The 461,373-nt window shown below is 50.9% G+C and carries 388 protein-coding genes, 1 tRNA gene and 5 pseudogenes (2 of these 394 cut by a window edge); 210 read left to right on the top strand and 184 right to left on the bottom strand.

Annotation, left to right across the window (positions count from 1 at the left end):
- Positions 1-550 carry the final stretch of a carboxylesterase family protein gene (locus ACWHYD_RS06025; RefSeq protein ID WP_447965007.1) on the top strand. It extends 782 nt beyond the left edge of the window, so the window shows 550 of its 1,332 coding nt (coding positions 783-1,332); its start codon lies beyond the left edge, outside the window; the stop codon is at positions 548-550.
- 167 nt (positions 551-717) lie between these two features.
- On the opposite strand, the gene ACWHYD_RS06030 is transcribed toward ACWHYD_RS06025, so the two are convergent.
- Positions 718-2,478, bottom strand: coding sequence for a peroxidase family protein (locus tag ACWHYD_RS06030; protein ID WP_447965008.1), 1,761 nt, complete (start codon positions 2,476-2,478; stop codon positions 718-720).
- A 407-nt stretch (positions 2,479-2,885) separates the two neighbouring features.
- Positions 2,886-3,815 carry a hypothetical protein gene (locus ACWHYD_RS06035; protein WP_447965009.1) on the bottom strand — a complete coding sequence of 310 codons (930 nt, stop codon included), beginning with the start codon at positions 3,813-3,815 and terminating at the stop codon, positions 2,886-2,888.
- Between the two features lie 527 nt (positions 3,816-4,342).
- On the opposite strand from ACWHYD_RS06035, the gene ACWHYD_RS06040 reads away from it, so the two are divergent.
- Positions 4,343-5,230 (top strand): acyl-CoA desaturase, encoded by an 888-nt coding sequence (locus tag ACWHYD_RS06040; protein ID WP_447965010.1) that lies wholly within the window; start codon positions 4,343-4,345, stop codon positions 5,228-5,230.
- A 194-nt stretch (positions 5,231-5,424) separates the two neighbouring features.
- Here ACWHYD_RS06040 and ACWHYD_RS06045 read toward each other — a convergent pair whose 3' ends face one another.
- Together ACWHYD_RS06045 and ACWHYD_RS06050 are read right to left on the bottom strand one after the other, a co-directional pair.
- The gene (locus ACWHYD_RS06045; protein WP_447965011.1) at positions 5,425-8,859 is read right to left on the bottom strand and encodes a TM0106 family RecB-like putative nuclease; all 3,435 of its coding nucleotides are present in this window, start codon (positions 8,857-8,859) and stop codon (positions 5,425-5,427) included.
- Between the two features lie 105 nt (positions 8,860-8,964).
- Entirely contained in the window at positions 8,965-10,794 is a 1,830-nt protein-coding gene (locus ACWHYD_RS06050) for an ATP-binding protein (protein ID WP_447965012.1), read from the bottom strand.
- A gap of 345 nt (positions 10,795-11,139) precedes the next feature.
- Here ACWHYD_RS06050 and ACWHYD_RS06055 point away from each other — a divergent pair, with 345 nt between their 5' ends.
- Positions 11,140-11,511 carry a hypothetical protein gene (locus tag ACWHYD_RS06055; protein WP_447965013.1) on the top strand — a complete coding sequence of 124 codons (372 nt, stop codon included), beginning with the start codon at positions 11,140-11,142 and terminating at the stop codon, positions 11,509-11,511.
- Positions 11,492-12,016 carry a DUF6036 family nucleotidyltransferase gene (locus ACWHYD_RS06060; RefSeq protein WP_447965014.1) on the top strand — a complete coding sequence of 175 codons (525 nt, stop codon included), beginning with the start codon at positions 11,492-11,494 and terminating at the stop codon, positions 12,014-12,016. Before ACWHYD_RS06055 ends, ACWHYD_RS06060 begins: the two co-directional genes overlap by 20 nt.
- A 60-nt stretch (positions 12,017-12,076) precedes the next feature.
- On the opposite strand, the gene ACWHYD_RS06065 is transcribed toward ACWHYD_RS06060, so the two are convergent.
- The gene (locus ACWHYD_RS06065) at positions 12,077-12,955 is read right to left on the bottom strand and encodes a M48 family metallopeptidase (RefSeq protein ID WP_447965015.1); all 879 of its coding nucleotides are present in this window, start codon (positions 12,953-12,955) and stop codon (positions 12,077-12,079) included.
- Positions 12,956-13,125: 170 nt separating this feature from the next.
- On the opposite strand from ACWHYD_RS06065, the gene ACWHYD_RS06070 reads away from it, so the two are divergent.
- On the top strand, positions 13,126-13,821 hold the full coding sequence (locus ACWHYD_RS06070) for an arginine N-succinyltransferase (protein ID WP_447965016.1): 696 nt from the start codon (positions 13,126-13,128) through the stop codon (positions 13,819-13,821).
- Between the two features lie 287 nt (positions 13,822-14,108).
- Here ACWHYD_RS06070 and ACWHYD_RS06075 read toward each other — a convergent pair whose 3' ends face one another.
- The 5 genes from ACWHYD_RS06075 to ACWHYD_RS06095 all read right to left on the bottom strand — a co-directional run bounded on the left by ACWHYD_RS06075 (position 14,109) and on the right by ACWHYD_RS06095 (position 18,791).
- Positions 14,109-14,786, bottom strand: a complete 678-nt coding sequence (locus tag ACWHYD_RS06075) for a hypothetical protein (protein ID WP_447965017.1) — start codon at positions 14,784-14,786, stop codon at positions 14,109-14,111.
- A complete protein-coding gene (locus ACWHYD_RS06080; RefSeq protein WP_447965018.1) occupies positions 14,783-15,409 on the bottom strand; it encodes a L,D-transpeptidase in 627 nt (208 codons plus the stop codon). Before ACWHYD_RS06080 ends, ACWHYD_RS06075 begins: the two co-directional genes overlap by 4 nt.
- Positions 15,410-15,422: 13 nt before the next feature.
- Positions 15,423-16,643 (bottom strand): L,D-transpeptidase family protein, encoded by a 1,221-nt coding sequence (locus tag ACWHYD_RS06085; RefSeq protein WP_447965019.1) that lies wholly within the window; start codon positions 16,641-16,643, stop codon positions 15,423-15,425.
- 14 nt (positions 16,644-16,657) lie between these two features.
- Entirely contained in the window at positions 16,658-17,326 is a 669-nt protein-coding gene (locus ACWHYD_RS06090; protein WP_447965020.1) for a hypothetical protein, read from the bottom strand.
- Positions 17,327-18,011: 685 nt separating this feature from the next.
- The gene (locus tag ACWHYD_RS06095) at positions 18,012-18,791 is read right to left on the bottom strand and encodes a YkgJ family cysteine cluster protein (RefSeq protein WP_447965021.1); all 780 of its coding nucleotides are present in this window, start codon (positions 18,789-18,791) and stop codon (positions 18,012-18,014) included.
- Positions 18,792-19,226: 435 nt separating this feature from the next.
- Here ACWHYD_RS06095 and ACWHYD_RS06100 point away from each other — a divergent pair, with 435 nt between their 5' ends.
- Positions 19,227-20,678 carry an amino acid permease gene (locus tag ACWHYD_RS06100; protein ID WP_447965022.1) on the top strand — a complete coding sequence of 484 codons (1,452 nt, stop codon included), beginning with the start codon at positions 19,227-19,229 and terminating at the stop codon, positions 20,676-20,678.
- Between the two features lie 3 nt (positions 20,679-20,681).
- Here ACWHYD_RS06100 and ACWHYD_RS06105 read toward each other — a convergent pair whose 3' ends face one another.
- Positions 20,682-21,248, bottom strand: coding sequence for a TIGR00645 family protein (locus ACWHYD_RS06105; protein WP_447965023.1), 567 nt, complete (start codon positions 21,246-21,248; stop codon positions 20,682-20,684).
- Positions 21,249-21,707: 459 nt separating this feature from the next.
- Positions 21,708-23,675, bottom strand: a complete 1,968-nt coding sequence (locus ACWHYD_RS06110; protein WP_447965024.1) for a S8 family serine peptidase — start codon at positions 23,673-23,675, stop codon at positions 21,708-21,710.
- 70 nt (positions 23,676-23,745) lie between these two features.
- On the opposite strand from ACWHYD_RS06110, the gene ACWHYD_RS06115 reads away from it, so the two are divergent.
- Positions 23,746-24,300, top strand: coding sequence for a hypothetical protein (locus tag ACWHYD_RS06115; RefSeq protein WP_447965025.1), 555 nt, complete (start codon positions 23,746-23,748; stop codon positions 24,298-24,300).
- Between the two features lie 2 nt (positions 24,301-24,302).
- On the opposite strand, the gene ACWHYD_RS06120 is transcribed toward ACWHYD_RS06115, so the two are convergent.
- The gene (locus tag ACWHYD_RS06120; protein ID WP_447965026.1) at positions 24,303-25,511 is read right to left on the bottom strand and encodes a L,D-transpeptidase family protein; all 1,209 of its coding nucleotides are present in this window, start codon (positions 25,509-25,511) and stop codon (positions 24,303-24,305) included.
- Between the two features lie 3 nt (positions 25,512-25,514).
- Entirely contained in the window at positions 25,515-26,132 is a 618-nt protein-coding gene (locus tag ACWHYD_RS06125) for a hypothetical protein (protein WP_447965027.1), read from the bottom strand.
- A gap of 714 nt (positions 26,133-26,846) precedes the next feature.
- Here ACWHYD_RS06125 and ACWHYD_RS06130 point away from each other — a divergent pair.
- Positions 26,847-27,098 (top strand): hypothetical protein, encoded by a 252-nt coding sequence (locus ACWHYD_RS06130; RefSeq protein WP_447965028.1) that lies wholly within the window; start codon positions 26,847-26,849, stop codon positions 27,096-27,098.
- A 159-nt stretch (positions 27,099-27,257) separates the two neighbouring features.
- Here the strand turns inward: ACWHYD_RS06130 and ACWHYD_RS06135 are convergent, their stop codons facing one another.
- On the bottom strand, positions 27,258-27,569 hold the full coding sequence (locus ACWHYD_RS06135; protein ID WP_447965029.1) for a hypothetical protein: 312 nt from the start codon (positions 27,567-27,569) through the stop codon (positions 27,258-27,260).
- A 766-nt stretch (positions 27,570-28,335) separates the two neighbouring features.
- On the opposite strand from ACWHYD_RS06135, the gene ACWHYD_RS06140 reads away from it, so the two are divergent.
- On the top strand, positions 28,336-29,139 hold the full coding sequence (locus tag ACWHYD_RS06140; RefSeq protein ID WP_447965030.1) for a TenA family transcriptional regulator: 804 nt from the start codon (positions 28,336-28,338) through the stop codon (positions 29,137-29,139).
- 126 nt (positions 29,140-29,265) lie between these two features.
- Positions 29,266-29,679 carry a CBS domain-containing protein gene (locus ACWHYD_RS06145; RefSeq protein WP_447965031.1) on the top strand — a complete coding sequence of 138 codons (414 nt, stop codon included), beginning with the start codon at positions 29,266-29,268 and terminating at the stop codon, positions 29,677-29,679.
- Between the two features lie 74 nt (positions 29,680-29,753).
- Here the strand turns inward: ACWHYD_RS06145 and ACWHYD_RS06150 are convergent, their stop codons facing one another.
- The 6 genes from ACWHYD_RS06150 to ACWHYD_RS06175 all read right to left on the bottom strand — a co-directional run bounded on the left by ACWHYD_RS06150 (position 29,754) and on the right by ACWHYD_RS06175 (position 35,074).
- Positions 29,754-30,854, bottom strand: coding sequence for a mechanosensitive ion channel domain-containing protein (locus ACWHYD_RS06150; RefSeq protein ID WP_447965032.1), 1,101 nt, complete (start codon positions 30,852-30,854; stop codon positions 29,754-29,756).
- A gap of 159 nt (positions 30,855-31,013) precedes the next feature.
- Positions 31,014-31,472, bottom strand: coding sequence for a response regulator (locus ACWHYD_RS06155; protein ID WP_447965033.1), 459 nt, complete (start codon positions 31,470-31,472; stop codon positions 31,014-31,016).
- Positions 31,473-31,868: 396 nt separating this feature from the next.
- Positions 31,869-32,654 (bottom strand): class I SAM-dependent methyltransferase, encoded by a 786-nt coding sequence (locus ACWHYD_RS06160; RefSeq protein WP_447965034.1) that lies wholly within the window; start codon positions 32,652-32,654, stop codon positions 31,869-31,871.
- Positions 32,654-33,925 (bottom strand): NAD(P)/FAD-dependent oxidoreductase, encoded by a 1,272-nt coding sequence (locus ACWHYD_RS06165; protein ID WP_447965035.1) that lies wholly within the window; start codon positions 33,923-33,925, stop codon positions 32,654-32,656. Before ACWHYD_RS06165 ends, ACWHYD_RS06160 begins: the two co-directional genes overlap by 1 nt.
- A 26-nt stretch (positions 33,926-33,951) precedes the next feature.
- Positions 33,952-34,563 carry a class I SAM-dependent methyltransferase gene (locus ACWHYD_RS06170; RefSeq protein ID WP_447965036.1) on the bottom strand — a complete coding sequence of 204 codons (612 nt, stop codon included), beginning with the start codon at positions 34,561-34,563 and terminating at the stop codon, positions 33,952-33,954.
- A gap of 157 nt (positions 34,564-34,720) precedes the next feature.
- Positions 34,721-35,074 (bottom strand): TraR/DksA family transcriptional regulator, encoded by a 354-nt coding sequence (locus ACWHYD_RS06175; RefSeq protein WP_447965037.1) that lies wholly within the window; start codon positions 35,072-35,074, stop codon positions 34,721-34,723.
- A gap of 175 nt (positions 35,075-35,249) precedes the next feature.
- Between ACWHYD_RS06175 and ACWHYD_RS06180 the strand changes: the two genes are divergently transcribed.
- Complete coding sequence (locus ACWHYD_RS06180) at positions 35,250-35,888, top strand: carbonic anhydrase (RefSeq protein WP_447965038.1); 639 nt, start codon at positions 35,250-35,252, stop codon at positions 35,886-35,888.
- Positions 35,889-36,879: 991 nt separating this feature from the next.
- On the opposite strand, the gene ACWHYD_RS06185 is transcribed toward ACWHYD_RS06180, so the two are convergent.
- Both ACWHYD_RS06185 and ACWHYD_RS06190 read right to left on the bottom strand, forming a co-directional pair.
- Positions 36,880-37,473 carry a heme-binding beta-barrel domain-containing protein gene (locus ACWHYD_RS06185; RefSeq protein WP_447965039.1) on the bottom strand — a complete coding sequence of 198 codons (594 nt, stop codon included), beginning with the start codon at positions 37,471-37,473 and terminating at the stop codon, positions 36,880-36,882.
- A 108-nt stretch (positions 37,474-37,581) separates the two neighbouring features.
- Positions 37,582-38,274 (bottom strand): SDR family NAD(P)-dependent oxidoreductase, encoded by a 693-nt coding sequence (locus ACWHYD_RS06190; protein WP_447965040.1) that lies wholly within the window; start codon positions 38,272-38,274, stop codon positions 37,582-37,584.
- A 410-nt stretch (positions 38,275-38,684) separates the two neighbouring features.
- On the opposite strand from ACWHYD_RS06190, the gene ACWHYD_RS06195 reads away from it, so the two are divergent.
- The 13 genes from ACWHYD_RS06195 (at position 38,685) to ACWHYD_RS06255 (ending at position 49,075) form a co-directional block, all read left to right on the top strand.
- The gene (locus ACWHYD_RS06195; RefSeq protein WP_447965041.1) at positions 38,685-38,957 is read left to right on the top strand and encodes a hypothetical protein; all 273 of its coding nucleotides are present in this window, start codon (positions 38,685-38,687) and stop codon (positions 38,955-38,957) included.
- Between the two features lie 316 nt (positions 38,958-39,273).
- The gene (locus ACWHYD_RS06200; protein ID WP_447965042.1) at positions 39,274-39,441 is read left to right on the top strand and encodes a hypothetical protein; all 168 of its coding nucleotides are present in this window, start codon (positions 39,274-39,276) and stop codon (positions 39,439-39,441) included.
- A 150-nt stretch (positions 39,442-39,591) separates the two neighbouring features.
- Complete coding sequence (locus ACWHYD_RS06205; protein ID WP_447965043.1) at positions 39,592-40,080, top strand: toll/interleukin-1 receptor domain-containing protein; 489 nt, start codon at positions 39,592-39,594, stop codon at positions 40,078-40,080.
- An 80-nt stretch (positions 40,081-40,160) separates the two neighbouring features.
- Positions 40,161-41,447 carry a DUF2130 domain-containing protein gene (locus tag ACWHYD_RS06210; protein ID WP_447965044.1) on the top strand — a complete coding sequence of 429 codons (1,287 nt, stop codon included), beginning with the start codon at positions 40,161-40,163 and terminating at the stop codon, positions 41,445-41,447.
- Positions 41,448-41,957: 510 nt separating this feature from the next.
- Positions 41,958-42,422, top strand: coding sequence for a c-type cytochrome (locus ACWHYD_RS06215; RefSeq protein ID WP_447965045.1), 465 nt, complete (start codon positions 41,958-41,960; stop codon positions 42,420-42,422).
- A 44-nt stretch (positions 42,423-42,466) separates the two neighbouring features.
- Positions 42,467-42,985, top strand: coding sequence for a c-type cytochrome (locus ACWHYD_RS06220; RefSeq protein ID WP_447965046.1), 519 nt, complete (start codon positions 42,467-42,469; stop codon positions 42,983-42,985).
- A gap of 28 nt (positions 42,986-43,013) precedes the next feature.
- Positions 43,014-43,712 (top strand): c-type cytochrome, encoded by a 699-nt coding sequence (locus ACWHYD_RS06225; RefSeq protein WP_447965047.1) that lies wholly within the window; start codon positions 43,014-43,016, stop codon positions 43,710-43,712.
- A 69-nt stretch (positions 43,713-43,781) separates the two neighbouring features.
- Entirely contained in the window at positions 43,782-44,126 is a 345-nt protein-coding gene (locus ACWHYD_RS06230) for a c-type cytochrome (RefSeq protein WP_447965048.1), read from the top strand.
- Positions 44,127-44,311: 185 nt separating this feature from the next.
- Positions 44,312-44,806 carry a hypothetical protein gene (locus tag ACWHYD_RS06235; RefSeq protein WP_447965049.1) on the top strand — a complete coding sequence of 165 codons (495 nt, stop codon included), beginning with the start codon at positions 44,312-44,314 and terminating at the stop codon, positions 44,804-44,806.
- A 371-nt stretch (positions 44,807-45,177) separates the two neighbouring features.
- Complete coding sequence (locus ACWHYD_RS06240) at positions 45,178-45,903, top strand: ZIP family metal transporter (protein WP_447965050.1); 726 nt, start codon at positions 45,178-45,180, stop codon at positions 45,901-45,903.
- Between the two features lie 378 nt (positions 45,904-46,281).
- Positions 46,282-47,310 (top strand): HNH endonuclease, encoded by a 1,029-nt coding sequence (locus ACWHYD_RS06245; protein WP_447965051.1) that lies wholly within the window; start codon positions 46,282-46,284, stop codon positions 47,308-47,310.
- A 609-nt stretch (positions 47,311-47,919) separates the two neighbouring features.
- Positions 47,920-48,210 carry a nucleotidyltransferase family protein gene (locus tag ACWHYD_RS06250; RefSeq protein ID WP_447965052.1) on the top strand — a complete coding sequence of 97 codons (291 nt, stop codon included), beginning with the start codon at positions 47,920-47,922 and terminating at the stop codon, positions 48,208-48,210.
- A 172-nt stretch (positions 48,211-48,382) separates the two neighbouring features.
- Positions 48,383-49,075, top strand: a complete 693-nt coding sequence (locus ACWHYD_RS06255) for a glycerophosphodiester phosphodiesterase (protein ID WP_447965053.1) — start codon at positions 48,383-48,385, stop codon at positions 49,073-49,075.
- 45 nt (positions 49,076-49,120) lie between these two features.
- On the opposite strand, the gene ACWHYD_RS06260 is transcribed toward ACWHYD_RS06255, so the two are convergent.
- Positions 49,121-49,930, bottom strand: a complete 810-nt coding sequence (locus tag ACWHYD_RS06260) for a dioxygenase family protein (RefSeq protein WP_447965054.1) — start codon at positions 49,928-49,930, stop codon at positions 49,121-49,123.
- A gap of 308 nt (positions 49,931-50,238) precedes the next feature.
- Here ACWHYD_RS06260 and ACWHYD_RS06265 point away from each other — a divergent pair, with 308 nt between their 5' ends.
- The gene (locus tag ACWHYD_RS06265) at positions 50,239-50,679 is read left to right on the top strand and encodes an HIT family protein (RefSeq protein WP_447965055.1); all 441 of its coding nucleotides are present in this window, start codon (positions 50,239-50,241) and stop codon (positions 50,677-50,679) included.
- A 111-nt stretch (positions 50,680-50,790) separates the two neighbouring features.
- Here the strand turns inward: ACWHYD_RS06265 and ACWHYD_RS06270 are convergent, their stop codons facing one another.
- The 4 genes from ACWHYD_RS06270 to ACWHYD_RS06285 form a co-directional block, all read right to left on the bottom strand.
- The gene (locus tag ACWHYD_RS06270; protein ID WP_447965056.1) at positions 50,791-51,108 is read right to left on the bottom strand and encodes a hypothetical protein; all 318 of its coding nucleotides are present in this window, start codon (positions 51,106-51,108) and stop codon (positions 50,791-50,793) included.
- A gap of 444 nt (positions 51,109-51,552) precedes the next feature.
- Entirely contained in the window at positions 51,553-51,999 is a 447-nt protein-coding gene (locus ACWHYD_RS06275; RefSeq protein ID WP_447965057.1) for a Spy/CpxP family protein refolding chaperone, read from the bottom strand.
- Between the two features lie 196 nt (positions 52,000-52,195).
- Positions 52,196-52,582 (bottom strand): SET domain-containing protein, encoded by a 387-nt coding sequence (locus ACWHYD_RS06280; protein ID WP_447965058.1) that lies wholly within the window; start codon positions 52,580-52,582, stop codon positions 52,196-52,198.
- Between the two features lie 269 nt (positions 52,583-52,851).
- Positions 52,852-53,286: a hypothetical protein gene (locus ACWHYD_RS06285; RefSeq protein WP_447965059.1), complete on the bottom strand. Its 435-nt coding sequence runs from the start codon at positions 53,284-53,286 to the stop codon at positions 52,852-52,854.
- A gap of 180 nt (positions 53,287-53,466) precedes the next feature.
- Here ACWHYD_RS06285 and ACWHYD_RS06290 point away from each other — a divergent pair, with 180 nt between their 5' ends.
- Together ACWHYD_RS06290 and ACWHYD_RS06295 are read left to right on the top strand one after the other, a co-directional pair.
- Positions 53,467-54,432 carry a DUF2891 family protein gene (locus ACWHYD_RS06290; protein WP_447965060.1) on the top strand — a complete coding sequence of 322 codons (966 nt, stop codon included), beginning with the start codon at positions 53,467-53,469 and terminating at the stop codon, positions 54,430-54,432.
- 1,518 nt (positions 54,433-55,950) lie between these two features.
- Entirely contained in the window at positions 55,951-57,861 is a 1,911-nt protein-coding gene (locus tag ACWHYD_RS06295; protein WP_447965061.1) for a hypothetical protein, read from the top strand.
- Positions 57,862-58,605: 744 nt separating this feature from the next.
- Here the strand turns inward: ACWHYD_RS06295 and ACWHYD_RS06300 are convergent.
- From ACWHYD_RS06300 to ACWHYD_RS06325, 6 genes are all read right to left on the bottom strand, one after another.
- Positions 58,606-58,902, bottom strand: coding sequence for a type II toxin-antitoxin system RelE/ParE family toxin (locus ACWHYD_RS06300; RefSeq protein ID WP_447965062.1), 297 nt, complete (start codon positions 58,900-58,902; stop codon positions 58,606-58,608).
- Positions 58,902-59,120, bottom strand: coding sequence for an addiction module protein (locus ACWHYD_RS06305; RefSeq protein ID WP_447965063.1), 219 nt, complete (start codon positions 59,118-59,120; stop codon positions 58,902-58,904). Before ACWHYD_RS06305 ends, ACWHYD_RS06300 begins: the two co-directional genes overlap by 1 nt.
- A 98-nt stretch (positions 59,121-59,218) precedes the next feature.
- Entirely contained in the window at positions 59,219-60,097 is an 879-nt protein-coding gene (locus ACWHYD_RS06310; RefSeq protein ID WP_447965064.1) for a CoB--CoM heterodisulfide reductase iron-sulfur subunit B family protein, read from the bottom strand.
- The gene (locus tag ACWHYD_RS06315) at positions 60,094-61,053 is read right to left on the bottom strand and encodes a succinate dehydrogenase/fumarate reductase iron-sulfur subunit (RefSeq protein ID WP_447965065.1); all 960 of its coding nucleotides are present in this window, start codon (positions 61,051-61,053) and stop codon (positions 60,094-60,096) included. The genes ACWHYD_RS06310 and ACWHYD_RS06315 overlap by 4 nt, the downstream gene beginning before the upstream one ends.
- Before the next feature lie 114 nt (positions 61,054-61,167).
- Positions 61,168-62,886, bottom strand: coding sequence for an FAD-binding protein (locus ACWHYD_RS06320; protein WP_447965066.1), 1,719 nt, complete (start codon positions 62,884-62,886; stop codon positions 61,168-61,170).
- 66 nt (positions 62,887-62,952) lie between these two features.
- On the bottom strand, positions 62,953-64,098 hold the full coding sequence (locus ACWHYD_RS06325; protein WP_447965067.1) for a citrate synthase: 1,146 nt from the start codon (positions 64,096-64,098) through the stop codon (positions 62,953-62,955).
- Positions 64,099-64,222: 124 nt separating this feature from the next.
- Here ACWHYD_RS06325 and ACWHYD_RS06330 point away from each other — a divergent pair, with 124 nt between their 5' ends.
- A complete protein-coding gene (locus ACWHYD_RS06330; RefSeq protein WP_447965068.1) occupies positions 64,223-64,909 on the top strand; it encodes a Spy/CpxP family protein refolding chaperone in 687 nt (228 codons plus the stop codon).
- A gap of 388 nt (positions 64,910-65,297) precedes the next feature.
- Positions 65,298-65,639: a hypothetical protein gene (locus tag ACWHYD_RS06335; RefSeq protein ID WP_447965069.1), complete on the top strand. Its 342-nt coding sequence runs from the start codon at positions 65,298-65,300 to the stop codon at positions 65,637-65,639.
- Positions 65,640-66,098: 459 nt separating this feature from the next.
- Here ACWHYD_RS06335 and lipA read toward each other — a convergent pair whose 3' ends face one another.
- From lipA to ACWHYD_RS06360, 5 genes are all read right to left on the bottom strand, one after another.
- Positions 66,099-67,013 carry a lipoyl synthase gene (gene lipA / locus ACWHYD_RS06340; RefSeq protein WP_447965070.1) on the bottom strand — a complete coding sequence of 305 codons (915 nt, stop codon included), beginning with the start codon at positions 67,011-67,013 and terminating at the stop codon, positions 66,099-66,101.
- A 216-nt stretch (positions 67,014-67,229) separates the two neighbouring features.
- On the bottom strand, positions 67,230-68,462 hold the full coding sequence (locus ACWHYD_RS06345; protein ID WP_447965071.1) for an EAL and HDOD domain-containing protein: 1,233 nt from the start codon (positions 68,460-68,462) through the stop codon (positions 67,230-67,232).
- 387 nt (positions 68,463-68,849) lie between these two features.
- Positions 68,850-70,682, bottom strand: a complete 1,833-nt coding sequence (locus tag ACWHYD_RS06350; RefSeq protein ID WP_447965072.1) for a GGDEF/EAL domain-containing response regulator — start codon at positions 70,680-70,682, stop codon at positions 68,850-68,852.
- Positions 70,683-70,914: 232 nt separating this feature from the next.
- Positions 70,915-73,455 carry an ATP-binding protein gene (locus tag ACWHYD_RS06355; RefSeq protein WP_447965073.1) on the bottom strand — a complete coding sequence of 847 codons (2,541 nt, stop codon included), beginning with the start codon at positions 73,453-73,455 and terminating at the stop codon, positions 70,915-70,917.
- On the bottom strand, positions 73,452-79,346 hold the full coding sequence (locus tag ACWHYD_RS06360; RefSeq protein WP_447965074.1) for a DUF4347 domain-containing protein: 5,895 nt from the start codon (positions 79,344-79,346) through the stop codon (positions 73,452-73,454). The genes ACWHYD_RS06355 and ACWHYD_RS06360 overlap by 4 nt, the downstream gene beginning before the upstream one ends.
- Before the next feature lie 669 nt (positions 79,347-80,015).
- On the opposite strand from ACWHYD_RS06360, the gene ACWHYD_RS06365 reads away from it, so the two are divergent.
- The 7 genes from ACWHYD_RS06365 (at position 80,016) to ACWHYD_RS06395 (ending at position 89,307) form a co-directional block, all read left to right on the top strand.
- Entirely contained in the window at positions 80,016-81,860 is a 1,845-nt protein-coding gene (locus tag ACWHYD_RS06365) for a TolC family protein (RefSeq protein WP_447965075.1), read from the top strand.
- Entirely contained in the window at positions 81,857-82,714 is an 858-nt protein-coding gene (locus ACWHYD_RS06370; RefSeq protein WP_447965076.1) for an efflux RND transporter periplasmic adaptor subunit, read from the top strand. Before ACWHYD_RS06365 ends, ACWHYD_RS06370 begins: the two co-directional genes overlap by 4 nt.
- A 48-nt stretch (positions 82,715-82,762) precedes the next feature.
- Positions 82,763-84,208, top strand: coding sequence for an efflux RND transporter periplasmic adaptor subunit (locus tag ACWHYD_RS06375; protein WP_447965077.1), 1,446 nt, complete (start codon positions 82,763-82,765; stop codon positions 84,206-84,208).
- Positions 84,208-86,337 carry a site-2 protease family protein gene (locus tag ACWHYD_RS06380; protein ID WP_447965078.1) on the top strand — a complete coding sequence of 710 codons (2,130 nt, stop codon included), beginning with the start codon at positions 84,208-84,210 and terminating at the stop codon, positions 86,335-86,337. The genes ACWHYD_RS06375 and ACWHYD_RS06380 overlap by 1 nt, the downstream gene beginning before the upstream one ends.
- 473 nt (positions 86,338-86,810) lie before the next feature.
- A complete protein-coding gene (locus tag ACWHYD_RS06385; protein ID WP_447965079.1) occupies positions 86,811-87,404 on the top strand; it encodes a hypothetical protein in 594 nt (197 codons plus the stop codon).
- On the top strand, positions 87,401-88,915 hold the full coding sequence (locus ACWHYD_RS06390) for a diguanylate cyclase (protein WP_447965080.1): 1,515 nt from the start codon (positions 87,401-87,403) through the stop codon (positions 88,913-88,915). The genes ACWHYD_RS06385 and ACWHYD_RS06390 overlap by 4 nt, the downstream gene beginning before the upstream one ends.
- Positions 88,916-89,007: 92 nt before the next feature.
- A complete protein-coding gene (locus tag ACWHYD_RS06395; protein WP_447965081.1) occupies positions 89,008-89,307 on the top strand; it encodes a hypothetical protein in 300 nt (99 codons plus the stop codon).
- 87 nt (positions 89,308-89,394) lie between these two features.
- Here ACWHYD_RS06395 and ACWHYD_RS06400 read toward each other — a convergent pair whose 3' ends face one another.
- The 4 genes from ACWHYD_RS06400 to ACWHYD_RS06415 all read right to left on the bottom strand — a co-directional run bounded on the left by ACWHYD_RS06400 (position 89,395) and on the right by ACWHYD_RS06415 (position 93,802).
- Entirely contained in the window at positions 89,395-89,652 is a 258-nt protein-coding gene (locus ACWHYD_RS06400; protein WP_447965082.1) for a TIGR04255 family protein, read from the bottom strand.
- A gap of 448 nt (positions 89,653-90,100) precedes the next feature.
- Positions 90,101-90,967, bottom strand: coding sequence for an HDOD domain-containing protein (locus ACWHYD_RS06405; RefSeq protein WP_447965083.1), 867 nt, complete (start codon positions 90,965-90,967; stop codon positions 90,101-90,103).
- Positions 90,968-91,220: 253 nt separating this feature from the next.
- The gene (locus ACWHYD_RS06410) at positions 91,221-92,573 is read right to left on the bottom strand and encodes a DUF3422 family protein (RefSeq protein WP_447965084.1); all 1,353 of its coding nucleotides are present in this window, start codon (positions 92,571-92,573) and stop codon (positions 91,221-91,223) included.
- A gap of 221 nt (positions 92,574-92,794) precedes the next feature.
- Positions 92,795-93,802: a YheT family hydrolase gene (locus ACWHYD_RS06415; protein WP_447965085.1), complete on the bottom strand. Its 1,008-nt coding sequence runs from the start codon at positions 93,800-93,802 to the stop codon at positions 92,795-92,797.
- A 267-nt stretch (positions 93,803-94,069) separates the two neighbouring features.
- Between ACWHYD_RS06415 and ACWHYD_RS06420 the strand changes: the two genes are divergently transcribed.
- A complete protein-coding gene (locus tag ACWHYD_RS06420) occupies positions 94,070-94,612 on the top strand; it encodes a c-type cytochrome (protein WP_447965086.1) in 543 nt (180 codons plus the stop codon).
- A 475-nt stretch (positions 94,613-95,087) separates the two neighbouring features.
- Here ACWHYD_RS06420 and ACWHYD_RS06425 read toward each other — a convergent pair whose 3' ends face one another.
- Both ACWHYD_RS06425 and ACWHYD_RS06430 read right to left on the bottom strand, forming a co-directional pair.
- Entirely contained in the window at positions 95,088-95,225 is a 138-nt protein-coding gene (locus ACWHYD_RS06425; protein ID WP_447965087.1) for a hypothetical protein, read from the bottom strand.
- A gap of 305 nt (positions 95,226-95,530) precedes the next feature.
- Positions 95,531-95,797: a YtxH domain-containing protein gene (locus tag ACWHYD_RS06430; protein ID WP_447965088.1), complete on the bottom strand. Its 267-nt coding sequence runs from the start codon at positions 95,795-95,797 to the stop codon at positions 95,531-95,533.
- A 453-nt stretch (positions 95,798-96,250) separates the two neighbouring features.
- On the opposite strand from ACWHYD_RS06430, the gene ACWHYD_RS06435 reads away from it, so the two are divergent.
- On the top strand, positions 96,251-96,928 hold the full coding sequence (locus ACWHYD_RS06435; RefSeq protein ID WP_447965089.1) for a hypothetical protein: 678 nt from the start codon (positions 96,251-96,253) through the stop codon (positions 96,926-96,928).
- A 609-nt stretch (positions 96,929-97,537) separates the two neighbouring features.
- Complete coding sequence (locus ACWHYD_RS06440; RefSeq protein ID WP_447965090.1) at positions 97,538-99,226, top strand: glutamine--tRNA ligase/YqeY domain fusion protein; 1,689 nt, start codon at positions 97,538-97,540, stop codon at positions 99,224-99,226.
- Positions 99,227-99,245: 19 nt separating this feature from the next.
- On the opposite strand, the gene ACWHYD_RS06445 is transcribed toward ACWHYD_RS06440, so the two are convergent.
- Positions 99,246-99,872 carry a pseudouridine synthase gene (locus ACWHYD_RS06445; RefSeq protein WP_447965091.1) on the bottom strand — a complete coding sequence of 209 codons (627 nt, stop codon included), beginning with the start codon at positions 99,870-99,872 and terminating at the stop codon, positions 99,246-99,248.
- A gap of 787 nt (positions 99,873-100,659) precedes the next feature.
- Here ACWHYD_RS06445 and ACWHYD_RS06450 point away from each other — a divergent pair.
- From ACWHYD_RS06450 to ACWHYD_RS06465, 4 genes are all read left to right on the top strand, one after another.
- Positions 100,660-101,400: a hypothetical protein gene (locus ACWHYD_RS06450; RefSeq protein WP_447965092.1), complete on the top strand. Its 741-nt coding sequence runs from the start codon at positions 100,660-100,662 to the stop codon at positions 101,398-101,400.
- A 114-nt stretch (positions 101,401-101,514) separates the two neighbouring features.
- Positions 101,515-104,076, top strand: a complete 2,562-nt coding sequence (locus ACWHYD_RS06455) for a BREX system ATP-binding domain-containing protein (RefSeq protein ID WP_447965093.1) — start codon at positions 101,515-101,517, stop codon at positions 104,074-104,076.
- Between the two features lie 288 nt (positions 104,077-104,364).
- On the top strand, positions 104,365-105,636 hold the full coding sequence (locus ACWHYD_RS06460; protein WP_447965094.1) for a hypothetical protein: 1,272 nt from the start codon (positions 104,365-104,367) through the stop codon (positions 105,634-105,636).
- 306 nt (positions 105,637-105,942) lie between these two features.
- Positions 105,943-106,311 (top strand): hypothetical protein, encoded by a 369-nt coding sequence (locus ACWHYD_RS06465; RefSeq protein ID WP_447965095.1) that lies wholly within the window; start codon positions 105,943-105,945, stop codon positions 106,309-106,311.
- A 91-nt stretch (positions 106,312-106,402) separates the two neighbouring features.
- On the opposite strand, the gene ACWHYD_RS06470 is transcribed toward ACWHYD_RS06465, so the two are convergent.
- On the bottom strand, positions 106,403-106,870 hold the full coding sequence (locus tag ACWHYD_RS06470) for a helix-turn-helix domain-containing protein (protein ID WP_447965096.1): 468 nt from the start codon (positions 106,868-106,870) through the stop codon (positions 106,403-106,405).
- Positions 106,871-106,978: 108 nt separating this feature from the next.
- Here ACWHYD_RS06470 and ACWHYD_RS06475 point away from each other — a divergent pair, with 108 nt between their 5' ends.
- A complete protein-coding gene (locus ACWHYD_RS06475) occupies positions 106,979-107,482 on the top strand; it encodes a methylated-DNA--[protein]-cysteine S-methyltransferase (protein ID WP_447965097.1) in 504 nt (167 codons plus the stop codon).
- 158 nt (positions 107,483-107,640) lie between these two features.
- On the opposite strand, the gene ACWHYD_RS06480 is transcribed toward ACWHYD_RS06475, so the two are convergent.
- Positions 107,641-108,309, bottom strand: a complete 669-nt coding sequence (locus ACWHYD_RS06480) for an NUDIX hydrolase (protein ID WP_447965098.1) — start codon at positions 108,307-108,309, stop codon at positions 107,641-107,643.
- 213 nt (positions 108,310-108,522) lie between these two features.
- Between ACWHYD_RS06480 and ettA the strand changes: the two genes are divergently transcribed.
- From ettA to ACWHYD_RS06500, 4 genes are all read left to right on the top strand, one after another.
- A complete protein-coding gene (gene ettA, locus ACWHYD_RS06485) occupies positions 108,523-110,208 on the top strand; it encodes an energy-dependent translational throttle protein EttA (protein ID WP_447965099.1) in 1,686 nt (561 codons plus the stop codon).
- Between the two features lie 31 nt (positions 110,209-110,239).
- The gene (locus tag ACWHYD_RS06490; protein WP_447965100.1) at positions 110,240-110,485 is read left to right on the top strand and encodes a hypothetical protein; all 246 of its coding nucleotides are present in this window, start codon (positions 110,240-110,242) and stop codon (positions 110,483-110,485) included.
- Positions 110,485-110,937, top strand: a complete 453-nt coding sequence (locus ACWHYD_RS06495; protein ID WP_447965101.1) for a hypothetical protein — start codon at positions 110,485-110,487, stop codon at positions 110,935-110,937. The genes ACWHYD_RS06490 and ACWHYD_RS06495 overlap by 1 nt, the downstream gene beginning before the upstream one ends.
- An 86-nt stretch (positions 110,938-111,023) precedes the next feature.
- Positions 111,024-111,368, top strand: a complete 345-nt coding sequence (locus ACWHYD_RS06500; protein WP_447965102.1) for a hypothetical protein — start codon at positions 111,024-111,026, stop codon at positions 111,366-111,368.
- 383 nt (positions 111,369-111,751) lie between these two features.
- Here ACWHYD_RS06500 and ACWHYD_RS06505 read toward each other — a convergent pair whose 3' ends face one another.
- On the bottom strand, positions 111,752-112,387 hold the full coding sequence (locus ACWHYD_RS06505; protein WP_447965103.1) for a peroxiredoxin: 636 nt from the start codon (positions 112,385-112,387) through the stop codon (positions 111,752-111,754).
- 249 nt (positions 112,388-112,636) lie between these two features.
- Between ACWHYD_RS06505 and purE the strand changes: the two genes are divergently transcribed.
- Entirely contained in the window at positions 112,637-113,125 is a 489-nt protein-coding gene (gene purE / locus ACWHYD_RS06510; protein WP_447965104.1) for a 5-(carboxyamino)imidazole ribonucleotide mutase, read from the top strand.
- Between the two features lie 271 nt (positions 113,126-113,396).
- Here the strand turns inward: purE and ACWHYD_RS06515 are convergent, their stop codons facing one another.
- Positions 113,397-113,654 (bottom strand): DUF1653 domain-containing protein, encoded by a 258-nt coding sequence (locus ACWHYD_RS06515; protein ID WP_447965105.1) that lies wholly within the window; start codon positions 113,652-113,654, stop codon positions 113,397-113,399.
- Positions 113,655-113,734: 80 nt separating this feature from the next.
- Complete coding sequence (locus tag ACWHYD_RS06520) at positions 113,735-114,502, bottom strand: TrmH family RNA methyltransferase (protein ID WP_447965106.1); 768 nt, start codon at positions 114,500-114,502, stop codon at positions 113,735-113,737.
- A gap of 224 nt (positions 114,503-114,726) precedes the next feature.
- On the opposite strand from ACWHYD_RS06520, the gene ACWHYD_RS06525 reads away from it, so the two are divergent.
- Positions 114,727-115,878: a diguanylate cyclase gene (locus tag ACWHYD_RS06525; RefSeq protein ID WP_447965107.1), complete on the top strand. Its 1,152-nt coding sequence runs from the start codon at positions 114,727-114,729 to the stop codon at positions 115,876-115,878.
- Positions 115,879-115,904: 26 nt separating this feature from the next.
- On the opposite strand, the gene ACWHYD_RS06530 is transcribed toward ACWHYD_RS06525, so the two are convergent.
- Together ACWHYD_RS06530 and ACWHYD_RS06535 are read right to left on the bottom strand one after the other, a co-directional pair.
- On the bottom strand, positions 115,905-116,891 hold the full coding sequence (locus tag ACWHYD_RS06530) for an HDOD domain-containing protein (RefSeq protein ID WP_447965108.1): 987 nt from the start codon (positions 116,889-116,891) through the stop codon (positions 115,905-115,907).
- 168 nt (positions 116,892-117,059) lie between these two features.
- Positions 117,060-119,027 carry a TonB-dependent receptor plug domain-containing protein gene (locus ACWHYD_RS06535; protein ID WP_447965109.1) on the bottom strand — a complete coding sequence of 656 codons (1,968 nt, stop codon included), beginning with the start codon at positions 119,025-119,027 and terminating at the stop codon, positions 117,060-117,062.
- Positions 119,028-119,149: 122 nt separating this feature from the next.
- Here ACWHYD_RS06535 and ACWHYD_RS06540 point away from each other — a divergent pair, with 122 nt between their 5' ends.
- Complete coding sequence (locus ACWHYD_RS06540; protein ID WP_447965110.1) at positions 119,150-120,496, top strand: POT family MFS transporter; 1,347 nt, start codon at positions 119,150-119,152, stop codon at positions 120,494-120,496.
- 412 nt (positions 120,497-120,908) lie between these two features.
- Here ACWHYD_RS06540 and ACWHYD_RS06545 read toward each other — a convergent pair whose 3' ends face one another.
- The gene (locus ACWHYD_RS06545; RefSeq protein WP_447965111.1) at positions 120,909-121,682 is read right to left on the bottom strand and encodes a DUF6445 family protein; all 774 of its coding nucleotides are present in this window, start codon (positions 121,680-121,682) and stop codon (positions 120,909-120,911) included.
- A 155-nt stretch (positions 121,683-121,837) separates the two neighbouring features.
- Here ACWHYD_RS06545 and ACWHYD_RS06550 point away from each other — a divergent pair, with 155 nt between their 5' ends.
- Complete coding sequence (locus tag ACWHYD_RS06550) at positions 121,838-123,481, top strand: pyridoxal phosphate-dependent decarboxylase family protein (RefSeq protein WP_447965112.1); 1,644 nt, start codon at positions 121,838-121,840, stop codon at positions 123,479-123,481.
- A gap of 112 nt (positions 123,482-123,593) precedes the next feature.
- Here the strand turns inward: ACWHYD_RS06550 and ACWHYD_RS06555 are convergent, their stop codons facing one another.
- The 4 genes from ACWHYD_RS06555 to ACWHYD_RS06570 form a co-directional block, all read right to left on the bottom strand.
- On the bottom strand, positions 123,594-124,133 hold the full coding sequence (locus ACWHYD_RS06555; RefSeq protein WP_447965113.1) for a hypothetical protein: 540 nt from the start codon (positions 124,131-124,133) through the stop codon (positions 123,594-123,596).
- Between the two features lie 129 nt (positions 124,134-124,262).
- On the bottom strand, positions 124,263-125,213 hold the full coding sequence (gene lpxC / locus ACWHYD_RS06560; protein WP_447965114.1) for a UDP-3-O-acyl-N-acetylglucosamine deacetylase: 951 nt from the start codon (positions 125,211-125,213) through the stop codon (positions 124,263-124,265).
- A 706-nt stretch (positions 125,214-125,919) separates the two neighbouring features.
- Positions 125,920-127,059: a sigma-70 family RNA polymerase sigma factor gene (locus tag ACWHYD_RS06565; protein WP_447965115.1), complete on the bottom strand. Its 1,140-nt coding sequence runs from the start codon at positions 127,057-127,059 to the stop codon at positions 125,920-125,922.
- Between the two features lie 413 nt (positions 127,060-127,472).
- Positions 127,473-128,162 carry a potassium channel family protein gene (locus ACWHYD_RS06570; protein ID WP_342349084.1) on the bottom strand — a complete coding sequence of 230 codons (690 nt, stop codon included), beginning with the start codon at positions 128,160-128,162 and terminating at the stop codon, positions 127,473-127,475.
- Between the two features lie 359 nt (positions 128,163-128,521).
- On the opposite strand from ACWHYD_RS06570, the gene ACWHYD_RS06575 reads away from it, so the two are divergent.
- Genes ACWHYD_RS06575 through ACWHYD_RS06585 form a run of 3 tightly spaced genes read left to right on the top strand, consistent with a single transcriptional unit; the run spans position 128,522 to position 130,705 of the window.
- Positions 128,522-129,421, top strand: coding sequence for a tRNA (adenine-N1)-methyltransferase (locus ACWHYD_RS06575; protein WP_447965116.1), 900 nt, complete (start codon positions 128,522-128,524; stop codon positions 129,419-129,421).
- A gap of 34 nt (positions 129,422-129,455) precedes the next feature.
- The gene (locus tag ACWHYD_RS06580; RefSeq protein WP_447965117.1) at positions 129,456-129,833 is read left to right on the top strand and encodes a response regulator transcription factor; all 378 of its coding nucleotides are present in this window, start codon (positions 129,456-129,458) and stop codon (positions 129,831-129,833) included.
- A complete protein-coding gene (locus ACWHYD_RS06585; RefSeq protein ID WP_447965118.1) occupies positions 129,830-130,705 on the top strand; it encodes an HD-GYP domain-containing protein in 876 nt (291 codons plus the stop codon). The genes ACWHYD_RS06580 and ACWHYD_RS06585 overlap by 4 nt, the downstream gene beginning before the upstream one ends.
- Before the next feature lie 26 nt (positions 130,706-130,731).
- On the opposite strand, the gene ACWHYD_RS06590 is transcribed toward ACWHYD_RS06585, so the two are convergent.
- Both ACWHYD_RS06590 and pyrE read right to left on the bottom strand, forming a co-directional pair.
- Entirely contained in the window at positions 130,732-131,151 is a 420-nt protein-coding gene (locus ACWHYD_RS06590; RefSeq protein ID WP_447965119.1) for a rhodanese-like domain-containing protein, read from the bottom strand.
- A gap of 306 nt (positions 131,152-131,457) precedes the next feature.
- Positions 131,458-132,051 (bottom strand): orotate phosphoribosyltransferase, encoded by a 594-nt coding sequence (gene pyrE, locus ACWHYD_RS06595; RefSeq protein WP_447965120.1) that lies wholly within the window; start codon positions 132,049-132,051, stop codon positions 131,458-131,460.
- Positions 132,052-132,252: 201 nt separating this feature from the next.
- Between pyrE and ACWHYD_RS06600 the strand changes: the two genes are divergently transcribed.
- Positions 132,253-133,110, top strand: a complete 858-nt coding sequence (locus tag ACWHYD_RS06600; RefSeq protein WP_447965121.1) for a hypothetical protein — start codon at positions 132,253-132,255, stop codon at positions 133,108-133,110.
- Between the two features lie 118 nt (positions 133,111-133,228).
- On the opposite strand, the gene ACWHYD_RS06605 is transcribed toward ACWHYD_RS06600, so the two are convergent.
- Positions 133,229-133,660 (bottom strand): cell envelope biogenesis protein OmpA, encoded by a 432-nt coding sequence (locus ACWHYD_RS06605; protein WP_447965122.1) that lies wholly within the window; start codon positions 133,658-133,660, stop codon positions 133,229-133,231.
- Positions 133,661-133,694: 34 nt separating this feature from the next.
- Positions 133,695-134,519, bottom strand: coding sequence for an SDR family NAD(P)-dependent oxidoreductase (locus ACWHYD_RS06610; protein WP_447965123.1), 825 nt, complete (start codon positions 134,517-134,519; stop codon positions 133,695-133,697).
- 218 nt (positions 134,520-134,737) lie between these two features.
- On the opposite strand from ACWHYD_RS06610, the gene ACWHYD_RS06615 reads away from it, so the two are divergent.
- From ACWHYD_RS06615 to ACWHYD_RS06640, 6 genes are all read left to right on the top strand, one after another.
- Positions 134,738-135,631 carry a hypothetical protein gene (locus ACWHYD_RS06615; protein ID WP_447965124.1) on the top strand — a complete coding sequence of 298 codons (894 nt, stop codon included), beginning with the start codon at positions 134,738-134,740 and terminating at the stop codon, positions 135,629-135,631.
- A gap of 80 nt (positions 135,632-135,711) precedes the next feature.
- On the top strand, positions 135,712-137,988 hold the full coding sequence (locus tag ACWHYD_RS06620; RefSeq protein WP_447965125.1) for a BREX system ATP-binding domain-containing protein: 2,277 nt from the start codon (positions 135,712-135,714) through the stop codon (positions 137,986-137,988).
- A 181-nt stretch (positions 137,989-138,169) separates the two neighbouring features.
- On the top strand, positions 138,170-140,494 hold the full coding sequence (locus ACWHYD_RS06625; protein WP_447965126.1) for a BREX system ATP-binding domain-containing protein: 2,325 nt from the start codon (positions 138,170-138,172) through the stop codon (positions 140,492-140,494).
- Positions 140,495-141,243: 749 nt separating this feature from the next.
- On the top strand, positions 141,244-142,896 hold the full coding sequence (locus ACWHYD_RS06630; protein ID WP_447965127.1) for an ATP-binding protein: 1,653 nt from the start codon (positions 141,244-141,246) through the stop codon (positions 142,894-142,896).
- Between the two features lie 20 nt (positions 142,897-142,916).
- A complete protein-coding gene (locus ACWHYD_RS06635) occupies positions 142,917-143,360 on the top strand; it encodes a response regulator (protein WP_447965128.1) in 444 nt (147 codons plus the stop codon).
- Between the two features lie 380 nt (positions 143,361-143,740).
- Positions 143,741-144,133 carry a hypothetical protein gene (locus ACWHYD_RS06640; protein WP_447965129.1) on the top strand — a complete coding sequence of 131 codons (393 nt, stop codon included), beginning with the start codon at positions 143,741-143,743 and terminating at the stop codon, positions 144,131-144,133.
- An 82-nt stretch (positions 144,134-144,215) separates the two neighbouring features.
- Here ACWHYD_RS06640 and ACWHYD_RS06645 read toward each other — a convergent pair whose 3' ends face one another.
- From ACWHYD_RS06645 to ACWHYD_RS06655, 3 genes are all read right to left on the bottom strand, one after another.
- Complete coding sequence (locus ACWHYD_RS06645) at positions 144,216-144,782, bottom strand: hypothetical protein (protein ID WP_447965130.1); 567 nt, start codon at positions 144,780-144,782, stop codon at positions 144,216-144,218.
- 255 nt (positions 144,783-145,037) lie between these two features.
- Complete coding sequence (locus ACWHYD_RS06650; protein WP_447965131.1) at positions 145,038-146,051, bottom strand: hypothetical protein; 1,014 nt, start codon at positions 146,049-146,051, stop codon at positions 145,038-145,040.
- Positions 146,048-146,854, bottom strand: coding sequence for a hypothetical protein (locus tag ACWHYD_RS06655; RefSeq protein ID WP_447965132.1), 807 nt, complete (start codon positions 146,852-146,854; stop codon positions 146,048-146,050). The genes ACWHYD_RS06650 and ACWHYD_RS06655 overlap by 4 nt, the downstream gene beginning before the upstream one ends.
- 246 nt (positions 146,855-147,100) lie before the next feature.
- Here ACWHYD_RS06655 and ACWHYD_RS06660 point away from each other — a divergent pair, with 246 nt between their 5' ends.
- Positions 147,101-147,895, top strand: a complete 795-nt coding sequence (locus ACWHYD_RS06660) for a DUF547 domain-containing protein (RefSeq protein ID WP_447965133.1) — start codon at positions 147,101-147,103, stop codon at positions 147,893-147,895.
- Positions 147,896-148,032: 137 nt separating this feature from the next.
- Here ACWHYD_RS06660 and hrpB read toward each other — a convergent pair whose 3' ends face one another.
- Positions 148,033-150,555 (bottom strand): ATP-dependent helicase HrpB, encoded by a 2,523-nt coding sequence (gene hrpB / locus ACWHYD_RS06665; protein WP_447965134.1) that lies wholly within the window; start codon positions 150,553-150,555, stop codon positions 148,033-148,035.
- 261 nt (positions 150,556-150,816) lie between these two features.
- Between hrpB and ACWHYD_RS06670 the strand changes: the two genes are divergently transcribed.
- Complete coding sequence (locus tag ACWHYD_RS06670) at positions 150,817-151,887, top strand: cytochrome-c peroxidase (protein ID WP_447965135.1); 1,071 nt, start codon at positions 150,817-150,819, stop codon at positions 151,885-151,887.
- Positions 151,888-152,301: 414 nt separating this feature from the next.
- On the opposite strand, the gene dapF is transcribed toward ACWHYD_RS06670, so the two are convergent.
- Positions 152,302-153,171, bottom strand: a complete 870-nt coding sequence (gene dapF / locus ACWHYD_RS06675) for a diaminopimelate epimerase (protein WP_447965136.1) — start codon at positions 153,169-153,171, stop codon at positions 152,302-152,304.
- Between the two features lie 446 nt (positions 153,172-153,617).
- A complete protein-coding gene (gene typA / locus ACWHYD_RS06680) occupies positions 153,618-155,456 on the bottom strand; it encodes a translational GTPase TypA (RefSeq protein ID WP_447965137.1) in 1,839 nt (612 codons plus the stop codon).
- 539 nt (positions 155,457-155,995) lie between these two features.
- On the opposite strand from typA, the gene ACWHYD_RS06685 reads away from it, so the two are divergent.
- The 5 genes from ACWHYD_RS06685 to ACWHYD_RS06705 all read left to right on the top strand — a co-directional run bounded on the left by ACWHYD_RS06685 (position 155,996) and on the right by ACWHYD_RS06705 (position 162,444).
- Positions 155,996-156,673: a winged helix-turn-helix domain-containing protein gene (locus ACWHYD_RS06685; protein ID WP_447965138.1), complete on the top strand. Its 678-nt coding sequence runs from the start codon at positions 155,996-155,998 to the stop codon at positions 156,671-156,673.
- Positions 156,666-158,063 carry an ATP-binding protein gene (locus ACWHYD_RS06690; protein ID WP_447965139.1) on the top strand — a complete coding sequence of 466 codons (1,398 nt, stop codon included), beginning with the start codon at positions 156,666-156,668 and terminating at the stop codon, positions 158,061-158,063. The genes ACWHYD_RS06685 and ACWHYD_RS06690 overlap by 8 nt, the downstream gene beginning before the upstream one ends.
- Positions 158,064-158,570: 507 nt before the next feature.
- Complete coding sequence (locus ACWHYD_RS06695; protein WP_447965140.1) at positions 158,571-160,160, top strand: B12-binding domain-containing radical SAM protein; 1,590 nt, start codon at positions 158,571-158,573, stop codon at positions 160,158-160,160.
- Between the two features lie 163 nt (positions 160,161-160,323).
- The gene (locus ACWHYD_RS06700; RefSeq protein ID WP_447965141.1) at positions 160,324-161,478 is read left to right on the top strand and encodes a fatty acid desaturase family protein; all 1,155 of its coding nucleotides are present in this window, start codon (positions 160,324-160,326) and stop codon (positions 161,476-161,478) included.
- A gap of 492 nt (positions 161,479-161,970) precedes the next feature.
- The gene (locus ACWHYD_RS06705; RefSeq protein ID WP_447965142.1) at positions 161,971-162,444 is read left to right on the top strand and encodes a methyltransferase family protein; all 474 of its coding nucleotides are present in this window, start codon (positions 161,971-161,973) and stop codon (positions 162,442-162,444) included.
- A 148-nt stretch (positions 162,445-162,592) separates the two neighbouring features.
- Here ACWHYD_RS06705 and ACWHYD_RS06710 read toward each other — a convergent pair whose 3' ends face one another.
- The 4 genes from ACWHYD_RS06710 to ACWHYD_RS06725 form a co-directional block, all read right to left on the bottom strand.
- Positions 162,593-163,228: a class GN sortase gene (locus tag ACWHYD_RS06710; RefSeq protein ID WP_447965143.1), complete on the bottom strand. Its 636-nt coding sequence runs from the start codon at positions 163,226-163,228 to the stop codon at positions 162,593-162,595.
- A complete protein-coding gene (locus ACWHYD_RS06715) occupies positions 163,198-163,425 on the bottom strand; it encodes a hypothetical protein (protein WP_447965144.1) in 228 nt (75 codons plus the stop codon). Before ACWHYD_RS06715 ends, ACWHYD_RS06710 begins: the two co-directional genes overlap by 31 nt.
- An 84-nt stretch (positions 163,426-163,509) precedes the next feature.
- The gene (locus tag ACWHYD_RS06720; RefSeq protein ID WP_447965145.1) at positions 163,510-165,315 is read right to left on the bottom strand and encodes a marine proteobacterial sortase target protein; all 1,806 of its coding nucleotides are present in this window, start codon (positions 165,313-165,315) and stop codon (positions 163,510-163,512) included.
- Between the two features lie 100 nt (positions 165,316-165,415).
- Entirely contained in the window at positions 165,416-166,285 is an 870-nt protein-coding gene (locus ACWHYD_RS06725; RefSeq protein WP_447965146.1) for an OmpA family protein, read from the bottom strand.
- A gap of 200 nt (positions 166,286-166,485) precedes the next feature.
- On the opposite strand from ACWHYD_RS06725, the gene ACWHYD_RS06730 reads away from it, so the two are divergent.
- The 22 genes and pseudogenes from ACWHYD_RS06730 to ACWHYD_RS06835 all read left to right on the top strand — a co-directional run bounded on the left by ACWHYD_RS06730 (position 166,486) and on the right by ACWHYD_RS06835 (position 186,119).
- On the top strand, positions 166,486-166,887 hold the full coding sequence (locus tag ACWHYD_RS06730) for a hypothetical protein (RefSeq protein ID WP_447965147.1): 402 nt from the start codon (positions 166,486-166,488) through the stop codon (positions 166,885-166,887).
- Positions 166,888-167,392: 505 nt separating this feature from the next.
- Positions 167,393-168,406: a hypothetical protein gene (locus ACWHYD_RS06735; protein ID WP_447965148.1), complete on the top strand. Its 1,014-nt coding sequence runs from the start codon at positions 167,393-167,395 to the stop codon at positions 168,404-168,406.
- 664 nt (positions 168,407-169,070) lie between these two features.
- Positions 169,071-169,745, top strand: a complete 675-nt coding sequence (locus ACWHYD_RS06740) for an Abi-alpha family protein (protein WP_447965149.1) — start codon at positions 169,071-169,073, stop codon at positions 169,743-169,745.
- 79 nt (positions 169,746-169,824) lie between these two features.
- Positions 169,825-170,049 carry a hypothetical protein gene (locus ACWHYD_RS06745; protein WP_447965150.1) on the top strand — a complete coding sequence of 75 codons (225 nt, stop codon included), beginning with the start codon at positions 169,825-169,827 and terminating at the stop codon, positions 170,047-170,049.
- Positions 170,050-170,066: 17 nt separating this feature from the next.
- Positions 170,067-170,357, top strand: a complete 291-nt coding sequence (locus ACWHYD_RS06750; protein WP_447965151.1) for a hypothetical protein — start codon at positions 170,067-170,069, stop codon at positions 170,355-170,357.
- Between the two features lie 302 nt (positions 170,358-170,659).
- Positions 170,660-172,252 carry a GmrSD restriction endonuclease domain-containing protein gene (locus tag ACWHYD_RS06755; RefSeq protein ID WP_447965152.1) on the top strand — a complete coding sequence of 531 codons (1,593 nt, stop codon included), beginning with the start codon at positions 170,660-170,662 and terminating at the stop codon, positions 172,250-172,252.
- A 490-nt stretch (positions 172,253-172,742) separates the two neighbouring features.
- The gene (locus tag ACWHYD_RS06760) at positions 172,743-173,297 is read left to right on the top strand and encodes a pyridoxamine 5'-phosphate oxidase family protein (RefSeq protein WP_447965153.1); all 555 of its coding nucleotides are present in this window, start codon (positions 172,743-172,745) and stop codon (positions 173,295-173,297) included.
- A 33-nt stretch (positions 173,298-173,330) separates the two neighbouring features.
- Positions 173,331-173,864 (top strand): gamma-glutamylcyclotransferase family protein, encoded by a 534-nt coding sequence (locus ACWHYD_RS06765; protein WP_447965154.1) that lies wholly within the window; start codon positions 173,331-173,333, stop codon positions 173,862-173,864.
- Between the two features lie 323 nt (positions 173,865-174,187).
- Positions 174,188-175,144, top strand: a complete 957-nt coding sequence (locus ACWHYD_RS06770) for a maleate cis-trans isomerase family protein (protein WP_447965155.1) — start codon at positions 174,188-174,190, stop codon at positions 175,142-175,144.
- A 362-nt stretch (positions 175,145-175,506) separates the two neighbouring features.
- Positions 175,507-175,878 carry a group I truncated hemoglobin gene (locus tag ACWHYD_RS06775; protein ID WP_447965156.1) on the top strand — a complete coding sequence of 124 codons (372 nt, stop codon included), beginning with the start codon at positions 175,507-175,509 and terminating at the stop codon, positions 175,876-175,878.
- Between the two features lie 651 nt (positions 175,879-176,529).
- Positions 176,530-177,915 carry an FAD-binding oxidoreductase gene (locus tag ACWHYD_RS06780; RefSeq protein WP_447965157.1) on the top strand — a complete coding sequence of 462 codons (1,386 nt, stop codon included), beginning with the start codon at positions 176,530-176,532 and terminating at the stop codon, positions 177,913-177,915.
- A gap of 341 nt (positions 177,916-178,256) precedes the next feature.
- Positions 178,257-178,766: pseudogene (locus tag ACWHYD_RS06785) on the top strand (FAD-binding oxidoreductase); the annotation flags it as partial.
- A gap of 1,196 nt (positions 178,767-179,962) precedes the next feature.
- Positions 179,963-180,283: a quaternary ammonium compound efflux SMR transporter SugE gene (sugE, locus tag ACWHYD_RS06790; RefSeq protein WP_447965158.1), complete on the top strand. Its 321-nt coding sequence runs from the start codon at positions 179,963-179,965 to the stop codon at positions 180,281-180,283.
- Positions 180,284-180,363: 80 nt separating this feature from the next.
- The gene (locus ACWHYD_RS06795; RefSeq protein WP_447965159.1) at positions 180,364-180,621 is read left to right on the top strand and encodes a TfoX/Sxy family protein; all 258 of its coding nucleotides are present in this window, start codon (positions 180,364-180,366) and stop codon (positions 180,619-180,621) included.
- A gap of 225 nt (positions 180,622-180,846) precedes the next feature.
- Positions 180,847-181,392: a dihydrofolate reductase family protein gene (locus ACWHYD_RS06800; protein ID WP_447965833.1), complete on the top strand. Its 546-nt coding sequence runs from the start codon at positions 180,847-180,849 to the stop codon at positions 181,390-181,392.
- A 113-nt stretch (positions 181,393-181,505) separates the two neighbouring features.
- Positions 181,506-181,724: a 2-hydroxymuconate tautomerase gene (locus ACWHYD_RS06805; protein ID WP_447965160.1), complete on the top strand. Its 219-nt coding sequence runs from the start codon at positions 181,506-181,508 to the stop codon at positions 181,722-181,724.
- Entirely contained in the window at positions 181,721-182,611 is an 891-nt protein-coding gene (locus ACWHYD_RS06810) for a GNAT family N-acetyltransferase (RefSeq protein ID WP_447965834.1), read from the top strand. Before ACWHYD_RS06805 ends, ACWHYD_RS06810 begins: the two co-directional genes overlap by 4 nt.
- 44 nt (positions 182,612-182,655) lie before the next feature.
- Positions 182,656-183,468: a class I SAM-dependent methyltransferase gene (locus tag ACWHYD_RS06815; protein ID WP_447965161.1), complete on the top strand. Its 813-nt coding sequence runs from the start codon at positions 182,656-182,658 to the stop codon at positions 183,466-183,468.
- A 138-nt stretch (positions 183,469-183,606) separates the two neighbouring features.
- Positions 183,607-183,789, top strand: coding sequence for a hypothetical protein (locus ACWHYD_RS06820; protein ID WP_447965162.1), 183 nt, complete (start codon positions 183,607-183,609; stop codon positions 183,787-183,789).
- A gap of 120 nt (positions 183,790-183,909) precedes the next feature.
- Positions 183,910-184,389 carry a putative molybdenum carrier protein gene (locus ACWHYD_RS06825; protein WP_447965163.1) on the top strand — a complete coding sequence of 160 codons (480 nt, stop codon included), beginning with the start codon at positions 183,910-183,912 and terminating at the stop codon, positions 184,387-184,389.
- Between the two features lie 46 nt (positions 184,390-184,435).
- On the top strand, positions 184,436-184,771 hold the full coding sequence (locus tag ACWHYD_RS06830; RefSeq protein ID WP_447963655.1) for a DUF6788 family protein: 336 nt from the start codon (positions 184,436-184,438) through the stop codon (positions 184,769-184,771).
- A 40-nt stretch (positions 184,772-184,811) separates the two neighbouring features.
- On the top strand, positions 184,812-186,119 hold the full coding sequence (locus ACWHYD_RS06835; protein WP_447965821.1) for an IS4 family transposase: 1,308 nt from the start codon (positions 184,812-184,814) through the stop codon (positions 186,117-186,119).
- Between the two features lie 163 nt (positions 186,120-186,282).
- Here the strand turns inward: ACWHYD_RS06835 and ACWHYD_RS06840 are convergent, their stop codons facing one another.
- Entirely contained in the window at positions 186,283-187,944 is a 1,662-nt protein-coding gene (locus ACWHYD_RS06840; RefSeq protein WP_447965164.1) for a fumarate hydratase, read from the bottom strand.
- 360 nt (positions 187,945-188,304) lie between these two features.
- On the opposite strand from ACWHYD_RS06840, the gene glgA reads away from it, so the two are divergent.
- Positions 188,305-189,513, top strand: coding sequence for a glycogen synthase (gene glgA / locus ACWHYD_RS06845; protein WP_447965165.1), 1,209 nt, complete (start codon positions 188,305-188,307; stop codon positions 189,511-189,513).
- A gap of 127 nt (positions 189,514-189,640) precedes the next feature.
- Here the strand turns inward: glgA and ACWHYD_RS06850 are convergent, their stop codons facing one another.
- On the bottom strand, positions 189,641-189,874 hold the full coding sequence (locus ACWHYD_RS06850; RefSeq protein ID WP_447965166.1) for a hypothetical protein: 234 nt from the start codon (positions 189,872-189,874) through the stop codon (positions 189,641-189,643).
- A 131-nt stretch (positions 189,875-190,005) separates the two neighbouring features.
- On the opposite strand from ACWHYD_RS06850, the gene ACWHYD_RS06855 reads away from it, so the two are divergent.
- On the top strand, positions 190,006-190,266 hold the full coding sequence (locus ACWHYD_RS06855; protein ID WP_447965167.1) for a hypothetical protein: 261 nt from the start codon (positions 190,006-190,008) through the stop codon (positions 190,264-190,266).
- A 14-nt stretch (positions 190,267-190,280) separates the two neighbouring features.
- On the opposite strand, the gene ACWHYD_RS06860 is transcribed toward ACWHYD_RS06855, so the two are convergent.
- The 4 genes from ACWHYD_RS06860 to ACWHYD_RS06875 all read right to left on the bottom strand — a co-directional run bounded on the left by ACWHYD_RS06860 (position 190,281) and on the right by ACWHYD_RS06875 (position 191,948).
- Entirely contained in the window at positions 190,281-190,547 is a 267-nt protein-coding gene (locus tag ACWHYD_RS06860) for a hypothetical protein (RefSeq protein WP_447965168.1), read from the bottom strand.
- Positions 190,548-190,614: 67 nt separating this feature from the next.
- Complete coding sequence (locus ACWHYD_RS06865; RefSeq protein ID WP_447965169.1) at positions 190,615-190,983, bottom strand: hypothetical protein; 369 nt, start codon at positions 190,981-190,983, stop codon at positions 190,615-190,617.
- A 260-nt stretch (positions 190,984-191,243) separates the two neighbouring features.
- Positions 191,244-191,573 (bottom strand): DMT family transporter, encoded by a 330-nt coding sequence (locus ACWHYD_RS06870; RefSeq protein WP_447965170.1) that lies wholly within the window; start codon positions 191,571-191,573, stop codon positions 191,244-191,246.
- Positions 191,574-191,675: 102 nt separating this feature from the next.
- Positions 191,676-191,948: a hypothetical protein gene (locus ACWHYD_RS06875; protein WP_447965171.1), complete on the bottom strand. Its 273-nt coding sequence runs from the start codon at positions 191,946-191,948 to the stop codon at positions 191,676-191,678.
- Between the two features lie 223 nt (positions 191,949-192,171).
- Between ACWHYD_RS06875 and ACWHYD_RS06880 the strand changes: the two genes are divergently transcribed.
- From ACWHYD_RS06880 to ACWHYD_RS06900, 5 genes are all read left to right on the top strand, one after another.
- Entirely contained in the window at positions 192,172-193,812 is a 1,641-nt protein-coding gene (locus ACWHYD_RS06880) for a tetratricopeptide repeat protein (RefSeq protein ID WP_447965172.1), read from the top strand.
- Between the two features lie 462 nt (positions 193,813-194,274).
- On the top strand, positions 194,275-194,916 hold the full coding sequence (locus tag ACWHYD_RS06885; RefSeq protein ID WP_447965173.1) for a LuxR C-terminal-related transcriptional regulator: 642 nt from the start codon (positions 194,275-194,277) through the stop codon (positions 194,914-194,916).
- A 243-nt stretch (positions 194,917-195,159) separates the two neighbouring features.
- Positions 195,160-195,837, top strand: coding sequence for an RNA polymerase sigma factor (locus ACWHYD_RS06890; RefSeq protein ID WP_447965174.1), 678 nt, complete (start codon positions 195,160-195,162; stop codon positions 195,835-195,837).
- A gap of 17 nt (positions 195,838-195,854) precedes the next feature.
- Positions 195,855-196,154, top strand: coding sequence for an anti-sigma factor family protein (locus ACWHYD_RS06895; protein WP_447965175.1), 300 nt, complete (start codon positions 195,855-195,857; stop codon positions 196,152-196,154).
- 124 nt (positions 196,155-196,278) lie between these two features.
- Positions 196,279-196,854, top strand: a complete 576-nt coding sequence (locus ACWHYD_RS06900; RefSeq protein ID WP_447965176.1) for a thioredoxin family protein — start codon at positions 196,279-196,281, stop codon at positions 196,852-196,854.
- A 115-nt stretch (positions 196,855-196,969) separates the two neighbouring features.
- Here ACWHYD_RS06900 and ACWHYD_RS06905 read toward each other — a convergent pair whose 3' ends face one another.
- The 6 genes from ACWHYD_RS06905 to ACWHYD_RS06930 form a co-directional block, all read right to left on the bottom strand.
- Positions 196,970-197,743, bottom strand: a complete 774-nt coding sequence (locus ACWHYD_RS06905) for a DUF3047 domain-containing protein (RefSeq protein WP_447965177.1) — start codon at positions 197,741-197,743, stop codon at positions 196,970-196,972.
- A gap of 118 nt (positions 197,744-197,861) precedes the next feature.
- Positions 197,862-199,412, bottom strand: coding sequence for a mercuric reductase (locus ACWHYD_RS06910; protein WP_447965178.1), 1,551 nt, complete (start codon positions 199,410-199,412; stop codon positions 197,862-197,864).
- A 34-nt stretch (positions 199,413-199,446) separates the two neighbouring features.
- A complete protein-coding gene (locus ACWHYD_RS06915) occupies positions 199,447-200,211 on the bottom strand; it encodes a TVP38/TMEM64 family protein (RefSeq protein ID WP_447965179.1) in 765 nt (254 codons plus the stop codon).
- A 265-nt stretch (positions 200,212-200,476) separates the two neighbouring features.
- Complete coding sequence (locus tag ACWHYD_RS06920) at positions 200,477-201,862, bottom strand: dihydrolipoyl dehydrogenase family protein (RefSeq protein ID WP_447965180.1); 1,386 nt, start codon at positions 201,860-201,862, stop codon at positions 200,477-200,479.
- A gap of 501 nt (positions 201,863-202,363) precedes the next feature.
- Positions 202,364-204,313 carry an ATP-binding response regulator gene (locus ACWHYD_RS06925; RefSeq protein ID WP_447965181.1) on the bottom strand — a complete coding sequence of 650 codons (1,950 nt, stop codon included), beginning with the start codon at positions 204,311-204,313 and terminating at the stop codon, positions 202,364-202,366.
- A gap of 1,017 nt (positions 204,314-205,330) precedes the next feature.
- A complete protein-coding gene (locus tag ACWHYD_RS06930) occupies positions 205,331-207,010 on the bottom strand; it encodes an EAL domain-containing response regulator (protein ID WP_447965182.1) in 1,680 nt (559 codons plus the stop codon).
- A 604-nt stretch (positions 207,011-207,614) separates the two neighbouring features.
- Between ACWHYD_RS06930 and rpoD the strand changes: the two genes are divergently transcribed.
- The 14 genes from rpoD (at position 207,615) to thiE (ending at position 224,178) form a co-directional block, all read left to right on the top strand.
- Positions 207,615-209,438 (top strand): RNA polymerase sigma factor RpoD, encoded by a 1,824-nt coding sequence (rpoD, locus tag ACWHYD_RS06935; protein ID WP_447965183.1) that lies wholly within the window; start codon positions 207,615-207,617, stop codon positions 209,436-209,438.
- 183 nt (positions 209,439-209,621) lie between these two features.
- On the top strand, positions 209,622-210,296 hold the full coding sequence (locus ACWHYD_RS06940; protein WP_312642465.1) for a response regulator transcription factor: 675 nt from the start codon (positions 209,622-209,624) through the stop codon (positions 210,294-210,296).
- A complete protein-coding gene (locus tag ACWHYD_RS06945; RefSeq protein ID WP_447965184.1) occupies positions 210,293-211,711 on the top strand; it encodes a heavy metal sensor histidine kinase in 1,419 nt (472 codons plus the stop codon). Before ACWHYD_RS06940 ends, ACWHYD_RS06945 begins: the two co-directional genes overlap by 4 nt.
- Positions 211,712-211,898: 187 nt before the next feature.
- A complete protein-coding gene (locus ACWHYD_RS06950) occupies positions 211,899-213,143 on the top strand; it encodes a sigma-70 family RNA polymerase sigma factor (RefSeq protein WP_447965185.1) in 1,245 nt (414 codons plus the stop codon).
- 312 nt (positions 213,144-213,455) lie between these two features.
- Positions 213,456-213,887: an alternative ribosome rescue aminoacyl-tRNA hydrolase ArfB gene (gene arfB, locus ACWHYD_RS06955; RefSeq protein ID WP_447965186.1), complete on the top strand. Its 432-nt coding sequence runs from the start codon at positions 213,456-213,458 to the stop codon at positions 213,885-213,887.
- 65 nt (positions 213,888-213,952) lie between these two features.
- The gene (locus tag ACWHYD_RS06960; protein WP_447965187.1) at positions 213,953-216,001 is read left to right on the top strand and encodes a S9 family peptidase; all 2,049 of its coding nucleotides are present in this window, start codon (positions 213,953-213,955) and stop codon (positions 215,999-216,001) included.
- Positions 216,002-216,246: 245 nt separating this feature from the next.
- Positions 216,247-216,963, top strand: a complete 717-nt coding sequence (locus tag ACWHYD_RS06965; protein WP_447965188.1) for an FAD-binding oxidoreductase — start codon at positions 216,247-216,249, stop codon at positions 216,961-216,963.
- 141 nt (positions 216,964-217,104) lie between these two features.
- On the top strand, positions 217,105-218,286 hold the full coding sequence (gene hemW, locus ACWHYD_RS06970; RefSeq protein ID WP_447965189.1) for a radical SAM family heme chaperone HemW: 1,182 nt from the start codon (positions 217,105-217,107) through the stop codon (positions 218,284-218,286).
- Positions 218,287-218,841: 555 nt separating this feature from the next.
- Entirely contained in the window at positions 218,842-220,368 is a 1,527-nt protein-coding gene (locus ACWHYD_RS06975) for a DUF2779 domain-containing protein (protein ID WP_447965190.1), read from the top strand.
- Between the two features lie 154 nt (positions 220,369-220,522).
- A complete protein-coding gene (gene aroQ / locus ACWHYD_RS06980; RefSeq protein WP_447965191.1) occupies positions 220,523-220,975 on the top strand; it encodes a type II 3-dehydroquinate dehydratase in 453 nt (150 codons plus the stop codon).
- A gap of 39 nt (positions 220,976-221,014) precedes the next feature.
- Positions 221,015-221,575: an elongation factor P gene (gene efp / locus ACWHYD_RS06985; protein ID WP_342348755.1), complete on the top strand. Its 561-nt coding sequence runs from the start codon at positions 221,015-221,017 to the stop codon at positions 221,573-221,575.
- Between the two features lie 42 nt (positions 221,576-221,617).
- Positions 221,618-222,085 (top strand): acetyl-CoA carboxylase biotin carboxyl carrier protein, encoded by a 468-nt coding sequence (gene accB, locus ACWHYD_RS06990; RefSeq protein ID WP_447965192.1) that lies wholly within the window; start codon positions 221,618-221,620, stop codon positions 222,083-222,085.
- 93 nt (positions 222,086-222,178) lie between these two features.
- The gene (gene accC / locus ACWHYD_RS06995; RefSeq protein ID WP_447965193.1) at positions 222,179-223,528 is read left to right on the top strand and encodes an acetyl-CoA carboxylase biotin carboxylase subunit; all 1,350 of its coding nucleotides are present in this window, start codon (positions 222,179-222,181) and stop codon (positions 223,526-223,528) included.
- Positions 223,525-224,178 (top strand): thiamine phosphate synthase, encoded by a 654-nt coding sequence (gene thiE, locus ACWHYD_RS07000; RefSeq protein ID WP_447965194.1) that lies wholly within the window; start codon positions 223,525-223,527, stop codon positions 224,176-224,178. The genes accC and thiE overlap by 4 nt, the downstream gene beginning before the upstream one ends.
- Here thiE and bioD read toward each other — a convergent pair.
- Both bioD and ACWHYD_RS07010 read right to left on the bottom strand, forming a co-directional pair.
- On the bottom strand, positions 224,159-224,962 hold the full coding sequence (gene bioD / locus ACWHYD_RS07005) for a dethiobiotin synthase (protein ID WP_447965195.1): 804 nt from the start codon (positions 224,960-224,962) through the stop codon (positions 224,159-224,161). The genes thiE and bioD overlap by 20 nt on opposite strands.
- A complete protein-coding gene (locus ACWHYD_RS07010) occupies positions 224,935-225,660 on the bottom strand; it encodes an SDR family NAD(P)-dependent oxidoreductase (RefSeq protein ID WP_447965196.1) in 726 nt (241 codons plus the stop codon). Before ACWHYD_RS07010 ends, bioD begins: the two co-directional genes overlap by 28 nt.
- A gap of 437 nt (positions 225,661-226,097) precedes the next feature.
- On the opposite strand from ACWHYD_RS07010, the gene ACWHYD_RS07015 reads away from it, so the two are divergent.
- On the top strand, positions 226,098-226,895 hold the full coding sequence (locus ACWHYD_RS07015; protein ID WP_447965197.1) for a hypothetical protein: 798 nt from the start codon (positions 226,098-226,100) through the stop codon (positions 226,893-226,895).
- On the opposite strand, the gene ACWHYD_RS07020 is transcribed toward ACWHYD_RS07015, so the two are convergent.
- The 5 genes from ACWHYD_RS07020 to ACWHYD_RS07040 all read right to left on the bottom strand — a co-directional run bounded on the left by ACWHYD_RS07020 (position 226,788) and on the right by ACWHYD_RS07040 (position 233,304).
- Positions 226,788-229,778, bottom strand: a complete 2,991-nt coding sequence (locus ACWHYD_RS07020) for a proline dehydrogenase family protein (protein WP_447965198.1) — start codon at positions 229,776-229,778, stop codon at positions 226,788-226,790. The genes ACWHYD_RS07015 and ACWHYD_RS07020 overlap by 108 nt on opposite strands.
- Before the next feature lie 83 nt (positions 229,779-229,861).
- Positions 229,862-230,794 (bottom strand): hypothetical protein, encoded by a 933-nt coding sequence (locus ACWHYD_RS07025; protein ID WP_447965199.1) that lies wholly within the window; start codon positions 230,792-230,794, stop codon positions 229,862-229,864.
- 311 nt (positions 230,795-231,105) lie between these two features.
- On the bottom strand, positions 231,106-231,927 hold the full coding sequence (locus ACWHYD_RS07030) for a dienelactone hydrolase family protein (protein WP_447965200.1): 822 nt from the start codon (positions 231,925-231,927) through the stop codon (positions 231,106-231,108).
- A gap of 664 nt (positions 231,928-232,591) precedes the next feature.
- The gene (locus tag ACWHYD_RS07035) at positions 232,592-232,852 is read right to left on the bottom strand and encodes a hypothetical protein (protein ID WP_447965201.1); all 261 of its coding nucleotides are present in this window, start codon (positions 232,850-232,852) and stop codon (positions 232,592-232,594) included.
- A gap of 146 nt (positions 232,853-232,998) precedes the next feature.
- The gene (locus ACWHYD_RS07040; RefSeq protein WP_447965202.1) at positions 232,999-233,304 is read right to left on the bottom strand and encodes an ATP-dependent Clp protease adaptor ClpS; all 306 of its coding nucleotides are present in this window, start codon (positions 233,302-233,304) and stop codon (positions 232,999-233,001) included.
- Between the two features lie 253 nt (positions 233,305-233,557).
- Here ACWHYD_RS07040 and ACWHYD_RS07045 point away from each other — a divergent pair, with 253 nt between their 5' ends.
- The 3 genes from ACWHYD_RS07045 (at position 233,558) to ACWHYD_RS07055 (ending at position 236,335) form a co-directional block, all read left to right on the top strand.
- Positions 233,558-234,580: a GDP-mannose 4,6-dehydratase gene (locus ACWHYD_RS07045; protein ID WP_447965203.1), complete on the top strand. Its 1,023-nt coding sequence runs from the start codon at positions 233,558-233,560 to the stop codon at positions 234,578-234,580.
- Between the two features lie 388 nt (positions 234,581-234,968).
- A complete protein-coding gene (locus ACWHYD_RS07050) occupies positions 234,969-236,039 on the top strand; it encodes an OmpA family protein (RefSeq protein ID WP_447965204.1) in 1,071 nt (356 codons plus the stop codon).
- A 207-nt stretch (positions 236,040-236,246) separates the two neighbouring features.
- Positions 236,247-236,335 (top strand) — tRNA-Leu (locus ACWHYD_RS07055).
- Between the two features lie 185 nt (positions 236,336-236,520).
- Here ACWHYD_RS07055 and ACWHYD_RS07060 read toward each other — a convergent pair.
- Positions 236,521-236,709: a hypothetical protein gene (locus tag ACWHYD_RS07060; RefSeq protein WP_447965205.1), complete on the bottom strand. Its 189-nt coding sequence runs from the start codon at positions 236,707-236,709 to the stop codon at positions 236,521-236,523.
- Positions 236,710-237,023: 314 nt separating this feature from the next.
- Between ACWHYD_RS07060 and ACWHYD_RS07065 the strand changes: the two genes are divergently transcribed.
- Positions 237,024-237,461: an STAS domain-containing protein gene (locus ACWHYD_RS07065; RefSeq protein WP_447965206.1), complete on the top strand. Its 438-nt coding sequence runs from the start codon at positions 237,024-237,026 to the stop codon at positions 237,459-237,461.
- A 341-nt stretch (positions 237,462-237,802) separates the two neighbouring features.
- Entirely contained in the window at positions 237,803-238,147 is a 345-nt protein-coding gene (locus tag ACWHYD_RS07070) for an STAS domain-containing protein (protein WP_447965207.1), read from the top strand.
- A 498-nt stretch (positions 238,148-238,645) separates the two neighbouring features.
- On the opposite strand, the gene ACWHYD_RS07075 is transcribed toward ACWHYD_RS07070, so the two are convergent.
- Positions 238,646-238,846: a hypothetical protein gene (locus ACWHYD_RS07075; protein ID WP_447965208.1), complete on the bottom strand. Its 201-nt coding sequence runs from the start codon at positions 238,844-238,846 to the stop codon at positions 238,646-238,648.
- Between the two features lie 1,007 nt (positions 238,847-239,853).
- Between ACWHYD_RS07075 and ACWHYD_RS07080 the strand changes: the two genes are divergently transcribed.
- The 11 genes from ACWHYD_RS07080 to ACWHYD_RS07130 all read left to right on the top strand — a co-directional run bounded on the left by ACWHYD_RS07080 (position 239,854) and on the right by ACWHYD_RS07130 (position 249,430).
- A complete protein-coding gene (locus ACWHYD_RS07080; RefSeq protein WP_447965209.1) occupies positions 239,854-240,186 on the top strand; it encodes an STAS domain-containing protein in 333 nt (110 codons plus the stop codon).
- Between the two features lie 71 nt (positions 240,187-240,257).
- The gene (locus ACWHYD_RS07085; protein WP_447965210.1) at positions 240,258-240,635 is read left to right on the top strand and encodes an STAS domain-containing protein; all 378 of its coding nucleotides are present in this window, start codon (positions 240,258-240,260) and stop codon (positions 240,633-240,635) included.
- Between the two features lie 542 nt (positions 240,636-241,177).
- Positions 241,178-242,278, top strand: a complete 1,101-nt coding sequence (locus ACWHYD_RS07090) for an ABC transporter ATP-binding protein (RefSeq protein ID WP_447965211.1) — start codon at positions 241,178-241,180, stop codon at positions 242,276-242,278.
- Positions 242,227-243,135 (top strand): ABC transporter permease, encoded by a 909-nt coding sequence (locus ACWHYD_RS07095; RefSeq protein WP_447965212.1) that lies wholly within the window; start codon positions 242,227-242,229, stop codon positions 243,133-243,135. Before ACWHYD_RS07090 ends, ACWHYD_RS07095 begins: the two co-directional genes overlap by 52 nt.
- The gene (locus ACWHYD_RS07100) at positions 243,132-243,932 is read left to right on the top strand and encodes an ABC transporter permease (RefSeq protein WP_447965213.1); all 801 of its coding nucleotides are present in this window, start codon (positions 243,132-243,134) and stop codon (positions 243,930-243,932) included. Before ACWHYD_RS07095 ends, ACWHYD_RS07100 begins: the two co-directional genes overlap by 4 nt.
- Before the next feature lie 13 nt (positions 243,933-243,945).
- Complete coding sequence (locus tag ACWHYD_RS07105; RefSeq protein WP_447965214.1) at positions 243,946-245,004, top strand: polyamine ABC transporter substrate-binding protein; 1,059 nt, start codon at positions 243,946-243,948, stop codon at positions 245,002-245,004.
- A 96-nt stretch (positions 245,005-245,100) separates the two neighbouring features.
- Positions 245,101-245,916, top strand: coding sequence for a HEAT repeat domain-containing protein (locus ACWHYD_RS07110; RefSeq protein ID WP_447965215.1), 816 nt, complete (start codon positions 245,101-245,103; stop codon positions 245,914-245,916).
- A 112-nt stretch (positions 245,917-246,028) separates the two neighbouring features.
- Entirely contained in the window at positions 246,029-246,559 is a 531-nt protein-coding gene (gene def / locus ACWHYD_RS07115) for a peptide deformylase (RefSeq protein ID WP_447965216.1), read from the top strand.
- A 126-nt stretch (positions 246,560-246,685) separates the two neighbouring features.
- A complete protein-coding gene (locus ACWHYD_RS07120) occupies positions 246,686-248,410 on the top strand; it encodes an ABC transporter ATP-binding protein (RefSeq protein ID WP_447965217.1) in 1,725 nt (574 codons plus the stop codon).
- Positions 248,411-248,504: 94 nt separating this feature from the next.
- Positions 248,505-248,696, top strand: coding sequence for a DNA gyrase inhibitor YacG (locus ACWHYD_RS07125; RefSeq protein WP_447965218.1), 192 nt, complete (start codon positions 248,505-248,507; stop codon positions 248,694-248,696).
- A 194-nt stretch (positions 248,697-248,890) separates the two neighbouring features.
- The gene (locus ACWHYD_RS07130) at positions 248,891-249,430 is read left to right on the top strand and encodes a hypothetical protein (RefSeq protein ID WP_447965219.1); all 540 of its coding nucleotides are present in this window, start codon (positions 248,891-248,893) and stop codon (positions 249,428-249,430) included.
- A gap of 41 nt (positions 249,431-249,471) precedes the next feature.
- Here the strand turns inward: ACWHYD_RS07130 and lpxD are convergent, their stop codons facing one another.
- Genes lpxD through fabF form a run of 3 tightly spaced genes read right to left on the bottom strand, consistent with a single transcriptional unit; the run spans position 249,472 to position 252,199 of the window.
- On the bottom strand, positions 249,472-250,554 hold the full coding sequence (gene lpxD, locus ACWHYD_RS07135; protein WP_447965220.1) for a UDP-3-O-(3-hydroxymyristoyl)glucosamine N-acyltransferase: 1,083 nt from the start codon (positions 250,552-250,554) through the stop codon (positions 249,472-249,474).
- Positions 250,555-250,577: 23 nt separating this feature from the next.
- Positions 250,578-250,949, bottom strand: a complete 372-nt coding sequence (locus ACWHYD_RS07140; RefSeq protein WP_447965221.1) for an acyl carrier protein — start codon at positions 250,947-250,949, stop codon at positions 250,578-250,580.
- The gene (fabF, locus tag ACWHYD_RS07145; protein ID WP_447965222.1) at positions 250,946-252,199 is read right to left on the bottom strand and encodes a beta-ketoacyl-ACP synthase II; all 1,254 of its coding nucleotides are present in this window, start codon (positions 252,197-252,199) and stop codon (positions 250,946-250,948) included. The genes ACWHYD_RS07140 and fabF overlap by 4 nt, the downstream gene beginning before the upstream one ends.
- A gap of 462 nt (positions 252,200-252,661) precedes the next feature.
- Between fabF and cynS the strand changes: the two genes are divergently transcribed.
- A complete protein-coding gene (cynS, locus tag ACWHYD_RS07150) occupies positions 252,662-253,114 on the top strand; it encodes a cyanase (RefSeq protein ID WP_447965223.1) in 453 nt (150 codons plus the stop codon).
- Between the two features lie 392 nt (positions 253,115-253,506).
- Here the strand turns inward: cynS and ACWHYD_RS07155 are convergent, their stop codons facing one another.
- Entirely contained in the window at positions 253,507-253,875 is a 369-nt protein-coding gene (locus tag ACWHYD_RS07155) for a DUF2784 domain-containing protein (protein ID WP_447965224.1), read from the bottom strand.
- Between the two features lie 424 nt (positions 253,876-254,299).
- On the opposite strand from ACWHYD_RS07155, the gene ACWHYD_RS07160 reads away from it, so the two are divergent.
- The 4 genes from ACWHYD_RS07160 to ACWHYD_RS07175 all read left to right on the top strand — a co-directional run bounded on the left by ACWHYD_RS07160 (position 254,300) and on the right by ACWHYD_RS07175 (position 259,613).
- Positions 254,300-255,451 (top strand): hypothetical protein, encoded by a 1,152-nt coding sequence (locus ACWHYD_RS07160; protein WP_447965225.1) that lies wholly within the window; start codon positions 254,300-254,302, stop codon positions 255,449-255,451.
- Positions 255,452-255,804: 353 nt separating this feature from the next.
- Positions 255,805-257,253 carry a SulP family inorganic anion transporter gene (locus ACWHYD_RS07165; protein ID WP_447965835.1) on the top strand — a complete coding sequence of 483 codons (1,449 nt, stop codon included), beginning with the start codon at positions 255,805-255,807 and terminating at the stop codon, positions 257,251-257,253.
- 41 nt (positions 257,254-257,294) lie between these two features.
- Complete coding sequence (locus tag ACWHYD_RS07170; protein ID WP_447965836.1) at positions 257,295-258,158, top strand: universal stress protein; 864 nt, start codon at positions 257,295-257,297, stop codon at positions 258,156-258,158.
- Between the two features lie 444 nt (positions 258,159-258,602).
- The gene (locus ACWHYD_RS07175; protein WP_447965226.1) at positions 258,603-259,613 is read left to right on the top strand and encodes a hypothetical protein; all 1,011 of its coding nucleotides are present in this window, start codon (positions 258,603-258,605) and stop codon (positions 259,611-259,613) included.
- 415 nt (positions 259,614-260,028) lie between these two features.
- Here the strand turns inward: ACWHYD_RS07175 and ACWHYD_RS07180 are convergent, their stop codons facing one another.
- The 7 genes and pseudogenes from ACWHYD_RS07180 to ACWHYD_RS07210 form a co-directional block, all read right to left on the bottom strand.
- Complete coding sequence (locus ACWHYD_RS07180) at positions 260,029-260,754, bottom strand: DUF6348 family protein (protein ID WP_447965227.1); 726 nt, start codon at positions 260,752-260,754, stop codon at positions 260,029-260,031.
- Positions 260,755-260,890: 136 nt separating this feature from the next.
- A pseudogene (locus ACWHYD_RS07185) lies at positions 260,891-261,212 on the bottom strand (DUF1330 domain-containing protein).
- Positions 261,213-261,683: 471 nt separating this feature from the next.
- A complete protein-coding gene (locus tag ACWHYD_RS07190) occupies positions 261,684-262,952 on the bottom strand; it encodes an IS4 family transposase (protein WP_447965837.1) in 1,269 nt (422 codons plus the stop codon).
- Positions 262,953-262,992: 40 nt separating this feature from the next.
- Complete coding sequence (locus ACWHYD_RS07195) at positions 262,993-263,328, bottom strand: DUF6788 family protein (RefSeq protein WP_447965228.1); 336 nt, start codon at positions 263,326-263,328, stop codon at positions 262,993-262,995.
- A 489-nt stretch (positions 263,329-263,817) separates the two neighbouring features.
- On the bottom strand, positions 263,818-263,949 hold the full coding sequence (locus tag ACWHYD_RS07200) for a hypothetical protein (RefSeq protein WP_447965838.1): 132 nt from the start codon (positions 263,947-263,949) through the stop codon (positions 263,818-263,820).
- Between the two features lie 35 nt (positions 263,950-263,984).
- Positions 263,985-264,167, bottom strand: a complete 183-nt coding sequence (locus ACWHYD_RS07205) for a hypothetical protein (RefSeq protein ID WP_447965229.1) — start codon at positions 264,165-264,167, stop codon at positions 263,985-263,987.
- A gap of 334 nt (positions 264,168-264,501) precedes the next feature.
- A complete protein-coding gene (locus tag ACWHYD_RS07210) occupies positions 264,502-265,377 on the bottom strand; it encodes a hypothetical protein (RefSeq protein WP_447965230.1) in 876 nt (291 codons plus the stop codon).
- Positions 265,378-265,722: 345 nt separating this feature from the next.
- On the opposite strand from ACWHYD_RS07210, the gene ACWHYD_RS07215 reads away from it, so the two are divergent.
- The 3 genes from ACWHYD_RS07215 (at position 265,723) to ACWHYD_RS07225 (ending at position 266,435) form a co-directional block, all read left to right on the top strand.
- Positions 265,723-265,872 carry a hypothetical protein gene (locus ACWHYD_RS07215; protein WP_447965231.1) on the top strand — a complete coding sequence of 50 codons (150 nt, stop codon included), beginning with the start codon at positions 265,723-265,725 and terminating at the stop codon, positions 265,870-265,872.
- Positions 265,873-265,968: 96 nt separating this feature from the next.
- Complete coding sequence (locus ACWHYD_RS07220; RefSeq protein ID WP_447965232.1) at positions 265,969-266,112, top strand: hypothetical protein; 144 nt, start codon at positions 265,969-265,971, stop codon at positions 266,110-266,112.
- Between the two features lie 35 nt (positions 266,113-266,147).
- Positions 266,148-266,435: a DDE-type integrase/transposase/recombinase gene (locus ACWHYD_RS07225; RefSeq protein ID WP_447965233.1), complete on the top strand. Its 288-nt coding sequence runs from the start codon at positions 266,148-266,150 to the stop codon at positions 266,433-266,435.
- Between the two features lie 53 nt (positions 266,436-266,488).
- Here ACWHYD_RS07225 and ACWHYD_RS07230 read toward each other — a convergent pair whose 3' ends face one another.
- Genes ACWHYD_RS07230 through ACWHYD_RS07240 form a run of 3 tightly spaced genes read right to left on the bottom strand, consistent with a single transcriptional unit; the run spans position 266,489 to position 267,780 of the window.
- Complete coding sequence (locus ACWHYD_RS07230; RefSeq protein ID WP_447965234.1) at positions 266,489-267,172, bottom strand: hypothetical protein; 684 nt, start codon at positions 267,170-267,172, stop codon at positions 266,489-266,491.
- A gap of 21 nt (positions 267,173-267,193) precedes the next feature.
- Positions 267,194-267,424 carry a hypothetical protein gene (locus ACWHYD_RS07235; protein ID WP_447965235.1) on the bottom strand — a complete coding sequence of 77 codons (231 nt, stop codon included), beginning with the start codon at positions 267,422-267,424 and terminating at the stop codon, positions 267,194-267,196.
- Positions 267,421-267,780, bottom strand: a complete 360-nt coding sequence (locus tag ACWHYD_RS07240; RefSeq protein ID WP_447965236.1) for a hypothetical protein — start codon at positions 267,778-267,780, stop codon at positions 267,421-267,423. The genes ACWHYD_RS07235 and ACWHYD_RS07240 overlap by 4 nt, the downstream gene beginning before the upstream one ends.
- 656 nt (positions 267,781-268,436) lie before the next feature.
- On the opposite strand from ACWHYD_RS07240, the gene ACWHYD_RS07245 reads away from it, so the two are divergent.
- Entirely contained in the window at positions 268,437-270,572 is a 2,136-nt protein-coding gene (locus ACWHYD_RS07245; RefSeq protein WP_447965237.1) for a hypothetical protein, read from the top strand.
- 127 nt (positions 270,573-270,699) lie between these two features.
- Here the strand turns inward: ACWHYD_RS07245 and ACWHYD_RS07250 are convergent, their stop codons facing one another.
- The 4 genes from ACWHYD_RS07250 to pgm all read right to left on the bottom strand — a co-directional run bounded on the left by ACWHYD_RS07250 (position 270,700) and on the right by pgm (position 277,399).
- Entirely contained in the window at positions 270,700-271,539 is an 840-nt protein-coding gene (locus tag ACWHYD_RS07250; RefSeq protein WP_447965238.1) for a DUF5677 domain-containing protein, read from the bottom strand.
- Positions 271,540-272,136: 597 nt separating this feature from the next.
- Positions 272,137-273,324 (bottom strand): NnrS family protein, encoded by a 1,188-nt coding sequence (locus ACWHYD_RS07255; RefSeq protein WP_447965239.1) that lies wholly within the window; start codon positions 273,322-273,324, stop codon positions 272,137-272,139.
- Positions 273,325-274,260: 936 nt separating this feature from the next.
- Complete coding sequence (locus ACWHYD_RS07260) at positions 274,261-275,715, bottom strand: alkaline phosphatase family protein (RefSeq protein WP_447965240.1); 1,455 nt, start codon at positions 275,713-275,715, stop codon at positions 274,261-274,263.
- Positions 275,716-275,749: 34 nt separating this feature from the next.
- On the bottom strand, positions 275,750-277,399 hold the full coding sequence (gene pgm, locus ACWHYD_RS07265; protein ID WP_447965241.1) for a phosphoglucomutase (alpha-D-glucose-1,6-bisphosphate-dependent): 1,650 nt from the start codon (positions 277,397-277,399) through the stop codon (positions 275,750-275,752).
- A 1,053-nt stretch (positions 277,400-278,452) separates the two neighbouring features.
- Between pgm and ACWHYD_RS07270 the strand changes: the two genes are divergently transcribed.
- On the top strand, positions 278,453-279,823 hold the full coding sequence (locus tag ACWHYD_RS07270) for an alanine/glycine:cation symporter family protein (RefSeq protein ID WP_447965242.1): 1,371 nt from the start codon (positions 278,453-278,455) through the stop codon (positions 279,821-279,823).
- Between the two features lie 151 nt (positions 279,824-279,974).
- On the opposite strand, the gene ACWHYD_RS07275 is transcribed toward ACWHYD_RS07270, so the two are convergent.
- Positions 279,975-280,265, bottom strand: a complete 291-nt coding sequence (locus tag ACWHYD_RS07275) for a hypothetical protein (protein ID WP_447965243.1) — start codon at positions 280,263-280,265, stop codon at positions 279,975-279,977.
- 271 nt (positions 280,266-280,536) lie between these two features.
- Here ACWHYD_RS07275 and ACWHYD_RS07280 point away from each other — a divergent pair, with 271 nt between their 5' ends.
- Positions 280,537-281,052, top strand: a complete 516-nt coding sequence (locus tag ACWHYD_RS07280) for a hemerythrin domain-containing protein (protein ID WP_447965244.1) — start codon at positions 280,537-280,539, stop codon at positions 281,050-281,052.
- An 80-nt stretch (positions 281,053-281,132) separates the two neighbouring features.
- Positions 281,133-281,582 (top strand): DUF1499 domain-containing protein, encoded by a 450-nt coding sequence (locus ACWHYD_RS07285; RefSeq protein ID WP_447965245.1) that lies wholly within the window; start codon positions 281,133-281,135, stop codon positions 281,580-281,582.
- Between the two features lie 534 nt (positions 281,583-282,116).
- On the opposite strand, the gene ACWHYD_RS07290 is transcribed toward ACWHYD_RS07285, so the two are convergent.
- Both ACWHYD_RS07290 and fdhD read right to left on the bottom strand, forming a co-directional pair.
- A complete protein-coding gene (locus ACWHYD_RS07290) occupies positions 282,117-284,474 on the bottom strand; it encodes an FdhF/YdeP family oxidoreductase (protein ID WP_447965246.1) in 2,358 nt (785 codons plus the stop codon).
- Positions 284,389-285,366, bottom strand: coding sequence for a formate dehydrogenase accessory sulfurtransferase FdhD (gene fdhD, locus ACWHYD_RS07295; RefSeq protein ID WP_447965247.1), 978 nt, complete (start codon positions 285,364-285,366; stop codon positions 284,389-284,391). Before fdhD ends, ACWHYD_RS07290 begins: the two co-directional genes overlap by 86 nt.
- Before the next feature lie 341 nt (positions 285,367-285,707).
- On the opposite strand from fdhD, the gene ACWHYD_RS07300 reads away from it, so the two are divergent.
- The 5 genes from ACWHYD_RS07300 (at position 285,708) to ACWHYD_RS07320 (ending at position 294,074) form a co-directional block, all read left to right on the top strand.
- On the top strand, positions 285,708-287,141 hold the full coding sequence (locus ACWHYD_RS07300) for an SDR family oxidoreductase (protein WP_447965248.1): 1,434 nt from the start codon (positions 285,708-285,710) through the stop codon (positions 287,139-287,141).
- A 247-nt stretch (positions 287,142-287,388) separates the two neighbouring features.
- The gene (locus tag ACWHYD_RS07305; RefSeq protein ID WP_447965249.1) at positions 287,389-291,834 is read left to right on the top strand and encodes a DEAD/DEAH box helicase; all 4,446 of its coding nucleotides are present in this window, start codon (positions 287,389-287,391) and stop codon (positions 291,832-291,834) included.
- Positions 291,835-291,935: 101 nt separating this feature from the next.
- Positions 291,936-292,856: a VanZ family protein gene (locus tag ACWHYD_RS07310; protein ID WP_447965250.1), complete on the top strand. Its 921-nt coding sequence runs from the start codon at positions 291,936-291,938 to the stop codon at positions 292,854-292,856.
- A gap of 323 nt (positions 292,857-293,179) precedes the next feature.
- Complete coding sequence (locus ACWHYD_RS07315) at positions 293,180-293,656, top strand: hypothetical protein (protein WP_447965251.1); 477 nt, start codon at positions 293,180-293,182, stop codon at positions 293,654-293,656.
- A 142-nt stretch (positions 293,657-293,798) separates the two neighbouring features.
- On the top strand, positions 293,799-294,074 hold the full coding sequence (locus ACWHYD_RS07320; protein WP_447965252.1) for a cytoplasmic protein: 276 nt from the start codon (positions 293,799-293,801) through the stop codon (positions 294,072-294,074).
- Positions 294,075-294,761: 687 nt separating this feature from the next.
- On the opposite strand, the gene ACWHYD_RS07325 is transcribed toward ACWHYD_RS07320, so the two are convergent.
- Positions 294,762-296,639, bottom strand: coding sequence for a MutS family DNA mismatch repair protein (locus tag ACWHYD_RS07325; protein WP_447965253.1), 1,878 nt, complete (start codon positions 296,637-296,639; stop codon positions 294,762-294,764).
- Between the two features lie 230 nt (positions 296,640-296,869).
- Between ACWHYD_RS07325 and ACWHYD_RS07330 the strand changes: the two genes are divergently transcribed.
- Positions 296,870-297,742 carry a 50S ribosomal protein L11 methyltransferase gene (locus ACWHYD_RS07330; RefSeq protein WP_447965254.1) on the top strand — a complete coding sequence of 291 codons (873 nt, stop codon included), beginning with the start codon at positions 296,870-296,872 and terminating at the stop codon, positions 297,740-297,742.
- On the opposite strand, the gene ACWHYD_RS07335 is transcribed toward ACWHYD_RS07330, so the two are convergent.
- On the bottom strand, positions 297,700-298,053 hold the full coding sequence (locus tag ACWHYD_RS07335; protein WP_447965255.1) for a hypothetical protein: 354 nt from the start codon (positions 298,051-298,053) through the stop codon (positions 297,700-297,702). The two genes, ACWHYD_RS07330 and ACWHYD_RS07335, sit on opposite strands and share 43 nt — an antisense overlap.
- Before the next feature lie 141 nt (positions 298,054-298,194).
- On the bottom strand, positions 298,195-298,362 hold the full coding sequence (locus ACWHYD_RS07340; RefSeq protein ID WP_447965256.1) for a hypothetical protein: 168 nt from the start codon (positions 298,360-298,362) through the stop codon (positions 298,195-298,197).
- Positions 298,363-298,632: 270 nt separating this feature from the next.
- Between ACWHYD_RS07340 and ACWHYD_RS07345 the strand changes: the two genes are divergently transcribed.
- The 13 genes from ACWHYD_RS07345 to ACWHYD_RS07405 all read left to right on the top strand — a co-directional run bounded on the left by ACWHYD_RS07345 (position 298,633) and on the right by ACWHYD_RS07405 (position 314,636).
- A complete protein-coding gene (locus ACWHYD_RS07345; protein WP_447965257.1) occupies positions 298,633-299,865 on the top strand; it encodes a TIGR03862 family flavoprotein in 1,233 nt (410 codons plus the stop codon).
- Between the two features lie 232 nt (positions 299,866-300,097).
- Positions 300,098-300,748 carry a tetratricopeptide repeat protein gene (locus tag ACWHYD_RS07350; protein WP_447965258.1) on the top strand — a complete coding sequence of 217 codons (651 nt, stop codon included), beginning with the start codon at positions 300,098-300,100 and terminating at the stop codon, positions 300,746-300,748.
- Between the two features lie 205 nt (positions 300,749-300,953).
- On the top strand, positions 300,954-301,517 hold the full coding sequence (locus tag ACWHYD_RS07355; protein WP_447965259.1) for a mismatch-specific DNA-glycosylase: 564 nt from the start codon (positions 300,954-300,956) through the stop codon (positions 301,515-301,517).
- A 194-nt stretch (positions 301,518-301,711) separates the two neighbouring features.
- Entirely contained in the window at positions 301,712-302,725 is a 1,014-nt protein-coding gene (locus ACWHYD_RS07360) for a S1C family serine protease (protein WP_447965260.1), read from the top strand.
- A gap of 256 nt (positions 302,726-302,981) precedes the next feature.
- Complete coding sequence (locus ACWHYD_RS07365) at positions 302,982-303,320, top strand: STAS domain-containing protein (protein WP_447965261.1); 339 nt, start codon at positions 302,982-302,984, stop codon at positions 303,318-303,320.
- A gap of 560 nt (positions 303,321-303,880) precedes the next feature.
- The gene (locus ACWHYD_RS07370) at positions 303,881-305,689 is read left to right on the top strand and encodes an ABC-F family ATP-binding cassette domain-containing protein (protein ID WP_447965262.1); all 1,809 of its coding nucleotides are present in this window, start codon (positions 303,881-303,883) and stop codon (positions 305,687-305,689) included.
- Positions 305,690-305,778: 89 nt separating this feature from the next.
- Entirely contained in the window at positions 305,779-306,378 is a 600-nt protein-coding gene (locus ACWHYD_RS07375; RefSeq protein ID WP_447965263.1) for a tetratricopeptide repeat protein, read from the top strand.
- 372 nt (positions 306,379-306,750) lie between these two features.
- Positions 306,751-307,023 carry a hypothetical protein gene (locus ACWHYD_RS07380; RefSeq protein ID WP_447965264.1) on the top strand — a complete coding sequence of 91 codons (273 nt, stop codon included), beginning with the start codon at positions 306,751-306,753 and terminating at the stop codon, positions 307,021-307,023.
- Positions 307,024-307,193: 170 nt separating this feature from the next.
- A complete protein-coding gene (locus ACWHYD_RS07385) occupies positions 307,194-307,382 on the top strand; it encodes a hypothetical protein (protein ID WP_342346441.1) in 189 nt (62 codons plus the stop codon).
- A gap of 765 nt (positions 307,383-308,147) precedes the next feature.
- The gene (locus ACWHYD_RS07390) at positions 308,148-308,711 is read left to right on the top strand and encodes a Slp family lipoprotein (RefSeq protein WP_447965265.1); all 564 of its coding nucleotides are present in this window, start codon (positions 308,148-308,150) and stop codon (positions 308,709-308,711) included.
- Positions 308,712-309,025: 314 nt separating this feature from the next.
- On the top strand, positions 309,026-309,652 hold the full coding sequence (locus ACWHYD_RS07395) for a pyridoxamine 5'-phosphate oxidase family protein (RefSeq protein ID WP_447965266.1): 627 nt from the start codon (positions 309,026-309,028) through the stop codon (positions 309,650-309,652).
- Positions 309,653-309,764: 112 nt separating this feature from the next.
- On the top strand, positions 309,765-310,520 hold the full coding sequence (locus ACWHYD_RS07400; RefSeq protein WP_447965267.1) for a cupredoxin domain-containing protein: 756 nt from the start codon (positions 309,765-309,767) through the stop codon (positions 310,518-310,520).
- Between the two features lie 579 nt (positions 310,521-311,099).
- Positions 311,100-314,636, top strand: a complete 3,537-nt coding sequence (locus ACWHYD_RS07405) for a DEAD/DEAH box helicase (protein ID WP_447965268.1) — start codon at positions 311,100-311,102, stop codon at positions 314,634-314,636.
- Between the two features lie 19 nt (positions 314,637-314,655).
- Here ACWHYD_RS07405 and ACWHYD_RS07410 read toward each other — a convergent pair whose 3' ends face one another.
- Positions 314,656-314,784, bottom strand: a complete 129-nt coding sequence (locus ACWHYD_RS07410) for a hypothetical protein (protein ID WP_447965269.1) — start codon at positions 314,782-314,784, stop codon at positions 314,656-314,658.
- A gap of 99 nt (positions 314,785-314,883) precedes the next feature.
- Between ACWHYD_RS07410 and ACWHYD_RS07415 the strand changes: the two genes are divergently transcribed.
- From ACWHYD_RS07415 to ACWHYD_RS07430, 4 genes are all read left to right on the top strand, one after another.
- The gene (locus ACWHYD_RS07415) at positions 314,884-315,033 is read left to right on the top strand and encodes an ion channel (RefSeq protein WP_447965270.1); all 150 of its coding nucleotides are present in this window, start codon (positions 314,884-314,886) and stop codon (positions 315,031-315,033) included.
- A 195-nt stretch (positions 315,034-315,228) separates the two neighbouring features.
- Entirely contained in the window at positions 315,229-315,402 is a 174-nt protein-coding gene (locus ACWHYD_RS07420) for a hypothetical protein (protein WP_447965271.1), read from the top strand.
- Between the two features lie 496 nt (positions 315,403-315,898).
- Positions 315,899-316,054, top strand: coding sequence for a hypothetical protein (locus ACWHYD_RS07425; RefSeq protein ID WP_447965272.1), 156 nt, complete (start codon positions 315,899-315,901; stop codon positions 316,052-316,054).
- Positions 316,055-316,148: 94 nt separating this feature from the next.
- Entirely contained in the window at positions 316,149-317,210 is a 1,062-nt protein-coding gene (locus tag ACWHYD_RS07430) for a metallophosphoesterase family protein (RefSeq protein WP_447965273.1), read from the top strand.
- A 112-nt stretch (positions 317,211-317,322) separates the two neighbouring features.
- On the opposite strand, the pseudogene ACWHYD_RS07435 reads toward ACWHYD_RS07430, so the two are convergent.
- The 4 genes and pseudogenes from ACWHYD_RS07435 to ACWHYD_RS07450 all read right to left on the bottom strand — a co-directional run.
- Positions 317,323-317,418 (bottom strand): annotated as a pseudogene (locus ACWHYD_RS07435) (integrase core domain-containing protein); the annotation flags it as partial.
- Positions 317,419-318,125: 707 nt separating this feature from the next.
- The gene (locus tag ACWHYD_RS07440; protein WP_447965274.1) at positions 318,126-318,269 is read right to left on the bottom strand and encodes a hypothetical protein; all 144 of its coding nucleotides are present in this window, start codon (positions 318,267-318,269) and stop codon (positions 318,126-318,128) included.
- Between the two features lie 206 nt (positions 318,270-318,475).
- Positions 318,476-318,934 carry a hypothetical protein gene (locus tag ACWHYD_RS07445; protein ID WP_447965275.1) on the bottom strand — a complete coding sequence of 153 codons (459 nt, stop codon included), beginning with the start codon at positions 318,932-318,934 and terminating at the stop codon, positions 318,476-318,478.
- Between the two features lie 701 nt (positions 318,935-319,635).
- Positions 319,636-322,128, bottom strand: coding sequence for a heavy metal translocating P-type ATPase (locus ACWHYD_RS07450; RefSeq protein ID WP_447965276.1), 2,493 nt, complete (start codon positions 322,126-322,128; stop codon positions 319,636-319,638).
- A gap of 641 nt (positions 322,129-322,769) precedes the next feature.
- Between ACWHYD_RS07450 and ACWHYD_RS07455 the strand changes: the two genes are divergently transcribed.
- Positions 322,770-331,376 carry a GH36-type glycosyl hydrolase domain-containing protein gene (locus tag ACWHYD_RS07455; protein ID WP_447965839.1) on the top strand — a complete coding sequence of 2,869 codons (8,607 nt, stop codon included), beginning with the start codon at positions 322,770-322,772 and terminating at the stop codon, positions 331,374-331,376.
- A gap of 255 nt (positions 331,377-331,631) precedes the next feature.
- Here the strand turns inward: ACWHYD_RS07455 and ACWHYD_RS07460 are convergent, their stop codons facing one another.
- The 8 genes from ACWHYD_RS07460 to ACWHYD_RS07495 all read right to left on the bottom strand — a co-directional run bounded on the left by ACWHYD_RS07460 (position 331,632) and on the right by ACWHYD_RS07495 (position 342,245).
- Complete coding sequence (locus ACWHYD_RS07460) at positions 331,632-331,976, bottom strand: four-helix bundle copper-binding protein (protein WP_447965277.1); 345 nt, start codon at positions 331,974-331,976, stop codon at positions 331,632-331,634.
- Between the two features lie 220 nt (positions 331,977-332,196).
- Positions 332,197-333,105 carry a copper resistance protein B gene (locus ACWHYD_RS07465; RefSeq protein ID WP_447965278.1) on the bottom strand — a complete coding sequence of 303 codons (909 nt, stop codon included), beginning with the start codon at positions 333,103-333,105 and terminating at the stop codon, positions 332,197-332,199.
- Entirely contained in the window at positions 333,102-334,976 is a 1,875-nt protein-coding gene (locus ACWHYD_RS07470) for a copper resistance system multicopper oxidase (RefSeq protein WP_447965279.1), read from the bottom strand. Before ACWHYD_RS07470 ends, ACWHYD_RS07465 begins: the two co-directional genes overlap by 4 nt.
- A gap of 48 nt (positions 334,977-335,024) precedes the next feature.
- Entirely contained in the window at positions 335,025-335,483 is a 459-nt protein-coding gene (locus ACWHYD_RS07475) for a tetratricopeptide repeat protein (RefSeq protein WP_447965280.1), read from the bottom strand.
- A 97-nt stretch (positions 335,484-335,580) separates the two neighbouring features.
- A complete protein-coding gene (locus tag ACWHYD_RS07480; protein WP_447965281.1) occupies positions 335,581-338,703 on the bottom strand; it encodes an efflux RND transporter permease subunit in 3,123 nt (1,040 codons plus the stop codon).
- A gap of 10 nt (positions 338,704-338,713) precedes the next feature.
- Complete coding sequence (locus ACWHYD_RS07485; RefSeq protein ID WP_447965282.1) at positions 338,714-340,420, bottom strand: FixH family protein; 1,707 nt, start codon at positions 340,418-340,420, stop codon at positions 338,714-338,716.
- 14 nt (positions 340,421-340,434) lie between these two features.
- Positions 340,435-341,709, bottom strand: coding sequence for a TolC family protein (locus ACWHYD_RS07490; protein ID WP_447965283.1), 1,275 nt, complete (start codon positions 341,707-341,709; stop codon positions 340,435-340,437).
- A gap of 173 nt (positions 341,710-341,882) precedes the next feature.
- On the bottom strand, positions 341,883-342,245 hold the full coding sequence (locus tag ACWHYD_RS07495; protein WP_447965284.1) for a hypothetical protein: 363 nt from the start codon (positions 342,243-342,245) through the stop codon (positions 341,883-341,885).
- 258 nt (positions 342,246-342,503) lie between these two features.
- Between ACWHYD_RS07495 and ACWHYD_RS07500 the strand changes: the two genes are divergently transcribed.
- Positions 342,504-343,007 carry a hypothetical protein gene (locus ACWHYD_RS07500; protein ID WP_447965285.1) on the top strand — a complete coding sequence of 168 codons (504 nt, stop codon included), beginning with the start codon at positions 342,504-342,506 and terminating at the stop codon, positions 343,005-343,007.
- Between the two features lie 668 nt (positions 343,008-343,675).
- Here the strand turns inward: ACWHYD_RS07500 and ACWHYD_RS07505 are convergent.
- From ACWHYD_RS07505 to ACWHYD_RS07515, 3 genes are all read right to left on the bottom strand, one after another.
- Complete coding sequence (locus ACWHYD_RS07505) at positions 343,676-344,680, bottom strand: S1 family peptidase (protein WP_447965286.1); 1,005 nt, start codon at positions 344,678-344,680, stop codon at positions 343,676-343,678.
- 357 nt (positions 344,681-345,037) lie between these two features.
- Positions 345,038-345,421, bottom strand: a complete 384-nt coding sequence (locus tag ACWHYD_RS07510; protein WP_447965287.1) for a hypothetical protein — start codon at positions 345,419-345,421, stop codon at positions 345,038-345,040.
- Positions 345,422-345,537: 116 nt separating this feature from the next.
- A complete protein-coding gene (locus ACWHYD_RS07515; protein ID WP_447965288.1) occupies positions 345,538-346,488 on the bottom strand; it encodes a hypothetical protein in 951 nt (316 codons plus the stop codon).
- Between the two features lie 504 nt (positions 346,489-346,992).
- On the opposite strand from ACWHYD_RS07515, the gene ACWHYD_RS07520 reads away from it, so the two are divergent.
- Together ACWHYD_RS07520 and ACWHYD_RS07525 are read left to right on the top strand one after the other, a co-directional pair.
- A complete protein-coding gene (locus ACWHYD_RS07520) occupies positions 346,993-347,958 on the top strand; it encodes a hypothetical protein (RefSeq protein ID WP_447965289.1) in 966 nt (321 codons plus the stop codon).
- A gap of 891 nt (positions 347,959-348,849) precedes the next feature.
- On the top strand, positions 348,850-349,758 hold the full coding sequence (locus ACWHYD_RS07525; protein WP_447965290.1) for a hypothetical protein: 909 nt from the start codon (positions 348,850-348,852) through the stop codon (positions 349,756-349,758).
- A 172-nt stretch (positions 349,759-349,930) separates the two neighbouring features.
- Here ACWHYD_RS07525 and ACWHYD_RS07530 read toward each other — a convergent pair whose 3' ends face one another.
- Positions 349,931-350,707 carry a S1 family peptidase gene (locus ACWHYD_RS07530; RefSeq protein WP_447965291.1) on the bottom strand — a complete coding sequence of 259 codons (777 nt, stop codon included), beginning with the start codon at positions 350,705-350,707 and terminating at the stop codon, positions 349,931-349,933.
- A 549-nt stretch (positions 350,708-351,256) separates the two neighbouring features.
- Positions 351,257-353,323, bottom strand: a complete 2,067-nt coding sequence (locus ACWHYD_RS07535) for an FAD-dependent oxidoreductase (protein ID WP_447965292.1) — start codon at positions 353,321-353,323, stop codon at positions 351,257-351,259.
- A gap of 419 nt (positions 353,324-353,742) precedes the next feature.
- On the opposite strand from ACWHYD_RS07535, the gene ACWHYD_RS07540 reads away from it, so the two are divergent.
- Both ACWHYD_RS07540 and zwf read left to right on the top strand, forming a co-directional pair.
- Complete coding sequence (locus ACWHYD_RS07540; RefSeq protein ID WP_447965293.1) at positions 353,743-354,117, top strand: VOC family protein; 375 nt, start codon at positions 353,743-353,745, stop codon at positions 354,115-354,117.
- A 35-nt stretch (positions 354,118-354,152) separates the two neighbouring features.
- The gene (gene zwf, locus ACWHYD_RS07545; protein WP_447965294.1) at positions 354,153-355,541 is read left to right on the top strand and encodes a glucose-6-phosphate dehydrogenase; all 1,389 of its coding nucleotides are present in this window, start codon (positions 354,153-354,155) and stop codon (positions 355,539-355,541) included.
- A gap of 298 nt (positions 355,542-355,839) precedes the next feature.
- Here zwf and ACWHYD_RS07550 read toward each other — a convergent pair whose 3' ends face one another.
- On the bottom strand, positions 355,840-356,547 hold the full coding sequence (locus ACWHYD_RS07550) for an isochorismatase family protein (protein ID WP_447965295.1): 708 nt from the start codon (positions 356,545-356,547) through the stop codon (positions 355,840-355,842).
- 48 nt (positions 356,548-356,595) lie between these two features.
- Positions 356,596-357,453: a pirin family protein gene (locus tag ACWHYD_RS07555; RefSeq protein ID WP_447965296.1), complete on the bottom strand. Its 858-nt coding sequence runs from the start codon at positions 357,451-357,453 to the stop codon at positions 356,596-356,598.
- Positions 357,454-357,592: 139 nt separating this feature from the next.
- On the opposite strand from ACWHYD_RS07555, the gene ACWHYD_RS07560 reads away from it, so the two are divergent.
- Both ACWHYD_RS07560 and chrA read left to right on the top strand, forming a co-directional pair.
- Positions 357,593-357,925, top strand: coding sequence for a winged helix-turn-helix transcriptional regulator (locus tag ACWHYD_RS07560; protein ID WP_447965297.1), 333 nt, complete (start codon positions 357,593-357,595; stop codon positions 357,923-357,925).
- Positions 357,926-358,589: 664 nt separating this feature from the next.
- Positions 358,590-359,954 carry a chromate efflux transporter gene (chrA, locus tag ACWHYD_RS07565; RefSeq protein ID WP_447965298.1) on the top strand — a complete coding sequence of 455 codons (1,365 nt, stop codon included), beginning with the start codon at positions 358,590-358,592 and terminating at the stop codon, positions 359,952-359,954.
- A 43-nt stretch (positions 359,955-359,997) separates the two neighbouring features.
- Here chrA and ACWHYD_RS07570 read toward each other — a convergent pair whose 3' ends face one another.
- The 3 genes from ACWHYD_RS07570 to ACWHYD_RS07580 all read right to left on the bottom strand — a co-directional run bounded on the left by ACWHYD_RS07570 (position 359,998) and on the right by ACWHYD_RS07580 (position 361,588).
- Positions 359,998-360,615 carry a class I SAM-dependent methyltransferase gene (locus ACWHYD_RS07570; RefSeq protein ID WP_447965299.1) on the bottom strand — a complete coding sequence of 206 codons (618 nt, stop codon included), beginning with the start codon at positions 360,613-360,615 and terminating at the stop codon, positions 359,998-360,000.
- Between the two features lie 245 nt (positions 360,616-360,860).
- A complete protein-coding gene (locus ACWHYD_RS07575) occupies positions 360,861-361,229 on the bottom strand; it encodes a hypothetical protein (protein ID WP_447965300.1) in 369 nt (122 codons plus the stop codon).
- A 146-nt stretch (positions 361,230-361,375) separates the two neighbouring features.
- Positions 361,376-361,588 carry a GDCCVxC domain-containing (seleno)protein gene (locus tag ACWHYD_RS07580; RefSeq protein WP_447965301.1) on the bottom strand — a complete coding sequence of 71 codons (213 nt, stop codon included), beginning with the start codon at positions 361,586-361,588 and terminating at the stop codon, positions 361,376-361,378.
- A 178-nt stretch (positions 361,589-361,766) separates the two neighbouring features.
- Between ACWHYD_RS07580 and ACWHYD_RS07585 the strand changes: the two genes are divergently transcribed.
- Positions 361,767-362,168, top strand: a complete 402-nt coding sequence (locus tag ACWHYD_RS07585) for a MerR family transcriptional regulator (protein ID WP_447965302.1) — start codon at positions 361,767-361,769, stop codon at positions 362,166-362,168.
- Positions 362,165-362,491 (top strand): YnfA family protein, encoded by a 327-nt coding sequence (locus ACWHYD_RS07590; RefSeq protein ID WP_447965303.1) that lies wholly within the window; start codon positions 362,165-362,167, stop codon positions 362,489-362,491. Before ACWHYD_RS07585 ends, ACWHYD_RS07590 begins: the two co-directional genes overlap by 4 nt.
- A gap of 206 nt (positions 362,492-362,697) precedes the next feature.
- Here ACWHYD_RS07590 and ACWHYD_RS07595 read toward each other — a convergent pair whose 3' ends face one another.
- Entirely contained in the window at positions 362,698-363,375 is a 678-nt protein-coding gene (locus tag ACWHYD_RS07595) for a potassium channel family protein (RefSeq protein ID WP_447965304.1), read from the bottom strand.
- 658 nt (positions 363,376-364,033) lie between these two features.
- Here ACWHYD_RS07595 and ACWHYD_RS07600 point away from each other — a divergent pair.
- The 8 genes from ACWHYD_RS07600 to ACWHYD_RS07635 all read left to right on the top strand — a co-directional run bounded on the left by ACWHYD_RS07600 (position 364,034) and on the right by ACWHYD_RS07635 (position 369,641).
- Positions 364,034-364,414: a hypothetical protein gene (locus ACWHYD_RS07600; RefSeq protein WP_447965305.1), complete on the top strand. Its 381-nt coding sequence runs from the start codon at positions 364,034-364,036 to the stop codon at positions 364,412-364,414.
- A gap of 433 nt (positions 364,415-364,847) precedes the next feature.
- Positions 364,848-365,459, top strand: a complete 612-nt coding sequence (locus tag ACWHYD_RS07605; protein WP_447965306.1) for a paraquat-inducible protein A — start codon at positions 364,848-364,850, stop codon at positions 365,457-365,459.
- Positions 365,456-366,091 carry a paraquat-inducible protein A gene (locus ACWHYD_RS07610; RefSeq protein ID WP_447965307.1) on the top strand — a complete coding sequence of 212 codons (636 nt, stop codon included), beginning with the start codon at positions 365,456-365,458 and terminating at the stop codon, positions 366,089-366,091. Before ACWHYD_RS07605 ends, ACWHYD_RS07610 begins: the two co-directional genes overlap by 4 nt.
- Complete coding sequence (locus ACWHYD_RS07615; protein WP_447965308.1) at positions 366,088-367,764, top strand: PqiB family protein; 1,677 nt, start codon at positions 366,088-366,090, stop codon at positions 367,762-367,764. The genes ACWHYD_RS07610 and ACWHYD_RS07615 overlap by 4 nt, the downstream gene beginning before the upstream one ends.
- A gap of 10 nt (positions 367,765-367,774) precedes the next feature.
- Positions 367,775-368,410: a PqiC family protein gene (locus tag ACWHYD_RS07620; protein WP_447965309.1), complete on the top strand. Its 636-nt coding sequence runs from the start codon at positions 367,775-367,777 to the stop codon at positions 368,408-368,410.
- 344 nt (positions 368,411-368,754) lie between these two features.
- Positions 368,755-368,910, top strand: coding sequence for a hypothetical protein (locus ACWHYD_RS07625; RefSeq protein WP_447965840.1), 156 nt, complete (start codon positions 368,755-368,757; stop codon positions 368,908-368,910).
- Positions 368,911-369,064: 154 nt separating this feature from the next.
- Positions 369,065-369,253 carry a hypothetical protein gene (locus ACWHYD_RS07630; RefSeq protein ID WP_447965310.1) on the top strand — a complete coding sequence of 63 codons (189 nt, stop codon included), beginning with the start codon at positions 369,065-369,067 and terminating at the stop codon, positions 369,251-369,253.
- A 238-nt stretch (positions 369,254-369,491) separates the two neighbouring features.
- The gene (locus ACWHYD_RS07635; protein WP_447965311.1) at positions 369,492-369,641 is read left to right on the top strand and encodes a hypothetical protein; all 150 of its coding nucleotides are present in this window, start codon (positions 369,492-369,494) and stop codon (positions 369,639-369,641) included.
- A 572-nt stretch (positions 369,642-370,213) separates the two neighbouring features.
- Here the strand turns inward: ACWHYD_RS07635 and atpG are convergent.
- The 4 genes from atpG to ACWHYD_RS07655 form a co-directional block, all read right to left on the bottom strand.
- Positions 370,214-371,086 (bottom strand): ATP synthase F1 subunit gamma, encoded by an 873-nt coding sequence (gene atpG / locus ACWHYD_RS07640; protein ID WP_447965312.1) that lies wholly within the window; start codon positions 371,084-371,086, stop codon positions 370,214-370,216.
- Positions 371,087-371,503: 417 nt separating this feature from the next.
- Positions 371,504-373,012, bottom strand: a complete 1,509-nt coding sequence (locus ACWHYD_RS07645; protein ID WP_447965313.1) for an efflux transporter outer membrane subunit — start codon at positions 373,010-373,012, stop codon at positions 371,504-371,506.
- Positions 373,013-373,025: 13 nt separating this feature from the next.
- Positions 373,026-376,253 (bottom strand): efflux RND transporter permease subunit, encoded by a 3,228-nt coding sequence (locus ACWHYD_RS07650; protein ID WP_447965314.1) that lies wholly within the window; start codon positions 376,251-376,253, stop codon positions 373,026-373,028.
- Positions 376,254-376,267: 14 nt separating this feature from the next.
- The gene (locus ACWHYD_RS07655) at positions 376,268-377,572 is read right to left on the bottom strand and encodes an efflux RND transporter periplasmic adaptor subunit (RefSeq protein ID WP_447965315.1); all 1,305 of its coding nucleotides are present in this window, start codon (positions 377,570-377,572) and stop codon (positions 376,268-376,270) included.
- Between the two features lie 406 nt (positions 377,573-377,978).
- Here ACWHYD_RS07655 and pgi point away from each other — a divergent pair, with 406 nt between their 5' ends.
- From pgi to ACWHYD_RS07670, 3 genes are all read left to right on the top strand, one after another.
- Positions 377,979-379,610 (top strand): glucose-6-phosphate isomerase, encoded by a 1,632-nt coding sequence (gene pgi / locus ACWHYD_RS07660; RefSeq protein WP_447965316.1) that lies wholly within the window; start codon positions 377,979-377,981, stop codon positions 379,608-379,610.
- A gap of 275 nt (positions 379,611-379,885) precedes the next feature.
- A complete protein-coding gene (locus ACWHYD_RS07665; protein WP_447965317.1) occupies positions 379,886-380,593 on the top strand; it encodes a DUF3313 domain-containing protein in 708 nt (235 codons plus the stop codon).
- A 1,026-nt stretch (positions 380,594-381,619) separates the two neighbouring features.
- Positions 381,620-381,895, top strand: a complete 276-nt coding sequence (locus tag ACWHYD_RS07670; protein WP_447965318.1) for a hypothetical protein — start codon at positions 381,620-381,622, stop codon at positions 381,893-381,895.
- A gap of 701 nt (positions 381,896-382,596) precedes the next feature.
- On the opposite strand, the gene ACWHYD_RS07675 is transcribed toward ACWHYD_RS07670, so the two are convergent.
- From ACWHYD_RS07675 to ACWHYD_RS07735, 13 genes are all read right to left on the bottom strand, one after another.
- Positions 382,597-383,373, bottom strand: a complete 777-nt coding sequence (locus ACWHYD_RS07675) for a DUF3313 domain-containing protein (RefSeq protein ID WP_447965319.1) — start codon at positions 383,371-383,373, stop codon at positions 382,597-382,599.
- Between the two features lie 413 nt (positions 383,374-383,786).
- The gene (gene tkt / locus ACWHYD_RS07680) at positions 383,787-385,853 is read right to left on the bottom strand and encodes a transketolase (RefSeq protein ID WP_447965320.1); all 2,067 of its coding nucleotides are present in this window, start codon (positions 385,851-385,853) and stop codon (positions 383,787-383,789) included.
- Between the two features lie 21 nt (positions 385,854-385,874).
- Positions 385,875-386,684, bottom strand: coding sequence for a polyphosphate kinase 2 (gene ppk2 / locus ACWHYD_RS07685; RefSeq protein WP_447965321.1), 810 nt, complete (start codon positions 386,682-386,684; stop codon positions 385,875-385,877).
- Positions 386,685-386,830: 146 nt separating this feature from the next.
- On the bottom strand, positions 386,831-389,302 hold the full coding sequence (locus ACWHYD_RS07690; protein ID WP_447965322.1) for a glycogen/starch/alpha-glucan phosphorylase: 2,472 nt from the start codon (positions 389,300-389,302) through the stop codon (positions 386,831-386,833).
- Positions 389,303-389,419: 117 nt separating this feature from the next.
- Positions 389,420-391,525, bottom strand: a complete 2,106-nt coding sequence (glgX, locus tag ACWHYD_RS07695; protein ID WP_447965841.1) for a glycogen debranching protein GlgX — start codon at positions 391,523-391,525, stop codon at positions 389,420-389,422.
- A 166-nt stretch (positions 391,526-391,691) separates the two neighbouring features.
- A complete protein-coding gene (locus tag ACWHYD_RS07700; protein WP_447965323.1) occupies positions 391,692-392,306 on the bottom strand; it encodes a NapC/NirT family cytochrome c in 615 nt (204 codons plus the stop codon).
- Between the two features lie 33 nt (positions 392,307-392,339).
- Complete coding sequence (locus tag ACWHYD_RS07705; protein WP_447965842.1) at positions 392,340-393,782, bottom strand: multiheme c-type cytochrome; 1,443 nt, start codon at positions 393,780-393,782, stop codon at positions 392,340-392,342.
- Positions 393,783-393,995: 213 nt separating this feature from the next.
- Complete coding sequence (locus ACWHYD_RS07710) at positions 393,996-396,404, bottom strand: phosphoketolase family protein (protein ID WP_447965324.1); 2,409 nt, start codon at positions 396,402-396,404, stop codon at positions 393,996-393,998.
- Between the two features lie 95 nt (positions 396,405-396,499).
- Positions 396,500-397,753: an acetate/propionate family kinase gene (locus ACWHYD_RS07715; protein WP_447965325.1), complete on the bottom strand. Its 1,254-nt coding sequence runs from the start codon at positions 397,751-397,753 to the stop codon at positions 396,500-396,502.
- Between the two features lie 13 nt (positions 397,754-397,766).
- The gene (locus tag ACWHYD_RS07720; protein WP_447965326.1) at positions 397,767-400,154 is read right to left on the bottom strand and encodes a glycoside hydrolase family 65 protein; all 2,388 of its coding nucleotides are present in this window, start codon (positions 400,152-400,154) and stop codon (positions 397,767-397,769) included.
- A gap of 117 nt (positions 400,155-400,271) precedes the next feature.
- A complete protein-coding gene (locus ACWHYD_RS07725; RefSeq protein WP_447965327.1) occupies positions 400,272-401,030 on the bottom strand; it encodes an HAD family hydrolase in 759 nt (252 codons plus the stop codon).
- Positions 401,031-401,165: 135 nt separating this feature from the next.
- Positions 401,166-402,233 carry a class I fructose-bisphosphate aldolase gene (locus ACWHYD_RS07730; RefSeq protein WP_447965328.1) on the bottom strand — a complete coding sequence of 356 codons (1,068 nt, stop codon included), beginning with the start codon at positions 402,231-402,233 and terminating at the stop codon, positions 401,166-401,168.
- Between the two features lie 86 nt (positions 402,234-402,319).
- Positions 402,320-402,766: a hypothetical protein gene (locus tag ACWHYD_RS07735; protein WP_447965329.1), complete on the bottom strand. Its 447-nt coding sequence runs from the start codon at positions 402,764-402,766 to the stop codon at positions 402,320-402,322.
- A gap of 375 nt (positions 402,767-403,141) precedes the next feature.
- Here ACWHYD_RS07735 and ACWHYD_RS07740 point away from each other — a divergent pair, with 375 nt between their 5' ends.
- From ACWHYD_RS07740 to ACWHYD_RS07750, 3 genes are all read left to right on the top strand, one after another.
- Positions 403,142-403,732: a histidine phosphatase family protein gene (locus ACWHYD_RS07740; protein WP_447965330.1), complete on the top strand. Its 591-nt coding sequence runs from the start codon at positions 403,142-403,144 to the stop codon at positions 403,730-403,732.
- 694 nt (positions 403,733-404,426) lie between these two features.
- Complete coding sequence (locus ACWHYD_RS07745; RefSeq protein ID WP_447965331.1) at positions 404,427-404,774, top strand: hypothetical protein; 348 nt, start codon at positions 404,427-404,429, stop codon at positions 404,772-404,774.
- 90 nt (positions 404,775-404,864) lie between these two features.
- Positions 404,865-408,914 carry an AsmA family protein gene (locus ACWHYD_RS07750; protein WP_447965332.1) on the top strand — a complete coding sequence of 1,350 codons (4,050 nt, stop codon included), beginning with the start codon at positions 404,865-404,867 and terminating at the stop codon, positions 408,912-408,914.
- 580 nt (positions 408,915-409,494) lie between these two features.
- Here ACWHYD_RS07750 and ACWHYD_RS07755 read toward each other — a convergent pair.
- Both ACWHYD_RS07755 and ACWHYD_RS07760 read right to left on the bottom strand, forming a co-directional pair.
- Entirely contained in the window at positions 409,495-411,252 is a 1,758-nt protein-coding gene (locus tag ACWHYD_RS07755) for a mechanosensitive ion channel family protein (protein ID WP_447965333.1), read from the bottom strand.
- A gap of 810 nt (positions 411,253-412,062) precedes the next feature.
- A complete protein-coding gene (locus ACWHYD_RS07760) occupies positions 412,063-414,348 on the bottom strand; it encodes an MlaA family lipoprotein (protein ID WP_447965334.1) in 2,286 nt (761 codons plus the stop codon).
- 368 nt (positions 414,349-414,716) lie between these two features.
- Between ACWHYD_RS07760 and ACWHYD_RS07765 the strand changes: the two genes are divergently transcribed.
- The 3 genes from ACWHYD_RS07765 to ACWHYD_RS07775 are packed head-to-tail and all read left to right on the top strand — an operon-like array spanning position 414,717 to position 417,252.
- Positions 414,717-416,507: a DUF1538 domain-containing protein gene (locus ACWHYD_RS07765; protein WP_447965335.1), complete on the top strand. Its 1,791-nt coding sequence runs from the start codon at positions 414,717-414,719 to the stop codon at positions 416,505-416,507.
- Complete coding sequence (locus tag ACWHYD_RS07770) at positions 416,504-416,890, top strand: P-II family nitrogen regulator (RefSeq protein WP_447965336.1); 387 nt, start codon at positions 416,504-416,506, stop codon at positions 416,888-416,890. Before ACWHYD_RS07765 ends, ACWHYD_RS07770 begins: the two co-directional genes overlap by 4 nt.
- Positions 416,887-417,252 carry a hypothetical protein gene (locus tag ACWHYD_RS07775; protein WP_447965337.1) on the top strand — a complete coding sequence of 122 codons (366 nt, stop codon included), beginning with the start codon at positions 416,887-416,889 and terminating at the stop codon, positions 417,250-417,252. Before ACWHYD_RS07770 ends, ACWHYD_RS07775 begins: the two co-directional genes overlap by 4 nt.
- A gap of 335 nt (positions 417,253-417,587) precedes the next feature.
- Here ACWHYD_RS07775 and ACWHYD_RS07780 read toward each other — a convergent pair whose 3' ends face one another.
- Positions 417,588-419,276: an ABC1 kinase family protein gene (locus ACWHYD_RS07780; protein ID WP_447965338.1), complete on the bottom strand. Its 1,689-nt coding sequence runs from the start codon at positions 419,274-419,276 to the stop codon at positions 417,588-417,590.
- A gap of 423 nt (positions 419,277-419,699) precedes the next feature.
- Between ACWHYD_RS07780 and ACWHYD_RS07785 the strand changes: the two genes are divergently transcribed.
- Entirely contained in the window at positions 419,700-420,782 is a 1,083-nt protein-coding gene (locus tag ACWHYD_RS07785; RefSeq protein ID WP_447965339.1) for a hypothetical protein, read from the top strand.
- 134 nt (positions 420,783-420,916) lie between these two features.
- A complete protein-coding gene (locus tag ACWHYD_RS07790) occupies positions 420,917-421,063 on the top strand; it encodes a hypothetical protein (RefSeq protein ID WP_447965340.1) in 147 nt (48 codons plus the stop codon).
- A 903-nt stretch (positions 421,064-421,966) separates the two neighbouring features.
- On the opposite strand, the pseudogene ACWHYD_RS07795 reads toward ACWHYD_RS07790, so the two are convergent.
- A pseudogene (locus tag ACWHYD_RS07795) lies at positions 421,967-422,365 on the bottom strand (SulP family inorganic anion transporter); the annotation flags it as partial.
- Positions 422,366-422,815: 450 nt separating this feature from the next.
- Between ACWHYD_RS07795 and ACWHYD_RS07800 the strand changes: the two are divergent.
- The 3 genes from ACWHYD_RS07800 to ACWHYD_RS07810 all read left to right on the top strand — a co-directional run bounded on the left by ACWHYD_RS07800 (position 422,816) and on the right by ACWHYD_RS07810 (position 424,756).
- On the top strand, positions 422,816-423,178 hold the full coding sequence (locus ACWHYD_RS07800) for a hypothetical protein (RefSeq protein WP_447965341.1): 363 nt from the start codon (positions 422,816-422,818) through the stop codon (positions 423,176-423,178).
- Between the two features lie 100 nt (positions 423,179-423,278).
- Complete coding sequence (locus ACWHYD_RS07805; protein WP_447965342.1) at positions 423,279-424,292, top strand: hypothetical protein; 1,014 nt, start codon at positions 423,279-423,281, stop codon at positions 424,290-424,292.
- A 236-nt stretch (positions 424,293-424,528) separates the two neighbouring features.
- The gene (locus ACWHYD_RS07810) at positions 424,529-424,756 is read left to right on the top strand and encodes a hypothetical protein (protein WP_447965343.1); all 228 of its coding nucleotides are present in this window, start codon (positions 424,529-424,531) and stop codon (positions 424,754-424,756) included.
- Positions 424,757-425,036: 280 nt separating this feature from the next.
- Here the strand turns inward: ACWHYD_RS07810 and ACWHYD_RS07815 are convergent, their stop codons facing one another.
- The 5 genes from ACWHYD_RS07815 to ACWHYD_RS07835 form a co-directional block, all read right to left on the bottom strand.
- A complete protein-coding gene (locus ACWHYD_RS07815) occupies positions 425,037-426,074 on the bottom strand; it encodes a hypothetical protein (RefSeq protein WP_447965344.1) in 1,038 nt (345 codons plus the stop codon).
- Between the two features lie 63 nt (positions 426,075-426,137).
- A complete protein-coding gene (locus ACWHYD_RS07820) occupies positions 426,138-426,767 on the bottom strand; it encodes a hypothetical protein (RefSeq protein WP_447965345.1) in 630 nt (209 codons plus the stop codon).
- 606 nt (positions 426,768-427,373) lie between these two features.
- A complete protein-coding gene (locus ACWHYD_RS07825; protein WP_447965346.1) occupies positions 427,374-427,715 on the bottom strand; it encodes a hypothetical protein in 342 nt (113 codons plus the stop codon).
- 211 nt (positions 427,716-427,926) lie between these two features.
- Complete coding sequence (locus ACWHYD_RS07830) at positions 427,927-428,145, bottom strand: MlaA family lipoprotein (protein ID WP_447965843.1); 219 nt, start codon at positions 428,143-428,145, stop codon at positions 427,927-427,929.
- Positions 428,129-428,293: an MlaA family lipoprotein gene (locus ACWHYD_RS07835; protein ID WP_447965347.1), complete on the bottom strand. Its 165-nt coding sequence runs from the start codon at positions 428,291-428,293 to the stop codon at positions 428,129-428,131. The genes ACWHYD_RS07830 and ACWHYD_RS07835 overlap by 17 nt, the downstream gene beginning before the upstream one ends.
- Before the next feature lie 500 nt (positions 428,294-428,793).
- On the opposite strand from ACWHYD_RS07835, the gene ilvA reads away from it, so the two are divergent.
- Complete coding sequence (ilvA, locus tag ACWHYD_RS07840) at positions 428,794-430,308, top strand: threonine ammonia-lyase, biosynthetic (protein ID WP_447965348.1); 1,515 nt, start codon at positions 428,794-428,796, stop codon at positions 430,306-430,308.
- A 211-nt stretch (positions 430,309-430,519) separates the two neighbouring features.
- Entirely contained in the window at positions 430,520-431,758 is a 1,239-nt protein-coding gene (locus ACWHYD_RS07845; RefSeq protein WP_447965349.1) for an SGNH/GDSL hydrolase family protein, read from the top strand.
- Between the two features lie 239 nt (positions 431,759-431,997).
- Here ACWHYD_RS07845 and ACWHYD_RS07850 read toward each other — a convergent pair whose 3' ends face one another.
- The 3 genes from ACWHYD_RS07850 to ACWHYD_RS07860 form a co-directional block, all read right to left on the bottom strand.
- A complete protein-coding gene (locus ACWHYD_RS07850; protein ID WP_447965350.1) occupies positions 431,998-432,150 on the bottom strand; it encodes a hypothetical protein in 153 nt (50 codons plus the stop codon).
- Positions 432,151-432,225: 75 nt separating this feature from the next.
- On the bottom strand, positions 432,226-433,725 hold the full coding sequence (locus ACWHYD_RS07855; RefSeq protein ID WP_447965351.1) for an alginate export family protein: 1,500 nt from the start codon (positions 433,723-433,725) through the stop codon (positions 432,226-432,228).
- Between the two features lie 145 nt (positions 433,726-433,870).
- The gene (locus ACWHYD_RS07860; RefSeq protein ID WP_447965352.1) at positions 433,871-434,917 is read right to left on the bottom strand and encodes a hypothetical protein; all 1,047 of its coding nucleotides are present in this window, start codon (positions 434,915-434,917) and stop codon (positions 433,871-433,873) included.
- 874 nt (positions 434,918-435,791) lie between these two features.
- Between ACWHYD_RS07860 and ACWHYD_RS07865 the strand changes: the two genes are divergently transcribed.
- Positions 435,792-436,328: a DUF4136 domain-containing protein gene (locus ACWHYD_RS07865; protein WP_447965353.1), complete on the top strand. Its 537-nt coding sequence runs from the start codon at positions 435,792-435,794 to the stop codon at positions 436,326-436,328.
- Positions 436,329-436,503: 175 nt separating this feature from the next.
- Here the strand turns inward: ACWHYD_RS07865 and ACWHYD_RS07870 are convergent.
- The 5 genes and pseudogenes from ACWHYD_RS07870 to ACWHYD_RS07890 all read right to left on the bottom strand — a co-directional run bounded on the left by ACWHYD_RS07870 (position 436,504) and on the right by ACWHYD_RS07890 (position 443,231).
- Positions 436,504-437,513, bottom strand: a pseudogene (locus tag ACWHYD_RS07870) (HAD family hydrolase).
- Positions 437,514-437,731: 218 nt separating this feature from the next.
- Positions 437,732-437,977: a hypothetical protein gene (locus tag ACWHYD_RS07875; RefSeq protein ID WP_447965354.1), complete on the bottom strand. Its 246-nt coding sequence runs from the start codon at positions 437,975-437,977 to the stop codon at positions 437,732-437,734.
- Between the two features lie 260 nt (positions 437,978-438,237).
- Positions 438,238-440,583, bottom strand: coding sequence for an arylsulfatase (locus tag ACWHYD_RS07880; RefSeq protein ID WP_447965844.1), 2,346 nt, complete (start codon positions 440,581-440,583; stop codon positions 438,238-438,240).
- A 211-nt stretch (positions 440,584-440,794) separates the two neighbouring features.
- Complete coding sequence (locus tag ACWHYD_RS07885; protein WP_447965845.1) at positions 440,795-442,261, bottom strand: arylsulfatase; 1,467 nt, start codon at positions 442,259-442,261, stop codon at positions 440,795-440,797.
- A 472-nt stretch (positions 442,262-442,733) separates the two neighbouring features.
- On the bottom strand, positions 442,734-443,231 hold the full coding sequence (locus tag ACWHYD_RS07890) for a hypothetical protein (RefSeq protein ID WP_447965355.1): 498 nt from the start codon (positions 443,229-443,231) through the stop codon (positions 442,734-442,736).
- Positions 443,232-443,508: 277 nt separating this feature from the next.
- On the opposite strand from ACWHYD_RS07890, the gene ACWHYD_RS07895 reads away from it, so the two are divergent.
- Entirely contained in the window at positions 443,509-443,763 is a 255-nt protein-coding gene (locus tag ACWHYD_RS07895; RefSeq protein WP_447965356.1) for a DUF5132 domain-containing protein, read from the top strand.
- Positions 443,764-444,638: 875 nt separating this feature from the next.
- Here ACWHYD_RS07895 and ACWHYD_RS07900 read toward each other — a convergent pair.
- The 4 genes from ACWHYD_RS07900 to ACWHYD_RS07915 all read right to left on the bottom strand — a co-directional run bounded on the left by ACWHYD_RS07900 (position 444,639) and on the right by ACWHYD_RS07915 (position 448,197).
- Entirely contained in the window at positions 444,639-445,220 is a 582-nt protein-coding gene (locus ACWHYD_RS07900; protein WP_447965357.1) for a hypothetical protein, read from the bottom strand.
- A 15-nt stretch (positions 445,221-445,235) separates the two neighbouring features.
- Positions 445,236-445,703 carry a hypothetical protein gene (locus ACWHYD_RS07905; RefSeq protein ID WP_447965358.1) on the bottom strand — a complete coding sequence of 156 codons (468 nt, stop codon included), beginning with the start codon at positions 445,701-445,703 and terminating at the stop codon, positions 445,236-445,238.
- A 368-nt stretch (positions 445,704-446,071) separates the two neighbouring features.
- Positions 446,072-446,743: an urease accessory protein UreH gene (locus ACWHYD_RS07910; protein ID WP_447965359.1), complete on the bottom strand. Its 672-nt coding sequence runs from the start codon at positions 446,741-446,743 to the stop codon at positions 446,072-446,074.
- Positions 446,744-447,195: 452 nt separating this feature from the next.
- Entirely contained in the window at positions 447,196-448,197 is a 1,002-nt protein-coding gene (locus ACWHYD_RS07915; protein WP_447965360.1) for an HAD family hydrolase, read from the bottom strand.
- Between the two features lie 462 nt (positions 448,198-448,659).
- Between ACWHYD_RS07915 and ACWHYD_RS07920 the strand changes: the two genes are divergently transcribed.
- Entirely contained in the window at positions 448,660-448,845 is a 186-nt protein-coding gene (locus ACWHYD_RS07920; RefSeq protein ID WP_447965361.1) for a hypothetical protein, read from the top strand.
- A 292-nt stretch (positions 448,846-449,137) separates the two neighbouring features.
- On the opposite strand, the gene ACWHYD_RS07925 is transcribed toward ACWHYD_RS07920, so the two are convergent.
- Positions 449,138-449,998 carry a hypothetical protein gene (locus ACWHYD_RS07925; protein ID WP_447965362.1) on the bottom strand — a complete coding sequence of 287 codons (861 nt, stop codon included), beginning with the start codon at positions 449,996-449,998 and terminating at the stop codon, positions 449,138-449,140.
- Between the two features lie 707 nt (positions 449,999-450,705).
- Here ACWHYD_RS07925 and ACWHYD_RS07930 point away from each other — a divergent pair.
- From ACWHYD_RS07930 to ACWHYD_RS07970, 9 genes are all read left to right on the top strand, one after another.
- On the top strand, positions 450,706-451,908 hold the full coding sequence (locus ACWHYD_RS07930; RefSeq protein ID WP_447965363.1) for a hypothetical protein: 1,203 nt from the start codon (positions 450,706-450,708) through the stop codon (positions 451,906-451,908).
- Positions 451,909-451,920: 12 nt separating this feature from the next.
- Entirely contained in the window at positions 451,921-452,841 is a 921-nt protein-coding gene (locus tag ACWHYD_RS07935; protein WP_447965364.1) for an urea transporter, read from the top strand.
- Between the two features lie 96 nt (positions 452,842-452,937).
- Positions 452,938-453,240: an urease subunit gamma gene (locus ACWHYD_RS07940; RefSeq protein ID WP_342348216.1), complete on the top strand. Its 303-nt coding sequence runs from the start codon at positions 452,938-452,940 to the stop codon at positions 453,238-453,240.
- Positions 453,241-453,275: 35 nt separating this feature from the next.
- On the top strand, positions 453,276-453,761 hold the full coding sequence (locus tag ACWHYD_RS07945; RefSeq protein ID WP_447965365.1) for an urease subunit beta: 486 nt from the start codon (positions 453,276-453,278) through the stop codon (positions 453,759-453,761).
- Positions 453,762-453,790: 29 nt separating this feature from the next.
- Entirely contained in the window at positions 453,791-455,509 is a 1,719-nt protein-coding gene (locus tag ACWHYD_RS07950; protein WP_447965366.1) for an urease subunit alpha, read from the top strand.
- A gap of 121 nt (positions 455,510-455,630) precedes the next feature.
- On the top strand, positions 455,631-456,236 hold the full coding sequence (gene ureE, locus ACWHYD_RS07955; RefSeq protein WP_447965367.1) for an urease accessory protein UreE: 606 nt from the start codon (positions 455,631-455,633) through the stop codon (positions 456,234-456,236).
- A 45-nt stretch (positions 456,237-456,281) separates the two neighbouring features.
- Positions 456,282-456,971, top strand: a complete 690-nt coding sequence (locus tag ACWHYD_RS07960; RefSeq protein ID WP_447965368.1) for an urease accessory protein UreF — start codon at positions 456,282-456,284, stop codon at positions 456,969-456,971.
- 18 nt (positions 456,972-456,989) lie between these two features.
- A complete protein-coding gene (gene ureG, locus ACWHYD_RS07965; RefSeq protein WP_447965369.1) occupies positions 456,990-457,628 on the top strand; it encodes an urease accessory protein UreG in 639 nt (212 codons plus the stop codon).
- Positions 457,625-458,533 (top strand): urease accessory protein UreD, encoded by a 909-nt coding sequence (locus ACWHYD_RS07970; protein ID WP_447965370.1) that lies wholly within the window; start codon positions 457,625-457,627, stop codon positions 458,531-458,533. Before ureG ends, ACWHYD_RS07970 begins: the two co-directional genes overlap by 4 nt.
- A 1,485-nt stretch (positions 458,534-460,018) precedes the next feature.
- Here the strand turns inward: ACWHYD_RS07970 and ACWHYD_RS07975 are convergent.
- From ACWHYD_RS07975 to ACWHYD_RS07990, 4 genes are all read right to left on the bottom strand, one after another.
- Positions 460,019-460,213, bottom strand: a complete 195-nt coding sequence (locus tag ACWHYD_RS07975) for a hypothetical protein (protein WP_447965371.1) — start codon at positions 460,211-460,213, stop codon at positions 460,019-460,021.
- A 327-nt stretch (positions 460,214-460,540) separates the two neighbouring features.
- Complete coding sequence (locus ACWHYD_RS07980; protein WP_447965372.1) at positions 460,541-460,876, bottom strand: hypothetical protein; 336 nt, start codon at positions 460,874-460,876, stop codon at positions 460,541-460,543.
- Between the two features lie 138 nt (positions 460,877-461,014).
- On the bottom strand, positions 461,015-461,230 hold the full coding sequence (locus ACWHYD_RS07985) for a hypothetical protein (protein WP_447965373.1): 216 nt from the start codon (positions 461,228-461,230) through the stop codon (positions 461,015-461,017).
- Between the two features lie 63 nt (positions 461,231-461,293).
- Positions 461,294-461,373 carry the final stretch of a DUF5132 domain-containing protein gene (locus ACWHYD_RS07990; protein ID WP_447965374.1) on the bottom strand. It continues 160 nt past the right edge of the window, so the window shows 80 of its 240 coding nt (coding positions 161-240); the start codon falls outside the window, past its right edge; it ends in the stop codon at positions 461,294-461,296.

The raw sequence follows: 461,373 nt of genomic DNA on the forward strand, positions 1-461,373 counted from the left end.
GATGGAGCGTCGCGGCATTCCTTATCAGTACCAGGAGCATACCTGGACGCATCCCCATGCGGGAGGACATTTTTTCCCCAAGCAAGCCCTGCCGGAATTGATCACCTGGTTCGATAGTCAACAACGAAAGCCATTGCCACGGACTATCTCCCTGGTTCGTGATGCCACCCATCTTACGCCATTCTCGTGGGTGCGTATCGATATGACGGATCAAATTGCCGCCTTTACGGAAAACCTCATTGACAGCCGGGATGAATTTATCACGGGAGGGGTATACGCCAAATTGCACGCCCAAGTCACAGATTCCAACAAATTTGAGGTGAGTACCAATCGGATTCGCCGCTATACCCTGTTTCTAAATCAGGACCTGGTGGATTTTTCCAAACCCGTCATCGTGGAAACGAATGGGAAGGTATCCTATGAAGGCATGGTCGAGCCACGCATCGACACGCTTTTACAGGAAGTCCGGCACCGCTCAGACTCCCACACACTCTTTCCTGTCAAACTCACCATTGATGTGCCCTCTTCCGATATTGTGAAAGAGAAGTAGTGGTCTGATCAAAAATCTACCCACCTGCGCGGGAACCGAAAAGGTGGATGATGACAAAAGGCAATCTGAAACACCCCCAAAATGAATAGCAGAAAACCCGGGTGCTGCCCATTTGAGCTTCCTGCCAGGGTTGATTCAAAATCTAGATCGTGGTCTTGAGGAAGGGCTTAGCGTCTTCTCTGACGATTGTCTTTTTGCGAGACGAGAAACACGTTATCTTGAATCTCCCGGTCGATGGAAGTATTCCGCCTGATGATGTCGGCTAGGGTGGTCTCTTCCAATTTTTTAATTTCAAAAGTAGGGAACCCATTGAGATAAAAAAACCGGTCTCCGTCCCGCAACCGTTCGAACTGATCCACCAGAATCGTATAAAATAAATTCCCCACTAACGCGCCAGGGCGATGATCTTCAGACACCCCGCCCATCCATAAATCCACAAGTTCGACGCTTCCATATGCAGCTTCCAGACGTTCTTGTACTTCACGATTCTTGGTGATGTCGTCAAAGGACACGGCAGGTGAGAGGCCAAAGGCCAACCGGGCATCATTGTAGCTCGCCAGTCCGTGGTCCCGTCCCCGTTGAAGATTGAGTGAGACCAGGTCGAATCCTCCTTCTCCAGGGAGGCCGAAGAGGAAACCCCTTACGTCGTCGATGATATAGTTGTCGACCCTTTGCGCGCGATTGTTCGCGAGCCCTCGAAGTAACGGGTCAATCCCTCCTTCATTGATGAGACGCCCTGGAGCAAAAAATGCCTCTCGCAGCGGTAAATGGCCTTCCCGAATCGACTTTCCATCTTTACCCAGTCGGAGTAATACCGGTGAGAGCAGGGTATGGCCCACACGATAGGCAGCCGTACTGAACTCATTGCCAATATCGGGATTGACCCCACGCTTGTACCCAGTGTAGGGCCTCAGGGCATTGGGTCCGAGGAGTACGGGGAGAAATTCCTTATAGGTGATGACCTGGATCAACGCCCCGACCCAGATCCTCGCGGCTTCGTAAATGGCATCCTCGCTTAATCGGGGGGAATTGGCATGCATGAGGTCGGCCAGGCGATTATGTTCCCGCATGAACAACGTATGCATGGCCGTCAGCCCCACTTGCTCATTGGCTCGCACATCTCCCGCCACAAATAGCGTGGGAGCGGGACCGCCCTGGTTAGGCAGGCCGATGGTATTGAACGGCAGCAAATTGCCCGGGCTGGTTTTCAGCCGGCCTGTTCCGTCATTGGCTCTAAGGGCCGCGGCTCGTACCGGGTCTGAGCCATACACCATCGATGCGTCGATAAACGCTGTATTTTGATTCATTTGCTGCCGTGGATTCCGGGAATCCGTCCCGGTAGCCGGATCATAGGCGGACCGGTTCAGCGACATGTGCTGTGTTCCGGTTGATTGTGGATCGAAGTGAGGATCGCCTGTCGGGATTTGAATAGGGAAGGGTTCGAGGGGGTCTGCCCCCTCGGTCAGGTCGATATCGTGGTCGATGAATTGTCCCCATTGCCAGATAAAGTCCGAGGCCGATTTTTCGTTGAAGATCGGTTTGTCTTGGGCGGCCACCGTATTGGAAATGTCACGGACATTTGGCCGGTTGTAGCCGGCAGGTGTCCAGCTACCATTTTCGTAATCCGCTTTAACCTGCCGAAGCAATTGGCTATTGGCGCTTCCCCAGTCGGGGTTTTGCACATTATTGTTCCTGCCATCAATGGCTCTGATCTCGAGATTGTTCCAGCCATGATCGGATCTGGTCCTGGGATTGTCCCTGTTAGCACCGGGTCTGCGGTCGTGATTGTCCCTGCCGGCATTGGGTCTGTTCTCTTGTGCGAACGTCTCGTGTAAGAGGGTTCCTATGAGAGCGATCAAAACGCTGCCGGCCAAAACGGATCGTGTCCATGCCGGGACTATTTTTTTGTTCTGGAATTTGCGATTCACGTACTTTTTCTCTCGAATTTCCTAATGGTATGACTTATGGTTGTAACCCTTTCGGAAACTCGGATAGAAAAAGATGAATTTAGAAAAACGATGAAGCCGGGATGAAAAAATCCGGCGATGATGAATAAATCCATGGGAAAAAGAAATTTACCCCAGTCGTGGAAATAAATCCAGTAGAGGGAAAACTAGTTCGGAGGTTTAAACTCAGAGAAGTGATGGGGTGATTCGGCGGGTGAAAAATGGAAATTAGTGAAGCGGGTCTTAAAAAATTATGGCTGGTTTCAAAACTTCGACCGAAATCCGGCCTGGCTTGGGGGAATATCCCCGTTTGGCTGGCAGTTGGATGACCTTTCTCGCTTTCCTACTTAGCGGTATCCCTCCTGGATGGTTTGGGTATCTACGGTTTGTTACGTGTTTGAAAATTTTTTGAATTTGTGTGAATAGGGGAACATGCCTTGTTTCAGGAATGCCCCAAACCACATGCCAAACAGGAGAAGGATACCCAGGTAACTACCCGTATCACGGAACCAACTGGAATGTTCATGAAATTCAAGCACGTCCAGTTGGGTGGGTGTGACAAACCGCCCACGAACCGAGACGGTAGCGGAGTGATCCAGAATCTGTTGCGTGGTGCCGATTTGTTCACCATTGAATAGGCCAATCATATCTCCTGAGGGAGTTTTCACATAGGATGGCCGATCCAGTTCCAGAAGACGTCCTGGACGAGCCGCCGTTTCCTCAAGTGTTCGGACGAAATGGTTATTGGCGTTTCGAGGTCCTTCTAACAGGACAAAAGGCAGTGCGAAATAGAGTATGAGTAACGACGCCGATATCGCCAATTTGAACGGAGACAGGAGCGAAATTGGGAGAGGCTGTGATATCCCCTTTCGCCATTGCCATCCGATATAAAATAAGCCACCCGCGGTCATGATATAGGTTGGAAGACTTTCCGGCCAAAATAACCCCACATTCCATAAGTCCCATGACAGTGGAGCAAAGAGATGGACGCCATTGGCCCATTTGGTTTGAAGCGCATCAAGCACGAGATGTAGGAGAACGTTGACCCCGAGAATCAGGAACACGGCTCGTGGTGTACGCGTAAGAAAGGCCAAGGCCCCGCATAAGACCAACGTGACGAATAAAGAGGCCTGGGCGATACAATACAGGCGAATGGTGTAGGGATCGCTTCCCGGCAGGAATCCCATCAAGACTCTTTGGAAAATCCAGGGGATGTCCGGAAGCAAACAACCCATGCAGACCAGTTTGGGATCGATTCCGGGTTTGACCGCCTGATTCAGGAGGCCTTGCACGCCGATGTGGGCTAAGGTATTGGGCACGACTTCCTTTCACCAGAAATTAGGTAAGGTATCGGCAAAATGTGGGACTACCATAATCGGCTTCACTGGGCATTCTCAAGGAGGATGTTTCTCAGGATTCATTTATCGTGGAAACGAATGGGAAGGTTTTTTAGGAAGACATGGTCGTGCCTCGCATCGACATGCTTCTCCAGGAAGTCCGGCACCGCTCTGAAACCCGCAGCCTTTTTTTTTCGTCAAGGTTACCATTCAGGTGCCAGAGCCTCCGGTTGTTTAATACCACCGTTCACTTGTTGTTTCGAATGAGCCATTCCTGTGGGTCATATCCTTTTTAGGCTCATGCCCCCTTGTCAGACGCCCTCGTTCAGTTAAAATTTCCTTACACTCCCCAACCCATTGTCTTGAGGTAAAAGGCTGGTGCATGTTCCGGTTGGTTTTCTCCTTGTGACGTCAAAACGCAAATGGCTTTCTTGTAATGTTGGATCAAATTTTTTCAAGGTGAATGAGAGACACAGACACATGTTTTGTGAGGAAGGTAGGAGTTTCTGATGAGGGTGGAATTGAGTGAAGTGGGCATTATGACAGATTCAAAGGCCATGAGGCGCAATGCTATCGTGAATGGGGTGTCGATTGGAATCCCTTTTATTGGCACCCTTATCGGACTCCTGTCTTCCGGTTTCTCTGCTCCCACTTCCTCCACGGTTTTTCTCTTCCTGTTGTTTTTCCTGTTCAACCTTATCGGGGTGAGCGTTGGGTTGCATCGATATTTCTCTCATCATGCCTTCGAAACGAGTACATGGGTTCGATGGCTATTGGGTATTTTGAGCACCTGGGCGATGCAAGGTCCTATTGATCGATGGGTGGCTGACCACCGGCGGCATCATCGTTTTTCTGATCAGCCATTGGATATTCATAGTCCGTATTGGAGTCGGCAAAATAAGATCACTTCCGGGTTCATGCGTTTCGCGCATGCCCATCTATTATGGATGTTTGTGGAATGGCCAACCGATACCCGTCTCTATGCGAAAGATACTATTAGTGATCCGATCAGTCGAAGATGCAGCCGGTGGTATTGGCCGATCTGTGCCACGTCGTTTTTGGTGCCGGCCATGCTTGGGTATGCCATGGGAGGTTCGGATGAAGCGGTTCGGGCTTTCTTCTGGGCCGGGTGTTTGAGAATTTTCCTCATGCACCAATTTACCTGGATGGTCAATTCTTTTGGTCATATGTTCGGTGGGAAAACGGAAGGCAGCCGGGATGAATCGCGAAATATGCATTGGGGAGTCACGCTTCTCTTTTTGGGTGAAGGGCTACATAGCTACCATCACGCCCATCAGCGTACCGCTGTAAACCAACCGGCGTCTTTGGATCCGGCCGGATACCTCATCACCTTCCTTGAAACCATTCATGTCGTCTGGAAAGTCCAACGCTTTTAAATTCCAGCCGGTTCTGATCGTGGGAACCGTGTGGCAGGGTTGAAGCTTATCCAGAATTTTGGATTCCAGTCTTCCAGCGGTATGTAGGCTTCCGGCATGGGTACAAAAGCCCTCGCGCAATCTGCGACGGGTCTCAAACGCTTACATCAGAAATGGGGGAACTCCCTTATGGGCCTCGTTAGGGGGCGGAGCGATCATATTGCACATGGAGGTGGATACATGATCAATTTGCAAAACAGATTGATAAGTTTCATCTCCTCCAGGGAACCGGGAGGAGTGCCGGCGATTCGGGGATCCGCAATGACCACGGCAAGACATTGAGCCCGGGAGATGGCCACATTCACCCGGTTGCGGTCGAGAATGAAGGCCAGTCCGCGTGAACCGTATTCACCGTAACTGGAGCAGAGAGAAAGAATGCAGACGGGAGCTTCCTGCCCTTGAAATTTGTCAACGCTTCCAACGCGTGCGCCGTCGGGTAGCGCGGCCTGAAGCGCGCGGACTTGAGCGTTGTAGGGGGCGATGAAAAGAAAGTGATCCAAGTCTAATGGTTTGGTGATGCCATCCTTGTCGGTGTAAAGACGTCCATGGAGTTCGTGGTACATTGTCGTGACCCGTTCAACCTCTTCATCGCTCTGTTGGATATTGCCATCATGCTCCACCCCGCTGAAGAGGATCCCGCTTTCGCAGGTGATGAGGCTGTTGGCACCTGGTGGGACAATGATCCGCTGCCGGGCGCAGTCGGGATGTGATCCAAGGCGGCCCTCATACATACTCTCCGAGATGAAGCGACAGACGGCCGGATGCATCCGGCGGGACTCCCCGAGAAAAAGCCCGTAATCCGGAGGTACCACGGCATGCATGACGGGAGAGTCGGATTGACTGGCCTCCATGTCCTTGAGCGCGTACTGGAGGACGGAAAGTCCGGCATCGCCGGGATGGGAGCCTTGCACGGGTTGTTCGAGTTGCATCTGATCACCTAGAAGCACAAGGTTCTTCGCGGATCGAGCCATCGCCATGGCGTTGGCCAGGGCCACCTGCCCGGCTTCATCAATGAACAGGAAATCAAGTGCGCCTTCCCACTCAGGCCTGGTAAAAAGCCAAGCCGTTCCGCCGACCACGCCACGAGTGTAAGTCTGGTGCGCGGTGCCGGTGTCTTTGAGGTATTGCACGCCGGGGTTGCAGTTAAACAAGGGATCATCGGGGTCACCACCAACTTTAAGTCCGTGGAGCTGGGAACCACTCCCTTTAACAGCGTCCCCGCAGGCAGTGAGAAGATTGATCACGGCCTTGTGGCTGTTTGATGCGACGCCGACTTTCTTGCCGGAAGCGAGCAATCTGGTGATGACCTGTGAAGCCGTGAATGTTTTTCCCGTGCCGGGAGGTCCCTGAATAACCAGGCATCCACCGGCCATTGAACCGGCGATCCGGCTGGCCGCATCGGTTGGCGTTTCGTCCGCATGTTGCAGAGGTGTTGCGGGTGGCACTCGGTTCAAGAGGGCGGACACCGGGGCATCGAGGTTCCCTGACAAGTGTTTGGCAATTACTTCTGTAAGCGCAAGCTGAATGGCCGTCGCCGAAACATGTTCGTCGGGAAGCAGTGACCCCTGCTGAGGGAATATGCCTGCACATTTTTCGGTTAGACCTTTCTTGCCGATTTTGAGAGCCAGTCTTCCGATGGACACATCCAACTCCACGAGGGTGAATTTCGCATTCAGGTTATGGGTGAACATCACTTTGGTTTTATCCCCCGCAGACAATTTGCATTCCTGAGAGGGGTCGAAACGATATTCTTGTACAAGTGAAAGTTTTTCGGGCACGGGAGTTCCAACGGCGGAGATCCCCTCAAGGCAGGCGGGGTCGTCGCGGAGTTCTTCAGGGGTCGCGGTGGCGCGGTCAAACATGCGCCACCACATGGGCTTTTCTTCCCGGCGATGAAAGTCGATCACATCGGCAAGAATCAGGGAGATAGCATCTCCTTGCGTGCGAAGCTGTGCAGCGGTCTCCAATCGCGCCACGACCTCCGGGGGCAATTCTTTTGGGGCCGAAGGAGCCGGGTCGGGATTTTGGTTCACCACAGTGATCTGATGTTCGACGATCACTTTCCGTAACCACTCCAGCAACTCTGCCGTGGATGCACAATCGTCCTGGTTGTAGTCGCGGATATCTTTCAGAATGGGGCTGCGATTCCAATCATCGGGCTGTTGGCTTTCGATCCACCTGGCGTATTGAACGATGGAGTCAGCCGCGGTGGCCACCTCGGTGGCGCGTTTCGGTCGGTAGAGGCGTTCGACGGTCTTGAGTGAGTAGCTGTTTTCGCCGAGGCGCAGGCCGTGACGGACGATCTGAAAGAGATCAACAAACACCTCGTTCCGGAGCAGCGCGTCCACCTCGTCCTGCCGGGTATCGTGGCGCGTGCTCAACCGCCGAACTGCGCAGACTTCGTAGGGGGCGTAATGGTAGATGTGCATGCCGGGGTTGTGCTGCCATCGATTGAAGACCCAGTCTACGAAGCCTTCGAAAGCGAGCTGTTCTTCCTCACGTGTGTGTGCCCACCAGTCCATGAACTCAAAAGAATCCGACTGTTCGCTTCGGGTGCAGACTCCAAACAGATATTCCAGTCCACCGGCAACCAGCGGGTACCCCTCCATGTCGAAGAAGACATCCGCCGGATGATCGGGCGGAAGAGCGGCCAGGCCCACGGGTTCGCCATTTGCCCCAATGGAAGGCAGGACTTCATAGCGCGGGGGGGCATCAGGATTCATGATCCGGTCGGCCCGGGTTTGGCACTGAAGACGCGCCTGGGCCACGAGCTTTTCCAGTGAGTCGGCAGCCAGTTTGCGAATGGACGTGCCGGAGGCCGCAGAGAGATCGTCGACTGTGGCGATCCCACCCTTCTTGAGCTTTTTAATCTGCCCCACCGTGATGCCCGCCACCTGCACGAGATGATCTGTGTCATGGAAGAACTTCTCCGCATGGGAAGTCCAACGGCCGTGATCAGCTCGGGGAAGGGGTTCAGGGCGATCCGTGAGATTTCCGGTGAAGCCGTTCTGCATGGTCAGGAAATTCGTTTTGATGCGGCGGTAGTAATGGATAAAGTCTTCGATCCGAAATTCAACTCGTTCTTGAGTGCCGAGTATGAGCCCGAATCTTTCGGGTAACTGAGCATCAGTGGCGGCGGCAAGCATGTCCGAATAGCAACACAGCTGAATCGCATAATACGGCTTGGGCGAGCGGGCTAGCTTCGTGTCCCACACTTGATACTGTCCCGTTTCTTCGAACAGAAGAAAGTCGGCAAACCCCGCGAACGGCTCATGCTCCAAAAACGCCTGATAAATAATGGGGACCTTTGCGTTGATTGCGGAGAGAGTCGTTGTCCGGGCAATGACCGGATCGGTCCTTGGAATCTCGACCAGGTTAGCAACCGAAGCCTTGAACTCATCGAGCACCGCGCGTTCGTGTTGCGCGCCGGTCTGCGCAATAAGTTGTCCATCCTCGGTTTCCTCATCAGGCGTGACCGCGCCGGGATTATCCAAGGCGTATCGGTCCATCCAGGATGCGAACGGTGAGCCCAGATAGCAAATAAGATCGCTCGGCGAAAACACCAGTTTTCCGGAATGTTCCTTCTTCATGTGCGAAAATCAGGTCTAGTCTGCGGGTTGCGATGGTGGTCGGGATGGTGCGCGAGAATTAGGAGGAAGAACGGATACATGAAATCGGACGATTTGAGCGACCAATCATTTGCCATTCAGCATCTGACCAATCCTGCGGAGCCAACCTTCTACTTCATTATCTGGGTCTCGTTCACGGATCATGGCGGCAGTCATTTCCGGAAATGCTCTCTCTGCAAGTTTGATCTTTGCTTTGTCATCGTTCATTAAACTATCAAGGCCAATTTTCTTTGAATATTCTTTTGCAAATGCCCTTGGCACAGCAGGTTTTCCTTCAGTCGGGTGATCTACTATTTCAACTTCCACATCAAAGGCTGCCCGAATGGCATTGGGGTGGAGGTAGCTTTCAATCTCGTGCTTTTTTGTCTGAACTGCCCATGAACCATCAGACCTTTGATTCACCTGTTGTACCGATTCAGCATACCTCTTTACATCTCTATCGTAGATATGTACCTCCGGGCATTTCAATTGTCGAAGATAATGCTCGTTGACCCAGTGTTTAAGGGTGGAGCCACCCAGAACCAAAAACGCTACATTTTCGTTTCTTTTGAGATCTGGTAAGGATTGATCTTCCAAATGCAATGCTCTGCTAAGGTATTTAAAGGCGGTGACATCGGTTGGCCCCTCCACGCACAGGAGAACTTTAACGCGACTGTCGGGAATTAGGCCAAGACTCTTTGCCACTTCACCAAACACATCTGCGCCAGCTTGGATAGTTAATTCTTCTTGATGCTTATGTATGAAACGAATGCTTTGGGCTGGGAGCTCTGCTGCCAGACCTGGGCTGTGGGTGGTTAGAAGTACCTGACAACCTTTTTCGTTTGCTAAACTTTTGAAAGAATCGATTAATATACGTTGGTTGTTAGGGTGCTGAGCGGTTTCAGGTTCCTCGATTGCATAGATAATACTTCGCCTGCTGCTTTCCTTTAAGCGGCGCTCTGCTTCCGCCTTAAAAAAACTAACAAGCACCATGCGCCGGACTCCGCTACCCCTTTTGTTCAGCGGAATACCATCTTCCGTATCCATGTTGACCGAAAAAAGCCCAATCCACTTTGAGGTTGTAGGAGGCTTAAATTCGGGAGAAAGTTTTTGCGCAAGATTCGGATCCAGTGTTTTCAATGCTTCGTGGGTTTGCCGAGCGATGGTTTCCACTTTTTCCTTGACCTTACATTGGATCTCCTCAATCTCGCTTTGGACTTCAGCAATTGCAGCCGTAATTGCGGCCTTCATAGGATTTTGTACTTCGTCGTCAGAATCCCTGCTGCTTCGGTCACTTTGAAAGAGGGCAAAAAACGGTAGGTGGCCTTCAATCTGGTCCCAGATGACCTTACGTTCATCTTTTGCGCCACTCACAACAATTGGCACCATTTGTCGATTAAGATTCTCTATGGAATCCCAGATGGCGCGACGCATGCCAGGATTGCCCTTCAGTTTTGCAGGAAGCCCCTTGGCCTTGACGATATGCTTAAGCTCACTTTCCTTAAGTTCCAATAAATTGGAAACCCCTTCAGCCGTTGGATGATGGGCTAGAATCCTGATTTCCGTGGTGATTTTTTGTTTGGAGCAGTCGTAAACTTTTTGAATCATCAGCGTTTCGGACATGGACAATAAATACTCGTTGGCCAAAGACGTTGTAGCCCCGGCATCTAGCGTCAGGCTAGTAGGCAGCTCGGTAAATTCGCAGGTTATGACCACCGAGTTGTCTCGATGAAAAATATTCGCGTCGCTGGAATCTATTTTTACTACCTCATTGTTGAAGAAAATCTCAAGGGCTTCTAACAGCGAAGATTTCCCAATATCATTTTTCCCTATAAAGGTAGTTAAGTCTTCAATTGGCGTGAAGACTTCTTCTTTGAAGCAGCGGAAGTTTTGCACCGCAAGAGAAACCAATTTCATCTTTGCTTCCCTCATACGGGGCCAAGGTTGCCCTGAAAATTCTTTTTTGTGCGGGAAGACCCGTCGCCATCTGCGAAGAAGCGCCAACCTGCGCCGTCGAGCAGCCTGTTGATCTTAATAGTGGCTGTGGCTTCCTTGGCGGACATGATGATTTCTGGCTCAGTGAAGCTGGTCAAAAGTGTCACTTAACGTTGATACTTGGAATGGGGGGATTGTAGGCGGCATGTGCAACGGAAATTAGACGTAACCCCTTACTATGTCAAGCATTTTTCTCATTCCAGAACTTTATTGAAAGAAGGAGGAAACCCGTAGTCATTCTGCAACGGGAAGCAGGGTTTGAGCTTGATGGAAAGGCATTATTGGCTTACACTTGCCGGGATGCCGAACAATTCGATTCCCTCCTCATATCCAGCCCTCAAAATTTTACCGGCCTATACGGGTTTGAATACTGTTGAGGCCATTCTGCAAGTCCCCCGGGCCAAACGGTTACTTTGGCTGGAAATTCTCTTTAACGAGCAACTTGACCTCAAGCCCTGGCAGGATCTTCCGGAGGTTAAGGACGCCTATCAGAAAGCTTGCCAGTGGTTCACCACGTATAGAAGTTTGATTCAATCCGTGGTGCCTCGGGTGTCGCTCCCTCTCGACAACGGAAAAATTGACCAACGAGACTATCGGACGTTTGCGGAGGCTTTACAATTTGTCACCCATCAACCTTGAAACGCTCAAAGCACTCCTTAAGGAATACGTAACTCAGAGGCAATATTCTATTGATCTGATCCTCGTTGGTGGGCTCGCTCTTCAGGCTTATGGGGTTCATGAACGCGTCACGGTCGATGTTGATGGGGAGTTGGCTGGAGACCTTGAGCCGCTTTTGGAATTCCTCCGAGCCCGTCAGGTGCCGGCGGATCTTGGGGAAAATATATCTGGATGGTCAGTGGTGGCGATGCCTCCAGGATATCGCAACCGGACTTCAGTGTGGCATGAAGCCGAAGGCCTTCGAATCAGGCTCCTTCATCCGCTTGATTTTGTGATTGCCAAACTCCGTCGTGGAACGGAGCAAGATTTGGAGGATGCTCAAGAAGTTGTCACTCGATTTCATCTTTCTCCTGCCGACATACAAGTTGCCGCAGATTCAGCCATACAGGCCTCTCCTAAAGACACTGCCTTGTTTACCTTTCGGAAAATTCTCCAAGTTTTTGACCAGCGAATGTCTGGGAGTTGACTCGGCAACCCAAGGCAGGGTCAGGAGACAACGAAGAAAAGCAGAAATTGGGTTGTTAGGTTATGATGAGGAAGGTGGCGGGTTGCCACAATGTTGCTCACGGAGGGCTAGGGCTTCGGGCATCCATTCCTGAAATTGTTTGATGCGGGTTCCGTGGCTGGGGTGGGTGGACATGAATTCGGCCGGTTGTTTGCCTTGACTCATTTCTCCCATGCGCTCCCAGAGTTTTGGGGCTTCGGTCGGATCGAAGCAGGCACGGGCGACAAACAGCAGGCCCATATAATCGGCTTCTGATTCATGGTCACGGGAAAAGGGGAGGAGCACGCCATATTGTGCGCCGACTCCCAATGCGCCCATGACCATTCTTTGTGTGTCGTAATCCATATCGCCGACCGCCACTGTGGCGGCGATGGTGCCCATCTGCACTAATTTTTGATGCGCCATGCGCTCGGCCCCATGACGCGCGATGGCATGGGCGATTTCATGGCCCATGACGACGGCCAACCCGCTTTGATTTTCCGCAACTGGGATGAGTCCGGTATACACGGCGGTTTTTCCCCCGGGTAAGGCAAAGGCATTGGCCTGTTGAGATTCAATGACATTAAATTCCCAGTCGAATCCAGGATCCACATCGGCTGCCGCATTCGCCAGACGGCGTCCGATGGTGCGGACCAGATCCACGACCTGCCCTTCCGGAATGACTTGGGACTGGCTGAGGATTTCCTGGTAGGACTGCAGCCCCAAGGCCATTTCCTGCTCATGGGTCATGTCCACCAATTGCGATCGGCCGGTTAGTGGAACTGTTTCCTGGTTCGAGACGTAAAAATACAGTCCGTATATCGCGAATAGGACGAGCGGGATGAGCCGCATTTTCCAACTCATGCGTGCACGGGGTTGTCCACCTATTCCCCTATTTCTCCCAAATAATCCGAAGCGCATCGCCTGTGTTCTCCGGGGGCTTAATCAAGCAGTATCGCTAATAAATTTTTGCGGTAGAATACATGGGAAGGCAGTGAAAGCTTACTGCAAACAAGCCAGGCGAGGCTAGCGTTGATAATTAAGAGATGCATGTATCCATGCAGGGTGGGCACCCGGGAAAGGGAGAGGCGATGAATACTGAGACAACCCAAGTCGTGGTTTCACGGCGAAAGTTTAGTGGGAAACAGGTTATCCTTGTAGTCGGGCTTGCGATGTTGGTCCTGGCGTTGGGCGTTGTATTGTGGATGAACCAGTACGTGAATGCCGCGATGTTTCAGCCGACCCGATTGGGTGAGTCGGAACAGCAGGTCCTGAATGTCAAAATGGCTCATTTGCTTCATACGGCCGATTCCCCTTCTTCATCCGTGTCCCAACCTTCTCCCTCCACGGTAAATTTGCCCATTGAGCCGGTGCCGTATTCTGAAACGGATGCGAATCGGCAGATTCAGTTAACCGAGCGGGAGGTGAATGCCTTGATTGCCACCGATTCGTATATGGCCAGACATATGGCTGTTGATATGGCGGATGATCTTCTGAGTGTCCAACTTGTGGTCCCGGTAAAACACGAAATGCCCCTTGTGGGTGGAAGGATGTTGAAGGTCAATTTTGGACTGGCGCTGAGTTATGCCAATGGAAAGCCGGTGGTGGCGATGCGCGGGATTAGTTTAGGCGGAATTCCGCTTCCCAGTGCCTGGTGGGGAGATATCAAAAATACCAACCTGGTGGAAGAATTTGGCGGCTCAGGCGGGTTTTGGGATCAATTTTCAAAGGGGGTGAAGGATATGAAAGTTCAGGATGGTCAATTGTATGTGATGTTGAAAGAATAGCCGTCCCCATCCCGAGTTCAAGCCTGTTCATTCGTCTGGAACAGGCTTGATTTTCATGCATCCCGGTAACGTACCCTCTCCGACTTTCGTGTCGATCCATGCGAAGGGGATTTTCCTACCCGGTGCGGTTCATATTCAGTTGTTTGAATCGAAGTGCTTCCTGCCTGCCTGGAGTTCCTGTTCTCCGGTTGTTGTTTTAAGTCCCCGTCTCCCTTGTTGTTTTGTAATCCCTCGTTGATCCTTCAGATGGTCCTACCCCTCTTTCTGTTCACTGCCGGGGTCTGGTTTTATGGGGCTGTGGGGTTTCCCGGAATCACCAGACACGTCATAGGCGGGATGGCCGCCCAATACAGAGCCTGGGCTTCCACAGGATCAAGTGAGAGCACCAGATATTGGTGGGACCCGCCCCAGGTGCCTATTCTGGCTGTGACCCGTCGCCCCCAGCCGGCTATTTGGTGTCCCATGTTTGCCCAAAAGGATGGGAGGTGAGACGGTTGTACCAAAATAGTCACGGATTCCTGAAAGGCGAGCTCGTAGCGGTTGGGCATATTGTTAACGGTTAACGGAGTGATGGGATCTACCGGCGGAGAGTCCGGAGAAGAATCTGATGGAGGGGAAATGGGCAGGGGGGAGACCGATGGGTCTTTCGTCTTGAGATGAAGCACGGTTGAGTGGGAGAGAGGGTCTCCGATCCACTCGGCGCCGGTCAGGGGAAATGTCCGCAGGGGGATGCCACGAGCTTTGAGTAAAACGATGTTCTTGTCGGTATCGACGATGACATAGAGAGATTTTGTTTGTGCCATTTGCAGTTCTTGTTCAACGGGATGAGAAGAGGTTTTCGGTTGAGCCCCGCTCTGAGAAGAACAGGCTTCTCCCAGGACAAGGGTAAAAAGAATCGTCACCACCAGGGAGGAACCGGGGGGTTGGAGCGGCCAGGGGTTGAAGGAAGCTTTGAGCGGGTTCAATAGATGATCAGGGTGGTGCCAAGGGGCACGTGGTGAAAGACATATTCAAGCGGTTCATCGCCAAGTCGGATGCAGCCATGGGTGACGTTGGTGCCCAGCGTTCGCGTGTACAGCGTGCCATGGATGAAATAGCCATTGCCGAAGCCGAGGGCATAGTCGCCGAGCACCCCGGTTTCAATCCGGTCTTTGGGTTTAGTTGGAATGGGTTGCCCTTCTTCAATGAAGGCCCAGTCGGGTTTGTTCCAGGCCGGGTTTTTAATTTTGATGGAAATGGTAAAGACCCCACGCGGAGTATCGAATACCCATCCGTTGCCGGGATTGCGAGGATCTTGTAACCGCGCTCCACTGCCGGTTGAGGCTACGGCACTGTAGAGGATTCGATTGCCCTTTCGAAGGGACACCCGATTTTGGGCCGTATCGACCACGAGGTACAGGCCCTTGGGCGCCGTGGCGAGGAGGCGGGGAGCGGAAGGATAAAACGGGATGTTTTCTTCCTGGGGGTGCGCCGCCACCGGGACCACGGTTGTAGTGCGTTTGGGGGCGGGGGGGCGTGAGGCCCCAAGTGTCGTTGTCAGCAGGACGAGTAGGCTCAGCAGAAGCGTCAGGTGTGAGTGGGGGGTCATGAAGAATGACATTCTATTCTATGTCGGTGAATGAGGCCGCAAATGTGGGGAGGGTGTGCCAGCGTTCATTTCGCTCCTGAATATGCGCTTCCATCCGGCGTAATGAGTTCACGACCTCATTGTCTTGGTTCAGTGCCCCGACGATGGTGACAGGCGTTCCAACTTGTGTCCGACCAAATACGTCATCCATGGTTGAATTCTTCAAGGCAATACAGCCGCTGGTGGTATTTTCGTTATTAGGTCCTTCGCCATGGATTTCAATCAGACTGCCGATGGATCGATCCGCTGGAACCAGGCCATTGGCTTGGGCATCCTGGAAGCGCTTTTGATGGGCAACGGTCGGGTAATCTAATAATAAGGCCTTATAATAATTGGTCCCCGATCCGTCTTTTTTGTGTATCACATGAAACTGGCCTTCCGGCGTGGCGCCGTCTCCCTCGTAGAGCTTATCTGCCAATCCTGAAAACCCCACGCGTGCTGGATAGTCGGCAATGATCCGGCCCCGTTGGTAGACGAGTAGGCGACGGGGAGCTTTGAGCACAATGACCGCTGTGCCGGCTGTCCCGGTTGATCGTTGAATGGTGTCCGTGACCCATTGTTCCCAGAGGGTAATCTGGGCATCATTTCCGTAGCGATTCATCTGAGCCAGTACGTGGGGTTCCACGCGGCGAAGATGCTCAAGGGCCTTTTCTCCGGCTGCCCGTGCCTGCCGGTATTGTCCCTGCTCTAATCGCAAGATACTTTCTTGTAACAGTCCCTCTGCCAGGGAAAGCGCAAACATGTCGTCTTCCAGATCGAACAGGTGGGACAGTTCACGTAATCGTGTGAGATGAGCTTGTTCGGGTTGAAGGAGTTCCTTGACCTCCGTGTGAAGCGCTGACACTTTCTGGCGCGAAGCTTGGATCAGCAGAGAGCCTTCTTCCACCAGTTGTTGATACTGCTTGTTGAAGGTCGCTTCATCGCCGTTTGTCCACCAGTGATTGGCCTCCCTCCGCCATTGGGAACGGAGTTCCAGCACCTGGTGATGAAATTGTTGGTAACGATCAGGAAATAAGGCCTCTGCGCCGTTGGCCCGGGCTTGTCGGTCCAGATCCTCAACCAGAGGGGGAAAGGTCTCGGGATACCCTGTGTGTCCCCACCAGGCATACGCCAAGGCTGGAAGCAGGACCAGCATGAGCGTGATCATCCAGCGCCGACGCCAGGCCGACTGAAAACAGGTGGGCGGAGTGATCAAGGTGTTCTCTCTCATCAGGCCTGTTGCTTTGCGGGAAGCCGTTTGAGAGAGATAATCCGGGCTTGAAGTCGGGTGGCAAAAGATTCTACGGAATGGGAGGTGGTCATCACGTCGATGAAATGTTCCTGGGCCATAATGGAGTCGATTTCGGCGAGGAGCGTTTCGGTGTCCTGAAAGGCTTGGAGAAGTTGGTCCAGCTTCCCGTGATCAGATGCGTGAGTGGAAACGTCTGCCAGGAGAGCACGAACGTCTTGAAGATGCTGTTTGGCAAAGGCGAGAGCCACCTCGGCATTCGCTTTACTCTCTCTTTTATTGGCGATGGCTTCCATTTTGGCTTGGGTCGCATCGTTGAAGACTTCTGACAATATCGTGATCGCAGGATCATAATTTCGAAAGAGCGGTATCCGATCTCCCTGTTGATCCAGATTTTGCTTGACCTGTTGATATGCCGTTTCTGCTTCAGTAAATCTCTCAATCGCGTAATGTTCGGCTTCTGACATTCTCGCGTCTTCAAGGGCTTGCGTGGCTGCGTTCCATTGAGAGAGAGGTGGTTCTGCGCAACCGGCTAAGAGCAGCCAGAGCAGAAAAAGTGCATGGATGTTGTGGAGAAGATTAACCTGTCGAGGGCTGCGTTCACTGGAGGATTTCCATACATCCATGTTGAGTTGAAGTCTTTCTGTCACGATTATTGGGGCATCCTTTGACATCGGGAAGGTCGTTCTTCATGAAGAGGAAGAGGGGCCGAAATGTTCCGGCCCCTCTTGTCGTTCGCCCGCATCAAAACCTGAACAGGTGGGGCCTTTTCCTCAATGGTAAAAGGTCGGACGTTGCAGGTCGTGGGGATCGTCAGGATACCTATTTGCCGAATGGCTTTTTGGGCGGATTTTGCTGTGGTTTAGCAGGGCTGGGAGCGGCAGTCGGTTTCCCGATTGGCATACCCTTTTTGGGATCTTTTTGATTGGATTGGCTCACAGTAGCACCTCCTTTAAAGGTTAGGTAAGCCGTCATGGCTTACTACTTGGAGAATTAAAAGCAAAGGTAATGCCAGTTTTTGATCCGTGGTGCAGGGGTAATTTCTCTATTTTTTGCGGATAAGTTGATGAAATTTCGCGAAGGAACATGATGCGAAGAGACATCCTGTCCAATGCAAGAAATCTTGTCCAAAATTTCTGGAAATTCTGGTCCCGATTGGGAGGTACGTTTTAAAATTTTCTCCTGCGGTTCCAGGGAGGGTCGGGAATAAATTCTGGCTGGTCATCCGAGGCTTGACCAGCCCTTACCATTCTGTTGCCTACGCTGGAGGATACCTGGTCGGCACACACGGAGGCCGTTGAATACGTCCAGGAAACTGAAGGAGTTCAATGCCTCTTATGATGATCGGCGTTGTAAATATTGTGTGGCGGCATCTAAGGCCCGGCTCAGTAGTTCAGGCCCCGCCCAGGTTCGGGTGGTTTGGCTTTCATGAGCCTTGGCCCAGTCCAGGGCGAAGGGGAGGGGAATGAGGCGAATCGGGCCTTGGTAACAATCTGCCCATAGTTTGCTTAGGACCGTGCCGATTCGAAACGGGGAGGGTATCAGATTGACGGGGTTCTGTATCACGTCTTGGCAAAGTTCCGCAGGGGACGTGACCAGCAATTCCCGACAGGCGGAGGGCCGCTGTTCATAGATGGAGCAGATTTCGTTTTCCAGAAATGGACAGGGCATTCGAAGCGCATAGTACGCGCGATTAAGAGGTTCCAGTTCTTCATCGGAGCCTTGATGTTCGGAAAAAGCCAATCGTTGCAATCCATCCTCCAGGCCGGCCTCACGTAAGATTTCTTGAGCCGCCTGAAATCGCTCAAGCAAACGCTCCTTTTTTGGAGAAGGGAGTGCCTCGACAACCGACAGGAGCGCAAAGGCCTCCGGTGGGGCGACGGGAATCATCATGCGACAGCAGGCGGCACAGCCTTTTTGGCAGGAAATGGTGTCACCGGTTTGAGTGGTGTTGTCGATTTCCAACTGTTGAGCTTGTTCTCCAAGGGATCGCATGAGGGGGAGAATATCGGTAAGGGGAATGAATCCAGTCGGTACGGAAACCGACGCCGCCAGATTTCCGGCAGGGGTTTGAATATCCAGGTTGTACGATTCGTGAGGTCCGGAGGTTTTCATGAGAAAATCTTATGAAAGAACAATCAACTAAACAGATTACGTTAATAGACGTCATTGCCCGGCCGTGACATGCACTGGAGGGGAGCCGGAGATTGAATTGTAGAAGAACCCGTATGTTGAGGAAAAGCTGATGGCTTGGGTTCACCCGACATGCCGGGGAGGGCATGATTTTCTGCATGGCGCCATTCCAAGAGAATCATGGGTCTTACAAGATACCCGGGCTTTTACCTTGAGAGTTTTAATTCTTGAGGAAGAACGAATTCAAATTCAAGTCCTTCTGCTTCAAATGGGCTTCTCGTATCCAGGGGGCTGACATCAGGCACAGTTATAGCATAGTCGGGTCGTGCTTAGGGAGTGAAGATCTCTTTTTTCTAAACCGGTCCTCCCCTTAAGGCATAAAAACCGTACCTTGGAAAGGAAAGTCGAACCACCACTATGCTTGAACGTGTGATGGATCGTTCAGTATTTCGGACGAAACGTTTACTGAGCCACCCGCGCTCCGAGGATTCCCATGAATTAGGGTTAAAACGGGATCTGACTGTGTGGCATTTAATCGCGCTTGGGATTGGCGCCATTATTGGGACCGGAGTGTTTGTCTTAATAGGAACGGCCACGGTCGGCAATTCCCACCGACCGGGTGCGGGGCCCGGCATCATTCTGTCCTTTTTGTGTTCGGGAATGGTCTGCGCGCTGGCTGCGCTCTGTTATGCGGAATTTGCTTCTATGATTCCAGTGGCCGGCAGCGCGTATTCCTACACCTATGCCACGTTGGGAGAATTGATTGCCTGGTTAGTGGGATGGAATTTGATTTTGGAATATGGCGTGGCGAGTGCGGCTGTGGCCATTGGCTGGTCCGGGTATTTTGTCAATGTTCTCAAGTTGGTGGGAATTGAACTGCCGGATCTGCTGGCTCATGCTCCAGAAGCAGGCCGCGGTGGCCTGATCAATCTTCCGGCTGTAGTCGTCTGCCTTGTGATGATGGGCCTACTCTTGATGGGAACCAAGCGAAGTGCACAGATCACCGGTGTGATTGTGGTCGTGAAACTTTTCGTTATTCTTTTTTTTCTGGCTGTTGGAGCAGGAGGGGTGAACGCCGAGAATTGGACCCCGTTTCTTCCTAATGGGCTATCCGGGGTCGGAGCAGCCGCAGCCATTGTGTTTTTTGCGTATGTGGGTTTCGATGCGGTCTCGACGGCGGCCGAAGAAGCTCGAAACCCCCAGCAGGACATCCCTCGGGCTATCTTAATATCCTTGGCATTCTGCACGCTTATTTATATCTTGGTGGCAACTGTTCTGACGGGGTTAGTCCCTGTAACAACCATTGATGTTCATGCACCTGTGGCAGACGCCCTCAGCCGAGCAGGATACCGGTGGGGCGCAGCCCTGGTTGCCGTTGGGGCTTTGGCCGGGATTACCGGCGTATTACTGGTCATGATGCTCGGGCAAATCCGGATCTTCTTTGCGATGTCTCGAGATGGTCTTCTCAGTCCTCGCCTGGCCACGATTCATTCCAAGTATCAGACTCCGTCCCTGTCCACCATCCTGACTGGATCAGGGGTCGCGCTTCTCGCTGGGTTTATCCCCATTGGAGAAGCCGCTGATATGACGAATATCGGAACCCTTTTTGCGTTTTGTCTTGTCTGCCTTGGCGTGCTGTGGCTCCGTGTCACCCAACCGGAGCATCCACGGTCGTTCCGGCTTCCCTGGATGCCCTGGATACCCGTATTGGGAACACTATCGTGTTTTGGGCTTATGCTCTTTCTCCCCTTACTTACCTGGATTCGTTTTGGGGCGTGGACATGTATCGGACTTCTGGTCTACGCCTTCTATGGCCATCGCCACAGCCGGTTGGCCGCCACTCATGGAAATATTTCGAGACTCCCATAGGGGTTAATGGTTCTTCTCCTTGGTCATAATTTTATCGGTCCAGGCTAACAACACGGCTGAGCCTAAAAAGGTCAGATGGATGATGAGTTGCCATTGGATGTGTTCAATTGGCACATTGGCAATGTTGACGAAGGCCTTGAGTAAATGAATGCTGGAGATGCCAATCAACGAAGCCGCTAATTTTACTTTGATGGTTCCCGGGTCGATATGGCTGAGCCAATCCGGTCGATCAGGATGACTCTCCAGACTAATTTTACTGACAAAGGTCGCATACCCTCCGATGACGACCATAGTAAGCAGATTGGCCACCATGGTGATATCCACCAGGGTGAGAATTCCTAACATAAATACGGTTTCAGTGAGGGTGCCAATTTCATGTACCATGTGCCACAGTTCGGTCAGAAATTTCCAGGCATAGAGCACTTCAGCGATAATCAATCCACCATATAATGGTGCTTGGATCCACCGGCTGGCAAAGATGCCCATTTCGAATGCATGTTCAATCCAATGCGGGATGTCTTCCGGCGTGGAATCGATGGGAGAACCCGGTGAGGTCGGGGATTGGGACATGAAAACCTCCTTTGAAAAAAAAATGATGAATGAACGTGTAAGGCTCTCCAGTCGGTCTGGGAGCATGACCGCGTTGGGAACGCATGCGAAAAATAACTTGTAATCATTGAAAGATAGACCGATGTCGCAGAATGTGATGTGAAAAAAGAGAGGAACGCACATCATTCCACGTTGATCTATTACAGGTGGTAGGAAAGAAATTTTATGAGTGAGGAGGAATGATCAATATCAGTGCGGGAGGTGGGCAAGCAAGGAATTGAAACAAGAGTATGGAATTGTTTTCTTGACCTTGTTGAGTTGTCTGTCAAATATACTGGGAGCGCTCAAATCAGATCAAGTTATTCTAAAACGTTCTTCGGTGGCGACTCCTCATTTCATTTCAGATGGTGTCGGCCACCGATATGTCAGACGGTGGCCAATGTGCCTATACGCTCCCAAACGCCATGCCCGTTATTTTCCTTAGAAAATCAGCGTCACTGAGAACTGTAAGATGCGCCCGGTATCCAGCTTCTCTTTATCCTGAACCGTGAGTGACCATTTTCCCTTTGGATTTTTGCCTGCTAATGCCAGGAGGTCCGGTGTCGTGGTGACATCGTAGGTAGTGTGGATATTGTCTGTCCCGCCTCCAATGCGATTGTGGAGCAGAATGGGCGAGACCCCTGTTGAATTGGGCGGGACCACCTTAATGATTAAATCACCGATATAGGAATGTTCAATGTCCACTCCGATCTTGACGGAGGTGAGTACTGTGGTCTCGGCCACTTGAACGGAGAGCCGTGAAGTCTGAAGATCGCGAATGGGAATGACGGCGGTGGAGGTATGAACGGTGGTGGGAGTCGGAATGGCTGGTGCAGCCAACTCAACAGCGCGTTTGGCATTGATCCGTCCATATCCATATAAGGTGCTATGGCCGTTGGTGTCATATTTTCCCCCACTTGGATCGATTTGATCACACGAGCGCTTGAGGAGATCTTTAACCTCATCCCAGCGCAGCGAGGGGTTGCGAGCGAGAATGAGGGCGGCCACTCCTGCGACACCGGGACAGGCGCTTGATGTGCCGCCAAAATCGTTAACATAATTGCCTGCCGCATCGCCTCGACTCACTTGTCCGGGATTGTATCCTGCTGACGCCGAGCGATCGGTGGTCCAGATTCCCGGGATGGGAAGAACGGTATCGTTGCTGGGAAAGGTACACCAAATGGCCTTGCCGAAATCGCTATAGGCACTCTTTTTCCCTTTGGCGTGGCAGGCGGCCACCGCAATCACTTTTTCATAGCTGGCGTATCCATCGTTATCGACACTTTCGTTCCCGTTTCCGGCGGCCCAGGTGATCACACAGCCTTTTCCGTTGCGTCCATTGGCGACGGCCCAATCTATGGCAAGTCGGGTGGAATCCGGCAGGGGAACCAGGGTGTGATGAAGGGGATCGCGGGGGTCCCACCAGGCACCATCTTCAGGCCCCCAGCTACAGGAAATGACATCAGCGCCATGTTGCGCGGCCCAGATAAATGCATCAGCCTCGGCCTGTGAGCCTAACGGGGAGACATAGCGAATGGCCATCAATCGGGCTTTGGGAGCGACCCCGGCGGCACCATGAAAACCGTTGCCGGTGGCGACGCCTGCACAGGCGGTTCCATGATTATCCCGGCTACCGGGTCGAGGATCGTCAGTGGCGCGTGTCACATCGCGAGGAGCGAGAAGTTTTCCAGAACTGGCAAACTCTTCGTGATCAAGATCCATCCCGTCATCGATGATCGCGACAGTGGTATTTTCTCCTTCACTGAGTGCCCAGGCGGCCTCCACGTTGGCATGGGCATCATAAACCGTTCCATCAATCGTGGTCTTTTTCAGGTGCCATTGTTGTGGAAATGCGGTGCGCCATCCCATTTGTCTAACAAGTTCAGGGTGACAGAGTTCTACATGTTTATGCTGCAAGAGACTTTCGGCCATGGCAAATACCTCTTGCCCTGTGCCCTCCGGCGCTTCGACAAAGAAGGTATTGCGAGCATATTCCAGTACCCGTTTGATTCCGAGTCCGGAGGCTTTCAAGATTTTCCGACAAGTGGATTCGGCCAGGTCATCATCAAATTTAGCAAAAAGGTTTTCGGTGTACAGCACCGGTTTTTTTGATTGAGGATCGACCAGGACCCGACCGGCAAATTGTACGTCCTTGACGGATTTTATGGTGGTGCGAATGGCTCCCCGCGCACTCGCGCGTCGAACCTTTTGGGGATAGCGAAAGATTTCCACGCCGGCATGTTGAAACCGGTGGACCGGCTCAAGATCGTCCAGGGCTTGCCGGGCTCGAAGCGACTGCGCTGCAGCTTCCAACGGTCGACGACTCTGAGTTCGCACGACGACGAGCTCTTCATCGGTTTTCAGCCTGAACGATTTCCCGTTTTGTCCTCCATAACGAAATGACAGCATGGGTGGTCTCCTTCTGTGTGAATTGGCAATGATCCTTGGATTTGCTCCGCATTCCTTCGTAGAATGACGAATGGCTTTGAACGATCCGTTTTCTCACTTTCCTCTAAGGATGACCGTGGTAGCCCAAGCGGTATCCCGTGTCTATGTTCGTGAGTTCGACTGCTTTGCGGTTCATGGGCCGGTCCCTCCCGCTTTGATTACGTCGGTGTTGTACTCTTTTGATGATCCGGTTATCAACGTGTGCCGGGGTGAGGTCTCTGACATCTCGACGTTTCCTGCCGACCTCACGCTGACACCGGTCTATCGTCTTGAGCCCAATGGTCCGCAAGGAGTGCCGTCTGGCAAGGTGTTTATTCGTTTCCAGTCCCACGTCCCCGTCGAGGGCCGGCGGCAAGAATTAGAGGCGTGCGGGTTCTTAATTCGTGAATCACTTTCCTATGCGCCTCATGCCGCATGGCTTGAGAGTTGTGATGGGAATATTGCCACGGCGCTTCATGGTATGGCAAAGCTGCGTGATCTCAACGACATCGAGCTGGTTAACCCGCAGATGTTGATGCGACGGGTGCAGCGGTCCCCAGATGATCCCCCACCGAATCCACAACCTCAAGGGATTTCCTCCGAATAATCTTATCGGTTTCGGACGGTCAGGGAATCTGTAGGGAGAGCGGTGCGTTGGCGGGTATGGTCGGTGATGTTGCCGAGAGCTTTCATCACCCAATTGTCTGATTGCAGGGCTCCGACGACGGTCACCGGAGTTCCTTCTTTAGCCAGATGAAAGACGGCATCCATGTCTGTATTGGATAAGGCAATGCAGCCATTCGTCGTACTGTTGCCATTGGGTTGTTGTCCGTGAATTTCTATGAGATCTCCGATGCCGCGTCGCGCCGTCAGGCCGCCCTTGAGCTTGGCTTTCTGGAAGCGTCGACGATGCTCGTTGGTTGGATAATTGAGTAAGAGGGCTTTATGGAATTTGGTGGATCCCGGTCCTTTCTTCTGCTGGATGTGAAACTGCCCCTCCGGTGTTGCGCCATCGCCTTCCTGTAACTTGTCCTGAAGTCCTGAAAACCCGAGATCAATGTAAAAACGGCGCAGCGGTTTTCCATTACGATAGAGCACGAGTTGGCGGGAGGCTTTGATAACCACGATGGCCGTGCCGCCTGTCCTTGAAGACCAATCCACTGTGTTAGTGGCCCAAAGGTTCCACTTGGCAAGTTGTGAGAGGGTTCCATACCGTTTCATTTGGGCCATGACATGAGCCTCAATGGGTGCAAGAGAATCTCTTGCCTGTCCAAGAAGAATATGAGCGTGATTGTCACGGTCTTGCCCGAGTCGAGAGGCGGCCTGGTTCAGTAACCCTTCTGTCACGGAGAGTGCGCGCAGATTTCGTCGAACATCAAATATCCCGATTAATGCCCGTAAGCGGGTTACTTGCCGACGTTCAGATTCTAATGCGGTTGTCAGTTGCTGGTGTCGAGTGGATTTTTGGTGCTTGGAGACTTCAAGAAGGGCCGAGCCTTCTTGCAGCAGGTTTTGGTAGGTTGCCTGAAGCGTATGGGTGTCGGCGGTCGGCCACCAGCGCGCTTGTTCTCTTCGCCATTGCATCCGGAGATCGATGATGGCTTGATGAAATGCGCGGTATCGTTCCAGGGAATAAGCTTCCGCGCCATGGCTCCACACCTGTTGGTCGAGCAATTCAAGGTGAGGTGGGAAGATTTGGGGAAGGCGATCTGCCTTCCACCAGCCCACAAACAGAAAAGAAAACATGATGAGGGCTCCAGCCGCCAGCCAAACTGCCGGTTGCTTGGCTGGTTGTCGGCCGGAGCCCCACCATCGCATGTGTTATGCCTTCTTGTGTTTTCCGGTCTTCTGAATAGCCTGTGCGACCTGTTCAGTGACGCGGGAGGCTAAGGCTTGAACGGATTCGGCTTTAGCCTTTACGCCAATATAGTCTTCCGTGGCCATAATGGCGTCAATTTCACCCAATGTGGTTTCTGCTGCTTGCAGGTCTCCCCGTAAGGCTTGCAGGTCGGCCTGGGTTCCCTTGCCCGCTGGCGCTTGGGCCAACTGATTTTTGGCTTCTTCTAATGAGGTTTTGGCTAGGACCACGGCCCCTTCGGCACCGGTTTTCGCCAATTGCTTGCTGGCGATGGATTCGGTTTTGGCTTTTTCCGCATCCGCTACGACCTTGACCAAAATGGCATTTGCCACTTCATAGTTGCGTGTCAGCATAAAGGCATCGTCCTGCACTGCGATTTCTTCTTGCGCTTTTTGATATTCGTCCTCAGCAACACGCAAGGATTCAGGAGCATATTCCGCCGCACCGGCTTGCTTGGCAGCCTGAAGAGCTTGCAATGCCGAGTCAGTCCCCTGGATGGGTTTTTCGGCACAGGCCACGAGCATGATGCCGAATAACACTGCCAGAGCCGCCGTTTTAAATGATTGAATCATCATTCCCATGTTTGTCAATTTCCTCCTTCATAATTGAGGGAGAACACGTTCTCCCCCTTGGTTATGGTTGTACGAGCCCGGCCCACGATGCGTGAAAGGGGCGAATTACTCCCCCTCGTTTACGAAAACCACGGACTTATCAGAAAAGCACGGCGTTGTTTTATCCCTGGTATGCTTGGGTAAGACATTTTAGATAAGAGGAGCGTGAGTTCTTTTGTTCGCTTCCTGTTTCCTGAGCGGCTTTTTCTGCAAGTAAATATAATGAGCAAAGAAGATGCCATGAATTTGTGACCATAAAAGAGGACTAAGGGATGTATGACATGAAAAAAGAACCTCTTTTGAGTGAAAAAACAAGGAAAATGATCGAACTATGCGGGATTACCCATGGACATCATGTCCTGGTAAAGAAACTTTGTCCTGAATTTCTCTAAGAGAAGTAAATGAAAAATAAATTGGACTTTGCTGGGACGCATGGAAGTTTTTGGATCGGTGTGAGATTAGTTTAGGAAGATCCAATTTACCGAATAAGTGGATCGTTGAACTCCCGTTCAATGCAAGCCCTATTCAATCAGCATTCTTATCTTTCCCGTAAAACTCTTAGTAAAAATGAAAAAAAAGGCTTGGAGACAGAAATTACGTTCAGTCTTAAAGCACGATGACGGCCAGAATGATCAACTCCGTGGTTGGAGGGGTTGGGCTATTTCGGTCTTTAAGGAGTGAGGCATGACATACGCGTGGAGGGGAGGTGCGAATAAGCGAAAGATGCGGGCAGGTAGACTGCTCGTGAAGCTGAAATCACTCGATTGCGGACCTGCCACCCGGGCGGTAATGTTTCGATGGGTTATCAATCCCTTGAGGGTGTATTCCCCGCCGCTTGCGGCGGGGTTCATTATTTTTCGCGAGGGCAAATTGAAAAATGGGAGCCAGAATGCTTCCTGTTGTTGGTGGATGTGTTTGTGCAATCCGGACCGGTAGTCCCGGGTACAAGCTAAGTGGGCAAGATTTTTTTGAGGGGATTGTGAAGGGAGTGAGGCTGAATCTGTTGCTCCGCCCTCTTTAAGGAAATCTGATGAAGAAAAAGAAATGACCCACGGAGATTCCGTGGGTCACGTGATGAAACTCGAACGGGGAAACCTATCCGACTAGTTGCGCTACAAGATTTTGAGAAGACCGGTGGTTGTGTTTTCGGAGTTTAGTCCATTTGCCGGTAGTAGAAGGAGTTGATTCTAAGTTCGATTCGTTAGCATGTGCAGGCTGGTTTTTACCAGTGAGGGTATCTTCCACCCGTTGAAGTTCATTGAGATGGGACTGGTGCTGTTCCAATTCCCAAGCCACCGCTTTAGAAAGTTGCGCCACCTGTCTTCGTAATTGGTTCATGGCGTGCTCATGTTGTAATAATTCGCTTTTGCGAGCCATGCTTATGTACCGGCTATCTACATACATCATTTGTTGATCCCTCCGTGTGGTGAAAACTTACACTTTCAATGAATTGATGAATTCGATTGCCCGTTGCTTTGTTAGGCAAAAGCAAACGTGTTGCCACATTCAATCTTCTTGAGGATTTGACGCGTAAGGCCTTGAATATTCAATGGAAATTTCCTGCTAAGTACTCAGCAGATTTATGCCAGATTTCTGAGATGGGTGAATGCGGGCAATGTTTTTTACAATGAGCACAAAATGATTCATTTCTTGTTAAGCATCGGTAGAAGTGTGATTACATCTGCCATCAAGCGACAAGAACGTGGGAAAAATTTTCGACAAAACCTCGTATTCACGAGTTCATTAATTTTGAGGCAGATTGGGACATGCTGTGGAATGCCTCACATTCGTAATACCTGGCTGAAAATTTGAGATTTTGATTGCTTTTAAGCGATTTCTATTTTGGTATGGCTTTGAAATCATGTTATGAAGAAGGAAGAATGATGTGGATAATGATATTGAATATAATAGGGTTTTAGCTGTTATTATTGGTTTTGGTGCTGAAAGGGATGCGTGTGTTTTCTCGGCAATCCTCCTGTTTCGCAAGGATAAGTGGCGAAATTGACCCATTCTGCTCATTTGAATGTTTGGGCCAGCTTTCCATCCGAAACAGATATCATCTTCCAATAGTTGAATTTGTGGTTTTCAATCTTCAAAAAATCAAAGACTTTAGAAAGCCGATTGAAATCCAATTGGTTGTCAAATCGTTGAGTTCAGCTTGGGTACTGATTGAATGACAATTCCCAAAATCTTTTGCCAGAAAGAGGGTATCCCTATTAAAAAATTATCTTCAGCACAATTCCGCATGCAATTGCTGGATATTATGGCTCGGAAACATCATTGGGCCTGGCCGCAGTTTGTCGGGCCATCCATGTCTAAACAGCAGCTCAAAATTCATTTCCAGCAGGAGTATATGTCATATGTTCGGGATTTCCCGGTATTCCTGGCACGCATTCATGGGCAAAATCCTCCGTTAGTAGTCCGAAAAATGTTAGCCGAAAATATTTATGAGGAAGATACCGGGATGCTTTCATTGGGGACTTCACATCCTGAACTCTTTATGAGAATGATGGAGGGATTAGGGTTTCGCCCACGCGAATTTGAGAAGATTCAGTTGTTACCTGCTACACGGCGGTATCGGTCATGGTTGGAGCGAATTTCTAATAGTTCGGATTGGGTCTTAGGCGCAGCCGTTTTGACGATCTTTGTCGAAGGCAGCGTCAATGATCGTCAGGAACTGCTCCACACGGTCAAATCAAAAACTCCCCGGCAGATTCATGAAAAAATTAAACATCATCCATTGGTCAAGCATCAGGGGGTATCGCCCCAAGCCATGGATCTCATTCGAGCGCATCAAATGGTTGAGACCGGTCATCGTCATGATGCCTATGCGATAGTGGTTCGCTATGCCGGCACTCGTTCCCATCAAGATAAAATTCTGGCCGCGATGAATAAAACATTGGACCTTTGGCTTCGCTATCGAGATGGAGTTGCCCGTGCTTGTGGATTAAAGAAAAACGAGAGTGAAAACTGCTAATACGATGAGCCCTTTTCCTTGTTATATTTGAAGAGCGATGGAACACGGAAACGTTTTTCATCTGGATCTTTTCGGGCATTTCCTCCACAATAGACTTTTCCAATTTTGAAGTAGGAGGGAAGAGACATGGCCACAATTGGGCAATTCATGACACGGAATCTGAGTTATGTGACTGAAGAGGCCAGCATTCAGGAAGCGGCTACACACATGTATATGAGGCGGATTGGTTCCATGTTGGTGAAGCAGGAGTCTGAATTTTCCGGAATTGTGACCGAAACGGATGTAGTGCGTGCGGTAGCTGAACAACCTGCCCAGATTGAACGCTTGAAGGTGAAGGAACTGATGTCCAGCCCCATCATAACCGTAGACCGGGATATGTCTGTTCATTATGCCCGGGATCTTATGGCCGATCGAAAAATTCGTCACTTGGCCGTCACCGGAGAAAATGGAGAAATCGTTGGAATTATATCTGTGCGAGACCTCTTGGCCTACTTTAAGACAGTAGCGAAGGAACTTAAAACATCTGAAGAGGATAAGTGAACCTGCCCATAGCTGAGCAGGGAAGGAATTGAATCCCTAAAATGATTGCTGGTGATGAGACATTTCTGGTGAGCTTACTCAATTTTTTCTGCCTCGGCTTGTTGAATCAGAAGGGTCAGACGTTCTTCTTCCTGACGAATCCGCGTAATCCGTTGCTCTATCCAGGGGCCGATGTGTTCTTTTTTTGATTTGGCTTGACCCTCCAAGACAGCAATTTCCTCTCGAATCGCTTCACGCTGCTCTTTTAACGCCTCAATCTGTGCCATGGCGTCGGCTTTGTCAAAGATCAGTGATTCAGGATTACTCTCCCCGGCGTTTTCTTCTCCATGCGGCAATTCTGGGGATTGGGGTGGCAAGACTCGAATGCCATCCTCTAGCTTGCGTTGATTCATGACGACGGGAGAAACAATTTCGATTCCGGCATTATGTAACGTGGTGAGCATTTTCGCGCGAAGATTTGACCGTGCACTAAGAAGTTGCTTGACCTCCACTAAAAACCCCGACACCCGATAGGTTACGGAATAATCGCCGAGTTCCATGATGTGGACGAACGGGTCTTTGAGATTGGCCGCAAGAGCCGATTCGGCTAGCAGTTTTTCAATGGTCTTGTGGGAAATATCATAACCTAACGATACTGTGGCGGAAACAATCGTGCCTGAGGAGCGGAGTACTGTAATCGGGTGAGAAACTAAGAATAAGTTGGGAAGAGTCGTGAGGTCGCGTTCTTCTGTTTGTATTTCCGTGTGAAACAAGCCCCGTTCTGTGACCCGGCCGAATTGATTTTCCACGCGAAGAAAATCACCCAATCGAAAACTTTGCATGCCCCGCAACATAAAGCCTGCCAGGGCATTCGAGACGAAGGTGGTAGAAGAAAGAGTAATGACTGCTGTGATCAACAGGGCCAGTAGTTGGAAAAGCTCTTTGTGCGTTTCTCTGTCGAGAGGCAGGGCCAGAAGAATGAGCACAATCCCGATCCCCACCAGCAACAACATTCCCACACGGGCTGAAAAACGATCTTCCTCCTTCAGTCCCCCATTGCGGCGAAAGAAAAACCAATGAGCAAACCATAAACCTGAGCTGACCAGTGCGAAGACGAATAAAATTGGGAGAAAGATCGGGAGAGCGGCAAAAAAATGGTCAAGGAGCGTCATAATGTTCAGAACAGATAATACCACATTATGCCCGAATTCAGGGGTAGGATAAAGCTAAAAGAGCAATTGAATAAGTAGGAGGAGGTTAGGCCAAAAGGACTCCTCCTCGAATTCCCCTCTCCGTTCAGGGAAGCGAGTGGGAGTCTTTTCCTAGAGCCCAACAAAAATACAGAAAGAACAATCTTAAGCAAACCAGTTGAGTTGTCGTGAGGCTATGGCATCAACCACGGCGGCGGTTAATTTTTTCCGATCCACCGGTTTGACCAAATAATCGGTTATGCCTTGTTTCATGAGTTGCGTGGCCAGATCGATATCGGGAAACCCGGTTAGGACGATCAACGGCACGCTGGGGTATGCACGTTGAAAATATTTTATGGCTTCTATGCCATTGATATTGGGCATCCGAATATCCGTAATAACGACATCGATGACCATCGGATGCTCTCCTTCGTTGAGGATGTGGATAGCTTGCGCGCCGTCTTCCGCCTCCGCCACGTAATAGCCGTCCTTTTCCAAGGCCATTCGAACCACTTTTCGAATGGCGGCTTCATCATCAGCGACCAATACTCCGCCCCGATAGTTTTGGCCGGAATACATTCCTGCCGTTCGTTGAGTCGTGCCCGGTACATAATTCGTGTTCATTGCGAATCCTCCTTGAAGCCTCGTATGAAGTTGAATGAAATCTCTCCCCTAAAAAACCAACTGAACTCATTTGTATTGTATGAAGCATGAATATCCATCAGTAACTTGCAACGAGTGTGCCCTGTTGGGCTGATATGAAAATGTGGCCCTGTCTTAGAAACAGCCCTGAAAATAAATAGAAAACATGGAAAGGCAATTTGGAATTTTTATGAACAGGAAGAGAAAGATTCAATGGAGATGTCTACCGAAGATTCACTTCGTACTCATCGTAGGCATATTGATTGAATGGAGCGACCTGAGAAGCCGGAGGAAAAATGAGCTCATTGAAGATGTAAAAAGATTCTCCAAATTTTTGAGTTCGTTGTGATATGGCTTGAAGAGGGAAATTGGGTGGAGTCACATTGTAAGTTTACGGGCAATCACGGAGGTGGTGGAATGGTACAACGCCCACTGGGTGGAGTTTTGTGAGAGTTTGACATACTGTTGAATGTCCTCGGGTGAGCATAGCCCGGTCTTTAAATATTCCTGTTCGAGGACCAGAGCCGACTCCGACATTACTTTGGCCATTGGCGAATCTCCAGGACATAGATGCATGAGAGATTGAACCCTGACGATATGAAATCCTGATTTTTGTATTGTGTGCGGAAGCCGGAGAGCATAGGCCGGATCTAATCCGACATTGATAAACATCTGGCAAATGGCTCGGTTCACTCTTCCTTGCGGCGTCTTTTGCTCCTGGTCGGGCAATGTTGCCGAGGTGAAGTCCGGTTCTTCGAATATCGCCCAGCCTCCTGGTTTAAGAAGAGAAAACAATTTTTTCAGAATGGCTCCCGCTTCTTGATTATGAATCAGGACATACCGGCAATGAAGGAGATCAAAAGATTGTTCTAATTGAACATTAAGAAAGGATCCTTGGTAAATTTGAACATGGGGAGCAACCTCATGGTGAAGATAGGTGATTTTCTGGTCGACACCCACAGCTAGTCCCGTCGGTCCAATTTGATTTCCCATCCACCGCAAAATGGATCCTGCCCCTGCCCCAAGCTCCAGACAATGCCACCCCGGTTGAATTCCCGTTTCTTCCAATAGCCTGATGGTCGTCGGATCGTTTGCGGCTTCAACCAATTGTAACCGTCGATATTCACGGTCCTCAGATTTGTTGTCGAAAATATACTGACTCATCACCGTTCCTCTCCTGTCGGTTGTTTCATGATATCCAAGGCCGCATGGCATCCGGTCACATACCCTGTCGCCCAGGCCCATTGAAAGTTAAACCCGCCGATGCGGCCATCGCAGTCCAACATTTCTCCAATCACATAGAGCCCTGGCATGTGTCGGGAGCCCATGGAATGAGGGGATATTTCTTCAAGAGGGACTCCTCCGGCCGTGACTTCGGCAAAGTTCCATCCACGTGATCCGATGATGGGAAGGCCAAGGTTCGTGAGTGTCTGGACCAGATTCCGGCGAGCCTCCTTGGATAGGAGATTAACCGGAGTGTCAGAAAGAGCAGGTTGTTGGATATCCGCCAGCATAGTGGCTACACGCGTTGGTAACCGTTCCGCTAGTAGTGTGGGGACGAGTTTTCGTCCGGCCAGGGAAGCTGCCTGAATCAGCCATTTCTCCACATCTTGGTTGGAGGGTTGAGGGAAGCAATCGAGATGAAGACGGACATCCTCTCCTTGCGCGGCTGCGCGAACCCAAACCCGGCTGGTATCCAAAACCACCGGTCCACTGATGCCGAAATGTGTCCACAACAAGCTGCCGGTGCGACGATCGATGGTTTTTCCGGCTACCGTAGTCGTGAGTGTTACGTCATGGGAAATGCCTGATAGCTTTGCATGAAAAAACGAGGGCTCAAGGAGTAAAGGCACCAGGGCAGGATAGGTGGCGGTGACCGTATGTCCCAACTGTTGGGCCAATCCCCAACCCGATCCATCGGATCCGGTTTTGGGGAGGGACCGGCCACCCGTCGCGAGAATGGCTCGTTTGGTCCGAAGCGTTCCATGGGAATGTTGGATCAAGAATTCCCCTCCTGCCCTGGTCAGGTCCCGAACGAGGTGGTGAGTCAAAAGAGAAACGTTCAGTGCCTCGCACCGCCTGAGAAGCCCATCGAGGACTGTTCGGGCTTTGTTGCTTTTGGGAAATAGTTTGCCGGTGGCTTCGGTCTGTAACGGGACCCCCAAAGAGTCAAACCATCGAACGGTTGCCTGTTCGTCGAAGCGTCGAAGAATGCGTTCAATCAACTTTCTGTTCCCGTGAAAGTCGGAAGCGGTGACACGTTGATTGGTGACATTACATCGTCCCCCACCGGAGACGAGGATTTTGGCCCCGAGGGTTTTGGCGCCGTCCAAAAGAGCGATAGAAAGACTGGGGTTTGTCTCCGCAGCAAAAATGGCGGCTGCCAGCCCTGCTGCTCCAGCGCCGATGATGGCGATGTCGATATTTGAAGGCATAGGCAACGTCGGGAGCGAGCGAGAATCTATCCGTGTTGGGAGTCAGACGGTTTACGAAACAAGACGACGTTCTTGTGCAAATAGATGATTTCTCCTCCCCATCGTGAATTCAACCATGCCCAGGTCTCGTGTGAGAAAAAGCAGACATGCGTCGGATCTTTGATGTAATACCAATCCAGAAACGGTCGATCGGGTGGTGCCAGTTGGGTCATGATTCCCAATATGCCATTAGCTTTCAGTCGTGCCCATAACCGGTCAAATTCCTGTCCGGGATGGTGCAGATGCTCGGCCACTTCCGTGGCCGTGATGAAATCATAGGTCTGTTCCAGGACTCCAGGATTGTACGCATAAAAGGGGTCGTAAATCGACATGGTATGTCCGGATTCTTGAAGCATGGAAGAGAGAGTTGGACCCGGACCAGCCCCAAAATCCAATCCGGAACTATTGGGTCTCAGGTGTTGGTGGAGTGGTTCGGCTAATTGGTTTAAAAACTTTCGATAGCCCGGGTCTTCAGAATTATTTTCATGGTGATCGTACTGTTTTTTTTCCTCGTTGGGTGAGACGTAATAGGCGGGAGGAACGAAAATGAGCCGACACTGTGCACAGGAGAAGTATGGTCGACACTGGGCACTTCCCACTAAAGTGGGTTCCGGTTTACAACATAGTGGACAGTTATGAGGAATAGCGATATGTCCCCTGCGAGAGAATTCAGGATGAGCATGGAGTGGAATTGTACTCCGCGTTCATTCGTTGATTCCGGTAGGGGACGGGTCGATTGTACAGCGCCTGTGACAATTATCGATTCCTTCCATCGGCACAAGCGATACAGAGGGGGGCGGTGGGATCCACGTCTAATCGTTTCCTGGAAATTTCTGCCTCGCACCTCAGGCACCAGCCGAATTTTCCGTTTTCGAGCCGTTGGAGGGCAGATTCGATACGCTGCAATTGAATGTGTCGACGTTGTTGAGCAGCTTGAGCCATGGCTTGTTGTTGGAGGGCATCCATTCGTGAGACGCGCCCGATCGTCGTTTGGTCCAGTTCCACCGGTTGGGCCGCTTCCTGTCCGGTGGAGGATACGGCCTGCAATTCGTCCTTGAGGTTCAGGAGCGTTGCTCGAAAATGGTCGTAATGAGAAGTCGGCTGTGTCATGAGGCCAAGAATCAAAGAGGATTATGTGTCTCTTGTCGGATAAAATGCATACGAGAGAACGGGCATAGGACGCTATTGGGTTTGGAGAATGATGGAAGCAATGTACCCCAGCCAGACCGTGAAAGGCCAATAATCGACAAGAGGAAATCTAAAAATCTTTCAGCAGGGAGAGCACATGGAAAAATTATTGAAAGGGTTAATCAAGTTCCAGGAAGAGGTGTTTTTGAAAAAGAAAGAGTTATTCGCCGGGTTGTCCGGTCATCAAAAACCAAGAGCCGTATTTGTGACCTGCTCAGATTCACGGATCGATCCGTCATTACTCACTCAGACTGAACCGGGGGAGTTGTTTATTATTCGGAATGCAGGCAATTTAATTCCAACCTACGGAGCGGCTATCGGGGGCAGTACGGCCTCTCTCGAATATGGGATTTCGGTCCTCCAAGTCAAAGATATTATCGTGTGCGGACATACGGATTGCGGTGCCATGGGGGCTTTGTTGCATCAGGAGAAACTTCAGGAGCTTCCTGCTGTCAAAGCGTGGCTTCAGCATGCCGAGACCACCGTGCGTATAATGAAAGATTTATACACGCATTTGCACGGAGATGAGTTATTTGCCGCCGTCATACGGGAAAATGTGTTAGTTCAACTCGATCATCTAAAGACGCATCCGGCTGTCGCAACGGGATTGCGCCGGGGAAATTTGCGCCTGCATGGATGGGTCTATTCCATAGGAACGGGTGAAGTGTGGGTGTATGACTGGGAGAAAAGAAGTTTCATCGATCCTCGAGAAAGAAAAAGCCCAACTATCGTTTGAATAACTGCACTGAGGCTGTCTTTGGTGAGAGTCTGCCAAAATTTGCGAATGGGAGGCTTCTTCGTAGGCAATTATCGTAGGTGGGTGGCTCGAATTGCTACATGGGATAAACCATCATCAATCCGAGCCATGAAAGTATATTACAGGTGCATGAAAGGAATGCTCGAACTATCTCGGCCACCGTTTCCAGGCATTACTTTGTGAGTCAAACCACCATTGAGGGCCACTTAGATAGATTCTTTTATGGCATTCCAAGGATTCCTGGTGCTCGTTAGGCCATTCCTTCCAGGTATTGTTTTGAGAGTCAAACCACCAGTCCGGCCCATCCATGTTAAGATTCTTATGTTCCTCGATAGTCCACTGAGGTTTCTCTGAGGGCCATTCCTTCCATGTATTGTTTTGAGAGTCAAACCACCAGTCGGGGTGCTGAAGATATAACAGCTTATGCCCCTCCAGGGTAATTCTTCCTTCACTGTCCCACAAGTCGGCATGTTGTTGACAAAAGTCATTGCGTCTCATGTTGTCTTGCGCCCAGCCATAGGTAGCGAATGTGCAGCTGAGCAGAAGAAAAATAGCAGTCATATGCCCACATTTTTTCATTGGCAGACTCCTTTTTTACGAAAGCCGGAAATTGAATAATGACCTCATGGGTTCCTGTCCTTTCTCCTTTTGGACCAAATGATGGAGAGGTTTTCCAGATCAGGCCATTATCTGGAAAAATTTAGAAGAAAGGATGAATTCTTTGAATTGTAATCAACGGTTGGAGAAGAATCGTAGAGATAATTTTGGTAGAAGAATCCGGATTATGTCTAACGGAAGAGTTGTGGTCCTATAACAACCTTCGGCAATAGGCATTCCGATGGTTTGCAATGGATTGATGGCGTGGGGAAGAGAGAGCAAGGTAAGGGATTAAAGGCTGTAATCCCGTTTGGAAGGGAATTCTTTCTATGCAACCGGGAAATAAGTTCTTTGTCAGCATGATCAATACGGGTCAAAGGCACTGGACACGTGTCAGGGTGTTTTGATCAGTGTGGTGAAACACCTCAGGTCGCCCCGCAATCTGTAACTGCGTATCTTCCTTATAGCTGAACTTCCAGGTTTCGTTAATGGTGACAGATAATTCATATCGCACCGTTTTCGCAGCCTGATCCAGATAGGGATTTGAGAGAATTCCATACACACCGGATCCCGCGTCAGCGGCCAGGTGAAACTCTTTTGCGTCGGGCTCCGAAGTCCCGCCTGCATTCACCATGACGCCCCGAGGAACCATAAAACACCGCATCACCTGTTTGCTGGCCGCATCCCATAACCAATACCCCACTTCCTCGTGAAACGGCTGTTCCTTGATCAGCGGCCAGGCAATGGTCGAATAACGGAGGCCATAAAGCACCTGCAAACCATTTATTACAGGTCCTATTGGTTCAAACTGCAATCGTTCTCGAAAATGAGTTTCGTGGCCACCCTCTTTGACTGGTGCGAGATCGACACCCTGATCGCCTTCCCAGAGTCCGGCTAGAGAAGCGAGTGGACCCAAGTGTCTAAGAATTTCGGCATCAGCGGCATCGGGATGATCTGCTTCGGTCATGAGAATAGGCTCCTTTCAGGAAAGTGTGAGGAGGAACGGACATAGAACTTTTTTGGAATCTGGCGTAACCGACTTTACCAAATCGTACAAATGGTTTGTGAATGTTTTTTAAAACCACCAGATCCGCATTGACTGAATCCAACGAATACTATGAATGGCCAGGCCTGCTAATTTGGGGACGCTCAGTTGCACGGGTTTGGATTTTAAGCATTGGATGACATGGGCTGAAGCCTGATCGGCAGTCATCATTAGTGGTTTCCAGGAGGCCTTGGGCAGCTTCGTATCCACAAAACCAAAGCGAATATTGGTCACGTATATGCCATGCGATCGGAGCTTGAAGGCCATTGCAACCAAATAGTTGCTGAAACCGGCCTTTGATGCCGTATAGGAAGGGGAGTCGGCGTTGTAAAAATCATCGGCGAGACTTGATAGGCCGATAAAGTGCCCCTGTCCTTTCTCAAGCCAGCCCGGCGCGAGTGCGGCCAGGGTTCGTACCATTGACGTGAAATTCACCTCAACAACGCGCGCCTCCTTAGAGAGATCAGGCAGGGTCAAACGCGAGCCAATGGCCGCGCAATATATGCAGGCGTCAAAAGGCCCTTCTTCGGCAAGAAGATTTTTCAGTATCTGCGGGTACTCGGGAGCGGCGATATCCTGCACGATATGTCGAGGCCCATTCGGACCGAGTGGACTAGGACTCCGGGAAATGCCCACGACTCGATCTCCCTGAGCCAATAGCGCCCGGGTCACGGCTGCGCCAATGCCGTCGGAGTTGCCTATGAGTAAATAGGTGTGTTGCATGGGCTTTTGAATACCAGAGTCATAAAATCTTCTCAATCCTGACATGAAAGACATGGTATGTGAAGAGAAGAATCAACATGCATCAATGTCCGTCTTAAGTGAGGCTTGAGTTGTATCCAGAGTGTGGTCTGGCACTGATAAATTGGAAGTGATGAACTTCCTCCGCTTGCCTTTTGAAAGGGCAATTACCCTACTCTATATTCCTAAACCAGGCGTTGTGGGGAGACTTCAATTGGTGTAATAAAGAACTTGTGTGATGAATGCGACGTTGGGGTTGGTCATGTTCGTGTCGCTGGTTTTTTGATTCTTTCGTCCATCCGATGTGGAATGCTAAGGGGTGGTGTCTGTGCAGCGGAGGTTTATCCTCAACGTTCATTTAATAAAAGCGAAATTATGGAGGCTGAAATAGGATGGGAATCCCGTCAAAATCTAGCCTGGGAAAAATTATGGATGTGACAGGTGGGCCTTCGACCTGGTGCCTGTGGTTGGTGTGTGCGCTTTTCTGGACTTGGCTGTGGATGCTGGTTTGGCCCCGGGTGGATAGTCTTGGGTTAGTTTTAGGTTGTGGTGTGGCCTTAGGGTTTGGTCTGGGTATTGGATTGGGGTTTCTCTGGAAGTGGATGGGGCTATGGCTATGGGTCTGGTTATTAGCCTATGGTTGGTCATGGGCCCTGCTTTGGTAATATCTGGCTCAGGTTGTCTGGCTATAGTTTTGCCCTATTTACCTACTGCTATTCCTTCGAATTCGTAGGCTCCTGGCGGGAATTTGGCCAAAAAGTCTCTGATGACTTGCTTGGCTTCTTCGTTTGGTCCAATGCATTTTCAGGTAAATGGTCGGGTTCCGATGCAAAGGTCAATTCGCTTAATTCCTGAGGTCCGAGCTCTCTTCGGGTATTGATGTAGAAGATTGTTCGTTCTCTGACGTCAGAGATCTGTAAACTTTTCATGTGCCCACCGTCAACGAAAGCTTGGAGCTCAAGATCGTGATCAGTCGTCTCAGTGATAATACTGGTGGCCTTGAAAGGCAGTTCATTGTTGTCTCCGGCTGCCAGCAAAGGGCTGGTCAGTACGGTGGGGATGAGGCCAAAGGCACAACTTTTTGGGGCCGGTATTCCCGTCAATCCTCTCATCTTTGACAAAGGCGGACAGCTGGCAGCCCATTCCTGAATGGGCCATCCGGGTCTGGGCTTGACCTTCGCCAGATAATCCTGGAATTGATTTGCTATTCTGCCTGATTGTCACCAACAGTCTTCTGTACATTTCAAGAGGGGTTGGCTAGGATGATGGGCCAACCGGGTCAATTTCAAACATTCCGTCATGAAAAAGAAAATTACGGTGTTTGTGTCCTATGCCCGCGCCAATCGTGATCTGGCGGCCAGATTTTTGAAAAAGTTCAAAGAGCAGGCTGCGCCCTCCAAGCTGTATAACTATACCTTCTGGCGGGATAACGATTTTCTGGTAGGCGAAAAATGGCACGAAGAAATTCAGCATGCTATAGAAGAATGTGATGTGGGGTTGGTCCTGGTCAGCCCGGCGTTTCTCGGATCACAATACATTCAGGATCACGAGCTTCCCACGTTTGTGAAGAGTGGCGGCAAGTCCGTTATTCCGGTCATGTTGCAACCGATTGATCTGGAGCACCATGATTTGAAAGGCTTACAACATACGCAAATCTTTCGGCTGCATCGCCCGCGTTTTTCCTCGTCTAAATCCTACGGGGAATGTTCGGGTTCCCATCGTGATCAATTTGCGTTGGAAGTGTTTCGGCAGATCGAAGCCCGTTTGGATACAATCTCGGAAAAATAATCCCTGAGAAGACCAAGTATTCCTGAACCCTCCGTCCAAATGATATTTTTCCTATTACATGCCGATCAAAAATTACTCCCATGACTGAACCAACGATCACGTGTCCTCAATGCAAAACGGAAATCAAGCTGACGGAATCGCTCGCGGCCCCACTTCTCGAAGCCACGAAGCGGGACTTCGATCGACGATTGGCTCAAAAAGATGCGGATGCCGCCAAGCGGGAAGCGGCTCTGCGTAAGCGCGAAGCTGCCTTGGCCAAATCTCAGGAAACGTTGGACGCGCAAGTCGCCGACAAACTGAAATTCGAACGCGGCAAAATTGTGGCGGAAGAAGCCAGAAAAGCCAGGCTGGCTCTCTCAAACGATCTGGACCAGAAGTCCAAAGAAATTCTTGAGATTCAGGGGATACTTAAACAAAAGGATGAAAAGCTGGCGGAAGCCCAAAAAGTCCAAGCCGATCTGCTCCGTAAGCAACGGGAGCTGGATGACGCCAAACGCGAATTGGATCTCACCATAGAAAAGCGCGTACAGGAAGGACTCACCGTCACGCGGGATCAGGCAAAAAAAGAAGCCGAAGAAGCGCTCAAGTTTAAAGTCATGGAGAAAGAGCAGACGATTACTTCCATGCAAAAACAAATTGAAGAACTTAAGCGTCGTGCCGAACAGGGGTCCCAGCAACTTCAGGGCGAAGTGCAGGAGCTTGAACTCGAAGCGATGCTCACATCAAAATTCCCCCTGGATCAGATTCAACCCGTTGGAAAGGGTGAGCATGGGGGCGATGTGCTGCACCGGGTGTCCAGCTCAATCGGCCAAGCCTGCGGAACCATCTTGTGGGAATCAAAGAGAACCAAAAACTGGAGTGATGGCTGGCTCATCAAGTTACGCGAGGATCAGCGGCAGGCCAGGGCTGAAATCGCGATCATCGTCAGCCAAGCCCTGCCCAAAGAAGTGGAAACATTCGAATTTATCGACGGCGTCTGGGTCAGTCATCCCAAGGTCGCTCTTCCCCTGGCCATTGCCATGCGTAATACCCTCATGGAGGTGGCTGGTGCCCGCCAAGCCTCGGAAGGGCAGCAAACCAAAATGGAAATGGTGTATCAGTATTTGATGGGTCCGCGCTTTCGACAACGGGTGCAAGCGATCGTAGAGGGGTTTTCCTCGATGAAGGGGGACCTTGATAAGGAGCGGAAAGTCATCATGAAGCAATGGGCTAAGCGTGAAGAACAAATTGATCGGGTGATGATGGCGACGGTGGGCATGTATGGGGACCTTCAAGGCATCGCTGGAAAAACCATGCAGGAAATTGAAGGGCTTGAACTTCAAGCCTTAGATGCACCCAAGGACGAATCCGACGGAAAATTGCTGTAAGAACTTTCGCCTCTGCTTTCGCCAATAAAAGCAAAGGCTTGGTCTTCGCACAATCAAGCCCGTATCGACTCATTCTCCGTAATCTTGCCGCCACGTGCCACAATTCTCCTGAATCATTCTGCTATCCATCAACATTTCTCACCTTTACTTTAACCTCTGGTTCCCGGACTTCTCTGGTTTTTGCCTTCGGTTCCGGGGGACTAGCCTTTCCGGTAATAGGTTTGTCCTGTACAGCCAAGTCGCTTCCTTTAAAAAATGATCATTGCTGGAAGGATGGGAGAGGTTCCTTTTCAGTGTCGTGTGGATTGGGCCCTCACAGCACACGACACCGGTTTGGGGAAATTTGTCCATCTGCATCCTCTAGCGAGTGAGGCAAATAGCCTCATTTCCATGATTGAAAAATGAAAACAGTAGAAAAAACTCACGTTAATATTGGCACGCAATTTGGAAAGACTTATCGAAGGAGAGGCAAGAGCCGAGTCTATATCACCAAAGAAGGAGACAGTTCTGATGAAAATATTGAAGCAAAAGATTCAATCGAAAACCTGGATCATCGTCGCAATGGTTTCCTTCGCCTGTGCTTCGGTGTGGGCGGGAAGTGCCGGGGATCTTCAGCCCCGGGTCCCATCCGATCGCATAGAACAGGCTCTGTCCTTTACCAATCCCTTCACCCCCACAGAGGAATTTATTGCGAGCGGAAAAAAATTATATGAAGGCAAGGGCTGGTGCGCCTACTGCCATGGCTGGGAGGGCACAGGGGCACCGACCGAGGGTCGAACCTTTCCTCCTGATATCAAGATGCCAACCAATTTTGCGGATGCCGCCTGGCAGGCAGCCAGAAGTGATGGGGAGCTTTTCTGGGTTCTGATTCATGGGAGTCATGGTACGGATATGGTGGCGTATATGCCGCAGTATATTACGGATAAGGAGGCCTGGCAGATCATTTCCTATCTCCGAACGTTTGGAAAAACCTAATGGGGTTTTTTTATCGCTCCCACATAGGGAAGACACAAGGAGGAATGATGAGACAGGTATTTCAATGGACAAGTGGATGTATCCTGGCGCTGGCGGTGAGTGGATCCCCGGTGGCGGCCCAGGAACATGGTCATCAACAGATGATGATGCCACGCGTCCCGGCGGATAAGCTGGCTGAAGCCAAATCCCTGAAGAGCCCGTTGCCGTCCTCACAGGAAAACGTCGAAAAAGGCAAGGCGATCTATGAGGGCAAGGGCACGTGTATCAATTGTCACGGAGTCAGTGGACGCGGCGATGGCCCGGGTGCCGCGACACTCAATCCCCCGCCTCGGGTGTTTCGGTCACATGGCTTTTGGAAGCATCGGTCTGAAGGGGAAATTTTTTGGGTGATCAAATATGGATCGCCGGGGACCGGGATGATTCCATTTGGTGGAATACTTTCGGATGAAGAGATCTGGACAGTGATGCAATATGAGCAAAGTTTTTCCGGAGGATCACATGGCGGAGGGAGAGGTCCTCAGGGAGGCCAAGGTCACCAGGGTCGGGGGATGATGAAGCACTGAATTGTTCGGTGTAGAAGAAAGGCAGGTGATGGGATTGAATGTTGCTGGGATAGGTTGTCGAACAGCATGCGGATTTATCAAAGGAACCCTTCTTCTTGCCTGGATGCTTGCAGGCTTGTTCGTCCCAGCAGGAGCGGCTGACCTCACGAATGAGGGAGAAGGCATCGTACAGTCCACCTGTGTTGGTTGCCACCGAATTCATGGCGCGCCAATGCCGCGCTCCACAAAACAAGCGCCGGACTTGATCTGGGCGGGTAATAAATATCAACGAGACTGGTTAGTGGCCTGGCTCCAAAATCCAAGGGAAAAACTTTATCCGGTCGGTTACGATTTCAAGTTCAAACGGAAGGGGCGGCATCTTGCGCTCTTACCCGGAGAAGCGGAAAAGGTTGCTGATTTCTTGAGCACCTTAAAGGATGTGAGAATCACCGAAGGCATGATGAAACCGGGCACATCGGCAGAACTAGCGAGGGGTGAGCAACTTTATGTGGAGCATGCCTGCCAAAATTGCCATTGGACGCCGGCAGACAACCGGCGTGGCTATACGGGCGGGACCTCCAGTACGTCTTTTGTCAATATGGGGAATCGTCTCCAGGCCGATTGGGTGTATCGATTCAATCTGAACCCCAATGACTTTGTTCCAGGAAGTGGAGCCTATATTCCCAAACCTTCCCTACCGGAGACGGATATCTATGCGATCACGGCGTACATGATGACCTTCAAATAACCATAACAGGCATCCACAGGAGGGTGACAGATGAACCGGTGCTTCAGTCGGATGAAACATAAAAACCATATGAGGAATTTTCCGATGGTGGTCCTGGGGCTAGCGTTAATAATGGTCATGACAAGCCCGGCTCTTGCCGGTGGGGGGGATGTTGAAAAAGGTCAAACTTTGTTTCGAAAAACTTGCGGGCATTGTCATGGATTAAATGGGAAGGGTGATGGTGCCATGGCCGGATATACCAACCCTCCTCCCGCCAATTTAACCAGTCAGAAAACTCAGTCCAAATCAGACCATGAACTCAAAGACGTGATCATGAACGGTCGACCGGGCACCTCTATGATCAGCTTTAAAGATGCCATAGCGGAAGAACAATTTAACGATCTTCTTACTTATCTCCGTTCCCTGAAACCGTAAAAGTTGGTTTTCAGGATAATGGATTCTCTTCTGATTCAATCCTCAGAATGGCAACAATAAAAACCCCTTCATCATTCTACGGACTATCAAGACGGGGACCTGCGTGGGACAGTTTGCCTAGGCCGACCTATTTGCTAAGCCAAATGGTTTTGGCCAATTGCCGTCGCATGAAAAAGGAGAGAGACATGAAACCGGGAAAGGTCTGGGCTGGAATGACCCTTGGTACGTTAATGTTATGGTGGAACGTTGGTTTCTCTATCGCGGAGCCCGAACATTCTGCCGCACACAGGCTGGAACATGAGATGCCGAAGGCCTCGTTGCCAAAGCGCATGGCATTAGATCTTCCCCAGGCCGCACAAGAGGGTCTCAAGTTGACGATGCGAGAGCATCTTGAAGCCCTTGAAGCCATCGTTGGCGCTTTAGCGCGAGAAGACTTTGCCAGGGCCGCTATCCTGACAAATGAGGAACTGGGTTTCCCGAAACACCATGTGGCCATGCAGCGTGAGCAGGGTGCCATATTCCCGCCTGAATACCATGAGCTGGCTATGGGGCATCATCAAGCTGCAGAAGCCATGGGCGAAATGATCCCGACCAAAGACCTCAAGCAGATTCTCCCTCATCTCGAGCAGACCATCCACGCCTGCGTGGAATGCCATCAAGTCTTTCGCTTGCAGGATTGAATTGTGAAAATTTGATAATACACTCCCAACAGTGGACGAACTCTGTGTGCTTGTAGTTGCCCCTAACCGGTTTGTCATTCGGAACCCATGGCGAAGAATTTGTGCCTAGGTTGAGAAGCCCCAAGTATCAGCGAGCTTATTCCGTATACTCAGGATGACATTGCCTTTCAGGTTTTGTTTGTGAACAGCATAGAGTTTATTGTGAATTGTCTGGCAAATATAGATCAGATTTTTACAATTCAGGCAAGAGATTCCCATAATTATTGTTTCTCTTGAGTGTTAGGATTAGAATCCTCTCCTTATTTTGTTATGCCTGCCGAATATTGACAGGTATCTTTTTCCAAGCCTTCCACAAATACGCAGATTTCCTGATGAATAGCCACTACGGATATGCCATCCTGGCCAGTCTTCTTGCGGCCGGGGTCACGACCACAGGTCTCTATGTCATTCGTCGGTTTGGAACATGGGGACAATATAATGCCTCCTATTTTTCCTGTTTCGCAGCCGGGGTGCTGATTTCGGTTGCCTTTCTCCATATCATTCCTCAAGCCCTCCACATGAACGAGCAGGCCCCGGTATATTTGCTGGGAGGCTATCTGGCCTTCCATCTGCTTAACCGGTTCATTCATGCCTATGTCTGCGATAGCACTCCCGACACAGCCATTGGACTGATTCCTCTGCTCGGGATTGGCCTGCATTCGACATTGGATGGGGTGGTGTATGCCATCACGTTTAGCGTCAGTGTCTTAACCGGAACATTAGCGGGTATCGGCATGGTCCTGCATGAGTTTCCGGAAGGGATCGTCACCTATGTCCTATTACTCCGTGGCGGGTTCACTCCGAAAAAGGCATGGCTGTTGGCCTTTCTGGCTGCCGCTCTCACCACACCGATTGGGACATTGTTGGCAATCCCCATCATTCATCAAATCAATGAGTCCGTCCTTGGCGCGTTGCTGGCGGTTTCTGCCGGGGCATTTGTCTATGTGGGAGCCACTCACCTTCTTCCATTGGCCGAGCGGGAAGACCGTCCCTACAGTCTGGCCGCCATGGGAGCTGGCGTTCTGGTCGCCCTCGGCATCATCCTCACGCACGGCTAATTTCATAAAATTCCCACGAGACTCGGCCCGGAAATTGTCTAGCTGGTTCGGTCGCCAGCCCAATCTATGCTTTATTCATTGCCTTGGTTAGGATTAGTTTGGAAGGGGTGAAATAGGGATGGGGGTATTTTCTTGTTGCCAACAGCTGATCAAAAGTTAGCTATTCTTCAACTCACACCTCCGATAGGTGCTTGAGCATGATGAAATCGTTTTTAATAGGTCCTTGTCGAATTGCGTCGTGGTTACGGTCAACCTCACATGGGCTAGAAGCCCTTGTATTTAAATGAAGAAACTCTTAATCTTCAAAACTGTCAACGATGTCTTGGCCGTTTCTATATATACGATCTGTTGTTAGGTGACCCTTAACTTTACATTCCAATGAGCCAGTGTATCTATTGTAAAAAAACTAATGTTGAGTTCAATCGAGAGCACGTGATTCCAAAGGCTTTTGGATTATTTGGAGCCGAGACAATGGTTTTGAAGGATTCGGTTTGCCAAGCTTGTAACGAAGACTTTGGGAAGGAAATTGATCAAGTTTTGTCTAGGGACTCCTTTGAGGGTTTATTGCGAGCCCAAATTCTGGGACCACAGAAAAAGAAGAGTGAAAGTTTTAAATCGCGTCGAGTTAAAATATATTTTCCTGACAATGCAACTTGTGGGATTTTGAGAGGTGCAAGTCTTGATATGGATTGGAATACTCGAAGCCTGAGACTTCTCGATCAAATCATCGTCCGATCAATATCTGGAAAATTGGCTTATTTTTATGAACAAGAATTCGAAAGAGAAGATGCTGGAAAGATTTTGGCTCTACCCAAGGGAGCCGTTAGAGTACTTGGGACCAATGCAACTAAAGTAGAAGCACTTATGAATTTGGTTTATGATAAAGGGGTAAAAATAAAAGAAAAGGAATCAATTACTCCACCTTCGGAGCTAAGCGGTAATTCGGTTCCAATTAATTTAGAGGGTCAAATTGACGGGCGAATTTGGCGTTCGATTGCCAAAATTGTGTTTAACTATCTTACATCTATTCAAGGAAATAAATTTGTTCTCAATGATGTATTTGACCCAATTCGAGATTTTATAAGAGGTAAGGCGACAACTTTGAGTCCAATTAAATTGTATAACAAGCCCTTTCTTAACCATGAGACTTTTCGATTTCGTTCGTTTGAGGGACATCTCCTCGGTTTTCAAAGAGAAAATAATAGGCTACGAGGGAAAATATCGTTATTTAATACAATCCTCTATGAAGTCATGCTTTGTGAGGAACTTAGTCCTATCCATTACGGTTTAAAATTTGGCCATGGGTTTGATCCACTTGGGAAGAAGGTTTTAAAAATGTCTGATATCCCAAATGGAATACTTCGACCAGTTGATTCCATGCGTAATTTTTTCTTTTTTCCTTTATGATACATCATGAAATATTTTGCCTAATTCATCATTGATGTTTCCGCTGGCGGCGGTCACCTAATGGAATTGGTTCTCTCGATATTTTCAATAAACCTTAAATTTTTGATATGCCTGACTCTTGGTAGGGCGAATTGTGTTTTTTGCGGTAGGTCAACTTTAGGCACGTGGTTTACAAATTCAATATTCTCCTTTCTCAATAAATTTAATTTATTGAACCACTTTCCTCTTCCCTCTGACTGACTTTTTTGGACGACATATTATATTGCAATCCATTCCCCAACCTGGCAAGGCGGCCGATGTGAGTTTGTTAGGAGAGGAGCTTTTTCTATTAAGGTGGCATTTGGGTTTCTCATGTTTGCTCCGTTGGTTTTAGGATTCCATAGTTCACTAATTGGATATGAAGTTTTCCAAAAACGTGATGGAATTATACTGATGAGCTTCACAGAGAACCCGCATTGTGCGAATATCCAAATATCGAAGAAAGAATCTGCCATCGTTTCTACAAAGGATTGACACATAACATACTCTTGCCCATATAAAAAGATGAGAGCCGTATCTTGCAAAAGAAGCTAAAACAGAGGTTGCAATCAATCGAAAACCTTGGAGGTGTTGACTCGCATCAAGCCAGAATTGGCGGAGCGATTTGGGGTTGTGTTGTTGGCTTTGCTTAACTCTGCCGCTCGTGACGAAACTCGTCCAGACAGTGATGTCGATATCATGGGGGCGTTCGATGGCCCTGACACTTCGGAGAGGAACTTTGGTGTACAGTTCTGTTTGGAGGATGCTCTTGGCTGTCCGGTTGATCTGGTGACTGAGAAACCTCTTCGGTCGGAATTGCGTTCTTTCATTGAACAGGAGGCGGTGATGTCTAAAGCGAGAATAGCATTTTTATCTCGATGATATAGTTGCCTTTGCGGAAAAAATCCTTGCCTAAAGTTGTCAGTCCAAGCGACTGGATTCGGTAGATCCACTCCTTGCCCTCTTTTCATTTCGATAAATGAATTGGGGGTCGGTAAGCTGGCTCCCAACGACCTCCGTAGATTATGGTATTTCTAGCCCAGGGAAAAATTATATGACCATGCCAACTAACCGGGTACGGAATCTTCTTCGGATTGGTCATCGGGGTGCGGCAGGCCATGCCCCGGAGAATACGCTGGCTTCTCTGAACCTGGCTATTAAATTGGGTGTCGACATGGTTGAGTTTGATGTCCGGCGAACGGCAGATGGAGCGCTGGTCCTCCTTCATGATGATTTGGTTGACCGGACGACAAACGGAAAGGGAACTGTCGAGAATTTGTCGCTCAGCGTACTTCGGGAATTGGATGCCGGAGGGGGGGAAAGGGTTCCTCTCCTTGAAGAAGCGCTCGCCTGTCTCAGTGGACGGGCCGGTGCCATGATTGAGCTAAAGGTGAGGGGAATTGCCGCTGACGTCTGCGCTTTGGTGAAGGCCGCTGACTTTCAGGGAACAGTAATTTATGCCTCGTTTTTTCATGAGGAACTGTTACCGGTAAAAAGGTTGATAGGAGATGCTTTCACATTGGCGTTAATCGAAGACGTGCCCATACCTTACACGGCCTTTGCCACCGCCGCTCAAGCGACCCATGTGGGAGTGGCGTTGGATGTTGTGACGCCTTCTCTTGTAAATGCGTTTCAGGAGCAAGGTTTTAAGGTGTTTGTCTATACGGTTAATGAGCCTGAAGATATTCGCCGAATGAAGCAGATGGGAGTCGATGGGATTATTTCCAACTTTCCCGACCGGATCTAGTCCAGCTTGCACCAAATTGCCTGTTCAGAAAAACTGTCTTGCCTACTAGTTTGGAACCATAAAATCGTAACGCCCAACCAAACCATCCGACATCTCCCCCGACGTGTCGGGGGCATAGTCCACTATCACCCTCTCCAGGTCTATGGTTGTGAGCCCGGCATCCAGAATGACCACATCCATTGGCAGTAATTTCTGGTTCAGTTCATTGTTGGGGATTTGGTCGCCACGGAAATAGAGCTGTGTGACCAGTTTCGGGTGTCCTGGAGGTACCAGTTGAAAGTGTAGGTGGGACGGGCGGTACAGGCCGGCTTCCAGGTCGATAGGATAAAAGCCGGGCACGATGGTTTTGAACCAATAGTCTCCCTGCTCATTGGTGACCGCTTGTCCCCAGTATTGAAAATACGCATCGTAGGTTCGGTGAATGATTTCTCCGGTCGTGGGATGGGGGAATTTCAACATGCCGTTATCCTCTCTGTGGTTATACCGGCCCGAGGCCGAGGCGCTCCACATGATGATCGCGGTGTGAGGTATCGGCTTGCCGCTTTTTGCGCTCAGGACTTTTCCTTTCAGATAAATGACCTGCCCTTTGGCTTTTCCCCTGCGGCCTTTGACAAACGTGAGATCCTGATCGTTCGCCTGACTAATGGGAATGCCGATGGCGTGGTTTTCTCGAATGGCATCGATCGGATCTCCCTCGTCGGGGAAGAAGGGCCCCAGGGTTTGGCGTGGAGTGGGCTCCTTGAGTATTTCTGCAAGGCTGGAGGCGCCACTGAACCCTCCGGCTAACAAGCCGAAAATGCCCATTCCCCGCTTTAACAGGGTTCTTCTGGACAAGCGATGAGGTTCTATTGTCATATGGATTCCTTCTCCACATAAGGAAGTGGCAACACGATGGAAGATGTACTGCTGATGGCAAACAGGTAGCAACTCTGGAACGTCTCTGAATTGTTGGTTTCTATGGTCATTTTTTTACATATTCTCCACACATTCCAATATACCATGAAGAAGAATTAAGACTTTAACGGTGAAGGGAAGGTGCGGTATGTTGTCCCAGAATAGGAGAAAGTGTCATGAGTCAATTGGGTTCGTCTATTCCCTGGTAGGTCTATAAAATCTTTTTTCTCTCATGGTGAATTCTTGATCCCCTCGCTTTTCGTATTGCCGTGACCGAGCCCTCTTGCAAAATATGTGTTGGAGCATGGCCGCTCAAGGATCATTTTCTTGTCGATTGTGGTCTGACCAGAGCGTTTGTGTTTGAGGACCAGTTTTTTGCCGGATGGACGGTGTTGGTGTTGAAGGAGCATGTTTCCGAACTGTTTGATTTATCCAGAGTGGCGCGCAGCATGTTGATGGAGGAAGTTAGCCACGTGGCGCAGACACTGGCGCAGGTGTTTGACGCGAAGAAGATCAATTATGAATTGCTCGGTAATCAGGTTCCTCATATGCACTGGCATCTGATTCCAAGGCTCAAGACCGATCCCGATCCGTTAAAACCGGTGTGGTGTGTGCCGCATGAGCCCGTAGGGCTTCCCGCTGAACAACTGGCCGAACGGATTCACCTTCTTCGGTCGGCGTTGTGCATCGATCCCACGCAATCCCTCTAGTCTTCTCAGCCTACTCAATTAAATTTTCAGCACATCTCACAGAGGTTTTCGTGATGCCCTGTTCTCCTTCCGCCCCTCCTGTCCGTTCGAAATCCTTGTTTTGAAAATAGGTTAGGAGGTTGCGGTTTCCGACTCCAGTGAATCGATAAGAAATTGCGGTCGCGCCGGCGGGCTGGTTTCGAGCTGTTTATATTGGCAGGGAGGGATGTCATCCTTCAACCGCCTCAGGAGCGTGGGAACTTTCATTTTGGGCGGGATATCGCACAACCAGACGTGCATGCCGGTTTCCAATTCTTCAAAGTGGCGTTTTAATGCAAATCCTGGTTTTTCCATGAAATAGGCAGAAAGAAATCCTGTGATGCCCTGTACGACCCAGGAATGTTCTTTCACATATCGATAACTGACCCGAATTTCTACCATTTCAAGCATGAATTGAGCCCCCTATACAGTACGTTTCCTCTTATGGATGGCTCTACCCTACCAATTATGTGGTCTATTAGGAAATTAAGGAAAATCATCAGGATTTCTTTTGGTTCTGTGTTGCCAGGCATACTTGGATTTGTACCGGTTCGTTCCCACTATGTCCGGCGGGTGGTATCGCGGGCCTTCATCTTGTTTTCTGTCTCTCCATTTGAGTCATTCCCTAGAAGCGACCGCATCTATTCATAGATTCCTACTTACTCATGGCGGAGATGACAGAAGGCTATGCGTTATCACCATCGGTGAGGGCGATGGAGGATGGGACAGATTGATGTATGCTGAAACTTTTTCGAGAGCAGGATAGGAAGCAGGAGTAAGCCAAGGGGCTTGGGAGCGGGGGTCGGAGATAACCCGGATGACGAATTAATCCGACCCCCGTGGGTAGCCTAGGCGTTAATCGTCGTCTTCGTCCTTGCCATGCTTGCCTTTTTTGTCACATTCTTTTCCATGCTTTTCTTTGTATTCCTTCATCTTTTCCGCCCGTTTTTCTTGCATTTCCTTCCATTTTTCCTTTTGTTCAGGAGTGAGTTCAGCTTCAATTTTAGCCATGGCCTGTTGGCGCATGTCTTTCATTTGTTGGTGAAGTCCCTCCATCTTCTGGTGTTTTTCCTCAATGATGGGGAGGATCTTGTCTTGCTGTTCTTTCGTAAGATCCAGCTTCTTCGTGAGTTTCTCCAGTTTGGATTTTGGATCATGACTGTAACCATGACCGTCTCCATCGGCCCAGGCTGCTGCGCCAGACAGACTCAATGCGATGGTCAGCATGAAAAGCCCCATCATGCGCGAAACCGTTTTGATTGTTCCCTCTTGGGTCATGCGGCGTTGACTTGTCCGATTCATTCCTACCTCCTGTGTGAAAACCAGTAATTGAAAGGGTTAGTTTTCTAGTATATCAAATGAAAGAGTGTCTCTGCTTTGCCTGACCCTATAAAAAGTAAAGAGTAAGGGAAAATTCTTAAAAATTGTCTTTCTAATTGGTTGCGTTGGAAGCCCTCATTTGACGGTGGAAGATCTTTTTTGAGGGAAAGAAGACGCTTTAAATGAAACGCCGGCAGTCTGTGGTCTGACACTTACAGGGCAGTTCCCCGTTGTGGTGTGAGTCGCCATAGTCGAGCGTGAGTTCGGTTCCGGCCTTGATCGGGTGTAAGGCATAAAACTCTGCTCGTTCTCCAATAATTCGCATGAAGGTATTGGGTGTGCAGGAATGGTTAATGAACCGGAATCCTGTTGTCTCTTCTGCCCCATCAATTGACTTCCCATTATTCACTTCGACTATGGCAATCCATTTTTGGATTTTCGCTCGTCTTCGTCCTTCCCGTTGCGTGATGCGTTCCCCTTCGTACTCACCGATTTTTTGTCTGGGTCGCAATGTTACTTTGGTGAATAAGCCACGGCCCTCAATGGCGCTGGGTTTGACTTCCATCGGAACGGGCCATTTGGTTTTGCAGGCCGAAGCTCTATGGGTTGGGGACATGGGCAGATGACAACAATACGTTGAAAAATTTCTAGGAAAATGACTTTCAGAAAACTGTACAAAATGGGAAGTTGGTGAGGCAAGGATGTAGAAGAGATGAAGCGAAAGAAGAGACAGCATCAATTTTCCGGCGATGCGGAATCACTCGATCGGAGGGACCGGCCATAAGTTTGATCATTGGTAAAGCCACTGGCGAGTTCACAGAAAATGTATCAAGGTTAATCACCACCCAGAAACGCATCCTCATCATGTTCCGGCATGAGATTCTCTTCTTCTTCGATACCTAATCCGCCTTGAAACGATTCCCGGATGGCGACCACCTGTTGATGCGATGGAGTGCCTTCAACCTGCTTCCCGAATCGCTCGAGGAATCGATCGCAGAGGTCCAGCCCAAGTTGAAAATATCGGGGCAGGGGACCTTCGGTGACTTGCTGCCAGGTAATGTAAATGAGGAACTCCTGCAGGTGTCGAGCCTGTGGAAGCTGTGCTCCCAATTCCTGAAGGGTATCAAACGCGCGCTTGGCCTGTGGTCCTTGATCGGTGGAAAATATCGCCTCCGCTTCTAAAATGTCCGATTCACGATCGCCAAGTTCTCCTTGTTCCTCAGCTTGTTGAAGAGCTTGCAGTGCGGCGATGGCTGGATCAAAATTCATGGAAAAGGCCTTTGTCTGTGAAGGTAAGATATCCGAACTTCAAGGGAGTGTAGCAGATCTTTGATAAGTTTGCGTATCCATAATCTGGCAAAGGGAAACAAAAGTTTTCCAGGAACAAACCTCTCTACCCGAGGCATGATGGCGTGAGGTAGGGTACTATTCCAGGAGGGAATTGGCTAAATGGTGAATGTACAATCCGATCACTACTCTCAGTCGGCGTGGAAGGCGTTCTGCGAGGCCAGGATGGACTATCTACGGATTTTGGCTGAGACGGTGGAACAGAGTTTTCTCCGGCGGGATACGACTCATCCGACCTTCTGTGGGTGTATCGATTGGCATTCCAGTGTTCATGGGGCCTACGCGTTATTAACGGCTTCACGACTGACCGGACAACATCGCTGGGCTGAAATAGTCGATGCGGCACTCACGCCTGATTGTCTGGAGGCGGAACTGGCCTCACTCAGGAACGGAGAACTCAATCATGAAATACCTTATGGTTTTTCTTGGTTTTTGAAACTGGCCATAGAACGGGAGCAGGGGTGGGGGAATAGAGACTTGTTACCGTTGGCGGCAGAAATTTCCACACAGTTGGATCAATGGATTTTTTCTCTTCCGGCTGGAGAGGTTATTTATCATTTGAAACAGAGGAACTATGGTAATTTGTCATGGGCCTTGCTGAATTTGTGGAATTGGAGTCAATGGAAGGCTGACCAAGTTTTAATCGAAAAACTTCTTAGGTTTACACGAATGTGGGTTGTCCTTCTTGATGAGACCTTGCCTCCTTCATATGACAAGGTGACGAATGAGTTTTTTGCGGCCTCTCTGCAACGGACCAGAACCATTTTTACGATTCTTCCCCAAGAAGAATCTTGGCGATGGTTTGAGTCATTTTGTCCAGAGGGCCTTTCTATGGAACCGATCCCCACAGCTCCCACGCCACATTCCGCAGGACTCAACTTTAGCCGAGCTTGGGCATTCTGGACGCTCTTCCAATCCACTCAGGACGTGGTATTTCGTGACTTGTACCTCAATCATATTGCGACGCATATGGAGATGCCGCAGTATTGGCGGGATGACTACCGAAAGCACGGGCATTGGGTTCCCCAATTCGGCATCTACGCGATTGCGTTAGGTATGGAGGGGTAAAGGCGCAAGCCCATTAATCTGAGTGCATCCCTTCTTGGCTATTTTCCGCCTCTCCTCTGTCAGCCTTGATCCCTTGCCTCAATCTTTTTCTTTGTATTGCCGAGGTTTCGGCCCCGCACGACGAGGTACTTTCCTTACGGGGAAAGTACCCAAAGCCATATTGGCCGTGGCCTGTCCAATTGAGTTGCCTTCGCGGTTCGCCGACATCGTCGGCGGGCAAACTCGCGGAGCTTGGCCTGAGTCTGCTCGCAGGGCTCAAACAGTGCCCGCCTTTGTTCCGGTGACGGTTGCACAGCTCGGCCAGGCCACAAGGCCAACGAAGACTGCGGAAACAATGAATCCTTGTTCATCGTGGAAAACTAACTCGAAGTGCCTGTCCTGAGTCAGTTGGAAGGACTTGGACAAGGTCAGTCTTTAGATTCAAGCATCCGACCCTTGGGCTAGCCAGTAGGCGTCGGGAAGTGGAAAGAGGAAAGGGTGTTTTTGCCTGATAAGTTGACAGAAATGATTGCAATTGCCCATTCATCTAGCAGATCGCTGTAGACGGTTACATTTTGGGACTATTTCTGTTGCCCTGGTAATATTTTCGCCTTGGCAAAAAGCGAAAATTGGATGCGTTCGACAGTCCGCTCCCGACCCATAACGGACGGTCGACAATCTAAAGCCGGAAGAGTACTATCAACCCATTACGGCCGGTCGCCTAGATGCGGAACATGCACCCCACTCCAGCGAGTTGGCAAAATATGCTCAATAGTTGCCATGACTAGACAACGGCTCAAGAAATTGCTTCTGTTGTCGCGCCTGAGGGGCCAGTTGTTGTAAATGGGTTCAGGTCTTAATTCTTGAATTTCCTTTAGATCAGCGACTCCCATCAGACTGAGAGAAAAATCATAAATGTTTAATCGTCGCGCCTGGTCTTTGGGCGCACCCATAGCCTACTCGACTAGGGAGGGACTCAAACTCAAGTTTAAAGGCCTGACCCCTTCAACGTTCCACGTCAACTTCTAATTAGGTCTTCTACGAGGTTTGCAGTGGACCTCAAAGTCATGTGCGCTGAAACCATCAGGAACAGCACAGAAGCTATCTATGCCAGCAGATAACACGCTCATCAACACTCCAGCGGCTGCTTGGGCTTGGCTGACACGCGAGCTAGCCACCTTCGAAGAAGTATCTGGAAGCTCTATGAAGAGCGAATGGCAAAGGTTCAGAAGCGAGGAGAACGGGAAAGGGAAATGGGCTTGGCTAACTGACTGGCCGTCGGACTATTGGATCGCAAGGAGTCAGAAAGCAGAATTCTCAGTTCTAACCGCCGTCTGGGCGATTCCGGAAAGATTGGATCAGTGGCCGCCATCGGAATTAAGACCTCGCGCTAGTTCGCTCGTAGGAAAGATGACCAACAGCGCGTCATTCCTTGGCATTCTGGCCAGAACTGATCCAACTCGTGCCCTGCTGGAAAGCGATCCGATCTCCCGCTTCTATGACCTCGACAATTCCAGTAGCAGGCACGGAGATGGAGCGATGATTAGTTCTGACCAGATACGGGCCTGGTTGACCACTGCATTTGGCTCCCTTCTTAGTGGTATAGCCCTCACACCGGTAAGTGATACTCAGTTTCGTAAACTTGTCGTTCAAGAAGTCACAAAGCGGATCTCAATGATCGATTCTCTCCCTAGCACAGAATTGTCAACTGACGTTATGGATCATGGGTGTGGCACTCTCTATAACACGCACTCAACACCAGATGGATTGCAGACGACCATTGTCCGTCAAGGACAAGGACAGGAATGGCAGAATCATTGGGCCTGGCTCTCTGTGCCTCAAGATGTGGGAGCCATGAAAGCCACGTTGTCCCTTGCAGGTCTGCTTCTGATTAATGAACCCCTACTTATGGGCCTGATTTCAACCGTCCGGAGCGGAGAAAAACGTCCTCGCAAGCGCGCATTATGCGTAATGCGTCGTTGGCTTCTGACCACCAAAGTCTTGGCTTGGCTGATCGGAGCGCTCGAGCACAATTGGACTACGGTCAGGCCTCAAGATCTGGCCTGTTTTGCCTTTAGCGCACTATCTCCTGCTTGGCCTCGGCGAGCGGTCGCTATCAGCCATAGGTCATCGGAATCAAAACCAGTTCTGTCTACGCTCAATATGTGGAGCTCTCCGCATGCTGCTATAGACGCTTCGTTCGTGCCAGCATGGGAGACAAACACCGGCATGATATGGAGCCTGTTTGCCGCGGTGCCACTAATCGCGCGTGTAGAGTCTCCCGCGTATTTCGAGTCCGAATGGTGTAGACGTGAGCATGAGATGATTCAATATCTCCTCGAATGCGCCGACTTTTACGAAGAGCGGACGATCGTAGACATTGGTGTTGATCAGCTAGCCGAACTGGACGTATCACTATACGAGAAAGGCGAAAAAGCTGGTAGCTCCTTGCGAAAAAAGCCGGAGACAGCTCCCAGATACGAATTTCCTCCCTTCTCGTTAGTACTCGTAGCAACTCTTCCTATGATGATTGATCTGGCGCTCCTCCGTGCGGCCGGAGCGTTGCGACTCATCCACGCTTTAGTCCAGAACCCCAGTTTGGCAAACGAGGTAGCCGGCAATGCCGCCGCGGGGAACGATATCGACATCGAGGCACCTACTAACAATCCGGACGGCTGGGTAGCCTACGGTGACATCTTTAGAGACCTCGAAACGTTGCTCGGGCGCGAGGAGCCCAAACAATATATGGTCCGGATGCGACAGAGTCGTAAGGACAAACACTCCCTGTCGCTGTTGTTACCCGATGACTACTCGGCGCTCGATATACAGCTAGATCATGTGAGCGCGGGACAGATCCCTGATCTGAGTGGCGGGAAATATGTGCTCGCCGATGTGCTGGCGGCTTTAGAATGGAGGCGTACGGTGCTCACCTGGTTTCTGGACCAGGGCTATGGCGACAAAGTGTTGGTAAACATCAGCGGGATAAACGCAGAGGAATGGACTACGCTTCCTGATATGTCGCTCGCACGGGGTTTATTGTCTCTTTATTCCGATTCGCCGATCTGGATAATGCAGCGAGCTGATCAGAACGCACATCTGTGGCCTGGCTTTCGCGAGCAACCAATTTTCACCCGTTACCTAGAGGAGCAGTTTAGCTGGATCAAACCCGTCGTATTGAACTCATCCTGGTTACTCTACTACCTTGCGAACTCTGGCCTTGACATCGAATCTAAACTGGAAGCCGCCATGATCGGGGCTGTTGTACATTCAGAGGGACCAGAAGCTGTCAAGATCGAACCTCAATCTGAAGGCATGGGCCTAATCATTCCAGAGCCAAAGAGTTTTTTCATGATTCCAATCGATGCCTTACAGAGCGAGATCGACTCCATGGCGGGTCACATAGAATTGCCGCATTCTTGGAGAGCCCCCAATCCAGGACCATCGTCATAGTGCGCACACTTTTACTAGCAATGGTAAGTGGGGCATGCCTTTTTTCTCGAATTTCCCTTAGATCAGCCCTCCCCTCAGACTGAGAGAAAAATCATAAATGTTCAATCGTCGCGCCTGGTCTTCGGGCGCACTCATAACCTACTCGACTAGAGAAAGATTGAAACACCTGCTGAACGATTTAACCCATGTGTTGCAGCGACCGGTTGAAACCGCAGCCTAGAGCGGACGCCTTGTAAGCTTAAAAGGACACCTTTTTTTTTTTCAGTTTCAATTTTTGCTTTCCCTGCGATAGGCAAGAAAGCTTGCTCGGAGGCCCTGGAGCCTGGGCCAAGCCATCGAGAAATTCGTTCAGAACTTTTCACCCATGTAACAGAATGGGCCATATGTTACATTTTTAGCTTTTTTTGTCATCTCATTTGTCCATCAGCTTGATTAACTCCTAGGCTCCTCGTTAGAGCATTTAGCACTTTACTCCTTCCCTACGACCGACGCCTCCTGTCCGGCTCTCGGGATGTACGCTCTTATCGGTCGGCAGGCCTTGTCTGAGCGTAGCGAGTTGGACCGCTCTCCTCCCTGCGTTCGTCCTTTCCAATGTGGCCGGACTGGGCGTCACTGGTTTTGACTACTTTTGCCGAATCAAAAGTAGTTCGGCTGCCGGGCCGAAAACCGGCATTTATGCGATTGGCTTAAGTCTTGGCAATGGGGAGAGGTAATCCTGCTTAGAGAATTCCGTGCTTTCAAGACCTAAGGCGTTATTCTATCTTTCCAGTATCCAGGCTCTCGATGCAGGTGGGAAATGGCGACAACTAAGATTTCGCCCTCGAGTATTTGATAGACAATTCCATAGGGGAATCGTCGTAATTGACATTGGCGGGTATTTTGGTTGAAAGGGTTCCAGGCTTTGGGGTAGGTTTTGATTCGCTCAAGGGAGTGAATAAATATAACAATAAAATCCGCACCTAATTCGGGTTGTTCTGAATTGTAAAATGTGACGGCCTCATCAGGCTCTGTTTCGGCGATTTCTAATAGTCGAATTTCCATTATCTCTGGTATTTGGATAAAGCTTGCTGAAGGGATACAGAGAGGATCTTCCCTGATTGGTAAGCTTCAACTCTTTTTTCGACTTCTTCTCGCCAAAGGTTATCAATAGCTTGATCGGGCTTATCAAGACTTGCAAGAAGACAGTCAACAAGGTGGGCTTTTTCAACCGGAGGAAGCCCGAGAGCTTGATTTAAAATGTCCTTGGTCTTTGTACTCATGTTCTCTTGCTCCTTGTATATTTCTGGTGTTTTCCCAGTCTATGGAACATGGAGGGTAGAAGGAATATTAGTCTCTGTCAATCGAAAGAAAACTAGGGTTAGATACTCAATTTTGCGAGAACAGATTCAGGGGAAATGAGGTTTCGTTGTAACCCGAGGCTCTTAGTATCCAACCCCATGGCGAGGCCCAGCAGTTGTGGAAGATGGAGGATTGGAAGATCAATGGAAGTCTGTTCCTGACGGGCGGCATTGGTCTGCATGCCGTCGAGATTGAGATGGCAGAGCGGGCAGGGAGTGACCATGATATCCGCTCCGTGAGATTTAGCATCCCGCGTATGGGTGGCTACCATGGTGAGCGAGTTTTTTTCATTAATGGTCAATATGGGAAACCCACAGCATCGGGTTTTCCCCGGAAAGTCTACAACTTCCGCCCCTAAAATTTCGATGATCCGTTCAAGAGATTTTCCCCGATCAGGATTCCGGTCGAATTCGAGCGCATCGGTCGGTCGTTGGATATAGCATCCATAAAACGGCGCGGCACGAAGACCGGATAAGGGACGGGTGATATGTTTCCGCAACGTCTCCTCGCCCACGTCTTCCAAGAGAATCCACAGGAAATGTTTGATTGTGGTTGTTCCCCGATAGGTTAATCCTTCTTCCCGGAGCAAGTCGTTCATTTCCTGGAGATAGTGTGGTCGAGTGGTGAGACGATGGTTGGCTTGGCTCATCACCCCCTGGCAGGTACTACAAATCGTCATGATGGGGAGGCCTTGTTGTTCCGCCAGCGCAAAGGTACGGGCGTTCAGCGCATCGCCTAGCCGCGGGTCTTTTTCCTGCAACACACCTGCACCGGTACAGGAGGCAGTTGTCATTTCTGCGAGTTCGATTCCCAATCTGGGATAGACCTGCATGACGGATTGATACAGCTCGGGGCAGGCCCCCTTTGAGACACAACCGGGAAAAAAGGCGTATTTCATCGTGTAATCCTGACCTGTTTAAAGAGCCGTTGAATGTGCTGGATGCCTGGGATCGGACGGTGAAGCGGACCTAATGGGGGGACTTTGCCTTTGAGTAGGGATTGGAGAACCATAGGAATCATGGCGAGTAATCTGCCAATATTTTTAAGGCCGAAGGTTCTGATCGCCAGCATAGGTTCGTCCAGAATGCCTTTATGTTTAATAATATCGGTAAAGACTTCGGCATGGCGGGAACCGCAGGTTGATGGAACTTTTTTCGCCAGGCCTTTTGCCCGCAACGCCATGATCCGGTCCATCGGTCCGACCCCTTTGGGGCAGACCTGAATACATTCCATACACCGGGTGCAATCCCACATGCCACTGGGTTGGTTGAGGAAGTTCAGGCGTTGGGAAGTCGCGGCATCCCGTGGGTCGGCGACGAACCGATAGGCTTTCGCCAGGGCGGCAGGCCCGATGAAAGTCTTGTCGACCTCCAGGACAGTACAGTCAGAGACGCAGACGCCACACATGATACAGCTCATGACACCTGAGAGGTGACTCATGGACTCGGGTGAGGCGGTGTATTCGGCCGTGGGAGGCAGCCCTTGCGGTTGGAGCCACGGTTGTATCTGCCGAATCTTTGCCCAGAAAGGCGCCATGTCGGTGACCAGATCTTTAATGACCGGCATATTATTCATGGGTTCAACCTGAATCGTTTCACCTTCCGAGGCCATGGAAATCATTTTGGTTTTACAGGCCAGTGTGGCGTGTCCGTTAATGCGCATACCGCAAGATCCACAAATGGCCCCGCGACAGGAACAACGAAGTGTTAGGGAATCATCAATGGTTTCCCGAATTTTAATGAGTCCATCGAGGACACTGTCGGAAGGATCGATTTCCAGATCATATTCCTGATAGTACGAGGAGGGATGATCGTGTTCCGGATTAAAGCGACGTATGCGAAGAGTGGTGTGCATCAGTGTGGGTAATTCCTCGGCTTGTGCTTACAGTATATCTCCTTTAAGCCGTTAGGGGTGACTTGTCGTTCGTGCACGGTTGAAAAAAAAGACATGATCGGATTTTTGTCCCCATTAATAGACGCGGATTTGAGGTTGCCATTGGGTGATCCGCACTGGTAGATACTCGACATGGGGAGGACTGTCTGGCCTATGATACAGCAACACATGTTTGAGCCAGTGTTCGTCATCCCGGTCAAGAAAATCCGTCCGGAAATGGGCTCCACGGCTTTCCTGTCTGGTGAGGGCGCCCACAATAATGGCTTCTGCACAGTCCAACATAAACCCCAGTTCCAGTGCGGCAATTAATCCGGTGTTAAACACCTGCCCCTTATCCTGAATAGTGATGTCCGGCCAACGTGTTTTGAGTGTGGTGATATGGTGAAGGGCCGTCTCCATGCCTTCCTCCTCACGAAAGACCGATACATACCGGTTCATGGTGGTGCCCATCTCCAGGCGCAACGCCGCCGCTCGTTCCCCCGGTCCTTTCCGTGACACGATGTTAGCCACCAGATGTTTGTCTTTGTCCATGGCGCTATCCGGAATGGTGGGAGGAGGATTCGTATTGGCATACTCTGCGGCACATGTTCCTGCCCGTCGGCCAAACACCACGGTGTCCAACAGAGAGTTCGCGCCAAGCCGATTGCCCCCATGCAGGCTCACGCAGGCGGTTTCTCCTGCCGCGAAGAGGCCTGGCACGCCGGTCCATTGGCCTTGGACATCCCAACATCGGCCTTCGGTATCGGTTTTGATGCCCCCCATTTGGTAATGCATGCCTGGCCGGATGGGTAACGGCTCTTCGGCTAAATCGATATTGGCAAAGGTTTTGGCTTCGGCGTAGATTTGTCCGAGACGATCCTGAAGGAAGGCTCGTCCCAAGTGCCGGCAGTCGAGCAAGACGCAACCTTTGATGCCACGCCCTTCATTAATTTCAATTTGTTCCGCACGGGAGACGACATCCCGCGAAGCCAGCTCCAGCATATTGGGCGCATAACGCTCCATGAAACGCTCGCCCTTGCTGTTGAGAAGGTAGGCCCCTTCTCCCCTGGCGGCTTCCGTAATCAAGAGGCCCTTCCCCTTCAGCGTCGTCGGGTGATATTGCACCATTTCCATATCCATTAATGGGGCGCCAGCCCGGTAGGCTACGGCCATGCCATCGCCCGTACAAATCAGGGCATTGGTGCTGGGTTCGTACACACGGCCTAAGCCGCCTGTGGCCATGATCACGGATCTGGCTCGAAATAGTGCGAATGTTCCGGTGCGGATTTCAAAGGCCACCACTCCCGCACACCGTCCCTGGTCGTCTTTCACGAGAGAGGTCACAAACCATTCTTCGTAGACGGGAATTTTAGCCTGCATGGTTTGTTCATACAGCACGTGAAGCATGGCCTGTCCGGTAAAGTCGGACACGAAAAAGGTCCGTGCGCGTTTCTGTCCACCGAATCGGCGCGTACCGAGGTGGCCTTCTTCATTGCGGTTAAAGATCACTCCCATATGTTCCAAGGCGATAATATCCTGGCCGGCTTCTTGGGCGAGAACCTCAACGGCGTCCTGGTCGCTTAGATAATCACTGCCTTTCACTGTTTCGAAGGCATGGTCTTGCCACATGTCACCCCGGTCCGTCAGGGCGGCGTTAATACCGCCTTGTGCGGCATTGGAATGACTGCGCACGGGGTGGACTTTGGTTAGAAGGGCGACAGAAGCCCCTTGGTTATGCGCGGCAATAGCGGCGCGCATGCCTGCCAGGCCGGCACCAATGACGAGCACATCATAAGAAAAGGCAGAGTTCATCATTCTCAAGTACTGTTGCGTGGCACTTGGATCCGCACAGCGATGACGACGGCCGGGTTCGTGACCCGACTAGGTGGAAATATTCTCACGGGTCTCCACTGATTGATAAGAAAGATGGCGGGGGCCTTCATAAATCTGATCAGGCCGGAACAAGTGATTATCCTGGTATTGTTCAAAACAGTGTGCTAACCACCCGGCCACCCTGGCCATCGCAAAGACAGGAGTAAATAAATCGGTATCGATGCCCATACGATGGTAAATGATGCCGGAGTAAAAATCCACGTTGGGTCGAATGCCTTTGGGTCCCACTCGTTTTTCCATTTCCTGTTCAACCGCCCTGGCTAGAGCAAATAAGGAATTGCCATCCGGTCGGTTATCCAATTGTTGTGCGAACTCTTGTAACACGTGAGCGCGGGGGTCCTTCACCTTATATATCCGATGACCGAACCCCATAATCTTTTGCTTGAACGAAAATTTGTGGTTCAGAAATGCCGGAATGGCTTCAATGGTCGCAATCTCCTCCAGCATGTGAATGACGGCTTCATTGGCGCCGCCATGCAACGGGCCTTCTAACGTGCCAATGGCTGAGGCGATTACCGTAAACGGATCAGCCAGCGTGGAGGCGGTCACCAGTCCACTAAATGTCGAGGCGTTCATTGTGTGTTCGGCATGGAGAATTAAGCAGATATCAAACATCCTGGCCATGTCCGGGGCAGGGACTTTTTCGGTGAGCATGTACAAAAAGTTTTCGGCGAAGGAAAGGTCGTCACGGGGTTGGATCTGCTCATCACCATGACGGAGACGGGCAAATGCTGCGACGATGGTGGGGAGTTTGGCGATGAGGCGGACGGCGGTCCAATACCGGGTGTTGTCATCCCGGACATCGGGTACCGGATAAAACATGCCCAGAGCGGCCACGGCCGCTTGCAAGGCATCCATCGGGTGGCCATGCTCTGGGAGGCATTTCAGGAGATCGGTGATGCGATACTTAATCCGGCGATGGTGAGTGAGGTCCTCGTGAAACCGGGCGAGTTCGGCTTGAGTGGGAAGCCGGTTGAATAATAATAAAAATGCTGTTTCGGTGAAGCTGCTTCGGGTAGCAAGTTCCTCAATGGGGATACCACGATATTCCAGAATCCCCTGGACCCCATCCACATAACTAATAGTTGATTTTGCCGCAGGAACCCCTGCTAGGCCTGGCAAATAATCTTGCATGTCACCTTCTCTCTCTCTCTTTGATGTTACATCCGTATACTTGCGAATAATTTAGTATACCGTGCCCGTGAACTCCACCCCAACTTTCCTGGTTAATTTGCTATACTTTTCCTGGAAAATCAGGATGACCCGAAGTAATGACCGTGAGAAAGACGAATATCATGAGTTCTCGTTTGGTGTAATCTTTAATTTCAAGAAAGGGGATTTGAGTATGCAGGGTTTCAAAAACTTCATGATGGTCGTGGGATTGGTGGCTCTTGTCACGGGGGGGACGGGCAGCTTGGCTGGAGCTGACCCCGGGAGTGAGCACAATCCCCATGGGAAGCAGCCTCATGCGGGAATGGGGTATGGGAATGGCGATCATGAGGGTATGGGTCGGCATGGCGGTCTTTCAACCTTGGCCATGAAGGAGCAGTTGGGTCTTTCCGATGAACAGGTGAATCAGTTGCGTCCGCTCGAGCTGGAGTATCGGAAGACCATGATTCAGAATGGGGCCGATTTACGGGTTGCCATGATGGATTTGGGGATGTTCACGGATGCGAAGAAAACGGACAGGGCCGCGATTGCCGGCAAGGTCGATGAAATTAGCCTGTTGCAAAAAAAGATGATGGTGTATCGTGTTGAGGTTCTTCTAAAAGTTAAAGAGGTGTTGTCTCCAGAGCAATATGAGCAATTCCGGTCACGGCTGCGTGTGCAAATGGAGGGGATGGCGCACCATGGAGGGGGAAAACAAGACGTAGAAGAACACCATGGCAAGTATCCAGGCAAATCTCATGGCCATGATGGTGAGATTGAGAAAAACCATCCCTGAATAGAGGAGTGTTCCTCTTGATGAGATCTCCTTGGGTTTCTTTCGACCTGAGAGTGAGGATCGACGTTTGAGGTCATTGAGCAAAGCATTGATCACCTAGGTCCCTTCTTCCAACCGGAGAAGGGACCTGGCGTTATTTCAGAATCCCCCAAGCTGCATTTATCTCCCTACAGGGTGTTAGGGAAAGTTGTAGGCGATTACCTGCACATCTTAATGCCAGACCTGATGCGGATTGCCACAGGAAAACTTCTAACCATTTGATGTTGTTCATGAATAAAAACATGGCATGGTAGGGAATGAGCCTTGCAATGTCCTCTATTGAGTAAGGTCAGCAATGAAACGCGATACTGTACTTCGTCGCATTTATTTGTTGCGGAAGGAGGCTGTCATGAAATCATTGAATAAATTTTGTGTCTTGTTATTGGTGATGGGCTGCCAAGGAGTTGTGCCGGTTTTTGCAATGGAGGGGGAACCGATGGCTCAACCACCTGAGGTTCGACAGGAATTACAGACGAATTCACCGACAACGACGGCACGGTATAGAAATGTGGAAGGGAAGCTTCAGGCCATCCAGGGAGATATGTTTATCATCGAAGGGGCGTCAGCTGAACAACAGGTTAAAATCCAGGTGGGGAAAGATACCGCCTTTCCCAATGGGCAAAAAGAAGTCGGGCAACCCGTTAATGCCCTGGTCTCGGCCCAGGATGGACATGCGTTGATTATTCAATAACCGGCAGCTCGGGATTTCCATGCCCTGGGCTGAAGGTATGAGGTAGAATTTTATGGGAAGAGAGCATCGGGTAGGGATTTAAATATTATCCTCGATGCCATGAATGCGGGAAGGGTGAACATTTCAGAATTATTCACTTTGTCACTTGGGGGAGTCACGGTGTGTGGTTCGAAGTGTTCGTCCTTCCGCTAATTTTAGATTGATGGGTGCATAGTAACAAATTATTGGAGAGAAGGCCAATGATGAAATGTGAAACGTGCTATCAAGAATATACTGCTTTTGATTTCGTGACTCTGCGGAATCTTTGCGAACATGTGTATTTGGATTCCCTCGCCCAGAAGCAGAATTCTTCTTTATTCAAGTCAGACAAGCCTGTTTCCCGGTTGAACATGCATCAACCGGTCTGACCGAGGCCTGCTGCGGCCCCGAAGATCAAAAGGCTTGGGACCTAAGAGGGAATTAGGGGCAGGATCTGCCGTGTGTTTGCTCTTCTGCGTGGTATGAACTTCGAACAAGCGGGCCGGATTCCACGTGCTGAAATCCTAAGGCCATTCCTTCCTGTTTGAATTCTTCAAATTCCTCTGGAGTATAGTATCGCGAAACCGCCGCATGCTGAAGAGTCGGCTGAAGGTATTGGCCGATGGTCAGAATGTCACAATTTACTTCCCGGAGATCCCGCATTACCTGCCGGATTTCATCGTTTGATTCCCCTAACCCTGCCATCAGCCCGGATTTAGTTCGTCCTCCCATGGTTTTGGCCCATTGAAGAATCCGGAGCGATCGCTGGTATTTCCCCTGTGGACGAATTGTAGGGAAGAGACGAGGGATGGTCTCAATATTATGGTTCAAAATATCCGGATTGGCCAGCATGACTCTTTCCAGATCAGTCTGCTCCCCCTGAAAATCAGGGATCAACACTTCGACGGTGCAGGCCGGATTTTCATGTCGGATTCGTTGAATGGTCTCCGCAAACAATGCGGCCCCTCCATCGGGGAGATCGTCCCGATTGACCGAGGTTACCACTGCATGCCGGAGTTTTAGGAGTTTGACGGCATTCGCCACCCGCTGAGGCTCTTCCCGGTCCACTGCGGACGGGCGTCCCGTCGTCACCGAGCAGTAATGGCAACGCCTGGTGCAAATATCTCCAAGGATGAGAAACGTGGCCGTCCGATTATTCCAACATTCCCAAATATTCGGGCATCGTGCCTCTTCACAAATGGTATGCAGTCGATGCGTATCCATCAGTTGCCGGATTTCCTGGTAATGGGGTCCAGGCCGGAAACGGACTTTGAACCAGGGAGGAAGGTTTCTTCTTCGGGAGGGCTTTGCGGAAGAAGAGACGGACGAAATTTCTGAAGTAGGGATGAATGTCATGAGCCTCTTGGAGTTTATGATGACCTGTGAATGTGTCCTAAAGTGGCTTTGAGTAGGGGATGCACCAGACAGGCATGTCTCATTCTAACATGTGAGTATAAGGATGCCTACATTCTCCAAAAGATCGCCCAATCCTAAAGGAGCGTGGGGAATCTTGTACCCTATGGATGGGTGAAGTCAGCGGAGGGGTAGCAGACGGGTGGGTTTGTCAGGATATCATGCTGGCTCAGCAATCATGGGGGAGAAGTGGTTTGCCCAATCAATGGCTTCCACATAGTATTCTCGAATCGTGCTAGGAGGGAGTTGGAGCTTTTTGAGTTCTAACCATTGACCTTTCTCGTAGGCTTTCACGCTGCTCAATGCCGCTCCCATTGGTCCCTTCTCCAGGATTAAGGCTTCAAGAATCTCGTCCGGGAGGGGAAGGGTGCCGACCAGTTTTTCCATGGAAGATCCGTACAAAGCTTCTAAGACCGAAAGAAGGCCCATGGTGAAATATTTTTCCGGGGAATCGGCGCCAAGTTGCTGTCCTAGTCTCTCACACATTTTTGCTCGCACCAAGGCGATCACCAGCATTTCCATCGGTTGGTCTTTCCCTATGGCCATTACAATGAGAGAAGCCCAGGTGCGTATCCGGTCGATGCCTACCATACAGGCGGCTTGCTCAATGGACTCCACCCGCCTGGGAAGTCCGACAGACGCCGAATTTACATATCGAAGAATCTTGTAGCTCAAAGAAAGGTCGTTTCGGATAAATTCGACCAGACATTCAAAGGAGATATTCGGGTCCTGAATTTTCCCTAATAATTCCAGAAGAGCTATACGATTCCCCGGAATTTCACGCCCGCGAATGATATCTGGTCGATAAAAGAAAAACCCTTGAAAATAGAACATACCAAGCTGCTTGCAGGTCTCAAAGGCTTCTCGTGTTTCCACTTTTTCAGCGAGAAGCCGTGCGCGGTAATCCCGGATTTGCCGGGTCTCTTGTTGTAATTGTTCGGAGCTTTTTCCTAAGACATCGATTTTTACAATATCGGCCAATTCCAGAAACGGTCGAAAGCGATCATGGAAGACAAAATCGTCCAAGGCAATGGTATAGCCCTGCTCAGAGAGAGATGCTATGGCTTCAATGACTTGTTGGGTGGGTTCCACCGTCTCCAATATTTCCAAGACCACCCGGTTTTTTGGGAGAGCCTCACAGTATCTATCTAATAAAAATTGTTTGGGAATATTCAAAAAAGCCAGATGGGTTCCTACCACATGCTCCAGGCCAATATCGAGATAGGTATTTAAGAGGACCTGGGCAGTGGCGATTTCTTCATTATGGATAATGGCTGAGTCGGATTCACAGTTTCGATACAAGACCTCATAGCCAATGGTCTTCAGATTCGGGCCCAAAATCGGTTGGCGACCGACGAAGATATTCCCGTAATTGGCAATGACGGTGTTCATGGCTAGAGGCGAAGATTAGGGGCTTTGATGTGTATTGCGAAGGAAGGCATATCCGTGGTGCCTATTATTCTCATCTCCAATTTCCAGGCTGATAGGGGTTTCCTTTCATTATTGTCGGCATTTCACAAAAAAGAATTGAGAAATCTTTGAAATTCATGAAAGTCCACGAAAGAAAGTGGAAGTAGCTTGTTGAAACTGGGAAATCTCATTTTTTTAGGTTGGGGCCCGGAATCCGGGGATTGTAGGGTCGTTAACATCGTTGAACCTCCTGAGGTTCCAGCCGGTTGTTGTCAGATGTGTGTGAACTTTTGAAAGGTAACAAGAGGAGGTGGTGACGGAGAGAAGGGGAGTCGATTGCGAGAAATTCGAATTATTTGGGGAGGTAGGTTATGCCTTGACGGAAGGATCTTCCACATGGAGCATCGGAACCAGAGCGTCAGGTCGGATTGGGCGGCTAAAGAAATAACCCTGGTATTGGTCGCAATTCAGAGTTGTGAGAAGATCAAGTTGTTCCTGATTTTCTACCCCTTCGGCGACGACGGTCAATGAAAACTCATGCGCCAAATAAATCATGGCCGAGACCAAGGCCCGGGCTTCAGGGTTGTGGGTAATATCGATCAGAAAGGAGCGGTCGATCTTTAACTCATGAATGGGAAAACGTTTCAAGTAGCTGAGAGAGGAGTAGCCTGTCCCGAAGTCATCCATAGAGATCTTTGGTCCCAACGCCATCAGGTGGTTCAAGGTCTCCACGGCCTGCTCGGCGTTTCCCATTAAGAGGCTTTCCGTCAGCTCGAGGGTCAAATGCTTTGCATCGACCCCCCTGTTCTTTAAGGTCTCCCTCACCAAATCAACTAGATAGCCGTCATTGAATTGCTTGGCCGATACATTCACCGCGACCTGAATCCATATCCCCTGAGCCTGCCAGCGTGCCAATTGCGCACAGGCTTCCTTCAGCACCCATTCACCCAAAGGGATGATCAGGCCGGTCTCTTCGGCTAAGGGAATGAATTGATCCGGAAAGATGAGGGTACCGTCCGGTTTCTGCCATCGAACCAGCGCTTCGACTCCGATGATGGACCCGCTTTTCACCTCAACCTTCGGCTGATAATACAACAGGAGTTGGTCTTCCTCGATGGCATGACGCAAGTCTGCTTCCATGCGCAGACGCTCCAGGCTATGAGCATTTAGTTCGCTCGAATAAAAATTGAAACCTCCCGTTCCATGAAAGTTGGCCTGGGCGCTTGCCCCAACAGCGCATTGGATGAGGGTGGTCAAATCTTCGGCATCGGCAGGAAAACTGGCAATACCGATGCTTGGGGCAATGTAGACCTCGGTCCCATTGGCATTGAACGGAGATTCCATGACCTTCAGAATACGGGAGGCTAACTTCGTCGCATGTTCCGCATGAGCCATCGTCGGACACAATAACGAGAATTCATCCCCATCCACGCGAAACAGACTATCCAATTCACTTGAATCGGGTATTCCCCGCCCAAATACATCAGATCGGCGCATGCATGAACTCATTCGCTCCGCGATCTGCGTGATGAGCTGATCTGAGATTTCCGGGCCGAAGGTATTGGAGAGGCGCTTAAACTGATTGAGTGTGATATGCAACAACACCAGGTTGTCATGATGTCGTTCCGCTCGCTGTATAAACCATGCCAGGCGGTCAAGAAACAAACTCCGGTTCGGCAATTTCGTCAAGGCATCATAGTAGGCAAGTTGGTTCTGATAGGCTCGAGCGGCCAGTGTGTTGCGAACCCGAAGCTTCAATTCACTGGGATCCACCGGCTTGGCGAGAAAATCTGTGGCACCCCGGTCAAGAGCCTGAAGTTTGGTCTCCGCGTCGGAGGAAGAGGTCAGGATAATGACAGGAAGATGTTTCAGTTTGGGATGGTCCCTCACAAGCTGCAGGATTGTGAATCCGGGGACGTTCGGCATCATCAGATCAAGTAACAGAATATCCGGTCGATACTCTTCGATCTGTTGCATGGCCCGAGAGGAATCCTCCACAAGCACAAAGTTCTGATAACCAGCATCCTCCAGATAGGCCCGCATGATCTCCATGGTCGTTTCCTCGTCGTCGACCATCATGATGGTGGCCTGAGTCAGAGAGGTTTCATCGCATCCCAATTCATTAAGGACGGGTTTCGCCAGGAGCACCCCGTCCTGATTTCGTGTTTGGTATGCTCTCGGGTCTGTCTGCTCTGTTTCCATGTCGCGATCACTCAAAGTTAAAAAAGGCGGGTATCTCCGGCTTCAGGTCAAGGGTGTTCGTTTCCTGTGCAAACTTTTCGGTCTTTCGAAAGGGAAAATAAAGTATAAAAAGCGAAAAACCCGAAAAATTGATGGCCGATTAAATAGAGACACCCTGAGACTACATGCAGTTATTGAGCTGGAAGGTCTGACGGGGCCGTCGCCGACGTTGGAAAGGTCTGCCGGGGACTTTTTACCCTGCAGACGATGATGCAGATGGCATTTCCATTGTCACGGGCTCTTGGGTCCTTTGAGCTCCCTGAGCTATTCGTGTCGCCAGAAGGTGAATGCGGTGAAGGTGGTGTTCGATGATTTCCAGATCGGCAGCCTTGGCTGCGGCTTCAAGTTCAGCAGCCGGCTTGTTCAACACATCAAACCCCACAGTGCCACCCGCACCCTTCAGCCAATGAGCCAGCTTGGCCAAGGCCTCCATATCCCGATTGGAATAGGCGGCATCCATTGCCTGCAGTTGTTCGTTCAGGCGGCCCACAAAACGGGAAATCACATTGGCGAATTTCGGGTTGGTTGACCCTAACCTGGAAACGATGGGTGAGGAGTCCTCAATCTGTGAGGCTTGATGGTGTGAGGACTCCGGGAGGACGGATGGTCTGGATGATTCCCCACTTGGTTGACCATGGAGGAACTGAGCCAATTTAGTGAGGAACCGGTCGATGTCGATTGGTTTTGTGAGATAGTCGGAAAATCCGGCATCATATAACTCCTGCTCGAAGCCTTTCATGGCGTTGGCAGTGAGCGAAATGATGGGGATCTGCAGGCCTCTGTCGCGCAACGTGCGAGTGGCAGTAAGCCCGTCCATCTCAGGCATCTGCATGTCCATGAGAATGATGTCATACTCGCTTGCCATAGCCATTTCCACTCCTATCAGACCATTTCCCGCTTCGTCGATGCTCAAACCATAACCCTCCAGGACCACCTTCACGAATTCGCGGTTTTCCGGCCCATCGTCCACGACCAGGATCCTGGCCGATGGAAAGACCCAGTTGGTGAGTTCCTGCATCATGCCCGGTTCGTCGATCCTTAAGGCCTGCCCGGGTGTGACCCAGGCCACCTCCCCCGCACTGCCGGCATCCAGTGTAATCTTGAATACACTGCCGACTCCCGGCTGACTGTCCACCGTAATATCCCCACCCAGGGCACGTGCGAACTTGCGGCTGATAGCTAATCCCAGGCCGGTTCCCCCAAACTTTCGGGTTACCGACGCATCGGCCTGGACAAAATCTTCAAAAATCCGCTGAGTGGCTTCCGGATTCATTCCAATCCCGGTATCTGCGACATCGATATGAAATTGGATCAGCTCTCCGGCGACCTGCTTGGCGTGCGCGGTCACCGTGACCGCGCCGCGCTCAGTGAATTTCACCGCGTTCCCCACGAGGTTGGTGATAATCTGGCGAATCCGGCCCGGATCGCCGATTATGGTCTCCGGGACGTCATCCGGTATCTTAAGTTCGAGTTCGATGCCCTTCTCATGAGCCTTCACACCCAGAACCCTGACGACATCCATGATCACGAGATAGGGATTGAATCGTACCCGTTCGATCTCCAGACGCCCCGACTCGACCTTCGAGAGATCCAGAATATCGTTAATGAGGTCAAGCAAATGTTTCCCACTGGAATGGATGATCTCAAGATGTTTACGGGTTTCAACCGAGTCGCGTCCGTAACCACGTTTAATCAGTTCTGTGAAACCCAGGATGGCATTCATCGGTGTGCGGATCTCATGACTCATATTGGCCAGGAAAGCGCTCTTGGCCTGATTGGCCGCAACGGCCTCTTCTTTGGACTTCAGTAACTCGATTTCCGCTTCTTCCAATTGCGTGACGTCGTCAAAGCTGACCAAAACCCCGACATTTTTGGCTCCGCTGCCAAGGATAGGGGAGCAGTTAATCATAAACGTCAGCCGCGTGCCGTCGGGTAGAGTCAATCGGACGCGCTCATTCTTTTGAGCCTCTCCCGAATTCAATGCGATATGCCAGGGGTGTGTCCCCGGTGCCAACGGATGGCCTTCGATGTCAGACCAGGGAAACGCTCCGACCGCCTGACCCAAGAGCGCCTCAGGGGTAGAGGTCAACAAGGTAGCGAAGGCCCGATTGGCCAGCATGATTTGCCCTTTGTTGTCGAGCACCAGGAGCCCTTCTGCCATCGTATCCAGAGCGGATCGCACACGCTCAGGAACAGCCTGTGAGGGATCGAGTTGTTTCAACATTTTTCCCAAATACAGGTAAAAGCCGATGAAACACATTAGGGCCACAAATAGCAGGAGTTGTGTCTGTTGGCCGGTGATAAACGCGAGCCAACCGTCGTCACTAACCGGTGTGAATCGCAGTTCGACTTGGCCCCATTTATCTTCCCCTTCCCAGATAGCGACTGTTACCTGGGTATTTGAAGAATAGTCCGACTGGTTGTCCCGCCAATGGTTCTCATGGTCACCTATTGTGACAAGCCATTCACCCGATTCAGTTCGCAATCCGGCAGATAACAGGTCCGGGTTTCGGTCCACGACCAACTGTAAAATTCCCTCCAGGCGCTCAACATCCTCCTGGGTAATGAGAATTGTGCTATTGGCGGCGATGGACTCAGCGAGGGCCGCACGTCCCTGGCGAATCGCGCCGGTTCGGTCCGGCATCAAACCAAACAAGCTGGCTGTTAGCAACACACTGATAAGGAGACTGACCTGGCCGAAGGCCAGACGGGACTTTGTTGAAAGAATGTTCATCCCTTATTCCAATTGAACCAACGGGCTCGAGGGGCTTTAGCGGGAGCCCCGGTTTTCTCCTCAGCTATTTCGGAAGACGCGGTGGGTTTCTCAAACAGTGACTCCACCGAATCGCCTTCCACGCCTTTTTGCCCACTTTGGCGCTTCTTCTTCGCCGCCGCATCTAACACCAACAGGGGGTTCACAAACTGCCAGGCCGGCACCGACGAAAGCAGGGCCGTCAAGAGCACCCCACTGCGTAGGAGCCAGACAACATAGCCAATCGACAAGCCGGTGGAGACGGCAATGCTGGATGCCAAATAGGCTTGTTCGGTGTCGGCGACCTCCTGAACATCGTCGCGAACCCGATCGAGGTCCTGAAGGAATCCTGATCTGTGCAGCAATGACCGGATTTCATCCTTGAAGGCTGTGATATCAGGGGGCTTTTTGAGCACACTCCACATGTCACTCACCATTCCCGCGAAGCCTGTGCGCTCTCCATCCTCTTGCTTAGCCGGCAATTCGTGTCGTCCCAGCGTATTTTCGGTAACCGAATTTTTGGCACCCGTAATCGTGGAACCCTGGCCGCCATCAGGGATATTCCCTGGCGAGCCGGGATCAAAACTGCCACCATTGTCAGGCGCCTGGTCCTCCGAAGGCTCGTCGCCGGAATCTCTCGGCGGGGGATCTGATGAAGGCGCAGGGTCCTGTGGCGTGGGTATGAAAATTTGTGGCGGAACATTGGTTTGGGTAACCGCGACGGCAATGGCCTGTGTATCGACGGACGTGCCGTCGGAGACTTGGACGATCACGTCATAGATGTTATCGGCTCCGATATCGCCAGGCGCCTGGAAATCCGGAGCTGTGATGAATGTGAGGACACCGGTCACGGGATCCATGGTAAATAATGCCGCATCGGCTCCGCCGATAATGCTGTAGGTCAGGGGATTTCCATCCGCATCTGTGGCATGCACATTCGTCACTGCCCTGGTGCCGGTGGTAACGGAAATATTGGCGGTGGTACCGCCCCCGTTCGAGGTGATGACCGGCGCATCGTTGATTGGTGTCACGGTTAAATCCACCGTGACAATATTCGAGGTGGTACCGGAGAGATCGCGGATCGTATAGGTGAAACTGTCGGCAAGGGTTTCTGAGCCATTATGGGTGTAAGTCACCGTCCCATCGGAATTAATGCTCGTGATGGCGCCATTAGTGGGACCGGAGACAATGGTGATGCTGGTCAGATCCAATCCGTTATCCGGATCGGTATCATTGATGGAAAGGTTCAGCGTATTTGTGGATCCCTCGTTGACGGTGAAGCTGTCGGCTACTGCGGTAGGGGGATCGTTGACCGGTGTCACGGTCAAATCCACCGTGACCGTATTCGAGGTAAGGCCGGAGAAATCCCGGATCGTATACGTGAAGCTGTCGGCAAGGGTTTCGGAGCCATCATGGGTATAATCTACCGTTCCATCCGTATTTACGCTGGTGATAGTGCCATTGCTGGGGGCGGAGACAATGGTGATGCTGGTCAGATCCAGTCCGTCATCAGGGTCGCCATCATTGTTGGAAAGGTTCAGCCGGGTGGTTGCCCCTTCATTGACAATAAAACCGTCCCCCACGGCTACCGGGGGGTCGTTCACGGGATTCACGTTGATCGTCGTGCGTGCAGCGACACTGTCTGCCGTGCCGTCGTTGACATACACGTCGATCAATCGGTCTCCGTCGGTGGGAGCGTTCGTATCCGTGTGCTGGTACTGAATTGCCTTGAGCAACGTTTCTGTCTCGACCTCTGTAAACGTGCCACCGCCTTGTTTGGTAATCGTGACAGTGGCTGTTCCGGCTCCGGTGCCAATCACGACATGATAGTTCCCGCCGGTGCTGTCCTGTCCGGCCACGGCGGTCGCCAGAGTAAAGATATTGCCGTCGAGCACGAGCGTCTCGGTATTGCCGTTCAGCAGTCCGCTCACGCCCAGTTTCACATAGGCAAAGGTGGTGCTGTCCGCATCCAACAGATCCGTGTCACTATCGGCGATGCCAATCGGCCCGCCGCCTTCAGTGAACGTAACGGCATAATCGTTGCCGGTGGCACCTGAACTGTCGTTGGCATCCAGGTCTACGGTCGGCGGGTCATTGACCCCATTGATGGTGAAGGTAATGGATCCTGTATCGCTCCGCGCGCCGCCGGTGCCTTGTCCGCCAGAGTTGCCGTCGTTCATCACAAAATCAACCTGCACGCTACCCGGTGGGTTGCTGCTGTTATTGGCATACGTGATCTGTTGCAGGGCACTGTTGACCAGGGCGGTGGTGGCGTTACTGTTGAAAGTGAGGACCAATGTCCCACCGCTGTTGGTGGTGACGGTGCCGATGGTCGTTCCGCCAACTACCAGGCCACCGCTTTCGGTCAAGGTACTCAGCGTGCCGCTTTCAGCGAACATATCTTCCGCATTGGCGCCGCCGTTTCGGGCCAATGTGAGCGTCGCGCCGTTATAATCATTGGCGGCATCTAGTTCAGGGTCGGCGATGGTGGCATTGCCGTCAAGCACCACCTTGGCACCCCCTTCAGTGAAGGCGGGCGTGTTGTCCAGACCGGCGAAGACAGGCTGGTCATTAACCGGATCCACATTGATGGTCGTTCGGGCGGCGGCACTGTCTGTCGTGCCGTCATTCACTCTCACCTCGATCAACCGGTCACCATCAGATGGTGCGTCCGTATCCTGGTGCTGGTATCGAATTGCCTTGATGAGCGTTTCCGTTTCGACCTCACTAAATGTCCCGCCCCCCTGCTTAATGATCGTCACTACGGCCGTGCCGGCGGAAGTGGATACACGCACATGGTAGTTGCCGCCGGTGGTATCCTGGCCTGGCGCATCGGTGGCCAGAGCAAAGGTATCCCCGTCGAGGATCAAGACTTCCGCATTGCCATCCAGCAGGCCGCTGACCGACACGGTCACGTAAGCGAAGGTCGTGCTGTCCACATCTGCCAGATCGGTGTCGCTGTCGGCAATCGCCGTGGGACCGTCGCCCTCGGTAAAGGTGAACGCATAATCGTTGCCTGTGGCTCCGGAACTGTTGTTGGCATCCAAATCCAAAGTCGGTGAGGTTGTGGCCCCATACTGGCGGGCAAAAATATCGGTTTGCGCTCCGTCGCTGCCGGTCCACACGGCGACAAAGTTATCACGGTCCAGCATGGCCACAGAGGCGCGGTCCTGCACGTTGGCGGTGGTTTGATTAATCAAAAACTCAACACCGATTTTTTGACCACTGGAGTTAAATTTCTGACCAAAGATCCCGGCCCCGTCGACTTGACCAGCCTGATTACCGGTGCCTTCCCACACGACGATGAATTCTCCAATCTCATCCATGGTGATCGAAGGATTGGTCTGAGTACTGAGGAGCCCCGAGGTGTTAGCGATTTTGGGGAGATAGAGGGGATTCCCGGTTGCATCGAATTGCCTGACATAAATCTCCGGATCCAGGACTGTCGCGCGATAGGCAACGGTAAAACGGCCATCGCCACTCATATCCACTGCGGCGGCACCGGCACTGAGCTGTAAGAGCACGTCAACCTGACCGCTATTTTGTGGACTGCCTCCGCTGTTGTAGAGCTGAAAGAAGACGTCGGACCCGTTATCCCATACGACAACAAATCCACCAGAATCCGCAATCCCTACCGAGGGATCCTTCGCAGCCGCTGCGGTGTTGACGGTGATGTCACTGCCGGTCAACCCTCCGCCCATGCTGCCGCGTCGTACAAAAATTCCTTCGTTGCCCCCGCCGTCGCCTTCCCATGCGATCACGAAATCACCGGCGCCATTGATGTTCACGGATGGATTTTGCTGAGTGTTGGATGTGCCGGTGTTGACGATCACGTCTCCGGCGTCGATCGCTGTGCCGTTGGCCAAAAAGCGTCGCATGAAAATATCCCCGCCTTGGGTCCAGGTAACGAGAAAATTCCCGCTGTCGTCGACGGCGACATCGGTCCACGCATTCGTTCCGCCCCCGATGTTGACTTGAAACTGCGCAATCTTCTCGTTGCCACCACTATCGAACACCTTGGCGAACACTTTGTCGTTTGAAGTTCCGTTCGTCCAGACCACCACGTAATCGCCGTTGGGTGCGATATCAACCGCCCGCTCGGCCCCTCGCAAGGGCCCGCTGGTTTGTTCGTTGTCCCCGGAAGGATCGTTGACCATAAATTCACTCTTCGAGACAAAGGCGGAGGCCGTATATTCGAACGCCCCGATGTCCGGTACGGCATCACGCGTGATGCCCCGCTGATCAATCGCAGGTGCCCCTGTTGTTGTGCCGGCGTTGAGTGCAAGGCTACCGGCCATTAGCGCATGTGTTCGAGTCGGCCCGCCGTTGTTGGTAAGTGCCCCGAGATTGCCGCTGACGCCGGTAATGTCGCTGCCAAAACCGGTCCCTCCTGTTACATCTTTGATCAGGTTGAAGCCATTGCTGCTGAAGGTGCCATCGACATCGGGATTTGCAGTCGTTGCAGTATTGTCACTCACAATCGTGTTGGAAATTGTGATGGTGCCTGCGTCCGCAACAATTCCACCTCCATCATCATTGGCATGGTTAAGTGTGAATGTGGAGTTCGTTATGGTAATTGATGTATCTGTCCACAATCCCCCACCGTCAATCCCGCTAGTGTTACCGGTGACTGTAATGTTTGTTAACGATCCACCGTCAGCCCCATGAAAGTGTATGGCACCTCCTTCAACAGTGGCGGAGTTATTAAAAAACAGGACCCGATTCACATTGGCAGTCCCGTGCACGTGTAAGCCTCCGCCACGGTCGCTAGAATTGTTTTGCACAATCGCGTCCGTCAGATTCAGGATGCTGGAACCATCTACGAAAATCCCACCACCATCGTTCGCATTACCTCCTTGAATGGTGATCCCGCTTATTGTCGTAGTATTGGATCCTAAGATGTGAAACACCCCATCCACACCGAGACCAGAAGCATCAATTATGGTATTCGCCGCGCCGTTCCCGATAAGGATGAGGTTATCCGTGATGTCCAGGTCACCCGTGGCTGCAGAATCTTCCCCCGTTCCGGCAATGGTGAGCAGGTAGGTCCCGCTTCCGGCGAAGGTAATGGTATCGGTGCCGGAATTCGCATTGGCATCCATGATGGCTTGGCGGAGTGACCCTGCGCCCCCATCCGTGGTCGTCGTAACCGTGAAAGTCGCCAAGACCCCTTCCCATGCGGCTTGGGCGGCTTCGCCAATCACGATGGACGTTTCAATAAACCCGGTGGAGGCTTCCAAATTCCAATTGGCATATTCGCTGACGTGCCCGGTCCGGTCCGTACTGGCTGCGATATCAGCCCCTGTCAATTCGCCCAAGGTTTGCATTGCCGATAGGCCGGCCTGACCACGGCCAAAGTTACAGCCGTAGATCAATAGGTCGGCCTCGGAAGACAGACTCTGCCCAATCTGACTTAACACCGCCGCATACTGATTGCTGATCGAATCATTGGTGAGAAAGGCTGTGCCTAAATGCAGTTCCGCTTCGGTGCCTTCTCCAATGAGATGAATGGCATCCACAGCATTCCGGTCCTTGAGCACCTCTGCAATTTGTTCAAGTCCATCCCGCCCCGCATCCAGAAGAATGACTTCTGCGCTAGGGTGGATACCTTTCATAAGGGTCTGGTAATCCTCAACCCGCGTATCAATGAAGACAATTTCCCGACGATCGGTTGGCGTTGCCGATGAGAGACCGGAGGCCCATGAGTTTTCACTGTCAGGATCCATGATTTCACCGGAAATGGGTTCCGCGGGGGCATCGGGGCCCGGAATCGATTGATCTTGGCTGGTCTGATCCTGGATCACTTCCGCCCCGGTCACGAGAGCGGCCCCATCAAATAAGATCCTCGGTTCGAGTGCTAACAGTGGTTTCATTCTACCGACCATCTCCATATCAAGTGATCACTGGCAAAGATGTTTCCTTCTGTAAATATTCTCCCTGGTTGTGTTGGTGTATCTGCCATTACGAACCTATTTTTTGGCATAATTCTTTCATCTGAATTTTTTGGGTAGCGATAAACCCAATCGAACTTACTTAGCACCTCTAGATCATTGTTTTTCCTTTTGACGCATTCTCTCAACATAAAACTCCTCCATCTCCCTATTCGGCTATTGGCTTCATTGACTGGAAGACATGAGGGGAAATTTTCACCATCAAAAAAATTTTGGGGTGGTGGATCTGAATGGATGCTGGAATATGGGTGTCCTATCTAGAAGATCGGATCGGATTCTTGATTCCTCAAAAAACAGTCAAAATAGGGTTCATAAAAAAAATGACATCACGTGTGGTGGAACAATGAGGTGAATTTGAAAATAAATTTTGGATGCCATATAGCTCAAACAATGAGATCACAAGACGTTGTGATGGATTGGTAAAGATTGTTTCACATCTGGGCAGTTCTCGTATAAATGAGAACGATCTACGATATTAATCTTGCCAAAAGAACGTCCGAGAAACAGAGCTGGAAAGCTGTTAAACGGCAGCTCTGGTTTCTATTGTGAACAAAAATGCTCGAAGGGCCCGTAAGGATAAACGGCCTAGAGTTGAGGGAAATTTCACATGCCGGTCAGCGGAGTCATTCGGGCAGCTACTATCCTGAGGCAAGTTTGCGCGGGCATAAGACGCGTGCTGGAGTGAATTGTATCGGATGGATCATTAACCATTTAGCGATGGCATTACACATTCAAAAATTTCTGATCGATGTGGTGGTGATAGGATTGGTCCTGCTGGACTCCGGTTGTGCGGTCATGCCCACTCCACTCACTCAGGAAGAAATTCAACAGCGGGTCCAAGAGGACCTGGCGCAACTCACGCAATATCAGGAGCCCGTGGCTCGTCCCATTACGCTCTTTGAAGCGATGGCGCGGGCGTTGAAATATAATCTGGAAACGCGGGTGCAGGGATTAAAGGAAATGGTCACGCATCGCCAACTGGATCTGGCGCATTACGATATGCTGCCAAAAGTGGTGGCGGATGCGGCCTATAATGGTCGCAGTAATTTTGCGGGAGCGAGCAGCCAGTCCTTAGAAACAGGCCAACAATCACTCGTGTCCTCCACTTCATCTGATAAGGATATTTACACATCGAATTTAACATTGAGCTGGGATGTCCTGGATTTCGGTCTATCCTATGTACGGGCTAAACAAGCCGCTGACGATGTGCTCATTGCGGAAGAAGATAAACGTCGCATTGCCAATCGGGTAATCCAGGATGTTCGATCCGCGTTTTGGAAGGCCGTGGGAGCGGAGCGGGCATTGGGTCGGCTGGCCTTCCTTCAGGATTGGGTAACGCAAGCGCTGGGTGAAGCGCATTTGATCCGGGAACGCGCCTTGGCGGATCCGCTGACCTCCCTGCAATATGAACGAGAGCTCTTGAGCGCACAACGGGAAATTCAACAACTCTATCAGGAATTATCGTTATCAAGAATTCATCTTGCCGAACTCATGAATTTAAACCCTGGTGAGCCCTATGAACTGGCTGTGCCGGAACATCCGCCCCTTGTATCGAAAGTTGAGGAGAAACTGGAAGATTTGGAATACCGGGCACTCATGAATCGTCCGGAACTGCGAAAAGTCGACTATCAAAAACGAATTAACGCCAAGGAAACCAAAGCCGCCATCCTGGAATTGCTCCCGAACCTGAATGTGTATTTTGGAGGTAATTATGATAGCAACAATTTCCTGTTTCATAATAATTGGCTGAATTACGGAGCCAAAGTTAGCTGGAATCTGTTGAATGTGTTCCGGCATCCTGTCCGTTTGCAGGTGATCGACGCACAGGAAAAGGTGCTGGACATGCAAAGTTTGGCCTTGACGATGGCTCTGATGAGTCAGGTCCATGTGTCGGTGGCGCAATATCATGCGGCCATGAATGATGCGGCCACGGGAAAACGCTATTTTGACACACAAATGGCCATTGCCGACCAGGTCCAACGTGCCTGGTCGCTTAACCGGCTGAGTGAACATCTGGTCATCCGGGAAAAAATGCAAGGTCTGGTGGCCGAATTACGGTATGAATCGGCTCTGGCTAAGTTAGAAATTGCCTATGCCAATGTGTTGGCCGCGATTGGAGAAGACCCCTTCCCCACGGACATCGCGGGAGACGGTGTGGAAGAATTGGCCGTGGCCTTGCAAGAACGTTGGGAATGGCTTGAACGTCCCGAGGTCTTCGCGCAGGTTCATCCAACTGACGCTCAAACCCAAGCAACAACCACTCAAACCCAAGGGGCCGAGCCTCAACCCCAACAGACGTTCGGTCAATCCCAAGAGGCCGACGCGCTACCACCAGAGCCTGAGCCCCAACCCCAAGAGACTGGCGTGCAACCTCAAGAGACTATCGCGCAATCCCAAGAGACAACCACTCAACCTCAAGAGAGAGTTAATCCATGATACATCGACACCCTATCCACATTCTGTGTTTGGTCCTGAGTCTGATCATGCTGACTTCAGGCGTCAGTTTGGCAAAAGGCGGAGGACGCAGCAGTTTGCCCTCATCGGATCTTCAGACGATTCGGGGCATCGTGAAACCTGTCGTTGAGGCGGTGCTTGCCAGTGAAATCCAGGCGTTAGTGAAGCGGATGCCGTTTCGAGACGGAGACGGATTTAATAAGGGAGACCTCCTCGTTGAGTTTGAATGTGCCAAATACCGGGCGGAATTGTCGGCCGCTCAAGCGGATTTGGATGCAAGGCAAAAGACCGTCATCAATAACGAGGAGCTGGCCACTCTTCACGGGATTGGCCGGTTGGAAGTGGACATTTCGCAGGCCGAATTGAAAAAGGCTCAGGCGGTTCTCACAAGAGCACAAGTGATTGTTCAAGGTTGCCGGATTCCTGCCCCTTTTGCGGGACATGTGGTCAAGACATTGGTCCACCCTTATGAAAGTGTGAATCCGTACGATGATCTGGTGAGTATTGTCAGTAATCAGAATCTGGATATTGAATTGATTCTCCCATCGTCTTCGCTGCGGTGGATCGCCAAGCACAGTCCGTTTTCATTTAGAATCGATGAGACCCAAAAGGACTATTCGGCGGAAGTGGTGGAAATTGGTCCTCGTGTTGATCCTGTGAGCCAAACCATTCGGGTCTTTGGCCGGTTTCACAAACATCCCACTGGTGTCTTAGCCGGGATGAGTGGAAGCGCCAAATTTCCGGAAGGCACGTTTCCCACTCAATCAACATTTTCGTCAAGCACGAAACCCTTAGCCTCATCGACGTCCATGAGTAAAAAAACTGCCAAACCTTAACTCCTTCCCGGATCAACTTCCCTGTTGATCCAACGGAGAGAAACGAGCGTGGTGCAAACAGCAACCCAGACAGAGTCCCCTACGCGAGGGATTGGGAAGGACTTCAGATCCTCCTCCGGTCTGTCCGGCGGCTTTTCCATCGCTCCCAAGAACCAAACGGAAAAAGATTCCAGTATTTTTCTGGCGCTTCTTCAACTGGAAAGTCAGGTTCGCAAGGCTCAAACGGTAAAAGAACTCTGTTTTCTTCTGGCCAATGAGACCAGACGTCTCGTGGACTTTCGACAGGCCTGTATTTTTTCCATCACGTCGAAGGGGCGGATGCGGGGAAGGGTGGAAGCGGTGTCCAGTGTGGCCGTGGTTGACCGCAATGCGCCGATGATCACTTGGATTGAACGCGTCATTTCCGAATTATGGGGACAAGGCAGTCTCAAAGATCCCGGTCCTCTCTCCTCCACTCATTGTTCGACAGAACTCCAACGTGATTGGAAGTCCTTTGCGTTTCCTCATGTCTTATGGTGTCCATTAATTCGCGCAGATCAGCAGATGATTGGTGGCCTGTGGTTGACCAGGGAGATACCCTGGCAAGATGGGGAGGTGCAATTGATCCGGCGGTTTGCCGAAACGGTGGCTCATGCCTGGCAGGCGCTCGGGGGCACGAAACGGAGAGTGAAAAGCTGGAAGGTTCTTAAGAACTGGCTATGGGGAGTGCTGGTGGTCGTGATGGCGGCTATGTGGCTGCCCGTGCGATTGTCCACGCTGGCTCCTGTGGAAGTGGTGCCGCGGGATCCGTCTGTCGTGACGGCCCCATTGGATGGGGTGCTGGGAGAAATCCTTGTCCACCCGAATACCCTTGTTCAAACAGGGCAAACCCTCTTTCGCTACGAGGACACCACATTCCGGAATCAATTTGAAGTGGCGGAAAAGAATCTGTCCGTCACCTGGATGGAGTATCGCAAAGTGTCGCAGGGTGCATTTGTCGACCATGACACCGGTGCGGGTATGCCCGTGCAGGCCTCGGAAGTCCGGCTGAAAGAGGCCGAACGGGATTACGCCTGGGACATGTTACAGCAGGTGGAGGTCAAAGCTCCCCGGGCGGGCATTGTGATTTTCACGGATAAATCCGAATGGATCGGCAAGCCGGTGGTGGTGGGCGAACGCATTATGGAAGTGGCCGATCCCCAGGAGTTTGAATTGAAAATTGATCTACCGGTGGAAGACGCCATCGTGTTACGGGAAGGCGCCGAGATTGAGGTGTTTTTGAATGCCCATCCCTTACGAGCCATACCTGCCCAATTAATTCATGCCAGTTACCATGCGAGTATTCTCCCGACCAATGTCCTGGCCTATCGGGTGGAAGCCGAGTTCACGGATCCGCCTGAAGATATTCGAATTGGCTGGCAAGGCACCGCAAAAATCTATGGGGAACCGGTCACCCTCTTTTTCTATCTCTTCCGGCGCCCACTGGGAGTTCTTCGACAAACGTTAGGTTTCTAATGGGTCAGCCAAAGCCTCAAGAAGACATTTCCCTTCCACCCTTGCGCGAAGATCTTCAGATCCTGCCCGGGACCCCCACGCCTGATGGCGTCCCCACCTGGACGATTGTGGACATGGTGCGCAATCAATTTTTTCAAATTGAATGGTCCGCCTTTCAACTGCTTTCCCATTGGCAGGCGGGAACGGCAAAGGGACTGGTGGATCTGGTGACCCGAACCACCTCGGCCAAGGTCTCAACCGGGAATGTGATGGAGTTGGTCCAGTTTCTTTATAGGAACAATTTAACCCGGGATTCCTTAGCCGGTGGAAGTCAGGGGTTCTTAGAACAGGCCGAACAGGCGAAACAACATTGGTTGCTGAGAGTACTCCACAACTATTTATTTTTCAGAATTCCCCTATGTAATCCCGACCGGTTCTTACGAACAACGCTTCCGTTCGTCACTCCGCTATTTAGTTCCTGGGCCTTATGGTGTGTGATCATCCTGGGTGTGATCGGGTGTATGGGAGTTGTGCGGCAGTGGGAATCGTTTGCCAACGTTTTTTTATACTTTTTCACGTTTCAGGGGATGACCGGTTATATCATCGGGTTGGTGGCCATTAAGATATTGCATGAACTGGGGCATGCCTATACCGCTATCCGATATGGGTGCCGGGTCCCCACGATGGGCCTCGGATTCCTCATTATGGTGCCTGTCCTCTATACCGATACAACCGATTCCTGGCGGCTCACGGTCCGGAAACAACGCGCGGCGATTGCCGCTGCCGGAATGGTGGTTGAACTGAGTGTGGCGATGCTCGCGACCTTTTTATGGAACTTCTGTCCTGATGGCATTGTCAAAAGCATGCTCTTTGTGTTGGCGACCACCAGTTGGGTGACGGGGCTGCTGATCAATTTGAATCCACTGCTCCGGTTTGACGGCTACTACGTCCTCTCCGATTGGCTGGGTGTCCCGAATTTGCAATCACGGGCCTTCGGGTTTGGTCGTTGGAAACTACGGGAATGGTTGTTTGCCTGGGGAGATGCTCCTCCGGAACACATGCCCCCGCAACGGCAATGGGTGCTGATCGCCTATGCGTGGGCGGTGTGGGTCTACCGGGCCGTCGTGTTTGTCGGCATTGCGGTCCTGGTGTACTACTTTTTTTTCAAGGTTTTGGGGGTCATTCTCTTTCTCGTGGAAATAGGCTGGTTTCTGGCATGGCCGGTCTATGAGGAACTGCAGGTTTGGTGGACACGTCGAACCGCAGTCGTGAAATCGTGGCGTGGCCGTGGAGTCGGAGTCGCATTGACCGGATGTTTACTGATGAGCGTGATGCCTTTGGATACGACGGTGGAGATTCCGGCGATTCTTGAGGCTCCGGAACGTATAACTCTGTTTCCACCGGCTCCGGCAATGGTGGTGGAGGTGTTGGTTGAGGAGGGAGATCGGATCGAACACGGTGAAACACTTTTAATTTTACAGTCGCCACAGGTGGAACATCAGATTGATATCGTCGGACATCGCATTGCGGCGTTGGAATTGCGCGCAGAACGGGAAGTCGCCTATCAGGATGATCGGGATGATCATTTGGTAATTTGGGAGACGCTGGTGGGCGAACGAAAGGCTTTGGCCGGCCTGGTTATGCTCCGGGAGCAATTGATCCTGCGTGCTCCATTCTCGGGCGTGGTCACGGACCTGGCATCGTCCCTCCATCCAGGGCTGTGGGTGAATACCGACATGGCGATGGCCCATGTGATTGGCGAACATCCGTCCTTGATGCTGGCGCTTGCCACAGAAAAAGAAAAGACCCGGCTCTCAGTGGGGAATGAAGGATGGTTTTATCCGGACGACCCTACTCGGCCTGCCCGACAGGGGGAGCTTCGGGACCTTCGTCATGTGGACGAATCGGAAATGGCGTTACCGTATTTGGCCTCTATCTATTCCGGGGGGGTGCCCGTGCGCCAGGATGCGCGGGGCCGATTGATTCCGGAGCATTCCGTGTACCGGGTGGAACTGGATGTGACGGACAGGGATCCTTCCTGGAATCAGGTTGTGCGAGGGGTGGTCCATGTGAAGGGCAATGGGCAAAGTTTCATGGGGCATCTTTGGGCACGTGCGGCCTCCATTCTCATTCGGGAAAGCGGAGCCTGATTGTGAGAAGAAAAAGTGGAGTTGGGAAGATGCGCTCACTTGAGCGGCCTTTTCTTTGTCTACTCCAACAAGGTCAGTCCTGGGGACTACCCTGCTTTACGATTAAAAATCACGGTAGTGGTGCAGGGTTTGAGAGCCTTAAAGGCAGCTCACATTCTCTTTCATTAAAACAAATAGTCCAGACTTTGCTTCCAACATTCTCCTCTAACATTCCAATCACCACCAGAATCTATACACCAGTAACAATGCCCACCAACGTCCACTAACATTCAAAAAGCGGAAAGTAACCCCCTCAAACCTTTATTAGTCTGCATCAAGAGTATTTCCCTAAGATCCGACAAATGATATGGGAGTCCCTTCTTTTGAGGGGCTACCTTTGTGCTCGATAACCCCTAGGGGTACAAAGGATTTTTGAACAATTTGTGACCTAAATTATTCGTCTTCACATTTCATTCATGATTGAAGATCGTCATATGAAAGTCATGTACCGCAGGCTCGCGATGCTCGAAGCCGGGATGGATACCAAGGTGGTAACACCGGGTGCCCAAAAAAAGCGGAAGTCCACCCCCTCCCAAGAGCCTCCAACGGTCAGATTGACCAGGACCTTTATTTCGTTAGAGCCACGGATTCTCTTTAATGGTGCCAAGCTTGTCGCAGGGGTGGAAGTCGTTCAAGACTCCATCACCCAAGAACAACCGGGCATTCCTTATACCGAGGGAGAGCGTAAAAAAGTAGATGACATCAATTCCGCCGCCGAGGTCATTCATCTCGATTCCACCCGAAATGGGAGTTTTATTGCTATCTTGGATCTGGATATTAAGGTGGGTTTGCTAGAGACCCAAGGCATCATTATCAGAGCAGGATTTCAGAAATGGCAAAGGTTGTTAACTGAGACCACCTATATCGTGTATGAACCTGCGTCCTCGGATATGGGCGATCAAGCCCATGAGATTCACTCAACCAAGCCGTGGGGGCAACCATATCCATATGATAGTCCGGAATCGATATATACGGCTGCCCGTATTGGTCTCATTTTCTCCTCTACTTTCCCCTCAGGATCCTCATGAAACGATTGACCTTCATCTGTTGGATGAGTCTGGGTCTGGTATCTCTTACCCTGAGTATCCTCTTAATCTGTGACCTGATGATCGGCCTCATTCCGGACCAAGCCGCTCAAATCTTTACCTATCGGCAAAAGTATAGCGAAGCCATGGCGGTTCAGTATTCCATTCTGGCGCAGAGGGAGGATGACCAGGACATCCAACAGGCCTTGAATCTGTTGGTTGAACGGAATGCGGATATCCAATCAGTGGCCCTGGTTTTGGAAAATGGTGAGATTATGGCCATGGCCGGGCCGCATCGTGCTCTCTGGAGCCAGCCATCCGGAGACCGCTCCACGCTCGATCATATTCAGATTCCTATTTTTAAAGGGGATCTGCATTGGGGAACGTTACAACTCCGATTTCCTTCTATGGATACCGGGATCTGGACCCATGTCCTTGATAATACCTGGGTAAGATTCCTTGTCCTGGTCATGGTCTACGGGTTTTTGGGCTATTTTTTGTATATGAAACGAACGTTGCGGCAACTCGATCCCAGTTCAGTCGTCCCCATGCGGGTGCAAGCCGCGTTTGATGTGTTAGCAGAGGGTGTGGTGTTTCTGGATGGTGATGACCGAATTGTGTTAGCCAATCGAGCCTTTAGTCTCATTGTCGGTGTTGATCCTCATGACCTGATCGGGAGCACACTGGATGGTTTTGAATGGACGTCTCCCGACCCGCTCACCCCGCTGATCACTTACCCTTGGAAGACCGCGCGACAGGACAAATGCTTGAATTTGGATGTGCCTCTGGTTTGGGAGAGGCCCGGGAAAACCGTAAAAAATTTCCGAGTCAATTGCACCCCCATTTTGGGTGTACGCAAACAGGTCCGAGGAATTTTGGTGTCGTTCAATGATGTGACGGTATTGGAAGACACGATTCAGGAGTTAGAGTTGTCAAAAATCGAACTGGAAAAACTGGCTCACCGAGATCCCTTGACGGGTTGTTGCAACCGGCGAGCCTTATTCGAGGCCTTTGAAGATCAGTGGGAGCGGGTCCAACGTGACGGTACAGATTTGGTTTGTATTATGGCGGATATCGACCATTTCAAGTCGTATAATGATCGGTTTGGTCATGCGGTGGGGGATCAAGTGATTCAAATCGTGGCGCAAGTGTTATCAACAGCTTTACGTCCTTTGGACATTATTGGCCGGTATGGGGGAGAGGAATTTTGCATTCTCCTGCCTGGGCAGACTTGTGTCGAGGGCATGTTGGTGGCCGGACGGTTACGGGAACACATTGAACGCTTGGCCAGTACCGCTATTCGCACGACGTCCGGGCAGAAAATTACGATGAGTTTTGGTGTGTCAGCCGCCGCTTTAGGAGCTTCTGATTATTTGGAATTGGTAGCCCAAGCCGACAAAGCCTTATATGTGGCCAAAGAGAATGGGCGGAATCGGGTGGAACAGTGGATGGTTAATGAAGCGGTTGCTGCGTCAGCTCAAGATGAGAAATTGATGAGTCACTCAGTATCCTAGCGGGAGTTGGGGAGGGACTGGGATTATATGCAATTTACGGATGATTTTTACCCAGCCTCTAGTCAAAAAATGCCCCTCGCAGGTGAATGGAAGTGGATAAAGGAATTTTCAGCGGTCGAAAAAAAAGGGTGAGTGTGGTGCCATGGGGAGCCTTTATGATTGACCTTTTTTTGACGGTTTTTGGAACTGCAGTGATATTAATTTTGTCTTTTATTGCACCAATTTTTCTTTTAACTGGAGAACTTTTTCTTGGTATTTTGAGCTTAGGGTATTATCGACCTCAACTTAAAAAGGAGGCCCTTAAAAGCGAACTGCCATATAGAGAGGTCAGTTTTTGGGTAGGTCTAACAATTTGGATTGGAATTCTTCTTTATTTTTCATACTCTCAATAGTGAGTATGGAAAAAAGAAAAAGTATCCAAAATTCGAGGCCTATCTCTTGAAATCCTTCTGCTTCTTGGCGGGAGGAATACACTCAGTTCAGGTTACTGGTTTCATGGCCTGATGCAACACATCGGTGATCCATAATTTGAAAAATCGTTGGGTCGCTTGATGATATTCTGTCAGTTTCCCTGCGATCTCTGTCATGGCAAATTGTCCATTCACAAAGAAATCATGATCGATGAGATAGGCCATTTCTTGTATAGGTTGCGCGATCGGATCGAGTCCATGTTGTACGCAGACCAGGTCAACTCCACCATTCAGTCCTATCACCACCTCACTGTGTGTGGCTTTCATGGCTCCGGCCATCCCAGACCAGGCGAGGTCTCCTGTCCATTTGTTGTGTAGAAGTAGATCCCAATTTTTGTCCGTGAGGTCAACCATCGCCAGCCTGTATGTGCTTGAAAGGCTCCCCATCCCTCGTACGGCCTGGCAACCATGGCAAGAGATCCCCGATTGAAAGGCCATTGCCACCGCTGAACAGCGCTGAACAGCGCTGAGGAAGTTATACGAAACTTGATCTTGTGTCAGGAAAAAATTTTGAAAGAGGTTTGTGCCTCATCCCTGAATCGTGACCGGAGGAGCTAAGGACATTTGGACAATGACATCAAGCATGGGTGTCATTCGATACAGATGGACGGGTGAGTTTTTGTTGGCAAAGGGCATTGCCTTTTTGAATTGAGGAGTAATTCCCGTATTCGGTTTTCCTCCTTGTATTCTTCTGCCATGCAGGGCTTACTTGCCATTATCCTGCTGCCACGGGTTGATGTGCTTCCTTCATGAGATCTAACATGCCGGAGAGCTGCTTTCCTGCTTCTGTCATGCATTCTTTGAGGTTTTCCTCATCCAGACCCGTTAATTTCCACGATTCGGGAGCTACCAGATGTTGCCATTGGGCATGCCCATTGGGTGCCTGGAACCCTTCCGTGAGTGCGCTCGCCATATTGAGGAGTGCCGCTTCAAATCCGTGATCGGTGGTGCCGGATGGATTGTTTTGATACCGAATGGCGATCCCGAAATTTTTTGGTAGTTGCCATTCCTCAATGAGTGTCTGGCCCACTTCCGTAAAATCGAAGCCCAATATCCGTTGTTCCATAATATGGATGGGCGTCCCGGTCGTAGCGGACTCTCGTAACACCTGTTCAGATGGTTCGGGGAGTTGCTCATAGAGGATGAGATGTCCGATATCTCTTAACAAACCCTCTACAAACATCCTTTCACTGTCCACCAGAAAACACTTTCTTGCTAATTCCCGTGCGACCAGTCCACTAAAGAAGCTGTTTGACCAAAATACGCTCATACTCATCACTTGTTGGTTGAGGCCCGAAAAGGTTTGGGTGACCGAAATGGCGAGCGTCAAATCATGGAGGGGTTGCATACCGAGGATTCCGACAGCCCGGGAAATGGTCTCGACTTTTCGAGGCATTGCGTAAAACGCGCTATTGACTAACTTGAGGACGGCGACAGTCATGCCAGGATCAATGCTAATCGCCCTGGACAGATCGGCCATGGTGGACTCAGGATTATCAATGACCTTTTTGACTTGCAGATAGACGTCCGGCAGCGTAAAAAGTTTCGTGCAGTTTTTTACGGTTTCTTCGGCTGTCAGCATGTTGATCCCTTCTGGTGCAGCTCTGGTGTTCAACGGCGAAAAATTTGCCTCTTTCTTGTAGTTCTCGGACATTTCCCTGGGGTACTTAAAATGAATTCTTTTCAGTTCCGGTTTGGCTGTTGGTTCATGCAGCTGGTTGAGGTCGGTTTTCAAATGGGATGTCCGTTCAGAAGCCAGGAAGGAGTCTGTCGTTGCCCTGAGAGGTCAGGCTTCATTCATGCTGGCAAAGGAACGAGGAGAATGGGCGTAACAATTAGGAACGATCGGGGCGATGAGAGACGGAGGGTTGGGTCGTTGCTGATATTTTTTTATGGATGCGATTTCTGCCCCATGTGATGATGGCAAATGAGAGGCCCAAGGCGATGGGCACAAAAATCCCAGAGGCTAATTCATACTTGTCCAGCCAACCGAGTTCGTGGAGGGCCTTAAAGATATAGTTGGCCAGGCCACTTACATAATAGGCAATCACGATCACGGAGAGGCCCTCTACGGTGTGTTGTAAGACGACTTGGCTTTTGGTGGTCTTATCCAAGCTGGCCAGGAGCTTCACGTTTTGATCTTGTTGCGCCAGGTTTTGCTCTTGTAAAAGTAGTTCCACCTTAGTGCGCAGGACCGCAATGGTGCCCTCAAAGTCCTGCTCTAAGGCCTGAATGCGGGTCAGTAATTGCTGATATCCATCGGACACCCCTGTAATTTTCCATTGAAAATAATCGATGAGCGTTCGACCGTAAGGCAGAGGATGTTCCTGAAGTGCCAGGGTATTACTGTGCACAATCCGATCGTAAGGGACCGAAGCCGAAAGGCGATAACGTAGCGAAGCGGTCAATCTCCCCACTTCAAGGAAATCATGGGTTAACGCTTCCAGCCACTGTTGAAGGGTACTATGTGTCGCCAGGTTCAGTTCTTTCGTAATAAGGGTCCGTTGATAGAGCTGACGCTGTTCGAAGATTTGAACCTGATCGACCGATCGGGAGAAGGCTGGATAGGGAAGGAGAATCAGATGGGTATAGTTTTCAAGTGTGGTCAAAATTGTTATCAGTCTGGCCAGTTTTTGGCGTAGTAAAACAGGATCGGGAGCCCAAATGAGATATCGTTCCCGATCATGTTCGTCCGGAGTAAAGCTGGTAGCAACGCAGATGTCCTCCCCCAGAACCTTGCTGGCATACATTTGCGGCCCGGGGAGAAGGGTCCCCAATTCCTCCTGGTCGTAGGTACGCGCCGAGATGACCAACAGATCCAACGCGTTCACCTGGATGCCCAACGGAGAAAAGGGAAATACATATCCGGGAAATCCCAACGGTCCGAATCCTAATGGTTGGGTCGCGTCAGAGGGGATATGCCAAATCTGGTAGCTGTAATATTCTGTGTGGGCTTCCCAAATGGCAATGAGTTTGTCCCCATTCGTTCCTTTCTTGACTCCGAATCCAACCTTATCTTCCAGGACAACGTGAGAAGATTCGATCTCCAAACAGTTCAGCAGTTGTTGGAACTCTTTTCGGCTTTGGGGGCGTTCACTTGCCGGATTCGCCATGCGATACGCGGTGTGATGCACATGGGCGGGAACATCCAACCAGCCTTCCAAATATCTTTCCTGCGCCTTATGCATTTGGCGAAGAATTCCTTTTCCTGGGGAACCGGGTTTTAATTTCATTGGTGCGCGAAGACTTGTGACTGGAATCGAAACTGGAAGGAAAGTTTACTCATTTGAACAGAGTTCTACCCTACCTGATAGGTTTCAGGCAAGAGGAGAATAGGAATGAAGGCAGTTGAGTGTTTGAAGGGGTTTGGATTGTGTTCAAAAGGGGATGGCCCAGGAACGGATGGGGATCATGCTAAGGCGAGTTGAGACTGAATCCAGTCACATATTCGATTTTCCGCCCAGAAAGGGTCCTCCTGCCTATGGTGCCGTTGAAAAAACCCGCAATGACCCCCATGTGCAGGCGCCTCAAGCTGGATAAAAGGATTGGAGTGGAGAGCAGGGTCGGCAAACATGGGGTAGGGGATAAACGGGTCGTCTTGGGCGGTGATAACCAGGGTCGGAATTTTGATTGAAGACAGCGTATTACGAGCGGCGCTTTGTTCGTAATAGTCTGCGGCATCTCGGTACCCTCCGTCCTGAGCGGTATAAATCTCGTCAAATTCCCACATAGTCCGAATATGAGAGAGGTGTGAGAGATCCCACCGACCCGGGAATAGTTGTGATTTTTTTCGTAATTTGGCGGTTAAGCTTTTGAGAAAATACCGATGATAGAGCCAATTGGAGGGACGTTGCAGTGCGCGTACGCAGGCCGCGGGCTGGATGTTGGGACAGACGGCTGCGACTCCACGAAGAGAGGGGAGGGTGGTTCCATGCTCGCCGGCTAATTTGAGTGTGAGATTGCCTCCCATGGAATACCCGACGAGCCACACTGCAGTGCAGCCATCCTCTTCAGTAATTTCTTGAATAATTTTGCCGTAATCCTGGCTGAGCCCATTGTGATAGAGAGTGGGAGTGAGATGTTCAGATCCTCCACAATTTCGTTGATTGATGCGAATGCTATTCCATCCTGTATTCCAACATTTCCTGGCCAGACCCCTCATATAGTGTGATTCGGTACACCCTTCGAGGCCATGAACTATCAGGATGGTGGGGTGTTGTGAGGGGGAGGGTTGCCAATGACATTTTGTCAGAAGGCCCACCTGTGGGGAGACCTGAAAAATGCGTTCTTGTGTGGGCATTCCGGATGGAAAACTACCGCGTGGCCACCATCGTGGGAGAAGGGTCATACGGTGTGGGTCAGCTAACCACGGGTGTGGAATAAATGCTTTGGATGGCCACAAGGAATGATTAAGCATGTGTGGGAATCAGGTTGACGGTGAGGGCTCTTTGGCTGTCTCTCATGATTGGGATACCAAAACTCCTGTGTGTGAAACAAGTCTGGATAAAGGAAATGGATCAGTATTGAATGGTCAATCACGTGGGTGTGATCACATTGAACGGGGAGTACCTATTTGACAGGACAGTGGAACTTTCGGTAGACCACCTCAGGTTTTTATTCGTTGTTGGCCCATCTTGTTTGGCCGTATGCTGTCAATCTTTACCGTAGGATCGTGGAAGTGTCTATGAAAAAACCAAAGTCCTTGCAATCCTCAGGAAGCCGGGAAACGTTTCTCATTTTTATTGTAGTGGCCTGCGGGATTATGGCGACTCTTTCAGTGAATCTGTTCAATCAATCGGCATCGGACCCTAGCGAAGCGAATATAGGGGAATCCACCCGTTCGGACCAACCACGGTCTGTTCCAGAGAAAGTCCCATCTGTGAAACTCACCGATGTGCCACTCGCCACGGGCACCGAGCCGATGGAAAAGTTGTTTGTGCAATCCGGCTGTGCGGTGTGTCATACCATTCCAGGTATTGCCCCGGCTCTGGGACGTGAGGGACCTCGGTTAGTCTTAGGGACGAATGGCCCCCTTCGATTGGCAGACCCTCAATATCAAGGGACGGCGACAACCGTTCGAGAATACATCCAGGAATCCATTTTGAATCCAGGCGCGTATGTGGTGCCCGGATACTCCGATAGGGTGATGCCCCGGTGGTATGGGACGCGGCTCAATGCGCTGGCATTGAATCGTATTGCAGAGTATTTAGAAAATGTGAAGGAGTAAAAAATTCCCGGACAGCTTCAAACGACGTGAATGCGTCAGTTTGTCTCATGTCGTCTTACTTTTTCCCAACACCTTGGAGAACATAAGTTTCCATGTTGATGGTGATCTAACCCTAGGAATGCCTGGCATCGTAGGGAGGTTGGGCTGTGCGAATGTTAGAGTTAGAATCGAATTCCCAATAACATACCGATGGTGGTTGCTACTCACCTGATTCGGTAGAACCAGAGCCTGGAAGGTGAAAATCAGCGTGGTTGCCAGGGACATGGCCTGACTGCCTTGGTCATGATTCGCATAGACAAGCTCCACTCCGCCAAAAGGAATGATGGTGACTGGAACGACCGGAATGTGATACCGGCCGATTCAAGTGGAGGTAATCTGAGTGAGGCCTTCGGCAGGGGAAATCAGGAGTTGTGGGCCGACCGGGAATTATGAGCCCAGAAAATAGTGTACCTGGCAACTGAGCGTGAACACGGTATCATCGGTGGATATCTGCCAGGAACCCGGTATCCGTTCCAAACTCCAACTGGTTTTCTGCCCGTAGGGACGTACTAGAGAGAGCAAAGAGGAGAGCTAGCAGGGCCACGATAGTTTTTATCCACTTATCGACCATCATGTCGTTCTTGCCCCCTTTTGGTTAAACACGTAATGTGAGCAGTGGGACTCAACTCCGCATTATTTGTGAATTATCCCTTGAGCATCCGTGTTGAGGTTTTCGTCTTAGCTCAGGTTTGTGTTCACAACAAAACCTACCCCCCCTCTTCCCTGGATTCTGATGGTATGACATTCACCATCTGAATGCACAAGAAAAAGAGGAAGATGAGATCTTTTACCCCTCCCCTACCTGCCGTTGGCAGTTCAAGCTGGAAACTGTGGGAGGGTGGCAGGTACTAGCAGCGAGGTGAATAAAGGAAAGCCTCCTTAATGTTTCGCGGCATCCTCTGCCATATGTTCGGTACTTTCCATTGCTTCGTGGGCGGCTTCTTCCGTTTGCTCGGCAGCATTGTCCATGGCTTCACCCGTGCTTTCCATGGCGCTATTGACGGATTCGGATGTTTTTTCGGCCGCTTGATCAAGATTCTTTCCAGCCTTTTCGGCAGGGCCCTCTGTTTCCCCGCACCCTGATAGTGAAGCCACCAGTCCAAATGCACAAACAAGACATAGCCCTAATAAGGGGAATCGATTCATAGCAGAAACCTCCTGTTTAAAGTGGGAAACACGTGCTTGTCCATCCTGTTTGGTCTCTCGTTCCAGTGGGATCTTAGGGTCAGGAGAAGGGTGTTGAATGGAATACGAGGACCATTCATGCGTGAATGAACTTAATCTATTGTACTCTAAATTGAAGAAAGATCAATGAGTCGTAAGTAATTTGTTTTACGTGAATGTCTTCTATGACCGGAGACCTGATTGAAACCCAAAACTTCAGGGATGGTTCAGATTCAAGCCACTGGGCGTTTTGGATGAGGACTTCCTGAGGAATGTTTGGGTTGGCTGTCGGTATGATACGAGATGACTCTGTTCATAGGAAGGTCTTGCGTTTCGAGTTTTTTGTCTTAACTTTTTTGAGCAACGGTCGATAAGAACTAGTAGGTCTCATTGGAATAGTAAGCAAAAACCAACAATTATCCGGTTGAGGTTGTTATGGCAAAACCAGTTGGAAAACTTCGAAAAATAAATTTAAGTGAAGTGTGGGGAAATGAGGCCGACGGGTTTGCCTCGTGGCTTCAGCAAGAAGAAATTTTAGATATATTGGGTGAGACGATCGAGCGAGCCCTCAAGCCCGCTGGAAGTGACATTCCTCTCAGTATTTTGTCCGGAGGCGTCCTCGCCAAAGATGCGAAGACCGGGAGTTACGTGATTGTGTTGGGTCATTTGGAGGGCATTGATCCCGACGCCCTGGGTAAACTGATCATGTATGCTGCGGGCCTTGATGCGAAGACGGTGGTGTGTGTGGCCCAGGCCATTTCTCCGGAAATTCGCCAGACCCTGGATTGGCTGAATGGAGTTTCCCGTGATGAAGTGAAATTCTATGGGGCTGAACTCGAATTATGGCGCATTGATGATTCCGTCCCTGCTCCCAACTTTCACCTTGTTTGTCAGCCCAACCTGTGGGCGAGACAATTGAAAAATGGTCAGGATGAGGGTGGGGAATCGAAAGCGGCAAAGGGATCTGAGTTCTCCGAATTGAACGCGCACAATGAAGAAGCCTCGAAAGGGACAAAAGAAAAAGGGGCAGCTCCACAAGGAAAGACGGCTCCAGTAGGGAAAGATGGGGTCTCCGTGCGTCAGAATTTTGTCTACACCAAAACCTTCTCTTAAAACAAGTTTCCGGTCCTTCCGCCAGTCCGTGGTTACCCTAATCTTCTACCACCCCCCACGGATATCACAGGGACTGTGTCTTTTGGATGGCGTAAAAACGCTCCTCCTTCCCCGTCGCTCCCTCCTCTCCCAATGCACGATTTTTTGTAATTCACTGTAGAAATCTCCCAATTTTTTTCTTGTTGGTTTACCATCTGTCCATAAAGTCAGGGTTTTTCCTGCTTAATAAACCGACTATTCCTCATTCTCCCGGGAGATCCAAACCGGGGGATATGCTGAATCGGATTGTCTTTGTCTCTTCACAAGCCGTGCGAATTTTTCTCGAGAGTTTCGACGTTCCTGTCTTACCTGCCTTGTTTGGGCAATCAAAAGGGATCGGATTTTGTCTCCCTTGTATTGAGAGTTGGCGTGGCTCATGGTAGCGTGGGGGATCGGTCTTCTGAACGGAAAACAACACACAGGTTGCAAAAGAGGTATTGGGAGAGGCCTGGATCATCCTTTCACGAGTTTCTATGTGCTGATTGATGGAAACCAAAGAAACCGGGTTTTGTTCCTGTAGATGCGATTACTTTGAAATTCTGGCATTAATTTTTCGGAAAGCTTGTAATTATGTCGTCACTTGACCAACATTCTTCCATCGACTTTATCAGAGCAAAGGTTTCTTCAGATCTGGAACGCCAGGCTATTCCCCACCAAGTGCATACCCGTTTTCCCCCCGAGCCCAATGGACATTTGCATATTGGCCATGCGAAATCGATTTGCCTGAATTTTGGCATTGCCCAGGAATTCGGTGGTCTGTGTAATCTTCGTTTCGATGATACGAATCCGACCAAAGAGAACATGGAATATGTCTCCTCAATTCAGGAAGATGTCCGGTGGTTAGGCTTTGATTGGGGCGATCGCCTCTTTTTTGCCTCAGACTATTTTGAGCAGCTCTATCAATTTGCGGTGCGACTGATTCAAACCGGCCACGCCTATGTTGATAGTTTAACGGCCGAAGAGATCCGGGTTTATCGCGGGACTCTGACGGAACCGGGGAAGGATAGCCCACACCGGAACCGCACCATTGAAGAAAATTTGGCCTTATTTACTCGGATGCGGGCCGGAGAATTTGGGGATGGGGTGTATGTGTTGCGGGCCAAAATTGATATGACCTCTCCAAATATTAATCTGCGTGATCCTGCCTTGTATCGTATCCGACATGCCACGCACTTTCGGACAGGTGATGACTGGTGCATCTATCCCACCTATGATTTTGCGCATCCGCTTTCCGATTCCTTGGAGGGCATAACTCATTCGTTATGTACCCTGGAGTTTGAGGATCACCGACCCTTATATGATTGGTTGCTCCGGGCATGTGAAGTCTCGTGCTATCCCCAGCAAATTGAATTCGCCCGTTTGAACCTCGGGCATACCGTGATGAGTAAGCGCAAGCTTCACCAGTTGGTTGAGGAGAAGCATGTGGACGGGTGGGGGGATCCCAGGTTGCCCACCTTGAAAGGGCTTCGGCGTCGGGGCTACACCCCTGAGGCGATTCGAAATTTTTGTGAGCGTGTGGGGGTGGCGAAACGTGACAGTGTGATTGAAATGGCTTTGTTGGAGCATGCCATTCGGGAAGATTTAAATCGGTCGGCGCCACGGGTGATGGCGGTCTTGCATCCACTGAAAGTCATAATTGAAAATTATCCGGTTGGGAAGGTTGAGGCTTTAGAGGCCGTCAATAATCCTGAGGATCCCACCCAAGGCAAACGGGAAATAGCTTTTTCTCGTGAACTGTATATTGAACAGGACGATTTCCGTGAAAATCCGCCTCCAAAGTTTTTTCGCTTATCTCCAGGGCAGGAAGTACGCCTTCGTTATGCGTATATTATTCGCTGTGTCGGTGTTGAGAAAGATCCAGAAACAGGGGAAGTCACGGCTCTACGATGTACTTTCGATCCTGAGACGAAAAGTGGAGGAAATCAATCAAGTCGAAAGGTAAAAGGGACTCTCCACTGGGTTTCAGCTCAGCATGCCCTTCCTGCCGAAGCGCGACTGTATGAGGCCTTGCTGACTCACACAAATCCCGGTTCAGGTGGTGAGCCTCAGGACCTTCACCGGTTGCTCAATCCACATTCCTTGACGGTACTGTCTAATTGCCGGGTCGAATCCGGTCTCAGAGGAGCGCCATCAGGGAGTCGGTTTCAGTTTGAGCGGCAGGGATATTTTTGCCTGGATCCGGACTCTACTCAGGAACGGTTAGTGTTCAACCGGACGGTGCCTCTTCGAGATACCTGGGCGAAAATTGATAAGAAATGAAAGCTTCTTGAGCAGGAATTCAACCCGTATGTATGGGGATTTTAAACATAGCCAGCAATTGAGTCTCCTCGTCCGGTGTTGAAAATCTCCATGCCCCTACCGGGATATCCAAAGTCAATGGGCCGATTTGTATTCGTTTGAGGTCGAGAACTTTGAGCGGCGTATGAAATTTTGGATCCTTTAGGGCATGAAAGATTCGACGGAGATGACGGTTTTTCCCTTCCCGTAAGACGACCTCTAGTTGTGTTTTGGGTCCGACTTCTCTTTTTTTTGTAATCCTGTGTACTTTTAATGGTCCGATGGAAGTGGAAACTCCCTGTAACACCCGGGATAGGTCATTGTCTGAAATTCTTCCCCTGATCTCAATCGCATAAGTTTTTTCGCATCCGCCTGGCTCAGTGAGGCGGTCAACCATTGTTCCATTTTGGGTGAAGAGCAGGAGGCCACGGGAGTCTTTGTCCAGTCGGCCGATGGGTACCCATCCTTCCTGCAATAGGAAAGGCGGTAGGACATGATAGACCGTTTTTCTCTCCCTCTCATCCTTTCGAGTGACCAGATACCCTTTGGGCTTATGGAAAAGGATGACGGTGGTCCGTGCCGGACGAGGAGGCTGTGCTTCTGTGATCGACCTCTCAAAGTCAGACATGGTTGGTTTTTTGTTGGAATCGACAGCTAAGAAGTAATTCGAGATCTTTGATAGTTCTTGTACTAGGGAGCTCACATGTTCTGCCTATTTTTGTTCTAATATATTGATTTTTAACAAAAATATTTTCATCAATCGTTTTTGGTTTTCTGATCCGATCCCGTCTGAATTGATGAGGAATGTACCAATTGCCTGTGATCCATTTTTTATAAACGTATTCTGGATTTTGGTGTTTTACAGGAAAAATAGATGAAAATTAAGGAATGGAAAGTCTTGCCCATTGTTTTGTAGAATTTTTGGAGTTATTTTCATTAAAGAAAGGTATGTTTTTTTTGGTATCTAGTAAAGACCTGTAAAAACTCTGCCGATACAGAGAGTATTGGCAGGCATGAAGAACCGCTATCCTGGGGGTCTTCGACATGTTAGGGAAAATTTGTTTTGTCTTGGCCATGGTTGCTTTAGCTTGTTTCGTGACGGTGCTCTCCTGGTTTGGATGGGTCCATGGGGTCTCTTGGTCAAGGCGCAAAACCTGTTCTCCTCATCATGAATGAAAATCCCTCAGTTCGTCTCCCGACACCTGCCTCTTTTATTCGTGCCGTAGTTTGAGAATCGACAAAATCCTTTTTTAAACCGGGTTATCAGTATACCTGAGTGCCTGCGGGTTTGAGGGTGGTCGCTGGAATGTCACGTGAGCCGGGACTGACGGTCTTTGGCTGTCTTCTCCCGGCACGAAAGTACCTAAGATCCGGCATTCTACCATTGAATATTCCCGAACAGGAGGTCCTGCAAGATGTCTAGCAGTAAACGACCGCCCAAGGAAATACACGGGCATCCCCGAGTGTCAGTCCCCGTTCCCAACTGGAAGATTGAGGAGACCTATCCCTGCGCTCAGAGTTTAAACGATACATTTTGGCGGTGGGAGTTTCTCCGTCGGCGTTCAGATTACCGGAAGGATTGGGAACAACATTACCTACAAACATATGATTTTGATCTGTCCTGTGCCAAAGATCCTCAGTATCCCACCCGGTATCGCAAAAAAGTTTTTTCGCCGGATCATCCGGCATTTAAAGCTCGAATGCCGAATTCATTAGAAAAATACCATCTCAGTGGGCTTCCCAATCCCTCCATTGCGAAACCCTGGATGTTGTCCTTTGATTCGAATTACGGTCGGATCTATTTCGGACAGGGACCGGATTGGCTGGGGGGAGGTGAAGAGGTCACCTTGTGTTTGTCGGAATGGCGAATGGCGGCCGTGTTTGATCTGAAAAAGCCCTTATCGGGTCAAATTGAAAAAGTTAAGGCAGATCTTATGGAATGGCAAAAACATCAAGTGGGTCGAAGTCTCGAACGGCGAAAATGTCGTGATGAATGGCCAATGTATCTACGTGTGTTGGATGCGGTGGATCTGGGTGTGCCGTTTCATGAAATCGGACAAACCTTATTCAATCTTCACGATGATGAAATATGCGAAGCACGAGCCAATCAATTGTTTAAACGTGCCTGTCAAATCAGTGTGCATTTTCCTGTGTAAGGGATTTTTGTTTAGTGGAACCTGTCAAAGTATGGTCAAGGATGGTCATGGAATAAGGTGTGGAGTGGTGAAATCTGAAATTTTCAGAATGTTCATGGGGGAAGGAACCGTACAATGAGCAAATTAATTGAGGCCTTGAATCGTTTACAGTCCGTGAGAACAGAAAAGGAGCTGCCTTCCTCCCCCTCTTTGCTCAATGACATACGTCAGGACGAGTCTGAATGTGTGCAACAACATCAGTCAGATTCGAAGCCATCGCCAAAGAAAAACATTCACCCCGAGGAGGGTCCACGATTTAATCTGGATCTCCGCGAATGGCTGGGCATCCTTCACCATGAATATCTTGGGAGTTTCGTCCGTGAGGGGGGAGGGGCGGTCAAATTTGCCGTGTTCCCGGGTGAAGACGTCTTGAGAACCTGCCAACAGGAATTGGAGGGACTCGCCAAACGTGAAGGATATGTGTTGGCAAGAGTCGACGCGCGATTCACAAAAGCCCACATGGTCGAGCGACTGTTTCAAAAAATTGCCAAACAAATAGATTGGGATGAACTTGCCTATAGGTTTCTCCAACGGTTGCTCGAAGAGCATGGGCATCAAATTCCTTCGGACCGGCAAGAATTTTCGTTGCGGCAGGTTGCAATGGTGAATGAACGGAAGGAGCCGATGCTCCGCCGGGACATTCAAACATGGATGGAGAAAGCAATTGAAGGCGATTCAGGCCTGTGCCGTGAATTTCGCATGGCGATGATTCGGTTGTGCATGGCTCAGTTAGATGCGGGCGATTCGGATCGTGTCTTGGCCACAGCCGTGAAAGAGTGGCTGTGTGGAGACCTTCGGCTTGTGACTGGAGTCAAAAAGGCTCTCATCTATCAAAAAGTCTCGCGTCATAATGCACGGCACATGCTGTCTTCTTTAACCCGCTGGCTTCGATTAACGGGACAGGGAGGCCTCCTTCTCTCACTCGATATCTCCCGGTATTTTATTAAAAAGGATGCGTTGCCGACTGATGGCTCTCTGTCCTTTTCTCCTTCAGCCACCATGGATTTATATGAATTGCTTCGTCAATTTATTGATTCGGCTGATGAGATGGAAGGCTTGCTGATGGTGATCCTGGCTCCACAAGATTTTTTGACCGATGCCCGCCGGGGCGTGGATCGGTACGAGGCGTTGAAGCTGCGAGTGTGGGATGACGTTCGTCCGAAACACCGCCAGAATCCATTGTCGTCGCTGGTTCGGATTCAAGATGACCATGAGTCGGTGTCTGAAGGAGAGACCGGTTCTTCCACCGGGATGCCAAGGAGAATGGCACCTGATGGAGAAGCCCGTCGTGTCATTGAAGGTCTGCGGGCTGGGGTTCCGAACCGGCATGTGGTGACGACGCTCGGATGTCTTCAGCCTGAGGTGGAGGGACGTTTTCGGCGGTTATTAGAAGCTACACAGCAAAATATTACGACGGGTCCGTGCCCTCGTGGCATGGTGATCGAGGGTGAGTTTGGCAGTGGGAAGTCGCATATTCTGGAGTATCTCCAAAACCTGGCGTTGGATGCCAATTTCATCTGCAGCAGGATTGTGATCAGTAAGGAAACGCCTCTGTATCACCCTGTCCGTCTGTATTACTCCGCGATCGAGGCTGCCGTGATCCCTGATAAGCGAGGGGAAGTGTTTTCGGAAATCGCGGGTCAATGTGATGTCTGGGCACCCCGCTATAAGGAGCTTGTCACGTGGGTGAATAATCCGGAGAGTCAGATTGATTCGAGGTTTGCGGCGACGTTGATGCTGTATGAACGATTGAGTTCCGATATGGAGTTGGGTCACCGAATGACCCGATTTTGGACGGGAGACCCCATCGGGGTAGGCGATTTAAAAAAGTACCTGCAAGAGGCCGGATTTGGAGAGCGATATGCGTTTGGCAAGATATCGGCTGCAGAGTTGGCGCTTCAGCGTTTTCAGTTTGCGGCTCGTCTGATGCAAGCTGCGGGGTATGCCGGGTGGATTTTGCTGGTCGATGAAGCCGAGTTGATCGGCCGATATTCGGTGAATCAGCGGGCGAAATCCTATGCTGAAGTGGCACGCCTCATGAATTTGGATGGCGGTCTTACTCTGCCGGGATTGGGTACCGTGCTGGCATTAACCAATGACTTTCGAGAAGAGGTCTTAGAGAAAAAAGGTGACAAGATTAAACTCTTGGAGAAACTTCGAGCCAAGAATACAGAGGACGAGCGTATATTAGCCGACAAGGCAGAGAAAGGCATGGGCTTATTGGAGTCGCAACGTATTCCCCTCGGACAGCCACCGAACGACATCATTCAAGAAGCCTATCAGACGATTCGATCGCTTCATCTGAAAGGGCATGGGTGGCATATGTGGGAAAATGCGGCGAATGATCCGGCCCAAATAGTCCCAGGAACCAGTATGCGGAAATACGTGAAGAGTTGGGTGACGCATTGGGACTCCCTTCGTTTCTATCCGGGGGAAGAATGTGAAATTGAAGCCTCGACATGGAAACCCTCTTGTGTTGACCAAGTAAATCCCCAGGAAGAGGATGTCCAGGAGGAAAGCCATGCGGGCCGCTTTGCTTCGGATCCCGAGTCGGTCACAGGGGAATCGCCTGAAGAACAGGAATTCGTTTCCCATGGGATTCGAGGTGTGCCTGATTCTTCTCCTAACCTTCCATAGTCTCCATTGTAAGGTTCCGGCCTTTTGGCGGAACTCCTCGCTTTCATGATAGTGTAGAATCTTCACGAAAGGGTCGCTCCCTTTCGTGAATGACCTCCTGCTGTACTTTCCCAGGCAATGAGCTATATGTAGTTGTGTATGATCGGATTCGCATTTCGTTTTCTCTCAGCTTTCCTGCCCATGCCAGACTCTCTGCAAACATGGTTATGTTGAAACACGCGTCGTTTCGTGGCTGCTAACTCGCCGGGTCTCCTCACACCTTCTTCTCCGTACCACACGATTTTCCGCATGTGGTGGCCCTTGGCCACGAGTTGGATGCTCATGGGCCTCGAGTTTCCACTGGTGACGGCCACGGTTTCACGCCTTGTTGATCCGGAGATCCATTTAGCGGCTTATGGTGGAGTGGTTTTTCCTCTCTCCCTCATGATCGAAGCACCCGTCATTATGATTCTGGTTGCGTCAACCGCATTATGTAAGGATTGGTTAGCCTACCGGCTTATTCGCAATTTCATTGTGGGCTTGGGAAGTATTCTGACAGTCATTCATGTTGTGGTGGCCTTTACCCCCGTGTATGGGATCATTGTACAAGACGTGTTGGGAGTTCCCGAGGTTATTGTGGAACCGGCCAGAATGGGTCTCCAGTGCATGACGCCTTGGACGCTCTCCATTGCGGTGAGAAGGTTTTTACAAGGAGTGGTCATTCGCGCAGGCCAGACCCGCTTGATTGGTCTGGGAACGTTGGTCCGATTAATTGTGAGTAGTGCTGTTCTTCTTGGAGGATTAGCCGTATCCAGTTTTCCCGGAATTGTCGTGGCAACTGTCGCGATGTCCTCCGGGGCGATGGTCGAGGCCGGCTTTATTCTTATTTTTGTGCGTCCAATCCTCCGAAATCTTAAGGCGAGCCCGGCGCATTCTTCGCCTCTCACGTTGAAACAATTGAGCGTGTTTTATTGGCCTCTCGCCTTTACTCCACTGATTTCCCTTGGGAACTTACCGATTGTCAGTGCGGCCATCAGTCGGATGCCGAACGCAATAGAGTCCTTGGCTGTATGGCCGGTATTGGGAGGGCTCTCATTTGTGTTTCGGGGTGGAGGATTGGCGATGCAGGAAGTGGTTGTTGCCCTGTGTGACCGGCCACACTTTCTGGTTCCTTTGAAGAGATTTGTGGCAATGATTTCAATGTGTACGAGCGGAATGCTTTTCGTGATTGCCGCGACTCCACTCTCTACCCTCTGGTTTGAATGGGGCGCGGCTCTGACTCCTGAGCTGACCATGTTGGCCTCGACAGCGCTCTGGCTTATGGTGATTTTCCCTGCTTTGAGTCCATGGGAAAGTTTTTTTCAAGGTCAGTTCGTTCATCGTGGGGCCACTTCCACCATTACTCAAGCTGTCTGTTTGTATCTGACTGGAAGTTCCATCTTCTTACTGGTCGGAGTTCTTTATGGGAAAATAACCGGCTTATATGTGGGATTGGCCGCGATGCTTACCGGCTTTGGATTTCAGCTATGGTGGTTATGGAGGAACAGTCGACGATTTAAGGACCGCTCATCAAATACTTAAAGAATTACCGTGGGGGTGTCTCAGTTTGTTCTAGGTCCCGTCAGGTTATTCCAAGGTTCATTAGGGAGTGGAAGGGGATCATTGAATGCTAATCCCTGCATATTGAATGTTTAGACCTTCATATTGCAAACGAAAATATTTCCGAGTTTAATTCGTAAGCATTTGTTTTTATGAGTGAATAATTACATTAGGCCATTTAAATTGAGAAGGAACGTAAATTGCTCGTTTACCGGAGGAGAAAGTTGCGTTTTGTTCTATGGTAACGGTTTTTTTCATTTTATTTGTGAATAACTTATGGTTAACTCAATGAATAGAATTTTGGTGATTGATGATGATATTCACGTGAGAGAGTCCCTTTCTCTTTCTTTGGAATCAGCCGGGTATACAGTTATGGCTGCAGGAACCTGTCAGGAAGGTCTTCAAAATCATGTAAATTTTCAAGCGTCCCTGATTATTATGGATGTGGTGGCCATGGAAGAGAGGGAAGACGAACCCACAGGGCTTGGTTCCGGACCCTCTCCAAGTATTCCGATGATTACTTTGACGGGAAATATTCCCACACCGGGCGGAACGATGAAGGGCCCTCATCAACAATTCCAGCCGATCTGTACCTTGCAAAAACCCTTTACTGTAGATGAGCTTCTCCAAACCGTGAAAAGGGCTTTGGTATATTAAGTCGGTACTTCTCCTGTTTCTGCTCCATTTTCATAACAGTCAATTCTCCCTTTGGCTCAACTCAATCATTGAGTAAGATGAGGTTGGGTGGTTAATCATTGGGAGGTTCGAAATGTCCTGGAGGTCGCGACCCCCATGGGACAGTGGTGGGGCGTATCTGTTTGAAGAGACTTTGAAGATTGACCTGAGCCGCGCGGATTAATTTAGGATCACCGTGGTGAAGCAGGCTGGTGAGTAGGACGAAGAGGTCCTGGTGGTCACGGCTTGTCTGGATCAGTCGTTGAAACAGGGGATCGGGAGAAGACAGGTTCGGAAGTTCAGGATTATCCTCGTCCGGGTCATTCCATAATCGCAGAAGGGTCTGGGGATCATGATGGAGCCAGGCATCAGGCACATTCAACGATTGGGCAATCAAGGTCATAATGGATAACGGTGGGTCCCAGTTTCCATTTTGGAAATCCTGTAAGGTCGTGAGTGGCACTCCCGTTTGTTGGCTAAGGTCGGCCAGAGAGAGTCCTCTTGTTTGACACCACTGCCCCAAATGTTGATGAATGGACATGATTCGATCATAGGAAAATATTGATTAGCCTGTCCATCCTCAATTTTTACCAAACCCGAACGTGCTTCACTTTCTACAATCGTGAAAATCACTATGAGGAAGCCACCAATGACTCAAAAGTCATCCAAGGAGTTAGAGGTATCCTACTGGATTAGTCCAAGTCCGGTTGGCCGGCTTCTATTGGTGGGAAGCCCAGATGGGTTGCATGCCCTGCAGTTTCAAGATGGAGCCCACCCCCTCGACATTCAGCCGGCCTGGACAAAATCGCGTGAGCCATTTCATGCCGCATTGGAACAACTGAAGGAATACTTTGACGGTTCCCGGACACAGTTTCAGATTGCATTGAACCTTCAAGGCACCTGCTTCCAACGGCATGTGTGGAAAGCTCTCCAAGGCATTCCTTATGGTCGCACGGTTTCGTATGGTGAAATTGCCAGGCAGGTGGGCAGCCCGAAAGCTTCGCGAGCCGTGGGGGCTGCCAATGGCCAAAACCCTGTCTCTATTATCGTGCCATGCCACCGGGTGATCGGATCTAGTGGGAAGCTGGTGGGCTACGGCGGCGGGTTACCCATAAAAACTGCACTTCTGGCATTAGAACAGTTGAGGCATTAAAACGCTTGTCATTTTCGCCAGTCCCCTTACCTCACATCTGGAATAGTAGCTTCAACCGTAAACTAATCCTTTGTCCCATTTTATTGTCCACAATTATTCCTATGAACCTTTTTTTTAACCATTTATCTTGACTGAACCACTTCACTGCCGGTCGACGGTTAGGAAGAATAAAATGACGGAGGCTTTTTGGTGGGGACGACGGCGGAATGGGTTTGCGCAGTAGCTGTTTGGATATCCTTGACGTATCGAGTTAACGATTCATGGATGACAGGAAAGGCCAGATGCTCCCAGGGGATGTCGGCCAAGGTGACCAGTTGGACATCCAGGCTTTCCGGGCCGGGTTTAAAGTTCAGATTTTGTAGATGTGCCCGGTAGACCACGTAGACCTGAGAAACATGTGGAAGGCTAAAAATACCCAATAAGCTATGAATGGTGATTTCCGCATGCGCTTCCTCCAGGGTTTCCCGGGCTGCCGCCTCTTCGGTGCTCTCACCTAATTCCATAAATCCAGCCGGAAAAGTCCAGAGCCCTAATCGTGGCTCAATGGCCCGCCGGCATAAAAGAATTTTATCTTCCCATTCAGGAATACTGCCCGCCACGATTTTGGGGTTTTCATAGTGGATGATATGGCAGGATGGACAGACGGCTCTGAGAAGGGTTTCGCCTGAAGGAATTTTTTCTTCAACGACGGATCCGCATTGAGCACAGTATTTGATGTTGTTGGGCAAGGTGGTAGATCGAAATTTAGATGAACAGGTCGTTGAGCGAGATACTTGAGCGTGTTTCACGATCTGAAAGACCTGGTTGTGTAGGTCTTTCTTTATCATACTCTGTCTCGCCTGTAATTCAATGTCGTATTTTAAGGATGAACCCTTTCTTTTATGGGGAGCATATCCCAGTTACGTTTTGAAGGGAAGGGGCTCATTTACCAGCCTGGATTGTGAATCCTCGTATTCCTTTGGTAAGGTTGGCCTCTGCATGTGTCTTCTTGCAACCCTGACAAATTTTGGATCGCGTGAGAACTGATTGGAGCGAATGGCATGAGTACGAATGATCGGCAAATTATTTTTTCATTGGTGGGTGTGGGACGCATTCATCCTCCGAAGAAACAGGTCTTGAAAGATATCTACCTCTCATTTTTTTACGGGGCCAAAATCGGAGTGTTGGGATTGAATGGTTCGGGAAAAAGTACGCTCCTCAGAATTATTGCCGGCTTGGATACTAATTATATCGGGAACATTACCTTCTCGAAGGGCTATTCCATAGGCCTTTTCGAGCAGGAGCCGTATTTGGAGCCTGGAAAAACGGTGAAGGAAGTCGTTGAGGAAGGGCGGGCCGAGGTTGCCAAGCTGCTCCGGGATTACGAAGAGATCAGTCAAGCTTTTTCGGGAGATGTGAGTCCTGAGGAGATGGAAAAGTTACTTGAGCGGCAGGGGAGACTGCAAGAGCAAATCGAGGCAGTCAATGGGTGGGAATTGGAGCATCAATTGGAGATCGCCATGGATGCTCTCCGCTGTCCACCACCGGATACTAAAGTTGACCTCTTGTCCGGCGGCGAACGTCGGAGGGTGGCTTTGTGTCGATTACTGATCCAAGAACCCGATATCTTGCTGCTTGACGAGCCCACCAATCATTTAGATGCGGAGACAGTGGGGTGGTTGGAGCAGCATCTTCAGGAATATAAGGGCACGGTGATTGCGGTGACCCATGACCGGTATTTTTTAGATAATGTGGCTGGTTGGATTCTCGAGTTGGACCGTGGGCAAGGTATTCCGTTCCAGGGCAACTATTCTTCATGGTTAGAGCAGAAACAGGCCAGACTGGCCCAGGAAGAAAAGTCGGAGTCGAAACGACAGAAAACTCTGGAGCGGGAACTTGAATGGATTCGCATGTCTCCCAAGGGTCGTCAGGCTAAGGGGAAGGCCCGTGTGACGAAGTATGAACAATTGGTGAGTGAAGAGCAGAGCCAACAAACTGATGATTTGGAGATTTATATCCCTTCCGGCCCACGCCTTGGTGATGTCGTGGTGGAAGCCTCCAATCTCTCAAAGAGCTATGGGGATTGTCTGCTATTTGATGGGCTCTCATTTTCTTTGCCCAAAGGCGGTATCGTTGGTGTGATTGGGCCGAATGGGGCGGGAAAGTCCACTCTGTTTAAAATCATTGCCGGGATGGTTAAACCGGATACGGGCGATCTGATTTTGGGTGAAACGGTTACCTTGGGCTATGTCGACCAGAATCGCGAGATTGATGGCAATCTGAATGTCTGGGAATGTATTTCGGATGGAAAAGAAACCGTCGCATTAGGGAAAATGGAAGTGAATTCGCGTGGCTATGTGTCACGGTTTAATTTTTCCGGTTCTGATCAACAAAAAATGGTTAAGGATTTATCCGGTGGAGAACGCAACCGGGTTCATTTAGCCCGCACCCTGAAGGAGGGTGCGAACTTGTTATTACTGGATGAGCCGACGAACGATCTGGATGTCAATACTCTGCGGGCTTTAGAGGAGGGCTTGAATCATTTCGGGGGGTGTGCGGTGATCAGCAGTCATGACCGATGGTTTCTAGATCGTGTGGCCACCCATATTTTAGCCTTTGAAGGGAACAGCCAGGTGAGTTGGTATGAAGGCAATTACAGTGAATATGAGGCTAATCGCAAGAAGCGACTGGGGAAGGCTGCTGAACGTCCCCATCAAATCAGATACAGAAAACTGACCAAATCCTGATGGTTTGAGGATGTCAAAAGAACCTGTCCATATGCCATCTTCCTCAGAGAAGTCTCCTCCCGTTGCAGGATCGAGCGGGAAATCTGGTTCCATCATGATTGCCAGAGTTATAGGGATTCTGTGTGTCGCGGTAGGGTTTATGTTGGGTATTCAGGGATTAGAACATCCTGGCTCTCCCATGCTTCCGACCGCCTTAGGGATGATTGCGGCAGGCTTAGTCGCCCAAGTGTTCGCTTTAGTGAAGGCTTGTTTTGCAGGTTCACAGGGCAAGGGGTGATGGCTGAATCATCAGGGGGCATGTCGCCTCATCGTTTTGATGTGAACCTATTTATTCCAGGTCTGGTCCTCATGCTCTGCCTTGGACTCGTTGCCTGTTCTCACTGGCGCGATAGCTATTTCGACGATGGCGTGGGAGAGTTAACGCAGTCGGATATCCAAGCGAAATTGGGGAAGCCTCATATGGTCAAAGATCCATTGCTTTCAGACAAGACCACTTGGACCTACAGATTTGCCATGTCTGAAAGTGAATTGGATCCGTCTGGAGTAAAGGCCTTAGGCAAGCAGGCTGGAAGCCTGATGGGTGGGGCTCAAGGCGGCCCACGTGAAAAGGTGTTTTGTTTTATGTATATTTTGACCTTTGATAAAGAGGGGATCCTGCGTCATTGGGAGCGGGATGTCTGTCCAATTCCCCAACCTCCCGATCCATTTCAAAGTGGTCTTTCCGGGTAAGTTTGGTCCTATATATAGTAAGTGAGTAAAAAATCCTCAAGAAGTGAGGTCATTCTTTTTACCAGAGAATTGATGGGACTAATCGTATGAGCGTGCATAAAAGCGGAGCTTTTCTTCAACAATGTTTCTCCGTACACCCGCTGTGCCTGAATGTTAAACTTGTTTCTCCCCCGCAAATTGTCGGGGTGCTTTGTACGAATTGTCAGATGCGCCATCGTTTGACCCTTCCCGAAGCGCCGGTATCCTCAGAAGAGACTACCGGAATTGGTAGCCATGAACTACTTCGGCTTCAAGAATGTGTTCAGAGCCATCCCAAAGAGGTCAGGGTCAGCTTGGTTCATATCGAACAGTCTGCCGTAGAATTCAGATGTGGGTCCTGTCATTGCAACTATGCGTTGAATGTGGCCCTATTTGAAACCCATCAATCCTGACTGATCTTTTTCTAGAATTTGTTCCCGTCCCTTATCAACTTCTTGTTGGTTGCCTCACAGCTGTTTTCCAATGAGGAGCGTTCTGAGAAGGACCGAACGGAAACAATTCCGTATTAGGGATATTCAACATATCTGTCCGTGCCCTCCCCCCTCGCGCTCAATTCCGAGGACCTATTTCCTTCTGGCTTTGTATCGTCTCAGGACGATTGCCATTCTGACCGTAGACCGAATCATTACACAGTCCTGCTTAATAGAAATGCTGCATTATGAACCATAAGACGGACTTGCCAGATCAGAAATTGTCAGGGGAGGGGAAGACAAGGAATGGATGAATCACGGGCAGCGCCACACTTGTGTGGCGCTGCCTCAGTTTTTGGGGGGCTCTAGCGGTTGGGTTGCGGGGTGAAGCGAAGATAGGGTTTCACCGCACGATGACCTTTCGGAAATAGCGCGGGGATTTCTGCATCCGTCACAGCCGGCGTGATGATACAGTCTTCTCCGTCTTTCCAATTTGCAGGAGTGGCAACTTTATGCTTGGCGGTTAGTTGCAGTGAGTCAATCACACGAAGAATTTCATTGAAATTTCTGCCAGTTGAGGCCGGATAGGTCAGGGTTAATTTGACTTTTTTATCTGGTCCGATCACGAATACCGAGCGAACGGTCATATTGTCGAGGGCATTGGGATGAATCATGTCATAGAGATTCGCGACTTTTTTTTCTGGATCGGCAATAATGGGATAACTCACCGTGCAGTGTTGAGTTTCATTAATGTCCTTGACCCAGCCATTATGAGAGTCGAGCGGATCCACGCTGATAGCTAACACTTTCACGTTTCGTTTTTTAAACTCCTCTGTCATGTTCGCCATTGTTCCCAATTCCGTGGTGCAAACCGGGGTGAAATCCTTGGGATGCGAAAAGAGTATGCCCCATCCGTCCCCAAGCCATTCATGAAAATTCACGGTGCCTTGCGTCGTTTCTGCTGTAAAATTTGGTGCTTCATCTCCAAGACGTATTGCCATATTATTTCTCTCCCATTATGAATAAAGTGAGTAATATATCTCTGCGGTAGAAAACCCGCGAGAAAATTGGTTGGCTCCTATTGGGAATTTCCTCAAAAAATTCAGAGGCATTTTAGTGTAAGACAGTTCTCGTTATATGGTCAACTTGGGTCGAAATGCTCTAAGGTAAGCCCGTTTAATTGAGACATGGACTTTTTCCCCATCCATTGTCATATGAGAATAACAAATTAAGAAGGAGTACAAGAGGTTATGGCTGAGTCATCATTTCAGGTCGCGATTATCATGGGGAGTCAATCGGATTGGGAAATTATGCAGTTGGCCAGTGAGACGCTCACTAAGCTGCATATTAACCATGAGAGTCGGGTCCTCTCTGCGCATAGGGCTCCGGATGCTTTGTTGGAGTTTATCAGTGAGGCGGAATCTTGTGGAGTGCAGGTGTTTATTGCCGGGGCTGGGGGGGCAGCCCAATTAGCCGGAGTGATTGCGGCGAAAACCCAATTGCCAGTGTTGGGTGTTCCCATGCAATCAAAGTCCTTGCAAGGCCTCGACTCCCTCTTGTCGATTGTTCAAATGCCCAGAGGTATTCCTGTAGGAACCTTGGCGATAGGGAGCGCGGGTGCCGTGAATGCGGCGTTGTTGGCTGCTGCGATTTTAGCATTGGCAGATGATTCCCTCTCCAGACGGTTACAAGCGTATCGAGAAGAACAAACGCGTTCGGTATTAGCAGAACAGTTGTGAGTGTCGGTGGAGAATTTCGCAAATAGTTTGCGAAAAAAGGTGTATGACAGGCAGGGCGCTTAGTGAGGAGAGTGCATGGAAGCCTCCCGAGCCAGCGTGTTGGATATCATGTCCGGCTGCCCGATATTGACAAGGCAACCCATCCCAGAATTGGGAGGGATGAGTACCACGATGTAAATCGCCTTTCTTGAATCCGAAGAGGAAAGACATTCTGTCTGACCAGACGAGTTACGAGTCATCTCATCACGTTTTGATGGTCGTGCCGTCTATTTTAGTTTTTTACATCGTCGATCCTTTCAAATCTGCAGATTATTTTTCCCTCCATTTCAATTTTCTCACTGAACATCTTGGCCGGTCTGACCCAAAGGCCGCAATCGCCATAGAGTGTGCGGTAGACCACGAGGTCTTCTTCTGTTTCGGAATGTTTGGCGACGCCAATGACCTGGTATTCTTTCCCTTTATAGTGACGATATCTACCGGGTTGAATCGTTGGGAGGTTCTGGTCTTGAGGGGAGTGTGGTGTGTTCATAAGATGGATGGGTGTTGTTCTGTTCGAATGGTGCCACAACCGGTTACGAAGTGCCTCGCAAAAGGTCCGATCGGCATTGATTAGTCCTGTGAGTGGTATTGGCGATAGGCAAAGAGGGCGATACTTCCTGCGACTGTCGCATTTAATGGGATAGAGGGATGGATTTGAGGAATACATAGGCGTTCCGAAAACTGATAGGGTGGCACACCGACGCCTTCCTCTCCAATAAGGAGTCGGACATGCTTAGACCATTTCACGGTAGAGATATTTGTCCCGTGCAAATCTAAAGCGGTAATCCATTGCAATGTGTCAGGAGCATTCAGGTCGGTAATGGAGTCTGCCCATTGTAAGGATTGGACAAATACCGCGCCGCTACTGGCACGAATGACCTTCGGGTGGAAGGGGTGAACGGCTTCCTGAAGCAACACCACCGTTCGCACGTCAAACGCTCGACAGCACCGGAGTAAGGCCCCCAGGTTCCCAGGGTCTCCAATTGGACACAAGACTTCCAATCCGTTTGGAGGTCGGCTTAGATTTGTCTGAGACATTTCGGGAACGCCGCAGACCAGGAGCGGTTCTTTCGTTCCAAAGACGTCCAATTCCTGAAACAGGGAATGAGACAGTTGATAAGGGATGGCCTGAGATGGGAGGTCCTCTCTGTAGCTCCACGATGGGGGAAGTAAGATTTCATGGACCGTCACCTCAGAATTCGATCCGATTTCCTTTCGGAGTTTATGCCCAGAAACAAGGCAGAGGCGATGCCGTTTAATCCCATGAGAGTCAAGTAATGATACCCATCGCTTGAAGTGGGCATTTTGTCTACTGGAGATCGGGTGTGGTTGATTCACGAGCCTTTAGAGAAATTGAAGTAAACGAGGTAAACGGGGGGCCAAGAAATCCCTTTAGGCCTACTGTTTGTAGTTATTAGGAGAGAGCATACCAAAAAGTGACTCAAGAGACCTAGAGTAAATGCCGATAACCGAATGAAACAGTTACCCCGCTCGGCCCATGCATCCGCTGGATGTTTTACTGAAACACATATAGGCAGAAGTGACTTGAAGAGGAGGACGACATGTTAGGATCTTGGTCCATTGGGAAAAAAGATCAATCTGCTAATGGGTCCCAAAAGGAGCAAGATGCAATTGAATCTAGGCCTACAGGAGAATCGGGAGAATCCGACAAGGCTGCAGAAACCTTAGCAAGGGTTTTGCGATGTCTGGGCCGTCATGCGATTGAACTAGACCACCTTTCGGAAGAGGAGATAGAAAAGGAGTTTGAACGGTGGGCGAGACATGTATTGGTGGGTGCCCAGATCGGCGACGGGACAAAAAATCGCGATGCAAGCCCACGACGGGATTGGGGGGCACTCACTCAATTTGTCAATGGACATCGTCAACAGGAAAAATCCTATGTGACACGCAATCTTCAAGATATGCGAAATGTTCTTTGCGAATTTACCAATATCATGGGACGCACATTTGTGGAGGATCAGGAAACTGATCAACAAGTATCCAATCATTTGGGCCAATTACGTACGGCAATCGAGGACGGTTCTTTACAGGATGTGAAACAAGCCCTCTTGGCTGTGGTTGAAGGTATCAGTGCTCTTGTGGATGAACGAAAAGAACGTCAGCAACAACGCTTGGAAAGTCTTGGAGAAAAATTGCGTGTTGTTGAAGAGGAGCTGGGTGGCGCACGAAAGCTCATGACGCTGGATGCTCTCACTCAACTCTATAACCGCGGAGCGTTGGATCTTCAATTAGAGCGCACGGCCGGCATGAGTTTCTTCTCCGGGACGTTGGCCTGTATTTTAATAGTTGATGTCGATCATTTTAAGCATGTCAACGATACCTATGGCCATCCGGCAGGCGATGTGGTGTTACAGCAACTGGCGAAGCGCCTGGTGTCGACCTTTCCCAGAAAAACGGATTTTATTGCCAGATATGGAGGGGAGGAGTTTTGTGTTTTGCTACAGGGAGCCGGAGAGGAACTGAGCCAGCGATTGGGTGAGCGTCTGTTGGATGCTGTGAGAGGAGAGGAGTTTTCCTACCAAGACATCACTATTCCGGTCACGGCATCGATCGGATTGGCAGAGTTACTCCCTGGGGAAACCGTGTTCTCATGGATAGAACGTGCAGATCGTGCGTTGTACCGGGCAAAGGACAATGGCCGGAATCAATTGTGTCTGGCAACTGAGAATGTTGGAGTGGGGAAGAAAGACTGAGTCAGAATGGTAGGTATGAGCTTCGTTTAGCCGAATAATTGAGGATCAGTAGAGCTCAGTTGTTGTAAGGCTAATTGATGGATGTGGGCCATGTCTTCAAAGTTCCCAATCCGGCTGTGGAAAAAACTGGCAATTTGTGGAATTCCTGCCATGATGTGCCCCAGAATCGGTTCCCAGTCTTCCGGTTCAACGGCTAAGCGCCCCTGACTGTTCTTCTGTACTGAGGCAATGGCAGCGTTGGTATCGGGATTGGTCCAGATGTCCGCAATGATACCGGAGAGTGCCACGGTATCTATCAGAGGCTGGAAGTCCAACGGAGTCTCAAATAATTCAGGTGTATGGCTATAGAGAATGGCCACCTGAAACTCCTCAGGAAGTTGCCAATGCTGGGCCAGCCAGGCTCCCACCTGTGAATGATCGACTCCCAAGTGTTCTAGTTCATACTGGTGTAATGTGGCATGATTGTCCTGATTGTGTTCCTGGAGCGAAGCAATTTCATCCGAGGCCACCTCGTTTAATGCTAAGAGGCCGATATCCTGAAGCAGGGCACCAAGAAACATGAGTTCTACGTCTGGAAAAGAAAAGTGTTTTCCAATGGCACGAGCTGCCACACTGGCCAGAATGGATCGCCGCCAAAATTTTACATGGTCAATCCCGGAAGTTGAGACCTCTTTCATATCTTTGATTAAACGATAAAAGCAAAAAGACAAAGCCAGATTGGCGATCGTTGAAAATCCAAGCAGAGTCACGGCCTGTCCGATGCTGGTCACCTTGTGTCGAGAGCCACCGTAATACCCCGAGTTCGCCATAAATAAAATTTGAGCGGCCATTCCTGGATCCTGGCTTATGATCGTGGCCAATTCTGAGGCATCAGTTTTTTCATTTTGGCACATTTTGAGAATGGTCGAGGCCAGGGGAGACAAAATGGGCAAGGATTTACAGCCTTTTATCCTCTCAAAAATCGTGGAACGCTCTTCGTCTTGAACGGGATCTAATGGAAGTGTGAGTTGCATGAAAGAATCCTAGTGAAATAAAAAAAAGCGATAGAGATCAAAACTTCGTTGCCTCTTTAACGTCTTTCCTTTTTTCGGTCAAAACAAGGCATGGCTTAAGCAGGGTCTTGCCATAGATTCATGGGGGGATATGGGGTGATGACGTATCTGTCATATTTTTCGGTATCATTACTGAACTGAGAATTCTGGCCTATATTCCAATCCCAAACGAAAGGTGAATGGTTGAGCCGGGAAGCCGGCAAACTGTTCATAGGAAGCGTTGGTGACATTTTCGAGGGCTGCGTAGCAACTCCATTCGGTAAAGGGATGGTAATTAACCGTGATGTCTGCCTTGGCAAATCCTCCTACTCGTGTGGTTTGGGTAGGAACTTGAAAATCAAAACTGGAACTGACCCATGTAACTTGGCTTTTGACATTGAGGGTCGAAGATAGCTTCATCGTAACTCCAAGCCATCCGCGCCATTTTGGGCGGTTCCTTAGTTGATCTCCAGTTTCCGTCACTCGAGTGGTGAGGTGGGTGAGACTCGACTGGAAAGTAATAATAGGGATTGGCGTAAGAGACAGGGAAATATTCCAACCATGGGTTTCTGCCTCATCAATATTGGCCAAGCGGATAATTCCTTGGTTGAGGAGGTCGGGATCGAGGTCAATAAGGTTCCTGAACCGGTTGTGAAAGTATTCTATCGTTGCGGTAAAGCTTTCATCGAATGTGTGATAGTCTAGGCCGAGATCCCACCCGACACTGGTTTCGGGTTTTAAGGACGGGTTCCCAATTAAGGGGTCTCCTAAACTGGATAGGCTCGGCAATTTGAACCCCCTTCCATAGCCACCACGAATCTGGATTGAGTCTACCAGTTGATATTTCGCTCCAATCCTGGGATTAATCTTCGGCTGGAACCCTTGTGAGATATCGGCTCGAACACCGGAGTTCAGGGTTAGTTTTTGCCACAAGACCGATGTGAGTTCGGCAAAGGTTCCACCGAGTGTTCGGCGAATGGCAAAGTCATCTGGTTGGTCGGAGGAGCCTCCGAAGGAACTCAAGTTTTGCGTTCCGTTCCGTCTTCCGCGTTCATGAGTCAGCTGTTCACCAAGGGAAAACTTCCATTGTGGGTTGATCGTCCATGTTGTCGTCATGCGTGTTTGAAAACGGGTGTAGAGGGTTTCAAAGTCAGCCGGAGGCAGGGCATAGGTGGCGGGAGTCGCAAGAATTCCGGGGTTGGAGACGTCTTGAAGTCTCCGAGTGACGCTCAGAAATACCTGATGCTGCCAACCCGAAGGCATGTGAAATGAGGCTGACAAACCGGTCAGAAATTCTTGGGTCTTTCGACGTTCGGTTTCCCGGAGCAAAGCAAATTCCGAACCACCGCTGCCTTCTGGAAAACTCCGTACCGTTGAATCTGTATATTGCCCGTTGAGTTGAATGTCGAAGTTGGGATCTGTCTGAATGGAAAGATTCCATCCAGCCGAGTCCATCAAAAATGAATCTTTCTCGATTTGCTCTCCATTTTGGGTATGGGACAGCGTCAGATTGGCGGACAATGGTCCAAGTGATCCTCCGGTTTGGACAAGCCCTTTGAGATAATCGTATCGACCTCCTTCGCCCAAAAGGCGAAAGGAGGGAGTCGTGGAAGCAGATTTGGTAATGAAATTGATTGCGCCCGCCATAGCTTCAGAACCATAAAATGCCGAGAGAGGCCCCCGAACAATTTCTACTCGCTCGATCCGATCAATAGGAATAGTGGAAAGGTCAACAGAACCGCCTCGCTGGTTGGTTGAGTCATTCATGGGGACCCCATCCAGCATAATCAAGGTGAAGTTGGGATCGGCCCCTCGGAGATACACTGAGCTGATTCCACTTCTCCCGCTCATCTCATCGGTATGGAGTCCTGGGACTTGCTGGAGGATGGTGGTTACCCGATTGGGCTGAAGGGGGGCAATCTGTTCGGCACTGAGGGTCGTAATGCTTTGAGTTGATTGGTGAGATTGGGTGGGTTGGGCGGAACCTGTGACAATCATCGTATCAAGAGTCGGAACCGATGATTCCCCGGACTGTACCGGCGTGGGAAGCCATATCCTTATAACTGAAAGACTGACCAAGAGAATTTTGCCTGGGAATGGCAGAAATGGGGTCGGCATTATAGAATGACATTCCGGTGGGGACGGAGGTTTGCCTGGCGGACTGACACAGCCGTTCTCACCGGATAGGATCTATACGAATTTTCAATGGTTGTCCACTTCTTACAGATGAAAGTTGGTTCATGAAAAAACATGAATATCGAACAGAACCCATGACCACGGCTTCCATGCCATCGGGGGTCCTGCATTTAGTTGTCAATGAAGGCGCTGAGCGATTTAGTTACTATGGCATGCGTTCCATTCTGGTCGTGTTTATGACCGGGATGTTACTGAATACCCAGGGAAGCCTGGATCCCATGGGCGAGGCTGAAGCAAAAAGTTATTTCCATCTGTTTGCCTCGGCAGTGTACTTTTTCCCTTTTTTGGGAGCGATCTTGGCTGATGCCTTTTTGGGGAAATATAAAACGATCATTCTTCTTTCTTTGGTGTATTGTGGGGGTCACGTCGTTTTGGCTCTCGATCACACCCGATTCGGCTTACTTCTTGGGTTGATTTTAATTGCGATCGGCTCCGGGGGCATTAAGCCCTGTGTATCAGCGAATCTGGGGGATCAGTTTGGTATTGCCAATGCGCATCTTTTAACCAAGGCTTTTGCCTGGTTTTACTTCGCCATCAACGTCGGAGCTTTTGGGTCTGTAATGCTGACCCCCTGGCTTTTGGAGCATTATGGCCCGGGTCTAGCCTTTGGGGTGCCTGGCATCTTGATGTTTGTGGCCACCATCATTTTTTGGTCTGGCCGGACTCACTATGTCCATATTTCTCCGGACCGGGCAGGGGTGCTTCAAGCGCTTTCAAGCCCACAGGCCTGGCGAGCGATTGGGAAGTTGGCGGGGATTTATGTGTTTGTCGCATTTTTTTGGTCTCTCTATGACCAAACGGCTTCAGCATGGGTTCTTCAGGCCCAACACATGAACCGTGTTTGGATGGGTATTGAATGGTTGCCTTCCCAAATTCAGGCAGTGAATCCCGTCTTGATCCTTCTGTTTATTCCTTTGTTTACCTATGTGGTCTATCCGGTTTTGAATAGAATATTCCTCCTCACAGCATTGAGAAAGATGGCCTTGGGCTTTTTTATGACGGCTGGGGCTTTTCTGATCTCAGCCTATATTGAGCAACAGATTGAATTGGGGATGAAGCCAGCAATTGGCTGGCAGTTATTGGCCTTCGTGGTGATTACGGCTGCGGAAGTCATGGTGTCTATTACCTGTCTCGAATTTTCCTATACCCAGGCTCCACTTAAACTCAAATCGCTTCTCATGGGCTTGTTTTTGCTTTCGGTGTCTTTAGGAAACGGGTTTACCTCCTTTGTGAACTTCTGGATTCAGAATGCAGATGGGACTGTTGCGTTGACCGGTCCCGACTACTATTGGTTTTTTGCGGGCGTCATGTTTCTTGTGGCCTGCTTGTTTCTTTTGGTGGTAAAAGGTTACGAGGAAGAAACGTATTTGCAGGGAACAGGACAGGGATGATCTGACCGGAGATTCAAGTTTCTCGCCCATCCAGACATTAATAATCCTCACGATCCTTCCTTATAACCGAGAGGAGTAGGGGAATATTCTTTCCCTTCCTGTGAATGTTGAAAAATTATAATTTCCAATGGCATATTGACCCACAGGCACGTTGCATATTAGAGGCCTCGGGACGGTTCAAAAAAGTCGTCCAGCAAGGTCGCAGTCATTTTTGCGCGCAGAGCGTACTTCCAGTACGTGAGCACGGAAAAATGGCGAGAACGCCGCTGGCGGCTTTTTTCAACAGCCCCTTCCTGTAAACCAGGGCCCTACGAACAACCCTATAACCATCTGATGGAGATACAAGCTTTATAAGGAAGAGGGGAAATCTATAAAAAAACGGGAGAAAAACCGAAGACAGGTCATTGAAGAATCAAGGCAATTTTCTTTTTTGACTAAGATACAGAACTTGATTCACCCGAAAGGCCTGGTTGTAGTGGCCGGATTGGATATACTGAGAATGAAAACATCGACCATCAAACATCATCAACCTGTTTGGGCGCATTTCGATGAGTTTCAGCAATTCCCAATATTCATTTCCGTCGTTGATATACCTATTGTCTCGACAAGCGAAAAGTGGATTGAAAATCATGCTATTTTGGAAGTTTTCATATCCTTCCGGGCTGGTAAAAAATTCGTCGCTCAGTTCCAATTGGTTCGCAAGCTGTCGGATCGTCGCGTCCGGTATCGGAGGTACCCGTTCGAGTCCTGTCGGTCGATGGCGATATAACCCGGTTCCACCCGCACAAGAATCTGCAGGATTAAGATAGACCATGGCGGTGACATCCTGATCGATGTGAGGTTGTCGTTGCCCAACGTTTAGTCGGTAGTTGTCAGTCTTGATACCTTGAAAGACGACTGGTTGGGGAGAAAAAAATGTGAAGAGAGGGCATCCCCAAAGGGCGCTTAGCGATTCCACCAGTTCTCGGTGCTCATAATTGAGTCGTGCTCGAACTCCAGGAAAATTCCCTACGAGTTCGAAACGATCCGTATAGGGGAGGCTTAAAGCGATTTTGAGGATTTCTTCAGGGTATTGATAGAAATCATCTACGATCACGACCTGATGTTGTCCCAGTCCAACGCGTTGAATTGATACTGTTTGGTGTGGATTGAGGGCAAGAAGATCCGAGCGAATGTAAATGGACATGGAGTCCCTATTGGTATTCGGCTAGGATGACGTTAAAAAAACGGGCCTATAGTGAACCTTGTTTCAAGAGGAGTCAAGGGGGTTACGTAAAATTGGCCTGGAGTGAGAACGATCACCCTATGAGGCCAGCAAGGCATTGAGAGGAGTCTGGAGGCATGGGAGCTATATATAGAAACGTCTTAGAGCAGATTCGCATGGCCTTTCCTCAGCCGGTGTCTGACCGAGTCCATGATTCCTATTTTGTTCATAGCATCATGAGGGCCGTTGAAGCAGTGGATGCCATGAAGAGTGAGCGACCGATTCTCGGTGAACGTGGTGAATTGGATTATCACACGGCTCGGCTTAGCCGGTTAGCTGAAAAGGGCAGAAGTGTGGAGGCTGTCACCCAGGAGTTAGTGCAGTATTGTTCGGGGCTCACTGTTTGGGGGCACCCGCGGACACAGCAAAATGTTGTTCCCCCCGTTACGATCTCTTCTCTAATTGGTGTGTTGCTCGCTTCACTCTATAACCCCAATTTGGCGTGGGATGAGTATAGTCATCGGGTGGGTTTAGCTGAAGTGGAAGTGGTCGGGATGATGGCTCAATTATTAGGCTATGATTCTGAACGAGCCGGGGGGATGTTTACTTTTGGCGGAACGGGAACCACGCTGTACGGCATGAAATTAGGCTTGGAAAAATCACTCCCTGGTTCCATGGAGCACGGGATTCGTGAAGATGCGGTGGTGTTTGCAAGCGATAGTAGTCATTATTGTCGTTACAATATTGCAGGGTGGTTGGGGTTGGGGAGTCATAATCTTATAACCATTCCTACCACTATTCACAATGAGATCAATCTCAAGGTGCTTCGGGAGCAAGCTGTACAGGCCTTACAATCGGGTCGAAAAATTGTCGGCATGATCGCCACGCTGGGGACAACGGATGCATTCGGGCTGGATGATCTCCAAGGTATGGTGACGTTGCGGAATGAACTCGTCCAGGAGTTTTCTCTGCCTTATTGTCCCCATATTCATGCGGATGCAGTCATTGGATGGGCATGGTCCGTCTTTACCGACTATCCCTTTGAAGCGAATCCGTTAGGGTTCCGTCCTCGGACTGTGCGGGCCTTGGCTGGAGCCTGCAAAAAAATTCGACATCTCTCTTTGGCAGATTCGATTGGAATTGATTTTCATAAGCCAGGGTTTGTCCCCTATATTTCAAGCTTAATTCTCGTTCGGAAAAAAGAAGATCTCGATTTGCTACAACGTCCCCCGGATCAAATGCCCTATCTGTACCAATTTGGTGAACAGCGGCCCGGCATGTATACCTTGGAGACATCACGATCGGGTGGGGGAGTGCTTGCTGCCCTGGCAAACTTGAAATTGTTTGGGAAAGAAGGGCTGCGAGTCATCATTGGCCATATTGTAGAAATGGCGCAACTTTTGAGGGAGCACCTGGAGAGTCATGAATGTATGACGGTGGTCAACCGGGATAACTTTGGCCCCGTCACTCTCTTTCGGGTGTATCCCGAAGGGGTGGACACATTCCAGATAAAGGAAGCGGAGATGCATGATGTCGCGTTCCGTGACATTCTGTTGGAACACAATGCGTTCAATCGAAAGGTTTTTGATTTTGTGCATCAGGAAGGCATGGCCGGGCGTGGAGTAATCCTCTCATTGACAGATTGCTACCGTCATACCGATTATGGGGAACCAATCGTGGCCTTGAAATCATTTATTCTTTCGCCCTTTGTGGATGAAAACAATGTGGAAGCGGTGGTTAATAAGGTGTTAGAGGCCAGAAAGTTGCTGACGTTGTCCTAAATGAGGTGAGAGGTAGACGGAATTTCACATGCTTGGCTCTGTGTGAGGTATGCGAAGGCTAATGAGTGCCAAATTTGATGATTTTTTGTTAATGGGAGAGAAAATTGAGGTGCTAAAGAGTACCGCTAGAGAGTGAGTCAAGAAGCAACGGTGCGTAAATTCTGCTCTCGACAGCTAATATTCCCCGATCTCGAAACCCATGATAGGTAAGCGCGATTTCGGTATCTGGACCCCGCCAGTTGTACTGTTGACCACGGATCATGGATCCATAGGGATCGTTAGATTTTCCAAATTCATTTTCCAGATACTGCAAGAGGGAATTATGGGTAGCTTCTCCTTTGTAATGGAAGAGGGCTCGAACATACTTTCCATCTATTGTATAGAGTTTGACGGATTCCAACTCAATGGATCCGAGCTGGGGTGCTCCGAGTTTAATTGTATAGATTTGCAAGGAATTAAGTGAGTCGATTTGCTTAAGATCTGAGCGTTCCCGAAGAGAATGGCCCCAGAGGCTGCCGAAAAACCCTTTGGGATCATTTTCAATTGGCGTAGCACTTAAGGCGGGTGTCCACGGGAACTGGCAGAAGCAAATTATGAAAAGTATTCTAAGGCTGATTGTAGGATAGGGGCGGGTAAATGATTGGAGACTCATGGTCATCCCAGACGCTACCACGCGCAGGGGATGAAGACAATGGAGAAAAAGATTTCTTCCTATTTGTTGATGGGCAGATATCAAACGCAAGGATTGTTAAGGGTATACCATGGCACATGGGAGAGGGAGTCAGAACGCATGAAAGGCAGGTTGGAGTTCAGGGAGGTGAATCATTGAATTGCAGAAATTTTTTCCGTTGAGAATGCCATCCTTTCCGGTTTCTCCAGCATTTAACATAATCCACTTGTCAGGGTTATGCATGATGGCTTGGACCAATTGGGTATGGAGCGCGTGTCCCGCGCATTTTGCAATGAAATGCCCAATAACCGGAACTCCTAATAGCGACAGGTCGCCAATGAGATCGAGAATTTTATGGCGAACGCATTCGTCCGAAAAGCGTAGGTCCTCATCATTGACCAATCCGGTATCAGAAAAAACGACCGTATTGTGTAGTGACCCCCCGAGCCCCAGTCCTCGGGACCATAAAAATTCGACTTCTTTTTGAAAGGCAAAGGTACGGGCTCCGGCAATATTTTTACTATACTCATGAGGCGTACAAAAATGGTGATATTCTTGTTGTTGTATAAGGGGATGAGGGAAATCAATGTTATAGGTTATTTGGGGAAGTGCCGAGGGAAGGACACTGATGGATCGGTGATCGTCTTCCACAGTGATTGGTTGAACAATTTTAAGGTATTTGCGTGATACATCCTGAGTGAGGATACCGCTTTGGTAAACCATGTCGACAAATGGTGTGGCGCTTCCATCTGCTGCCGGGATTTCGGTGCCAAGCAATTCCACGTAAGCATTATCGATTTCCAGGCCGGCTAGTGCACTTAACACATGCTCAACCGTCTGTATGCCAAAATCACCAGCTTGAAGTGTGGTGCAATGATCTGTCTGGCCTAAAAATGAAATGCCAGCAGGGCATGATTGAATTTGATCAGCATCATGCTTCATAACAAAGACCACCCCGGTGTTAACCGGAGCCGGGTGAATGGCAATTGAGGCAGGGTTGCCAGAATGCAGACCAATACCAGATAAAAAAGATGATGTTTCGAGAGTTTGTTGATGACGCATAAAAAACCGGTAATCTTAAGTATTCAATGTGCAAAATTTATACTAATTGAGGGATTAAATAAAGGCAGTGTTTTTAGGGACAAAATAATCATTTTGTTTCTGATGTGTTGCAGAAACCAAACAAATGTATACTTTTCCACTAATTAGGGTTTAATGATTAAAGGAGGAGGAGTTGGAATGCCGTGTGTGAATTGTTGGTTAAGAAGTGGATTCGTGTGGATTTGTTGAGAAATTTTCAAGGAAGCGACGCGATTCAGGGGCTTCAGCTACAGCCGAATAAGGAGAAAGAGCTAATTGTTCAATGATTCCTCGGTGCTTTTTTTGTAAGCCAGAGGCTAGGAAAATTTCCTGAAAAACTGCCCACTTTTTTGACGTATCTTGTAACAGTCCCTGACAGAATTCTTCAGGTCTTGTCCTGAGAGTATTGGAAAAATGCTGGACTGCTTTTTCTATGCTGTGATAGGGAGGGGCCAAATTGAGATGAGTGTAGAATTCTTGAAGGTGGCTTCTGAATTCTTGTCGAAGTTTGAAAATAGAGTCTGATGGCAACAAGGGCGCTAGTCTTTACACATAGATGAAACAGGAGTTGAATTATCCGATGTTAAAGCGGTGAATGGTCGATTGACAAGTCCTTGCTTGAAATAACAGATTCAAAGCAGGAGGTCTCAAAATACATGGGTAAGTAGAAAAAGTTTGCAACAATTATTTACTTAATGGAAAATAACAAATCCTTCATAGCAGGTTCCTTTAACTTTTGAAGGGCTTTGGCTTCAATTTGGCGGACACGTTCACGGGTAACGGACATACTTTGGCCGACCTCTTCAAGGGTCCAGGGTTCGTCCTGGCCAATGCCAAAACGGAGGCGAATTACCATTTGTTCCCTTGGAGTCAGGGAATCCAAGATCCGTTCGACTTGTTGGTTCGTTTCCTGGCGCGAGACAGGTCCATCGGGCGTCAAAGTTCCCATATCAGGAATGAAGTCTGTGAGAAAGGTTTCTCCATCTCCAACCGGAGTCTCTAGCGATATAGGATCCTGAAATGCTTGAATGGTGTCATGAACTTTTTCCACACTCAATTTGAGTGCTTCTCCAATGTCATCCAACTGAACCGGGCGGGCATACTGTTGGGTCAATCGTTTTGAGGCGCGAGCAATCTTGTTGGAGATTTCATTTAAATGGACAGGTACGCGAATGGTTCTGGATTGGTCAGCGAGTGATCGGGTAATCCCTTGTCGAATCCACCACGTGGCGTAGGTGCTGAACTTAAATCCTTTGCGATATTGAAATCGTTCTGCCGCCTTCATAAGCCCAATATTGCCTTCTTGGACTAAGTCCAGAAAGGCTAGGCCATGACCCGTATAGCGTTTCGCGATGTCGACAACCAGGCGAAGATTTCGCTGAACGAGTTCGGATTTCGCTTTTTCTAGTTGGAATTTGGCTTTTTGAAGTTGCTGACAGAGATCCTGAATGGATGGGTGTACTGAGGGATAGGTTTGGCCTAAGTCCAACAGGACAGATTTTAGTTTTTCAATTGCTGGAGCCGAAAGGCCGCTTAAGGCAAATGTTTCCTTAAGCAGAGCAATGGTCCCATCCCTTTGTGGTCCCTTTTTTAAAGGCTGTGTGAGATGAAGGCTCTGCTTGATAATGAGCCGGATTGCTCTGGACGCCTGATCAATTTCCTTCGCCAATTCGATTTCAGAATCCTTATTAAGAAGAGGCCGACTGCCAAATGATCGGAAGTATAGTGATTCGAGAGCTGGCCCGAATCCCGAAGGCTTGATCCCCTCAGTTTTTACGGTAGTGAGTTCGATCTCTGTGGGCTCATCCAAAACGGTTTGGTTTTCCATAATAGTTTCCCTGTGGGTTTATGTTTTCAGGTGACCTATTTAGTTCAGCAACAAGTTGAACAGTTGATAAATTCTTTCAAAGCAAAAAACATGCCAATGTTAGGTTTTAAACCTTCCACCCATCAATGCAAAGCAACTCAATGCCATATTTTGAAATGTTGGGTTTCCTTCATTGTGACAGTTTGGCAAGAGCCTCTCATTTCATGAAATGTAAAACAATTTGAAACAAAAGGATAAAACTGACATCCGTGGAATTTTTCCAGAATTATAAGATGGTAGTTTAGCTATTAAAGAAATCGGTAGCCCATCCAATTCCCTGGATAGTGCGAAAGGGGAAAGACTAACAAGTTTCAAGATGGTGGAAGATGCGGAAGGAAAAAGTGCAGAGCTAATTGACAGAACTGTTATATTTCTTACACGTTATTGCAAAAACGGTCTAAATCTTCTTCCCGGCCAATCATAACCAGCACATCACCTTTTTCAATGACGTCATCCGGTTTGGGAGTGAAATTAAAGATTTCTTCTTTCATCATACGTCCTTTGACCATCCTGGTAACTTGTTTTTTTATCCCAATCACATTCAAGTTATGCTGTCCGCGTAATTTAACATCCTCGAGACTCAATCCGGACAGGCTCTCTGAAACGGACACTTCCTCCACACTGAAGCCCGGAGCCAACTCTAAGTATTCAAGTACGCTGGGGGAAACCAGGCGGTGGGCGAGACGGACGGCCGCATCCCGTTCGGGATAGATAACTTCATCAACCCCCAGATTCATTAGAATTTTTCCCTGAATTGGGGCCACGGCTTTGGCCACAATAGATTTTACCCCCATTTCCTTGAGTGTTTGAACAATAAGGATGCTAGCCTCAATGTTTTCACCGATACTGACGACTGCGACATCGACGTTTTGCGCGCTTACCGCTTTTAACGCTCGTTCATCAGTCGCATCGCATTGGACAGCGAAGGTGGCAATGTCACTGATCGCCTGGATTTTTTCCTCATCCTTGTCGATGGCAAGTACTTCGCATCCTTTGGTAACCAATCCTTGTGCAACGCTATAGCCGAAGCGCCCAAGGCCAATGACTGTGAAAAGGCGTTTCATAATAGATTAGGTCACGACTACTGTTCTCGCCACGCGACTATTCCTGTTTTAAGAGCAGCAAAAATTGCTGTGGAAGGGAATCCTTCTGATCCGTTTTAGAGCGGCGGTTCGGTGTTTTGCATATTGAGAACATACGCACAAGGGGGGCACTTTCAAGGTTAAAGAATCTGGTCAATTGGAAAAATTCGTAGCGTAGGTATGTCACGACTGAAGTTACTCAATCATACGTCTGAATGCGGAGGGTGTCAAGAATATTCAAATTGAAATGTCGGCGGGTTGTCGCGTCATACTTTTCATGAAGTCTCCACCATTATGATGGGTATCAAATTGAAGAAAAGCCTTGCTAAGATGCGTGCCTTATGAAAAATTTTCAATCTGGGGAACGGGTTCATTTAATCGACAAGAAAGAGCGGCCGTATGCCGTCACACTGAAAGCCGGAGAAATCTTCCAACATAGTGGAGACCGGATTGCCCATGATGACATTATTGGAAAACCGGATGGTACTGTGGTCCAGTTTTCCAATGGGAAATTAATGGTTGCCGTTCATCCAACATTAGCTGAGTATACCTTGAAAATGCCTCGAGGAGCTCAGGTGATTTATCCCAAAGACTTGGCCGTCATCCCAATGTGGGCTGATATTTATCCAGGCGCCAGGGTCTTTGAAGCTGGTGTAGGATCGGGAGCCTTAACCATGGCCCTTCTGCGTGCGGTGGGGGATCGGGGGTGTGTGGTGAGCTATGAAATGCGGGAGGATTTTGCGGCTACCGCTACGAAAAATATCGAACGGTTTATGGGAAAGGTTCCCAACCATTTTCTTCAGATTCGTGATGCCTATGAAGGTATCGAAATTGGGGAAGGGACGTCTTCCTGGATGTTTGATCGGGTCGTGTTGGATCTTCCAGAGCCATGGAGGGTAGTTCCTCATGCCGCCAGGGCATTACGTTCGGGGGGGCTGTATCTGAGTTATGTCCCGACGGTGCCGCAGGTCATGCAAACGGTACAGGCTTTGGAGCAGAGCCGGGTTTTTACCATGGTTCAAAATTTTGAAACGTTATTGCGGACTTGGAACATTAAAGGCCGAAGTGTCCGGCCTGACCATCGTATGGTTGCCCATTCAGGTTTTATCACCGTGGCCAGAAAAGTCGAAAAAAATATTTGGCAAACGGAGCAATCGAATACTATCGAACCTGAATCCCAGTCAGAGGATCAACTCATCAAGGAGGATGAATATGCCGGCAATGGATTAGATACTCCCTGAGCCCTAATGGGCCAACCAGCAGGAAATCATTACCATGGTGGGTCCCGTAAAAACGATCATCATTGCCGATGATGAGGAAGATCTTAGGCTGTTGGTCCAAGTCACCCTTGAACACCCCTCCTATCGGATTCTCACCGCAGTTGATGGTTGTGCAGCCATGGATGCAGTTTGCACTCACATACCCGATCTGTTGATTCTCGATTGGATGATGCCGGGTCTCGATGGGTGTGAGGTGGTGCGAAACATTCGCTTACGCTCCGATACGGCCAGAATTCCAATTGTTATGTTAACCGCGAAAGATGGGATAGATGCACGTGAGCAGATGGCTTCCCTTAACCTTGCAGGCTATTTGGTCAAGCCATTCAGCCCATTAGAGTTGATTCAAAAAGTTCGCGAGGTACTTGCCTCATGAGGAAGGGTAAGCCCGCGGAGGATGGGATTCCTTCTTCATCCTTAATGGGTCATTCAAAGGACGAAGCTTCCCAAGAATCTGCCACAGGGAAACTTCAGGCGGCTCGCTTGCAGCTCATGGCCTATGCCAAAGATCTCAAGCAGATGTTGGAACAGGAAGGTCAGAAAACCCAACAGCTTAAAAAAGCTCATGCCCAAATGCTTGCCTACGCCAGGGACCTTAAACTGTCATTGGAAGCAGAACAACGGAAGAATAGTGAATTGGAGCAGGCCTATGCCGATACTATTCTTCGCTTAGCCCGTGCGTCACGCTATAAAGATGAGGAAACCGGTGCGCATATTGAACGATTAAGCCATTACTCGCATTCGCTTGCGTTGGCTATTGGCTGGGATCAGCCACGCGCTCGTTGCTTATTTGCGGTTGCTCCAATGCATGATGTTGGGAAAATTGGGGTGCCAGATGCTGTGCTTGGCAAGCAGGGGCCATTGACGGAAGAAGAATGGCAATCGATTAAGCAACATCCTTTGTTGGGAGCGAGTCTATTGGATGGCTCGACGTCTCCCTTGCTAGAGATGGCTAAAGAAGTCGCGCTGACTCACCATGAACGTTGGGATGGAAGTGGATATCCTCGAGGTCTAAAGGGAACACAGATTCCCCTAACCGGGCGGATTGTGATGCTGTGTGACCTTTACGATGCTTTACGGAGCCGACGACCGTACAAAGCAGCGTTTACCCATGCGAAGACATGCGACATCATTTTGAACGGGAACGACCGTACAAAGCCGACACATTTTGATCCACTTCTTTTGGAAGCCTTTCGGGAGATGCACCAGAACTTTAACGGCATCTATTCCACCGTGGCGGAAAACTAATGTACTTTGCAGCAGGCCGTCATTGATTACTTGGGGTGTTCAATAGAATATCCAGCTTCTGTCCAGGCATTCATACTTCCTTCCACATTATAGACATTCTGATAGCCCAACCCCATTAAGGTTTCGGCAGCAATATTGCTGCGGTGTCCGGATTGGCAGTACACCACGATGTGCTGATCCAGTTTCGCGTTGAGCTCTCGGTGTCGTCCTTGCATTTCTCGAAAATCGATATTGAAATCCGTTCCGGGAATGAAGCCACTCATATGTTCGTCCGGACTCCGAACGTCGATGAGCACAAATCCTTTTTGTTTGGACTGGGAAGACTTTTCAAGTCCTGCTTTAAGTTGCTGAACTGTTAAAAGATAGGGCTCAGCAGTAACGATGGGGAGATTCCACCATCCCGAGAAAAGAAGAGCGATTGTTAGGGAGAAAAATAAACGTTTCATGGTTATCCTCCATAGTATTGGGAATGGCTTTCTTGTTTTGAAGAAGTTAAGGAAAATGGCATTGTCCCATTTGAAAAGGAAATTGAGCAGGATATTGTTGAGCGATTGTTTTAAAATTGTATGGTTGGTTAGGAGGGACGGTCAAGCGAGTTATCCCGAATAGAAGAGTCCCGCCAAGGTTATGAAATTGAAAAGGGCATCATCGATTAATTTGAGATGGATCGTGTTAGAAAAATAGGATGCCTACCCGTTGAGGCTGTAAGGATTGGCTGAGGTGTCCAACCGTGGGGGGAATAGTTTGAGGACTTACCGGGTGGAAGGAGAAGTTTGTCTTAAATCTTCCAAGGTGAGAAGGGGGAGCAATTGAATGCCCATGTGGGCCAGATGGCTTTTCCCTTCATTTTCGGATCGATCCACAACTACTAACCCATGTGTCACAATTAAGCCCTGAGCGCGAGCTGATTCTGCGGCCTTTACCAATGATCCGCCTGTTGTTAAGACATCGTCGACCACTAAAGCTGTTTCCCCGGGATGAATAGTGCCTTCAATTAATTTGCCCAATCCATGATCCTTAGGTTGTTTGCGTACGACGAACGTTCGCCATTCCCGCTGTGGATCGGCTCTATAGCCAAAATCCGAAATGCAGGTGGCCAGGGGAATCGCTCCGATTTCCAACCCGCCAATAAGCGTGAAATCTAAGGATTTAAGCCGGTGATAGGCTAATTGAGCCACAAGATGACGTGAGTGCGGATGAGCCAATACAATACGACAGTCAACATAATAGGGGCTGGTTTTCCCTGAGGCGAGGCGAAAGCCTTCTTGCTGATTCCATTTGAAGGCTTCCAGCTGATGGAAGGCCTGAATGAGGGCATTTTTGGGCATAGGAAGTTTATAGGACATTATGGTTGAGTCATAGGCGAATTCCTTCTACCATTACGACTTCAAGATCTGCAACAGGGCGCGGAAAAGATTATGGTGATATAAGGGGAATGTTCGAGTGAAATCGGAATGCGATGGTGTTGGGCGAATCTTGCCTCCTCCCCCCTTGAGCGTTAAGAACTCCAAGGCCAAAAAAGAACTCAGCGTGAAGGAGTGTATCGAATGTTTAAAGTAAAAAAACGTCCATTGAAAAAAGAAAAGCCTCCGGTTCTTTATAATATTCTAGAGAACTATACGGATTATGATCCCCCTGGAAATGTAATGGTGTGCGGAATGACGGAACCCGAAGATCTGGAGATGCATGCACGAGTCCTGTCTGAAAGTTATGATATTCCTCTTGAAGACATAACGGGCGTGCTTCAAGACGGGGGGGTTTATCTCTATCCGCATGAAGGTACGCTGGTTACAAAAGGCGCATTCGTGTGTCGCGTGGATCCTCTTGGCAAAGATCCGAAACACACGTGGGTCATGGATCTTGAGCAATATGCGGCGGCGGAGCGCATGCGTCAAAGTTATGGTGTGACGTTGGAAGAAGCCATGGAGCGGGTTTTTTATCGAGGACTTCCTCAGGAATTGCAGGATCGGTTGCGGCAAAAAAATTTAGGAATTGATTTGACAAAAGTCGACTCGGGTATCTCGTGTGGTGGAGACATTCAATTTATTGATTTTCGAAAAGATTGGTCTCCTCATTTTAAACGAAAATGTGTCATGCCTGATGGACGATTGATTGAGATCAGTGGGCTCCATGATTTTGCGCAACTGCATGGCATCAGCATAGAGGAGACCCGTGCGTTGTTCGATCACGGGGGGACTCTTGCGCTGAAAGATGGTGGGGGCCTTGCCTGTCAGATTATCAATGGCCAGCCATCCGTGGCTCGCTTTAATTCACGCCAATTCAGTAAAGCCAAAGCTCTCGCCAAGGAAAAAGGCCTTCATATGTTGGACGCCTTAAGTGAAGTGGCTTATCAAGATCCCGTGTTGATGCGAGCGCTTCGTCGTGCAGAAAACCCCTCATTCTAAATGTTCCTTGATTTTCCTGTGGGGCAAGTTCCAATACCGGATTTGCTCAAGGTGATAACCTCCAAGGATAGCGTCTTGAGCTGTCCTCACGCCATTTCCTTCATGTTCCTTCCCTGATCTATTCCCAACCAATCGAATCGTAACCTCGTTCCGAAAGACATCGGTTGACGAACGCCTGGTGGGCTGGTGTGGGTTGCGAAGCCTGGAATAAGCCACGAATAAAGCCAATGGTCGCACCTGTCGCGGCACCTATGGCTGCTCCAATACCCACTCCTCCTCGAAGGGCGCCACTGACTGCTCCGACGGCACCCCCTGCTCCCGCCCCAACGGCAGTATTCCCGGCCACTGTCGAGGCTTCGTGTTCTGGGACATAATCCTCTGCAAGCTGTTTGCATTCCTCAATGTCCTGTTCAGCTCGATCGGGGCCAACTTGTTGAAGATGATCGTTGGGATAGAGGACCGGGCGAGGGCCAGAACACCCAAAGCCTAGAATGCAGACACTAGAGATGCTAAGAGAGACAATAAAGGACTGAAAATGGGAATGGGGCATGCTCTGTGCTCCTTTAATATAGGAAATCGTGTGTTTAATGAGAGAGGGTGTTTGGTGGCCGAACAAATCTGGCGCTTAGACGCATGAGCCATTTTTTAGGAATGAATGGAGTGATCCAGTGTGTTGCCAGTCCTTGCCACCCAATAGTCACGAGGGATTGCTTGGATTTTAGGGCCTTTAATGATTTTTGTACGACGTCCCGTGGAGTGTGAGGGGAAGCCATGTGGCGTGGACAATGTCCTGCCGTTTTATGGAAATCGGTTTCGGTATAGCCGGGACAGCACACCTGGATGGTCACCCCCCTTTCCCTGGCCTCCATCGCCACGGCTTCAGAAAAAGATATGATAAAGGCTTTGGTGGCGGCATATTCCGCCATATAGGGAATTGGGAAAAATCCTGCTACGGACGCCACATTGATAATTGCACCCTGCCGTCGATTCATCATATCGGGTAGGAAGAGTCTTGTGCTTTCTGTGGTCACATGGATATGGACCTGTAGCATGTCTTGAATAGTTGGGAGTGACATGTCTGCAAATAAACTATACAGGCCAAAACCGGCATTGTTGACAAGCAATGACACATGAGGCCGAAATGATTGAGCCAAACTGTAAAGGATTTCCGCCGCGTGAGGTCTGGCCAAATCCAGTGTTTCTGTCCAGACCTGAATAGAAGTGGTCTGTTGAATCTCCTTGGATAATTCAAGTAGACGGTTTTGGTCCCGGGCAACCAAAAGAAGGTCAAAACCTTGAGTTGCTAAGGCTCTGGCATATTCGGCTCCAATCCCTCGTGAAGCTCCTGTGATGACAGCAAATGGCGTGATATTTTCCATGGAAAAAATCTGAATAAATCGTTCAACCATAAAAGGCTTTCTTCCTACAGGTCAACTCTGGATTGAATGTTAAGCGCTGAGCATAAAAAAGTCGTTATGGGTTTTAAACAAAGCATGATCATGAAATAAGCCGGAAATTATTAAGAATTATCGAGGATGTGCCGAATAAAACCGGTATGCGCCGATCAATCGGTTATTTGAAGCCGATTGCCTGAACTCACCACAAACCAGAGGACTCGATAACCGATATGAGTGCCGACGGAATTGACAATAGGTTGAAAGCCTGCGGGTCGAGCTCGGCGATTGGTGTGCTTGAGTTGCCTGATGCCGCCACACCATCAAAGGCTGTCATAAAAAACGTCAATTTAGAGCAGGCCCTGGCTGATATTGAAGAACAAGCCGGAGGATTAGTAAAGACGACAAAGCAGGTGATGGCCTCGTTTAAAAAAATTAAAGATGCCGCAAAAGTGGGGGATTTGATCAATCTTCGAAAATTATTAGAGGAAGGGAAAGAGGTGACGCTGAGTTTGGGTTGTGACTTTGTGAAAACCCAGGAACGTCTGAACTTTGATGAAGCCGGGTACCTGGAGGGCAAAGCGTTTCGCCAGGAACTTCTCACGACTGCACAGCAAATGGGTGTCAATCTCTATGAACACGATGGGTATTTGTTTTCCTATCCAGTCTTATTGCGCATACTTCATAAAGAACGGGCGGTCGCCATTGACCGAATGCGGGAAAATCGGCTTCGTCCTTCGGTCTTGGTCAAACGATTAAAGGAAGTTCAAAATAAACCCCTTCGATTTAAACCACAAACGTTTCTCGAGATGGTTTTTACGGCCTATTCCATCGTGGTGGCGGGTCGAGGGAAGCATCTCATTGGTAAAGGAACTGTGATTCCACTTTTGGAACTCTATCAACTTCTTACGCTCCTTCCTTGGCAGGCCAGTGAATACACGAGACAAGAATTTGGGCGGGACGTCTATCTACTGGATAAAAGTGGAACCATTACCACCAAAAACAATCATCGGGCAAACTTTCATGCGAGTACCGGGGTGCGGGATGCCACCAAGACGTTAACCGTGATTGCGCAAGGGGGACGGGAGAAAACTTATTATGGAATTTCCTTTGTCCAGGCGGGATAAGCGGGTCGGGATGGTATTTAAGTTTCCCTAGGGTGAGCCGAGAAGACGAACTAGATTAACAGGATATTGAGGAAAAATTTATGTCTCCACAGGAATGGTTGAACGTTCTGAAATCCGCCTATCTCCAAGGGTTTATTCGTCGGGGAGGATCGGCCGTCAAATTTGCGGTAGTGGACGAGGCTCAGAACACCAAGTCTGTGAGCATGGAGGTGGGGGACCTGTCACGAGAGCAGGGCTTTGTCACGATTCACGCAGATTCTTGTTGTACGAAAGTTCAACTCATTGATCTTCTGTTTAAGGAAATGGCCAGACAAATCGATTGGGATGCCTTGGCGTTTGAATATGTCCAAAAGCTGTTTCGAGAACATCAATGGAAGATTCCTGAACGAAGGGGGGAATGTTGCTGGTCTTCTGTGGCCTCTCTCAATAGTTGCGATGAATCCATGATGAAGCGAGAAATGAATGCCTGGTTGGAAGGGGCCTTGTTTCAGGATTTTCACATGAGTCGGGAATTTCGATTGGCCATGATTCAGTTGTGTTTAGCCCAGCTGGAATTACCTGACAGTCCGTCTAAAGAGCCGGCAGCGATCAGGGCCTGGCTTCGAGGCGAACTGAAGCAAATGGCTACTCTCAAAAAGTTATTAATATTTGAAAAGGTCACCCGCAGTAATGCGCGTGACCTCATTGCGTCCTTGTCCCATTGGACCCGCCTGGCGGGAAAACCCGGTATGGTTCTGACCATCGATATTTCAGCCTTTACAGGCGGGAAGGATGTCGGGGCCACCTCTTTGAATTATTCGCCCTCTGCGGTCATGGATGCCTATGAAATGCTGAGACAATTCATTGATGGCAGTGATGAAATCGAAGGGTTGTTGGTCGTGGTTGTCACCTCACAAGCCTTTCTCTCGGATCAACGGGTGGGGCTGAATCGGTATGAAGCCTTAAAGCTTCGAATCTGGGATGATGTCCGGGATAAAACCCGTCAAAATCCTTTTGCGCCCATGGTCAGACTGACCGACCAGACCGAAAAATTTACCCAGGGCAGTCTCCTGGCAAGAGTGGGAAGCCGAAAAGAAGATGTACAGCATCAACGGGTCATTGAATCCTTGCGGGCGGGTGTACCGAGTCAAGGCGTCGTCAAGGCGTTAGGCTGTCCACAACCGATGGTCAAATCCAAATTTCAACAGATGTTACAGGATGCCCAGGCCAGCATACATAAGGGTTGGACTACAAAAGGGATGTTGATTGAAGGAGGATTTGGAACGGGAAAATCCCACCTACTGGAATCCTTAAGCCACATGGCCTTGGATTCCAGATTTGTATGTAGCAAGGTCGTGATCAGTAAGGAAACGCCTCTGTATAGTCCCGCATTGATGTTTCGATCTGCCATTGAGTCTGCTGAAATCCCCGAAAAGCGAGGAGATGTCTTGGCGGAGGTGGCAGCAGATTTGAATTTCAAGAGTCCTCAGTATGCAAATTTTTACGAATGGGTGCATCGTCAAGGCGGGGAAATTGATGGGCGCTTTGCTGCCACGGTATTTTTGTACGAACGCATGGTCAATGACCCGGAACTCAGTCATCGGATCATTCGGTTTTGGGCAGGGGACCCCTTGACCGATGCTGAAATCAAGCGATATCTCAAATCCTGCGATGCCAATGTCTCTTATCGATTCGAACGGGTCTCGCCAATGGAGATGGCGTTGCAACGGTTTAAATTTGTTTCACGACTCATGATTGCGGCTGGATATTCTGGTTGGATTTTACTGATCGACGAAGCGGAAATTATTGGACGGTACTCCTTTAAGCAGCGAGCCCAATCCTATGCGGAATTAGCCAGGTGGCTGGGTAGACTGGAAGCTTCCAGCTTTGCGGATCTTGGCTATAAATCCGGATTGGCGGCGGTGATGGCGCTAACCGATGATTTTCAAAGTGCGATTCTGGATGAAAAAGGTGATCGGGAAAAAGTGCCAGAAAAACTGCGTGAAACAGGATCAGAAACCGATTTAGTGCTGTCCCGCCAAGCGGAACAGGGCATGCGACTCATCGAATGCGAGCGCATACCCTTGGTTGGTCCCTATGATCAGCTGGTGGAGGAAATCTACCATAAAATTCGTTCCATTCATGGTGCGGCGTATGGGTGGGAACCACCTCAGGTCCCCACGATTGAGCGGTTATCCAGCACCCGGATGCGTGAATATGTCAAAGGTTGGATTACCGAATGGGATTTAACACGTCTTGATCCAACACAAAAAGTCGAAATTGAACTAACGGAAATTCGACAAGATTATTCAGAAGATCGTGAATTAGAAGGTGATCAGGAAGGAATGCTTCACCCGGCACTCTCCGAATCCATTTAATCCGGGGTTTGACCAAAATCGCCGTCATCAGGATTTTTGAATATGGCGAGCAAAATATTCAAATCGAAACTTTCGAGGGCGGAGTACACGTTTCTTCAGCATAGATCACGGTCTTTTCGTCAGCCTGTAAAAACCAACCCGCGTTTGCATGTGACTTTTTAACCTGTGAAGGATACAACCAATGGAGTTACGGCCCCAAGAATGGTTTTATACGCTTCGGCAAGAATATCTGCAACGATTTATTGGGCAAGGAGGCTCATCGGTCAAGTTTGTGGTGACAGACTCTGACCCGGATAGAGTGGGCGTCCAAAATCATTTGGCGGTCCTGGCTCAGCAGGAAGGGTATGCCTGCATTTCGGTTGATGCCAAAGACACCAAAATTCATATGATGGATAAATTCTTTCATCAAATTGCTCGTCGAATTCCATGGGATGACCTGGCTTCACAATTCGTTCGTCGACTTCTTCAAGAAAATGGGTACCAAATCCCGGAGAACAAAGAAGAGTTTTGCATGGCTGGAGTCGCCCGGATGAATGAACGGGCGGAACCTTTATTGCGACGAGATTTAAATAGTTGGTTAGAGCGGGCCATCTATCGAGATACGCAGATGTGCCAGGAATTTCGTATGGCCATGATCCGATTGTGTTTGGGCCAAATGGACTCTGGCTCGGAAGTCCCCTTTATGACCGAACCGGTTAAGTCCTGGCTGGGCGGGGAGATTCGTCAGATTTCAGCTCTCAAAGAAGCCCTTATTTTTCAGAAAATTAACCGGACGAATGCTCGATATATGTTTGTTTCGTTATGCCGTTGGTTACGGTTAGTAGGGATAACAGGGTTAGTCGTGTCCCTGGACTTGAGTCGATGTTTGCTCAGTAAGAAACCTGACGATCCTGAAGGCTTGTATTATGGCGTCTCGGCCACGTTAGATGCCTACGAAATGCTTCGCCAGTTTATTGATGGGACGGATGAATTGGAAAGTTTTCTGCTGGTGGTCCACGTACCGCAAGAATTTTTGACAGATGAGCGTCGGGGGCTCAATCGGTATGAGGCGCTGAAGTTGCGTATTTGGGACGAAGTCCGTGATCGTCAATACCAAAACCCATTAGGGGCTTTGATTCGTCTTGGATCTCAACAGCCCGGGGACGCCCACGATACCGGAAAGAGGGAATACAATGACCGGCCTGCCATGGCCAATGGTGATGTTGGACATCAACGAGCCATGGAAGCCTTGCGATCCGGGGTGCCGAATCGTGATGTGGTGCAGGTACTTGGAAGCCACCAACCGGACCTGGAGGGAAAATTCAGACGGCTGATTCAACAGATGGAGGCAAACGTTCCTCATGAAATGCCTACAAAGGGTATCGTGATTGAAGGAGGGTTTGGGAGTGGAAAGTCCCATCTTCTTCATGCGTTGCAACAGGTGGCGCTGGAGCAGAACTTTGTCTGTAGTCCCATTGTAATCAGTAAGGAGACTCCATTGTACAATGGAGTGCCCTTCTTTCGTGCAGCCATCAATAATGCCATTGTTCCCGGAAAACATGGCGATGCTCTAACCGAAATAGCCGGTGAACTGAATTTCCAAAGCCCGCAGTATGCCGATTTATTTGATTGGGTGCATCGGAAGGACCAGGTCTGCGATTCCCGATTTGCTGCCAGCCTGTATCTCTATGAGCGGATGATCAATGACCCGGAGCTGAGTCATCGTATGATCCGGTATTGGGCAGGAGATCCTATAAGTAATAGCCAACTCAATAAATACCTTCAGGGGTGTCCGCCGGAAAACCCGTATGTGTTTAATAAAATATCCAGTCAGGATTTGGCCTTGGACCGGTTTCAATTTGTTTCGCGCTTGATGGTCGCTGCCGGCTATAAAGGGTGGATCCTGTTAATTGATGAAGCGGAGATCATTGGTCGGTATTCCTTTAAGCAACGGACTAAGTCTTATATGGAGGTGGCGCGGTGGATGGGGGTGCTAGCCGATCATTCATGTCCGGCTATTGGGGCCATTGTGGCTTTGACCGATGATTTTCAAAGTGTGGTCTTGGAAGAAAAACAGGATTCTCAGAAAATTGAGCAGATGTGTCAGGAGGAATCGACGGATGAAGCTCATATGCAAGCCTTGCAGGCGGTCCAGGGTATCCGGCTTATTGAACAGGAGGGCGAACCATTAGTTCGTCCCTATGAATCAATGGTAGATGCGTTATATGAGCGGCTTCGGACGCTTCATGGGTCCGCCTATAGCTGGACACCGCCACCCGTTTCCGCTGTAGAAAAATTATCCAGTACCCGGATGCGCGAGTATGTGCGAGGGTGGATTACCGAATGGGACTTGCGACGATTGTACCCTGATGCCCAGTTGGACATTGAAATTCTTGATGTGCGGCAAACGTATGACGAGGATCAGGAACTGGAGCCCAGTATGGGTGATGACACTGACCCTGGAAAGATATCAGAGTCGGAAGAATGCTTGATGGCAGTCGCCTTACAAAATCAAGCTCCCGTGTGAGTAAGGGGGCCAGCCGGGAAGGGTCGACCGAAATGCGCAGCGGCCATCCTATCGTCGGGGAATGAGTGGCTTAATTTAGTAGCGTGAGGGTCGGGTTGTCTTCCAATCGGCTGGCTTCTGCTTCGGTGGCATTTTTTGCGATGGATGTTAGCTCCCAGTGCAATACCTCGTGAGCAATTTTACCCAATTGGGATTCCCTTCTTCCCCTCCATCCCTTCCAGACGTAATCAGGTCTGATTAGTTGACGTGCCAGTCAAGACTGGCGGTGCAAATTCCAAATTTTCACCGGGAACAATAGGATGGCAGTACCAGGTTATTGGTGGAGAACGGTCATGATACAGGAGCCCAGATGAGACCCATCGGTGGCTTCTGATGTGCTTCCCCTCCTTTCCGCTCTCACATTGAAGGTACAGAATCATATCAATGATCGGATGTGTACCCTTAATGATTTGAACAGTTTGATCTACATATGGCGGCCGATTCAAGCGCAATTCATTGGAAGAAATTGCAAGGCAACATTATCGGGGCAATGGGTTGAGGGAGGGCTCAAATTGGAACGAGGCTCAATTTAGTTGGTAATGATCCGATAGCGTAAGGCAGAGGACCGCCCTCGAAGAGGGAGGGGTTTGAAAAGCCTGAATTGAGAATAGGAAAGACCTTTGTCTGTATCTGAGTTGACGCCTCGTAAAGAATTGCCATTGTCGGTTTTGAGACTGTGGCGCATCTGTGTGAACAGGATCATGGGAGCCATGGAGCTCTTACACCAGCATACGATTTTGCTGTTATCCGTGCTCTTTGGACTTTGCCTTATCGTGATTTATTTGCATATTTCCCAATTGAAATCTCAAATGGTGACGGTCATGGCCTTTCGGGGATCCGAGATCTATACCAGAGCATTGAATGAGATGCGGATATGGTACACCGTCGAGGTTGTTCAACGTCTTCATGCCCAGGGAATCGAAGCCTCGGAAGGGTATCGAGACCATCAGGGCGAAATCCCTCTCCCTGCGACTCTAAGCCGGGATCTGGGTCGTCGATTGGTGGCCGGGCGACCAGGCGAACAATTGAAGTTAATGAGCCCCTATCCGTTTCAAAATAGAGTGAAATCAGGGGGACTTATGGATAGCTTCCAGGGAGAGGCCTGGGAATTTTTCGCGCAACATCCTGATTCTGATGAGCCATTCTATCGGTTTGAACAAGTCGATGGGCGTGAGTCCCTCCGTTTTGCGAAAGCCGATCGAATGCAGAAGGAATGTGTGGAGTGTCATAACAGACATCCGGATAGTCCGAAGCGTGATTGGCAGATCGGGCAAGTGGGCGGCTTGTTGGAGGTTGTCTATCCCATTAATTCGGTAGAGACAATCATGGGCATGAGTTGGCTCGGAACTTATGGATTGATGGGGATGTTGGTCGTCATTTGGATGGGAGGATTCTGGTTAGTCGTCTTAAAGCTCGGACGGGTAGCAAGCGAATTGGAAGAGGAGGTTCGAGACCGAACCGGCGCGCTGCAAAGTGTCAACAAACATTTGGAATTAGAGATTCATGATCGCCAATTGGCCGAAGATACCCTTCGGCAGGCGAAAGATAATCTGGAAAAGCGAGTCCAGGAGCGAACGGGAAAGTTGGCTGCCTCAAATGCGGAACTCATTCGGGAGGTTGCGGAGCGGAAGCGGGCCGAGGAGGACATACGCAAACTCAATTCCCAGTTGGTTCAGCGTTCGGCGCAACTTGAGGCGAGTAATAAAGAACTTGAGGCATTTAGTTATTCGGTCTCCCATGACTTGCGGGCCCCCTTGCGGGGCATCGATGGGTTTAGCCAGGCGGTACTGGAAGACTATGATGAAAAGCTTGATGAGTCAGGGCGAAGTTATTTGCGTAGGGTGCGGACTGCCAGTCAACGAATGTCTCAGCTTATCGATGCCATGCTCAATCTTGCCAGATTGACTCGGGCTGAAATTCATACACAGACCTTTGATATGAGCGCCGTAGTTCGGGGGGTTCTTGACGACTTGCAGAAGGTGGAGCCGGACCGGCAGGTAGAATGTATTGTGGCCAATGATGTATTCGCCACCGCTGATCCGCAATTACTCCGGGCGGTTCTAGAAAATTTGTTAGGTAACGCGTGGAAGTTTACCCAGCAACAAGCTCACCCTCGTATCGAATTCGGTTATGGGCAATACAAAGGGCAGGCCGCCTACTTCGTCACCGACAATGGGGCGGGTTTTGATATGACCTATGTGCATAAACTCTTCGGGGCGTTTCAACGGCTTCATGCCTATACTGAATATCCTGGAGTGGGTGTGGGACTGGCGACGGTGCATCGGATAATTCAACGGCATGGCGGTCAGATTTGGGCAGAGGGAGTCGTAGGCAAGGGCGCAACCTTTCATTTTACGTTGTAAGGGAAACGAAGGAGGAGACGATGACGAACAAAGCAATTTTGTTAGTAGAAGATCATCCCGATGATGAAGAGCTGACGATGCGGGCGCTCAAGAAAAACAATATAAAAAATGAAGTCGTGGTGGCCCGTGATGGTGTAGAGGCGTTGGAATATTTATTCGGAACCGGAGCTCATGCCGGTCGGGATTTAAGCAACATGCCTCAAATAATCCTGTTGGACCTCAAGCTTCCCAAGATTGACGGGCTGGAAGTGCTTCGACGGTTGCGAGCTGATGATCGGACAAAGTTTCTCCCGGTGGTTGTGCTCACGTCGTCCAAGGAAGAGCAGGACATTGTGAAAAGCTATCAACTTGGTGCCAATAGTTATGTTCGTAAGCCAGTGGACTTTCAAGAGTTCTCTCAGGCGGTTCAAAACCTTGGGCTCTATTGGCTGATTTTAAATGAATCGGCACCGGAAAGGGTGTGATACATGTGAGGTCCATAGGGTTACTAACCTGGTTGGGGGGCGTCTGGTTGCTTTGCGAGGATCCGAGGGATGGTGCAGTCATTCCTGGTCGCGTATATTGAACAACCTTTTCATGAGATTTGGATTATTCCCGCTCCCATTCTGTCTGTCAAAGGTTCCAACAGGTGTCAACTTTTCAGTGACATCAAATAAGAAAGAAATGCCCGTTCACCGCGCAATCTGCCTAGCTTCCTGAGTCCAGCCTTTCGGATCTTGAATCTCTTATCTTTTGTTTTCATAAGGTTTTCTCTTCTCTATCTTATGCAGTTTGGCCCCCGGCATATCCCTTGCTCCGGGTAATAGATACGAATCTTCCTACCAATCTTTCCAAGGAGGGGGCCATGAGACGAATGCTCACATGGGATATACCTGAATCCGTGATGACACAAGATCAAGCATGGAATCCAAAACGAAAATATATAGCCGAAAGCGTTGGGCTGGTGACCCACCGGGCGTCAAGAGGCAGTGCGACCGGTATAACCTGTTGTGCCAAATGTGGCAGTGAGGTCAAAGTCTTTGTTTCTCCCAGACGAAATCCCCATTCCAGTAAATTAGGACGTGCAGTCTCGTTAAAGGATCATGATCTGTGTCGGCGCTGTTGGCGGAAGTTGATGCATCAACAACGAAAAACCGGGGTGGTGACATTGCCCATTTCCTTCTTTGTGAAAGAGGAAAGTCTCCGACCTCGCCTGCTGGTGCCTACAATTAGTTCTGTGCCCAAACAAGCTTCCTAATCCTCAACACGAAGAAGGCTGAGGGAGAGGGGAATCGCCTCATCCGCAATGATATGTGGCACTTGGACTCCTGGCAGGAAGTTCAGTTAGACGAGGCAGTCGCCGCAACTTGGCTCTGTTGAATGAATCCTTTCGCAAGGGCCGCATTTTGATACACAACCTTCAACGCCAGGTTCCCGAACGGACGGCGTACGACCTTCAATAATACCTGTCCCTCTTCAAACCCCAAATTCAGCTCGTTTTGTTTTCCAGCAAGAAACGATTGCTTGGTCGGTTCGGTGAGGTCCTGTGTGAGGTGATAACTATCTCCTAAGATTATTTGTAACTGCTCGAACCAGTCCTCCGTGAATTGCCCCATATCGATGGTAATTTTTGCCAGTTTCCGGACCGGTTCGGGTGTGCCTGGAACTGTGTCGGGTAAGTAGGTTAACTCCAAATATCGATTTTTATCGGTCAATTCATAGAGGCATTCCGTCGAACTTTTGCAGGCCGGTAAAGCGGATACGTCTTGTTCCGTCATGCCAAATTTTAAATCGCGGAAGCCATCAATTCCGGGCTCTGCCAACCCTAGAGGTCCAAAAAGAAGGATGGAAGAATAGGCGAGGAGTGAGCAGGCGCGTATGCAGAGGATGCGGGAAAGTAGTTTCATGACTGAAGGTTCCTTAATGGTGAAGATAGAAAATTAAAGAAAAAAGGCCGATCTAGGGGATGTAGGCTGATTTTCATGGGTGGTTCACCATAACAAACCTTTCCGGAAAAAGGCGATGAGGCACTGCACGAGGACTAACAGATTGAGGCAATAGTCTTTTTTGTGGTACTCAGAAAAGAAATTGTTGAGCGGGGGTCGTGAGAATTGCGGCTTTTTTTAAGTTTCGGGTATTGATTACCGCTGTCCTGAGTAGTTTTAGGGAGATTCCTGATAAATCTGGAGAAGTGGCCCCATCCAATAGCGCATGGGTCGGTCCCCTTCAGCTGCCTTATGAGGAAGATGGGCGACATACCAAAAGACCACATTGGTCTCTTGGACGCTTTCATCACTTTTGGATTCCAAATCCCCACGTGCGCCGAATGGCCAGCCGGTATCTTCATCCCGGTAGAATTTTCGAATCGAGACATCACGATTTGAAAAATTATTCGAATGGCCATCAAAAGGACCTGGAATAATCCAGACACCCTGTCCGGTGGGATAATCCCGCACAAACCAGACGCGATCCTGGCTATTGCTGGCGGGTTTCTTGGCATCCTCCTCAACCAGGTATTTTTCCCACCCCGGCCCCCAACCGTTGTCGTTTGTAGAATTCCGGTCCAGGACAAAGACCTGATCCTGATCGGATCCGCCAATATCAAAATCCAGGCGCCAGTAGGCATGGTGATCATGGTCGGTATTACAGGAGAGATTCCAGCTCTGAACACTGGGATATAAACGACCGTCTTCGCTCAAATACCAGGCTTGATACAGATGGTATTGACCAATTTTGGCATAGACACCTAATTCCAACCACTTGACCCCTTGGATGGTATGTTCGGCCTGACACAGCTGTTTGCCATCGCAGTTAGGATTCTTTTTAAGGCGCGGTGGGCTGATCCGGTCTTCGAATGGTCCGCATCGGCCACTGGACCGCCCAAGCCCAAACCAACTAAACGGATGCCAGGCCGGCCACTCCCGAACATACTTGACCCGGATCACCGGCAAATCGGCTTTACCTAAAATCTGTTTGCCTTCATAAGACACATTGCGTAGCCCTAGGCCAGCAGCATCCTTCATCTCAAGATGTAGGTCCCACGGTCCCCACGTAAACGGTTTGGATTCCCAGTCAGCCAAGGCGGGGCTGACAGCCAACACACTGGTCAATGCGACACCGACGATGAAATATCGAAATGATGCCATGCGACCGACTTCTTGTTTGGGAATAGTCATTGGGGTCCTGCCTCCTTGCCTGCGTCCAAGACGGTCTGAGAAGTGAGGTCAACTCGGGCAAAGTAGAGTGCCGAACTCTCCGGCATTTCAGAAAATGTGACCCACAACACGCGGTCCCCAAATCCCGCTTCATCGCTCACCCAGAAATACCGGTATTCTTCAGGTGAGGTGAGAATGGCATGTCCGTGCAGATGCTGAATCTCTTGGGCAATTCGTTGATCTGCTCGTGCCAGTTCAATAGCGGCGGTGATTTCTTCTTCACCTTCTTCGGGTTGGTAGCCTTCACGCGGATCCTGCTGGACAGAAGACATTCGGTCGTTTTCCATGCAGACATGCACGGCCACATTGTGGGTGTAACTGTAGTAGGTTAACCGATAGGCGGAGGCATCGGAATTCGATGCCCGTTCGGTCGTTCGAGAGTTACTTGAGTCGTCTCCCTGGAGGATTACCAGGCATTGGTCGGCAGGGACTTTCTCGGTATTGATGTAGGCAAATCGCTCGCCCAATTGGGTCTTCACGTCCGGATCCCGTTCTGCTGTGGCACGTAAGCCAGGTTGGTTGGAATCGACAATGATAATCTCCGGTCCGGGAGCGGATAGGGTCGTAGGAGACATGGCATCGACGGGGCGTCGCGGACCGCCTTCTGGTGGTAATTCCAATGGTAATTCTACCAGTGGAGGGGGATGGAAGGGCAGGGGTTTTTGGGGAACCTTTGTCAGTTCGACGCTGGAACAGCCCAGAAAAAAGCTGCCAAGGACCCAACCGGCCACCATAATGATTTGCGAAGTCAAATTTGCCTTCATGAGGCCGGCTCTCTAGGTCGAGAATGAAAAGACCTGTGTCAGCATTGATCAAACAGGATGACCTTAAAAATTCTGTGTAATAAAAGCAAGAGAGGCAGGACAATCCCCTGGAAGGTACCAAGGAAGATATTCGAAGCGTTGATGTGGTTTGGTCAGGGTTGTAATGAACGCTGAACTCATATGACTCTATTCCAAATGGCGGTTCGGGACCTCAGGAGTAGAAAGTTTTCACCTACGGAGGCATGCATGAAGCACCTTGTTCTGGGCATACGAATGACACGGTATTTGGTAAGCGTGTTTTTAATAAGTGGATTTTTGGGATTTGGACAGACTGTCCAGGCGAATGAATTTTTAAATTGGGATGCCTTACTCAAAAAGTATGTGGCCTCCAAGACTATCGAAGGGATAACGCTGTATGCCGTGAATTACCAGGCACTTGGTCATGATCCGCTATACAGAAGAGTCATTGCCGATCTGGAGAAGGCACCAGTGGAGGGCTTCAGCACACAGGAAGAGAAGTTGGCTTTTTGGATCAACGCCTACAACATCATGGCCGTCAAAATGGTGTTGGATCATTATCCACTCAAAAGCATCAAAGATGCCGGAGGATTATTTTCTTCGGTTTGGAAACTCAACGTGGGAACGGTTCGCGGGAAGGCACGAACACTCAATGAAATTGAACATGACATATTACGCAAAATGGGGGAACCCCGGATCCATGTGGCGATCGTTTGCGCCTCCTTGAGTTGCCCTGACATACGGCCGGAAGCCTATACGTCAGAGCGATTGCATGAGCAACTGGATGACCAGATGAAGGCATTTTTAGCGAATCCGAACAAAGGGTTGCAGGTGGAGGAATCCAATCATCGCCTGTATCTCTCCTCCATCTTTAAATGGTTTGCTGAGGATTTTGAGTCCAAGGGAGGCGTGCGTCCGTTTTTAGCCATGTATGTCCCTGAACGGGTTTCTGCGTATTTAAAAAACGAAACATTCAGATTGAGATACTTGGACTACAATTGGAATCTCAATGCATTCAAATAAGCTTGGAAGGTAGGCCTGAAGCCAATCCCTTGTGGGGGGATATAACCATGGACCTCGGTTCGATGGTTGCATGAAAGGTCTCATTCAAATGTAAAGCCTCATGGGAACCATGTGGCCGGTAATTATTCATCACCTGTTTATCGCTTTTTGATGCCGCGAGTAGGCGGGGCTTGGAGAGGGTCATCGGGCCAGAAGTGTTTGGGGTAGCGGCCCTTCAATTCCTTTTTAACCGCTTGATAACCGGTGGCCCAAAAACTCGTGAGGTCCTGGGTGACCTGAACGGGGCGTCTGGCCGGAGAGAGGAGATGAATGAGAACGGGGACTTTGCCGTTGACCAGGCGGGGCGTGTCGCATTGTCCAAATATTTCCTGGAGTCGGACAGCCAGAACGGGAATCTCACCTGACAGATAATCCAAGGGAATGTGGGATCCTGTCGGCACGGTGAGATGGGTGGGCGCCAGGGTGTCGAGTGTTTGCCGTTGTTCTGGGGAGAGGAGTGCTTGAAGCGGCCAGGCCAGATCGATCCGTTTCAGCTGATTGAGACTTGAGAGATTGGTGAGATAGGGGCCAAGCCACTGGTCCAATGTGTGAAGAAGTGTGTCATCCGAGACGTCCGGCCAGGTAGATCCCGGTTCCGTGACGCGTCGCAGAAATTGGACGCGCGCCTGCCAGTTTCTGAGGGTGGGGGTCCAGGGCAAACAGGGGAGGCCCGTGTTTCGAAGGCCTTCAAGAAGGACGGTCAACACCAAATCAGGATCGGGATCGGGAAGGCGGCTTTCCTCCAGAATGAGTTCTCCCAATCGTCGTTGCCGGATGGACCTGACCGTTTGCGTTGATCCATCCCACATTACAGAATCCGTTGACTGTATGAGATCCCCGCAATGAGTAATCAGATCTTCACGTGAAATCGGGACAGCCATATAGATGAGTGCCGTCGCTGGCGCTCCATTAAGGTCTGCGATAACGAGCCATTCTTCATGCTCCAATGGATCGGGGTGATGGAATCGCGCGCTTCGTCCATTGGCTAGGCGGTATCGTCTGGCCTCATCGGATTGTCGTTGCGCAATACGGTCGGGGTAGGCCAGCGCCAGGAGTACACCCATCTGATCAATCTGCTGCTTGGGGACATGCCGGGGAGTCGTGATGTGAAGTGTTCGTTGCCATGCCTGAGAGACTTGGCGAATACGTTGGAGGGTTCCCCTATCAAAGAATCCGGTATCCCTCTGGGCATGGGCGCTACCATAAAGCACATCAAACCTGGCGCGAAGATCGGCATGCTCTCGTGCCGTGGATCCCTTGAACAGGTCCCGTTCACTTAAGGATGCGGCGAGATCACAGGCCAAGGCTCCTGAGTCCAGCTCCTTCCCCTTCAGGACCATATGCGCAAGCCGCGGGTGCATGGGGAGCTCGGCCATAGACCGGCCATGATCGGTAATGTGGCCTTGGGCATCGAATGCGCCAAGGGAGTGAAGAAGTTGTCGTGCCTGAGCCATGGCCCCCGAAGGAGGAGAATCCAGCCAGAGCAATTCCTGTGGATCCTGAATGCCCCATTGTGCCAATTCCAACGCAAGAGAGGTCAGGTCTGCATCCAGAATTTCCGGTGCGGTGCGCGGGGTGAAGGTACGCTGTTCAGCCTCAGACCAGAGCCGCATACACAGACCGGGTTCCAGACGTCCTGCCCGCCCGCGACGCTGTTCGGCAGATTGTTGTGAGACCGTGAGGGTTGTCAGCCGGCTCATACCGCTGCGTGAATCAAACCGTGGGATGCGCATGAGTCCGGTATCGATGACAATGCGAATGCCTTCAATGGTCAGACTGGATTCGGCAATGTTGGTGGCTAATACCACTTTGCGCCATCCGGGAGGCGGCGGAAGAATGGCCTGGTCCTGGGCTTGGGCGGACAAATCACCATAGAGCGGAGCGATAAGGATGTGTGAGCCAAGCGGAAGGTCCGCCAAGATTCGCTCTATTCGTCGGATTTCTCCGGCTCCCGGAAGAAAGACCAAAAGGTTGCCCGGTTCGGTCTTCAGCAGGCGATGAATGGTCTGTGCCACTTGAATGGCAAAATTTTTGACATCCGGTTTTCCGACGTAGCGGGTTTCAACGGGAAACATGGTTCCCTCGCAGGTGACCACCGGAGCCTGTTTTAATTGTTGCGAAATGGCTGCAATGTCCAGTGTGGCGGACATGATCAAGAGTCGAAGGTCTTCTCGAAAGACCTTCCGGGATTCCAGACATAGGGCCAGACCCAGATCGGCTTGCAGACTGCGTTCATGGAATTCATCAAAGATGACCAGGCCATAGCTCTCTAATGATGGATCGTGTTGAAGTATTCTTGTGAGAATGCCTTCGGTCACCACTTCCAGTTTGGTATTCGGGCTAATTTTGGTATCCAACCGGGTTCGGTACCCGACAGTGGTGCCAACGGCTTCACCCAGGAGATCAGACATGCGGCGTGCTGCTGCGCGCGCAGCCAACCGTCGGGGTTCCAGCATGATGATGGTTTTGGGAGTCAGCCACGGTTCCTGGAGAAGAGCCAGCGGGATCTGTGTCGTTTTTCCGGCGCCCGGCTGTGCGGTGAGAAGGACGATGGGCTGTTGGTTCAGCGTCTGTCGTAATTGGGGAACGACGGCATCAATAGGATAGGATGGGCGCTTCATGGAGGATTATGCGAAGGTGGGAATATGGACCCATGGTTTCTGAATAAGTCGCAACGCTCTCATGTTGACAAGGAACTTACCTGAAAAGACCAAGGGGGAGCATCTCATTCACATTTAGATGCATGGTCTTACCATATTGCGAACATTCGAGGTACACTGAATTATTGAAAAAAATTGCTCTCAGGTGTCAGATGTCCGGGATGCTATTGACTGAACAAATTGCTGTGAATGTGACCAATTAAATCAGGAGGAAATGAACCAATGAGGACAGGTAGGAAGGGGAAAATTTTCGCAGGTGTTTGCGGGATGATGGGACTGTTCATGATTGCCTCACTCGCGATGGGGAGTGAGCCTGGATTTGATTCCTCAAAGGGAATGCTCACAGTGGATGGTCATGTGGTTCCGGATATTGGCCCCCTTCCGACGGTGGTCCCAACACCACCGACAAATCTGAATTATGCCGCAAAAATTTCCTTGGGCAAACAACTGTATTTTGATGGACGGTTATCCAAAAACAATGCGATCTCCTGTGCTTTCTGTCATAACCCTGTCACGGGATTTGCCGATCCCAATCAAACTTCGGCGGGAGTTGGAGGACTGCGGGGAGGCCGGCAATCGCCGACTGTCTACAATACCGCATTTAATCCCTTCCAATTTTGGGACGGTCGAGCCGGCTCTCTGGAAGAACAGGCCATTGGTCCTATTCATAATCCCGTTGAGATGGCCGAGACCCATGAAAGTGTCGTTCCTAAAATTGCGAAAATAAAAGGCTATGAGGAAGAGTTCCAGAAAGTATTTGGAACCGGTGTCAGTTTGCAGGGAATCGCGGAAGCGATAGCCGCCTATGAACGCACCATCATTTCCACCGATTCGACTTTTGATAAATTTGTTTTAGGTGATCCAAAAGCGATGGGCGAAGACGCCAAACGTGGGATGGACGTGTTTAAAGGAAAAGGCCGGTGCATTCTGTGTCATAACGGTTCTAATTTTACGGATAATCAGTTTCACAACCTCGGCGTGCCACAAGTCGGACCGATGAAAGAAGATTTGGGCCGGTATTATGTGACTCTTCGAGAACGCGATAAAGGCGCATTCAAAACTCCAACGCTTCGAAGCATTACTGAATCCGCCCCGTATATGCATGACGGCGCTTTTAAAACATTAGAGGAAGTTGTCGACTTTTTCGATGAAGGTGGGAAGGCGAATCCTCAGTTGAGTCCGTTGATGAAACCCCTGGGATTGACACCGCAGGAGAAAACCGACCTTATTGCTTTCATGAAGGCATTGACCGGCGAACCGATTCCATTTGAGTTTCCAACGTTACCAGAGTAAAGCGGATTAAAAGGAAAATCGGTGGATACTCGTTTCTAAGCTGGTATCGTGATCGTGTGTACCATGCTGCCTGTGGGAAAGGTGTTGGCAGATAATCCCACAGACATTGGGGAGCGAGGAGACCTATTGTCTGAATTGTCACGGGGCCAAAGACCTGGGTAATCGTTTGGTGACGGTCTGACGCCTATGCCCGCCGACCTCTCCTCCGAAATATTCTAGAAAAAAAACAGAAGAAGATGGTTTGAAAATATTCGAGAGGAAAATTCGGGGAACACCATGTCCTGCTGGAAGGGAGAGTGATTCTGGCCGTTCAAACGGAATGTCCTCACTTATCCGCGAGGGCTTGAGAGATCATTCAACGAGTGAGGGAAACTCAGAGAAGGTCTAGTGGGTGGGGAGGAGCTAACACGTTGTTTAACGCAGGCCATCTATAAAGGATTGACTAATTTCCCCTCTGGCCACTTCGGTCACAGGGCCTTTCATCGTAATGTTGTATTGAGAATCAACGGTAATATCTAGAGTACCCCCCTGGGCTTTCACCCTTACGGGGCTTTTGACTAAGCCCAATCGGACTCCTGCAGAGGCTGCCGCACAGGCCGATGATCCGGAGGCTTGTGTTTCCCCGGCACCCCGTTCCCAAATCAAGATAGAAATGGCTCGCGGCCCGGTGGGTATGGCAAGTTGGACATTGGTTCGTTTCGGGAAAATAATATGATTTTCCAGTTCAGGGCCGATCTCAAGAAGGTCCTGGCGGGTCCATTGTTCTTCCTGTTTCTTATACACCACGCAATGCGGATTTCCGACGCTGACGCCTGTAAACCGAAGAGATTGCCCTGCAGCCTTGACCGGCTGCTGAATCAACTCAGGCACCCGTAAGGTGCAGGGGAGGGAGATGGGTTGAAACGATGCTCGTCCCATGTCAACGGTGGCCCCATTCACGAACCCATGACCGTTGAGGTCCAGATGAATCTCAACCAGGCCGCCCTTGGTTTCGACGGTAAAGTGTTTTTTCCTCGTTTGCTTGGTGTGGTACAGATAGCAACCGAAAATCCGCAGTCCATTACCGGACTTTTCCGCCTCACTGCCGTCAGGGTTGTAAATGCGCAGACCAAAGTCGGCTTTTTTGGAAGGGCCGAGCGCCAGAATGCCGTCACTTCCTACTCCCCAATGCCGATCACAAAGAGCCCGGATGGTCCGCGGTGTGAGTTTAAAAGACATTTTGGCCGGGTCGAGGGCAATATAGTCATTCCCCAAGCCATGTCCTTTGAAAAAAGTGTTGTTCATGCCTGCTCCACAATGGAATGGACTGCTATCGGGTGATCGGCCCTGCCTACAAGGCTTTTTCCCGGCTGGACGGTAGGGCCTGAATTATACGTAAAAATGTTGAAAGAGGAAAGCACTTAAGGGGAGAAAACGTCGAAGAAGGCAAAATCTTATAGCGAATTAGCCAACCATTTGCCTGATAAGAACAGGAGCCGGTCTATCTTGATGATGGAGAGGATGCAACCAGGAGTTCGCGCAAGCCATTTATTAGAAGTATGGTGGAAAAAGATCACAATGGGGCGGTGTCCCACCTCAGATCGGTTCAATGCTTTTCCGAGCACATCGAACAGTCCATTTGCTCGAAAGCCTTATGGGTTGAATGGGAGGGAAGGGCCATGGGCCTCGCTGCCACGGGTTAGTGAAAGCGAGGCCAAAATATCAGATCAATCACGAGAAGAAGGTGGAGCTCATTGAGCCTTCTTGGACATGTTACGAGCCGACCGGCGTTCGTTGTCGGTGAGGTAGCGCTTACGGAGGCGCACATTTTTGGGAGTCACTTCGACCAGTTCATCATCTTCGATGAATTCCAACGCGAATTCTAAGGTCATTTCCCGTGGCGGGATAAGGTGAATGGCTTCATCGGTTCCAGACGCCCGAATATTGGTGAGTTTTTTCTCGCGAAGGGCATTCACGACCAGGTCGTTGCCTTTGTTGTTGACCCCCACCAGCATGCCCTCGTAAATATCGACTCCAGGATGGAGGAATATTTCTCCACGGTCTTGAAGACCCCAGAGACCATAGGCCACGGCCTGTCCAGGACCATGAGCAATGAGCACGCCGGTGGAACGATGAGGAATCTCTCCTTTAAACGGCTGGTATTCATAGAAAATTTGTGACATGACACCGCTTCCTCTGGTCATCCTCAATAATTCACCGCGAAATCCTAAAAGGGCACGCGAGGCAATGTGGAATTCCATGCGAACGGTGCCGACCGCGCTGATTCGTAGGTCTTTCATTTCGGCTTTCCGGCTGCCGAGCGCTTCGATAACCGCACCCTGATAACCGGGGTCTACCTCAATGACCACGAGTTCAACGGGTTCCAGGGTTTCGCCGTCCACCTCCTTGTAAATGACTTTGGGCGGGGATACCTCTAATTCAAACCCTTCCCGACGCATGGTTTCGATTAAAATGGACAAATGGAGTTCGCCTCGTCCCGAGACGGTAAATCGCTCGCCACCGTCGGCCTCCTCCACTTTAATACCGACATTCATCATGGCTTCGTGAGCCAGGCGCTCTCGAATGTGTCGTGACGTGAGAAAGCGCCCCCCGTCCTTCCCGGCCAAGGGGCTGGTGTTATGGGAGAAGTTCATGGAAATCGTCGGTTCATCCACGTTGACGGTCGGTAAGGCAGTCGGGTTTTGAGGAGAGGCTAAGGTTTCTCCCACCCGAACGTCCTGATGCCCGGCAAGGGAAATAATGTCTCCGGCTTGAGCGGAACCGGTTTCGACCCGGGTCAGACCCTGATAGGCCAGAAGCTTGGTGACCTTACCCCGAGAAATGGTGCCATCCCGTTTCACGGCGACGATCTGATTGCCGACTTCAATCATGCCATGGACAATCCGTCCCACAGCCACACGTCCGATATAGGAATCATATTCCAACATGGTCACCAGCATTTGAAACGGTTGCTCAGGATCAGCCACTGGCGGCAAGACCCGATGGATGATGGTGTCCAATAAAGGCTTCATGTCGACGGCAGGATCATTTAAATCCAGGGTGGACTTTCCTTCTTTTCCGGATGCGTACACAATGGGGAAATCTAATTGTTCGTCGGTCGCGTTGAGTTCACAAAATAAATCAAAGGTCTGATTTACGATTTCTTCGGGCCTTGCACTGGGACGATCGATTTTGTTGATCACCACGATGGGTTTGAGATGCAGTTCCAAGGATTTTTTCAGGACGAATTTGGTTTGGGGCATCGGGCCATCAAAGGCGTCCACGAGCAGGAGCACGCCGTCCACCATTCGCAGAATTCGCTCGACCTCGCTACCAAAGTCAGCATGGCCGGGGGTATCAACGAGATTGATGCGGGTATCTTTAAAGAGGAGGGAAGCATTTTTCGAAAAGATCGTAATCCCACGTTCTTTTTCTAATGGATTTGAATCCATAATGACCGCTTCGCCTTCTTTAAATACATGCGCGCCGGTTTGCCTGAGCAGGGCATCCACTAACGTTGTTTTGCCATGATCGACGTGAGCGATGATGGCGACATTGCGAAGGTCTTTTCGGCGTTTTTGATTCAGCATGAGAGTCGGTTCCTTTGTTGGGCACAACCAGACGAAGCATGAACGACATTGTTCTATGCTGAGGTTGCGTATCGAGGCCGGTCTGAGGAGATTTAGGCTAGGGCACCGGCCAGAACAGCCGGAGAATGGCTTGGATCCTGCAAGACGGTCGATTCTTGCAAAACCGTACAGGAAGATCAGTTCTAATGCAACTGGTTTTCCTTGACTTTCCTTAAATTTCAAAAAGCCCCCTCAACGTTTGACGGCCATTTTTTCCCCTTTCCTAAGGAAATTCTTGAAGGTGAGATTCACCGGAACCTACTTAGGCTCCGATTTAAACGAAGGCGATGAACCCGGGCAAATTAGGTGGCTTTAGAGTTTCAAGGCCATGGACTGACGTCGGGTAAAACCGATAAACGCAAAATGGTCTAATGATAGGGTGGAGGAGGTTTTCCCGTTCGCTCCAGGTGTTGGACCGGGATATTTTAGCTGAGACAGGGCCCTTTACCGTGTTATGCTGAGGTTATCCCCATCCCAAATATAAAGGCTTGCGTAGGGTAATGAAGATCCTCGTGCTGGAAGATGATCAGGAAACGGCGTCCTATATTGCCAGTGGTCTAATCGAGGAAGGGTACGTGGTCGATATTGCTACGGATGGGAAGGAAGGGTTTAAGAAGGCCATCAATGAGGTGTATGAAGTCTTAATTGTTGATCGGATGCTACCCAGTCTTGACGGGATCAGCCTGGTCAAAGGACTGCGAACTACGAATGTGAAAACCCCAGTACTCTTTCTCAGTGCCTTGGGTGGGATTGATCACCGAGTCGAAGGACTCCAATGTGGTGGTGATGATTATCTCACTAAACCCTTCGCCTTTTCGGAATTAAAGGCTCGAGTTGAGGCTCTGCGTCGTCGTCCGCCCATGTCAATGATTGAGACACGGTTGCGCGTCGGGGATCTTGAAATGGATTTACTCACCCGAATCGTAAAACGGGGAGAGGTGTGCATTGAGCTTCAGCCTCGGGAATTCCGCCTGCTCGAATATCTCATGCGAAATGCCGGTCAGGTGGTGACCCGCACCATGCTGCTCGAGCATGTATGGGATTTCTATTTTGATCCCCGGACCAGCGTGGTCGACACGCATATCAGCCGTCTGAGGATGAAAATCAATAAAGGCTTTACACAGCAACTGATCCATACCGTCCGCGGCACGGGTTATCGTATGAGTGCCGATGCGTAAGCTTCTACGGACGGCCAGTTTCCGATTAACCCTTTTCACCGCGTGCCTGTTTGCGGTTTTTGTGATCACCACATTTGTCGTTTCCTATTGGATAGCCGTCCGGTATCTACTTGAGCGTGTTGACGGAGAAATCACCTGGCAGATTCAGATGCTCGTCAAGGAGTATCAGGCCGGATCTCTTAATTCGGCGAATCCCGATCTGGTGGAACCGGGGACTTACCTTCTGTTGCGGGATAGCGCCGGAAGATCAATTGTTCAGAATTTGCCGTCAGGGGCTCCTGTCCGAAAATGGTTTCAGGAGCTGCCACCGAAAGAAATCCCGATTGATCATGCATCACATAAACTTCGCGCGCAGACGGTGTTGTTACCGGATGGCACCCAATTGACCGTCGGGCAGGATTTAAGAGATCTTGAAGCGGCGAAAGAATTTTTACGGCAAGCGTTTGGCTGGTTGTTAGCCGCTATTCTCATATTGGGGCTTGCCTGTGGAGCGATTGTGAGCGCCATTACTTTGCGACGTGTGGAAGAAATCAATCTCACTGTGGGGGACATCATTAATGGGCACTTTGACCGTCGTATCTCTCTTAAGGGAACCCATGACGAATTTGATCGGTTAAGTCGCCAAATTAATCTGATGCTGGCACAAATTGAAAAATTGATGGGAGGATTGCGGCAGGTTTCAATTGATATGGCTCATGATTTGAGGACTCCGTTGTCGCGGATGCGACAGAAACTGGAAGGAGCGCGTAACAGGGCGACCTCTCCGGAGGATTATGAGCAGGCTATTGATCAGGCCCTCAAACAAAATGATGAAATCCTGGAAACGTTCAGTGCCCTTTTGGGAATCGCACAGTTGGGCTCTGGTGCCTACCGGCAGAAATTTCATGAGATCTCACTCAGTGAAATCTTTGAAATCCTTGAAGAAACCTACGCCCCGATTGCCGAGGAGCGTCATCAAATTCTCTTTGCGACCATCCAACCAGACTTACAGTTCCATGGCGATAGCAGACTGATCACCCAAATGCTCGTCAACCTCATCGAAAATGCCATTCGGCATTCCCCGTCAGGTTCCAGAATCTCTCTCATCCTTTCTCAACGAATGTCCGGGATGACGGCCGTCATTACCGATACAGGACCTGGCGTTCCGGAATCCGAACGAGAAAAAATTTTCCAACGCTTTTATCGACTGGAAATGAGCCGAACCACAACCGGGAGCGGACTCGGCTTAAGTTTAGTGTCTGCGATTGCGGACCTTCATGGAATCCGTATCAGTCTTTCCGATAATCATCCAGGATTACGGGTAACATTGGAATTTCCTCTGCCCATTTCCCAGTCGTACAAAAAACCCTCAACCTTACCAATTCGTAATAATTTAAAGCAGCTTCGGTAAGATTCGTTAGTGTATAATTGAAGGACTATGACACGTTCGGATCCTTTTCCTATCAGATTGTCCTATACGCACCGGTACGAAGGAGGGGAATAAAAAAGCGAAGTGAGCACGATTTTCGGATTGACGATCAGAATACTTCCTCATACCAAAATTTACATCCCCGAAAATTCCGAACAATCCACGGCATTTCACTTCATCCTTGATTTCCCCGGAATGGGTCGCCTCAGTTTCCTCTCTCAACACATGAGTTAGGTGAGGGGGTACTGGGATGGGCGAAACTGCAGGCGGCAAGTTTATCGCACCGGATTTGCCCCTGAGAATCCCATGTATTCCATTGAGGTCTATGGTGTGGCCTAAGGGACTTGGTAACTCGTATGTTTATGAAAAGCCCATGTGGGTTGTGGTGTGATGTTCAAATCATCATGTCCGGCATAGGCATCTAGAATAATCAATTCCCCCATTCTGGGACTGTTCCTGTCTAAGCCCTTGTGTTTATGGAGGTTTTATATGCGACCACGTCGGGTGACGATATTGGATCTTGTGACGAAGGGGCCGACCAATTCTCTCTATGCCCGGGTCATGAATCAAAACCTGGCGAGTATTATGCCGCAGGTCGTTGGGGTGTGGTGTGAAGAATTAGGCCATGAGGTTCGTTTTGTCTGCTATACCGGTCGTGAAGATCTTCACCGGGAATTGCTGGACGAGACGGACATTGTGTTTATCGGGGCCTTTACCCGGTCCGCTCTGACCGCCTATGCCATCAGTAGCATGTTTCGAGCTCGAGGAGCCGTGACGGTACTGGGTGGGCCTCATGCTCGGAGCTACCCGCAGGATGCGGCCAAGTATTTCGATTATGTCGTAGGGTTTACGGACAAGAATCTCATTCAGGATATTCTAGTTGATTGTGCGCAGCATCGTCCGCTTGGTATGCACCTCGCAGCGCCCCGGCAGCCAACCGAGTTGCCGGGAGTGAAGGAACGCTGGAAATTCGTTGAGCCGACCATTGCCAAGGCGCCCACATCATTTAAAGTCGTCCCGATGATCGGCAGCATGGGGTGTCCTTATACCTGCGGGTTTTGTGTGGATGCCAATGTCGACTATCAGCCCTTGTCGTTTGACCAGATTAGTGAGGATCTCAAATTTCTTCGGACAAAGTTGAAGCGACCGATTGTGGCCTGGCACGACCCGAATTTCGGGGTGCGGTTTCAGGAATATATGAATGCCATTGAAACGGCGATTCCACCCAATAGTATTGACTTCATTGCAGAAAGTACCCTGTCGCTCCTGGCCGAACCGCACCTGAAACGCTTAAAACAAAATGGATTCAAGGCGATTTTGCCGGGTATAGAGTCGTGGTATGACATGGGCGATAAGTCCCGGACCGGTCGCCACACCGGACAGGACAAAGTTAGGCAGGTGGCCGATCATATCAATCTGATTCTCCGCTATATCCCCTATGTCCAGGTGAATTTTGTGTTGGGCTTGGATTCCGACAAGGGACCTGAACCGTTTGAACTCACCAGGAAATTTCTGGATTTAGCGCCTGGGGCCTTTCCGGCATTTTCCCTATTGACGGCATTTGGCCAGGCCGCGCCGTTTAATCGGGAATTGCAACGGGACGGTCGGGTGCTCCCGTTCCCTTTTCATTTTCTGGATAATAATCATGCGATGAATGTGCGGCCCAAACATTATGCCTGGCCGGAATTTTATGATCATGTCGTGGATCTGTCCCGGCATGCGTTTTCCTGGCCGATGATTGCCAAGCGGGTGATGCTGAATCGTGGCTGGGTTCCCAAATGGTTTAATTTCATCCGGTCGGTGTCGAGTGAAGGGTTTGGCCGGATCAAGTATCACACCAAGATCAGAGGACTGATGGATACGAATGTGTCGTTCCGAAAATTTCTGGAAGGGGAAACATCAGAGCTTCCAACGTTCTATGCAAGGAAAATCCGCGGAAAATTGGGTTCGCTCTTTGACATGCTTCCTGAAGGGGCCACGATGCATGATCATCATGCGTACCTTAATTCCTATCAGGAGCCGAGTCCTCCTCTTGTCGCATTAAACCCACTCCCCAAGGTAGAAAGCGCGGCTATATAAGAACAAGTCAGGACTGCATTATCGCATACCTCAGCCTCAGTCTTTCAGATGGCTACTCGGGGTTATGCGTGACTCTGGGATTTTCCACTTAGCCTTCCCATCCAGCAGACCAATAGATCGCCAACCTTAATAATCGGGAAAAATTCAAGCAGGTTTCTCAAAGATGAAGTCAAGAGGCCATACCATCGTGATCGCCAGGAACGAGACGCCCAAGATTGTCGACAAGGGTCGTGGCAATTTTATTCGCGTTCTTCGGGCCCGTGTTGATGACCATTTCGCGGGCAGGAATCGCCGTGATGATCTACGCCTGTATCTGAAATCAGCAATCGTCCTTATCTGGTTTTTTATCTCGTTTGGTATGCTGTTGGCCAGCTCAAACGGTGCATTTCAACTGCTTCTTTGTGTGTCAACGGCCTTCGCCGCCTGTGGGGTCGGATTCAACATCTTCCATGACTCGATCCATAATTCTTTTTCGGCCAACCCCACCGTCAACCTGTTCCTTGCACGGAGCTCCTGCGCCTTGTTAGGCGTCAGTCGGTATTTCTGGCGCCATAAACACAATGTTCTGCACCATAGTTATACAAATATCCTGGAATGGGATGATGATTTGGAGACCAGAGGGGCCCTGCGGATGAGTCCTCGGCAGGCTTGGGAAAAAAAATTCAAGCATCAGCATCTGTATTGCTGGTTTCTCTATGCGTTGTCCACGATCGAATGGATCTTCATTAAAGATTTTGTCCACTATTTCACGATGAGGATCAATCAATTTCAGAAGTATCCATCAATGTCGAGCAGAGATGAAATCGAATTCTGGACATGTAAAGCGATGTATTTTTCCGTGTTCATCGTCACGCCTTTCCTTTTTCAGCCGTTCTGGAAATGTGTCGTAGGTCTGGTGATTTTCCACCTCACGCTAGGTCTCAGTGTGACCTTGATCTTCAATCTGGCTCATATCATGGAAAAATCCGCATATCCGAAATCGCGAGGAGAGAATCCGCCTAACGTCGAATCCGAATGGGCAGTCCTCCAGCTAGCCACAACAGTAAATTTTGGAAGAAATAATCAATGCCTCACATGGTTTTCGGGGTGCCTGAACTACCAGATCGAGCATCATCTATTTCCTAAAGTGAGTCACACGCATTATCCGGAGATCAGCAAAATCCTCAGACGAACTGCCGCAGAGTTCCACATTCCGTATAATGATTTTCCCACCTATCTTTCCGCACTGAAAAGTCACTTTCGCACATTGAAAGCGTTGAGTGAGTTACCCCGCTTGGGTGTTCATCCTGTGCCGTCAACAGCTAGCTCCTCTTCCTGAAAGATCCAGGTCCTAATGGGTGAGTAGGAGTAGGACGATGAAAGAACGCATTATGGGGTCACAAATTTTGATGGTGTGTTGGGGCAACCCCGCCAAAACCAGAAGGAATGACAGAATCTTTGTGTGGCGGATGTATGAAGGACCGAATGGGGGAAGGCGGGACAGGTTGAATCCCCACAGTCCAAGACCTATAAAATGCGTTCGGTTGCACATGTGCTATAGAAAGACGTGAATGTGGAGGAAATCACATCGATTCTGAATGAAAATCCACTACCGGAATTACAGGTCCGTTTTAATTTTCTGCTGAGTTTGGGCATTATTCTTTTACTTTTTTCCTCTTCTTCAATTATCCCTCCTTTGTAAGAGGAGACCAAGGGAGGTAGGAACGGTTGATAGCTTTCCCGCCCCCAGGAGTGAAGACATCCTCAAATCCATGAAGAGACCATCTAAAGGCTTCAACATCCTTTACCCACATTATATTTCAGTGTGGTTATGAGCCCTGAGCCTGACAAAAAAGGCGCAGCGGTCAAGGTTCCGCCGCCACTTATTATTCTAGTCGTCCTGCTTCTGGCCTATGCTCTGGACTACGTGGTTCCCCTCAGGATTCCACAGTCATCGGTTTTAGATTTTGCCGGGTATGCATTGGTCGGGATTTCACTCTTACTCATCGTTATCACCTCAAGGTCATTCCGGCGTCTGAACATACACATTGAACCTTGGAAGCCAACTACGAAGATCATCACGACCGGGTTCTTTGGTATCTCACGCAATCCGATTTATCTGGCGTTGTGTGCCATGTGTATCGGTGTCGGCATGATTCTTCATAGTTGGTGGGTGTTGTTCGGCGCGATCCCTGCGGCCCTGTTGCTCTACCACTTCGTCATTGCACGCGAAGAGGCCTACCTTGAACAAAAATTCGGGGAAGCCTATGTGCAGTATAAAGCGCGCGTCAGACGCTGGCTGTGATCTCATCCGCTGGCTATGATCTCATCGAACAGCGATGTGAGTCATATTTTTGCGCCGTTATTAGAGCCCGTCATGTGCCGGAACACATCCGTTAGGCTTGCCATACCTACCTGTTTCTCATGTTATGCATCATATTCTGTCATGAGAATTAATTGTTCATTTCTACACGACTTCGATTCTCCATCGCTAGAATTTTTTCTGCTTTCACCACATACCTGAGTGGTCCTCCCGGTATGAGAGCATCAAAGGGATAACAGGTTGTTAAGATCAAAGTTTCCGCATCGTCATGATTGGCAAGGCGGCTGTGTCGGCTATCCACCACGGTGAGTGCCTGAACGGTATAGGACGTTCGATGTCCGGTTGGCCATTCCACATAAATGAGATCATTTTCTTGAAGATATTGCAGGAACTGAAAGTGAGTATCGCGATGTCCGCTCACCACGATGCTGCCAGGTTCACCAGGCTTCACACTCCCGGAAAGCTGCCCAGGCCCAAAGGCTAACGATGGTCCGCTGGCATCAGCCAGGATAATCTGGTCGATGCCGTGTTGCGGAACAATCAGTCGTCCCACCGGCCAGGTGTCCGCCCATGGCCAGGGCTTGGCTGGCTGTTGTGTCTTGAGAGTCTTACTCCAGGCCTGTTGCAAAAGCCATTGGGCGGCAATAGCCTTCATGGGAATCCACAGCCCCTGACCGATCAACCAGATTCCCAGGACCAACATCAGGCTTGCCAATACTCGACGCACACGCGGTGTTACGTCCGTGCAGCTTGTTGTCGCTTCCATAAGCATCCCATCCCGACCATGAAGATTCCTAACAACAGATAGAGCGTGGACGGTGTGGCTGTTTGTGGCCAGCCGAATATCGCCTCGTATTGCATGCCATGCGGAAGATTGGTCTTCATGGCCTGGGAATGCAGCGGTTGATCTTCGGCTCGGGCGGGGACCGTTTCTACGGCGACCAGGCTTGTGTACTTGCTCACGAGATGATGCCGCAGAGCCACGTTGATGACGGCCTGTCGGAGTTCCGTTTGCAGTTCGGATTGATCAGGTTTGGGTGATGAAGCCTATTGATCCATGAGTTGGGATATTTTTTGCCTGGCCCAATGGACCGCAATGCCCGACCGGGAAAGCCCGGTCGTGAAAGGCAGATTCCTTTTCCAGGGAACGGTTCCGTGCATCCCGGAAATGGTCAGATGGGCGGGAGGGGTTGTCGTTCGAAACGCGGCCATGAGCGGTTCGCCCGCATAAACATCCGGCAGTGGAGCAGGAAGGAAATCCCATGCCCCATCGGTGGAACTTTCCAGTGCGAGATTAAGAAATGCGGGTTGTTCGAGTTTCACAAACAGGCGATGCATCTTGTCTTGCACCTCCTGCGTGGTGCCGATGTAGGTAAAGGTGCCGCGGCCATGTCGCGCGGCCTTCCGCATGAAATGTCCGTTGGGAGCGGAGCCGATGCCGACGGTAAACAAGCGGGTCTGGCCGAGGAGACGTTGAAGGGTCGCGAATAATTCCTCCTCATTGCCGATCAATCCGTCGGTGATAAAAATGACCTGTCTGAGAGATGTCTGTATTTCTTTTTGATGAGACAATGTTTGAACCACAGCCGGAAGCATTTCCGTCCCGCCCTCAGCTTGAAGGCTGTTCACATACAAAATCGCGCGTTGAATAGCGCGGGTGTCAGCCGGCACCGCCTGCGGAAATAAATGTTTTGTGATGGAATTAAATTGAATGATGTTGAAGCGGTCCTTAGGCGTCAGACGAGACACGGCTAGGGTGAGTGCGGCTTTGGCCTGCACAAGGGATGCGCCTGCCATGGAGCCTGAGGTGTCAATGACAAAGATAACTTCGCGGCTAAGGTCCTCCGGCCCGGCTTCGATGAGTTGTGGGGGAAGGAAAAACATCAGACCGTAGGTGTCACCGTCGTGTTCCTCTAGAAACAGTTGAGTTTGGGCTTCATGGGAGGCTTGCGGGGTCCAGGCTAATTCGAAGTCGCGATCGGCAAATGTGGAAGGGTCGACCAGCTCAATGTGCGTGCGTCCGTTGGAATGGGTTTCAACATGAATCTGGTGAGTCTGGGACTCCACTCGATCAAGCAGGAAGCCGGGCGCCAGATCGAGATGAAGGGTAAAGGGATTGATGTGGCCTTGGTCAGGATGTTGGACCGGTGGCGTAATCCGTGACGCATCGGGAACCTGATCGGTGTTGACGGCCCATCCCAAACCGGTTGTATGCAGTTGTGCCTCGACCATAGACAGGGGAGTGCCCGGGATATAGCGGGGCCCGACCACCATCGGAAACCGGAGAGAAAACCGGCCCTGGTCGTACCGGACCGTATCCTGAAATTCAATCTCCACAATGATGGGTTCCCCCGGTGCAAGATTTGCCACGGATGCGGTAAACACATTGGGTCGTTCCTGCTCCAGCAAACTGGCGCGCTGTCCCTTGCGCTTGGCCTGTTTAAATGTTTTCCTGGCTTCGGCCCGTTCTTGAATGATTCCTTCAATCATCCGGTCGCCGATCCGCATACGCAGGTGATCGACGGCCGCTTGTTCGGGTAACGGAAAGACATAGATGCCCTCGGCCCATTCCGCACTGGGATTGTGAAAGGTTTGCGAGACGGTGGTGCGCACGATCAGCCCGCTGATGGTGGTGGTGACATGGGTGGAGACGGTGGGGGCGGGGAGAGTTGTTTCCCCGGACATCGGGCGAATCATCAAGCCCGGTTGCAGGTCCGGTCCGGCCTTGTGAGCTGGTGCCGTGACTTGAGATTCCAGAGGTTGAGCAAAAACAGGAGGAAGGCCCAGGCAATCCACCACACTGCCGGTGAGCCAAAACGCCAGAGGCAGAAGAAGTTGCTTCCAGTAATTCATACCTGCTCCTTTATGGTCGTGAGAGGTCCTTGTGAAAACTGTCCGTCAGGGCGGGCCCGGGCTGACCCACAGCGTGGTGGGCCAACCCGGGGTGAGAGTCTTAGGGAAGGGACTCGACCGTGATGAGTGGATCGGAAGAGACAAATTCCTCCCGAATATCCTCCGGCAAGGAGACTTCGGTGTCCGTAGAAGCGATTTGTGGTTCGTCAGTTGTCAGAACCATTTCTTCCGCAGCCGGGCTGTCCGTGTCCGCAGGAATCATCGACAGTTGGAGTTCTTCTCCTTCTGTGGTTGAAGCAGGGAGTAACGCCACATGGGCCCGCCGGTTTTGTTCAAAACATTCCGGCGTCTCTTCCTGGCAGATCGCTCCGTCTTTCCCCAACGTGTCCACCTGGACGTCGTCCTCAGGAATGCCAAGCGACAGCAGGTAGGTTTTCACGGACTGGGCTCGCTTGAGCCCCAACGCACGGTTATAGACATCCGGCCCCTGAGCGTCAGTATGTCCCACGATCTGAAGGGTGCCGCTCCATCCTTCCGGCCTGCTCTCCATCTGGATTTTAAGATTGTCCTTGGCCTCGTCGGATAAGGTCCATCCGTTAAATGCGAAATAGACATCCGTCTCTGCCATCGGCGGGTTCTCACCCGGTCCGGGGATCGGGGTGATCTCCTCGGTCAACGGCTCTTCAGCCGAGGCCTGGCTCACTGCCATCGGTTCGTAAGAAGCGGGTTGCCGTTCGGTGGAGGTAAACGCACTCGCCATTTGCCCTTTATCAATTCCCTGAGAAGCCGTGGCAGGCAGCGGGACATCCTCGGAATACATTAAGAGGCCGCCTATACCAATGACCAGAATGAGTAAGCCGGAGGCCAGATAGACAATTTCCTTGGTATCCGTTGGACCGGCTCCGGTCTCAGGGTTTGGGCTCTCCGTGTGCTTCTGTGATACGGGTGGCTGAGAAATTTTCACGTTCATGTCTGTCTCCTTTGTGAAGTCGTTAAGTAGTCGTTGGTATGTCCGATCGTTTTTTTTCGCGAACTCTTTTGATAATCCGCTATTTGGCCCCTGTAACTGTTCACCTCCTTTCCGGTTGCGAATGCGATTGTTGAAATGGTGCTATCGCAAGGGGCTTGCCATGACGATGAAAAGAAAAAGATGTTGTAAAACAGTGGCTTATGCGTGATGTGAGGGTGGTCGGTTTGCGGGGATTGCGGGGACGAATGAGTGGATGCGGGGATATCCACGCATCGTCTATTAAGAGAGAGGAGGCTCTGGGGTTATTTCTCCGCCGTATCAGCAGGGTGGGTGTTATTGCGAATTTCTGTAATGCCGGGGTTCGTCCCGGCAGCCGACCCACTTTTGTTTCGGCAAAAGTGGGCAAAACCAGTGACGCCCCGCCCGAGCTCATTGGATTGCTCGGACGCGGGGAAGGGGGAGACGGGCTAACTCGCAGGGCTCGAACAAGCCCGGCAAGAAGAAGAGCGTCCGATCATGGGGACGGGCGGCAGGCGTCGGACCAGCGGAGCAATCTCGTACCTCAACACTTCCTTATACCCGCTAAGTTGTTGACGGCGTGATTTTCTGTGTTGCCGGGTTTCGGCCCGGCAGCCGAGGTCCTTTTGTTTCGGCAAAAGGACCCAAAACCAAGTGACGCCCCGCCCGCCTGTATCGGATTGATCGGACGCGAGCGAGGGGGAGACGGGCTAACTCGCGGGGCTCGAACAAGCCCGTCAAGAAGAAGAGCGTCCGATCATGGGACGGGCGGCAGGCGTCGGAGTTCTCAACTAAATTGTCAATCTGAGCCATTGCGAAAAATCTGTGCCCAGCTAGATGATTGTCTTCGTGCTGGAAAAGAGGCAGTGTGGATTTGATTGTTATGTTTCGGCCTCGAAGGTTTTCCAAAAAACACAAATCTTTCCTTGACTTATTTCAACGATTATTAAATTATCTCCTGCCTTGGGTTCTTATGGAAACTAAAGTGTTTTCCAGGCTTTGAGCGCATCCAAAGAAGTGGCAAATCCGATCCCTTTGCGGATTTTCCTAAACGATTGATTGTGTGCCATCCGGTAGAGGACTGAAAATATGTTATTTGAATGGGAAGAAGAGGTAAAAGGATTCAAGCCTGTAACTGGAATGAATATAGTAGATTCGTTCGGTGGGTGCGAGAAGGACCTCGAAAACTATTTAAGAGAGATTATTGGAGACCTTCTTTTTCCAGAATACCTGGTGTTTGGCAATGAACGCAGTTTTCAGAAGGAAGCAGACCTGTTCGCGGTCAATAGTAGCGGCGACCTAGTAATCTTTGAGCTTAAGGTAGATGGGCTATTTGACCGTGGGAAAATTTATCAAGCGTTGGATTATGCACAACATTTTTCATTCTGGCGCTACAAAGAAATGAACGGCCATTTCCAAAAATGCTATCCCAAGCGAGACGAATTGATGGATGCTTTTGAGGATCACTTCGGTTTTCGTGTCGATCGTACTGAATTCAACAAGAAACAAAAGGTCATTGTAATTTCTCATTCGTCCTCAGAGGATACGGGAAGGGTTTCTAGGTACTGGAAGGGATTGGGTCTCGACATAGAAGAATACTTCTATCGGTTCTATGCGGTGTCTGGAAAGAGGTATTTTGAAATATCAAATGAACTGTGGTTTCAGCAAAATTCCTACAATTGTTGGATCAATACCTGCATGCGTTACATCCCCAAAGCATATTTGGATATGGTGAAGGGAAAGAAAGCGGCCACTTATGGCGACCGCCGTAGCATTATCGGACCGTGGATGAATAAGTCATACATATTCCTTTATCACAATGGCTATGGAGTCATTGGGGTTGGAAGGGGTACTGCAACAATACAGGAATTTTACAATAAAGAACTTCAAGCCGAGGAGAGATCCATTAAATTGAGCAACTTTATAAGTGGTGTTGACTCTGTAACGGGAGATATAAATACATTGCTTCCATCTGGCAAGATTAAAGAGCTTCTACAGCGAGATTTCTATTTTCCTAATTCATTAGTAACACTGTCGGAACTTGAGGCGGAAAAGCTATATAAAGAATGCAAGAATAACTTAATTATGATTGAACAAGACTGAGCAGCACCGGCAATTCCCAACAAAACCTGCCTCAGGCAAGAAAGAGAAACCTACAACTGACATCCCATCCCTAATTACAATGCGGGGTTTCGCCCCCGCGCGACGAGCCACCTTTGTTTCGGCCAAAGTGGCCAAAACCAGTGCCGCCCCGCCCGCCTGTATCGGATTGATCGGACGCGAGCGAGGGGGAGACGGGCTAACTCGCGGGGCTCGAACAAGCCCGCCAAGCAGAAGAGCGTCCGATCAGGGGCACGGGCGGCAGGCGTCGGAGTTCTCACCTGAATGGTCATTCTGAGCCACCGGCGAAGAATCTGTGTCCAGCCCGACGATTGTCTTCGCACTTGAAAAGAGCCCAGATGGATGTAAGCGTTTGGTTTCGGCCTAGAATAATTTTCGAATAAACGCAAATCTTTCCTTGACTTATCTCGACGATTATTAAATTATCACCTCTGATTTTAGAACATTTAGAGAAGGCTTTTATTATGGGCATGCAGTCCGGTGAATGAGCTTTGTGTGTTGGGAGGGGAGACTTGTTAAAAGCCATGTGTTTGCCCCGAAGGAGGCACTTCAGACCAGAAATTCGATTGTCCCCGACGAAAGACGTTTTCCCACAAAAGAGAAGGTTGCCGATTCACCTTTCGAGCCCATCAAAAAAATTTCAGTTATGAGCGACGAATCTAAAGCGATTGAAGAGATAGCGAAGACTGCGGGAAAGGCCATTGAGGCTGTGCTGAAACTTGGTGGATTTTTATCTAAATACGTGGGTGGGTCGACTGAACAAGCAATGGGTATCGTTGAGGACAAGCTCAAGTATCTACGATGGGAGCGTCAAATCCGGCTGATTGAACGTGCGGACAGTTTTTTAGCTGAGAGGGGGTTGCGACAACCTAGTCGGAATGTGCCCTTGCAGTTAGCCATTCCACTAATTCAAGGTGGTTCGCTGGAAGAAGATAACACACTTCAAGATCGATGGGCGGCTTTATTAGTCAACGCCGCTGATGCTTCCTCTCATGTTGAGGTTCGACGGGCTTTTGTCAGCATTTTGGAGGACCTAACTTCACTCGACGCATTGCTTCTAGAAAAAATCTACGCAGCAACCTTTGTTCCAGACTTCGAGGCAGAAATCTGGACAACTCATTTGCCCGAATGTGTTACTGATGAGAAACCCAATCAGGAGAATCTCCGTCCTTCGAGTCGCGTGGAATTATCCTTAGGTAACTTGACACGGCTAGGACTTATTACTCCCGAAATGACGTACGGCGGAATTGCAATCTTTAGCAAAGTGCACAGAACTGTTCTTGGTCGTGAGTTCCTGAGAGCCATTTCCCGGGGACGATGATGGGTAATCCGTAGTTCTATGTGGAATGTAGACAAGCTGCAGACTTGACCTCAGAAAACTAACATTGTTAGGAGCCATTATGGATTGGAAACTAGCGTTAGCAATGGGTGGTTGGCTGTTGGCATTTGCACAATTCTCTTTCACTTACAAATTAACTAGGAAAAAGAACGAAGATGAATTGCTTGAAAAGACGCTTGGTTACTTTGAGCGCGGAACACAGGCGAGATCAATAGCTATTAGTTTGGTTGAAGGTATTTGGTTGAAAAGCCAAAAAACTTGGACATCATTCTTCCTGTACTTATAGGGCAAGCAAATTTTCTGATGACAGAATCTGAAGATTATGAGCAGGAAAGTAGAAATTTAATACGCCTACTTACGCTTATCGAGAAATGCATGCCATATGCTGCAGACGTAGGAAACGAAACTGCAGAAATATCTCAAACTCTGCTTTCTGGAGCACGATTAAAAAAGGGCACAAATGTATCTAATGTTACCTTGAAGTATTGGTATGCAAGGTTTAATGATGGAAATATGGCAACATTTGAAGCCGAAACTGCAGGCCTAGAGATCGCGTCAACTCGAATGCCTAAAAGTTGCGCCGCTTCCCACTGAACCTTTTGGCTCCGGCTATGCGAATCTGAAGGCATACAGCAAGTCTCTGGGACATCTTAAATCCAGAACGATGAATTTCTTAAAGAGGTGTTCGAGCAATTCGGACTCATTCATCTTGAAGTGCCAACGCTTATGGCGTTTTCCTTAAAAAATTTAATGGCGTACTATACGGTCAGAAATTTGCAGATCCGGCTCTCATGCGGATCCGTATAAACATTGTTAGGTATCTAAATACCTGTGTTTCTAATCACTTGAATGTCAATGATGTGGGCACGTGACAACCGAAGAAAAAAGGCTAATTCATGAAATCCGACATCTCTACAAAACTGGCAACCGAAACAGCTTACTTCAGCCAACTAATCGCAGACATCAAAAAAGGGGAAATCAAGATACCGCAGTTTCAACGAAAATTCGTCTGGAAAGATGATCAAGCGTTAGACCTGCTCGATTCTGTGGCAAATAGATATCCGATTGGCAGCGTTCTGCTCTGGAAAACGGTTGAAAAGCTTAATGCAGCTAGGGATATAGGTAGTTTTCGTTTACCCACCACTGACGAAATCACGCCGACGAATTACGTATTGGATGGTCAACAAAGGTTAACAGTAATGTACTCCTGTCTTGGAGCAAGTGAAAGCGAAGGCGGTTATACTGCAGCTTATGATCTTGTAAACGAAATCTTCATTGAGATCAAAGGTCCAATATCCAGACCAGAAATATTCCCTCTTCGGAAGATGTTCAATACAACCAGCTTATTGAATTACCGAACATCGCTCCTCAATTTACCAAATGCCGCCATTCTGCAAGAGCGACTCGACGATATTATTTCCGCATTCACTCAGTACAAACTACCAGTAGTTACACTCAAAGATCTAACAATAGAGGAAGTTTGCCCAATCTTCGAAAGAATAAATAGCTCAGGTACTAGATTGTCTACATACGACCTCATGGTTGCAGCCACGTGGGCTGAAGACTTCGACTTGAACGAGAAGGTTGCCAGTGTATTATCTGCACTTGATTCGAAGGGGTACGGAAGCACGGAGCGCTCGACCATCCTTAAGGCATTATCAGCCGTACATTCTGGATCTATTCAAGACAAATCGCTTCGTGAACTTCGAAATCTTTCGACAGTACAGATTGAAAGTCTCGCCGAGCTCACCGAATCCGCACTTAGGTCTGCAGTTGATGCACTTAGTACTCAATTCCTAATTCATAGTTGGGATTTCTTGTCGTACGAAGCCGTATTGCTTGTGGCGACATACATTTTCAGAGATGCCAAGGAATTATCGGCCCTGCAGGCCAATCGTCTAAGGCAGTGGTTCTGGCGTGCCTCGTTCGGAGAACGCTATAAAATTGGTGGAGAGAACTTTGTTTCGCGTGACCTAGAGGTGGTGAAGGCCTATGTGCTCTCTGGTGATGGCAATGGTGAGCAATTTGGCCTGGTGCCGAATTCAAAGGATTGGGGAAATATTCAGTTCAAGAGCAATGTATCTAGGTCAAGGTCATACATCTTAGCTTTGGCATCCGCTGCTCCAAGAAATCTCGCCAATGGTATGTCAATTGACGTTCAAAGTGCCCTTTCAGGATACAACAAGAAAGAGTACCACCATGTTTATCCAAGAGCCTATCTGAAAGCTATTGGAGAACCACTAGAGTCCAACGCCTTGGGAAACATCGTGATGCTCACGTCCACCTCCAATAAGACTATATCCGATAGTCCGCCTTCAAAGTATGTCCCTGTAATAGTTGCGGAGCTTGGCAAGGACGCTGACGCAGTGTTCATTTCCAATCTTCTTCCCAAGCCCTCATCTTTCAATTACAAAAATGCGAATTACTCTGACTTTCTTGCGGCGCGAGGAAAGATCATATCCGACCATGTCGCTGGTCTCATCTCTTAGTGAGGGCCGTGCTTCGGGTCAGGTCTTGCAATATGACAGTGGATTGTCACCTATTGAAATAGCTGAGTGAGGGCAAAAGGGGATTGCATGATTGCAAGACTCGCTTCTAAAAATGACCCCAGAAACTTCCTACTTTCTTTTCCTCCCTTTCCCTGACCGACGCCTGCCGTTCGGCCCTATGATCGGACGCTCTTATTCTTGGCGGGCTTGTTTGAGCCTGGCGAGTTAGCCCGTCTCCCCCCTTCTTCGCGTCCGATCAATCTGATAAGGCCGAACGGGGCGTCAATGGTTTTGACTACTTTGGCCGAAACCAAAGTAGTTCGGCTGCCGGGCCGAGACCCGGTAACTATTCAATTCCTTTCAAAATTTTACAGTCGGTGCAATTATCGTTAGGCTACGCTACAGAGATCGTTTAGCCTTTTTGCCCTCTTTAGGTATGATCTGAAAAATGGGCTATGTCGTGAGAAACTAGAGTGAATGGAGCGGTATCGTGGCTGTTCAATTTCCAGAGCTAAGTAATGAGTTAATCCAATTTATTGGTGAACAAAAGATCTTTTTTGTGGCCACGGCTGCGCCGGATGGAAGAATCAATCTCTCCCCGAAGGGCCAGGATTCGCTTCGTGTGCTCAACCCTCACGAAATTCTCTGGATGAATTTGACCGGGAGCGGGAACGAAACGGCAGCCCATCTTTTGGAATCCAATCGAATGACGATGATGTGGTGTGCCTTTGAAGGGCCGCCATTGATTCTTCGGGTCTATGGCACAGCACAAGTCTTTCATCCGAGGGATGCTCGTTGGGCGGAGTTTTCGACTCAATTGCCTTCTACCACAGCGACGCGGCAGTACTTCCTGGTGTCTATTGATCGGGTGCAAACCTCCTGCGGTCATGCCGTGCCTTTCATGAACTACGTTGAAGACCGCCATATCCTTTCGACGTGGGCTGAGAAGCAGGGCGAAAAAGGGGTCTCGGCCTATTGGCAAAAGAAGAACCAGCTCAGTATCGACGGAAAGCCGACAGGGATTTTTGGTTCTGAGGGTGATTAGAATGATGATGGACTCCGCAAGCAAGGATGAAGGATGAGTGAGGGGTTGCTCTATTATTTGGCCTATGGTTCGAACCTCCATCCTATGCGGTTGCGGGAACGCGTGCCTTCTGCCGAATTCATTGGTGTGGTTGAGTTGAGACCGTATCGACTGGCTTTTGAGAAAAGGGGTCAGGATGGATCGAGTAAGTGCAACCTGGCCCCCACGGGTGAAGAATCCGATGAAGTGTATGGGGGCATCTATCACATAGATTCAGCCCATAAACCCATGCTGGACCGATTCGAAGGCAAGGGGAAAGGTTATCACGATAGCCAACTCCCAGTAGCACTTCATGGGAAAGAGTACGCCTGTTTTACCTACCTGGCTCAACCATCCTACATTGAGCATAACCTGAAGCCCTATCATTGGTATAAAACCCTCGTTGTGTTGGGTGCCAAACATTTACGGTTTCCCACTGCCTACGTTCGTTCCATCGAATCGATCGAGTCAGTTGAAGATCCGGACGAAGAAAGACGGATGCAACATCAAAGATTGATCGAGCGAATTCGTCAATACTCCCAATCATAACTCAGGAAATTTGACGCCTGCCGCCCGTACCGATCGGACGCTCTTTTTCCTGACGGGCTTGTTTGAGCCCCGCGAGTTAGCCCGTCTCCCCCTCCTTCGCGTCCGGTCAATTTCATGAAGCAGGGCGGGGCGTCAATGGTTTTGGGTCCTTTTGCCGAAACAAAAGGACCTCGGCTGCCGGGCCGACACCCGGCATCTTCCAGATAGTTCAAAAAAAAGAAAACAAAACCAGCTTTTTGCTGGCAACAGACCATACGCGGTATTCTAAAGCCGACGAGACGTTGTCCATTGCGAAATCTTATATATAGATGAAAGATGGCTCTATGACTGACCAGCAGAAACCACATCCTCGCGGCGACCAAACAATCATTGGCAAACTGTCCGGAAAATCGATCACCATCCCCGATGTCAATGCCCCGCCCATGCCCGCACTGGCGCCGCCCGGCGTCATTCACAATGGCACAAAAGCCGAAAACTTTGACGAGATCGACTCGTCCATCGGATATCCCGATGTGCGGAGTTTCAGAAGAAAGTTCGGGCTGATCATTCCCGCCACGAATACCAGCATGGAGCACGAACTGTGGAGCATCATCTGTATGAACCAGGGACCGGACGGGTTGCGAGGGGTGGGCCTTCACACGGCCACCGTCATGACCTCGAAGCCGAGATTGGAAACCGAAGAAGATCTGAGGGCGTATAAGAAGCAGTTTCTGGGCGGACTGAGAGCCGCGGTGGATGTGGCCTTGTTGGCAGAGCCACAATACCTGATCATGGGCATGAGCCTGGAGCATATTATTGGAGGCATTGAAGCCATTCGGGCCCCGATGGAGGAGATTGAAGAGTATTCCGGGCTGTCCTGGGCCACCTGGCATGATGCGGTTCATGCGGCGCTGGGGAAATATGGCGCGAAGCGGATCGGCCTCCTGACGCCGTTCGATAAGAAAGGCAACGAGTTCGCAACACAGATGTTCGAAGAACTGGGATACGAGGTGGTATCGAGCGTGGGCTTCTCCTGCGCGAACGCGCTGCATATCGCGCATGTTCCTGACTCGGTAAAGGAAAACGCCATTCTGGAATTGTTGGCGACTGAAGAGCATGCATTGGACGCGGTCGTCCAGTGTGGCACGAATATGAGCTTGATCAACGTGACGGAGAAATTGGAACCGGTGCTAGGGATTCCCATCCTGGGGATTAACGCGGTGACTTTCTGGTACGCGTTACGGGAAAACGGATTCGAAGGACCGTTACCGGGTGGGGGAAGATTGTTGCAAGAATTCTAGGCCGGACGGGAGCCGTACGACCAACCCTATCGCTGACGAGGGGTCTGATCTTTCGCGCCAGTCTCCGGACTCATGAGAAAGGAGATTGGGCTGTGAAAACCAATGGTGAAATTTTGTTCTAGGGAAATGAAGTTAGCCGAACAGTGACGATCTTCGGCCAACCAGAACTCTCATGCTTCGGATCTGGAATCCAAGCATCACCTGATACAACGATGGCCTGACGATGGGGCGCATGGTGCCCAATGTGTTGTCCACAGAAAATCCACACTAATGGAGAGGTCAGGATCAATCTGCCTGGCAACGGGATAGAGATGTCCTGAGTCTAGCCTACTTTTTCACCTTGCAACGATGAGGAGAACAGTATGAGTCAACAGTCACTGTATGAACGTCTTGGCGGGTACGAGGGCATTGTCGGGTTTACAAATAATTTGCTTCCCCGGTTGCAATCCGACCCTCAATTGGGGCGATTCTGGCAGAATCGAGGTAATGACGGGATAGCCAGGGAGCGCCAACTCCTTATTGATTATTTGTGTGCTAATGCCGGAGGTCCGATGTACTACACCGGCCGCGATATGAAGCTCTCCCATAAAGGCATGAAAATCAGCGAACGTGATTGGGCGATTTTCCTTGAACATGCCGGGGCGACGATGAAGGCGTTGCACGTTCCGCGGCAGGAATGTGACGAAGTGGCGTCGTTTGTCTCCAGCTTGAAACCGGATATCGTCGAAGTCTAAGTCGAGGGATGACAAAATCTATCCAGTCCACCACTATAAGGTGGCGCACTTTGGGACGCGCCAAGCATTAGCTCAGCTGCCGGGGCGAACCCCAGCAGAACATCACGCCGACACCAACTCAGCGCGTATAAGGAAGTGTTGAGGTACGAGGTTGTTCTCTGGGTCCGACGCCTTCCGCCCGTCCCATGATCGGACGCTCTTTCCCTTGGCGGGCTTGTCCGAGCCCCGCGAGGTAGCCCGTCTCCTCCTGCTTCACTCAATGGCGGTGACAAGCTGTTCAGCGATCTGTTTGGGGGGAAGATGCGTAGGCGGTTATTTTTGGTATAGAATACCGCCTCCGTGGGAACAGATGATGGCGACTCCTTCGAAATTTTCCGATTCTTTTCTGCCTTCCGGCACATCCACCTGCTTTCGAATTCTTTCCGTATTCTCCCGCTATGGTCTGATCACCAATACCGGACTTCGTGTGGCGATTCGATAGGTTTGTGGCCCTGTCGGGTGCCGGAAGAATGGCTCTCGGGCCTGCCGTTCGACTGTTTGGGCGGGCGTCGAGGCCGGCAGGAATTGGCCCAACAGGCCTCACGGTCTTTTCTGAAGGTGTTTCCATAAAAAACTAGGCAAAAACGTGAGACCTATGCAAAGGAGGCAGGTATGAAACCGTTAGAACACGCCATGATCGACAAATTCAAGACACACTTCGGGGGGGAGGCACTTCTTCCTGGCGACGCCGGCTATGACGAGGTGCGGCAGATCTGGAACGCCATGATCGACCGCCGTCCCGCGTTGATTGCCCGCTGTGTGTCAACTGAAGATGTCGTCCAGGCGGTCGGGTTCGCGCGCAAGCACAACCTGCTTGTCTCGATCCGAGGCGGCGGGCACAACATCGCGGGGAACGCCGTCTGCGACGACGGCCTCATGATTGACCTCTCGCTGATGAAGAATGTTCAAGTGGATCCGAAGGCTCGCCGGGCGACCGTCGAGCCCGGCTGCACCCTTGCCGATTTCGACGCGGCCGCGCAGGCCCACGGCCTCGCCACCCCGCTGGGCATCAACTCGACCACGGGCGTGGCCGGCCTGACGCTCGGAGGCGGGTTCGGCTGGCTGAGCCGGAAGTACGGTATGACCATCGACAACCTGCTTTCCGCGCATGTCGTCACGGCGGAGGGGCGTCAAGTGCATGCCAGCGCAACGGAACACGAAGACCTCTTCTGGGGGCTGCGTGGTGGTGGTGGGAACTTGGGTATTGTCACCAGCTTTGAGTTTCAACTCCATCCCGTCGGGCCGGACGTCTTAAGCGGGCTCATTGTCTTCCCCTTCGACCAGGCGAAGTCGGTGCTGACGCAGTTCGCCGGTTTCACCGAGACGATGCCGGACGAGCTTGCCGTCTGGATGGTCACTCGGAAGGCGCCCCCGCTGCCCTTTCTGCCGGCGGAGGTCCACGGGAAAGAGATCGTCGCCCTGGCATTGTGCTATGCGGGTGACCCCACTCTGGGCAGGACGCTGATCGAGCCGCTGCGCGGGTTCGGCACGGCCTACGGTGAGCACATCGGCGTGCAGCCCTACATGGCCTGGCAACAGGCCTTCGATCCGCTCCTGACGCGGGGTGCGCGCAACTACTGGAAGTCCCATAACTTTTCGAAACTGAGTGACGGCGCGATCGACGCCGTTATTCAATATGTCGGCACCCTTCCGTCGCCGCAATGCGAGATCTTCGTCGCTGCGATCGGCGGCCAGACGGCCCGCGTCGCGCCCGAGGCGATGGCCTACTCAAGCCGGGACGCCAACTACGTGATGAACGTGCATGCCCGTTGGGAGGGAGCTGCCGATGACGAGTCCTGCATCGCCTGGGCGCGCGAATTCTTTGCCGCGTCACAGCCGTTTGCCAGCGGTGGTGCGTACATCAACTTCCTCACCCAAGACGAGACCGACCGCATTGCGTTCGCCTACGGTGCGACGTACAACCGGTTGGTGGAGCTTAAGAAGAAGTACGACCCGACGAACCTCTTCCGGATGAACCAGAACGTCAGGCCGGTCTGAGAGGAGGTGAGGGGCCTCATACTCGCATGCAGCAGAGGGCGCGTCGGATCCCTGCTGATGCGGGTCGTTATGCCTAGACAACAGGTCAGGAGCAATCCTAGGTCCGAATACATTGAATATCTCCAAGAGGTCTGTGCGCCATTGGGCCGATTTGGACACGCCGGCTGTTCGGTGACGATGGTCACTTTCGCAAGGGTGTGAGGTTGGGTCTGGTTGCGGATGATTGATAAAACCAGAGGTCACCAAAACAACAAAAAGGACCCATCAGTTCCCCATTCTTACGATGAAGCACATCATTCCTCCTGCTGCCTGTGGAGCTTCGCAGAGGGTAGAATATTAGGATGGACGTGAAGGCTCTGAAGAGTCGGATTGCGGGCAAGGTGACGGTTGCGACCGACGCCGGGTACGAAGATCTCAGGTGCTCGCTCATTTGGAATCAGCTGACGCCGGGGCGTTACCCGAAGGTGGTCGTGCAGGTGGCCAATGAGCAGGATGTCATCGAGGCTGTCAGGTTTGCTCGCGCTCAGAATTTGAAAGTTTCCGTGCGTGGTGGTGGGCATAGTTGGGTCGGGTTTTCGTTGTGCGACGGGAGCCTGTTGATAGATCTCGGGCGTCTGAACCAGGTTTCGATTGACCCTATGAGTCGCACGGCAGTGGTTCAACCGGCGGTGACGGGGCGGGAGTTAAACCGGCAGTTGTCCGCGCATGAGTTGGCCTTTCCCGTGGGACATTGCCCTTCGGTCCCCATGAGCGGGTTTTTACTGAATGGCGGTTTGGGCTGGAACTCTAATACATGGGGACCGGCCTGCTTTAGCGTCGAGGCGGCCCATGTTGTGACGGCCGATGGCACCTTAGTCGTGGTTAATCAGGAGCAACATGCCGACTTACTCTGGGCAATTCGCGGGGCGGGGCCTGGCTTTTTCGGGGTGTTGACCCAATTCGTTCTCAAGCTGTATCCGGTGCCACGTGCCATGACGACCAGCACTTACTTCTACCCGTTGTCACACATGGAAGAGGTTGGCGCATGGGCAGAGGGAATGGCCAGGCAGTTGCCGCCAGAGGTGGAATTGGCGATGTTCTGCGCGCCGGCGCCACCGGCCTATATCGAACAGTGCCGGTCCGGCAACGGCTTTGTCTGTCTCCTGACTGCGACGGCCTTTCTCGATTCCCAACGTGAAGCCGCTGCCAGGCTCAACCTCCTGGAGGCCTGTCCCGTTTTATCCGCATGTCTGGGAAAGGAAATGATCCAACCGACTTCGCTGGACGCCTTGCTCGATAAGGGCGGGATGTTATGGCCGGACTACCATCGCGCCCTGGCGGAAACGTTTTGGTCGAACTCTTCACCTGTACGGCCGTTGGCGACGATGCGCGAGTCCTTTTTGCACGCGCCGTCATCAAAGTCACTGGGGGCATGCATATTTGCCACCGGTTCGGAGAGTAGTGCTGCAATGCTCCCCGCCGCCGCATTCTCGATGACAGCCAGGACGTTACTTCTCTGCTATGCGATATGGGAACGGCCGGAGGATGATGATGCGAACAGGGCATGGCATTGTGAGACAATTGCGGCATTGAACCGGTTTGCGGTGGGTCATTACGTGGGCGAGTCCGACATCATCGAGGAACTGGTACGCGCCGAACGGTCGTTCGCGCCTGCGAACTGGCAACGCCTCCAGTCGCTGCGCCATACCTACGACCCTGATAGACTTTTTCATACCCACTTCGGGACAGGGTGACTATCAGGGATCTGTCGTACTATCCTTCCCTGCCACTCAGTGGAGGCACAGTTCAGTCCCAATTCTATGAGTGAGGGCGTTAAAATTTTCAAAGAGGAATTCGAACAATCCAGACCCATCCATCCCTGTCGGATGCAAATAATGCTTGAGTGATCATATTTTGCTATAGATACAGCCATGTCTCATCTGTCGTGCCAGGGGACCGCCTTCGGTGGCAGTTGAACTCCAACGTGAGGCCCCACTGAGAAGTGAGGATGATTTCACTGTGCGATAGCATATCGGGACAACCCCCACATTATTGAGAGGGACTTGTTATGAACTGGGCGATTCTTATTATTGCCGGATTATTCGAAGTCGCATGGGCAATTGGGCTCAAATACACGGAGGGCTTTACGCGTCTGTGGCCGACTGTCGGGACTGTGCTGGCCATGGTAATCAGCCTTGGCTTGCTTGGTATTGCAATGAAAACACTTCCCGTCGGGACGGCTTATGCGGTTTGGGTCGGTGTCGGTGCTGTCGGTACTGCCATATTGGGAATCTTCTTGTTTGAGGAGCAGGCGAATCCCGCGCGACTGGTTAGTCTGGCATTGATCCTTGCAGGCATCGTTGGCCTCAAGCTCGCAACCCATGCCTAACTCTTTCTTCCAGTAGACGGGTTTCTGGGGCCGCTGAATTCCAACCTTTGTCGTAAAAAAGCACCCCGGACAATAAATTTATGAGCGAATACGTGGAATTTCTCAAAGAGGTGTTCGAGGAATTCGGACCCATTCATCCACGCCGCATGTTTGGCGGGTATGGGCTCTTCCATGATGGATTGATGTTCGGGCTGGTGGCGGATGATGTGTTGTATTTGAAAGCTGACGAGGCATTGGCCCCATTTTTTGAGGAACGGGAATTAGAGCCCTTCCAGTATAAAAAACACGGCAAGACATTCACCATAGTCCTACTATATGGCCCCCGAGGAGATCTTTGAGGATACGGCGGAGGCGAAGGGCTGGGCGCTTCGGTCGTATGAGGCGGCCGTTCGTGCAAAAAAGTCGGTGAAGAAGGTAAAGCAAAAAAAAAGCCGGTCACGGTTTAATCGTTAGTTCCAGGAAATTTTTTCCTAAAAGTGCATTCGCTGATAGCCCGCGCAGGAGGAAAAATTCAGGATGACGCGGACATCAAACGATATTCCAGGAGACACATTGAGGGGGAGATGATCGGGACGGTCTATATTGCCACCAGCGTTGATGGTTTTATCGCCCGCGAGAATGGCGGTATCGACTGGCTTCCCGGGGTGGGAGATGCCGGGACGGAGGATTACGGGTATCATGAATTCATTGATTCTGTTGATGCCATTGTTATGGGACGGGCCTCATATGAGATGGCATTATCCTTCGGGGCATGGCTCTATGGGGAAAAGCCCGTGGTGGTTCTCAGCAGTCGTCCGGTGGCTATTCGCAAGGACATCGCAAGAACAGTCGAGTCCATGAATGCACCACCGCATGAGGTGGTGCAACGCCTGGCGGGACGTGGATGGAGGCATCTCTATATTGACGGGGGCAAGACCATTCAAGGATTCCTTCGCGAAGACTTGATTCACCGACTGATCATTACGAAGGTTCCCATTCTTCTCGGCACAGGCATTCCCTTGTTCGGGTCGCTTTCCCACGAGATCCACTTGCAGCATCTTGCCACACGAACGTTTGAAAACGGTTTGGTGCAAAGCCACTATGAGGTGCGACGGAATATCACCGTGTAGGCGACTTTTTCCTGGGCTGATTGCAACCCATGGGCGGTGAATTTTTTTTGTATTGTGGCAAGGCGTGTCACGTGACATCCAATCCTCTGACTCAAGTATACTAAGGACGTTCTATGCCATACGTGAATATTCAAATGACGACGGGTGCCTCCAGAGAGCAGAAGGCGGAATTGGTGAAAGACGTCACTGATTCCCTGGTTCGCGTGTTAGGAAAAAACCCGGATCACATCCATGTCGTGATTCAAGAGATTAACGAGGAAGACTGGGGATTTTCCGGACTTCTGACTGATGAATGGAAAAAGCAACAGGACCGATCGTCCTCAAGCGAATGACGATTGACCATTTGGGGGCAGTGGGACCTATGAACCTCAGACTGCGCCATGGTGACCCTTCCGATGCTGAACCGTGTGGCACGATCTGTTACGAAGCGTTTAAGTCCATAGCCGAACAACATAATTTTCCTCCTGATTTTCCTGCCCCGGATATTGCCGTTCAGTTATTTTCTCACCTGTTCTCGCGTCCTGACCTTCATTCAGTCGTAGCTGAAGTGGAAGGGCGGATCGTCGGGAGTAATTTCCTCTGGGAGAATGCCGTTATTGCCGGGGTCGGTCCGATCACCGTGGACCCGGCGGTCCAAAATGGGGCCGTGGGTAGACGCCTGATGGAACATGTGTTGGAGCGGGCGCAGGAGATCCGTTTCGCGAGCGTCCGGTTAGTGCAAGCGGCCTATCACAATCGTTCACTGTCTCTCTATACCAAATTAGGTTTCCAAGCCCGTGAACCGCTTTCGACGATTCAGGGTCCGGCCCTTGGTCTCTCGATATCCGGCCACGCTGTTCGTCAGGCGGTTGAAAAGGATTTGGCGGGTTGCAATCGGTTGTGTCTTCAGGTCCATGGGCACGAACGGGAATCCGAACTGCTGGACGCCATTAAACAACAGACCGCCACCGTGGTCGAACGCGATGGCCGCATTTCGGGCTATGCCACTCTGGTTGGTTTTTTCGGCCATGCGGTTGCCGAGAACAATGAAGACCTGAAGGCGATCATCGGTGCGGCTACCGGTTTTCCCGGTCCGGGATTTTTGCTCCCCACGCGCAATAGTGATCTGCTTCGCTGGTGTCTGGAAAAAGGGCTGCGGGTCGTTCAGCCCATGACGCTGATGAGTATGGGGTTGTATCACGAACCCGACGGGGCCTTTCTGCCTTCCGTGCTGTATTAAGAGAGGAAGGGCGGCTAATCAATCCTTATATAAGGACTACTTCCATGAATTCAAATAAAGCGCTTTGGGAAAAAGGTGACTTTACGCGGATTGCCAACACCATGCGGGAAAGTGGGGAAACGCTTGTTCAGCGACTTGGAATCACAAACGGGCTCAAGGTTTTGGATCTCGGGTGCGGCGATGGCACAACCGCATTGCCTGCGGCAAAACTCGGAGCCGAGGTATTGGGTGTCGATATCGCGAGCAATTTGGTCCAGGCCGGGAATAGGCGGGCCAGGGAGCATGGCTTTGTTAATTGTTCCTTTCAGGAAGGCGATGCGTCCGATTTGCACCAATTGCCGGACCAGGCGTTTGACCTCGTCGTGAGTATCTTCGGGGCGATGTTTGCGTCCAATCCTTTTGCGGTGGCCAAGGAGCAAGTGCGGGTGACCCGACCCGGTGGCCGGATCGTGATGGGGAACTGGATTCCGAATGATCCGACGCTGGTTGCGCAGATTTTGAAAATCAGTTCAAGCTACATGCCGCCGCCTCCTGAGGGATTCGTCAGCCCGATGACGTGGGGGGTCGAAAGCCACGTGGTCGAGCGATTTGCGGGTGCGGGAATTCCGGCCGAGAAAATATCTTTCACACGGGACACGTTTACCTTCAAGTATCCAGGCGCCCCTTCAGTATTTGTGGATGAATTCAAAAAATACTACGGACCAACCATGAATGCCTTCGAAGCCGCCGAAAAGAACGGCCGGGCTGCGGACCTGCAGAAGGAATTGGAAGATTTGTTCAACAACCAAAACACAAGCCTGCACGCTGGTTCCACATTGATTCCTGCAACATTTTTGCGTGTAACCATTGCGCTTTGATCGGGTCGAATACGGGAACCATGCGGGTTCGGTGTAATTTGTGAGCCGAACCGTAACGATGGCGTTGGAGTCGGTAGAGTCTGGAATTGAACAATCGAATGCTATGACCGCCTGTGTGGAGTTTCTCCATGAAATGTTGTGCCACATCCGGCAGGAGCCAAGGTGAACGAAATCAGCGCATTTGTGTTGGAGTATGGCGGGATCGTCTTGTTTTCCATCGTCTCAGGTGAACAAATCGGACTTCCGATTCCGGCTATTCCGGTAATGCTGGCGGCCGTGGCGCTGGCTTGCATGGCCTGGAGCGGGGTATGTCCCGAATAGGGATGTATGGCTACATGAGTCTATTATTGAGTTCGTTCTATAGAATACTCCCTGCGAATCGACAGGTTTTGTTGACCCTGCCCGGTCGCGGACTCTAACCGGCTGAAAAATTCCATTGTTATGGTTAGTCGAATTGTCTCCGGCGGTCAAACGGGTGCTGACCGTGCAGCCCTTGATGTCGCGCTTCATTTAGGAATTGATTGTGGCGGGTGGGTTCCGAATGGGCGGATGGCAGAAGACGGCGTCATTCCCGCACGTTACCCGAACCTTGTCGAGACAGAATTCGACGATCCGAGCATCCGGACGGAGTATAATGTGCGGGACTCAGATGCTACGTTGCTCATCACCCGTGGGGCACCGGCCGGAGGGTCGGCATTCACGGTTGAAGCCGCCATGCGTCTCGGCAAGCCTGTTCTTCATGTCGATCTCCTTCGAGAATCGGTGGAACAGATCGTGCCTCGGGTATGTCAGTGGTTGCAGGATCTTCATCCGGTCATCCTGAATGTGGCCGGGCCTAGAGCCATAGCTGTTAAGCTAAGCCAAAGATGTTCCTTGTTCCTCCGCTTGCCTTGCGCTTTTTTTGTGCTATATTACCGATAGCATTATAGAGCTATCGGGTTTAATGAGAAACTAAGAGGAGGCACCGATGACGCGAGAAGAGCAGACCCTGCAACGGATTCAACGGCAGCTGGCCACCTTGGGCCCGGTTTTGCCGGGGAGCCTGAGTGAGCAGTGGAATGTGTGCGGGACACCGGGCTGCCGGTGCAAAGCTCCCTCCAATCCCAAGAAGCATGGGCCCTACTATCAGCTCAGTTTTACTGTGGCGGGCAAGAGCTCCACGCTCTTCGTCCAGAAGGAGGACCTGGGCGAGGTACGGCGGCGACTCAAGCGCTATCAGCGCTTTAAGGTGTTAACCACGGCCTGGGTCCAGGCGTGTCTCGGCCTGGCTCGCAGCCAGGGCTTCAGGGGGGCGTCAGCATGAGGGGGCTGCCGAAGTTGTTTGCGGGGTTAAAAAAAACGAGATCACTCGACTGGCCAAACACACGGGATTTCAGCAACGCCACGGGCGGCTCACGCCCTATGACTTTCTCGTCCTGCTGACGCTGGGCCAACTGGGGATGATGCATCCGTCCTTGGAGGGGATGGTCGCGGCGCTCTCCTCGCGCATCAGTCGCGAAGCCTTACATCAACGCTTTACGGCCTCAGCGGCCGTCTTTCTCCGCCACTGTCTGCACACCGTGCTTCGACACAAACTGCAGCCGGTGCCGATCCGCACGAACCTGCTCCAGCCGTTTGCTCGCGTCCTGCTCGTGGATAGCTCGAGTTGGGATGTCAGCGAGCAACTGGGCGCGATCTTCCCCGGCTCGGGGGGCAACGCCTCCACCGCCAATTGCAAGCTTCAAACGGCGTATGACTATAAGCAGGGCGAACTGACCTTTCTGGCGGACACCGCCGGTACCGTGCCGGATAATCGCTACACCGACCACCTGCCCGCTCTGGTCAACACGACCGACCTGGTGCTCTTCGATCAGGGCTACTTCAAGCTGGCGACCGTCAACGCCATGATGAGGAAAGGCGCCTTCTTTCTGACGCGCTTGTTCCTCGACACCACGGTGCACGATGGCCAGACGGGCGAGCCGCTTGACCTCGGCCAGGTCTTACGGGCCGCCCCGGGGACGACGGAGGAACGCCTGGTGTGCCTGGGGCAGGGCAAGAATCAAACGCGCGCCTGTCGGCTGGTCTGCCTGCGCGTGACCGCCCAGGTGGCCCAGGCCCGACGCCGGCGGTTCAAGGCCCACGCCCGCCGACAAGGCCGGACCGGCAGTCCACGGCATGTGGCCATGTGCGACTGGACGCTCTTGATCACCAATGTGCCGGAGCCCTGGGTGCCCTTGGACATGGTCCGGGCCTTGTATACGCTCCGGTGGCAGATCGAGTTGCTGTTCAAACAATTTAAATCCATTCTGCGTGTGCATCAGTCGGCCACCGGCAATGTTCATCGCTTGCGATGCGAGCTTTACGGCAAATTGATTGCCGCGGTGTGGGTGCAGCGGCTGCATGCGGTCGCCAACACCGCCCGGTGGAATACCTCACGCCAAGAGATCAGCCTGGCGAAGCTCTACAAGCGGCTCCAGGAACGCGCGTTTCTCCTCGCGCAATTCGTCATGTGGTCGGAGGCCCACGCCATGGGCTATCTGTCCCAAGAGCTTGAGTCGCTGCTCAGGCACTGTCGAAAACATCGACAGCGCTCACGGATGAGCACGCTGGACATGCTCGAAGTGGGCTTCGATCCGAAACTCTACAGAGGGCAAGGGCAAGGCTTAGCTTAACACCTATGGGCCTAGAGCCAGCGAAGATCGTGAAATTTATAATTTCACTACAGTTGTGTTGAAATGTGTCTTTTCTGCGCTGAAAAGCAGGATGAACATTGGGCCCGAATTATAATACTGGAGTTATAGCTCTGGAGATAAAATCTCACCTGCGTGCATCATTTTACCCTTCAGCTGAATTACCAACCTGGATGAGACCGGAGGATCGTTGGCCGGTGAGGTCGGCGTAAAAATCCTTGCCTTCGTGATTGATGACGATGAAGGCCGGGAAATCTTCCACTTCGATTTTCCACACGGCTTCCATACCGAGATCTTCGAATTCCAGGACTTCCACTTTTTTGATACTATGTTCGGCCAACCGCGCGGCCGGGCCTCCGATGGATCCCAGGTAAAACCCGCCATGCTTTCCACAGGCCTCCCGCACTTGTTTGGAGCGATTGCCTTTTGCCAGCATCACCATGCTGCCGCCTGCTTCTTGAAACTGGTCGACGTAGGAATCCATCCGTCCGGCGGTGGTGGGGCCGAACGATCCCGATGCATGGCCTTGGGGCTTTTTAGCAGGTCCGGCGTAATAGACCACATGATCTTTCAGGTATTGTGGTAAACCTTTCCCGGCATCCAGCTGTTCTTTAATTCGGGCATGCGCAATATCCCGCGCCACAACGATGGGGCCGGTGAGGGAGAGACGTGTCGCCACGGGATGCTTGCGAAGGTCTGTCAGAATGTCTGCCATCGGCCGGTTTAAGTTGATTTTTATGACATGGCCATTCAAATCTTCGTCTGTCACCTCGGGTAAATATTTCGCAGGATTGGTTTCGAGCTGTTCCAGGAAGATGCCTTCCTTGGTGATTTTTCCAAGGATTTGTCGATCGGCTGAACAGGAGACGCCCAAGCCGACGGGGCAGGAGGCTCCGTGTCGGGGCAAGCGGATCACTCGCACGTCGTGAGCGAAGTACTTTCCCCCGAATTGCGCACCGATGCCGGTCTCGGCGCAGAGTTGAAGAATTTGTCTTTCCAGATCCAGATCTCGAAAGGCACGGCCCTGGTTGTTGCCTGAGGTGGGCAGATCATCCAGGTAATGGCAGCTGGCCAGTTTCACGGTCTTTAATGTGAATTCCGCGGAAAGGCCGCCCACGACAAAGGCCAGATGATACGGCGGACAGGCCGAGGTGCCGAGCGTTCGAATTTTTTCTGCCACGAACGCGAGCAGGGATTTGGGATTTAAGAGGGCTTTGGTTTCTTGATAGAGAAAGGTTTTGTTCGCGGAACCTCCCCCTTTGGCAATGAATAAAAAATGATACTCCGATCCCGGCTTGGCGTAGAGGTCGATTTGTGCTGGAAGATTCGTGCCGGTATTTTTTTCCGTGTACATGTCGAGTGGGGCCATTTGGGAATATCGGAGGTTGCGCGTATCGTAGGCTTCGAAAATCCCGCGGGAGAGGGCTTCGGCATCATCGCCGGTGGTGAAGACCTGTTGCCCTTTATAGCCCGTGGCGATGGCCGTTCCGGTGTCCTGGCAGCCGGGTAGCACGCGGGCAGAGGCGATGTTGGCATTTTTGAGGAGTTCTATCGCGACAAACCGGTCATTTTCCGAGGCCTCGGGGTCTTCCAATATTTTGGCCAATTGTGCCAGATGGCTTGGTCGCAACAAATGGGCGATGTCATCCATGGCCTCGCGAGCCAGGAGGGTGAGGGCCTCGGGTTGGACCTTGACGAGTTCCTGACCTTCACAGTTCGTGGTGGACACATAGTCCGACGTGAGCTTTCGATAGCTGGTCGTATCTGCTTGATGTTCAAATATCTCCTGGTACTGAAATTCTCCCATGTCTGTCAGTCCCTTCTTCGTCTATAACTTTAAATATCCTTTGTGTGCCCCACGGTAATTGCAGGTCCGTGGGCTTGGCAATATGGTTCTCGCCGGATCGTCAATTGTGCGTCTTTTTTTATTGAAACTTCAAGGGAGTCTCGAGTTTTTTTCGGCCGTAGATTAGAATGCCCCCACGCCATTTTGAATGGGACATGTCAGTGTGGAAGTCGTTAGTCCGCCTGTCGTGCGTTGTTTGGACCTGGTCTCTCGATTATTCTCCCGGCCTTTTTTCGGAGAGGAAGGTGACTTCCTATGGATTTTCTTTTAATGTAGCAGGCTGCTGGAAGTCTTCATGATCATAATGGAGTGTGATTGCCCATGAAAGCCTTGATGTTCACCAATGAATTTCCCCCTTACACCTATGGTGGCGCCGGGGCTCACGTGGAGTATTTGAGTCGTGAATTATCACATCTTCTGTCCGTCGAAGTCCGCTGTTTTGGCGACCAGAACCTGGAACAGGGCAATCTGACTGTGCATGGCATCCCTCTGGGAGAGACTCCGTTTGCGGCTCCCAAGCCTCTGCATTCGGTCATTGGCGCGGTGCAGCGCTGTTGGCAAATGAATGCCGATGGGATGGGCGCTGACCTGGTGCATTGCCATACCTGGTATACCCATTTTGGCGGGATTATGGCCAAGCTCAATTACGGCATTCCGCTCGTTATCACCACGCATTCATTGGAGCCTCTCCGGCCATGGAAACGGGAGCAATTAGCCGGCGGGTATGATTTTTCTCTGTGGGTTGAGAAAACGGCCCTGGAGATGGCTGATGCCATTATTGCCGTCTCCGAGGGAACAAAGAAGGACATTCTCAGATTGTTTCAAGTTCCCGAAGAGCGGATACATATTATTCATAACGGGATCGATCTGCAAGAATTTCGGAAGGTCCAAAGTGAGGAGGTGTTAATCCGATATGGGATCCCCACCGGACAACCCTATGTCTTATTTGTGGGAAGGATGACACGGCAGAAGGGGATCACCTATTTGATTCAAGCTCTTTCCTATTTAGATGAGGAGTTTCCGGTGGTGCTATGCGCCAGCTCTCCTGATACACCGGCCATGGCGGCGGAAATGAAGGAGGCCCTCGATCAGATTTCGGCCCATCGAAAGCATATTTATTGGATTCCGGATATTCTCGATAAACCGAGTCTCATCGAGTTGTATTCTCATGCCGGGGTTTTTTGTTGTCCTTCTATTTATGAACCATTCGGGATCATCAATTTAGAGGCGATGGCCTGCGAAGTGCCGGTAGTGGCTTCTGCCGTGGGGGGCATTCCTGAAGTCGTTGTGGAGGATAAGACCGGATTTTTAGTGCCGGTTGATCAATTTGAAGAAGCTCCCTTTAGCCCGAAAGATCCTGACCGGTTTGCACAGGATTTGGCCGACCGGTTGAATCAACTGATGCGAGATCCTGAATTACGGGTGCCCATGGGGCAAGCGGGAAGACGACGGGCGGAAGAACTCTTTGGCTGGGACAAAATTGCTAAACGCACAAAGGCGCTCTACGAAACCGTTCTTGAGGGCAGCTAGGGCATGGGGCTGTGAGGTACCAATGTGGAAGGGAATATGAAGAGGGGCTTATCGTGTTGAAAGCTAAGGAACCCCTGGACTCCGGGCATTCCTGGTGAAGGTTGGAGGGGGTGCGCGTCCCGGCCTCTTACCCGGGATCGCGGCCGGTTTGAAACATGGCCTCAAGGCGCTGGACTTCTTCTTTGCGGCGGTGACGTTCTTCCACCAGCATAGAGATCATGGAATTCCAAAACGAGACTTCAGCCTCTGACCCGTCGGTTAACCGTTGGTCTCTCCATTCCGTCGCAAAACGGGTATACACTCGAATTTCGCAATCGTTAAAACTTCTGAGCGATTCAAGCAGTTCGTCTTCAGCATGCATAAGTCAACTGGCCTTCCTGAAGTTGGAGATGTAAATGATGAATGTTGGTCACAGCGAGCATGAGGATGTGTATCGGCGGTTTATTGCGGGTTCCTTAGTGTGAGCCATCATCTATGGAGGAGAAATTCTCGATGATAAACAAGTTATCCAGCGTTCAAGTCTGTTATCGGTGGATCGGGCTTGGTGTCTTCTGTTTCGTGATTTGGGGTTGCGGCGAAGATCCTCGCCAATTATTTGAAACGGCTCAGTTTGAGGAGCAACAACATAATCGATCCCATGCTCAGGAATTGTACGAACAGATTATTCATCAACATCCTGAGAGTGAATTTGCTGAAAAAGCCCGGCAGCGAATAGAGGCCTGGAAGACAGAGAATCCGGAAGAGGGAAAGTGACGTGCTTGAACTGGTCAGGAGTGATGTTCAGGATCTACGCCGGTTCGATACATGTATTCTAATCGTCTAATATCCTGGTCCCGCCGCATCCGCTCATCAATGCATAGGTTCACGATGGTATTCCAAAATCCAGCCTCCGCCATTGAGCCGGCTTCCATCCGTTGATCCCGGAATTCGCTTGAGAAGCAGGTGTAGCGCTGCAAATCGCTGTCATCGAATTCACGAAGGAAGTTTGGTAAATCTTCCGTATGAGGAATGGGTTCGTGGTGATGGCTCATCATGCAATCTCTTATGGAAAATATATCGGTGAAGGCCACCTGAATTCTTGAGGTTTTTGGGAGAATTTTCTTAGGATCCCGACGTGGCTTCTGCCATCGAAGCATGCCGTCCAGGGGAGAATTTGTTCATTGTGTACATTTCTTGAGCGTTGGTTTTTGCTCGTTGGAGTTTCATCGTATCGACCACATGATGATGGATATTCCGCAGAATGAGACAAGCATGCGTGGTTAAGCGGACGTCACGGAAAAAAGCATGAGAAAAATTGGGTAGCTTACATTCCACATGCAGGATAATCGTGAGGACGCGAATAAAGCTTCGCCATATTTCTCTGTTGACAAATTTCCGGGAATCGGTGATGACCGTCAACGTCAAAGGTCGGGGAGTCGTTCGTGTCAGGAGGCTCTGGCCAAGCACGACATCCTCCAGGACTGCTTGCATGGATATCCTCCCAATTGGGTAAACAGGCCTTGTCTCACGAATAAGGCCTGATCTCCAGACGATATGTGAATGTGTGCATCGGAGATACTTGAAGCGATCACTTTTTGTATGCCGGATATCCCATCCGGAAATAAGTAATGCTGAAAAGGAAATGGCTGTGGGGGTATCCGCTCGTGATGCACCTGATGCTCATCCTTGCGGTCGGCATGCTGTGGTTTTCTCGAAAGAAACACTGGGTTTTATGATAGCGCCATTCACCATTACAACCTGACTGTTTGTGAAAACACATGAATGACGATTACTCCGGCGATGATCAATCCCATTCCAATGATTGCTGGCGTATCAGGAATTTCTCGAAAGGCGATTGCACCTACGATCGCCAGAAGAATGATGCCGACTCCTGACCAGATGGCATAGGCGATGCCGACCGTCATGGTTCGCAACACAAGACTTAAGAGAAAAAATGCCGCGACATATCCAATGACGACTAACAGGCTTGGGCCTAATTTGGTAAATCCCTCGGCTGCTTTGAGTGAACTGGTTGCAATCACTTCCGCCACAATTGCCAGGAATAAATACACGTAGGTCATCGAGACAATCCTTTCTGGACTCCCCCTCTCGCGAGGTGCCGGTCTTTTACGCCATCAGATTTTTTGAAGGTGCATATTTCAAGGGATTAGTTGCCTAGCGGCCTATTCTGCTTTGAGCATCAGGACCTCCCGCTGTGGGAAGGGGATTTGAATACCTGCAGTTCGGAACTCTTCCACAATGGTCTGATACAGCCCAGCTTGGGCCGGCACATAATCCGGGATGGTTACCCATGGTTTGACGGATATGTTAATTGACGAATCTCCCAAAAGGGCAATGCCAATAACCGGTTCCGGATCTTGTAATATGCGTGGGTTGGCCGCGACTTGTAATCCGTACTGAATGAAAAAATCCATGCTGATGTCCGTTTTAAACATGTCTGGTTCTCCAGGGGAAAGTGTTGGCCGGGTCTCTATGGGAGATAGCCTACCGGAAAATTGACGGGATGACTATATGAGGAGCAATCAGGATGGTATTTTGAGAGACGCATGAATGGCCAAAGAATGTTCAGGAAACTGGGTTGCACCAAAAAGGAGATTGCGTTAAGAAAGGCGATTGTGAGAAATGTGGATCTAGAATGGTGAAAAGAGGAGGAAGGCAATGAACACGCATATTCGGGTTATGGTGGCAATGATTCTGGGGATTGCGGCCTTATATGGTTCGGCCCTGGCAGAGCCGGTTCTGCTTCAGGAGGGCTTAGGGAAGCATCATTTTCCGATCTCCTCCAATGGAGCGATGGCGCAGCGATATTTCGATCAAGGACTCATCCTGTCATTTGGCTTTAATCATGCCGAAGCAGCCCGGTCCTTCAGGGAATCACAGAGGCGAGATCCGAACTGCGCCATGTGCTATTGGGGTGAGGCATTGGTGCTCGGTCCGAATATTAATGCCCCGATGGATCCTTCGGTTGTTCCTCAGGCCTTTGCGGCGGTGGAGAAGGCCTTAACGCTGAAAGACCAGGCCACCGAAAAAGAAGGCGCGCTCATTCAGGCATTGGCTATGCGCTACTCCAAAGAGGTGATGGCCGATAGATCGCCCCTTGACCTGGCCTATGCCGAGGCCATGCGGGTGGTTGCTCAGCAGTTTCACGATGACCCGGCCATTGGCGCTTTGTTAGCTGAAGCACTGATGGATCTGCATCCCTGGGATTTTTGGACCAGGGGAGGAGAACCTCAACCCTGGACACCGGAAATTGTGTCGAGGTTGGAGACCGTATTAGACCAATCGGCTAGTCATCCTTTGGCCAATCATCTCTACATTCATATCATGGAAGCCTCGCCGCATCCCGAAAAGGCTTTACCCAGTGCCGAACGATTACCCGCCCTTGTCCCAGGCTCAGGACATCTGGTGCATATGCCCGCGCACATCTATATTCGTGTCGGGCGGTATCGGGATGCCGTGCTGGCCAATCAACATGCGGTTAAAGTTGATGAGTACTATTTGAACCATGCTCATGAGGAAAGTCTATATACGGCGGCCTATGTTCCCCACAATTCACATTTCCTCTGGGCGGCGGCGATAAAGCTCGGGCAACAGAAGTTGGCGATGCAGGCGGCGTTGGATACTGCGGCGTCCGTCAAGTCTGAGATGATGCGCGCTCCCGGCATCGCGGGCACCATGCAACATTTTTGGACGATTCCTCTCTATACCCAAATCGCATTCGGGCAATGGACAAACATTCTCGCGGAGCCCAAGCCTCCGGTGGATTTACGGTATCCCACGGCTATCTGGCATTATGCCCGTGGATTAGCATTTGTGCGTCAAGGAAAATTGGAAGCTGCCCAACAGGAATCTATGAAGCTCGCGGAGATTGCCCGTGACCCTGCGGTGGCCAAGCTGACCATTCTTGATCTGAATAATATCGTCGATATTCTGGCCATTGCGGAGGCTGTTCTGGCAGGAGAAATGGCGGCCGGTCATGGGGAATATGAGACCGCAGTTCGTCAGTTGCAGCGCGCGGTTAAACTTGAAGATGGATTGAATTATACGGAACCGAAGGATTGGTATCTTTCGTCACGCCAGGTGTTGGGTGCGGTGCTTCTGGAGGCTGGAAACGCGGTCGAAGCAGAGCGCACTTTTCGCGAAGATCTCCAGGATCATCCTCAAAACGGGTGGGTGCTTTTCGGATTGGAACAAAGTTTGCGCGCCCAGGGAAAAACCGATGAGGCTGTAAGTGCCCTTCAATCGTTTCGCCAGGTATGGAGCGATGCGGATGTGACCTTGACGGCTGCCAGGTTTTAAGCTCTTTAGTTTTGGAACAATGCTGGAATTGATTGAACCGTGTGTCATTTTCCGGGCATCAGTCATTGGTGTTTTCCGTCTTTGTCCCATCTCCTGATTTTGGTTTTGCAGAATCGGATAGGTCCAGTACGCTTGGCGTGTTCACCGGCGCGTGTTTTTCTAAACCGTATACCGGCTCGAAAAACAATACTCTTCTGGGAGACTCGTTTTGTCCTGCTTGCTGTCCGGGGCCGAAGCAAGAATGGCTTCAGTCTCCCATCGCCACACTCCTCTTCAGCATCCTGGAGATTTTCTTCATCGTCCTCCTCTGTTTATTTAAGTTTCTCCTGCCACAATCCGACAACAGTTCAATAAGATCATAGGTAGCGGTAGGGGTGCATTTGCACCGTGAGTTGTTGCCCCTTTCCAGATGGCTGTGAGGAGATTGTTCATCGCTGCATAACCTGATCCACGGAGTACACCTTGAGTCGACGATCTATCGGAATTCCTTGCACGACTGTTCCAAAGTCCACCGACGGAGGTGGTCTGTCCCGGCTCCAGGAGATTGCCGACAGACGAGCAATTCCCGGAGTGTTGCTCTTCTCAGAATCCGGAGACGTTTTGTTTATGAACCCCGAGGCAGAGGCGTTAAATCGCCAGATCATGGGAGACGCGTATGATGCCGAGGCGCGAGGTGTGTGGCCCGCCGAGGTCCTGGAGTTATGTGGGTCCCTTCGGACATTATTAGACAGTCCCGAGAACCAGATGGCCGAAGGCCAGCACGAGTTACGACGAGTGACGGGTGATGGGAAATCGCCTGTATTGCTGCGTGGTTTTCCATTAGCAGCCCATACAGAAAAAGATGAAGCCTGTATGCTCATCATCATGGAGAAAATCGGACGTGAACGTCGAGTGGTGCCTAATCAGGCCAAAGAGCAGTATCGTTTGACGAGTCGGGAAGTAGAAATTGTGAAATATATCAGTGAGGGGTGGACCAATAAAGAGATTGCTCGACATCTGGAGATAAGCGAACATACCGTGAAAGAACACGTTCGCCATCTTCTGAAAAAAACGAAAACAACCACTCGCACCGGCATTCTTGCCCAAATCTTCCAGGATACCTAACGCCTCCAGGCGCCCGCCCGACTGCCCCTTCTCTCTTTTTTCCCTTCGATCCTACAATGTTCCATGGCCCCGTTTGACTGTCAATCTGCAGTGCCTGGCTATGTTTTCCTACTAGTTTCTTGTGCCTGTTTAGAATGACCGGTTTCCTATCCGAGGGTTCTTCTCAGGAAACCCTTGATTGTCACTCTCAAGCTGAGGATAATCTCATGGTTCGTGTTTGATGTCTCTTGATCCTCTCAGAGGTTGCCAATTTCTCCCTCTCCCCACACTCTGCACGATACGTTGAAGCTTGATGAGCCAGGCCTCGTTCGGGCTCTTCAAGCTGGAGATGAACAGGTATTCGCGGCCGTGATGGATTGGTATTCCGGTTCGTTGTTGCGGTTGGCCTTGTCCTTTGTGCCGAGTCGGGCCGTGGCCGAAGAGGTCGTTCAGGAAACCTGGATGGGGGTGTTTGAAGGCATCCATCGGTTTGAAGGTCGATCGTCTTTTAAGACCTGGCTCTTCCGGATTTTGACGAACCGGGCGAAAACGCGAGGGATACGGGAAAGTCGCTATGAGCCGTTCGGATTAAGTGCGTCTTCGGGAGAGATAGACGAAGGTCTTTCCTTAGAGGATTCCTTGTTTATCACGGAGGGTTCCCGAACGGGTCACTGGAAAGACCCCCCTAACGCGTGGGAACCGGATACCCCAGAACGGGCATTGCTCTCGAAGGAATGTCGAGCAGCCATTGAAACCGCGATTGAAAGTTTGCCGGCTACGCAGCGGCAGGTGATGACCCTGCGCGATATCGAAGGTGTCAGTTCGGAAGAAATCTGTAACATCCTTGGGATCAGTGAGACCAATCAACGGGTGCTGTTACACCGGGCGCGCACTAAAGTGCGCCGAGAGCTCCATCCCTATGTTCAGGGGGATAACACGTAACGACAATGGATACGAATTTGAAACAGAAACTTATGCGATATATGGCGGGAAATTTTTCCTGCCAGGAAATCGCGCAACTTATCACGGATTACCTGGATGGGTCCCTGAATCTTGGCGAGCGAGTGCGATTTCAAATCCATTTGGGCTTGTGTTTTGCCTGCCGTAATTATTTACGTCAGATGAAACATACCATTGCGACCTTACGACAATTGCCTCCTGAGCCCGTCCCCCAACATGTAAAAGAGGAACTGCTTGAACGGTTTCGGAATTGGAAACAGCATCAACTCCAATCTTCCGTGAAATCTGAAAACGAATAATCTGCCGGATGCTGGTCTGTGCGATTTCTCCTTCTCCCTTTCGACCCAATGTGGTGGATAAGGCTTATGGAGTGTCACAACCCTTCGTGTGTTAATCGTCCTGTTTTCATTAAAGGAGACAATCATGGCCTTGAAAGATTCAACGATGCTCCCGCTGGGGACGCCCTTGCCTCACTTTGAATTGCCGGATGTCCGGACCGGTCATCTGGTGTCTCCTGAAAATTTTGCCGGGAAACGCGCGATTCTGGTGATGTGTATTTGTCGTCATTGCCCCTATGTGGTTCATGTGCAGGAGGAACTGGCCCAACTCGGTCGGGATTTTCAAAAGAAAAATGTTGGCATTGTGGCGATCAGTAGTAATGACGTGAAAAATTATCCCCAGGATTCCCCCGCAAACCTGAAGGAGATGGCGGAGGAATTGGATTTTCGCTTTCCCTATTGTTATGACGAAACTCAGGAGGTGGCGAAGGCGTTGACGGCCGCTTGCACTCCCGATTTCTTTGTGTTTAATGAGGAACGAAAACTGGTGTATCGTGGGCAATTGGATGATAGTCGACCGGGAAATGGGAAGCCTGTGACCGGGCGGGATCTGCGTACCGCCCTAGACGCTGTTCTGGATAAGAAACCCGTTTCCGTAGTACAAAAACCTAGCGCGGGTTGCAACATAAAATGGAAGGCTGGGAATGAGCCGGATTATTAACAATCAATGTCTGGGTAGGGAACGTCGATGCGTGAGAAGCATAATCCAAGGATTTCCTGATTTGGGTTGATTCAAGAAATTTCTCTCCTGACCTATCATTTTTCACATTTTCCTCTTATTCCTTCACGGATTTTTTAAACACAATATCTCCAAAATAGGCGATGGCGGATTCCCTGGTATTGTCGGTGTCGGTCATGATGGCGACTCCTGAGATATTTGGCGGATCTTCTCCGAATGCTTTCTTGTAATCTTCATAGATATTGCGTTCCTGAGTTACCCATTGATTTAAGTTGGCACTTCCACTTTCCGTGACGAACATATACACCCGATCTGTATAGGGATTGGGTACCATTGTGCCGATTGGACTTTTGCTTTCCCAAATATAATTGATGGCTCCAATCGGGGGATATTGGCCATAAAGCAATTTGATGGTTTCAAATTTCGCCTTTTCAAAAAACCCGACCTGACTGCTGTCATATTGGAAGGTGATGTAGAGCCGTGCCGGATAGTCATCTCCTGATTTTTGGGCAACATCACCATTCTGAAGAATATTCTCGACTTTCCATCGCCACTCAATCACCGGATATTCCTTTGGATTGATCGAGATTTCCCGTGTCAGGCCGGAGGAGGATTGGCGACTGATGGCCTTGACCACCACCTGCTGCTCATCTTTGACCAGGTCATACTGGGTATGTTCGGGGATGTTGTCAAAGGTCAGCGGTTTCCACCCTTGAGGCAATGGTCCTCCTGGAGTGGCGAGCGAGAAGTTGCCGACGACCAGTTGGTTCGGGCCTTCTGCGATGACCGAGGTCGAGTGGATCAGACTTATAAGGCCTAAGGCCAGCGTGAGAAGGTAGAAGAAGGCGCGTCGGAATGAGGTGAGTGTCATGCCTCGTCTCGGAATGAGCCTGAGAGGTGTTCAAAAAGTCGTTGACTGGCTCGGTTCGCCATGAGCCTGTCAAAAGGCCGCCATGAGCAGAGTGAGCGGTTACTGATGGAATTCGATCTTACCTGGTCCATGCAAAGAGTTTGCGGAGAAACTGTTTTTTCCCTTCCGTCAGCGTGGTTTTTCGCCAGGCATTCGCGGACTTTTTGACGACTTCTGCTTGAGTCGGGTAGGGGTGAATCGTGCCGGCGATGGTGTTGAGGCCCAGGCCTCCTTTCATGGCCAGGGTAAATTCACTAATCATGTCCCCCGCATGGGAGGCGACGATGGTGGCTCCGACTATCTTATCCGTTCCCTTTTTGACGTGAACTCTGGCGAAACCTTCCTCCTCTCCATCCAGAATGGCCCGATCGACTTCATTGAGAGGAAAGGTGAAGGTGTCGATCGGAATGTTTTTGTCCTTCGCATCCTTTTCATATAGGCCGACATGGGCAATTTCCGGCTGGGTATAGGTCGCCCAGGGAATTACCAGTTGGTCCGTGCTCCCGTAACCAAGGCCGAACGGATGGGGAAATAGCGCGTTCTGAATGACGATTTGCGCTTGGGCATCGGCCGTATGCGTGAACTTGAACGGAGAGCAGATATCTCCTGCCGCAAATATTTTGGGATTGCTGGTTTGAAGCCGAGGGTTGACCTTGACTCCGGTTTTGTCGAATTCGATCCCAACGGCCTCTAGTTCCAATCCCTCAATGTTCGGACTGCGGCCGACGCCCACCAGAATTTCATCAACCGGGATGTCGTAATGGGTGCCATGCGAGTCAACCACAAGGTGCTTGGCGCCTTTGGCTGACTGAATATTCAAGTCCTTCCCGCAACAAAGCAGTTGCACCCCGTCACTCAGAATCGATTGTTCCACAATCTCGGCAGCGTCGCGGTCTTCATTTGGAAGAATGCCGTGCATCGCTTCCACCAAAAACACCTGACTGCCGAATCGGGCAAATGATTGGGCCAGTTCGCAGCCAATGGGACCCGCACCGATGACCCCGAGTCTCGGAGGAAGTTCCGTCAGAGAAAAAATGGTTTCGTTGGTGAGATAGGCTGTGTTGGCCAAGCCTGGAATCGGTGGAGCTGTGGCCCGGGCTCCCGTGCAGATGACTGCTTTGGTAAATTGTAGTGTTGTCCCATCCACATCGATCGTGCTTGAACTGGTGAATCGGCCGTTGCCGATAAATACATCCACGCCAAGTTTCGTAAAGCGATGAGCTGAGTCGACATGACTGATCCGTGCCCGCAGTTTTCGCATGCGGGCCATGGCTGCACCGAAATCCCGTTTGACCTCCCCGGAAATATGTACACCAAATTGCTCCGCCTCTCTGACAGCGGTCCAGGCCTTGGCAGCGCGGATGACGCCCTTGGACGGCACACATCCTACATTCAGGCAGTCTCCGCCCATCAGGTGTCGTTCAATCAACGCTACTTTGGCTCCGAGAGCTGACGCAATCGCGGCGGTGACCAAGCCGGCAGTTCCGGCCCCGATGATGACGAGGTTATATCGTCCGGATGGCGTGGGATTGCGCCATTGAGGGGGATGCACATTGTTGACTAATTCCTGGTTATATTGATCCGCGGGAAGGACTAAACTGGTATGGGCTGGTGATTGTGTGGTGTTCATCTGTGGCCTCTAGTTTAGTAAAGGGTCAAAGTATTTACGATTTAGTATTGATGGCTCCGCTTTGAGGCTTTTTCCATTTCTGATAGGCCACCGGCATAAGGGCCAACAGGCCTAGGAGCGTAAAGGCGAGTAAGACCGGTGGACTGGCAATTTCGCTCAAAGAATTAATGGTGCCCAATTGGCGACCGGCAAAAGCAAAGACAAAGCTGCCGGGAATGATGCCGATGGACGTCGCCAGAACATAGGTGCCGAGGTTGACACGGGTGAGGCCGGAGACCAGATTCACGAGAAAAAATGGGAAGGCTGGAATGAGTCGAAGCGTCATAAGATAACTAAACGCATTATTGGCAAATCCTTCCTGGATGGTCCCGAGTCGGTCGCCAAACTTTCGCTCCACCCAATCGTGGAGCAGATAACGGGCCGCCAAAAAGGCGAGCGTCGCTCCAGCAGTGGCTCCGATGTTGACGAATAGGGTTCCCATCAGACTTCCAAAGAGGAATCCCCCCGTCAACGTTAAGATCGCTCCACCGGGAAGCGAGAAGGCGGTCTGGAGAATATAGACAAGAATAAAGACGGCAACGGCTGTTTCATAATGGGAGGCCGTGTACGCTAATAAGGTGTCCCGGTTCGCTTTTAAGGCCTCGAGAGAGAGATATTGGCCAAGATCAAAATATAAAAAGGCACCGATCCCTGCCAGCAGAATGCACCCGATGAGAATCTTTCCCATCAAGGAATTGGGTGCGTCGGTTGGCGTGGTAGATGGATGGGACATGTGAGGCTCCATTATGTGGGTTTTCATGGGAATTCTCCAGTCATGTTTTTTTTGAAATCCGGTAAATGGCAAACCGGGCATCGCTAAAATTCCTAGTGTGTCAAGGCTATAGAGATGGTTAACTCTATTCCTGTTTGCCATGAGGTGTCTTTGACGATATAGAGTTGTAGTCACGATGTTGCGCCATTTGTTACGGGGAAAATTTCAGAGGAAGAGTTGCCCGTTCCATTCTGGATTGACGCTTGTACGAGCTGTTTGAACAGGAAGGATATCTTGCAAATTCTTGCTAAAGTTACGCGAAAGGTAATTTTCCGACAAGTTCCTCAGCCGGATAGGTGAGAATTTCAGCAAGCGTGGGATGGTAATGAGGTATGCGGAGAAGATCGTGAACCGTCCCATGAAAATGCATGATGGCAATCAGTTCATGGATGAGTTCGGATGCTTCCGGCCCGACGATATGGCCACCGAGAATCTCACCAGACTGAGGATGACAGAGCACTTTCACGTGTCCATACGTTTCACCCAGGCAGAGAGACTTTCCATGGTCGTTAAAGGGGTAGGAAGCGACAAGATAGGGGAGTTGACGGTCAAGGCATTCCCGTTCAGACAATCCTACGCTGGCCACCTGGGGATCAGTAAAGACAACCTGGGTTTTAAGACGGTCAGAAAAATGTTTGGGAGGTAGATTCGCATGAACGGCGTTCCATCCTGCGATTTCGCCCTCTTCGAGGGCGATATGGACGATTTCATAGCCGCCGTTGACATCTCCAACGGCAAAAATATGCGGCTGGGATGTCCTCATTTCCTTGTTCACTAAAATGGCGTTCGGTTGATGGGCAATCTGAGCCGCGTCCAAATTGAGACCGTCAATATTGGGGCGGCGGCCTAGAGCATGGAGGATTGACGTGGCGGTGACGTGGCGGGGTTGACCTTGATGGAGAAAGTGAACCGTTTTCATTTCCCCAGATGCCTTGACCTGTTGGAGGCAGGTATTGGTATAGACGGTCATGCCTTCAGCCCGAAGATGAGCTTCAACTGGTTGAACGAGGTCTTCGTCTGTGTCGGAGAGAATATGGTTGCTTCGTTGAATCAGGGTTACTGCGACTCCGATGCGGGAAAAAAACTGGGCGAGTTCCAACGCGACCGGTCCGCCGCCCAGAACAATCATGGACTCAGGCTGTGAATGAAGCTCGAGTGCCTCATCACTCGTGAGATAGCCGGCTTCTTCTAATCCCGGAATGTCGGGGTGCGATACCACGGATCCAGTGGCGATGATATAGGCTTTTGCCGATAGCTGCTGTTGACCGACTTGAATGATCGTTGGCGAAACAAAGTGGGCATATTCTTGATAGAGCGTAAATCGCGGATGGTGGAGTGCTTGGATGCGATCTTCAGCAAATTCCTTAATTAACTTATCTTTTCGATCAATAATCTCCGGCAGATTCACCTGGAGCCTGGACGAGTGAAGACCGAATTCCGGCGCACGACGGATGAGCGCCGCGAGGTCGGAAGAGCGGAGAATGGCTTTGGTCGGCATGCATCCTCGTAAAATGCAGAGACCACCTAACGGACCCTGATCGACGATGCCGACGTCTGCCCCTTCCGCTTGGGCAGTGCGTGCTGCTGCATAGCCCGCCGACCCCCCTCCAATTATGATGATGTCATGGGAATGGGTCATGTGGAGGGCCTGTTATTCCGGATGAATAGAGAGAAAACATGGTCGAATTACGAATGCAAGTATGTAGCATGAATTCATCTCACGAAGAAAGGCAGTTGTGCTGGCGGCCAGTGCTGGATGATTGAAGTTGGGTGGCTGTGTACCCGGGGTCTATTCTCCTGGATTCCGTGCACATGGCTACTGACTTGAATGTGTCCGCATTGATTGGGAACAGGCTGGCCAATGGATGAAAGTCTTTGCATCGTTTGACGCAGCTTGTAGATTATTCCTCAATTTGTGAAGGCCGCACTTTAATGCGGGACTGTGCTGCACCAGAGGGATCGACATAAGGAGGGGACCCGGCACTTTCAAGGAGTAGGGACGTTGGAGTTTCGGAATGCGGCGGTTATTCACTCCACGTTGTATCGGATTATCTGGGACTGTCATCGACCCTCGAGCCCCACCTGAGCGGAGGCTATCGTTATCAGCAGTATTTGCTGGTGGAAGATGGGAGGTATGTTTCTATCGGCCAGGGTTGTTAGAAGATGTCGTCTGTTTTTGTCTGATTTCTTCGACTTTGGCGATGAGTGTTTCCACTTGATAGGGTTTTTGAATAAATGCAGCCATGTTCGGGTTGTGAAATCTTTTCATCGCTTCTTCCTCGGAATATCCACTTGATAAAATCACCGGAATCGTTGCGTTAAGTCCTTGAATGTGTTCGAGGAATTGTTGGCCGTCCATATTGGGCATGGTGAGATCTAAGAGTACGACCACAATTTCCTGCTGATGTTGCTGGAAGACTTGAATGCCGATTTGTCCATCCGAGGCGACTAAGGTTTGTAATCCCATTTCTTCAAATATCATAGAACAGGCCACGCGAACGTCCTCTTCGTCATCCACCACCAACACCATGGGTTTTTTTGTCGGTGAGGCATGTTGAGTTGGAATGGAGAAGACCGGCCCCTTCTTTGTTGAAGGACTGGGCGTGGTGGCGGGAAACAGTAACGTAAATTCTGTCCCGACGTCTGGTTGACTTCGGACGGCAATTGAGGCGGCATGGGCCTGGGCAAGTCCAAGAAGCGCTGCGAGTCCAAGCCCTCGTCCGGGAAGTTTGGTCGAAAAGAATGGGTCAAAAATTTTTGGAATCGTGTCTGACGCCATTCCGCACCCAGTGTCCTGAATGGTTAGGGCAACACCCCGGCTATGCGGGAGCTCACCAATAACATACCAACTCTGAAAATTCTCTGTTGCCGGCTCCCATTCGAATGTACGGATGGTGATGACCCCATCCCCTTCTCCAAAGGATTCTGATGCGTTTACCACGATATTCATTATGATTTGGCGCAATTGAGCCTGGTCGGCTCGAATCGGTGGAAGGGAGGGGGCGAGATCGTATTCGAACGTGAGTCGTTTTGAAAGGGTGGCCCGGAGAAAAGGGGCCATGTCCTCGAGAAGATTTGGAAGATTGATAACTTGAAAATCCAAGCGGGTTTGTCCGGCAAATGCCAACATTTGATTGGCCAATTCCCCACCGCGAAGACCGGCTTTTTCAATGAAGTCCAAGTGCTCTCGAGCCGGAGCGTCAGGAGGAAGGGAGCGAAGTGCGAGGCCGGAGCGGGCCACAATAGTCATCAGGAGATTATTGAAATCATGCGCGATCCCTCCGGCGAGTACACCCAGGCTTTCCAGCTTTTGTGAATATTGCCGTTCGATTTCATGACGGCGTCGTTCGTCTTCGGCCCTTCGCTGTTCTGTCACATCCCTGAGAGAGGCCAAAAAGGCGGGTTCTCCATCCCACTCAATAGGGACCACTCGCATTTCTACAGGAGTCGGTCGACCGGGTTCGCTCATGATTTCTATTTCCATGGTCTGGTTTGCAGAGACCGGGAAACCGAATGGGGATCCGGTGAGTTGTTCGGATGTCTTTTGAAAGAGCTGTTCTGCTGCAGGATTGGAAAAACGGATCAGGCCGTCATGTCCGACGACAAGGATTCCGTCGCTGGATGATTGCAAGATGATGCTGGACTGACGTTCAAGAGAGCGTATGCGAGGTATGGTGACACACTGCTCAATCGCCTGCTCCATATGATGCCAGAGGAATTTTTCCGATAGAGTGTTTTTGTTGAAATACTCTTGTGCGCCAAGTTTGATTGCGTGAGCCGCAATTTTTTCGTCACCGTACCCGGTGAGAAAAATGATGGGATTCTTTGACTGCGACTGTGAACCCCGTACTTTCGCCAGGAATTCTAATCCGGTCATATCCGGTAATTGGTCATCCATAAGCAGACAGTGAGGGAGGGAGATCTTGCAGGCTTCCCAGGCCTGGACTCCTGTTTCCATTTCTTGAATATCGAGGCGAAACGGGGCTGTGCGCCGAATCCAACGAGTATAGGTTGATCGGTCCCCCTGGCTATCGTCGACGATAAAAATTCGGAGAGTGGTGAGTTGAGGTTTTTCAATACGGATTGGCATGTTTGACGGAGATCCCATTAATGGAAGTGGAAAGACCGGGAATGAGCTGGGATGAAAAAATGTATTCGTCAAGCATTAGGAAGGCCCTGCATCACCTCGAAATTTTCCAGTTTGTGTCTTTTGCCCAGTCGTAGGTGGAGAACTAATGTAAACCGGTATAATTATAGTTTTATCATGGCTTGTAGTGGCAATCGGTTTCAACCGGTTTCACAATATAACTGTTGATCTCTACCTGATTCCAGGCTTACCTATCGCATTTGTCTGGTAAGAGGTTTCCACGATGGGTTGAATCATTTTGAATTTCAAATCAGACTGTGCTTTTGGACCCGTTTCCCGTTTGTCGGTACCTGGGGATATTCAGATCGAGAAGAATCGTACCTGGTGGAGGATCTTCGGTATTAATCTGCCTGATTATTTGGACAAATAGGGCCAGAACTTATTCCCATTTTCGCCATGTATGACGGAGTCCTGGTTCTTGAAAGCTGCGAATGGTGTCTTCTGCATGGTCCTGGCTGGCTTTTACCCGAAGTATGGATTGGCTCTGAGCAGAAAGGTTAGTCATTCGTGGTCCGATTAGCCAGACCGCTTGAACTCTTACGAAGGCACAGGATGGCATTAAAATCTAGATGGATGAAGGCTAAATCCGTATGGCCAACTCCTAAATCTTACCTTAGCGATTTGGTCAGTCTTCTCATCCGTGGGATCTAATATATTGTCGTATGGGACTGCTCCTTGCTTTCTTCGTGGCGCCGGGCTCAACGGTGGGCGATCCGGAACTTCTTTGCCGATCCGCATAGCTCAGGGCGCGTGAGACCAATGAAAATATCCATGGCCTGCGGCGGCAGTATTGATCCAGCACGAATTTGTTCAACTGTACGCAGTGCGAACTCAATCCCATTGCGTAGGGTTTGAACACCAGTTTCAGAAAATGTCTGAATTGGGCAATGCTCCAGGAACTGTTCACAACTGCGGTATCAGTCACCCGTGGCACTTGTAGGAGCTTGAAGCAGCCCCTAATTACATATGCACCATGTGCTGGGCGCTTTCATTGGCGGGGAGTGGCGGGGCGATCCAAAATCCTTGCATTGCATCGCATCCATGTTCTTCCAGGAAATCCGCTTGTTCTTGCCTTTCTACTCCTTCGGCGATGACTTGTAGTCCTAGGGCTTTGGCCAAGGAAATGACCGCCATAACGATCGCGGCATCGTTGGTACTGTACGGGAGATTTTGGATAAGACTTTGATCGAGTTTGATGCCATCAACGGGAAATGACTTCAGATATCGAAGAGAAGCATAGCCCGCTCCAAAATCATCAATGTACAGATGGACGCCCATCGCTCTGATTTCGCGAAGGGTCTGGATGGTTTCTTCCGTTTCATGAATCAAAAACGTCTCGGTCAGTTCCAGTTTGAGATTTTCCGGATCCAGATGCGAATGCTTGAGGATGTCTTGTATGAGTTCAGGGAGATGCCCCTGATGGATTTGCCTGGCTGAGAGGTTTACGGCGACATGAGGAGCAGGAAATCCCTGCTTTTCCCAATATTTGGCTTGTTTGCTGGCTGAACGTAAAACCCATTCCCCTATAGGAATAATCATGCCATTTTCTTCGGCTTGGGGAATGAAGTGATTCGGACCAATGAGTCCTTGGTAGGGGTGATGCCAGCGCAGCAAAGCTTCCATGCCAATGACTTGCTTGGTGCAAATATTCATTTGTGGTTGGTAATGGAGGAGAAATTCTTCTTTTGCCAACGCCCGACTGAGCTCCATCTCCAGTGTGGAGCCATCAAGGCCAGCTGTTTTCATGCCGGCGGTGTAAAACTGATAGGTATTGCCGCCTTGCGCTTTGGCTCGATACATCGCGGCATCGGCATGAGATAAAAGTTCCTGGGGGTTGGCGCTATCCCAGGGATAGATGGTGATCCCGAGGCTTCCGGTCACACGCAGTTGGTGCTGCTTGATAATCACGGGCTGGGCCAGGAGGTGAAGAATGCGATGTGCAACAGCGGCCACGTCCTCAATCGACACGATTTGTTCCAAAAGGACTGCAAATTCATCTCCTCCCAATCGGACACCCGTATCAATTTCTCTAATACATTTTTTGATTCGTGCGGCCACAGTTTTGAGTAACGAATCCCCGTATTCATGGCCGAGGGTATCGTTAATATCTTTGAAATGATCCAGGTCCAAAAACATTAGAGCGATTGCCGTGTCGTTCCGATGGCAGCGGGCCACGGCACAATTTAATCGTTCATAAAAAAGGCCTCTGTTTGCAAGCCCTGTCAGGTGGTCGTAATGAGCCAATTGGGTAATGCGTTGTGTGGCCTTCTGGCGTTCCATGGCGTACCGAATGGCCCGGCACAGAGTCGAGCTGCTGGTCTGGCCTTTGATTAAATAGTCCTGGGCTCCACTTTTTACGGCTTGAATCGCCTGGGCTTCTTCCTCAACTCCGCTCAAAATCAGAATCGGGATATCGGGGCAAAACTGCATGAATTGCAGAATGGATTCAAATGATTTCCCGTCTGGGAGATGCGAGTCCAGAATAATGGCTTGGAATTTGTTTTGTTGAATGAGGTCGAGAGCATCACTGAGAGAAAGGCTATTCTCCAAAGTAAATTGGTTTTGGAGTCCTTCTTTCAGCATGTTTCTAATAACCAACGCTTCTTTAAGGTCATCTTCAACCAACAAAAGTGAAATCATGGTTGCTGCTTTCTTCCTGTTTAAGCTCGTTCCTAAGTCCAGGAACTATTTAGGTTCGAGAAGGCGGTCATAGGTTATCTTGTCGGATGTAGCAGTGTTTTCTTAATAGTTTTTGTAGATTTTGTCTTTTTGAGGAGAAGATCACAAAATAAATTTCAGGATCTTAATGCTAAAATTTTAAATAAAAACAAGCGGTTAATTGGTTTAATAGGTCAAATGAAGGCGACGGATTTTCATAGAAATGATACGTGCTTTGTTGTAGGTGACTTTGGTTGATTCTTAGGAAATTTATCTTTACTTTTCAGACAAAATTTTTATATAGTGTTATCAAATTGCGCCTTGTATTTTTACCTTCGCTTTTTGTAAACAATAGGTCTTTTTCCTGGTTTCGCCCAAAACTCGGTATGACGTACTTAATACAGATTGGAGGGCGATTTATCTTTAAATCTGTATGAGAGATTGCTCACTTCTCTGGAAGTAAGATTCTTTTTTGGAAGAACGGTGAGGAAGGACTGATTGGTTTCTTGTGCTGCGAGGGCCCGTTGGCTCAATACGAAAAGTGGTATGATTGGGTTGAGCTATTAATTTTTAAGGAGCTATGTTAATGGGGAAGACAGCGTCATTGCCGGAGGTGATTCAGCGTTTAATTGAGATTGGTAAGCCCAAAGGGCATGTGACCATAAAAGACTTGACGAGTATTCTTCCTGCCGACCAGATCACTTCTGATCAATTACATACCATTTTAAGCGAGTTGCACGAAGTCAATCTCCAAGTAATCGATCCTTCAAAGCGGACGGCCTTGCAGTTGGCGGCGTTAAAAAAGAATGCGGGGCAAGAGGAATCAGATGATTCAGAGGAGGAAACGGATTCTTCCCTGGATATTGATTTGACGCCAGGTGAACCTACCCGCATCGATGATCCGGTCCGGTTGTATCTAAAAGAAATGGGACGGGTGCCTTTGCTCACCCGTGAAGGCGAAATTGAGCTGGCAAAACACATTGAGGAAGGCAAACGTGAGTTAGCATGTGCTGTCTATGGCATGCCGTTGAATATCAATTACCTAGAATCTCTCCACGACCAACTGAAGCTGGAGGAGATTCGTGTTCGAGATATCGTGCTCCTGCAGGAAACCTTAGAGGAAGAGGAAGTTGAAGAGGAGGCCATTGCCAGCGAACAGGAGGATGAAGAGCTCCGATTACGAACGTTAGAGAGTCTGGCAACGGTTCGAAAGCTTGGGCGTGGGTTGCTTTCACTTTATATTCAAAATCGAGATGGGCAAACGACTAAAAATTCGAAGGCGCAACTTGAGAAGCGCCGGATTGGTCTGGCTGACCAATTTGTGGATCAAATCGAGGCACTTAATCTGCATCAGCGTGTTAAAGACCAAATGTTAAGGCGTGTCAAAGATGTTGGGCAGGAAATTCGATCGGTTGAAATGATGACTGCCCGTCATACGAAAAGGCTTGGGCTTGCAGGGCAGGATGGTATGCAGGTGATGGGGAAAAAACCACGCGCGACCACAAAAGGGAGTTCGCATAGGCGAAAACAGCAATTAACTCCGGAAGAAATCGAAAAGTTAAAACAAGAAGTGGAAGCAGGGAAAGGCACCCTCTTGCGGATCCAAGACGAGGTGCTGGGTATGCCGATGGAAGAATTTACGGCTGCCCTGACTATTCTGGAGACCGCCGAGGAAAAGGTGAAACGAGGGAAGGCCCAATTGATCGAGGCCAATTTGCGATTGGTCGTCAGTATTGCACGAAAATATACAAATCGGGGATTGCAGTTTATCGATTTGATCCAAGAAGGCAATATTGGATTAATGCGTGCTGTTGATAAGTTTGAGTATCAGCGTGGCTATAAATTTAGCACCTATGCAACGTGGTGGATTCGACAGGGTGTGACGCGTGCCATAGCCGATCAGGCCCGTACCATTCGTATTCCGGTGCATATGATTGAGGCCAATACAAAACTAGCCCGGACGGCAAGGCAGTTGGTGCAACAATTAGGGCGTGAGCCTACCCCAGAGGAAATTGCCGAACGGATGGGGCTAACTCCTGAAAAGGTCCGCATGATGTTGGATATTTCTAAGGGGACTATTTCCCTTGAAACGCCAATCGGCGAAAAAGAGGATAGCCAATTAGGGGACCTAATTGAAGATAAAAATGCAGTTTCTCCTATGGATGCTGCAAACCGTTATGATCTGCAACGTCAGATTGCTAATGCCTTGGGAGTGTTGACTCCTCGCGAAGAAACTGTGATTCGTAAGCGGTTTGGGATCGGTGATAGTACCGATCATACCCTGGAGGAAATTGGTCAGGATTTTGACGTGACTCGTGAGCGCATCCGTCAGATTGAGGCCAAAGCCCTAAAGAAACTTCGTCACCCAAGTTGCAGCCATAAACTTCGGAGTTTGGTGGACCATCTCTAATCTGAGTCTATAAATGAATCGATAAGGCCCCGTCATGTACATGACGGGGCTTTTTTTTTGCCATATCCCTAGGGAATTATGTTATGGATACTTGTGATTCTCTCTTTTCATGAATTTCTATTATTCATTCCTTTGACGTTCCCCTTCTCCGTTCCGGTATGTAGATGGTAAGATTTTTTTAAGATGCGGATTTTAGTGGTGGAAGATGAACCTAAGGTGGCTTCCTTTATCCGGCGAGCGCTGGAGGAAGAAAGTTATGCCGTCGATGTATGCGCGGATGGGCCGGGAGGGTTGGATTGGGCTCAAGCCGTAAATTATGACTTGATTGTCTTGGATTTAATGTTGCCAGGATTGCCAGGTCTCGAAGTGCTTAAGCGTGCTCGTGCCGCAGGTGTCAAAGCTCCCGTACTTATTTTAACGGCACGTTCAGAAGTGGACCAACGGGTCAAGGGGCTGGATGCTGGGGCTGACGATTATTTAACGAAACCCTTTGCGATTGAAGAATTGCTCGCCAGAGCTCGAGCGCTCCTTCGTCGAGCAGGAGGGGCTCCAACCGGAATTCTTCAAGTAGATGATGTGATACTAAATCCTGTGACTCGAGAGGTGACTCGTGCTGGCCAACGTCTTGAGTTCACGACTAAAGAATATGCGCTCTTAGAGTATTTAATGCGAAATGCGGGACGGGTGTTAACGCGGTCCATGATTACGGAACATGTGTGGGATTTGGATTTTGATACGTTTACAAATGTTATTGATGTGTATATTAGCTACTTGCGAAACAAAATTGATAAAGGACGGGAACGAAGTTTGATTCAAACGGTCAGGGGGAGCGGATATATGATGAGGTCGGACGGGTGAAAACGACCTCGATTCGAGTTCGATTAACTTTATGGTATGGATCCGCGTTGGCTCTCATTCTGGTTCTTTTTGCCGTGGCATTATATTTGGTCATGTCCCGCGCACTTCGGGAACAGGTGGATGCCTCGTTGGATGAGGCCGCAGCTGTGGCGATTCGAACCCTCGGAGAACACCGGTTTGGTCCATTCTTGATTTTTGAAGATTTATCTCAGGACTTTCCTGAAATCGCACTTTTGGATAAGTTTTTTCAAATTTTTGGGCCGGCGGGGCAAGTGACGATTCAGTCCGCTAATATTCAAAGCCGAGAGATTCCATTGAGTCAGACATCGTTTCGTGCCTCTCTCGATGGAAAATCCACGTTTGAATCCGTTCAATTTGAAAAAGGCGTTCCACTGCGATTGCTGTCGGTTCCTATTCGTCAAGATGATCAATTAGTGAATATTTTACGCGTTGGGACATCACTTTACCCAACAGAGCGAATGCTGCATCGGCTCTTAGCCGGGCTCTACATCGCGTCTCCTTTAGCCTTGCTCGTCTCCTTGGTCGGAGGGTGGTTTTTGGCAGGCCGAGCGTTGCGTCCGGTTCATGCCATTACGCAAGCGGCCCAACGAATAGCAGCCGGGGATTGGACCCAGCGGATTCAAACTCCTCATTCCAACGATGAAATTGGACAATTAGCCTCGACCTTTAATGACATGATTGGACGATTAGAAGTGTCATTCCGGCAAATCCGGCAGTTTAGTGCGGATGCGTCTCATGAACTTCGAACACCCTTAACCATTACAAAAGGGGAAACTGAGCTGGCGTTACGGCGACCACGGCAAGCAGAAGATTATCAGGCTGTGCTGGAGAGCAATTTGGAGGAAATCGACCGCATGAGCCGGATCGTGGATGAGCTTTTGTTTTTATCACGAGCGGATCTTGGGGAAATTAAGCTCAAGATGTATCCAGTTCAATTGGATGATTTAGTGCGAGAAATCCAGCAACAGGCCTTGGTGTTAGGCCAAGAACGCAATATTCACACGGTACTCAAAGCCATTGAGCCCGTCGTTGTCCAGGGAGACGATCTACGTTTGAGGGAATTACTTCTAAATTTGGTCGATAATGCCGTGAAATATTCTCATCAAGGACAAACCGTGGAACTTTCTTTGCTTGTCGCCGGAAACAAGGGAAAGCTTGTGGTTCGAGACCACGGTATTGGTCTTGCCTCTGAGGATCACGGCAGAATTTTTGATCGATTTTACCGGACCGATGAAGCGCGTTCTCATTCGGCAAAAGGAACTGGATTGGGTTTAGCGATTTGTAAGTGGATTGTGGAAGTTCACCATGGGACTATTGAGGTCCAAAGTGTCGTTCATGGTGGTTCATGCTTTACGGTTTTCCTCCCTTTGGCTCCCTCTGCTGCGATAGTGTAAGACACAGACTTCCCGCACTATTAAAATTTTTTAATTTTCCCCTAATTTATCTTTCATCTCCTGGTGGTACACATATACCTGTACTGACCAAATATAAAAGGAGCCTCTACAGGCCAGGTCTACAGAGGTAAATTTATATTGGTTAAGGTTTGTTGCCTTAACCCTGAAATGTCCAGAGGGGGAACTCATGATTACAATTCAAAGGGGTTCACAATTCAGCGAAACGCAGGGAAGTCACACACTGTCCTTGGTTCGGAGCCGATCTAAGAAACGGGCTCAATCAAGTTATCGAAATTCGCAGGCGGATTTGGATATGGATAAAGAGGAGAGCTCCAAATCCATTGCTGAGCCTGGATCCGTAAATTTAGAGTCCATGTACTTTCGTGGGTTTCGCTCACGCCCACTTTTGAATGCCAAGGAGGAGTTAGCGCTGGCTACCAGACTATATAAGGGTACGGCCCACCTTCGTTCATTGTTACAGGAGGCCTTTGAGCTTACCAAGGGACTGAATCAAGGTCCGGAGGTACAGTTGTTTCAGGATGAATTGACAAAATTCTCAGAGCTAAATGGATATTCAGCTCCGGTAGTGGAAGCCATCGTGGAGTGTTTAGGCAACATTGAGACATTCTCGGCGATGAATGGCAAGGCAGGCCAAAAGCTTAGTCTGCGGTTTTCGGAAATTAGTCTTTCGATTTGTGAAGTTCGGGTGGATATTGAAGAACCAAAAGATGCCTTGGTGCAACGCAATCTTCGTCTGGTAGTGGATGTCGCTAAGCGTTACTTAGGGCGAGGGATGAACTTTCTTGACCTTGTGCAAGAAGGGAATATTGGACTGATGAAAGCGGCGGAACGATTTGATTACACCCGTGGGTTTAAATTCAGTACCTATGCGACGTGGTGGATTCGCCAGGGCATTTCGCGAGCGGTTGCCGATCAAAGCCGGACGATTCGTGTGCCGGTGCATACGAATGAGGCATCCACCAAAATTGCCAAGACTGCTCAGCGTCTTGCGCAGCAATTTGATAGAGAGCCCACGTTTGAAGAAATTGGCCAACGCCTGGAGATGACCGGCGATCGGGTGAAAGAAACGATTGAAGCGTTTCAGGAGCCGATATCCCTAGATGCTCCTTCTGTGGATGGAGAGACGGAATTAGGAGAATTAATTCCTGACCTGGCATGCCAGTCTCCGGACGAAGAAGTGTCCCGTAAATCAAATGCACAGTGGCTGAATCAAATTTTTCAGGTTTTGACTGACCGGGAGCAACAAGTCATTCGTTTACGCTTTGGTATTGGAGTGGATGAAGCTTGGACTCTGGAGCAGGTCGGGCGGTCCATGTCCGTAACTCGTGAGCGGATTCGTCAAATCGAGGTTGTAGCATTGAAAAAGCTCAAGGAGTCCCATGTCAAGGCCATGTTGGCTGAAATTCAGTGACCTGTTTCGGTCGAGAAATTTTAATTGTACAGGATGAAATCCATGACATCAGATTGACATAGGTACCAAAAAAGTGGTGGATTTAGAAAGGCAGGAATCTTATGGTTCCTGCTTTTCTTTTTGTGAGTGTGGTCATTCTCCTTAATGATCCGCCAAGATGGTTAAAGGATGACATCATTCCGTGGGGAATTACTTAGTGCAAGGGAGATGGAAGCCGTCTAGTTTAGCGTGAGGTCTCAGGTTGGTGAGTGGGAAATGATTTCTAACGTGAGCACAAAGAAAGACCAGACTCGATTTTGAACGGATAACAGTATGCCAATTGAGATCACTCCCCATCTTTCTATTCCTGATTCTGACGTGCGATTTTCAGCTGCTCGAAGCGCAGGTCCGGGCGGGCAGCATGTTAATAAGGTGAATAGTCGGGTCATTTTAGAGTTTGACGTCAACCATACGTCCGTTCTTAGTGGCTATCAAAAACGACGAATTGCCGAAATGGTTGGGCAACGCATGAACCAAGAAGGGGTTCTGAGGCTGCAGGCTCAACGACATCGCACCCAATCGGCTAATCGCGCTGATTTATTGGAGAAGTTTGTGAAAATACTGCAGGATGCCCTGCGTCCTGTAAAGGCCCGGGTTCCAACCCGAGTGCCGCATCGAGTGCGTGAGAAGCGTTTGGAAGAGAAGAAACTGCGTACTCGCGCGAAGCGGGTGCGACAAAACCCAAAAAATATAGATGAAACGTAACGCTCTGCAATTTTTGACGACAAGGGAATTTCATGACGACCCGTTCCTCCCATTCTAGTTCTTTCATGCCAACTCCACCCCGTGCTAAACGCGTCCCGTACCGGTTAGAACATCATGGGCACGTTCGAACAGACGAGTATTATTGGCTCAGAGATCGTGAGAACCCTGAAGTCCTGGCCTATTTGCAGGCTGAGAATGAGTATGCCGCCACGTTGAGGAGCCACACAAGAGAATTGGAGCAGACCCTGTTTGAAGAGATCAGGGACCGCATTCAGCCAACGGATTTATCTGTTCCGTTTCGGCTGGGAGACTTTTGGTATTACACTCGCTATGAAGAGGGAAAGGAATATGCCCTGTACTGCCGGAAAGAGAAATATTTAGCGAATCCGGAACTCATCATGGTCGATGGCAATGAATTGGCTCGGGGACATGATTATTTCTCATTGGGGAATTGGACGGTAAGTTTTGCCCAAGATATTCTCGCCTATGCCATTGATACGCAAGGTCGGCGGATATATACCATTGGCTTTAAAAATCTGACAACGGGCGAGACGATTGATGAATGGATTCCTTCGGTGACAGGAAATATGGAGTGGGGCAATGACAACCGTACTCTCTTTTATTCCAGACAGGATTCTGTAACCTTGCGATCCAATCAGATTTTTTGTCATCGGCTGGGGACGAACCCCCAACTGGATACGTTGGTGTATGAGGAAACGGATGAAACCTTTTCTGTTTCTATCGAAAAAACAAAATCCAAACAGTATTTGTTGATTGGATCCCATCAATCCATAACGAATGAGTACCGGTATCTGAATGCGGATAATCCTGAAAGCGATTTTCAGATATTTCAGGCCAGGAAACGAGGGCATGAATACGATGTGGATCATTTGGGGGATCATTTCTGGATTCGAACGAATGATGATGCCAAAAACTTTCGTTTGATGCGGACTGAAACAAAAGCCACGAGCGCCACACACTGGGAAGAAGTGATTCCTCACCGGCTGGAGGTGTATTTGGAAGGATTTGAGCTATTCAAGAATTTCCTGGTGTTAGAAGAACGGAGGCAGGGTCTCATCCATCTTCGTATGCTTCGGACCGAAGATGCCTCTGAACATGAACTGAATTTTGGAGAGCCGGCCTACCTTGCAGCGTTGGGGGATAATTTAGAAGCCGATACTCCTTATCTACGATTTGGGTATACATCCATGACCACCCCCATGACCATCTATGATTATCACATGGAAACACGAGAAAAAATTCTTCTCAAACAAGAGCCGGTTCTTGGGAATTTTCACATCAGCCACTATCAGACGGAACGCCTTTTTGCTCCAGCACCAGATGGTACCTCTATTCCTATATCCGTGGTCTACCGAAAAGGTTTTGTCTCGGATGGCACGCATCCCCTGTTGTTGTATGGCTATGGTTCCTATGGTGCGAGCATGGATGCAAGTTTTAGCTCCCCCCGACTCAGCTTGTTGGATCGTGGGTTTGTCTATGCGTTAGCCCACATTCGAGGTGGAGAGGAACTGGGCCGACAGTGGTATGAAAACGGCAAGTTATTATCCAAGAAAAATACCTTCACGGATTTTATAGCCTGTGCCGAATTTTTAATTCGGCAAGGGTACGCTGCCCCTCAGAAATTATTCGCTCTTGGTGGAAGCGCTGGTGGTTTGTTGATGGGGGCGATTATGAATATGCGGCCTGATTTGTTTCATGGTGTAGTGGCACAGGTTCCTTTTGTGGATGTGGTGACCACGATGTTAGATCCCAATATCCCTCTGACGACGGGAGAATATGATGAATGGGGTGATCCCAATCAACAACAGTTTTACGAGTATATGCTTTCCTATTCACCCTACGATAACCTTCAACCCCAGCCGTATCCTCACCTTTTAGTGACTTCAGGGTTGCATGACTCACAAGTGCAATTTTGGGAGCCGACCAAATGGGTTGCAAAACTGCGTGCGCTGAAGACCGATAATCAACGCCTTTTGCTCAGAACCAATATGGATGCAGGCCATAGTGGAGCCTCAGGCCGTTTTAAACGGTATGAGGAAACCGCGATGATCTATGCATTCTTATTGGATCTTGCCGGTTCCGCTGACCGGTAAGGTATTCCCTTTTTTTCAGGAATCTCATTGACTCGCACATTCGTCTTCAGCTCCAGGCCACATTTCCCCTAGTGAGTCAAGGCGAGCGTGAGGAGGCTCCCAGTGTTGGTTCCCCTGTCCTGGTGGGTAGCTGTCCTCAGAGCCTGGCTCTATCCGCGTAGGGCCTCTTCAGCCCTTGGTGGAAATGGAAAAACCTCGATCCTAGGCTCTTGCCAGATGAACCAAGATTCTCTACATTCTTAGGCATGACCCCCAGACGATTCCGGGCCAAGGTTCTCTCTGTTCGGCATTTGACTCAAGATGTTCGAGAATTAATCTTGGAGTTGGTGGATACCCAGAGCTTAGAATTTCTCCCAGGCCAAGCAATTGCCGTAAACATCCCTGATGGGGCTTCGGGCCTTTCATTCCTGAGATACTATTCGCTGGCTTCACTTCCCAGTTCCTCTCATCAGCTCGTACTACTCTTTAATGCCGGAGACAAAGGAAAAGGCGCAACGTTTTCGTTGGAGCATTCGATCGGTGAGGAACTTGAATGTTCCGGTCCTTTCGGTTCATTTCACCTTCATGAGGACCCTGAACGAGATCTGTTATTTATTGGGACGGGAACCGGCATCGCGCCTTTATGGTCTATGCTGTCCAGTCTCTTTGAGGAATCGTGTTCTCAGCCCATGACCTTGCTGTGGGGACTTCGGAGTGAGTCGGATATCTACTATTTGGACCAGTTGCAAAAGTGGGCCGATTGCTATAAAAATTTTTCCTTTAATCTGACCCTGTCTCAACCTGCTCATCATTGGAGGGGAAGGACGGGACGGGTGACACATCTGCTTCAGGAGTTCCCGGATGTGGATCATCTGGCGGTATATGTGTGTGGTAATCGAAAAATGGTTGCGGATGTCACCAGTCTCCTTCAGCGTAAGGGAATATGTCCTGTCTATCGCGAACGGCACCATGAAGAGAAATAATACGTTGGTCTTCGATTGGCAGATTTGTCTCTTCATGGTGCCGTTTAGTTCCTTGCTTCGCACGTCCATGCAGGTTCACTCTCTTCTCGCCAAAGGCTTTCTGGAGGAATAGGTTGAAAGGTCGTTGTGATGCAGGATGAGATGAATGTTACGACACAGTTAAGTGAGCGTTCAGGGGAACACGATGATCTCCCTGCTGATCTTGGGATTTATCTTCATGTTCCTTTTTGTATAAAACGATGTCATTTTTGTGCATTTTATCTCGTCCTGCATGAAGAACAACGGGTGAAACAGTTTCTTCAGGCCATTGAACAAGAACTCGCGCTGTATGCTAACCAACCGGGAATGAGAGAGCGAACGGTTGCAACCGTCTATGTCGGGGGTGGGACTCCCACGGTCTTACGTCCTGAACAGTTGGCTCTTATTTTTTTTAGCATTAGGTCCAAGTTTTCCCTCTCGGAACAGTGTGAAATCACCGTCGAAGCAACACCGGAATCTCTTACGGACAGGTATGTTGATTTTCTTCAGCAAGCAGGCGTGACACGTTTAAGTATAGGGATCCAATCTTTTGATCAACAGGAACGGACGATGTTGGGACTTTCAGGGACCAGTGCGGAGGCTAAAGCCAAGGTTCAAAACGCAAAACAGGCTGGTTTCTCCAATATTAATCTTGACCTCATCTACGGGACTCCCAACCAAACTGTCCAGTCATGGGAAAGGACTCTGACTTATGCACTGGAGCTGGATCCCTCTCATTTGTCCTGTTATGCACTTTCTATTGAAAAAGGGACTCGATTCTATAATGAATTTCGGCGCGGGCTATTTGAGGTGATGGACCCAGATCATGAGGTGTCTTTTCAGGAGCAGGCTGAAGTCCAATTGGAGTCGTTGCAATGGTCTCGCTATGAACTTTCCAATTGGGCGAAGCCAGGATTTGCCTGTCAGCATAATCTTCGATATTGGCGAGGGTTGGAGTATTTGGGATTGGGTCCAAGTGCCCAATCCTTTATTTCCGAATGCCGGTTTGGAAACGTGTCCAGTCTTGAGCATTATTCGAAATTTTTGATGGCCGGACAACTGCCGATTGCCTCAAAAGAGGTGCTGTCTCGTTTTCAGCAAGAAAAGGAACGTATTGTGTTTGGATTGCGTCTGCTTGAGGGGGTGCCAATTGATTGGATCTATCGGGCATCTCAGGACGAATGCTGGATGACATCGTATGAGGGACTGGTGAAAGAAGATTATCTTCTTCCGACAGAAAGATGTGTGCAGTTAACGCGGAAGGGTCGCCAGTTCGCCGATACGGTTGGTATGCGATTACTGTAAAAATTATGTGACTTGAATTGAATTCTTGAAGAGATGTCGATGACATTTAAGGAAAGTGCCTTTTATTGAGGCGTTTTGCTGAGAGAGGCGTACAATGAGGATTTGATTGCGTTATATACAGGGTTATTCAGAAATCTTCCCCAGCTTTTGTGGATAAAACATCTTCTGGTCTTTTTTGAATAGTAAGGAGTTGAATGTATTTTGTAGGTAAGATTATACGGAATCTGTGTTGAAAAAAATGGTAAAGTTTTTAACAAACAATTAGTTAAGCGGTGGTAGGATGTTTCGTAAGTCATTGGCAATTTTAGAGGAATCGTTTCTGACAGCTGGATTGTTGGTGTTTTTCCACAGGCCATGGGGATAAATGGAATCCACCTGAATTATTCCTGAGAAATGTACCGAGGATGATGAAATAGCAGGTATGTTGCATGGGAGAAAAAAATTGAGCAGTATGCTTCTATCTGAAATGCAGCAATCATGTATGGGTCCTGATGCTTAAGAATGACTTTTTGAAATTGGGTGTTCCTCTTCATTCCCGGGAGCTCTCATAAGCCCATGAACCCAATTTCTCCTTTGCCCCTTGTTACAGGATCAGAAAAACTAACCCAATCTGTTTCAACGCATCGTTTATCCAAAAGCCGCTTCCTGGCGGGTTTGCAATGTGCCAAGCGGTTGTATTTGGAAATCCATTCGCCAGAATTAGCCACCCCGCCTACGCCGGATCGCCGGGCCATCATGGATATGGGCACAGATGTTGGCGTTGTTGCGCGTCAATATTTTCCTCAAGGCGTTCTGATTGAACACACACACCGTCAAATTCCTGCAGCTCTTCTTCGCACCAGTGAGGTCGTGAAGGATGCAGCGATTCCGTCCTTATTTGAGGGGGCGTTTGTCTGGCAAGGTATTTTAGTTCGTGTTGACATCTTGGAGCGGATCGATGCTAGGCGTTGGCGGTTGATTGAAGTGAAGGCGACCTCGAAAGTGAAAGCCACGCATCTAGACGATCTGGCCATTCAAGCTGCGGTCCTGGAGGGAGCTGGCATCGAAGTCAGCGGGTGTTTTTTGATGCATCTGAATACTCAGTATTCTTTTCTTGGCGGAGATTTGAATCTAGAAGAAATGTTTGTTTTGGAAAATAAGACCGAGGAAGTGGAGGCGCGTCGGCCATTGATTCAAGCACAGCTTGAAGATATGTGGAAGACGTTGGAGCAGGCGACCCCACCCTCCATTGTCCCTGATAGTCATTGCCATCAGCCGTATGAATGCCCTTTCTGGAACCATTGTACGAAAGAGAAGCCTCAGCGGTGGGTGTTTCATCTCCCTGGTAGCTCGAAATTGCAAACGCTCCTCCTGGAGGAGGGGATTGAAACCATTGATGAGATTCCCGAGCACATTCAATTGTCCGCAACTCAGCAACGAGTGAAGGATAATGTGGAATGGATCTCCCCTCTCCTTCGGCCTCGTCTGCAATCGGTCCGGTTCCCGGTTCATCATTTAGATTTTGAGACCTTTATGCCGGCGATCCCGGCGTTTGCTCATACTCGTCCCTATCGGCCGATTCCCTTCCAGTGGTCAAACCATATTGAGTACCTTGATGGCACGGTGGTCCATCATCATTATCTGTGTACCGACGGCCGGGACCCTCGAGAAGAAGTGGCGTTGAGTCTGTTGGAGAGCGTGGGAGATGCCGGGACCATTTGTGTCTATTCGGAATATGAACGGTTTCTGCTTTTTGCGCTGGGAGATGTGTTGCCTCAGTTGAAGCCCGTCCTATCGAAGGTGGTTCGCCGGTTGTGGGATCTCCTTTCGGTCATCCAGCAACATTATTATCATCCGGACTTTCACGGATCCTACTCCATTAAAGACGTCTTGCCGGCTTTGGTGCCTGCCTTGGCTTACGATGATTTAACCATCCAAAATGGTGCCGTGGCTGCGGTCATGTACCAGAAAATGGTTTTTCATGAAACAGACCTAATGGAGCGTGCTCACATCGCCCAGGCATTACATGAATATTGTGGCCGGGACACATGGGCAATGGTTGAGCTGAGACGGGTTCTCCTGGAACGTGCCGGAGGGTGCTAACCCTAACAAGTGCGTCAAATTCCGTTGACCCATTCGTCCGTCGCTGCTAGAATTTCACGGGTTCTGTCTTTCCCAGACTCCATCAGTCCAATGATGCCTGTGTCCTAGATATTCTGCCTCCTCGCCAACGCAATTTATTGAAGGAAAACACCTAGTGAATATCCTGGTATTACATGGGCCTAATCTGAATTTACTTGGAACTCGTGAGCCGACTATTTACGGAACGATCACCTTGGACGAGGTGGATGTTTCACTGAAAAATTTAGGAAAAGAGTTAGGTGTCTCGGTCGAAAGCCGGCAATCCAATGTGGAAGGGGAATTGATTACCTGGATCCAGGAGGCCAAGGCACGCTTTGAAGGGCTGGTATTTAATCCTGCTGCCTATACCCACACCAGTATAGCCCTCCGGGATGCGATTGTGAGCGTGGGAATTCCTATGGTCGAAGTCCATTTATCGAATATCCATCGCCGGGAAAGCTTTCGTCGGCGGTCTTACCTTGCCCCGGTTTCGCTTGGGCAAATTTCCGGGTTTGGACCACAAAGTTACCTGCTTGGACTGAGAGCGCTGGTTGATGCGCTTCAGCGGACCAGCCTATTACACCGCTAACATTTCTGTTCACGTTTATTGTATGAGGAGTTTGATGCTGTGATAACGACTGCAGATTTTCGAAATGGGTCGCGCTTAGAGCTGGATGGGCAACCCTATTATATTGTGGAATTTCAACATGTAAAACCCGGAAAAGGCGGAGCCTTTGTTCGAACAAAACTGAAGGGCTATAAAACGGGGAATGTTATTGATCGTACATTTCGTTCTGGAGAAAAATTCGACGAGCCCAACCTTGAGGAATGCGACATGCAGTTTCTCTATAACGCCGGCGAAGAATATGCCTTCATGGATATTAGTAGTTTTGAGCAGTTTACCTATCTTAAAAACCAATTGGGCGAAAACGTCGATTTGCTCAAGGAAAACACCGTCGTCAAAATTTTGTTGTATCATGATGAGCCGATCGCGGTAGAGTTGCCTGTCTTTATGGAGTTGAAAGTCGTGGAAACCGATCCCGGCATCCGAGGGGATACGGCATCTGGTGGGACCAAGTTGGCCGTTGTCGAGACCGGCGCCTCCGTGAAGGTGCCTCTCTATCTGGTAACCGGAGAAGTGATTAAAATTGATACGAGGACGCGCAGCTATGTAGAACGGGTTCGGTAATTCGGGATCCCTGTCCTCCAGACATACACGAAATAGGAGATTATGGCTGATTCATCCAGAAGAGAAATCGAAGACCTTGTCGAAGTGTTAAACCGGCACCACCTGACTGAGTTGGAATTCGAAAAAAAAGGTGTGCGAATTCGCATTAGACGGGATCATGTGCCGGCTGTTACTTCCCACCAGATAGACGGATCAAAGCCAGTGGACACTGGCTCCTCATTGGAGAAGCCGGTTCCCATCCTCTCTACCGAGCCCGCACATTTCTTGACTGTGACCTCGCCCATTGTGGGGACCTTTTATCGTTCCCCTTCTCCTGATACTGATCCCTATGTCGAAGAAGGTGATATTGTCAAAAAAGGGCAGGTGCTTTGCATTGTCGAAGCCATGAAACTGATGAATGAAATTGAGGCGGAAACCGATGGCAAAGTCGTCAAAATTCTGGTGGAAAGTACGACTCCGGTTGAGTTCGGCCAGCCGCTCTATTTAATTGATCCTTTGTCGGGATCTTGAGAGCTGGGTTGTCCTGATAGTTATTTGGAGAGTCACGGTTGCTCATAATGATTAGAATGGCTTTCTGAAGTCTTTTTATCTTAAGGATACGACGTGTTTAAAAAAATTCTTATTGCCAATCGTGGAGAAATTGCTCTGCGGGTGAATCGAGCGTGCCGGGAGTTGGGTATTCGCACCGTCGCGATTCATTCAGATGTTGATGCTCAATCACTCCATGTCCGTTACGCAGACGAACATGTCTGTGTCGGACCTGCCGAAGGGGGTCTGAGTTATAGAAATATTCCGAATGTCTTGAGTGCTGCCGAAATTACCGGAGTGGATGCGATTCACCCCGGGTACGGGTTTTTAGCTGAAAATGCGCATTTTGCCGAGGTATGCGAGTCGATTGGGATTACCTTTATTGGACCAACTTCCGAGCATATTGCTCTACTCAGCGATAAATCAAAAGCCAGGGCCCACATGAAGAAACGTGGAATCCCTGTGTTGCCAGGGAGCGATGGTGAATTAAACGATCCCAATACCTGTGTCGCTATTGCCAAAAAGCTTGGGTTTCCCGTTATTGTGAAAGCCTCGGCCGGTGGCGGGGGGCGAGGGATGCGGGTGGTCTGGCATGAAGAAGAGTTGGCCCAGGCGATCGAATCCGCTCAATTAGAAGCCCAAACAGCCTTTGGGCATGGCGGTGTGTATCTTGAGCGATTTTTTGAAGATCCACGGCACATTGAATTTCAGATTATGGCGGATAACCATGGGCATGTTGTGCATTTTCATGAACGAGATTGTTCCATACAGCGTCGCTATCAAAAGGTGTTGGAGGAATCCCCTTCTCCGGCGTTGGACGATTCGTTACGACGCAAAATGGGGCAGGTGGCAGTTGAGGCCATCAAGTCCGTGAAGTATCGAAATGCCGGCACCGTGGAGTTCCTCATGGATCAAAGTGGAAAATTTTATTTCATGGAAGTCAACACGCGTATTCAAGTTGAGCATCCGGTCACCGAAATGGTGACAGGAGTCGACCTGATTAAGGAGCAAATTCGTATTGCTGCTGGGGAAGAGCTGTCCTATCGACAAAAAGATATTCAATTGACCGGGCATGCCATCGAATGCCGAATCAATGCCGAATGTCCGGATCGATTTACCCCTAGCCCCGGTACCATCACAAAATTTTGTCCACCTGGCGGACCAGGGATACGCGTGGATACCGCCATGGATACCACCGGTATTGTCCATCCGTATTATGACTCGATGATTGCGAAGCTTATTGCCTTTGGGCGAGATCGAGAGGAAGCCATGGCTCGTACTAGACGGGCGTTGGATGAATTTGTGATTGAAGGAATTAAAACCAGTATTCCTCTCCATCGGCGGATTCTTGATCATCCTGATTTCCAAAAGGGTCCCGTGTCCACTCGATTTTTGGACCGGCTTGTTGCTTTACAGTCCCCATGAGCGCAGTCCCTATTTCTCGGATTTCCCTCCCCACTGTTTTTTCTCGGTTTTATCTCATTGTCGATGACAGCTGGGCCTCGCGATGTTCACTGGCGGAGGTCGTGCAGCAGGCTGGCGAAGCAGGGGTTAAGCTGGTGCAATATCGGAATAAAACCGGATCGATGAAGCAGGCATATGAGGCTGGCCGGGTTCTGCGAAATGTGGCGGCAGAGAGGGACATGACGTTTATTGTGAATGATCGATGTGATTTGGCGTTGGCTCTCGAGGCCGATGGTGTTCATCTTGGTCAGGCCGACCTTCCCCTACTTCTTGCACGGAAAGTTGTCGGACAGAAAATGTTGATTGGCGTTTCGACCCACAATCCTGAACAGGTGCGATTAGCCACGGAAGAAGGTGCGGATTATTTAGGGTTTGGCCCTATCTTTTCGACAAGAACCAAAGCGAATCATGAGCCGGTTGTTGGTATTGAAGGACTGGCTGGTATTCGAGACCTGACCCCCCTTCCCATCATTGCCATTGGTGGGATTGTTCCGGATTCTGTTCCGGCACTCCAAGCGGCAGGTGCCAATGGAGTAGCGGTCGCTTCGGCCATACTCAATGCGAATGATCGCCCCAAAGCGTTGGCGCGGTTTATGTCTCTTTTTCAATGAGGTGGTTGGCCAATCGTTGAATTTCAGGATGGTAGGCTAAGTTTTCCATTCCCTTTCGCCAGTCCGTCTGCACGGTTTTTTGATATTCCAAGGGGCCAAATACCGGTACGGTCGACCATTCATGAATCAGACCAATCGTGGAGGTTCGCTGCCGAATGAAACACTCGTTTTGGGTTGAGGGCAGGGGATCATTCAGGACGATTCCGCACGGCTTAATGCCTGCACCGTGCAGTGCTTCCAAAGTCAGGAGCAAATGATTCACGCTGCCAAGGCTCGTTCTGCTGACCACGATAGCCGGAAGATTCAGCGACACGATCAGGTCTCGTATGGTGTGTGTTGGTGAGAGTGGAGTCAAGACCCCTCCTGCACCTTCCACGAAACACACGGAATGCTGTTGCCTGACGACATGAAAGGCGGTGGCAATTCCCGCCACATCAATGGCTATTCCCTGTGCGCGAGCGCAAGCTAACGGCGCAATGGGCTGAGGAAAGGCATAGAGACAGATTGACGCAAAGGGAGGAGGAGGGGAGAGTAGACTCTGAAGACGGCCTGTGTCGGAAGTCTCTGGCTGTTGAGGATCGAGACCGGTTTCCACCGGCTTCATGACGCCCACTCGATGCCCTTTTTTTTGCAACGCCAGAACCAGAGCCGCCGTGATGGTTGTTTTTCCGACACCGGTGTCGGTTGCGGTCATGAATATGGCGAGATGGTCAGATTGAGCACTCATGGTCAGAGATATGCTGGAAAATGTGCGGGTCACCAAATCCGGCTGTCCAGATTCCATATTTGTCCGGATGTGTTAGGCGACAAGGCCAGGTGATAGACAGTTGTAGCCACATATTGTAATGAAGAAGGTCTCGGGAGAGTATGGTTGCCTGGTTCCATTGCCGACTGCCATCCTGGTTCTGATAATGGTGAGGTGTGCCATCCTGGAAACACCATATTTATTCGAATATTGAAGGCTCCCCATTCCTTTGCCACTGTCTGCATCAATCCAGTCAGTCCTGCTTTGGAAGCCGCATAGGCGGCTTGGCCTGCCACTCCTAGTTCAGCGGAAAGAGAGCCTACAAAAATCACGGCCCCATCATGTTGTTGTTCAAAAATGGGGGCGATAGCTTTGAGCACAGTATAGGCACCGGTCAAGTTCGTGTGAAGGGTACGGGTCCAGTCCTCAGGGGAGGTTTTGAGTAAGAGTTTTGAAGGGGCTACCCCGACGGCCCATACCAGTACGTTCAGAGAATGGTGGGCCTGGATGAACTCCTGCAGAATGGCCTGAATTTGTAAGTTGTTGGCGACATCGGCTTGATACAGATGACTTTCTCCACCGGCCTTCCTGATCGCCGCCGCAGTTGCATTCGCTGCGGTTTGATGTTGATGGTAATGAAGGCCTACTCTCCAGCCCTGGTGTCCGAAAACCTTCGCAATGGCTCCACCGATGACTCCGGATCCTCCAAATACCATGATGTTCGAACGGGTGTTCATCTTTCCGACTATTGATTGGCGATGGGGTTCATTCGTAAATGGGGAGTACAGCGTGTCACTTTCATGCATCGTTGAAAAAGTGAAAATAATGAGATTAGGGGTTGGTATAGGACTGGACTGGCTTGGTGCCGTTTTGTATTGATTACCATTTGGTTTCCTTGTTTCTTAGTCTGCATAGGACAAAGAGATTGTCAATGCTTGAATAGTCTGCAAACAAAAAATGCGGAATTTTTAGGGTGAATGGGACCTGGATCGTTGGTCCTTGCTTGGATCTTGCCCGTTTTAATGATCCTATGGTAGGTTCACATCACTTTCTGTCTATGAATATTTCCTTTACATTGCTTGGAACTTCCTGCAGGACTGGAGCATTGGTTTGCCTTGGTCTTTCCTTGTTGTGCCTACCCGGCATGGTCTATTCTTCCGATTCCACGAAGTTTATGGTTGACAAAAGTCATGAATATTTTCCTGATCAGGTGGGAAATGAATGGGTGTATAAGGGAACGATGATCGAAGGAGGCATGGTCCAGATTAAGAATGAGGATACACAGTTTACGAATATCTCAAAAGTGACCGGGACAGAAATCCTGGAGGGCGTGGAGGTTACGGTTTTCAACGATACCAATCCTGGGAATCAGGGCCCGTCGGATAGTTATTATCGCCGTGATATTGCAGGGATCCGATATTATGGGTCGAAACCCGGGACGACGTTGGAGCGCCAACTGGTGCCCTATCAAATCGTGCGGTTTCCCCTAGAGATCCCTAGCTCTTTCGAGCAATTTAACCGGACCGGGGTGGATTTTGGAACAGATGTGGATCATGATGGAGAAAAAGAAACGGTGGATATTGAGGCAACTGTCTCCGTTCAAGGACAAGAGACCGTGATCGTACCGGCTGGCGTATATCCGGAAGCCATTCGCCTTGAAGCCAAAATGATCATGAAGGTTCATTTGTCGGAGAGTGGAGAGACAATCCAAGGAACAGATACGATGACGGCCTGGTTTGCTCGTGGGGTGGGATTGCTCAAATACATTGAACGGCAAACCATTCCTTCCGTTCGCAGTCAAAATGAACGGATGGTCGAAGTGATTGAGGAATTGGAAAAGGTGACAGTGGCATCTGAAGTGGCATTATTGCGTCGGAGCGAAGCCACGGCGAAGCGTGTTTTCCGTAATCACTTTTTCCACCATGAATTGCTCAAGATACCCGCTTCCGCCGGCTTTCCGGCCGATTCCTGATAATCGATGCCCTCCAAAAGGCTGCCGGTTCACCAATGATCCGGTAATCGGTCGATTGATATATAAATTCCCCACATCAAAGGTGTCGCGAGCCAGTTGGATATTGGCAGGACTGCGTGAATAGATTCCTCCGGTAAGGGCATAGGGGGAATTATTGGCTAATTCCAGAGCTTCAGAAATTGTAGAGACCTTCAACACAACCATGACCGGGCCAAATATTTCCTCCTGAACGACAGGATGCGAAGGGGGTAGATCTGTGAGTATCACCGGCCCTTGAAAATACCCAGGTCCCTCAATCTGACAATCGAGAAGGCACGTACCATCTGTTTTCCCAAGTTGCACAAAGTGCCGGACTCGTTCCAGTGCCCGTTGATCAATGAGTGGTCCCATCCGGTTTCCAGGGTGTTCGGGGGGACCGATCGGAATGCTAGAGGCTGCCTGTTTGAGTCGTTCAATAAATAAGGGGTACACATCGTTTAGGACAAGGATTCTGGAGCAGGCGGAGCATTTTTGTCCTTGGTAGCCGATTGCGCTGGCTAATGCCCCAATTACCGCTTCATCCAAATCGGCCGTTTCATCAACAATGATCGCATTTTTTCCCCCCATTTCTGCAATGACATGTTTAATATGTCGTTGTCCAGCTGACACCTGACCGGCCTCCCGGATAATATTCAATCCAACGGTTTGTGATCCTGTAAAGGCAATGAGATGGACCTTGGGGTGTTTGACAAGGGCCTGTCCCAAGTCCGGCCCACCAGGAAGAAATTGTAAGACGCCTTCAGGTAAACCAGCTTCCATGAGCAGCGTGAAGAGGTGATACCCCATCATCGGTGAGCGCTCGGATGGTTTAAACAGGACAACATTCCCGCTGACTAAGGCTGCCGAAACAAGACCGGTGGGGATGGCTAACGAAAAATTCCACGGCGCAATCACCACGGCCAATCCTCGTGGTTGGAAGATCCGTTGGTTATATTCCCCTGGCTCTATTCCCAGGCGCTGCGGAGTGCCTAACCGAATCATTTCCCTTCCATAAAATTCCAGAAAATCGATGGCTTCAGCGACATCGGCATCGGCTTCCCGCCAGGGCTTACCGGTTTCCAGTATTTCCCACGCGGCTAATTCCGGTCTACGTTGTCGCATGAGTCCGGCTGCATGAAATAAAATCCGCGCACGGGCTTTCGGAGGGACCTTTGCCCAGGTACCGATATGGTCGTGGGCGATGTGAACAATCGGATCAATCTGGTCAGGAGACGGAGTTGGAAATTTGGCAATGATTTGCCCAGGAAAACTGGGATTAGTCGAGATCAGTTCTGCCCCAAACCATTGCATGGGGGGCGGAACCGGATAAGAATGGATTTGTCCCAGGAGGGGACCGATGTGGTTGAGAGCTAGAGAAAAATCTCGTTGAACGTCCTGTTGAGAAAAATCCGAATGTGGTTCGTTGGAGAACCTGTCGGGACTGTCTCCAGCGAGTACAGTGGCTTCCGACTGAATTTCCCGAGACATCGTCTCCTCTTCATTCCTGTGAGCGTTCGAGGGTGCCAATAGCAGATGCTCCAGGGATTCGGCCGTTTCATATTGGCGTCGAATAAAACTTTCATTCGAGGTATTTTCCAATAACCGACGCACGAGATAGGCCATGCCGGGAAGAAGTTCCCCAATCGGCGCATAGACTCTAAGCCGAAATCCCTGTTGCACCACGGCATCACGTAGAGGTTCGGCCATGCCATATAACATCTGATATTCAAACGTTCCCGGCGGGAGATTGAGTGAGTCGCCCATCGCCTGGACTACGGCTAAGGTTCGAATATTGTGCGAGCCAAAGGCAGGGCGAATGAAGGCTCGATGTTCCAAAATTCGCTGGGCGAGGTGTTCGTAGTTCGCATCCGTGTCGGTTTTTTTTAAGAAGACCGGGATGGGCCAACCTTGTTGTTGATAGCGAATCACTTCAGAGTCCCAGTAGGCGCCTTTGACGAGGCGAATACCGAAGGGGGTGTTGCGCTGTTTTCCCCATGCTAGAAGAGTATCCAGTGTGTGGTTGGTGTGCTTGAGGTAGGCTTGTATGGCGATGCTGGCATGCGGAAAATGTTGGTAGGCAGGTTCAGAAAATAAGCGCATAAATACCAAAAGAATGAGCGGCTCCAATTCGGCCTGTTCCATATCAAATGTGAGGGAGGCAGGGAGGGCCTGCGCAAGCTCCAGGATCGATCGTAGTCGAGGGGCAACCCCAGCGTAACTGCTCTCAGGATCAATCGGGTCTAATTGCGAATATAAGGCAGAGAGTTTGATGGACAGATTGATCCTGGGAAGAGACCCAAGATGATCGGTTTCTAATAGATGTTGATGATTCCATTGTGGGATAATCTCATGTAATTGGGTCAATGTCTGAAGGCATCGCGTGTGATATTGGTCGGCCTCCTCTTCACTGACCGTGGATTCTCCGAGCAAATCCAGCGAACACGCACTTCCTGCTTCCCAAAGTTGAGTGAGCGTCGGGACAGCGTGACCGACGGTTTCCCCTGCCATAAATGTGTAGGCCATTTTCAAAAATTGGCGTCGCAATATCCGTGTCCCAACTTGGGCCGTAAGGGAATTTTTTGAAAACCGGTGCAGGAGCCACTGCAGGGGACCAGGGAGAGTCGGCAGATCTTGGAAGTATTCCTTCAGGATACGCACAAATTGTGCGTCTGTCTGAAGGGAGGGAAGGACGTCAATAAAGCGAAACAATTGCACTTTGAACTGTTCATCACGGGTTCCCCAATCTAGAAGTAGTGAGGTCCACCACCGGTGATCCCAAAATCCCGGTGTATGGTGATGAGCGTATTTGGCTAATGTTTGTCCAATGCGCCGAATGTCAGGTTCCAACGAATCATGGGCAATCATCCGCATTTTCCTCCTAAAGGTATTTTACACCTTTTCGGAGAATGGGGAAGAGAGATGAGGGAGAGGAAAACTCAGAAGAAGGATTAGGGCTCGCAAGCAGAGAGACGTTTGCCGGAAATACTGCCATGAGGACCGAGGGAATTTTTGAAAGTGCCTTCCAAATGAGTGTCGTTGTTGCTGAGCAGCAAACTATCTTCCTGAACTCCTTGGGGAAAAGTCCATTGGAGATAGACCGTATCCCCGTGAATCTCAATAGTGGTCGGTGCGATTTGAGACGGCGAGGATTGGTCAGGGGGTGAAAAGGTGACAGTCATTTTACGATCGCCATGGTTTTGGTGGTTATGTACTATCCATCGCCAGGTACCGCACAGCCGGGTGGTGTCAACATTGGCTTGTTCCAGTTTTTGCCACTGCTGAATCTTTTGCCAGGCTTCCCATGCTGTCCTATGGGCGGTGGCCTCCAACTCGCTGATTTTTGTGAGAAGAATCATTCTAAACATAGGGAAAAGCCGGGTTTCAATATAATGCTGAGTATAGGCATCATGAATTGGTTGGGCGGATTGGTGTTGATCGGCTATGTGATCGGGAGTTTGCCAATACTCGAGTAACCTCTCCTCGATTCCTTTTTGGCCGTGCTGCGTGAAAGTACTCGTCCAGGATTGGGGACTATTATCCCAATCCGGATACGTTTGATCGTAATACGAGGCAAATTTGGCAAATTCTTCGCTAGGGGGAGGTGGGTGAAAAGTCATCGTGTGAGACCAAGCCGATACTTGTTTGTAGCCATTAATGACAGATTCCAAGGCTTGAGGGGGCGAGTGTTTCGTGATCCATTTCAGGTGTGCATCGTCGGGGATGATGTCGGAAAGTGGTGGGATACCTATTGTTGATTTAATAAGAATCTCCCGAAATGTTTGCGTATGAATGGTAGTAGCCAGTGAGTTCAAGTAGATGATGATCGCTTCCTTGATCTCTGCTGGGAGATTCAACTGCGTAGGTAACAGTTGTGATTTCATGTGAGAGCGTGAACCTCTTTCACCTGGAATGGTTGTGGCTTTGAAGAGGGCTAAAGCCTCGTCATCAGAGGAAAGCTGAAGAACTTGTGTACGATGTTTTTCAAGGAGGGACCAGGGGAGCCTAGTTGATTCCTGATCGGCAAAGGCAGTCGAAAGGAAACAGAAAATCAAGACTTTGGCGCAAACAAACCAGGGAATCAACCAAACATTTCGATTGCCATGCCATTCCATTTTTCAAAAAAAAAGTTGGCGGTGTATCGGGATAAATGGATGAAAGGAGTCAGGCATGGATTTCAAAAATCAAACGATGCTTATGGGGTTTTGTGAATGATCGCGTTAATGAAGTCTATTGAGGTTTGTAGCACGTCTTCTAGATCTGATGCCCGGTAGCTAGGAGTGCTACTTTGCCAGAATTCATCGGAGGCTTCGGGATAAGATCGCACTTCGATCTTTTTCCCGGCCTGGTTGGCCATTTGGCAGAACTGGTCACGTTCTTCTGCTGAATTGAGTAGGCTTTTCCCCGGTGTCTGGAGCAGAAGGGGGCAGTATAAACGTTGAGCCAATTCAGGGTCGGTTGGCAGAGTGCCAGAGATTGCCACTGCGGCCTGAAGGCGACGTCGATGCGCAGCAGTTTTCATTGCCAGGGATCCGCCCATTCCAAACCCGATCACGGCATGCGCATTGCGGGTGGTTCTTTCTAAATTTATATCCTCGGTCAGGTTAGCGTTGAGAAATTCAAAGCTGGCATTGATGTCTTGTAAGGCTTGTTGCTCATTGACTCGCTCCATTAAGGCATCGGCAACTTCAGCATTGGCTGTCACCATCCCGCCCTGTCTTACATACAAATTGGGAACTAAGACCACGTATCCTTGGCAGGAGAGGCCTTTTGCTAATTCCTGAATATGGGACGTGAGTCCATAGCGATCATGCAGGAGGACCATAGCCGGTAATATTTTGTTAGCCTCTTGTGGGGCGAATTGAAGACCCTCCACCTGCGGGCCTTTAGCATGTCGTGTTTCCGCGTAGGGATCCACCATGTGGTCTTTGTGTGTTTCAAAAATTCCTGAACTATTAAATCGCACAACGGTATATCCAATTTGTTCAATGTCATAGGGAGTAGTGTGTTGGGTCATCAGAATAGCCTTTGGATAAGAATGAGCCGAGCTAGCGGAAAAGGAAAAATCATTGAAAATTCAATGGCAAAAGTCAAAACACTATATCGATGGATTCTTTGGCCTGTCAATCGAGCATCTGTTCTTCAGAGCGGGAAGCGTTAAACGAAGATTTTTTATTGGTTTCGTTTTTCAGAGGAACGATTCCATTGGAATGCATTCTCTGGTGATAAGAGTTCGGTCATGCCATATTTCCTCACATGGGAAGCCATCTCAGAATAATTGGCATCACTTTTTCGAGGAAAACCACACCACATTCACGCAGGAAAAAATCAACTCAAATGCTATTGTGCGTTTCGTTTATTTTGTAATCAGATATTTCTTGCTAATTCCTAAAACGATCAGTTTGACCACCTTCCAAGTCCATTTTTTCTTGATACAAACTGTTCTTCCTGAATCCTAGAAAAGTTCATTAGGGAATATTGCCAATGTGGTGGCTTTTAGTGTAAGATGGCGCCTGCAGTGGAATGTCAGAAGGTTGGATATCGGGATAAGGAAAGGAGTTGAGCATGGAACGGCGAGTTACTTCCCATACGGAAGAAGAAGAAATGAATCAACGCCGTCGCCTTCTCACGCTTGCACGGAAAGGGGATCAAAAGGCGGTTGAATCGTTATTTGAATTGTATCAAGTTCGGGTTTTTTCAGGGGACGCTCTGAAAAAAAAGAAGTTGCCCTCGTTTCCCTTGCCCACGCCAACAGGATCTTCGGGGAAAGGCTCGGGGAAGGGGATAAAGAAATTAGGTAAAATATCCAAATCTTCTCCATCAGAGAGGAATTCTCTTCCATTAACCGCCAAGCTACCGCAAGAGTCAAAAATGATGTCGGGATTGCCCACCAAGAAAATTGGAAAAATTAAAGTGGCAAAGCCATCTGCAGGAAAATCCATACAAACTGCTCCCAAGCTTGGAAAAAGTAAAAAAGGTGTTCCCGTTGCCAAAGCCAAGACTCAGAAATCCACCTTGTCTGTGAGACCGGCCAGGGCAAAGAAAAAGTAATAATAGATAGGGCAACTCTGTTGTGTGGTGTCAGAATTCAATAGCGGACTTCAACTCTCAATCCACCTGCTGCCAACTGCTTCCCAATTATATCAGCGTCTTTAATGTCTCCTTGATAGACGATTGCACTTCCGTGGTGATCAATCTGCCAGGCTAATTCAAAGGCTTTTTTCGGGGTCATCCTGGGAATCACCTGACAAAAAAGACTGACGACTTGTTGGTAGGTATGACAATCGCAATTGTAGACGACGACTTCAGCCTCAAAATCTTTTCCGGTTCCTGTGTCAATGGTTTCTAGGGTTTCCGGATCTTTAACGATTCCATAGGTAATAGGGTAGAGCATTCTGCATTGTAGCAATGGAGCTGAGGTCCCTCAAGTGAATGCTTAGGGAACCGTTATTTTGAAGAAGCCCCGATTACAGAACAATCAGGAAATTGATCGTCAGAGATACCTGACCTATGATTGTCCTTCCTGAATCAAGCATGGCAGAATTGTTGCCGAAGAAAACTAATGCAGGGGTGTACCAAATTCGACAGCTAGCGTGAAAAAATGATGTGCCAAATAGGAACCCTCTAAGTAACATAAAGGAGTGTTTGTGGGTAAAACGATACTGGTAACTGGAGCTGCGGGGTTTATTGGAAGCCATGCGGTGGAAGCATTGATCAGGCGTGGAGATCAAGTGATTGGAATCGATAATCTCAATGATTACTATGATCCTGCGCGTAAAGAGAAAAATCTTCGAGAAGTGACCGAACATGCCAAAACGGAGAAATGGCCCGGCACATTTCAGTTTCTCAAAGGAGATATTCGCGATCGAGAGTTGGTTGCAAATCTTTTTTCTGATCATCGTTTTGACGCTGTTATCCATTTAGCAGCGATGGCGGGAGTTCGGGTATCTATTGATGACCCTGGACTATATTACGATGTCAATGTGATGGGGACGATGGCCTTATTGGATGCGTGTGTGGGGCGGATTGGTTCACAGGGCAAACGTTCACCTTCTCCGATATTTGTGTTTGCATCAACTTCCTCTGTGTATGGCAATACCACGACGATTCCCTTTGTTCCGGAGGATTCGTGTGATAAGCCGCTTGCCCCGTATGCGGCAAGTAAGCGAGCAAGTGAATTGCTAGGGTATACCTATCATCACTTGTATGGGTTGGATTGCACCGTATTTCGATTTTTTACCGTGTATGGCCCACGTGGTCGTCCCGATATGATGGCCTATAAAGTATTGGATAATATATTTACTGGCTGTGAAGTCCCTCTCTATAACAATGGGAACATGCATCGAGATTGGACGTATGTCGAAGATATTGTCAGTGGCCTTACCGCGGCGGTGGATCGTCCTATGGGTTATGAAATCCTGAATCTTGGACGAGGTGAACCTGTCCACCTTGTCGACTTTGTGAAAGGCATTGAGCAATTAGCAGGACGTGCGGCGCACCTAGTTCCCGCGCCCATGTTGGATGCCGATATAGCCTACACCTTTGCCGACATTTCCAAGACCCGCAAGCTATTGGGGTATAATCCTCAAACATCTGTGCCCGAAGGAGTCGCGAAATTTTGGGTATGGTATCAATCGGAGATATTGCCGGCTTCAGCCTCAAAGCCCTAACCCCGAATTTCTCAATTCCGCCGTTTTGCCCTGTCATTCTTTCAGAGTCTGTTTCTATTCCCCGGTTCAACTGGACCGGGGAATCTATGCCTCTATTCCTGCTTGAAAACGAGCGACAGAAGGTTTCCTCCCATTTCGTGCCTGTTGTTGACGTTGAATAAAGATATCTGGTCCTTCGGGTATGATGCTCAAGGGGACATTTTTTCGCATGTTGCGGGATGCCTTAACTTTTCTACGGAACTGCCGAAAAGGATTTACACGTGTCCATCTTAGAAGAATAAAGATAAATTTGGTAGTCTTTCAGAGGCCATTCAGTATTCGAGATGAAGAAGAAATATTCTTCTTTCTCTCATGATACGAATAGTCACCATTGCACCAGGAGGATCTCATGTGGGTTTGTCCAAAACGTAGCGCTTTAATTGTCGTTGTCACGTTGGGAGTCCTTATGGCTTCGGGGTGTAGTAGCCATTCGGTCCGAACTGGGGCCAACTCGGAAGGGGATGGGATGGCCTCAAGTGAAGATGCAGTTGACACCAATAGGATTATGGGTCAGGCAAATGGATCAGGTGAGGGAAAAGGAATAAATGGCGGGTTGGTTAATGGAGTCAAACCTTCTCAGCATTCGAATGGTTCGAATTCCCAAGATATGGTCAATGGGGAAGATCCAAATTCGAATCCTGAAGGGATGCAGGGAACGCAACGAGCATTTGGCCTAGGTGGCTCAAACTATAAGCATCAATACCCCGGTGTAGATGGATCTGACCCTAATCATGGACCTGTTTCTGGATTTGAAAATGGAATGGCGTCGAGTCAGAATCCTGATCCAGAAGCTTGGGCAAATGCCTATTTGGGAGATGGCAAGAATCGCCGTGAGTTTTATGGGGATCCGTCAAAGTCCGGGATTCCCATGGACGGCTCTTCACAAGGAGGAGTGAATCCTGCGAACTGGGGCGAAGCTTATAGGAAGGAACATGGCGGTCCTTCTCCTGAGTATGTCGATCCCGATTCGAGCATTGCTATTGGCCCTGGCCAGCAAGGGCGGGTCTCAGTGGGAATTGGGAGAACCGATAAGAATGGCTCGATATTTGAGTCAAATTTTAGTGGGTCCATGGGGATCCAACGGGGTCAGGTTCAGGACATTTACTTTGCCTTTGATAGTTGGAATATTTCTGGCGACGCCGCCAAGTTTCTTGAGGAAGGGGCGCAATGGTTGCAGGCGAATCCTGGAAAGGCTTTGACGATTGAGGGGCACTGCGACCAAAGAGGGACTCAGGATTATAATTTGGTATTAGGTCAAAAACGGGCCGATGCAGCACGAACATATTTAGTGAATCTCGGTGTGCAACCCGACCGGATTAAAATTGTCTCCTACGGCAAAGAGCGACCATTTTGTCAACACGACAATGAAGATTGTTTCCAGGAAAATCGACGAAATCATATGGTTGTTCGGGTCAATTGAAAGTAGGGCTCTCATAGGACCCTCCGTGGTCTTCGAATAAGAGGATGCGAAGCACTCGCATCCTCTTCATTTTTCTTGTACATCCGTTTTTCAACCAAAAAGACAAAAAGGCTGGAATAGTTAGGTTATCCTCTCCTAATCTTTCTGTCTGAAAATCTTGCACCGGTTTTTAATGAGTGGTAGAGTCTCCACCCCAATCTGTGCGATGCCGGAGTGGCGGAATAGGCAGACGCAAGGGACTTAAAATCCCTCGGGCTTACCAGCTCGTACCGGTTCGACCCCGGTCTCCGGCACCAACCAAATCAATAGCTTGAAGCGACGAACCTCTAAATATTTCTCGATCTTGTCTTCAGTAATCTTGTCTAGAAGAGTAGAGCCGCCCAAAACCGGAAGAAACCGCCTGGAAAACCAATTGGACTTTTTTTGAAAAATCCGTTGGCGTTGAAATTCGGGGTCTGTCAGATAAGTGTCTGTGAGGGCCTTAAACGTCATTGGCCCTTTGGCTTGATCGCTCATAATTTTTCCCATCATTAAGTCCGTTATATTTGCCCATTTGTTTCTTAGACAAAGTCATGTTGAGAGTTGAGGTTTTCCACCGCTTTAGCTTGGCTCCCAGTGTCTCTCCTGCTACCTGAAGTATCTTCCCCTCATCCACGACACGAAACTTCACGTACCTTTCTTCCTTTATTTTGATCAGTCCCATAAGACTTCTTATAGATTGAGGAAATGGGTGATTATCAATGACTTGGGCCAGTGTGACATAATGCACCACGGCCCGCTCTTCCAATGCACGAATGGAAAGCCCTTGGGCTTGCCGAATTCGCTTTAACTTGATATTCCCCGTGGTCTTGCCACGGGGATATTTATTGCCATCTCCGGATTCTTCATGTGAGTGTTTAGACTAAAAGTGGTTAGCTGAGTTTTCTCGGAAGCGGCATCACGATTTGCGTTTTGATATAACCATCCAATGCGGTGGGTTCAAATATGCCCGCACTTTCCGAGAGTTGTCTTTTACCCACAAAGCCTCTTCACTCTCTCCTCTGTCTTACCGATAAACCTCTTATGCAGGACTTTGATAACTCCAAGCATCCTACCACCAGAGTATTAACCCTTTCCGGACATCTGGATTCCCTTCAAACCCTGAGGCTTGAAAAATTTATTGAGGAGGCCCAGCAAGGAACCTGTCGTCACGTCATCCTCAATCTTTCCAAAGTGGCCACGATGGACCTGGGCGGAGTGGGCAACCTCTTCACGTGGTACCACGCTTTGCATATCAATCAGGTGCGCCTCAGTATCGTGGCTCCGTCCCCCATGGTCCGCAATACGATGGAATCTCTCCATTTGACGGAACTCATTTCAATCCATTCGTCCATCCCTGAAGCGATCAGTCATCATCATGTCCCCAATTCCGTTTCTTCCTAGATACCTCCTGGTGTCATCGGCAGCACTGTCTATTTCTGAATCCATCGCTCTACCTGGTTCGTAGCAAGTTTAGAGTTTTAGCCCTTGCGCTTGGCTTTCGTTGCTCAGGTCGCAAACTGCAATATTCACCCATTATCACAGTGGGAAACTCCACGAATGATCTCACCCTTTTTGGTAGTTCAACGACATCACTTTACTTTTTGAGTAGTTTGCTCATTAGGACCACCAGTACGTACCTCTAGTCTTAACGAGTAATTGTTCGGCCTACCCTGAAAAGATTGAATATAGCCCTATGTATTAACATCTCATTTTTATTCTTTACAAATTAAGAGGTAGATTCGATGCTCCAAGTCCGCGAAAAACTAAATAACCAATCAACCGTCATCATCTTCACGGGACGGTTTGATCGACAATCAACCATTGGTATTGGGGATCTGATCCTTGGATCCAAAGACATGAGGTGTCAGCACATCATTTTGGATTTTATGGGCATCACCGGGATTGATTCGGTGGGTCTCGGTCTCCTGTATCTTTGGTACCATAAACTACAACCTCAACACATTGGGCTAAGTATTGTTGGGCCTTCTCCTAATGTTCAAGCTGCGCTGGAAGGCTGTCACCTTCCTGCCTGCGTTCCGGTCTATGCCACTGAGCACGAGGCAATCCGACAGGAAGTTTACTGTTAGAGGGCTTCATCGTTCGGACATCAGTATGGTCGTCTGTTCTTTGATCCACTAATCCCGGGTTATAGGAACACCAGTCATCAAACTCTCATTTTTTTGGGAATATGTCGCCTTCCTCCTACTTTAATTTACTGGGAGTCCTGTATTGATCTGCAAAAATCCTAGTGAAAAGGTCCACAACTGACTTAAGAGGTGATTGAAACCGAAGGTAAATTTCTTCAGGTGGCGAGGAGATTTGAGTAAGGATTTGAGTATGCCAAAGTGGTATTTCTTTTTGAGTCGTAACCCTTAAAATTGAATCATTCGCGTATTACTTTCCCTGTGTGATTTCGTTGTGTGGTTTTTTTGTTTTCTTCCATCAAAATGTAGCTGGCCGGTTTTTCCCCTATCAAGAAACTATTGGACTGAATGGTTCTTAATTAGATGTTTCTATATTCCCCAAAATTTTTCCTACCAAAAAAAACTGATGAAGAGCCAGAAACTACTGTGAATGGGCTCAAGTTAACTAATGGCCACGGCTAGGTCACGTCGACAGTCGGAACACTTGGCTCCTTCTTTCGAAACCGATACCAATCGAATGTAATGTGCGCACCACATGCAGTAGAGATACCCTGGTCCATTGAATCGAAACGGATAGGTGGGGGAGAGCTTCCCCCAATTGACCGTTTCTATGGGATACCAGGAGTGTGAGTGTGGCAGCATTACCTAAAAATCCTTTCTCAATAAAATGGTATTGGTTCCGATCCCTATGCTGAAATGTGAGGTTTTGCTAATTCCAGAACCAGTGAAGGGAAAAGACTCCCAAAAAAGCTATCACCGTTTCGATTACCCACAAGGTCGTCCAGTCCATAAAGATGTCCCCCCTGGTTTCTTTCTTGTCCTTTTTCTCGTCTTTGCTCATAAAATAGCAACCTTAATGCCATATAATCCGGCGCATCGGACCGACCGGCTGCCCTCCTACCAACTAATTGATTATTAAAAGAAACAGGAAAAGTAGAGGAAGGAAAGTTGCGATCTAACCATGGAGGCCGAAGTATCGGAATAGATACAGATCGTATCTCATTCGCTGAGGAAATCTGGCTTTTTGACGAGCACGTCATTCAGGATGTTTGGAAGGACCGTATTATTGGCCTACATAATAGCCTATGACTCCTTGTGGGGTCGGACTTTTGAGTTTTATTCGTCTTAGGGATTCACAAAGGATATGTGTTTGATCCTCCTCCGAACCGGTAGACATTCCTATACTTAAAGTAAGGTAGGGGATGGAACGTCATGACCAGGAACCTATTGACGGATGAGTTCAAAGAAGATGAGGTCATGCAGGTATTTTCAGGCTTTTAATCTCATACCAGCTTGACCCTGGTCTCAGCATCACGTTTCTTTTCTGTGTTGTCTTCGCCTTTTTCCCACTGTGTTGTAGCGTGTGGGTGATCAGTGAATTGCCCTGGTCGTTAAAATTTTCATAGAACATTTTTACCCATTGGGTAAGGTCTGCTTGGTGTTTTATATGAGGCCAAGCGCCTCGTCCCATTCCCTGTTCTATACACACATGTTTTTTGAGGAAATTTTTAATATAAAAAAGTGGATATCGAAATATTTCAAAATGGGAGCATGGCACATCTGTTGCTGATATATGGGATCTGAAGGATAGCGGAGCAGAGGCTATTCCAGTCATATTATGTGTCAGATCATAAAGGAGGGACAGGTGCATGTTGGTACGAGCACGGTGGGAGAAGGAAACGAGGATCTTGCTGCTTTCTGGTCGGTTCGATAAATTTGGACGAGTACCAATTGAAACGGCCTTGGCGGCGGGAGAGGGACGAGCTTGCAACCACGTTGTGATGGATTTTTCACGAGTGTCGTCAATGGATAGTGCAGGCATTGGAAGATTGTTGTTGCTCTATCATTCGCTTCGAAGGAAAGGCATGGGTTTGACGGTGATCAATCCAAAACCCACGGTTGAGACACTTTTGGATCTGGCGGATCTAACCACCATTATTCCCATTATCCCGGAAAAGTCTGAAATCCGATCGGTTGCCTGATCCCCAGAGAAAGAGAATCGAGTTTTTCTTAAGTTGTGGAATCGCAAAACCGAAATGGAAATTATTGACCTATGATGTCTATGATCCATACCCAACCGACTTCAATTGACGATATGCATGTTATTACATTCGGGACCTGCTTTGATGGGTCTGCCGAACCTGCTTTAGAGGCGGCTGTTTTACAGGTGCAGGAAATTCAGGGCAAACATATCATTCTGAATATGGAAACCCTGACCACACTTAATAGTCGTGCCTTAGGGAAATTATTCCTCACCTACCATCATCTCAATCGGAAGCAAATCCGGCTCAGTATGGTCAATCCAAAGCCGGCAGTCCGTGAAATGTTAGCATTTGTCAATTTTCCGAAGATCGTCCCCATCTATGATTCGGTTGATGACGTAGTGGCTTTCGAGCAACGTCAGATGGAATCTTCAGGCATCCCAGAGTAACCGACGTCACAAAAGGCGTATTGAGGCCAGGGGCATCTCGGATAAAAATGCGGCTTGGGAAAATGGGTAGGATTAATGAATGAGGTTCTCGTATATGAGTTGACTAAAAGGAGCGCTCCCCTCTGAAAGGAGATGCAGCATGTCGATTAAAACCGGTCAACATATCGTCGAAGGATCCATGTCCAATCTCCTCCTTCATTAAGATCCAGGCACTTTCCTGGAGGCCGCCCTCTATTTCGGAAGACAAGCAAATTGAATATCTGCCCAACGTCTGATTCCTAAGGCATTAACCTAGGCACTCCGGGATCTCGCCCCGACGGTTCAGAGGCGGACTTGCAGTTTTTGATGCCTATGGGTGCCTGCAAGGCCTGAACCGGTTCTCCGACCATTCGCCATAGCCTTCTTGTTTGCACTCCTCGCCTTCGTCGGTTTGCCTTTGGCATACTGATGCCGGTATCCCTTCATTGACTTCCATTTTCCTCCCTTCCTAGAATCGTCACCCTGGCGGCTTATCCAATTCTCCCGGAAGGGATCTCTGGCTCGTGAATGAAAGCGTCGTCCTCGATAAGGTTATCAAAACTCATGGTCTCGTGAGGGCGGTGGATCATGTGTCCTTGGCGATTCAGAACGGGGAATTTTTTTCCATATTGGGACCGAGTGGGTCGGGGAAAACCACAATCCTTCGGTTAATTGCTGGATTAGATCGGCCGGATCAAGGGGACATTATAATTCAGCAACGTGCTGTCACCTTGGATCCCCCTCATAAGCGACCCGTGAATATGGTGTTTCAGCATTATGCGCTCTTCCCGCATCTGTCCGTTTTTGAAAATGTGGCCTTTGGATTAAAAATGAAAGGAGATGGCCGGGCCAATATTCAAAAGGCGGTGAGTCACATGTTGGCTCTGGTTCGTTTGCAAGGAAAGGAGAAGCGACTCCCTGGGCAACTGTCCGGAGGGGAGCAGCAACGGGTGGCGCTTGCACGAGCTCTAGTGAATCGTCCGGTCGTCCTGCTGTTGGATGAGCCCTTGGCTGCTTTGGATCAGCAGCTACGCCAGGAGATGCAGGGAGAACTGAAGCGATTGCAGCGTGAGGTGAAGGCGACATTTATTTGCGTGACTCATCAGCAGGATGAAGCCCTCATGCTCTCGGATCGAATTGCGGTCATGCATGGGGGGAAGTTGTTGCAGGTGGGAACGCCTCAGGAGATCTATGATCACCCCGTATCTTCGGTTGTGGCCAAGTTTATCGGGCTTTCCAATGTGTTGTCGGGCATCATTGCCAGTTGTGACGGTGGGTTGTGTCGGGTTGAAGCGAATGGCTTGTCACCCGTCATGGTCTCGTGTTCCCCGCATGATTTTCCGCAGGGGGCCGTCACGGTCATAGTTCGCCCCGAACGCGTGCATGTGTCCTCTAACATGTCTGCCAATCGATATGACAATGGTCTTCAGGCGATGATGCACCACGTGGCCTTTTCCGGGAATGAAGTGGTGTACCATGTTCGGCTTCAGGACGGGGCGATCTGGATGGCTCGCGTGCCAATTGCCGAAGCACAGGCCTGTCCCTTGACAGTTGGTCAACAGGTGTACGTGCAATGGTGGGCACACGATGGGTTGGTTTTGCCCTCCCAATCTCCTCCATGCTGACCAATCGTTTTGCCACATCTTCCGCATTTCCTGTCAGGCTGTCCCTCGTATCGGCAGGCCTCTTCTTGGGCCTGTTCTTTTTTCTCCCGCTGGTATTGGTCTTTGGAGTGAGTCTGGCAAGCCGGGGATTGTATGGGGGAATTTCCTGGATCGCGACCTGGGAAAATTATCAACGTGTCTTCGATCCGCTCGTGGGAGTCATATTTTTTCGGTCACTTCTCCTGGCTGGATTTACGACTCTAGTTTGTGCAGTGGTGGCGTTTCCCTTAGCCTATTGTCTGGCCAGGGCTTCCCGGCACTGGCAACTTATATTGTTGACCCTTGTGATGATTCCGTTTTGGACGAATTTTTTGGTTCGCACCTATGCGTGGGTGTTGATTTTTCGGGCGGACGGTATTCTGAATAGTCTGTTGATCAGAGTGGGGTTTCTGGAGGAGCCGCTTTCCTTATTGTTCACGGATGTGTCGGTATTTGTGGGACTGGTCTATGGCTATCTGCCCTTTATGGTGCTTCCTCTGGTGGCGGCCATAGAACGCATCTCTCCCCAATTAGAAGACGCGGCGTTTGATTTATATGCGTCTATGGGCGCGATGTTTCGACATGTGCTGCTCCCGCTCAGTGCCCCAGGTTTTCTGGCCGGGGGAGTGTTGGTCTTTATTCCTTCCCTCGGTGCCTTTATTACGCCGTATTTATTGGGTGGAGGACAAAACATGATGGTGGGGACCTTCATCCAGCAGGAATTTTTGGTCGCCCGGGACTGGCCGTATGGATCAGCCATCTCATTCGGGCTGATGGGAAGCGTTCTTCTTATTTGGTTTTTGCTAGCTCGGACGTCAGTGGGAAAGGATCCATCATGAAGCGGATGCCGAGCAGTTTCATCCTCATGAGTGTGCTGGTCATGCTCTTTTTATATCTGCCGGTGGTCATCCTGATCGGCCTGTCATTTAATGCCTCCACAATGGGAGTGGCGTGGAAGGGGTTCACGTTTCAGTGGTACGAAAAGCTGGCCCTGGACCGGGCGATTCTCGAAGCGACGGTCAATAGTGTGGTGATTGCAATAATATCAACCGGATTGGCCCTTATTCTTGGAGTGGGGACCGCCATCGGTCTGGAAACCCGTCAAGGGGGGCAGAGGGCGTGGGTCAACATGATCCTGTTGCTGCCACTGGTCATCCCGGAAATATTATTGGGTGTGGCCTTATTGATGGTGTTTGTCTTATGTCAGGTCCGTCTGGGATTTGGGACCATCATTATCGGACATATGGTCTTCAATCTTCCGTTGACCATCGTCATGGTCAGGGCCCGTCTCCGTAAGCTGGACCCTGCCTGGGAAGACGCGGCGCGTGATTTGGGCGCCACTTCATGGGACGTGCTCACCCGCATCACACTTCCCTTGTTACGTCCGGCAATCTGGGGGGCAGGACTGTTAGGGTTTACCGTATCGTTGGATGACTTTGTCGTGACATTTTTTGTCGCCGGCCCCGGTTCAACCACCCTCCCACTCAAAGTGTTTTCGATGATCAGAACAGGGATGACTCCCGAAGTGAATGCCTTGTCGGCGGTAATGGTCGTGGTCTCCATGCTGTGCGTGGGGTTGTCTTGGTTCCTCCAGGAGCGGTCGGCACCGGCTTCGTCTGAATCTTCGTATTTATGAAGGGCGGCAACTCATGAACATGTTGTGTCAGTGGGCGGGGATCTTGATTCTCCTGGTGGCGGCGGGATGTTCGGAATCTTCCACATCCTCGGAATCACCATCCTCTCAACGCCCTACTCTTTATTATTTTACGTGGTCTGACTATGTGGATGCGGGGGTGGTGGCCAAATTCGAAGCGACCCGGGGGGTGCGGGTGGTCGTGGACACTTTTAGTAGCAATGAAGAGTTATTAGCCAAAGTGCAGACCGGCATGACCGGGTATGATGTGGTGGTGCCTTCTGATTTTATGGCAGGCATTATGGGCCGATTGGGGTTGCTGGCGGAGTTGGATCTGGAAAAAATTCCTCATGTGCAAGATCTGGAGCTCCACCTCCAGCAGCTCTCGTTTGATCCCACCAACCGGTTTGCCATTCCCTATTTATGGGGTACGGTTGGAATGGGGTATAATTCTGAGGTGGTGACGGAACCGCCAACCAGTTGGGAAGCCTTATGGGATCCGAAATTTTCCGGTCGTATCAGTATGCTGAACGATGAACGGGAAGTCTTCGGGTTGGCACTCCAGTCCTTAGGCTACTCGCTGAATAGTGTCGATCCCGAGGCCATTCAACTAGCCAAGCATAAGTTGATGAAGCAAAAGCCCTTGATCAAAGCGTATACGAGTGAACAGTTTGACCAACTACTTGTGGCCGGGGAGGTCGTATTAGCGCATGCCTGGGGAGGGCCGATCGCCAGGGCGATGCGTGAGCACCCGTCAATCCGGTATGCGCTCCCCCATGAAGGTGGGATGATATGGACGGATTGTCTGGCGGTCCTGGCCAGTTCTACTCAACAAGCGCTCGCGATGGATTTTATCAATTTTCTTTTAGATGAAGAGGTGGCGCTTGCCACATCGCAGCGACTATTATTTGCTTCAGCCAACCGACATGTTCGGAATCGTCTGCCGGAAGAGATTCGCACGAACACGGCGGTGTACCCGCCAAGTGAGATGCTTGCCCGGATGGAGTGGTTGGAAGATGTTCAGGAGGCCATTCGTTATTATGATCGAGCATGGACAGAGCTGAAAGTGCACTAGGCTTGGCTTGACCCTTTTAGCCATCTGCTACTAAACTGCATGATTGCTAAGTTTTATATACGAGGATTCACGAAAGGGAAGTCCATGATGCAGCGAATGATAATTTCGTCACAGACAATATGTTGGGTGGTTGTGGCCTTTTTCCTGGCCTGCGCTCCGCTGTGGGCGGAAGAACCAGGAACAAGTCGTTCCCCTCTCTACCTGACGCAAATGCCCTATGAGCCTCCTCCTCCGTCAGAATCAAGAGGGGTCGAGGCCACGCCACCTCCTGAAAGCTTAACGACCGAGGATGAGGAGCGTCTGGAAGCACTTATTCCGCTGCTTGAGGGAAAACAGGAATTTTGGGCCATCGGAGAGTTTGTCTATTTTGGGAAACACTCGGTCCCGTATTTAGTAAAAGCCCTCAAGTCGCCGGTGTCCAGAGTCCGGTTCAATGCGGTGGAAACGCTGTCGATGATCAATGATCCCTCCGCAGTCCCGGGCCTACTGGAGGTCGCAATCAATTCGGAGGAAGACTCCCGGATCCGGTCCCATGCATTGCGTGTGGCGACACGATTGGATCCCAACCAGGTTGTTCCGGCCATAGAGGTAATGGTGAAGGACCCCAATTCTACGATTCGGAATACGGCGGTGTTTGAATCACGGAGGGTCCATCGGAAGGAAGTGCTGCCTTTCATTATCAGTGCCATTTCAGATCCAGAGCAATACGTGTCAATCACGGCGCGGGATTCTTTCTGGATTCTCACCAGATTCAGCGGTTCAATCCATGATTGGGAAGCCTCCACCCCTGAAGACAGGAAGGAATGGATGAAGGAATGGTGGTCCTGGTTGGAAGAGAATCAGGAACGATTCGGCGAGACCCCGTCATCCACAAAACCTCCTCGATCACCGGCAGACCTGAATGTCAGTTGACAGCGGTTCCTGAATAACCAAACGAGAGGCCAGGGTGGTCCCGGACGGTGGTCGAAAGCGTGTGATTTCATGAGACGAAAGACGTAGAAGATTCAGAAAAGGAGTCAGGTTGATGGCAGTATTACCTATAGCAAAAATCGGCAACCCGGTTCTCCGGCAACAGGCCAAGCCGGTCGATCCCGCATCAATCGGGAGTCGACTAATCCAGGAGTTCCTTGATGATATGTTTGAAACGATGGTGCATTATGAGGGAATTGGATTAGCCGCCCCGCAGGTCGCACATTCGGAACAGATTGTCGTGATGGAATGTGAGGGGAAGGATGGCATTCCGAAGACCGTCCTCATAAATCCTAAAATTGTGTTTTATAGCCCCTCCCAAACTGAAATGTGGGAAGGATGTCTAAGTATTGATCTCATGCGAGGTAAGGTGGTCCGGCCGTCCATGATCCGCGTGCAGGCCTATGATCGGCAGGGAGTACTCCAGGATTTTGAAGCGAACGGACTCTATGCGGTGTGCATCCAGCATGAAATGGACCACCTCATCGGAAAATTGTTCATTGATCGGATGGCCGACATGTCGACCCTGACCCAGTTGGAAGAGTTTGATGCCTATTGGCGCGAAGAATCCGCCCCGGTGATTTAATTCCTGCTTGAAAGAGCTGACCGTCGAGCGTTTTCTGCTCATCCATTCCACGCGTGTGTTTTCGTGATTCCATGATTCCCATGGGGTTCACGCCATCTGTCGACGAAAAAGGTTTCGAAACTTCCTGTGAAATCGCTCCTGAGAGTTCTGTCCTACCTGGCCCCGTATCGGGGGCTGGTGTGCGTCACCTTCTTCTTTGCCGGTGTGACGACGGCACTGGAACTGCTCCCCCCTTGGCTCATCAAAGTGGTGATTGATGACGTCATCCCGGCAAAAAATACGGACATGCTGACCTGGGTGCTCATTGGACTACTCCTGGCCTATGGACTGAAGAATCTCTGTAATTCCCTCCGCATCCGCTTTAATAACACGCTAGAGCAACGTGTAGTGCATCGACTCCGGCAACAAGTGTTTGCCGCTCTGCAACGGTTGTCGTTGACGTATTATGAAAATCGATCGACGGGTGAAATCATGTCGCGTGTCGTGAATGATACGGAACACGTGCAACGAATTTTCATTGATGGGCTTGAGGGCATGTTGACGGCCACTTTGACCCTGGTCGGCATTACCACTATTTTATTTATGCTGAACTGGAAAATGGCCCTTCTCGTTCTACTGCCGATTCCGATACTCATCATCGGAGGCGTGGCGTTTACCCGCCGGGTCCACCGGTATTATCACGATATTCGTCAGCAGGCCGCTGAACTCAATGGCTATCTGCAGGATTCCTTGTCGGGGATCCGGGAAACGATGGGATTCAATCGACAGCCCTACGAGCAGACTCGTTTTCATGACATGAGTCATCACTACAGCCAAGCCAATCTAAAAGCGATGTATTTATGGTCGATTTATTCTCCTGGAATGATTTTCATCGGAAGCCTGGGAACCATTTTGATTGTGTGGTATGGCGCCGGTGAAGTGATAGCCGGTCATCTTTCCACTGGTGAGTTGGTCATGTTTTTATCATACCTCGTCTTGTTTTATACCCCGGTCAATCAAATTCATTCCGTGAATCATTTGTTGCAACATGCCCTGGCTGCCAGTGAACGGGTGTTTGACATCTTGGATGCGGAGCCTGCCGTTCCCGACCATGGGCATCTTCGTCCGGCTCAGCCCCGGTTGTCGGGGAAAGTCGAATGGAAGGATATGGCCTTTTCTTATCGGCCCGGGAAACCGGTCTATCAACATCTTTCCCTGGTGGTGGAACCGGGGGAGCATGTGGCGTTAGTCGGGCCAAGCGGTGTGGGAAAAAGCACGCTCATGAAACTTCTCTTCCGGTATTACGATGTGGGGGAGGGTGCGATTGAGTTGGATGGATACGATATTCGTCATCTCCCGTTATTCTATCTTCGTGAACAAATCGGCTTTGTCCAACAGGAGCCCTTTTTGTTTAATGGCACGGTGCGAAGCAATCTAGCGTATGGAGACTTGGCGGCATCGCAGGATCAAATAGAAGCGGTGGCGCGGGCTGCGCAAGCGCATGAATTTATTCAAGCGCTACCTGATGGATATGACACCTGGATCGGGGAACGCGGAGTGAAATTGTCGGTTGGGCAAAAACAGCGTATCGCCATTGCCCGGGTATTGCTCAAAGATCCACCCATTGTGGTCATGGATGAAGCCACGTCGAATATTGACACGGAAACGGAAGTCGAGATTCGGATTGCCATGGATGAACTCATGCGTGGCCGGACGACGTTTATCGTGGCCCATCGGTTGTCGACTCTGCAAGCGGTGGATCGAATTGTCGTGTTTGAATATGGACAGATTGTTGAGGAAGGCGATCATGCGACCCTACTGGCGAGAGGGGGCTTGTATGCCGGGTTGTATGAAGCCCAATTTCATGTTTAACATGGTATCGCATACATCCAGCTGCTATACGCGGAATCCAGCGCTGGTGGGTGCGGGCCGGAACTAAAGACCCGAGTCGATCGTGAGAAACGAAATGACCGTGAAATGTCCGATATGCGGCAATGTGGAACAATGGGAAGGCAATGTCTTTCGACCCTTTTGTTCCAAGCGATGCCAATTGTTGGATTTGGATGGATGGTTGAGTGAACGCTATCGTATTCCCGATGCGGAAGAAGATGGGTTGGATGAGGCGGTTCGTGAGTCCGGACCCACATCTGCTGATTAGTAGCAGGTTGGACTGAGGAGGAATGCGCTACCAATGTGGTTTCCTGCTCTCAAGTTCACCGCTTTTCTGAGTCAGAGGCCAACGATGGGCAACTCGCCAAAATAGGGATTCGCTCAGCCACATTGACCTTTTCGCCCTCGCTCCATCCAGTCCGAGATGCTCCTGGTAAATGAAATTATAATGGAGACAAACCTATGCCAAAAATGATCACGGCCAAACGTCACGAGGACGAAACAGATAAGGCCCAGGAGTTTGTCCGGACCAATATCCTACTTCCTGCCAGTTTGTTGGGGTTGATTTCGATTGTCGTCGGAGTCATCGCCTTAGGCTTTCAATTCTGGGCAGGAACGTATGGATGGGAAACCTTTACCTACAGTTCGGCGCTCATCATAGCCGGAGTTCTTGTGGGAATCGTTCAAACGAAATACCAACAGTATCTATTGCGAGAGTTTCCGGGACATTTTGCTAATCGCATGAGAGCCTATAGCCAAAGGTCAGTCCGGAAGGCAAAGAAGGCCATCACCGAGCATGATATTGAGCATCGCGGTCGCGGATTCGTTCCGCTCTGGTATCTTCTGGGGATCGTGATGTTTTTTGCGCTTTCCGGATTAGCCGTGGCCACGGGTTTTATGGAGCCGGTTGCTGCGTTTGCCTTGCCCTGGGCAGGCTATTTCTGGGCAAAGTTATTTTTTTGGAAAGGGGTAGTGTTGCTGCCGGACCGCAAAAAGAAATGAGGCCTTTTCTGCTGTTGATTCCTGGATCGGCTATGAACGGATCAGGGCTTGGAGGGTGAAGGCTTCTTGAACCGTTCTGTCTTGGGAGCCGGTTGGGCCGTAAGAAGCGATTCAAGATGTTTGACCTGTTTTTGAAGAGCCCGAAGTTCCTTGCGTAATTCGGGGAGTTGGTATTGAATGACCTGTGACCTTCGCCAGATACCATGTTCGACCGCCGGTCGCCCACCTACAATCTGACCGGATTTCACATCATTGGTGACCCCCGAGCCCGCCGCAATTTTCACCTGATCACCGATCGTGACATGATCCACCAGGCCGGCCTGGCCCCCAACCATGACGTGGCGGCCTAACACCGTACTGCCTGCAATCCCCACCTGGGCGACGAGAATACAGTCTTCCCCGATTACCACGTTATGGGCGATCTGCACCTGGTTGTCGATCTTTGTGCCGCGCTTAATGACGGTGCTGCCAAATGTTGCCCGATCCACGGTCACATTGGCCCCGAGTTCAACGTCATCTTCAATGATCACATGGCCCAATTGCGGAATTTTATGGTGGCGGCCTTCATGTTGCACATAGCCGAAGCCGTCGCTCCCGATGACGGCGCCGCTGTGCACAATGACTCGATTGCCGAGGACACACTTGGTCAGTAATGAGACATGGGGGTAGAGGATGCACTCATCCCCGATACTGGCATCGTCGCCAATATGTACCCCGGCATGAATGGTGACCCCGGAGCCGATGAGCACGCGGTCCCCAATAGTGACGAGAGCGCCAATTGAGACATCCGGACCAATCCGCACATCGAGTCCTGACACAGCCGTGGGGTGAATGCCACGTGGTGGAAGAGGAGGAAGGAAAAATTTCTGCGCCAAGGTGGTGACGGCGACCAGCGGATTCGGAACAATTAATTGCGGTCGAGGATCGTCGGGAATAGGCTCTGTCACAATGAAGGCTGCCGCCTGTGACTGACGTGCCGCTTTCTGAAACGAAGGCTTCAGGAGAAAGGAGATATCTCCCGAGGAGGCTCCTTCAAGATGAGAGAGGCCGGATATCTGAATGTCAGATGATCCGTGAATGGTGGCGTGAATGGCTTGGGCTAATTCCTGAAGAGGAATATTCATGATTCCTGAGGAAGACGATATCGTCATGTGCGCGATTTTTTTGAAGTGGGACGGGTTTTGGCTTTTTTGACAACTGGAGCAGGGCGCGAATTCTTTGCCGGTGGTGTGGGGTGCGGGTCGGAGAGGGCGTTCCCTTGAGCATGTGTCCGTTCATCCAGATAAAGGATGACCGCCCCGATGGTTGTTAATCGCCCAAAATCCTCATCCGGTATTTGAAGATCAAACGCCGATTCGACTTCATAGACTAATTCAATGGTTTGTAGCGAGTCCAATCCCAAATCATCACGGAGCGAATCCTCAGGATGCAGATTTTTCGGATCGCGCTGAAGGTATTTACCGAGGGTGTGGTACACCTGCTGACTGAGTTGAGAGGATTTGTTGACGGAAGATTTCATGTAAACTTTTTTAAGACGAGAACCGCATTGTTACTTCCAAATCCGAAGGCATTCACCAAGCCCACCCGAACGGATTTTTTTTGTACCTTAGTAGAAAGTCCCGGCAAGGCACAATGGGGGTCCGGATTATCATAGTTCACCGTGGGGTGGATGACACCGGTTTGAATGGATAAGGCCGAGACAATTGTGCCGATTGCTCCTGCTGCTCCCAAGGTATGGCCAATGAGCGATTTGGTGGCATTAACCTTGATGGCATTCAGGCGTTTGTCGAACACCGCCCGTAACCCCTTGACCTCCACATCGTCACCGACCACAGTGGATGTCGCATGGGCATTGACGTAGTCCACCTGGGATGGCGAAATCCCTGCATCTTTTAACGCCAGGCTGACGGTCCGAGCAATATCCGACCCATCCTCTCTGGGAATCACCATATGATACGCCTCGTTGGTGGCGGCATACCCCGCCAGTTCGGCATATATTTTCGCTTTACGACGGGTGGCATGGCGAAGCGATTCCAGAATCAGGGTGCCGGCCCCTTCCCCCATCACAAAACCGTCCCGTCCTTGATCGAATGGTCTCGAAGCCTGATCGGGGTGGTCATTATACCGGGTGGATAAGGCACGTAATGAGCAAAAGCCGGCAAAGACCAACGGGGTAATGCTGGCGTCCGCTCCTGAGGCAATGACGATATCTGCCTGGTTCAAGCGAATGGCCTGCAGAGCTTGTCCGATAGAATGAATGCTGGAGGAACAGGCGGTGGAAATGGTGAGATTCGGTCCCTTTGCCCCAAAGGCCAACGCCAGAATGCCTGAGGCGGAATTCAGCGTAATGGTCGGAATAAAGTTCGGATGGACCCGATGGGGCTTCCGGGACTGATAGAGGGTGGTGAGTTCACGCTCCCCCATCATCATGCCACCCATGCCCACACCGGCCATGACCCCCATCCGTTCGGCCGGCTCCTTCTCAAGGTCCAGCCCACTATCCTGAATGGCTTCCCGTGTGGCAGCAAGGGCAAATTGCGCATAGCGGTCCACACGCGATGAGAATTTATCTTCTGAAGGATCCGGGAGACGAAAGTCGGAAATCTGCCCTGCAATCCTGGAGCGATAGGATTCCATGGGGAAATCCCCAAAAGATGAGATCGCCGTAATCCCTGATTTGCCATGAAGGGCGGACTTCCAAAAAGTAGGAACCCCGACACCAATGGGGGACACGATGCCGAGTCCCGTAATGACCACGCGCACTGCCATAGTTTTCTCCAAAAAAGAAGGTTCTAACCTACCAGAACCTTTGGTCAAATAGGGAGGGGGCATGGTGCGATAAATTCTGTTTTTATGCTCTTTTTTCTTCATATAGAGCATTTCAGTTTAGGATTTGGTGCCTGGAAGGGTCGCGCGGTAAAGGGGAATTTGAGTTGAATAAATTCACGATTTGCCTAAAACGCAAGCAGAATGGCGGAGTCATGAAAAATGGCTGGCGGAAATTACTTGAGTCCCCGCTTGAGAACTTCCCCTTTCGGGGGAAGTCTGGAAAGGCATCAAGGCCTCTCAGCATCTACTGGAGGCCGTTTCAGGTGGGGGAATATTGGATTGACAGGTCCATGCTCACCGCCTAACGTATTGTCAGGCGTGAGGCAGAGAAGAGCGTCTCAGCTCCAGGAGGACCATGGGAATATCAATCATTCGCAGACTTTAAAGGAGGAGAGGTTGAAAATGGATAAGAAGGAACTTGTCAGCCAGTTGCTTGCAGCGAAAAAAGCCTCAGGAAAGACGTATGACGAGCTGGCAGCAGCCCTTGGCCTGTGTAACGTCTATGTGGCCCAGTTATTCAGATTGCAGGCGCAACTCAAGAAGGAGACGGAGGGCAAGCTCGTCAAGCTGGTACCGGGACTCACGGGGAATTTGCTTGATGCCATGCGGGAGTTTCCCCTGCGATCCTATGATCCGGCGGTCCTGCAGGAGCCACATGTTTATCGCATGACCGAGGTTTGTGCCCATTATGGGGAGTCCATTCTGGACATCATGCACGAGCAGTTCGGTGATGGGATTATGTCGGCGATTGATTTTAAGCTCACCGTCGAGAAGGTAAAGGGTGACAAAGGAGAGGACCGTGTCGTCATGACATGGAATGGAAAGTTTCTGCCACATATCGAACAGACCGCATAGCTGGGCGGGGAGTGATGCCATGGAAGCAATGGGCCAGAGGGCAGGAGATTATTGTTGATTCTAGTTCCATTAAATGTAATGCAACAGTTTAGTTTTTACTTTAAGTTATTTGTTTTAGGCTCTCTGAAACGAAAGAAAATGTTGGTGGATCATTAGGATTAGGCGGTCCATGAAATGCACAATTTTGTTTTATTGTGAATGCATATATTAACCTTTGTAGGAGCGGTCAATTTAATTTGTATGTAGCATGAAGCTAAAGCTGAATATAAAGTATAACTTTAATTTAAATGCCTATGAAAACGAGTTGGAGATAGACCGTGTAGACGAAGAAAAATATGACGGTGGAATGGGGGGAATGGTTTAACGAAAAATCGGAGGGTTAACGAGGTAGGTTAGATACCTGAGGCTTTCCTCCACCATACAAACCCATAGGTCACAACCATAAAAAGCAGGACGATGAACCCCAAGATTATTTGAATCTCCGGGGTGAGGCCTTGGGGATAAATGATGGGCAGGGCATAATGCTCAAGGAATCCACCCGCATATCCAGCGTCACCGCCGGCCTGAAGAAGCCAGTTTTCTAATGGAGTGAGAGGGCAGATCCACCCGCCAAATTCCAAGGCTACCGCCCAAAGTGCGGCAGGAAGATGAACCCAGGGGATCCAGCGCCACCACATCGTGAGGATTCCCCCGAACAATACAAAGATAATGAAGGCGAAGTGGATCAGAAGGACAAGGTCCGCAAGGATTTGCCAATGCATGAGGACTATCCCGATTGTGATGGTTTCCGGTCAATTCCCGATCCAAAATGGATCGAGAGGAAATAGTACAGACGTCCCCTCCGTTCCGTCCGGGATGGTACCATCCTGGATTCCTCCAGACGGAATGGATCTTCCATCCTGCTAAACCAATATACGTAATGGTTCCTTACCCTCTGTAGAGCGACCGAAATGCGTTCGCCGATCTTGCGGGTGTAAAGTATCAATTGAAAGTCGGTCTGTCATTCCAGGCAAGACATAAGAGAGGGAAGAGAAGGCAGTGAATCACGATAGGGTATCTCCCGGATTTCCCCTCGATTCACACTCACATCGGATGGCAAACGTGGGAAAAAGGTTCTTACATGGCTTACCACCGGTTCACCTGATCGGATCCCAGGCCAGGGGGAGATCACGGGGAAGTAGTCTGGTGGGTTTCATCCTGGGGTTGGTGTGGATAGTAATGGTTGCTCCCTTGGCTATGGGCAGTCATAAAGGTTCTGAAGAGCATCATGTGGCTTCCGAGTCCGGAACCCAAAATGCTGTAGGGCATGCCATTACGGGTGCGCCGTTTCAGGTTTATCTTTCCAAGGGAGTCGGGACAGACCAAGAAGGTAGCCAGGTCCAAGCCGGAGGCAATGCCGCACTCCAGACGGTTATTGGGGCTTTCAATCACATGATGGAACATCGGACTGACTACGCCAGATTTCAAGAGGCCCTGACCAAAGATGCCCTACAAAAAGTCATCATTGAACCAAAGGTCGTGAATCGGGAGGGTAAAGAATTTTTATTGTTGGTGGCCCAAACCGCACAACCCAACCAGGTCAATCTGCTTATCAGCGCATCCGCACTCGAGAAACAGGGCTATCTCAATCATCCGGATCAACTGGTGCCGGTATTGGCGAGAGAATTTCAATGGGTGGTGAGCAAAAGCGACACGACCTCGAAACGTCAAACAAATATGTCCCCCGGAAACTTCAAGCAGGTTCCGATCAAGACCAATCAAGAAATTGCGGAAATGTCAGGAGAGGAACGCGAGCATCTGCTTCAGCTTTTGTTTCGCACCTATTTAACTACCACTGACAGGCATAACAGTTTGGATGGAAAATCCTATTACGAAATCGGTTCCACCACACGGATCCCCCCGGCCCAACCTGATTCCACGACCAAATTGTATGACATTCGGGTGCGTGAGGCCCTGCAAAAAATTGTGCGAGAACCATACTTTCAGGAACAGACTCCGAAGGCGATCAGGAGTCTGCTCAATGGCAAAGTTTGGAACGTCACATTCGCGGACATTCAGAATCGGGATTGGGCCACGCGGACCCGGGTGGTCCCCAAAGAGCAATCGATCACGGTCGGCGAACAAGAGAGAACCATTCAACCTGCCATGATCCTCATTAATATCCATCGATCTGCCGCACCGGAAGATCCTTTCTATAAGGAATCCAATGGTCTTCCGATGGGTGCACTTCCCGTCGACAAGTTGGCACGGGTGATTGCCCAGGAAATCCAAAATAATATTACGGAGAAGTCGATGCGGGGCCATGTGGCCCAGGATGAACTCTCCGCCCCTCAATGATCAGTGCGGTGCCCACAATCTTCATTTTCTCACTCAACAATGCCGCTTGTGTGTGTGAATAGTCTGTGATACTGTCAAACGTATCGTGTAAGACCTCTTCTTCCTGGGGCAACAGACCTCTTGAAGCAAAGTAAGGCCTTACACGATTTTTTTGTTCGAACCCTCCTTGGTCTCCTGAAAACAGGAACATTCCAGCAAGCATCCAGGAGTTGTGTGATGGGACAGAAAGGGTGGTCGGGCGTAGCCCGCACCCCCAATGGTCTCTTGGCGTGTATTTTTTGTGCAGAAGGTCTGTCTAAATCGAAAAAGGATGATGAATGATACAAGAGATCGTTGGCAAAATCCGTGAAGGTATGAATATCAGAAACGATCTGCTTGCAGGTCTCGTCGTCGCACTGGCACTCATCCCCGAGGCGATTGCCTTTTCGGTCATCGCCGGGGTAGACCCCAAGGTGGGACTGTACGCCTCGTTCTGTATGGCCACCGTCATCGCGGTTGCCGGCGGTCGGCCGGGCATGATCTCGGCTGCCACGGGTGCAATGGCACTGTTGATGGTCACCCTGGTCAAAGACCATGGGTTGCAATATCTGTTGGCCGCTACGGTGCTGACGGGTGTGCTGCAAGTCGTTGCCGGCTGGCTCCGGCTTGGTTCCCTGATGCGCTTTGTGTCGCGCTCAGTTATCACCGGCTTCGTCAATGCGTTGGCCATCCTCATCTTCATGGCGCAACTGCCTGAGCTGACTGGTGTGAGCTGGGAGGCCTATGCGATGGTGGGCGCTGGCCTGGCAATCATCTACCTCTTTCCATACCTCACCAAGAGTGTGCCGTCTCCGCTGGTAGCCATTACGGTGTTGACAGGTGTGTCCATTGGTCTTGGCTTGGATATCCGCACCGTGGGTGACATGGGCCAACTCCCTGACACCCTTCCGATATTCCTGCTGCCGGATGTGCCGCTGCATTGGGACACCCTCCGAATCATCTTCCCGGTGTCGGCCACACTGGCCGTGGTGGGGCTGCTGGAATCCATGATGACCGCCTCCATCGTCGATGACCTGACGGATTCCTCAAGCAACAAAAATCGCGAATGTGTCGGACAGGGCATCGCCAATATGACCTCGGGTTTCATCGGCGGCATGGCCGGATGCGCCATGATCGGGCAGTCGGTCATTAACGTGAAATCGGGCGGCCGTGGGCGGCTCTCGACCCTGGTTGCAGGCGTATTTCTGTTGCTGATGGTGGTGTACATCGGTGACTGGGTGGCCCGAATCCCGATGGTCGCACTGGTTGCCGTGATGATCATGGTTGCGATCGGCACCTTCAACTGGGCCTCAATCCGCAATCTGCGGGAGCATCCCAAAAGCTCCAATGTGGTGATGATCGCCACCGTGGTGGTGGTGGTGGCCACTCATGACCTGGCGAAGGGCGTGCTCGTTGGCGTGCTGTTGTCCGGGTTCTTTTTCGCTCACCAGGTCGGACAGATTTTGCATATTGGCTGGAGGTCGGAGAATCAGGGCCGTCTGCGCACCTATATCATCACCGGGCAGGTGTTCTTTGCTTCGGCTGAGCGGTTTGTCAATTCTTTTGATTTCAAGGAAGTGATCGAAAAGGTTCAAATTGACGTGAGCCGTGCCCACTTCTGGGATCTGACTGCTGTCAGCGCGTTGGATAAAGTCATCCTCAAGTTTCGCCGCGAGGGAACGGAAGTCGAGGTCATCGGCCTGAATGAAGCCAGCGCCACGATGGTGGATCGTTTCGCCGTCCACGACAAACCCGATGCCGTGGAACAGGTGATGGGCCACTGAGAGGAACACATCTGGTGAAAAACGTGAAAAAGTGGCGGGTCATCAAGAACGAGAATAAGGTGCTGGCCTGCGTCGATCAATCGCATTTCGCTGATTATGTGGCCGACTATGCGGCCTGGGCGGCATGCCGCATGGCGGCACCGCTGGAATTTCTCCATGTGATCGATCGGCATCCCGAGATTGCGACCGGCCACGATCACAGCGGTGCCATCGGGATCGATGCGCAGGAAGTGCTGTTGAACGAACTGTCCAATGAGGATGAGTCCCGCAGCAAGGCGGCCCGTGAGCGTGGCCGGATTTTCTTGAACGAATTACGGGAGCGGGCCATGGTCTCGGGAGTCGAATCTCCCGATGTTCGCCAGCGCTACGGGCTGTTGGAAGAGACCTTGGTGGAGCAGGAAGAATCCGTGCGTCTGTTTGTGTTGGGTCGCCGGGGAGTCTCGGCTGAGGCAACCCAGCGTGATTTGGGGCGCAATGTTGAGCGGGTGGTGCGCGCCCTGCACAAACCGATACTTGCGGTCACCGATAGCTTCAGGGAGCCCCGCCGGGTCATGATTGCCTTCGATGGCGGAATCGTCACCCGACGAGGTGTCGAAATGGTGGCGGCCAGCCCGCTCTTCCGTGGCCTGCCGGTGCACCTTCTGATGTCAGGCAAAGAAAGTCAGAGTGCCTCCAAACAGCTTGAATGGGCCAAGACTACATTGGAGGCGGCAAGCTTTGATGTTTCGCCTTCACTCACTCCCGGCGACGCGGAACGCGTCATTGCCAAAGCGGTCCATGAGCAGGGCATCGATATGCTGATCATGGGAGCGTACAGCCATTCTCCGCTTCGCAGTCTGGTATTCGGCAGCAAAACCTCCGATTTGTTGCGTTCCGCTAAAGTTCCGACGCTATTGCTCCGATAAATCATCTGCCGTTGCTTCGTTTCAATCTGATACCACCAAATAAAAATAGTGAATGCGGAGAGGCGGTGTCTGGTGACAGACACGGCGCAACCACGGAATGGATGACGCGAAACCTCGGTGATGTTCATCATGACGAAGGGGTGGACGTAGAAGAAAAAAGAAGCCGGGCTGTCATAGGTCCAGCTTGTCAGAATACAAACCCTATGATACCGTCAAACGTATCGTGTAAGACCTCTTCTTTCCGGGACGACAGACCCCTCGAGAATGAAACAGGGACTTACACGATTTTTTTGTGCAAACCCTCCGTGGTCTCCTGAAGGCAGGAACAATCCCACAAGGATCCGGGAGTTGTGTGATAGGGCAGCGACGGTGGTCCGACTGAATCTGTTGAATTGTGTGTGTAAATTATTTGTAGTTTTTTGTGAAAAGAAAGAAGGATACGTGATGGTAAAAAAGATTGTGGCCAAAATGGGTGAGGGTATCAAGAATGCCTCCGAGATTGGCTATCATATTGTAATTTTGTGCTTGAGTGCGGGGATTGCGATGTCGCTCCCGACCGCGGCCAGAAGTTTTCTGACCTATTGGACAAGAGTAGAAACAGAAAAAATGTCGATCGTGGCCTTGGAAATAGGCGTCGCGGCGTTACTGATCGTGGTGATGACCTATCTCCGACGGAGTTGGCAGGATCGCAAGCTGGCCAAAATGGCCATTGATGCGGGCTTCGTGTCATTTTTCCCCAAACGGGCGCGACGGGCTGAGGATGGGATTCGCAAACTTCGGCAGACCCAGGGGCGTGGCCGGACAGTCTTGGTCATCGGATCAAGCGGATATGACACGTTGCGTGATCAGGTGGGGGACTTATCCACTATTCTGGATAAATGTCTGGGAGCCAACATCATGCTGGTAAACCCCTTCAGCCAAGGTGCGAGTGCACGGATCCGGGCGATAGCCGATCCGTTGATGTCGATTGAGAAATATCGAGCGGGCGTCAGGCAAAGTATAGAATTGCTTAAACGGCTTCAAGGAGTCGGAAAATCCGTCAAACTGAAACTCTATTCGGACCCTCCGCTTCTGAAATTGGTCATTCTTGGAGACTATCTCTGGATGCAGCATTACCATACCGATCTGGATATTCAGGAAATGCCGGAATACGTGCTGCGACACAACGCGAACGACCACGGGCTTTACACGTTGTGTTATCAATACTTTGTGCAGCGATGGGAACGGACCGACATACCGGAATACGATCTGGAGACTGATGAGTTGGTCTATCGGGACAAAAATGGCCGAGAAGTCAGAAGAGAACAATTCTGGCCGGATGACATCCCGCAAACCATAGAGCAGGGGAGAGAGATCCCCGTGTTGGCCTCACCGTCACAGATGACCAGGGAACAGCCCGCGCTGGAGCATGTCATGTGTCGAACAGCGACCGAAATTGTACGACCGCATTTCTGACCGTCTTAATAGGATATCTCCCAACTACTCCCCACCAAGGCTCGGACAAAAAGACTCGTATCCTTTCGTCCGACGCCTGCCGGTTGGCCCAACGGAGGGACGCTCTCATCTGCCGGCGGGCCTTGTTTGAGCCCGGCGAGTGGGTCCGCCCTCCTGCGTCCCTACATTTAAATAAAACCAGACGGGACGTCAATGGTTTTGGGTCCTTTTGCCTCCACAACAAAGGTTGCGCTCCTCGAGACGCACCAAGCAAAACCTCGCCTGCCGGGGCGAAACCCGGCAACACAGAACATCACGTTGCCACGAACGTTCGGAGCACAAGTGTGGTGCGGGCGCCTACCAGCGCATTAAGGAGGGTATTCAAGAGCCAGCTGTTGGGCGCTCCCCCTCGAGCCACTTGTTAGCCGTGGGTGTGTCACCTAATGACATATGATTGCTTGTACATGTAGGGCGTAAGACCTGTCGGCCAGCTCAGCTGCTGGACTGACGCCAAGGCTATAGCCGAAAGCTGCGTATCAACTCTGCACTCACCCGTTTTGGGTCCATCTGGAGCGACGACTAACATGATCTGAACAGAATGGAATTTTCCATCAACGCGAGGTAGTGCGGCCGAAATCGCTTTGAGGACCTTGTCGGGTGTTATAACCTGTCCGGAAATAAGTTCGTCCGGTGCCTGTCCCCGTACAAGAAGAGCGCCGGTGTACACCCGAAAATTTCCTACTATGAGATCGGGGGAGCGGTCTGCAATACTGCGGAGAATCGGCGATCCGAACGCCATATACCATTGCACAACAGCGTTGCTTGTGGCGTTGTCGGCCGAATCACTGCTTATGCCAATGGATCCGGCGATCAACTCGTCCTGCTTCCTACCATCCAGGGCGATCTCAAAACGAGCGGCAGATATGAACTGTCCCTCGGTTATAAGCACTTGCTCTGAGACAGGTGTGATACGAAGGCGACGTCCTGCGATCTCAACCTCTGCCCCCCTCACTGTCATACTCGGTACCGACTCTGAGGGCGTTACAGCTTCTTTTGCCAACAGATCCAGCAAGCGGGACATAAGCCTACTGCCTTCATCCTCGGCAGCGGCAGCCAACGGCCAAACCGCCATCATGAGCGTAAATGTGAGTAAATCGCGCATGCCTAATCTCGGAACCGGCTAACAATTTTAGGGCGGATCCCCATAAGAATTGGGTCTGCCAATTTCTGTCCGTATACCACGGTCTAATGGGTAAATCCGGATGCATGCTTTGAATCAAATCGGATAATCGAGAATTTTAACCTTTCGGTAAAGAGGGAATAGTTCCTGCAAGATCAGTGTCGTCGATTACATGGAACCTGCTGATACTACCAGCCTGGCGAGCTTGACGATATTTGGCATAGGCTGGATCATTCACAAATGCTTGCACTGCCTCCATAGAAGGAAATTTGATCAAGGCAATTACCGTTGATCCTAGTTCCTCGCCTTCAATAGTCGTAATATTGCCGGGAAAGGTATTTCCCGCCATGACTGTGCACGATATTGTGAACATTTGCTGCGTAGTCTGGAATCCACGCACCATCGGTGACTTTAATGTCTACAATTAAAAATACAGCCATGAGGGTTCTCCTGGAGATGGAGTTGGTTAGTCGACTAAATTTACTGAGAATATTATTAAGACCAGAACTCTATCAACAAATAGTAAATAGGTTTCACTTCCGTAACCCTCAAAGCCCACAGGTCTGGAATAACGCAAGCGAATTTTTCGTCAATTGACGAAATAAGTCAAGATGTGGGTCTGCGAAAAATGGGAAGAGGGGTTGTTGAGATTTTGTTGATGACTAATGCTCATATCCATAAGGAGCGTACGATGTGTGGACATTGGTCTCCTATTGTCCGACGCCTGCCGGCTGGCCAAAGGAGGGACGCTTTCATCCGCTGGCGGGCCTTGTTTGAGCCCGGCGAGTTGGTCCGCCCTCCCGCGTCCCTACATTTTAAAAAAGCCAGACGGGGCGTCAATGGTTTTGGGGCCTTTTGCCGAAACAAAAGGGCCTCGCCTGCCGGGGCGAAACCCATAGGTGTTAAGCTAATCATCGGCCTTTTCCCCTGTGAAGTTTCGGATCGAAACCGGCTTCGAGCATTTCCAGCGTGGACATGCGTGAGCGTTGTCGATATTTTCGACAGTGCCGAAGCAGCGTTTCGAGCTCTTGAGACAGATAGCTCATGGTTTGCGCTCCCGACCCCATCATCAATTGCGCGAGCAGAAACGCGCGCTCCTGCAGCCGCTTGTAGAGCTTCGCCAGACTGATCTCATAGCGTGATGTATTCCACAGGGCGGTATTGGCGACGGCATGGAGGCGCTGTACCCACACGGCGGTAATCAATTTGCCATAGAGCTCGCAGCGCAAACGATGGATATTGCCGGTCATGGACTGATGCACGCGGAGAATGGATTTGAATTGTTTGAATAGCAATTCGATTTGCCAGCGGAGCGTATACAAGGCCCGGACCATGTCCAGGGGCAGCCAGGACTCCGGCTCATTCGTGATCAAGAGTGTCCAATCGCACATGGCCACATGCCGGGGACTGCCCGTCCGGCCTTGGCGGCGGGCCTGAGCGACCTGGGCGGGAACGCGCAGGCCGACGAGCCGACAGGCGTGCGTGTGATTGGGGCCCTGCCCCAGGCGCATTTGGCGTTCAAATGTCGGCCCTGAGGCGGTCCGCAAGACCTGCCCGAGGTCAAGCCGCTCACTCGTTTGGCCATCGTGGACCGTAGTGTCGAGGAACAAGCGCGTCAGAAAGCAGGCGCCTTTTGCCGTGAGGGCGTTCAAGGTTGCGAGTTTAAAATAGCCCTGATCGAAGAGCAGCAGGTCGGTCGTGTTGACCAGGGCGGGGAGGTGGTCCGTGTACCGATTATCCGGCACGGTGCCGGCGGTGTCCGCCAGAAAGGTCAGTTCGCCCTGCTTGTAGTCATACGCCGTTTGAAGCTTACAATTGGCGGTGGAGGCGTTGCCTCCAGAGCCGGGGAGGACGGCGCCCAGTTTCTCGCTGACATCCCAGCTCGAGCTATCCACGAGCAAGACACGGGCAAAGGGCTGAAGGAGTTTCGTGCGGATCGGCACCGTCTGCAGTTTGTGCCGGAGCACGGTGTGCAGACAGTGGCGGAGAAAGGCGGTGGCCGAGGCCGTAAAGCGTTGATGTAAGGCTTCGCGACTGATGCGCGAGGAGAGCGCCGCCACCATCCCCCCAACGACGGATGCGGCAACCCCAGTTGGCAGGGTCAGGAGCACGAGAAAGTCATGAGGCGTGAGCCGCCCGTGGCGTTGCTGAAATCCCGTGTGTTTAGCCAGTCGAATAATCTCGTTTTTTTTAACCCCGCAAACACCCTCGGCAGCCCCCTCATACGGACGCCCCTCTGAAGCCCTGGCTGCGAGCCAGGGCGAGACATGCCTGAACCCAGTCCGTGGTTAACCGCTTGAAGGCCTGATAGCGCTTGAGTCGCCGCCGCACCTCGCCTAGGTCCCCCTTCTGGACGAAGAGCGTGGAGCTCTGGCCAGCCACGGTAAAACTGAGCTGATAGTAGGGCCCGTGCTTCTTGGGATTGGAGGGAGCTTTGCACCGACAGCCCGGTGTCCCGCAGACATTCCACTGTTCGCTCAGACTCCCCGGCAGGACCGGGCCCAGGGTCGATAGCTGGCGCTGAATTCGTTGCAGAGTCTGCTCTTCTCGCGTCATGAGTTCCTCCTCTCGTTATAGCCGATAGCTTTAATAATGCTATCGGAAATATAGCACAAAAAAAGCGCAAGGCAAGCGCAGCGGTAAGGAAATTTTTTGGCTTAGCTTAACACCTATGGGCCGAAACCCGGCATTACGGAACATCACGTTGATACGAAATTTCGGTTCAAAATTTTGAACTCCAAAGATCTGCAGCATTGCACCCAGACTTCCTAAAAAGTAGGTCATGATCGTCATTGGGTCTAGGTGCGGTGAGTGGTCTGATACTGTTCCGGCTAGAGGTGGTCATGATCGCGGAGAACTCGTACTCACACTTCTAATACTTTTCACGGGCGTTCATGTGTAACCCAATGGCTGTCGTGAGCGCCTGTTTATCGGAGGCCAGGAAAGAGACGGGAGGCGCGGAAAACCGTGGCGATCTCGACCGCACCTACTCTCATTCGATATACGATGCGATACGGGGATTCAATCACTTCGCGAATCTCTGGATCATTGCGTTCGGGCACCTTGCGACCCGATCCTGGAAACGCCTCCAGCCGCAACCGCCTTCACGATCCGGCCCACCACTAACTCCGCGACGCGCGGGGAATCTTCAGCTATGTATGCTCGGATGGCTTCCATATCACGGAGTGCTTGGGGCGACCAAATGATTTGAGTCACAATCCGAGCCGACGTTTGACTTGGTCATGCGGAATGCCTTCTCCCGCATCAAGTTCAGCCAAGCCTGCATCAATCTTGGCAAGAAATACAAGTCGCTCAATGGCGTCGTCATATGTCGCATCAGATGGTAAATTCTGCAAGGACTCCAGAATGCGGTCTGGTATGGTTTCAGATGACATATTCCGATTTTACCTTTCCCCTACGGGGATTAAAATTGTCAGAAGCGTCCGCCTAACAGCTCGGTGTTAACGGCGTGGTAGTCCAAACCCAAAAGATCTGTTTGTCCCCCATAGACCCATAGCATCATCCTGGTTCACCAGAAAGTACCTCACGACCGCCACGGGGTTTGCATGGCCATGGCAGGGGCGGATCATGATCGCAGAAAAACTCGTAACCATTCTGCGAAATACTCGTCAAGAAAATCCATGTGCAATTTAACGATTCACTTGAGCCACCGAGCGTACCGAGTCAACTGACCTGCGGGCGGGTCAGCAGTCCACCTCCAATTACTCGTTAGATGCCCACTCCTGAGTAAGGAGTGTTGTGGCGGCGTGTATGTACTTCCGGCAATCGAACTCGTACCTCTTCAAGAAGATCCCAGAATCGCATCTTTGCAAAAGCCCAAAGCAGGATCCCGAGCCTTTCGTTGACGAGATTCCGCTCAAGGTATTTCCGAGCGATGGACTTGTGTATCCGCCGCCCGAGTTTCGCTGAAACATAGCAATAGGTTATCGCGTCCCAATCACGTAGGTTCTGAGTAACGTCAGGTGACTCTTGGCCAATTCGTATATAGAGTCTTGCCACTTCCGAGGGGTGAGTCAACACTTCGGAAATTCCTACCCGATTCTCTTCGAGGAATGTGGGTGAGAAGTGTTGTATGAGCAGGTCCGCAGATGCCGGATCTCGCCATGAATTCCAGGATCGCAGTACGAGATGTTTAGGAATCCGTCGACCTTCAGCAGATAGACTCTTATATCCGCGCTGACGCATTCGAGAGTACGGCGAGGCAAGGAAGTATCGTTGAATTCTTCGGCGAGTGCGAGTTTCACAAACCTCCCCTATTTTACTCAAGCAAAGCCCGTAACTTTCTCGTTCTCGGTACTTCGCTTTCGGTACCAGCCGAAGTAGCCGGCTAATAATTCGCCGTCCAAAAGAGCGATTCCCATCAGCAAGATTTTCGCAAATAACCTGGAGAGAGATGTCCCGTAGTAATAGGTCTGAGTCCAGACTAGAGAATAACAGTCGTTCAATTTCGTCGCCGTCAAGGCAACGGCAGAGGTTGCGGAGGAGCTTACGTTCATCTGTTCCAGGTTCGCAGGGCGGTATACTTCTGATGTGGGCGACGCGATCCACTTTCTGGTATCTACCGATTTTTATGCTGATCGGCATAGCAACCCTCTTGACTAGCATCAAAGCTCATGGATCGGCCTGGTATGGACAGGCGGATTCTTGGTTAATTATGGAATTAAGTCAAGTTGGATGACACAGAAAAAGGTACCTGACTGAGTTGGTAGTGTTGCTGACCGGGCCTTTTCCATGAGAGGAGATCTGGTGAACATTTTTCTTCCTTGATCCGACACCTGCCGGCTGGTCCAAGAGAGGGACGCTCTCATCTGAAGGGTAAATGACCGACCGAGCAGCAACGGATCCCTGAACTCGAATCGGAAAATCGCCGTTTACGGATGGAGCGTGAAATCTAAAAAAAGCCACGGCCTTTTTTGCCAAGGAACACACATGAGGTCTCGATTCATCGAGCAGCAGCAGAAGGCCTGGCCGATCACCCTCACGTGTGGTGTGTTGGGCGTCTCCCGAAGTGGCTATTATGATTGGACAGCGCGTGATCTGAGGCAGGGCATTCGTTCGAATATCGCGCTAGAGAGATGAATATAGGAGATCGTTACTGAACACCGCCAACGCTATGGCGCGCCACGGATTACCGAGGCGTGACAGGATGAAGGCCTGAGCTGTCGTGAGAACCGTGTGGCTCGACGCGTGCGTGCTTTGGGACTGAAAGCGATTCAGGCCAAGAAATTTACAGTCACCACTGACTCGACTCACGCAAAGCCGGTGGCACCCGGTCTGATCGAGCAGGACTTCCGTGCGGCGGCGCCCAATCAGAAATGAACCAGTGACAGTACCTCTGTCTGGACTGAGGAGGGATGGCGGTATCTCGCCGTCGTGATGGACTTGTACCCACGGGGAATTGTGGGTGGTCGATGAATCTACGGATGACACAACAGCCGGTGTGTGACGCGCTGACCATGGCCGTGTTGCGTCGCGGCTTCCCCAAGGGCACGATCATCCACGCTGATCGTGGCATTCAGTATGGTTCTCAGCGCTATCGGCAATTGACAGGAGCCATGGTCTGTGCGGAAGCATGGGGCGCAGGGCCGCCTGAATGGTACATTTCTAATTTGCTACAAGAATGTCTGATGGGGAAGGACTGAGGAGATGAGGTAACCAATCTTCACATTTAAGCAGCATAAAAACAAGCGTCAGTTTACGGGTTGCTGGATTCCGCCAGCGTAAACTTTATGTTTACCGGTTCCATTCCAAGCATGGGCCAGATCGATAAAATGATATCTTGCCCACTTTTGGAGGCAATGGACTCATCAAGCCAGCGCGCATCAGGGATTATTTGGTCATCCAGAGCCAGCAATAAATCACCGGGCATTAGCTTAGCCGCGTGAGCGGGGGTGCCGTCAACAACATCTTGAACAATGACTGCGACATCACCCCCAATGCGTTGGTGTGCGCTGACTGGCGCATCCTCATAGTACGCCCCAAAACTAAATTTTCTGACAGCCCGCCAGTACGTTGCCAAGTACAAACTTCCATTCCGCCACTGAAGCACCTGAGCCGCATCGAGACTACCACCAAAGTTCATGGCCGAGAAAGGTGCAACTATCGGCAAATGCCCGCCGACTAAATACGAGTAGCCAACCATGGCGTAACCTTGCCGGTACATTTTCACAGACTCTTGGTCCATGTGTGTGACCCAACGATGGTCGATGGATTTCGCCTTGATCAGTCGGTTGTCCTCCGGATCGAGCAACGGATGATAACTCATGCTGTAAGGGTAGGCACAGCCGCCCAAGCCAGAGGCCAGTATCGACACGAGGAGAACGTAGGCAAATTGTTGACCTGTAGAGCCGTTCAATTTCTTGAGTATGAGTATAACCAAATCCACACCGGTCCTGGGCGCTTAGCGTCGCCCTGGAAATGCGCGCGGTAAAGCGCGCCCCATTCGGCCATTGGCTTGAACTAACCCACCAACGGCGGTGGCGAATTCCGCCAGTTCCAGTTCGGTGAACAGGGGGCCTCGCGCCTGGGTCCAGCCCAGGCTTGAAACATCACTTAGAGTTTCTGCACGGCGTGGGGCTTGGTTGACGTATTGCTCTCGATAGTTGGTCAAACCAATTTTTTCGCAAGTCATTCCGCCTTGTACTCCTCCGCCCACATTGATGCACTCCCTGATTTCAGCCGAACGAGATTGGTATGCCGGCGGATTATGTAAGAGTTGCTGCTGAGCCAACCATTAATTTGAAGTTGCGTCGAATACGCAGCACTGATATCGGCCAAGCCTTGTGTCGTGTTGACCAGGGCATCTCCCATGGCTTTGATGTTGGTCGGTTTGGCATTGACCCAGGGGGACTCACGGTAGAACGATTCCACGCTGGTACGGACTATGGTGCCGTCCTTACTGGTCGGTGCAGTGGTGGTACAGCCGCTGGTCGCAATCACCCCAGTTACCATGACTATTAAGAGATAATCGGATCGAATGCGTGCCATAATCCTTTCACCTTAGAGTATGTGAATTTGCGCAGTTTGTGTTGTTCCAAAGCGTGCCGCTTCGAAATAACTACAGAGGGCGCATTTTCTTTTCTATTGTTGTTCATGTCAATAGTGAGTGGAAATAAAATAAGGATAGCATTGATGTAAAGAGCAGTTTTTAGAATACTTAGATCATCATTATGCATAATCGAATTGTGCAAAATAGTTTGTTGCTATTAAGATTGTTTCTTGTCCGTGAGAATCCCGAGTTTCCCTCAAAAGTAGTCGGTGGCGAATCAAACCCGTATTTATTCGCAGATCTCAACAATAATGCTCAGCTGGACTTCATGCATGGAGAATACTGACAGATCATATTTTGGAGTTAAGGTTCCGCAATGGGATTCTGGTGTATAAAGTAATCTATGCATGAGATATGATACACAGTTTCAAATAAGGATGACTCTGCCGAGAAAAAACACTGATTTTTGGTTAGGGTAGTACAAGGTATGAGTCGTACTTCTGGCTGAAGTTAAATCTTTATTACTTGTGTTAATTCGTGCGTCATGACACTTTGTATTGATGGTACAGGAAGTAAAATGAGGTAGGTGCTGCAGAAGATAATGAGGATTTCATTAAATTTCAGAGTGCGAGCTCAACGGGTAAGGAAAGGTGCCTTGTCTTATGTAGGAGTTTCTCTCATCATAATTTTTCTGGTGGGCTGTAGTACCACAGAACGTTCCGAAACCAAACAAGAGACTGCGAGAAAAGCCACTATTGAAGAACTTCATTTTTTACCGATTGCAACCTCCTATAGCTGTTGGCCGTGTGCCCTCAGTTCCTTGGGTCGCTCTAATCTACCCAATGAAGATCAGCAAGCTAACTACTTCGAGGCTGGTGCGGATATCCCCATTGTTGCAGAATTGGAAAATGACAAAAATCAGCGGTTTTATATGAAGCCGTCCAGCGTGCGCTCCAAAAAGGATTTGGCCCTGCCTGCGACGCGGGTCTTGTCTCCTAGTGATTTCACTATCACTTTATCGGGCTCAGAGTGGGAGAAAAAAGGCACACTCTTCATGATTGAAGGTTATCCTCATTTTCGATGGGGTGCCAAGCTAAATCCTGAAGTCATTATAGAGGGAATGGATGATGTCGAAATCGTTTTGAGGATTCAGTATAAAAACGGGCCTATACTGACGAGGACATTGCGCCCTAATACGATAAATACCTGGGGATTGCCGCCAAAGCTTGCTCACACACAGCCTCTTCAGCTAGACACGAGTTTAGCATATGTCGTTAATGACGATGGCATGCCTGCTGTCATCGAAGGTAGAAAGGTCCCCAGTACAAGTAGATGGGATCGGTATTCGCAACGTGAGAAACCCAATGGATACCAAGAAAAGCTCTTAGGGATAAAGGCCGACGCATGGAATGTTATTGAATTTGATTTCACACAAGGAATAAAACACTTCTCCGGGAAACAGTGTACAGGGGTCCACCCTGCTCGCCTGATCGTGACAGGACAAAATCTTGATGCCCGTAAGCAAGGTTGCCAGTTGCAAATAAGAGCCCAGCAAATCACAGGCCCCCACTCCCTCACGGTAGCAATGGTTGGCGCGCCCGAAGTAAATATTTCCATTCCGGTTGGGATAAAACCCATGCAGCGGGACCAACCGCTTGCAAAAGAAATCACCAAGGTTTCTTGGGGGCACATTAACAACGCGAAAGGCTACCAAGATCGCACAAGAGTCCTTCCTGGAGATCGGCTCGGATATTCGTTGAAATTTCATGACCAATGGTATTCCTACCAAAATGTCGAATGGCAGAAATTGAAGTTTGAAACGAGTGAAGGTATTACTATTGAGCCCGGCCCGACAACACGACAATGGGATGATCCTGAGTTTTACGTCGTCATTGATAGAGACCTCGCCAACGCGCTAACCGGTGCGTTGACTATGGAAGTCTGGTACGAAGGACGGCGTGATCTTGCCAAAAGTCTTGAATACACGCTCGATAGCACAAGCCTCTATAGTCCTTATTTGTTTAAGGCAAACAAAGACACCCTGGAAAAGAGAACTGGTCGTGATGGGCGTCAGGGTCGTGATGGGCGTAAGGGGATAGACGGCCGGAGCGCACAGATCCAGAGCAGAGCCAATGGTGAACATGGTGGCGATGGCGAAGCTGGCGGGGATGGTCACAACGGCAATTCCGGCGTTAGACCCGATCCATTAAATCTTACGGCTATGCAAGTCAAAGGCATAGATGGGCAGGACTATGTCCTGTTTGGCTTTCAACGGGGTGCAGAAACAGAAGAAATATCTTTGCTTATACTGGGCGAACCGTGGAAGGTTAAATTGATCGGTGGTCCTGGGGGCAAGGGAGGACGAGGCGGACATGGGGGAGCTGGTGGCGATGGTGGAACAGGTGATATGAACCTGCGTGGCGGCAATGGTGGCCAAGGGGCCGATGCTGGCAATGGTGGAGATGGCGGAGATGGTGCTGATGGCGGCGATATTCGATTAGAGATTACTGACCGGCAGCTGGAAACGATGTTTCATTTAATCACCGCAGGTGGCCTCGGTGGTGCAGCGGGTGAAGGTGGGACGGGTGGTAGAGCAGGAAGGGGTGGTCCTGCGCTTATGAATGGACGAAATGGGAAGGATGGTCGCGCGGGCCGTGATGGTTCCTCTGGTTACCCTGGACGGAGCGGACAACCGGGCCGTGTTGAGGTGAACATCGCTAATACTGCTAGCAAGCTTTGGTCGCGAGCCTCGGCCGAAATGCGTGCGCTATTGGTAAAGCCGGCCCTATGATAAAAACTATTTTCAGCAGGTACTAACCTCACTCAACCTCATCTGGATTTCGAGCGAGAAGAAATTCGACTTACGTTCACCAATGTTCAATCTAACGGATCGGAACTCAACTGCGAGCCACGACAACCTATTGCGCCTGGACCTCCTTCCGCATCGCCTCGATTCGCTCATCGAAGTCCGAACAGTCGAGGATTCGCGTACAGGTGGCGAGTAAATCTGCGATAAGGGCAGCAGCGAGCAAACTGGAGTTGATTTCTTGTTCTTTCGACATGAGCCGTGGGTGAATCACTTCGTCGCCGTCCGCAGCGATGAGGGAGTCCATGAGCGACCGCATACCCGAGTGTACATATGGGTTCGTTTCCTGGTAGAGAGCCACGATGCGCAATGGTCGAGTGGGATCCGCTTCTTGCTCACGCGTAACTTTCGCATAGGCTTCAACCCGTGCCACCAAGTCCAACCGTTCCCAGTCCCAGTAATCGGAGCCATCGCTCCTTTTATGAGAGAAGCGGTCTCGATGGACATCGAGTTCGGTTTTGAGTTCCGCGTCGGTCCTGCCAGCTTGCCGCAATATGTGGGGGAACCGTCTGCCTATTTCTAGTAGAAGTCGCCAGCGATTCACGTCACTGAAATCGTGGAAGTTCTTTGCCCGGTCGATCCGTTTCTCCGGTTCGCACTCAATGAACTGGAGGTTGATGAATGTCTCACAAAGAACCCTCATGAGAACATTCTGAACTGGGCTTTCTCGAAGATCCAGAACTCCTCGGCAGAGCTCTATTATACGGACGAGATGTGCGTACGCGACATAGCTCAGGAGTTCACGATCTCCAGGGCGCTCGACACGGCGAGGTCGATAGGTTGCTTCGAAGTCTTGGGCGAGCCGAATAGCCTTCGTGAGTACTTGTCGGTGCTGCTCCTGCCGCGCTGAGAGGGCTGGTGCAAGCCACGGGTCGCTTTCGGGTTCAGTCAAATCGGACCCCTCGCCGCCTAACAATAATAACGTTTAAGCGAATCCGCATAAAGCTCCGATCCGCCAGATTCTGTCCGTATAACACGCCATTAAATTTTCTAAACCCAACACCATTTTCGTCGCCGTCTCAATGTGGGGCGCCTAAGAAGCTAAATTGCAGCATCTAATGCGAAACGGCAAAACATTTTCTTTCAGAGCCCTCTAATCCCATATACCGAACTGGAATGACCGAGAATGATTCTTGGTTAATTGACGGAATTAGTCAAGCTGGATAACCCAGAAAAAGGTACCTGACTGTTTCGAGAGTAGTGATGTTCGGGCCTTTTCCATGAGAACAAATTCTGGTGAACATTCGTCTCCCTTGATTCGACGCCTGCCGGCTGGCCCAAGTAGGGACGCTCTCATCCGCCGGCGGGCCTTGTTTGAGCCTTGCGAGTTGGTCCGCCCTCTTGCGTCCCTCCATTTTAATAAAGCCAGATGGGGCGTCAATGGTTTTGGGTCCTTTTGCCGAAACAAAAGGACCTCGCCTGCCGGAGCGAAATCCGGCAACACGGAATATTACGTTGACCCCCAAGTAAGGTTTTTTGACGCGTGCTTTTACTCCCCGTCGAGACTGGGGCGCAAAAGAAACGGTCCATAGACAACAGCGAACAGCAGATAGCCGCCGCTCCAGATAATTGCCGACAGGCCAAGCACGAGAGAGGTTGAAAGATCCGTCGCCGGACCAAAGACCCGCAGCATTGCACCCACATTCACTAGTGTATAAATCATCACCGTCATGGTGCCTGCCTGCCGTGGGCGCCCGGTGTGACCCAGGCTGGCGCGGGTCATGATCGCCAGAGTCATCGAACCCACGGCTCCGGTCGTGAGCACGTGGACTGCATCCTCTTGGGGCAATCCAGACCCCAGAATCGCCGCTCCCAGGATAAGCAGCGACATGGCCAGCCACCCATAACCCACGTGCAGGATGAGCACCAACGGTTCACGCCAGGTGATCCAGCCGTACCAGCGCAACAGACGAATGAGATTTACCAATCCCGCTACGACCAGGAGCCAGCCCGTCATCAGGGACTGTGGCTGAATCGACCAGGCGATAGCGGCGATGGCGGCAAGAAGGATCGACGCACCGTCGAAACGGGAAAAGGATGGAGGTTGTTGGGGCATGCCGCTCTCGCTCAGATAATCGAGTGTAAAGCTGGGAATGACGCGCCCACCGATCAGCGCTAACAACATGATGATAACCGAGAGCGCCATCCGCTCGGGGAGATCCGTCGCCGCGTCGCTTAGAGCGCGGACGTGAAAAAGCAGATTGGCGATTGCATAGAGACTGATCAATATGCCGATTGGCGAACGATCCCACGCGTTCCCCATCGCAATTTCCCGCCAGACAATGATGGCCAGGGCGATGAGAAAGGCTCCGTCAATGAGGACGCAGACCAAGGGTGGAGGCCAGGGTATGGCGATGACCAGGCGTCCTGCTAGCCACAATGCCCACAGCACCATTAGCGGCAATCCTTTGATCGGAGGACGGTCCGTCCAGTTGGGCATGGCGGTGAAGAGAAATCCCGCGATCACGGCTGGAAGGAAGCCGAAGATCATTTCATGCACATGCCATTCTCGCGGGACATAGAGGAAATGTGTGCGGTCTACCCCGGAAAGAATCATGGCCCAAATCGGCAGGGCGACGCCGGCAAAGACGGCGGCACTTAGAAAGAACGGTCGAAATCCGTATGAAAAAAATGCCAGTCGTTGAAGCCCGGATGGTTTGTTCGTTGTGTTGATCATATAATCCTGAGTTTTGAAAAGTTGTTCGTCATGGGGATATGCGAATCCTGGGTCGCCTGAAATATTTTCGGCTTGTCGGGTAGCAGTGTAGGCGATTCGGTTGAGGGGGCAAAGGGGAGGGGATCAAGAAAGGGTATCTTTCAAACAGGGCGGCCTCACCGGGTGGTTACTCTGTGCCATTTTGGGGAATGATCGGTGGCCAGGTTGACCGTCATTGCGGCTCAGCTAGATCCTTCGCTTCACTCAGGATGACAATGTTCAACGGGATTGTGTGACTTTGATTGTTCTCCCTGCTGACGTTAGGAGAATACATATTGACCAGTGCGAGCCATACCAGGTGGTCATCCTGAGCCAGCGGCGAAGGATCTGTGCCCAGGGTGACGAGTCAACGGCTAAGCCAGATTCTTCGTTTCACCTTGCCCTGAGCCTTGACGAATGGGGCAGAATGACAAAATCTCCTCAGAGGGACAAGATCTCTTGGGTCATTCTGCTCCCTTTTGGGGAATAGTCGGTGTCCAAGTCGAACGTCATCGCAACTCAGCTAGATACTTCGTTTCCCCCATCTCTGAAAGTGTTTTCAAGTGTTACGTCTATGCCGGCTCGTCGTCGGCCGAATTGCCTATGCGAAAAGGCAACGTTGCCGGGAATCGTCAATGGCCCCCAGCGGGGGCTTCAAAGACACCCAAAAGTGAAACGTGGGGGGGAATTCTAGAGCGTATTGAATCTTTGCAACGGAGATCATTTTTCCTCACCGAGGCCTCTGAACGTTCCTTTTCGACATGCGCTCAAGCTCGATTTTGGTAAGGGCTGAGTTGTGTTTGTCTGAAGCCAGTATCCACCGCGACTGGGTAAGTCGGATTATGCTCGCCCGAATCTTCTGACCACAACACCGGGTAGGTGGCGGTTTGAGTGAGTTGCGTTGGCGGGAGGAATGGTTTAGCCGTCCATATTCACAAAACGCTTACTCCAGCCCGCTAAATCTTTAATATGATGGAGAGGGTGAAGGTCCCGGACAGAATCAGGAATGATGGCAAACCCGTAATCGGTATGATCCCCTCCCCGGGCGCCAGGAAGTTGTGCGAATGTAAGTTCTCCCACCAGGGGAGAGTAGACCCGTTTAACGAATGGCCGGGCATTCCAGGTGATGACATAGTCGGGAAGCAGTCCACTCCGATCTCCCGAAAATATTTCCTGGGTATCAACGACTTCATCTACGAGGTGTACATTTGTATCCCGATCGCGCAATTCCAAGAAAACGTTCTTGAGAAAAGCAACATAGTGGTTATGTAATTCACTGTGGGGTGCCAACATTCCTTGTGATTCTCTGCCGATAAGATTGAGACGTAATTCCGTTCTAATATCTGTTCGCAAGGCGAATCCAGGGGTCAATGACCAATCTAATCCCCCAATAATTTCCTTTTCGACCACCCATTGTCTGACAAAATCCGGTGAGCTGGCACCGATGGCATATTGTAATCTTGCTGGCACCACGTTACGTAGGTAGGGAACAAGGCCGTTCATTCGAAACGTTCGTTTAGGGGAAACCCCGCAATATTTCTCTAGAAAAATCTCGTTAATCCTTTTCATAAGCGGGCGGACTATATGGCCCTGGGCATAATCCCTCGTCATACCATGAGCGGAAAACACGACGACCGTGGTCTCATCGTCTACATGACCAAAAATTCTTGCTAAGGCCCGATCGACGGCTTGGTAAATCTTTAATAACGGAGTGTCAGGGCCAAATGCCTTTTCATCTTCATTACTGAAAAATACATGTCCTCCACGGTGTGTTTCTGCAAACACGGCAACGAATAAATCCCATTCCACCTTTTGCATTAACTCTATAATCAAACGGCTTTTTAGCTCTGCACTGGCGATCAGTTGTTGTTGAATCGTCTTCAGTTCTCCGGACGTTTTTTGAATAGGGGTTTCTCGTCCAATAGGGCTGTTGCCCATATCCTGGATGATGGCTTTTACACGTTCCTGGCTACACCCAAGAGGATAGGTTTGCCCGTGTGTGGCCCAGTCGGTAATTTCTAGACCCTTGTTCAGGGCAACTGGAAAACTATAGGGAACATCGAGGATGACGACATGGTGGCCTGCATTTTCTATGTCCTGCCAAAACGGATGATAAAAAGACCAATCAGCTCCAATCCGGCGAAGCCCCATACGTTTTGCATCCCACACGAGGTGCTGGTACATCCCATGCACGCCTGGATCGGCTCCATTATAAAATGTCGGCCAGACGGAGCCACTCAAGGCCTTCGGGACATCAAGCTTGACCAGGTTTCCGGATTTCAATTTTTCCTGTAAACACGGTAAGGCAGAAGCTCGGGATTGAATATAGTCGAAATCACCGGCATCCAAACCCAGTAAACATAAACGTGGCATGGTCAACCTAAAGATCTTTAATACACGGAGTTGATTACGATGCTGATTTCAAAACCTTGGTAATCAGGGCATGGGCCTCTTCCTGGATTTGCTTAAGATGCGTGTCGCCTTTGAAGCTCTCCGCATAAATTTTATAGACATCCTCTGTTCCAGAGGGGCGGGCGGCAAACCAACCGTTTTCCGTCATGACTTTCAGCCCGCCAATGGCACTGCCCGTTCCCGGTGCCGAGGTCAGGATGCCGGTAATCTTTTCCCCCGCGAGTTCGGATGCCTGAATTTGCTGTGGCGCAAGTTTTTTCAGAATGGCCTTCTGCGCGGGTGTGGCCGGGGCATCAATGCGCTGGTAGACAGGGATGCCCAGTTCTTTGGTGAGGTCGAGGTAGAGTTGGCTGGGATCGCGTCCCGTTTTGGCCATCATTTCTGCGGCTAACAGATCCAGGATGATGCCGTCCTTATCGGTCGTCCACACGGTGCCGTCACGACGCAAAAAGGAAGCGCCGGCACTTTCTTCTCCTCCGAAGCCGACGGACCCGTCAAGCAGCCCATCCACAAACCATTTGAACCCGACCGGCACTTCAACCAGACGCCTTCCTAACTTAGCGGCAACCCGATCAATCATGCTGCTACTCACCACCGTCTTTCCGACTGCGGCATCTTTCCGCCAGCCGGAGCGTTGTGTGAATAGATATGAAATTGCCACCGCGAGGTAATGGTTGGGATTCATCAGCCCCGCCGTGCGCGTAACAATTCCATGACGATCATGGTCGGTATCGTTGGCGAAGGCAATATCGAAACGATCCTTTAAAGCAATCAGTCCGGCCATGGCGTGAGGGGAGGAACAGTCCATGCGAATCTTTCCATCCCAGTCCAGATTCATGAAACGAAACGTCGGATCCACGCCTTCATGCACGACAGTGACCGGAAATCCGTAGCGCTCGGTGATGGGTCCCCAATAGTCCACGCCTGCGCCGCCAAGGGGATCGACCCCGATGGACAGTTTCGCATCGCGAATGGCCTCCATATCAATCACCGCACCAAGATCGCCAACATACGCCCCGACATAATCATGCCGGTGTGTGGTCGAGGACCGGCGGGCCTTCTCATACGAAATGCGCTTCACTCCGCGCAGGTTGTCGGCCAGTAAGGCGTTCGCTTGCGTCTCGATCCATGTGGTCACGTCGCCATCAGCCGGCCCGCCATGGGGCGGGTTATATTTGAATCCGCCGTCTTCAGGCGGATTGTGCGAGGGTGTGATGACAATGCCGTCGGCTAAGCCCGTCTTCCGGTCACGGTTATAGGTCAGGATGGCATGGGAAATAACGGGAGTCGGGGTGTACCCGTTGTCACGGTCTACCATCACGATCACACCATTGGCGGCCAGCACTTCCAGCGTACTTGCCAGGGCCGGCTCGGAGAGCGCGTGCGTATCCATGCCTAAAAAGAGAGGCCCGTCAATATGCTGTTGCTGTCGATAGAGGCAGATGGCCTGGGTGGTCGCCAGGATATGCGCTTCATTAAACGAATTCTTTAATGAAGAGCCGCGGTGTCCCGATGTGCCAAAGGCCACGCGTTGTTCCGGCACAGCCGGGTCGGGTTGACCGGTGTAATAGGCGGTGACCAGCCGGGGGATGTTGGCGAGCATGGATGGTTGGGTGGGCTCTCCTGCAAGGGCACTGACCTTCATGTTGATCGCTCCGCGTCCAGAGATGAATGAATGTGACATCTCCTGATTTTCAGGAGGAGGGGGCATACCTTACCGATATTTATCAAAGGATTCAAAGCCTTCATTCTTTCTCATGCCGACCTGGTCGTGTCAAAGAATGGGGTGCGGCCTTCTATTCTGTTTGGGACCTGTTCGGCATGGCAGGAATCTCAACGAAGGCTTCATGATCTCAGCTCTTATTTGAGTCTTATCAACACTTTTTTAGAAATTCTGTGGATAAGAAAATCATTGACATCGGCATCTTTTCCACGGACATCAATGGGCATCGGTGTGGAGACACATGTCAAGAAAAAAATACGATTTCTACCTTTACGCCTACGCCAAAAAACCCACACCACTCCCTGTAGTGGTATAAATTTTTTTTTATACAATGCCTAAAACAGTGGCAATCTGCTGGTTTCCTTTTTAATCCTTAGAAAAACATGCGGCTCACGCCTGCTTTCACCAGGTTATACACAAAATTTGGGGATGAGTGTTTTTGGCCATGGTCTGAATTTTGCCGACCTCAAAAATCAAGGCTTTTTATGTGATGGCTGCCAATCACGAGGAGTCAAAGGGGTGATGGTGCTCAATCATCTCAACACTATTGCCATTCTTGTTCGTTTCCAACCTTTTTGCCAGCCCTTAATGAATTCGACGGGAGAAAATTGTTGATGTGCCAGTTTGTTCTGACCATACCTTACATCCCGATATCCTATGAACGTTGTTATCCTGACCCATTCGGCATAACTCAGGGCAGGGTGCACCGAAGGATCTCGCTGAGCTTCCGCATCGTCAACTGGGATCTGCTTCGCCATGGGCTCAGCATGACAAGGTGGATAGGGTCTTGCCTTTCGTTGCAGGTCAGAATGGTGAAGTGAGATTTTCACTCTGAATGACTCATGCTCCTTTTCTTGAAGAGCCGTTGCAGAACCAATCACATCATATTTGTATACACAATGCACCTCATTGGTAAAATAAGCGGTGCTATACCGTCACCCTCCTGCTTTTTCTTCTACCGGGAAATAATGCCGTATGGACTCCCTTGAATCCTTCGTGTCGACCGTAGCCGGTTGGGTGTGGGGTCCGCCCATGTTGATCCTGTTGGTCGGCACCGGGTTGTATCTGACCATTCTGCTAAAAGGCCTGCAGTTTCGTGTCCTGCCGCATGCGCTGAAGTTAGTGTTTCACAAAGAGCCGAGTGCCAATGGCGACATCAGCCATTTTGCGGCGCTCATGACCGCCTTATCAGCCACCGTGGGTATCGGAAATATTGTCGGCGTGGCAGCCGCCATCACGCTCGGGGGGCCCGGAGCTGTCTTTTGGATGTGGATGACCGGTCTGGTGGGCATGGCGACCAAATATGGCGAAGCCGTGCTGGCGGTGAAATACCGTGAGCAGGGCGAATACGGGATGCGTGGCGGGCCCATGTATTACCTGGCCAAGGGTGCCGGGCTGCCGTGGTTAGGGTGGCTCTTCGCTGTATTCACAGCCTGTGCGGCATTTGGCATCGGCAATATGACACAGGCCAATGCCGTGGCCGGGATTGTTGAGTCGACCTTTCAGATCCCGCCCTGGATCACCGGGGTGGTGTTAATGAGCCTGACCGGCCTTGTGATATTGGGCGGCATCACATCCATTGGCCGGTTTACCTCCGTATTGGTGCCATTCATGATTGTGGGGTATGTGTCATCAGCCCTGGTTGTCCTGGTCCTGCATGTGACGGAAATCCCGCAGGCCTTGGCTAGTATTGTTTATCACGCGTGGAACCCGATTGCCGCCGGAGGCGGGTTTGCCGGCGCCACGATGGCTGCCGCCATGCGCTACGGGTTGGCAAGAGGCGTGTTTTCGAATGAATCGGGCCTGGGGTCTGCGCCTATTGCCGCTGCTGCCGCACGCACAGACGATCCGGTCCGACAGGCCCTCGTCAGCATGACCCAGACCTTTATCGATACGCTGGTGGTCTGCAGTATGACGGCGTTGGTCATCCTGACCGCGACTCCATGGACTCAAGGTATTGATCCGGCTCAACTCACCAGCGCCAGCTTCGGGGAAACCCTTGGTCACACGGGAGAACTCATTGTCACGTGTTCCATCACGCTGTTTGCCTATTCGACCTTGATCGGCTGGAATTACTATGGTGAGAAAGCCATTGAGTATCTGATGGGGACGAGGGCAATCGTGTATTACCGCGTGATCTTTGTCGGGGTCGTCCTGCTCGGCGCCACATCCAGGTTGGAACCGGTGTGGAATGTGTCCGATATCATGAACGGCATGATGGCCATTCCGAATCTCATCGGGTTGTTGCTCCTGGCAAAGATTATCAAACAGGAAACAGTACGCTATTTTAACCTGCAAAAGATGGGCACAGGTTCTTCGCGTTCTCTTCCTCCTCCTCCTGTGTAATGCGGGGAAGGGAAAACTGAATACCCCCATCAAACCGGCCGATCAACAATCCGTGTGCGGATTATTCACGCCACCGACTCTTCTAAAATTTGTCTGTAGGGTTGAGGGTTGGTACCTGTGTTCACCACAGGCTGCCAGGTTAGATCGGGTATCAGGAGTGAACAAACCAGTGCCCCAATTTCAATAGGGCGTAGGGTGCCAGGTAAAAAGACAATACGGAAATCACGACACCTGAGATGGCTCCGGACAGTCCGCTCATGAACACCCCGATCAGGGGAAGCAAAAATACGATCAAAATCATGGCCAGGGCAATACGCTTGTGGTGTTCGTAGAAAGCCTGGCGTCGGTCACTCTTGAGCGAATCGGAAAATGATAAATCGGAAGGAAGTGCCATCCGTACAGTATAGACAAACAGGGTGTTGATTGTGAATGTATTCCTCAATTCTGACAAGAGAATTTCATGGTGCCTTAAAGGAGATGCAAAAACGCGATTCTCCCCCATGAACCACCCCATGCAGACGAAAGAGTCCCACGCCTCCCAAACGCACACGCTCCCTGGGATTCAGACAACCTACAGGCCCTTGAACAAAAGATAGTCAACCTCATCCGTTTTATACATTGGGCGAATGACATTCTCCTGATATAGATCAATAAGAAAGATTGGGCGAAAGATGTATTCATAATATTCCTAATAAGGATAAGGAGAATTGTTTATGGTCACAAAAACTCAGAAAGCTCAGGCAGCACAAGTCACCGACATGCTTCGCAAAGACCACAAAAAAGTCAAAGGGCTTTTTAGGAAATTTGAAAAGACGGATAATGCCCGGGAGAAGCAAGAGATCGTCGACATGGTGGTAACGGAGCTTGAAATTCATGCGGAGTTGGAGGAAAAGATTATCTATCCGGCCGTTCGCTCGAAAATGAATGACGAAGACCTGATGGATGAGGCCATCGAAGAGCACCATGTTGTGCATGGCGTCATCGGGGAACTGAAAAAAATGAAGCCGGGTGACCAACGCTATGATGCGAAAGTGACGGTGCTCGGCGAACTCTGCAAACATCATATTCAAGAAGAAGAGGAAGAGATGCTGCCCAAGGCAGAAAAGCGGGATATCGACTGGGACGGTCTCCACCAGCAGGTGATGAAACGGAAAGACCAACTCATGGAGAAGGCGGGGTTGTCTTCCAATGGCGCAAGCACGAACTCGAAAGCGCGGAAAAAGAAATAGGAAAAGCACACCCGCGTGCGCTCAACCGCATGTCACACAAAAACTTCAACAGTCCATTGATCGGGAGGCAATCATGCCGGGTGACGGCATGGTTGCCACTCAGAATAATGCTTCTGTGCCTGATCCCGGCGGTAGCCATTGCACAGGGAGCACTAGGGGAGGAGTTGATCGTGAGTGGGAGGACATTCTCATGCCCGGACAGGCCCAACTGTGTTTCCACAATGGCTGTGGCGGAAAGCCATGCGATTGCACCCTATCGATATCAAGCATCATTGGAGGAAGCCAAAGCCGAGCTGAAGCACATTTTCGCTCAATTACCTCGCACGGAATTGGTGAGGGAAGAGGAGGATTATCTTCAGTACGAAGTCAAAAGTTTTCTCTTTGGTTTTGTGGACGATGTCGAGTTGTGGCTGGATGAGGCCACAAAAACCATTCACTTCCGTTCAGCCGCTCGCAGCGGCTACTACGATTTCGGGGTCAACCGAAAGCGAATGGAAGATGTGCGACAAATCCTGAATGGCAAGCTATAGCAATAGCAATAAGTATGCAATATTCTGCAACCTCAGCATAAAGCCCGTATGGGTCCTCAATGCCATATCTCCCAAACTATGCATTAAGGGGCAGTTGAAAAAAGCCGCCAGCGCCGTTCTCGCCATTTTTCCGTGCTCACGTACTGGAAGTACGCTCTGCGCGCAAAAATGCCTCTGGCCTTCCCATCGGCATGACTCAGGGCAGGGCTGGACGAACTTTTTTGAACCGCCGCCGAGACCTCTGATAGACAACGTGGCTGGAGGTCAATTTGCCCTTGGAAATTATTATTATTCAGCACTCCCATTAAACAAATTCATTGTCATCTTGAGTGAAACGCAGGATCTAGCCAAGGCATAGCCGCATCCATCTGTCGACCGGCTCTTTCTTTTGGCTCTCCCCTTCCCCATTTCCGCCGGCCATCACCGGACAACAGGTGTTGTCATCCCTCGGGAGCCGTTTCAAGCTGAGCCGGATCCTTCGGAGGTCTCAGGATGACAACATTTCGAAGTGCTTCTATCTTTTTGACCGTTTATTTAAGTATGGGAAGGAGGAGTGTACGTGGTGGGGTGGATGGTGACGACGATGGATTTTGAGGTGGGAGTGTTGCTCTTGTCGGCGACGCTGTCGATGGGGATGAGCACGTTGGCTTCGGGGAAATAGGTTGCCACACAGGTCCGGGGAATGGGGTAAGGGACCACGACAAAGTGTGAGGCTAATCGCGTTTGACCTTTGTGATGGCTGATGATGTCCACTGCGTCGCCTTTGGCAAATTTTCGTTCTTCCATATCCTGCTCATTCATGAACACCACCCGTCGGCCGGCTTTGATGCCACGGTACCGGTCATCCAACCCATAGATGGTGGTGTTGTATTGATCGTGGCTGCGGATGGTCATCATGAGCAATTGATCGGGTGCCAGGTGAATGTCCGGCATCGGGTGGACGGTGAACCGGGCTTTACCGGATGGAGTGGGAAATTGTCGGGCATCACGGATCGGATTGGCGAGATAGAATCCCCCTGGTTTGTTGACGCGTTCGGTATAGTGCTCATGTCCGGGGACGACCTGGCTGATGAGATGGCGAATGGCATCATAATCGTGGATGAGTTCGTCCCAGTTGATGTGGTTCCCTGGTCCTTCTTTGTTGGTGAAGGTGGCCTTCGCGAGGCTGGCGACGATATCGACTTCACTTTTGAGAAACTTGGATACCGGCTCAAGTCGGCCCTGTGAGGTCTGGACGATACCCATGGTGTTTTCCGTGGTGACATATTGGGGGATGTCATCTTGAAGGTCCCTGTCGGTGCGTCCCAGGGCCGGAAGGATCAGAGCCTCGGTTCCGGTAACCAGATGAGCCCGATTGAGTTTGGTGGAGATGTGGACGGTGAGCCGGCAGCGGGAAAGCGCCTGCGCGGTATAGGCCGTATCCGGTGTGGCCGAAAGAAAGTTTCCGCCGAGAGCCATGAAGACCTTGGCTTTTCCGGCATGCATGGCCTTGATGCCTCGCACCGCGTCATGGCCTCTTTTGGTGGGTGGCTGAAAGTGACAGGCCTTTTCGAGGCGATCCAGAAATTCCGGAGAGGGGTTCTCGGTGATGCCCATGGTGCGATCGCCCTGCACATTGCTATGCCCACGGACGGGGCAGGGGCCTGCACCTGGTTTGCCGATGTTGCCACGCAGTAGGAGGAAGTTAATGATTTCCTGCATGTTGGCCACGGCGTTTTTATGTTGGGTCATGCCCATGGCCCAGGTGCAGATGATACTCTTGGCCTGTTCCGCAATATCGGCGGCCTTCTGAATGTCCTCTCTGGCAATGCCGCTGCCTTCCTCAATTTTCTCCCATGCGATGTTTCGTGTAATGGTGGCGAAGTTGTCAAAGCCTTCGGTGTATTCCTGTATGAACGAAAGGTCGAGAATAGAGCCAGGATTCTTTTCTTCCCTCATGAGCAGTTCCTTCATGATGCCTTTGAGCAGGGGGACGTCGCCGTTGATTTTGACGGGGAGAAAGAGCGTGGCGATCGGGGTTCCCTGGCCCAGCCAGCTAGTGACTTCCCGGGGATGAATGAACCGGGTGGTGCCGGCTTCGGGAAGCGGGTTGATGCTGACAATCTGACAGCCTCGCCGGGCGGCCTGTTGAAGCGTGGCGAGCATACGCGGATGGTTGGTGCCGGGATTTTGTCCAAGAATGAAGATGGCGTCGGCCTTGTCGAAATCGTCGAGCGTGACGGTGGCTTTGCCGATGCCGATAACTTCTTTTAACGCCACGCTGCTGGATTCGTGGCACATGTTGGAGGAATCGGGCAGATTGTTGGTGCCATAGAGTCGCGCGAAAAGTTGATAGAGAAATGCGGCTTCGTTGCTGGTACGACCCGATGTATAGAAGATGGCTTCGTTGGGATCGTCGAGGGCATTGAGGTGCCCGGCGATGGTGTCAAATGCCGTGGCCCAGGAGACGGGATGATAATGCGTATCTTCGCCCCGTTTGATCATCGGGCGGATGAGGCGTCCCTGCTGTCCAAGCCAGTGATCCGATTCCCTGCCCAGTTGCTCCAGGGAATATCGTTGGAAAAATTCTTTGGTGATGACGGTGTTGGTGGCTTCATGGGCGACGGCTTTGACGCCGTTTTCACAAAACTCGGTGATGGCCCGCGCACCATCAGGATCGGGCCAGCCACAACCCGGGCAATCAAATCCTTGCTTCTGATTGACCTTGAGGAGGGCCTGGCCACCGCGCATGAAACCCAGTTCGTGCGTGGTATGTTTGAGGGAAGTGAGAATGGCGGGGATGCCGCCGGCGCACGTGGAGGGCGCGTCAAGTTGAAGGCCGTGGCCATCTTCGATCGGGATGTTCCACGGCGGGGTTGACGGGGCTTCCGGTATGTCGCGTTGTTCGTCCACCTTTGTCCTCTGGTTGTGGAGCCTGGTGAGCTTGAATTCGTCCGAAGTCGTGATAGACCGTCATGCGTTGATGGTCTAAAAACCCCACCAAGGTCATGTTGAATTCTTCTGCCATCTGCACCGCCAGCGTGGAGGGTGCGCCCACGGCGGCGACAAACGGGATGCCGCCCATAGAGGATTTCTGCATGAGTTCGAAGCTGGCCCGCCCGCTTACCAGCACCACATGGCGATGCAGGGGAAGACGGTTATTCATCAAGGCCCACCCTAGAACTTTATCCAGGGCATTGTGCCGTCCGACATCTTCCCGCAGACAGAGCAACGTGCCCTGTTCATCGAACAAGGCTGAAGCATGACAGCCCCCCGTTTGCTTAAAGAGCTGTTGCTGCGCGGCCATGCGTTCCGGCAAACAGAATAGCATGTTTTGTGTGACGGAAGGGGAAGTCAGCATTTTAATGTTTTGGCCAAATGGATTGTTGATTTTAAGGGCCTCGATGGAAGTTTTGCCGCAGATCCCGCAACTGGAAGTCGTATAAAAATTCCGGTCCATCGTCGCGGTTTTCACCGACACGCTGGAGTGCAGCTTTACCCGCACGATATTCTGAAAGTTCTGCCCCTCGACGATTGGTCCACATGGTCGAATCTGTTTGATGTCGTTCCATTCAGTAATGATGCCTTCGGTGAACAGAAATCCTGCGGCCAGTTCCGAATCGTGGCCGGGAGTGCGCATGGTAATCGAGATACTTTTCCAATAAGCCTGGCCGTCGGCCCAATACTCCAGCCGAATTTCAAGCGGTTCTTCAATTGCTAACTGGTCTGCTCTGGCGTGTGCAACCGGGCGGGAGGAATCGGCGAAAAAGGTCGTGCCCTGCGTCGGATAGAGTTTGGTTGCCATGCTCCCAACCTCTTTATCGTTGAATGGCTAGGCGCCATTGGTGTCACTGTAGATCTTGTTATTATAGCTCCCTTCATTACTCTTATGCACGGCAGAATTTCTTCGTGGTCAAAGAAGACCTGATGCGGAGAATTCCAGGTCTCGATTGCATGGTCTTCCCTATCATCGACAATGGACCCTGAGACAATCGACGGACCTCGTCAGGCCATAAGTCATTTCGTCTTCGGTCACACTTACCCCGGTTTGAGGTTTTTGATGGCTATATTGTGCGGCTGCTGTACACTTCTTCTCTTTAGACGACAGATTTCCTGATACGATAGGGAATGCTCAAGAGGTGACATATGAAAATACTGCTGACGGGAGCGACAGGATATGTGGGCGGGAGACTGCTGCATCGGCTGGAGCAGCATGGCCGGCAGGTGCGGTGCCTTGCCCGGCGACCGGAGTTTTTGCAGTCCAGGGGTGGTCCCGGCACAGAGGTCGTCGCCGGTGATGTGCTTGATCCGGCCACCTTGGCGACCGCCATGTGTGGAGTGGAAGTGGCCTACTACCTGGTGCATTCCATGGGGGAGTCAGGAAGTTTCGAGGCTGCGGATCGTGAGGCTGCGGACAATTTCGGCCAGGCTGCGCGCGCGGCTGGTGTGGGACGCCTCATTTACCTTGGCGGTTTGGGCGATGACCGGGAAACATTGTCTCCTCATCTGCGAAGCCGGCATGAGGTGGGAGAAATTCTTCGGCAATCCGGTGTGCCGGTCGTGGAATTTCGGGCCTCCATCGTTCTTGGCTCCGGCAGCTTGTCTTTTGAGATGATCCGGGCGTTGGTGGAACGGTTGCCGGTGATGTTGACGCCACGCTGGGTTCATGTCCCTGCCCAACCGATCGCAATCGATGATGTGCTGGCCTATTTGACCGGAGCGCTTGACCTGCCGCTGACGAACAGCCTGGTTCTGGAGATTGGCGGTCTCGATGTGGTGTCGTACGGGGATTTGATGCGGGAATATGCCCGCCAGCGACAACTGCGTCGGTTCATGGTGCCTGTGCCGGTTCTCACGCCACGATTATCCAGCCTGTGGCTTGGACTCGTGACGCCGTTGTATGCGCGTGTTGGGCGCAAACTCATTCAAAGTATCCGGTATCCCACGGTGGTTCGCGATGACTCCGCGCGACGGGTGTTTGCGATCGAGCCCATCAGTGTGCGCGATGCCATCGCGCAGGCGTTACGGAACGAAGATTCGAAATTGGCGGAGTCACGATGGTCGGATGCAAACTCTGTAGGCGGAGGAGCCCGTCAATATGGCGGTGTGCGATTTGGTAACCGGTTAGTGGATGTGCGCAGACGGCATGTGCCTGTTCCGCCGGCTGACGCGTTTCGCCCTATTCAACGAATCGGCGGGAGTACCGGCTGGTACTACGGTAACTGGCTATGGACCCTTCGTGGGTGGTTGGATCTCTTGGTAGGGGGCGTGGGTCGTCGCCGTGGTCGGTGGGATCCGGAAGCCTTGCGGGTGGGGGACGTGGTGGATTGGTGGCGGGTGGAGGCCATCGAGCCGGGGAGGCGTCTCCGGCTCTTTGCCGAAATGAAATTGCCCGGACGTGCCTGGCTTGAGTTTCTCGTGGAACCTGAAGGCGCCGGCTCGAAGATCACGCAAACAGCCAGTTTCGATCCGATTGGTCTAGGAGGTTTGGTGTATTGGTATGGGATGTGGCCTGTGCATGAACTGGTGTTTCGCGGAATGATAAGAGGGATTGCCCGCGAAGCGCAGCGACAGGACTGAAAGATAGGACTGTGCACGAGGCCCTGGATCAGGGAAGGATTAGTGGACCCCTGAGTGGAATAGACCTGGCGAGCTTATGCTTCGATTCAGTTAAAGAATAGCAGAAGCTGTACATATCATCATAAGGAAGGGCTGTGCGCTCACTTTCAAATTTCGTTCGACTTGACCGTGTTTGTTCTTGCTGCAAAGGCCTAGGTACAATAGGTTTTCCCTTCCACTCAACATGTGAAGTCCACCACTTGAGGCCATGAGCAATACTCCGCCGCTTCAATCGTTTCATCCGGTTGTTCAAGAATGGTTTACGACCAGACTTGGTGCACCGACTGATGTGCAGCGAGCCAGTTGGCCAGCCATTCATTCCGGACAGCATGCGCTGATTTCTGCACCCACCGGCTCCGGGAAAACGCTGGCAGCTTTTCTCACATGCATCGACCATTTATTGCGACAGGCCATTACCGGGGAGTTGGAGGATGGCATTCAGGTTATCTACGTGTCGCCGCTACGGGCGTTGAGTCATGACATTCACAAAAATTTAGAACTTCCGTTAGCTGAGATTAGCGAGCTGGCTCTGTCTGCCGGATTTTTGGGGCCGAGAATTCGGGTGGAGGTCCGAACCGGGGATACGCCCGCTGCGCAACGGCAGCAACAGCTCAAGCATCCGCCCCATATTTTGGTGACGACGCCGGAATCGTTGTTTCTTTTGGTAACGGCCAAACGGAGCCGGGAACTCCTGACCGGTGTGCATACGGTGATTGTTGATGAAATTCATGCTCTCGCACCGAATAAACGTGGCGCCCATCTGGCGCTGTCTCTTGAGCGGTTGGATGCCGTGACCTCCCGGCGGTTGGTACGCATCGGTCTGTCCGCCACACAGCGACCATTGGAAAGGGTCGCGCAATTTCTCTTGGGTGAATCGGCTCATCGCGCGAAGGCGCAACAACCTTCCCTCTTTGATTCAACGCATTGTCACATCGTGGATGTCGGCCATCGCCGGCAGTTGGATCTGCAGGTGGAAGTACCGAAAGATGAATTGGGCGCAATCGCCACGAATGGGATTTGGTCGGAGATTTATGATCGAATTGCCGACATCGCCGGGCCGCATCGTTCGACCCTGGTGTTTGTGAATACGCGCCGGATGGCCGAACGGGTAGCGCATCATCTGGAAGAACGCTTAGGCGAAAATCAGGTGGCGTCCCACCATGGCAGTTTGTCACGGAAACTCCGTTTGGATGCGGAAGAACGACTGAAGACGGGGCAGATTAAGGTGATGGTGGCGACCGCGTCATTGGAGTTGGGGATCGATATCGGGTGTATTGATGTGGTGTGCCAGATCGGATCACCTCGCGCGATTGCCACCTGTCTTCAGCGAGTGGGACGCGCAGGGCATCAGGTGGGAGCGGTTCCACAGGGACGACTGTTTTGTACGACCCGGGATGAATTAGTGGAATGCGCGGCGGTGGTCCGTGCGATTCGGCAGGGTCAATTGGAAACCATTGAGATTCCATCTGCCCCGCTGGATATTCTGATTCAACAGATCATTGCCGAGGTCGCGGCGCAGGAATGGGATGCGCGGGATCTGTTTGCCTTGTGCCGGTCAGCCTATCCGTACCGGGAGTTCACGTGGGAGAGCTTTGAGTCCTTGCTGCAATTGGTTGCCGAAGGATTTGTGCCGGGGCGCAGACGGTTGTATGCATTGATCAGTTATGACCGTCATGAAGGCCGGCTTCGGCCAAAACGTGGAAGCCGGTTGGCTGCGTTGACTTCCGGGGGAGCGATTCCTGAAACGGCGACCTATCAGGTTGTGGCGGAACCGGATGGAACCGTGGTGGGAACGGTGGACGAAGATTTTGCGATTGAGAGTCTGGCTGGAGATATTATGTTGCTGGGCACGACCTCCTGGCGCATTCGGGGAATTGAAACCGGAAAAGTCCGTGTGGAAGATGCGCATGGCGCCCCGCCCAACATTCCTTTTTGGCGGGGTGAAGCGCCTTCCCGATCGTTTGCCTTATCTCAGGCGGTGGCAGAGGTGCGAGAGCAGATCTTTCATTTGCTTGAACAGGGTTTTGTTCCCGGAGATAAAACCCCGCGGCATTGGTTATATGAAGAATGCGGAGTGGATGCGGCGGGTGCCGATCAATTGTTGGCCTATGTGGCCGGAGGCACACAGATTCTCGGAGGCGTCCCGACGCAGACCTGTGTGATTGCGGAACGGTTTTTTGATGAGGCCGGGGGGATGCAACTGGTGCTGCATGCGCCGTTTGGTGGCAGGCTCAACCGCGCATGGGGGCTGGCATTACGCAAACGATTTTGCGTGAATTTTGATTTTGAATTGCAGGCGGCCGCGACCGATGACGGGTTGGTGCTGTCGCTTGGTGAGCAGCATAGTTTTCCACTGGAGGCCATCTTTGGGTTTGTGCATCACAATACGGTGCGAGGCGTGCTCATCCAAGCCACGCTGGCGACTCCGCTTTTTCTCACACGCTGGCGATGGAATGTGACCCGTGCGTTGGCGCTGTTGCGATTTCAACACGGCAAACGTGTGCCGGTGCATCTTCAACGCATGCGGGCGGAAGATTTATTGGCGGCGGCGTTTCCGATGGCGGCGGCCTGTGGCGATAATCACGTTGGAGATATTCAGGTGCCGGATCACCAGTTGGTCCAGGAAACGCTGCACGATTGTTTGACGGAGGCCATGGACCTGGTGGGCCTGCGCCAGGTGCTTGAGCGGATCGAGAATCAGGAGATTCAGGTGCGGGTGGTGGAATCGCCGGTGCCCTCTCTCTTTGCGCATGAAATTTTGAATGCCAACCCCTATGCGTTCCTGGATGATGCGCCGCTCGAAGAGCGACGCGCGCGCGCCGTGAATCTTCGACGAACGTCACCCGCCAGCTTCGACGGAAACATTGGGACATTGGATGGTGCCGCGATTGAGGCGGTGATTGATGAAGCCTGGCCATTGGTTCGTGATGGTGATGAATTGTTCGATGTGCTTCAGATTCTGGGGTGGTTGCCTTTGGTGTTGGGTGAGTCGTGGCAGGAGTACGGCGATTCATTGCTGTCGCATGGCCGCCTACTGGTGCTGAGGGTGCCCATTGAGGGATCTTCGGAAAGGAAGCCGGTTGAGGGTTGGACCACCAGAGTACATTTGACGCGTCTTCAAACCTTGTTCCCGAGGGCACACGTGGTCGCCGGTCTGCAGGATTCACTGTCCCTGTCTGTGGACAAAGAATCGGTCACGGCAGAATCTGCCGCGCGGGATGTGGTGCAAGGCTGGATGCCGCATATCGGGCCGGTGACCGCTGGCGAATTGGCGGGAAAATTGAGCATCCCTACAGCACTGGTGCAGCAGGCTCTCTTGCAGTTGGAAGGAGAAGGCCAGATTCTTCGAGGCCATTTCCGTCCCTCTTCCCGGTTTGAGGCGTCGACCGGTTCTTCGAGGGGAGAAGAACAGGGGAATGCCAAACAGACTTTCGAAGAGGAATGGTGTGACCGCAGTCTTCTGGCGCGCATTCATCGGCGAACGGTGACGGCTTTACGCCGGGAAATTGAACCGGTCGCCGCGTCGGATTTTATGCGCTTTCTCTTTCGCTGGCAGCATCGCGCACCCGGCACACAATTACACGGGGAAGCCGGGCTACGTGAAGTGATTCACCAGTTGGCAGGATTTGAAGCGCCGGCTTCCGCGTGGGAACATTCCCTCCTCAAATCCCGCCTGGCTGACTACAAACCTGAATGGCTTGATAATTTGTGCCTGCGCGGAGAAGTAGTCTGGGGACGTCTGACTCCTCCGGAAAGTAAGGCCGCGCTCTTGTCTGTTGTGGCATCAGGACAGAGGCAAGGAGACTTGGTCCTGGACGCTGGAGTGTCGGTTCCGGCATTCCGGCCCCTGACTCCAACCAGGCTGGCTCCCATTAGTTTTTTGCGACGACAGGACGTGAGTTGGGTGTTGGCGGTGGCCAAACCTGAAGCATCAGCAGGACCGCTTGGCGTCCGCCTGAATTTGAGTGGGGTGGCACAAGCCGTCTTGGATTGTCTGGACCGACGTGGCGCATGTTTTTTCACGGATCTGACCGGTCGAACGGGACATCTGGCCGCCGAAGTGGAACAGGCCTTATGGGAATTGGTGGCAGCAGGGTTGGTGACCGCTGACGGGTTTGATCCCATGCGAGCCCTGCTTGATCCTCGACGGCGGCGAGCCGAGGGCAAGGCGCGCGCGCGCCGTCCGGGTCACAGCGTCGGGCGTTGGGACCTGTTCCAGGGTGATCATGTCGCCGATCATGAGGCCCAGTCGGTTTGTCTGCACCCGCATGAGCAGTGGGCCAGGCAATTGGCACATCGTTATGGCGTGGTCTTTCGCGATCTGCTCAAACGGGAATCGTTGCCGGTGACCTGGCGTGAACTGCTGGTGCAGTATCGAAAACTAGAATGGCGGGGTGAGATGCGGGGTGGCCGGTTTGTGACCGGTTTTACGGGAGAACAGTTCGCACTGCCGGAGGCAGTGGAATCGTTACGGGCGGTGCGCCGTGATGTCCAAGTCGGAGCACAAGAGATTCTCCTGTCCGCCGCCGATCCGTTAAATCTGGTCGGCATCATTTTGCCGGGCGAACGGATCTCCGCTCACACATCCAAGCTGATTTTTTTCCGTAATGGTGTGACGGCTGTCGATACCGCCTCAGTCGTCAGTCTGGCTTGATCGAACCTGTTGTGACAAACCGAACAGGTCAGAAATCCCATCAGCAATCCTTCGCATCCCGTTTTATGGTACCGGGTCTGGCATTGGCCCTTTTGGGATGTATGACCCTGCTTTGGATTCCGCTTCCCTCTCCTAACATTCTCCGGAAAGTCTTCTACGATTTTTGTCATGTTCCATTATTTGGTGTTGTGGCCATGATCCTTTTGTATCTGGCACGGCAACGAGGTGAGCCACGAGGGTGGTCTGTAGGTAGCCAATATGGTTTGGCGTTCATTGGGGCTGTGATTCTGGGTGCATTGGCGGAAGGCATGCAATCGTTCAATTCGAGTCGTTTTGCCGAATGGTCGGACTTCCTTTTAGATGTGTTGGGAGCTGTGGGTGCCTTGGGGTTGTCTTTCACGTACGATCAAAGATTTACGGGACGTATGGCAATATGGCGGGTGGCTCCTAGGAAACAACTGGTTCAGGTCGGAGTCGGATTGCTTGTGGTGATCGCCCTGAGTCCGGTGCTCGTCTGGTCCTATGTCTATTGGGACCGGGATGCCCGATTCCCTTCACTCGTTCAGTTTTCTGCCGCATGGGAAATGATGTTGGTCAATGGGAGGGACGCTGCCGTTCAGATCGTTCCTCCGCCCTTAGGCTGGGGTAAACCACAGGTCGATACCGTGGGGCTCGTGCTGTTTTATCCAAAACCCTATCCAGGTATCCGCCTTAGGGAGCCCTATCCGGATTGGAAAGGATTTTCTCATTTCCATTTTGAGGTGTATTCCGAATTGCCGGAAGCCCAATCGCTGATCATCCGAATTGATGATGCACAACATAATAACGACTATACGGACCGGTTTAATCAGGCCATCACCATTTCGCCGGGCCTCAATCACATTCACATTCCGTTAGATGACATTCGCCTCGCCCCCGTTGGTCGGGAAATGGATCTCAGCGCGATTAAGAATGTTGGACTTTTTGCCATAAACCCCCCGGAAGAATTTTCCCTGTATCTCGATAATTTCCGTCTGGAATAGAGTTGTCAGGGTTCGTGGAGTGGAAGCCGGGGGAGCGAACATACAGAGTATCCCAATAATTGGCAGATGCATCTGTGAAATCAGCGCTGACATCCAATTCAACAATCCTGTGTGGCGGTTGAGAATATGAGGTTGGGTTAGGGTCGATTTTTTCATTGAAGCCCGGTAGACAGATGCGCACAGGTGAGTAGAATATATTTTGATGAAGCTGTTTCATTTTTCAATATGGCGCGTCATTCGACTGGGAAGGAATGGGTTGCAAAACTATTCATGTCCGGTGGCTCTCCCCACCATGGAATCTCAACAAAAAGGCGATTATCCCAATGGTAGCTAACATCCTGACGTTTTCCTCCGCATTTCGTTTTCGATGTTTTCTATGGATTTTGGTGTGTGTGCAACTGGGTCTGGTTGGTTGCCACGTCACCTTAATTTCTTCTTATGATCCGGAAATGGATCGGACGGCAACATCGCTCCAAAAAAAGATGGACGCCTTTTTAACCCGACTCGAAACCCATGCCGGGGAATCACAGGCTCACTATTCGTGGGATCAGGTCTTTTATCAGGACTATCTGGTCCAGCTTCGCTCCCTGCGACTGCGCGCACAGAGCGATCCCACAAATGAGTTCACGGCCAAACAGTTGACGCTTATGATGGATAATTTTGAGCAACTTCGTTTAGCCCATGAAGCGGGGCCTCTTCCCATTCCCACGATACAGGCCACACGAGATTTATTTAATCAAGGCTGGCAGGCCATTATTGCGAAAGAAATCGCCAAGCGGCGGGGAGTGGATCCACAGTGATCATATTCAGCGACAGGAAGCACGGGTAGATGGTTGTCACGCGTGAGTGGTGTGGCTTGAATGTTGGGTCATGTATCAATGGTCTTCCTCAATGATGCGAAGCGATCTTGACCGGACTAGGGCCCTTCGCTAAGATCTGCGTATGTCTAGACCGCCATTTCCTACAGGTCCTCGACCCACGCCTCGGATGGGTGGGGCTCGTCCTCCGGCTCCTCCAGGCCAAGCTAAACAATTCGAATCGCTCCGGGCGTCGTTGCTGTTTTGTCCAAAATGTCAGACTGCGACTCCGGCTCGTGAGCGTCTTCTTTTAGTGCTCCCTACCGGAAGTCTCTACGAATACCTCTGTGCCCATTGCGGCACCTCCACCGGTTCTAAAACCGACCAGGCCCAAAGCGAAGTTCGCCTCATCACTCCCTAAATTTCTCTTGCATCGTTTTTTGACGGAGGATTTTTTGTGCTATGGCTCCGTCCTTCCCGTCTTTCCATTTCGTCATCATCGCCTGTAGGTAGTGGGGAGTCATCTTCATGAGGATATGCAACGAAAGAAAAAGGTATGCCATTTCAAGGAGGCAGAAGGATCTGGCTGGACCTCAAGGTGTTTCGACCTGGGCACAGATTCTTCGCCGTGGGCTCAGAATGACAATGTGCAATCAGGTGGCCCCGCAAGTACTAAGAGGAGAGCCAAATTCGACAGAATTACGCCAAGATTGATTCCCAATGAAAAATGTGATGACCCTGCTATTGTTGTCTCCGCATTTAGTCAGCGGGGATCCATCAGGAAAAGTCTCAGATGGATTCCCGATAAGCAATGTCGGGAATGACCAGATGGGTAAATTTTTGGGCAGCTGGCGGCAGGCATGACGGGGAGTTGGCGCCTTCTATTATTCTGCTTGTAGGGCTGTTGAATATTTCAGATATGTGGCCTTTGCATGAACCGATGCGTGACCGAGGTCCACAAAAGAAAAATAGTGGAGTGTTCAAAAGGGCTCGTCCAGTCCTGTCCTGAGGCTTCTCGAAGGAAAGGCCGCAGCCGCTTGGACGAGCGGAGCGTACGGATGAGTACGTCAGCACGGCCAAGGGGTGAGAACGCGGCTGGCGGCCTTTTTCAACACTCCTTATGTGGATTCGAGGAGTGATCGGATGGGATGGGAAGGCCTTCCTGGGCCATGATACGGAGCGCATTGGTGGTGGGGCAGGGGCCCGGTCGTAGTTGATAATCGAAATGCAACGTGCCTGCTTCGACGGTTTCCTGAAAGTGGGCATTCCGGATATGCCCGTTACCACTGGCCAATCCTGTGAGTTCCAAATCGTGAGTTGAAATCATACCCAGTCCACGGCTTTGTTGAAGGGCCTGCACAAAGGCTTCGCTTCCCGCCCGCCGTTCACGATTATTGGTGCCCCGATAGATTTCATCAATGAGAAAGAGAACAGGATCAGGATTGGGGCTTTTCACGGCCTCCAGAATGACTTTCAAGCGTTTGACCTCCGCGTAGAAATACGACAACCCTTCGTCCAGGGCATCCGTGACTCGTATGCAACAATAAAGACGCAACCAGGTCCAGGAAAATATTCCGGCACATACCGGGGCTCCTGCCTGGGCCAGGCACAGGTTAATACCCACTGTTCGCAGAAACGTGCTTTTCCCTGACATGTTCGAACCGGTGATCAGAAGGAGATGGCCTTCCCCTCGCAACTCCAGATCATTGGTAATGCGATGAGCACGTGGAATAAGCGGATGGCCGAGGCCGCATGTGGTGAGGCCTCGTGTGTCCGGAGTGACATTCGTTGCCTCAAGATGTGGCCAGAGATAATCCGGATTGAGATAGGCATACCGCGCGAGGGCGCTGGCGGCATCAAGTGTGCCAATGGTATCCAGCCAGTCAGGAAGCGATGCGCGAAGGCGCGTGATGAGGCGATTGAGTTTTCCGACAAACAACAGGTCCCAGGGCATCAGGGCATTAAGGCCTAGATGGATCAGCGGGTGGGCCTTGACGCTCAGCCCCTGGCAGATGCGGCTGAGTTGTTTGAGGCTCTGGGTTGGACGATGCTGTTTGGTCAAAATGGACTGGCAGACCTGTCGGATGGTCGGTTGACGGGAGAATGTTGATCGTTCAAGTGTGGCAATCACGCTGACAAGTTTTTCCAGCTCTTCATGGAGGGCGAGGACTCGGCCAAACAGCGGATGAATGGATCCCGAGAGGAGAAAATACGTTCCGAGATAGAGGGTGAGGGGAAGCAACCAAAAATTTGGTGCTCCCGTAAGGAGCGTCCAGAGCCCTAAGGCAATAGTGAGACTCGTCAGGGCGCATGCGGCGATGATAATCAGAGATAGATACCTGATGGCGATGGGCGCTTCAAGCAGGGAAATAATCCGGGTGCCATTTAGCCGTACGGAGCTAATGAGCCTGGTGGCTAAGAGACAACGGTCCCTCAAACGGGAGAGCGGGGTGAGTTCTTTGACCAAGGTCTGCCTGGTTGTCCATGATAGCCCGTCCGATTCGGGAAGATTGGATTGAAAGAGCCAGGTGGCGATGCGCTCTTGACCAATGGAGGAAAAGGTGGTGTCGATCAGGCCCAGCAGGGAATGTGGACCCGTGAGGTCGAGGTCTAAGGCGAACGGATGTCGCTCAGGGGTCTTGTGTTCGTTGGCTGATATATGAGGCCAATCAAGTTGCAAGCGAGCGAAGCTGTCTTGTTTAATTTCCAACCAGAGCCGTAATCGATGCAACCGGGATTTCAATCGCTGGTGAAACCAGGATATAGTCAGAAATCCGATGAGGAAGATAAGAAGTAGTCCATTCCCGGTATGAAACCAGGCCTGTTGATAGACCCCGATCGTGATCGCGGCGCCAGCAAGGAATATCCCCATTCTCCATCGGCTGAACTGTTGGCTGGCAATGGCGCCTTTCGCCTGCATCCGCTCGGTGCGGTGAATGAGGCGAAGGATCGCTTGTTCTCGTCTATCGGTAGAGGTATGTTTCATAGGGCCTGCGGACATTAGCCGCTCTGCATGATCCCGTCAATAGAAATTGGCCAAGAGCTTGTTGAAGCATGCGGTCAGTCGGATTCTGATGACACAGAGTTCTCAGCGGACTTCTTTCTCTCCACACAGTTTGCGCTTATTTGAAGAGGGCCTCCTGTTTTCTTCCCCTGAGAAATGAGTGGCAGCAGTAGCGTACAATTGAAAAACGTTTAAATAATGGAAAAGCTTGTATGGATGCGACGGTCTTTGAAATGACGGTTCCGGTTTCGGTGGATGCTTCTGAGTTGGCGGGGATTCTGGATTGCCAGGAATTTCTGGGGGCATGGGAGGCGGAGGGTTCGGTCGTGCTCTATTGGAGTAAGAATGGAGCAGCCATTCTTCAGCAGGTTCGGTCGGCGATCAGCGCATTGGGTGTTGTTGTTCCCCCGGAAGGGTCACTGCAGTTTCAGCCCGTGAAAGCCCAGGATTGGAATGCCACCTGGGCGGCGTCCGTTCAGCCTATTCATATCGGCCGTCGAATTGGGATCCGCCCGAGTTGGGCCACCATGGACATGCCCAAGGATGGAGTGGAATTGATCATTGATCCCAAGCAGGCGTTTGGGACCGGTCATCATGCTACTACCCAATTGATTCTGGAATGGTTGGAAGGGGTCACGTGGGTTCCGGGCATGCGGGTGCTGGATGTCGGGACCGGGAGTGGCATTCTCGCGATGGCGGCATTACGCCTGGGAGCGACCACGGCGCTGGGAATTGATGTGGATACCACGGCGCTGGACTGTGCCAGGGAATACGCAGCCGTGAATAACATTCAACAAGAATTGACACTGTCCTCCTGCCAATTAGCCACGCTACCCGATCAATCATTTGATGTCATTCTGGCCAACCTGGATCGCAAAACAATACTTCAAGTAATGGGTCAATTTTCCAGGATGCGGGGTTTGCATACGCAATTGGTGTTGTCCGGGTTGCTGGAGGAAGATGAAGCTGAGATTGTCGGACAGTTGGAAGGACAGGGATGGCTTCGACGCCATGTCAGGAGGTGGGATGGCTGGATAGCAATTCAGTTGGGAGTCGCTCCGCTCGACTCGTCTTCTTCGGGTTGAGACTCCAGGAATGCAATGAGGGCTTGGTAGGTGAGTTGCCGGACTTCCGCTTTTGATCCAGTGCCCTGATCCAGGTTTTTCCGCAACCAGACGGTTTCCGAAATGTGAGTGGTGGCTTGGTTGCACAGGGTCCACATCTGGTGAAGAAATTCCATGGGAAGCCCAACCTGGACGCCTTCTGATTCAATCCGGTCATCCAAAATAGCCAGGAGATCAGAGATGGCCTCGTCTGCCCGATAGGGGTGGGAAGCGAAGCCGAAGCTGGCGTGGGCGGCTTCCTCCTGTTTTGCCTGCTCGACTAAGTCATGCATGTACTCCTTGAGCAAACCAATGATTCGTCCGGAAAATCGCATGGGGGTCGTGAGGGGCTCTCTCTGGAACAATTCGTGAGATGAAATGAATTTTTTTTTGACGTTGTAATTTTCCATTTGAGATGAGGAAGACCCCACCATCTAATCATCGAAGAGGGTGTCGACGTCCGGTTTTAGCACGCCGGGAGGGAGCCCGGATTTCCAGTCTCCGTATTTTCCGTCCGGACGATGGAAATATTGATTATGTTGGCGCTTGATGATCCAATCCTCACCGTCGGCCCACAATTGTCGAATTTCTTCCTGCTCCATTGAATTCAATTCTCCTGTCTTGTGAAGTCTACCAGGGGGAGATCTAATACGTGATGTATGGGCTTGAAGTATCTTAATGAAACCCTTCTCTTCGGGCAAATCACATTACTTGTGAAGGGAATTGGTGTGATGAATTCCCTTCGTGAGGAGCCTATGGATCAGGAAAGAATCCGAAATACCTACTCAGAGACGATTGGCATATTTGTCTTGTGATCACGCTTTTTTACCTTCACTTCCTGTGGGTCTTCCATGCCGTTGAAGTCAGATAATATGAAGATTGCGGTGATCGGCGGGGGGCCTGCGGGCCTGATGGCTGCGGAGGCCGCGATTGCCATGGGCGCACGCGTGGATCTATATGACGCCATGGCCTCCGTCGGTCGAAAATTTTTGTTAGCAGGGAAGGGTGGGCTCAACTTGACGCATTCTGAGCCATTAGGGAATTTTATTTTGCGATATGGTCCTCGGCAGGAACAGATCCGATCGTTGCTTGCCGGATTTGGGCCGGATGCCTTGCGCGAGTGGGCTCGTGAATTGGGTGTGGAGACGTTTATTGGAACATCCGGCCGCGTGTTCCCTACTGACCTTAAGTCTGCACCTCTTTTGCGGTCTTGGTTACGCCGATTGCGCCAGCATGGAATGACGATTCACGTGCGGCATCGCTGGTGTGGCTGGGCGGGAAGCGAGACTCTCCGGTTTTCCACGCCGCAGGGAGATCGTCTTGTTTCTCCTGATGCTGTGGTGCTCGCGTTGGGTGGTGGCAGTTGGCCCAGATTCGGCTCCGATGGGGCATGGGTGCCGTTGCTTGCCGGGCGTGGTGTTCTCATTGAACCGCTGAAGCCGACGAATTGTGGTTTTGATGTCGAATGGAGTCCTCACCTTCGTGGCCGTTATGCCGGGCATCCCGTGAAGCCGGTTGTCGTGGCGGGAACCACCCAGGAGGGCGTTGAGTTCAGGCATCAGGGGGAATTCGTTCTGACGGAGACCGGCATTGAAGGAGGTGTGATCTATGCAATTTCGGCATGGCTACGTGACGAGATTGTGAAAAGGGGTACGGTGCTTCTTCGATTGGATCTGGCGCCGGACCGGGATGTGTCCCGCCTTATTTCAGACTTATCACGGCCGCGAGGTTCACGCTCGATGGCGAGTCACCTGCAGCGCCGGGTTGGTATTTCCGGGGTGAAAGCCGGCCTTCTGAGGGAATATGTGTCCAAGAAAGACTTTGCCGACCCCATCCTACTTGGGACGGCCATCAAATCGCTGCCGTTACGTCTCGTTGCGCCGCGCCCGATGGAGGAAGCGATCAGCACGGCGGGTGGAGTAGCGTTTGAAGCCTTGGACGGGCGACTGATGATTCGCACCTTACCGGGTGTATTTTGTTCGGGAGAGATGCTGGATTGGGAAGCGCCAACCGGCGGCTATCTTTTGACTGCCTGTTTTGCTAGTGGTCATGCTGCGGGTGTCGGAGCTGTGAGGTGGTTTCAGTCAACCCGCCGTTCCACTTAGGCAAAGTTCTGACAACCGGCGACCCCCCGCATGAGCTCTGGTCATGGACCCCTTCCTCATTTTTCATCCCAACAGTGGCCGTTAATTCCCCAAGGAAAACCGGGTGAGAACATTTTACGTCCCCAGGCGTTGGCATGAGCATTTCACTTGGTATAAAATATTTACTTTGTGTCCTGTCCCCCCTTTTGTTGGCTGGAATTCATCCGAGTAGTGCACAAAGGACTTGTACAATATGACCCTGACTCATCGCATGCTTTATATTTTGTTCGCCAGTGTGCTGCTTTCCTGGTTGATTATTCCCGGAGTCTGGGGTGAGGAATCCTCTCAGATTTTGACGCAACAGGCGATGGATGCATGTCATGAAGGGAGACGGGCAAAGGACGAAACGGCTCGGGTTGCTCACTTTGAACGCGGGAGAGAACTGGCTAAAAAGTCTGTGGAACTCGACGAGAATTCCGCCGACGCGCATTTTGCCCTGTTTTGTAATATTGGCGAGCGTATGCGGGCCAACGGAGAAGTCCTTTTCTCGGTGTTTGAATATGGACGGATGATGGAAGCTCTGGACAAGACCCTTTTACTCAATCCTAACCATATGGATGCCCTCTCTTCTAAAGGGACGATCCTCATCGAAGTCCCCGGGTTATTTGGAGGAGATTCCGAAAAGGGCGAAGCGATGCTGCGGGAGGTGATCCAGAAGGATCCTGAAGCCATTAATGCTCGCATGGTTGTCGCGCGATTGTGTGTTGAGCGGGGAGAGGATCAAGAGGCGTTTAATTTAGCGAAAAGGGCGTTGGAGCTTGCCAGGGCGGCAAACCGGGATGATCTTCTCCCTGATGCGGAAAAAACCTTTTCCGAGATTCAAACGAAACTGGCTTCCAAATAAATCGCGATTTGGTTTTTGCCAGGTGCCCGAATTGGAATGGAATTTTTCTTCTAGCTTTTTCCTGTTTTTCTCCACAATCCCTTCCTATTTTTCAAACGTTTCCTACCTTGTGGTGGCTGGGTTCTTAGGCAATACTGCAAAAGCCCGTGCTCTGTATAATTAATGTATGAAGACGCGCGTGGGTGGATCCAAGCACCGGAGACGCATGCCCACAAATTATGAGCACTCAGGGTTACCTGATTATCTGGCCCCCGGGTTATCCATTCTCTTTGTTGGAATTAACCCTGGTCTGCGCTCGGCTGAGGTCGGTCATCATTATGCCGGACCTTCCAACCGGTTTTGGAAGCTGCTGTTTGACTCCGGGCTGATTCCCTTTCCCCTGACCTATCGGGATGATTGGCAATTGCCTGAATTCGGGTATGGGCTTACCAATATGATTGCCAGGCCGACCGCCGGTGTTCAGGATTTGGGAAAACAGGATTTTCTCCAAGGGCATCAGGCATTAATGACAAAAATCATGACATATCAACCTCGACTAGTGGCCTTGTTAGGAGTCAGCATGGCACGCATGCTTCTCTCGTCCAATGAGGCAACCAGTGTTAAGCAGCTGGCGCTTGGAAATCCAATTCAGGTGGGCCTGCAATCTATTCCCCTTTGTGGTGTGCCTGTCTGGGTGTTGCCAAATCCGAGTGGAAGGAATGCCCATTATTCCTATCAGCAAATGAAAGCTTTGTACTGTGGGCTGAAGGATTGGGGTCATCCATCCTGAAGCGAGCGAGTAGTCCACCCATTAGAGCCGCTCGCATCTGGCAGCCAATAATGCTTTGATCTTGTGTTTGAGGTATGTATAGACGAATCTTATGTGACCTGTGTTCTTCTGAATATCCGCGAGAGAGTGAGTTGGTTTGAATGAGGAGACTTGTTTCTCGCTTTGGGGGCCATTCTGAAACGCTGGGGGTATGGATGAGTGATGCGAGATCGATTTTCATTGGATTCGTTTTTTTTGTAGGCCTTGGCTTTTTGCCGGGGTTGGGAGAGGTTCGGGCAATGCCGATTTCCCATGCCATTGAGCAGGCCAAGTTGGCGACAGTCGGGATTCTCCCGGCTGATCAACCTGAGATTTCTGATAATGACTATGGACTGCCCGTCAGTATTCGGGGATCGGGAATCCATATTGGCGGAGGAGTGATTGTAACGGCGCGGCATGCGGTAGAGCGTACAGAGGGAGGCAAAGTCATTATCCCCGACACCATTCATGTAGTCACGGACGATCTGTTTGAGTTGCCGGCAACCCGGCAGGGAGCGAATGCTTACCTGGATGTGGCGGTGTATCAACTCCAGGGTCCTGAATCGGATTGGCCCCAAGCGCATGTCACGTTTGCCGACGAAGATGTGACGTATGGCGATCAGGTCTTTACCGTCGGATATCCACTGGGTTGGGGGCCGGCCATTAACTTTGGCACGACTGGCAATCCCAATACCTTTTTGCCGACGGTGAACAGTCGGTTAATGCAAGTGGATATGTCCGCCTGTAGCGGCAATTCGGGCGGCGGGTTATTGAATCAACATGGACAGCTGGTGGGTCTCATGCATGCCATCATTCAAACGGATACGCAACATGAAGATCGGCGCTGTGCCCGATTGGCTTTTGTTCTCCCGGGCCCGTTGGTTCAACGAGTGGTGACCGCCGTCTTGGATGGGAGGGTGCCGGGGTTTTCGGTGCTGGGGATTCAGCTCCAAACCATAAGAACGGGAAGTCGTTGGGCGTTGGTCGTGGCCAAGGTGACCGGTCCCTCACGTCATGCGGGATTTCAAAAAGGCGATGTGCTGGTGGCCATTAATGATGTGCCTATTACCACACCGGCACAATTGAAAAATTATCTGATTGAACGTACCGAACCCGGTCAGGTTGTCGAGATCAAGATTCAGCGTGGAGATGCTCAGAAGCTGCTCTCGGTTACGTTAGGTCGATCCTAAGAATGCCTTTGTTTGTCTTTGTTCAAAAGGCTTTCCGGCCTTGTGGATTTCCATGTTTCCCATGCCAGGCCTTCCCTTACTTGGGAGTATGGAAAAATAGGCTAAAGGAATCGAGTCACGCCGGTGAAAGGTCATGAATCAGGCCATAATCCTCAAGATTCCCTACAAATGGTCCGATAGACCCACCAAACGCACTGAAACATGGGGTAATCTCCTGTGGATCGGGCCTTGGAGAAAGAAGGATCAATGCCGGGCTATGATTATTAAAGAACGAACAATGAATGGCTTGCCTGTGGTGAGTCTTTCAGGAAAGTTGGATATTTTTTCTAAAAATGCCTTCAAGGAGACCGCAGAGAAATATACAGATGCGAAGTCAAAAGGGCTTATCCTGGATTTTCAAGGGGTAACTTTTTTGGATAGTGTGGGGTTCGGCGCTTTGGTGGTCCTCGCCAGGACATTCCTGAAACTCAAGGGGAGGATAATTATCGTGAATCCTCAGGATCAGGTGAAGACCTTATTATGTGAAATGCATATGGAGAAGATGATTCCCATGTATGCAACGGATGACCAATTTTCTACGTTTTCTGAACTTTAGCTCCCCTGCCTCCTTCTTCCTTCACGATTATCACGTGTTTTTTTTGGTGATGAGTCTTCTGAGATTCTCTTACGTATCATCCACCCGTTTCTACTGGATCCCTTCAATGGTGGGGGGATAATTCTCCATCCCGGGACAAAAATGCTCCACTGTATGTGTCTGTGTTTCCTTATGAGTATGATGACGGGGTAGTCAACCTAGAGAGAATTGCAGTACAGTAGTGAAAAATTGGTGAAAGTGTATACGGTTTTCGTTACCGGAAAGCTTCCTACTCTCCAACCTGTTCAGGTTTGTCTCGCAAATCCATTTTTTACGACAATTTACCTCTGACCGGTGACTCTCCCTCTTCATTCCTTTCAATACGATGTGATTGTCGATGGCATGGGGTCTGCGGGGGCTTCGACCCGCAGGGGTGGCCTGTCTCTGAAGGCAAATAGGTTGAGCGGGGTCCGTCTCTGGTGAGTCCTGTCCGGCAGGAATGGATGGGTTCCACAGGTGGGAAAAGATCATTATTAATTTCAGGGTTTATGAAGGTCGGAATTTAAAGGAGTGTAATACGTATGTCAGCGCTGATTTATGGACAGAAGCTTACCAAAGCCTATGGGACCAAGCGTCTCTTTCAGGAACTGACGCTCGGCGTGTCAGAAAAAGACCGTATCGGGATTATCGGGCCGAATGGATCGGGGAAAAGCACCCTCCTTCGAATCTTTGCCGGACTTGAAAAGCCGGATGAGGGAAGAGTCACTCGACGGCAGCATCTTCGCATTGCCTATATTCCCCAACAGGCGGATTTCGATTCCGATTCCACAGTCGCGGAGGAAATCGAACGGGCCGCGTTGGCCTCCGGCCTCCATGCGCATGATTGCGTGGCTCGGGTGCAGGAGACACTAGGGCGCATGGGGTTTGGTCAGGGAGATCAGATCGTGGGTCCTCTTTCAGGCGGATGGAAAAAACGTCTTGCCATTGCCTGTGGGTTTGTTCAGTCGCCGGATGTCATGCTGGTGGATGAGCCGACCAATCATCTCGATCTGGAAGGGATGCGATGGCTTGAGCAGGTGATGTCCCAGGCTCCATGGCCGTGGGTCATGGTGAGCCATGATCGATGGTTTCTCGGCCATGCAACCAATAAGGTGGCAGAAATTAATTCCCGGTATCCTGATGGCATCTTTCTGGTTTCGGGAGGCTATGAGCAGTTTTTGGTTAAACGGGAAGAATTCCTGAACAGCCAAACTCAACAAGCTCAGGCCTTGGCCGGAAAAGTCCGCAGGGAGGAAGAGTGGCTTCGTCGAGGTCCCAAGGCTCGATCCACTAAAGCGAAGGCTCGCATCGATTCTGCGCATGCGTTGCAGGCGGAGTTGGCTGAAACCCAAGTGCGGTTGCGACAAGAAGAAACCTCCATTGATTTTGTCGGCTCAGGTCGGCGCACCAAACAATTGATGGTCGTCCATCAGCTTCGGAAGGCATTTGCCAAGCGGACGATTATTCAAAAATTGGACTGGGTGATCTCACCGGGAACCGCTACCGGGGTCTTAGGCCATAATGGCTCCGGGAAGTCCACCCTCTTGAAATTACTCGCCAAGGAATTGGAGCCTGATCAGGGAAGCGTGACGCATGCGGATAAATTGCAGGTGGTGTATTTTGATCAAAATCGTGATCAATTGGATCCGAAGATGACCTTGAGACGGACGTTGTCGGATTCCGGGCACACCGTCATGTACCGGGGGCAGACCGTGCATCTGGCTGGATGGGCTAAACGCTTTCAATTTCAGCCTGAGCAACTGGATCTCCCGATTGAGTTACTCTCAGGCGGTGAGCAGGCGAGGGCGGTCATTGCCCGATTAATGCTTCAGTCCGCAGATGTGTTGATTGTGGATGAACCGACGAACGATTTGGATATTCCGACGCGAGAAGTCCTGGAAGAGAGTTTAAAGGAATTTCCCGGGGCATTAATCCTGGTTACCCATGACCGGTATATGATGGAGGAAGTCTGCACGGAATTTGTCGGTTTAGACGGGCAGGGAGGGTACGGACAATTTGCGGATTACGGACAATGGGAATCATGGCTTCGACGTCAACGATCGGGCAAAGACCAGTCAAGCACTCAAACCAAGGGTACCCGTGTCGCGACGGAACGGCCAAAAGCCAAAAAACTCTCATTTCGTGATCAGCAAGAGTATGACACGATAGAAAAACGGGTTCTTGATGCCGAGGCTGTACTCGAATTGTGCCGCACGGAAACAGAAAATCCCAAAATCGTTTCCAATCATCTCAAGCTCCAAGAAGCTTATGAAAATCTCAAGTCCGCTGAACAGGAGGTGGAACGCCTGTATACCCGGTGGGCGGAACTTGAAGCGAAGCAACAGGCATAGAGTACAATGAAGATATGAGCGTCTGTCAGGGTTGAAGCATGCTGTTTACTGAGTCCACCGCACGGTGAGGGAAAGAAAGAAATGACACCATGAGACTTCTGGCCACTATCCAGAAAACGGGCGTGATTTTTTTACTCTTTTGGGTTGGAGCGGTATGGGCCGGTTTTGAGGAAGGGGAGGAGGCCTACCTGCAGGAGAATTTTTCCGCCGCTCTGTCTGAATGGCGACCATTAGCAGAAGAGGGACATGCCGAAGCGCAGAACATGTTGGGCTATATGTACCGGTATGGCCAGGGAGTCACCCAGGATTTTGAGCAGGCTCGACTGTGGTACCGTCGGGCTGCGGATCTCGGCAATGCCAGAGCTCAGAACAATCTTGGCGCGATGTACCGCCAGGGTTTGGGGATGCCGCAGGATTATCAAGAGGCCTTTCGATGGTTTCTACGGGCGGCCGAACAGGGAAACGGTGGTGCGCAAAATCATGTGGGTCTCATGTATTACAAGGGAGAAGGAGTCCCAAAGGACCTGGTGCAAGCCTATAAGTGGGCGTATCTGGCTGCCCAGCAGGGCCTGGATCCATCAATCCAAGCCTTGGACCTACTCTCACAGGAGATGACCACTGCACAGATCAATAAGGCAACTGATCTCGCACGGAAATGGAATCCCAAAGGTGAAGAGGTCGCTCTTTAGGTGAAGGTCTGACGTCCATGTGTTGAGAAGAGTTTTGTCATCCCTTCTACGTTGCCGTAACTGATTTTGGGAATTGAGAAGGAAGGACTCTTGAGGACGTGACGAGTTCGGTGAGATAGACCTTATGAGTCGGCTATGATTACTTCCTGTATTTGACTCCCTCCCAGCAGAGTGCTACCCTGATTCACGGTGCAAGCGATGGTGGTTACCCTGCCTTTTCCGCGCTTTCATTCCTAGGCGGATTGATTTTTACAATTGATTCTTGAGGGTGTGAAACCTTCATTAACCCCTTCGCTTCCTGCCCGGTTCGACAGGACGGTTCGTGTTCTTTGTCATGATTGGGATGGTTTTTTTGCCAGAAGGAGGCTTCTTATGAAGCTGACAATGAAGTGGGGTGGTAAGGTCAGGAATAGAAAAACCTTTAAACCGGAGCCCAAGATCCGTTGGGATCTCCTTGGCCTCGCTGATCCATCTAAAGAAAAAATCCCCATGCCGATCGATGAGGTTCGCCGGCAAGTTCTGATGATGTCGAGCCCTGGGTTTGATCAGGATAGCGCTACTCGCCTTGATGTGGTGCCTCAAAAAATTTCCCGTTCTTCCACTTCTGCAAAGCCGGTGACCAAGACGCGCAGGGAGTCCACGTAGGACGGCTATGCCGCGTAGGTGGACAAGAGACGGGTACATGGGAGCATGGCAGGTTCGGTGGCTCGACAAGTGGGTGTGATGGTCTCTCAAACAGGCATAGACTTAAAGAGACCTAACACTCAAGTGTGGAAGCCGGAGGCGTGATAACCCATATCAAAGGAGGAAGATAAATGGGAAGACCCACAAAAGTAACCCAAGCCAAACGAAATCGTGAAATGGTCAAAAGGATGAAGCAACAGGATAAGGAAGCCCGACGTGAACAACGCAAGTCTGAAAATGAAGAACCTCCTAGAGTACTCGATGGGGAAGATCCCGACTTAGTTGGGATACGGCCGGGCCCGCAACCACCTCAATACTAGTGAGACCTGTCCCTTCTCACTAATCGTTCGACACAAATACCGGTATTCTTCCGGGGATCTTTTCCCCAACTCAAGTTGTTCTGCCAAGGTTGGCTCTATTATCCGAAAAATCTGCCTCACTCTGCTTTTCTGACAGCCCGGTAGTACCCGTAGGGGGAGAAATGGCATGTCAGGTCGTGGATTACTGTAGTTCACCTTACTGTGGGTGACCATTCCCGAACAATCCTGTTGAATAGGCGTGCGTCTACATGGAATCTAAAGAAAGGCCAGCCTACTTCCAGGTTGTTATTTTATAACTTGTTTGTCTGCATCGGTTGGCCGGTTCCTGTGAGAGGGTGGCACCCTTCCCATTGGGAGTTCATATAGAGAGTATCGGGCCACTTCATGCTCCAAGGCAGATCCCTGGAGGTCCGGTGATGCGGGTTAAGTTCTCCCAATTTTTGGTCGTCACAGTCTCTTGTTATGTGAGACGCATCGCTACTTCCGTTGGTTGTTCCGAGGCCATAATTAGCATTACGATTTGTCTGAGTTGAGTCTTCCTGTTGAGCTTGGTCAAATAGGACCTGGGTGAAAATCCCGTTGCGCCTCTTTGCATCACCGCGCCAGCCAGGCGAAGTTAAGATGGGTCACGGAGAATTCTAAATGTTGGTATCATCTGTGAGGGCTTTAACTAATTCCATGCCGTTTTTCAGGCCCGGTTGGAGTGATTATTTGCCGAGGGGATACCATCCGCCAATCATCCTTAGGATATAATAGAATAGGCTTATGAAACTGAAAAATCTCATTGAGTGTGTGGTTCTCGGTCTGGGGTGTGTAATGGGAGGATGCGCTGCCTCGCCCATGGAGATACCGGAAACGCTTCGGAATCAGATTGATCCTACTCTCACGTTTTCGCAAGTGATTCAACATCCCGGGTCTTATCAAGGAAAGATACTCCTGCTTGGAGGGGAAGTCCTTTCGGTCAAGCGCCTTAAGGAAGGGACCCGGCTTGAGGTGTTGCAATTACCCTTGGATGAGTACCGGCGTCCCTTAATGACCCGCACCGACTCACAAGGCCGGTTCCTCGCCATGGAGAAAACTTTCCTTGATCCCGCCATGTTTCCGCCGCATACTCTGATCACCCTTGTGGGAGAAGTGACAGAGAGTGTTGCCGGCAAGCTTGATGAGATGGACTATCAGTTCCCCGCCGTAGTGATTAAAGACCTCTATGTGTGGAAAGACCCGTCTCTGACTCAAGCAAGCAATTCCGGACCCTGGTCCAGCATCTTTGGTGGTGGGAGCACCGGAGGCCGGGTCGGTGGGGGGATCGGAGTGGGCATTGGCTTTTAGTGTCAATTTGTTCTTCGGCCGTAGCATTTTCCCCTCATGACCACCTCCGGCTGTACGTTGGGGGATGAGCCTCGATACGGCGAGGCATGGACTGTATTCCTCACACCCCTCCGTCAACACCTTTAGCGGTTCCATCAAATAATTGCTCCTGATCCTCCTTCCTCCATTTTCTGAAAGGTGATGGGGATGTGGTTCTTTCCTTCAGCAAACCTGTGCGTCTAAGATAACGGGTGCCCTCCCACTAGAGAATTTCATTAATTTTCGAAGGCAAGGCCTGGCAGGTTTGGCTTTGAACAATAAACTGAAGGTGTAAGATGCAAAAAGAGCCGGAAGAATCGACAGCGTGCGTGAGTTCAGAAGGAGAGCGTCGAGCCCAAAATATGATGGGGACAGGCCGGCGGGCCGCGGCTTTTTATCGGAACCAGATGGAAAGCGAATTAAACGACAATATGCAGTCGTTTATTGCCAGACAGGAGATGGTTTTTCTTTCGACCGCCAATGCCAAGGGCGAATGTGATTGTTCGTTTAGGGCGGGGACCGTCGGATTCGTTCGAGTGCTCAATCCCAGGATGTTGGCCTATCCCGAGTATCGCGGAAACGGGGTCATGGCGAGTGTCGGCAATATACTTGAGAACCCACAAATCGGCCTGATGTTCATCGATTTTTTGCAAACCACGGTCGGTCTGCATGTCAATGGAAAGGCAAAAGTCCTCACCAACGATGATATCATGCGTCTTCCCAACGTCACGGCGGCGATTCTCGAGGACGTGACCGTGGCCGGAGGACGTCATCCCGAATGCTGGACGTTGGTCGAGGTGGAGGAAGCCTTTATCCACTGCTCCAAGCATATCCCACTGCTCAAAAAATTAGACAAACCTCTTCATTGGGGTACCGACGATGAATCCCTCAAAGGCAGCGGGTTTTTCAAAGAGATCCGCTGAGAACCGGGATTGAATGTTAGACCAAGATCACGTGACGATATGCACAAAGACGGTTGTAGGAGAACGATGAGTCGTACTCACTACATCAACCATGTCTGATTGAAGGGATCTTATGAAATCACCCGTACGGGAGTGGATCATTGGATGCGTGATCATATTGTTCTGTCCACTTCCGGTGTTGGCCACGGTTGGCTGGGAAACGGGGGACATCGTTCTGGATTTCGGGCTGAATCTGGAATCCGGGGAACGTACGGTCTTGGTAGATAAAGTTGAAGTCGGAGAACCCTTTTTTGTTGAATTGACCTGGAAACTGAATGCGAAAAATTGCCTTTTGCATATACAAAGATCTACGGATGGTGAAGGTGTACCCACCACCATATTGGTGGTGGATGATGGTCTATTTAATGGAGTTGTTTCCCATGCGGTCTTTCCTAAAGTAGACGAAGTGGTGGTCACGGCTCGGGAAGGGCAGAGGTGTGAAATTCAGCCGTCTCAAGATGAATTTCTCGTGATTGCCAGGGCTCCACGTGCTCCCCTGGCTTCCGAAAAAGAGTGGGCTAATGTCCCGATTGGAGGGGTGGTGGTCCTGTTCCGGGCTACAACATTTTATTTACCTCATGACGTCACGATTATGCCGGGCCAAAAGGTCTTGTGGATTTATGCCGATGGCGCCCAAGAACCCCACAGTGTCACAAGTGGTGGCTGTCGGGTGAACGATTGCTCTGGTGGTGGAAAACAGTTCGATAGTAGATTGAATCTCAATAAACCCGGACAGCGGTTCGAGCATGTGTTTAAGCATCCCGGTACATTTCCCTACCATTGCAAGCTTCATTTAGGATCTATGCAGGGCACCGTGATCGTCAAATAAGCTTTTCCAATCCATTAACTAACCCTCCTTCCTCTATGCCTGCACGAGTGAAAGCCTGAGGATAATCGGGGTTGATGGAAAAATGTTTTTTCTGCAGGCTGATAATCCCACAGATGAATCTTCCCATGGGTGCATAAGAATACCAGAGGCATCCGCGTTGAATAATCACCATTTTGTACCGCGGTATGGCTTAGCTTAAAATTTTTGAGGCTTCTGGCCAAAAGGTGTTCTCCCCTTCAGAACAAAGGATTGATCTTCTTTTCACGAAACGTTTTTTGCGGGATTGAGACGGTCCAGCGATTTTTCATCTACCCGGTCCGGATGGGCATACATCAGAGGATAAGTGGTGTATAATTAGCGTTTTGGCCGATACGCATCTGGAGTGGAAAAACCCGTTCAATTCGTGACATCAACCGTGGGTGTTTGGTCGACCGGTGCCTGTGTTTTATAGAACATCCATATGTCTTATCTGTGCTGCTGCCGAATGATGCATTGTCCATCACGACCGGGATTGCCCTGGTGCCAGAGGTCGTGCCTGTTTGTAGATCGCTCAGGGTCCTATACGATGATAGGGGAACGATGTCCGTAGAACCCTTTGGTGTCCTGGAACACCTGAAAGTCCTCTCTCCGAATCATGTCTACTTCCTGGCATCCAAGGCCTTTGTCCTTCGCGGGTATGAGTATTACGCCCAAGGAAGGCTCGAGTCGTATAGCTGGGACCGGACGCAGTCTATCTTGTCGGCTACGGTGCGAGGGGCGACCCAGTATCTGGTTCGGTTCGGTGTGCACAACGGGCAGCTGACCTTTTCCTGCACCTGTCCGGTGTGGACGCCGGAGTCGCATTGCAAACATGTCATTTGTGCCCTATTGACCACAGTCAATCTCCTGCTTCCCGATACCTTCCGTATGCCTTCATCCAATTCCACCCAACGAGCGCTGCTCCTGCGACAACTCATGGAACGCGTCGGGAGCCCTTTGGCCTCAAAACCACCCACTCCGGCCGCTCCTCCACGCTTCGAGATTACTCTTCGAAACCGTCATGGAGTGTCTTCCATTAGCATTACCAACCATGGGAACATTTGCCAATCCTTTGCGGGAATGCCCACCGAGCTAGCCGTGCTGCTTCGTGCCACCCAGGATCCTGCATGGTCCGTCCAGGAAGGGCTGCGTGACTTCCTTAAACATCACGGACAGAATCATGCCTTGTTCTTTGAGCATGCGGATGGGAAATATCCTGTGGAATGGGCGCCGGATTCGTTATATACCACGAAAACCGAGTTGGACATTCTCGGTTCGCATGTCTCGATTGCCGCCTGTTGTTTGCGTTTCGGAGAGGTGCAACGGGACACCCACGCCTGTATGGGCTTTGCAGCTGATTTGGGCGCGAAAAAACTTGGACCACTCGAACATGAAGGTGGGTGGGCCGTGTACGATTTGTTGTATGAAAACAGTCAACGGGAACGGGTTATTGAGCCTGAGGATGTTCTCAGTCGTCCGTTGGCCCTGCCCTCGACACCCCACAATCGCGATGGCTGGCTTTCATCGGAACGCCCCACAGGAACGGACAGACCAACTTTTTCCATTCCGGTAGACCAGTTTATGGCCTTACAATTCGACATTCCCCTCCAAGAACAAGATCGAATTTTGCGGTCGGTATTGCTCAAGTGTGCCGGTCAAGAAGTCTCACTCACTGATCATCGCCACTCCGGAGAGACGCCAATTTATCAGTATCGTCTCACATTCATTCCAGAGACCATTCCGATGGATGCCTCGGTGTTGGATTTGAGAACAGGGATTCTACGCGCGGAATGTTGGCTTGGGGAAAGCAAGGGGAGGCCCAGTATCCCTATTTTCAGGATGTTTCCATTTTTTGAGAATGCCAAAACGGTCTCGAGCGGGTTGAGGGCGAAGAAACGCCGTGCACTCCTGTATGACACATTTTTTCAATTGATCGGGCAGCAAAAGCCATCGGATGTCAGGAAACTTATCAAGACCTGCATTGCGCAGGATGAATTTCGTCCATTTAAACTGAAGGCGGAGGCCGAACAGATCCTTCAGCGATTTTCCTCGCCGGCCTTAGAGCCCAGTGTTCGTTTGGTGGTTCACGACGGGCACTGGTGCGTCGTGATGAACGATTGGGCGAAAGAAGCCTTGCTGTATGCCATTCCTTATATACTGTGGGGGCCATCGCTTTTTGACGGAATGGTGGAACATGATGAAATGAGCCTTCCGCTGACAAACCTCTATCCCTTGTTTCCAGACCTTCATGCCAGATTGCAGGAAGTCGGAATCGAACTGTTTTATCAAGACCAGCCCATTTCCACGTCGCAGTGGAATTGCTCGATCGATGCGCGACGCGCTTCGAGCATTGATTGGTTTGAACTACGACCGGAATTGCTCTGTGACGGGGTGCGGATCGAAGCCAAGGATATCAACAAAATTCTTGAGCGTGGTGGCATGATGGAGTCGGATGGGATGATCCGGATTGTGGACCAGAACACTCAGGCCATTTTGCGGGCGTTTGCCTTCCTCTCCAATAAACCCAGCTTGGAACACAAGGAACAAAAGTCCGTCGTTCGTGTGCCAAAATTGCAAATTTTGGATTGGGTGGCGTTGAGAAAGCAGGGAGTGACGGTCATCCTGCCTCCAGCGGACGAGGCGTTGATCAACCGGTTACTGCACTTTGAGCAGATTGAGCCCATTCCCCTTCCTCAGGCCTTGGGGGCCACGGTTCGACCATATCAACAAGAAGGGTATCGTTGGCTCGGGTTTCTCTATCAACATCGCCTGGGTGCCTGCCTGGCGGATGACATGGGATTGGGAAAGACCCTGCAAGCGATTTGTTTATTCGCGGGAATCAAAGAAGGCATTATCCAACCCCCGGAACCGATTCAAGGGCCACATCTCGTGGTACTTCCTCCCAGCCTCTTATTTAATTGGGAACATGAAATTTCCAGGTTTTATCCCTCACTGACTATACAGTCGTATACCGGGAAGGAACGCACGTCCTCATTTGCCGGAGCGGATGTCGTCCTCACGACCTACGGCCTGATCCGGCGGGACATTGCGATCCTCGAAAAAATCCCATTCAATGTCATTCTGTTCGATGAAGCCCAGGCGGTTAAAAATATTGTGGCCAGGACCACCGGTGCCGCGAGACGGCTCAAGGGGTATTTTAAATGCGTGATGACCGGAACCCCCTTGGAAAATCATGTGGGGGAATATTACGCCCTGATGGATTTGTGTGTGCCGGGCCTACTGGGAGACTATGAAGAGGTCAGGGGAAAAATGAAAACGCCATCACCGGCCCTGTTAGAAACCATTATGCAGCGGAGCAGACCTTTTGTGTTGCGACGAACCAAAAGTCAAATCCTCAAAGAACTGCCGCCAAAAATTGAGACAGATCTGTATCTGGAATTGACCGATCGTCAAAAGACCTTATATCAACAGACGGTCACCAAAATTCGTTCAACCATTGCTGCCGCCTATCAAAGTCAAACGCCCGCGCAGGCCCGTATTATTGCGCTGACGGCGATTCTCAAACTTCGGCAAATCTGCCTGTCGCCACAATTGCTGAGTTCCGCCCATACCGATCTTTCCCCGAAGCTGGAATGTCTCCTTGATCGACTCAAGGAACTCCTTGATGAGGGACACAGTGCGCTCGTCTTCTCCCAATTTACGTCGTTTCTGGATATCGTCGAACAGGCCTTCGATGCGCATGGCATTCCTCATGTCCGATTGGATGGTTCCACACCGACGCCCACAAGAAAAAAACTGGTTCAGGAATTCCAGGAGGGGGCGAACCCTTCGATCTTTTTATTGAGTCTCAAAGCCGGAGGACAGGGACTGAATCTCACCAAAGCGTCCTATGTGTTTCATCTCGACCCCTGGTGGAATCCGGCCGTGGAAAATCAAGCATCTGACCGGGCGCATCGCATTGGGCAAACACAGAACGTCTCTATCATGCGGTTACTCATGCGTCATACCATCGAAGAGAAAATGATGGAATTGAAGCAGAAAAAGTTGGATCTCTATCACGCCGTCCTGGAAGGAGCCACTCCTCATGGCGGCGGAGTGTCTCTCTCACAAAAAGATTTTGACTTTCTTTTGGAATGAACCATCGTTGAGCAAGAGGCTACGCGTTATTGTCCTTGATTGTCACCACGCTGCTGGTCGCCTTGTCCGTCATGGTTGGTACTGCAGTCGTCTGCCGTATTTTCATCTTCATGCCCTCTCGATCCAGATGACCAAGGGTAGGTGTCATCTGGGGCATCTTATTGGCGCTAATCGCGCATAACATAGAAATTTTGATTTTTGCGGTGGGGTACTGGGGTTATATATTCCCCAAAATCTGGGACGTTCGATGTGCACGTTAACTCCCGGATTTGAAGTTCGTGCCTATTACTCTTTTGTCACCTATACGACCGTAGGATTTGGCGGTCGTTTTCCAATCGGTCCTCTTCGCTTTCCCACAGGAATAGAATCACAGACCAAGTTGGTACGGCTTACCTAGACGTCGTCCTGCATCTACCTCCAAAATGGAAACCCTGCACCGGAAAAATTCCAAGTCGGGGTGAGAGAGTCGACGTTCCGTCATGTAAGCGCAATCTTTGGGCGACGCCTACTGAGCAGACATTCCGGCATCAGTCGCGAACTGCGACGGAACCTCTGGTGTGGACAGCATGATTATCCGCAAGGGGTCCAGCTGATGGCTGAAAGTCTACTCCACCAGGCAGCGAGGCGGGACCGACTCAAATCACACGCGGTCCGAGAGTATGTGCACAAGAAATTACATCGTGGCGTTGCCCCGGAATTGATTGCGGACCGGCCCCAATACCAAAACCAGGTGCCCACCATGTGTTACGAGGCCATCCATCAATAAATTTATGTTGTCGCGCCTCAATTGATTCGTTTGTTGCCCCGCCACCTTCCCAAGCGGAAACCACAGTGGCGGTATCGGAAGGCCGGTGGGCGCATCAAGGACGAACCACCTTGACGTCCGTACTCAGGAGGGCAACTGCGCAACCAGTGGCATTGGAGGGCACGGTTATTTATCAATACCCGGATTTGAGCTTTTTCTCTCCTATATGAAAACATCTTCATGACAAATTCATCGCACCTTCATATTCACCGAGTATGATTAATGAGGAAATGCTATCGGCTCAAATAGCTGGTGTGAGCCATGCATGCCTTTCCGGCGTTTTGAATTGGGATGATGACGGTTGCCGCGACTGCATTAAAAAATTGCGCTTGGAGGAAATAATCTTTACGGAGCAGTTATTGGAAATTTTTTTTCACGTGCAATCTTCCACCATCCTCACAGAGCGAAATCGCTCAAACTAAGCGTACCCCAACAGGCAAATTCCTGTGGAGAGGCTGTGACAAAAGAAAAACGCGAAAAATTTCAAAACCTTAGAGATGATGAGAGCCTTTCAATGACATCAGGAAGTCACGGAATACACTTTGCAGAACAACATTATCAAGTGAGTGGGCCGTTTGTGTCCCTGCATCAAATTCATTTTCAGGAAGCCTAATGAATGGAGCAAGAAAGAAACTCTGGAAGAACTGAATTCCCTCTTTTCAAAAGCGGTGGTGTTCTAAGGAGTGGTATTGAAAGCATGCATGGCGATGACAAAGATTAGTCCCTGGCTACTTGGTATGATGGTCACGGTGGTGCTGTTTTCCATGGATTATCCGGCACATGCCCAACGAACAATCCCATCTTCTTCCGTATTCGAGATTCCGGAAACCATTTTTGCTGCGGGTGATATTGCAAAATGTAACGGCGACCACTCTAAGTGGGAGGAGTTTCTGCAGATGGTGGGTCTTTTGACCGAAAGCGAGGGAGAAGAGAAAGAAGAGAAGGAGCCCACTTTCCACAAGCTTCTCGAACTCGTAGGTTGGATTGAGGAAACCGACTATCATGCGAAAGCAGAAAAAACCGCCAACATGCTTTATGGCCGAAAAGGCAGCATTCTCGCATTGGGTGATCTTGGGTACCCCATAGGGTCCTCCCGGTCCTTCACTGAATGTTATAACCGGTCATGGGGGAGGCTCAAGGACAGAACCTATCCGGTACCAGGAAACCATGAATACAAAACCAAGAACGCCATGGCCTATTTCGCTTACTGGGGCCGCCGGGCCGGGGAGGCGGGGAAAGGGTATTACAGTTTTGATTTGGGTGAATGGCACATCATCGCCTTAAATAGCAAATTGGAAAAGAGCCAATATCGCGACACGATCTCAGTCCAACATGCGTGGCTACAACAAGATTTAGCGGGCACCGACGCCAAATGTATTCTCGCCTATTGGCATCACCCCGTGTTCAGCTCCGGCAAACATGGGGGATCTCAAAGGATGAAAAATATCTTGCAGACCCTTTATGCCAGTGGAGTCAGCGTGGTTCTCATGGGCCACGACCATGATTACGAACGGTTTGCCCGCCAGAATGCCGAAGGGGACCTTGATCCCGCACGCGGCTTTCGCGCGTTTGTCGTGGGCACGGGTGGCGCTCCCCTGTATTCCCTTGAAACACGACAAAAAAATAGTGAATTCTTCCAAGCAGACACGTTTGGCGTTCTGAAACTCGAACTCTACTCCGATCGGTACAACTGGGAATTCTTGCCTGTTGGAGGAAGCCCACCTCTGGACACCGGGACCGGGTCCTGTGTCTTACCTAAGAAGAAATAAATGGTTGGATTGAACCAGGCAAATAGAGGTGGTTCCGTTTCTTTGAACACCATTGATAAGTGGATCGTATGCTCTTGGGGTAGGCCGTTCTGGGGTGCGGTGGTGATTGAAATTACACGTGATCAGGCGTCCGGCTAGCCAGGCTCGAATGAGGCTGGCGGCTGTTATAAACCTGGAAGGAGCGAGCAACGCCCGCCCGTGCTTCGGCAGCCGAGTCATAGCCTGTAAGTTACACTTTTTCAAATTTGACGGATCGCCACAGACCCTCCAAAAAGTCGTTCTCCCGCCACGCGTTAAGCTGCTAATAAACTCTGCCGCAACTGATGCCTGAGCCCTTCGGCTGTTTGGTGGTGGATACAGGGTGGAGACGGTTCAATATCGTTCTGCGCTCAGCAGGCCGCTTGGGTGCGCGCAGTTTCTGGAAAATCATTTTTCAATGTCAACTCGCCCATCTAGGCGAGAAGGACCTTCACATCCACGAGCCGCTCTGGCGTGGAGTCCCGATGCACACACATCCGGGGCTCGGTCTAGACGCAAGGTTTTCCATTGCAAAATTTGATTCGAGTGAACATCAAACCGTTGAGCATGCTCAGCCATGATGTGTTTACCTTTGACGGCGGCGCGGGCTACTTTTGATGTAAACGCTGGGTGAGTGCTTAGCCCATGAAATCATAGTCCTGCACCTTCAACGTGTTCAGTGAGCTTTCCCATCTCCGGCACATGTTCTTTACGGAAGGCATGCATTATCTTTTCTTCTGTGCATGATCCCGTACCGCTTTGACTGCGGAAAATCTAATTCTTTGAAAACAGCTGGCCTTCTACCAAGAGCGACAAGTGAGACCAGATGCTTCGACAACGTCTCGCGAGTGATACTGGTGCTGCTCTTGTATGGGTTCGCATGGAAAGAGGCCCTGGTTAATTCGTCAAAGACTTTAACCGGGTGCCATCGTGCAGGATTTCTACTGCTCTGGCGTTGGAAGTCGCGGCCGGGGTGGTCACCGCCACCAAATAAATCCGCTTCAGATCAAGCGACAGGTTTTCTCGATCCCACTCGTACACCGTCACCCCCCCGAGGCGCCGGTCCTCAGCAACAGGGAGAACAGGGAGTCCTCCCGAACTACGGAATCACACTCAAACCAACCAGGGCGTTGGCAGAGAACATTGATTGTTCTACGATTGGCTACACATCTGGGGAGGGTTTTTGTGGAAGAACAACTTATGGCCGCACCGAATTTCCGTGGAGTTAGAGGAAAGGCACTGTGTCCCTAACTGCAAGCTGGAACGTCCTGATCCTTGGTCTGGTCCATCGATCTGCTGTTGACTTCAGAGACGGAGATGGACACGCCACTCTGCTCCTCAACTGCCTGCTGCAAAAGTGGGATCATTTCGCTCAGGAGAGCGTTATAGGTATCGGCAAAGCGTTCTTCCGTCACTTGCTCCATCGTCAACCGGGAGGCAATCTGTCGCCAATTACCATCCACTGCTTCTTTCATCAATTGCGATGATGGAGACGATTTTCCATTGGCCAGATCGGACCGGCTGGCCACGATGAAGTACAGCGCTTCAACTGGCCGGCGATCTTTTGTACAGGCCGCCGTCTTGAATACTCTGGTGTCCTGTTGATTGAAGATGTCAATTTCGCCAGGCTGGGCCAGTAGTTGACCCGCTGTGAGGACGCCCCCCAGCCCAATAACCGCCACAAAAGAGAGAAGGTATCTGCTCATGGATCTCATGAATGTTTAAGCTCCGACTGAGGACATAAGAGCATTGTACCAGAATGTCCAAGTCAGATCAGCGGCATCAGGTTATGCCGCAGCAACTTATATCCTCGCCTTGGTTTGCTTGCACGCGGCCCTTACGCCCAAGGCTGTGTTCTCAACCGCAACAGCCCCACTCAAACGGCCGCGGTTGATAAGAAGAAAACGGGACCCGTTCTTGAAGGGCCACCCAACATGGCGGGGGCACCCTCACGCAAAGGGATTTTGGTTTTCTCTTAGGATAAGCGACGGGGAGGGGACATACAGAACCGTCAGCCAACTGAGATACCCCACCGGAACGACATGGCATGCCATTGAGGATATAGAACGAGTCGGGTAAGGGTGGATACCATACCAGTCGTCATCCCCACAGGTTGATAGCGGGATCCATCAGAATAGAAACCAGATGGATTTCCGATAAACAATGTCGGAAATGACAGAAAAGGGAGAGATGCCGGATTAGCACTGTCCGGCGAGACCCATTCATCAATCATCCCCGCGGGAGTCAGCGGGGATCTATCTCCCCTCCTTTTCTTTGGTTCAAATAACCGTCGGCTTGCCTGCCAAGCCTATTCGCCGAAGTCGCTTCGGCTCCGAAGGCCGGGAATTCAGGCGCCGGCACGGTTTCCTTTTCGGCCGGACTCAGGGCATACGTTTTCAACATTCTGTTAGAGTTTGACTGATCGTAATCGCAGGGCATTAGTAATGACTGAGACTGAGCTAAAGGTCATCGCGGCTGCGGCAATCATCGGACTCAAGAGGATGCCGAATGCCGGATAGAGGATGCCGGCGGCAATCGGGACTCCGATGGCATTATAGAAAAAGGCAAAGAACAGATTTTGCCGGATGTTGCGCATGGTCGCCTGGCTGAGCCGACGGGCACGGGCAATGCCTCGAAGATCACCTTTGACCAGGGTGACTCCGGCGCTTTCCATAGCTACATCCGTGCCGGTCCCCATGGCAATGCCGACATGGGCCTGGGCGAGGGCGGGTGCATCATTGATGCCGTCTCCAGCCATGGCCACGATTTTTCCTTGTGCTTGAAGTTGCTGAATGATTCGGCTTTTCTCCTCGGGCAACACTTCCGCTTTTACCTCATCGATGTCGAGCTTCTGTGCGACCGCCTGTGCTGTTTGCTGATGGTCGCCGGACACCATGACCACTTGAATTCCTTCCTCATGCAACAGGCGAATGGCTTCCGAGGTTGATGGTTTAATCGGGTCGGCGACTCCGATGAGACCGGCGATCTGATTAGCGATGCCCACAAACATGACGGTTTGGCCGTCACGGCGCAGGTCCTCGGCTTTCTCCGCTAACGGTCCGAAGTCCTCGGGTTTCAGGTGGTACTCTTCCTCCAGGAATTTCCGTGTTCCGAGTGCCATGCTGTGTCCCTGAACGGTTCCGACCACGCCTTTGCCGGTTTTCGACTGAAAATCCTGAGTCTTCCATAACTCCAGCCCTTTGTCTTTCGCTCCGTTCACAATGGCGGAGGCCAGGGGATGTTCGCTGTTGCGTTCCAGGCTGGCGACCAATTGCAGGAGGTCATCCTCCTGCCTATCGGTAAGAGAAATGACTGACATCAATTTGGGTTTGCCTTCCGTAAGGGTTCCGGTTTTATCGACGACCAGGGTATCCACTTTTTCCAATTGTTCCAGGGCTTCCGCATGTTTCATCAAGACGCCGGCCGTGGCTCCTCGTCCCGTTCCCACCATAATGGACATGGGGGTGGCGAGACCCAACGCGCAGGGACAGGCAATAATGAGGACCGCAACTGCGTTGACGAGTGCGTGAGCCATGCGAGGCTCCGGACCGAAAAAAGCCCAGATAAAGAAAGTGAGTAACGAAACCCCGACGACAATCGGGACAAAATAGCCGGCTACCAGGTCGGCCATCCGTTGAATGGGCGCCCGGCTGCGTTGGGCTTCGCTGACCATACGAACAATCTGCGCCAGAACGGTATCCCGGCCGACTCGTTCCACTTGCATCACCAACGTTCCCGTTCCATTGACGGTTCCTCCGGTGACCTGAGCTTCTGCCTGCTTTTCCACCGGGATCGATTCTCCGGTAATCATCGATTCATCTATAGCACTTTGACCCTCAAGGATGACTCCGTCGATCGGAATTTTTTCTCCTGGGCGGATACGAAGCTTGTCTCCTGGATGTACCGATTCCACGAGGACGTCTTCCTCATCGCCATTTTCGCGAATACGCCTGGCAGTTTTTGGTGCCAAGCCTAGCAAGGCTTTGATGGCGCTGCCCGTCTGGCTGCGAGCCCGTAATTCCAGGACCTGGCCCATTAGCACGAGGACGGTGATCACGGCAGCGGCCTCAAAATACACGGCGACCTCACCGCCTTCTCCCCTGAAGGAGGCGGGGAATAATTGAGGAGCAATGGTGGCCACGGCGCTATAGACATAAGCCGTACCGGTTCCCAACGCAATGAGCGTAAACATATTCAGACTGCGGTTGACGAGCGAAGCCCACCCGCGCTGGAAAAACGGCCAGCCGCACCATAAAACCACTGGCGTTGCCAATATCCATTGCACCCATGCATTGACCGACGGCGAGAGAATCTGCTGAACGGGTTTGCCGAGAATCATCTCGGACATGGCCAGGAAAAACACCGGGAAGGCCAACACAAGTCCAATCCAGAATCGGCGCATCATGTCCTGGAGTTCGGGATTCTCTTCTTCTTCAAGTGTGATTTCGCGAGGTTCAAGCGCCATCCCGCATTTCGGACAGGAGCCGGGCTGATCCTGTACCACTTCAGGATGCATGGGACAGACATATTCCGTTTTAGTCGCCGGTGCGATTGCGATATCCGGCTCCAGTGCCATGCCGCATTTAGGACAAGCCGCCGGTTTGGGAGATTCGACACCAGGACACATCGGGCAAATATATTTGGCGCCGGGCTTGGCCGGCACGGCATCCATCGACTGTGTATGTTTCCCAGTCAGATAGCCTTCCGGATCATGGCTGAATTTGTCCTGGCAACGGGGATTGCAAAAGTAATACATGGTGCCCGCATGCTCGAATTTTCCCGCAGCGGTAAGCGGATCCACCATCATGCCGCAGACCGGGTCCTTCACCTGCTCTACCTTGGCCATGCTTAATTCCCGTCGCCGGGGCTTATTTTCGGGGATATGAGGTTTTTGTTCCATTGTGATGGTCCTTATCATCAACAGGCGAAAGTAAGAAGGTCATCTGGCCCGAAGTGGAAATTCTCAGTGGCATCACCTATGGCCTTCGATTCGGTCGGCGTTCACAAATGAACTCGTTGATTCAGTATAGTGAAATACCTTTGCCATGGGGAAGCCAACCCGAAGTTTGCGTTACGGAAATAGGCCACAGTTTTCCCGTCTGCTTTAGTGCCATCGCGTTCCCTATATCCCCGCATGGATATAGTGTTAACATGGCTTAAGCTGACAGGAGCGTGAGTCTAAAGCTTTAGCCATCCGCAGTTGAACGGCTTGAGACTTGTGCGGGGCCCAATCAACTTCGAGCAAGCTCTAACCCTTTGGCCTTGAGTTCCGGCAAAAAGCTGTGCTCCCGCACTGTCCGGTTGACCCTGTTAATTTCAATCCCAGCCAAGACAATGTAAAAATGGCCATCGACAGGTCACTGGTTGACGTGCTGAATGCACGTCGCATGACATTTTGGCAAACACAGGGCATAAGGCTATTACTGCGCGGACGCCCCAAGTTCGTGCGAGGAGAATGTCATCGTCATTACAGATCTCGGAAAAAAAATCGGATTTTTATTACCCGCACAAAATGCGTTGCGTGACGCCGGGGACACGGAGCTGCTGCGCTCGGAGCTGTTCAGCATCGAGCAATTGAAACGTCATGCGGTCACGCTAACCGGTCAACATACAATCGATCCGCACTCTGGACCGGACAAGTTATTACCTCGGCTGGCGGACAATGAGCGCGTGCTGGTGGCGGCGTATGACCTTGTGACAGCCGCCGTGACGCCCGGTCAACGGATCGTCGCGGCAGAGGCATGGTTGCTTGATAATTTTTATCTTATCGAGCAGCAAATCGTTCTGGCACGTCGCCATTTGCCGCGAGGGTACAGCCGGCAGTTGCCGCGACTGGCTGACGGTCCGTCAGCCGGTTTTCCCAGAATCTATGACCTGGCTTTGGAATTGATCTCTCATATGGACGGTCGTGTCGACAGCGACAATGCGACCCATATCGTTGCCGCCTACCAGACTGTTGAACCGTTACAGCTCGGAGAACTGTGGGCATTCCCGATTATGCTGCAGTTGGCACTTTTGGAAAACCTTCGCCGCGTGGGGTTGCGTATTGCCCGTCGGCGTGAGGAGCGCGACGCGGCGATCAGTTGGGCAGACCGCATGCACGCGACGGCCGAAAAGGAACCGAAACAGCTTGTTCAGTTGCTCGCCGAGTTCGCGAATGCTGATGTCCCCTTGACCGCACCGTTTGTGGAGGAATTTTACGCGAGACTCCAGGCTCAGGGGCCGGCTATGGCGTTCATTCAAACCTGGGTCGAACACAAACTACTCGAACAGGGGGTGACGGCGACGCAGTTGTCGGAGGCGGCCGGCCGAACGGCCGCGACCAATCAGATCTCCATCTCCAACAGTATCAGTAGTCTGCGTTTCATCGGAACAATGGACTGGAAGAATTACGTCGAGTCGCTCAGTGTTGTTGAAGAGACATTGTGTGAAGACCCGATGGGAATGTATACCAGCCAGGATTTCGCCACCCGCGACCGGTATCGGCATGTCATCGAAGATGTGGCGAGAGGCAGTTCGTGCAGTGAATGGGCTGTCGCACGCCAAGCGATTGTGCTTGCGCAGACTGCAGCTGCGCAGATGGGTTCCAACAACCGTGCCTCCCATGTCGGATACTACCTGATCGATCACGGACGCGACATACTGGAGCGTGGGGTGAACTGCCGTGTGTCGTGGAATTTGCGGATCAGCCGGGCGAGTCGGCCCTTCCGCCTGATCCTGTACCTCGGACCCATCCTGTTGCTCACGGCTCTGGCAACCTCGGTCGTGCTGTTCTCTTTCGAGGGATTCGGGTTGGATGATTGGCGGTTCTGGTTTTTGGGAATAACCGGGATGATGGGTGTCTCAGGGCTGGCCGTCTCGCTGGTGAATCTGGTGGTCACGCTGGCCTTAGCGCCTCGGGCGTTACCACGATTGGATTTCTCAAAGGGTATTCCATCCGTTCACCGCACGATGGTCGTGGTTCCCACCCTGCTGAGCCGGTCACAGGAGATTGATGATCTTCTCGAAGCCCTGGAGATCCGATATCTGGGGAATCGCGATCCCCATCTGTTCTTTGCCTTGCTGACGGATTTTCGTGACGCGCCTGAGCGTATGTTGCCGGATGATGAGGCATTGCTCGCCCGGGCTTCCGCAGGTGTCCAGGCGCTCAATGAGACCTACCGGGAGGACCGGCCGTGCATCTTTTATTTGTTTCACCGACCTCGAATGTGGAATCCCTACGAACGGGTGTGGATGGGGTATGAGCGCAAACGCGGCAAGCTGGAGCAGTTCAATGCCGTGCTGCGGGGAGAGGCACAAACGGCATTTTCCGATATTGTCGGTGATCCCTCCCTCCTCAGTTCCATCAAGTACGTCATTACGTTGGATACCGATACGCAACTCCCCCGTGACACGGGACGCACCTTGATCGGCAACATGGCCCATCCTCTCAATCGGCCGGTATACGATCCGGACAAGGGACGTATCGTCGAAGGCTACGCGATTCTTCAACCACGCACGTCAATCAGCCTGACCAGTGCCGGTCGGTCACGGTTTACGAAACTGTTCGCAGGTGAATCAGGCGTCGATCCCTATACGCGCGAGGTCTCGGATGTGTATCAGGATATTTTCGGGGAGGGGTCGTTCATCGGCAAAGGCATTTACGATGTGGATGCGTTTCGTCAGGCTGTCGATGGACGCTTTCCGGAGAACCTCATTCTCAGTCATGACTTATTGGAAAGCGGGTATGCACGTTCAGCACTGGTCACTGATGTCGATATCATCGAAGAGCATCCGGCTAGTTACGCCATAGAGGCGAGCCGAAGACATCGGTGGATACGCGGGGACTGGCAGCTTGCCGGCTGGTTGTTCCCACATGTGCCCGGACCGCCATGGCCCAAAGGATCGAAGGCGCAGCGGCAACCGAACCCACTGACAGCCCTGTCGGTGTGGAAATTATTTGACAACCTTCGACGCAGCCTCGTGTCCCCGTCACTGCTGGCTTTGCTGGTCGGTGGTTGGCTGATTGGTCCGGGATCGGGATGGGTCTGGACCCTGTTGGTCGGGGGTGTGGTGTTTTTGCCCATCCTGCTCGGAGCCATGATCGATTTCATCCGGAAACCTGAAGAGCGGGATTGGCTGGTGCACCTCATCCTCAAAAGCAAATCCACAGGCCATCCGTTCATGCTGGCGTTACTCACAGTGGTCTTATTGCCCTACGAGACGCTGATTAACCTGAATGCGATTCTGCGCTCGGGTGTGCGGATGCTGTTCACGAAACGCGGATTGTTACTCTGGCATATGCGATCCTATGTCAGTCGCAATGCGCGCCGGACCCTGCTTGATTTTTGTATGGAGATGTGGATCGGACCTGCTCTGGCGGTGGTACTGATTTTTGCCTTAGGGGTCAGCCGGCCGGAGGAGTGGGTGTTCTATGCGCCCGTGTTGTTGCTGTGGCTGGGGTCGCCGGTCGTCGGCTGGTGGATCAGTCTTCCCCTTGTGGTCCCCGTACCGGACTTGACCGTTGAGCAACGAACGTTCCTTCGGGCCTCGGCCCGACGAACGTGGCGTTTCTTCGCGAAGTTCGTCAGTCCGCAGGATAACTGGCTGCCACCGGATAATTTCCAGGAATATCCGGCCCCGGCCATTGCCTCCCGCACCTCGCCAACCAACATCGGCATGTCGTTACTGGCAAACTTGTCTGCGTACGATTTCGGGTATCTGTCCGCCGGAGAATTTTTGCGTCTTACGGAATACACTTTGGCGACGATGGAAAAGCTGGAACGTTACCGCGGCCATTTCTATAACTGGTACGACACACGAACCCTGAAACCGCTTCGTCCGCTCTATGTCTCGTCGGTGGACAGCGGAAATCTGGCTGGCAGTTTGCTCACCTTGCAAGCGGGATTGGCCGAGTTGAAAGATCAGCCGGTGCTGTCCTCGTGCCCGTTTCGTGGCCTGCAGGATACCTTGCAGGTCTTTGCCGAACACGTGCCCTCGATACCGGCCCCCGAACTTTCGAAGAAGATCAAGGTTCTTCAGGACACTCTTCATACATTCACATTGAACGGGGAACCACAGACATTGGCAGGCGCGGAACGACAGATGGAAGAGATTCACCGCATCGCCGGGGAACTGGTAGCCTGGCTTCCGGCAGATAGCGATATCGATGGCGAACTCTATCAATGGGCACAGGCATTCGATCAGCAATCCTGCGCACTGCGAGATGACCTGAGATGGTTGGTCCCCGAGTCGGGGCACTTCACCTCCATCCCGACACTGGTGGAACTGGCCAGAAAGCGGGTCGTGGGTACCCAAGGGCTGTCATCAGCCGGAGTGGGCGCATCCCCGCATACAGCGGCAGTGGAGCGGATAAAAATCATCGATGATTTGGTGAATCGTTGTCGCGAATTGGCGGGAATGGACTTTGAATTTCTCTATGAGACGTCCTGCGGCTTGCTGACCATCGGATACGATGTGGGGGAACGGCGCCGTGATCCGTCCTGTTATGATTTGCTCGCATCAGAAGCACGTTTGGCAAGTTTTCTCCTTGTCGCACAGGGACAGGTTCCGCAAAAGCATTGGTTCTCACTCGGTCGCCAGCTGACCAGTTATGGCGGCGCCGTGAGTTTAATTTCGTGGAGCGGCTCGATGTTTGAGTATCTCATGCCGCAACTGATCATGCCGAGTTACCAGAACACCTTGTTGGAGGAGACCTGCAAGGCCGTGGTGTCCCGCCAGATCGAATACGGTCGACAACGCGCGGTGCCATGGGGCATATCCGAGTCCTGCTATAACGCCACTGATATGCACCATGTTTATCAATATCGGGCGTTTGGGGTCCCCGGGCTGGGCTTTAAGCGGGGGCTGGGAGACGACCTGGTCATCGCGCCTTACGCCAGCGCGCTGGCGCTCACGGTGATGCCGCGAGAGGCCTGTCGCAACTTACAGACCATGGCGAGCAATGGATTCTGTGGCGTCTACGGATTCTACGAGGCGGTGGATTACACGCCTTCCCGCGTGCCTCGAGGGAAGAATCACGCGATCGTGCGCACGTTCATGGCGCATCATCAAGGCATGAGCCTGTTGGCGTTTGCGCATGTCCTGCTCAATCAGCCGATGCAGCGCCGTTTCATGTCTGCCCCTCACATACGGGCGACCGAATTGTTGCTGCAGGAGCGCGTGCCGAAGAAGGGCGCGACGTTGCATCCCCATGCGGCTGAGGTGAGCGCCGCCGCGCGCCCTGCCGCTGCGGAAGGCGGGGCAATCATGCGCGTGTTTACCGACCCGAACACGCCGATCCCTGAAGTGCATCTGTTATCCAATGGCAGGTACCACCTCATGTCGACTCATGCCGGTGGCGGATACAGTCGCTGGCGTGATCTGGCCGTGACCCGTTGGCGCGAGGACGTGACGTCCGATTGTTGGGGCACATTCATCTACTTGCGTGACCGCGACTCGGGAGGGTACTGGTCCACGGCGCATCAACCGACATTGCGCACGGCCGATCACTATGAAGCCATTTTTGTGCAGGGGCGCGCCGAATATCGGCGGCGCGACCTGGGGATTGAAGCCCATACTGAGATCAGTGTGTCACCTGAAGACGATGTGGAAATCCGACGCGTCACGCTCACCAACCTGTCGATTCGTACCCGTCATATCGAGGTGACGAGTTACGCGGAGGTCGTCTTGGCGCCATTGAATGCCGACTTAGCCCACCGATCATTCAGCAACCTGTTCGTGCAAACCGAAATCCTGCCGGACCGCCAGGCGATCCTCTGCCGGCGACGTGCCCGGACTCCGGGGGAGGCGACACCGTGGATGTTTCACCTGTTGGCTGCGCCCGGGGCTGTAGCCGACGAGCCCTCCTACGAGACGGACCGCTCAAAATTCATCGGGCGGGGTCGAACGGCGGCCAACCCTGTGGCACTGGAGAGCGATGATCCTTCGTCGACCTTGTCGAATACGGATGGTTCGGTGCTCGATCCTATCGTGGCCATCCGCCGCACCATCGCCTTGTCGTCCGATGAGTCCTCGACCGTGCAGATCATCTCCGGGGTCGCGGACACCCGGGAGGCTGCATTGGTGCTGCTTGAGAAATATTGCGACCGGCATTTCGTTGAGCGTGCTTTTGAAATGGCCTGGTTCCAAAGTCAGGAGGTGCTGCGTCATCTCAACGCCACCGAAGCGGAGGCTCAGGTCTATGGTCGCCTGGCCACCTCAATCATTTTCGCCAATGGCTTGCGCCGTGCTGCGCCAAGCGTCATTGCCCGCAACCAGCTTGGTCAGTCCGGGCTTTGGCGTTTTGTCGTCTCGGGTGATCTGCCGATCGTTCTGCTCCGTATTGGCGACCGGAACCGTATCGACCTGGTCAAACAAGTGCTGCAAGCCCATGCCTATTGGCGGATGAAGGGGTTGATTGCGGACTTGGTCATCGTCAACGAGGATTTCTCCGGCTATCGGGCGGTGCTGCAAGACCAGATCATGGGGCTGATCAATGCGGGTCACGAACCGCAAATTCTTGACAGACCGGGTGGGGTCTTTGTGCGGCGTGCCGAAGAATTGTCCGAAGAGGATCGGGTCTTGTTCCAGACAGTCGCCCGCGTGGTGTTGACCGATACCGCCGAGACATTACTCGAGCAGGTGGAGCGCCTCGTCCCGGTTGTGCGTCTGCCGGACCATTTGGTGCCATTGCGGCGACCGGCAGTCATACCGGCCCAACCATTGGCGGCTCGTGACCGAATTTTCTGTAACGGTCTGGGTGGGTTCACACCCGATGGGCGCGAATATGTCGTCACTCTTGAACCTGGGCAACATACACCGGCGCCCTGGGCGAATGTCATCGCCAGCCCACACATTGGCACGGTGGTCAGTGAGAGCGGGAGCGCGTATACCTGGGTGGAAAACGCGCACGAGTTCAGACTGACCTCATGGCACAATGACCCGTTGAGCGACAGTAGCGGCGAGGCGCTCTACATTCGAGACGAGGAAACGGGTGCATTCTGGTCGCCCACGCCATTGCCCGCTTCCGGTCGGTCCGGCTATGTGTGCCGTCACGGATTCGGGTACAGCGTGTTCGAGCATCACGAAGCCGGTATTGCCTCGGAACTGTTCACCTATGTCGCCATGGACGCACCGGTCAAGTTTGTGGTGATCAAGTTGCGCAACCATTCGAAGAGGCCCCGCCGATTGTCGCTGACGGGATATTGGGAGCTGGTGCTCGGAGAGTGGCGCCATAGCAATATGATGCACATTGTGACCGAAACAGATCCGCACAGCGGTGCCCTGTTTGCCCGCAATGCCTATGGCCGGGAATGTGCCAATCGAATGGTCTTTGTTCAGGTCAGCGAGCGGGAGCGCACGGTGACGGGAAACCGTACCGAGTTCATTGGCCGCAATGGGTCCCTGGCCAGTCCGGCCGCGATGCGCCTCAAGCGTTTATCGGGCAAAACCGGTGCGGGTCTTGATCCCTGCGCGGGCATACAGACCTCGATCGAACTGGCCGAGGGGCAGGAGAGTGAGGTCGTGTTCATCTTCGGCGCGGCCCGCAACACCGATGAGGCGCAGTATTTCATCGAACGATTCGGCGGACCGGCTGGTGCCCGTTGGGCCTTGGAAGCGGTGTGGGACCACTGGAACCGGACGTTGGGAGCGGTGCATGTGGAGACGCCGGATCGAGCGTTGGACGTATTGGCCAACGGTTGGTTGGTCTACCAGACGTTGTCCTGCAGGCTTTGGGGACGTAGCGGGTATTATCAATCCGGTGGCGCCTACGGGTTCCGTGATCAATTGCAAGACACCATGGCGCTCATTCATGCCACGCCCTGGCTGGCCCGTGAGCAGTTGCTTCGATGCGCCGAGCATCAGTTCCGCAAGGGTGACGTCCAACATTGGTGGCATCCGCCCAATGGACAAGGCGTGCGCACCCATTTCTCCGATGACTATTTGTGGCTTCCCTATGCCGCCTGCCGGTATGTCCTGGCCACCGGCGATACGGGAGTCCTCGACGAGTCCGTTCATTTCCTTGAGGGCCGTGAGTTGAATCCGGAAGAGGAGGCTTACTACGACCAGCCGCAACGTTCGACTGAAGCGGCCAGTCTCTATGACCATTGCGTGCGGTCAATCAAACATGGATTACGGTTTGGCGAACATCAATTACCCCTCATGGGCTGTGGCGATTGGAACGATGGGATGAATCTCGTCGGTCGTGATGGCAAGGGTGAGAGTGTGTGGCTGGCGTGGTTCCTGTACGAAAACCTACAGCTGTTTGCAGGCCTGGCTCGTCGTCGAGGAGACGAGGCGTTTGCCGACATGTGCACCGGGCAGGCTTCGCGGCTGCGCGACAACATTGAGGCCAATGCCTGGGATGGCGAATGGTATCGGCGGGCCTATTTCGATGATGGCACACCCTTGGGTTCGTCCCGGAATGCCGAATGCCAGATTGATTCGATCAGCCAGAGTTGGGCGGTCATTTCGGGCGGCGGTGATCCCAATCGAGCCCGTCAGGCCATGGCGGCGGTGGACACCCGCCTGGTGCGACGCGAAGATCAACTCATTCAGCTCCTTGCACCACCATTTGACACCTCAGACCTTGAGCCCGGCTATATCAAAGGTTACGTGCCCGGCGTTCGCGAAAATGGTGGCCAATACACCCATGCCGCCATTTGGACGACGACGGCGTTTGCCCTGTTGGGGGACAGGGAGCGGGCGTGGGAATTGTTTAACATGCTCAATCCCATCAATCATGGGAGTCAACCGGATGATATGGAACGGTATAAGGTTGAGCCCTACGTCATGTGCGCGGATATTTATGGTGCGCCGCCACACACCAGCCGGGGGGGGTGGACATGGTACACCGGAGCGGCAGGCTGGATGTATCGTCTAACCGTGGAAACCCTCTTGGGCTTGCAACTGGAGATCGACTATCTGGTTATTGCCCCCTGTATCCCGGCCCATTGGGAAGGGTACAAAATACACTATCGCTTTCGCGAGACCGTCTATCACATCACCCTCAGGCGCGTCGGTGAAAAACCGGAACACGTGAGCCGTCTATCGATGGACGGTGTGGAAATCGATGGCGTAGGAATGGATACGGCAGGGCGGCGGCAAGGAAGGATCCACTTGGTGGACGACCGCCGGGATCACTACATTGAGGTGGATTTGAGCTAATGGAGTCTTTCTGCCTTTGTCCTCTTTGTTGAAGGCTTCACTCGCTCACATAGAGAAGAAAATGTCTGTTGCGTCAGGCTTTGGGGCAATCTATTTCATAGCTTGTCGGCGGACCGACTGGCGACACCATAGGATCCATCCGGCCTTCAGACCAGGCTCCTGTCCGTGTGGGCTAAGATTGAATGGAAGAAAGGGGAAATCGACCTCATCGGGCAAGCCTCCGGGAAGCCTTGCCCGATGAGTGTTCACCTAAGGCTATCGCCCGGCGCCCACAGGTTGTTTTTTGGTTGCTGCACCCATTTTGCGGCATTCTTCCGCGCAATGGCGACAGGCTTCTGCACATCGTCGGCAATGCTCGTTTTGATGTTTCTCACATTCCTCCGCACAGGCGTCACAAATTGTGGCGCAAATGTCGCAGAGTTCCGCACTGAATTGAGAATCTCGACTCATAAATGCCGTACAAGTCCAACAGATATCTGCGCAGTCTATGCAACGCCTGGCACAGTCCGGCATCTCACCCAAGCATTGATCTGAACATGATTCGCACTCCTCCGCACATTGCACACAGGCTTCCACACAAGATTGGTGTTGATGAGCCATGAATCAATCCTCCTTTCCTGAGGCTGCCCGTCACATCCTCATTGAAAAAATAGAATAAAACCGATTCCTGTCCACCCACGATAACCGGGTGACTTCCCGAAGAAAACTGTCGATAACCCTTGAGTAGTGTGATAGCGAGGCTGTAAATGTTGTGTGCTTTTGGAAAGAGAAGCTCCAGCTCCACAAAAATTCGCAGGCGGATATCGCGGTATAACTATTCTTAAAACCAGAGCCTTACGCCCACCACGAATCGTACCTGACTTGGATTTCCTCCTTCTTTCCGGACAAGCGAGGCGGTATCTCCAAAACTTTTGTCCAGGGAGATTCCCACGTAGGGGGCAAATTCCCGTCGGATTTCATAACGCAGCCGAAATCCCAATTCAAGGTTATTCAGTCCTGAACCCGTTGTGAACTTTCTCACACGTTGAATCGCGGCATTCGTCTCAAAGCGAGGCTGGAGGATCAGCCGTTGCGTGAGGGAGAGATCTTTGGTCGCGGTCATTCGTGCGGACAGGTCCCCATGTTGACTAATGAAGAGGGCGGGCTGAATTTCATAATTATACGGGACGAGACCTTGGAATCCGATCACCGCCAGTCCCCGCGTAACATTCCGCCCCCGATAAGATTGGGTTTCGACGCGCCCCCCTATCTGAAAATCGTAATACCGTTGAATGAAGCGTCCGAAGAGGAGTTGTGAATCAATGTCATAGTCGGCCTTAAATGCCGTGTCCCGCTGGCCCTCGCTTTTGAACCAGATTCGATTGTAGTCACCGCCGTACCACCCCTCGATGTCCCACCGGTAGTCGTCATTACTTTCATTCCCACTAAAATTTGGACGGTATTCAAGGACGTCGGCGAGGAAAAACCCGTGGCGCTGCTCATCCATGACAGGACTGGGCCAGTCCGCTGTTTTGGATACAGGTGTTCCCGTCTCCGACATTTCTCCAAATACCCCGGATCGGGTGTCAGTTTGGCCTTCCGGCTGTCTCGTTTGGGGGTGGTGTGTGTGTTGATGAGTGGACGTTGATTTGTCGGGGATGAATTGGGCAAAGATGACTGATGAATGGGAATTCCAAATGAGTAAATTGATGACCGTGAGTGAGAGGATGCATCGAACAGATGTCCTCATGAACGCACCGAAGGTTCCTCGTCGGAAACCTCCACGACGCGGAACATGCCCGCCTCCATGTGGAAGAGGAGATGGCAATGAAAAGCCCAACGTCCGGGAGCGTCCGCCGTGATGGCGACCGAGATCCGCTCGGCCGGTTTCACGATGACAGTGTGTTTGCGGGGCAGGAAGGCTCCAGCTCCGTTCTCAAGGTGCATCCACATCCCGTGCAAATGCAGGGGATGCTCCATCATCGTATCGTTGACGAAGGTGAAGCGGAGGCGTTCGCCGTTACGAAAGAAAATGGGCTCTTTGGCTTCGGAATATTTTTTCCCATCGAATGACCACATGTAACGCTCCATGTGGCCTGTGAGGTGAAGTTCAATCTCACGCCCAGGCTCCCGCTGGTCGGGATAGGGCGCCAGGCTTTTCAAATCAGTGTAGACCAGCACCCTGGTGCCGGTATTCTCCAGCCCGATGCCCGGCTCATCGAGCTGTTGCCGCGAATATTCGGCGACAGATTGATTGCCGGTACCATGATGACCGGGAGCATGTTGGACAGGTGTGCTGCCGGGAATCATCGAATGGCGCGATTCATCCGGTGGAAGGTCCGACATGTCGTGCTTGTCATGCAGGTGTTCCGTGGCGTGTTTTTTTGACTTGTCCATTTCCGGAGGCTCCATGTGTGCCCCGCCGTGCTGATCATGTTTGTTCATGTGGCCCATGTCCATGCCGTCCATGTGCATGCCCATGGCAGCCATGGTCCGGAGCGGCCGCGGACGACGGTCGGGGAGGGGTGCGACCATTCCTGCGCGCGTAGCCAATGTGCCGCGTGCATAGCCGCTTCGATCAAGCGTTTCGGCAAAAATAGTATAGGCCCGATCCTCGGTTGGTTGGACGATTACGTCGTAGGTTTCGGCTGGGCCCATACGAAACTCGTCCACCACCACCGGCTGCACATTTTGGCCATCCGCCTGAACGACGGTCATGGCAAGTCCGGGCAGGCGTATATCATAAAAGGTCATGGCTGTGGCGGCGATAAAGCGAAGGCGCACCCGTTCGCCTGGAAGAAAGAGCCCCGTCCAATTTTGCTCGGGTGCCAAGCCGTTCATCAAATAGGTATAGGTATACCCGGTGACGTCCGCGAAGTCCGTGGGGTCCATTCGCATCCCGTCCCACATTAGATAGTTCTGCAGGGCCGGCCCCAATCCCATTCGTGACACATCGGAAAAGAACTCGGGGGCGCCGCGCTTCTGAAAATTATAGTAATCACTTTGCTTTTTGAGATTGCCAAAAACCGATTCCGGCGACTCGAAGGTCCAATCCGAAAGCACCACCACATAGTCCCGATCATATTGAAATGGCTCCGGCTCAATCGGATCGATGATGAGCGGTCCGTAAACACCCGATTGTTCCTGGAAGCCGGAATGACTGTGGTACCAATAGGTTCCGCTTTGCCGGATGGGATAGCGGTAGCTGAAGGTAGTGGCGGGCTTGATGCCGGCAAAGCTGACGCCGGGCACGCCATCCATGTCCGGCGGAAGAAGCAATCCATGCCAGTGAATGGACGTATCATCCATCAACCGGTTTGTGACATTGATCCTCACGTTGTCACCTTCCTTCAACCGAATTAAAGGCCCGGGTAGCGTGCCGTTAATGGTCTTGGCCATTCCGGTCAACTCTCCGATTCGAAATGGAGACTCCGCAATGCGTAAATCAATGGTGGTTCTCCGTAGTTCTGAAGGAGAACCAGCTTCTGCTATGGTTGTACCGGCCAGAACATAGGAAGGAAGGAGGCGACTCAAAGCTGCCATTATTCCCAGCGCACCGACCCCATGCAGTAACGAGCGCCGCGTCATCCGATTGTCTTGCCAATCCCTGTTGATGCTCATGATTGAACTTTCATAATATTCGGACCATAAAAACCGTTTGGTTTCGAATCAATGCTGATGTCCAAAATGACCATCTGGTGCCGATGTTGGTGTGTTCGATTCAACCGTGCCATATTTTCTGAAGGGTGGAGCATTCCAAATGACGGGATGCCCCGGAGCTAAATCGGCCGCTTCGATAAAATGGGGACGCGCGGCTGAAACGGGCCCATTTTTATAGAGGGCCATGTCCAGGTTGTAATGCGCTTCAGCCAGTGTTGGCTGGGATCGAACGGCTTTTTCGTACTTTATAATTGCAGAGGTCCACCGGTGTTCGGCAAACAGACGATTGCCATCCAGGAGCAGTGGCGCGACCGGTGGAGTCGCATTTTCGGGTGGCGGGAGAGGTTCGTTTTGCGGCAGTTGAGGTGCGGAGACACAGGCCGTGATTGTCCATAGCGCGAGAAGAACCAGAAGATGCCCGTTCAATCGACAGCTTGTCCCTTGTACGTGAGTGAATGGTTGCATCATGAATCAGATTGCCTTTCTCTTTTGATGTGAATATTCCACATAGGACGGAGCTTTTACAATCTGGTGTATTGTTGGCATGGTCCCGTATCAGAACTTTTCAATGATTGAATTGTAATTGCCGCTGGCGCCAGATGAAATAGATGACGGGGATGACCAACAGTGTGAGCACCGTCGCCGTGACCATGCCGCCGATCATCGGGGCCGCGATGCGTTTCATGACCTCGGCGCCGGTCCCGTGGGACCACATGATGGGCAGCAAACCCAGAATGATGGCCGAAGCGGTCATGATTTTTGGGCGGACTCGTAAGACGGCGCCTTCGATGATGGCATCACGAAGGTCCGCCAAGGACTGCAGTCGATTCTCCCGTTGCCGGCGGGCACAGGCCTCGTCCAAAAACATCACCATGATCACGCCGGTTTCTGCTGCCACTCCTGCCAGGGCAATCAGTCCGACCCACACGGCAATGCTGAGAGGATAGTTCAGGAAATCCACATACCAGATAGCCCCGATCAACGAGAACGGCACCGATAGCAATACCAGCAGACATCGGGGGACGGAATGAAAGTTGAGATACAGTAGGAGGAATATGAGAAAAAGCGTGAAGGGTATCACCATTTTGAGTTTTTCTTGCGCCCGCTCCAGATACTGATATTGACCCGCCCATTGTAACGTATACCCGGATGGAAGGGTGATGTGCTTCTGAACCAGGTCTTTGGCCTTGTGAACATAGGTGCCGAGATCCTCGCCTCCAATATCCACAAACACCATACTCGCCAACGATCCATTTTCATCTCGCACAGAAGGCGGTCCCGTGGTGAGGGAGATGTGAGAAAGTTGGGCGAGGGGGATTTGTTCGCCGTGTGGCGTGCTGACAAGGACGCGCTTGAGCGCTTCCACATCTTGTCGCAGATCACGTGGGTATCGAACATTAATCGGATAACGTTCACGGCCTTCCACGGTCCATGCAATATTTTTCCCGCCAATAGCGGATTCAATGACATCCTGCACGTCTCCAATCGTGAGGCCATAACGGGCAGCGGCGATGCGGTTCACGTCGATATCGACATAGTAGCCTCCCGTGACCCGTTCGGCGTAGGCACTCCGGGTGCCCTGAAGTGTGTGAAGCAGGCTTTCAATGTGCAGCCCGATGCGTTCCAGTTCTTTTAATTTCGGCCCTAAGATTCTTATGCCTAAACTGCTGCGAATGCCGGTGGCGAGCATTTCCGTTCTCGTTTGAATCGGCATCCACCAAATATTTGCCATTCCCGGAAAATTCACCTTTTGGTCCATTTCGGCAATCAGCTTGTCCCAGGTCATACCGGGTCGCCAATCTTCCTGAGGCTTCAGGGTCACGATGGTCTCGCCCATATGTAAGGGGGCCGGATCGGTTGCGGTGCGCGCCCGACCCATTTTGCCCATCACCTGATCCACTTCCGGGAATTCTTTTAACAATCGGTCTTGCGTTTGAAGGATGGTGGAGGCTTGTTTAATCGACATGCCCGGAATGCTGGTGGGCATATACAGAATCGTGCCTTCGTTCAAGGGGGGCATAAATTCAGAGCCTAACTGTTGGTAGACGGGAACGACGAGGATCATTCCGAGAATGGCTAAGCCGACGACCAGCCATCGGACATTCAGAACACCTTTCAGGAGAGGGGTATAGATCCATACAAGAAACCGGTTCAACGGGTTTCGTCGTTCTGCCATGATCCGGCCGCGAATGAACCATTTCATCAAGAGAGGGGCCAACCCGATGGACAACAACGCCGCAAAGAACATGGCGAATGTTTTGGTGTAAGCCAGCGGCTTGAACAGACGGCCTTCCTGGGCTTCTAATGTAAATATGGGCAGAAACGAGACGGTGATGATGAGCAAAGAAAAGAAGAGGGGCTTGCCGACTTCCCGGGCGGCTTGAATAATGACGTCATCCCGTGAGCCTGAACGTCCTCGGGATTCCCACTCCTCCAAGCGACGGTGCGCGTTTTCCACCATGACAATGACCGCATCGACCATGGTTCCGATGGCGATGGCAATGCCGGAGAGTGACATGACGTTCGAGGAGACGCCCAGATAATACATCGCAATAAACGACAAGAGAATCGCCACCGGCAGTAAGAGGACGGGAACCAGCGCGGAGCGAACGTGAAATAAAAAGAGGAGGCTAATCACGCTCACGACGAGGGTGATTTCAATGACTTTTTCTTTGAGCGTAGCGATGGCCCGAAGAATCAATTCCGAGCGATCATACACCGGAACGATACCGATGCCTTCGGGAATGGAGGGCGTGATGGTGGCGATTTGTTCTTTGACCCGTTGAATGACTTCAAGCGCATTTTCGCCATATCGCATCACGACGATGCCCCCGACGGTTTCTCCTTGTCCATTTAATTCAGCAATGCCACGTCTGAGATCCGGACCGAACGTCACGGTCGCGACATCGTGGACGGTAATGGGCGTCCCCTTTCCGTCCGTTCCGATAGGAATGGTTCGAAGATCATCAAGCGATTGGATGTATCCGCGGCCTCGTACCATATATTCCCGTTCACTGGCCTCAATGACCCGTCCTCCTACTTCATTGTTACTGCGTCGGACAGCCTGAATGACCTGGGGAAGGCCGATGCCATATCCCTGTAATTTCACGGGATCGACTTGGACTTGATACTGTTTGACGAACCCGCCGATGGTCGCCACTTCCGCCACGCCGGGCACACTCTGTAACCAATAGCGCAAATACCAATCTTGAAACGAGCGAAGATCGGCCAAGCTATGGTTTCCGCTTTCGTCCAACAGCGCATATTGATAGACCCAGCCCACGCCTGTCGCATCGGGACCCAGTGAAGGTGAAATCCCTTCCGGGAGTTTTCCTGTAAGACCCTGCATGTATTCCACCACCCGGCTTCGGGCCCAATACATGTCGGTTCCGTCCTGAAACACAATGTAGACAAAGGACAAACCCAGCATCGATTGTCCTCGAACATATTTGATGCGTGGAGCGCCTAACATCGAGGTGACAATGGGATAGGTGATTTGATCCTCAATCAAATCCGGGCTTCGACCAGGCCACTCCGTAAAGACGATCACTTGCACATCGGAAAGATCGGGCAGGGCATCCAGGGGCGTGTGATAGACCGCCCAGATTCCCCACCCCATCAGAAAAAGGGTCAGGATTCCTACCAAAAAGCCGTTACGCGCACTCCAGCCAATGATTCGTTCAATCATGTTGGATCACTCACATTCCGGACATTCCCGGCATCCCGGACATTCCCGGCATCCCGGACATCCTTCCGCCTCCGGCAACCACCGAAAACGTTTCCCGAATATCGGGCTGCCCTGCGCGTTGAATCAGGATCGTCAGATCCCATTGACCTGCCATCCCAAGATTGACGTTGGCTTCATAGGTGCCTTCCGCACTTGATGACATCGGAACCGTAGCCGGGCGCATGCCCGGCATCGGCATGGTGAAGGTGAGTTGAACCTGCGCAGGAGAGACCGGTTTGCCCTGTTGATTGGAGACGATCACCTGTATACGGTTTTCCCCTATGCGTGCGGGCGAGGGATTGGTTGAAAAGCCCAGCACCAGGTCACCGGCTTTCTTCTTACTCGCTCCTGCCGGTGTCTTGTTCGCCGGCGCCATTCCTGATCCTGTCATGGTCTTGTCCTTACCCATATCCATATCCATCTTGCCCATGTGCGCCTGCTCCATTTTGATACCTCCCATCCCCAGCGCGCCCATCATGTTCGAACTCGCCATGAGCTTGCTTTCCGAATCCAGGAGAAACGTGCCGGACGTGGCGATCCGTTCGTCCAGAGCCAGACCTTCGACGATTTCATAGTAGCCGCCTACTTTCGGGCCAAGGGTGACTTGCCGTGGTTCAAACATGCCCTCTCCCCGGACCACATAGACGATCTGTCGGGTCCCGGAATCGAGTACCGCTTCTTCAGGAACCACAAGCTTACTTCCGCGATTCACCTGAATCTGAACGGTCCCATACATGTCCGGTTTCAGTCGTAGCTTCGGGTTCTTGAACACCAGCCGAACGGTATTGGTGCGGGCCTCCTGGTTGAGGTAGGGATAGATAAAGGTAATCTCTCCTTGAAAGGTTTCTCCAGGATAGGCCGCCAGGGTCAGGATTCCTTGTTGTCCCACTTGGACGAAGGGCATTTCATACTCAAACACTTCCGCCTGCACCCACACGGTAGAAAGGTCGGCAATCGCATAGAGGGTCATCTCGGGTTTCACCAACGTACCTTTAAACACCTGCTTATCGATAACGTACCCGGCGACAGGGGAATAGATCGTGACATAGGTCTGCGGCTTGCCACGACGCGCTAACTCATCGATCTGCGCATCCTTTAATGTCCAATGTCGGAGACGGTCGCGCGCAGACTGGACCATTTGTGCCGTCTGATGTCGTGTTTCGAGAAGAGGGCTGTCCTGAATCTGCGCGTTGGCCTTCATCGCTAGCAGATATTCCTCCTGCGCCGACACGAGTTCCTGGCTGTAGAGGGTAAACAAGGGCTGACCTTTTTTTACAAGTTGCCCGGTGGTATCCACAAAGAGATCTTCCACCCAACCTGAAATGCGAAGATTGATATGGGTGAGACGTTGTTCGTCATAGTCCACTTTCCCCACGGCACGGATGACCGTCTGGAGCGGGCGCATGCTCACCAGGGCTGTGGTGACGCCAATCAATTGTTGCCGTGCCGGAGTCACCATGGCATAGGCCTGGCTGGATTCCATCTCCATGGAAGAATGGCCGCTCATGGTTCCCATATCCTGCATGGGTTGTTCGATATGCTTTGCCTCGTTCGTGGTCATTCCCGCTGATTGGAAGAGGGGCCACCAGGATTCTTTAAAAAATAACAGGCTTGTCACGAGGATACAGAGCAATAATCCGAGGATGATCCAGCGTGGTCGTGATGTGTGCGTGAGCATCGTGCATCTCCTTCTTACAGGTCCGCGCCGAGCACGCGTTCAAGTTGGGCGACTTGCTGTTCCCGGTTCACGAGCGCCCGGATATATTCAAGTCGAAAGGTGATGAGCGCGCGTTCCGCATCGATCAGATCTAAAAAATCCGTGCGATCAGTCCGATAGCCCGCATGGGCGGCTTGGAGAACCTGCTGGGCCTGCGGAAGGACGGTGGTGCGATAAAGTTCCAGAACCTCTTGAGTGGCCTGAATTTGCACCACCAGATCCTTGACCTGAAAGCGCGTGAGAGTGACAAGGGTCTGTTGCTTGGCTTGTGCGGATCGGACCTGCGCCGCCGCTTCCCGCACACCTGCGTCATACTTCGGTTTGGTCCAGAACGCGAAGGGTATGTTCACCATCACATTCCCGCCAAATCCGTCGTCGGTGTTGTAGTTTTGCCAGCGCTGGAGTTCCACCCGAAGGTGAGGGTAGTACTGCAATTTGGCCAGTTGTGTGGCCGACTGAAATCGATTCACTGCCAGATCAGCTTCTTGAAGTTCCGGGCGGAGTCGAAGCGCGTGTTCCTGGAGTTCTTCAAGCGAGCGTGTCAGCGGTTGAGGATGTGGGGCTCGCGGGATTCCAAGCGGAGCATGGGAATCACGATCCAGAATGGTATTGAGCTGAGCTTGAGCGGTTTCCCGTCGTTGATTGAGGACGGGTAATTGTTGGGAAATTTTCGACAGCTCTACTTGAGCGCGCAGGACGTCCACCTGTGTTCGGGTTCCCACTCCGTATTTGGCATTGGCAATATCAAAGAACTGCCTGAGCAATTTTTGCTGTTCATGATGGACCTCAATGGCTTTGTGGGCGAACAACAGCTCAAAAAAGGCCATTTTGACCGCAGCGGTAATCTCGCGAATTTTGGCGGCCACGCGTTGTTCCGCCTGGTCGGCTTCCCGTGTCGCCACCTCGGCTTTCTTCGAAAGCAACCCCGGGAAAGGAAATTGTTGCGCAACCCCGTAGATAACCGTTTGTGTTTTGGTGACATTCAGCGAGTCAGGCGTATTCCACAACTGAACCTTTAATTCGGGGTCGGTCAGGGCTCCCACCTGAGGGGCGCGCTCCTTCATGGCCAGGACCTGCTCGTGTGTCGCCGCGATCTCAGGATTCTGTTGAATCGCTTCCTGGATCAGGGGCACGAGTTCCAAGGCCGGTTCAGTTGTGTCTGTTGGTTGGGCCGGGAGTGGACCTGGCAAACCAAGCCATACCATACCGAATGCCACTATCACCACGTATCTTGAAATAATCTGGTGCATGGTTGACTCCGCTTGTTATGTAGCGACCATAGACCTCTTACCGATTCTGCCTCGTACCCAAAGAAGCAGGAAGGAGAAAATGGTCCTGTCGATCAGGCCTGATGATGTCAGACCGGGATCAGTGAGGTCGTGAATTCAGAGAATTGGTGATGAACGGAAAAACGGGGAGGGGATCAAATACGAAAAACCGAGATGAGGAGGAGAAGGTCTTTTGGCACGGCCACTTGGCCGGTACCGGGCGGAAAGATTAAATTTCTGGAGGAGGGGACAAGGTCAGGAAGAAGTAGGGCCATTTCGCCAATGAAGGGGGCATGAGCCTGGCTGTGTGAAGGAGTATCGAGACTCGATTGGACCGCGAGAGTTTTAAACCCGTCACAGAACTGAGTAACAGGCTCTTCCCCCGGCATGGTGCAATCACTCACTTGAGTCACCGGCATGTTGGTGTAGACCGGCACCAGGCAGGCATAGGCGTTAAAGCTGAACCCGAGGAACAGACCAATCAGGAAGAGGGCTAAGCCTTTTTGGGAAGTCTTCATCGTACTCTCTATTCTAGTGTCGAAAAGTCTTCCAGGCAAGGGAAAGCCGATCAATAACCTGAATAGCCAGTCGGTGAGCAACATCGATTGCCGATTGGAAGAAGATCGAGCAATTCCCAATTTCAACGGGTCTGCATGAAGGGATGTGTCTTGCCAAATCCATCATCCCGAACGTAATTATCCCCTTAAGATACCTAATAGGAATTATGGTAATCTTGGGTCATGGAATTTCCATTTATGGAATGGGGGACTTCTCTAATGCGGCGTCTCCTGGCCAATCCGAAATTATGTGCGAACTTTCAATCGTTACATGAGAAAGATCGTGTAGCGTTATATGTCCAAATCTGTAATGTTCCTATTACTTCCAATGAATGGGTGTATTTTTTAGGTATTAAAAGGGAAACCGCATTTGGAGTTTCTGGGCAAGTAACGATTGAAGAACATCCATCTAATAGTGTTGCGTATCGTGGGCCTCTCCTATTTGATAACAATGATCTCTTTTCTATGGGACCATCCTGCATAGATCTTCACTCATCCGATACGGGCGCGTACAGCGGGCTCCTTCTCCTTTACCATCGCAGTAATTGTGCTCAAGTTTATCCTGAATTAAATCAAGAATTGCTTTGTGGAACCTATCGGGTTTTTCTGAATATAGAGTGTGATGGGAAACATTGGTCATTCAACAAAAAGTGTTTTATTAGAAAAAATGAGGCTACGCAAGAATTAACTGGAGGCTGGATCGAAGATGGCCTGCAACCATAATTTTCCCAATTAATTAATATTTTATGATTGCTGAATGGCAATATCGTATAAGCCTTTCTATAAGCTGGGCATTAAGAAAACCTCTTGAAAAACTCGTTCATTTTGGGGATGGAATAAGCAAACAATTATTTAGTTCATCCTTATCCCAAGCAGTTGACTTGCACGTGCTGCCACAAAGGAGCGGTGGTCGGCTTCAGGTACTGGGCTTGGCTACTCCAGCAGAACCCCTTTGTTGATCTGTCCAACTTTGCATGGACTGAGTTTAGATAGATGTACCGACAAGATGGTTTTTTAACGCCCTCGAAAAAACGGCCCATCACGCCGATTGGTTCAGTTGAAACGTTGGGAATACACCCAATTGAGATGCCGTATGACCTGCCACAAATTCCGCGTGGGGGGTGTAGACACAGATAGTGATTGCTCATCAGACAATCCAAAGAATATGTGCTTCGCCCAACACGTGGAGATAGATTTGGTTAACTGTGGGAGTGCGAAAGGCCGCCCGGCGAACCAGACCCCGGCTCATCACGACATAGATCGCACCCAGATACTAAATACGGAGGGGCCGTGGTCCACCTGCAGTCTAGCAAAGTCGGATGAAACTCTTAACAAAAGGCTTGCCTAGCTCTATATTCTAAAAGGCCAGGGAGAGGGCAGATATTTAAGTCTTAAGTTCCACTCCAAAAAAAATCATCGGATCCATACTGGTTTGATCCATATATAATTTCGTAATCAGCCCCAATGGCCTGCAAGATTACTTCAGCTTGCAGACTCTCTTCATATAAACCTTGCAAGTGCCAAGGATTACGTCTTAGCACTGCCCAACCACGAATCCATCCGGGATTGTTGGGATGGACCGCAGGAAGCCATCTTTCAAAAAGCTCTAATGGTTGAAACCAAAATGAATAGCCCACCCCGTCATCCCCATTGTTCGGGTCCATACCGGAACTCACAAGGCCAATGACATGGCCGTCCTCATTGAAAATTGGTCCGCCACTCATTCCACCAGGCCAATTACATGAAACCTCAAATGAAGGCCACGGCTTGGTAATACCGCGCCCTGTGGAGAATAGTTTTGTTATTTCACCCACAGCTCCATACATTTTCTCAGTAAATATCAGCACACCTTCTTCCCTAACATTTTTGACATCCATGACATTTGGATAGCCAATGGCCATGACTCTATCGCCAATTTTAGGCCGTGAACCACTAATCTTTAATGGCAAAAAATTTGTAAAATCCTTGACCCGTTGATTTGCAGGATCAAAGCGAAACTTAACGCAATCGAAAATGTTTCTATTGACAGTGCGTCCATGTAATCGGCCAATAGGATCGCTAACTTCTCCTCTATAGTTATCAACATGATCAATAAAGACAAAAGAATCTTTAGGAATAGGCGGCCGGCCGCAAACCATCCCGGGGCTCATCATTCCAAAAACAGTTCCTAACTGACGATCAATAATTTGTCTTTTTTCGGGACACTCCAGCACATGATAGGCTGTTAAATACGACCCAAAAGGATCCACGAGGAAAAAGGTTCCTAGCCCAGAAATCAGATGTGTTTCTCGATCTATTGTAAATAATGGCACAATACTTCTACGAAGGCCGAAGGGATCCTGTATCCAAAAAAATCTTTCATTTTCTTGGCTAGATGGTAAAGCTGGAAAAGCCATTAGGGTATTCCGATCTTATGGAAGAATGAATCGAAAAGTTGCTTCCGCCCTTGCCCACTGCGATGGACAAAATTCAATAATTTGAGGTCAGCTTTCTTTCTGGCGGAGTGTTTCTAAGACCATCTTTTCAGATAATTTTAAAAAGTTCGTTTTTTGAATCATATAAAAAATTCCAAGGGTTCTTGTTGTCGTCGATATTGAATAGGGCTTTGGTATCGTGTAAGGCTTCGTGCGATCGATTCCTTTTCAACCGTGGATTTACCCTTGGTATTTACGGAGTTGCCACAACCATATTTACCATAAATTGGTATAGAGTTAACATTCACAGCTTGACCGGAACATCAGTCGAAAGCTTTTCTACAAGTGAACGGGTTGAAGCATGTGCGGTGCCCAATCATTTTCACTCATAGAGGCAGGTCTTGTAATCATGAACACTCTGCTTCCGCCTTTCGTATCCAGCGCGCACAGTGGAATAATGGAGGCCCAAGTGGCCCGCAATTTCCCGCATCTGATATCCATGGGTACGATAGGCTTCGGCGTGTGTTTCTGCTGCAATAGCGGATTGTTCATCAGACAGTAGGCATGACAGCGCCCCCCCCCAAACCGTTCCACCACTTGGGCGAGGCCATCAAGAAAGGCCTGACGGTCGGCCACGGTTTTGACAATTGCTTGTCGGCCATCGCCCCGGCTGGTCACGTAATAAAGGGCATGAGTAAATTGGAGTTGAAGAGGCCGGGCCATTGGAAGAGTCTAGATGGGTACTCTGTCGTAATGGAGGACCTGACCCCAAATCTGTCTGATCATACAAAGATAGGTGTACGATGAGAACAAGTCTAGGAACTCTGCACTTTTGTAGACTACAACAACTGATATCCAACCTGATTAAAATAATGGGCCAAAACATCATTAGGGTCAAAAATTTCTGCAAGTTTATAATCAAGAGGCTCCACTAAATTACCATTCACATTCGCCGGGCGAGGCAACATGGCTCTCCCGCCATCGGCAGAAACCAAATGGCGTCTTTCAATTTTCGCTGCTCCTAACCAAATGTCACACCAATAGGATGTTGTGGTAGGACTAGGGAAAAGGTGTGCCCATGCTTCTCGAAAATCACTGCTCACCACTCCTTCATCATTCTTGTTTATTTCGATTCGAAGATTTGCGTCCTTTTGATAAATTGCTGAGTTTTTATAAGCATCGTGGATATGCTTCCAATCACTCTTGGGATTGGAATGCAGAATGTGGCTCTCGATGTTGTCTATTGAAGGATCCTCCTTGAGCGGCAAAGGAACAGCCTTAGAACCCCCACTGATCGCATGAATATCCTTAATGGCCTTTTCCAGGCCTTGTATCAATTTTCCTTGCTCCTCGTGGTTTCTAGTTTTGTTGCTCTTAGATAGTTTGTATGAAATTGGCCACCTTTTATGGGCAAAATCAAATGGCATATTACCCTCAGGATTTCCATAAGCGGTATTCATTACATTTACGATACACCTATCGGTTAAACACTTCAACGCGTAGCCTAGCTCTATAAGGACATTCGGGTTGGAGCAATGTTTCCCATTGGTGGCTTCTGCAATAAATGACAGATCTCCCACAAAGGCCCCACTTTTCTCAATTTTATCCAAGATCGTTTTTGCTATATCTGGACTTCCAGAAACATCCCTTGTATCACGATCAAGCTCGAATGGCTCTCTTGGGTTTAGGCTGCTATTTAACTTGGCTATAACCTTGTCCAAGCAATTCTGTATGAAGGTTTCGTTGTATTCTTTGTCAAGATCGCATTGCCAAGAGTAAAATATTTTCATGGAGAATTTCCTCAAATGAGTTAACAAATAAAAGACGGGGCCATACGATTATCGCATCAGACCCCATCCCTTCCCATATTCTTCGGTTGGATGGCCCTCTTCCTGTATGATCAAAAAACTCAACACCCGCTGTTAACAGACAAAGAAATTTGCTCGCCTAAATTCCAGAAACCGGTGCAAAAAATCCCCGAATGGGATGCTGGCGCGGATGACCTTAGTCATTGATTTAATTGGTGACCTCAAATCTGTAGCGTTCATTCATCCAATAATAAATTTGAATCTGCTCAACAAGCTCTCATTTTAAAGAGATAACAGGCTGACCTTTTTTTGTGGGTGTTCGACCAGCATTCAGATGTTCCCAGCATCTTCCAAAGTTTCATATAATCGATTGAAACTCCATTTACTCGGCTAATAGGGTCTTTTCCATAAAAGGTCACGTAATCTTAAATCCTTTTTTGTCGGGCGACTGATGCCAAAGATTGTCCGGGTTCGGGGATGATATCAATGAAAATCTTCAGATTAATGCTTGTCTTTATGGCCCTTGGGGTGTCGGTCTTCTGCCAAGACGTTATGGCAGAAGAGCTACCATCCTTCACGACCGGTCTGGCTCAAACGGTCAATCCCGGCCTTTATGCGTGCAGGGATACCAACGCGCGCATCAGTGCAGTTGGAAAGATTAAGGCCAAAGACGGCACAGAGTGGATCGTGCCGGCCAAGACGCATTTCGAAAGCGCGGCAAAGGCGGCGGATCTTTACAATGAATGTAACGGGATCCGGTTGCGCCGGTCGGCCGATCTTGACCTCAAGTCGGTTCCCGTGATCGATGCCGGTGGCAGCGATATCTTCACGGCATACATTTTTGCCGACAACTATTTTGAGTTGTACGTCAACGGCAAACTCCTCGCGGTCGATGCGGTTCCGTTCACGCCCTTTAACAGTAGCGTCATTCGCTTCAAGGCGACCCGGCCGTTTTCTCTCGCTGTGATGGGCGTTGACTGGGAAGAAAGTCTTGGTCTGGGCTCGGAGCAGAACAGGGGGTATGGCTATCATCCAGGTGACGCCGGGTTGGTGGCCGTGATTAAGGGCGAGAGCGGCCAGACCGTTGCCGTCACCGACAATACGTGGCGCGCGCAAACATTTTACACTGCGCCACTCAATGACCGCTCTTGCCTGAAAGTACGTGGCCCGGCTCGAGACAGCTCTGCCTGTTCGATGGAAAGTGTTCGAGACGGGAGTTCCTTCTCCGCGGCGCATTGGCAGGTTCCTGCTAGCTGGTTCGCACCGGGTTTCGATGATAGCGACTGGCCGCACGCAACCGCCTTTACCAACGACACCCTTGGCGTCAATAACAAACCGGCCTACATGAATTTTCGCAATGTATTCGATGACCCGATAGCCGACGCCGACTTCATCTGGTCATCCAATCTGATCCTCGACAACCTGGTGCTCATGCGAAAGGTCGTCGAATAACGACGGCACTGGGGAGTGCATTGGTTCCTGCCGCAAACCTCAAAGACACGCATGGGTTGAATCAACACATCTCATTGGTAGAGAGCCATTGGTCCCTTCACCATTGGATACCTGTGCCCACTAGACCGGAGCCTTCTAATGGGTGACCCTGTGGACAGGAAACTGCCCCCAGCGCACGCGACGGCGTTTTTGGCCACATCTACGCCGACGTTCGAGAAAGTTTGCATGATGGGAGCCTTCAGAAAGTACATGAATGACGCTGGGGTGGCACACACCGACGTAAACTTGCGAGTCAATCGCCGGTCAGAGTCCTTGCCGCGAGATTCCTGATCGACGTTTGGGGTGTGGGTGTGAGAGTCCTCACGAAGTCTGTCCGCAATAACGGCAAATGCCAGTCGAGCCCCCCTTGTACCTTTTCAACCGATACAACACCATACAAGGCCTCTCAAATGGCTTGTCCTGAGTCCCGCGAAGGGAGTCTGCAGCCGCTGGGGAGAGCGAAGCATTCGGAGGACTATGTGAGCACGGCCAATGCGGGATGGAGCCAAATTTGACTTAAGTTGACAATTGCTTTTTGAACTCTCCGAGACAATTATCCAATCAGATACCTATTTTATCAATTTCGATACGGACCAATCTCCTCTTAATGTCTGACGGATATCGAAGATGCCGAGTTTCCCCTATCTCCAGGCTGCATAACACCAGATGAGATAAATGAAGATAGGGATTATTCTAATAGGGAGCTTCAATGGCATACGAATTGCTTTTTATGGTTTCTGTGTAGGAAACCATAAAGAGATTTAGCCATAGATGGCTTGGAACATCCCTGCGAAACTTCACTGAGAATCATGGAAGGAGACGATGATGCGAAGGACACCCAAGAGACATTTTGTGAACGAAATACTTCGAGCTGGAGTATTTGGTATGGCTTTGGTGATAGTCCTGACCGGAGGAAGCCAGAATGTTTTGGCAGTTTCTCAAAAATTAGATCACATGGTTCTGGTGGCAACTCCAAAAGGCAGAATTGCCATACAGAAATCTGGACATAAAGAGCCTTCTCTCCCTACCTTAATAAAGCCGTCCGTAAACCCAACGGCCAATATCTTACGAGCGCGCAGTGGCTCCACTTCCCCCTTGGACGCTTTGCAAACATCGAATAATCCAATCCTGGCCGAAGAATGTTTGGTAGATTTCTCGGATTACGATGCCTTAGATCTTCTAGAGTTCAGTCTTCATCCATACGCCGAAACGACATTTGCCTATACCCCCTGGTGGCACCAAGCCTGTAATGGGCTTATGTATGTCGAGGTTCGCCCAATCTGGACCCCTCTCAGCGTTAGCCATTTTCATTTAGGCTACGAAAATCCACATATTACGACTTGTCCCGGAAGCTTTACGGACTGGGGCATTATTCAGGATGATGGTACCTGCCAAGAAATTGAACCCCGGGAAGAACCTCGAAGTCTCCATCCACATGAGGGCCATAGACCGACACACATCTTTGTGACGGATGGCGGAATCAATGACAAGAAACTGTTTAAGCTCAACCGGATCAGGGTTGAAAGCACCCAAGGCATCCAATTGTGTTACAAACCGATGCAAGAAATTGATGGCCCCTGGATTTCCAGCGGCGTAGCTGGATCCACTCACCCAGGTATTTGGTATTGCTGGGATGAGCTTCCCACTGGGAATTGGGATTTATCAGATTGGACGGATCATATAACCGAAGTGAAAATTCGAGCCAGTCACGGTAGCTTTGGTATCTATCAGATTGATGACATCGGGATTGGAATTTATTAGAAAATATGGAGAAGGCAGATATTTAAGTCTTAAGTTCCACTCCAAAAAAAATCATCGGATCCATATTGGTTTGATCCATATATAATTTCGTAGTCAACCCCAATGGTTTGCAAGATCTCTTCAGCTTGCAAGCTCTCCGCATATAAGCCTTGCAAATGCCAAGGATCACGCCTTAGCACTGCCCAACCACGAATCCTTCCCGGGTTTTGGGGATCGACAGCGGGAAGCCATGTTTCAAAAAACCGTAATGGTTGAACCCCAAAGAATATCCCACCCCGTCATCCTCACTGTTGGAATCCATACCGGAACTCACAAGGCCAATGACATGGCCGTCCTCATTGAAAATTGGTCCGCCACTCATTCCACCAGGCCAATTGCATGAAACCTCAAAGGAAGGCCACGGCTTGGTAATACCGCGCCCTGTAGCGAATAGTTGTGTGATTTTACCCACAGCTCCATACATTTTCTCAGTAAATATCAGCACACCTTCTTCCCTAACGTTTTGGACATCCATGACATTTGGATAACCAATGGCCATGACTCTATCGCCAATTTTAGGCCGTGAACCACTAATCTTTAATGGCAAAAAATCTGTAAAATCCTTGACCCGTTGATTTGCAGGATCAAAGCGAAATTTAAGGCAATCGAAAATGTTTCTATTATCAGTGCGTCCGTGTAATCGGCCAATTGGATCGCTATCTTCCCATCTATAGTTATCAACATGATCAATAAACACAAAGCAATCTTCAGGAATAGGTACCTGTCCGTAAACCAGTCCTGGGCTCATCATTCCAAAGACTGTTCCTAACTGACGATCAATAATTTGTCTTTTTTCAGGACAATCCAGCACATGATAGGCTGATAAATACGTCCCAAAGGAATCCACGCGGAAAGAGGTTCCTAGCCCAGAAATCAGATGTGTTTCTCGATTTATTGTAAATAAAGGCACAATGCTTCTCCGAAGACCGAAGGGATCCTGTATCCGAAAAAATCTTTCATTTTCTTGGCTAGATGGCAATACTGGAAAGGACATTAAGGTATTCCAGTCTCATGAAATAATGATTCGGAAAGCTGATTCTGCCAGACTCATTGCGAGGTGGTACGGTCCAATTTTCCCTTGCTGACCTTTATTTTTCACAAGAAACGAATCAGAAAATCTGTATTTCAGGGATAACTGACTTTTAGAGAATGGACGGGCTATGAGTGTTTCCCCAACACAGTCAATAGGACCATTGCTGCGCGGGTTTCCCTAATCATTGTAAACACCCATACGGAATGCACTGTGTAATTGCGGGTACATTTCATTCCTGTGGCGGAGTTATTGAGCCTTTGCTGAAAAAATCTGACCCGTGATTTAAAAAACTTTAAAATTAAAACATTAACATGTCGGTGAAACATCCATTCTTGATGAACTCATGATCAGAATTCATAAACATCCTCGTCGCTCCTTGTGGGAGAAGGAAGGGGAAAAACCGTGTATTTGTGACAACCATCATTCCTAGCTGTGGGAGAGAGGATTGTTGGAGGAAGCGTGCGCCCTCTCTGATGCCCGGTGTTCGAGGTGAATTCTCGCTTCGGCAAGATCCAGGTGACTGAGAATCCCGACCGGTCGGGATTGATGATCCAACACTGGAGCCTGTTTCACATCCTTCATGTACAAAACCCGTAAAGCTTTCCGGACAGTCTGCCCCTCACGGAGTGCGGCGACCTCATGCTTGGCGATCGTGTCGACGGACTCACCGAAATCCTGGCCATGGGTCATGGCCCGATAGAGATCCGTCTTTGTCAGAATGCCGGTCATTTTTCCTTCCGCATCCACGATAGGCAACAGGGTTTGTGAACACTTCCCAAAGGCCAGGATGGCCTCATTGATCGTGGCCGTTTCGGATAGACACGGTGCGGATTTTTTCATCACGGCTTCGACCGGAGAGGAGAGCAGTTCCGTCGTCCAGCGTGTTTCGCCCAATACTTCTTCTTGTGATGGTCGTTGGGCCGTGTGACGAAGGATCTGACTGAGCGTTTGGAAACTCTCGACGAAGGTTTTGAATTCATTTGAATTAAACACCATGAGGGTTGCTCCGGTCTTGGCTGTGACGGTGACGCGCCGCACCATCCCATATAAAAACGATCCCTCGCCAAAGTGTTCCCCAGGGAGTATGTCGTCATGCCATAGCACTTTGCCCTCGCCATCGTATCGGGTGGCTTCCAATGTGCCGTCTTCCACAATATAGAAAGCGGACCCTCGTTCCCCCTGGCGGAAAATCACATCTCCCGGTTCCACATGTATGCGCGCAATTTTTTGTGTTTTTTTCAAGTCCAGGTAATTGAGATCCGGCGGGAAAAAAAGCTCAAAAGTCCAATCGACCATGACCCGTAGTTTGCGGTCGAGTCCGGGCAATTTCAGCAAATGAACTGTGCGTGTTATCCACCAGGCAATAAACCCGCTAAACTGGAAACCCATGATCGAACAGACGCCTTTATGATGTCCGATCGTGGCCATCTGGCCCAGTGTTTTGTACCGGAATGAACCAAGGGGTTTGCCGGAGGAAGATAAGGCGATGTTCTCGGCGGCATGCCGGCCAAGTTGTATGGCAAATTGGGCCGTAGGCGGACATTGATTCCCATACCCGTCAGGATTGGCTGCTCCATCCCCAATGCCCCAGACATGGGTAAAGCCTTTGAGTCGTAAATATTCGTCGGTCTCTAGCCATCCGTTGGCATACTCCGCAGCCAAATCTTTGAGCACCGGATTCGGGGCATTGCCAATGGTACAAATCTGGTTCTGGGATTTAATGGATGTGCCATCGTTTAATCGGATATAGCCTGCGCTCACCGAAGAGGCCCGCCTGTTGAGCAAAACCGTCATTCCCCGGGATTCAAGAAACCGTTGAGCAAAACGCCCGAGGTCTTCGCCCAGTTCAGGGAGTAAATGTTCGCCTGAGTGCACCAGGGTGACCCGCAGCTCCGACGGGTCAAATGCGGGATAAAACCCTCTGGCATCCTGTAACAAATCAAGAATTTCACCAGCCGTTTCGACCCCGCTGTATCCACCACCGACGACCACGAAATGGAGGAGAGATCGGCGGATATCGGGGTCGGGTTCAAGATCCGCCTCCTCCAAGCGTTTAATAATGTGTTCGCGGATTCCCAGGGCATCAGCTAATGTTTTTAAAAATAGCCCGTGCTCCATCATGCCCGGTACCGCGCGGAGATTGGTGCTACTTCCCAACGCGATGACCAGGTGTTCGGCCTCGACGGGTTCCAGGCTTGCCCCCTCATCCGCATTGAATTCGACTCGTCGTTTTTCCAGATCAATGTTCGTGACCTCGGCACGTTGTACCTTACAGCGGCGCAAGGCTAGTCGAATGGGATTCATGACATGGCGCGGCTCGATACCCGCCCCGATCACTTCCGAAAGAAAGGGTTGATAGACGAAATAGTTCTCAGCGCTGACCAGCAGCACGCGTTTGGCCGTGTCGTTCCCCCAAAGTTTTTCGAGTCGACGGGCGCAGGCCAGACCGGCAAACCCACCACCAAGAATGACGACTTCCCATTTTTTTTGCATACGGCCTATCGTCTTTTCTTTCGTTGATCAGGTGTCGTGATTACGTCAATCTTGTGCAGGAACACTTCTCATCGCCAAAATTTTTTCGTTCGCCCAAGATGCTACCGAGCTTAACATGCTTCTACTCCTCATCGCCCCTCAAGGGAACTGGGAATTTCCCTGGTTGGGCAGATGAAAGACCCTTGCTGAGTCTCCCATTCTGACCTGTTAGCCGAGAAGATCCTGTTTCAGCTTGCCGGGCCTTCGCCGAAACAGCTAGATTTTCCTATTGATGACCGTGTCCAGGAACCACAGTCAAATGAACCATGGGTCAACGTGTGAGAGGATAGACAAAACTTTCACTGTGGCTCTTCGCCTGCCGGTCCTTCCACCGCGAGGCCAGGTGATTCCCGACCATCGCGACGATAATGAGATGAGCTATGTCGATTGAACTCAATCACACCATCGTCCCGGCGCATGACAAAGTGGCATCGGCAAAATTCTATGCGAAAATTTTCGGGCTCGTGTTCGACGAAGGAAAGGTCGGATATTTCGCGCCGCTACGGATTAATGAGACGCTCACGTTTGATTTCGATGATGATGAGGTCGGCACCTTCGACATTCATCACTATGCATTCAAAGTTGGGGAAGAAGATTTCGACCGGATCTTTGGTCGCATTCAGACCGAAGGCATTCCCTATGGGAGCGGACCAGGTGCGCGGGAGGATAGGACCATCAACCACCGGGGTGGCGGACGCGGAGTATACTTTTGCGATCAGAGCGGACACATCCTTGAACTCCTTACGGTGGAGTAGGGTGGGATCAATTGTTTTGATGGTTTAGGGAGGGAATGATGGGGAATGCTCTTTCAGATGCTCTTGTGCTTTTCGGGGCCACAGGCGACCTCGCACAGAAGAAAATTTTTCCGGCGCTTCAGGCCATGATTCAACGTGGGAAGATCGACGTTCCGATTATCGGTGTCGCCAGAGGCGGCAAGGATGTGGACCACCTCCGACAGCGTGCCAGGGACAGTCTGGAAAAATTCGGCGGCGGGGTCGATGAGGCCGCCTTTGCAAAGCTTTCCGATTTGCTCAGATGTGTTGATGGGGATTATCAGGAGGAAGATACGTTTACCCGTTTACGTCAGACCCTAGATACCGCGCAACGCCCTCTCTTCTATTTGGCCATCCCTCCTTCTCTGTTTCCAGCCGTGGTGAAAAGCTTAGGAAAGTCAGGCTGTGCCTCCGGCGCACGAGTCGTCGTGGAAAAACCTTTCGGGCGCGATCTGGCTTCCGCCCAAGCCCTGAATGGTACCCTGCGCAGTGTTTTTGATGAATCGGCAATTTTCCGCATCGATCATTACCTCGGAAAGGAGTCGATTCAAAATCTCCTGTTTTTTCGTTTTGCCAATTCGTTTCTTGAGCCCATCTGGAACCGCAACTACGTCGAAAGTGTGCAGATCACGATGGCGGAGCAATTCGGGGTAGACGGGCGTGGCAAGTTTTATGAGGAAACCGGTGCGATCCGGGACGTTGTGCAAAATCACTTGTTGCAAGTGGTGGCCAACCTGGCCATGGAGCCACCTGTCAGTTCCGGTGGGGAAGCTCTGCGCGATGAACGGGTTAAGGCCTTCAAGGGCATTCGGCCACTCACGGGAAATTCCCTGGTGCGGGGACAGTTCCGGGGCTATCGTGAGGAAGCCGGGGTGAGGCCGGATTCGCAGGTAGAAACTTTCGCCTCGATGCAGCTTCATATCGATTCGTGGCGGTGGGAAGGCGTCCCCTTTTTCATTCGAACAGGGAAATGTCTTCCGGTAACGGCCACGGAAGTGTTGGTCAAACTGAAACATCCGCCTCATCAGCTCTTTGACGACAGGCGGTCAGATGCATCGAACCATATTCGTTTCCGGTTGGGTCCGGATCGAGTCGCGATTGCGATGGGTGCCCGGGCCAAGGTACCTGGCGAACGAATGACCGGGGAAGACATTGAGCTCTATGTCTGTCGCCAACAAGGGGATGAACAGGGGGCCTATGAGCGCCTCATCGGCGATGCGATGGCGGGAGATGCCGCGCTGTTTGCCCGGGAGGATGGAGTCGAAGAGGCCTGGCGTATTGTGGATCCAGTTTTGAAGATGCCCACCCCTGTCTTTGAATATGCGGCAGGGACGTGGGGTCCCAATGAGGCGCAGGCTGTCGTGGCGGATATTGGTGGATGGCATAATCCAAAGGAGGAGGAATGAATCCTTACCCTCTTTTCAGAGCTCACACGGTTCGCTCCACATTCCTGGAGGTGCTAATTTTATTTAGTTGACCGAATGAAATGTCATCTTTCTATCAACCGGATCTTCCGGCGGGATACCGTTGATGCTATTTGGTTGCATGCCACCGATTGGTCTGTGATCTGCGGGAGAAGCTGGTAAGCTTACCAACTTCTCACGCACAGCCAGTGAAATGCAGATCTAGACTTTTGTTATTCGCAAATTCGAATTTCTTCTTTGGTATAGAAAAACCCTTGTTGAAAAATTGCTCTTAATTTATTTAATTTTTTCTGGTCGTTGCAGGCTCAAGTCGTTCAAGTTTTGTTTCTCTGCCATTTTTCCCAACGCTTTGGGCTTTTTCGTAGCTTTCAATCAGAGCACGGTAAGGCGGAACAATATGGTCGGTCATAATTTCTGCAAATTCCATCGCGTCCGCACGATTCCACGTGCTCATGATCTCAGCCAGCACCGCGTAGGTATCAATTGGCATGGCTCCGGCCTGCACCACCCGGGCAATGGTGATGTCGGTGGCCATCTTGCTCCAGTTCCCGGAAGCATCGACAATGGTAAAAACCTTATAACCCGCGACAAGGGCGCTTAGGGTTGGAAACGCCATGCAAACACTTGTAAGTGTGCCCGCGATTAACAGGGTCTTTCTATTGGTTTTCTTAATGGCTTCCACCCATGCAGGATTGTCCCATGCATTGATCTGGCCAGTGCGGGGAACATACACCGCATTTGGATTATATTTATGGATTTCCGGGATCAGCGGGCCATTCGGTCCATCAGGGACAGACGCCGTTGTAAAGGTTGGGATCCCTGCAAGGTGTGCCACTTTTGTCAGAGCCGTCACGTTGGATCGCAACACCGGAAGATCGATGTCTCTGACTAACTGAAACAGTCCGCTCTGATGGTCAATCAAAAGCATGACCGCATCATCCGGATCGATCATCCATTTGTTTTTCTCTACTAACTTGTTATCTGTCATGCTTGCTCCTTGTTGGTGCTGGTGGTTGATCTGCTTCCGCTAAACATATCAGAAACGGCCTCCACGATAATCGGTCATGGCCTGCCGAATCTCTTCCTCTGTATTCATCACGAACGGTCCCTGTCCAACAATGGGTTCATTTATCGGCTCCCCATTAAATACCAGCAATAACGTATCGCTTGTTGCGTCGAGGGAAATCTGTTCGCCTTTCCGTTCGAAGAGAGCCAATTCTTTCCTGTTCATGGTCTTCGTTTCATTGATCAGAACCGTCCCTTTCAGAACCAATAACGTGGTCGTGAATCCATCCGGCAGTTGCAATTTCAGGGACTGTCCTTTATTGAGCTGTATGTCCCATAGATTAATGGGAGTGAAGGTTTTTGCCGCACCTGGAGTGCCGGTGTAATCGCCTGCGATAACCCTGAGCCTGCCTCCCTTTTCATCCAGCTTCACAACTGGAATATCTTTGTTTGAAATTTCCTGATAACGCGGCGCAGTCATTTTGTCTTTAGCCGGCAAGTTCACCCAGAGTTGGATCATCTCCAGGGTGCCGCCATTTTTCGTAAAGTTGAGACCATGTTTTTCCTCATGGAGAATGCCGCGTGCCGCGGTCATCCATTGCACATCGCCCGGACCGATTTTTCCTGAGTTCCCGGCGTTGTCCCGGTGTTCGACTTCGCCTTGATACACAATGGTGACCGTTTCAAAGCCACGATGCGGATGTTGTTCGACTCCCCGAGGTTTGTCGGAAGGCGTAAACTCTGCAGGACCGGCATAATCGAGCAGCAGAAACGGACTCATCTCCGCTCCCAATTCGTCATACGAAAACATCGTCGTCACCGGAAACCCATCTCCGACCCAATGCTGACCGGTGTTTGGTATAATTTGCGTGAGGTTTTTTGTTGTCACGATGATTCCCTCTTTTCATTTGGCACTAGCGTGATTGTTCCCCATTTTTTCTTGTGGGCCACGATGATATATAATTCTTACAGGATCAATGTGCAAGTACGCACATAAATGATACCGCTCAAACAGAAAGAGAATTTCGATGCCCACCAAGAAGAATGTGTTTTGTCCCGTAGAATGCACACTTGACGCCATCGCCGGGCGATGGAAGGTCTTAATCATTCATCAGTTGCTTGAGGGCACCAAGCGTTTCAATCAATTGCAACGGGAGTTGGGCGGAATCACCCACCGGACGTTAACGAAACAATTGCGTGAAATGGAAGAACGTGGGTTGGTCAATCGAAAAGACTATAAGGAAATTCCCCCGCGGGTCGAATACCGGTTGTCCCCCCTTGGCCAATCGCTTGAAAGCGTGTTGCTCGCGATGCACGAATGGGGAGAATCCTATGGGCGAAAAGTATTACAGAAAAAATAAATAATTCATGAACATAACCAGTTTTTCAATGGGGCCAAGGAAAACATTTGAATACGAAACACCTGCAGGGAAATGTCATGTATGTGTTGCAGCGACCAGTTGAGCTCACAGCCAGTAGTGGACACTTGCGATTTCCCAAAAAAAGGTTTTCGACACCCAATCATTGAGAAATTGTCAAAAATGATGTTGTTGCACAAAGGATGGGTTCTGCAAAGCCCGGTGCTAACCCACTTTCATGTTAATAAGGCTTCATTTGCTGGGCTCAGGTGCCCGTTGTGATTTGAATGGACTTATATGAGTACATCAGTCTCAAAGTGCTCAGGACTTATTTGACTGGCTTACAATTGTTTTCCCCCAATCTATTGGCAGGAATACGCGAAAATCATCCGGCATTCCTTCCTACTCTATTCACTGATAGTGTTTCGGTCGGATCGGGGTCAGTCGTCTGAATGAGAAGACCTCATGGCGCCCAAAGCAATCTGGTTCGCAGAGTCATGAAGGTTTTGCTAGTGTTGAGTGTTCAGATCATGCGAACCAATGAATGGGTCTGACCAATGCGAGTATGGCGAACTTCTGCCAGCACCTGCGCTACTCTTCTGGTGGCGACAGCGTGCGGTGTCTTGGACGGCTTGCCTGTCGCCGCTGAACAAACCGTACCCACCCGATGAACAAGCCGGAAGCCCCCCCTGTCGCACCTCCCGCATCCCCACCAACGCCGGTGACCTTCTGGCAGGCCTTCGTCTTCTGGCTCAAGCTCGGATTCATCAGCTTCGGCGGGCCTGCCGGACAGATTGCCATTATGCATCAGGAACTGGTCGAGCGTCGGCGCTGGATTTCCGAGCGGCGTTTTCTGCATGCGCTGAACTACTGCATGATCCTGCCAGGCCCGGAAGCCCAACAGCTCGCTACCTATATCGGTTGGCTGATGCATCGAACGTGGGGCGGAATCGTGGCCGGGGCACTGTTCGTCCTGCCGTCGCTTCTGATCCTGATCGCCTTGTCGTGGATCTATATCGCGTTCGGTGACGTGCCGCTGGTCGCGGGTTTGTTTTACGGCATCAAACCCGCCGTGACGGCCATTGTGGTTCAAGCCGCTCAGAGGATCGGCTCGCGGGCGCTCAAGAACAATGTGCTGTGGGCAATTGCCGCAGCATCCTTCGTGGCGATTTTTGCACTCAACGTGCCGTTTCCCGCCATTATCCTCTTAGCTGGACTGACCGGCCACTTCGGCGGTGGGATCGCTCCAGACACGTTTAGAGCCGGTGGCGGCCACAACCAAATCGAGATGTCGGTTGGCTCAACGCTTATTGATGACGACACTCCGCCACCTGAGCATGCGCATTTTCGTTGGACGAAATTACTCAAAATCACCGTTTTCGGAGGCTTGCTATGGACTGCCCCCATGGCCTTCCTGGTGGCCAACTTTGGCTGGCAGCATACGCTGACGCAAATGGGCTGGTTTTTCACCAAAGCGGCCATGGTAACTTTCGGAGGGGCCTATGCGGTGCTGCCCTACGTGTACCAGGGCGCGGTTGGGCATTATGGCTGGCTCACCCCCACGCAAATGATCGACGGTTTGGCGCTTGGTGAAACCACTCCGGGGCCGCTCATCATGGTCGTGGCTTTTGTCGGATTCGTCGGCGGCTACGTGAAAGTATTATTCGGGCCGGAGTTTGTATTTCTCGCCGGGGCGGTTGCCGCAATACTGGTGACGTGGTTCACCTTTCTTCCCTCATTCCTGTTCATTCTGGCGGGAGGCCCCTTGGTCGAATCGACCCACGGCGACATCACATTCACAGCACCCCTTACCGCCATCACAGCGGCCGTTGTGGGAGTCATCCTCAATCTGGCGCTGTTCTTCGGCTACCACGTTCTCTGGCCGCACGGCTTCACCGGCTCCTTCGACTGGGTATCGGCGTTAATCGCGCTGGCCGCAGCGGTGGCCCTGTTCCGCTACCGGCGGAATGTCATTGAGGTCATCGCCGTCTGCGCGTCGATCGGGCTGATCATAAACACATTGATTCTGTGAGGTGAGTCATGAAGTGGATTTCCGGGGACGATCCCCAAAAAGTTCAGGGCTTGCGTCTCATAAAGCGACAATAGATGAACGGTTGCTTGTTGCCCCCAGGGGTGTGGTGGATCTGTTCAACTGACTCAACAAGCTCAAAATTATTCCCAATGGCTAAGGTCAAAAATTCAGGGGAATAGCAAACAACAGGTAAGCCGCTGCATGTTGGTGGCGCCTCATAGGCAAAGGCCGCGATGATCACGTGACCTTGCGCACTAACAGCCCTGTGCATGGTCTCGCAGTATTTTTCTCGATCCTCCGCTTCCGTCAGAAAATGAAACAGGGCTCGGTCGTGCCACACATCGTACGTCTTGGACGAACGAAAATGGGTGACATCACCTTCGATCCAGGTCACCCGGTTCGCGCGATCGCACAGTCTGTCCTTGGCACGATCCGAAGCGGCGGCAGAAATATCGAGAACGGTAAGGTGCTCGAAGCCCTGGTCGAGAAGATGATCAACCAGGGTTGAATCGCCCCCTCCCACGTCGATTAGGCTTGCGGTCTTTTGAACGCCTGTTGACTTGATCAAATGCAATGACATCGTGGGATGGGACTGATACCAGCTCAACTCCTCGGCAGCCGTAGTCCCGTACACCTTCTCCCAATGGGTTTTCCTGTCCATCTGTTAACCTCTTTTTAATGATTTAATACACCATGATGCGGTCCGCAGATTGAAAAAGTTCGACCATGTGTTTCAATGCAATAGGGGGTGACGGGTGTGATGTCTTTTAGGTCAATATTATACAGGAGCATCATGGTCTGATTGCCATAGATCGTCACTTTCATCTTTTTCAGGAACGCCAAGTATTCTCCATACTTGGGCTGTTGAAAAAAGCCGCCAGCGGCGTTCTCGCCATTTTTCCGTGCTCACGTACTGGAATTACGCTCTGCGCGCAAAAATGACTGCGGCCTTGCTGGACGAACTTTTTTGAACTGCCCCAAGGCCTCTAATATGCAACGTGCCTGTGGGTCAATATGCCCTTGGTAACTATTATTATCCAACACGCCCATGTGGTCAGCCAGACTGATCCGCTCGCGTTCCGGTAGCTTGGCCCGATCTAGGGCGGTCGTGTCCGAATGCACCAGACGCCGGAACCATCCAAACCCTTTTGCCACGGAGGTAACGGCGCTGGCATCCGCTAGAATGGTGACCTGATGCCCGGCATTCACTATTGCCCAGGCCACGTTGGGGACCGGGCAAATCTGGGCATCATCTTCGGCCAAGGAAGACTTCATATGGATCAAGATGTGTTGAGGCTGAATTTGCTCAGCCTCAACGGCCCTATTTCCGTAAGAAGTGGTAAGACGACGACGCACAGGCCCAAAATGAATTTCATGTTTTTCTTACACCATCTCCTTTGCGATTGTTACAACTATGGGGTTTACGTGTCCAAGTGGGTTGTCTGCTGAGGCGGACAGGACACCGTTCCATAGGAACAAAAGACGCAACAATCTCCTTTCTTGGGTTTGAGAATCGTCCGGCACTTCAGGCACTCATACATCACCCGGCAGGAATCAAGTGACATGGTTTCGGTCTTCTGAAAACCGCATTGCGGACAGCGTAGGACTGATTGTCGTTGTGCGCTTACTCCCATTGGCCATTCTCCATTTTTTCTGCATGACCGTTCGTACTACCCCCATCTTCATTCCATGGAGTTAGTCCAAGTCAGGAAACGTTTCATACTTATAAGACAAGTTTCCTCCTTCCTGATTCTCATGGTACAACCTGTAGCAACTACAGATGCAAGAAGGTGTCTTAAGGAGCGAGGCAGCATGGATACCATCGGAGTCTTGTCTCGAAAGACCGGGTGCCACATCGAGACTATCCGCTATTACGAGCGTATTGGTTTGCTGTCGAAACCACCGAGAACCGAAGGCGGACACCGTCTCTATGACAAGGAACCACTCAGACGGTTGGTCTTTATTCGTCGTAGCCGGGAACTGGGATTTTCGCTTAAGGAGATTCGCACGCTGTTCAAGTTGGTTGACGGCGAGCGGTACACGTGCCAGGAAGTGAAGGGGGTAACGGAGCAACATCTCAGGGATGTCAGTAAAAAAATCTCAGATTTGCGTAGGCTTCAAAAAATACTTCGTTCGATTTCCTCTCAATGCGAAGGAGGTTTGGTTCCTGACTGTCCCATTATTGAATCGCTGTTTGAGGAGAAATGCCCATGAATACGTTAGCGGTTTATGTCGGAGCCGCTTTGGCTGAAATCGGCGGATGTTTTGCGTTCTGGATGTGGCTTAGGCTACACCGAACACCCTGGTTGGGAATAGTGGGAATCGTTTCCCTTGTGATTTTTGCTGTGATACTGACACGTTCAGAAGCGGTCTTTGCGGGGCGAGCCTTTGCGGCCTATGGGGGAGTCTATATCATGGCCTCTCTGGTATGGCTGTGGGCTGTGGAAGGAATGCCCCCTGACCGGTGGGATTTGGTCGGAGCCGGGATGTGTTTAGCGGGAGCGGCGATGATTCTCTGGGCTCCCAGAATGGGGTAGAAGAAAGGCTAATCATGTCTGTCAGCTATGCGTTGTTTTTTATTAGGGAAGAAGTTTTTGATCATCTTTAAAAAAACAAAGGTTGGGAGATCGGCGTAGGTCCAAGCCTCATGGTGGTAGACTCTGGATTTGCAAGTGCACTTATGAGTACAACGGCCCGGGACGACATCAAGTTGGTGAAGGACGCGAGTTACGCCCGATTGGATCTAGGATTTTTTGAGGGGGTCGCCTTTGTCGGAAAGATACATGCCAACAAGCCAAGCCACCAGGACGGCAACATAAAATTGCCCGACAATCGCCTCGAGATAGGTGAGGGTGCGTGCGATCGGCTTAATGGGCGTGAGGTCGCCATAGCCTACGGTAGTAATGGTGATATAGCTATAATACATTAATTCTGAAAATTGGACTCCTATGGCGGTAGATGTCAGGCCTTGAAAAGAGTTCGGGTTGGCCAGATTGGTGAATAGATAGAACATTGCCCAGTTTAGTCCGATCAGGAGATAAATGCAGATGGCGCCAATGATTTTATTCACAGTGATTGAGCCTGTAAGAAGCAGATGTCGGTAAGCAATCCAGGTACTGACCAGAGAAAACACAAATAGAATAGACATGTTGACCAAATGAAGCTCAGGAATGCCTAAGAAGTAGTCGATTGTGGCAGTCGCGACCCCGCTTACTGCAAGGATTCCTCCCCCTATCATCAACCATTTTTTTTCACTGACATGGCTCCAAATCCCCATCAGGAGCATGAGACAAAGAACTGGCTCTAGGAACAGACGTCGGGTTTCACCCATGACTCCTTCCTCTTGAGCAAGGGCAACCGAGAGCATGAGGATCAAGAGACCTCCTAACAAATATCCAAAATTCATCCTTTTAATTTTCATTGATGTCGTCTCCAAATAATGAAATGGGGAGGCTTCATATTCATGAACAATCCCGGGTTTCCCGCCACTTCAATGGCTCGTATGGTCAAACCTTGTTTACCGGCTGATCTGAATGTTTGACTTGTGTGTCCCACCGGCAGAGAGAATTTTCCTCTGTGGAAGTCATCGCCACAAGATAGAGGTGATTGGTTTTAGGACAATATCCCGGAATATCGACGTGTGGCGATTTCCGAATTTTTTCATCCCATACAAAGAGATTGTGTATCAGCATCTGTGAAAAAGACTGTATCCCGCCCACTCCTGTGCGGGGTTGAAAGGGTGAGGGCAGGGCGAAAAAACCCTCCTTTCGGTGCCAGGCATTCCGGAGAGTCTATCATAGAAAAAAAAGGACAGGATCCAAAAGTTTTTTAATGCAAAACTCTAGGGAAGCGTCCACACGACAATCCCTGAAGACAAGCGTGGGTGGATTCAATAGTACCTCACGGGAAGTAAGTGTGGTGATGGGCCTCTACTACCTGGTCCTCCGTTCCATGAAATTTTTTTGTGGGTAGGCGGAAATTTTGAGTAGGGTTGCTTCTCAGCCCGAAACAGGTACTATAGCCATTCTTCCTTAGCTGGGAGGTATTCATGCGATTACTGTATTTGTGGGAGGCTTTTTATGACGATTTCTGGTAAAGGTGTTTTCATGAATAGGGGATGGTATTGGGTACAACGAACATGCGCATGGGTTGTCACCATTATTCTCCTCTCGGCATGTTCGCAAAATCGTGCCTATCTCTATGAGACGGGCGAGAGGCCGATACCTCCAGGCATCGAAAACCAAATCCTCCCTCATAAAACGACTCAGGATGAGGTATTGACTCTACTTGGAGAGCCGATTGCCCGCCTCAAAACCAAGACGGGTGGGGGGCATATTCATATCTGGACCTATTCCTATATGGATCTCCAGAGCCCCTCACATGACAAGGGTGAGTCATTGACGATCACCTTTGATGACAAATCCTTTGTGGTCCTCAGTGTCACCAGAGGCCCGCTCTAACTCAGGATGGGGAAACAAGGAATATTCCATTTGCGTCCCTTCGGATAGGCAAATGGATTTTGAGGGAACTCTCCCGGATGTATTCTTCGCATTTGTCCTGAGCCATGGGGTTACCTTGGAAAATGCTTGAAGGAAAAATTTCCAACGGATTGGCAGGAAATGCCTCAAGCGTCCATTTGCCTTATTGCCATTAAAGGGGGCAGGTCTCTGTTTGAGGACATAGCAGATCAACCGTTTCTCTAAATGGTATTTTTCCATCCTCATGATCATCTTTTACGGGTCCAATCCGTGCCTGTCAGCCCATGGTTGTTGGCTAATTGATAGTGAAAGATATTATCGAATATGTTAAAAGCATCATGGACGTGGTGGGTCGTTCCATCGGTTTCAACTCAGGGGAGAGGATGTGTTTCCCGCTAGATCGAATGAGAATGACATGGCTGCCGCACACACCTTAATCGCCTGTCATGAATGTGATCTCCTTCATCGTATGCACCCTCTCCATTACGGTGAGCGGGCCAAGTGTTCCAGATGTGGTGCATCGCTGTATGCGAAAAAACGAGATAGTTTCGAGCATACCATCATCCTGGCATTGGCCAGTCTCATTTTCTTTACCATTGCGAATGTTTTTCCGTTTATGACGTTTGAGCTCAATGGCCGTGTTCAGGAGAGCCTGCTTTCCACAGGGGTGATGGAGTTTTTCGAACGGGAGATGTGGGCGTTAGGGGTGCTGGTCTTGTGTGCGAGTATCCTCTTTCCGGCCCTGAAAATTCTTGGCATGTTGTACGTTCTTGGGCCGTTGGAATTAAACAAGCGACCGTGGCACGCCGCTCTGGTTTTTCGGATGGTTGAGCACTGCCGGACCTGGGCCATGATGGACGTCTATCTGCTGGGAGTTATTGTCGCTGTGGTGAAATTGTCGGATTTGGCGAATCTGGTTCCCGGTGTCGCGATTTATTCATTCGTCGCCTTAATTCTGACCTTAGCTGCTGCCGATTCTGCACTTGACACCCATGCGGTCTGGGAAAAAATGGAAGAGATTTCATGATGGGCTTGTACCCCACCGCAGCCCGGTCGGGACTCATGAGTTGTCATGCCTGCCATCTACTCAGTCCCATACCTCCGCTGTCGAGTGAGGGCGAGGCCATCTGCCCTCGCTGCGAGGCCCCTCTCCATTTGCGAAAACCGAATAGTATTTCGCGCACATGGGCATTGTTGATTGCGGCCTACATTCTGTATATCCCCGCCAACCTGCTTCCCGTCATGACGGTGATTTCGTTTGGGAAAGGCGAGGCGGATACGATTCTGAGCGGAGTCAAGGAACTCATCCATGCCGGAATGATGCCAATTGCCCTGCTGGTATTCTTCGCCAGCATCACCGTGCCGGTGTTAAAGCTTTTGGCGCTGACGTATCTGTTGCTTTCCGTTCAATACAAATCTCAATGGCGCCCGAGAGAACGGACCATGTTATACCGGATGACTGAGGTGGTCGGCCGGTGGTCCATGATTGATATTTTTATGATTTCGATTTTAATAGCTCTGGTAAAACTTGATGCCGTGGCGACAATTGAACCCGGGGCGGGGGCGATCTCATTTGCGGCAGTCGTTATCCTGACCATGTTTGCCGCCATGAGTTTCGATCCCCGATTGATCTGGGACAGCATAGAGGAGAAAACATGAAGGACAGCGAACCCAATCCTGGCAATTTTGAGGAATTGGCGGAAGTGACGGTACAAAAAAAGCGCGGGATTTCTATCGTGTGGATTATTCCCGTGGTTGCGGCACTGATCGGAGGGTGGCTGACCTACAAAACCATCTCCGAAAAGGGTCCCACGGTCACCATAACCTTTGAAGACGGGGCGGGATTGGAAGCCGGCAAAACGAAGATTAAATATAAATCCCTTGAAATTGGTACCGTCAAGCGGGTTGAAATCAGCCAAGACCTCTCTCGGGTTAATGTGATAGCCGAGTTTCGCAAACCAGCCGAACCCCACCTCACGGAAAATTCCAGGTTTTGGGTGGTTCGTCCCCGCCTGGGTTTAGGCGGCATTTCAGGGCTTGAGACGTTAGTGTCCGGAGCCTATATCGCCATGGATCCCAGGCCGGGACCTTCGGCTCTGACATTTACGGGATTAGAGAAACCACCCGGAGTGACACGAGAAGACAAAGGGGCTCAATTTCAATTGCGTGCGGAAAACCTGGGATCGAGTGCCCCCGGTGCGCCGGTCCTTTATCACGATATCCAGGTTGGACGTGTTCTTGATTATGTCTTGGATGAGGAAGGCGAGGGCGTGTTTATCGATATTTTTATTCAAGACCCCTATCATCTGCGTGTAGAAGATACCAGCCGATTCTGGCAGTTAAGCGGGTTTGAAATTTCGGTTGGGGCGGAGGGTTTGAATGTGAAAATGGAGTCGCTCTCCTCACTCCTTACAGGAGGAATCGCGTTCGATACCCCGGCAATGGCAGGAGGCTCGGGGGAACCGAGCCAACCGGGTACGGCATTCAAACTTTTCAGGAATTTTTCCAGTATTCAAGACGAGAAATATGTTCTGACGCGTCCGTTCATGATCAATTTCGATGGGTCGGTTCGAGGCTTGAGTGTTGGGGCTCCTGTGGAATTCCGTGGCATTAAAATCGGGATCGTCTCCGATATCGCAGTCAATCTCGATCCCAACACGCTTGATATTAAAATTCCCGTACTGATCGAGATTCAGCCGGAACGAATTACCACGACACAAGTCCTGCAATCACAAATCATGCAAGCCCAGGTTTCAGATGATCGATATGCTGTCATGAAGCATATGGTGAAACGTGGCTTGAGAGCCCAATTGGAGACCGGGAGCTTACTGACCGGACAATTGTTTGTCGGACTTGACTTCCACAAAGATCTTCCACAGAAAGAGCTGAACCTGACTGGAAAATATCCGGAGATTCCAGCCATACCGGCAACCATGGACGAATTGCGGCGGACCGTCACCGATGTGATGGCCGAGATTCGACGCTTGCCTCTTGATAAAATTGCCAAGGAAATTCTGGAGACGGTTGAAGGAGGAAACCGACTCGTCAACTCCCCTGAGACGCAAAATGCCATTCATAACCTCAATGCCGCATTAGGAAATGTGGAAAAGCTCACAGGGGGGCTTGACCAGCAAGTTGATGGTCTGATGATGAATCTGGACAAAACCCTGGGGACCGTCCAGAAAGGGCTACGGATAGTTGATCCTGATTCACCCGCTGCGGTGAATATAAATAATACTCTGAAGGAGCTGTCTGCTGCCGCCCGTTCCATTCGGGTGTTGGCCGATTATCTTGAACAACATCCCGAGGCATTAGTCAAAGGGAAACAATGAGGTGGTGGACATGAACAGGGTCATAAAGGGGGTTTTTTTATTTGTTGCTTGTGTAGGCGTGCTCACTCTCCTCGGGTGTGGAACGAGCCAACCATCGCATTTCTATTTGTTGCGAGCCGTGTCGCCTGCCTCGGTCTCCGGCCTATCGGACACGAAACCATCGAGCCTGTCCTTTGGACTAGGGCCGATCACCCTTCCCAAATATTTAGACCGGCCGCAGATTGTGACCAAAACCAGTGCGCATGAAGTCGAGTTGGCGGAATTTCATAAATGGGCTGAACCGTTGAGTGAGAATGTGTCTCATGTCCTGGCCGAAAATCTTTCAGCCCTACTTTCGTCGGATCGAATTCTGCAGTATCCGTGGAGGAGTTCAATTCCCCTGGATTACCAGATTGCCGTGGATGTCTTGCAGTTCGATGGCACCATGGGAGGGGAGGCTGTTCTGGTCGCCCGGTGGAGTCTGTTGGGTGGGGATGAACAAACTGTGCTCACCACTAGGAAAACGCAGATGACCCATGCTCCGACCAGTCAGAATTATGAAGCGTTGGTCGAGGCCATGAGTCGGAATCTTGAGGATCTCAGTCGCGAAATCGCAGAGGCGCTCACCACTCTTTCACCAAAGATCCAGTCCCGGTCGTTACCCTAATCTTCTGTTGAGGTATCCGAATTTCTTTTTGGGTGTTCTCTCGCACCTGGAGGTTGACGGTCGCATCATCAATCCTACATGCTGCCCAGCTCAATACACTGAGGTCATCGCTCTTTTTCAATGATTGCTAATAATAGTCAATGGCTTTGACCCGTAACGATTTTTCCTGCCTGGCAGATCTGATAGCGATTACCACGGAATCATTCATCGCGGACAGGCAGAGGAAAAGCAGGCGTCATTCTTATCTATCGTATTGAGAGTAAGACAATATGAATGACAGAGGATTCGAAGACAACGGGTTCACCAGACGAAATTTATTGCGGGTCCTTGGGATTTCGGCGGGAATGGCTTCCCTGGCCCATCTTACGGGATGTGGAAACCTTTGGGAACGGCAGCCCGTTATTCCGGTGGACACCTGGAATAAGGGAGTCTGCCGATTTTGTGGAACCGGGTGTGGGATGCTGATTGGCGTGAAGGAGGGAAGGGGGTCGTCGATGTGAAGGGGGATGAATATGCCCACAACCGTGGACGCCTGAGTATTAAGGGGCTGATGAACCGTGAAATTCTGTATGAAAAGGTTCGAGCCCTCCACCCCATGATTAGGAAAAATGGAAAACTTGAGCGTGCGACAAGGGAAGAGGCCATGGAGACTTGGTGGCAAAGAAATTTCGTCAGGCCATCGACGAGTTCGGGCCGGATAGTGTGGCCTATTACGGGAGCGGCCAACTCTATACTCAGGAAAGTTATATTGCCAAAAAATTATTCAAGGCGGGGATTGGCACTTTAATCAGGAGGCTTCGGAGACCCTTATTCACAAAAGCGAATGAGGGATTTGGAAGCTAAACGTCTTTTGTAATGGCAAAATTTCTGCGAGGTATTGGAAAAACTAACCAAATATGACTGGGCCAATGCCCGTCTCAAGTGGAGGAATTCATAAAAACAGCACCTTTCAGACTTCTGAGGGGAGGAATGCGCAAATGGGATTAACCTATCCAATGAAAAGGGGCTCCCCAGCTTTCTAGGGGAGAGCCTCACTTTTAAAATCACAAGCCGGTTTTCCCTTGCCCTCTGAGGTTGCGCCATGTTCATTCTGGGCCAGGCCGGAAGCATCTTATATCTTATCGCCGGCAGAACTGCCTCGACGACCGACCCGATAACCGGACATAAACAAGTCAGTCATGGTGCCCATGAATATTCCGATTATGGGCAAATACAGGCACCGTCCAACTAACCGGCTAAAAAACTATCAATCAATGCAGTAAATACGCCATGAATCAGGGGTACGCCAAGGAGCCCCTGTGTCACACTGCGCATCGTGGGCGGCAGGTTCTGCGAGTTAAGGTGTGTTGAATAATAAAGATTTTCAAGGGAAAATTTGCCCTTGATTAGATTATTCAAAGGCTCCGGATCAGTTCAAAAAAGTTCGTCCAGCAAGGCCGCAGCTGTTTTTTCGCGCTGGGAACCCAGGGTCGTTCGATCTGTGTTAGCTTTTGGAGAGTGATAATCCGGGAGGAATAAAGAAGGGCGATTCTTTCCTCAATTTTATAGATCGATTGTCGATGGGCTTAAGCATGCAACTTATAAAAAGAATTTCATGTATCCTTAGATTGCTTTCCCTGGTGAGGCCAATGAAAATCCACCTGCGAATCGGGTGTGTCATCGCAGAGAACAAAAAAGGATGGGTGAAAAATTTATATCACACAAAGAGAGGAGCCATGTGCCCACTTTACCGGAGTCTTTTGATGGATGCCCCTCAATAAGGTGGTCATCGGATTTTTCCGATGACCTTTTTCGAAAGGGGGGTCATTTGAGGGCTTCGGCTCCGCCCACAATATCCATCAGTTCCTTGGTAATGGCTTCCTGACGGCTCCTGTTATACTTGAGGCTGAGTTGCTTGATGAGTTCACCGGCGTTGCGAGTAGCGCCATCCATGGCAGCCATCCTTGCGGATTGTTCGGCAGCAGATGATTCCAACAAGATGCGGAATACCTGACCCTGGGCATACTTGGGAAGCAGTGTTGACAGCAAATCCTCCTGATCGGGTTCATACAGATAGCCGCCGCCGGATGGCGCCTCAGCCGCACCGAATTCTTTCAGCGGTTCGATAGGGAAGACTTTATCCACGACAACTTGCTGCTGAACGACGTTTTTAAACTCGTTGTACACGATATATCCTTCATCAAAGGCCCCTTCGGTAAACGCCTCTACGGCAGCCCATCCGACTTCAAGTGCATGCTCATAGGTCAATCGGTCAAACACATTCACATTCGGATCGCGAAGGGGCCAATGACGGCGGCGAAAATACTCGTTTCCTTTCCGGCCGACCACTCCCACGATGACCTTCGCCCCTGTTTCTTCGCATTTCTGGATCATCTGGAGAGCTCTGCGAATCACGTTCATATTGAACGCTCCGCATAATCCACGGTCACTCGTCACGACGGTCACTTGAATGATCTTGACCTGGCGTTTTTGGAATAGGGGGTGGATAGATTGATTGACCCGACCGCTCAGGTTGGCAAGCACACGGCGTAATTCTTGTCCATAGGGGCGAAACGCCAGAATTCGCTGCTGTGCACGGCGGAGTTTGGATGCAGCCACCATCTTCATGGCCTTTGTGATCTTTTGTGTGTTCTTGACCGAGCCGATTTTACGGCGTAAGGCCTGAAGATTTGCCATCCCTGTTCCTCCTACATCTTAAATGCGATCTTGTGAATTGAATCATGAGTTTCCTATTTTTTTTCTTACAGTCTTCTCTTGAATTGTATGCCTTCTCATCCTGATCAGGATCTGACGAAGAAAGGCCTGCGAACCAGAACCGCGTGCCCTCCACATCGGGTTCTTAAAGCCATTGCTCCCTTTTTTAAGGGGTCCCATGACAAGTCGGAGAGTCTAGCAAGTTCAACCGGCGATTATGATCCCATGAGGCAGGAATGCAGAAAAGTATTGTGCATGGAACGAGGGAATGTTGCAAGAGGATGTGGTTGAAAAAATTAAAGGGTTTCCCTCACGGGTACAGAAAATCCGGTTCAAACTTAAATTTCATGATGGCCGGTAGACAGAGACAACCTTTTTCTGTCGCCGACTTCCGCTCGTTTAACTTTTCAGTTCAGGCTGCATTTCATGGTCTATTGGACCAGGTTCTGAAGGGGAGGAAACAGGCTGACCCTCTTTATCTGTTGGCGACCAGCCGCCCCCTAGGGCTTTGTACAGCCGGACAATTGAACTCAGGTTTTGCTGGCGTGTAGAGACAAGTCCCAATTCGGCCTGAAAGAGGTCCCGTTGGGCTGTTAAAACATCCAGGTAGGAGGCGAACCCTCCGCGATACCGTTTGTCCGCGAAATTCAAAGCAGACTGTAACGATGAGACCTGGGATTCCTGCGCCTCACGTTGTTCGCCAGTTTTTTTGATGGTGATCAACGAATCCTCAACTTCTCTAAACGCACTCAGGATAGCCAACTCGTACCGGGCAAGAGCCTGTTGTTCCTGAGCGGTCGCCACTCCGACGCCGTAGCCCAGCGCGGTTGCATTTAACAGCGGACCGGTTAAGGTCCCTGAGACGCCTGCGGTCGCAAATGGTCCTGTCGCCATCGAGTTCAACTGAAAGCCGGCTACGCCACCACCGGCATTGAGACTGAATTGGGGAAAGCGTTGAGCCTGGGCCACACCGATGTTTGCGGTAGAGGCGGCAAGTTTTTGTTCCGCTTCCAGAATGTCCGGGCGCTGACTCAACAGGCTGGAAGGCAACCCGACCGGCACTTCAGGAGGCAGAGTCTGTTCCGTCAGCGCAATTCCACGAGGGATCGCCATCGGTCGGTGTCCCAACAGAACGCTGATCTGGTTCTCTGCCTGGACGACCTGCTGTTCCAGATTCGCCAATTGTGCTCTCGTGCCGGCTTGTTCGGCCTCGAAGCGATCCAAATCAAGCTTCGAAGCATACCCGTGCTCGTATTGTGATCGGCTTAATCTCACGGCTTCATTCCAAACTTTGAGTGTGCGTTCGGCAATCTCCACTTTGAGATCAAGAGCCCGGAGGCTGAAGTAGGATTGGGCCACGTCACTGACCAAGGCAATGACCAGGCCTCGCTGGTTTTCCACTCGTGCCAATAATTCTGCATGGGAGGCCTCGACGTTCCGTCGAATCCGGCCCCACAGATCAATCTCCCATTTAACGCCCCCCACGAAGGATTGCCTCGAAAAATCAAGGTCCCCCCGTCCACTTTGTCCGCCGGCTTGCCCGGGTATCACGGCCCCGTTTCCGGTGGATAGCCCATTACTCGTATTATGATAGTACATTCCCTCTCCTTGATATCCTAAGGAAGGGGCAAGGTCGAATTTGGCAATGATGAGTTGGTTGTTGAATTCAGCTACGGTTGCGGCGGCCACCCGAAGGTCAAGGTTTTCCTGTAAGGCGGTGTGAATAAGTTTCTGAAGTTCTTCATCCTTAAACAATTCCCACCAGGGCATATTCGCGATAGATTCCGAGGTTCCAGGGGCGAGCCGCCAGGAATCGGATGTGGGAACGTCGGGGCGTTTGTAATCCGGTCCCATGGTGCAGCCGGAGAAGAGCAGGAGGCTCAGAACGATGGCTCCGCATTTGTTCATATCCGCAATCTCCCTAGAGCTTGAAAGGAGTTGGTGCATTTTTGGGTTGGGGGATGACTCCAACCGCATCTTCGTCTTCCATAAATTCAGGATCCACAAAATCATGGTCGTCGGGGTCCCGGTCAGGATGGTCGTCGTGGCGGTGGACTAATCGCTCCACCACGTAAAACGAGACCGGGATGAGGAAAATCGCGATAAAGCTTGCCGCGATCATCCCTCCGATGACGGTGACGCCCAGAAGGATTCTCCCATGAGCTCCTGATCCCGAAGAGAGAACAAGTGGAATCACTCCGAAGATAAAGGCGAAGGATGTCATGAGGATCGGCCGCAGTCGCAGGCGGGCTCCGGTCAGAGCCGCATCGACGAGAGAACGGCCCTTTTCATACTCCATTTTGGCAAATTCAACAATCAGGATCGCGTTTTTCGCGGACAGCCCGATGAGCATGACGAGACCGATTTGGGTGAACACATCGTTTTCCATACCGAGTGCCCACAAGGCACCAAATGCACCGACGACTGCAATCGGTGTACAGATGAGAACACTGAACGGAAGCCCCCAACTCTCATATTGGGCCGCGAGAATGAGAAAGACAAAGAGAAGGGAGAAGCCGAAGATCACGCTGGCCGGGACTCCTTCGGAGGCAACTTTCTCCTGAAACGACATTCCGATGAAGTCGTACCCCATCTCGCGCGGCATCGTTTCGGCGAAGACTTCTTCCAGGGCCTGCATGACCTGACCGGAGGTAAATGCGGGATTCGCTGAAGCGAAAACCTGCGCGGATCGGTAGCCGTTGAATCGCATGGTGAATTCCGGACCAGAAATTTTTTCCATTGTCACCAGTGTCGAGAGAGGGACCATCTCATCGGATTTATTTCGCACGAAAAATTGACCCACGTTTTCGGCCTTGGTCCTGAATTCTCCTTCAGCCTGCACATACACCTGCCAGACGCGCCCGAACCGGTTGAAATAATTTACCATCACGCCGCCCATAAAGGTCTGCAGGGTTTTATAGACATCTTCAAGTTTCACCCCTTGCTTCAGCACTTTGTCGCGATCGACATGGGCAAAGACCTGTGGGACGTCGGGGATGAAGGTGGTGTTCATGGACGCGATTTCGGGACGCTGTCGTGCAGCTTCCATGAACGTGTTGAGGTTGTCGGCGAGGAAGGCCACATCCTGTCCGGAACGGTCTTCCAGGATGAAGGAAACGCCACCCGATGTGCCGACGCCGGGAATGGCCGGAGGCGGGAAAAGAAAGGCGTTCGCTTCGGGTAAGGCGGCGAGTTTCTCGTTCACATTTTTGAAGATCGCCTGAAGCTTTTCCTCGGGTTTGGTCCGTTCATCCCATGGAGCGAGCGTGACGAAAAAGAACCCGTTATAGGTCGTATTGACGGTGCTCAGGAGACTAAACCCTACGATGGTGCTCACAAATTGAATTCCGGGAGCTTCTGAAAGAATGGCCTCGATTTTTTTTGCAACCTCATCCGTTCGTTGGAGAGAGGCGGCCAACGGCAGTTGGACGTTTAAATAGACATATCCCTGATCCTCCATCGGAAGAAACCCGGTGGGAAGTTTGGTTCCCAACAGACCGGCACATACCGCAGCCACGACCAGAAAGATCATCGCACGGCCCGACTTTCGGATCAGGTAGTGGCAATACCCGACATACCCGTCCGTGGCCCGTCCGAACCAATGGTTAAACCATCCGAAAAATGCCCCCAACGGGCCTCTGGCTGGAGTTCTGGGCCTCAGAATCATTCCGGCAAGCGCGGGGCTGAGGGTCAAGGCATTGAAAGCGGAGATGATCACCGATAAGGCAATCGTCAGCGCGAATTGTTGGTAGAGCCGCCCCGTAATGCCCGGAATAAACGCGGTGGGCACGAAGACCGCCGCGAGAATCAGTGCGATCGCGATCACCGGCCCGGAAACTTCCTCCATAGCTTTCCGGGTCGCATCCTTGGGCGACAGGCCTTTTTCGATATGGTGTTCGACGGCTTCGACTACCACGATGGCATCGTCTACGACGAGCCCGATGGCTAATACCAGTCCGAATAAGGAGAGCGTGTTGATCGAGAAATCCATCAATGGGAAGATCGCGAACGTCCCTATCAGCGACACAGGCACGGCCAGCAGAGGAATGAGCGTGGCCCGCCATCCCTGTAAAAAAAGGAAGACGACAATTATGACGAGCACAATTGCTTCAAAGAGAGTATGCACGATCTCCTTGATTCCCTCTCTGACAGCCAGTGTCGTATCGAGCGAGATGGCGTAATCAAGGTCTTCAGGAAACCGCTCTTTCATCTCCTCCATTAGCTTCTTTGCCCGATCAACCGTATCGATGGCGTTTGACCCCGGGAGTTGGTAGACGGCAATGAGCGCGCTGGGCTTTCCGTTGAAACGGCCGATCATACTGTAGGATTGCGCACCTAATTCCACCCGGGCCACGTCCTTCAGTCGGATGATAGAACCGTCGGGATCGGCCCGAACGATGATCTGTCCGAATTCTTCCTCGTTAAGCAGACGACCTTGTGAGCGGACCGTATACGTGAATTCCTGGCCTTGCGGAACCGGTTGCGCTCCGATCTGACCGGCCGGGTTGACGGTATTCTGCTTCTTGATGGCATCCAAGATCTCGGTCACGGTGATGCCCAGTTTGGCGAGATGATCGGGTTCCACCCAGAAGCGCATGGCATACTGGCCGGCTCCAAAGATCGTGACCTGGCCGACCCCTTGGCTCCGCGAAAGAGGATCGTTGATGTTCACGTAGGCATAGTTAGCCAGGAAGATTTCGTCATAGGTGCCATTCGGGGAATACAGGCTGAAGAGCATCAGAGGACTGGTGGTGGACTTTTTGATGGTCACCCCGTAGTTCTTCACGTCTGAGGGCAATTGAGATTCGGCCTGCAGGTACCGCATCTGGGTCAGGATCTGGTCATCGTTGGGGACCGTGTTTACGTCAAAGTCCACGCGCAACGTCATCTGCCCATTACTGGCGTTCGTGGAGTACATGTAGATCGAGTTGTCAACACCGGCCATCTGCTGTTCGATGGGGGTGGCGACCGATTGTTCGACGGTGACGGCGTCTGCTCCGACGTAGGTGGCCTGCAGTTGGATTTCCGGAGGTGCAATGTCGGGAAACAGGGCGATGGGAAGTTGCACCATGGCGATCAGCCCGAGGATCGTCATGATGATCGAAATGACGATAGCGACGATGGGCCGGTCGATGAAAAATTTAGCCATAAGACAGCTTGTGATTATGTGGCGCTAACCGGGTCTGGGGAACTCTCAGCGCCGGGTGGTTGTTCGTCCGAAGTTGCTTTTGGCGTGACAACCATACCGTCTCGAACCTTGAGAAGTCCCTCGACGATGACCATCTCGCCGGGATGAAGGCCCTCGTCGACCAGCCAGAGAGATCCAATTCTTGGCCCCAGGGTCACTTTTCGAATCGCTACCTTGTTTTCCTTTCCGATCACGGCGACCTCAAAGGTACCCTGGAGTTCCTTGACTGCCCGCTGTTGGACTAACAGGCCCGCGGTTCGAGTTTCGATGGGGGTGCGGATCTTGGCAAAAAGGCCGGGGCGCAGGATGTTGCCGGGGTTTGGGAAATAACTGACGATGGTGATCGTCCCGGTTTTGACATCCACCTGACGGTCGGCCAGGACGGCTCTTCCCTTGTGTGGGTATATGCTCCCATCAGCCAGAACCAGCTCAAGTCTTTTTTCATGGGAAGGGTTTAAATTTTCCTGACCGCCGGCCTTTTCAATCCGTTCCGCCAGTTTTAAATATTCCTGCTCGCTAATGGGAAAGTTGACCTTGATGGGGTCCAACTGGGACACAGTCGTCATCAACGTATTCTCGACGATGAGATCACCGATCTGGGCGGTGGCGATCCCGGCTATCCCGTTGATCGGGGAGGTCACGCTCGTCCAGTTTAGATTCAGTTGCGCATTCTCCAGTTTGGCACGCGCCGAAGCGACTGAGGCCAGGTTGACTGCGCTTGCCTGAAGGGCATCATCCAATTCTTTTTGGCTGATGGCGCCTTCTGCTGCCAGGGGAGTGTTCCGCTTAACGTCAAGCTGGCTCTTTTTATAGGCCGCTCCCGCACGGGCCAGTTCGGCCTTCGCTTGGTCCAGAGCAGCCTGGTATGGTCGTGGATCGATTTTAAACAACAGGTCATTGGTCCTGACCGCCGACCCTTCTGTGTAATGACGGGACAACAGATACCCCTGGATTCTTGCACGAATCTGGGCGTCCACATACCCGACGGTCGTTCCGACCCATTCCCCATAAATCGGGACGTCCTTTTGTATTACCTCAGCTACCAACACCTCAGGTGGCGCCGCCGTGGATTCCGCCTCTTTTCGATCACAGCCCAAAGTTATCCCCAATAGAAGGCAGACCATGAGGCTTGCCACTCCCCGAAAGTCCCGACGGGCGGTTTGCGGTTGTGACCTCACGATAAAAGGCCTTGGGGCCTGGAAAAAAGCATTGAAACGATGGATGGTCATACTCGTACTTCCTATGGAGGGAAGAAAATGAAACGGTTGTGATTCTTTCATGTTTCGAGTTCCATTCTCAAGTAGGGATCCTAAATATATTAGTGTTGTTTTTTGAAACTGGCTGGTGAATTCACATTTGAGGGCAGCGTCCTGAAAGAGTTAGCAAAAGTTTTTTCGGTACTTTCCATTTGTGAATGTAGCCATTTCGAACGATCGATGGTCTTCATTTGACGTCTTATTCACTGCTAAATTTGAATTTTCAAAACTTTTCTGTATGGGGATATTTCATCAACAAAAAATGGCCAGGGACTGAAACCGATTGTTTTAAACGTACAAAACCTTTAAATTTACTCCCTACATGACGCATCTTCCTGGAGGTAGGGGTTTCCCCCAAAAGGATTGGACCGATCTCGGACAAACGGACACAGATCTCACAAGAGATTAACCTTCAACGGAGCATCTCCCTATGACCTCTCTCACTCAACGACCTGTTTGGAAATCCCTTGAACAACATTATCAACAGGCCAAGAAACTTCATATGCGCGCCTTGTTCGCGGATGATCCTGGAAGAGGTCGACGGATGACCGTGGAGGCTGAGGGGATCTACCTGGATTATTCGAAAAATCTTATCACCGGAGACACTCTACGCTTACTCCATGAACTGGCGGAAAGCGTGAATTTGCGGGGCCATATTCAGGCGATGTTCCGGGGTGACAAAATTAATATCACAGAAGACCGGGCAGTTCTTCATGCCGCCTTGAGAGCCTCCAGAAACGCATCTATCTTGGTGGAGGGCAGAAACGTGGTGCCGGATGTTCACGCGGTGTTGGATCAAATGGGGGATTTTTCTACACGAGTCAGAAGCGGGGAATGGAAGGGCTATACCGGGAAACGCATCCGGAATATCATCAATATCGGCATCGGGGGTTCGGATCTAGGGCCGGTGATGGCCTATGAGGCCTTAAAGCATTACAGCGACCGCAATCTGACCGTGCGGTTTGTTTCGAATATCGATGGAACGGATCTGGCTGAGGCTACCAGAGATCTCGACCCTGCAGAAACTCTTTTTGTCGTCTGTTCAAAAACCTTTACCACCATCGAAACCCTGACGAATGCGCAATCCGCCCGAGACTGGTGTCTCAATGCTCTTCATGACAAACAGGCTATTGCCAAACATTTTGTCGCCGTTTCGACAAATCGCAACGAGGTCCAGAAATTCGGAATTGACCCGGCGAATATGTTCGAATTCTGGGACTGGGTCGGCGGGCGCTATTCCCTGGATTCGGCCATTGGACTTTCGCTGATGATCGGGGTCGGGCCTGATCATTTTCGAGACATGCTCGCTGGATTTCGGGCGATGGATGAGCATTTCCAATCAGCACCTTTCGAGAAAAACCTTCCTGTGCTTCTCGGCCTCCTGGGTGTGTGGTACGTCAACTTTTTTCACGCTGAGACCCACGCCATTCTCCCCTATGATCAATATCTGTGGCGGCTCAGCGCCTATTGTCAGCAGCTTGACATGGAGAGCAACGGCAAGCGCGTGACTCTAGACGGGACGGTTGTGGATTATCAGACAGGCCCAATCATCTGGGGCCAGCCCGGCACCAACGGTCAGCATGCCTATTATCAATTGATTCACCAGGGGACCCGGCTGATACCCTGTGACTTTATCGGTTTCTGCCGTTCCTTGAATCCCTCCGGGCGGCACCACGACCTGCTCATGGCCAATTTTTTCGCTCAAACCGAGGCTCTCGCATTCGGCAAGACCGCCGAGGAGGTTGAAACTGAGGGAGTCTCGCAAACGTTAATTCCCCATCGAACTTTTCCCGGCAACCATCCCACCAATACAATCATGGCTGAGGAACTCACACCAGCCATGCTGGGAAAACTCATCGCCTTGTATGAACATAAAGTGTTCGTGCAGGGGATTATCTGGAACCTGAATTCCTTCGATCAATGGGGAGTGGAATTGGGCAAAGTGCTTGCCAATCGGATTGCTCCGGAACTGACCACACCACGGGAGCCGGATCTGGGTCATGACAGCTCCACGAATGCTTTGATACAACGCTATCGACAGCACCGTCAAATCCAGGCTTGATGCTGCCATTTTAAGTCTTAAAATCTTCCAACATTCATTTCTTTTTAGGATCGGAAAAGGGACAGTTGAATATAACCGTGTGGGGCTTTCTCGTGGAGCGGTGACGGCCAAGGCCATCTTGTGAAAGGGCCACGGAAAAATCCAATCAATACTCATCTTCACCTTTGCCGGTACGGTTTTTGATATTTTCGATCAGCCTTTTGAGGTAGAATCGATTCCGAATCGTGGCATGCAGTTCCGAATGTGTTTTTCTTAAATTAAGGAGGGCTGAAGTTATGCGACAGAGTGTGGAGAGAACAATTTTGATTCTGTTCCTCTTTGTTTTCTTTCTGCAGGGGTGTGCGGCGACACAACAACGGCGAGATGTGGTCGAATCAGGATTTCTTACAGAGGGTGAGCATGGCATGCTCACGGAAGGTGGGAGCAACGAAGCACTCCTTCGTTACGTCAATCCGGATGTCGACTGGCGCTCGTATGACAAAATAATGCTTGATTCCGTGTCAGTCTGGAAAGACCCCGAAACACAAGATGTGTCTCCGGAAGATCTGAAGAAGCTGACCGATTTTGCCTATGGCCAACTGCATGACGCTCTGAGTCTGGACTATACCTTTGTGACCCAACCCGGACCCGGAGTCATACGTGCCACCTTTGCCATCACGGAAGCGGAGGCTTCTAACCCGGTTGCAGATGTGGTGACCTCCATTATACCTCAAACCAGAATTTTGACTGGAGTCAAAGGGCTTATCGTGGGAGGTAAGCCTGGGTTCGTAGGAACAGCCGGCTTAGAGGCCAAGTTTACCGACGCCACAACCGGGAGAATTCTGGCTTTGGCCGTTGACCGGCGGGGCGGGACCAAGAATCTCAGGGGGATGACTAACAAATGGAATGATGTGGAGAAAGCCTACACTTATTGGGCGTCGGCTGTTCGCTATCGATTGTGCATGTTTCGTGGCGACGCGAATTGTGTGGAACCGGAGTCCTAAGGACATCATTGTGTGGAAAACGAGGGAAGTTAAGAGAGAGTGCGGGATCTCTTTCTCAGTTTATTTATAAATTCCAGTGAATTCCCTCTCACACACCGTCAAATGTAGTGTGAATGTGTTGCGAGTGAAGAAAAGAAAGCCGTCCGGGGTTTCCTCAGGAAACCCGGGTTTTCTTATTCGCGTCATTTCGGAAAAGGTCTATTGCGGAGTTCCCCGCTTTAGCCATTCCCGGCATTGATGATCGGGAATTCATCCTGGTTTCATTTCTGATGACCGGCCACAAGCTTCCCGTATGAACCAAGGGGAAATGAATCTCTGCCACCGATGCGCCGGCATGACAAAGAGGGGGGGGACCTCCCCCTACCTGCCGGCAGAGATGACGATTGTAATTAAGGGAAATCGGTGGGGAAGGAGAAGAGACTGCGAGCCTGGTTGGTAAATGTTTCGCAGAAGGTGAATGGATTTTTCCCCGCTCCACTTCTTCTTATGAATTATGCGTCTTGACTGATGGGTAGCAATACGAATCAACCAGCATACAATTCTCCGGTGGGTGACATCGAGAGTTTTTGTAATCGGATAGCCGCTAACTGAAACTGCCCGGAGCAGGCCACAATTGGGGCAGGAAATCGGCGAATGGGATCGCCCTTTCACTCACTCAGGCGAAGAAGAAAAGTGAAAGGGAGTTGGCAAGAAAATACACAAGCCGGTTGCGGACCTCATCAACAACATTTCCTTTCAAAGCACATGAACTTCCGGCGGAGGTCCGACCAACTGACACAAAGTATATTGAACTTTCAGCCAGTTATTTCCATTAATCCTACCTGATGAATAGAACCTGAGTTACGCGCGCGATTCTGCCGGTGATCAAGCAACCGGATTTCCGCACAGCAGCGATACTCGGAGAATAGGAGATATCAATCTGTACCTGTTTTCCTCAACAGACCCATTAAGCAGAGTTCTTGGGTGATGAGGTTCACGGGAAATGTCTTGAATGAGGGTCTTCAACCAACAGCGAGAGGTAAGAACATGAATGTACGGTTATGGGTGGGGTCATGTTTGCTCCTGCTGTCAGCCTGCGGCCCTACTCAGCAATGGGTGAAACCCGGGGCGACAGAGACAGACTTACGTTCAGCGATTACTCTCTGCGATCGGGAGAATCGTCATTTTAATCAGGAAGGCATCTCTCATTTTGGCCCCGAAGATGAAACCGTCCGACCAAGAAATTATCGCAGGGGTGGAGGGGATATGCTGAGGGAACAATGTCTGCAAAGTCACGGTTGGACACTTGAATATGTAGAGTGAAACGGTGGGTTCCAAACTGTGAACCAACAGGCTTTCAACCTTTTTTCATTTCCTTGATTTTGCGACTGCATTAGGGAATGTGAATCTTTGCTGTGAGGACCGTTTTTTGAACCAGCTATCTCCGGATTATTAACCCGCGACCACAAGGAGGGGCCCGCATACGATTTCTGATACAAAAATTTTTGTTGGCCTGGCGATCTTGGTGTTGGCCATGCCTGCCATTTTTCCGTGCTCAGGTACTGGAAGTATGCTCTGCGCGCAAAAATGACTGCGGCCTTCCCTTCGATCTGACTCAGGGCAGGGCTGGACAAACCCTTCGAAAGGCTCAGGACATGCTTTTTTTGACCGCCCCGAGGCCTCTGATATGAACCGTGCCTGTGGGTCAATATCCCCTTGGAAATTATAACTATTCAACACTCCCTGTAGAGCTCAGATCATAGCCGGTGGTGTTGATTTTGTTAATGCTGGCACGCGTACCTCCGACACATCTTTTTTCGAGTGAAAGAAAGTTTGGTGCGATCCTCACAATATGCCATGTAGATTCTTATGAGACGATGCAGGAGAGATTCATCCACGGTGATCTAATGGTTGATGCCCTCCCGACGTACTGATGCGATGAGGCTCATCAATCTTTGAGTGGCATTTCATCCCCTGACTTGGAGGGAATTCGTCAGCAATGTTCCGGAGAAACTGCAGGGTTTTCAATTTGTGGTTGGAGGAATCGGTGTCCTCCGCCATTCACGAAGCCGTTGGGCTAACTTATCTGCCCAATACTCAAATGCCTGGTGGGCGTCGTCCCAGGAATCTATCGACCCATCCAGAGTTCTGCCACCAACCCGACGATCCGCAGCGGCCATCAATAGGATTCCCGTGTTGCCATCGGTCAATTTCGCCTCGATGCTGGCGCGACCCACAAATGCCTGTGTCCCTGTGGCCAGTTTTTTCGCTCCGGATACCATGGCGGCAGGAGGAAGTATCGTCGACACGATATCCATCCCGACGTCGGATGGCTCGGCCTCCGTCAGGGCCAGTTCTATTTGCAACGCACCTGGAACAAGTTTGGGTACCACAAGAAAATCTTCTTTCAGTTTCCAAATGACTTTTGAACGTAGATCATCCGCCAATCGGTGTAATTCTTCCTGTGGTACGGTGGATTGTTTGGATATCAATACGATGGCCGGTTCCACATACACGGCCCGATAAATTGAAAAATCAGCTTGAGGGTTTTTGTACAACAGGAGAGCTTCTCCCTCCTTTCCCGGTTGGAGAATCGAATAGTCTCCGAGGAAACCAGAGAGTTCCACCTCCTTAGCCTGTTCGGTTTGGGCACATCCTGCTACCCCGGCCATAATAATCAGGATCGACACCATTACATGCCATTGGGCAAACCTAAGGTTTCGTTCAAATGGTAAATGCCGTTCCTCTCCATCCATATGAGATGTTCGATGGGGAGTGGAGCTTGTCACAGGTTTCTTCATCGGCCATCCCTTCTGGTTCATCTTGTAAGCCCATAGGTGAAAAGGGGCTGTGATAAAATGCTTCTTTTATTTTTCCCCTGATTCTGATTTTTTATGTGTGTGAGTAAAACATGTTTTCCCTCAATAAGTCATTGCGGGGATCTCTATCCTCCTGAGGGCTTGGCGGGTGCTTAACGTGAACCCTCCTTAGCGAGGATGCGTAGGCTGGCCATACAGACACCACCGACCAACTTCCAGATTGAACCGAATTTATGGTTCTGGCCCAACACCTTAATAATCTATATCGGGAATCCCCCGTGGGGTTTACCGTTAACGATCGCCGGGAGATGAACGCCTCGCACGTGTGGCCTCAATTCTCGTCGCAACTTAATGGTTTGTATGACCGGCTTTCCCCCAGGCAGGCGTCAGGTCTGTTATTTTTTGAGCTGGTCTTTCGCCGCATCGACGATGTGTTCAACCGTAAATCCAAATTTCTTGGTGAGTTCCTTGAGGGGAGCCGAAGCCCCAAAGGTTTCCATACCGATGATGCGCCCGGTTGATCCCACATAGCGCTCCCAGCCCAGAGTAGAAGCTTGCTCCACGGAAACCCGTGCGGTCACCTGTGCAGGGAGCACCGTTTCACGGTACTCGGGATGCTTCCGGCAATAGTACTCAAAGATCTCCCATGAGGGCATGCTCACAACGCGCGCATTAATTTTCTCGGCTTTGAGTCGCTCGGAGGCTTCCACGCACAGAGATACTTCACTCCCGGTCCCGATGAGAATCACATCCGGTTCCCCATCCATCGTATTCGTCAGGGTATACGCCCCTCTGGCCACACCGGAGGCTGAGGCATAGTGAGTCCGATCAAGTGTGGGAATGGTCTGTCTGGTCAGAACAAGTGCAACCGGCTCGTGACGGAATTGCATGATCACGCGCCAGGCTTCGACGACCTCGTTGGCATCGGCGGGTCGAATGGTGATCAGCCCGGGGATGGCTCGCAGGGAGGCGATCTGATCGACTGGCTGGTGCGTCGGCCCGTCCTCGCCCACACCAATGGAATCGTGCGTGAAAATATAGATGACGGGAATTTCCATGATGGCTGACAGTCTCATGGTTGGCCGAGCGTAATCGCAGAAGACCAGGAAAGTAGATCCGAATGCCCGAACCTTTGAGAGTGCCAGCCCATTTATCACGGCCCCCATCACATGCTCGCGAATGCCGAAATGCAAATTACGTCCTTGATAGGTGCCGGACAAAAAATCCCCGGCTCCGTCAAACGTCAATCGTGTCTTGACAGACGGGCCCAGATCGGCGGATCCCCCGATGAGCCACGGAATGTGTTGTGCGATGCTATTAAGCGTCTTCCCTGAGGAATCCCGGGTCGCCAACCCTTTGGCGTCTGCCGGGAATGACGGTAATCCCTTATCCCAGCCTTCGGGGAGTTGACGATGCTGCATTTTGTAGAGATGATCGGCAAGATCGGGATAGGCTTGCGTATAGGCCTCGAACCGGGTAAACCAGTTTTCCCGAATGGACCGTCCTCGTTTACCTATGCCTTCACGGAAATGGCCGGGCACTTCGTCGGGCACAAGGAATTTGGCATCTTCCGGCCAGCCATATCGTTGTTTCGTCAACCGGATTTCCTCTTCGCCAAGGGGTTCACCGTGTGCGGCACTGGTGTCCTGTTTGTTGGGCGCACCATAGGCAATGTGGCTATCCACGATAATCAACGTCGGCCGGTCCGGAGTGGCAAGGAAGGTGTTGAATGCTCGAGTCAGGATGTCCAGGTCATTGGCATCTCCTACGCGCGTGACATTCCAGCCGTACCCGATAAACCGGGTGGCGACATCGTCGCTGGTCGCCAATTCGGTATGGCCTTCTATCGTGATGTTGTTGTTGTCATAGATCCAACACAAATTGGAGAGTCGAAGATGTCCGGCAAGGGAGGCAGCTTCATGGGAGATTCCTTCCATCATGTCTCCGTCCCCGCAGAGCGCATAGACGCGGTAATCGAAGAGCGGGAAACCTTCCCGGTTGAACTGCGCCGCCATCCAGCGTTCGGCAATGGCCATTCCTACGCTGGTCGCCACACCCTGACCTAAAGGACCGGTCGTCATTTCCACCCCGGAGGTCCACCGGTATTCCGGGTGGCCGGGACATTTACTCTCCAATTGGCGAAACCGCTTGATGTCGTCCAGCGTCACCGAGAGATGGCCGAGCCGTTCGTATTTGGCATTGACGGCTTTGACCCCACAGAGATGCAGGAGAGAGTACAACAACATGGATGCATGGCCGATGGATAAGACGAAGCGATCCCGGTTTCCCCATATCGGATCATCGGGATCGAACCGTAGGAAGCGATTCCATAAACAGTACGCCACCGGCGCCAGCGCCATCGGCGTGCCGGGGTGCCCTGAATTCGCCGCCTGGACGGCATCCATGGACAAGGTGCGGATCGTATTGATACAGAGTTGATCAAGTTGTTTGTCCGGCATCATGTCAGTGCTCCAAGAGGTCTTTTAAAATTTCTCCGGGATGTACGATCTTCCCTGCATCGCCGCTTGATCGTCGTACTGGTATTTCTTAGATCGTCCGGGTAGTTTCACTTTTTCCCGCTTCACCCGTTTATAGGGAATCATGCTGAGCAGATGGCTGATGCAGTTGAGGCGCGCGCGTTTCTTATTGTCCGATCGCACGATGTGCCAGGGGGCATGTTTGGAGTCCGTGGCGTCCAGCATTCTGTCGCGTGCACGCGAGTACTCGTACCATTTCTCAAGTGACGGCAGGTCCATCGGGCTGAGCTTCCACTGGCGCAACGGATCCTCCACCCGAGCCTCGAAACGACGCCTCTGCTCGTCGTGGCTTACCTCGAGCCAGTACTTGATCAGGATGATTCCGGACTTTGTCATATACCACTCGACATTCGGAGCATGTTCGAGAAAGGCTTCGTATTGTTCCTTGGTGCAGAAACCCATGACGTGTTCGACCCCGGCCCGATTATACCAACTGCGGTCCCAGATAACGATTTCTCCGGCTGCCGGAAAATGCTGCATGTAGCGCTGAATATACATCTGGGTTTTTTCCCGGTCCGAAGGGGCGGGGAGCGCCACGACGCGGAACACGCGGGGGCTCACGCGCTCGGTGATAGCCCGAATCGTGCCTCCCTTTCCGGCTCCATCCCGGCCCTCGAACACGACCATAACTCGCAGGCCTTTGTGTTTGACCCAGGCCTGGAGCGTGCAGAGTTCGGCCTGAAGCCGACGCAACTCCTTCTCGTATTCCTTACGTTTGAGCTTCGATCCGGGTTCGTCCTTCTTTTTTTTTGACATGCTTGTTACCCTCCCTTAGTTGTGCGAACACGCAAAACGCGCTAAAAAGATTTTTCCATGATTCAAAGGGCCCTCCGGCCCCTCTGAAGCCGCCCGATAGGCATGTGGTTCCGTATTGAGGCCGGGAGCCGATCGCGACGCCACGATTACGGTACCGGACATGGTTTGACATTCCAGATATCGGCCGCGTACTCCGCGATAGTCCGGTCACTGGAGAACTTTCCAGAACTTGCGATGTTCATAATCGCCTTGCGTGTCCATCCATCCGAGTCGGCATACAGGTCGCAGACCCGCTGGTCAGCCTCGAGATAGGATGTGAGGTCCGCCAGGTGCATGTAGTGATCCCCGCCCGTCAGCAACGTATGAAGCAGGGGCGCGAAGACGCCGGGATCATAACGACTGAAGTGGTCGCTGGCAATCAGGTCCAGTGCCCTCTTGGTCTCGGTCTCGTGTTCATAGTGCCAGTGCGGACTGTACCAGCTACGGCTGCCGGCCACCTGATCCGCTGTCAAACCGAACAGAAAGAAATTCTCCTCGCCCGCTTCTTCCGCCATCTCAATGGTCGCGCCGTCTCGTGTGCCCAACGTCAGCCCGCCGTTCATCATGAATTTCATATTGCTCGTGCCGCTGGCCTCGTAGCCGGCGGTGGAAATCTGGTTGGAGACATCGGTCGCCGGGATTAGCCGCTCCGCGAGCGAAACGCAGTATTCCGGGAGGAACACGACCTTGAGGCGATCCTTCACGGCCGGATCACCATCGATGGTCCCGGCCAGATTGTTCAGAAACTTAATGATGACTTTGGCCAGATGGTAGGCCGGTGCTGCTTTGCCGGCAAAGAAAAATGTCCGCGGGGCCATCTGAAGCTTCGGATTTTCCCGCAGCCGGTTGTACAGTATGACGATCCGTAGTGCGTTGAGGAGTTGCCGCTTATATTCATGGATGCGTTTGATCTGACAATCGAAGATGGAGTCAGGATCAACGGTCTGGCCGCTCTCCGACTTGAGCCACTTGGCGAACGTGGATTTGGCGTCGCGCTTCGCCTTTCGGACCGCATTGCGAAACCCCTTGTCGCCGGCGAGTTTCTTGAGCTTTGTCAGCTGGGCGAGATCGGTGATCCAGCCGTCGCCGATGGCCTCCGTGATGGCGTGGGAAAGCGAAGGGTTCGCCATCAGTAACCATCGTCTCGGTGTGACCCCGTTGGTCTTGTTGTTGAACCGTTCGGGATACATTTCGGCCAGATCTTTGACCGTCATGGAGCGTAAAAGGCCTGAATGAATGGCTGCCACGCCATTGGTGCTATGCGATCCGACGATGGCCAGATTGGCCATGCGAACTTTACGTATCGCCCCTTCCTCGATGAGGCTCACATTGGAGAGCCGGTTTTCGTCACCGCCGAAGTGCGCCCGCGCGCGGTCAAGATGCCGGCGGTTGATTTCGTGGATAATTTCCAAATGCCGCGGCAACAAGAGTTCAAACCATTGATGCGGCCATTTTTCCAATGCTTCGGGCAGCAGGGTATGGTTGGTATAGGCCAGTGAACGTTGCGTCAGATCCCAGGCCTGGTCCCAGTCCTGTTGGGCCTCATCGAGGAGAATGCGCATGAGTTCGGGGACGGCCATCGTCGGGTGCGTGTCGTTCAACTGAATGGCGACTTTTTCCGGAAGAGCGTTCCAATCGGTATTGCCGCGTCGGAACCGCCGGACCAGATCGCCCAGCGAGCAGGCGACCAGGAAATATTCCTGAAGAAACCGCAACCCCTGACCCCGGATGGTGGAGTCGTCGGGATACAGCACACGGGTCAGCGACTCGGCCGCGAGCGTACCGGCCAAGGCGGCCACGAAATCACCGCTGCTGAACCGCTGAAAGTCGAAATAATCCGGAACCGTCGCAGCCCAGAGTCGGAGGGTATTGATCGTTTTTCCCCCGTACCCGATGACCGGACGGTCGAAGGGGATGCCGATGATGCTGGTAGGCCGCCCGGGGATCATGCGTAAAATCCCGTCGCGCAGTTCGAACGAACAGTTTAATTTCACTTCTACCGACTCTTCAAGCCGTGGCACTTCCCAGGGATCGGGACGCCGCAACCAATTATCCGGTTGCTCGCATTGCCAGCCATCCTTGATCGTTTGCTTGAAGATTCCATATTCATAACGGAGGCCGTAGCCCATTCCGGGAATCTGCATCGTCGCCATGGAATCGATGAAGCAGGCAGCGAGCCGGCCGAGGCCTCCGTTCCCTAACCCGGCATCCGGCTCGATCTCGGCGATGGCGAGAGGATCAAGGCCCCGTTTTTTCCCGGCCTCTAACGCCAATGGTCCCAGCAGTGCGTTGGTAACGTTATTGGCGAGTGACCGCCCAAGGAGGAACTCCATGGACAGGTAATACACCCGCTTGGGATTTTTTTTCTCGTAGGTTGTTTCGGTCTTGAGCCATCGTTGCGAGATCACATCGCGAACGGAGCGGGCCGTCGCCTCAAACTGTTCGCGGGGGTCGGCCTTCTTGGGGTCGATGACGTGGTCGAAGATCAAGTGTCGTTCATAGAGTGCGTCGTTCGTGCCGGAAAATTGGATGGGTCCGCACCCATACCCTGCAAGAATTTCCTTGATTCCGTCTTTCATCTTACCTCCAGGCAAAAAAGTACGAGTTCATCTAATCTGTCTTCTGGGTGCAGGATTGTCCCCAGGTTCGGGTGCCGGTCCGCCGGATCTTTTCCCGGATCGGCAGTGCATGAGGTTTCATCGTCCAGGTGATGTTGTTTGAGACCCGCTGGGGTCCAGGTGCGCGAACAGCACCACGACGGACCGTGTCTCGGTCCGGTACCGCCGACCGGGAATCGCCGGGGAAGATTTCCATGGTTCAATGTCATGCGGCGAATCCAGGGCGGTATCGATCCATCTGTACCAGATGTCGCCTTCCTCGTTATGTGCTGTGGGCAGCTCGAATTCCAGCGGCTCCCAAAAGGCATTCAGCATAAAGTGGACGAGGAGCTTTTCTTTGGGAAGTTCAACGGTAAAAGCGATGCTGTGTGAATTCGGGCCCCAGTCCGGTTGGTTGAGTTTGACACCGTGCCAGGCTTTATTCGCCTGTCGAATCAACTGGTTGAGACTCATCCGTTGCTGCTCTCGTTCAACGTCGCGCAGGAGACGCCGTGCATTCAGCAACGTGACAAATCGATGAACGTCGGCGTGCCTATGAACAAGCGTCCAATCGAACCAATTGGTTTCGTCGTCCTGGCAGTATGTATTGTTGTTTCCGTTTTGTGTGCGGCGGACCTCATCCCCCATCAAAATCATGGGAATCCCCACGGACAGGAGGGTCATGGCCAAAAAATTCTTCACCTGCCGGTTCCGTAACCGTTCCACGACCTCATTATCTGTCGGCCCTTCGATTCCACAGTTCCAGCTTTTATTGTCGTTGGCCCCGTCGCGGTTATCTTCGCCGTTAGCCTCGTTGTGCTTGTCGTTGTAGGAGACGAGATCATTGAGCGTGAAGCCGTCATGGCAGGTGACAAAATTAACGCTCTGTTCCGGCTCCCGTTCTTTATGCCCGTAGATCTCCGGACTGCCGATCAAGCGATCGGCGAAGCGTGCCGACGAACCTTCTTCGCCACGGAAGAAATCCCGGATATCGTCACGAAACCGTCCATTCCATTCTTTCCAGCTGTCTCCGATAAACGAGCCGACCTGGTACAGCCCGGCGGCATCCCAGGCTTCCGCGATGAGTTTCGTCCCGGCCAGGGAGGGGTCCGATTCAATGTCCCAGAGAATGGGGGGATTCTGCAGGGGCTGACCGGCTTCGTCGCGGGCGAGGATCGATGCGAGGTCGAACCGAAAGCCGTCCACGTGCATCTCCTCCACCCAATACCGGAGGCTATCCATGATTAAACGACGAACAATCGGCTGATTGGCATTTAAGGTGTTACCGGTCCCGGAGTAGTTGCTGTAGCAGGTCCGGTCCGGCTCCAGAATGTAATACGCACCGTTTTCGAGACCGCGATAACAGAGCGTGGGCCCGTCCTTGCCGTTCTCGGCAGTGTGGTTGTAGACGACATCGAGGATGACCTCGATCCCCGCTCGATGCAACGCCTTGACCATGTCACGGAATTCGTCCACGACGCTGGTCGGATCCTGGCGCGAACTGTACATTGGATGCGGTGCGAAGAACGAAACCGGCGCATAGCCCCAATAGTTGACTCGCCACGAAGGACAATCCTGTGGGTCGAAATGAAACACCGGCAAGAGTTCAACCGCGGTGATGCCGAGTACCTGGAGATACGGAATTTTTTCGATCAGACCGGCATACGTGCCCCTGGTGTTTCCCGCGACGCCTGAACTGGGATGTCGGGTAAACCCGCGCACATGCATCTCATACACGATGGTTCGGGTAGAGGGATGTCTGAGCGGGGTGTCGCCCTCCCAATCGTAGGCCTGCACATCCACAACCACGCTTTTCATGGCTTTTGCACAATTGTCTCCCGGCTGGGATGCTGCGACGCGGCTGTATTGCGTCGGCATCGCCACGGCTCTGCCATAGGGATCGAGTAGGATCTTCTCGGGGTCAAATCGCAGCCCTCGCTCAGGTTCGAAGGGGCCGTGGGCACGATAGGCATAAATCTGGCCGGGGCGAATCCCAGGGACGAAAACATGCCAATAGTGGTACGTCCGGTTTTTCCAGGAGTCGAGGGGAAAAATGGTAACCGGCTTCTTATCATCCGCGTGATCGAACAGCAGCAATTCCATGAGGGTGCAGTTTTTTGAAAAGACGCAGAAGTTGACCCCCTCAGGAGAAACGGTTGCCCCGAGGGGAAAACTTTTTCCGGGAGCGGTTGTTCCGGCTTGCATACTCACTTCCTGTTTGGCCCCCCTTTTCTGATTCTTCGGCATGGGTTTCCATCCTCAGGCAGAAATCCACACGCCCCACCCTGAACCTGTGACTGGTCTGGTTCCAGAGTGGGTCTCTCGCCTTTCTCTCCCTCGGCGTTGCTCCTCGGGGTTTGATGACTAATGGTTATTTGTTTGCCAGTTTGGCCAGGTCTTCCTTGTATACCGGCGTGTCCGATTCGTAACCCTCGGGGAGTGTATGGCCGATGCCTTTGTGGCAATCGATGCAGGTTTTTCCTTCACTCATGGCTTTCTGCATGTCACGTTGGGCTACAAGCGACTGGGCGTGCCAGTCCATGGCCTCATAGGAATGGCAATTACGGCATTCCTGTGAATCGTTTTCTTTCATCTCGAGCCAAACCTTTAACGCCATCTGTTCACGCTTGGCTTCAAATTTTTCTCGCGTATTAATGGAGCCGGTGATTTTACCCCATAATTCCCATGTGGCCTTAATCTTCCGAATGACCTTTGGTCCCCACTGCTTGGGCACATGACAGTCGGCGCAAATGGCGCGCACTCCCTGGGCGTTGGTGTAGTGAATGGATTGCTGATATTCCGGCAGGACGAAATCCGTCATTTCATGGCAGGCATTGGCACAAAAGGGGAGGGTATTGGACTGCTCCATGGCGGTGTTGAAGCCCCCCCAGAAAATAATCCCGGCTATTCCGCCAACGACGAAAATCGCTCCCAAGCAATATTTGCTGGAGGGGCTCCAAAACCAGTTCCAGAGTTTCGTAAGCATTGAATGATGTGAACCCTAAATTCTGTTTCGTGTTTACTTCAATGACCCTTTTCCGTAACGGGATTCAAATCCTTTTCGTACGGCGTCAAGCTGGTCAGGGTTCATCCCTTCAAAGTACCAGGCATGGCCGGGGATAGGTTTGAAATGCTTTTCGAGTAATGCCTGCGCTTCTTTTTCACCCGCGACCTTTTTGAGTTCCGGAATGAATTCGAAATAGGTGTGCTTGGCCACCTCATACATCCCATGCCACCACGTGTAATCGGGACCGCTCATGGAGGCACCGTGCCGCGCTCGACGACCTTCGTGATGCCAGATTTCCCACCAAATCCATTCGATCTTCTCGTCGAAGGGGGCTTGGCTGATTGTCCCGGCTTTCTGTAGGTCACCCATGATGGCGGAGATGGGCTTAGCAAATTTCTCGTTATAGAGGTCTACCACCTTATCAAACTGGTTGTAATGTCCCAATATCACCGAATCGGTGTGACAGGCCGTGCACACATTTTGCATTTTGAGACGACGTTCTTTCCACGTCAGCACTTCAACGACTTCTGACTTCTTGGCCTTGTCGCCGACTTTGGGCAATGGTTGCCCTTCCGGCACATCAAACTCACTGCCGTCTTTCAGTTTCACCAGATTGTTTTTGACGGAAATGGGTGGCCGCAAGGTCCAGGAGATCCGTTCGCCCACATTATGGGTGGGCTTTTCCCCCCCTCCGGCGCTCATATGGCAAGTGGCGCAGGTGGGTGCTGCCGAATAATCCACGCCGGCTTCCCATTTATCCGATTCGAGATTCATCTCAGTCGTTTTGGCGTGATAGATGATCCCATGCTTGGATTCGTTATAGACCTCGATTTGAGGATGATCCGGACCGACATGACATTTTCCGCAGGTATCCGGCGTTCGTGCCTGCGCTTTGGAGAAGCGGTGCCGACCATGACAGGCGGAACAGGAACCCCTAGACCCGTCGGGATTAATGCGTCCAATTCCGGTGTTGGGCCAAGTAGTGGGTAGGGGTTTTCCATCTTCACCAATTTCAATGGTTGAGCCGTGACATTGTTTACATCCGGCATTCACAGCCTCCGGGCCGCCAACGACCTCACCCAACAGATTATCGAAGGATGCCAGAATATCGCCGGCTTTCGAATGATGCGACCCATCCATCTCCTCGAACTCCGTGGTATGACAGCGTGCACAATCCTTGGGCGTCACAATAATGGAGATCAATTGCCCTTTATGCCTGAACCCGTCCTTGTCTTTCCCATCCGCTTTGTGACAATCAAGGCAATTCACCCCTCGTTGCCCGTGCATGCTTTGATTCCATTCCTGGTATAACCCAGGTGAATGTTTTCGATGACATTGCACGCATTCCTCACCGTCGGGATTTCCCCAATCCGTGCCATAGGTGCCGGCGGGTCTCGCCGCATTGGCTTCACCGGTTTCTCGAACCAGCATGCCGCCCCCGTCTAGCAACACCATCGTCGAACTTCCGATCAGAAGAATCACGATCGCACTAAACGATATCCGAAGAAAATTTCCTATCAAGGACCCGTTAGAGGTGTTCTTCATAAGTGTTCCTCACAGAACGTTAGGTTGATGGTTGTGGGTGATCTTCTGTGTTTGAGTGGCTTTCATTTATATTGATCCCGAAGTGTTGGTTTCTTAAATTGAGAAACGTATTTTTTCCATTACTCATACATTGTCGGATTCGGTGGAACTTTTTCTTCGCGCCGTTGTTCCGCGCTGCCCCCATTGCCAATTCGTGATCTCAAGCATATCTTCGCCGTGCTTCGAGATGTAGGTTTTGTGCTCCAGCAGTTTGTCGCGAATCGCCTGCTTGGCATAAGCGGCCCGGGACCCGAGTTGCGGCAGCCGGTCGATCACGTCACCGACGAGGTGAAACCGGTCGAGGTCGTTCATGACGACCATGTCGAACGGCGTGCTCGTCGTACCTTCTTCCTTGTAGCCGCGCACGTGAAGATTTTTGTGGTTCGTCCGCCGGTAGGTCAGCCGGTGAATAAGCCATGGGTATCCGTGAAACGCAAAGATAATCGGCTTGTCCTTGGTGAACAACGCATCGAAGTCCTGATCGGACAGTCCATGCGAATGTTCACTTTGTGGCTGCAGTTTCATTAAATTGACGACGTTAATGACGCGAACCTTTAATTCCGGCACATGGGTGCGAAGGAGGTCTACGGCGGCCAGCGTCTCCAGCGTCGGTACATCACCGCAACAGGCCATGACCACATCAGGGTCTCCCCCTTTATCGTTGCTGGCCCATTCCCATATTCCGATGCCCGCCGTGCAGTGTTTGATCGCCTGGTCCATCGTCAACCATTGCGGAGCAGGCTGCTTGCCCGCGACGATGACGTTCACATAATTCCGGCTGCGCAAACAGTGATCGGTGACCGATAGCAGCGTGTTGCCGTCCGGCGGCAGATACACGCGCACAACCTCTGCTTTCTTGTTCACCACGTGGTCGATAAAGCCGGGGTCCTGATGGCTGAATCCGTTATGATCCTGCCGCCAGACGTGGGAGGATAACAGATAATTGAGGGAGGCGATCGGCCGCCGCCAAGGAATGTCATTGCAGACTTTCAACCACTTGGCATGCTGGTTGAACATGGAATCGATAATATGGATGAACGCCTCGTAGCAGGAAAAAAACCCGTGCCGTCCGCTCAAGAGATATCCTTCCAGCCACCCCTGGCATTGGTGCTCACTGAGCATTTCCATTACGCGGCCGTCAGGAGCCAAGTGGTCATCGTATGGATAGCGATCGGCCATCCATGCGCGATTGGTCACCTCCATGGCATCCTGCCAGCGGTTTGAGTTGTTCTCGTCCGGACTGAACAGACGGAAATTGCGGCTCTCCATGTTCAGCTTCATGGTGTCGGCCAGGAATTTTCCCATGAGGCGTGTCGATTCGGCTGTAATAGCCCCCGGTGTTGTCACTTTGACGGCATAGTCTCGGAAGTCCGGCAAACGGAGGTCGCGGAGCAGGAGGCCGCCGTTGGCGTGCGGATTGGCGCTCATGCGGCGCGCGCCCTTCGGCGGCAGATCAGCGAGCTCCGGTTTCAGACGACCGTGTTTATCGAACAGCTCTTCCGGATTGTAGCTCTTCATCCACTTGTCAAGAATTTTTACGTGCCCGGGCTTTTCGTGCATCTCACCCATCGGCACCTGGTGGCTGCGCCAGTAATCTTCGGTCCGTTTGCCATCGATTTCCTTCGGGCAGGTCCACCCCTTGGGCGAACGGAGAATGATCATCGGCCAGCGCGGTCGCTCCTTGACACCCTTCGTCCGTGCCTGGGTCTGGATGTTGCGGATTTCTTCCATGCAGGTGTCGATGGTTGCCGCCATGATCTGATGCATCTTGTCCGGTTCACTGCCCTCCACAAAATTGGGCGTATAGCCGTAGCCGCGGAAGAGCTGGTCCAATTCTTCGTGGCTGATACGAGCCAGTACGCAAGGATTGGCGATCTTGTACCCGTTCAGGTGCAGGATCGGCAGCACGGCGCCGTCGGTTGCCGGGTTGAGAAATTTGTTGGAGTGCCAGGAGGTCGCCAGTGGTCCGGTTTCGGCCTCGCCGTCGCCAACGACACAGGCGACGATCAGGTCGGGATTGTCATAGGCAGCCCCGTAGGCATGAGAGACGGCATACCCCAATTCGCCGCCTTCGTGAATTGAGCCGGGGGTCTCGGGCGCCACGTGGCTGGGAATGCCTCCAGGGAACGAGAACTGCTTGAACAGCCGCTTCATGCCCTCTTCGTCCTGTGCGATGTTCGGATAGACTTCCGAGTAGGTGCCTTCCATGTAGGCATTGGCGACGATGCCTGGACCGCCATGGCCCGGACCGATAATGTAGATCATGTTGAGGTCTCGTGCCTTGATCGCTCGATTCAGATGGGCATAGATGAAATTCAATCCCGGCGTTGTCCCCCAGTGACCGAGGAGGCGCGGTTTGATGTGTTCTTTGGTGAGCGTCTTCTTCAATAGGGGGTTGTCGTACAGGTAGATTTGTCCGACGGAGAGATAATTTGCCGCGCGCCAATAGGCATCGATCAAGTCCAGTTCTTTTTTTGATAACGGATTCGCCATGCTGACCTCCTTACATTTGCATCATAAAAAAAATTTCTTCTGTGACAAAATTTCTTCTGTGGAACAATGTTTGTCGAATGGAGAACTATCCGGATTTACGGTGTTCCTGTGAGACAATGCACCGTCTCCCGTGCAATCCAGGTTTCCTCATCCGCAGCTCCGACATAGACCTCGACGGGTTGCCCCTCCGGACTGATCCTGGCCACATCTCCCTGTTGAAGTCCGATGGCTGCGCGATTGAGGAGAGGATCCAACCGTAATCCACACCATTCCATTCCTTCACAAATTCTGCGCCGGATATCGGGAGCCGCCTCCCCGATTCCGCCACCGAATACGATGGCGTCCGCGCCGCCCAGAACCGCAAGATAGGCACCGATATATTTTTTGACACGGTAGCAAAACACCTCGATGGCCATTTGGGAAGGTTCATGCCGATCACGTTCCGCTGCTTGCAGTAATTCTTTCATATCGTTGGTTCTTCCGGAAAGTCCCAAGAGCCCCGATTGTTCGTTCAACCACCGATCCACTTCCGAGGCATCGACATTTTCTTTTTGACAGAGATAGTTCACAACGGAAGGATCAAGATCACCGCACCGGGTACCCATGACCAGCCCTTCCAGCGGGGTGAATCCCATGGAGGTCTCTACAGATTTCCCGTCTTTAACCGCAGTGATGGAACATCCATTCCCGAGTTGCACTGTGATTAGTCGGGATCCTTCAGAACGCCTTCCTGTGTTCTCAAAATAACTTCCAACCAGGGAGGCATGTGCGATGCCGTGGAATCCATAGCGACGGATGTGATGGCGATTGGCAAGCTCATGGGGCAGGGCGTACACTTTGGCATGAGAGGGCATCGTGTGGTGAAAGGCCGTGTCGAACACTGCTACCATCGGTACGGTGGCGCCAAGGGCAGCTCTCGCTCCCCGAATCCCGTCCAGACAGGCCGGGTTGTGTAAGGGAGCTAATTCTCCAAGCGCATCAACCTCATCCATCACGTCGGGGTTAATCACGACCGGTTGTGAAAATCGTTCCCCTCCATGGACCACCCGGTGTCCGACAGCTTGCACTCCTGCGAGGCAATCGGACTTCGCTCCTCCGCAGTTTAGTTGTTGGAGCTGCTCAAACAGCCAGCGGACAGCTTGATGGTGATCGGTGATTACCCGAGTGGTCTTCATGCCTGGTTTTTTTTCGACCTCATATTCAAGACTTGCTGTGTCTCCGATGTCTTTCACGGCTCCTTTTATCACTGTCCGATCAGGTCGGTCATCGCGACTTGATGCTTCCCGCCTACAATCGAACAAACGAAACTTCAGGGATGAACTCCCGCTGTTTAAGACCAGAACTCGCATGGGTCCTTTCGGGTCAACGTGACTGCCAGGTCACGATCGGTCGAATGGCAACGGGAGTCTCGGGAGAAAGGTTGATCTCTTCCTCCTCATGCCGGATCATGAAACCCTTGCCCTCGCGCAACGAATATTTCGCGCCTTCGGGCCCCATATCGATATCAAGGATTTGGCCGCGGTACGTCAACGGAAAGCGGATCCTTGCCGGCTGGGCAGGGAGGCGTCGGGGCCTGAACGTCAGGATACCGTCGAAGTCCCGCATCCCCGCCATGCCATAGACTAGGACCATCCAGGTGCCGCCCATGGAGGCGATGTGACATCCGTCTTTCACATTTCCTCCGATATCCGCCAGGTCCATGAGCAAGGCTGCCCGTGCATATTCGGTTGCCAAATCCGGGTATCCGATTTCGGAGGCCACTATACTCTGAATGCAGGATGAGAGAGAGGAGTCCCCTGTCGTCAGGGGGTCATAATAATCAAAGTTGCGCTTCTTTTGCTCGAGGGAGAACGACTCTCCGAACAGAAACATGGCTAAAATAATGTCGGCCTGTTTAATAACCTGATACCGATAGATGACCAAGGGGTGATAAAACAAAAGAAGAGGGTAATTTTCCGGTGGGATATTCTTCAGATCCCACCGCTCTTTTTGTAAAAAGGCATCATCCTGCGGGTGAATTTCCCGCTCTTCATTGTAGGGGATGTGCATGTTTTCCCCAGCCCTCCGCCAATCCTTGACTTCCTCCATTTCTATCCCTGTTTTACTGGTCAGGGCGGCGAACGCATCGGGGTTCTTTTCTCTCAGAGACTCGATCGTGGACGCGGCATACAGAAGATTTTCCCGCGCCATGAGATTCGTGTAGGTATTATTGTTGACGACGGTATTATATTCATCAGGGCCGGTCACCCCATGAATGCAAAACTTTCCCTTCTTGTCGTCGGAGAAAAATCCGAGGTCGCTCCATAGGCGGGCCGTTTCGATTAACATTTCCGCCCCATAGTCATTCAGAAATTCCTCGTCACCGGTTGCCTGGACGTATTTTTTTAGGGCATACATGATGTCCGCATTGATGTGGTATTGAGCAGTCCCTGCGGCATAATAGGCCGAGGCTTCTTCTCCATTGATGGTTCTCCAGGGAAACATGGCGCCTTTCTGACTCAGTTCCCGTGCCCATTTTCTGGCCTTGTCCAGCATGCGATAACGAAACATCAGAAGATTTTTGGCGACGCGTGGGGAAGTGTAGATCAGGAAGGGCAGCAGATAGATTTCCGTATCCCAAAAATATTGACCTTCATAGGCCTGGCCCGTCAAACCCTTGGCGGGTACACCGGTGGTATCTGCTCTGCCCGACGCCTGAAGGACATGAAACAGATTGAATCGTATGGCTTGCTGAATTTCTATATTGGAACGCTTGGTCCGGGTTGGATCCAGATTGCTGACCTGGATATCGCTCCTTGACCAAAAATCAGACATGAATTGTTCCTGGTCGTCGAGGATGAGAGCGAATCCCTGTCCGAGGGCTCTATCCAAAGTCCGTTCGGCTCTGGCACAAAGTCCTTCGGGAGATGCGGTGTGCGTCGTGTGATAGGTCATGTACTTGAACAGGCGGACGGGGATGCCCGGCTTGGCATCGATCGAGAAAACGATGGCCCCGAAGTCCTCGTAACACTTGTCCTGAATGGTGTACGCACAGTCGGTCGCCAGATCGTGATCCATCCCGCATGCCAGTGTCATGTTGCTGTTCTCGGTTCCGTGACACAGAACAATGCGTTGATCTTTGGCAATCTGCTTTCTGGGATGCAAAGTCCGGTCGAGAAAACCCTTCGCCTGTCGAGGGTCACTGTTTCTCTTCTGATGGTCATGAAGATAGAGCATTTCAGAGGACAGCACGATCGGCGCCTCTGCATTCAACACCGTCACTTCATAGGAGATGGCCCCCAGGTGGCGGTGGGAGAATGACACCAGGCGTCTGGATTTGATGCGCACCTGTTTCCCGGACGGGGTCTCCCACACAATCTCCCGGTCCAGTGTGGCGGATTTCATGTTCAGGCGGCGGTCATAGTTCAGCAGATTTGCGTTGGGTAAATACAGAGGCTCGTCGTCAACATACAGTTTGATTTTGTTGCTGTTTGTCACATTGACGATGGTCTGACCGGTTCGGGCAAAGCCATATGCCTCTTCGCCGTATACGATCGGCCATGATTCGTAGAAACCATTGACAAAGGTCCCGTTCTGAACGGCGGGCACTCCCTCTTCACCGCATCCTCGCATGCCAAAATATCCGTTTCCTATCGCAAAAATTGATTCGGTCATTTCCAGGAACGGGGGATGGAATTGTTTTTCAATCAGATTCCATTCGTCGGGAGGATAAATATGAGGGGGAGGCTTCACACGTTCATGGTGTATCATGAGTTTTCACCCTTCCAATGAAGAGGCCATAAGTGAAGACCCCGGCAAGCCAGCGGAAAAGGCGATATGTCGAGCTGATCGCCCGTCCAAAAAAGAGAAGGAATTCTTTCGGGACGTTTAGACAAGCAATTCTCCAAGATCGTTGACTACCATATCGGCGCCATGTTTTCTGAGTTCTTCGGAATCTTGTTTTCGTGCCACTCCGATTACCAACCCGAATCCTCCGGCCCGGCCCGCTTGAACCCCGGAAATTGCATCTTCCACCACCACCGCGCGTTTCGGATCCACTCCTAATTTTTTTGCGGCGGCCAGGAAAGCATCCGGAGCCGGCTTTCCCGAGAGATTCTCCTGGTGGATGACGTTTCCATCGACTTTCACCTTAAAGAGATCTCCAATTCCGGCAGCGTTGAGTACAATATCGCAATTTTGGCTTGAGGTCACGACGGCGACTTCGATTCCATCTTTGCGGATTCGTCGAACCAATGCGATACTTCCTTCGTAGGCCTCAACACCGTTCGTCTCGATGACCGCGTTGATCATTTCGTTCTTGTGGTTTCCAAGGCCGCATACGGTCTCTGTTTGTGGTGGATCGGCCGGAGTCCCTTCAGGGAGTTCAATTCCCCTTGACTGGAGGAAATCCCGAACACCATCAAATCGCGGTTTTCCATCGACATAGAGACGATAATCCGTGGCGATCTCAAACGGTTGAAACGGTCCACCAGTCCGGGATGCCCGATTCTGCAGGTATTCGTCGAACATTTTTTTCCAACAGATCGCGTGAACTTTTGCGGTCGCAGTAAGGACTCCATCAAGGTCAAACAGCACGGCATCGAATTTGTCCGGGGTTATCGGGTAAAGCGACTTTGCTCCGCTCATGTTTGGTCTTCCCTCTCTCTGAAGGAAATGAATGGAGCCTCTAAATCGCACTCACAATCGCTTTGTCTAAAAGTGGGCATCGAATACGTGCCTCCATCCATCTCACGGGTTAAAAGTGATTCGCCCAAACACGGCTTAGTCATCATGCCAGTCGGCCCGGTGTGCCGGCATCCTTTTTCGGGAAGCATTTCCTTCCATCTCTTCTGTGTATTTCCCGAGGCTGGCAGCTCCGTTACATTTGGCTCTCTGATAAAGCGCCTGTTGGCCGGCCTTGATATTGTTATTGTCCCCATGCCAGGCCTCCAGGGCAGCGTCCTGCAGAGCCCGGCCATACGAAAAGCTGATTTTCCAGGGCTTCGGTGAAGGAAGGATATTTATGGCATTCAAATGTGCTGTGGCCAGGCGGTCATGTTGGCCGCCTGATAGAAAGACAATTCCCGGAACAGCCGCCGGCACATGACGGCAAAGGCATTGCAGTGTAGCCTGAGCAACCTTTTGTACCGAAGCCTGCTTGGTGCATTCCTTGCCTGAAACGACCATATTGGGCTTGAGAAGCATCCCCTCCAGCGAAACCCCCTGGGCATAAAGGGCGTTGAAAACTGTATGGAGCACATGCCCCGTAATCTCTCCACAGCGTTCGATGGAATGGGGCCCATCCATCAGCACCTCGGGCTCGACTATGGGAACGAGCCCTTGCTCCTGACAGAGGGCCGCATAGCGCCCGAGTGCGTGAGCATTGACCGCCAGGCAGGTTTGACTTGGATGCCTGTCTGAAATCTGAATAACCGCCCGCCATTTGGCGAATCGGGCACCCATGTTGTAGTAGGCGGTCAATCTGTCTCGAAGTCCGTCCAATCCCTCAGTTATTTTTTCGCCTGGAGATCCTGCCAGGTCTTTAGCCCCTGTATCCACTTTAATCCCTGGAATGATACCCAGTCTGGTGCAGACCTCCGGCAGGGGAACTCCCCGGGCGTTTGTTTGTCGAATGGTTTCGTCATACATAATTACGCCGCTGATAAACTCCGAAACTCCCGGACTTGTGAAAAGCATTTCCCGGTAGGCACAGCGACTGTTTTCGGTTGAGTTAATTTTCAGGGACTCAAATCGTTTCGTGATTGTCCCAACCGTTTCATCGGCCGCAAGAATACCTTTCCCTTCTGCTATCAGGGCTTTCGCCGTTGCTTGGAGACTGTCGTGGTTCATGGAGTTATCCCCCTACAGTTCGCGACCCGCAAAACTAAAAATGGGTCATGACGGGAACAGGTTGTTCAGATAACGATAATTTTTAGTCAATAAGAAGGAAAAACCGGTTTGAGCACCGCGCCCGAATATCGGGTAAGCTGCCCCGGCAAACCGTACGGTATCGATCCCCTGGATTTAACGGTCTTATCATTCTCATATCGATCGGATTGGTTCTCAGTTGGGTGAATCGGTATGTGAGGATGATTCGAAAACGTTTCGGGCCATTCTGTAAAGCGCAATTGCAGTTCGGCGGATTGGCGGAGGGCGATGACCCCTACTTTTGGGTTCAACGTGTCAAGAGGAATCTTGGATGAAGGGCGTACGGTAAAATTCTTGTCTTTGGTATTTTCCAACGGAATGGGCAGGTGAACGGGATTGAAGGCTTCTGCTGGTAGGTCAAAACACACTTGCTCCGTTTCCAAAAATTTGAAAAATGAACGCTCGACCTGTACCTCAATAAAAGTAAATTTTGACTCAATAAGCGGGGCGAGCATTTCTACCAGTTTGTACCAAAGGTTTTTTGAAACGTGTATTTAACTAGCATATAATTGAAATTGACATCAAGTATCACATCTGGATCGTGGGATCATCAGTATAATTCAGGCATAAGCCGGATCCAAAACATTCTATGGTGTTGCTAGCTTAACCCAAATAATGACTCAAAAAACATATGGGGGCAGTGAATTTACAAATGCGTAACACATACTTCATATATGAATATGTGAGGGACGGACCATGGTCTTTTCCTTCATTCGGGAGGGATGTTTTTTGCCTGAATCATGGCTTTGCAGGGAGTCGAACGTTGACAGTAGGGGTGAACGAATGGTTACAGTTTCCTCTTCCCTTGTGAATTTCATTTTGGATTGCTGATGGCCGAAAATTTTCAAAAAGTTTACGTCATTCGTCATGGAGAGACGGAATGGAGTTTGAGCGGACAACATACCGGGACCACGGATTTGCCTCTCACCGAAAACGGCCGGAATCTGGCACGACTTCTCCAGCCTCTTTTTTCGAATTACTCCTTTGACCTGGTGCTTACCAGTCCTCTGCAGCGAGCCCATGAAACGTGTGTATTGGCAGGATTGGGCGAGAAGGCCGAGGTGGACACCAATCTTGTGGAGTGGAATTATGGAGAGTATGAAGGGGTCACTTCCAAGGAGATTCAAGAAAAGAGACCCGGTTGGCTGATATTTACCGATGGCTGTCCTGGTGGAGAAACACCTGAAGAGGTCGGGGTCCGTGCGGATCGCGCCATTGCCAGGGCTAGAACCGCAAAGGGTGATGTCGCACTTTTTGCCCATGGTCATATTCTCCGAGTACTGGTTGCCCGATGGCTCGGTCTTCAGGTATCTGCCGGGCGCCATTTTCTTCTTGATACCGGCACATTGAATGTTCTGAGTTATTACCGGGGAATTCCCGCCGTGAAGATCTGGAACGCTCCATTAATTCACGTATCGTGATCGTTCTGTCCCCATCTCCCTTCTCTCTGAAATGTCCTCAAAAATCGCCAAGTGAAATTAGAGTCCCTTGACCTGCATGGGCTGTTCATCTGAATTTGACCCCACCTGAAAACCTTAGATCCATTTTTGAGATTCAGGGCTTGGCATTCCTCGAATGGTTGGATTAGCTTCCGGGTAGGCCCCTTATATTGAATTCTCTTACTGCAAAAAATTATTTTTTGATTTCATGGATCTGTTTTTCGGATATTTTGCTTGCTGACATGTCGCCGGTTTATTGGTTTCTGTCCTGAATTGGAGTCAGTCGTCAAGGCGAATGATGATGTGAGGTTAGCAGAAGATCATCATGGTCTTGGAGGATCTCTTTCATGAAAGGCGATTGCCCCGTTGTTATGCCGTGGGGATTCAGTTGGTTACTTAAGCCTGAGTTTGAGTGGGAAAAGGAGCACGAAAGGAGAGAAGTCGGGGTGTCAGGCAGGATGCGGAAATAGCTTGGGTGAACCGTTGTATGGTGTGTGTTCCGGTCATTGGCGCGAGTCTGTTGTGAGTGTTGTTGGCGGGTAATGGCAGCACCTTTGCCTTGCAAAGACCCATTGAAAATCTGATTTCCGGCATCACGTTGGACGCCTCTCAACGGGTGGCGGCCGGGGATTTTTGTTGATTCGGGGATAAAATCGGAACCGTTGATGAGATCGGCTTGCAGGCAGCCAAGGTTCGGACACTTGTCCATACCATTATCAGCGTAGCGCATGTAGAATTCGCTCCTCTGCAACTGGAGGATTTCTCCAAGCGGAAAAGAGTCTGGTACGATCCCCAAATCCAGTGGCGGTATGAAACGACGCCCGTCCAGGTTCGGTGTATTCTTGTTGAATTATGGAAGCTTCTGTATGCGCATCCCAAAGTCCTTCCCGACCCCGCCAGGATTCGTTTTATGGGGTTTGGTCCTCCCTCTTTCAACTGCCCGGTCCTGAATTTGGAAAAAGTCCTTGAGGGGGTGCCTATAGAACGATGCCGCAGGTATCTGGGGTATGGGTCTAAAACGTGAAGGTCGATCGGAAACCGGATTCTCTTGTGACAAGCTGTCACCTGGCTTTTGTGGATTCAAGCATGTATTAATTGAAGTCTAGGAATTCTTATGCATCGACTTTCATCCAAAATTGTGATCGGGCTTCTTCTCGGCATAGGAATCTGTGCCGCCCTGGCGTATGTGTTATTCCCCTTTATCAAAACGGACGTGTATCGGGAAACACTTGAACGGGGGTTTTCGGCGACCCTGGGAAGAAAGGTCTCCCTGGAAGGACCGATCTCCCTGACTTTTTCCTTGCAACCACGGTTAATTCTGGAAAACGTTTTGGTTGCCAATCCTCCCTGGGCATCTCAACCGCATTTTTTCCGAGCCAACCGTCTTGAGATCGAGTTGTCCTTGGTGCTGCTTCTTCAACGCCGTTTGGAAGCGGAAAAGATTGGTCTTGAGGGAGCGGAACTGTTTTTAGAAGAAGGGTCTGAAGGTCTCGACAACTGGACATTTGGTGACGGCGCTGCGCCCGGCATATGGTCACGAGCCGTGCCGTCGGTCTTCATGACTATTTCCAATAGAGGGGAGATCTCGATCGAAGGTTCCCGAATTCGGTATCGGCCATACCTTGGTGAAGAAACGACCGAAGTGTTCATTCAACAAGGGGTGGTGGTTGCTCCCGATGATCAGCTCAGAGCATTCTCCTTTGAAGGCGCCTATCGGGATGTTCCCGTTAAGATTGAACTTAACGGCGGACGGATTATGGACTTATTTAACCTGGATCAAGCTCCCTGGCCTGTCGAGGGCATTCTGTCTGTAAAGGAGGCATCCGCCTCCTTCAAAGGAATGGTAGGGGGAACGGACATCAATAAGACATTTGACCTTTCGGTCCAGGTTCATGGGAGCCGACTGAGTGCCCTCAACGACCTTTTGGAGACCGACCTTCCCGATTCGGCTCCCTTTATTATTGCGGCCGACTATCTTCAAGGGAACGATGGCATAACCTTGAAAAATGTCCGTGGGACGCTGGGTACTTCCGATCTCGCGGGTCAATTGATTATACCAAATGGGGAGGGGCGTCAGGCAATCCAGGGTAAATTGTCCTCAAAAATTTTCCAGATCCAGGATTTTCTTTTTTCTCCAAAAAGCACTCAGCAAGACATGGAGGCCGGGCAGGGAGCATCTCCCACGAAGCCATCACCAGACACCCCGGCTTCGCTGCCCGTTGATGTGGATCTGGATGTGACAATCGAAAAATGCTTATTCGGAGAGATAGAGTTGGGTTCCGTCTCTTTGACCGCGTCTGGTCGTGAGGGTCATGTTGACCTTAGTCCGGTTCGGGTTAAGGCTTTCGAGGGAACTGCGGCGGCGCGTGTAAAAGTTGAACTCAACACCCCTCAGCCGCAATCGGTGTTTGAAGCCAAAGGGACCTCTTTGAACTATGGGCAGGTGTCTCAGGCACTAGGAGTGACCGAGAACATTGCCGGATCTACCGACTTTGAGGTGACGGCGAGCGGGAGCGGTGCCACCCTGGAGGAGTTTCTTAAGACGGTGACCATGAACCTTCAATTGGCTCACACCACGTTCGGGCTCTCCACTCCCATACCCGAGGATCCGCTGCCCGTTGCCTTGCGTCAGGCTTCTCTTCAGATTTCTAACGGGGGACCGGTCAAAATTGTCGCCCAAGGTGCCTATCAAGAACGGGCCTTTGGTGTCAGACTCATGACCGCTCCTCCAATTGGTCTGATCAAGACTGGAACTTCCTGGCCGTTGTCGCTCAAGGCATTGTCCGGTGGGGCACTTCTGGAAGTCAAAGGCACTCTGGATATCGGCAAGCAGGATATACCGGGGACCATGAGTGTTTCGCTCAAAGGAAGCCGGTTGAGTGAGTTTGATCCTGATCTTCCTCCCGTGGGTCCCTATGTTCTCATGGCTCATGTGAGTAAGAAGGGTGACCGGTTTCAGGTCAGTGATCTCCGAAGTCGATTTGGAAGCAGCGATCTGTCCGGAAGACTGGAGCTGGATCTCCAGAAGGCCAGGCCTCATCTCACTGGGATGTTGACATCAAAACAGATTAAGGTGACGGAGTTTTCACGACCTGGCGATAAAAGTGAAAGTGCCATTCCATCTGAAGTGATGCAGGGGTTCGATGTTGACGTGAATGTGGCGATTGATCATGTTCGAGGGGAGGGACTGGAATTAGCCGGTCTGGCTTTTATGGTCGGGCTTCAGGAGGGCCGGCTGAAAGTGGACTCCCTGCAGGGAACAGTACGGGATCAGCGATCAACCTATGGAAGTTTTCATGGCAGGTTTCAGATGGATACGACCGGGCCGATTCCTACTCTTTCCGGCAACGGATCCTTTGACGGTATCCGGTACGACCATTTCTTCCCGAATGTGCAGTTCGCGGACCTTACAAAAAATGATATGACCCTGGATGTCAACTTTTCAAGTTTAGGAAACACCATACACAGTTTGCTGAACCGATCCACCGTTCTGGTAGAAGGGGAAAACCTTTCGGTACGGTTTCATACGAAAGGTGATCATCCTGAACCGGTCCAGGTGAGTTCCAATCTGAAGGTTGAAAGCGTGGATGGCGGGCCTTTGCGACTGTATGCGGAGGGGGTATTTGAGAAAACCCCTTTTCGGCTTCGTTCGGCAACCGGTCCGATGAGCGACATTCTGAAATTCGGGGGATTGTGGCCGGTGAATGTTCGGATGGATGTGCCAAAGGCCATGGTTGAAATGAGCGGACATGTTCATTTCTCTCATCCTGGCGATGAATTCGACTTTCAGGTCCTCCTTAAAGGACAACACCTGAGTGATCTGAGCGTATTGACGATGTCCGACCTGCCTGTAGTCGGTCCGGTGGACATTAACCTGCATCTTTCCCGGACGCCGGTGGGATTTCATCTGACGAACATCGAAGGGGCTCTGGGGGAAAACTCCTGGGGAGGCAATCTGACGGTGCTGACAAAGGAGGAACGTACACGGGTGAGGGGGAAATTGATTGCAGAGAGTATTGATCTGGGTACTTTGCAAGAACCCCAGGGGGATGCATCACAACATAAAAACAAATCGAGGGTGGAAACTATTGCAGGTTCGGTGAAAGGCATCGGGTCTATGGCCTTCGATACGGTACGAGATACCATAGGACTCAGAAAAAAACCGAAAGTTTCCACAATTAAGGCGATTCCGGAATTTACGTTTCCGGTTGAAGTTCTCCGTTCCTTTGATCTCATACTTGATGGGGAAATCAAACAGATTCGAAAGGGAGAAGAGGACCTGGGACATGCCTCATTTCAGGTCACTCTTGAAGAGGGTGTCTTCACGATGCAACCCGTAACGGGAAATCTATGGGGAGGAGACTTTGATGGGAAATTGATCCTTGATGGCAAACAATACGTTCCGACTCTCGAGGTCAACCTGAATATTCATGGGCTGGATTATGGGCGCCTAGCTAAATCTTTCGGTGGTACCGACATGGTAAAGGGGCAATCCCAATCTATCATGCTCGACTTGAAGGGTCGAGGAGATACGATGTATGAAGTGTTGGAGCAGGCCAGTGGACAATTTACCCTGATTGATGGACCTCTTGAGCTGGCCACAAAATATATTGATCTCTGGGCTGCTGATTTGATTACGACGGCCTTAACCACCGCCTGGAAAAAGGAATCGGTATCTAACCTCAATTGTACGGTCGGATTTTTTGATATCGAAGAGGGAGTCATGAAAAGCGATAATATTCTCATTGACACCAGTCGACTGACGATAGCCGGCGTTGGACAATTGAATCTGGCCGACGAAACCATGGATCTAATTTTGACTCCCCGGCCCAAAGATCCAAGTTTATTCAGTCTGGCTCACATGGTTCGCATCACCGGTCCGCTTTCGGATCCGGACGTGTCAAGCGACAAGTTACGCATTGCCGAGAGCGGAGGGTGGGGGTTGTTGGGCCTGGTAAATCCTCTGGGATGGATCATTGCCATTCCACAAATTGCGGGAACGACCGTGGGCACGATGAATCAAAATCCTTGTGTTGAGGCCATGAAAAGTCGACAGCATACCGCTCAGGCCCTTGATGAAATCAAGGGCGGCCTGTGGGGAAGTATCAAACGGGCTTTTAGTAACTTCGGGGGATCTTCCAAGGTTCCTCCAGACAAACCATAGTAGATAAAGAAATCTATTCGTGAACAGGCTTGAGTGATATTATTCCTTTTGACTTCCTCCTTTGCCTCCCGTTGTCCCGGGAGGATGGGGAGAGAAGGAGATCCCAACCCGATTCCATAATCATTTCTTCTTTCTGCCAGACGAATCTAGTGCCTATGTAAGAGCTATAGCTTGCACGATCAGTCACATTAAATTTCTTTCAATCCTGGCAGGAATCTCGCCATGCTGATTTCATATAACCGGTTGCTAAGAAGACGGTGCTGGGCGTGTTTCAGTGGTAGACGATTTGCAAGTTCAAGGGGGCATGAGCGAACGACGGGTAGTTTTTTAATCAAGACGTTATCGCTCGATCCGGTATTTTACTCCATGCCCTCGGCCAGTGTTTGGTTCAGGCCGACAACAACAGAAGGCCCGGGGAATGAGAGCGAGTTCCGCCAAGTTCTGATTTGAATATCCCCACAACCGGTATGTGTGGGCGGTGGCTTCACACTCAGCAGTCAACTAAAGGGGTGACTGAATTCCTGGAGAAAATTGCGCGTGGAAAAAACTTCCATTCACTTCCCCATCCACAGGATTGAGGTCAAGTGTCACCGGTTTTAGGTTTGTCCGGAAGTTTGGCCGGCGGAGTAAACCACTGATCTTTGGGTACGATTTTGGGTTGTTCTGGATCCGCCATATAGGCCGGTGTCATGATCTGCACACCATGTTCGTTGAATACATCGAGAATATTCTGGCTAAGGCCGGTATAGAGGTCCATCATGTAGTATGGCCGGTCGCAGTAGACGTTGAGTTCATAGCTGACGCAGAAATCGCCCAGGGCAAGGTGCAGGACGAAAGGCCGGGGATCCTTCAACAAACCGGATGTCCGGTCCGCAGCCTCAATCAGCATTGCCTCGACCTGCCTCCACGGGGTCTCATAGCCGATTCCCACCGTGGTATGAAGAATAAGACCCTTCTCTCTGGCGGCGGCACTATAATTGGTCACGTTGTTGTTCAGAATTTCCGAATTGGGCACGATGATTTCCTCGTTTTTCAACGACCGAAGCCGAGTCGTCAGAATTCTTCTTTCCATCACATCGCCGAGAATTTCATTGACTTTGATACGGTCTCCTTCCTGGAACGCCCGCCGGTAAACCAGGGTATACCCGGCCAGGATATTGCCGATAATGGAGGAGGAGCCGAGCGACAAGAGTATGCCGAGGAAAATCGTAATACCTTTAAAGGCTTCGGAGGTGGATCCGGGTATGTAGGGGTATCCCACCACAATCCCAAAGGCGATCACCAGTGTCCGGAAAATCCGGTAGGTGGGCCAGGCCCATTCCCGGTCGAAACCCGGCCATGTCACCTTCCCGATGAACAGATTGGCAAAAATTAATTTCCCAAACTTAAGGAGGTAGCGGAGCAGGACGACCAGAATGACGAGAAAAACCAGGCTGGGGAACGAGGACAGGAGGCCCCTCACGATTACTCGAATAGGGTCGAGGATGATATTGAACAACTGCTTGCCTATATAGGCGGTCCAAGGGAATTGACGGAACACAAAATTGAGATAAGCATACAGCAGCAAAAGGAGCAGGAATGCCTTGATCCCGTGCATGCCACCACGTAGTCCGGCCCACAACTGATGGGCCTGAAGGACAATGACCTTTTGAAATTTTAAATCCTTGACCTGTTCTTTGTATCGCGGCTCCATGACGGCATCCAGCTTGTCAAAAATCCATCGGATTCCCCACCAGGCCAAGACAAGAATAGCCGTGGCGAGCAAGGAAAAAGCAATGTGAATCACAATGTTGATGGGTTTGCGTTTCTCCCGATGCGTTTCCACGGCATCCACGATCCGTTTTAGATGGATTCGAGCTAAGACTTCGCGCTCCACTCCCCCTTCCAGCCGGCCGTCGGCATTGGTCACCCCGGTTAATGGTTGATCGCCCGCGAAAATCATGGTGACCCCTTTTTCCTCAACCAGCCGCAGGGATTGAGTTGACCGGCTTAGATCGGAGCCAAACTCATCAATGCGCTCAAGGATTCTTCGGGCACGTTCCTCGGCGGGCAAAGCCGACACGCCGCGGACATGAAAGAGAGTTTCCCCGTCAAGTATGACGGGTGCGGTGGGGACCAGAATGGGTGGAACGACCGTGTCATCAATGGACTTTTCGTGCAGAGTTTCCTGGGAATTTTCTTGAAGGGCAGAAAGTGCTTGGGCCAAAGCCGGCGGAGGACTGACGTGTACGATCATGATCCAGAATGCAATAAGGCCTGGAACAATAAGAGCAATTCGCCTCAACTTCCGATAGGGTAAGAAAACCGATGAAGAGTTTTGGGAAAGGGAGGGGGTCATTGTTCGTCTTTCTTCAATCAAAGAATCTCAACCCCAAAAAGGCTCGCGCAATAAGAGAGAAGGGCTTGTTCCGGTGAGTCTCTCATGGAAGAATGTCTTCCTTGACCGACAGAATGCTCCCTTCAAAGAAATCACCTCAATCCGGTTTGAAGAACCGTCGGCTCCGTGGAGATTTATTTTCAAATTCGAATGTGCGTCCTGTTTGAAATAAAGGAGCGGATAGGATCATACTCGAAAGGGGAATCCGTTTGGTAGTAGCAAAAGCCAACCAGGGCGGTGTATCGGCAGATCCCAACAGGCGATTCACCCTCTTCCCCTTGTGTATTTGGAGAACGTAATTTCTTAGATTTCCCTCCACCCTTCAAATCCTACCCTTCGAGAGGGGGAGAATCATCACGAGATGAATATGATCATGGTGAAACTCGAGCACCTGAAATCCTGCTGGGGGGCGCAGCTGGGTGGAGGTTGAGAACCGGCCATTCAGGATCTAACCGTCGTCATCCCATGTGGTTCTGTTCCTCAAATATCGGAGATGGTGGTCATGGCACGGCGTCGTCCATTTCCTGAATTTTGTACTCCACAGGAACCGGGAGCTGGCATCATCGGACCAGATGGCGAGCAGGGGAATTTCTCCGGCGTCAGATGGCAGCTTGGTGGATTGAAGAAGTTTCACCGGTCATTCCATCTCCTATGCAGAGACGACCGAATGACCGGAAATAATAATTCATCTGGACCAGAGAACATATTTCACTTTTAATGTCGCGATGATCATCGCATGGGGGATACGCCGACAGGAAACTTCATGGCTATCTACTTTTCGATTTCTAATTGGCGTTTTTTGGTATAGAGAAACCGGACCAGATCATACTCGAATGGAGAGCCAGTCTGGTAGTAGCGAAAGCGCAGGTTGTGGCGTACATCCACGGCCCACACCAGCGTTGCCGCGGAGCTTCGATCAATGTGGTCGTCAAAATTTACGGGTGTATAGAGGTAAAAGTAGCGGGCCGCCGCATCGGCTAGCAAGCCGGTGGTATCACGAATGGAAGACGGTCCGAAAATGGGGAGGACCAGGTAGGGGCCGGGATTCAGGCCGTAATGTCCGAGCGTTTGCCCGAAATCTTCTGTCTGTTGGTGGATCCCTAGCGGAGTGGCATGATCAAAGAATCCCCCGAGGCCGAAGGTACTATTGATCAAAATCCGTGACAGAGTATTGAGCGTGACTTCTCCTTTGAGTTGAAGAATGGAATGCAACAGATTACGAAGGTCGGCGATGTTCGAGAAAAAATTCGAAAGACGATCTTCGAAAAAATCCGGCATGACGGCTTCATATCCCTCTACAACGGGGAGGAACACGTACTCATCGAATTTCGCATTAAATTTGTACATCGACCGGTTAAATCCTTCTATTGGATCATAGACATCAATGACATAGCGTTCGCCGGGTTGCACTACATCCTGGATCGGGCGCCGGGCTGGTTCAATGATCACCTGTTCCACAACAGGAGTGTTGTCGCGAGGTACGGGAAGAGTGGGGTCTGTCCGGGATGGTTCAGACGCCGCTGCCATTGCCGTTGTCCCTTCAAGAGAGTCCTGGGATTCTTGTATTCCTCGGCCCGAGCTCAGAGACTGTTGGTTGAGGTGGTTGCGAAGATCGGGATAGTTTTCCTTGTTGGTGCTGTGCGTGACATTGTGGACTGGAGCCCATTGCGTCAGCGGTTGCTCCTCCACGCGGAGACTTTCAGAGGAGGTGAATCCCGGAAACGGCTCCGGATTGTTCTTGAGGATATTGGGAGATACGGGATTGTTAAAGTATTCAACGATGTAGGCCAGGGTGGTGTGATGCGCAAGATTTCCGCAATGGCCTCCTCGTGGATAGATTTTAGCCCGGGAGCCAAACACCGACAATAGGAAATCCAGATCACCCTCACCCAGAATGAAATCATCCGCGTTATGTAGTAATCCGATCTTGGTGGAATGCTTCAGATAATCTTCCAGGCTGGCAAGACTCAGGTTTTCAATGAGGCTTTGTTCCGTAATATCAGGGTATTTAATTTTAAAAAACGGGTAGAACATTTCACGAAAATAATCCAGAAATGTCACGCGAGCAGACACTTTATAGTAGTCGGTCAAGGAATCGGTTGTAGAGAGAACCAGATTTTTCGGCTTGATATAACCGGAATTGGTCAACACGTCCGACGTAAAGATCATATTGGCTGAAGAAAGCCGGAATGAGGTTCCGATGAGCGCTGCCAGAACTTCATCGGCAGGTTCCCGATCCTGATAGGCGGTATACAGAAAGTCTCCTGAGAAATCGACGAAGTCACCCTTCCGATACACTTCCGAAAATGCATGAAACACCTTGTCGAAAAACTCCGGAAACGTATCAGCGACTCCGGGAATATTTTTCGCCAACATGTCATCCAGAATAGAAGTCGAAGTATACAAGCTGACCGGCGGGTTAATCATGAGGACTTTTTTGAAATGAAAATCTCCCTGTTCATCATCCAGCTTTGACACAAAGGCTGCCTGAGCCGCGCCCAGACTGTAACCGGTGAGATAAAAATCCGTGACTTCAATATCGCTTTGATGTTCCAGCCAGGCCAAACGCATGACACGATACAAGTCCTGTGAATCCTCCAGGAGATGTCCGGGAACTCCCGTGCTGGAAGCCGAGACGATGAAATTCGGATGGGTAGGGGAAGACAGAGACAGAACATGGAAACCGGCTTGATATAAGGCGTGTTGGAGAACCGTCATTTTTTCGGAATTATAGCCTGCCCCCGTCCCGGCGATGACAAAAATTAACGGGGCGGGACCTTCCTGGGTGACCAGGGAATAGCGCATTTTTTCGTCATACCAGAGAACGTGAGGAATCTTATGATCCAGGAATACCCTCAGCTCATAATCCTTCACGGGGATTTTCTTTGGAAGCACAGCCCTCAAGGCGATCGGCGTTTCCGTAACGGTTGCTGCGTAGGGATTCAGGTCCGGATAATCATACAGGACTTCCTGTGCCTGACTGACTCCCGACAAGGTCCAGGCTATTATGACCGTCAAAGAAAGCTGAATAATCTTTCGCATACCCATCAATTTCATTTTCACCTATCCTCTATAATTATTTATCGAAAACCCTGAAATGCCGAAAAGCCGCTAACTTTGCCAGATGATTCAAACCATTTCAATAGAAGGGGAATCATGTCGGGCAGGGGGCCGGTAAAAAATTTTCCCAACTCAATCTTCGTCGAACGTACAGCGATCCTGTTATCGCTTGGAGTATTTCATTGTTATCTGTTGCCTTGGTGTCTTAATCCCGGCATCGGTATTGTTGAAAACCCAGTTTCAGAGTAAGCACTGCATCTATCGTATCCAAAAAAGGAAAAGCCATTTTTGCTTTTCTTCTTTCCCGGAAAGATTTTGATAAGGTATACTCCTGCAACCCACTCTAGTCCATCACACAGCCAACCATGTCGGATTCTTATCGATTCGGAGACTACCAACGCGTACTGGGGCATGGATACGAGGTATTCAACTTTAATGCCTTGAGTCCAAGTGTGGAACGGGATTCGGAAGGGCATCCCATATCCTGCCAACCATCCCGGATATCCCTTACGACTGAGGAAACCTTCAAGCTCCTTCGCCCCTATGTTTCCGTTCGATTCATGGAACAGGTCAAATCGGTTATTCCCCTGGGGCTGTATTTAGCATTGTTCCAAATTTTGATTTTGCGCCAACTGGTGCAGAACAGCTGGGTGATCGTGAGTGGCCTGTTTGCGGTGATCGTTGGATTAATGTTTTTCATGGAGGGTCTCAAGCTCGGCCTCATGCCCTTTGGCACCATTATCGGTCAGCGTCTGCCCCAAAAATCACCTTTACCCTTGGTATTAGGCATTACCCTTCTTCTCGGAATCGGTGTCACTTTTGCCGAGCCTGCCATTGGTGCATTGAAAGTGGCCGGCCAGAATGTCGTGGTCGAGCATGCCCCCTATCTGTATGCTCTCCTGAATCACTGGTCCGAAGCTCTGGTGCTGGCGATTGGATTCAGTGTGGGCTTAGCGGCGGTTATTGGCACCATGCGGTTCTTGTATGGTTGGAGCCTCAAGCCGTTTATTTATGGGGCTCTGGCTCCTGTACTCGCCTTGACGCTCTATGGAGCTTCTGATCCGGATTTGACGAAGGTGCTGGGGTTGGCCTGGGATGCGGGTGCGGTGACAACGGGACCGGTCACCGTGCCGTTGGTCCTGGCATTGGGGATCGGCATTGCGGGGGCGGCCGGGAAAGGAGATTCAGGATTATCCGGTTTCGGAATTGTGACCCTGGCCTCTATTTTTCCAATTATTGCCGTACTGATGCTGGCATTCTACATTGCATCCACGGTGACACCAACCGAAATTATTGCCGCTGCCAAACAGGCTTCAGGAGCAGTTCAAGCCGTTCCGTCTTACTGGTATGAACGTAGTCCGGGTGTGGAAATTGTGATGGGTATACGTGCCATCCTCCCACTCGTCCTGTTTTTATTCGTGGTCCTCAGATTTATACTCAAAGAATCGCTCCCGAATAAGGGCGAAATTGTCTATGGAATTAGCCTGACGATCATCGGCATGTGTATCTTTAACCTGGGACTGACCTACGGACTTTCACATTTAGGAGGAAACGTGGGAGGTCTGGTTCCCGCTGCATTCATGTCCCTCTCGGAGGTGCCTGGCTCACCCATTTATGTCTATTCGGTAGGGTTGGTTCTTTCACTGGTCTTTGCCTGGGGTCTTGGCTTTGGGGCGACCGTAGCGGAGCCGGCCCTGAATGCACTGGGTGCTACGGCTGAAAGTTTGACCAATGGAGTCTTTAAGAAAAAAACGTTGATTGTGGCTGTTTCACTGGGCGTTGCGATCGGGATTGCCACGGGTTTAGTGAAACTGATTTTTGATGTGCCGTTAGTCTGGTTGGTTCTGGTCGGGTACCTCATGGCCTTTGTGCTCACCATTTTTTCCAGTGAAACCTTCGTCAATGTAGCCTGGGATAGTGCGGGTGTCACCACCGGACCTATTACCGTCCCGCTGGTCTTAGCCATGGGATTGGGGTTTGGGAACGCTACTCAGGCTGTGGAGGGCTTTGGCATTCTGGCCATGGCCTCCATCGGTCCCATTCTCACGGTGTTGATGACCGGTCTTTGGGCAGAATACAAAGTCAGGGCACAAGCTCGTGCGGTTAAAGAAACGAGGGGCGGCTCACAACTACAGGAGGTGCAATCCATCGTATGAGTATGAGTACGAACATGACGTATCTCACCGACGTCGCCATGATTACCTGTGTGGTGCAATCAGGTGATGCCGATGTGATTGTGAAAGCTGCCCGAGATGCCGGTGCAACGGGAGTATTGGTCCACCAGGGTAGGGGAATAGGGATTCGCGAACGTTTGGGAATCTTGGGAGTGGCTGTGGATGCCTCAAAGGATATCATCAGCGTCCTGGTCTCTTTCGAACAAACCGATCTTGTGGCCAGCCACATTTTTAAAGCCGGCCAGTTGGATACTCCAGCAAAAGGGTTCTTATACATCACACCCTTGGAAAAGGTTGCCATGTACATTCCAGAGGCTGTGAGAGAACTATTGCGGCAAAAAGGGTCAGCTTCGGAACGATCATGAGCGCCGGACAAGCCGCCGATCATTTAATGTTCCCTGAGCCCAGTCAGATCATTACATGTGTTCTGCCGGATGATGGCACGGACAGAGTATTACTTAGGAGATTGCGTGAGGAAAAGGGCATCATTCGTGCGGACAGCGTTTCCTGTCGAGGCATTGCTGCCCTTCGGGAAGCCTTCACGAAAAATGGCCGTTTGCCCGAATCAACTTTGGTGAGGATGGTAAATATCGTTGTGTCGGTGACAGAAGCGGAAGCGTTGTTCGAGTACATCTATGAAGCAGCCCATGTCGGCCATCCCGGGGGTGGGATGTTGATTTTGAGCAAGCCTGTCATGACCACTCCTTACTCTCTTCCCATAGATTGATGCCAAATACACAACAAACATCATCTACCCACCATGGAAAACAAAACCTGCCTCTTTTTCGCTTTTCGTAACTTCAGGAGAAGCCTTTTGATCTAGCCGGATCATGTGGGGAAGCACAGTATTTTTATTCCACATCCTTTCCTCGTGAGTGCAGTTGGCCTTGAAGTTTCGTGGGATGAGCCGTCGATGTGCATGAAAGTGGTTCGGAAACTGTGCTGCTGTTGTCTTATCATGCTCGTTAGTTGCCAGCGTCGCAGCCAGCCAACCTTTTTAAGTTTTCAACCCTATTTCATTAAAACAGCCCGGGGATATCCCTTAGCTTGCGGAGGGGAGCTTCACTCCTTGAGATTTTTTTTCCAGGTTTTGTCCCGCATCATGGCAAGGAGGATAAATGCTCCACCGATGATGGCTCCAACTCCAAAAATTTGGTAGATATTGACCCCCCCGATGACCGGGCCCTTGGAAAGAGCCATAACAATCGAGGTTCCGATGACCAGAGCTGAGGTTATCGCAGCCACGGCCAGTCGACTGACAGCTCGTATGAGCACGTGTTTGAGTTCATCAAGTTGAGTCAGTTCTATACCAAATTTTAGATTGCCGGTTTTGACGGTATAGATTCCCCGGCGGATTTCCTTGGGTATGTCAGCGAATAATTCTAAATATTGTATGAGAACTTTGAGCCCGCGTTTCCCGAGGGCTTTGGGAGACAACTGGTTGAGTACAGCCTCTTGAAGGGTGGGCTGTATCGCGGCCATCATGTCAAAGCCAGGATCAAGCTTTTTAAATGCCCCTTCCAGTGACACAAAAACCTTGAGCAGCATAGCCTGATCGGGAGGCATGGTAAGCTTGTTGTTCCGGATCAATGCTAACAAGTCTCCCACCATGACCGACAGATCCAAATGTTCCATGGATTTTCCGGAATACTTGCCCAGAAATTCATCAACAGGTACCAAGAGGTCGCCCGGGTCTTCTCCCTCCCGCTCAGACCATTGTAAAAGGATCGAGCAGAGGGCCTCGGCGTCATTTTGCAACAATGCCTGCAACAGTCTCATGATTTGTTGCCGTCTGATTTCAGAGACGCGTCCAATCATGCCAAAGTCAATGAAGGCAATACGTTCACCCGGCAAAATGAAAAAATTTCCTGGGTGCGGATCCGCATGGAATAATCCATCAACCATAATCATTTTGAGCACGGCATTGGCCCCCGTCCGGGCAAGGCGTTTGCGGTCCATCCCTGCTTGATCGATGGCCTGAATATTCACGCCGGGAATCCCCTCCACAAATTCCTGCACGCTAATGCGTTCCTTTGTCCATTCCCAGTAAATTTTGGGAATCACGACCTGGTCATTGTCCTCAAAGTTGGCCGAGACTTGCTCCGCATTCTGTCCTTCCGTCATGAAGTTCAGTTCATTCTGCAATGATTTCACGAATTGCTGAACAACTTTTTGAGGATGATAGGTGGCGAGTTCCGAAACGTTATTTTCTGCTAACGAGGCCACGTGGGTTAATAGACGCATATCGGCTTCGATCTTCTCCCGGATTCCAGGGCGTTGAATTTTGAGTACGACTTTCGTTCCGTCTTTCAACGTGGCCCGGTGAACCTGGGCCATGGAAGCGGCAGCCAGTGGTTTGGTGTCCACCTCTGCGAAGAGGTCTTCAAGTGGCGCTCCCAAATCTGCCTCGACCTGAGGGCGAAGCTCCTCGAAGTCCAGTTGTGGTGCCTGCGATTGAAGTTTTTCAAATTCACTGATCCACTCAGGTCCGAACAGGTCAGGGCGAGTGGCCAGGATTTGACCAAGTTTGACAAATGTTGGCCCGAGTACTTCAAAGAGTTTCCGTATACGCTGAGGACGTTCAAGGTGGGCAATGTCCTCTGCATATTGCCACCCCATAATCTTGCCTGTTTGTTCCGCTGCGGCTTCAAGCCCCATTTTTTTAAATATATCGCCGAATCCTGCGACACTGAATGCTCTGATGATTTCGTGCAACCGACCCAGGTCGGCCATTTTGGATTGGAGCCCCATCCTCAATTCCTCCTTACCATGTCCATATTTTTGGTGCTATTGTACTTCCCTCCAGGGTTCAGCCGGACCCCAAAGAAAAGGTTTGAAAAATCCCCATTCTTCAGAAGAAAGGGTGGAATGCTTTTTTAATGTCTGTTTACGACTACTTTGTTGTTCCAATCTGGAATCTTCCAGGAAAATTTGCTGTAATATTGACACAATTAGTTGGAGAATGAAAAGGAAAGGCAAAAGATCGGATTTGATGGTCGGGTTCTTTGAGCCGGGATAAAGAAACTATTCATTGTGAAGCCCTTCAGACTGAGGGTGTCCTCGTTCTTCACTTTAATGGAATAGGTGTTTGCTCTCTGGCAATCTTGTCCCTAACCTTCAAAATCCAATGCCTGTTGTATTTCTATCAATGGTTTTTTTATTAGGAAGGGGAAAATGACTATGTGGGTTTCATCTAGCGTGAATCTTCCATTGGTATTTCCTTCGGTAAAAAAAAGTTTTTTGAAATCCGGGTTCACGACCATGGTTGAGATAGTGGTAAGTTCCTGTCTCATCCTGGTGGCCTTCACCGGTCCTGTAATGGCCGTTCCTACAGCCGAGGAATTGCTGAAGGCGTTGCCTCTTTCCGACGGTGAACGGAGAGATGTCCTCAAGGGAGAGATTGTCCGTTTTACGACCGAAGAAGGCTCGGATCGGGAACTGGCCTTGGGAGCCGTATTGCTGGTGCCGAAAGTCCCTGAAAATTTAGTTCCACTTTGGCGGGAGGCCGTCGTGTTCAAGCTTGTCGGTGCGGTGACGGCGTTTGGCGAGATTTCTGATAAGGCAAATGAAGGTGCCTTTGCAGGAGTGAAATTGCAACCAAACGGTGAAAAAGAAGCCGACCGCTACCTGGAAGCTGAACCGGGTGAAAAATTGAATCTGAACATGAAGGAAATCTCCGCTTTTCAGGCACTCAAGGCCAAAGGGGTAGGGCAGACTGAAGTCGAGGCACTGGTGCGGAAGCAATTGCTGGCCCGGTACCAGGCCTATCGCGAAAACGGTCTGTCAGGCATTCCTCCATACGCGCGGGGAAAAGATGAAATGTTTCAGTTACGTGAGGACCTTCTTCTGGCTACCAATCAGGCCAAACTCCTAGCCAAATACTTTCCCTCTTTCCATCAAGCCCTACTTAAGTATCCCGCCAACCAGCCCAAGCAGCTCGAAACCCGGTTTAACTGGGCCAATGTTGACGTATTTAGCCGTCCGACATTGATCTTGAGCCATCGCATGTTATTTCAAGAGGGTGACGCGTATGTGGTGGTTGACCGCCATTTCTATGCCAGCCACGAGTATAACGGCTTGCAGTCCATCGGGGCCGCACTTCCTGCGAAAGAGGGCTCGCTGTTAGTTTCTCTTTATCGTATCTCCACCGATGGTGTGGCAGGTTTAGGATCCTCGGCGAAGCATCCAGTCGCCCGTGGGTTGATGGGGCCCTATTTCGAAGAAATCTTTGAGGGGATTCGTGAAAAAGCGAAATAATGACTCCGCCCGAGTTGTTAGGAAATTTGTTCCACCTGCATTTTTCGGGTTGCTTTCACATTAAGGGGTTCAAAATGCGTTAGATGCGATGGGTGGGATAGTCCTGGATTGTTGGGGGTGAATTGGCTATCCCCATGAATATGCAACCGGCGTGGGCCGGTAAGGCTGCTGAAATTGACCGTGATGTTGGTGCCGCCTTGGAAAAATTTTATGCCCACCGTCCCGTCGCAAAGGATATTTCTACGATCGCTCAGAGAATTCCCATCCTTCCTGATGTCTAAAAGGCAGAGTTCATGCACGCCGGACAATTCGGGGATGAGGCGCTTTGTAAACAAGGCAAAATAGTTGGGTATTACAGGACTGTTGCGGCTTCTTATGGATTGCAGGCATCCATTCCATCCATCCATCCATCCATCCATTCCTTCTGCTATGCGTTATTCTTCATCCAGGAGAAAGCCCTTGAGTATCTCAACAAGAGTAAAGGTTGGGAGATCGGCGTAGGTCCGAGTCTCGTGGAGGTGCACGCCGGGTTTGCAGGGGCTCTTACCCCTATAACGGCCAAGGAAGATCTTTGCGCTTTCTTTTTTCTATCGGGAGGGACTCATGGCAGGCATCGGGCTTTAGTGGGCCAAAATTATGCAGATCATTCCGTCGTGTGGTGGGGAACTATTAATTTTATGAGACGTGGTGGTCGGATGACTTCTCCTCCTTGCCACGGACTAATCTATCGAAGGTTTTTTCATACTCGGATCTACGACTTGAGCCTACACCCGAGGAAGTTTTTTTAGGTAATGATAATCGTTCTTTCGATCGAGAGGAGCTTTTTTTGAGGGGAAAATTTGGCGAAAAAGTAAACGTAGAGAAATGTTTCGTGAAAGGTTTATGGACAGGTTGTGGGTGGTCTTGAGCGACTAAAATCCAAATGAGGTATTCGAGTATCTCCGATTTTTCTTTCCGGTAAATCCAATCAGGTGCTAGAGATCCGGTTTTACATTTTATAATTCTGTTCCCAAGTCAACACCGGCTGGTTGACGGTCGCATCCCTTGTCTCAATCTGCCGTCTTACTTCTGTGACAGGGTACTGCCCACTGAAATCCCTCCCACTACTTTCTTATTCGATTCGAATACCTGGTCATACGTCAAGGGATTTGTTGGCTTATCTCTGGAATTCTAATGATTGGGGCCACACACATGCCTGCCATAACCAGTGCGGTCAGTGCCGCGATATCCGCCCAACGTCCCGGGTCGCCTTGTGCCATGTCGGCAACTGTGACTCCAACCAGCATGGAGATCGCCGAGGTTGGCCCGATCGCAAGCTGCCGCGACGAACCGAACAGTGCGAAAAACAGGCCCCCAACCAGATTGCAGTAAATGCCGTATTGTGGCGGTTGACCGGCGAGCGAGGCATAGGCAAGTGAGACCGGAATGCCGTAGGCAGCGAGCGTCACTCCTGCAATGGCGTCGTGCGTCAACCACTGTGGTCGGTAGGCAGCCAGCCACTGTGCGGGGGGAAACGCCACACGCCATCTGCGGACCGGAACGCCGTCCGCGAGTTGGCTGCCGTATCGGATTTTTTCACTCATAATGCCGGGTCCCGAAACACATCTGCTCTGGCATCCACCGACGGGTTCGGGAATTTGAGCGGAAGTTTAAATTTGGAGTTAAACCATACATGGTCGACGATACTTTCGGCCCGGTAGCACTGAGGGGAAACTGTACCATAATTTCCGGAAAAACTTGAACATGACTCTTTTAATAATGGTCATCCGGGAACATGATATGAACGCCGAATCTCGCCGTCTAAAGAAGTCGGGCGATGGATTCGCCGGACTTGAATATGCCTCTCCTGTGCTCTGTGAGACCGGCCCCTTTCGCATTGGAGATACCGATAGGACCAACGGGCACTCGCCTGTCACAGGGCACAGGAGGCCGGATTGGATACAGATTTGCCGTTCAGCCTGATCGAAGAAATTTTCGGGTGTTGTATCTGGCGGAGGAGGCCTTCACCATGTTTTTCTCTCTGTGTATGAGAAATGTGGAGGTCAACCATTGGTGGCGACATTGAAACACCAATGAATTTAAATGATGTGGTGAGGAAAGAGTTTTTGGTATCCTCCTATGAAAGTACCTTGAAATTACAGATTACGAAATTCCGGAAAGCCGGGGACGAATTGGCTGTACCTAAAATTTTAGACTCTATGGTGCTCATGAATCGTGCGCTTTCATCGGTTTTTTTCCTCCAAGCTGGTTCGCATTCCAATGTTACAGGGCACTCGTTTTGTTCGTGTATGCGGTTATTAATGCCCAGTCGAACGATTCACTTGGGGCTATCCTCAGATGTGGATTGTGATTGGAAGGGGGTGCCGCAAACATTGGGAAGAGCCTGTTCAATGTAAAATAGTCGTTTAAGAAAAATAATATGGACAACCGCAGCCCAGCGAATCCCTCAGTCAGGCTCGACGGGAGAGATGTGGGCTTTTACAAAAGGCGATAACGATGCATTTTCCAGTTCAGGCGTTAAACATTCTCAAAGGCGGAGTGATGGTTGGAATGTTACTTAGTTTTCCAATGACAAGTCTTGGAATGACCAAGGCCATCACAACCCCTCCTCCCGTGAGTGGTCATGAACTTTCAATTGAATCCATCACCCCGGCTGATGTGTTCGCACGAGTTCAACTGGTACGGAAGGAACTGGATGACATCCGTTTTGAAATGGGGCAACCCAAGAGTCGGGAAGTAGGTCTCCTGGTTGAAAATGCGACTCCCCATGAGGTGTTCTTTCAAGCCAAAACCCTTAATCAAAAAGTGTCCAGGTTGGTAACGGAACTCACCGAAGAACCGGATCGCATTGGAACAGAAGAAGATCCTGACGATATACGTCCATTTCATGTCTGGAAAATGGTCGATACCTCTCTACATCGAATCCTGTCTCTTAAGCAGCAACTCGGGCTCCCCCTGACTAATAGTGAAGCTTTGGCCGATGCCGAAACGTCCCCCAATCAAGTCTTTTTTGTTATTGGATTGGCGAATACCCAACTCAATCTTTTACTGATGCATCAATTTTCTCCGAGGGATGCCGCAGAATTAATCCGCCTGGGAATTGAATACACCACGCACCTCTTGGGTCAATTTCCTAATGCTCCAGCGTCTGCTCCTCTCCCACCGCTTGAACGAGGTCGCAAGTCATGGAATAGCTATGATCATCTCATTGATTGCTATATGGTCTTAGGAAGCATCGCCAGGGCCTCCAATATTCAAATGTTAACGCTGGCACCTCAGAATCTTGATCGTCCCGACATTCGGTCAAATGATGTCTATGATTTAGGCACCCTGGTCATTTCTGAACTCGCATATCTCCATTCCCATCTTTCTCATAAGCCTCACCCCCAACCGGTCAGACTTCATGGTCCTATCCTGCCTTCCCATGTGTATCAACAGGTTGGTGGACTCCTGGCTCAATTGCAGGTTTTACAAAAACAGGTGCAATCTCATCCCGATTGGATTCAATAGACTGTTCGCCTTTATGCGGCCGGAACCGGGTGGTCACCCATAACCACCGGACCCATTAACGAAAATCAGAGGCGACAGACATAATAAAGATTTTGGTGCTGTGCCACCGGCCATACATAATGGCAAAATACACTCGGATACCTCATCGGAGAAATATATTGCCGAACAAATTTTTGTTGTGTGGATCTTATTCCTTCTACTCATCATGACTCTTATCCTAGGAGTATTCACAGAGGGTGAGCCTTATCCAATTTCCCCGTCTCCTCACTCCTCGAAATTCCCGGAATCTGCCGCAAGTGTGGGTTCCAATGCTAGCCCCGGTTCTCATTGGCCGATCGCGCAAGCCCAACAAGCTTCCCACGATGCCGCTTCGATATAACCGGCGAATTCTGACTTGTACGTATTCCAGAAGGCCGCATTATCGCTCGTCACCATATGCGCAACAATTGGAGCAACGGTTTTAGGCATGTCCATGATACCGGGAGCCGGAGCCTGATGGTAAATGCTGATCAAGCAGACCGAGATTCTGTTGTGGATCAGTAGAGTGGTATGACATGCGATATGGGTAATTTTTTCACTCTGCTGAAAAATACGGCTGCCGTCGTCGTACCTCAGATGGGTTAGTAGATGGCCCCGGCTTTTGCCCGGGAATGGTGCTGCATGCTGGGCTGAGGGTGTGGTGTTATGTCTGCGTTGGTAACAAGAAGGTGATGGTAAAAATCGTTTAGAGAAAATGGTTCTTCTCTATTTGGAAAGCCATTCCGGATCGTTTGTTACTAACTGTTCCAGTGATTTCAACTGATGAAGAAGTACGGTAGCTTGCTGGTAAACCTGGGAAGGGAAGGTTCGTCCGGGATAGGGAATGGGTTTAAGAGAGTCGTGTTTTTTTAGTTGTGTATAAAAAAAGGCGAGATCCGAAACCAGGAGGGTAGCCATATCATAGACATCGCTTGGGTATAATTGCCGCGAAATTCCCACGTTATGCGCGGCAGGCAGATCAAGGTGAAGAACCGGAACGCGGGACTGTTGCGCAATCTTTTCCAGAATGGCATAGCATTCAACCAAGCGAAGAAATACATCGGCCGGCTGTTTGCCCCTCACTAAAGGGGAAGTCTCTACAGTGGCGTTTGATGGGGGAAACCGGTCCAGCAACCGTTTAGTGTACTGACTGGCCAGAAGCACTTGTTGCGATACATCACTGGGTGAGAAATGGCGCTCCTGCAGGAGATTGATTTGCCGGTTGGCTTGTACAATGGCGCGTCCGATTTCTGTCAGACTTGTCGCGGAATCCTCGGGTCGTTCCGGGATAATTTCCTTCAGACCTAACTCCTCCTTGATGGTCAGAAGACGAATATAGCTCGCATTCACCATTTTCCAGATATGCAAAGGCGCAAGAGCAGACAGCGAAATGGGCTCCGGTGAAACTCCTGTGCTCCCGGTGAGTTCCAAAGCGAGACGATCAGCTTTATGATAGAGGGTCAGAGCTTGGAAATAGGCTTCATGGGAGTGGACATTGGTGACAATGGCATCGGACGGGGTTACCAGTGGTTTTCCCATTTCAAACCGGATCAATTCCAGGGTATCCAGAAGCATCTGAACACGGGCCATGACATCTGCAGACGTGATTTCTTCGAGAGAAATGGCATGCCCGCTTATGGGGTTTGGTTCATTCGGGTTTTCTACGTTTGAAGCCAGCCCCGTTCCCATTCCTGCCATGAAGAAGAACGTCACACTGAATATGCTGGTTATCATGGCCCGAATACGTTTTTCCACTTTATCCACTATTCTCATCCCTTCTGAATTCATGCGGAATTTCACCGCCCACGTATCTTCCGAATGTTATTTCTATTGTGATTGGTCTATGGCCTTTTCCGCTTCTTCGGGGGTCACGACACCTTCCTGGATCAAGTTTTGGAGCGCACCTTGAAACGCATGTGAGGCCGTCTTTCGGATTCCTCTCACCCGTAAGACCGGAGGGTATAAGCGAAGAAGGTCCGGGTTTTTGATTTCGATGGGGAAGGATTCACTTTCCCCGTATGGGGGGAGTTCTGCCTGGCCATCAACAGGAACCCGGAAATACGGTTTCCCATCTTCAGTATTCCCATCGGTCCCTCTTATATCAAGGCTGGTGGTCACATCGCGGAGCCGTGCCATTTCTTGAATTTTGTCAACGACGAGGATCAGGGAGTCGGCATCGATGGGATCACCGGTCTGATTTTTCACTCGAACCAGATAGCGGACGTCGCCTCGAGAGGAAAGGCTTCCCCCCGAAAATAATTCTCCTCCGCCTGTAAAGCTTCCTCCGGAGTCATAGGTGAGCAAGGGAATGACTCCTCCCGTGAGATCCACGAGTTCGCCGTTTGGAGAATCGCCATAGGCTCTTTCACTGCCCCCCCCCAAACCAAAAAGAAAGAGCAGGAGACAGACTCGCCCAAGATACGGAAGAGTTTCCCTTTCCAGAAATTGAGTTATCATGGCGTCATCTTACAGAGAACGCCCTAAACCTGCAAAGGTATGCGTGTTCATCAACTTCGCCATATTCAACTCCCGGTTTTTGTGTAGAGAAACCGAACAGGGCCATATTCGAACATAGAGTCGGTTTGGTTATAGGGCAACTCACTCGACCCTCGTATCCATTGCCCAGGTCAGGGTATAGGGGAAACGGCGTTCAAAGTGAATCTTGTAATGCAGGGGAATGTACAAATGGAAGAAGCTGACTGCGCAATCGGTCAGCAGCCCTGTGGAATTTCTCATTGAGGTAACTTGATCCTCCGTCTGAAGGGTGGATGCCTTGGATTGAAATTCAAACAGGGGATTATGAATAACCATCCTGATGCCATCATCATTGCAACCAAATCCGAGGGCATAGGACCAAATGTTTTCACCACTACCCAAATGTCTGTAATAGGCATACTAACCGCTTATCTGGGGTGCAAAGCTTGACCCTCCGGTCTGGGTACGAATCGAAAAATTCAGGGCGTCAAATTTAATAAACGTGTTCCATGCCTCATCACAGGAGGAATATTGAACATGTGAAACGCAGCGATCCCCTTTCCCTCTAAAAGACCTGATAAGTTCCGTTTACCTTTCTTGCAGGTTTTTTGCCTTTTCAGCATGGGCCTTCGCCATTGCTTCGGCGAGTTCCGCGGCTTTGGAGTAATGGTGCTCTAAATTTTTAGCATGTTGCACGAGGATTGATTCATGTCCTTCTTTGGGAGTTCCTAAGAATTCATACTCTTTCTTAATTTGACGCATCTCTTCCGTCCGTGCATGAAGATCACGAGCTTCTTTCTGGTACCAGGCGGCCAAACGGGTATGATCGTTATGCTGGACCAATTCTCTAGGCGGGCTGGAGGCGCACCCAACGATCAGGGCAACAATTGTGGCAGCAAACAACAATTTACAAATAACTTGCATGTTCATGATCCCTTCCTTTGTGATAAATACATGTGGGTTTTTCGGCTATTTTTGCCGTGCGATAATTGGTTGACAATTCGTTTAAGGTGAAGAAAAAATACGACGGTTTACACCCTCAGGGCCTCGTATATCGTTGGCCCCTTCACTGTGCAGGAAAGAAAGATGCGTTGAATGCCATGGATCCTCTCATCAGATCCATTTATCGGTTTCCGTCCTGTTAGATATGGAGACCATCGCGTCTCTCAAAGGCGACCTTCCATGATTGGAATCTTAACGTCCACAGGAGAATATCCGATGAAGATCCAAAAATAGGAGGTACGAGATAGGCAGGGTTCAGTCCTGAACGTCCGAGCGTGTGGCCAAAGTCCTTTGTTTCTTGATGTAATCCTAACAAAGTGGCATGATTAAAAAAACCTTCCTCACCCGAATGTGCAATTGATGCGGAAAAGTCCCAAAGTGTTCATCGTTGCTTTTCCATTGAGTTGAAACATCGCGTTGAAGTGATTCCGGGACTCGGCAAGAAAAAATTTGGAAAGACGGTCCTCGAAAAAATCCGGCATGACGACTTCATACCCTTCCGCCACAGGCAGATCACGTATCCATCAAGTGGTGCACTTAATTTATCAATGTCCTGGTTCACCCCTCTGATGAAATCGTAGGCATCCACGAGATATCGGGCGTCAGAATGCGCCAGGTCCTCTACTGGCCGTTTAGTCGATTGATTAAAGCGTCAGAGGTAAAAACATTTTTGAAGGGTGAGAGGCGAAGGGATGTCCCGATGAACGCGGCACCCGTAAGGTAGAACTCTGTGACCTCTCTTTTGTGTGGAATGTCCAGCCAGGTCAAGCCCATGATTTGATGCAGGTCTTGTGAATCCTCCAGGACAGTCTTCATACTCCTATGATGCCTAAAGCACTGGTCTGATTCAGACTCATACCAAATTGGAAGTTGCTGTGCTTTTGGAAAGGGAATTATATATTATGGTTCGAGAGGAACTATCATGAACTACAGCCCGGAGAGTGCCATTGATAGAAATTTCCATGAGTGCGAACGGTTGCAACGACAGAATCCAATTTAGAAACTTATGCCACAGTCTTATCTGAAACGCATTCTTGATGCCCGCATCTATGACCTCGCCATAGAAACACCCTTGGATGACACTTCCCTCGTTTCCGAACGCATGGGTAATCATGTGTTATTGAAAAGAGAAGATTTGCAACCTGTGTTTTCGTTCAAAATTCGTGGTGCGTACAATAAATTATTACATCTCACCGATGAGCAGCGGGCGGGTGGCGTCATTACGGCCTCGGCGGGCAATCACGCACAGGGTCTGGCTCTTGCGGCGAGGCATATGGGTGTGAATGCCACCATCGTCATGCCGCGAACAACCCCCGCAATTAAGGTGGATGCTGTCAAACGCCATGGCGGGAAAGTGGCGTTGTTTGGCGACACATACGATGAAGCGTCAACCCATGCACAAATCTTGTTGAAAGAAAAAGGTCTGACGTACATTCCGCCCTACGATGATCCGGATGTTATCGCTGGTCAGGGTACCGTTGCCATGGAGTTATTGCGGCAGCATCCCGCCCACATTGATGCCGTATTTATTCCCGTAGGTGGGGGTGGGTTGTGCGCAGGCATGACGGCCTTTATTAAATGTGTGCGACCGGAAATCAAAGTGTTTGCCGTTGAGCCAGAAGACGCGGCCTGCTTGAAGATGGCAATGGAAGCAAAGCGACGGGTGATGTTACCTCAGGTGGGTATATTCGCCGATGGGGTTGCTGTGGCACGAATCGGCAAGGAGCCGTTCCGTGTGCTAAGGAAAACTATCGATGGCGTCATCACTGCCAACGCCGATGAAATGTGTGCCGCCATTAAAGATATCTTTGAGGACACCCGCTCGATTGCCGAGCCCGCCGGAGCGCTTTCGCTGGCAGGATTGAAAAAGTATGTGGCGCAGACAGGCTGCAAGGGCAAAACATTAATTGCGATTGATAGCGGAGCCAACATTAATTTTGACCGTTTACGCTATATCAGCGAACAAACAGAAATCGGCGAGGGTCGGGAAGCAGTTCTCGCAGTCACTATCCCTGAAAAGCCCGGAAGCTATATGAAATTCTGCAGCTTGATGGGAAAACATTCAATTACAGAATTTAATTACCGATTTGCGGATAATCTTGATGCACATATTTTTGTCGGTGTGCAGATTTCCCCCGATAAAAATGATCGCGAAGATATTATTTCGCTCTTAAGGGGAAAAGGTTATCAGGTCGTTGACATGACCGACAATGAAGTGGCTAAGCTGCACATTCGCCATATGGTGGGAGGGCATGCGCCACAGGCCAAAAATGAAATCGTATTTCGTTTTGAATTTCCCGAACGACCGGGAGCCCTCCTGAATTTTCTCACCAAGCTCGCCTTCCGCTGGAATATCTCCATGTTCCATTATCGCAATCACGGTTCTGCCTATGGCCGTGTGCTTGTGGGTATGCAGGTGCCTAAACCTGAGCGCAAACAGCTTGATGTTCTTCTGAAAGCCCTGGGTTACCCCTACCGGGATGAAACGAAAAACGAAGCCTATCAATATTTCTTAGGTTAAATCGATGGCGAGAAGTTTCTCCAACTTCAGGAATACTGGGGGAATTTTGAAGACCAGTCGATGGGCTGCATTTTTTCTTTGTGCCACTATTCCTATCCTACCCCTATGGGCTTACTTCTCTGATCAACTCCTACAAGAATTAATTTCTGTTAGGAGTCACAGCACGTCTCTGTGGTTGGTTTACTCTGTTTCCTGGCTGGCCTCAGTGGGAATGTCTGCCTATCTTGTTTGCAAAAGTGAACCTTCTCCAAAAGGGGATAATGCCAATTCCATTTTTTGGGGATTCCTTACTTTACTCTGTATTCCTTTTATTGTGTTCGGGATATGGGTTTTTTCCAGTCCGCACATTCCCATCAGAATTTTCCTGCTCCTTTCTCTGACCAGCTTTTTCCCACTCGGTTTTTTTCTGGGATGGGAGTTAATTGTCAAAAATCTGGTCGCCGGAGAATCATGGGTTAACCTCATTGTTCTCCCGGTAAGCTCTGCGCTCCTGACGCTTGTTTTTGTTGAACTCTTCTTTGGGAGTGATTTACGGAAGCCAGACCCGGTTCAAAATATTTCAGCTATGAATAGCCCGGATCGGTCCTATTGGTATTATGCACGATATAAGGAAAATGGAATAGAAAGGGCAAATTCCTATGGATTCGTAGGACCTGAACCCAATCCTCAGATGCCGGACGAGAGGGTGCTCCTTATTGGCGATTCCATCCCGGCTGCTGAACGCCACCCTAAAAACTTTCCTACAATCTTGGAAGAAGAATTTAACAAAGAATTTCACCAGGAAAAAAAGCTTGAAATTATCAATGCCAGTATTGCTGCTTATAGCGTGGAACAGATTTACCTGTATTATTCAGAAAAACTTCGAGACCTTCCCCATAATTATTTAATCTTTAGCTTTTATCTGGATGATGTTAACCGGAACCTTCGTTACCGAAAAAATAATCGTTTATATTCTCCTGACTGGACTGAGTGGCAACAGGATGTCTATTGGCAATGTTATCTTTGTCAGCGTCTCCTGAGTCTGTGCAATGTGTCGGATCACCTATTTCTTAATTATCGGAAAAGAAATTACGAGGATGCCTTCCCCGAGGCATTGAGGGTTCTTGAGAAAACCCGTCTTCTGGCCAATTCACGCGGAGCCAAATTTGCTGTTTTAAATATCCCTCGTTTTACGTGGGAGGGGGTACTTCCGAATGTTGACACGTATCAATATTTCGAGATGAACAAGGCTTTGGAACGGTGGTGTATAGGCAATGGCGTGCCTTGCTACGATACCTTGCCGTTGCTGATTGGGAAAGAAATTTCTACCCTGAGGAGGAGCAAGACAGACATTCATTTTACTTATTTGGGACACCAGGTCGTTGGTCTTGCCCTAAAGGATTTCCTTGCTTCACTAATACGGCCTGGCAAAACCATAAGGGGTCCTGGTGAGTTTGTATCGGGCATGTAGATGAGAAGCCGTCTTGCGTAGGAATCGAGGCTTCATCATTTCTACCTCCAGCAATACGAAGAGTCCCATCGTTGGCTCAGCTTTCACCGTACCAACCGTGGTAGGGGAGGGCAAAATACGCGGACGGCAAAGAATCGAACCGTTCATTTTGCCAGGGTGAGTATTGTCCGGCCGTTCTGCATCAATTGAAAAGGGTTTCCGTCGTTTGGGTGGAGACTTAATTTAAGTGTTTGGACTCCTTATTCGGTAGGTGTGGCCGTAACCCTTTTCGAGTAAGAGAGCCGTTGCTGGCGGTTATAAAACCGTTGACCCTGGGCTGGATGAAGTTGGATAGCAATCATGGCCAATAGGAGCAGGGTGAATTCCAGCCCATGTAGCAGTGATTCAACCATCCAAATGCACCAGGCTCCCTTTTGCTCTCCGGCCGTGATCCCTTGCCGTTCTCCCAGGGTTATAGCACCAGGTCATCAAAATCTGACTTCGGTTTGAATATAGAAATAATTGGTATTTTGCGCCGGTGGATTTCCCGGCACGTTCGTTTGGTTTTTAAGATAGGAACCTTTGAGAAAGTAGTCATAGCCGGCATCTATGCTGAGATTGGGCGAGGGATTCCACCGAACGCCTACCTCCAGATCCTGTCCCAACACGTTGCCCGCGGCGCCGGATGGATCCTGCAGGCCGGAATTGACCCACGCATCCCGGGATTGGGCCAAATACCAGGCCCGGAACTTCAGGTCGAGTCGAAGGACGGGAAGCGGGTTGAGAATCAAACGAATGCCCGGGGAGCTGATATTGGAACGGTAGAATGGTCCAAACAGACTGGTGGGTGTTAATTCACTGCGCCGCGCGCCAAAAAGATTATCAAACGTTTGGTTATAGTTCCCATTTGCACTATCGGTTCCGCTGGCGTAATCGTACATGGCCAGGATGCGGGGAGCCCAGGGAAGCGCAAAGGTATAGCCCAAGGAGAAGTGTTGAAAATACGCAAAATGATCTTCCCCATCCATCGTACCCACCTGCCAGGCCGTTTCACCATCATAATCAAAAGATCCGATTCGTGGTGGCTGATAAAGCCTCACGCCAAAAGTAGAATGGGAGCGCGCCACCTGTTCCCCTTCAGCATCCTCATCCCTGCCGAAATAATACAGGTGAATTCTGGACCAGGAGAGTTGGTACGTTTCATAGGAAAGGCCCCAGAACAAATTCCCGCTATTAGTAAACAGGCCCAGACGGTCCGCGGCACGGGTGTTTGAAACCACTTCAGAAAAAAAAGTCCGGAATTGCCACTGACCTTCATTGGCAAGATTCCAGTGAATGCCGTCAAAGGCCTGAGAAGAATTGCTAAAACGGCTGCGGGCAACAAGACGGCGTGACCCGATATCCAGGTTGATGCGCCCGACATGAAGATCTGTTCGAAGTCCGGTCCGCCACACATCCGGCAAGGTGAGCGCCACAAAGAGTTGCTGTACATTGCCGGCCGTCAATGTCGAGGTCCCCACTACGTCAGTGGCGGAATCGACACCGTTTGTGGACCCCTGAAATTCCAGCTGAGCACGGAAGGCCTTCCACCGTGCGCTGGCCCGGAAACGGGATCTGGTCGCCCATTGCCAGGTGCTTCCCTTCTGGTCCGTTTTAAAGGGATAATCAAAGCCCTCGCGCCGCAGACGAGCGGTCATGCCGAGGTCCAACCATTTCGGCGCATTGAGGGCCGCAGACAGGTACCGGTTCCAATGTATTTCTGCCTCCTCCTGCAAGAGCACCTGATCGGGATATTCGTTCCAATTCCACTCCTGACCGTTTCGAATCCGTTCCTGGATATTTTGAGGAATTTCTCTGGCTCTTTCCCTGACTGCATCCAATTGCCAAAGCAGGAAAGGATCATCTATTGGAGGAGTTGGTTGTTTGTTGGGCTCTCCGCCATGCGAAATGGGTGCAGCCAGCAGGATCCAAAACAAGGAAAGAGCCATGATCTTTCCGGCATTCCTGCTGTGGGGGAACCATATCCGCATGGAAGCTAACTATGGACGAAGCTCGGACTGAGGCTGGCTTAACATTTGTAATGTGCCGATTCCCTGGGTTCCTCGGAGGATCATGAATCTTGCTACGAAAAAATTAAAATACCCATTTGGCGCCTACCCAGGTATTGAGGTTTTTTAACCCCTTTTCAAAACTTTCTTTTCGATGCGCTCCTTGAAAGCCACCCGTCAGTTGAAGAAGGTCGTTTACCTGATATCGAACGGCAATATCCCCTTGCACCACATTTTCATGTTGTCCCTTGCGTTCATCCCCCTCAATGCCTGTGGTCCATCCGTTAAATTCATAATGGAGCGCCATTTCCAGTCCAAACCGTTCCGTGATTTCCACGTCCATCTCCCCGGTCACGAAATGATTAAAGTAGGACGTATCATCCTGTAATTCTGGCTGCTTCCGTCCATCCGACAAGCCCCGCTCATAATGATAGCCCAGAGCCAGCCCGATTTTCTGTGCGGGTTTCCATTCCACGTGCGTCCCGATAGTCCAAAACCGGGTGTCCCGTTGTGTGAAGGGTTTGTCGTATTCCCGCAATCCATAGCGGCCATAGAGGATAATCCTGGCATCGTCCATACCGGGGATCTGTTGAGCAAGTCCTCCTGCCCAATAATTGGTAGTAACCTCTTCCTTTTTTACTTTTGGTGAATTTCCGCCAGTCTCTTCAAGTGGCCGCACCTCATTCCTTCCTAAATACAGATCGGGTCCGAAAAAATAGCGCAGGAGGAGGTGTGTGGAGGAGGTCAGATGATGGGAGGCCTCCACACTCAGGGATCCGTGATTAAATTGAGTATTGTTCGTAAAGATAAACCCTTGTCCCCGGACACCCAATTGGGTAGATCGACCCATTATCGGGAAGGACTTTGTAATATGAGCCATGGGTTCATACACCACATCGTCCCCTTGGTTAGCGAGAAGGCTATCAATAACCGGTTGAGTAGGGTCCTGGCTTCGGCTCAGCCTCCGGGTTGCCGAGAACAGGGCGGCATCGTCGGTATAATAGACATTGCTCTCGCCCGTGACCTTCCACTCGGCAAACGTCGGGGGCGCAAGGAATAGAAGGAGAATGACAAGGGATAAAAAGAGCGGCCTGTAAGCAGTCTCAACTGAGGCGGTTAGGCTCAAAAGCATAGATTGTCGGGTTTTCATTTGTCGGCGGCCATCTATCTTTCTTGCATCACACCTGTGTGTCTGTGGCAGGCATCCATATGCACACACACAGATGAATTCTCGATACTCAATGTCGGGAATGACGGCTGTGGAGGGGTTCCTTTGCACGTGTTGGGAATGTCCTGGGTGGAAAGATTTCCGATTTAACCATACAGGAATAACGAGGTTAAAGGTGCAAGGTTGGCACGAAAAAAATTAAAAGTGGGGGTTCACTTTCAGATTTTTTCGTATGCTCACCCTTCATCAGGCATAGTCCGTGGGTTCATGGTGACCTGTTTGCCATTCAGACCCAACATGCCCTCGGTCGCAGAAGATTGGGGTGGACGACATGTTCTTTAACGTATCTATCCATAACGATGCAATCACCATCCCACCCCTCATCCGCCTTCCTTGAGGAGGTACAGAGGATCTGAAGGTCGCGAGTCGAAAAGGGTGAGAAGTGTCTGTTATAGTCTGTTGCCGCGAAACCGGATTAACCAGAAAGCATGCCGGACGACCACCCATTTACACTCATGATCGTCGCGGTGGGGGCGGAGCACTTCTGGTGTCCATTCGAATTGCCTATTTTAAGCAGATTACTGTTCTCCCGGCAGAATTTGCCGTCTCACAAGGGAGAACATTGAGCTTCAATGAAGCGGGAAAATTCAATAACCACTGTGGCTTTCACCAAGCAGAGGGCGCAAATTGCTCACAGATTTGCCTCCATCGCTCTGGGTCTTCGACAGGCCATGATATCTGTTCCTGGGAAGATCTCTCTGTGATGAATATACTGATTCCGAAATTCTGGAATGCGATGCATATTGTATAAGAAAGGGTATTCTTCATGCGATGTCTCATGGGGCTTTTCGTTTTGTTGTCATTACCGGCCGTCTTCGGGTGCTCCAGTATTTCTGTAAGTTCTGATTATAGGGAGTCGACGGACTTTAGTGAGCTGAAGACATTTTCATGGATGCTGAAAACGCCAGAAGGGGAGATTGATCTTGGTGGGGCTAATCACATGGCGCGGCAAAGGATTGAGAGTGCGATCGCAGCCGAACTGGCGAACAAGGGATACATTGAAATAGTCGCTGGAAAGTCAGATTTCCATGTGACCTATTATGTTGGTAGAGAAGAGCGTATTCAGGTCCAATCTATGGGAGGTCCACTAATGAGGCCTTACTGGGGAATGGGTATGGGCTATGCAGAAGTTTACCAATACGAGGAAGGGACGCTCATTATCGATCTGCTTGATGCGAAGGCGCCGCAGAATATTATCTGGCGTGGGATTGCTAAAGGCGTGATGGATTGGAAAGGAACCACAGGAGGTCAAACCGGGCTGATCAATGAGGCCGTCCAGAAAGTTTTTGCACAATTCCCCCCTAAGCGATCTTGATGAGGGCGTGGTGGTGTGTGTTGATTGACCAATGGCCCCCCCGACGCGCTTCGCGATCGTGGACTCAACACGTCAGTGTAATTCTCGCTCCTGGTGGAATAGATCAGCTACGCTTGCATCGTGGTGTTATCTCACTGACCGCAGCTCCCGGCACGGTAATTCTACATCGGAAAAATCATTTACCAGAAGATTCGGACATAGGCGAATCGGTCCCATGTTTGTGGAAGGGATAGATGGTCCTCCAATCCTGTCTCATGTCCACCACCGCCCATCCTTTGCCTTTCGCTTCGTCAAGGGCCTTATCAAGATGGCCGATGGACGACTTGCGGTCATAGGCCCGTTCACGCTCAGGGTCCGTGTGGTGGATAAGAGCCATGAAGCTTGCTCCACTACCGCTCGCCGCCCACTGGAGCATTTGAAAATCGCCGTCTGAGTTCCCAAAGGCAAGAATGGGCCTCCGGCCGATGTGTGTTTGAATGCCGACGGGTTTGCCGTCCTTGTCGTCAATGAAATTGATTTCAGGAAGTTTGAGGAGTACTGGATATCCATCGCGCAACGCGTATTTTAGCTTGCCGCTGCTGCCGATGACTTGTTCGGGGGGGATTTCATACACGTGCTCCGTCCATGGGCGCATGAACTCGATGCCTCCGCCCGAAAAAATGAACGTTGTGAATTCATGTGCCCGGAGATATGCACGCAACTCCATCATGGACTGATACACCATTTCACTGATCAAGCGTCCGGTTTGCGGGTGCTTCGCGGTTGCGATCCAATCATTCACGGTTTTCTCGAACTTATCCCTCGTCATACCCGCGTGGGTGACCATAACGATTTTGAGGATTGCTTTTTCGCCATCTGCCAGAGCGCCCTTGATATTCCCTTTGAGCAGCGAGGCGAACGGTTCCGTGTTACCCATTCGGGATGTTGTGGGGCGAGTGCTTTGACGCAGTCAAGTGCAAAGAAGAATTGGAAGTACATGGGTTGTTCCGCCCAAAGTGTTCCATCGTTGTCAAAAACAGCAATGCAGACAGCTTCAGGGACAAGGTCGGGACCGGGTGTGGTGACACGTTTGACGAAATATACCAAGGACTGTTTGTTCTTGCCGTCGTTCCAGGATGGGAGCACGTCTTCGGCGTAGATGAGTGGTGCGGTAAAAATCAAGATGAAATAAACCCCGGCAGCGATGAAAGTCCGCGTACCGATCGTTTTCACCCGGGGCTCCTTTCCGTGATTGATATTTCGTTTGAACGACGTTCTCTTGATAAGGTTTACATAACGTGACCGAAGGCAACTGAGACATCAGATGGCCAACGCCGTGCGAAGGAGAGCTGCCGGCCAGAGACCGTTGCCGGTCAGTCCCAGGCCCTTCCCCCATACAGTAAGACTCCGACGACCGCTACGTTTTAGAGCAACATGGCCATCACCAATCCTGTCGCTGACCGGCTCTGTCCGTCATTGCGTGCAAACCAGCAGGCGACCGCAAGGGAAAAGAGCGCGGCTCCTGCACTGCAAGCCGTGATGAGACCGCCATCTGAACCGAGCGAAGTACCAACCAGAACCGCAACCGGTGCCGGTGGCGAGAGGAAGAGCGCCAAACCGGTCCCTGCCTCAAGGATCGCTGTCGTGGTGAACAGAGATCTGAGTTGCACAGTGAGTCTTTCCAATGAGTGTTTTACGGATTAGCCCGCATCCGCCGGAGAGGCGGATGCGGACCCGTGAACTCAATCAATGTTTCAGGACACCTGATACTACTTGTTGCCTTGGCCCACCTAAAGCGTTTTCAGCATCGGATCGATGGCGATTCTTGCTGCGGTGGTAGGGTTGATGCAGCTCAGGTCTCCCTCTCCCTGCTCTGAGCCATTGATCGTTATCCCGAGCCTGTTGCCCCTGGCTCCTTGATAGATGTGACCTACTCGGTATATTGCACATGCATCGTCTCGATCTTACCGTCGAATTTGAATGGCGCCTTATCGTAATAGTCTAACGACACCGGTGAGCCGAGATCAGTGCCGATATCGAGGCAGTCATTGGCGGTAAACAGCAGTGGTGCGCTAATCGGGACGATACCCGAGGCGACTTCTTTGCCGTTGACCTTCAAGATAATCTTAAGTGGACCGGCGGGCTTCGGTTCGACATAACTGGTCAGAACCTCGATCTTTACCTTACCGGCAGAAAGTTTCTCCTTGGCCTTGATCTGCGTGCGATGAATCTCGAACAGGTTATATTCGTAGGACAGCGTTCCGTCTTCCATGTAGAGGGCCAGTCCCCCGGAAAAACCGCCGAGAGCATAGAGCACGCCATCCGCATTCGCAGAAATTTCCGTGTCGATGGTCACGGTGTTTGGCTTATTGCCGAGTGCGGGCGCGGTAAATTCCGGCATCCGGATAATGTCGCCGGAGAACGTCCATTCCTTGTAGGGTGTACTTTTTCGCAACTCCGGGTGAAGTGCCACCACCCAGAGGCCTCCGCCGATGGGAAGCGCCCCGTTCTTCGCTGCCTCCATCGCGAACAGCTCTTTCATTTGCGCAAGCTTGTCAGGCATAGAGTCCGCAAGGTCGTTGGCCTGGGTCCAATCCTCTTCAATATTGTAGAGCTCCCACCGGTCTTTGTCGGGTGTCCAGTCTTGGATGCCCTTAGGTAGGCCGGGGACCCAAGGGATGCGGGGGCCGATCGCGGACGCCATCCAGCCATCGTAATAAATGGCGCGGCTGCCCATCACTTCGAAATACTGGGTGTGCAGTCGGCCCTGAGCTTTTTCATCGTTGAGGGTATAGGCGAAACTCGTCCCGTCGATCGGGTCCTGCGGGATGCCATTGACCATCCGGGGCGGAGTAATGCCGAGGATTTCATAGATGGTCGGGACGACGTCGTTCACATGATGAAATTGGGCGCGCGGCGTCGCGGAGGGCTTGATCTTCGCCGGCCAGCGCAGGGCCATAGGATTGCGAGTGCCGCCGAAGTGAGCGGCGACGAGCTTGGTGGACTTGTACGGCGTGCTGCCCGCCCAGGCCCAACCTGCATGGTACATGTTGTCGGTTTTTGGTGAACCCAGTACATCGAGGCCGCCGAGAGCATCGAGTGCCTCAATGTGTTGCGAGATCTTGGTGGGGATTCCGTTTTGCGCCAGCAGTTCGCTGATGGTGCCCTTCTGGCCCTCCGCGGAGGAGCCATTGTCGCCCCAGATGTAAAAAATGAGCGTGTTCTCCCCATACCCGAGTCGGTCGATCTCATCGACAACCTTGCCGACCTGCACATCCGTATGTTCAGCGAATCCGGCCGCCACTTCCATCAGACGGCGTTGGAAGGGTTTCTCATCTTCAGGGATACTGTCCCAAGCGGCCAGGGTTTCAGGCCGAGGCGTTAATTGCGCATTCTGCGGAATCCAACCCATTTCCTTGGCGCGTAGGAATACACGCTCGCGATATCTGTCCCATCCGTCGTCGAACTTGCCCTTGTATTTGTCGGCCCATTCTTTCGCCACGTGATGCGGCCCATGGATGGCACCGGGAGCCCAATACATGAAAAACGGCTTGTCCGGCGTAAAGGCTTTATGTTGACGAAGCCATCCGATCGCATCATGGGCGATGTCCTCAGTCAAGTGATAGGGTTGGCCAGGCTTATGTGTGGGCTGGACGACCGTGGTGTTGCGCACCATATGGGGCTCGTATTGAGAGGCTTCGCCCGCGAGAAAACCGTAGAAGTACTCGAAGCCATAGCCGGTCGGCCAATAATCAAACGGGCCGGCAGCTGTGGTTTGCTCCGCGGGAGTATTGTGCCACTTGCCCCAGGCGCCGGTGTGATAGCCGTAGCTTTTGAGGACGTCAGGAATCATCGCGCTGCTTTTTGGTTGGAGGCCGGAATAGCCATCCCAATCGTTGGCAAGTTCCGCAATCTGTCCGGCCCCGACGCGATGATGGTTGCGTCCGGTCAGCAATGAGGCTCGCGTGGGCGAGCACATGGCTGTCGTGTGGAAGCGGTTGTAGGAAATGCCCTGCTTGGCAATGCGATCGAGGGTGGGGGTATGCACTTCGCCGCCATAGGTGGCCGGGAGGCCGGGTCCAGAATCGTCAATAAGTACAAGGAGAATGTTTGGCACATCGGCCGGTAACCGTTTCGGTTCGACGCGCTGCTTGTAAATTGACTCCTGCATGGTTCGTCCCGCGATACTGGCCGAAGGCGTCGGTGGGAACGGCAGTGACTCCTGCGCGAAGACAGGGCCCGCACCTAATCCCAGGACCAATGTGAGAGATGGCATAAGAATTCGTTGCATCGTTCTTCTCCTTTGTTTTTCAATTTAGGCCCGTCAATCGCGCATGCCTTTACCTTTGCGCACCGGCGATGAGGCTTTATGGACGGCTGCCTTATCATGGTTCTTTTTTGGTGATTATGTGGTGGGTTAGCCCACATCCGCCGGAGAGACGGATGCGGAGTGAAACCTACTCTACGACATCTCAGTCAGCCCGGCATCACTGCTTGGTGCCGCTTGTGACGGCTTCCATCACGTTGTCCAGGTTGAAACTACCGGGTTTCTGGCGTGGTGGAAACTCACGGAAGCTCTGCAGCCACTTCCCGACGTATCCTGCGGCGGGAGCGAACATGAACATGTGCTCGGCAAACCAGCGATCGTAGTCCATGCCGATCTCATGGGCATGCTCGAAAGGGTCCATGCGCAGGTTGGTCAGCATCGGGGCGCGCAATTTCACAAACGGCTCCTGCCAGACACGCAGGCCGTCGGCGTCCTGCCGCAGGAACGTAGCCTTCCAGTTACCATAACGCAACGCGGCGACATTGCCATCGTCTGTCCAGTAGATGAATTCCTTGCGCGGCCACTCGCCCACTCCCTTGAGGGCGGGCAGCAGGTTGTAGCCATCGATGTGCACTTTGTAGGTCATATCACCGATTTGCCTGCCCTTCAGCAGATCTTCCTTGACCGTGGTATCGCCTGCAGCGGCGAGCAAGGTCGGGAGCATATCTTCATGCGCAGCGATGTCATTGATCACCGTGCCGGGTTTGATGACACCCGGCCACTTGATTGCGGTCGGCACGCGGTAGCCGCCCTCCCATTGCGTGTTCTTCTCCCCGCGGAACATCGTCGTGCCACCGTCAGGCCAGGAGAAAGATTCCGAGCCGTTGTCTGTGGAATACATGACAATGGTGTTCTCTTCAAGGCCAAGTTCCTTGAGCTTGTCGAGCACCTGACCGACATGACCGTCATGCTCGACCATGCCATCAGCATAGGTCCCCAGACCGGTTTTTCCGACCGACTCCTCCTTCAGGTGCGTGAAGATGTGCATGCGGGTGGAGTTCCACCAGAGGAAAAACGGTTTGTCCTCCTTCCTGGCACGTTCCATGAAATCCAGCGCCTTGACGTTCACCTCCTCGTCGATCGTCTCCATGCGCTTTTTGGTCAGGGGGCCGGTGTCCGTGATGCGGCCATCGGCGAAACTGTGAATGACCCCGCGCGGGCCGAACCGCTTCTTGAATTCAGGATTCTTCGGATAGTCGGGATGTTCCGGCTCCTCCTCGGCATTGAGATGATACAGGTTGCCGAAGAACTCATCGAATCCGTGGTTCGTCGGCAACATTTCATCCCGGTCCCCGAGATGGTTCTTGCCGAACTGGCCGGTCATATAGCCCTTGGCTTTGAGCAAGGTGGCAATCGTCGGATCTTCCTTCTTCATCCCCTCGGGAGCGCCAGGCAGGCCAACCTTGGTGAGGCCGGTTCGCATGGGCGACTGCCCGGTAATGAAGGCCGCGCGTCCGGCCGTGCAGCTTTGCTGGCCGTACCAGTCAGTAAACAGCGCACCCTCCTTCGCGATGCGATCGATGTTCGGGGTCTTGTAACCCATCATACCCATGTTATAGGCGCTGATGTTGAACCCGCCGATGTCATCTCCCCATATCACGAGGATGTTAGGTTTCCCCCCTGCCATCGCAAGGCTTGGGGCAATGAAGATGGCGAGTAGCCCGAAAAGAATACGACGAATCGAGTTCATTCTATTTCTCCTTGATTTGTGGGACATGTGACCATTCGAAATATATGGTTAACCTACGGGTGCTGATCGTTGTTTTCCGGTGCTATTTATCCGAATCTTTCCCATCAGGTCATCAATATTTTCGAGACGTCGATTAGGTGATGATCAACCAAAGGAAGAATTCGACGCTGAACACACTATTTCCCTTAAAATATCCATTAACCTACCAGGAAAAATGGTGATCATTTCACCCCGTTTTCGGAGCCAAATCCATATGACGTTGGCAATAACTGATGGCCTTCTCACGAATTCGGAGCGAATAGGACTGAAATTTGAAAGAAGAGTTGGAATGGAAAAAAAAGATTGTTCACAAAATTTTTTGTGCATTTTAGAATTTATAGAGCTCATGCAATTCAGCCACGGAAGACCATCAGGGAGAACTGAATACGATCCGCCTCAAGGTTCCTTCTCCTAACCGCCGCTCAATACCTCTATAAAGAAAATACCCCATAAAGGCCAGCCCGATGCATATAACCTTAGCGAAAATGAGGGAAAAATCCTTTTGTTCCCACACGGCCATGAAAGCCGCACCCAACAAACCACTCTCCCGAAAAGCATGAAACATCTTTTCAGCAAACAAAACCAGGAAGGTACAACTACTATACACCAAGGTCCTATACAGAGCAGCCGCACCAAGCGAATGATGAGCATCGAACCTGGTCCCCGCTCGGGTTTTACCCAATAGGACCACAACCTTTGCAACAATGAGTGCGCCGACCAGTGACTTTGAGAAAGCATAGAACTCAATTTCATAGGCCTCTAGCATCAATTTCATGAGGGTGAGGAAGATGCCGAAACAAAAGAAAAAATACAGAGTGACCAAACCAACTTCCTTAACCTCATGCTTCACCGTCGAAACCATTCCCATCAGGCGTTCTCCACGTGTATGAGTGAAATCTTCAGAAAGTGTCACCTGAGTGCAAACCAAACATCAAAGAGCCAATTAGTGCTGTAGCTCCTTCCTAAATACTTTGAGTAAGCCTACCCGATTGCATCAGTTTTTGTCTCTGAAACTCGTTTATCCAAATGAAATACATCGCGAAAGGTGTATTCATCCTCTAGCTTTTTATAAATTTACTAAAACTTTCTCATTATGATAATATTTTGAGGCATTTAATGATTATTTTTTCCCAAAGGAGGATAACATGGAAGCTGTCATTGGTGGTGTGGTGGTCGGAGCTGTCGTCGCAGTGGCTGTTCCCTCGATTGCGTCTGGAATAGGTTCGGTAGTTCGTCCCCTCGCTAAAGGAATGATTAAGGGAGGCCTTGTGGCCTACGCCGCCGTTTCAGAACTGGTTTCTGAAACCGGGGAACAATTCAATGATATGATTGCTGAGGCAAAAGCGGAAATCGGGAACAACGATAAAAAAATGACCAGGGCTAAATCGCAGCGGGCTTGACCACAGTCTTAGTCCAATCTTCTCAGGAAATAGCCTCCTAAGCTTCCAGAAATTTCATTCAGGAAGCAGGTGAGGCTGTTGCCAAAATTAAAATGTGATCTGAAGTAGTTTTTAAAGTAGTTACCCGGTGGTCGTTAGCTACTTATGTAAGGGCAGGTTTCAAAGGCAAGGGGCGGAGGAGCATAATGCCGTCCCAGTGGGTTTCCCATTGCCGGTTTGAAGTATAGGATCACTTCTCGCATTTGACCGACCCCTTTACCCGTGCCCGCGTCTAATCTCGCAATTGAAACGGTGGAACGTTCCGATCACTTCTCCTGGTCTTGTGAGGTCCGTCATTCTGGGCTGGCTTTTTTCCGCAATGAACCATATTCCATCCGAATCCTCACTGCTAAATTAATGCTGCTATAACTACCCCAAAACTGGCATAGGCGACCCAAGCTGTCATGTTTACCTCAGGAAGGCCAGAATTATTCCGAAGAATTGTGTCCTGTGAACATTTTTGTCCCATGGGGTCAATCCTAAATTTTCTAGGTAAGTGCGTCCTGTTAATGACAGGTTGTACAAGAAAATTTTCGGGTTGATCACAACCATTTCTTCGAATTCCTCGTTTACCGGGCAATTGTTGATAAGGGTACTCCACCAAAGAGTGCCCAAGCAGGATATTCCCGTTCAAGTTCCATTCGAGCGATTGACTCGATGGGTCCAGACATGTGCTGAACCCGTTGGTGGGTATTCTTTATAGGGGAAAAGGAAGGTTGTCCTTCCCAATTTACAGACCTTTGGTTCTTTCCCATGGAAGGTCAGATGCATCGATCAGTTTTAAGGAGGGGGCATAAGATTCTAAAGTTGTTGGCCTATGGGAATTCATGGAAAATTTACGACTGGAGAGGAAGGGATATAGAGATCTGTCGGGATTCTGGCCCACCCGTTACGCAGCGCGGGCCATCCTGGTAGCGAATGGCAATCCCTGTGAGTGATCTCACGGTTGTGTCATACATCATGGGCGTGCCCATGCCATAGGGTGAATACCCGTATCCACCAATCGTGTATCCGGTTGTACCGTATCCACCGTATCCAACCATCCCGTAAGAAGAATACCCCCACCCTGGGTAACTGTAGTTGTAGGCATAGCCTCCGTAGGCAGGGGTCGCCACGGTTCGTTTTGTCCCTCGATGAAGCACCACGCCGTCAGCCCCCAAATCAGCGGCTTTTTTGAGAATGGCGCCTTCCTCGTCTTCATAACTCACTGCTGAATCCAGGACACTCAATTGGGCAATGGCGATATGGGGACATTTTGGTTCCAGGGCCATCACTTCCACATCGAGTACCGATTTTTTGGGTGGAAAGGTTTGGCTGGTAAATCGAATGGTATCGACTGAGGTGCACCCGGTCATGATGAACCATATCCCCGTCAAGCATATGAGAAGAAATAAGGTCGGTCGTTTAACACAATCCATTGTTGGCTCCTTGCCTTATCGCAAATATTGTTCAATCAGTTTAACTTCGCTTTCTATGCGCAACACTTCGATTCCAGCGCGGTGTTGTCGATAATCGTTCATCGTCTCCTTAAATTCTTTCAGTCGGCCAAGCCAGGTTTGTAGGGCTTCTGGTTTTTCATCGGGATGGTCCTGGATCTTCCTCAACAGTTTCTCCGTGAATCGCAATCCGTCGCGTTGCACCTTCCATTGTTCTTGATGCAGTTCCCACCCTCGCAGGTCAAGATTCCGGACTTCTTGAATGAGAGGATCCTTGGAATCCGGAATCTCATGTAAATACTTTATTCGATCCGAAATCTTTTCAATGTTGATGGTTAATTCCGCAATCTGGCGTTCAATATCGCTGAGGATGGATGGCAACGGGTGCATTTCCTCATTTGCGGCCAACGAGGAACCTATGATTCCCATGGTTAGGGTCAACACCAGTGCGAAAATGTTCGTCATGCGTGACATGCTCATAGCCTAGGCCTTTCTTTGTAATCCAATTAGGTTGGAAAATAATGCAAATTCTGGAAAGCTGGTTTGTTTTTCCGGCAAGGGGGTTGCTGAAAGCCCATCGCAAACTGAGGGTTAAATCGGCATCCTCGTTATCATTTCATGCTGGCAACCTTTGGAACCAAGCGCCATTTCACCATAAACCCTTCTGATCTCGCAATGAACGATTCCTTCAATCGATATTCATTTGTGAGGTTCTCAGCCTATGAGATTTCGTACAATAGCGTGGATGGCAATGTATGGTTAAAACGAATGGCAGATATCCGACACCCTCAGACAAGCCTGTGGAACGTCCACAATGAATGAACCGTGGTGGCTTAGGAAAAAGGAGACCATATGAAATACGCACCGAATAGGATTGCAAGACAACCGGCACTCACTTTCAGGTTGTGATGCCACGATTGAGAAACAAAGACAAAGGGAAGACTGATCAGCCCGCTCATCAGGAGCATGCCCCCAATCGAACCCACACCAAATATGAGAATATAGATCATGCCCATTGCCATGGATGGGATTGTCGTCAGGACAGCAAGGGTTAAGGCGGCACTGCCTGCCATCCCATGCACAAACCCCACTAACAGGACTTTGGCGCGAGAACCGCCCAGATGATGGGAGTGGCTCCCATGATCCTGCCCATGAATATGAACATGTGAATGGGTCATTTCCTTATGATGATGCTCGTGAAGGTGAACCGTCCATGGCTGGAGGGTCCTCCACAGAAGATGCACTCCCAAAGCCACAATCATGGCTCCGACCATAATTTCCATGTTGGCTGCCATGTGTATGGGAATCGTCCACTTGAGACTCAACACCAGAAAGCCGACAAGGGCTAACGCACAGGTGTGCCCGACTCCCCAGATCACTCCCAATAACACCGAACGACGGATATCCCGTGATTCTGCAGCCAAGGTTCCCATGGCAATGAGGTGGTCCGGGTCGAGCGCGTGCGTCATGCCCAAAGTGAGGCCCAGCAACCATGAAGTGATCATTAGATGATCCATTGAAAGATGGTACCTGGATTCGGTGTTTTGGCCATCATACGATTCTTACCTGCTTTTCTCTCCCCATAATATGAACAATGTGCAAAACGACTCTATTCCCTTCTTCAGTGCCTCCGGTGGATTCATTCCTTTTAGGGCTAGCCCATCACATGGTCATCCACAACTGTTCGACCGCACACGTTTTATCAGATTGAGCCGTCTTCCTGCTACAAATAACAATATTGAGGTTGGGATAGCCAAGGCACAAAGCATTGAAGTGGTTCAGTACAAAAGGACAGAAAGAAAAGTGCGCGAATAATCTCTCGGTCTCATGGTTTTTCCCGCCTCCTTCTGAATATCGACTTCCATAATTCTCCTTTCTCGAACGATCTCCTTCTGGGACATACTTAGGTCCCTCGTGTCCCAACCGGCTGTGGTGATCTAGCCATGAATCATTCGGATTAGGGTTGTTCAAAGGAAAAGACCCGTTTCCAGTCCGCCTTCATGTTTACGATGGTCCACCCGCGTTTGGCCCCTTCATCCAGGCCTCGTGAGAGCCGACCGATGTGCGATTCTCGATCATACGCCCATTCACGTTCGTCATCGGTATGGTGGACCAGAAGTCCAAATCGAGGCCCTTCCCCGGTCGTAGTCCATTCGAGCATCTGGAAGTCTCCGTCGGAATTGCCAAAAGTCATCAGGGGGCGACGCCCGATATATTGATTGATCGCGACCGGTTTCCCGGACTTGTCGTTGAAAAAATTGAATTCCCGCAGACGGACGAGTACGGGTTTGCCGTCTCGGACCTCGTATTGAGTCTTGATGCTACTTCCGATTACCTGTTCGGGCGGGATACCATAGATGCGTTCGACCCAGGGCCGCATGAATTCAATACCGCCACCCGAAACGATAAAGGTTTTGAAGCCGTTTGAGCGCAGATAATCTAATAATTCGAGCATGGGTTGATAGACCATCTCCGTGTACAAACGCTTCGTCTTGGGGTGCTTGGCGGTGCCAATCCATTCCGTGACCGATTTTCTGAATTCCTCGGTGGTCATTCCGGCATGTGTGGCTAAGACGAGTTCCAGCAGAGCCTTTTCCCCACCCGCGAGCGCCTCTTTCACGTTGCCCTTCAATATGGAAGCGAAGGGTTCCTGAGTTATCCATTCGGGATGCTGCGAAGCCAGCGCCCGGACCCGGTCAAGGGCAAAGATCGCCTGGAAATACATCGGCTGTTCGGCCCACAAGGTTCCATCGTTATCGAATACCGCGATGCGTTCGTGTGACGTAACGTAGTGCGGACTGCCTTCTTCCGTAACTTTGGCGACAAACTGCAGAATGGCTGATTTAGTAGCCCCTTCCTTCCAAGAAGGTAAAGGACTGGTATCACCAAACACTGGGACGGTTAGGATTATTGCTAAGCCAATTTGGAGGGATAAAAAACGAATGGATTGTTTACTCATGAAGTATCTCCTGTATGTTGTTGATAGCAAAGGGACAGGTGCTCTTGAGGCTCTGATTGTGGGGAAAGACTGAATGCATGGTTGATGAGTTTCCATAGGTTGCTTAGTCAACTGTGAAAGGCCGACCCTTTTTGAGTTCATCAGAGAGGTGAGTTTTCGTATGGGGCAAAAACTACACTCTCAACTGTCGGACGGACTAGGACTCTTGGGCCGGTCAAAATGACTCTTTCATTCAAGTGTCTTTTGACAACTTTGGGGATAGAGTATTTGACTGAGGATCTCATAAGAGTGTGATGAGATCAACGAATCAAAGTTGGGCACTATCGGCGACTTGTTTTTTGGCAAGCCCACCATTGCTTACTGAGAGCCATGTGTCGGCAGTTCTTAAAGATGCGGATTATGAGCTGCAGTGTTCCGATGAGCACATAAACCCCTAACAAAGATGCCCCAAAAAGGCAAGCCATGCCCATTAAGGTTGACGGCATGGTGGTTGCGGTTTGCGGCAGCACTTCTGGTGGTCCCATGTACAAAGCCGACTACAAACAGTTTGGTACGCGACCCGTCCAAACGATGGAAATGGCTCTTCTGTCCGGGCTATGGATAGAAAGATGTCGTGTGCGAGGCCGGAAGGCCTTTCAAAAAAATTGAACCTTCAAAAATTACAATCATGGTTCTGATGAGCATGTCCATGTCGGATGTCAATTCCGCAGGGAGCGATCACTTGAATGTCACCACACACATTCCGCCAAAGGTCAACTGCAATCAGGTGGAATGGGACGAGTGGATGTGCCATCCCGAATGGTGAGGTTTGTGCCAGACTCAGCCCAACAACTCCCGTCGGATTTGGAGGGAATTCAGGAAATCAGTTTGGCAGGGCCAGATTTCTCCTTTGCTCAGTCCGAACATTTTTTCTCTATGAGAAGATGGACCGGTGGTGAGTTTATTCTGTCATTTTAGGACTCTGTTGAAGCTCCCGAAATTCTTTTTTTAATTGGTCCATTTCCATTTGTTGCCTGTGAACCTGTTCCTTCAACGCACGAATTGCATTATCTTCCGATGCCGATTCTCGCTGAATGATTTCGGGTTTGACGGGGTCTGAGGATTCTTCCGTTGCCTGGACCTGAGAAGGGGAGGGCTGTTCGGACGGCTCTCGCCACATTTCCAGAGACGGGTAATTGATCGACAGAGTAACTTCGTGGGGGTGACGCCAGATCTGAGGGGAGGAGTCGGCCCTCAGCACTTCCTTAGGGAGGAACAGCACGGTCCAACCGCCAAGGCCGGTCGGATCCGGAGCCTGCCGGTCATCCACGTACACAACGTTTATTCCTCCCGGGTTCTGTGTGTAATGGGTGATGGTCAGAAATATCAGGTCCTCGTGGAGGGAGAGAGTCCCACTCGTCAACCTGGAACCGTATTTCCAAGGATAGATTCTTTGAAAGACCACGTGCTCTTCAGATGTGGCCTGGGACAATGCCAAAAGAATATGAGGAGTCAGAAGCTCCACATCATTATCCGAAAAAATTCTCTGCGGCTCCGGCAACCCGACCAACAGTTCGGCAACGGCTGGTTCTTGTTTTTGTACCCTTAATCCCCGTAACGCTCGACGGATTACCGTCGGGGAGAGAACCTCTGGATGGGTGGCCCGAAAGGAATCTTGTGGAACCCATTCCAGATACACGCGCGTGGTCTCGTCCTTGTGAATGGGAGTCTGTATCCCAGGCCCGGCGCAACCAAGCACAATCGCGAGGCCCAACAATCCTGCCATGCTCATCCGCCACATATTTCCTGTCCAGGCTTGCATGTCACTTTCCCGACGACTTTTTCGTCTGCGTCAACAACCACCCGGAAATGTATGCTTCAGGATGGCACCGATTCGTTCGTTTCCCATTAAATGAAAAAGAAATGTTTGATCTTTCGTCACCAAATCATAAAACTCGCTTGGCTTTTGAAAAGGGTATCAGGTCCGAGAATCGCAATTTCTCACATGTTAATTCCTGGTGAAATCTTTGTCACTTTTTGTATTTCACAACTTAGCTGTTTGCAAATACTCCCATTGAATTTTGGACAGTCCCATTGGTCATTTTTCAATTCTTCGTCTTGGCGTGATCAAGCCTGTGGGTGAGATCATATTCAGGTGCGAGTCCTCCAATACCGCTCCACTCGTTCAGTTCACCACTCCGAAAATTAGATCTTAAAGTATAAAAACACCCCGGACATTGGCAGCTTTTCCTTTCAGGATCTTTAGGTGATCTTGTATAGAGGTTCTTATTGATGCACGCTCTACGTTCAGCTCTTTTATTAAACAAAGTTTCCCTAGGGCGGCTTCAAGGGATTTTTATAGTATTAATTAGAATTATCTGCTATAAGAAGCAAAATTCCAGCATGGTTCCAAGTGTTTATGGTTGCTGTGTTTTACATGAATTATTTTTTGTAATCCACGGTTATATGTTTTGTTTCATCCGGTCAACCCCTCCAGCTCTTTTGTCGTTTAGATCAGGAAGAGAGCACATGCTAAAACCAGTCACACCGAGAGTAATCAGTCTCTTTTTCATCATTCTCCTTTTGAGGGTCTTATGCACGCCCGATGTCTATGCGGCAGGGAAAATTGAGATAGACGACACGAAATGGATCAGTTTGGGGTTGGGCTTACGGACGAGTTTTACTGCTCAGGAAGATAAGGCGCCGAATGGAAATTGGGGCAATGACTTTAATCTGGACAATCTCCGTCTCTACGTGAATGGGCAGATTCATAAATATATCAAGGTCGAGTTTAACACCGAATGTGACAATTGTACGTCGTCCGATCCTACCCGCGGTGGAAATATGATTATCCTTGATGCCATCGGCAAGTTTGAGTTTAATCAGTATTTCAATATCTGGGCAGGACGTCAGTTAGTTCCACAGCACCGTGCCGAACTGGACGGCCCGTTTTTTCAAAATGTTTATAACTTTACTCAAACTCCCTTTTACACTGCGGATTTCTCCGGGAGTATTGGGCAGGGGGGGCGGTTCGGCCGCGACGACGGTGTGAACATTTGGGGAGCATTAACTCCGGATAGGCGATTGACGTATGTCCTGGGAGTATTTCAAGGGCACCGCGGCGGGTCGAATCAGTCAGACAGCCTGCTGTATGCTGGACGCATCAGTTACAACTTTCTCAACATCGAACAGAATCCAGGCTATTACACCAGCAGCACCTATTACGGCAAGGGCGGGGATATATTGACCGCCGCCTATGTGTTGCAATACCAAAACAATGGAGCCGGGACTGAGGCCTCTCCCTCGACCTTTTACGGGATGAATGGGGATCTATTATTCGAAAAGGTGCTGGGCAACAAGGGTGTGCTGACCGTCGAGGGTGAACTCAAGTATTTCAACCCCAACCTGAGCGATCAGGCGTTGGCTGACCCCAATTGTTTCTGCATCTTTTCTGGTCTTTCCTGGATGACAACGGGCTTGTATCTTTTTCCGCAAAAAGTCGGTATCGGGCAATTTCAGCCTTACGTGCGCTATGTGGACACCAACCCTAATGAGAGCTCCTCCCGATACCTGGTAGAGGGGGGATTGAACTATGTGATCGATGGGCATAACGCGAGGATTTCGCTGTTTTATCAATATGGCGATTTTTTAACCAAAGGCAGGACCTATACCCCAGGCGTCAAGGGCGATGCGGTCAGTGCTGTGGGGCTGGGCCTTCAACTTCAACTGTGACGGGGGACTGACATGGCAACGGAGTCCATCCTGAACGATCGGCAGACGTTATGGAATCCGGGCAATTTCTTCCGGATCGTCCTTCGCGGGATTGGTCAGGTGATGTTCCAGGGCCATGCTGGAACGGGGATTTTATTTCTGCTTGGGATCGCATTCGCGTCTCCGTTGATGGGGGTAGGCGCGCTGATTGGGGCCCTCATTGGTCCGGTCACTGCGACGCTGGCGCGATTCGACGGCGAGGAGATCGAAGAAGGACTGCATGGCTTCAACCCGACTCTGGTGGGGATTGCCTCACTCTTTTACCTAAAACCTGAGCCTCTGACTTGGGTTCTGCTAATCGTCGGGTGCGTGGCCTCGACCTTTCTCACTTTCGTGATGCGTCAATACGTGAAATTCCCCACCTACACCGCACCCTTCGTCCTCGTCACGTGGGTGGTCATGATCGTTGCGCATGCGATGGCCGGAACTGCGATCGACGTGATGCCGGCTTCTGCGGCGAACACGCCGTCTGGTTTTGTCACGGCGGTTTTAGCGGGTGCAGCCGAAGTCATGTTCGGTGCGACGGTGCTGACCGGAATGCTGTTTCTTGCGGGGATTGCGCTCTGCACCTGGCGGCATGCTGTGCTTGGCCTATTGGGATCCATCGTTGGAACGCTTGTGGCACTGTATCACAATGATCCAAGCCCAGCCGTTCACCTGGGCATCTATGGATACAATGCTGTTCTGGCACCGATTGCGGTATATCTCTGGGGGAAGTCTCTCCTGATTGCGATTCTGGCTGCCATGATCTCCGTGCCTTTGACGGAGTTCTTTCCCTCCTGGTTGGGCATCCCCGCGTTGACTGCCCCCTTTGTGGTCGCGTCATGGATTATTATCGCCGTCGGTCAGATCGATGCGTTATTTCTGCGAGAGCCGGTGGAGAAGTTGAGTTAACGTCAACAGGCACAGGGGGTCGCTTGGATCGTTTCGTGGATTGCGGGCGCCGGATCTCTTACATCACACGTTCACTATTGAAGAGGAGAGCATGTTATGCATCTAACACCTCGTGAGACGGAAAAACTATTGATTTACCAACTTGGCGATATTGCCCAACGGCGAAAGACCAAAGGCCTGAAGCTGAATCATCCGGAGTCGATGGCGCTCATCTGCTCGACGGCTCTCGAAGGGGCCCGCGAGGGGAAGACGGTCGAGGAGGTGATGACGGAGGCCGCGGGCGTGCTGACACGTGATGACGTCATGGAGGGAGTAGCCGAGATGATCCCTTTCGTTCAACTTGAGGCCGTGTTCACTGACGGCACCAGGTTGATTACGGTCCATGATCCGATCAAGTAATCCCTATTCATTCTGAGACAAAGAGGAGGACGAACATGGCCCAGTCAAAAAAGGACACCCCCAACTCTGGAGTCGGGAAGTGGTTGCGGCACAAGCATGCCGGCCCTCAATCCGAACAGACGGACACTGCTTCGGTTGGAGGTCTGGTTCTGGCCAAAGGGGATATTGAAATCAATGCCGGCCGGCCGAGGACGACTCTGAGAGTCCGGAACACCGGGGACCGGCCCATCCAAGTCGGTTCCCATTTCCACTTTTTCGAATCCAATCGTTACCTGCAGTTTGATCGGGGGCAGGCATTTGGTCTGCGGTTGGATATTCCGGCAACGACCGCCATCCGGTTCGAGCCTGGCGACGAGAAGGAGGTGACACTCGTCCCCATGGGTGGGAAGCAGTTCTGCGTCGGCTTCAATAACCTGGTCGATGGGTGGACGGGCGACGGGCCAACACCCGACTATCGTCCCAACTATGACGAGGCGATGCGGCGGATGAAGGAACGTGGGTTCAAGTCGACCAAATCCTGACCAACACCGACAAAAAAGGAGTCTCTGAGATGTCTAAGATTTCACGCAAACAATATGCCGACCTGTATGGTCCAACTACGGGCGACAAAATCCGATTGGGCAATACGGATCTTTACGTCGAGATCGAAAAAGATCTGCGTGTGTATGGCGATGAGTTGGTCACCGGGGGCGGGAAGACTCTCCGTGATGGAATGGGGTCGGACAATCAAATAACCCAGGCTGCCGGCTGTCTCGACCTCGTCATCACCAACGTGACCATTCTGGATCCGATTTTGGGCGTGATTAAGGCAGACGTCGGTGTCCGCAATGGGCGGATCGTCGGTGTCGGGAAGGCCGGTAATCCTTCGACGATGGACGGGGTCACTCCGGGACTGACCACGGGGACCTCGACGGACGCGATTACCGGAGAGCATCTCATCCTGACCGCAGCAGGTATGGACACGCACATTCATTTTATTTGCCCGCAACAGATCTGGCACGGGCTTTCGAATGGCATCACGACCCTCTGGGGCGGCGGCATTGGTCCGACCGACGGGACTAATGGCGTGACGACGACGAATGGTCCGTGGAATATGGAGATGATGCTCCGCTCAGTTGAGGGATTGCCGGTGAACGTGGGCTTTTATGGCAAGGGAAATTGTACCGGCAAGGCCCCGCTGGTTGAGCAGTTAGAAGCCGGTGCGACTGGTTTCAAAATTCATGAAGACTACGGCACGACCCCTGCCGCCATCCGGTCTGCCCTGTCGGTGGCCGAGGAATACGACGTCAGCGTGGCCGTGCATACGGACACGCTCAATGAGGGGGGATTTGTCGAGGACTCCATCGCAGCCTTCGACGGGCGAACGATCCACACATATCACTCTGAGGGGGCCGGAGGCGGTCATGCGCCTGACCTCTTGAAGGTCGTCGGCCAGCCGAACGTGCTGCCGAGCTCGACCAATCCGACGTTGCCCTGCGGTGTAAACTCGGTGGCAGAACTCTTCGACATGATCATGGTTTGCCACAACTTGAATCCAAAGATCCCCTCGGACGTGGCCTTTGCCGAGAGCCGGGTGCGTGGCGAGACGATCGTGGCCGAGAGCGTGTTGCATGACATGGGGGCAATCTCGATGATCGGCAGCGACTCGCAGGCCATGGGCCGAATTGGAGAGAATTTCCTGCGGGCCTTCCAAACGGCTGATGCCATGAAGCAGGCACGCGGCAAGCTTCCCGAGGACGCTCCAGGCAACGACAACTTCCGGGTGTTGCGTTACCTGTCAAAGGTGACGTCGGCTCCCTGCATCGCGGCGGGGATCTTCCATCAGTTGGGATCGATCGAGCCTGGCAAACTGGCCGATCTGGTTCTCTGGGAACCCGCCTTCTTCGGGGCAAAACCCAAGTTGGTGCTCAAGGGTGGCTTTGTGGTGTGGGCCAACATGGGGGATCCGAATGCCTCGCTGCCGACCCCGCAGCCGATGATGTACCGCCCCATGTTCGGGGCCCTGGGCTCGACACTGCAGAGTACCTGCATGACGTTTGTGTCTCAGGTTGCTCACGACAGGAACGTCAAGGAGAAGTACGGGTTGGGCCGTATGGTCGAGCCGGTCAGACAGACCAGGGTTTTGACCAAGAAACACATGGTCCGCAATGATTATTTGCCAAAGATCGAGGTCAACCCGCAGACGTTTGCCGTAATGGTTGACGGGGTACATGCCACCGTCACGCCGCCGAAAAATATTGCACTCAACCAGTTGTACTTCTTCAGTTGATTCGTATCAATGACTCCTGCGTCCGGCACCAGTCGGTTTCATCTGACTGGTATCCGGGCTCCAGGAACTTCCAAGAAGGTTCATCGGCGCGCGAGCAAGAATTAGCGATTGGGGAAAAACAATGATTATGGTTGAATCGGTATTAGGCAACGTCAAGGATGCGGGCTGGAAAGCCAAACTCGATGGTGCGCATGTTGACGTGTTGGACCTCGACCAATGGCAGGCGCAGAAAACCCGGTTCCGCCTGAAGTCGGAGGGGGGAGTCGAGTTGGCTGTATCGCTGGAGCGGAATACTCACCTGCATGATGGAGACATTCTGATCTGGGATGACACCACCCGTGAGGCCATCATTGCCCGCATTCAACTTCAGGATGTGATGGTGATCCGGTTGGATGGGTTGCTCTCGAAGACACAGGATTTCCTCGCTCACATTTGCCTCGAACTCGGACATGCGCTGGGCAATCAACATTGGCCAGCGGTGGTCAAGGGCACAACGGTCTACGTCCCCCTGACCGTGGACCGCCAAGTGATGGCTTCCGTGATGAAGACCCACGCGTTCGAGGAGATCACCTACGAATTTTCGCCGGGCGCCTCGGTCATTCCTTATCTGGCGCCACACGAGTCCCGGCGGCTGTTCGGTGGAGCCAATTCAACACCCCATTCTCATGTACATGAACATTCGCCTACCCTGAATCACCATGACGATCATTCCCATCCACATACGTAGACGACGAACGACGACCACACGCCACCATTCGATTGGAAAACGATCATGCTGACCATCTCCGAGCTGATGCGTGTTCTGCAGTTCGGCGATTCGGTGTTGCCGGTCGGGTCATTTACGTTCTCCAATGGATTGGAGTCGGCCGTGGAGCATGGGGTGGTGCATGACCTCGCCTCGCTACGACAGTTTGTGCGAATCGCCGTCGAACAGGCAGCGACCTCGGATGGCATCGCGGTGCTTGCCGCCTTCCGCGCAGCCCGTGCGGGCGACAATGCCCGGATCGACGAGGCGGACCATGCGGTCTTTAATCGCAAACTGAACGAGGAGATACGAACGATGACCGTGCGTATGGGCCGCAAGCTGGTGGAGATGGCTGATCGTGTGGTGGGGCCTACGGTTGCCAGTGCGTGGCTGTGCCGGATTACGGCTCATGAGACGCCAGGGTGTTATCCGATTGGCCAGGCGCTGGTTTTTGCCTCGCTTGGGCTTTCGGAGCAAGACGCCTTCGCGGTGCACCAGTATGGTCTGGCCAGTATGATGCTTGCTGCATCGCTGCGCCTCATGAAGTTGCATTACCTGGATGCCCAGGCTGTCCTCTTTGAGATTAACTCCGAGGCCGAGGTCGCCTACCAACGTATTGCCGCTTGCTCACTTGAGGACATGGCAACCTTCGTGCCGGTGATCGACATTCTGGCATCTTCGCATGTGCAGGCAAAGGTACGCATGTTTATGAATTGATGAGTAAGGAGAACACGCATGAAGACCATCACACGGATAGGAATCGGTGGCCCTGTCGGATCAGGCAAAACGGCCATTGTCGAGGCGATCACGCCGAAACTGATGGACATGGGAGGGCGAATTCTGATTATCACCAATGACATCGTGACCACCGAAGATGCCAAGCACGTCCAACGCACGCTGAAGGGTATCCTGTTAGAGGATCGTATCCTGGGCGTCGAAACCGGATCATGTCCGCATACGGCCGTTCGCGAAGATCCGAGCATGAACATTGCTGCCGTCGAGGATATGGAAGCACGGTTCCCTGAAACCGATGTTGTTCTGATCGAGAGTGGTGGTGACAATCTGACCCTGACTTTCAGCCCTGCCTTGGTCGATTATTTTATCTATGTGATTGACGTAGCCGCCGGGGACAAAATTCCACGCAAAAATGGACCGGGGATCACGAAGTCAGACATCCTGGTGATCAACAAAACGGACCTGGCCCCATACGTTGGAGCAAGCCTCGAAGTCATGGACCATGATTCCCGCCTGATGCGGGGAGACCGGCCATTTGTTTTTACCAACTGCAAAACCGGGGAGGGGATCGACCGCTTGGTCGACCTGATCAAGGACAATGCATTGTTCGACCTGAATCTCGTAGAACCGAAGGTATGAGGGTGTTAGCCCAGGAACTCGCTCCGTATCAGGACGAGCCGAAGCAATTACCAAGTGGCGCCTTGGGCAAGAATGCGCTCCTGCGTCTGCGCTTCGAGGCCCGACGTGATCGCTCGATCCTGGCATTCTCGGAGCGACGGGCTCCGCTCCTGGTGCAGAAGGCCCTTTACTGTGATGAGGGTATGCCCGATCTGCCGGTGGTGTTCATCATCACCAACTCCGGGGGTATCCTCCAGGGGGATCGCTACACGATGGAGTTTGCGGCCGGACCCGGTGCCTGCGGACACATCACGTCCCAGGCGGCCACCAAGATTCATGAAATGGACGCGAATTACGCGGGGCAGACGCAGGAGATCACATTGGAGGAAGGCGCTTACCTGGAATATCTTCCTGATATGGTTATCCCGTTTCGACATTCTCGCTTTCATACCCGCACCCGGATCAGGATTGCCTCAACTGCCACTCTGCTTTACTCGGAAATTTTGATGGGAGGACGTCAGTTTTATGGTGATGGAGAATTATTCCAGTTTGACTTGTTCTCCTCCACCGTTGCGGGAGAGCGATTGGACGGGACGAAGCTGTTCGTTGAGAAATTCCTGATTGAGCCGGGTCGCTCGGCACCCTCTCGATTGGGCGTCATGGGAGATTTCACCGTTTTTGGAAACGTTATTTTGCTGACTCCTCGCGAGCATGCGGAGGCGATCCAGGGACGGGTGGCCGCATCCTGGAACCGCGAGGAGGGGTGGGCTGCCGGTGTGAGCCGGTTACCCAATGATGCTGGATTGATCTACAAGGTGATCGGTAGGGAGTCGAGTACCGTCCGCGCGAAGGTACGAGAGTTCTGGTCATTGGTGCGGCCCGAGGTCACCGGCTTTGCCGTTCCTCCGAAATTTCCTTGGCATTGAAATGGTCTCTGCGACCTCTCCTGGCTGAGAGAATGTTTTGACGCATGCGTGGATCAGGCCTTATGTCGGCTTCTCTTGGAGGAGAAATCGGTTTGCTTGCGCGTTGAACGGATTTTGGGGAATTGGTATCTTTCCGGTGTGGCTGAATATGCCATCTGTGAGTGTACTCCGAAATGGAGCATCCGCCTGCGGACTTAACTATTTGAGGATCCCGGAGGCTCGGTGACCCGTTTGAGTGTGGCAGCTCCCCTCCAAATCGAAAATCTGTTTCGGAGCCAGATCAAACACTTCAGTGCTACCTGTAGCCCGGACCATTGGGAACCCACACCCATGCTATTGCAGCCCCTTTTTTCCCTGAAGTCACGCCTGGGGTTTCGTTGCAATAGATCCAATCAGGATGGCTTACCAATCGGGGATCGATCGGCCAATTATCAGGAGACTGGCGTTTGAACTCATCAGACTCTTTTAGCCCGTCATGACATGCTTTTTTTGAGGAGTAAATGGGTCTTCCTCTTTTCTATCCGGTTTTCCTTTCAACAGGTTTTTGGAATCAGGGAATGTTGAAAAATGGGATCATACAGAATACATAGTTGTGGCCTTACGATACGATCATGTTTAATCAGGCGCTTCTTTTTCCCGAACTCCCGTATCACCGTGCTTTTCTGTATTGCCGGGTTTCGGCCCGGCCGCTGAGCCACTTTTGTTTCGGCAAAAGTAGCCAAAACCAGTGACGCCCCACCCGACCTCATGAAATGAGATGGACGCAAGTTACGAGAGGGCGAGCCAACTCGCTGCGCTCAAACAAGGCTCGCCGGATGGTCGGAGCATCCATCCAGATGGCCGGGCGGCAGGCGTCGGACCCTGGAAGCGATGATTCAAGGTCCAAGATGAAAGAGCTAGAACCATACATTCGGTATGATCCGAAAAATGCGGTCGTCCCTTCGCCGGAGCTTCGGGAGGCAGGCCAGCGGCTTTCCCTGCCTTCGCTGGGCCTCTTTGGCCGAAGTCGCTATGAAAGTTGAAAGCGGCCTCGCGTTTACGCGCTGAAGCAGGCTTCGATGCGCAAGCGTGCAGGCAGGTCGTCCCTAGACCGTGCTCACGTGCTCCTCCGTATGCTCCGCTCGTCCAGGCGGCTGCGGTAATCCTTCGGCCCGGCTCAGGACAAGTTTTGAACACTCCGCTATTTTTCTCTGGTAAGCCTCGGTGAGTCAGAAGCGAATAAATAGGAAAAATTTTTTACAATATTCAACAGTCCCAATCAAAAAAAAGCCCCATACCAAAGGCATGGGGCTCTGGATTTTTGCGACCCTTGGATGTGTAAGCCAAATACCTAAACGGCTAAGGCGCCTAAGACCCAAAAAGCCGCAAGCACTCCCAAGAATGACGCGAGCATTTCACACAGAAAAGACATGGCATCCTTCCTTTGAATTCGTCTGGTTTAACCGTCTATGGCCTTTCAGATACAAAATCCTGCGTTCTTTCACTTTAGATGGAGAAGAAGTATTTGGAAAGAAGCAGAATCGGCGTTCCAGGCAATCCTGGAATGATAAACAAGACTGCACCCACGATTAACGAAAACCAACCCATAAAGTTATAAAATTTCTTTTTCACGTTCACTCCTCCTTTTTTGGGGTGATGCCGTTCCCGCACGCAATCCGATCCACCGAGAAAATAATTCAAATAATTTTTCTTCTCAAGAATAGCACACTTTCCAACTCATTGGTGAATCCCACTCCTGGGGCTCCTTTGAATGGTTCTGAATGCTCTGCAGCCTATTGCCATGATTCTATGTAAACCCCCTCATTCTTGAGGGGGCATCGCCAACCGACATTGAATATCATCATGAAATATTTAAAAAATGAAATAGAATATCGATCAGCAAGGTCACCACGAATGAAGGGTAGGGGAAACTTGAGATTGAAGAACCTGGAAATGGGTACGGTAAAGGTCTGAAACCTGACTGGCATGGCCAATAGTGTTTGGTACTCACACCGAATTGATGGATTGTTAGAGGTCCTTTTTTGTCAGTTTGCCTTCCCTGAACTGGATGGTCTTTTCAATGGCCTCGGTAAACGATTCCCCATAGGCGAATATTCGGTAACCAAGATAGCCGGCGACCATCGCTCCCGCTATTTCTCCGACCCCAAAGGTCATGGCCGCAGCCAGTCCTACCCCTCCGGTTAAGGTCCCACCGACATTGGGGTGTTCGTGAAAGAGTTCCCAAATCCCACCGGTGAGGTAGGTAATTCCTCCCTCCAGCCCTCCTAAAGCCTCCTTGCCACTTGAGGCGAGTGAGTCAGCTAATGATTCCGGGTCTGCTGTCCTGGCTGCGCGTTTTGGCATATAGACATCCTTATAAATGAAAGAATTCTTGGTTCAAAGCTACAAGTAAATTCTAACGGAAACATGGAGGGTTGTAAAATTCTGCGAAGAATCCAAACCTGAAAATCACTGGTTTCGATCTATAGGAATGGAATAGTATTATGATGACGATGAATGTGTTAATTCCGCCTGAGCCTCACTGACTAGGTCGGAATAGGTGGCTTCCACAATCAACCCTCCCTTGACGATTCCTTTTATGACAGGACGAACACTTTGCTGAAGACCGGAAATAATATAGGGTGAAAAGTACCCCACCGCAGCCGTAGCCACGAATCCAATTGCACCCCAGACCAAACCCGCCACACCTGTCTCCATGGCATCCTCCTCCTTTTTGAAATTCTGTATTAGGTGTCTTTCTTTATTCCAGTTTGGAACAATCTAATCTTTAACGGTTGTTTTCTTTTCCTGATTGACTTCAGATTTGGCCTCAGCGACAAGATCTTGAAATTGTTCCCCGG

The sequence above is a fragment of the Nitrospira sp. Ecomares 2.1 genome, from assembly GCF_965152585.1.

What these genes read in the sequence shown, in the direction of transcription:
- ACWHYD_RS06930 (WP_447965182.1), bottom strand. Translation starts at nt 207,010, where the DNA reads ATGATTTCACTTTTGTTGGTTGAAGATGACCTTAAAGAAGCGTTGGTT.
- ACWHYD_RS07720 (WP_447965326.1), bottom strand. Translation starts at nt 400,154, where the DNA reads ATGATACACCATGAACGTGTGAAGCCTCCCCCTCATATTTATCCTCCC.
- ACWHYD_RS07320 (WP_447965252.1), top strand. Translation starts at nt 293,799, where the DNA reads ATGTCTAGACCGCCATTTCCTACAGGTCCTCGACCCACGCCTCGGATG.
- ACWHYD_RS06910 (WP_447965178.1), bottom strand. Translation starts at nt 199,412, where the DNA reads ATGAACACCACACAATCACCAGCCCATACCAGTTTAGTCCTTCCCGCG.
- ACWHYD_RS07800 (WP_447965341.1), top strand. Translation starts at nt 422,816, where the DNA reads ATGTGGAGGTCAACCATTGGTGGCGACATTGAAACACCAATGAATTTA.
- ACWHYD_RS06435 (WP_447965089.1), top strand. Translation starts at nt 96,251, where the DNA reads ATGGCAAAACCAGTTGGAAAACTTCGAAAAATAAATTTAAGTGAAGTG.
- ACWHYD_RS06095 (WP_447965021.1), bottom strand. Translation starts at nt 18,791, where the DNA reads ATGAAAACCTCCGGACCTCACGAATCGTACAACCTGGATATTCAAACC.
- ACWHYD_RS06695 (WP_447965140.1), top strand. Translation starts at nt 158,571, where the DNA reads ATGCGACCACGTCGGGTGACGATATTGGATCTTGTGACGAAGGGGCCG.
- ACWHYD_RS07015 (WP_447965197.1), top strand. Translation starts at nt 226,098, where the DNA reads ATGGTTGACAAAAGTCATGAATATTTTCCTGATCAGGTGGGAAATGAA.
- ACWHYD_RS06960 (WP_447965187.1), top strand. Translation starts at nt 213,953, where the DNA reads ATGCCAACTCCACCCCGTGCTAAACGCGTCCCGTACCGGTTAGAACAT.
- ACWHYD_RS07225 (WP_447965233.1), top strand. Translation starts at nt 266,148, where the DNA reads ATGGCGGTATCTCGCCGTCGTGATGGACTTGTACCCACGGGGAATTGT.
- ACWHYD_RS07595 (WP_447965304.1), bottom strand. Translation starts at nt 363,375, where the DNA reads ATGAAAATTAAAAGGATGAATTTTGGATATTTGTTAGGAGGTCTCTTG.
- ACWHYD_RS07375 (WP_447965263.1), top strand. Translation starts at nt 305,779, where the DNA reads ATGAGACTTCTGGCCACTATCCAGAAAACGGGCGTGATTTTTTTACTC.
- ACWHYD_RS06295 (WP_447965061.1), top strand. Translation starts at nt 55,951, where the DNA reads ATGATTAGTTCTGACCAGATACGGGCCTGGTTGACCACTGCATTTGGC.
- ACWHYD_RS07635 (WP_447965311.1), top strand. Translation starts at nt 369,492, where the DNA reads ATGTTCATTCTGGGCCAGGCCGGAAGCATCTTATATCTTATCGCCGGC.
- ACWHYD_RS07325 (WP_447965253.1), bottom strand. Translation starts at nt 296,639, where the DNA reads ATGAAACATACCTCTACCGATAGACGAGAACAAGCGATCCTTCGCCTC.
- ACWHYD_RS06230 (WP_447965048.1), top strand. Translation starts at nt 43,782, where the DNA reads ATGAGGAATTTTCCGATGGTGGTCCTGGGGCTAGCGTTAATAATGGTC.
- ACWHYD_RS06765 (WP_447965154.1), top strand. Translation starts at nt 173,331, where the DNA reads ATGAGTGAGGGGTTGCTCTATTATTTGGCCTATGGTTCGAACCTCCAT.
- ACWHYD_RS07675 (WP_447965319.1), bottom strand. Translation starts at nt 383,373, where the DNA reads ATGAAGAAACCTGTGACAAGCTCCACTCCCCATCGAACATCTCATATG.
- ACWHYD_RS06110 (WP_447965024.1), bottom strand. Translation starts at nt 23,675, where the DNA reads ATGCTGTCATTTCGTTATGGAGGACAAAACGGGAAATCGTTCAGGCTG.
- ACWHYD_RS07765 (WP_447965335.1), top strand. Translation starts at nt 414,717, where the DNA reads ATGTCGGATTCTTATCGATTCGGAGACTACCAACGCGTACTGGGGCAT.
- ACWHYD_RS07690 (WP_447965322.1), bottom strand. Translation starts at nt 389,302, where the DNA reads ATGAAAGACGGAATCAAGGAAATTCTTGCAGGGTATGGGTGCGGACCC.
- ACWHYD_RS07590 (WP_447965303.1), top strand. Translation starts at nt 362,165, where the DNA reads ATGAATACGTTAGCGGTTTATGTCGGAGCCGCTTTGGCTGAAATCGGC.
- ACWHYD_RS07500 (WP_447965285.1), top strand. Translation starts at nt 342,504, where the DNA reads ATGCGGCGTCTCCTGGCCAATCCGAAATTATGTGCGAACTTTCAATCG.
- ACWHYD_RS07625 (WP_447965840.1), top strand. Translation starts at nt 368,755, where the DNA reads ATGGCTTCCCTGGCCCATCTTACGGGATGTGGAAACCTTTGGGAACGG.
- ACWHYD_RS06070 (WP_447965016.1), top strand. Translation starts at nt 13,126, where the DNA reads ATGAATACTGAGACAACCCAAGTCGTGGTTTCACGGCGAAAGTTTAGT.
- ACWHYD_RS06420 (WP_447965086.1), top strand. Translation starts at nt 94,070, where the DNA reads ATGAAAAAACCAAAGTCCTTGCAATCCTCAGGAAGCCGGGAAACGTTT.
- ACWHYD_RS07410 (WP_447965269.1), bottom strand. Translation starts at nt 314,784, where the DNA reads ATGACACCTACCCTTGGTCATCTGGATCGAGAGGGCATGAAGATGAAA.
- ACWHYD_RS07385 (WP_342346441.1), top strand. Translation starts at nt 307,194, where the DNA reads ATGGGAAGACCCACAAAAGTAACCCAAGCCAAACGAAATCGTGAAATG.
- ACWHYD_RS07650 (WP_447965314.1), bottom strand. Translation starts at nt 376,253, where the DNA reads ATGGCTAAATTTTTCATCGACCGGCCCATCGTCGCTATCGTCATTTCG.
- ACWHYD_RS06040 (WP_447965010.1), top strand. Translation starts at nt 4,343, where the DNA reads ATGAGGGTGGAATTGAGTGAAGTGGGCATTATGACAGATTCAAAGGCC.
- ACWHYD_RS06330 (WP_447965068.1), top strand. Translation starts at nt 64,223, where the DNA reads ATGACCCGAAGTAATGACCGTGAGAAAGACGAATATCATGAGTTCTCG.
- ACWHYD_RS07450 (WP_447965276.1), bottom strand. Translation starts at nt 322,128, where the DNA reads ATGGAACAAAAACCTCATATCCCCGAAAATAAGCCCCGGCGACGGGAA.
- ACWHYD_RS07560 (WP_447965297.1), top strand. Translation starts at nt 357,593, where the DNA reads ATGCCCACCAAGAAGAATGTGTTTTGTCCCGTAGAATGCACACTTGAC.
- ACWHYD_RS06210 (WP_447965044.1), top strand. Translation starts at nt 40,161, where the DNA reads ATGACTGAACCAACGATCACGTGTCCTCAATGCAAAACGGAAATCAAG.
- ACWHYD_RS07350 (WP_447965258.1), top strand. Translation starts at nt 300,098, where the DNA reads ATGACCCTGACTCATCGCATGCTTTATATTTTGTTCGCCAGTGTGCTG.
- ACWHYD_RS07480 (WP_447965281.1), bottom strand. Translation starts at nt 338,703, where the DNA reads ATGATTGAACGAATCATTGGCTGGAGTGCGCGTAACGGCTTTTTGGTA.
- ACWHYD_RS06080 (WP_447965018.1), bottom strand. Translation starts at nt 15,409, where the DNA reads ATGACCCCCCACTCACACCTGACGCTTCTGCTGAGCCTACTCGTCCTG.
- ACWHYD_RS06740 (WP_447965149.1), top strand. Translation starts at nt 169,071, where the DNA reads ATGAGCGACGAATCTAAAGCGATTGAAGAGATAGCGAAGACTGCGGGA.
- ACWHYD_RS07865 (WP_447965353.1), top strand. Translation starts at nt 435,792, where the DNA reads ATGGGGCTTTTCGTTTTGTTGTCATTACCGGCCGTCTTCGGGTGCTCC.
- ACWHYD_RS06125 (WP_447965027.1), bottom strand. Translation starts at nt 26,132, where the DNA reads ATGGGAATGATGATTCAATCATTTAAAACGGCGGCTCTGGCAGTGTTA.
- dapF (WP_447965136.1), bottom strand. Translation starts at nt 153,171, where the DNA reads ATGAACAACACTTTTTTCAAAGGACATGGCTTGGGGAATGACTATATT.
- ACWHYD_RS06875 (WP_447965171.1), bottom strand. Translation starts at nt 191,948, where the DNA reads ATGTTTAAAACGGACATCAGCATGGATTTTTTCATTCAGTACGGATTA.
- ACWHYD_RS06370 (WP_447965076.1), top strand. Translation starts at nt 81,857, where the DNA reads ATGATACATCGACACCCTATCCACATTCTGTGTTTGGTCCTGAGTCTG.
- ACWHYD_RS06920 (WP_447965180.1), bottom strand. Translation starts at nt 201,862, where the DNA reads ATGACCCATTCCCATGACATCATCATAATTGGAGGGGGGTCGGCGGGC.
- ACWHYD_RS07550 (WP_447965295.1), bottom strand. Translation starts at nt 356,547, where the DNA reads ATGACAGATAACAAGTTAGTAGAGAAAAACAAATGGATGATCGATCCG.
- ACWHYD_RS07310 (WP_447965250.1), top strand. Translation starts at nt 291,936, where the DNA reads ATGACCCTGCTTTGGATTCCGCTTCCCTCTCCTAACATTCTCCGGAAA.
- ACWHYD_RS07645 (WP_447965313.1), bottom strand. Translation starts at nt 373,012, where the DNA reads ATGAACAAATGCGGAGCCATCGTTCTGAGCCTCCTGCTCTTCTCCGGC.
- ACWHYD_RS06235 (WP_447965049.1), top strand. Translation starts at nt 44,312, where the DNA reads ATGAAACCGGGAAAGGTCTGGGCTGGAATGACCCTTGGTACGTTAATG.
- ACWHYD_RS07770 (WP_447965336.1), top strand. Translation starts at nt 416,504, where the DNA reads ATGAGTATGAGTACGAACATGACGTATCTCACCGACGTCGCCATGATT.
- ACWHYD_RS07540 (WP_447965293.1), top strand. Translation starts at nt 353,743, where the DNA reads ATGTCGATTGAACTCAATCACACCATCGTCCCGGCGCATGACAAAGTG.
- ACWHYD_RS06915 (WP_447965179.1), bottom strand. Translation starts at nt 200,211, where the DNA reads ATGAAAACCCACATAATGGAGCCTCACATGTCCCATCCATCTACCACG.
- ACWHYD_RS06065 (WP_447965015.1), bottom strand. Translation starts at nt 12,955, where the DNA reads ATGCGCTTCGGATTATTTGGGAGAAATAGGGGAATAGGTGGACAACCC.
- ACWHYD_RS07460 (WP_447965277.1), bottom strand. Translation starts at nt 331,976, where the DNA reads ATGGCTCATCAACACCAATCTTGTGTGGAAGCCTGTGTGCAATGTGCG.
- ACWHYD_RS06865 (WP_447965169.1), bottom strand. Translation starts at nt 190,983, where the DNA reads ATGCAAGCAGTCCTGGAGGATGTCGTGCTTGGCCAGAGCCTCCTGACA.
- ACWHYD_RS07035 (WP_447965201.1), bottom strand. Translation starts at nt 232,852, where the DNA reads ATGGATTTTCCTGCAGATGGCTTTGCCACTTTAATTTTTCCAATTTTC.
- hrpB (WP_447965134.1), bottom strand. Translation starts at nt 150,555, where the DNA reads ATGAAGCGCCCATCCTATCCTATTGATGCCGTCGTTCCCCAATTACGA.
- ACWHYD_RS06460 (WP_447965094.1), top strand. Translation starts at nt 104,365, where the DNA reads ATGTGGTGGCCCTTGGCCACGAGTTGGATGCTCATGGGCCTCGAGTTT.
- ACWHYD_RS07825 (WP_447965346.1), bottom strand. Translation starts at nt 427,715, where the DNA reads ATGAACATGCAAGTTATTTGTAAATTGTTGTTTGCTGCCACAATTGTT.
- ACWHYD_RS07620 (WP_447965309.1), top strand. Translation starts at nt 367,775, where the DNA reads ATGAACAGGGTCATAAAGGGGGTTTTTTTATTTGTTGCTTGTGTAGGC.
- ACWHYD_RS06495 (WP_447965101.1), top strand. Translation starts at nt 110,485, where the DNA reads ATGGCTGAATCATCAGGGGGCATGTCGCCTCATCGTTTTGATGTGAAC.
- ACWHYD_RS06685 (WP_447965138.1), top strand. Translation starts at nt 155,996, where the DNA reads ATGAAGATCCTCGTGCTGGAAGATGATCAGGAAACGGCGTCCTATATT.
- ACWHYD_RS07180 (WP_447965227.1), bottom strand. Translation starts at nt 260,754, where the DNA reads ATGCGCGATTTACTCACATTTACGCTCATGATGGCGGTTTGGCCGTTG.
- ureE (WP_447965367.1), top strand. Translation starts at nt 455,631, where the DNA reads ATGATTATGGTTGAATCGGTATTAGGCAACGTCAAGGATGCGGGCTGG.
- ACWHYD_RS06345 (WP_447965071.1), bottom strand. Translation starts at nt 68,462, where the DNA reads ATGAACACCGTCATTGCCAATTACGGGAATATCTTCGTCGGTCGCCAA.
- ACWHYD_RS07820 (WP_447965345.1), bottom strand. Translation starts at nt 426,767, where the DNA reads ATGATAACTCAATTTCTGGAAAGGGAAACTCTTCCGTATCTTGGGCGA.
- ACWHYD_RS07700 (WP_447965323.1), bottom strand. Translation starts at nt 392,306, where the DNA reads ATGCTTACGAAACTCTGGAACTGGTTTTGGAGCCCCTCCAGCAAATAT.
- hemW (WP_447965189.1), top strand. Translation starts at nt 217,105, where the DNA reads ATGAATGTTACGACACAGTTAAGTGAGCGTTCAGGGGAACACGATGAT.
- ACWHYD_RS07805 (WP_447965342.1), top strand. Translation starts at nt 423,279, where the DNA reads ATGCATTTTCCAGTTCAGGCGTTAAACATTCTCAAAGGCGGAGTGATG.
- ACWHYD_RS07395 (WP_447965266.1), top strand. Translation starts at nt 309,026, where the DNA reads ATGCAAAAAGAGCCGGAAGAATCGACAGCGTGCGTGAGTTCAGAAGGA.
- ACWHYD_RS07925 (WP_447965362.1), bottom strand. Translation starts at nt 449,998, where the DNA reads ATGCAAGCCTGGACAGGAAATATGTGGCGGATGAGCATGGCAGGATTG.
- ACWHYD_RS06880 (WP_447965172.1), top strand. Translation starts at nt 192,172, where the DNA reads ATGAACACGCATATTCGGGTTATGGTGGCAATGATTCTGGGGATTGCG.
- ACWHYD_RS06245 (WP_447965051.1), top strand. Translation starts at nt 46,282, where the DNA reads ATGAGCCAGTGTATCTATTGTAAAAAAACTAATGTTGAGTTCAATCGA.
- ACWHYD_RS06220 (WP_447965046.1), top strand. Translation starts at nt 42,467, where the DNA reads ATGATGAGACAGGTATTTCAATGGACAAGTGGATGTATCCTGGCGCTG.
- ACWHYD_RS06800 (WP_447965833.1), top strand. Translation starts at nt 180,847, where the DNA reads ATGATCGGGACGGTCTATATTGCCACCAGCGTTGATGGTTTTATCGCC.
- ACWHYD_RS07860 (WP_447965352.1), bottom strand. Translation starts at nt 434,917, where the DNA reads ATGCTTTTGAGCCTAACCGCCTCAGTTGAGACTGCTTACAGGCCGCTC.
- ACWHYD_RS06590 (WP_447965119.1), bottom strand. Translation starts at nt 131,151, where the DNA reads ATGAAACGTTTATTTTTCTCCCTAACAATCGCTCTTCTTTTCTCGGGA.
- ACWHYD_RS06635 (WP_447965128.1), top strand. Translation starts at nt 142,917, where the DNA reads ATGACGAACAAAGCAATTTTGTTAGTAGAAGATCATCCCGATGATGAA.
- ACWHYD_RS06565 (WP_447965115.1), bottom strand. Translation starts at nt 127,059, where the DNA reads ATGGAAAACCAAACCGTTTTGGATGAGCCCACAGAGATCGAACTCACT.
- accB (WP_447965192.1), top strand. Translation starts at nt 221,618, where the DNA reads ATGGCTGATTCATCCAGAAGAGAAATCGAAGACCTTGTCGAAGTGTTA.
- ACWHYD_RS06700 (WP_447965141.1), top strand. Translation starts at nt 160,324, where the DNA reads ATGAAGTCAAGAGGCCATACCATCGTGATCGCCAGGAACGAGACGCCC.
- ACWHYD_RS06390 (WP_447965080.1), top strand. Translation starts at nt 87,401, where the DNA reads ATGAAACGATTGACCTTCATCTGTTGGATGAGTCTGGGTCTGGTATCT.
- ACWHYD_RS07080 (WP_447965209.1), top strand. Translation starts at nt 239,854, where the DNA reads ATGTTGGTACGAGCACGGTGGGAGAAGGAAACGAGGATCTTGCTGCTT.
- ACWHYD_RS07305 (WP_447965249.1), top strand. Translation starts at nt 287,389, where the DNA reads ATGAGCAATACTCCGCCGCTTCAATCGTTTCATCCGGTTGTTCAAGAA.
- ACWHYD_RS06155 (WP_447965033.1), bottom strand. Translation starts at nt 31,472, where the DNA reads ATGAACACGAATTATGTACCGGGCACGACTCAACGAACGGCAGGAATG.
- ACWHYD_RS06430 (WP_447965088.1), bottom strand. Translation starts at nt 95,797, where the DNA reads ATGAATCGATTCCCCTTATTAGGGCTATGTCTTGTTTGTGCATTTGGA.
- ACWHYD_RS06710 (WP_447965143.1), bottom strand. Translation starts at nt 163,228, where the DNA reads ATGGAAGCGACAACAAGCTGCACGGACGTAACACCGCGTGTGCGTCGA.
- ACWHYD_RS06640 (WP_447965129.1), top strand. Translation starts at nt 143,741, where the DNA reads ATGAGACGAATGCTCACATGGGATATACCTGAATCCGTGATGACACAA.
- ACWHYD_RS06585 (WP_447965118.1), top strand. Translation starts at nt 129,830, where the DNA reads ATGAGGAAGGGTAAGCCCGCGGAGGATGGGATTCCTTCTTCATCCTTA.
- ACWHYD_RS07205 (WP_447965229.1), bottom strand. Translation starts at nt 264,167, where the DNA reads ATGTCATCTGAAACCATACCAGACCGCATTCTGGAGTCCTTGCAGAAT.
- ACWHYD_RS07570 (WP_447965299.1), bottom strand. Translation starts at nt 360,615, where the DNA reads ATGGACAGGAAAACCCATTGGGAGAAGGTGTACGGGACTACGGCTGCC.
- ACWHYD_RS07300 (WP_447965248.1), top strand. Translation starts at nt 285,708, where the DNA reads ATGAAAATACTGCTGACGGGAGCGACAGGATATGTGGGCGGGAGACTG.
- ACWHYD_RS07070 (WP_447965207.1), top strand. Translation starts at nt 237,803, where the DNA reads ATGCTCCAAGTCCGCGAAAAACTAAATAACCAATCAACCGTCATCATC.
- ACWHYD_RS07165 (WP_447965835.1), top strand. Translation starts at nt 255,805, where the DNA reads ATGAATATCAGAAACGATCTGCTTGCAGGTCTCGTCGTCGCACTGGCA.
- ACWHYD_RS06055 (WP_447965013.1), top strand. Translation starts at nt 11,140, where the DNA reads ATGGAAAGGCATTATTGGCTTACACTTGCCGGGATGCCGAACAATTCG.
- ACWHYD_RS07980 (WP_447965372.1), bottom strand. Translation starts at nt 460,876, where the DNA reads ATGCCAAAACGCGCAGCCAGGACAGCAGACCCGGAATCATTAGCTGAC.
- ACWHYD_RS06615 (WP_447965124.1), top strand. Translation starts at nt 134,738, where the DNA reads ATGAGTGCCGACGGAATTGACAATAGGTTGAAAGCCTGCGGGTCGAGC.
- ACWHYD_RS06860 (WP_447965168.1), bottom strand. Translation starts at nt 190,547, where the DNA reads ATGATGAGCCATCACCACGAACCCATTCCTCATACGGAAGATTTACCA.
- ACWHYD_RS06795 (WP_447965159.1), top strand. Translation starts at nt 180,364, where the DNA reads ATGAGCGAATACGTGGAATTTCTCAAAGAGGTGTTCGAGGAATTCGGA.
- ACWHYD_RS06950 (WP_447965185.1), top strand. Translation starts at nt 211,899, where the DNA reads ATGATTACAATTCAAAGGGGTTCACAATTCAGCGAAACGCAGGGAAGT.
- ACWHYD_RS06730 (WP_447965147.1), top strand. Translation starts at nt 166,486, where the DNA reads ATGCGTGATGTGAGGGTGGTCGGTTTGCGGGGATTGCGGGGACGAATG.
- purE (WP_447965104.1), top strand. Translation starts at nt 112,637, where the DNA reads ATGGCTGAGTCATCATTTCAGGTCGCGATTATCATGGGGAGTCAATCG.
- ACWHYD_RS06350 (WP_447965072.1), bottom strand. Translation starts at nt 70,682, where the DNA reads ATGGAAACAGAGCAGACAGACCCGAGAGCATACCAAACACGAAATCAG.
- ACWHYD_RS07010 (WP_447965196.1), bottom strand. Translation starts at nt 225,660, where the DNA reads ATGAACACCCGTTCGAACATCATGGTATTTGGAGGATCCGGAGTCATC.
- ACWHYD_RS06605 (WP_447965122.1), bottom strand. Translation starts at nt 133,660, where the DNA reads ATGCCCCATTCCCATTTTCAGTCCTTTATTGTCTCTCTTAGCATCTCT.
- ACWHYD_RS06745 (WP_447965150.1), top strand. Translation starts at nt 169,825, where the DNA reads ATGGATTGGAAACTAGCGTTAGCAATGGGTGGTTGGCTGTTGGCATTT.
- ACWHYD_RS06670 (WP_447965135.1), top strand. Translation starts at nt 150,817, where the DNA reads ATGAGGACAGGTAGGAAGGGGAAAATTTTCGCAGGTGTTTGCGGGATG.
- ACWHYD_RS07075 (WP_447965208.1), bottom strand. Translation starts at nt 238,846, where the DNA reads ATGCTGCCACACTCACACTCCTGGTATCCCATAGAAACGGTCAATTGG.
- ACWHYD_RS06360 (WP_447965074.1), bottom strand. Translation starts at nt 79,346, where the DNA reads ATGAAACCACTGTTAGCACTCGAACCGAGGATCTTATTTGATGGGGCC.
- ACWHYD_RS07710 (WP_447965324.1), bottom strand. Translation starts at nt 396,404, where the DNA reads ATGGCGAATCCGTTATCAAAAAAAGAACTGGACTTGATCGATGCCTAT.
- ACWHYD_RS06165 (WP_447965035.1), bottom strand. Translation starts at nt 33,925, where the DNA reads ATGCCTTCAAATATCGACATCGCCATCATCGGCGCTGGAGCAGCAGGG.
- ACWHYD_RS07735 (WP_447965329.1), bottom strand. Translation starts at nt 402,766, where the DNA reads ATGCTCGCCCCGCTTATTGAGTCAAAATTTACTTTTATTGAGGTACAG.
- ACWHYD_RS07420 (WP_447965271.1), top strand. Translation starts at nt 315,229, where the DNA reads ATGGCTGAAAGTCTACTCCACCAGGCAGCGAGGCGGGACCGACTCAAA.
- ACWHYD_RS07665 (WP_447965317.1), top strand. Translation starts at nt 379,886, where the DNA reads ATGCGACAGAGTGTGGAGAGAACAATTTTGATTCTGTTCCTCTTTGTT.
- ACWHYD_RS07020 (WP_447965198.1), bottom strand. Translation starts at nt 229,778, where the DNA reads ATGATTGCCCATGATTCGTTGGAACCTGACATTCGGCGCATTGGACAA.
- ACWHYD_RS06855 (WP_447965167.1), top strand. Translation starts at nt 190,006, where the DNA reads ATGATAAACAAGTTATCCAGCGTTCAAGTCTGTTATCGGTGGATCGGG.
- ACWHYD_RS06285 (WP_447965059.1), bottom strand. Translation starts at nt 53,286, where the DNA reads ATGAATTTTGATCCAGCCATCGCCGCACTGCAAGCTCTTCAACAAGCT.
- ACWHYD_RS06735 (WP_447965148.1), top strand. Translation starts at nt 167,393, where the DNA reads ATGTTATTTGAATGGGAAGAAGAGGTAAAAGGATTCAAGCCTGTAACT.
- ACWHYD_RS07750 (WP_447965332.1), top strand. Translation starts at nt 404,865, where the DNA reads ATGCATCGACTTTCATCCAAAATTGTGATCGGGCTTCTTCTCGGCATA.
- ACWHYD_RS06320 (WP_447965066.1), bottom strand. Translation starts at nt 62,886, where the DNA reads ATGATGAACTCTGCCTTTTCTTATGATGTGCTCGTCATTGGTGCCGGC.
- ACWHYD_RS07155 (WP_447965224.1), bottom strand. Translation starts at nt 253,875, where the DNA reads ATGCATTGGCAAATCCTTGCGGACCTTGTCCTTCTGATCCACTTCGCC.
- ACWHYD_RS07930 (WP_447965363.1), top strand. Translation starts at nt 450,706, where the DNA reads ATGCTAAAACCAGTCACACCGAGAGTAATCAGTCTCTTTTTCATCATT.
- fdhD (WP_447965247.1), bottom strand. Translation starts at nt 285,366, where the DNA reads ATGGCAACCAAACTCTATCCGACGCAGGGCACGACCTTTTTCGCCGAT.
- ACWHYD_RS07405 (WP_447965268.1), top strand. Translation starts at nt 311,100, where the DNA reads ATGTCCGTAGAACCCTTTGGTGTCCTGGAACACCTGAAAGTCCTCTCT.
- ACWHYD_RS07040 (WP_447965202.1), bottom strand. Translation starts at nt 233,304, where the DNA reads ATGCTCTACCCTATTACCTATGGAATCGTTAAAGATCCGGAAACCCTA.
- ACWHYD_RS06310 (WP_447965064.1), bottom strand. Translation starts at nt 60,097, where the DNA reads ATGAAATACGCCTTTTTTCCCGGTTGTGTCTCAAAGGGGGCCTGCCCC.
- ACWHYD_RS07895 (WP_447965356.1), top strand. Translation starts at nt 443,509, where the DNA reads ATGGAAGCTGTCATTGGTGGTGTGGTGGTCGGAGCTGTCGTCGCAGTG.
- ACWHYD_RS06825 (WP_447965163.1), top strand. Translation starts at nt 183,910, where the DNA reads ATGGTTAGTCGAATTGTCTCCGGCGGTCAAACGGGTGCTGACCGTGCA.
- ppk2 (WP_447965321.1), bottom strand. Translation starts at nt 386,684, where the DNA reads ATGTCAAAAAAAAAGAAGGACGAACCCGGATCGAAGCTCAAACGTAAG.
- ACWHYD_RS06610 (WP_447965123.1), bottom strand. Translation starts at nt 134,519, where the DNA reads ATGGTTGAACGATTTATTCAGATTTTTTCCATGGAAAATATCACGCCA.
- ettA (WP_447965099.1), top strand. Translation starts at nt 108,523, where the DNA reads ATGAGTACGAATGATCGGCAAATTATTTTTTCATTGGTGGGTGTGGGA.
- ACWHYD_RS06900 (WP_447965176.1), top strand. Translation starts at nt 196,279, where the DNA reads ATGGCCTTGAAAGATTCAACGATGCTCCCGCTGGGGACGCCCTTGCCT.
- ACWHYD_RS06410 (WP_447965084.1), bottom strand. Translation starts at nt 92,573, where the DNA reads ATGCATAAGGCGCAGGAAAGATATTTGGAAGGCTGGTTGGATGTTCCC.
- ACWHYD_RS06570 (WP_342349084.1), bottom strand. Translation starts at nt 128,162, where the DNA reads ATGAAACGCCTTTTCACAGTCATTGGCCTTGGGCGCTTCGGCTATAGC.
- arfB (WP_447965186.1), top strand. Translation starts at nt 213,456, where the DNA reads ATGCCAATTGAGATCACTCCCCATCTTTCTATTCCTGATTCTGACGTG.
- ACWHYD_RS06965 (WP_447965188.1), top strand. Translation starts at nt 216,247, where the DNA reads ATGACCCCCAGACGATTCCGGGCCAAGGTTCTCTCTGTTCGGCATTTG.
- ACWHYD_RS07885 (WP_447965845.1), bottom strand. Translation starts at nt 442,261, where the DNA reads ATGGCAGGGGGGAAACCTAACATCCTCGTGATATGGGGAGATGACATC.
- ACWHYD_RS06050 (WP_447965012.1), bottom strand. Translation starts at nt 10,794, where the DNA reads ATGAAATTGGTTTCTCTTGCGGTGCAAAACTTCCGCTGCTTCAAAGAA.
- ACWHYD_RS06555 (WP_447965113.1), bottom strand. Translation starts at nt 124,133, where the DNA reads ATGAGTCTCCAATCATTTACCCGCCCCTATCCTACAATCAGCCTTAGA.
- ACWHYD_RS06045 (WP_447965011.1), bottom strand. Translation starts at nt 8,859, where the DNA reads ATGAAGAAGGAACATTCCGGAAAACTGGTGTTTTCGCCGAGCGATCTT.
- ACWHYD_RS07085 (WP_447965210.1), top strand. Translation starts at nt 240,258, where the DNA reads ATGATGTCTATGATCCATACCCAACCGACTTCAATTGACGATATGCAT.
- ACWHYD_RS06480 (WP_447965098.1), bottom strand. Translation starts at nt 108,309, where the DNA reads ATGATAAAGAAAGACCTACACAACCAGGTCTTTCAGATCGTGAAACAC.
- ACWHYD_RS07415 (WP_447965270.1), top strand. Translation starts at nt 314,884, where the DNA reads ATGTGCACGTTAACTCCCGGATTTGAAGTTCGTGCCTATTACTCTTTT.
- def (WP_447965216.1), top strand. Translation starts at nt 246,029, where the DNA reads ATGGCAGTATTACCTATAGCAAAAATCGGCAACCCGGTTCTCCGGCAA.
- ACWHYD_RS06400 (WP_447965082.1), bottom strand. Translation starts at nt 89,652, where the DNA reads ATGAAAGCCACACACAGTGAGGTGGTGATAGGACTGAATGGTGGAGTT.
- ACWHYD_RS06810 (WP_447965834.1), top strand. Translation starts at nt 181,721, where the DNA reads ATGACGATTGACCATTTGGGGGCAGTGGGACCTATGAACCTCAGACTG.
- ACWHYD_RS06505 (WP_447965103.1), bottom strand. Translation starts at nt 112,387, where the DNA reads ATGGCAATACGTCTTGGAGATGAAGCACCAAATTTTACAGCAGAAACG.
- ACWHYD_RS07365 (WP_447965261.1), top strand. Translation starts at nt 302,982, where the DNA reads ATGATTATTAAAGAACGAACAATGAATGGCTTGCCTGTGGTGAGTCTT.
- ACWHYD_RS06530 (WP_447965108.1), bottom strand. Translation starts at nt 116,891, where the DNA reads ATGCAACTCACACTTCCATTAGATCCCGTTCAAGACGAAGAGCGTTCC.
- ACWHYD_RS07790 (WP_447965340.1), top strand. Translation starts at nt 420,917, where the DNA reads ATGAATATGCAACCGGCGTGGGCCGGTAAGGCTGCTGAAATTGACCGT.
- ACWHYD_RS06770 (WP_447965155.1), top strand. Translation starts at nt 174,188, where the DNA reads ATGACTGACCAGCAGAAACCACATCCTCGCGGCGACCAAACAATCATT.
- glgX (WP_447965841.1), bottom strand. Translation starts at nt 391,525, where the DNA reads ATGCAAGCCGGAACAACCGCTCCCGGAAAAAGTTTTCCCCTCGGGGCA.
- ACWHYD_RS06145 (WP_447965031.1), top strand. Translation starts at nt 29,266, where the DNA reads ATGGCCACAATTGGGCAATTCATGACACGGAATCTGAGTTATGTGACT.
- ACWHYD_RS06140 (WP_447965030.1), top strand. Translation starts at nt 28,336, where the DNA reads ATGACAATTCCCAAAATCTTTTGCCAGAAAGAGGGTATCCCTATTAAA.
- ACWHYD_RS06305 (WP_447965063.1), bottom strand. Translation starts at nt 59,120, where the DNA reads ATGAGTACAAAGACCAAGGACATTTTAAATCAAGCTCTCGGGCTTCCT.
- ACWHYD_RS06630 (WP_447965127.1), top strand. Translation starts at nt 141,244, where the DNA reads ATGGAGCTCTTACACCAGCATACGATTTTGCTGTTATCCGTGCTCTTT.
- ACWHYD_RS06380 (WP_447965078.1), top strand. Translation starts at nt 84,208, where the DNA reads ATGGGTCAGCCAAAGCCTCAAGAAGACATTTCCCTTCCACCCTTGCGC.
- ACWHYD_RS06850 (WP_447965166.1), bottom strand. Translation starts at nt 189,874, where the DNA reads ATGCATGCTGAAGACGAACTGCTTGAATCGCTCAGAAGTTTTAACGAT.
- ACWHYD_RS07100 (WP_447965213.1), top strand. Translation starts at nt 243,132, where the DNA reads ATGAAGCGGATGCCGAGCAGTTTCATCCTCATGAGTGTGCTGGTCATG.
- ACWHYD_RS06335 (WP_447965069.1), top strand. Translation starts at nt 65,298, where the DNA reads ATGAAATCATTGAATAAATTTTGTGTCTTGTTATTGGTGATGGGCTGC.
- ACWHYD_RS06260 (WP_447965054.1), bottom strand. Translation starts at nt 49,930, where the DNA reads ATGACAATAGAACCTCATCGCTTGTCCAGAAGAACCCTGTTAAAGCGG.
- ACWHYD_RS07600 (WP_447965305.1), top strand. Translation starts at nt 364,034, where the DNA reads ATGACGATTTCTGGTAAAGGTGTTTTCATGAATAGGGGATGGTATTGG.
- ACWHYD_RS06645 (WP_447965130.1), bottom strand. Translation starts at nt 144,782, where the DNA reads ATGAAACTACTTTCCCGCATCCTCTGCATACGCGCCTGCTCACTCCTC.
- ACWHYD_RS06195 (WP_447965041.1), top strand. Translation starts at nt 38,685, where the DNA reads ATGGGAATCCCGTCAAAATCTAGCCTGGGAAAAATTATGGATGTGACA.
- ACWHYD_RS07740 (WP_447965330.1), top strand. Translation starts at nt 403,142, where the DNA reads ATGGCCGAAAATTTTCAAAAAGTTTACGTCATTCGTCATGGAGAGACG.
- bioD (WP_447965195.1), bottom strand. Translation starts at nt 224,962, where the DNA reads ATGGAATCTGGACAGCCGGATTTGGTGACCCGCACATTTTCCAGCATA.
- ACWHYD_RS06545 (WP_447965111.1), bottom strand. Translation starts at nt 121,682, where the DNA reads ATGTCCATTTACATTCGCTCGGATCTTCTTGCCCTCAATCCACACCAA.
- ACWHYD_RS07910 (WP_447965359.1), bottom strand. Translation starts at nt 446,743, where the DNA reads ATGATCACTTCATGGTTGCTGGGCCTCACTTTGGGCATGACGCACGCG.
- ACWHYD_RS06385 (WP_447965079.1), top strand. Translation starts at nt 86,811, where the DNA reads ATGAAAGTCATGTACCGCAGGCTCGCGATGCTCGAAGCCGGGATGGAT.
- ACWHYD_RS07400 (WP_447965267.1), top strand. Translation starts at nt 309,765, where the DNA reads ATGAAATCACCCGTACGGGAGTGGATCATTGGATGCGTGATCATATTG.
- ACWHYD_RS06255 (WP_447965053.1), top strand. Translation starts at nt 48,383, where the DNA reads ATGACCATGCCAACTAACCGGGTACGGAATCTTCTTCGGATTGGTCAT.
- ACWHYD_RS07940 (WP_342348216.1), top strand. Translation starts at nt 452,938, where the DNA reads ATGCATCTAACACCTCGTGAGACGGAAAAACTATTGATTTACCAACTT.
- ACWHYD_RS07175 (WP_447965226.1), top strand. Translation starts at nt 258,603, where the DNA reads ATGGTAAAAAAGATTGTGGCCAAAATGGGTGAGGGTATCAAGAATGCC.
- ACWHYD_RS07235 (WP_447965235.1), bottom strand. Translation starts at nt 267,424, where the DNA reads ATGACTTGCGAAAAAATTGGTTTGACCAACTATCGAGAGCAATACGTC.
- ACWHYD_RS06705 (WP_447965142.1), top strand. Translation starts at nt 161,971, where the DNA reads ATGAGCCCTGAGCCTGACAAAAAAGGCGCAGCGGTCAAGGTTCCGCCG.
- ACWHYD_RS06175 (WP_447965037.1), bottom strand. Translation starts at nt 35,074, where the DNA reads ATGACACAGCCGACTTCTCATTACGACCATTTTCGAGCAACGCTCCTG.
- ACWHYD_RS06290 (WP_447965060.1), top strand. Translation starts at nt 53,467, where the DNA reads ATGGTGAATGTACAATCCGATCACTACTCTCAGTCGGCGTGGAAGGCG.
- ACWHYD_RS07360 (WP_447965260.1), top strand. Translation starts at nt 301,712, where the DNA reads ATGAGTGATGCGAGATCGATTTTCATTGGATTCGTTTTTTTTGTAGGC.
- ACWHYD_RS06270 (WP_447965056.1), bottom strand. Translation starts at nt 51,108, where the DNA reads ATGCTTGAAATGGTAGAAATTCGGGTCAGTTATCGATATGTGAAAGAA.
- rpoD (WP_447965183.1), top strand. Translation starts at nt 207,615, where the DNA reads ATGGGGAAGACAGCGTCATTGCCGGAGGTGATTCAGCGTTTAATTGAG.
- ACWHYD_RS07655 (WP_447965315.1), bottom strand. Translation starts at nt 377,572, where the DNA reads ATGAAAGAATCACAACCGTTTCATTTTCTTCCCTCCATAGGAAGTACG.
- ACWHYD_RS07335 (WP_447965255.1), bottom strand. Translation starts at nt 298,053, where the DNA reads ATGCATGACTTAGTCGAGCAGGCAAAACAGGAGGAAGCCGCCCACGCC.
- ACWHYD_RS07725 (WP_447965327.1), bottom strand. Translation starts at nt 401,030, where the DNA reads ATGAGCGGAGCAAAGTCGCTTTACCCGATAACCCCGGACAAATTCGAT.
- pgi (WP_447965316.1), top strand. Translation starts at nt 377,979, where the DNA reads ATGACCTCTCTCACTCAACGACCTGTTTGGAAATCCCTTGAACAACAT.
- ACWHYD_RS06275 (WP_447965057.1), bottom strand. Translation starts at nt 51,999, where the DNA reads ATGAATCGGACAAGTCAACGCCGCATGACCCAAGAGGGAACAATCAAA.
- ACWHYD_RS07580 (WP_447965301.1), bottom strand. Translation starts at nt 361,588, where the DNA reads ATGGGAGTAAGCGCACAACGACAATCAGTCCTACGCTGTCCGCAATGC.
- ACWHYD_RS07200 (WP_447965838.1), bottom strand. Translation starts at nt 263,949, where the DNA reads ATGGAAGCCATCCGAGCATACATAGCTGAAGATTCCCCGCGCGTCGCG.
- ACWHYD_RS07490 (WP_447965283.1), bottom strand. Translation starts at nt 341,709, where the DNA reads ATGCACCAGATTATTTCAAGATACGTGGTGATAGTGGCATTCGGTATG.
- ACWHYD_RS06450 (WP_447965092.1), top strand. Translation starts at nt 100,660, where the DNA reads ATGTCTAGCAGTAAACGACCGCCCAAGGAAATACACGGGCATCCCCGA.
- ACWHYD_RS06130 (WP_447965028.1), top strand. Translation starts at nt 26,847, where the DNA reads ATGACATACGCGTGGAGGGGAGGTGCGAATAAGCGAAAGATGCGGGCA.
- ACWHYD_RS06805 (WP_447965160.1), top strand. Translation starts at nt 181,506, where the DNA reads ATGCCATACGTGAATATTCAAATGACGACGGGTGCCTCCAGAGAGCAG.
- ACWHYD_RS07355 (WP_447965259.1), top strand. Translation starts at nt 300,954, where the DNA reads ATGCCCACAAATTATGAGCACTCAGGGTTACCTGATTATCTGGCCCCC.
- ACWHYD_RS07605 (WP_447965306.1), top strand. Translation starts at nt 364,848, where the DNA reads ATGGCTGCCGCACACACCTTAATCGCCTGTCATGAATGTGATCTCCTT.
- ACWHYD_RS07945 (WP_447965365.1), top strand. Translation starts at nt 453,276, where the DNA reads ATGGCCCAGTCAAAAAAGGACACCCCCAACTCTGGAGTCGGGAAGTGG.
- pyrE (WP_447965120.1), bottom strand. Translation starts at nt 132,051, where the DNA reads ATGTCCTATAAACTTCCTATGCCCAAAAATGCCCTCATTCAGGCCTTC.
- ACWHYD_RS07445 (WP_447965275.1), bottom strand. Translation starts at nt 318,934, where the DNA reads ATGAGCAGATACCTTCTCTCTTTTGTGGCGGTTATTGGGCTGGGGGGC.
- ACWHYD_RS07520 (WP_447965289.1), top strand. Translation starts at nt 346,993, where the DNA reads ATGAAAATCTTCAGATTAATGCTTGTCTTTATGGCCCTTGGGGTGTCG.
- ACWHYD_RS06650 (WP_447965131.1), bottom strand. Translation starts at nt 146,051, where the DNA reads ATGACTATTCCCAAACAAGAAGTCGGTCGCATGGCATCATTTCGATAT.
- ACWHYD_RS06190 (WP_447965040.1), bottom strand. Translation starts at nt 38,274, where the DNA reads ATGCAACACACCTATTTACTCATAGGCAACTCCGACGGCATTGGCGCA.
- ACWHYD_RS06525 (WP_447965107.1), top strand. Translation starts at nt 114,727, where the DNA reads ATGTTAGGATCTTGGTCCATTGGGAAAAAAGATCAATCTGCTAATGGG.
- ACWHYD_RS06240 (WP_447965050.1), top strand. Translation starts at nt 45,178, where the DNA reads ATGAATAGCCACTACGGATATGCCATCCTGGCCAGTCTTCTTGCGGCC.
- ACWHYD_RS07705 (WP_447965842.1), bottom strand. Translation starts at nt 393,782, where the DNA reads ATGGTGTTGCTAGACGGGGGCGGCATGCTGGTTCGAGAAACCGGTGAA.
- ACWHYD_RS07905 (WP_447965358.1), bottom strand. Translation starts at nt 445,703, where the DNA reads ATGACGAACATTTTCGCACTGGTGTTGACCCTAACCATGGGAATCATA.
- ACWHYD_RS07535 (WP_447965292.1), bottom strand. Translation starts at nt 353,323, where the DNA reads ATGCAAAAAAAATGGGAAGTCGTCATTCTTGGTGGTGGGTTTGCCGGT.
- ACWHYD_RS07855 (WP_447965351.1), bottom strand. Translation starts at nt 433,725, where the DNA reads ATGGCTCTTTCCTTGTTTTGGATCCTGCTGGCTGCACCCATTTCGCAT.
- ACWHYD_RS06655 (WP_447965132.1), bottom strand. Translation starts at nt 146,854, where the DNA reads ATGAAGGCAAATTTGACTTCGCAAATCATTATGGTGGCCGGTTGGGTC.
- ACWHYD_RS07105 (WP_447965214.1), top strand. Translation starts at nt 243,946, where the DNA reads ATGAACATGTTGTGTCAGTGGGCGGGGATCTTGATTCTCCTGGTGGCG.
- ACWHYD_RS07465 (WP_447965278.1), bottom strand. Translation starts at nt 333,105, where the DNA reads ATGAGGACATCTGTTCGATGCATCCTCTCACTCACGGTCATCAATTTA.
- ACWHYD_RS07785 (WP_447965339.1), top strand. Translation starts at nt 419,700, where the DNA reads ATGACTATGTGGGTTTCATCTAGCGTGAATCTTCCATTGGTATTTCCT.
- ACWHYD_RS07850 (WP_447965350.1), bottom strand. Translation starts at nt 432,150, where the DNA reads ATGGTTGAATCACTGCTACATGGGCTGGAATTCACCCTGCTCCTATTG.
- ACWHYD_RS06475 (WP_447965097.1), top strand. Translation starts at nt 106,979, where the DNA reads ATGACTCAAAAGTCATCCAAGGAGTTAGAGGTATCCTACTGGATTAGT.
- ACWHYD_RS06660 (WP_447965133.1), top strand. Translation starts at nt 147,101, where the DNA reads ATGAAGCACCTTGTTCTGGGCATACGAATGACACGGTATTTGGTAAGC.
- ACWHYD_RS06620 (WP_447965125.1), top strand. Translation starts at nt 135,712, where the DNA reads ATGTCTCCACAGGAATGGTTGAACGTTCTGAAATCCGCCTATCTCCAA.
- ACWHYD_RS06300 (WP_447965062.1), bottom strand. Translation starts at nt 58,902, where the DNA reads ATGGAAATTCGACTATTAGAAATCGCCGAAACAGAGCCTGATGAGGCC.
- ACWHYD_RS07960 (WP_447965368.1), top strand. Translation starts at nt 456,282, where the DNA reads ATGCTGACCATCTCCGAGCTGATGCGTGTTCTGCAGTTCGGCGATTCG.
- ACWHYD_RS07970 (WP_447965370.1), top strand. Translation starts at nt 457,625, where the DNA reads ATGAGGGTGTTAGCCCAGGAACTCGCTCCGTATCAGGACGAGCCGAAG.
- ACWHYD_RS06575 (WP_447965116.1), top strand. Translation starts at nt 128,522, where the DNA reads ATGAAAAATTTTCAATCTGGGGAACGGGTTCATTTAATCGACAAGAAA.
- ACWHYD_RS06215 (WP_447965045.1), top strand. Translation starts at nt 41,958, where the DNA reads ATGAAAATATTGAAGCAAAAGATTCAATCGAAAACCTGGATCATCGTC.
- ACWHYD_RS07670 (WP_447965318.1), top strand. Translation starts at nt 381,620, where the DNA reads ATGAATGTACGGTTATGGGTGGGGTCATGTTTGCTCCTGCTGTCAGCC.
- ACWHYD_RS07195 (WP_447965228.1), bottom strand. Translation starts at nt 263,328, where the DNA reads ATGACGCGAGAAGAGCAGACTCTGCAACGAATTCAGCGCCAGCTATCG.
- ACWHYD_RS07215 (WP_447965231.1), top strand. Translation starts at nt 265,723, where the DNA reads ATGAGGTCTCGATTCATCGAGCAGCAGCAGAAGGCCTGGCCGATCACC.
- ureG (WP_447965369.1), top strand. Translation starts at nt 456,990, where the DNA reads ATGAAGACCATCACACGGATAGGAATCGGTGGCCCTGTCGGATCAGGC.
- ACWHYD_RS06925 (WP_447965181.1), bottom strand. Translation starts at nt 204,313, where the DNA reads ATGCCAATCCGTATTGAAAAACCTCAACTCACCACTCTCCGAATTTTT.
- ACWHYD_RS06160 (WP_447965034.1), bottom strand. Translation starts at nt 32,654, where the DNA reads ATGAGTCAGTATATTTTCGACAACAAATCTGAGGACCGTGAATATCGA.
- ACWHYD_RS06600 (WP_447965121.1), top strand. Translation starts at nt 132,253, where the DNA reads ATGTTTAAAGTAAAAAAACGTCCATTGAAAAAAGAAAAGCCTCCGGTT.
- ACWHYD_RS06445 (WP_447965091.1), bottom strand. Translation starts at nt 99,872, where the DNA reads ATGTCTGACTTTGAGAGGTCGATCACAGAAGCACAGCCTCCTCGTCCG.
- ACWHYD_RS07050 (WP_447965204.1), top strand. Translation starts at nt 234,969, where the DNA reads ATGTGGGTTTGTCCAAAACGTAGCGCTTTAATTGTCGTTGTCACGTTG.
- ACWHYD_RS07485 (WP_447965282.1), bottom strand. Translation starts at nt 340,420, where the DNA reads ATGCTCACGCACACATCACGACCACGCTGGATCATCCTCGGATTATTG.
- ACWHYD_RS07030 (WP_447965200.1), bottom strand. Translation starts at nt 231,927, where the DNA reads ATGACCCAACACACTACTCCCTATGACATTGAACAAATTGGATATACC.
- ACWHYD_RS07270 (WP_447965242.1), top strand. Translation starts at nt 278,453, where the DNA reads ATGGACTCCCTTGAATCCTTCGTGTCGACCGTAGCCGGTTGGGTGTGG.
- ACWHYD_RS07280 (WP_447965244.1), top strand. Translation starts at nt 280,537, where the DNA reads ATGGTCACAAAAACTCAGAAAGCTCAGGCAGCACAAGTCACCGACATG.
- thiE (WP_447965194.1), top strand. Translation starts at nt 223,525, where the DNA reads ATGAGCGCAGTCCCTATTTCTCGGATTTCCCTCCCCACTGTTTTTTCT.
- ACWHYD_RS06550 (WP_447965112.1), top strand. Translation starts at nt 121,838, where the DNA reads ATGGGAGCTATATATAGAAACGTCTTAGAGCAGATTCGCATGGCCTTT.
- ACWHYD_RS06425 (WP_447965087.1), bottom strand. Translation starts at nt 95,225, where the DNA reads ATGATGGTCGATAAGTGGATAAAAACTATCGTGGCCCTGCTAGCTCTC.
- ACWHYD_RS06975 (WP_447965190.1), top strand. Translation starts at nt 218,842, where the DNA reads ATGAACCCAATTTCTCCTTTGCCCCTTGTTACAGGATCAGAAAAACTA.
- ACWHYD_RS06720 (WP_447965145.1), bottom strand. Translation starts at nt 165,315, where the DNA reads ATGAATTACTGGAAGCAACTTCTTCTGCCTCTGGCGTTTTGGCTCACC.
- ACWHYD_RS06905 (WP_447965177.1), bottom strand. Translation starts at nt 197,743, where the DNA reads ATGACACTCACCTCATTCCGACGCGCCTTCTTCTACCTTCTCACGCTG.
- typA (WP_447965137.1), bottom strand. Translation starts at nt 155,456, where the DNA reads ATGCTGAATCAAAAACGCCGAAAAGACCTTCGCAATGTCGCCATCATC.
- ACWHYD_RS06225 (WP_447965047.1), top strand. Translation starts at nt 43,014, where the DNA reads ATGGGATTGAATGTTGCTGGGATAGGTTGTCGAACAGCATGCGGATTT.
- ACWHYD_RS06120 (WP_447965026.1), bottom strand. Translation starts at nt 25,511, where the DNA reads ATGCGATGGTGGGGCTCCGGCCGACAACCAGCCAAGCAACCGGCAGTT.
- ACWHYD_RS06755 (WP_447965152.1), top strand. Translation starts at nt 170,660, where the DNA reads ATGAAATCCGACATCTCTACAAAACTGGCAACCGAAACAGCTTACTTC.
- ACWHYD_RS07210 (WP_447965230.1), bottom strand. Translation starts at nt 265,377, where the DNA reads ATGCCGATCAGCATAAAAATCGGTAGATACCAGAAAGTGGATCGCGTC.
- ACWHYD_RS07890 (WP_447965355.1), bottom strand. Translation starts at nt 443,231, where the DNA reads ATGGGAATGGTTTCGACGGTGAAGCATGAGGTTAAGGAAGTTGGTTTG.
- ACWHYD_RS07065 (WP_447965206.1), top strand. Translation starts at nt 237,024, where the DNA reads ATGCCCGCACTTTCCGAGAGTTGTCTTTTACCCACAAAGCCTCTTCAC.
- ACWHYD_RS07510 (WP_447965287.1), bottom strand. Translation starts at nt 345,421, where the DNA reads ATGGCCCGGCCTCTTCAACTCCAATTTACTCATGCCCTTTATTACGTG.
- ilvA (WP_447965348.1), top strand. Translation starts at nt 428,794, where the DNA reads ATGCCACAGTCTTATCTGAAACGCATTCTTGATGCCCGCATCTATGAC.
- pgm (WP_447965241.1), bottom strand. Translation starts at nt 277,399, where the DNA reads ATGAAGGTCAGTGCCCTTGCAGGAGAGCCCACCCAACCATCCATGCTC.
- ACWHYD_RS07780 (WP_447965338.1), bottom strand. Translation starts at nt 419,276, where the DNA reads ATGGGGCTCCAATCCAAAATGGCCGACCTGGGTCGGTTGCACGAAATC.
- lipA (WP_447965070.1), bottom strand. Translation starts at nt 67,013, where the DNA reads ATGACATTCATCCCTACTTCAGAAATTTCGTCCGTCTCTTCTTCCGCA.
- ACWHYD_RS07110 (WP_447965215.1), top strand. Translation starts at nt 245,101, where the DNA reads ATGATAATTTCGTCACAGACAATATGTTGGGTGGTTGTGGCCTTTTTC.
- ACWHYD_RS07505 (WP_447965286.1), bottom strand. Translation starts at nt 344,680, where the DNA reads ATGGCTTTTCCAGCTTTACCATCTAGCCAAGAAAATGAAAGATTTTTT.
- ACWHYD_RS07315 (WP_447965251.1), top strand. Translation starts at nt 293,180, where the DNA reads ATGGTAGCTAACATCCTGACGTTTTCCTCCGCATTTCGTTTTCGATGT.
- ACWHYD_RS07920 (WP_447965361.1), top strand. Translation starts at nt 448,660, where the DNA reads ATGCCCATTAAGGTTGACGGCATGGTGGTTGCGGTTTGCGGCAGCACT.
- ACWHYD_RS07330 (WP_447965254.1), top strand. Translation starts at nt 296,870, where the DNA reads ATGGATGCGACGGTCTTTGAAATGACGGTTCCGGTTTCGGTGGATGCT.
- ACWHYD_RS06780 (WP_447965157.1), top strand. Translation starts at nt 176,530, where the DNA reads ATGAAACCGTTAGAACACGCCATGATCGACAAATTCAAGACACACTTC.
- ACWHYD_RS06180 (WP_447965038.1), top strand. Translation starts at nt 35,250, where the DNA reads ATGGAAAAATTATTGAAAGGGTTAATCAAGTTCCAGGAAGAGGTGTTT.
- sugE (WP_447965158.1), top strand. Translation starts at nt 179,963, where the DNA reads ATGAACTGGGCGATTCTTATTATTGCCGGATTATTCGAAGTCGCATGG.
- ACWHYD_RS07760 (WP_447965334.1), bottom strand. Translation starts at nt 414,348, where the DNA reads ATGAAATTGATGGGTATGCGAAAGATTATTCAGCTTTCTTTGACGGTC.
- ACWHYD_RS07985 (WP_447965373.1), bottom strand. Translation starts at nt 461,230, where the DNA reads ATGGAGACAGGTGTGGCGGGTTTGGTCTGGGGTGCAATTGGATTCGTG.
- ACWHYD_RS06840 (WP_447965164.1), bottom strand. Translation starts at nt 187,944, where the DNA reads ATGGGAGAATTTCAGTACCAGGAGATATTTGAACATCAAGCAGATACG.
- ACWHYD_RS07755 (WP_447965333.1), bottom strand. Translation starts at nt 411,252, where the DNA reads ATGACCCCCTCCCTTTCCCAAAACTCTTCATCGGTTTTCTTACCCTAT.
- ACWHYD_RS07340 (WP_447965256.1), bottom strand. Translation starts at nt 298,362, where the DNA reads ATGGAGCAGGAAGAAATTCGACAATTGTGGGCCGACGGTGAGGATTGG.
- ACWHYD_RS06440 (WP_447965090.1), top strand. Translation starts at nt 97,538, where the DNA reads ATGTCGTCACTTGACCAACATTCTTCCATCGACTTTATCAGAGCAAAG.
- glgA (WP_447965165.1), top strand. Translation starts at nt 188,305, where the DNA reads ATGAAAGCCTTGATGTTCACCAATGAATTTCCCCCTTACACCTATGGT.
- ACWHYD_RS06500 (WP_447965102.1), top strand. Translation starts at nt 111,024, where the DNA reads ATGAGCGTGCATAAAAGCGGAGCTTTTCTTCAACAATGTTTCTCCGTA.
- ACWHYD_RS07475 (WP_447965280.1), bottom strand. Translation starts at nt 335,483, where the DNA reads ATGATGCAACCATTCACTCACGTACAAGGGACAAGCTGTCGATTGAAC.
- ACWHYD_RS06815 (WP_447965161.1), top strand. Translation starts at nt 182,656, where the DNA reads ATGAATTCAAATAAAGCGCTTTGGGAAAAAGGTGACTTTACGCGGATT.
- ACWHYD_RS06105 (WP_447965023.1), bottom strand. Translation starts at nt 21,248, where the DNA reads ATGTCCCAATCCCCGACCTCACCGGGTTCTCCCATCGATTCCACGCCG.
- ACWHYD_RS06455 (WP_447965093.1), top strand. Translation starts at nt 101,515, where the DNA reads ATGAGCAAATTAATTGAGGCCTTGAATCGTTTACAGTCCGTGAGAACA.
- ACWHYD_RS07845 (WP_447965349.1), top strand. Translation starts at nt 430,520, where the DNA reads ATGTCTGCCTATCTTGTTTGCAAAAGTGAACCTTCTCCAAAAGGGGAT.
- ACWHYD_RS07130 (WP_447965219.1), top strand. Translation starts at nt 248,891, where the DNA reads ATGCCAAAAATGATCACGGCCAAACGTCACGAGGACGAAACAGATAAG.
- ACWHYD_RS07345 (WP_447965257.1), top strand. Translation starts at nt 298,633, where the DNA reads ATGAAGATTGCGGTGATCGGCGGGGGGCCTGCGGGCCTGATGGCTGCG.
- ACWHYD_RS06325 (WP_447965067.1), bottom strand. Translation starts at nt 64,098, where the DNA reads ATGCAAGATTATTTGCCAGGCCTAGCAGGGGTTCCTGCGGCAAAATCA.
- ACWHYD_RS07380 (WP_447965264.1), top strand. Translation starts at nt 306,751, where the DNA reads ATGAAGCTGACAATGAAGTGGGGTGGTAAGGTCAGGAATAGAAAAACC.
- ACWHYD_RS06830 (WP_447963655.1), top strand. Translation starts at nt 184,436, where the DNA reads ATGACGCGAGAAGAGCAGACCCTGCAACGGATTCAACGGCAGCTGGCC.
- ACWHYD_RS07915 (WP_447965360.1), bottom strand. Translation starts at nt 448,197, where the DNA reads ATGAGTAAACAATCCATTCGTTTTTTATCCCTCCAAATTGGCTTAGCA.
- ACWHYD_RS07515 (WP_447965288.1), bottom strand. Translation starts at nt 346,488, where the DNA reads ATGAAAATATTTTACTCTTGGCAATGCGATCTTGACAAAGAATACAAC.
- chrA (WP_447965298.1), top strand. Translation starts at nt 358,590, where the DNA reads ATGAACAAGCCGGAAGCCCCCCCTGTCGCACCTCCCGCATCCCCACCA.
- ACWHYD_RS07370 (WP_447965262.1), top strand. Translation starts at nt 303,881, where the DNA reads ATGTCAGCGCTGATTTATGGACAGAAGCTTACCAAAGCCTATGGGACC.
- ACWHYD_RS06355 (WP_447965073.1), bottom strand. Translation starts at nt 73,455, where the DNA reads ATGAACATTCTTTCAACAAAGTCCCGTCTGGCCTTCGGCCAGGTCAGT.
- ACWHYD_RS07585 (WP_447965302.1), top strand. Translation starts at nt 361,767, where the DNA reads ATGGATACCATCGGAGTCTTGTCTCGAAAGACCGGGTGCCACATCGAG.
- ACWHYD_RS07260 (WP_447965240.1), bottom strand. Translation starts at nt 275,715, where the DNA reads ATGCCACGTTTATGTTTACTGGGTTTGGATGCCGGTGATTTCGACTAT.
- ACWHYD_RS07610 (WP_447965307.1), top strand. Translation starts at nt 365,456, where the DNA reads ATGATGGGCTTGTACCCCACCGCAGCCCGGTCGGGACTCATGAGTTGT.
- ACWHYD_RS06405 (WP_447965083.1), bottom strand. Translation starts at nt 90,967, where the DNA reads ATGCTGACAGCCGAAGAAACCGTAAAAAACTGCACGAAACTTTTTACG.
- ACWHYD_RS06625 (WP_447965126.1), top strand. Translation starts at nt 138,170, where the DNA reads ATGGAGTTACGGCCCCAAGAATGGTTTTATACGCTTCGGCAAGAATAT.
- ACWHYD_RS06490 (WP_447965100.1), top strand. Translation starts at nt 110,240, where the DNA reads ATGCCATCTTCCTCAGAGAAGTCTCCTCCCGTTGCAGGATCGAGCGGG.
- ACWHYD_RS07715 (WP_447965325.1), bottom strand. Translation starts at nt 397,753, where the DNA reads ATGCGAGTTCTGGTCTTAAACAGCGGGAGTTCATCCCTGAAGTTTCGT.
- ACWHYD_RS07240 (WP_447965236.1), bottom strand. Translation starts at nt 267,780, where the DNA reads ATGGCACGCATTCGATCCGATTATCTCTTAATAGTCATGGTAACTGGG.
- ACWHYD_RS06940 (WP_312642465.1), top strand. Translation starts at nt 209,622, where the DNA reads ATGCGGATTTTAGTGGTGGAAGATGAACCTAAGGTGGCTTCCTTTATC.
- cynS (WP_447965223.1), top strand. Translation starts at nt 252,662, where the DNA reads ATGGATAAGAAGGAACTTGTCAGCCAGTTGCTTGCAGCGAAAAAAGCC.
- ACWHYD_RS07495 (WP_447965284.1), bottom strand. Translation starts at nt 342,245, where the DNA reads ATGAAGACTTCCCAAAAAGGCTTAGCCCTCTTCCTGATTGGTCTGTTC.
- ACWHYD_RS07470 (WP_447965279.1), bottom strand. Translation starts at nt 334,976, where the DNA reads ATGAGCATCAACAGGGATTGGCAAGACAATCGGATGACGCGGCGCTCG.
- zwf (WP_447965294.1), top strand. Translation starts at nt 354,153, where the DNA reads ATGATGGGGAATGCTCTTTCAGATGCTCTTGTGCTTTTCGGGGCCACA.
- ACWHYD_RS06135 (WP_447965029.1), bottom strand. Translation starts at nt 27,569, where the DNA reads ATGATGTATGTAGATAGCCGGTACATAAGCATGGCTCGCAAAAGCGAA.
- ACWHYD_RS06775 (WP_447965156.1), top strand. Translation starts at nt 175,507, where the DNA reads ATGAGTCAACAGTCACTGTATGAACGTCTTGGCGGGTACGAGGGCATT.
- ACWHYD_RS07095 (WP_447965212.1), top strand. Translation starts at nt 242,227, where the DNA reads ATGGTGGGCACACGATGGGTTGGTTTTGCCCTCCCAATCTCCTCCATG.
- ACWHYD_RS07880 (WP_447965844.1), bottom strand. Translation starts at nt 440,583, where the DNA reads ATGCCATCTCTCACATTGGTCCTGGGATTAGGTGCGGGCCCTGTCTTC.
- ACWHYD_RS07140 (WP_447965221.1), bottom strand. Translation starts at nt 250,949, where the DNA reads ATGAAATCTTCCGTCAACAAATCCTCTCAACTCAGTCAGCAGGTGTAC.
- ACWHYD_RS06580 (WP_447965117.1), top strand. Translation starts at nt 129,456, where the DNA reads ATGGTGGGTCCCGTAAAAACGATCATCATTGCCGATGATGAGGAAGAT.
- atpG (WP_447965312.1), bottom strand. Translation starts at nt 371,086, where the DNA reads ATGGCAAATCTTCAGGCCTTACGCCGTAAAATCGGCTCGGTCAAGAAC.
- ACWHYD_RS07025 (WP_447965199.1), bottom strand. Translation starts at nt 230,794, where the DNA reads ATGAAATCACAACTGTTACCTACGCAGTTGAATCTCCCAGCAGAGATC.
- ACWHYD_RS07950 (WP_447965366.1), top strand. Translation starts at nt 453,791, where the DNA reads ATGTCTAAGATTTCACGCAAACAATATGCCGACCTGTATGGTCCAACT.
- ACWHYD_RS07430 (WP_447965273.1), top strand. Translation starts at nt 316,149, where the DNA reads ATGACAAAGATTAGTCCCTGGCTACTTGGTATGATGGTCACGGTGGTG.
- ACWHYD_RS06750 (WP_447965151.1), top strand. Translation starts at nt 170,067, where the DNA reads ATGACAGAATCTGAAGATTATGAGCAGGAAAGTAGAAATTTAATACGC.
- fabF (WP_447965222.1), bottom strand. Translation starts at nt 252,199, where the DNA reads ATGGCAGTGCGCGTGGTCATTACGGGACTCGGCATCGTGTCCCCCATT.
- ACWHYD_RS06725 (WP_447965146.1), bottom strand. Translation starts at nt 166,285, where the DNA reads ATGAACGTGAAAATTTCTCAGCCACCCGTATCACAGAAGCACACGGAG.
- ACWHYD_RS06315 (WP_447965065.1), bottom strand. Translation starts at nt 61,053, where the DNA reads ATGCACACCACTCTTCGCATACGTCGCTTTAATCCGGAACACGATCAT.
- ACWHYD_RS06280 (WP_447965058.1), bottom strand. Translation starts at nt 52,582, where the DNA reads ATGGAAGTCAAACCCAGCGCCATTGAGGGCCGTGGCTTATTCACCAAA.
- ACWHYD_RS07575 (WP_447965300.1), bottom strand. Translation starts at nt 361,229, where the DNA reads ATGAAGTCTTCCTTGGCCGAAGATGATGCCCAGATTTGCCCGGTCCCC.
- ACWHYD_RS07900 (WP_447965357.1), bottom strand. Translation starts at nt 445,220, where the DNA reads ATGGATTGTGTTAAACGACCGACCTTATTTCTTCTCATATGCTTGACG.
- ACWHYD_RS07730 (WP_447965328.1), bottom strand. Translation starts at nt 402,233, where the DNA reads ATGAACCACGACAGTCTCCAAGCAACGGCGAAAGCCCTGATAGCAGAA.
- ACWHYD_RS07615 (WP_447965308.1), top strand. Translation starts at nt 366,088, where the DNA reads ATGAAGGACAGCGAACCCAATCCTGGCAATTTTGAGGAATTGGCGGAA.
- ACWHYD_RS06515 (WP_447965105.1), bottom strand. Translation starts at nt 113,654, where the DNA reads ATGAACACACCACACTCCCCTCAAGACCAGAACCTCCCAACGATTCAA.
- ACWHYD_RS06465 (WP_447965095.1), top strand. Translation starts at nt 105,943, where the DNA reads ATGAATAGAATTTTGGTGATTGATGATGATATTCACGTGAGAGAGTCC.
- ACWHYD_RS06540 (WP_447965110.1), top strand. Translation starts at nt 119,150, where the DNA reads ATGAAAAAACATGAATATCGAACAGAACCCATGACCACGGCTTCCATG.
- ACWHYD_RS07390 (WP_447965265.1), top strand. Translation starts at nt 308,148, where the DNA reads ATGAAACTGAAAAATCTCATTGAGTGTGTGGTTCTCGGTCTGGGGTGT.
- ACWHYD_RS06535 (WP_447965109.1), bottom strand. Translation starts at nt 119,027, where the DNA reads ATGCCGACCCCATTTCTGCCATTCCCAGGCAAAATTCTCTTGGTCAGT.
- ACWHYD_RS06870 (WP_447965170.1), bottom strand. Translation starts at nt 191,573, where the DNA reads ATGACCTACGTGTATTTATTCCTGGCAATTGTGGCGGAAGTGATTGCA.
- tkt (WP_447965320.1), bottom strand. Translation starts at nt 385,853, where the DNA reads ATGATGCCGGACAAACAACTTGATCAACTCTGTATCAATACGATCCGC.
- ACWHYD_RS06185 (WP_447965039.1), bottom strand. Translation starts at nt 37,473, where the DNA reads ATGACCGAAGCAGATCATCCCGATGCCGCTGATGCCGAAATTCTTAGA.
- ACWHYD_RS07255 (WP_447965239.1), bottom strand. Translation starts at nt 273,324, where the DNA reads ATGATCAACACAACGAACAAACCATCCGGGCTTCAACGACTGGCATTT.
- lpxD (WP_447965220.1), bottom strand. Translation starts at nt 250,554, where the DNA reads ATGAATATTCCTCTTCAGGAATTAGCCCAAGCCATTCACGCCACCATT.
- ACWHYD_RS06415 (WP_447965085.1), bottom strand. Translation starts at nt 93,802, where the DNA reads ATGCTTAATCATTCCTTGTGGCCATCCAAAGCATTTATTCCACACCCG.
- ACWHYD_RS07935 (WP_447965364.1), top strand. Translation starts at nt 451,921, where the DNA reads ATGGCAACGGAGTCCATCCTGAACGATCGGCAGACGTTATGGAATCCG.
- ACWHYD_RS07775 (WP_447965337.1), top strand. Translation starts at nt 416,887, where the DNA reads ATGAGCGCCGGACAAGCCGCCGATCATTTAATGTTCCCTGAGCCCAGT.
- ACWHYD_RS06100 (WP_447965022.1), top strand. Translation starts at nt 19,227, where the DNA reads ATGCTTGAACGTGTGATGGATCGTTCAGTATTTCGGACGAAACGTTTA.
- ACWHYD_RS06470 (WP_447965096.1), bottom strand. Translation starts at nt 106,870, where the DNA reads ATGTCCATTCATCAACATTTGGGGCAGTGGTGTCAAACAAGAGGACTC.
- ACWHYD_RS06690 (WP_447965139.1), top strand. Translation starts at nt 156,666, where the DNA reads ATGCGTAAGCTTCTACGGACGGCCAGTTTCCGATTAACCCTTTTCACC.
- ACWHYD_RS06115 (WP_447965025.1), top strand. Translation starts at nt 23,746, where the DNA reads ATGGCTTTGAACGATCCGTTTTCTCACTTTCCTCTAAGGATGACCGTG.
- ACWHYD_RS06205 (WP_447965043.1), top strand. Translation starts at nt 39,592, where the DNA reads ATGAAAAAGAAAATTACGGTGTTTGTGTCCTATGCCCGCGCCAATCGT.
- lpxC (WP_447965114.1), bottom strand. Translation starts at nt 125,213, where the DNA reads ATGCGTCATCAACAAACTCTCGAAACATCATCTTTTTTATCTGGTATT.
- ACWHYD_RS07125 (WP_447965218.1), top strand. Translation starts at nt 248,505, where the DNA reads ATGACCGTGAAATGTCCGATATGCGGCAATGTGGAACAATGGGAAGGC.